Origin of the sequence: Streptomyces sp. NPDC000134, from assembly GCF_042899225.1 — a bacterium.
Taxonomy (GTDB): Bacteria; Actinomycetota; Actinomycetes; order Streptomycetales; family Streptomycetaceae; genus Streptomyces.
In genome coordinates, this window is sequence record NZ_JBIAZN010000008.1 from 1 (window position 1) to 325,779 (window position 325,779).

Sequence of the window (325,779 nt, forward strand, 5' to 3'; positions counted from 1 at the left end):
AAACCACGAACGGCCCCATGCTGCCACGCATGGTGCGGCTGACAGTTTCATAGTGTTTCGGTGGTCATAGCGTAGGGGAAACGCCCGGTTACATTTCGAACCCGGAAGCTAAGCCTTACAGCGCCGATGGTACTGCAGGGGGGACCCTGTGGGAGAGTAGGACGCCGCCGAACTCCTTTTACAGCTCTGGCCCTTGGGTGAACAACCCAAGGGCCAGAGCTTTTTTGCGTTGAGGTAGGGTCAGGGGGCATCGTTGGCTCGTTTCCCCCAGGAGGCCCCCGGGTGGAGGTCCAGGAGACCCGCGTCCAGACCGACCGGGTCCTCACCATCCCGAACATCCTCAGCATGGCCCGTCTCGTCGGCGTGCCCCTCTTCCTGTGGCTGATTCTCAGGCCCGAGTTCGGCGGCCCCAAGAGTGACGGCTGGGCCCTGCTGGTGCTCGCCCTCAGCGGCATCAGCGACTACCTGGACGGCAAGCTGGCCCGGCGATGGAACCAGATCAGCAGCCTCGGCCGGCTCCTGGACCCCGCGGCGGACCGGCTCTACATCCTGTCCACCCTGGTCGGCCTCACCTGGCGGGAGATTCTGCCCCTCTGGTTGACGGCTGCACTGCTGGCGCGCGAGCTGGTGCTCCTCGTCATGGTCGGCATCCTGCGCCGGCACGGCTATCCCCCGCCGCAGGTGAACTTCCTCGGGAAGGCCGCGACGTTCAACTTGATGTACGCCTTCCCGCTGCTCCTGCTCAGTGACGGAAGTGGTTGGATCTCGTCACTCGCTGCTATTTTCGGATGGGCGTTCGCTGGATGGGGTACAACCCTGTACTGGTGGGCAGGAGTCCTCTATGTGGTTCAAGTCCGCCGCTTGGTCCGAGCGGACGCCATGGCCGATTGAACTCGCTGTTCTACGCCCTTCGCGGCCCGATGGCCCGCGCTGGAAAAGTGCGGGACAATCTGGAGTGGGTGAAGTCGGCTAGACAGCCGTCTTTTAGAGGAGGACGCTTCCGACATGAAGGCCGTCGTGATGGCCGGAGGCGAAGGCACACGCCTTCGTCCCATGACCTCAAGCATGCCCAAGCCGCTCCTGCCGGTGGCCAACCGGCCGATCATGGAGCACGTTCTGCGGCTGCTCAAAAGGCATGGGCTCAATGAAACCGTCGTGACCGTGCAGTTCCTGGCCTCACTGGTCAAGAACTACTTCGGTGACGGTGAGGAGCTCGGAATGGAGCTCACCTATGCCAACGAGGAGAAGCCACTCGGTACCGCCGGAAGCGTCAAGAACGCCGAAGAGGCGTTGAAGGACGATGCCTTCCTCGTCATCTCCGGCGATGCCCTGACCGACTTCGACCTCACCGAGCTGATCAACTTCCACAAGGAAAAGGGCGCGCTCGTCACCGTCTGTCTGACGCGGGTGCCGAACCCTCTGGAATTCGGTATCACCATCGTCGACGACGAAGGAAAGGTCGAGCGCTTCCTGGAGAAGCCGACCTGGGGCCAGGTGTTCTCGGACACCGTGAACACCGGCATCTACGTCATGGAGCCCGAGGTCTTCAACTACGTCGACCCCGACGTGCCCGTCGACTGGTCCGGCGATGTCTTCCCGCAGCTCATGAAGGAAGGCAAGCCGATCTACGGCTATGTCGCCGAGGGCTACTGGGAGGACGTCGGCACGCACGAGAGCTACGTCAAGGCCCAGGCCGACGTCCTGGAGGGCAAGGTCGACGTCGACATCGACGGCTTCGAGATCTCGCCCGGCGTCTGGGTGGCCGAGGGTGCCGACGTGCACCCCGACGCCGTCCTGCGCGGCCCGCTCTACATCGGTGACTACGCCAAGGTCGAGGCCGGCGCCGAGATCCGCGAGCACACGGTCGTCGGCTCGAACGTCGTCGTCAAGACCGGCGCGTTCCTGCACAAGGCCGTCGTCCACGACAACGTGTATGTCGGCCCGCACAGCAACCTGCGTGGCTGCGTCGTCGGCAAGAACACCGACATCATGCGGGCCGCGCGGATCGAGGACGGCGCCGTCATCGGTGACGAATGCCTGGTCGGTGAGGAATCGATCGTCCAGGGCAATGTGCGGGTCTACCCGTTCAAGACGGTCGAGGCCGGCGCCTTCGTCAACACCTCGGTCATCTGGGAGTCCCGCGGCCAGGCGCACCTGTTCGGTGCCAGAGGCGTGTCCGGCATCCTCAACGTCGAGATCACGCCGGAACTCGCCGTACGCCTCGCCGGTGCCTACGCGACCACGCTCAAGAAGGGCTCCACGGTCACCACGGCCCGTGACCACTCCCGTGGCGCCCGCGCGCTGAAGCGGGCGGTCATCTCGGCGCTGCAGGCCAGCGCCATCGACGTACGGGACCTGGAGAACGTACCGCTGCCCGTGGCGCGGCAGCAGACCGCGCGGGGCAGCGCCGGCGGCATCATGATCCGGACCACTCCGGGCGTCCCGGACTCCGTGGACATCATGTTCTTCGACAGCCAGGGCGCGGACCTTTCACAGGGCAGCCAGCGCAAGCTGGACCGCGTCTTCGCGCGGCAGGAGTACCGGCGGGCCTTCCCCGGCGAGATCGGTGACCTGCACTTCCCGTCCAGCGTGTACGACTCGTACACCGGGTCGCTGCTGCGGAACGTCGACACGACCGGGATCGCGGAGTCGGGTCTCAAGGTCGTCGTGGACGCGTCCAACGGCAGCGCCGGGCTCGTGCTGCCCAGCCTGCTGGGCAAGCTGGGCGTGGACTCGCTGACCGTGAACCCCGGGCTCGACGAGTCCCGGCCGACCGAGTCGGCGGACATGCGCCGGTCGGGACTGGTCCGGCTCGGTGAGATCGTGGCATCGTCCAGGGCCGCGTTCGGCGTGCGGTTCGACCCGGTCGGTGAGCGGCTGTCGCTCGTCGACGAGAAGGGCCGGATCATCGAGGACGACCGGGCGCTGCTGGTGATGCTGGACCTGATCGCCGCCGAGCGGCGCAGCGGCCGGGTCGCGCTGCCGGTGACCACCACGCGGATCGCCGAGCAGGTGGCGGCGTACCACGGCACCCAGGTCGAGTGGACGACCACCTCTCCCGACGACCTCACCCGGGTCGGCGGCGAGGAAGGGACGATCTTCGGCGGTGACGGCAAGGGCGGGTTCATCGTCCCCGAGTTCAGCAGCGTGTACGACGGCACGGCGGCGTTCGTACGGCTGATCGGACTGGTGGCGCGGACGCAGCTCACTCTCAGCCAGATCGACGCGCGGATTCCGAAGGCGCACGTCCTCAAGCGCGATCTGGCCACCCCGTGGGCCGTCAAGGGCCTGGTGATGCGCCGGGTCGTCGAGGAGGCGGGAGACCGCTCCGTGGACACCACCGACGGCGTACGGGTGGTGGAGAGCGACGGACGCTGGGTGATGGTCCTGCCGGACCCGGCCGAGGCGGTCACCCACCTGTGGGCGGAGGGCCCCGACGACGCCTCCGCGCAGGCCCTGCTGGACGAGTGGTCGGCGGTCGTGGACAGCGCCGGCCGGTAGAACACACCTACGCGCGGCGTGCCGGACAAGTGTCCCCAAGGGGGCCTGTCCGGCACGCCGGTGGGGCCGTTCGGAGTCGGCGGCGGCGACGTGCGACGATGTGCGGCATGCCGCAGCAACCCCCTGTTCGGAGCACACCCACGCGGCCCCCGCGCCCGGACGCGTCCATGTCGTTGATCACCAACGTGATGGACCACAGCCTCGATGACGGATACGCCGAGGCCGCGGCGCGGAAGAAGGCCGAGGGTGCCGGGGGCCTGCCCAGGACCCTCAAGGCCAAGCTCGGCCTGGCCCTCGGGCTGGTGCTCGCCGCGCTCGTGGTGACCGTCGGCGCCGCCCAGGCCCGGGTCGCGGCCCCCGTCGTCGCCAAGGAGCGCGGGGAACTGATCGACCGCATCGACCAGGAGACCGAGGCCGCCGACGACCTGGAGGACGACGTCGACGAACTCCGCGAGGACGTCGGCGCCCGCCAGCGCGAGGCCCTGCGGCACAGCGGCGACGGCGGCCGGGGCGATCTCATGGGCATCCTGTCGGGGGCCGTCGCCGTGCACGGGCCCGGGGTGCGGCTGTCGGTGAACGACGCCAAGGACGTCGCCGCGGGTGGCGACGGCGAGCCGCGCGGCACCTCGGGGTTCTCCGACACCGGCCGGGTGCGCGACCGGGACATGCAGCGCGTCGTCAACGGACTGTGGGCCTCCGGCGCCGAGGCGATCTCCGTCAACGGGCAGCGGCTCACCGCACTCTCCGCGATCAGGGCCGCCGGTGACGCGATACTGGTCGACAACAGGCCGCTGGTGCCGCCGTACACCGTGCTCGCGGTGGGGGACGGGCAGGGGCTCAGCAGGCGGTTCCAGGACAGCGCCGACGGGCTGTACCTGCACGCCCTGCAGGAGAACTACGGCATCCGGACCGGCATCTCCGTCGAGGACGACCTCCGGCTGCCGGCCGCACCGAGTGTGATCGTACGTACCGCACAACCGAAAACCGAGAAGGGCACATCGTGATCGCCGTACTGGGCCTCGTCGTGGGAGTCGTGGCGGGACTGTTGGTCCGGCCGGAGGTTCCGGCGGCCGTCGAGCCGTATCTGCCGATCGCCGTGGTGGCGGCGCTGGACGCCGTCTTCGGCGGACTGCGGGCCATGCTCGACGGCATCTTCGACGACAAGGTGTTCGTGGTGTCGTTCCTGTCGAACGTGGTCGTCGCCGCGCTGATCGTGTTCCTGGGCGACAAGTTGGGCGTCGGCGCCCAGTTGTCCACCGGTGTCGTGGTCGTCCTCGGCATCCGGATCTTCTCCAACGCCGCGGCGATCCGCCGGCACGTCTTCCGGGCGTGAGGCCGATGAGCGACCACGGGAAGACGACCGGACACAGGTTCCGCGCGGAGCTGCCCGCAGAGGTGACCGCGCCGCCGGGCGGGGCCCAGGAGACGCCGGGGGAACGGAGACCGGCCGGGCTGACCGGACGGCAGCGGCTGGTGAAGGGAGTGTGGCCGCCGCGCGTCACCCGGGCCCAACTGATCGTCGCCCTGCTGCTGTTCGGACTCGGCTTCGGGCTGGCCGTCCAGGTGGCGTCCAACAGCGACGGGGACAGCGCGCTGCGCGGCGCGCGCCAGGAAGATCTTGTTCGTATCCTCGATGAACTCGATGACCGTACGCAACGTCTTGAGGACGAGAAACAGGGTCTGGAGAAGCAGCGCGACGAGCTGGAGAACAGCTCCGACCAGGCCGAGGAGGCCCGCAAGCAGACCGTCGAGAAGGAACGGCAACTCGGCATCCTGGCGGGCACGGTGGCCGCGCAGGGGCCCGGCATCACGATGACGGTCCAGGACACGAAGGGAAGGGTCGAGGCGGACATGCTGCTCGACGCCGTCCAGGAACTGCGCGCGGCCGGCGCGGAGGCGATCCAGGTCAACGGCGTGCGCGTGGTCGCGGGCACGTTCCTGACGGACTCCGGCGACACCGTGAGCGTCGACGGGAACAAGATCACCGCGCCGTATCGTTTCAAGGTCATCGGCAAGCCGCAGGATCTCGAACCGGCGCTCAACATCCCGGGAGGCGTGGTGCAGACTCTGGAGAAGGAGCTGGCCACCGTCACGGTCGAGCGGTCGAGCAAGATCGTCGTAGACGCCTTGCGAGCGGCGGAGCGGCCTGACTACGCTCGGTCGTCATCCCGGTGAACCGGGGGCGCATGGGGGCCGTCCGACGAGGGCATGAGCTTGCGGGGGGTCGGCGCACCGAATGGGTGGTGCGTGGTGGAAACTGTCTGGCGGCGACGGACGTTGTGAAGGTGTCCGGGTCGGTCAGTACGGTCAGTCAGGGTTCGTCCTGCCCCACGGGCGGGTCTGTTTCGGTCAAGGGGAATCGCCCGTGAAGTTGTTTGCGAAGTTGTTCGGCAAGAGCGCGCGAGAGGGCGGCGAGAACGCGACCGCTCGCCACCGCGCGCAGCCCGACGCGGAGGGCCGGCGGCCGCTCTTCCGCGACCAGGTGGGTGGTCAGGGCGCGCCGTCTGTTGACCCTGCGCAGTCCGGCGGCATAGGTTTCGGGCAACCGTCGACCTCAAGTACGGGTGGAGGGTTTGCTCCCGGTCCGTACGCGTCCAACGCCCCGGCGGGGCAGCCGCCGCAGGAGGATCCGTCCATGTCGGCCCTGGTGTGTACGAGGTGCGGTAACCGCAACGCGGAGAACAGCCGCTTCTGCTCCAACTGCGGCGCGCCGCTGCGGCCCGGGGCGGCCCCGGAGCGTGCCTCCGAGACGACGTCCACCATCTCGATCTCGGGACTGGAGGCGTACGACGCCGAGGCCACCGGGCAGACGCCGATGCCGACGCTCTCGCCGGAGGCGCAGGCCGCGGTGGACGCGCTGCCGCTGGGGTCCGCCCTGCTGGTCGTGCGCCGGGGGCCGAACTCGGGCAGCCGCTTCCTGCTGGACGGCGAGCTGACCACGGCGGGGCGGCACCCGCAGAGCGACATCTTCCTGGACGACGTGACGGTCTCCCGCCGGCACGTGGAGTTCCGCCGGCAGCCGGACGGATCGTTCACGGTGGCCGACGTGGGCAGCCTGAACGGTACGTACGTCAACCGCGAGCGCATCGACCAGGTCGCCCTGTCCAACGGTGACGAGGTGCAGATCGGCAAGTACCGGCTGGTCTTCTACGCGAGCCAGCGGGGCTACTGACCCTCCCCCCGACCGCGGTCCGGGGAGACAGACCCCAGGGAAGGTCCATGCTTCAAACACCGAGCGGCGGTGCCGTCCCCGGCGCCGCCGCCGCGGACAGTGGACTGATGAGCATCGGCACGGTGCTGAACGTGCTGCGTGACGAGTTTCCCGACATCACCATCTCCAAGATCCGGTTCCTGGAGTCGGAGGGGCTGGTCGACCCGCGGCGGACCCCGGCCGGGTACCGCAAGTTCAGCGCCCACGACGTCGAGCGGCTCGGGCACGTCCTGCGGATGCAGCGGGACCACTATCTGCCGCTGAAGGTGATCCGCGAGCACCTGGACGCCATGGAACGCGGGGAGGCGGTGAGCCTGCCGTCGCTCGGCCGGGCGCGGGACGGCGAGGCCGCCCCCGAGCCCCCCGAGACGCCGACGGCGGCCCGGATCGGACGGCAGGAGCTGCTCGCCGCGGCCGGGATAGAGGAGCCGCAGCTCGACGAGTGGGAGTCGTACGGGCTGATCGCCCCGCTGCCGGACGGGGCCTACGACGCGGAGGCGGTGACCGTCGCCTCGCTCGTGGTGGAACTGGGGCGGTTCGGGATCGAGCCACGGCACCTGAGGGTGATGAAGGCGGCGGCGGACCGGGAGGCCGGGCTGGTGGACCAGGTGGTCGCCCCGCTCAGGCGTCACCGGAACCCGCAGACCAGGGCGCACGCGGAGGCCCGTACCAAGGAGCTGGCGGGGCTCGCGGTGAAGCTGCACGCGGCGCTGGTGCAGAGCGCGCTCGGGGTACGGCTGCCCTGAATCGGCGGTACCGAGGGGTCCGGATCGGTCACCCGTTCCCGGCCCGACTACCCAAACGTCCCGGGCACGGCCTAGGGTTGCTGTGTGAACGAGCTCGATGTCGTAGGTGTCCGGGTCGAGATGCCCTCCAACCAACCGATCGTGCTGCTGCGTGAGGTGGGAGGCGACCGTTACCTTCCCATCTGGATCGGACCGGGGGAGGCGACGGCCATCGCCTTCGCCCAGCAGGGCATGGCTCCGGCACGGCCGCTGACCCATGACCTGTTCAAGGACGTGCTGGAAGCCGTCGGCCAGGAGCTCACCGAAGTGCGCATCACGGACCTGCGTGAAGGGGTCTTCTACGCCGAGCTGGTCTTCGCCAGCGGGGTGGAGGTCAGCGCCCGCCCGTCCGACGCCATAGCGCTGGCGCTGCGCACCGGGACGCCGATCTACGGCAGTGACACGGTGCTCGACGACGCCGGCATCGCGATCCCGGACGAGCAGGAGGACGAGGTGGAGAAGTTCCGCGAGTTCCTCGACCAGATCTCGCCGGAGGACTTCGGCACCAGCAACCAGTGACGGCTGACGGCCTTCGCCGACGGCATTCGGCTAGCCTTTCCCCGCGGTTGGGCACGGTAAACCACTCGTAGGGTGATTATCACTCGGCGTGCCGAGTGTGGCGATCGTTGACGCACCCTTGGTGACTGCCTACCGTCGAGGAGGCAGGTCAAGGACGGAGGTCGGCGTGAGAAGCAGCGGCGACGGTACGGTCGGGGGTGCCCCCGGGCGCAGTCTCGGGGCGGGCGGTCCGTACCGGCTTCCCGGCAGCGCGGCCGATCACGTTCCGCAGCGACCGGCGGCCGTGCCCAGCGGCGGAGGGGCGGCGTCCATGACGACCGAGCAGATCGGCTACCGGGGGCCGACGGCCTGTGCGGCCGCCGGGATCACCTACCGGCAACTGGACTACTGGGCCCGTACCGGGCTCGTCGAGCCCAGCGTGCGGCCGGCCCACGGGTCCGGGACGCAGCGGCTCTACAGCTTCCGCGACGTCGTGGTCCTCAAGATCGTGAAACGGTTCCTCGACACGGGCGTGTCGCTGCAGAACATCCGCAGTGCCGTGCGGCACCTCAGGGAGAGCGGTTTCCGCGACCTGGAGCGGATGACGCTGATGAGCGACGGCGCCACGGTCTACGAGTGCACGTCGCCCGACGAGGTGCACGCCCTGCTCCAGGGCGGTCAGGGGATCTTCGGGATCGCCGTCGGGGTGGTGTGGCGGGACGTGGAGAGCGCGCTGTCGCAACTGCACGGCGAGCGGATCGACACCGGTGAGACCCTGGTCGGGCACAATCCGGCCGACGAACTGGCGCGGCGGCGCAACCGGGCGGTCTGAACACGCCGGGACACCGGCGGCCGGGCGGCGCGTTGTCAGTGGCGTGAGGCAGCATCGGAGATGTGAGAACCGCGCCCACGATCCTGCACCTCGACATGGATGCCTTCTTCGCCTCGGTGGAGCAGGCGTCCAAGCCGAGCCTGCGCGGGAAGGCCGTCGTGGTCGGCGGCCTCGGTCCCCGCGGGGTCGTCGCCACGGCCTCGTACGAGGCGCGGGTCTTCGGCGTGCACTCGGCGATGCCCATGGCGCAGGCCCGCAGGCTCGCGCCGAACGCCGCGTATCTCGTGCCGCGCTTCCAGCTCTACCGGTCGATCAGCGAGCAGGTGATGCGGCTGCTGCGGGCGCTGTCGCCGCTGGTGGAGCCGCTGAGCCTGGACGAGGCGTTCGTGGACCTGGAGGCCGGCGGGGTCGCCTGGGACGCCCAGTCGGCGCAACTGGCCGGGGTGAGGCTGCGGGCGGACATCCGGGCGGTCACCGGGCTCACGGGGTCCGTCGGGCTCGCCGCGTCCAAGATGCTCGCCAAGATCGCCTCCGAGCAGGCCAAGCCGGACGGGCTGGTGCTGATCGAGCCGGGGACCGAGCGGGCGCTGCTCGCGCCGATGTCCGTGCGGACGCTGCCCGGGGTCGGGCCGGCCACCGGTGACCATCTGCGGCGGGCCGGGATCACCACGGTGGGGGAGCTGGCCGAGGCGGGGGAGGACGAGCTGGTCCGGCTGCTGGGCAAGGCGCACGGGCACGCGCTGTACGCGATGGCGCTGGCGCGCGACGAGCGGCCCGTGGTGGCCGAGCGGGAGACCAAGTCGGTGTCGGTGGAGGACACCTACGACGTGGACATCCACGACCGGGTGCGGGTCGGGCTGGAGGTGCGGCGGCTCGCCGACCGGTGTGTGCGGCGACTGCGGCAGGCCGGGCTGTCGGGGCGGACCATCGTGCTCAAGGTGCGGCGGTACGACTTCTCCACGCTGACCCGGTCCGAGACGCTGCGCGGGCCCACGGACGACCCCGCGGTGGTCGGGGAGGCGGCGGCGCGGCTGCTGGACTCGGTGGACACCACCGGCGGCGTACGGCTGCTCGGCGTGGGTGTCACCGGGCTGGCCGACTACACGCAGGAGGACCTGTTCGCGCAGGCGGCCGGGGAGCGGGCGGCGGCCGACGCGGGGGAGGCGGTGGCGGAAGGGGCGGAGCGGGCCGGAGGTGCGGCGGCGGAGGGCCCGCCCGCCGAGGGCGAGCAGCCGTCCGCCGAGCGGCGCTGGCCGTCGGGGCACGACGTCCGCCACGCCGAGTACGGGCACGGGTGGGTCCAGGGCAGCGGCCTCGGGCGGGTCACCGTGCGCTTCGAGACGCCCGGGTCGCCGCCGGGGCGGGTACGGACGTTCCGGGTCGACGACCCGGGGCTGGAACCGGCGGAGCCGTTGCCCTTGGTGGAGCGAAGACCGGGCGAGGGGCCGGCGCCGGACGGCACGGAGGCGGCGCCCGCGTCGGACGCGCCGGAGGCCGGGGCCTCGGGGCGGAGGCACTGAGAGCGGCGGAGGGGGCGGGTCGAGCGGGAGGACGGAAGCAACAGGGGGGTGACGTGGTCAGGCCGGGTCTTCCTGGCCTGCCAGGGTGCCGAAGGTGCGGTCGGGGAGGTCGGGCGGGGCGGCGATGTCCAGGCCGTAGTGGTGGTAGAGCTGGAGTTCCTGCTCGGGGGAGAGGTGGCGGCCGACGCCGAAGTCCGGGGCCTCCCTGATCAGGGAGCGGTCGAAGGGGACGCGCAGGGCGCCGTCCACGAGTTCGCTGGGCTCCAGCGGCACGAACGCGTCCCGGCTGAACAGCCCGGTGCGTATCGCCGCCCACTCGGGCACCCCGGTGGCGTCGTCGAGATAGACCTCGTCGACGGTGCCGATCCGGGTGCCGTTGCGGTCGAACGCCTTGCGGCCGATCAGGTTGCGCGGATCGATGTCGGTACGCACGGGCCCTCCACGTGGTCGCAAACCATCCGGTGAATCATCCGTAAGCACTACAAAAGAGCAGAATCCGGAGGACGGCCACTCGAACGAGCGGTCGTTGACCGCGCTGGTAGGCTGGCACACGGCTGCTGACCCCGTGCGGGAGAGTCCTCCAGGCTGTATCGGAGGCGCCGAAGGAGCAAATCCTCCCCGGAATCTCTCAGGCCCACGTACCGCACGGACGAGGTCACTCTGGAAAGCAGAGCGGGTGTCGACGGCTTCCGCTCTCACCGACGGTGAAAGCCGGCAGCCCTCGGGCGGCCCGGTGAAGCTCTCAGGTGCAGATGACAGAGGGGGAGGCCGTCCGGGCACCCGTGCCGTGGTGCCCCTCGCAGGTCGCGTCAGACCAGGAGGCCTCCGCAATGACCGCCCCTCGCATCCCGCTCACCGAACTCGAACAGGGCATACCGTTCGAGCAGCGCCACATCGGCCCCGACCACGGGGCCCAGGCCAAGATGCTCGCGCAGGTCGGCTACGGGTCGCTCGACGAGCTGACGGCCGCCGCCGTGCCGGAGGCCATCCGCAGCGCCGAGGCGCTGGACCTGCCGGGCGCCCGCTCCGAGGCCGAGGTACTGGCCGAGCTGCGCTCGCTGGCCGACCGCAACCAGGTGCTCGACTCGATGATCGGGCTCGGGTACTACGGCACCTTCACGCCGCCCGTGATCCTGCGCAACGTGATGGAGAACCCGGCCTGGTACACGGCCTACACGCCGTACCAGCCGGAGATCTCGCAGGGCCGCCTGGAGGCGCTGCTGAACTTCCAGACCATGGTCGCCGACCTCACCGGCCTGCCGACCTCCGGCGCCTCGCTGCTCGACGAGGGCACCGCCGCCGCCGAGGCGATGGCGCTGTCCCGGCGGCTGGGCAGGAACAAGAAGGGGCTGTTCCTGGTCGACGCCGACGCGCTGCCGCAGACCATCGCCGTGATCCGGACCCGCGCCGAACCGACCGGTGTCGAGGTCGTCGTCGCCGACCTCGGCGACGGCATCCCGGCCGAGGTCGCCGAGCGGGAGATCAACGGCGTCCTCATCCAGTACCCGGGCGCCTCCGGAGCCGTACGCGACATCAAGCCCGTCATCGACCGGGCGCACGAGCTGGGCGCGCTGGTCACCGTCGCCGCCGACCTGCTGGCGCTGACGCTGCTGAAGTCGCCCGGCGAGCTGGGCGCCGACATCGCGGTGGGCACCACCCAGCGGTTCGGGGTGCCGATGGGCTTCGGCGGACCGCACGCCGGTTACCTGGCCGTCCAGGAGAAGATGGCCCGCAGCCTGCCCGGACGGCTGGTCGGCGTCTCCGTGGACGCGGACGGCAACCGGGCCTACCGGCTCGCCCTGCAGACCCGTGAGCAGCACATCCGCCGGGAGAAGGCCACCAGCAACATCTGCACCGCGCAGGTGCTGCTGGCCGTGATGGCCGGGATGTACGCCGTCTACCACGGGATGGACGGCCTGCGCGGCATCGCCCGCCGCACCCACCGCTACGCGTCGATCCTCGCCGCCGGCCTCACCGCGGGCGGCGTCGAGGTGGTCCACGGCGCCTACTTCGACACCGTCACCGCCCGGGTGCCCGGACGCGCCGCCGAGGTCGTCGCCGCCGCCCGGCGGAACGGGGTGAACCTGCGCCTGGTCGACGCCGACCACGTCTCCGCGGCCTGCGACGAGACCACCACCCGGGCCCAGGTGGGCGCGGTGTGGACGGCGTTCGGCGTCGAGGGCGACATCGAGGCGCTGGACGCGGCCACCGAGGACGCGCTGCCCGCCGGGCTGCTGCGCGAGGACGAGTGCCTGACCCACCCCGTCTTCCACCAGCACCGCTCCGAGACCGCGATGCTGCGCTACCTGCGCCGCCTGGCCGACCGCGACTACGCGCTGGACCGCGGCATGATCCCGCTGGGCTCCTGCACCATGAAGCTCAACGCCACCACCGAGATGGAGCCGGTGACCTGGCCTGAGTTCGGGCAACTGCACCCCTTCGCGCCCGCCGAGCAGGCCCAGGGCTACCTCAAGCTCATCCGCGAGCTGGAGGAGCGGCTCGCCGACGTCACCGGCTACGACAAGGTCTCCCTCCAGCCCAACGCCGGGTCCCAGGGCGAGCTGGCCGGACTGCTCGCCGTCCGCGGCTACCACCGGGCCAACGGCGACGAGCAGCGGACCGTGTGCCTCATCCCGTCCTCCGCGCACGGGACCAACGCGGCCAGCGCCGTGATGGCCGGCATGAGGGTCGTCGTCGTCAAGACCGCCGAGGACGGCGAGATCGACGTCGAGGACCTGCGGGCCAAGATCGAGCAGTACCGTGACGAGCTGGCGGTGCTGATGATCACGTACCCGTCCACGCACGGCGTGTTCGAGGCCCATGTCGCCGACATCTGCGCCCAGGTCCACGAGGCCGGCGGCCAGGTGTACGTGGACGGCGCCAACCTCAACGCCCTGGTCGGCCTCGCCCGGCCCGGCCACTTCGGCGGCGACGTCTCGCACCTGAACCTGCACAAGACCTTCTGCATCCCGCACGGCGGCGGTGGTCCCGGCGTCGGCCCGGTCGCCGTACGGTCGCACCTGGCGCCGTACCTGCCCAACCACCCGCTGCAGCCCGCGGCCGGACCGGAGACCGGGGTCGGGCCCGTCTCGGCGGCGCCCTGGGGCTCGGCCGGCATCCTGCCCATCTCGTGGGCGTACGTCCGGCTGATGGGCGGCGAGGGGCTCAAGCGCGCCACGCAGGTGGCGGTGCTGTCGGCCAACTACATCGCCAAGAGGCTGGAGCCGCACTACCCGGTGCTCTACACCGGGCCGGGCGGGCTGGTCGCGCACGAGTGCATCATCGACCTGCGCCCGCTGACCAAGGCGACCGGCGTCAGCGTCGACGACGTGGCCAAGCGGCTGATCGACTACGGCTTCCACGCGCCGACGATGTCCTTCCCGGTGGCCGGGACGCTGATGATCGAGCCGACCGAGTCCGAGGACCTGACCGAACTGGACCGGTTCTGCGAAGCGATGATCGCCATCCGCGCGGAGATCGAGAAGGTCGGCTCCGGTGAGTGGCCCGCGGACGACAACCCGCTGCGGGGCGCGCCGCACACCGCCGCCGCGCTCGGCGGGGAGTGGGAGCACGCCTACGGCCGCGAGGAGGCCGTCTTCCCGGGCGGGGTGTCGGCCGCCGACAAGTACTGGCCGCCGGTGCGCCGGATCGACCAGGCCTACGGCGACCGCAACCTGGTCTGCTCCTGCCCGCCGCTGGACGCGTACCAGGACTGACGCCCCTACGTCACCGTCACCGAAGCCTCACGCCGGGTACGCGTGGGTCTGGGTCGCCTTCACGGCGGCCCAGACCGGCGTGCCCGGGTGGAGGCCCAGTTCGGCCGCGGCGACCGTGGTCAGGTCGGCGGCCAGCGGGAGTTCGCCGGTGAGGTCGGCGCGGATCTGGTCGCCGTGCGTCTCCAGGCCGGCGACCTCGCAGCGCCAGAGGTTGCGGGCACTGGCGCCGGCGGGCCGCTCCCCGTACAGGGTGACGGCACCGGGCGGGAACGCCACGAAGACCGGGCCGGCGAGGTCCTCGGTGGTGGTGATGGACGGGCCCGCGTCCAGGCGGACGGTGTGGCCGTCGGCCTGCCCCCGGTAGAGGTTGAGGCCGACCAGCCGGGCGATGTAGTCGGTGCGCGGGTGACGGGCGATGTCGCCGGGCGTGCCCTCCTGGACGACCCGGCCGTGCTCGACGACGACCAGCCGGTCGGCCAGCACCATCGCGTCCAGCGGGTCGTGCGTGACCAGGACGGCGACGGCCTCGAACTCCGCGAGATGGCGGCGCAGCCCGGCCCGTACCTCCAGGCGGGTGCGGGCGTCCAGCGCGGCGAGCGGCTCGTCGAGCAGCAGCAGTCGGGGCCGGGTCGCCAGGGCGCGGGCGAGGGCGACGCGCTGCGCCTGGCCGCCGGACAGACGCCTGGGCTTGGCGCCGGCGTGGTCGGCCAGGCCCATCCGGTCCAGCCAGGCGGCGGCCTGGTCGCGGGCCTCCGCCTTGGCGGCGCCGCGGCAGCGCGGGCCGAACGCCACGTTGTCCAGCGCGCTGAGGTGCGGGAAGAGCAGGTAGTCCTGGAAGACCACGCCGACCGGGCGGGACTCCGGGGGCGTACGGTCCAGGTCGGCGCCGTCCAGGCGCAGGTGCCCGCCGGTGAGGGGCTCCAGGCCGGCCAGGGCGCGCAGGGCCGTGGTCTTGCCGGCGCCGTTGGGGCCGAGCAGGGCCACCACGTCACCGGGGGCCGCGCTGAGGGCGATGTCCAGCCGGAAGTCTCCGCGGTCGACCACGAGCCGGGCGTCGAGGCCGGGCCGGCCGGGGCGGTGCGGGGGCGGGGTGGCCGGGGCGGGGGTCATGAGGCGGTCATCCAGCGGTCGCGCAGTCCGGCCAGGACGGCGACGGAGACGGCCAGCAGCACCAGGCTGAGGGCGATCGCCGCCGCCGGGTCGTTCTGCAGGGCGAGGTAGACGGCGAGCGGCATGGTCTGCGTGCGGCCCGGGAAGTTCCCGGCGAACGTGATCGTCGCCCCGAACTCGCCCAGCGCCCGCGCCCAGGCCAGTACGGCGCCGGCCGCGACGCCCGGCGCGATCAGCGGCAGCGTGACGCGGCGGAACGCGGTGAAGCGGGAGGCGCCCAGGGTGGCGGCGGCCTCCTCGTAGCGGGGGTCGGCGGCGCGCAGCGTGCCCTCCACGCTGATGACCAGGAACGGCATCGCCACGAAGGTCTCCGCGAGGACGACGCCCGTGGTGGTGAACGGGACGGTGATCCCGAACCAGGCGTCCAGCCACTGCCCGACGAAACCGTTGCGGCCGAACGCCAGCAGCAGGGCGACGCCGCCGACCACCGGGGGCAGCACCAGCGGGAGGGTCACCAGGGCGCGGACCAGGCCCCGGCCGGGGAAGTCGGTGCGGGCCAGCAGCCAGGCCAGGGGGACGCCGATGACCAGGCTGAGCGCGGTCGCCGAGGTGGCGCAGAGCAGCGACAGCCTGAGCGCCTGCCACACCTCGGCGCTGGTCAACTGGTCCGGCAGGGTGCTCCAGGGCGTGCGGACGAGCAGGGCGATCAGCGGCAGCAGCAGGAAGGCGAGGCCCACGACCGCCGGGAGCAGCAGGGGGAGCGGTGCCGTCCGGGACCGGCCCGATCGGACGCCTTTGCGCGGTCCGCTCACGGCTGGAGGAACCCGGCCCCGGTCAGCGTCCCCCGGCCGTCGGCGGAGCGCACCAGGTCGACGAACGCCTTCGCGGCGGTGGCGTTGGGGGCGTCCTTGAGCAGGGCGATCGGATAGTCGTTGACGGCTCGGGCCGACTCGGGGAACTCCACGCCCTCCACCTTGTCACCCGCCGCCTTGACATCGGTGCGGTAGACGACGGCGGCGTCGGCCTCCTTCAGGACGACCTTGTTCAAGGCGCTCTTGACGTCCTCCTCGTAGGAGACGGGGGTGAGCTTCAGCCCGGCGGCGTCGAGGGCGGTCCGCGCGGCGGAGCCGCAGGGGACGGTCCTGTCGCACAGGACGACCTTCAGGCCGGGGGCGGTCAGGTCCTTCAGGGAGGACACCTGGTGCGGGTTGCCCGGCAGGGTGGCGATCTCCAGTCGGTTGCGGGCGAAGATGGCCGGGTTGCCGTCCGTGCCGCCCGCGTCGGTGACCGTCTTCATGGTCTTGGGGCTGGCGGCGGCGAACACGTCCGCCGGGGCGCCGCCGGTGATGCTCGCCGCGAGGGTGTCGCTGCCGCCGAAGCTGAAGGTGACCTTCGTGCCGGGGTGGGCCCGCTCGAACCGCTCGCCGAGCGCGGTGAAGCTCTCCTTGAGCGAGGCCGCGGCGAAGACGGTGACGGTGCCGGACGGCTCGCGCGAGGACCCCCCGCTCCCGGCGTCGGAGTCCGCGGAGGCGCAGGCGGTCAGCGTCAGCAGCGCGGCGGCTCCCGCAGCGGCCGCGGACAGGGTCCGGCGGTGCCGGTGGGTCCGGCGCACGGAACGGGTCATCAGGGGGCCACTCCCTCGGTGGTGCGGACTCGGCGGGCGCCGCCACGGCACGACGGGCGACGTCGGTCATACTGTCGCATCTGCCAGGCGTACGTCACCTGTCGCATCGCATGAGCGAGGGAGAGACGGAGATGGGGCCGCATGTGCGTTCGTCTCAGGTGCGGTCGATATGGACGTTTGTCGACTTCACGCGGGCGGTGGCCTCCATGCCGACCTCCAGGCCGAGTTCCTCCACGGCCTCCCGGGTCAGCAGGGAGACCAGGCGGTGCGGGCCGGCCTGGATCTCGACCTGGGCGGCGACGTCGCCGAGCTTGATGGCGGTGACGATCCCGGGGAAGGCGTTGCGCACCGACGTGTACGACGGCTCCTCGTCGGTGCCGGCCAGCTCCACCGAGAACGCGGCCAGGTCCCGGCCGTCGATGACCCGCCGCCCGCTCTCGTCGCGGCGGGTGGTGATCCGGCCGGCGTCCGCCCAGCGGCGGGCGGTGTCCGGGCTGACGCCGAGCAGCCGCGCCGCCTGGCCGATGGTGTAGGACTGCATGCCGGTCACGATAGGCGGCCGGGGCGGAGGGCGGCCCGTGGGGTGCCCCGCGACGCCGGGGGCCGGGTGAGCCGTAAGAGAGCCGTCAAGGGCGTACGGCGGGCCGTAAGGGCCCCGTCAACGGCGGTCGGAAACGGTCGGACGGGGAGTTTCCTCGGAACGTCCTTGTTCCTCGCACCCCACTCCAGGAGCTCACGATGGCCGATCTGGCCTTCGTCGTCACCACGGTCGCGGCCTTCGCGCTGGTGACCCTCGTCGCCAAGGGGGTGACGAAGCTGTGACCGCCGAGAACATCGTCGGCCTCGTCGTGGCCGTCGCCCTGCTGGGCTATCTCGTCCTCGCCCTGATCTTCCCGGAGAGGTTCTGAGAGCGGCCATGGGTCCCGTACTCGCCGGTGTGCTGCAAATCCTCGCCCTGACAGGCGCACTGGCCCTCGCACACATCCCCCTGGGCAACCATCTGGCCCGGGTCTACTCCGCCGGCCGGCACTGGCGGGTGGAGCGGTGGATCTACCGGGCGATCGGCGCCGACTCGGACGCCGAGATGCGCTGGCCCGCGTATCTGCGGGGCGTGCTCGCCTTCTCCGCCGTCGGCGTCCTCTTCCTCTATCTGCTCCAGCGGCTCCAGGGCGTACTGCCGGGCTCGCTGGGCTTCGCCTCCGTCCCGCCCGCGCAGGCGTTCAACACGGCCGTCTCCTTCGTCACCAACACCAACTGGCAGTCGTACTACGGCGAACAGACCATGGGACACGTCGTGCAGACCGCCGGTCTGGCCGTGCAGAACTTCGTCTCCGCCGCCGTCGGCATGGCCGTCGCCGTGGCCCTGGTCCGGGGCTTCGCGCGCTCGCGCTCCGGTGAGCTGGGCAACTTCTGGACCGACCTGGTGCGCGGGGTCACCCGGGTGCTGGTGCCGCTGGCCGCCGTCGCCGCGATCGTGCTGGTCGCCCGCGGGGTGGTGCAGAACTTCGCCGGCATCCACGAGGTCGGGCAGTTCACGGGCGGTGCCCAGCAGTGGAACGGCGGGGCGGTCGCCTCGCAGGAGGCCATCAAGGAGCTGGGCACCAACGGCGGCGGTTACTTCAACGCCAACAGCGCCCACCCGTTCGAGAACCCGACGCCGTTCACCAACCTCTTCCAGATCTTCCTGATCCTGGTGATCCCGTTCTCCCTGCCCCGGGCGTTCGGCCTGCTGGTCGGCTCGGTGCGGCAGGGGTACGCGATCCTCGCCGCGATGGCCGTCGTATGGGCCGGGTTCGTGGCCCTGATGATGTGGACCGAGTTCGCCCACCACGGCCCCGCGCCGGAGGCGGCCGGGGGCGCGCTGGAGGGCAAGGAGGTCCGCTTCGGCGTCGCCGGCTCGTCGCTCTTCGCGGTCTCCACGACCCTCACCTCCACCGGCGCCGTCGACTCCTTCCACTCCTCCTTCACCGGCCTCGGCGGCGGCCTCGCCCTGCTCGGCATGATGCTGGGCGAGATCGCGCCCGGCGGTGTCGGCTCCGGGCTGTACGGGATGCTGGTCATGGCGGTCGTCGCGGTGTTCCTCGCCGGCCTGATGGTCGGCCGCACCCCGGAGTACCTGGGCAAGAAGATCGGCCCCCGCGAGATCAAACTGACGGCCGTCCACATCCTGATCACCCCGGCGCTGGTGCTGGTGTGCACCGCGCTGTCGCTGGCCCTGCCGACCCCGCCGCACTCGGCGCTCAACCCGGGCGCGCACGGCTTCTCCGAGGTGCTGTACGCCTTCACCTCCGCCGCCAACAACAACGGCTCGGCCTTCGCCGGGCTGAACGCGAACACCGACTGGTTCAACACCGTGACCGGCCTCGCCATGCTGCTCGGCCGCTTCCTGCCGATGGTGTTCGTGCTCGCCCTGGCCGGCTCCCTCGGGGCGCAGCGGCCGGTGCCGGCCACCGCGGGCACCCTGCGCACCGAGCGGCCGCTGTTCACCGGCGTGCTGGTGGGCGCGGTGCTGATCGTGACCGGGCTGACGTTCTTCCCGGCGCTGGCGCTGGGGCCGCTGGCCGAGGGGCTGGCGGGATGACCCCCCGGACCCCCCGGACCCCCCGGACCCCCCGGACCCCCCGGACCCCCCGGACCCTCCGGGCCTCCCGGAGCCCCCGGAGCCCCCGGAGCCCCCGAACCTCCCGTACCACCCGTACACCCAAGCGAGAGGGCGCGATGTCCACGCTCACCCCGGCCCGCGCGCCGCACCAGGACGTGCCGTCCGGCCACCAGGACGGCGGCCGGGTCGGCGGGGGCCTGTTCGACCCGAGGCAGCTCGTCAGGTCGCTGCCGGACGCCTTCCGCAAGCTCGACCCGCGGGTGATGGCCAAGTCCCCGGTGATGTTCGTGGTGCTGGTCGGCTCCGTCCTGACCACCGCGTTCTCCTTCCGGGACCCCGGCGACCTGTTCGGCTGGACCATCAGCGCCTGGCTCTGGCTCACCGTCCTGTTCGCCAACCTCGCGGAGGCGGTCGCCGAGGGCCGCGGCAAGGCGCAGGCCGACACCCTGCGCCGGGCCAGGACCGACACGGTGGCCCGGCGCACGGACGGCACCGTGGTGCCCGGCACCGAGCTGGGCGTCGGCGATCTGGTGGTGTGCGAGGCCGGGGACGTCATCCCCGGGGACGGCGATGTCGTCGAGGGCGTCGCCTCCGTCGACGAGTCGGCGATCACCGGGGAGTCGGCGCCGGTGATCCGCGAGTCCGGCGGCGACCGGTCCGCCGTCACCGGCGGCACCAAGGTGCTCTCCGACCGGATCGTCGTGCGGATCACCACCAGGCCGGGGGAGACCTTCATCGACCGGATGATCGGCCTGGTGGAGGGCGCGGCCCGGCAGAAGACGCCGAACGAGGTGGCGCTGAACATCCTGCTGGCCTCGCTGACCGTCGTCTTCCTGCTGGCCTGCGCCACGCTCCCGGCGTTCGCCGGCCACGCGGGCACTCATCTGACGATGGTCGTGCTGGTGGCGCTGCTGGTCTGCCTGATCCCCACCACCATCGGCGCCCTGCTCTCCGCGATCGGCATCGCGGGCATGGACCGCCTGGTGCAGCGCAATGTGCTGGCGATGTCGGGCCGGGCGGTCGAGGCCGCCGGCGACGTCTCCACGCTGCTGCTGGACAAGACCGGCACGATCACCCTCGGCAACCGGCGGGCGGCCCGGTTCGTGCCGGTGCGCGGGGTGACGGAGGCCGAACTGGCGGACGCCGCGCAGCTCTCCTCACTGGCCGACGAGACCCCCGAGGGCCGCTCGATCGTCGTCCTCGCGAAGGAGGAGTACGGCCTGCGCGAACGCCACCAGGGTGAACTCGCGGACGCCGAGTGGATCGGGTTCACCGCGCAGACCCGCATGTCGGGCGTGGACGCCGGCGGCAGGAGGGTCCGCAAGGGCGCGGCCGGTTCGGTGCTCGCCTGGGTCGAGGAGCGCGGCGGCAGGCCGGCCCCGGACGCGGCGGAGCTGGCCGACGCCATCGCCGGGGCCGGCGGCACCCCGCTGCTGGTGGCCGTCGAGGACCCGGACGGCGCCCGGGTGCTGGGCGTCGTCCACCTCAAGGACGTCGTCAAGCAGGGCATGCGCGAACGGTTCGCGGAACTGCGCCGCATGGGCATCCGTACCGTCATGATCACCGGCGACAACCCGCTGACCGCCAAGGCCATCGCGGAGGAGGCGGGCGTCGACGACTTCCTCGCCGAGGCCACCCCCGAGGACAAGATGGCGCTGATCGAACGGGAGCAGGCCGGCGGCAAGCTGGTCGCGATGACCGGCGACGGCACCAACGACGCGCCCGCCCTCGCCCAGGCCGACGTCGGCGTGGCGATGAACACCGGCACGTCGGCCGCCAAGGAGGCCGGCAACATGGTCGACCTCGACTCGGACCCGACCAAGCTCATCGAGATCGTCGGGATCGGCAAGCAACTCCTCATCACCCGGGGCGCCCTGACGACGTTCTCCATCGCCAACGACGTGGCCAAGTACTTCGCGATCATCCCGGCGCTGTTCGCCGCGGTGTACCCGGGCCTGGACAAGCTCAACGTCATGCGGCTGTCCTCGCCCAACTCCGCGATCCTGTCGGCCGTCGTCTTCAACGCCCTGGTCATCGTCGCGCTGGTGCCGCTGGCCCTCAAGGGCGTCCGGTACCGGCCGGTCAGCGCCGACCGGCTGCTCCGCCGCAACCTCGCCGTCTACGGGCTCGGCGGGCTGGTCGCCCCGTTCGCCGGCATCAAGCTCATCGACCTGCTCGTCTCCCTCATCCCCGGAATCGGTTGATCGCCATGCACTCCTCGGTAACCCGCACCGCCCGGATGCTCGGCGCCGGCCTGCGCGCCCTCCTCGTCATGACCCTGGTGACCGGCGTGGCCTACCCGCTGCTCGTCACCGGCGCCGCCCAGGCCCTGTTCCCCGGCGAGGCGAACGGCTCGCAGGTCACGGCGGACGGCCGGACCGTCGGTTCGGCGCTCATCGGCCAGTCCTATCACCTGCCGGCGGCGGCGGGACAGCGGAATTCCGCACCCGACCCGCGGTGGTTCCAGGGACGGCCCGCGGGCGGTCTGGGCGAGAACGGCCTCAACACGCGGTACGAGCTGATCCTGTCCGGCGCCACCAACCTGGCCGCCGACAACCCGGAGTCGCTCCGGCGGGTACGGGAGGCGAAGGCCGCCGTGGTCGAGGACAACTCGGTGCCCGGCCACACCGTGCGGCTCTCCGACGTCCCCGCCGACGCGGTGACCTCCTCCGGCTCCGGGCTGGACCCGGACATCTCACCGGAGTACGCCGCCCTCCAGGTGTACCGGGTCGCCCACGAGAACGGCCTGTCCGCCGCCGCCGTCCGGGCGCTCGTCGAGGAGCACACCGAGGGCCGCACCCTCGGCTTCATCGGGGAGCCCCGGGTGAACGTCCTGAAGCTGAACATCGCGCTGAAGGCCCTGGTCACGCGGGGCTGAGCCGGGCGGCGGGAGGCCGCGCCAGGCACGGGAGCCGGCGGCTCCGGGACCACCCCGGGGCCGTCGGCTCCCGTATGCGCGCGGCCGTCGAACCGGAACGTTCGGTTATTGATCCGAAACTTTCGCCTTGCGGGTGGTCTGTGCGGCCCGGGACGGCTCGCGTGGCCCCTGTCTGGGGCGGTACCTCCGCAGATTCATCGCGTACAGGGGGTTGCCACCGTTCAGGCGCTGTCTCTAGGGTGCGGCAGCAACGCATCTTTCTGGATTATCTCCGAAACTTTCGTACCTCAAGGAGCGCACCATGGGCGACCCGGCACTGTCTCGCCGCGGCTTCCTCGCGGCCTCGGCCGCGGCCGGTCTGGGAATGACGGCACTCAGCGGCTGTGGCGGTGACTCGGACGGCGGCTCGTCCGGGACGACCACGGTCGAGTGGTGGAACATCTCCACCACGCAGCCGACGAAGGACGTCTGGGCGGCCCTCGCCAAGAAGTTCGAGGCGCAGAACCCCAAGGTGAAGATCAAGATCGTTCAACTGGAGAACGACGCCTACAAGTCGAAGATGACGGCGCTGATCGCCTCGGGGAAGCTCCCGGACATATTCCACACCTGGGGCGGCGGCGTCCTCAAGCAGCAGGTCGACGCGGGCCTCGTCGAGGACCTCACCGACCGCACCAAGGAGTGGTCCGAGGGCCTGCTGCCCGTCGCCAAGGAGCCGTACTCGATCGACGACAAGGCGTACGGCATCCCGTTCGACATCGGCATGGTCGGCTTCTGGTACAACAAGGCGCTGTTCAAGAAGGCCGGCATCAGCACCCCGCCCACCACCTGGAGCGGCTTCCTCGACGCCGTACGCGCGCTGAAGGCCAAGGACATCACGCCCATCGCCCTGGCCGGCAAGGAGGCGTGGACCGGCATGTACTACTGGGCGTACCTCGCGATGCGCACCGCCGGCGCCGAGGCCGTGCAGAAGGCCGCCGACGACAAGGACTTCACCGCGCCGGAGTTCGTCGAGGCGGGCAAGCTGCTGAAGGAACTGGTCGGTCTCCAGCCGTTCCAGAAGGGCTTCCTCGGCGCCGCCTACTCCACCCCCAGCGGCCAGGCCGCCGCCGTCGGCAACGGCAAGGCGGCGATGGAGCTGATGGGCCAGTGGGCGCCGGTGGTCCAGGCCGACGCGGGCAAGGGCCTCGGGGACGACCTCGGCTTCTTCCCGTTCCCGGCGGTCGAGGGCGGCAAGGGCGCCATCACCGAGGTGTTCGGCGGAGGCGGCGGACACGCCCTGCGCCGGGGCGCCCCGCAGGCGGCCGTCGACTTCCTGAAGTTCTTCGCCTCGGAGACCACCGACCGGGAACTGGTGAAGAAGACCGGCGTCCTGCCCGTCGTGCCGGCCGCCGAGGACGCCCTGACCGACGTCAACCTCAAGGCCGTACAGACCCAGTTGAAGGCGTCCACCGGCTTCCAGCTCTACCTCGACCAGGCATACGCCCCGGCCCTCGGCCAGGAGGTCAACGAGAGCGTCGCCGCGCTGATCGCCGGCTCCAAGTCGCCCGAGCAGGTCAGCGAGTCGATCACCAAGGTCGCGAAGGAAGAGCAGTAACCGCCGATGACCTCCACGTTCCTGCCGGACAAGCGCACCGGACCCGGCACCGACCTCCCGCCCCCGCCGGCCGACGCGGCCCGGGGGCGGGCCCGGCGCCGCGCGGTCAACTGGCTCACCGCGGTGAGCTTCCAGGTGCCCGCCCTGGTGCTGTTCATCGTCCTCGTGCTGCTGCCCATCCTGTTCGCCCTGTACGCCGCCTTCTTCCGGTGGGGCGGCTTCGGGATGCCCTCGGACTACGTCGGCACCGAGAACTTCACCCGTCTCTTCGACGACCCGGTCTTCCTCGGCGACCTGTGGCGCTGCCTGCTGCTGGTGCTGCTGTCGCTGGCGGTGCAACTGCCGTTCGCGCTGGCCATGGCGGTGCTGCTGAACCAGCGCATCCGCGGCCGGGCCCTGTACCGGATGCTGTTCTTCGCGCCGTACGTGCTCTCCGAGGCCATCACCGGCGTGCTGTTCAGCATGATCTTCGCTCCCGACGACGGACTCGCCGACCAGGTGCTCGACAACATCGGGCTGGGCTGGGTGGGCGGGGAGTGGTTCTCCGACCCGTCGACGGTGATGGCGACCCTCTTCCTCGTCATGACCTGGAAGTACTTCGGCTTCCACATGATGCTGTACCTGGCCGGGCTCCAGTCCATCCCCAAGGAGCTGACGGAGGCGGCGCTCATCGACGGCGCCGGCGCCTGGCAGCGGTTCCGCAACGTCACGCTGCCGCTGCTCGCGCCCACCCTGCGGATCAGCGTCTTCCTGTCCGTCATCGGCGCCATCCAGTTGTTCGACCTGGTGTGGGTGGTCACCCAGGGCGGTCCCGACCACCACTCCGAGACCATGGCCGTGACCATGTTCCAGTTCGGCTTCAAGCGGTACCAGGTCGGCTACGCCAGCGCGATCAGCGTGGTCATGTTCGGCATCAGCCTCGTCTTCGCCCTCGCCTACCAGCGGTTCGTGCTCCGGCGCGACCTCCAGGGAGCCACCACGACCATGCGAGGAGGCGGCAAGTGACGCTCACCACCGACAAGACCCCCCAGAGCCGGCGGAGGTTCCGGACGCTGCCGCTCCACGTCGTCCTGATCGTGGTCGGCGCCGTCATGGCCGTACCGCTGCTGTACGCGGTGGTGTCCGGGTTCAAGTCCACCGACCAGCTCTCCGGCAACCCCGTCGGGCTGCCCGAACCGTGGGTGGTGTCCAACTACACCGACATCCTCTCCTCGGGCTCGTTCTGGCGGCTGGTCGGCAACAGCACGCTGATCGCGGTGGCCACCACCGTCATCGTGGTCGCGGTCTCCGCGCTGGCCGCGTTCTCCTTCGCCCGGTTCGCCTTCCGCGGGCGGGAGGTGCTGTTCACGCTGTTCACGATGGGGCTGATGTTCCCCTTCGCGGTGGCGGCGCTGCCCCTGTTCCTGCTGCTGCGGTCGATGGGCCTGCTGGACAACCCGCTCGGCGTGATCCTGCCGCAGGCCGCGTTCGGGCTGCCGATGACCATCATCATCCTGCGCGGCTTCTTCCGGGAGATCCCCGGCGAGCTGGAGGAGGCGGCCACCCTCGACGGCTGCGGCCCGCTCGGCTTCTTCTGGCGGGTGCTGCTGCCCATGGCCCGCCCCGCCCTCGGCACGGTGTCGGTGCTGGCCGTCGTCACGAGCTGGAACAACTTCTTCCTGCCGCTGCTGGTCTTCACCGACTCCACCTGGTGGACCATCCCGATCGGCGTGCAGCAGTTCCAGGGTCAGTACTCGGCCGACACCGCCCGCGTCTTCGCGTACCTGGTCCTCGCGATGGTGCCCGCCCTCGCCTTCTACTCCGTCGCCGAACGCCAGTTGGTCGGCGGCCTGACCGCCGGCGCCACCAAGGGCTGACCCGCACCGCACCCACCGCACACCCCACCCGCACCTGAGGAGTCGCAGCATGCGTACGACCACCCGCTCGCGCACCCGGCTCAGACTCGCCGGAGCGCTCGCCGCCGTCCTCGTCGCCGCCGGCGTCGCGACCGGTCCCGCCGCCCAGGCCGGCGAGGAACGGCACGGCGGCCACCGCACCCTCGCCGACCTCGCCCAGCGCCACGGCCGCTACTTCGGCAGCGCCACCGACAACCCGGAGCTGACCGACACCGCCTACACGGCGCTCCTCGGCAAGGAGTTCGACCAGATCACGCCCGGCAACGGCATGAAGTGGTACGCCACCGAGCCGGAGCCCGGCGTCTTCGACTGGACGGCGGGCGACGAGATCGTCGACCTGGCCCGCGCCAACCACCAGAAGGTGCGCGGCCACACCCTGGTCTGGCACAGCCAACTGCCCGACTGGGTCACCGGCCGGGAGTGGACGGCCGCCGAGCTGAGGGCCGTACTGAAGCGGCACATCCAGACGGAGGTACGGCACTACCGGGGCAAGGTGTTCGCCTGGGACGTCGTCAACGAGGCGTTCAACGAGGACGGCACCTACCGGGAGTCGGTCTTCTACAAGACCCTCGGCCCCGGCTACATCGCCGACGCCCTGCGCTGGGCCCACGAGGCCGACCCGCGCGTCAAGCTGTACCTGAACGACTACAACATCGAGGCCGTCGGCCCCAAGAGCGACGCCTACTACCGACTGGCCAAGGAGCTGAAGGCGAAGGGCGTGCCGCTGCACGGCATCGGCCTCCAGACCCACCTGGCCCTCCAGTACGGCTACCCGGACACCCTGGAGCAGAACCTGCGCCGGTTCGCCCGGCTCGGTCTGGACACCGCCCTCACCGAGGTCGACATCCGGATGGAACTGCCCGCGGACTCCGCGAAGCTGGCCACCCAGGCCGACTGGTACCGGCAACTGACCGAGGACTGCCTCGCGGTGCGCCGCTGCGTCGGGATCACGGTGTGGGACTACACCGACAAGTACTCGTGGATTCCGGCGTTCTTCGCCGGCGAGGGCGCGGCCCTGCCGTGGGACGAGCAACTGGCGCCCAAGCCCGCCTACTTCGCCATCCGGGACGCGCTCGCCCGGAAGTGACCGACGGGCCGGACACCGCACCGCCCGCTCAGGCGGCCGTCACCACCTGGCCGCTGCCGAGCGGGCGGTGCGGTGCGATGACCTGACCGTCCGGCAGCAGTTCACCGGTGTCCTCGAAGAGGACGACACCGTTGCACAGCAGGCTCCAGCCCTGCTCCGGGTGGTGCGCCAGGAGACGGGCGGACTCCCGGTCGGCCGAGTCGGCTGAGGGACAGGACGGCTGGTGCTGGCACATGGAAGGGTTCTCTCGCTCGGTCATGGCGGATGGGTCTGCTGTCGTCGTGCGCTCGCGGCGTGGAACGTCGTTCATGGCCGCCCCCCGTTGTGATAAGTCGGTTCCGAATCCAGTGTTGCCCCACCGGCGCCGATCCGCAGGTATTTCGCGGCACCACCTCTCACAGGTTCAGGACGCGTCACCCGCGCGGACGGTTCAGCCCAACTGCACCGTCCCTTCGGATGGTTCACCGTGGCCCGATGGGGCTAGTCCGGCCGGGGGCCGGCCGGTGAACATATGTCCGCGCACGGAGGCACCCCGCCGACCAGGAGCGTCGGCGGGGTACGGAGGCGAGACGGCTCAGGCCGTGGAGCGCAGCAGCCGGTTCGGCGTCGCCCGCAGGGTCAGCACCGGCAGCAGGTCGGCGACCCGGTACGCCCGGTGCGCCGCGATGCCGGGCGGCGCCGGTGCCAGCGGCACCAGCAGGTCGCCGGGGGCGGGGTGGCCGGTCGCGGCGTCGGCGGTGACGTCCCCGTGCAGCCAGAGGGTGAGCATGTAGAGGCCGGGCACGGACAGCAGCCGGGGCTGGCAGGGCTGCGGGACGGACTCGGCCTGGCGCAGGGCGCGTTCCGTGGAGGCGATGTAGGGGCCCTCGAAGAACCGCGAGAAGGCCCAGCCGTCGGGGGTCAGCATGGTCTCCGCCGCCGCCACCGCGCGGTCGGCGCTGCGGATGAGGAACCGCCACCCGGCCAGCGTGGTGGCCGGGCCGTCCTCGGCGGTCACCCGGTCCAGGACGTGCACGGGCAGCGGCAGCTCGGGCGTCAGCGGTCCGGGAGCGCCCAGCAGGGACGGGGTGCGGGCCTCACGGACCGCGGTGGGCGAGGACAGGGCGGTGAGGACGGTACGGAGGGCGGGCGCGGGAGCCGGAGGGACATGCAGCGGCATGGTGGGTCGCCTCTCGTTCGAAGGCAGGGTGGCGCGGGGCGCGGGGCTGGGCGGACGACGCTGTCAGCTCACGGGGGCAGTAAGGCGGGGGCCGGGGTCCGAGAGCCGGGAAGCGGGGGGTGGGTCTGCCGCACGGCACCTCAAGTGATTCCTTGGACCGTGGGCGCCAACCTTCTGCCGTGTCCGCGGAGTTTATACGACCTTTGTTGAGAGTGTGTTTCGGCTAGCCGTTTGCGGCAGCTCGGGCAAGGGGGCATCCGGTCGGCGTTATGCGGGTGAATATCCTGGTTCCCGACCGGGTCGGCGCCGGTGACCTCGGGGAATGCCCGGGAAGCGGACGGCTAATTGCCGTCGGCGTTTTTCACGAGTTCCGCGGTGTGCCGAAACTGCGCGGTGCGCCATGCCCGGTGAATGTGCCGCCGGTCACATCCGCACAGCCTAGCGGCTCATGAGCCGCTTGGGGGCGTTATCGATCGCATCCGCGGGGCATCCTTCCACGTGACCGGCCCGCCCGCGGCCGGCACTCCAGCCCGTTGACCCGAGGAGGGACGTCACATGGGGGAGAAGGTCGTGGCAGGCCGGTTCGACCTGTCCGATCGCCAGCGCTACCGGGACAAGCTAGGGCGCTGCCTGGCGGGCCTCGAGCGACTCCTGTCGGAGGAGCGGTTCGACCGCCCGCAGAACCTGATGGGGCTGGAGATCGAATTGAATCTCGTCGGGAACGACGGGATGCCGAAAATGTTGAACGGCCAAGTCCTGGAACGGATCGCGAGCCGCGACTTCCAGACAGAACTCGCCATGTTCAACCTTGAAGTGAACATAGCTCCCCATCGATTGGGCGGCCGGGTATTCGACCGGCTCGCCGAGGAAATCCGGACTTCGCTGGCATATGCCGACCGAAAAGCCGGTGAGCTGGACGCGGGAATCGCGATGATCGGCATTCTGCCGACGCTGGACCGGGACGACCTGGTCTCCTCGAACCTCTCCGACGTGGACCGCTACACCCTGCTCAACGAGCAGATCGTGGCCGCCCGCGGCGAGGACTTCCGCCTCGACATCGACGGCGTCGAACACCTCACCTGCACCTCGAAGTCCATCGTGCCGGAGGCCGCGTGCACCTCGGTGCAACTGCACCTCCAGGTCACCCCGGCCCGCTTCGCCGGCGTGTGGAACGCGGCGCAGGCGATCGCCGCCGCGCAGATCGCCGTCGGGGCCAACGCGCCCTTCCTGTTCGGCCGGGAGCTGTGGCGGGAGTCCCGGCCCCCGCTGTTCCAGCAGTCCACCGACACCAGGCCGCCCGAACTCCAGGCCCAGGGGGTCCGCCCGCGCACCTGGTTCGGGGAGCGCTGGGTGACCTCGGCGTACGACCTGTTCGAGGAGAACCTGCGCTACTACCCGGCGCTGCTGCCGATCTGCGACGACGAGGACCCGCTGGAGGTGCTGGACGCGGGCGGCGTCCCGTCCCTCTCCGAGATGGTCCTGCACAACGGCACCGTCTACCGCTGGAACCGCCCGGTCTACGACGTCGCCGACGGCGTCCCGCACCTGCGCGTGGAGAACCGCGTCCTGCCCGCCGGCCCCACCGTCACCGACGTCATCGCCAACGCGGCGTTCTACTACGGCCTGGTCCGCGCCCTCGCCGACGAGCCCCGGCCGGTGTGGACGAGGCTGCCGTTCGAGGCCGCCGCCGACAACTTCGAGGCGGCGTGCCGGCACGGCATCGACGCGCGCTTCACCTGGCCCCGGCGCGGCCGCCTCGGCGGCACCGGCGAGGTCGACGCCGCCGTCCTGGTCCGCGACGAACTGCTGCCGCTGGCCGCGGCGGGACTGGACGCGTGGGGCGTGGAGCCCGCCGACCGGGACTTCTACCTCGGCGTGATCGAGGAGCGCTGCCGGCGCCGCGCCAACGGGGCGTCCTGGCAGACGGCCACCTTCCACCGGGCCCTGGAGGCGGGCCTGGGCCGGGAGGAGGCGCTGGCCGCGACGACCCGCCGCTACTGCGAGCTGATGCACAAGGGCGACCCGGTGCACCTGTGGCCGGTGGACCTCCCGGAGCCGGCCGCCCTGGGCTGAGCCGGGGGTGCGCCGGGCGCCGGGCGGGACGGGGGGCCCGGGTGCGGGCGTCACATACTGATCGGGCAAGCTGTGACGTCCCAGTCGAGGCAGGTGTGCATGGCGGAGGCGGGCCCGGTGGCCGATTCCCTTCCCGAGGAGCGGCTCGAACGGCGACTCCTCGGGCACGAGACGCTGCTCGTCCTCGCCCTCTCGCTGGGCGCGAGCGGGGTCTCCGCGCTGATCAGCTTCATCGGCTCGGTCACCAGACCGGGCGGACTGAAGGACCAGGCGGCCACCCTGAACGCCTCCGCCGCGCCCGGCCGGCCCTGGCTGGACCTCGCCTGGCAGCTCTTCGGCATCGCCACCGCGCTCGTCCCCGTCGCCCTCGTCGCCCACCTGCTGCTGCGCGAGGGACGGAGCCTGCGCGTCCTCGGCTTCGACCGCACCCGCCCCTGGCCCGACCTCGGCCGGGGCGCCGCGGTCGCCGCCGTCATCGGCAGCACCGGCATCGCCTTCTACCTGGCCGCCAGGGCCCTCGGCTTCAATCTCACGGTGGTGCCCGAGGCGCTGCCCGAGGTGTGGTGGAAGTATCCGGTGCTGATCCTCTCGGCGGTGCAGAACTCCGTACTCGAAGAGGTCATCGTCGTCGGCTATCTGCTGCGCCGGCTCGACCAGCTCGGCTGGTCCCGCAACGCGTCGCTGGCGGCCAGCTCGGTGCTGCGCGGCTCGTACCACCTGTACCAGGGCATCGGCGGCTTCGTCGGCAACCTGGTGATGGGCGTGGTCTTCGCATACCTGTACCGGCGCTGGGGACGGGTGGGCCCCCTGGTGGTGGCCCACTCGCTGCTCGACATCGGCGCGTTCGTCGGCTACGCGCTGCTGGCCGGGAAGGTGAGCTGGCTGCCGACGGCGTGACCGGGGCCCGGGGCCTGCCGGTGTGCGCGCAGGCCCCGCGTCCGCGGCATGATCGGACGGCAGGCCCTAGACGAGCAGGTCGCCCTCGATCACCGTGACCGCCCGCCCGGTCAGCAGGGTGCGGTCGCCGCGCAGTTCGGTGCGGACGCGGCCGCTGCGCGGTGACGCCTGGAGCCCGGTGAGGGCGGGGCGGCCCAGGCGCTCGGACCAGAAGGGGGCCAGCGCCGTGTGGGCGCTGCCGGTGACCGGGTCCTCGTCGATGCCGACGTTCGGGAAGAAGCAGCGGGAGACGAAGTCGTAGCCGAGCGCCGGGTTCTCGGCGCGGGCGGTGGCGATGACGCCCCGCGTGGAGTGGGCGGCCAGCGCCTTGTGGTCGGGCCTGAGCCCGTGCACGGTCTTCTCGTCGGCCAGTTCGATCAGCAGGTCCCCGATGTTCGGCCCGGTGTCCAGGACCGTGAGCGGTTCGGCGCCGAGGGCCTCGGCCAGCCCCGGCGGGGCCTCGGCCGGGGTGAGCGGCGCGGTCGGGAAGTCGAGGGTGATCGAGCCGTCCTCGCCGGGCGTGGCGATGAGCACGCCGCTGCGGGTGGCGAACCGGACCGGCCCCTCGTGGGCGCCGGTGGTGCGCAGCACGTGGGCGGTGGCGAGGGTGGCGTGGCCGCACAGGGCGACCTCGGTGGCCGGGGTGAACCAGCGCAGCGCCCAGTCCGCCTCGCCGCCCCCGGGCAGGCGGTGGGCGAACGCGGTCTCGGCGTGGTTGACCTCCAGGGCGATCTGCTGGAGCCGGTTGTCGTCCGGGAAGGCGTCCAGGAGCAGGACTCCCGCGGGGTTGCCGGCGAAGGGCCGGTCGGTGAAGGCGTCGACGATTCGGATACGCATGGCCCGACGCTAGAACCTCCGGGAAGCCGCGGGCCAAGGCCAATACGCGAGTGCTGGACCGGTTTCCGCCGGGCGGGGGCTTGCCGGACGAACAGTACCGATATATCGTTGAAGCATCGCGACAGATCAACGATGGATGGAGTGATGGCCATGCGCGGCCACGGACACGACCATGGACACGGTGGACACGGCGGCCCCTTCGGCCGCGGCGGCTTCGACGGCCGGCGCGCGGCGTTCGGCCCCTTCGGGCCGGGCGGCCCCGGCGGCGGCCCCGGCGGCCCCTTCGGGGCGGGCTTCGGCGGGCCCTGGGGCGGCCGGGGGCGCGGCGGATCGCGGGGCAGGGCGCGGCGCGGCGACGTACGGGCGTCGATCCTGGCCCTGCTCAAGGACCGGCCGATGCACGGGTACGAGATGATCCAGGAGATCGCCGAGCGCAGCGGCGGGGCGTGGAAGCCCAGCCCCGGCTCGGTGTACCCCACCCTCCAGTTGCTGGAGGACGAGGGGCTGATCGCCAGCGAGAGCGAGGGCGGCAAGAAGCTGTTCTCCCTCACGGAAGCGGGCCGCGCCGCCGCCGAGGAGGGCCCCGAGGCCCCCTGGGAGGAAGCCTCGCGCGGTGTCGACTGGGAGGCGCTGGGCGAGATCCGGCAGGCCGGTTTCGGTCTGATGGAGGCGTTCGGCCAGGTCTGGAAGACCGGCAGCAAGGAGCAGCGGGAGAAGGCGCTCGGCGTCGTCAACGAGGCCCGCAAGAAGCTGTACCTGATCCTCGCCGACGAGGACTGAGCCCCGGACGGCGGACCGGGGGCGGACCGGCGGCCCCGCGCCCCGGCCGCCCCGCCGGGCGGGCGAAACGGCCTGATCTCCTCCCCAAGGAGGATATTCCGGGTGGACACGTCCACTCTGCGTGGGACGCCGGAATGCTTCCCGCCGGGGATGACCGGACCCCGGCGGGGCTGATGGGGTGGGAGCGTGCAACCCCGAATCCCCCGGCAGTCGGCCGGTGAGCAAGGCGGCCGGCGCCCGGACGGCGTCGACGACGAAGCCCGGTTCGGTCCCGAGCTGGCCCCGGTGGTCTCCGGCGCCCGCCGCAGGTCGCTGCGGGACGGGGACCGGCAGATCGACACCGCCCACCTGCTGCACTCGCTGCTGGAACACGACCCCGGGGCACGCGCCGTGCTCGGCGACGGCCCCCGGCTCGCCCGGGTCCTCGGCTACCTGGTGCAGCGCAGCATCGGCTACGGACTGCGCTGGCAGGGCTCCGTCGAGGACTCCGGAGCCGTACCCGTGGTGAGCGCGGCGGCGGGCTTCTCGCCGCTGGCCGCCGCCGCGCTGGACGGCGCCCGCGCCCGCGCCGCCCGGCGCGGCGCGCCCCGCCCCGGCGGCGTCGACCTCCTCGCCGCCCTCGTCGCCGACCCGCAGGCCCGCGCCGCCGAGGTGCTCGGCCGCGCCGGGCTCGACCCGCAAGCGGTGCTCGCCCGCGCCGACGGCCACCCGGAACCGCTTCCCTGATTCCCCCTGGCCGCGACAGGTGCGATCAAGGCTTACGGTGATGTCTTCCCTCGTCGGCGCGGGCCTGCCATCATGTGCCGGTGCATACGTCTGACAGCGCCCCCGGCGGCCGGGGCAAGGGCGTCGGGCTCGGCCTGGCGCTCGGGTCCGCGCTCGCCTTCGGCGGCTCCGGGGTCGCGGCCAAGCCACTGATCGAGGCGGGCCTCGACCCGCTCCACGTGGTGTGGCTGCGCGTCACGGGCGCGGCCCTGGTGATGCTGCCGCTCGCCTGGCGGCACCGCGCGCTGCCGCGCCGCCGCCCCGGCCTGCTCGCCGGGTTCGGGCTGCTCGCCGTGGCCGGCGTCCAGGCCTGCTACTTCGCCGCGCTCTCCCGTATCCCGGTCGGGGTGGCGCTGCTCGTGGAGTACCTCGCGCCCGCCCTGGTCCTCGGCTGGGTGCGGTTCGTGCAGCGGCGGCCGGTCACCCGGGCCGCCGCGCTCGGCGTGGTCCTCGCGGTCGGCGGCCTCGCCTGCGTCGTCGAGGTCTGGTCGGGTCTCGGCTTCGACGCCCTCGGCCTGCTGCTCGCGCTGGGCGCCGCCTGCTGCCAGGTCGGTTACTTCGTCCTGTCCGACCAGGGCGGCGACGCCGGCGCCGAGGCACCCGACCCGCTCGGCGTGATCGCGTACGGGCTGCTCGTCGGCGCCGCCCTGCTCACCCTGATCGCCCGCCCCTGGGACCTCGACTGGTCCGTGCTGGCCGGGACCGCGCCGATGAACGGCACACCGGTCGCCGCCGCGCTGCTGCTCGCCTGGATCGTGCTCATCGCCACCGTGCTCGCCTACGTCACCGGCATCGTCGCCGTACGCAGGCTGTCGCCGCAGGTGGCGGGGGTGGTGGCGTGCCTGGAGGCGGTCATCGCGACCGTCCTGGCGTGGGTGCTGCTGGGCGAGCACCTCTCCGCGCCGCAGCTCGCCGGCGGGGCCGTGGTGCTGGCGGGCGCGTTCATCGCCCAGTCCTCGGCACCCGCGAAGGGCGCGCCGGAACCGGTGGCGGGCGGTGGCCCGGAAAGGGAGTTGTCCGGCCGGGGAACGCCCGCATAGGGTGCCGGTCATGCATTCGGACGCACGCGTTCTTCCGCCGCCGGCCGCCTGACGGCGGGCCCACCCGAGCGAACTCCGGCGCCGTACGGCGGCCGGGCGGAGCGGTGCTGCCCGCGGACGAGGTCCAGGGACCCCGGGCCGTCGGGGTCCGTTTCGAACGTCCGCGCCTCGCGCGTCTGCGGAGAGAACCCGTGTCGAATGCCGTATCCGGCCTGCCCGTCGGGCGTGGCCTGCTCTGTCTGATCGTCGCCGGTGCCGCCTGGGGCACCGCGGGCGCCGCCGCCTCGCTGGTCTACCGGGCCAGTGACCTCGGCCCGGTCGCCCTGTCCTTCTGGCGCTGCGCCGCCGGACTCCTCCTGCTGCTCGCCGCCCGGTCGACGCGCCGGCGGACCCGGGCCGCCGCCCCGCGCGGGCCGGTCCGCCGCGGACCGGTCCGGGCCCTCGTCACCGGGATCGGCCTCGCGGTGTTCCAGACCGCCTACTTCGCCGCCGTACGCTCCACCGGGCTGGCCGTCGCCACCGTCGTCACCCTCGGCGCGGGCCCGGTCCTGATCGCGCTGGGCGCCCGCTGCGTGCTCGGCGAACGCCTGGGCCGGGGCGGGGCGGTCGCGGTGGCCGGGGCGCTCGCCGGGCTCGGGGTGCTGGTGCTCGGCGGGGGCGGCGCGACCGTACGCCCCGCCGGGGTGCTCCTCGCGCTGCTCTCGGCGGCCGGGTACTCGGTGATGACCCTGCTGACCCGCCGGTGGGGGCGCGACGGCGGAGCGGACGCCGGGAGCACGTCGGTGGGCGCGTTCGCCGTCACCAGCCTGGTCCTGCTGCCGTTCGCGCTGGCCGAGGGGCTGGTGCCGCACACCGCCGAGCCGGTCCGGCTGCTCTGGCTGCTGGGCTACGTCGCCGCCGTGCCCACCGCGCTCGCCTACGGCCTGTACTTCGCGGGCGCCGCGGTCGTCCGCTCCGCCACCGTGTCCGTGATCATGCTGCTGGAACCGGTCGGCGCGGCGGTGCTCGCCGTCGCCCTGCTCGGTGAGCGGCTCACGCCGGCCACCCTGGGCGGCACGCTGCTGCTCCTGGGCTCGGTCACCGGGCTCGCGGTGGCGGAGGCGCGGGCCCGGGGGCGGACGGTGGCGGTGCGGGCGCGCCCGGCGGAGGGCGGCGCGGCGGCGGCCCGGTCTCAGAGGGCCGTCAGGTAGTCCGGGACAGCGGTGCCGGCGCCCAGGTCCGGGTCCGGGACCGGGGCGTCGTAGCCCTTGCGCAGCGGGAGCAGGCCGGCCCAGTGCGGGAGGGCGAGGTCCTCGGGCTCGTCGTTGACCCCGCCGGTGCGGGCCTTGGCGGAGACCTCGTCCAGATCCAGGCGGAGCACCGCGGTGGCGGCCAGCTCCTTGCGGTCGGCGGGCCGGGAGTCGCGGGAGCGGCCCGGCACCACGTGGTCGACCAGGGCGTCCAGGGCCGTGCGCTTCTCCTCGGGGTCGGTCACGTCGTACGCCGTGCCGTGCACCACCACCGACCGGTAGTTGACCGAGTGGTGGAAGGCCGAGCGGGCCAGCACCAGCGCGTCCACGTGCGTGACGGTCAGGCACACCGGCAGCCCCGGGTCGGCCTGGCCGGCCATCCGCAGCGGGCGCGAGCCCGTCGAGCCGTGCACGTAGAGCCGCTCGCCGACCCGGCCGTACAGGGTGGGCAGCACCACCGGGGCGCCGTCGCGGACGAAGCCGAGGTGGCAGACGTACCCCTCGTCGAGTATCGAGTGCACCAGCTCCCGGTCGTAGGACGCGCGCTGCGGGGAGCGGGTGGGGACGGTGCGGTCGGTGGGGGTGTAGGCGGCGGCGGGCCGCGACGGCGTCTCCGGGGTCCCCTGCATGGCGTTCTCCATTGCACTAGTGCATACTTGGTTTTGTGCTAGGAGAGTATCCGATCCAAGGGCGGCGCGCAGCCGAGATTTCCGCCGACGTCGAGCGCGCGGTGGCCTCAGGGGAACTGGAGCCGGGCCAAGTGCTGCCCCCGCTGCGGGAGTTGGCCGAGCATCTGGGGGTGAACCCCAACACGGTGGCCGCCGCGTACCGCACCCTGCGCGAGCGCGGGGTGATCGAGACGGCCGGGCGCCGGGGGAGCCGGGTGCGGGCGAGACCGGCCACCACCGGCCGGGAGTTCATCCGGGTCGAGGTGCCCGAGGGCGTGCGGGACGTGTCCGACGGCAACCCGGACCCCGCGCTGCTGCCCGCGCTCGCCGAGGCGTTCGCGGCGGCGGCCGCCGAGGGCGACCGGGAACCGGTGCTGTACGGGCACGCGCCCGTGGAGCCCGCGCTGGAGCGGCTCGCCCGCGCCGGACTCGACGCCGACGGGGTGCCGGCCGGGCCCCTCGCCGTCGCCTCGGGCTCGCTGGACGCGATGGAGCGGGTGCTCGCCGCCCACCTCAGGCCCGGTGACGCCGTCGCCGTCGAGGACCCCGGCTGGGGCAGCCTGCTCGACCTCGTCCCGGCGCTCGGGCTGCGCACCGTGCCGGTCGGCGTCGACGACGAGGGGCCGCTGCCGGACGACGTGCGGCGCGCGCTGGTGGGCGGCGCGCGGGCCCTGGTCGTCACCGACCGGGCGCAGAACCCGACCGGGGCGGCGGTCAGCGCGGCCCGCGCGGACGCCCTGCGGGCGGTGCTGCGCACCCATCCGGAGACGCTGCTGATCGAGGACGACCACGGGTACCGGATCGTCGACCTGCCCCTGCACGCCCTCGCCGGTACGACACGCCATTGGGCCTTCGTGCGGTCGGCCGCGAAGGCGTACGGGCCCGATCTGCGGCTCGCGGTGCTCACCGGCGACCCGGTCACCCTGGACCGGGTGCGGGGGCGGCAGCGGCTCGGGCCCGGCTGGGTCAGCCGCATCACCCAGCGGGCGGTGGCCCGGCTCTGGGCCGACGGGGCGGTGGACGCGGCGCGGGTGGCGGAGGCGTACGGGGCGCGGCGGGGAGCGCTGCTCGGGGCGCTCGGGCGGCGGGGGATCACGGCGTACGGCCGCAGCGGCATGAACGTGTGGCTCCCGGTGCCGGACGAGACGGGGGCGGTGACCCGGCTGTTGCAGGCGGGGTGGGCGGTGGCGCCGGGGGCGCGGTTCCGGGTGAGCGCGGGGCCGGGGGTGCGGGTGACGGTCTCGACGCTGGGGGAGGGGGAGGCGGAGGGGCTGGCGGACGCGGTGGCCTCGGCGCTGGGGGCGGGGGTGGTGGGGAGGTACGGGTGAGGGCGGGGGTGCGGGCGCGTGGTGGGTTTCGCGCGGCTCCCCGCGCCCTCTTCGGGGCGCTTCGCGTCAGGCCAGGGTGATGGATTCCCCGTCGACGGTGATCTGTACGGCCGGCAGGGGTTCGCGGGCGGGGCCGCTGGACACGCTGCCGTCCGTGATGGAGAAGTTGCTGTTGTGGCAGGGGCAGTTGATGACACCGTCGGCGACGTTCTTCACCGCGCACCCCTGATGGGTGCAGGTCGCCGAGAACGCCTTGAACTCGCCCGGCGACGGCTGTGTCACCACCACCTCCCGGTCGGCGAAGACCTTGCCGCCGCCCTCGGGGATGTCGGAGGTCGAGGCCAGGGCCGCCCCGCCGCTCGACCCGGCGCCCGTGCCGGCTGTCTCCGGGGAGGTGGCCGCGGCTACGGCGTCGTCCGAGGTGTCGTCCGAACCCCCGCACGCGGTCAGCGCGGCGGCGAGCCCCGCCGCTCCGGCCGCCGCGACGACGGTACGGCGGGCCGGACGTGCCGCGGGCTGAAACGATCCGCTGGTCATACTGACGTCCCTTCCGGGGATGGAGTACGTGATCCGCCGACCGGTACGGCGGCGGGCCACGCGCTGTTCAGACCGTGCCGAGATGCTGTCCCCCGAGCCGTCGGACCGGCGTAAGCCAGAGCTGTCGTCCGGCTGTCGGGCCCGCCCGCCCGGCCCCGGCGGGCCACGCGCACGCCGGTAACCTGGGGCGATGCTGAAGGAAGTCATCGCGACCCGCTACATCACCCCGCTGCGTGAGGGCGGCTCGCTGCCGGGACTCGTCGAGGCCGACGACTTCGGGACGTACGTCATGAAGTTCACCGGGGCGGGCCAGGGCCGCAAGACGCTGGTCGCGGAGGTGGTCTGCGGGGAACTCGCCCGCCGGCTCGGCTTCCGCGTGCCGCCTCTGGTCACCATCGGCCTCGACCCGGTGCTGGGCCTCGGCGAACCCGACCCGCAGGTGCAGGAACTGCTCCGCTCCAGCGGCGGGGCCAACCTGGGCATGGAGTTCCTCTCCGGCGCCCTCGGCTTCGACCCGCTGGCCTTCGAGGTCGGCCCCGCGGAGGCCGGGCGGATCATCTGGTTCGACGCGCTGGTCAACAACGTCGACCGCTCCTGGCGCAACCCCAACCTGCTGCGCGCGGGAGGCGAGGTCTGGCTCATCGACCACGGCGCCACCCTGATCTGGCACCACAACTGGCCCGGCGCCGACGCCTCCGCCGCCCGCCCCTACGACGCCTCCGACCACGCCCTGGCCCGTTTCCGCCCCGACCTCGCGAGTGCCGCCGCCGACCTCGCGCCCCGCGTCACCGAGGAACTGCTGGCCGAGGTCACCGCCGAGATCCCGGACGCCTGGCTGGCCGGCGAGCCCGGCTTCGCCACCCCGGACGACCTCCGACGGGCCTACGCGCGCCCCCTGCTGGCGCGGGCGGCCGGCATCCATGAGCGGATCACCGGAATCGAGGAGACCAAGTGAGCGAGCGCCACATTCACATGGCCGGGCATGTGGTGGAACGCCACATCATCCGGGGGAGCGACGCGCACGAGAAGGAGGTCTACGAGTACGCCCTGCTGCGCGTCGTCCCCCGGGTCGAGCGCGGCGAGTGCGTCAACGCCGGGGTGTTGGTGTACTGCCGAGCCAAGGCGTTCATCGCCGCCCGCACCCACCTGGACGAGGCCAGGCTGCTCGCCCTCGACCCGCGCGCCGACGTACCCGGCGTGCGCGCCGCGCTGCGCGCCGTCGAGGACGTGTGCGCCGGCGGCGACGCGGCCGGACCGGCGGCCGGTGACGACCCCGGCCGCCGGTTCCGCTGGCTGATCGCCCCGCGCTCCGCCGTCGTCCAGCCCGGCCCGGTCCACACCGGCCTCACCGGCGACCCGGCGGCCGAGGCGGAACGCCTCCTGGACCTGCTCGTGCGCTGAGCGCGCAGGGGGATGGATCACACCACCCCGGTGTCCCGTTGACACCGGGTGCCAGGGCTTCTAGCGTCACGTCTGCCGAAGGTACTAAGCGGTCGCTCACCGCGCAGGCGGGCCGCGCCGGCCGCATCCCCCAGGACGAGGAGAAGCAGCATGTCCACCACTGACCAGCGGGTCGCCGTCGTCACCGGAGCGGCGCGCGGCATCGGTGCCGCCACCGCCGTACGCCTGGCCGCCGAGGGCCGTGCCGTCGCCGTGATCGACCTCGACGAGGCCGCGTGCAAGGACACCGTGGAGAAGATCACCGCGGCCGGCGGCACGGCGCTCGCGGTCGGCTGCGACGTCGCGGACGAGGCGCAGGTCGAGGCCGCCGTCGCGCGGATCGCCCAGGAGCTGGGCGCGCCGACGATCCTCGTCAACAACGCGGGCGTGCTCCGCGACAACCTGCTGTTCAAGATGAGCGTCTCCGACTGGGACACCGTCATGAACGTGCACCTGCGCGGCGCCTTCCTGATGTCGCGCGCCTGCCAGAAGCACATGGTCGACGCCGGCTTCGGCCGTATCGTCAACCTGTCCTCCTCCTCCGCGCTCGGCAACCGGGGCCAGGTCAACTACGCCGCCGCCAAGGCCGGTATGCAGGGCTTCACCAAGACCCTCGCCAAGGAGCTGGGCAAGTTCGGCGTCACCGCCAACGCCGTCGCCCCCGGCTTCATCGCCACCGACATGACCGCCGCGACCGCCGAGCGGGTCGGCATGGGCTTCGAGGACTTCAAGGCCGCCGCCGCCACCCAGATCCCGGTGCAGCGCGTCGGTGAGCCCGAGGACATCGCCAACGCCGTCGCGTTCTTCACCGGTGACGCGGCCGGCTTCGTCTCCGGCCAGGTGCTGTACGTCGCCGGCGGACCGCTCAACTAAGGGACAGCGCACATGACTTCCGTGGAACTCTCGGGCAAGGTCGCCCTCGTCACCGGCGCCAGCCGCGGTATCGGCTACGGCGTCGCCGAGGCGCTGGTCGCCCGCGGTGACCGGGTCTGCATCACCGGCCGCAACGAGGAGGCGCTGAACGAGGCCGTCGAGAGGCTCGGCGCCGACCGGGTCATCGGCGTGGCCGGCAAGGCCCACGACGAGGCCCACCAGGCGCTCGCCGTCGAGCGCACGATGGAGGCGTTCGGCCGCGTCGACCACCTGGTCAACAACGCCGGCACCAACCCGGTGTTCGGGCCGATCGCCGACCTCGACCTGAACGTGGCGCGCAAGGTCTTCGACACCAACGTGCTCTCCGCGCTCGGCTTCGCCCAGCGCACCTGGCACGCCTGGCAGAAGGAGAACGGGGGCTCGATCGTCAACATCGCCTCCGTCGCGGGCGTCTCCGCCTCGCCGTTCATCGGCGCGTACGGCGTCAGCAAGGCTGCGATGATCAACCTGACCCTCCAGTTGGCGCACGAGTTCGCGCCGAAGGTCCGGGTCAACGCGATCGCCCCGGCGGTGGTGAAGACCAAGTTCGCCCAGGCCCTGTACGAGGGCCGCGAGGAGGAGGCCGCCGCCTCCTACCCGCTGGGCCGGCTGGGTGTGCCCTCCGACATCGGCGGCGCCGCCGCGTTCCTCACCTCGGCCCAGTCCGACTGGGTCACCGGCCAGACGCTGGTCGTCGACGGCGGCATCTTCCTGAACGCCGGCGTGGGCTGACCGTCCCCGCGCGGGGGCGTCCTCCGGCACCCGGACGACGCCCCCGGTCACGGAATGATCTCCTCCGGGACATGACAACGTAGTCATCGTCAGAAAGGATCAAAACCCCTGATCAGAGGGGGTTCAGCAGGTGTGGCGCTGCGGTATGGTCTGCCGACCTTTGGTACGGCAGATCGAGGAGCGTGCGCGTGTTCAACCGGAACCGATGCCTGCGGCGGGTAGCGGCCATCGCGTCCATGTCGTCCCTGGTGGCCGGGTGCGGCATCCTCTCGCCCGACGACTCCGAGGACCGGGCACCGATCGCCGTCGGCACGACCAGCGCGCCGAGCACCCTCGACCCCGCCGCCTCCTGGGACAGCTCCTGGGAACTGTTCCGCAACGTCTACCAGACCCTGCTGAGCTACCCGAACGCCGCGACCGCGCCCCGGCCGGACGCCGCCAAGGAGTGCGCCTTCACCGACGACTCCAACCAGGTCTACCGCTGCGAACTGCGCAAGGGGCTCACCTTCTCCAACGGGGACGCGCTGGACGCCCGAGCCGTCAAGCACTCGATCGACCGGATCAAGAAGATCGACGCCGAAGGCGGCCCCGCCGGTCTCCTCGGCAGCCTGGACCGGGTGCGCGCGCCCAGCGAGCGCGAGGTGGTCTTCCACCTCGACAAGCCCGACGCCACCTTCCCGTTCGTCCTCGCCACCCCCGCGATGTCGATCGTCGCCCCCTCCGCCTACCCGGCCGACGCGCTGCGCGAAGGCACCTCGGTCGTCGGCTCCGGCCCGTACACCCTGCGCTCCTACACCGAGGGCACGCGGGCCGAACTGGTGCGCAACGACCGCTACCGGGGCTACGCCGAGCCCCGCAACGAGGCCGTCACCATCGAGTACTTCGACACCTCCGACGCCATGGTCAAGGCGCTGCGGGCCGGGCGGGTCCAGGTCACCTACCGCGGTCTGGCCGCCGACGACATCATCACCCTGGAGGGCGGCACCGGGAAGGACGAGGACCTCCACCTCATCGAGGGCAGCGGCACCGACATCAGCTACCTCGTCTTCAACCCCGAGGACCCCTGGGCGGGCCGCAAGCCCGTCCGGCAGGCCGTCGCCCAGGTGATCGACCGGGCCGCCATCGCCCACACCGTCTACCAGGACACCGTCGACCCGCTGTACTCGATGGTCCCCAACGGCCTGACCGGGCACACCACCGGCTTCTTCGACGAGTACGGCGACCCCAGCGCCGCCGAGGCCCGCCGGATACTCACCGGCGCCGGCATCACCGAGCCGGTGCCGCTTACCCTCTGGTACACCACCGACCGCTACGGCTCCGGAACCGCCCGCGAGTTCCAGGAGATCGAGCGCCAGTTGGAGAAGTCCGGCCTGTTCACCGTCACCCTGCGCAGCCGCCCCTGGAAGACGTACGTCACCGGCTACCAGAAGGGCGAGTACCCGGTGTTCGGCCGCGGCTGGTCCCCCGACTTCCCGGACGCGGACAACTTCATCGCCCCCTTCGTCGGCGAGCAGAACGCCCTGGGCACGCCCTACCGGGCGCCCCGGATCACCGGCGACCTGCTGCCCCGCTCCCGGCGCGAGACCGACCGGGCGGGCGTGGTCGAGGAGTTCGAGGAGGCGCAGGAGATCCTCGTCTCGGACGCCCGGCTGCTGCCGCTGTGGCAGGGCCGGCAGTACGTGGCCACCAGCGAGGACATCTCCGGCGCCGAGCGGTCCCTCGACCCGTCGACGATCATGATGATGTGGGAGCTGCACCGCAAGACGAGCTGGTAGCCGGTGCGTTGTCAGTGGCCGCCGGTAGGTTGGGTGGTCTGTAGCGACCGCACACCCGTGAGGAAACCGACGTGACCGACATCGCCATGCTGCCCGAGTCCTGGCGCGAGGTGCTGGGCGGCGAACTCCAGCAGCCCTACTTCAAGGAGCTGACGGACTTCGTCGAGGAAGAGCGGGCGAAGGGCCCTGTCTACCCTCCCCGCGAGGAGGTCTTCGCCGCCCTGGACGCCACGCCGTACGACCGGGTCAAGGTGCTGGTCCTCGGGCAGGACCCGTACCACGGCGAGGGCCAGGGCCACGGCCTGTGCTTCTCGGTCCGCCCCGGCGTGAGGGTCCCGCCGTCCCTGCGGAACATCTACAAGGAGATGCACGAGGAGCTGGGCACGCCGATCCCGGACAACGGCTACCTGATGCCCTGGGCCCGGCAGGGCGTCCTGCTGCTCAACGCGGTGCTCACGGTCCGGGCCGGCGAGGCCAACTCGCACAAGGGCCGCGGCTGGGAGCTGTTCACCGACGCGGTGATCCGCGCGGTGGTGCGGCGCCCCGACCCGGCGGTGTTCGTGCTGTGGGGGAACTACGCGCAGAAGAAGCTCCCGCTGATCGACGAGACCCGGCACGCGGTGGTCAAGGGCGCGCACCCCTCGCCGCTGTCGGCGAAGCGGTTCTTCGGCTCCCGCCCGTTCACCCAGATCAACGAGGCGATCGCCCGCCAGGGCCACGAGCCGATCGACTGGACCATCCCTGACCTGGGCTGATCCGACTCTCCCGGTTCGGGCCGCGTCTGCGGCCCGAACCGGAAGACAGGGCCTAACGTCGTCGGCAACAGTCGACGAGCGGTGCGGAGGACGCGGTGGCCAGGGGACAGGAGCGGGCGGCGCCGGACGCCGTGCCGACGCGGATCGGACAGGTCGTCATGCTGCACCACGCGGGCGACCGCGAGGAGGCCCGGCAGCGCTACCTCGGCCTGTGGACCGAGATCGGCGAGCACGGCGACCCCCTGCACCGCTGCACCCTGGCCCACTACCTGGCCGACACCCAGGACGACCCGGCGGACGAACTGGCCTGGGACCTGCGGGCCCTGTCGGCCGCGGAGGAACTGCGGCAGGACCCCTCGCCCGGCCACGCGGGCACCCTCGCCGCCCGCGCCCTCTACCCCTCCCTGCACCTGAACCTGGCCGCCGACTACGACCGGCTCGGCCACCGCGAGGCGGCCCGCCTCCATCTGCGGCGGGCCCGGCGGGCGGCCGACGCCCTCGGCGACGACGACCACACCGCGGGCGTCCGCGCCGCCATCGGCCGCCTGGAGCGCCGGCTCGACGGCCCGCGCTGACCGCGGGGGCCGGCTCAGCGGCCGTACGTCCGCTCGCAGACGGTCGCCTCCGGACTGCCGGACCGCCAGCCCCCGTACCTGCGGCCCAGGCCGCACAGGTCCCCGCCGCCGAGGACGATCCCGGGGACGGACGCGGTGACCTCGGGGAGCGTGCCGTCCGGCCGGTGCGGCGGCCCGGCGTCCGGTTCGCGCGGCGCGGGCCGCACCGGCGCCGGCCGGGTCTGCGGGCGGCCGGCCGGCCGCTCCCGAGGGGCCGGGGCGGTCGGCGGGGGCGTGCGGCGCGGCTCCCCGGCGGCGCGGTCCGGCCGCCGCGCGTCACCGATCAGCTCCAGTGCCTCCCGGGCCGGGGCCTGCACCACCCGGGGCCGGGCCGGGCCGTCGGGCCGGGGCACGGACGGCCCGGCGCCGGTCGCGGCCGGGGCCGGCGCGGGCGGACGCTGGACCGTGGTGCAGCCCCCCAGGGCCGAGACAGCCACGGTCACCAACAGCGCTGCGGTGGTCGTCGTTCGATGCACGCGCGCAACTCTGCTGTCCCCGGGGCCCCGCGCGGCGACGGACGAGCGGAGGTTGCTCCGCACGGGTGATTCCCGTCCCCGTACGGAGGGACCGGCGGCGCCCCGGCTGACGCCGGCGGCCCGGGACCGGCGGCGGCCCCGGCCCGGCGGTCACCGTATGCTGCCGCAGACACCCAGGTCGAAGGCTAGGAGAACCCCCGTGAAGGTCGGCTGCATCGGACTCGGCGACATCGCGCAGAAGGCCTACCTCCCGGTCCTCGCCCTCCAGCCCGGCATCGAACTGCACCTGCACACCCGTACCCCCGCGACCCTCACCCGGGTCGCCGACACCCTCCGTGTCCCGGCGGGCCGGCGCCACGCCGACCTGGACTCCCTGCTCGCCCAGGACCTGGACGCCGCCTTCGTGCACGCCCCGACCGCCGTCCACCCGGAGATCGTGACCCGTCTGCTGCGGGCGGGCGTCCCCACCTACGTCGACAAGCCGCTCGCCTACGCACTCGCCGACTCCGAGCGCCTGGTGCGCCTCGCCGAGGAACGGCGCGTGAGCCTCGCCGTCGGCTTCAACCGCCGCCACGCCCCCGGCTACGCGCAGTGCGCCGAGCACCCCCGCGAGCTGATCCTGATGCAGAAGAACCGCACAGGGCTGCCCGAAGAGCCCCGCACGATGATCCTCGACGACTTCATCCACGTCGTCGACACCCTCCGCTTCCTGGTGCCCGGCCCGGTCGACGACGTCACCGTGCGCGCCCGCGTCCAGGACGGGCTGCTGCACCACGTCGTCCTGCAGTTGGCCGGGGACGGCTTCACCGCGCTCGGCGTCATGAACCGGCTCAGCGGCTCGGCCGAGGAGATCCTGGAGGTCTCCGGGCAGGACACCAAGCGGCAGGTGGTCAACCTCGCCGAGGTCGTCGACCACAAGGGCCAGCCGACCGTCAGGCGGCGCGGCGACTGGGTGCCGGTGGCCCGGCAGCGCGGCATCGAGCAGGCGGTCCTCGCCTTCCTCGACGCGGTCCGCGCGGGCACGGTGCTCAGCGCCCGGGACGCGCTGGAGACCCATGAGCTGTGCGAGCGGGTGGTACGCGCCGTTCAGGAGCGTTCCGCCTGAACCGCAGCGTCCGTACGCCCTCGGCGGCGGCCCACACCACCAGCACCAGCAGCGCCGCGTACACCGCCCAGTCGCCGAACCGGACGTACGGCGTGGTGCCGCGTGCGAGCGGCACGTCGTACACCCGGGCCGCGCTCGCGTCGGTGCCCAGCCCGGGTCCGATCCGGGTGCCGTCCGCGGCGTAGCCGGCCGAGATCCCGGTCAGCGTGGCGTGGATCATGGGGCGGCCGGTCTCGGCGGCCCGCAGCGCGGCCAGCGAGGCGTGCTGCGCGGGCGCCCAGCTCCCCTGGAACGTCGAGGTCGCGGACTGGCCGACCAGGACGTCGGCGCCGTCCTGGGCGAGATGGCGGGTCAGGTCGGGGAACGCGGTCTCGAAGCACACCATCGGGCCGATCCGGAGCCCGTCCCCGACCCTCATCACCACCTGCTCCGAGCCGCGCCGCCGGTCCTCGCCCGCCGCCTTGCCGACCGAGGTGGCCCAGCCGAGCAGCGAGCGGGCCGGGACGTACTCGCCGAAGGGGACGAGCCGCATCTTGTCGTAGCGGTCGCCGGTCGGACCCTGCGGGCCGACGAGCACCGAACTCTTGTAGATGCCGGGCCGGTCCGAGCGCCGCGCGTCCACGTTGACCAGCAGGTCCGTGCCGGTCTCCCGGGACAGCGCGGCCAGCCGCCGGGCCAGGCCGGGCCGCTCGGCCAGGTCGAAGCCGACGCTGCTCTCGCCCCAGACGACCAGGTCGACGCCGCGCCCGGCGAGCCGGCGGGTGAGCTGTTCCTCGCGGTCGAAGCGGCGGTCCGGGCCCGCGATCACGCCGGGCTGCACGACGGCGACCGCCACCGTGCCGCCGGTGTCCGGGCGCGGCGCCCACACCCAGGCCGCCGAGGTGACGGCGGCGACGGCGGCCAGCCCGGCCACGGCGGGCGTCCGGGCCCGGCGGACGGCGACCAGGACGGCGACGGCGGCGTTGACGGCGACGACCAGGAAGCTGATCAGCCACACCCCGCCGACCGAGGCCAGGGTCAGCGCGGGCGCGACCTGCCACTGGCTCGCGCCGAGCATCCCCCACGGGCCGCCGAGCCCCTGCCAGGACCGGACCAGCTCGATCGACAGCCACCCGGAGGGCACCACCACCAGGCCCGCCGCCACCCGGCGCGGCGGGGCCGCCGGGCCCAGCATCCGCAGCACCAGACGGCCCCACGGCGCCCACAGCGCGCCCAGCAGCGCGGCGATGACGAAGGTGAAGACGTGCAGGCTGGGCAGCAGCCAGTGGTGCATGGCGAGCATGAATCCGAAGCCGCCGCACCAGCCGTCGTACACGGCCCGCCGGCCGGTCGGCGCGGTCCGCAGCAGCAGCAGCCAGGGCACCAGGGCCACACCGGCGCACCACCACAGCGCCGGGGCCGGGAAGGCGAGCACCGGCAGGGCGCCGGCGAGCGCGGCGGCGAGGGAACGGCGCCAGCGGGAGGCGAGCCAGTGGCCGAGCGTCTTCATGGCGCCTCCCTACCCCGTGGGACCCCGCGTGTGCGCCATGGTGATGATCGGATCAGCCGGACGGGAGCGGGGCGTGGGGGTATGCGGCGGCGGCACCCCCGCTTAGGATGATCGATGATCGATCAAAGCGGCTCGTTCTGGAGGTACGCATGGCACGTCCCATCACGGTGGTCACCGGCGGCAGCCGGGGGATCGGCGCGGCGACCTGTCTGAGGCTGGCGGCGGACGGGCACGACGTGGCCGTGGGGTACGTCCGGGACGCGACGGCCGCGGAGTCGGTCGCGGCGGGGGTCCGCGAGGCCGGCGGCCGGGCCGTCGCCGTGCGGGTGGACACCTCGGTGGAGGAGGACGTCGAGCGCCTCTTCGACCTCGCCGAGGAACGGCTCGGCCCGGTGACGGGTCTGGTCAACAACGCGGCGGTGACCGGCCCCCTCGGCCGCCTCGCCGACACCGGCACCGCCGACCTGCGCCGGGTCCTGGACGTCAACCTGCTCGGCACGCTGCTGTGCGCGCGCCGGGCCGCCCGGCTCATGGCCGCCCGGGGGAGCGGCGCGATCGTCAACGTCTCCTCGGGCGCGGCGACCCTCGGCAGCCCCGGGGAGTACGTGCACTACGCGGCGAGCAAGGCCGGCGTGGACGCGCTGACGGTGGGCCTGTCCAAGGAGCTGGGTCCGGACGGCGTCCGGGTCAACGCGGTCGCCCCCGGCCTGGTGGAGACCGACATGCACGCCGCGATGGGCGACCCGGACCGGCCCCGGCGGATGATCCCGGGCATTCCGCTGCGCCGCTCCGCGCAGCCGGAGGAGATCGCCGCCGCGATCGCCTGGCTGCTGTCGCCGGACGCCTCGTACACCACGGGCACGGTGCTGCGGGTGGCGGGCGGTCGCTGAACCGGCCCCCCGTCCCGTCAGGCCGCCTCGACGACCTCGCCGCGGATCGCGGCGGCCCACTCCACCACCAGCAGCTCGTACTCCGCGCGCTGCTGGGCGGAGAGGGAGCCGCCGGCGCGCCGCCACAGGGCACGAATCCGCTCGTTCAGCTCGGCGGCCGAGCGCACGGAACCAGGGACCGGGAATTCTGGGGACATGCGGACCAGCCTAGAGCCGGGCACTGACAGTGCGCTACCGGACGGCTACGGAGCCGCGTCGGCGCGCCGCTTCATCCGCGTCCGGCCGGTGGGTCGCCATGCGGGCTGCCGAACACGGTGGTCGGATCTCAGGCGCTCTCCACGAAGCGGGCACCCGGACCGGGCGTGCGGCAGATGTCTTCCGGGGCGAGGTGGCTGTGCCCCGCGGCGCACTCGAGGACGACCCTGACCGGCTCGTCGCAGGAGCCCGCGTCGTCGACGGCCCGGTGCCGCACGATGACCGACGGGCCCTGCGGGTCGGCGAGGTAGGTGTCGCCCCATTCCAGGAGTGCCACCAGCGTGGGCCGCAACGCCCGGCCCTGCTCGGTGAGTTCGTAGGCGAAGCGCTGCCGGTCCCCGGGCTCCTGGTAGGGCACGCGGTGCATCACTCCGGCGGTCACCAGGGTCTCCAGCCGAGTCGCCAGGAGATTCCTGGCGATGCCCAGGCGGGAGTGGAACTCTCCGAACCGGCGCGCGCCGTCGAACGCCTCACGGACGATCAGCAGCGACCAGCGTTCCCCCACCACCGAGAGGGCGCGCGCCACCGAGCAGTTCACCGGGTCGATTCGCCGCGTCTCCATGGGACCAGTATACGGATCTGGGTTTACAAGCTGTACTTAGCCTTCGTAGGCTCCGACCTGAGTTGAATAAGTGAACTCACCAGGAGGCCGACCATGCCCATGCTCGACGTGTACATTCCCGAAGGCGCGCTCCAGCCGGACGCCGAGGCGGCGCTGCTGAACCGCATCACCGAGATCCTCGTCCGCAACGAGGGATTCGACCCCGCCGACCCGGTGACCCGTTCGGTGTCCTGGCTCTGGCTGCACCGGCCGGCCGGCGTCTACGTCGGCGGCGAACCAGCGGACGCGCCTCGCTACAAGGTCGTCCCGTCCGTCCCCGAGGGCCAGCTCGACGAGCGGAAGCGCGCGAGCGTCATCGCCGAGGTGACCGAGGCCGTCCTCGACGCGGAGAACGGCGCCTGGCCGCGTGACGCCGGCCGGATCTGGGTGTTCCCCACCGAGATCCCCGAGGGCCACTGGGGCGGCCGGGGCCGGATCAGGCCGCTCGCGACGATCCTCGCCCGGCTCACCGGCGGCGACACCGAGCGGGCCCGTACGCTCGCGCGTGAGCGGATCACCGCCAGCCGAGCCGAACACGCCCGCCTGCCCTGACGAGCGGCGGACGACGTGCGTGGCACGAGGGCCGGGCCCCTTCGTCGTGCCCGGAATCAGTGCAGGGCCTCGATCGCCCGCAGGACGAGGGCCCGCGCGGCGGCGCCGTACACGGCCATGCCGCGCAACTGCTCGAACGCCTTGAAGTACAGCGTGATCTCGGAGGGCTGGGTGATCCGCACCCGCGCCGACACGAGTTCGACCGAGATCAGGCGGTCGTCGTAGACGTGGAAGGTCTCGCGCGGCCACTGCACCCGCTCCGCCACGTCCATGGGGATGACACCGAGGGAGACCTGCGGAAGGGCACCGGCGGTCAGGAGATAGCCGAGCTGAGCCGCCATGGCCTCGGCGTCGCAGACCTGGTGCCGTAGCACTGCCTCTTCGATCACGAGCACGAACGTGTGTCCGGACCGGTGGATGATCGCAGAGCGGTCGACACGTGCGCGTGCGGCTTCGGCGCTGTCGTCGACAGGGAGTTCCTGGAAGGCAGCGCTGATCCCGAGGACCCCGGCCGCGTAGCCTTCCGTCTGGAGGAATCCCGGCACCAGCGTCGAGGAGTAGATGCGGAAGACCCTGGTGTCCTCGAACAGCCGTGGGTCGCTGCCCTGCAGAGCTTTGAGCCCAGCCCGGACTTGCGTGCGCCACTCCGTGTACATGGACTCGGCGTGCAGCGCCTGGGCGATGAGGTCCTCGATCTGATCCTCAGCACCGGTGGCGCGGCACCACAGGCGTATGTCGGTGGCGTTGGGCGCTGTGCGCGCGTTCTCGATGCGGCTCGTCTTGGCATGGTGCCAGCCGCACCGGCCGGCCAGCTCGCTGACCGTCAGCCCCGCGCTCTTGCGCAGGTTGCGCAGCCGCTGGGCGACGACTTCTCGCGCGGCTTGCGCGGACGAGGACGGGGAGGTGGGCATGAGCTGGCCTGCCGGATCGGAGTGTCAGGTGATCGTGTACCGGTTGTGCGGGATGGCCCGTTCCCAGACCGCTTCGAACGCGTCGGCGCACAGCTCGGCCGCCGCCGGGTCGTCGGTGACCTCGCCGCCTGCGGACCGGCCGTCGCCGGTGAAGTGGTTCCACCGGACGACATGGTCGTCGAACAGCCAGAAGTCGTTGCCGGGTAGCGGGATCGTGGACGCCTGCCGCCGGGGCAGCCAGCGCACCAGTTCGCCCGCGGCGACGTTGGTGAAGGTGCCGTCGTGCAGGAAGCGGGTGTACTCGCTGACGGGTTCGGACACGATACGGGCTCGGCGGATCACGACCCCGCGGCGCACGGTCTCCTGGACCAGATCCAGCCACGGCCTCCACCAGGACGCGCGGTCGTCCGGATCATGCCGGAACCCCTTGCGCCACTCGGCGAACGGGCCGCTCTCGTAGTCGACGGCGTAGGTGTCGCGCATTTCCAGGTGGAGGGCACTGCGGGTGGTGCCGGCCAACAGGTCAGCGAACGACTGCGGCACGTTCGACGGCATCGCACGCCTCCCTGATCATGTGCACCATGCTCGCCGGGATACGGATCACGGCCTCGTTCTCGGGGATGCCGACCGCTCCCCCGTGTTGGGGTCGATCCCGATGAACCGTAGCGACACGACAGCCTCCGTCAGCCGGATGTGCAGGACCGTGCGCCACGGTCGCCTGGGCGGGAGCTGCGGTCAAGGGTGTCTACTCGGCCATCGTGCGAGCGTCTAGGCGTGCGTGCACAGAACTGCACATCAGCGGCAGTGCCGCACATCACAGCCCTAGCGTCATGGGTCCACGGAAAGCCCCGGTGACCGCGCGAACGGCCCCGGGTATGGCCGACTGAACGGAGTCGACGTGCGCGAGCGTGAAACACCCGCACCCCACCCCGAAGCCCCCCGGCGCGCCACCTGCGCGCGCCATGAGGCGTCCGCCGCGCGGGCCGCGGAAGAGCGCGACTGCTCCCGCGCGAGCGACGAGCGCGTGCTCCTGGCCCGGCACCGGCGCAGCGGGCACGGTGGCAGCCGGTGAGCGCGGAGCCGGTGCGGCTGATGACGATGCGCGTGATCCGCATCCGTGACGGCCGCGTGATCGAGCAGCGGCCGAAGGTCGAGATCACGTCCGACGCCGAGCTGGACCCCTACGGGATCACGTACGCGTGGCCGCCGTGCCGGTGCCCGCGTCACCGGGAGACCGCCGAATAGCTCCCGCCGGACGCGATCGACCGCCAGGTCGCCGGCGGCGAACGCCTCCACGCTCGCGGGTCAGTGCGCGGGCTCGCCCGCGTCCGGTGACAGTACGCCCATGGTGACCAGCACGATGATCACGATGCCGAGGATCACGCGGTAGTAGACGAAGGGCATGAAGCTCTTGGTCGAGATGAACTTCATGAACCATGCGATGACCGCGTATCCGACGCCGAAGGCGATGATCGTGGCGAAGATCGTCGGGCCCCAGGAGACGTGGTCGCTGCCGACCGCGTCCTTCAGTTCGAACAGGCCCGAGGCGAGCACGGCGGGGACGGCGAGCAGGAACGAGTAGCGGGCCGCGGCCTCGCGCCGGTAGCCCATGAACAGGCCGCCGCTGATGGTCGCGCCGGAGCGGGAGACGCCGGGGATCAGGGCCGCCGCCTGGCAGATGCCGTAGATCAGGCCGTCCCGGATGCCGATGTCCTTCAGGTCCTTGCGCTGCTTGGCCGCGCGGTGCCGGCCGCCGCTCTCGTCGCGTGCCGCCAGCCGGTCGGCGATGCCGATGACCACGCCGACCACCACCAGCATCGTCGCGGTGATCCGCAGGTCGCGGAAGGGGCCCTCGATCTGGTCCTTCAGCGTCACGCCGAGCACGCCGATCGGGATCGAGCCGACGATGACCAGCCAGCCCATGCGCGCGTCGGGGTCCTTGCGCATCTCCCGGTCCGTCAGTGACCGGGTCCACGCCGAGATGATCCGCCCGATGTCCTTGCGGAAGTAGATCAGCACGGCGGCCTCGGTGCCGATCTGGGTGATCGCCGTGAAGGCCGCTCCCGGGTCGTGCCAGCCGGAGAACGCCGCGGTCAGCCGCAGGTGCGCGCTGGAGGAGACGGGGAGGAACTCGGTCAGCCCCTGGACGAGTCCGAGGATGAGGGATTCAAACCAAGACATGAAGTTACGGAGTCCAAGTGCCGATCGCGGAACGGTCGATGGTCGATGGACACACCGAACCGACGCGTACGGTGATCAGGATCGGGCGTGTCGAGGGGCAGCGTAGCGCCCCCGGGTGACGGACCGGGCACAGGGTGGCCGGTCACCCGGCCACCGGTCCGGAGAGGGTCCAGCCGGGGGTCTGCGGGTGGGAGGTCAGGTCCTCGTGGCGGACCGCCCGGCCGCACGTCCCGCAGGTGACCTCGGGGACCAGTTCGTGGCCGCAGACGTGCTCGATCACCATCGGGCGGTCGTCGTCGCCGCGCAGATGGCGGTCGCCCCACGCCATCAGCGTGATCAGGACGGGCTCCAGCTCCAGTCCGGCCGGGGTCGGCCGGTACTCGAAGCGCCGGGGCCGCTCGCTGTAGGGCCGCCGGTCCAGCAGCCCGGCGTCGACCAGCCGCCGCAGCCGGGTGGCGAGGACGTCGCGCGGGGCGCCGGTGTTCCGGACGAGCTGGTCGAAGCGGCCGTTGCCGAGGCAGACCTCGCGCAGGACCAGCAGGGAGTACTTCTCGCCGACGAGCGCCAGGGCGTCGGCGATGGAACAGGGGCGGGCGTTCTTGGGGGCGGCGGGCATGACGCCAGTCTAGGGGAGGGTCCGGATTTCGAACTTGGCTGGACTCGGAGGGTTCGTTTTTCCAACTGACCAGGCTAGGGTGAGTTCGGATTTCCTACCCACTGGTAGCCGCTCGTCGGCCGCCGCCCGGCAGCCCGCATCGGAGGCCCGCACCATGCCCGACGCCGTCATCGTCGAAGCCGTCCGCACCCCCATCGGCCGGGGCAAGCCCCAGGGCGCCCTCGCCCATGTCCACCCCGTGGAACTCCTCGCCCACACCCTGCGCGCCCTCGTCGAACGCTCCGGAGTCGACCCGGCGCTCGTCGACGACGTCATCGGCGGCACCGTCGACCAGGTCGGCGAGCAGGCCGCCAACACCACCCGGTACGCCGCCCTGTCCGCGGGCTTCCCCGAGTCGGTCCCGGCGACCACCGTCGACCGCCAGTGCGGCTCCTCCCAGCAGGCCGTGCACTTCGCCGCCCAGGGCGTGCTGGCCGGCGCCTACGACCTGGTCGTCGCCTGCGGGGTCGAGTCGATGAGCCGGGTGCCGATGGGCTCCAACGTGCCGCCCGGCACCGACCCCTTCGGCCCCGGCATCGCCGCCCGCTACCCGGAAGGGCTCGTCCCGCAGGGCATCGCCGCCGAGCTGATCGCCGCCAAGTGGTCCATCGGCCGGGAGCGGATGGACGAGTTCGCCGCCGCCTCGCACCACCGGGCCGCCGCGGCCTGGCAGCAGGGCCGCTTCGACGCCGAGACCGCGCCCCTGGACGGCGTCTCCCGCGACGAGGGCGTACGGCCCGGCACCAGCACCGAGATCCTGGCCGGGCTGCGCCCCGCCTACCACGACCCGGCCTTCGCCGAACGGTTCCCGCAGATCGAGTGGAACATCACCGCCGGCAACGCCAGCCAGGTCAACGACGGCGCCTCCGCCGTGCTGATCGCCTCGGCCGAGACCGCGGCCCGCCTCGGCCTGCGCCCGCTGGCCCGGCTGCACAGCTTCGCCGTCACCGGCTCCGACCCGCTGCTGATGCTCACGGGCGTCGTCCCGGCCACCGAGAAGGTGCTGCGCCGGGCCTCGCTCACCCTCGACGACATCGACCTGTTCGAGGTCAACGAGGCGTTCGCCAGCGTGGTCCTGGCCTGGCAGCAGGAGACCGGCGCCGACCTCGCGAAGGTCAACGTGCACGGCGGGGCGATCGCCCTCGGCCACCCGCTCGGCGCCAGCGGCACCCGGCTGACGACCACCCTGGTGCACGCCATGCGCGAACGCGGCGCCCGCTACGCCCTGCAGACCATGTGCGAGGCGGGCGGCCTCGCCAACGCGATGATCCTCGAATCCGTCTGACCGGCGGTCAGCGGGCGCCCAGATGGTGCCGCTTGCGCCAGGCCACCACCGCGCCCACCAGACCGGGTACGGCGATACAGGCCAGCGCGATCAGGAAGGCCGGCGACGTCGGCGTGGACGCGCGGGCGCCGGCGACGACGTACGCGGCGGTGTTCGGGACCGACCCGAGCGCCGTCGCCAGCAGGAACGGCAGCAGGCCCATGCGGGAGACGGCGGCGCAGTAGTTCGCCGCGGCGAACGGCACGCCGGGGAACAGCCGCGCCGCCAGCATCGACCGGAAGCCGTGCCGGCTGAGCTGCCCGTCGGCGGCCTTCAGCCACTTCCCGCGCAGCAGCGGGCGCAGCGCCTCCTGGCCCAGCACCCGGCCCAGGCAGAAGGCGATCCCGGCGCCGAGCACCGTGCCCGCCAGCGCCGAGCCCAGACCGAGCTGGGAGCCGAACAGCGCCCCCGCCGCCAGGTTCAGCAGCGGTCGCGGCACGAACGCGACGGTGCACAGCCCGTACGCGAGGGCGTACGCCAGGGCCGCCGCGGCCCCGCCGAGCTGCGCCGGCAGCCCGTCGACCAGCAGTTTCTGCGGCTGGAACAGCAGGACCGCCGAGGCGGCCGAGGCGAGGAGCAGGACGAGCAGGGACAGCCGGGACCACGGCGACAGGACGATCCGCGCCGCGCGGGCGGGGATCGCGGCCGGCGCGGCGGTGCCTGCGGCGGCCCGGGGAGAGGCCGCGGCGGTGCCCCCAGAGCGGGTGGTGGCATCGAGCATTCGGAGACACTAACCGACGGACATGTGTGTTCGCCGTATGGTGCGTCTCATGTGCGTCACAGGAATGGGGACTTCGGGTGCCGCGCGGCACCCCGCCCGGCCCGTGCGGCCCTGAAAATCGTTCGACGCGGCACCGGTACGTCGGCGAGGATCGACGTCATGTTCCGGTACGCCTTCCTCCTCGCAGCGTCCGCGGTCGCGGATGCCCCGAAGGCTGCCGCCGCCGTCTCGCCGATCGCCGTCGACGGCGCCCGAAGCTGACCCTCCCCGGATCGTCCGGCGGACCCCGCAGGGGGAGGGTCGGCGGGTCACCGGGGTCCCCACCACGCTCACCAGGCTTCGAGGAACCGCCATGCCCAAGACGGCGTACGTCCGCACCAAACCGCATCTCAACATCGGCACCATGGGCCATGTCGACCACGGCAAGACCACCCTGACCGCCGCCATCACCAAGGTCCTCGCCGACCGCGGCGGCTCCGCCTACGTGCCGTTCGACCGCATCGACCGCGCCCCGGAGGAGGCCGCCCGCGGCATCACCATCAACATCGCGCACGTCGAGTACGAGACCGACACCCGGCACTACGCCCACGTCGACATGCCCGGTCACGCCGACTACATCAAGAACATGGTCACCGGCGCCGCCCAGCTCGACGGGGCCATCCTCGTCGTCTCCGCGCTGGACGGCATCATGCCGCAGACCGCCGAACACGTCCTGCTCGCCCGGCAGGTGGGCGTCGACCACATCGTCGTCGCCCTCAACAAGGCGGACGCGGGTGACGAGGAACTCACCGACCTCGTCGAACTGGAGGTCCGCGAACTGCTCACCGCGCACGGGTACGGCGGTGACGCCGCCCCCGTCGTCCGGGTCTCCGGACTGCGGGCGCTGGAGGGCGACCCGAGGTGGACGGCTTCCGTGGAGGCGCTGCTCGACGCGGTGGACACGTACGTACCGATGCCGGAGCGGTATCTGGACGCGCCGTTCCTGCTGCCGGTGGAGAACGTGCTCACCATCACCGGGCGGGGCACGGTCGTCACCGGCGCCGTCGAACGCGGCACGCTGCGGGTCGGGGACCGGGTCGAGGTGCTCGGGGCGTCCGTCGAGACGGTCGTCACCGGCCTGGAGACCTTCGGCAAGCCCATGCGGGAGGCGCAGGCCGGGGACAACGTGGCGGTGCTGCTGCGGGGCGTGGCGCGGGACGCGGTCCGGCGGGGACACGTCGTCGCGGCGCCGGGCAGCGTGCTGCCGGCCCGGGAGTTCAGGGCCCGGGTGTATGTGCTGTCGGCGCGGGAGGGCGGGCGTTCCACGCCCGTCTCGACCGGGTACCGGCCGCAGTTCTACATCCGGACGGCGGACGTCGTGGGGGACGTCGACCTGGGGGACGTGGCGGTCGCGCGGCCGGGGGAGACGGTGGACATGACCGTGTCGCTCGGGCGTGCGGTGCCGCTCGAACCGGGGCTCGGGTTCGCCGTCCGGGAGGGCGGGCGGACGGTCGGGGCGGGGACCGTGACCGAGGTCCGGTAGAGGTGTGCGGGGGACCGCGGGTCCGTCGCGGCCGGCCGCGCCCACGCGGCGGAGCCGCATGCCGGCACGGCCCCGCGCCCCTTCAGGGCGCCGCCCGCCCCGCACAATGGTGGAGTGAACGACTCCATACCTGTCCATCGCGTCACCGATTTCGGGACCGTCAAGCTCATGCCCGACGTCGATCGTGAACGGGCCTGGCTGCTGACCGTGGACGGGGCGCCGCAGTCGTACGTCGACCTGGACGAGCCGGCGCATCTGGAGTTCGAGTACGCGCGCCGGCTCGGGCACGTGCTGGACGCGGTCGCCGAGGCCGGGCGGGCGCTGGACGTGCTGCACCTCGGGGGCGGGGCACTCACCCTGCCCCGGTACCTGGCCGTGACCCGGCCGGGTTCGCGGCAGGACGTGGTGGAGGCCGACCGGGGACTGCTGGAGCTGGTCGCCGAGCATCTGCCGCTGCCGGACGGCGCCCGGATCGCCCTGCACGCGGCCGACGCCCGGGACTGGCTGTCGGCCGCTCCCGCGGACTCGGCCGACGTGCTGGTCGCCGACGTCTTCGGCGGCTCCCGGGTGCCCGCGCACCTGACCTCGACGGAGTACGCCGGGGAGGTCGCGCGGGTGCTGCGGGCGGACGGGGTCTACCTGGCCAACCTCGCCGACGGGGCGCCGTTCGCCTTCCTGCGCTCCCAGTTGGCGACCTTCGCCGCGCACTTCGCGGAACTGGTGCTGATCGCCGAGCCGGGCGTGCTGCGCGGGCGGCGTTTCGGCAACGCCGTGCTGGTGGCCGCCCACCGGCCCCTCGACGCGGGCGCGCTGGCCCGGCGCACCGCCGCCGACGCCTTCCCCGCCCGGGTGGAACACGGCGCCGCGCTGCGGGCCTTCACCGGCGACGCGCGGCCCGTGCGGGACGCGGACGCGGTGCCGTCACCCGAGCCCCCCGACGGCGCGTTCGGCATCGGCTGACTCCGCCGGGGCGCGCAGCGTCACCTCGGTCGTACGGCGGCGCAGGTCGCGGACGGCCGGGACGCACAGCACCGCCGCCGTGACCAGCACCACCAGCACCGCGCATCCCCACAGGGACGCCGTCCGGCCGAAGGCCGCCTCCGACGGGCCGGCCAGCGCGGTCGCCAGCGGCACCAGGGCCACCGAGCCGAACCAGTCGTACGCCGAGACCCGCGACAGCTTCTCCTCCGGCACCTCCTGGTGCAGGGCGGTCATCCAGGAGACCCCGAACACCTCCACCGTCACGCCGGTCACGAACATCACCGCGCACAGCACACCGGCCGGCACCGGTACCGCCAGCGCGGCCGAGGGCAGGGCCAGCGGGAACACGCACAGGGTGCCGGCGAGCAGCAGACGGCGCGGTTTCCAGCGGGTCATCAGCAGCGCCCCGGCGACCGTGCCCGCGCCGAACGCGGCCAGCGCCAGGCCCCAGGGACCGGCGCCGCCCAGCTCGTCCCGGGCGACCAGCGGACCGTAGACCGCCTCGGCGGCGCCCACCACCGCGTTGGCGATGGAGAACTGGACGACGATGCTCCACAGCCACGGCCGTCCGCTGAACTCCCGCCAGCCCTCCCGCAGATCGGAGACCAGCCCGCCGCCCGGCTCCCGCGCGGGTATGTGACCGACGTCGAGGAAGGCCCGCAGCGCGCCGGCGACCGCGAAGGCCGCCGCGTCCGCCACCAGCACCCAGCCCGGCCCCAGCGCGGCGACCATCGCCCCGCCCAGCGCCGCGCCGCCCAGGCCCGCGCCGTGCATCGCCATCCGGTACACCGCGAAGGCCCGGCCGGCCTGCTCGCCCTGGACCGAGGAGAGCAGCATGCCCTCGGAGGCCGGGCCGAAGAACGCCTGGCCGGTGCCGCCCAGCGCGGTCAGCGCCATCATCTGCCACAGCTTCGGCTCGCCGGTGAGCACCAGCAGGCCGAACGCGCCCTGCGACAGACAGTTCAGCGCGTTCGCCGCGACCATCACCCGGTGCCGCGGCACCCGGTCCGCTATCGCGCCGCCGACCAGCAGGAACAGCACCAGCGGCAGGGTGCGGGCGGCGGCCACCAGGCCCACGTCGCCGCCGTCGCCGCCCGCTTCGAGGACCGCGAAGGCGGCGGCGATCAGCGCCCCGCTGCTGCCGAGGCCGGTGACCACCGCGGCGGCGGTCAGCAGCGTGAAGTTGCGGCCCGCCCAGGCGGGGCGGCGGCGGAGTACGGGGTGAGGCGGCACCCGGTGACTATCGCCGCGCCGGACCCGACTTGCCAAATGCGATTCCGGCCGTTCCGCGCGAAGGGGAGGCCCCCGGCCTCACGACTCCGTCGGCGGCTCCTCCGTGAGACGCACGGTACTCAGGATCTTCTGGACGGTCGCCTCCGGGATCTCCTCGTCGACGCCCTTGGCGCCGTACAGGTTCCAGGTGACGAAGTCGCCCGCGCTGTTCTTGAACGCGAACGTGATCGCCTTGCCGTCGGTGGCGCACTTCCCCTTCTGCGGGGTGTCGCGCGAGTACGCCGTGGCGACGCTGCCCTTGATCCCGGACGCGGTGGTGTACGGCTTCGGCTTGCCGTACTTCACGCTCTTCTTGTCCGGCTGGGTGTAACCGCCGTAGATCCACCACGGCACCCGCGTCTCGGCGGCCATCTCGGTGTCCTTGGCGCCGCTCTCGCCCCGGGTGCCGGCGGTGGCCAGGGCGGTGTCCTCCTCGCGGCCGTCCTTGTCGTCGTCGCTGGTGCACCACTTGGACTTCAGATAGGCGGGGGCGGTGACGCTGGTGCGGTCCGTCGTCCCGTCCTTCTCCTCCCACTCGAAGCCGACGCTGGTGCCGGTGTTCTCCAGCTCCCACTCGGCGGGTACATCGAACATGGTGCCGAACCGCGGGTTGGCGACGACCTTCCAGCCCGGGACGGTGGCCTTCAGCTCCCCGCCGCCGCGCGGATTGTCGGCGCTGCCGGAGGCGCTGGGCCCGCCCGGCTCCTCCGGCAGCGCCGACCGGCTCGCCGACGGCTTGGCGTCCTTGCCGTCCGCCTCGTCGTCCTTGTCGCCGCCCAGCACCAGGAACCCGGTGACACCGGCGGCGACCACCACGGCGGTGGCGGCCACGATCGCGACCAGCTTGGTCCGGTTCCCGCCACCGCCGCCGGTGCCGCCGGGCTGGGGCCGCGGCGCCCCCGCGGGCTGCGCGGGACCCCATTGCGGGGTCCCCGGATAGGTGGGGGGCTGCTGGTAGCCGGGCTGCTGATAGGGATTCGGCTGTTGGTATCCCGGCTGCTGGTACGGATTGTTCGCCTGCGGGTTCTGCTCGCCCCCGGGCGGCTGCTGTCCTGGCCACATGGGCAGCACCCTAGCCGCGCCGAGGACACGATTCGGTCACCGGCCTTTGTCAGGGACGTACCGAATCCGGGGAGCCCTGGCCCCACAAGCTACTCGCGGGTAACGTGGCGGGCATGAGCGCAGAGCAGATGTCGATCGGCGAGTTGCTCGCCGCCACGGTGCCGATGGTGCGGACCCTGAACCTGGAGTACCTGGAAACCGGTCCGGAGAAGGCGGTGCTTGCCCTGCCGGACCAGGACGAGTACCGCAACCACGTGGGCGGGCCGCACGCCGGGGCGATGTTCACGCTGGGGGAGTCGGCCAGCGGCGCGATCGTGCTGGCCGCCTTCGGCGACCAGCTCTCGCGGGCCGTGCCGCTGCCGGTCACCGCGGAGATCGCGTTCAAGAAGCTCGCGCTGGGCCCGGTGACGGCCACCGCGACGCTCGGCCGGCCGATCGCCGAGGTGATCGCGGAACTGGACGCGGGCACCCGCCCCGAGTTCCCGGTGAGCGTCACCATCCAGCGGGCGGACGGCGCGGTGACCGGGGAGATGACGGTCGTCTGGACATTGCGGCCGAACGGCTGAGGCCGCCACTGCGGGGGGCGGCGCTGGTCCGCCCGCTGGTTTTCCGGTGGGCGGGCGGGAGCGCCTGACGGGGTGTCGGCCGGGGAGCGGCGCATAGTGCCTGCGTGCAGACACCGAACGACTCCCGGCCACCCGACGGCCCGCTCTCCGGGCCGTCCGCCGACCCCGTCTCCCAGCCGTTCACCGCCCCCGTCTCCCGGCGGTCCGCCCTGTGTCTGCTGGCCGGTGTCACCGCCGTCGGCGCGGCGGCCGGCGGCCACCCGGTGTACGCCGCCGGGCCCGGCCGGGAGACCGGTACCCGGGCCGGGACGCGGCCGGCCGGCGGGCAGTCGCCGTACGGCTCCGGCGGTTCCCGGGCCGAGGAACTGCTCGCCCGGCTGACCCTCGCCGAAAAGATCACCCTGCTGCACGGCGCCCCCGACCCGGACCCGCGCGGCCAGGCGGGCCACGTCCCCGGCGTGCCCCGCCTCGGCATCCCGCCGCTGAGGCTGGCGGACGGCCCGGCCGGGGTCCGGGTGACCGCGCACGCCACCGCGCTGCCCGCCCCGGTGCTGCTCGCCGCCGCCTTCGACCCGGACCTCGCCCGCCGCTACGGACAGGTCATCGGCCGCGAGGGCCGCGCCCTCGGCCAGGACGTGCTGCTGTCCCCGATGGTCAACCTGATCCGCACCCCGTACGCGGGCCGCAACTTCGAGACCTTCGCCGAGGACCCGCTGCTCGCCGCCGACCTGGTCGCCGCCGAGATCGAGGGCATCCAGGGCGAGGGACTCATCGCCACCGTCAAGCACTTCGCCGTCAACAACCAGGAGAAGGACCGCGAGACGCTCGACGTCCGCGTCGGCGAACGCACCCTGCACGAGGTGTACCTGCGCGGCTTCGAGGCCGCCGTCGCCGCCCGCGCCGGCGCGGTGATGGCCGCCTACAACAAGGTCGGCGGCACCCACGCCACCGAGCACCGCGGCCTGCTCACCGGCGTGCTGCGCGAGCGCTGGGGCTTCGACGGCCTGGTGATGAGCGACTGGTCCGCCACCCACGGCACCGCCCGGCCCCTCGCCGCCGGCCTCGACCTGGAGATGCCGGACGGCACGCACTTCGGCGACGCCCTGCTCAGGGCCGTGACCGACGGCACCGTGCCCGCCGCGCACGTCGACCGCGCCGTCCGCCGCGTCCTCACCGTCATGGACCGCTTCGGCCTCCTCGGCCCCGACCCGGCGCCCCGCCCGGCCCGCGACGCCGCCGCCGGTGCCGCCGTCGCCCGGGAGGTCGCCGAGGCCGGCGCGACCCTGCTGCGCAACGAGCGCGGCACCCTGCCCCTCGCCCCCGGCCGCCGCGTCGCGGTGATCGGCCCCACCGGCTCCCGCCCCCTGGTCAGCGGCGGCGGCAGCGCCCATGTCGTCCCCGACCGCGCCGCCCGCCCGCTGGACGCCATCGGGGAACGCGCGGGGCAGGTGACGTACGCGCTCGGCGAGGACGTCTTCGGCAAACCGCTGCCCGCCGGGGCGCTGCGCCCCCGGCTCGCCCTCGACTCCCGCCGCGTGCCCGCCGGGCGGACCTGGCACTACGACGGCACGCTCACCGTCCCCGGCACCGACGAGTGGACCTTCGTCCTGCACTGCTCCGCCCCGCCCACCGAGCGCCCCGAGGTCCGCGTCGGCGACCTGGACCTCTTCCCGCTCGCCCCCGGCTACACCGAGTACTTCGCGGGCGGCCTGGTCACCTCCGCGCCCGACGGCCTCGCGGTGCGCCGCCGGACCCTGCGGCTCACCGCGGGCCGGCACAGACTGCGGATCACCGCGCGGGGCGGCCCGGCCGGGCAGTCGTTCCGGCTGCGCGCGATCACCGGCGCGACCCGCGCGGCCGACGTCGCCGAGGCGGTACGCGCCGCCCGCGCCGCCGACGACGTGGTGCTGTTCGCCTACGAGGACGCCACCGAGGGCCAGGACCGCGCGAGCCTGGCCCTGCCCGGCGGCCAGGACCGGCTGATCGCGGCGGTGACCCGGGCCAACCCCCGTACCACCGTCGTCCTCAACACCTCCTCGGCCGTCGCCATGCCGTGGCTGGCCGGCACCGGCGCCGTGCTCCAGATGTACTACCCGGGCCAGGAGGGCGCCGCCGCCACCGCCGCCGTCCTCTACGGCGAGTGCGACCCCGGCGGCCGGCTCACCCAGACCTTCCCCGCCGCCGACGACCGCCACCCGACCGCCGGCGACCCGCTGCGCTACCCGGGCGTGGCCGGCACCGTGGAGTACTCCGAGGGCGTCCACACCGGCCACCGCTGGTACGACGCCCAGGGCGTCCGCCCGCTGTTCCCCTTCGGACACGGCCTGTCCTACACGTCGTTCTCGTACGCGGACCCCGTGGCCCGGCCGGCCGACGGCGCACTGGACGTCGCCTTCACCGTCCGCAACACCGGCCGCCGCACGGGGGTGACGGTGCCGCAGGTGTACGTCGGACCCTCGCCCGACCTGGGGCTGGACCAGCCGGTCCGAGTGCTGGCCGGGTACCGGCGGCTCACCCTGCGGGCGGGGGAGCGGCGGCGGGTGACCGTGCGCGTCACCGCCCGCACGCTCTCCTGCTGGGACGTCCGGCGCCACCGCTGGGTGCCCGGCACCGGCCGGCGCACCGTGTGGGTCGGGGCGTCGGCCGGGGACCTCCGGCTCAGGACGCACGCCGTGGTGGCGACGCAGTAGGCTTCCCGGGACAGCAGGACGCGCGAATCGGAGGGTCTGGCGTTGCACGTCCAGGAGTGGCTCGACACCGTGCCGGCGGCGGCCGTCTACGCAGTCGTGGGACTGGTCATCGGACTGGAGAGCCTCGGCATCCCCCTGCCCGGCGAGATCATCCTGGTGTCGGCGGCGCTGCTGTCGTCCCAGCACGGCGGCATCGACCCGGTCGTCCTCGGCGTCTGCGCCACCGCCGGGGCGGTGATCGGCGACTCCATCGGCTACGCCATCGGCCGCAAGGGCGGACGGCCGCTGCTGGCCTGGCTGGGCCGGAAGTTCCCCCGCCACTTCAGCGAGGGCCATGTCGCCACCGCCGAGCGGTCCTTCCAGAAGTGGGGCATGTGGGCGGTGTTCTTCGGCCGTTTCATCGCCCTGCTGCGCATCTTCGCGGGCCCGCTGGCCGGCGTCCTGCACATGCCCTACTGGAAGTTCCTCATCGCCAACGTCCTCGGCGGCATCGCCTGGGCCGGCGGCACCACCGCCGTCATCTACTACGTCGGCATCGTCGCCGAGTCCTGGCTGAAGCGGTTCTCCTGGCTCGGCCTGGTGCTGGCCGCCCTGATCGGCCTCACCTCGATGCTGATCCTCAAGCGCAAGGCGAAGAAGGCCCAGGCACTCCCGGCGCCGGAGGCGGAGACGCCATAAGGGGGCGCGGGGAACCGCGCGACCAGCCACGACGGACCCGCACCCCGCACCCCGCCCCCCCCGCACACCACGGTCAGCCCTCGTGCACGGCCCGGTGCTCCCCCGCCAGCGCCGTGTACAACGTGCCGTTCAGCGTCAGCCCCTCCCGCTCCTCCCGCGTCAGAGCCCGGCGCACCTTCGCCGGCACCCCCGCGACCAGCGATCCCGGCGGCACCAGCGTCCCCTGCGGCACCAGCGCCTGCGCCGCGACCAGCGACCCCGCCCCGATCACCGCCCCGTTGAGCACCGTCGCGCCCATCCCGATCAGGCAGTCGTCCTCGACGGTCGCCCCGTGCACCACCGCGTTGTGCCCGATGGAGACCCGCTCGCCGACGGTGACGGGGAAGCCGGGGTCGGCGTGCAGCGTGCAGTTGTCCTGGACGTTGCTGTCCGCCCCGACCGTGATCCGCTCGACGTCGCCGCGCAGCACCGCGCCGTACCAGACACTCGCCCCCGCGTGCAGCGTCACGTCCCCGATGACGGTGGACGTCGGCGCCACGAACGCCTCCTGGTCCACCTTCGGTTCCCTGTCGCCGATGCCCGTGATCAGCGCCTTGTGCGTCATCGCTCGCCTCCTGGTCAGGTGATCTACGGCACCGTACGCCACCCGGTGGGGCGAAGATCACAGCCCTCCCGGTCCATCGCCGCACGGCGTGCTGAGTACCGTGAGCGGGTGCCGAAGCGCAAGAACACGTTCTCATTCTGGCGGCGCCGCCTCGCTCAGCGGGCCGTGCACGCGGGCTGGGCCTGGGCGCAGCGCACCGGCGCGGTCACCGCGGAGCACCCGGGCCGGTTCCGCTTCGGCGTGCTCGGCACCGGCACCCGGCTCGCCTTCCCGCTCGGCACGGTCTTCGGCGAGCCCTGGATCTGTCTGGGCGCGCACTGCATCATCGGCGAGCAGGTCACCCTGACGGCCGGTCTGATGCCCGACCTCGACCTCGGCCCGGAGCCGATCCTGCGCATCGGCGACGGTGTCGTCCTCGGCCGCGGCAGCCACGTCATCGCCGACACCACCGTCACCATCGGCAGCGACTGCTACGTCGGGCCGTACGTCTACATCACCTCGACCAACCACTCCTACGACGACCCGCACCAGCCGATCGGCAGGCAGTGGCCGCGGATGGAACCGGTCGAGATCGGCCCCGGCTGCTGGATCGGCACCGGCGCGGTGATCCTGCCCGGCGCGCGGATCGGCCGGAACGTGGTGGTGGCCGCCGGCGCGGTGGTCCGCGGCACGGTGCCCGACCACGCGGTGGTGGCGGGCGCCCCCGCCCGCGTCGTACGGCGCTGGACGCCCGACGACGGCTGGCAGCCGCCGCTGCGCACCCCGGCGCCGGTGCCGATCCCGGACGGGGTGACCCCGGAGCAGTTGCGCGCGCTGTCCCTGCTGGACGAGGAGACGGCGACCGCCCTGGCCCGGCTCGACACCGAGTCCTGAGCGGGCCGCGCAGTACAGTGCGGTGCACGATCGGGCGCGGCCGGACACCGTGCGACCTGTATCGCGGCCTCCGTACCCCCGCCTCCCCGCAATCCCGCACCCCCGCAGAACAATGGACGGAACGTGTCGGACCTCGACCTGCTGACCCAGTCCCTGGCGCGCAACGTCAGACGCTGGCGCGCCGAGCGCGGCTTCACCCTGGACACCCTCGCCGCACGCGCCGGGGTCAGCCGGGGCATGCTCATCCAGATCGAACAGGCCCGCACCAACCCCAGCCTCGGCACGGTCGTCAAGATCGGTGACGCGCTCGGCGTCAGCATCACCACGCTGCTCGACTACGAGCGGGGCCCCCGGGTCCGGATCGTCCCCGCCGACCAGGCGGTACGGCTCTGGCACACCGACGCCGGCAGCTTCAACCGGCTGCTCGCGGGCACCGAGGCCCCCGGCCCGCTGGAGCTGTGGGAGTGGCGGCTGATGCCGGGCGAGTCCAGCCCCTCCGACCCGCACCCCGCGGGCACGGTCGAGCTGGTGCACGTCACGGCCGGGGAGCTGACCCTCACCGTGGACGGCGCCGGCCATCGCGTACCGGCCGGCTCCAGTGCCTCCTTCGAGGCCGACGCCCCGCACACGTACGGCAACACCGGTGACACCCCGATGGAGATGGTCATGGCGGTGTCGGTGCCGCCCGTGCGGTGAACCACCGCCCGGAAGCTGTTGTTAGCGTGGCGGCCATGCACCCACCTCTCGGCGACTTCGACCGCGCCCTGCCCGCTCCGGACTGCCTCGACGAACTGACCCGCCCGGTCGCCGACGCCGTACGCCACTGGCGCGGCGGTGTCCCCGCCGAGCAGATCGTGTACGTCGACACCGACCCGGAGTGGGCCGACACCGCCACCTTCGTCGAGCACTACGGCCGCGACCTGCTGGAGCGGTCCGCCAACTGCGTGGTCGTCACCGGCAAGCGCGGCGGGGAGACCACCCTCGCCGCGTGTGTCGTGCTGTCCACCACCCGGGTCGACGTCAACGGTGTCGTCCGCCGCCGTCTCGGCGCCCGCAAGGCGTCGTTCGCGCCGATGGACACCGCGACCGGCGAGACCGGCATGGAGTACGGCGGCATCACCCCGATCGGCCTGCCCGGGGGCTGGCCGGTCCTGGTGGACGCGGCCGTCGCCGACCTGCCCTACGTCCTGGTCGGCAGCGGCCGGCGGCGCGGCAAACTGCTGGTGCCGGGCAAGGCCTTCGCCGAACTCCCGGGAGCCGTCGTCCTGGAGGGCCTCGGCGTCGCCTGACCGGTCAGCCCAGCCGGGGTATCTCGATCGCCGGGCAGCGGTCCATGACCATCTCCAGGCCCGCCGCGCGGGTCCGCTCGTAGGCGGCCTCGTCGACGACACCCAACTGGAACCAGACCGCTGCCGCCCCCTTGGCGACCGCCTCGTCGGCGACCGCGCCGGCCAGCTCGCTGTTGACGAAGACGTCCACGACGTCCACGTCGAAGGGGATGTCCGCGAGCGAGGCGTACCCCTGCTCGCCGTGCACCGTCTCCGCCTTCGGGTGCACCGGCACCACCCGCTTGCCGAAGCGCTGGAGCACCTCGGCGACGCCGTACGCCGCCCGGTTGCGGTTGGACGACAGGCCCACCACGGCCCAGGTGTCGCCCAGCCCGGTGAGAATCCTGCGGACCGCTGCCTCGTCGCCGTACACCGGCGGCCTCCTCGTCCTGGACTTTTCCGCTGTCCCTTCGGCCAACGGACGGCACCGGGCGGAGATTCCCGCCCCGGCCGCCTGCGCTCGCCCTGTGCTGCGCATCATCGACGCCCGGACCGGCGAACCGGTCACCGCCGCCCCGGCCCGCCGGGGCCCGGCCCGCATCGAGGCGCACGTGCCGGCCCGGGACACCACCGGCCTGCGCGTGCTGCTCGTCGCCGACCTGCTCGCACGCGCCCCGGAACTCGGCGGCACGCCCGTGCTGCCGGTGCCCACCGGCGACCGGGAGGAGGCGGAGCCGCGGGCGGACGCCGCGGCCCTGGGCAGCCGGCCCCCGGAGGACGGCCGGGACGCCGGTGCCGGACCGCGCGGGGCGCGCACCGTCCATGTCGTCGCCGAGGGCGCCGCCGCCCCCGACGGCGTGCGGATCGCCGTCGCCCCCGTCGGCCCGGCGGCGCCCGCCGACGACCCCCTCGACCTGCGCGCGGCGCTCCTCGCCGACGGCGCGCGCTTCGAGACGTACGCCTGCGCCGACCGGTTCCTCGGCCTGGAACTCACCCGCGACATCGGCGCCCCGCAATGCCCGGCGGAGCCGCCGGGCCACCCGTGACCGGGGATTAGGCTGGCCGGATGCAGGACGAGTACCGCACCGTCGCCCGGACCGGCGTGCACGAGACCGAGGTCAACCGCTCCCGCTTCCTGTGCGCCCTCGCCCCGGCGGCCACCGAGCGGGAGGCCCAGGACTTCATCGCCGCCCGGCGCAAGGAGCACGCGGACGCCACCCACAACTGCTGGGCCTACGTCGTCGGCGCCGACGCCGGCGTGCAGAAGGCGAGCGACGACGGCGAACCCGGCGGCACCGCCGGCCAGCCCATGCTCCAGATGCTGCTCCGCCGCGACATGCGGTACGTCGTCGCCGTCGTCACCCGCTACTACGGCGGGATCAAGCTCGGCGCCGGCGGCCTCATCCGCGCCTACGGCGGTGCCGTCGGCGAGGCCCTGGACACCCTCGGCACGCTCACCCGGCGCCGGTTCCGCCTGGCCACCGTGACCGTCGACCACCAGCGGGCCGGCAAGCTCCAGAACGACCTGCGCGCCACCGGCCGCGAGATCCGCGACGTGCGCTACGGGGAGGCCGTCACCCTGGAGATCGGCCTCCCGGACGCCGACGTCCCCGCCTTCCGGTCCTGGCTCGCCGACGCGACCGCCGGGACCGCCGGTCTCGTCCTGGGCGGGGAGGCGTACGGGGACGCCTGAGCACCCCGGCCCGGCCCGGACGGCCGCGACGGCGCACCCGGCCGACCCCGGAACACGGCCCGTTCCCGCCGCCGATACCGGCATTTCACGCATCCCCTACCATTCCGGTGCCGACCGGGACGGCGGGTCGGGAACCCTGGGATATGAGGTGCCGAAAGGCGTTACCGTGGTCCGTGCCGACCACGGACCAGTGCTGGTCGGTGCTGGTGCTGGAGGCATAAGAGGGAGAGACGTGCGGGCCGGAGCGGTGTCGTGAGGTTGCTGCACACGTCCGACTGGCACCTCGGCCGGTCCTTCCACCGGGTGAACATGCTCGGCGCCCAGGCCGCTTTCGTCGAGCACCTCGTCGCGACCGTCCACGAGCACGGCGTCGACGCCGTCCTCGTGTCCGGGGACGTCTACGACCGCGCGGTCCCGCCGCTCGCCGCCGTCGAACTGTTCGACGACGCCCTGCACCGCCTCGCCGGCCTCGGCGTCCCCACCGTGATGATCTCCGGCAACCACGACTCGGCCCGCCGCCTCGGCGTGGGCGCCGGACTGATCGACCGCGCCGGCATCCACCTGCGCACCGACCCCGCCGGGTGCGGCACCCCCGTCCTGCTGCGGGACACCCATGGAGAGGTCGCCTTCTACGGGCTGCCCTACCTCGAACCGGCGCTGGTCCGGGACGAGTTCGGCGTCACCCGCGCCGACCACGAGGCCGTGCTCGGCGCCGCCATGGACCGCGTCCGCGCCGACCTCGCCGGCCGCGCCCCCGGCACCCGGTCCGTCGTCCTCGCCCACGCCTTCGTCACCGGAGGCGAACCCAGCGACAGCGAACGCGACATCACCGTCGGCGGGGTCGCCGCGGTCCCCGCCGGCCTCTTCGACGGCGTCGACTACGTGGCACTCGGCCACCTGCACGGCTGCCAGACCCTCACCGACCGCGTCCGCTACTCCGGCTCCCCCCTGGCGTACTCCTTCTCCGAGGCCACCCACCGCAAGAGCATGTGGCTCGTCGACCTCGACGCCGACGGGGCGGTCACCGCCGAGCGCCTCGACTGCCCGGTCCCGCGCCCGCTGGCCCGGCTCCGCGGCGCCCTGGACGACCTCCTCGCCGACCCGGGGCTGACCCGGCACGAGGAGGCGTGGGTCGAGGCGACCCTCACCGACCCGGTCCGCCCGGCCGACCCCATGGCCCGGCTCACCGAACGCTTCCCGCACACCCTGCACCTCGTCTTCGACCCCGACCGGGCCCCCGACGACCCCGACGTCTCCTACGCCCGCAGGCTCGCCGGACGCGGCGACCAGCAGATCGCCGAGGACTTCGTCGCCCATGTGCGCGGCGCCGGACCCGACGCGCCCGAACAGGCCGTCCTGCGGGACGCCTTCGACGCCGTCCGCGCCGACGACACCGTCCGGGAGGTGGCCCGGTGAGGCTGCACCGGCTGGACATCACCGCGTTCGGACCGTTCGGCACCCCGCAGAGCGTCGACTTCGACGCCCTGTCGACGGCCGGGCTGTTCCTGCTGCACGGCCCCACCGGCGCCGGCAAGACCTCCGTCCTCGACGCCGTCTGCTACGCCCTGTACGGATCGGTGCCGGGCGCCCGGCAGAGCGGACAGGGCGCCGCCCTGCGCAGCGACCACGCCGCCCCCGGCGTCCGCACCGAGGTCCGCCTCGACCTCACCGTCGCCGGCCGGCGGCTGGAGATCACTCGCCGGCCGCCCTGGGAACGGCCCAAGAAACGCGGCACCGGCACCACCGTCGACAAGGCCCAGACCTGGCTGCGCGAGTACGACGGCGCCACCGGCACCTGGAAGGACCTCAGCCGCTCCCACCAGGAGGCCGGCGAGGAGATCACCCAGCTCCTCGGCATGAACCGCGAACAGTTCTGCCAGGTCGTGCTGCTGCCCCAGGGCGACTTCGCGCGGTTCCTGCGCGCCGACGCCGAGGCCCGCGGCAAACTGCTCGGCCGTCTCTTCGACACCCGCAGGTTCGCCGAGGTGGAAAGACGCCTCGCCGAGCGGCGGCGCGGCACCGAGGCCCAGGTCCGCGACGGCGACGGGGCGCTGCTCGCCGACGCCCACCGGATGCAGCAGGCCGCCGGCGGCACCATGACCCTGCCCGACCTCGCGCCGGGCGAACCCGGCCTGGCCGAGGCCGTGCTGAGCGCCGCCGCCGTCGCCCGCAGCACCGCCCGCGAACAACTCACCGTCGCCCGCTGCCGGCTCACCGCCGCCGAGTCCGCCCAGGCGGCCGCCGGACGCCACCTGGCCGGCGTACGGGAACTGGACCGGTTGCAGCGGCGGTCCGCCGAGGCGCGGGAGCGGGCCGACAGGCTGGCCGAGCGGGCCGGCGCCCACCACGAGGCGCGGGCCCGGATGGAGCGGGCCCGCAAGGCGGAGACCGTCGCCCCCGCGCTGGAACTGCGGGACGCCACCGACGCCGAACACCGGCGGGCCGCCGACGCCGAGGCCCGCGCACGGGCCCTGCTGCCCGACGGCCTCGCGGACGCCGGCGCGGCCGGGCTGGCCGCCGCCGCCCGCCGGGCCGCCGAGGAACTGGGCGGCCTGGAATCGGCCCGCCGCGCCGAACGACGGCTCGCCGAACTCGTCCGGGAACGCGCCGAACTCGACCGCGACGAACGCGCCGACGAGGAACTCCTCGCCGAGGCCGAGGGCTGGCTCGCGGGCTGGGACACCACCCGGGCCACCCTCCAGCACGACGTCGAGACCGCCCAGGAGGCCGCGGCCCGCGCCGAACAGCTCGCCGTCCGGCGCGAACCCGTGCAGCGGCGGCTGCGGGCCGCCCGGCAGCGCGACCAGCTCGCCGGCGACACCGACACCGCCCAGCGGCGCGCCCTCGCCTCCGCGGCACGCGCCGCCGAGGCCCGCGCCCACTGGCTGGACCTCAAGGAACAGCGCCTGGACGGCATCGCCGCCGAACTCGCCGCCCACCTCACCGACGGCCGGCCCTGCGCCGTCTGCGGCGCCACCGAACACCCCGCGCCCGCCCGCAAGGACGCCGGGCACGTCGACCGCGAGGCCGAGGAACACGCCCTCGACACCTACCAGCGGGCCGACGAACAGCGCGCCGAGGACGAACGGCGCCTCGGCCTCGTACGCGAGGCGCTGGCCGCCGCCACCGCCGAGGCCGGTGACACCCCCACCGGCCGGCTCGCCGAGGAAGCGGCCGAACTGGAACGGCGGTACGCCGAGGCGCGCGCCGCCGCGTCCGGACTGCACCCCGCGCACGAGGCGCTGCGCCGGGCCGAACAGGAACGGGAGCGGCGGATCGCCGACCAGCGGGACGCCGCCGTGCGCGGCGCCTCCCGGGTCGGCCGCCGGGACCGCCTGGAACGCGAACGGAGCGTCCTGGAGGAGGAGTTGACCCAGGCGCGCGGCACCGCCGACAGCGTGGCCACGCGCGCCGCCCAGCTTCGGCGGCGGGCCGCCCTGCTCACCGAGGCCGCCGAGGCCGCCCGCGCCGCCGAGGACACCGCACAGCGGCTCAAGGACGCCGACGCCCGCCTCGCGGACGCCGCCTTCCGCGCCGGGTTCGACACCCCGGGGGCCGCCGCCGACGCGCTCCTCGACGACGCCGCCCACCGCGAACTGCAACGACGACTGGACGCCTGGCAGGCCGAGGAGGCCGCCGTCCGCGCGGTCCTCGCCGAGGAGGACACCGCCGCCGCGGCCCGGCGCCCGCCCGCCGACGTGGCCGCCGCCGAGCGGGCCGCCGAGACGGCCGGCCGGCGACTGCGCGAGGCCGCCTCCGCACGCGACGCCGCCCACCGGCGCTGCGCCGAACTCGACCGGCTGTCGGCGCGCGCCACCGCCGCCGTGCGACGGCTCGCCCCGCTGCGCGAGGAGTACGACCGGGTGGCCCGGCTGGCCGCGCTCACCGCGGGCACCTCCGCCGACAACGAACGCCGGATGCGCCTGGAGTCCTACGTTCTCGCGGCCCGCCTGGAGCAGGTCGCCGCCGCCGCGACCGTACGGCTGCGGCGCATGTCGTCCGGGCGGTACACCCTGGTCCACTCCGACGACCGCACCGGGCGCGGACGCAGCGGCCTCGGCCTGCACGTCGTCGACGCGTGGACCGGACGCGAGCGGGACACGGCGACCCTGTCCGGCGGTGAGACCTTCTTCGCCTCCCTCGCCCTCGCCCTCGGCCTCGCCGACGTGGTCACCGAGGAGGCCGGCGGGGTCCGCCTGGACACCCTCTTCATCGACGAGGGCTTCGGCAGCCTCGACGACCAGACCCTCGACGAGGTCCTGGACGTCCTGGACTCGCTGCGCGAACGGGACCGCAGCGTCGGCATCGTCAGCCACGTCGCCGACCTCCGGCGCCGCGTGCACGCCCAGTTGGAGGTCGTCAAGGGGCGTACCGGATCGGTGCTGCGGCAGCGCGGCGCGGGCTGAGCCGGCTGCTCAGCGGCCGACCGGGCGGCGGGGCAGGGGCGAGGAGTAGACGACGCTGGTCGTCACCGAGCCGAGGGCGCCGATCCGGCCCGACACCTCCTCCAGGTGCCGCATCGAACGGGCCGCGACCTTGATCACGAAGCAGTCGTCGCCCGTGACGTGGTGCGCCTCCAGGATCTCCGGGGTGACGGCGACCAGGTCGTGGAACGGCTTGTAGTTGCCGGTCGGATAGCGCAGCCGCACGAACGCCAGGATCGGCAGCCCCAGCCGGTCGGGGTCGACGACCGCCGCGTACCCCTGGATGACACCCGCCTCCTCCAGACGGCGCACCCGCTCGGTCACCGCGCTCGCGGACATGGACACGGCACGGGCCAGCTCGGCGAACGAGGCCCGGCCGTCCCGCTGGAGGACATCGAGAATGCGCCAGTCGGTGGCGTCCGGGGAATACGCGGTCATCCCCGAGGAATAGCAGGGTAATCCCCGGTCGATCAAGCGGGGCGCCGGGGATCGTCCCTTCTGGCCGCGGCCGGGCGACCGTAGATTTCCGGTCAAGAGATCCGGTCAGCCGAGGAAAGGCCCGTCGATGACCCGCACCGCCCCCGCCCCCGCCCCGCGCGTCACGCCCGCCGAGGCCGCCGCCTACTTCCGGGCGAGCCTCGCCTTCCACGCCGACGTGTCCGACGTCGCCGCCGCGCTCGCGGCCGGCGCGGACCCCGGGTTCGTGGTCGTCGACTCCCGCTCCACCGCCTCCTGGGACCAGGGCCACATCCCCGGCGCGGTCCACCTGCCGACCGCGCTCGTCCCCGAGCAGGCCGGCGCGCTCCTCGACCCGTCCGTGCCGGTCGTCACGTACTGCTGGGGGCCCGGCTGCAACGGCGCCACCCGCGCGGCCCTCGCCCTCGCCGAACTCGGCTACCAGGTCAGGGAGATGCTCGGCGGCTTCGAGTACTGGGTGCGCGAGGGGTTCGCCTACGAGACCTGGCAGGGCGGGGAACGGCGTCCGGCCGACCCGCTGACCGCGCCCGTCGACGCCGCCGACTGCGGCTGCTGACGGCCCGCGCCCGGTCCGGCACACCGTGGTCCGCCTGCGGTGATCCGCCGGACCGGGGCCGCGATATTCGGGTGCGGGAGGGGGACCGGCCGATCATCATGGACGACCATGCCACGATTTCCGCACCCCGCCCCCGAGGAGCTGCGCCGCGACCCGCTGCCGCTGCGCGGCCGGACCGCGCTGGTGACCGGCGCCAGCCGGCGCGACGGCATCGGCCACGCGGTGGCGCGCCGGCTCGCCGCGTACGGCGCGAGCGTCTACCTGCACCACCACGTGCCGCACGACGCCGCCATGCCCTGGGGCGCCGACCGCGTCGACGACGTGCTGGCCTCCGTCCGCGAGGCGCTCGGCGATCCCGGCGCCACCGTCGTCGCGGGGCCCGGGGACCTCGCCGACCCGGCGGCACCGGCCGCGCTGATCGCCACCGCCGCCGGGGCGCTCGGCGGGCGGCTCGACATCCTGGTCGCCAACCACGCCCGCAGCGGCGACGACGGCACCCTCGACGCCGTCGACGCGGCGATGCTCGACGCGCACTGGGCCGTCGACACCCGCTCGGTCCTGCTGCTCGTCCAGGCGTACGCCCGCTCGCGCGCCGCGCTGCCGCCGCGCACGCCGGGCGGACGCGTGGTGCTGATGACCTCCGGGCAGGACCTCGCGGGGGGCATGCCCGGCGAGATCGCCTACGCCCTCCAGAAGGGCGCGCTGGCCTCCGTCACCCGCTCGCTCGCGACCACCCTGGCGGATCGGGCGGTGACGGTGAACGCGGTCAACCCCGGTCCGGTCGACACCGGCTATCTGTCCGGCGAGGCGTACGACCAGGTCGCCGCGATGTTCCCCGGGGGACGCTGGGGGAGGCCCGACGATCCGGCCCGCCTCATCGCGTGGCTGGCCACGGACGAGGCGGAGTGGATCACCGGCCAGGTCATCGACTCCGAGGGCGGCTTCCGCCGCTGAGGGCCGGGGGATTCACAGCCGGGCCAGTTCGTCCACCAGGTCGTCCAGGCCGAGCGAGCCCTGGGAGAGGGCGGCCATGTGCCACGCCTTGAGGTCGAAGGCGTCGCCGTGGCGGGCGCGGGCCTTCTCCCGGCCCAGCAGCCAGGCCCGTTCGCCCAGCTTGTAGCCGATCGCCTGGCCCGGGATCGTCAGGTACCGGGTCAGCTCGCTCTCCACGAAGTCCGCCGGCCGGCTGCTGTGCGCCGCGAAGAACTCCTGCGCCAGCTCCGGCGTCCACCGCTCGCCCGGGTGGAACGGCGAGTCCGCGGGGATCTCCAGCTCCAGGTGCATGCCGATGTCGACGATGACCCGGGCGGCCCGCATCATCTGCGCGTCCAGGTAGCCGAGCCGCTCCTCGGCGTCGGTGAGGAAGCCGAGTTCGTCCATCAGCCGCTCCGCGTACAGCGCCCAGCCCTCGGCGTTGGCGCTGACCATGCCCACGGACGCCTGGTACCGGGACAGGTCACCGGCGACGTGCGCCCACTGCGCGAGCTGGAGGTGATGGCCCGGAACGCCCTCGTGGTACCAGGTCGACACCAGGTCGTACACCGGGAAGCGGGTCTGGCCCATCGTCGGCAGCCAGGTCCGGCCCGGACGGGAGAAGTCCTCCGAGGGGGAGGTGTAGTACGGCGCCGCCGCGCTGCCGGGCGGGGCGATCCGCGACTCCACCCTGCGCACCCGCTCGGCGAGTTCGAAGTGGGTGCCGTCCAGCTCCTCGATGGCCCGGTTCATCAGGCCCTGGAGCCAGTCGCGGACCTCGTCGACGCCCTCGACGTGCCGGCCGTGCTCGTCGAGGTGGGCGAGGGCCGCCCACGGGGTCGCGGCGCCCGGCAGGATCTTCTCCGCCTCCCGCTTCATCTCGGCCAGCAGCCGGTGGTACTCGGACCAGCCGTACGCGTACGCCTCGTCCAGGTCCAGGTCGGTGCCGTTGAAGTAGCGCGCCCAGCGGGCGTAGCGCTCCCGGCCCACCGTGTTCGGGGCGCCCTCGACGGCCGGGGCGTACACGTCGCGCATCCAGTCGCGCAGCTCCACCACGGCCGCCGTCGCCGTGCGGGCCGCCTCGTCCAGCTCGGCGCGGAGCGACTCGGGGCCGGCGGCGGCGAAGTCCTCGAACCAGCCGCGGCCCTCGCCGGTGTCCGCCCACTCGCCGAGCTGCCCGACGAACGTCGCGGTCGGCCGGGGGGCCGCCGGCAGCTCGCGCTCCAGGCCCAGCGCCAGCGACTGGCGGTAGCCGGACAGCGCGGCCGGCACCGCCCGCAACCGCTCGGCGATCCGGGCCCAGTCCTCGTCCGTCCCGGCCGGCGTCACCGTGAACACCTCGCGCACGTGATGCGCGGGGGTGGCCATGTTGCCGACCGAGCGCAGGCCCTCCTCGGCCTCGTGCACGGCCAGTTCGGCGGTGAGCCGCTCGCGCAGCAGCCTGGCGCAGCGCCGCTCGACGTCACTGTCCCCGCCGGGCCGGCGCTCCGCCTCGTCCAGCTCGGCCAGGGTGGTCCGGGCCAGCTCCGCGAGCGCCTCCTGGCCGGCCGGTGAGAAGTCGGGCAGCCGGCTGGAACTCTCGGGCACGCCGAGATACGTGCCGGTGACCGGGTCGAGGGCGATGAGCTCGTCGACGTAGGCGTCGGCGACCTCGCGGGGCAGCGGGCTCTTGGTCTCTGACATGCGGACATCCTCGTACGGACACCCGGGGCGCGTCAGCCCGCACCGGCCCCCGGGAGCCGCGGGGGACCGGATTTCGCTCAGGGCGTGGCGGGGCGTCGCGGGGGAGCGGCGGGGGTCACTCCTGGGCGACCCGCTGTCCGTGCGCCGACCGGGTCCGGACGACCGCCGGGTCCAGGGTCGCCGTGATGACGAGGGTGCCCTCCTCGATCTGGTAGTCCAGGGGGAGGCCCAGCCCCCGCATGGCCGCGACCATGGCGGTGTTGGACGCCTGCGTCACCGCGTACACGTGGGCGCAGCCCGCCTCGGCGGCCATCGCCACCAGCCTGCCGAGGAGTTCGGCGCCGATGCCCCGGCGCTGCCAGGCGTCCTCGACGAGCAGCGCGACCTCCGTCTCGTCCCCGTCCCACAGCAGGTGCCCGAGGCCGACGATCCGCCCCGTCGCGGTCCGCACGGCGAGCGTCCGGCCGAACCGCGGGCTGAGCAGATGGCCGAGGTAGCGGTCGGCGTCCCCGACCGGCCCGTGGTAGCGCAGCCCGAGGGTGCGCGGCGAGCACCGGTCGTGCATCGCCTTCGCCGCCTCCAGGTCACCGGGGCCGGCGCGGCGGACCGTGAGGTCAGCGCCCTCCGGCAGCGTCAGCACCTCCTGGCCGCGCGGCACCCGGGGGCCGAGCCGCGCGTCCAGCTCGACCAGGGCCTGGGCGCGGGCGAACTCCGTCGGCGTGAACGGCAGATACGGCCGCTCCACGCTGATCACCCCGCCCCCGGGTGCCCGCAGCCTCATCACCGTGTCGTCGAGGGCGCCCTCGGCCGGCCCGCCGGCGCCCGCCGGGGCGGGCAGCGAACGGATCGTGCACCGGCCGAGCAACTGCCGCAGTGCCAGCGGAAGTTCCGCCGCGTCCAGGGCGGTGCGGGTGGCGAGCCCCAGCACCCGGGTGGGCGCGTCGACCAGGTCGTGGGCGTCGGCCCGCTCCAGCCAGGTGTCCGCACCGCCCGCCCCGGCGACCACCGCGCTCAGCTCCGGTCCGGTCAGTCCGGCCGGGGCGCGCAGCAGGAACTCGTCCACCGTGCCCTGGGCCAGCGGGTGGGTCTGGAGGCTGAGGATGTCCACCCGTCGCTCGGCGAGGGCCGTGCACAGCGCGGCCAGCGAACCCGGCTCGTCCCGCACCGTGGTCCGCATCCGCCACAGCGCGCTCTCCGCGCCCCCGGCCCGGCTCCCCGTGGCCGTCCGCGCGGACGGCCCGGTCCGCCGCCCGGCGGACGGCGGCCGGGCGCCGGTATCGTCCGTCGGCGGCGCGTGACCGTGGCGTCGTGTCCACCGACTGCTCAGGCCCGCCGCGATCGCGGCGGCGGTCCCGGCCGCTCCCCGTCGCCCGTTCTTCGCGGTACGCGTCCCGTCACCCATGTCTCGGCTCATGCCACCACTGTGCGGGTACGGTGTTGCCTGATCACGAACGCCCTGTGTCCGATGGGTAAAGAGTACTTCTGCCCTGAATTGTCGCGTGTTTAACGGATTGCTCAACCAACCTGTTTCCACGGGTCGGCAGGCTGCGTCCGGGCAGTGCCGCGCACCGGGGGATGACACCGGTGCGCGGCACTGGGGGGACAGGCTACGGGAGCTACTGTCCGACCCGCCCCGGCTGGAGCACCTTGGTGAACAGCACGGTGCCGTCCTGCTCGCGCAGCCTCACCGTCAGCTCGGCGCTGTCGCCGTCGATGTCGACCTCGCCGAAGAACTGGTAGCCCTCGGCGGGCGAGACGTTGGAGGCGGTGGGCGCCTTCACGAAGACCCGCTCCGGGCCGAAGGTGCCGTCGAGCGCGCTGGCCGGGAACGCGCCCGCGTTCAGCGGGCCGGAGACGAACTCCCAGAACGGCTCGAAGTCGGTGAACGTCGCCCGCGACGGCTGGTAGTGCTGGGCCGAGGTGTGGTGCACGTCGGCCGTCAGCCACACCGTGCCGGTGATCCGCCGGTGCTTGATGAACCGCAGCAGCTCCGCGATCTGCAGCTCCCGGCCGAGCGGGGCGCCCGGGTCGCCCTGCGCGACCGCCTCGAAGTTCGGCTTGCCCTCGGTGGTGTCGGGCACGACCAGGCCGATCGGCATGTCGGCGGCGATCACCTTCCACACGGCCCGGGAGCGCGCCAGTTCCCGCTTGAGCCACTCCAACTGCTCGCGGCCGAGGATGCCGCGCGGGTCCGCCTTCTGGTCGTCGGCCGAGTTGGCGTTGCGGTACGTCCGCATGTCCAGCACGAACACGTCCAGCAGCGGGCCCTGGCGCAGCACCCGGTGCACCCGGCCCTCGCGGGCGCCCGGCCGGAGCGTGGAGACCGGGAAGTACTCGGCGAACGCGCGCCGCGCACGGGCGGTCAGCACGTCCACGCTCTTCTCGGTGTACCGGCCGTCGGAGTCGGCGATCACCTGCCCCGGGTACCAGTTGTTGCGGACCTCGTGGTCGTCCCACTGGACGATCGACGGGACCTGGGCGTTGAACCGCCGCAGGTTGTCGTCGAGCAGGTTGTAGCGGAAGTTGCCGCGGAACTCGGCCAGGGTCTCGGCGACCCCGGACTTCTCCTCGGTGGTGACGTTCCGGTAGGTGCGGCCGTCGGGGAGCGCCTGGGTCGCGGGTATCGGGCCGTCGGCGTAGATGCTGTCGCCGCTGCACAGGAAGAAGTCCGGGTCCAGCGCGCCCATGGCGTCGTAGATGCGGTAGCCGCCGATGTCCGGGTTGATGCCCCAGCCCTGGCCGGCCTGGTCGCCGGACCACACGAAGCGGACGCCGTCGCGGCGGCGGACCGGGACGGTGCGGAAGGTGCCGGCGACCGGCTCGCCGGTGCGGCGCGGGTCGTCCGGGTCGGCCAGCAGCACCCGGTAGTGGATCTGCTCGCCGGCCGGCAGCCCGTGCACCCGGGTGGTGCCGGTGAAGTCGGTGCCGGAGCCGAGCAGCGGGCCGTGGAACCTGCGCGGGTTGCGGAACGACTCGGTCGCGGACGTCTCGACGATCATGCGGGCCGGCCGGTCGGACCGCACCCAGACCAGGCCCGAGTCCGCGGTCACGTCGCCCGTCTGCACGCCCCAGCCCGCGCCCGGACGCCCGGAGCGGGCGAAGGCCGGTGCCGCGCCGAGGGCGGTGGGCAGGGTGAGGGCCGCCGACGCGGCGAGGGAGCCGCGCAGGACGCTGCGGCGGCCGGGGAACGGACGGTGTGACATGGCTGCGGCCTCCAGGGGCGTGATCCGGCCAATGGGCACTGACACACCTACTGGTGCGGTACGGCGCCCACGCGAACCCCGGATGAACAACTGAGCCCGCCCCGGCGGGCAGCCCAGCCCGGCCGGCCCTGCCAGGCCGGCCGCCGGCCCCCGCCGCACCCGTCCGTCCCCGTCACGCGAGCGCGGCCCCCGCCATCAGCCGTACGCCGTCCCGGACCCGCCGCGGTGACAGGTGCGCGTACCCGAGCACCAGCCGCACCCCCGCGCCGCCGCCGGGGCCACCGGGGTGCGCGTACTGCGTCAACGCCCGGACCGCCACCCCCGCCGACCGCACCCGCGCGAGGAAGGCGTCCTCGGGGCCGTACCGCTCGGGCAGGGCGGCGATGACGTGCAGGCCGGCCGCGATGCCGGTCACCTCCGCGCCGGGGAAGTACGCCGCCAGCGCGGCCACCAGGGCGTCCCGCCGCTCCCGGTAGGCCACCTGGCAGCGGCGCAACTGGCGGTCGTAGTCGCCGCGTTCCACGAACCGGGCGAAGAGTTCCTGGTCGAGGGCGGGATGCCCGAGGTCCAGGGTGCGCTTGCGCTCGACGACCGCGTCCGCCAGCGACTCCGGGACGAGCAGCCAGCCCAGCCGCAGTCCCGGGGCCAGCGACTTGCTGACCGACCCCGTATAGGCGACGCGTTCCGGATCGAGGCCCTGGAGGGCGCCCACGGGGGCGCGGTCGTAGCGGAAGTCGCCGTCGTAGTCGTCCTCCAGGACGTAGCCGTCCACGGACCGCGCCCAGTCGAGGAGTTCGGTGCGGCGCCGCGCCGAGTAGGCGATACCGGTCGGGAACTGGTGCGCCGGGGTGGTCACCACCGACCGGACGCCCGAGGCGCGCAGCGGCCCCATCGCGACCCCCTCGTCGTCCAGGGGCACCGGCACCGTGGCGACCCCCGCCGACGCGTACAGGGCGGCGTGCTGCGGGCTGCCGGGGTTCTCGGCGCCGACGGCGCGCATCCCGCGCATGTGCAGCACGAAACCGAGCAGCGTGGTCGCCTGGGCCACCCCCGAGACCACGACGATCCGCTCCGGGTCGGCCACCACGCCCCGGCGCCGGGCGAGCAGCCCGGCCAGCGCCGTCCGCAGCCGGGGCAGGCCCCGCGGGTCGGGGTAGCCGAGGCCCTGGTGCGGGAGTTCCGCCAGCACCGCCCGCTGCGCGGCGGCCCACGCCGGGCGCGGGAACAGCGACAGGTCGGGGGTGCCGGGCACGAAGTCGGCGCGCGCCCCCCGGGTGCCGGGCGCGAGGTCACGTGCGCGCGGGCGGGCGGCCCGTACGGCGTCGCCCACCCAGGTCCCCGCGCCCCGCCCGCTGCGCAGATAGCCCTCGGCGGTCAACTGCTCGTACGCCTGTGTGATCAGCCCGCGCGACACGCCGAGGTCGGCGGCGAGGTCCCGGCTCGACGGCAGCCGGGTGCCCGGCGCCAGCCGGCCCGAGCGGACCGCGTCCCTGAGCGCCGCCCGCAGGGTGCGGCCACGCGTGCGTGCCGGTGCGGACGCGGCCGGCAGCAGCAGTTCCCAGGCGGCGGTCCCGGAAGAGGCGTCCGGACCGTTCGCGACCGACGTCATGAGAAGGGCCCCCGGAAGATCGCTGCGTCCCAAACGCCCCCACTCTACGAGGGGTTGGGCCCCGAGGGGTGGCCGCCGCTGGTGCGTAAACAGGAGTGACAGACCACAGCGAGGGGGCAGGCTGATGTCGGGCCCCGGAATCGTACGCGCAGATCTGGAGCGCCCGTGGACGCCAAGAACCGATTCGAGACGAAAACCACCTTCGCCCTCTCCCGGCTCGAATGGCTGGGCTTTCTGGCCGTGTCGCTCGTGCTCGCCTTCCAGCACCTCCCGGACATCCGTTGGGGCGTGTTCGTCCTGCTTTTCGCGGTGATCGACGTCATCGGCTATCTGCCCGGCGCGATCGCCTTCCGGCGCAGTCCCGACCGGCGCGTCCCGCGCGGTTGCTACGTCGCCTACAACGTGATGCACAGCCTGGTCACGGCCGGTGTCCTGGCCGGTGCGTGGGCGCTGTTCGTCCGCCCGGAATGGGCGCTGCTGGCGCTGCCCATCCACCTCATGGTCGACCGGGCGCTGTTCGGGAACTCCCTCAAACCGTTCGGTGTCCCCTTCGAACCGCAGGCCGACCCGGACTTCCGCGAGTTCGAGCAGAAATACCGGCCGGTGTTCCCCGGGAATCCCGTCCCGCGCACCCGTCACGTGGAGGGCCCGAATGCCGTCGGTGCTTGACACCCTCGCCGCGCACAGTGACAACCCGAGCTGCTTCCTCGCCCTCAACAGCGGAAACGAGTACTTCCGCGACGACCGGTACGACGGGGCCTGCGCCTACCGCGCCTCGGGGCGGTACGTCCTGCAGTTCGGCGGGCCGTTCACCGCGCCGGAGCACCGGGCCGCGCTGCTGGACGCCTTCGTGGCGCACGCCGGCCGGAAGCTGCTGGCGGTGCAGTTGCAGCGCGAGGACGCCGAGCTGTACGCCGGGCACGGCTTCACCGTCAACCAGATCGGCGCGTCGTACGCCGTCGACCTGTCCCGGTTCACCCTGCGCGGCTCCCGGTTCGTGCGGCTGCGCAACAAGATCTCCCGGGCCCGGCGGGCCGGCCTGGAGGTCACCGAGGTCAAGGACGGCGACGACCTCGCGTCACTCGACCGGATCGACCGGATCTGGCTGCGGGACAAGGGCCGGCGCGCCAAGGAGCTGCGGTTCCTCATCGGCCAGCGCACCGGCCCCCTGCAACGGCACCGGCGCCTGTTCGTCGGCCGGATCGGCGGCGAGACCGTCGGCTACATCAACTACTCGCCCGTCTACGGCAGCCGGCCCGGCTGGCTGCACGACCTCAGCCGGCGGCTTCCCGACGCGCCGCCCGGGGTGATGGAGGCGCTCAACGCCACCGTCATGGAACACCTGGTGCGCGAGGGCGCGGGCTGGCTGCACTTCGGGTTCACCCCGTTCACCGGGCTCGACGCCGGCCACGAACTGCCCGCCGCCAGCCCGCTGTTCACCCGGTTCGTGCGGCTGCTCGCCGCGCACGGCGAAGCGATCTACCCGGCCGCCTCCCAACTGGAGTACAAGCAGAAATGGGCCCCCCACGTGGTCCTCCCCGAATACATCGCCTTCCTCGGCAGGCCCCGCCCCGGAGCGGTCTGGCAACTGCTGCGCGCCACCAACGCCGTCTGAGACCCCCATGCCGTCGTCGAGAGGACCGCACGCCCATGAGATTCCTCGAACGTGAACGCAACACCCTCGCCAAACTGCTCCCCGACCTCGACCCCGCGCTGCGCGAGACGCCGCTGATGGAACTGGAGCGGCCGGGCAGTCCGGGCATCGGTCTCTTCCGGGACAGCGGCGGGCCCGGACTGCTGGTGCCCGAGGCGCACCAGGGGCGGGGCGCCACCACGCTGGACGCGCTGCGGGTGCAGCGGGCCATCGGAAGCCGTTCGCCGTCCCTGGCGGTGGCGACCACCATGCACCACTTCTCCATGGCGACCCTGGTCGGCCTCGGCGGCCTCGGCGAGGGCCTGGAGTGGATGCTGATCGAGGGGGTGGCCGCCGGCAACCGCATCCTGGCCTCCGGGTTCGCCGAGGGCCGCAGCGGCGCCGGTGTCCTCCAGCCGTCGATGACCGCCACCGTCACCGGTGACGGCCTGCGGATCACCGGCGTCAAACGGCCGTGCAGCCTGGCCCGCTCCATGGACGTGCTGACCGCCAGCGTCCTGGTCCCGCGCGAGGACGGGCAGGGCGAGGAACTGGCCGTGGCGCTCGTGCCCGCGGACAGCGAGGGCATCTCCGTCACCGGCTTCTGGTCCAGCGCCTTCCTGGCCGGTGCCGAGAGCGAACAGGTCACCCTCACCGACGTCCTGGTACCCCACGAACTCGTGCTGCGCACCGCCTCCGCGACCGGCGAGTCCCTCGACGAACTCCAGACCGCGGGACTCATCTGGTTCCAGGTCCTGATGACCGGCAGCTACCTCGGCGCGGCGAGCGCCCTGGTGGAACGGGTGCTGCTCAACGACCGCATCCCCGAGGCCGAGCGGGTCCGGCTGTTCGTGGAGACCGAGTCGGCCATGGCCACCGCCGAGGGCGTCGCCCGCCGCGTCGACGCCGGGGAACTCGGCGAGTCGACGCTCGCCCAGGCCCTGTGCACCCGCTACGGCGTCCAGGACGCCCTCGCCCGGATCGTCCCCCGCGCGGTCGAACTGCTCGGCGGCCTGAACTTCATGGCCTCCGACGAGATCGGCCACCTCGCCGCCTGCGCCCACGGCCTCTCCCTGCACCCGCCGTCCCGCTCCCGGATGACCGGCCCGTTCTCGGCGTACCTGGCGGACCGCCCGCTCGCCATCGCCTGACGGTCCCGCCCGGGTCCTGGCGCCCGACACCCCACTCACCGGGCCCCCGCACCGGCCGCGACCACCGCGAGGGAGCCCCCTATGGAGCCCACCATGCCGCTGAACGTCCCGCGCCCCACCGCCCTGCCCGCCCCCCGCCCCGCCCCGGACGCGCGCCCCACCCTGCTGCTCACCGGCGGCTCCGGAGTCCTCGGCCGTGCCCTGATCGACGAACTCGCCCCGGACTTCGACCTGCTCTGCCTGCGCCGCACCCGGCCCCTGCACGACCCCCGGGTCCAGGAGATCGAGGGCGACCTGCTCGCCCCGCGCCTCGGCCTGACCCCCCGGCAGTGGTACGAACTCGCCCTGCGCGTGGACGTGGTGGTGCACTCCGCCGCCCAGACCAACTGGTACATCCCGCCCGAGGAGATCGTGCGGACCAACACCCTGGGCACCGACACCGTGCTCGACCTCGCCGCCCGCGCGGACGCGCCCCTGTACCTGGTGAGCACGGCGTTCGTGGCGAACACCCTGACCGACCAGGACCGCGAGCGCTTCCCCGGCGCCGCCGCCTACCTCGACTCCAAGGCGCGCGCCGAGCAGATGATGCGGGACAGCGGCCAGTGCGGGGCCATCGTGCGGCCCTCCGTCGTCATGGGCCACTCCGTCACCGGCCGGATCGCCGAGCAGCAGGGCCTGACCAAGGCTCTCGCCGCGATGGTCCTCGGCCAGGTCCCGGTGCTGCCGGGCGCCCCCGAGGCCCGTATCGACATGGTTCCGCAGGACTACGTCTCGCGGGCCGTCGGCGACCTCGTGCGGAGCGGCACGGGCAGCGGCGAGTACTGGCTCACCGCCGGCAAGGAGGCCGTCGAACTGCGGGAGATCGCCGACGCCTGCGCGGAGTTCGCCGCCGAGCGGGGCCTGCCCCGCCCGGAACGCCCCCGGCTGCTGCCCATCGAGACGGTGCACCGCCTGCTGCTGCCGATGCTGGAGGGCACCGCCCTGCCCGGCTCGATGCACCAGCGGTTCCGCTACTACGCCGAACTGCTCCTCGTCTTCCAGCGCGAGCTGCCCTTCGACACCTCCCTCGGCGAGCCCGGCTGCGGAGTCCGGCCGACCCGCGCCGAGATCCGCGCCGCCCTCGACCGCAACCTGCGGAGCTGGGCCGACACCCGTCCCGTACCCCGCCGCCGGCGCCACCAGGCCGTCGGCCCGACCCCCACGGAGGTCGCGTCATGACCGTCTCGCCCCCGGCACCCCGGACCGCCACCGAGGACGTCGTCGACCTCTACCTCAAGCACATCGGCTCCGGCCGCGCCGTGATGGGCCGGGTGATGGGCGGCATGGCCGAGGTCCGCTCCGAAGGCCCCTGGCTGCACGCCGACGACGGCCGCCGCTTCCTCAACTTCGGCGGCTACGGCGTCTTCCTGCTGGGCCACCGCCACCCGGCCGTCGTCGAGGCCGTGCACCGGCAGATCGACACCCACCCGCTGGCCAGCCGCGTCTTCCTGGAACCCGTCGCCGCCCGCGCCGCGCGGGCGCTGGCCGCGCACACCCCGCCCGGCCTGGACTACGTGCACTTCGTCAACTCCGGCGCCGAGGCCACCGAAGCCGCCCTGAAACTGGCCCGCGCCCACGGCCGCACCGCGGTGATCACCACCCGCAAGGGCTTCCACGGCAAGACCCTCGGCGCCCTCAGCGTCACCGCCAACGACACCTACCAGGACCCGTTCCGGCCCCTGCTCCCGGACGTCACCCAGGTCGACCACGGCGACCCGGCCGGCCTCGAACAGGCGCTCAGCGCACACCGGGACCGGGCCGTCTTCATCCTCGAACCCGTCCAGGGCGAGGGCGGTGTCCGCATCCCGCGCCCCGGCTACCTGCGCCGGGTCGCCGAACTGTGCCGGACGTACGGCGCCCTGCTCGTCGTCGACGAGATCCAGACCGGCATGGGCCGCCTGGGCACCTGGTGGGGCGTCGACGCCGAAGACGTACGGCCCGACATCATGCTGGTCGGCAAGGGCCTCAGCGGCGGGGTCGTCCCCATCGCCGCCATGGTCGCCACCGGCGAGGCGTACGAGCCGTTCGGCAGCGACCCCTACCTGCACACCTCCACCTTCGGCGCCTCCCCGATCGCCTGCGCCGCCGCCCTCGCCACCGTCACCGCGATGGAACGCGAGGACACCGTCGCCCGCGCCGCCGCCCTCGGCGCCCGCGTCCTGAACGGCGTACGGGAGATCTGCGCGCCGTACCGGGGCGGGCTGGTGTGCGACGTGCGCGGCCGGGGCCTGCTGATCGGCATCGAGTTCGCCAGGGAACAGGCCGTCGGCGACCTGCTGCTGGAGATGATCGCCCGCGGTGTCCTCGTCAACCACTCCCTCAACGCCACCCGGGTGCTGCGCCTGACCCCGCCGGCCGTGGTCGACGACCCGGCGCTGGAGCTGTTCCTCACCACCTTCGCCGAGGGCCTGCGCGCCACCGCCGCGCGCATGCCCGTCTGACCCCCCCCACCGGAAGGAACGAACCCACCATGCCCCACGTGGTACTGCACGCCCTCACCGACGAGCTGGACCCGGCCGAGGTGTACCGGCGCGTCTGCGACTTCCGCCGCTACCCCGAGTTCACCGAGACCGTCCGCGAGGTGGCCGTCGAACCGCCGCTGTCCGACGGCTCCGCGATCTCGGAGTGGGCCGTCGTCTTCCGCGGCGGCCTGATGCGCTGGCGCGAACGCGACACCTTCGACCCGGACACCCGCACCATCGCCTTCGAACAGCTCAGCGGCGACTTCAAGACCTTCACCGGGAGCTGGCGCTGCGTCCCGTGCGACGGCGGCACCCTGGTCGTCTTCGAGGCCGCCTTCGACCTGGGCATCCCCAGCCTCGCCGAGATCCTCGACCCGGTCGCCGAAGCCACGCTGCGCACCCTGATCGGGGAGATCGCGGCCGGTCTGCTCGGTGCGGAGGTGGTGACCGATGAGCGCGCGACTGCGGCTCGTGACTGACCGGACGACCGCCCCGCCCCCGCCCCCGGTCCTGGTGGAGCCGCTGCTGGGCGAGGAACCGGGCCCCGGCGCCGCCCGCTGCCTGGGCCTGTACGCCAAGCTCACCGCCGGGGTCGGCGTCGTCACCGCCCCCGGCGAGGACGGCCCGCTGGGCATGACCGTCTCCGCCGTCACCTCGCTCTCCGCCCGCCCGCCGCTGCTCCTGGTCTGCCTGCGCGACGGCTCGCGCACCCTCACCTCGGTCCGCGCCCACCGGGCCTTCGCCGTGCACCTGCTGCGCGAGGAACAGCAGGACCTGGCGACCCGGTTCGCGTCCCCGACGACGACCGCCGCCGAACGGTTCGCCGGCAGCGACCTGTGCCACGTCCTGGGCGTGCCCGTGCTCGCCGGGGCGCTGGCCTGGTCGGTGTGCCTGACCGAGGACGTCCGCCGCTACGGCGACCACCACCTCGTCGTCGGCCGGATCGCCGCCGTGCACGTGGGCGGCGGCCGCCCGCTGCTCTGGCACGACCGCCGGTTCCGGTCGCTGACCGAGCGGACGCCGGACGGCGCCGGATGACCAGCGCCCCGGCCGGAACGCCGTGCTGGGCCTCGGCGGAACTGCCGCCGCAGCCCCCGCTGCACGGCGTGGTCACCGCGGACGTGGCCGTCGTCGGCGCCGGCCTGGCCGGGCTGGCGTGCGCCTACCACCTCTCCGAACGCGCCCCCGGCCTGGACATCGCCGTCGTCGACGCGGGCCGCCCGGCCGCCGGGGCCAGCGGCCGGGGCACCGGCCTGCTCGGCCCCCGCGCCGGGCCGGCCGTCGACCGCGCGGTACGCCGCCACGGCCCGCGCGCCGCCCGCCGGATGCACCGGGCCAGCCTGCGCGCCGTGGACGACGTCCTCGACCTGTGCCGCCGCCTCGACGTGCCCTGCGGGGTGCGTCCCGGCGGCCAGATCATGGCCGCGCGCACCCCGGCCGGGCTGGTGGCTCTGGCCCGGCAGGCCCGCGCCTACCGCGAACTCGGCCTCGACGTGCCCGTGCTGAGCGCCGACGCCGTCCGCGACCGGGTCGGCGTGCTCTACCGGGCCGGGATGCTGCACCTGCCCGCCGCCACCCTCGACCCGGCCGCCCTCACCTGCGCCCTGGCCCGCGCCTGCGCCGCCAAGGGCGTGCGGTTCTACGGCGAGAGCGCCCTGCTGACCGTGCGCCCCGGCGAACTCGTCGGCCCCGAACTGGTCTTCCGGCACGGCCGGCTCTACGCCGGCCAGGCCGTGCTCGCCGTCAACTCCGCCGCCCGGAGCATCGGCCTGCCCGTCGGCGCCGTCTTCCCACTGGAGGTGTACGCGGTCGCCACCGCGCCGCTGAGCGTCCCGGCGTACGAGGCACTGGGCGGGCGCACGGGGGACGTGCTGATCGACGCGGTGCCCCTGGCGCCCTATTTCCGGGTGCTGCCCGACCGGGGCCTGGTGGCCGGCGGCGGCACCGCGACCGTCCCCGACGGGCTCGGCGCGCCCCGGCTCCAGGCGGTGCGGGAGCGGGCCTGGACCTGGCTGGAGGGATGGCTGCGCACCCTCCGCCCCGAGCTGGCCCGGGTGGAGATCACCCACCGCTGGTCCGGGCGGATCGGCATGACCGGCGACGACCTGCCGGTGGTCGGACCGGTGCACGGCTTCCCCAACGTGTGGTACATCGGCGGCTGCTGCGGCCACGGCCTCGCCCTCTCCGTCGCGCACGGCGCCCATGTCGCCGCCACCCTGCTCGGTGAACCGGAGACCGGCGAACGGCTGCCCTGGCACCGGTCGAAAGCCCCGGCGCTGCCCGGCCGGCCCCTGCTGCGCGCGTATGTGGACGCCGTCGGCCTGGCCGCGCGTCACGGACGGTGACGGCCGCGTTACACGGCAGGCTGTTCCCCGTCCCCCACAGGAAGGTTCACCATGCGACCCACGCGACCCGGCACCGACGGCCCGCTGCCCCCGACCCTGCCGATGGGCGCCGCCGACCTCGCCTACCGCCTGGCCATGCGCGGCGGCCCGCTGCCGGTGCCCCTGGTGTTCGTCTTCGACGGGCCCGCCCCGGCCCTGGACACGGTCCTCGCGCGGGTCGCCGAACGGGCCCCCCGCGTCCCGGCGCTGAACTACCGCCCGTCCCGGGACGGCAAGGTGTTCCGGCGCGTGCCGCGGATCGCGGCCGAGCGGCACGTCCGGGAGATCCGGCTGACCGGCGACGCCGACTGCGCGGCGACCGGACGGCTGCTGCTGTCCCGGCCCATGAACGTGGCCGACGGCCCGCTGTGGGAGGTGTGGCTGGTCCACGGCGCGGGCGGCGGCCACGCCCTGTGCTACCGCACCGACCACCGCTTCCAGGACGGCATGGGCGCCGTGTACGCCGCCCGCGCCCTGCTCGACGACGACCCCGCCGGCGGCCCGCCCGCGCAGTCGCTCGGCCGGCCGGCCCCGCGAGGCGTCGCCGGGGTCCTCGGCGACGTGCTCAAGGGCTTCGGCCCGCCCGTCGCCAAGCCGGGCTTCGACGGGCCGGTCGGCCCCGGCCTGCGCGTCTGCCACGTCACCACGCCGCTGGCCCGGCTCCGCGCCGCCGCCCGCGCCCACGGCGGCACCGTCAACGACGTCTACCTCACCGCCCTCTCGCACGCCGTGCGCACCTGGCACCTCAAGGCCACCGGCGAGACCCACCCGCCGCTGCCGGTGGCGGTCCCGATGTCGGTGCGGGCACCGGGGGAGGAGTACGCCCCCGGAAACCGCATCGCCCTCGCGCACGTGGTGCTGCCTTGCGACGAGGCGGTGCCGCAGCGGGCCTTCCAGCGGGTACGGCAGAGCACGGGCCGCCTGCGGGACGGCCGCCGGCGGGACTCCTTCCGGGCGCTGCTGGCGGCGACCCCGCGGGCGATCGGCGCCCGGCTCGGCGTCCGCCTGGTCAGCGGCGCGGTCGTCGCCGGGCCGGTCAGCCGGGTCGACGTCGGTGCCCCGCTGGTCCACCAGGGGGTCCCGTCCCGCTGGTCGGCCGTCTACTCCGGTACGGCCGCCGGCATCCGCTGTCTGGTGACGCTGACCAGCCAGCAGGACACCGCCTGCCTGACCCTGGTGCACGACGAGACGCTGGCGAGCGCCGACGAACTCCCGGACCTGTGGCTGGCGGCCCTGCTGGAGCTGGAACGGACCTGAGTCACCCGTCGAGCGTCCCCGTGACCAGGAACACCGACTTCACGGCTCCCTCCGGCAGCAGCGGCAGGCAGGGCGCGAGGCGCTGGACGGCGTAGGGCAGCGTGAACAGGTCGGCCACCCGGGCGTCCCAGCGGCGCTCGGCCCACCAGCGCTCCGGCTCGGCGAGCCGCCAGTGCCAGGCGAGGCCGGTGGCCGACAGGGCGTCGAGGAACGGCGCCACGAACGACGAGGACACCGTGTCGGCGTTGACGCACTCGGCGCCGAACGTGCTGCCGGGCGCGGAGAGTTCCGTCATCGCCGCGACGACGGACTCCACCGTCTCGGGCGGCAGGTGGTACAGCAGGGTCTCGGCCAGCCAGGCAGTGGGCCGTGCGGCATCGAACCCGGCGGCGAGGAGTTCCGCGCGCCAGTTCCCGGCCGGGTCGGCGCCGACCGCGCCGCGGCGCCCGCAGGCCGCCGGGGCCCCGTCGAGGACGTACTCCTTGAAGGCCAGCAGCGCCGGGTCCGCCACCTCGAAGACGTGCGTGCCGGTCGGCCAGTCCAGGCGGAACGCCCGGGTGTCCAGACCGGCGCCCAGCAGCACCACCTGACGGCAGCCCGCGCGGGCCGCCGTCACCAGGTGCTCGTCGAAGAACCGGCTGCGCACCACCGCCCAGTCGGGCAGCAGCTTCTGCAGCGGGCCGTCCCCCGGCGGACCGCCCCGGTACCCGGCCGCGTGCAGGAAGTCACCGGCCCACGGATCACGGACGTACGGCGCCTCGCGGCCGTACTCCGCGGCGTGCGCGGCGGCCGTCCAGAGGGCGACCTGGGAGAGCCCGTCCGGCGCGGGGAGGGACTGCGGACCTGCGGGGTGCGGCATGGGGGCCTCCGGAATGCGGGGTGGAGTCTGTCGTCGGGCGGGCCGGGCCGGCGGTCAGCGGGTGCGGCGGCGGCCGAGCAGGAGTGCCAGGGCGCCGAGCGCCAGCAGGCTGCGGGAGGGCCGGGTGGGCCGCTCGCCGCCCATCGCGGCGGGCGTCCGCGGCTCGTAGATGTTCATCGCGAACTGCCGGTTCGAGACGTCCCCGAGGATTCTGCGCATCTGTTCGGGGCTGGTGACGGTGGTGAGCAGCAGTTCCATGGAGTTGCGGGCGAACTGGTTGCGGCCGAGGAACTCGCGGCCCAGCGCGAACATGATCCTGGGCACCTCTGCTTCGAACACCTCCGACAGCGTGATCTCGGGGGCCAGGTAACGGACCGAGCCGTCGAGGTTGGCGAACGACTTGCCCAGCAGCGACACCGCCGGCGGGGAACCGATGCCCCGCTTGGTCGCCTTGGCCAGCACGGTGGTCAGCGCCATGCCGAAGTTGAGGTCCTCCAGGGAGAGGCGGGAGACCTTGGGCACGAAGGCGGCCATGTCGGCGGTGAACGCGGGCATGTTGGCCCACGGTGTCACCCGGCCCATCTCGGCCCAGTGCTGCGCCAGCCCGGCCCCGTCGTTCTGCGCCAGCGTCATGAACAGGGGCAGCATCTGGAGGCTGGTCCGCCGGTCCAGGCGGCCGACCATGCCCCAGTCGATGAACGTGGCGGGTCCGCCGGGGGCGACGAAGACGTTGCCGGCGTGCGGGTCGGCGTGGAAGAAGCGGTGCACGAAGTACCCGTGGTACATGAACCGCAGCAGGTCCCTGCCGATCTCGACGCGCTCGCCGTCGGTGAAGTGCGCCCGGTCGATGTGCCGTACCGACGCTCCCGCCGCCAGCGACTGGACCAGCACCCGGGGGCTGGCGTGCAGCACCCGGGGCACCTCCAGGTTGCGGAAGTCGCGGACGTGCCGGCGGGCCTCGTCCATGTTGCGGGCCTCGCCGGTGAAGTCCAGCTCCGGTTCCATCGCGTCGAAGACCGAGCCGAGCATCGCCTCGACGTCGATGACCTCGTTGAAGCGCGGTGCGACCCGGGCGACGATCCGGGCGGCCCGGCGCATCAGCGCCATGTCGGCGAGGACGCCCTCGCGGATGCCGGGCCGCTGGATCTTCACCACCGCGGGCCGGCCGCCGGGCAGCACCACCCGGTAGACCTGCGCGAGGGAGGCGGCACCGAGCGGCCGTACCGTCTCGATGTCGTCGAAGCGCAGCTTCCAGTCCGCCCCGAGGTCCTGGGCCAGCACCGGCTCGAACTCCGAGAACGGCTGGACGTCCACCTGGTCGTGCAGGTTCTGCAGCTCCTCCCGGATCGACTCGGGCACCATGTCGGGCCGGGTGGACAGGATCTGGCCCAGCTTCACGTAGAAGGGGCCGAGGCTCTCCAGCGCGTGCCGGACCGCCTTGGCCCGGCGCTGCTCGGAGCCGGCGGTGTCCGGCGGGTACCCCTCCGGGGGGCCGGCGACCCGCCTGCGGCGGCGCGCCCTGGTGGCCTGGCCCACCTCGTCGGCGGCGAGGCTGCCCAGGACCTTGACCACGAGACGCAACCGGTCGCCGACGGCAGACGGCATGGCGGAACCTCCTCGATCGGCGGTACGGCCGGCGGCGCGCGGGTCCGGTCCGTCGGTACTGGCACCCAGGCGCCCGGTGGCCCACCGGCCGCGCACGCTCACCGCACGCGCCGGTTACGCACTCTTGGACGCCGGGCGCGTGCCGGGTACGCGGCGTGCGACGCCGACGCGTGCCAGGCACGCGGGGGCACGCGCCGGGCCGCCGGGCGGGGACGCGCGTCCGCGCCCGGCAGTTGCGACCCGTACCGTCGCCTTCCGGCTACTGCTGGGGCTTCCTCTGTTGCTGCTGCTGCTGTTGCTGCTGGCCGCCGCTGAGGTTGGACATGGTCTCCCCGAGTCCCTGCGCGGCCTTGGTGGCCTGGCTCAGCCCGGCCGCCGCCTGGTCGGCGACCTGCCCGGCCGCCTGTGCGGCCGCCTGACCGATCTGGCCGGGTGCGGCGGCGGCCTGACCGGCCAGGTAGCCGGCCTGGCCCGGTACCGCGCCGGCCATCTGGCCGAACTGCCCCGGCAGACCCGCCGCCGAGTTCAGGACGTTGCCCAGTCCGCCCGCCGCCTGCCCCAGTCCGCCCGCCAGTTGACCGGCACCGCCCGCCAACTGACCGAATCCGCCCAGCGCCTGGTACGCGGCGAGCGGATTGCCGCCGCCCAGGGCGCCCAGCGTCTGGAGCGTGGCCAGCGGGTTCGAACCCAGCGCACCGCTGTTCAGCAACTGGAGCACGGCCAGCGGATTGGCTCCGCTCCCGGCCAGCAACTGCAGCACGGTCAGCGGATTGGTGTTGCCGCCGCCGCCGAGCAGAGCCAGAGCGAGGGCCGGGGGGAGGGAGTTGGAGGAGCCGCCGAACAGGTCCCCGGGCAGCCCCAGCGACCGCAGCGAGTCATTCCGGTTCCGCCTCTTCTTCCTGTCCTTGTCGTCGTCGTCATCGTCGTCGTCGCGGTTGAGCAGGTCGTCGAACATGTCCTTCCAGTTGTCGGTCACGCCGCCGACGAAGTCCCGCATGATGTCCTGGATGTTTTTCCCGCTCATGGTTGTGTTCCCTTCGCGTTGTCGTTCGATGATCTGGCGGTTGTCGTTCCTCGGAGGGCGGAGACGAATTCACATCGCGCGACCCTCCAGGGATTGCGAGCACGCCGTACGGAGTCGTGCCCGACCTCTTGTGAAAGCGGCCTCAGCCGATTTCAGCGAGATATTGTGCATACGGGCAAATTCCGCAGTGGAAATGCCCGCGGCACGTGCGAGTATGACTTCCTGCTCTCGACCGCGCAGTTGCCTGACCTGACTCAGCAGCCATCTGCCGAAATCCTCGTCACAGACGTCCTCCTCGGTCGTCAAGGGGGCATCGATCAGCGCTGCCCGCTGCAACAACCTGCTGCGACGGTCCATGTCACGGTAGAAGTCGATGCAGAGGCGGAGCGCCACGGACGTCAGAAAGGGACCGAGTCGATTTCTGTCCAACGTGGCGTGGGCGGCAGCGCGGGCCATGGTCTCCTGAACGCAGTCCTCGGCGTCCTGGAAGCTCGGCAGTCGTCGTCGAACCAACCGCATGAGGCGGTCCTGATGCTGGAAGATCTCTTCCCAGGAGCATGCAGCGGGCGATTGGCAGGTGGAATGTGGTGCCATTGTGGATTGCAGCCCGTTGTCTCTCGGTTTCAGGCAGATGAATCGGAAGCCGATTTTTCGTTCATCGACTGAGATTTTCCTACCCGAGGATTTGGGGCGGCAAACCGGAATGCAGGGCTCCGATATACGGGGCGAATGACTTTTCGGTATTATTTCCCGGCGGCCGGTTCCTCCCCGGGCCGCGGCCCGGCCGTGGTACGCGGCGCCGGCCGCCGCGTCCAGTCACGGTTCCAGTTGACCCACATGTCCCGTACGGTCTGCTGCACCTGGCCGGCGGCGTCGCGCAGCTCGGTGGCGCAGACCTGCACCGCCTCCTTGCCGATCAGGCGGGCGCCGCCGGTGAAGTACGCGCCGCGCACGTGCCGCGGGGAGCGGAACCTGCCCCACAGCAGGATCTTCGTCAGCGGCCAGAGCGTGAACGCCCCGGCCGGGCAGCGGTTCCCGGGGTCGAGGGTGCCCCACACGGCCGGGCACAGCCCGCTCTCGCGGAGCAGCTCGTAGATCCGCGCGACGGTCCGTTCCCTGCTCGCCTCGCCCGCGTGGTAGGCGAGCACGGCGTCCCGTGACCGCTCGAACAGCCGCTCGACCCATGGGTTGTCGATGCCCTGGAGCCCCCGGTACGGCGGCGCTTCGAGCATGTCGAAGCAGGCGGGGTCACCGGTCCTGTCGAAGGCGACGGCGGCCTGGTTCTGGCCGTTGGTGCCGTACAGCGTGGTGATGATCCACACCCGGCTCCAGGCGTTCCACAGGTCGAAGTCGTCGAAGCTGATGTAGCTGCACGCCACCAGGTCGTCGTAGAAGCGGAACATCCGCTTGGTCCAGTGCTCCAGGTACTGGAAGCGGGCGGTGTCGAAGTCGTTCTGCCGCACCGCGTCGATCAGCCGGTGGCCGAGCGCGTTGAGGGACATCACCGTGACGGCGAGGCCGCTGGAGAACAGCGGGTCGATGAAGTCGCTGGCGTGCGGCAGCAGGCACCAGCGGTCGCCGACGACCTGCTGCGAGGAGAACTGGGTCCGGTCGGTCGACACGTACGGCCGCACCGCGCGGGCGTGCTCGAACTGCCGCGCCACGCTGGGGAACCGGCGCACGTGCTGCCAGAACTCCTGCTCGGCCGGGACGCCTTCGGGGCGGGGATGGGCGGCCAGGTCGAGGTTGACGCCGACGCTGCACAGCTCGCTGGTGCTCTCGGAGTGGTTGTCGAACGGGATCACCCAGATCCAGCCGCCCTTGAACAGGTGGTGCAGCGTGCCCTGGCTGAAGGGGCTGGTCATCCCGTGCTGTTCGCGCGGCGGCCCCACGGTGTCGAAGGGCTTCACGCCCACCATGTGCGTGAAGATCGTCCGCGAGTGCGTCCGGTACGGCGGCTCCTGCCGCAGCCCCAGGCGCTCGGGCAGCATGGCCCGCATCCCGCCCGCGTCGACCACGTACGACGCCCGGAAGGTGCCCTTGTCGCGGGTGACCAGGGTGGCCCGGTCCTCCTCGAACTTCACGTCGTCGACGAGGGTGTGGGTGTGCGCGGTGACCCCGTAGGACACGGCGACGTGGAACATGTACGCGTCCACGTCCTGCCGGAAGAAGTGCGAGTCGGGGCCGAGCGGCGGCCCCCAGGTCGGGTTCTGGTTGCACTCGTCGGCGCGGGCGGGCTCGCCCTCCCGGTGGTACACGAATCCGAAGTTCCGTTTCACCCCGCAGTTGGAGGACACATGCCGGCGCAGCGCCCCGTTGGTCGCCAGGTGCCCGATCTCGGGCACGTCGTACCGCTGGGCCAGCACCCGCAGGCCGAACGTGGTCTCCGGGACGGTGGACTCCCCGATGGCGAACCGGGGATGTCCGCTGCCCTCCAGCAGCAGGGTGCGGACACCGTGCCGGGCGAGGATCGCCCCGAGCATGGTCCCGCCGATGCCCCCTCCGACGATGGCGACGTCGAAATCCCGCTGGTCCTCTTGCATGTGTACGGTCCTTTCGCAGACGAGCGGAGCGAGGTGCCGGCTTCGGCGGCTCACCGGGCGGCGGGTGCCGGGGCCGGCAGCACCCGGCGCAGCCCGCAGGCCGCCACCCGGGCGAAGAAGGTGACGGGGAACAGGGGCGTCGGCGCCAGCCCGGTGATCAGCCGCCGCTCACCGGGCAGCCTGCGCTCGCCGCGTCCGGTGACGTCCAGCCAGACACCGAAGTGCAGCAGCCGCGCCTCCGGCCCGGCGTCGCGCGCCGGGAACGGCCGCATGTGCTCGCGCACCGCGCGGGTGAGCGACGCCCGCCGGGGGCCGTCCACCTCGCGCTCGGCCAGGAACCGGTCGAGCAACTCGGCGGACCTGCGCGGGAAACCACCGCGCCCCAGCGGCGTCCGCCCCACCAGCCCGGTGTCGTGGAACGCCGCGGCGGCCAGCAGCCCGGCCCGGTCGAACCGCGTCCCCTCGGTCAGCGCGCAGGCGTCGGCCAGCAGGAACACGCGCAGCGAGTGCAGCGCCACCCGGGTCGGCAGTAGCCGGCCCATCTCCGTGAGGGCGGCGCTCCCCAGCGGATCGCCGAGCAGCTTCGCCAGCGCGGGCCGCGCCAGCAGCGGGCGCCACGCCTTCGGCAGTGCCTCCGGTGGCACGGGCTCCCGGCCGGTGGCACCGCCCCCGGAACCGGGCCCGCCGAGCCGTGCGGCCATGGCCAACCCCCATTGTCGGCGGCGGCACTTGGGCGCCACCGGTCGTGTCGTCCTTCTCACCCGTCTTTACGCTCGGATTCGGCGTCCCCCCTCCGCCCGCTCCCGCGTCCCCGCGACCTTTGGCCGGTCTTCGCCCTCACACGGCGGTGCCTTCTGACAACCGGCCAACCAGCTATCTTTCGCCCGGAGTTGGTGTACGGGCCGACCGGCTGCGCCGCTGCGGCGGGGTGCGGTGGCGAATTCCGGCCACCAGACGGTCCGGTCGGCGTGGGAGCGCCCGATGGCGCGCGGTGCCCGCCGTACGCCCCGGGCGTGCGAGTCGGCACCCGTTCGAGGGAGTTCCGCCCCCGTGCCGGGCCGGGCAGGCTGTGTCCGTGATCGCCGTGCTGAACGTCCACGAACGCCCGCTGCCCGTCCCGCCGGAGACCGTCGGAGAGCTGATCGACGCCCTCGGCGGCGAACACGACCGCCTGTGGCCGCCCGAGTGGCCGCCCGTCCGCTTCGACGGACCCCTGGCCGTCGGTGTGCCGGGCGGCCACGGACTGGTGTCGTACGTGGTGAGCGACTACGTCCCCGGGCGGTGGGTGCGGTTCCGGTTCACCGGGCCCCGGGGCTTCGAGGGCTTCCACGAGTTCGGCGTCGAGCGCGTCGACGCCGGGCGGTCGGTGCTGCGCCACACCCTGGTGGTGCGACCGCGCGGCCCGCTCTGGCCGGTTTGGTCGCTGTTCTTCCGGCCCCTGCACGACGCCGTCTTCCTGGACGGCCTCGACCGCGCGGAGCGCGCCCTGACCGGCCGGGTGGCCCGCCCCCGCCGCTGGAGCCCGTACGTACGGCTGCTGCGGGCCGCGTCCGCCAAGCTGGCGCCCCGCCTGGACGCCGGCACGCACGGTTCCCCCGAACGAGGGATCGCCAGGCCCTTCGCCGCACGCGAGACTGGCAAGGCCGGGAAGCCTGCCGAATTCCCCGACAGCAAAGGAAAGACGCCATGAGTTCTCTCAACCCGCGTCTGCCGGGACTCAATTCGGCGAACGTCGTCACGGACATCACCGAGGCGCCCCACCGCGCGGCCGCCCTCGTCCAGGTCGCCGGGGCCACCGTCATCGGCGCCGTCGACATCCCGGCGGGCGAGGACGACTGGGCCAAGCCGCTGACCGAGGAGCACCCGCGCCCCGTGGTGCTGGTCCACGGCACCTTCGGCAACCGCGGCTACACCTGGACCTCGGCCGCGCCCCTGCTGAGGCAGCACGGGTACCGGATCTTCCGTCTGGACTACGGCCAGTACGGCCACCCGCTGATCTTCGGCCTCGGCGACATCAAGAGATCGGCGCGGCAGCTCGGCGAGTTCGTCGACGAGGTACTGCGGCGCACCGGCGCGCAACAGGTCGACATCGTCGGCTTCTCGCAGGGCGGCATGATGCCGCGCTACTACCTCAACGCCCTGGGCGGCGGCCCCAAGGTGCGCAACTTCGTCGGCATCGCGCCCAGCAATCACGGCGTCACCGCCCAGGGCCTGATGAACCTCGCCCGGCAGATCCCCGGCGCCACGGAACTCGTCGAGCGGGGCGCCGTCGGGACGCTCGTGCCGGCCTGGCCGCAGCTCCAGCACGACCACCCCTTCCAGGGGGAACTCGCCGCCCTCGGCGAGACCACCCCGGGCGTCCGGCACACCGTCATCGCCACCGCCTACGACGACGTGGTCACCCCGTACACCTCGTGCGCGCTGGCGTCGACCGAGGGCGTTGAGGTCCGGAACCTCCTGCTCCAGGACATCGACCCCGACGATCACACCCCCCACGCGGCCATGCCCTACAACGCGACCGTGCTGAGCGAGGTACTGAAGGCGCTGGACGACTGAGGGCGACTGCCGTCCAGGAGGACGCGGGCGACCAGTGCCGGGTCGTCGTTCATCGGGACGTGCCCGCATCCGGGCAGCCGGACCAGCCGGGCGTGCGGGATCACCTTCTTGGCGCGGGCGCCCTGCCGGGGTATGAGCAGCCGGTCGCCGCTGCCCCAGGCGATGGTGACGGGTATCCCGGGCACGTCGTCGGTGAACAGCACCTCGCGCCCGGCCCGCAGTGTCTCGGCGAAGCCCTCGGCGCGGGCCAGGGCGAGGGTCTCGGCGACCACGGCCTCGGGCGAACGGCGGCCGGGGCGGGCGTAGATGGTGCTGGTCAGGGCCGTCCGGCCGAGTGCCGTGCGGGACAGCCGCTCGACCAGCGGCAGCGGCAGCCGTCGCGCGGTCGCCCGCATCCCGGCGAGCACCCCGAAGGCGTAGCGCCGCTCGGTCTGGGACCAGAAGCCGGCGGGGGACAGGGCCGTGACGGACCGGGCGTGTCCCTGGCGGCCCAGTTCCAGGGCCAGCAGACCGCCGAGCGAGTTGCCGGCCAGGTGCGGCCGGTCCAGGCCCAGCGCCGAACAGAACCCGCCGAGCACCGCGCTGGTCGTCGGCAGGTCGTGGGACAGGCCCGGCGGCAGCGCCGGGGACGCGCCGAACCCCGGCAGGTCCACGGCGATCACCTCGCGCTCGGTGGCCAGGATGTCCACCACCGGGTCCCACGCCTGGCGGTGATGGCCTATGCCGTGCAGCAGGACGAGCGGCTCGCCCGCGCCCAGGCGCGTGTAGGAGACGGTCGCTTCCCGGGGGCCGTGCGGGGTGGAGACCGGGACGGTGGCGGTGGCGGTGGCGGACATGAGGCTCCTCGTCGGGACGGGTGGCTCGTCGACAGGCTGTGGCTTGTAGACAGGCTGTCAGCAAAAGCTACCGACGGGTAGACCTGTGCCGTGCTTCTGTTCGCCATGCTGTAGTTCGAATTCGGCCGGGGTGCGGCGGCACCGCCTGGACAACCGTCGGAGGCGTCCGCTGGGATGGAGCGGTGACCACCGACACCGCGACCGAGGTCTTCGAAACGCACCGCCCCCACCTCCTGGGCGTCGCCTACCGGATGCTGGGCCGCTCGGCCGACGCGGAGGACGTGGTCCAGGAGGCGTGGCTGCGCTGGTCCGGCGCCGACCGCGACGACGTCCGGGAGCCGCGCGGCTACCTGGTCCGCGTCACCACCCGCCTCGCCGTCGACCGGCTCCGCCAGATCAAGGCCCGCGGCGAGACCTACATCGGCCCATGGCTGCCCGAGCCCTACGTCACCGACCTCGGCGCCACCGTCCCGGACGCCGCCGAGCGCGCCGTGCTCGCCGACTCCGTCTCCCTCGCCGTCCTCGTCGTCCTGGAGTCGCTGTCCCCGCTGGAGCGGGCGGTGTTCGTCCTCAGGGAGGCGTTCGGCTACCCGTACGCCGAGATCGCCGCCCTGCTGGACCGCGGCGAGGCGGCGGTGCGCCAGCTCGCCGGCCGGGCCCGCCGCCGCGTCGACGAGCGGCGTCCCCGCTACGACGTCGACCCCGGCCGGCGCCGCGACCTGACCGAGCGGTTCCTCGCCGCGGCGAGCGGCGGCGACCTCGACGGGCTGCTGTCCCTGCTCGCCCCGGACGTCCGGCTGGTCGGCGACAGCGGCGGCAGGTCCAAGGCGCCGCTGCGGGTCCTGGAGAGCGCCGGCAAGGTGGGCCGCTTCCTCGCCGGCGTGGCGAAGGGGGGCGTCGTGGACGCCGCCTACCGCTTCCTGGAGATCAACGGCGGCCCCGCGCTGCTGGTCCTCTCCGGCGGCCGGCCCGACTCCGTCTTCCAGCTCGACGTCGCCGACGGCCTGATCCAGACCGTTTACATCATCCGCAACCCCGACAAGCTGCGCGCCCTGCCGACCGCCTGACCACTGGGCGGGATTGGTATTGACCAAGGGTGAGGGGCGTCCTATGGTCGCAGAGAAGTGAAACAACCTTTAATAAACAAGGGCGCTTTAAACGCCGCCGGACCCGGCGATCGCGGAGGACAGGGTGGGGACCACGCAGCTCGACACGGTGCCGGAACCGAAGTACTGGCAGCTCAGGACCGTTCTCACCGAGGCGCTGGACTCGGAGTTCTCGGTGGGGGAGATCCTGCCCAACGAGCGTGACCTCGCCGCCCGCTTCGGCGTCGCCCGCGCCACGCTCCGCCAGGCGCTGGAACAGCTCGAACTGGAGGGCCGCCTCCAGCGCCGCCGCGGCGTCGGCACCACCGTCGCCCCGCCGCGCGTCGGCGTGGCCGTCGGCTCCCGCAAGCACGACTGGCCCGGCGCCGCCGCCGACGACGGCTGGCAGCCCCTCGACAGCGTCCTGGCGGTGCCGCCCGCGGCCGTCGCCGACGCCCTGGGCACCGGCCGCGACGAGCCCGTGCACACCGTGCGCCGCTCCCGGGTCACCGACGGCCGGCCGGTCGCCGCGGAACTGCTGCACATCCCCCCGGCCTCCGTGCCCGACCTCTCCGCCATCGACGCGCCGTCCGGGGCGGCACGCGCCCGTGCGGTCCTGCGCGAACTGCGCCGCCTGGAACTGCAACACCAGGAGAACGCCGTCGAACTCGGCTCGGCCCACGCGGAGGACGCCCGCCAACTGGACCGGCTGCCCGGCGCCCCCGTCCTCGTCGTCACCACCCGGTACTGCGCCGGCGCCGGCGTCGCCGCCCTCTCCGTCGCCACCTACCGCGCGGACACCTGCCGGCTGACCTTCGGCGACTCCGGGGACGTGGAGATCCACCACGGCCCGCGGAGCCGCGCCTGCTGACCTCAGCGGCGGGCCGTCGTGCCCTCCACCGCGAAGAGCTGCTCCTCCACATGGTCCAGGGCGAGCCGCAGCGCACCCGTCGCCACCGCGGCCTCGCCCAGCAGTGACAGGGTCACCCGCGGCGGCCGCAGACAGTAGCGGGCCAACTCCCGCCGCAGCGGCTCCAGTACGCCGTCGAGACCGGCCGCCCAGCCGCCGACCACCACCAGCTCCGGGTCGAGGGCGAGCACCAGCGCCGCCACGTCGTGCACCAGCTTCCGCAGGAACCGGTCGACCGCCGCGCGGGCCCGCTCGTCCCCGCCGCGGGCCTGCGCGAAGACCTCGGCGACCGCCTGCTCGTCCAGCGGGTGCAGCGGCTCGCTGGTCGTGGACAGCAGCTTCTCCGGCGTCACCTCCCGGCCCAGCAGATGCAGCGCGCCGATCTCCCCGGCCGCCCCGCCGTACCCCCGGTGCAGCTTGCCGCCGATCAGCGAACCGGCCCCCGGACTCAGCCCCGCCAGCACGAACACGATGTCGTCGGTGTCGGTGGCCGCGCCCTTCCAGTGCTCGGCGACCGCCGCCGCGTTGGCGTCGTTCTCCACCAGCACCGGGCACCGGAAGGAACGGCCCAGCCGCTCGCCCAGCCTCAGCCCCGTCCACTCGGGCAGCGCGGTGCTCAGCCGCACTGTGCCGTCAGCCTCCACGATCCCCGGCGTCGCCACCCCCACGGCCCGCAGCGAGCCGCGCGCCACCCCGGCCCGCCGCAGCAGCTCGGCGACGACCGAACGCAGCCTCTCCAGGCGCTCGTCGGCCGGCGCGCTCACCTCGACGTCCTTGGACTGCGCGCCGATCACCCGCCCGTCCAGGTCGGCCAGGAGCGCGGCGACCCGGTGCGGCCCGATCTCCAGCCCCAGCAGATGCCCCGCCTCGGCCCGGAACCGGAACCTGCGGGCCGGCCGCCCCTGCCGCCGGGCCGTGGTCTCCTCCGGCGCCGCCTCCATCACCAGGCCGGCCTCGATCAGCCCTTCCACGACGCCCTCGACGGTGGGCCGGGACAGGCCGGTCACCGCGGTGATCTCGGTCAGTGTCGCGCAGTCCGTGGCACGCAGGGCGTGCAGCACCACCGCGGAGTTGATCCTCCGCAGCAGCGAGGGGTCCCCGCCGGTCAGCCGCCCCACCGTCCGTCCTCCCAGCTCGTGCCCGTGTTGGCCGGATCGTACTCGTCGCGTCACCACCCGGCGAGCGCCGGCCGCCCGGCCGGGCTCACCCCGGGGAGACGAACCCCGACTCGTACGCCGCGATCACCGCCTGGGTGCGGTCCCGGGCCCCCAATTTGGCCAGCACGGCGCTGACATGCGACTTCACCGTCTCGGTGCCGACGACCAGCTCGGCGGCGATCTCCGCGTTGGACAGGCCCCGCGCCATCAGCCGCAGCACCTCGCCCTCCCGCTCGGTGAGCCGGGCCCGCTCCAGTGCGGCCCGCGCCGCCCGGTTCCCGCCGCCGTCGTCGCCGTACGCGGCGGCCAATTGCCGCACCGAGGCCGGGAACAGCAGCGACTCGCCCTCCGCGATCAGCCGCACCGCGTGCACGATCTCCGCGGGCCGGGCCCGCTTCAGCAGGAACCCGTCGGCGCCCGCGCGCAGCGCCTCGTACACGTACTCGTCGTTCTCGAACGTCGTCACCACCAGGACCCTCGGCGGCGCGTCCAGCGTCCGCAGCACGCGCGTGGCCTCGATCCCGTCCAGCAACGGCATCCGCACGTCCATGAGGACCACGTCGGGCCGCAGCTTGCGCACCAGCGGCAGCACCGCCGCCCCGTCGGCCGCCTCCCCGGCCACCTCGATGCCGGACTGCGCGGCCAGCACGGCCCGCAGCCCCGCCCGCACGAGGGGTTCGTCATCGACGAGCAGAACGGTGACCGGCATCCGGCCAGCGTAGATCAGCGCAGCGGCAGCTCCACCCGCACCCGCCAGTCGCCGGCGTCGGGGCCGGTGCGGGCGTGGCCGCCGAGCAGGGCGGCCCGCTCGCGTATGCCGCGCAGGCCGCTGCCCCGGCCGGGACCGGGGGCGGCGGCCGGGAGCGGGTTGCGTATCTCCAGGCCGAGGGTGTCGTCCGCCACGTCGAGCCGGACCCGGACGGGCACGGCGCCCGCGTGCCGCAGCACGTTGGTCAGCGACTCCTGGAGGATGCGGTACCCCTCCCGGGACATCGGGCCCGGCACGCCGCCCAGCGGGCCGGTCAGCTCGGCGTCGACCTCGGCGCCGGAGGCCCGCGCGGACTCCAGCAGCTTGCCGGCGTCCGCGAGCGTCGGCCGGGCGCTCACCGGCCGTCCCGACTCGCGCAGCACGCCCAGCACCCGCTCCAGGTCCTCCAGGGCGGCCCGGCCCGTCTCCTCGATGGCGGCGAGCGCCCGGTCGGTGAACTCCGGGTCGCCGGCCGTCCGGGCCGCGCCGGCCTGCACCACGGCGACGGTCAGCGCGTGCCCGATGGAGTCGTGCAGCTCACGGGCGATGCGGTTGCGTTCCAGAAGCTGCTCGGTGCGCTCCTCCAGGGCGGCGAGCCGCTCGGTGGGGGAGGGGCCGAGCAGGGCGCGGGCCGCCGCCGTGACCGCCGCCCCCAGGCCCACCACCGCGCCGTACAGCGCGAGCAGGGGCAGCGGCACGAGCAGCGCGTACGCCCAGTGCGGCGCCAGTTCCCCGGCGAACGTGCCGGTCCGCTCGCCCAGGGCCAACCGGACCAGCCCGTACGCGGTGACGGGCAGCCAGACGCAGGCGAACGTGGTCAGCCAGCCCAGCGCCATCCGCACCTCCAGCCACACCACCGTGCGCAGCCGGTCCCGCCAGGTCCTGGCCGGGCCCTCGGGGAAACCGGGGTCCGCCCCGCCGGGCGCCAGCAGCCACCGCGCCTGCACCCGCTCGCCGCCGCGCACCCCCGCGACCAGCCCCAGCGGGGCCGCCGCCAGCGCGGGCACCCACAGCCTCGTGTCGTCGATGAGGAACCACAGACTCACGAACAGCATCGGCACCCACAGGTGCAGCAGCCGGGTGTACGTCGTCCCCCGCACGAGCGGGCGCAGCAAGCGGACCATGGCGTCATCGTGTCAGCCGCCACTGACAGCGGACCTCCCTCGCACGGGGGAGACGGTCTCCACCGGCGGGGGAGGCCCCGGCCCGGTCCGGGCGGCCACGCTGCTGCCATGACCAGCATCGACGTCCACGCCCTGACCAAGGAGTACGGCGGCCGACGGGCCGTCGACGATCTCACCTTCAGCGTGCGCCCCGGCCGCGTCACCGGCTTCCTCGGACCCAACGGCGCCGGCAAGTCCACCACCATGCGGCTGGTGCTCGGCCTGGACCGGCCCACCTCGGGGACCGCCACCGTCGGCGGCCGCCCCTACGCCGCCCTCGACGAACCCCTGCGGCACGTCGGCGCCCTGCTCGACGCGCACGCCCCGCACCCCGCGCGCACCGGCCGGGACCACCTGCGCGTCCTGGCGCTCAGCAACCGTATCGGCGCCCGCCGGGTGGACGAGGTGCTGACCGAGACCGGGATCGCGTCCGTGGCCCACCGCCGGGTGAAGACGTACTCCCTGGGCATGCGGCAGCGGCTGGGCATCGCCGCCGCGCTGCTCGGCGACCCGGAGGTGGTGATGCTGGACGAGCCGTCCAACGGCCTCGATCCCGAGGGCATCGTCTGGACCCGGGAACTGCTGCGCCGGCTCGCGGCCGAGGGCCGGACGGTCCTGGTCTCCAGCCACCTCATGAACGAGACCGCGTCCTTCGCCGACCATCTGGTGGTCCTCGGCCGGGGCAGGCTGCTGGCGGACACCCCGATGCGGGAGTTCATCCACGCGCGTGTGCGGCCCCGGGTCCGCGTCCGTACGACCGACGCCACCGCCCTCAGGAGCGTCCTCGCCCGGCACGGCCACGACGCCGTGCGGGGCGAGGACGGGCACTGGAGCGTGGACGGCGCGTGCGTGGACGACATCGGCCGCGCCCTGTCGGCCGCCGGGGTACCGGTCCTGGAACTCGCGGCCGAGGAGGGCACCTTGGAGCAGGCGTACTTCGATCTGACCGCCGCCGCGACCGAGTTCGCCGCCCGGCCCCAGGAGGTCTGACCATGCCGTTCGTCCCCGTCCTGCGTTCGGAGTGGATGAAGGTCCGCACCCTGCGGTCGCTGTGCGGCACCCTGCTGGCGCTGTTCGCGGCGACCACCGCCTTCTCCGCGGTCGCCGGTGTCTCCGACACCTCGGACCCGGAGTCCGACCCGCTGTTCACGGCGCTGTCCGGGGTGATACCGGGTCAGATCGCCGCGGTCTCCTTCGGCGCCCTGGCGATGTCCAGCGAGTACCACGGCCACGCCGTCCGGGTGTCGCTGGCCGCGGTGCCGCGCCGCGGCCGGTGGTTCGCGGCCAAGCTCACGGCCGTCGCCCTGCCCGCGCTCGCCGTGGGGCTGGTCACCGCCCTGGCCTCGCTGCTCGTGGCGCGGGCGGGGCTCGGCCCCGCCGCGAGCGGGCTCGACGCCGCCGAGCAGCTCCGCGGCGTCGTCGGCTGCGGTGTCTACCTGACGCTGATGGCCCTGTTCGCGGCCGGTCTCACCGCGTCGCTGCGCAGCGGCGCGGCCACCTTGTCGATCGTGATCCCGTTCGTCCTCGTCGTCTCCTTCGTGATCGGCGACCTGGCCGGCGGCCTCACCGACTTCCTCCCGGACAAGGCCGGCCAGGTGGTCCTGTACGAGTCGTACGACGGCGGCGTCGGCCCCTGGACCGGGCTCGCGGTGACCGCGCTGTGGACGGCCGCCGCGGTGGGCGCCGGTGCGTGGAGGCTGCGGCGCAGCGACGCCTGACGGGCCGCCAATTGTCAGTGCCGGGCGCTTTACTGGGAGGCATGGACTTCGCACGGCACATCGCCCTCATCACCGAGCTGTGCTCCCGCCCCTTCCCGGCGGGGCACGGCCCGTCGGGCGTCGGGTCGGCGGGCGGGGCGGGGGGTCATCACCTCGCCGTGCTGCGGACCAGCCACGGGCTGCGCGGCGGCGACCCGGCTGAGCGCGCGGTGACGGTGGAGCAGTACGAGAAGGAGCGGGACGCGCTGGACGCCCTCCTGGCCGAGCGGTGGGGCGAGTCGGAGATCCTGAACCTGCAGACCGTCCTGCTGCGCACCGAGCGGGCGGAGGAGATACCCGAGCCCTGGGCCGGGCTGAGCGCCCGCGCCCGCGTCGCCTACCTCCGGGAGGTCACCGGGACCGGCCGCTGGGTCGCCCTCGCGGTCGCCGACCGGGACCCGGCCGACGAGGTGAGCCTGCTGGCCGCCGTCACGCAGACGGCACCACCGTGACCCACCGCGTTCCGGACCCACCGCGTCCGCTACGCCTCCGCGGCCTCCCGCAGCCGGGCGAACTCCTCCGCCATGGTATGCGCCGTCCAGTGCGCGTTCAGCCCGCTGGGGTTGGGCAGCACCCACACCCGTGAGTCGCCGATCAGCCGGTCCTGCGGGCCCACCCGGGCCTTGCGGTCGTCGAAGGCGGCGCGGTACGCGGTGACGCCGACGACCGCGAGCCAGCGGGGCCGCAGCCGGGCCACCTTGAGGGCGAGCTGCCGGCCGCCCTCCCGGTACTCCTCCGGGGTCAGTTCGTCGGCCCGCGCGCTCGCCCGCGCGACGACGTTGGTGATCCCGAGCCCGTAGGACAGCAGCTCCTCCTGCTCGGACGGCTTGAGCAGGCGGGGCGTGAACCCGGACAGGTGCAGCACCGGCCAGAAGCGGTTGCCGGGGCGGGCGAAGTGGTGGCCCGTCGCGGCCGACAGCAGACCGGGGTTGATGCCGCAGAACAGCACGCGCAGACCGTCCGCGACGACGTCCGGCAGCAGACGGTCGCGGGCGGCCTCCAGTTCCGCGGGGGTGAAGCGGGGCATGGCGCGCCGGGGGGGGGGTCAGAGGATCGCGCCGGGCGCGTAGCCCGCGGCCTCGGGGTGCTGCTTGACGATCTCCTCGACGCGGGCGACGACGGCGGCCACCTGGTCGGCGGCGGCGCCCGTGAAGGAGAGCTTGTCGGCCATCAGGGCGTCCAGCTCGGCCCGGTCCAGCGGCAGCCGCTCGTCGGCGGCGAACTTGTCGAGCAGGTCGTTGCGCTCGGCGCCCTGCTCGCGCATCGCCAGCGCGGTCGCCACGGCGTGCTCCTTGATCGCCTCGTGCGCGGTCTCCCGGCCGACGCCCGCGCGGACCGCGCCCATCAGCACCTTGGTGGTGGCCAGGAACGGCAGATAGCGGTCCAGTTCCCGGGCGACGACGGCGGGGAAGGCGCCGAACTCGTCGAGCACGGTCAGGAACGTCTCCAGCAGCCCGTCCAGCGCGAAGAACGCGTCGGGCAGCGCCACCCGGCGCACCACCGAGCAGGAGACGTCGCCCTCGTTCCACTGGTCGCCCGCCAGCTCGCCGGTCATCGAGGCGTAGCCGCGCAGGATCACCATCAGGCCGTTGACGCGCTCGCAGGAGCGGGTGTTCATCTTGTGCGGCATCGCCGAGGAGCCGACCTGGCCCGGCTTGAAGCCCTCGGTGACCAGCTCGTGCCCGGCCATCAGCCGGATGGTTCTGGCGAGCGAGGAGGGGGCCGCCGCCACCTGCACCAGCGCGGTGACGACCTCGTAGTCCAGCGAGCGCGGGTAGACCTGGCCGACGGAGGTGAAGACCTGCCCGAAGCCGAGGTGCCCGGCGATCCGCCGCTCCAGCTCGGCGAGCTTGTCCGCGTCGCCGCCGAGCAGGTCCAGCATGTCCTGGGCGGTGCCGACCGGACCCTTGACGCCGCGCAGCGGGTAGCGGCCGAGCAGCTCCTCGACCCGGGCGTACCCGACCAGCAGCTCGTCGGCGGCGGTGGCGAAGCGCTTGCCCAGCGTGGTGGCCTGCGCCGCCACGTTGTGCGAGCGGCCGGCCATGACCAGCTCGGCGTACTCCCCGGCCAGCTTGCCCAGGCGGGCCAGGACGGCGACGGTGCGGTCCCGCACCAGCTCCAGGGAGAGCCGGATCTGAAGCTGCTCGACGTTCTCCGTCAGGTCCCGGGAGGTCATGCCCTTGTGCACGTGCTCGTGCCCGGCGAGGGCGTTGAACTCCTCGATCCGCGCCTTCACGTCGTGCCGGGTGACCTTCTCGCGCTCGGCGATCGACGCGAGGTCGACCTGGTCCAGGACGCGCTCGTAGGCGGCGATCGCCTCGGCGGGCACCTCGATGCCGAGGTCTTTCTGCGCCCGGAGCACGGCGAGCCAGAGCTGCCGCTCCAGTTTCACCTTCTGCTCGGGCGACCAGAGGACGGCCAGTTCGGCGGAGGCGTAGCGTCCGGCGAGGACGTTGGGGATGCGGGGCTTGGCGGGAGCGGAAGTCACGGGTACGGATTCTACTGGCGATTCGTGCAGGCCGGCGCCGAGGGGGGAGCTGTAGGAACCTACGAGAGCGGCGCCGGGGTCACCCCAGGGGGCCGTCGTAGGGAAGCAGCTCCGGTCGCTTGGGCGGGCGGCCGTCCCCGGAGGAGCGGCCGGTCAGGCGGCGGCCGATCCAGGGCAGCAGGTGCTGCCGGGCGAACTGGAGGTCGGCGGCCCGGCGCAGCACCCAGCCCGGCGGCAGCGCGGTGGGCATCGGGACGTGCCACCGCGGGTCCTCGGCCTCGTACCCGAGCGTCTGCCACACCGCCTCGGCGACCCGGCGGTGCCCCTCGGTGGTCAGGTGCAGCCGGTCCACGTCCCACAGCCGCGGGTCGGCCAGCGCGGGCGCCCCGTACAGGTCGACGACGACGGCGCCGTGCCGCGCGGCGAGGTCGTCGATGCAGGCGAACAGCGCCTCCATGCGGGGCCGGAACCGCTCCAGGACCGGGCCCTGGCGGCCGGGGCTGCGCATGAGCACCAGTTGCTTGCAGTTCGGGGCCAGCCGCTCCACCGCCTCGGTGAGCAGCCCGCGCACCCGGCCCATGTCGCACTTGGGCCGCAGGGTGTCGTTGAGCCCGCCGACCAGGGTGATCACGTCCGCGCCCATCGCCGCGGCCACGTCCACCTGCTCGTCGACGATCTGCCCGATCAGCTTGCCGCGCACGGCGAGGTTGGCGTACCGGAACCCGGGGCCGCGGGCGGCCATCCGGGCGGCGAGGAGATCCGCCCAGCCCCGGTAGGAGCCGTCGGGCAGCAGGTCCGACATGCCCTCGGTGAAGGAGTCGCCGACCGCGACCAGGCTGGAGTACGTGGGGTTCTTCTGCATGGCGACAGCGATGGTATCCCGAGGCGCCCGGCGGCATACCAGTCGGTCGGTCGCCCGGCCGCCGGGTCAGGGCCGCCGGCCGAACAGCTCCCGCAGCACGTCCTCCATGGTCACCAGCCCGGCCAGCCTCCCGTCCGCGCCGAGCACGGCGGCCACGTGGGTGCGGGTGCGGCGCATCGCGGTCAGCACGTCGTCCAGCGGCGTGCCCTCCCGCACCCGGGCGATGGGCCGCATGTCCCGCGGCGGGAACGGCACGTCGCGCGGCGAGGCGTCCAGGGCGTCCTTCACATGCAGGTAGCCGACGATCCGCCGTCCGTCGTCCACCACCGGGAACCGGGAGAACCCGGACTCGGCGGAGAGCCGCTCCAACTGCTCCGGGGTGATGCCCACGCGTGCGTGCACCACGCGTTCCAGCGGCAGCACCACGTCCCGCACCGGCCGCCGGCCCAGCTCCAGGGCGTCGTGCAGCCGCTCCTGGGCGCGGTCGTCGATGAGCCCCGCCTCCCCGGCGTCCTTCACGATCTGGGCCAGCTCCGCGTCCGTGAACGTCGCCGCCACCTCGTTCTTCGCCTCCACCCTGAGCAGCTTCAGCAGGCCGTTGGCGAAGGCGTTCACCGTGAAGATCACCGGGCGCAGCGCCCGCGACAGTGCCACCAGCGGCGGCCCGAGCAGCAGCGCGCTGCGCACCGGCTCGGCCAGCGCGATGTTCTTCGGCACCATCTCGCCCAGCAGCATGTGCAGATACGTGGCCAGGGCCAGCGCGATCACGAAGGAGACCGCGTGGCCCGCGCCGGACGGCACGCCCACCGCGTGGAAGACCGGTTCGAGCAGATGCGCGATGGCCGGTTCGGCGACGATGCCGAGCACCAGGGTGCACAGCGTGATGCCCAACTGGGCGGCGGCCAGCAGCGCGGAGACGTGCTCCAGCCCCCACAGCACGCTCCTCGCCCGCCGGTCGCCCTCCTCGGCGTACGGCTCGACCTGGCTGCGGCGGACCGAGATCAGCGCGAACTCGGCGCCCACGAAGAAGGCGTTGACGACCAACGTCAGCAGGCCGATCAGCAGTTGTACGGCGGTCATCGCCCGGCCTCCTCGTCCTCGGCGGGGGGCCGGCGGTCGTCCAGCGGGGCGTGCAGCAGCACCCGGGCGGCCCGGTGGCCGGCGGCGTCCACGACGTCCAGGCGCCAGCCCGCCACCCGTACGGTGTCGCCGGCCGCCGGGATTCGGCCCAGCTCCGCCGCGACCAGCCCCGCCAGCGTCTCGTACGGTCCTTCCGGCGCCCGCAGCCCGAGCCGCGCGAGCCGGTCCAGGCGGGCCGAGCCGTCCGCCCGGTACAGGGCGCGGCCCCGTTCGTCGGTGCCGGCCGGGTCCAGCTCGGGCGTCTCGTGCGGGTCGTGCTCGTCGCGGACCTCGCCGACGACCTCCTCGACGATGTCCTCCAGCGTGGCCACGCCCGCCGTCCCGCCGTACTCGTCGATCACCACGGCCATGGTGCGCCGCCCGGCGAGCCGGTCCAGGAGCCGGTCGACGGTCAGCGTCGTCGGCACCAGCAGCGGCTCGCGCATCAGGTCGGCGACGGGGACCCCGGGCCGGCGCTCGGCGGGCACCGCCAGCACGTCCCTGATGTGCGCGGTGCCCACCACCGCGTCCAGGCTGTCCCGGTAGACGGGGAACCGGGACAGCCCGGTCGCCCGGGTCGCGTTCGCCACGTCCTCGCAGGTCGCCCGGGACTCCAGGGCGATCACCTGCACGCGCGGGGTCATCACGTTCTCGGCGGTGAGGTCGGCCAGGTTCAGCGTCCGGACGAACAGCTCGGCGGTGTCCGCCTCCAGGGCGCCCTCCTTGGCCGAGTGCCGGGCCAGCGCCGCCAGCTCCTGCGGCCCCCGCGCGGAGGCCAGCTCCTCGGCGGGCTCCACGCCGAACCGGCGCACCACACGGTTGGCCGTGTTGTTCAGATGGGTGATGAAGGGCCGGAAGGCGGAGCTGAACCAGCGCTGCGGCGTGGCCACCCGCCGGGCCACGGCCAGCGGCGAGGAGATCGCCCAGTTCTTCGGCACCAGCTCGCCGACCACCATCAGCACCACCGTCGACAGGGCGGTGCCCAGCACCAGCGCGATCGAGGAGGCCGTCGACGGGGGCGCGCCGAGGGCCCGCAGCGGCCCCGCGAGCAGCGCGGCGACCGACGGTTCGGCCAGCATGCCGACCACCAGGTTGGTGACCGTGATGCCGAGCTGCGCCCCGGAAAGCTGGAACGTCAGATTCCGTACGGCCTTCAGGGCGCCGGCCGCCCCGCGGTCCCCGCGCGCCGCGGCCCGTTCCAGCTCCCCGCGTTCGACGGTGGTCAGGGAGAACTCGGCCGCGACGAAGGCGCCGCAGGCCAGCGAGAGCAGGATGGCCACCAGCAGCAGGAGCACTTCGGTCATCGGGTCACCTCCGTCCCATGATCGGCCAGGACGGGGTGGTACGCGCGTCGTCGCATGCCGTGAGGCTCACCGGTCGTGGTCCACAGAGTCGCCCGCGCCGGGTAAACGATCGGCAAAGAACCGTCAGGTGAGGTGTTTCACCCAGCGCCGCCACCGCTCCTCGGGCCGGTACCCGGCGGCCCGCCAGGCGTGCTGCGCCCGCTCGTTGCGGACCAGCACCATCGCGTCGCCGCGCCGCCCGCCGAGCGCGACGAACCGTTCCTCGGCGGCGGCGAGCAGGGCCGAGGCGATGCCCCGGCGCCGGTGGTCCGGATGGACCGCGAGCCGGTACAGATGGCAGCGCCAGCCGTCGAACCCGGCGATCACCGTGCCGGCCAGCGCGCCGTCCCGCTCCCCGAGGAGCAGCGCCCCGGGGTCGCGGGCCACCAGTCGCTCCACGCCCGTCCGGTCGTCGCTGATGCTCGTGCCCTCGGCGGCCACCTTCCAGAAGGCCAGCACATCGTCCAGGTCGTCGGGCGTCGCGGCCCGTATCCGCAGGTCGGTCATGCCGCGACCCCACCACATCCGCCGCCGCGCGGTGGGGTGATTCCGGTATCCGGACGGCTCACCGGCCGCGCAGCTCCGCCACCACCGGAGCGAACGCCTCCATCCAGGGCTCCAGCACGGTCAGGTACGAGAACCCGTACCGCTCGCGCTGGGCCAGCACCTGGCCGACGATCCGGTCCAGCGGTCCGGCGAGCAGCAGCGGCAGGTCGAGGACCTGCTCCACGGTGGCGCCCGGGAGCCGCTCGGCCAGGGACCGGGCGACGGCCTCGCGGTCGTCGGTGACGGCCACCGCCTGGATCAGCAGGTTGAGTTCGGCCGGCTCCGCGCGGTCGGCGGCCAGGTCGCGGTACCGGGCGACCCGTTCGTCCAGTTCCCCGGGCGTGACCGGCGCCAACCGCCCGGTCGCGCTGCCCGGCACCGAGCGGGCGCCGGTGAAGGCCACGATGTCGGCGTGCCCGGCGGCCAGCCGCAGCACCCGGTCGCCGTTCCCGCCGATCATCAGCGGCACCCGGGGTTCCTGCGCGGGCCGCGGCCGGTGCCCGGGGGAGTCCAGCAGCTTGCGCAGTTCCTCCACCGTGCGCCGCAGCCGGTCCACCCGCTCGCCCGGCGTACCGAACGGCAGTCCCGCCGAGGTGTGCTCCGCCGCCACGTACCCGGTGCCGAGCCCCACCTCCAGGCGCCCGCCGGTCAGCGCGTCGGTGGTGGCGATCTCGCGGGCCAGCAGCGCCGGGTTCCAGAAGGCGGCGTTGAGCACGAAGGTGCCCAGCCGGACCCGCTCGGTCACTCCGGCCGCCGCGACCAGCGCCGGGAACGGGGCGACCATGCCGAGGTGGTCGGGGACCAGGATCACGTCGTAGCCCAGTTCCTCGGCCCGGCGGCACTTGGCCCGCCACTCCTCGGCGGGCGCGGGGACGGTCAGGCTGACACCGAAGCGGAACGGACGGGACATGCGGACTCCCTTCGCGAGCGGACCACTTGCGTCGCCGTCCGCGATTCCACCACCGGGGCGCGGTGGCCGCCAGCGCCTTTCCCGGCGGGCGGCGGGGCAGGCGGCGCGGACGGGGTACGCGGCATGGTTCCCCCGCGCCCCGCGTCCCTCCCGTGCCACCGCCGACCGCCCTTGCCGTGCTAGTGGCCCGGCGCTAGCGTCGGCAGCATGGCGAAGACCCAGTTGAACGTGCGGGTGGACGAGGACACCGCCCGAGCCGCCCGGGAGCGCGCGGGAGCCCGGGGCATCAGCGTCAACCGCTACATCGAGGAACTGGTCCGGCAGGACACCGGTGAGACCGGCCACACCTTCGTCGAGGCCGCCGCCGACTTCATGAAGCGGTACGAGAGGGTCTTCGCCGAGGAGGCCGGCGAGCACCGCCGCTGATCCCTTGAGTCCTCTGAGCATCGACCTCGCCTGGCTGCTCATGCTGGCCGAGCAGCGCACGCCGGGCGACCCCCAGGTCACCGACTGGGGCGCCCTCGTCGCCGCCGTCGCCCGCCACCGCGCCGAGATACTCGACGTCCCCGTCTACGACAGCCCGCACGCCCGCGCCGCCGCGCTGCTGCAACTCCTCGTCCACGTCCCCGCCCTGGAGCGCTCCAACGCGCTGTTCGCCGCGGCGGTCGCCTACGCCTACCTCGTCGCCAGCGGCCTGCGCGTGGTCACCTCGCCCGAGCAGGTCCGCGACCTGGCGCTGCTGGTCAAGAGCGGGGCGGCGTCGGTGGAGGACATCGCCGCGGAACTGCGCGCCTGGTGCCGGTGAGCTACCCCCGGGCGCACGGTCGCCAGGCGGTGCCCAGCACGCAGTACGAGGTGGGCAGCCTCGGGCCGGTCTCCGGCAGCAGCAGGCGCCGGTAGGGGCCCAGGGCGAACCCGGCGTCGCGCAGCGCGGTCACCGTGTCCCGGGACAGCCGGCAGTCGCCGGCCAGCGGCGGGTACACCGTGCGGTCCAGGACGCGCTGGGTCAGCCGCATCGCCCGGCCGCCGCCCCGGCCGTGCTCGAAGAACCGCACCTCGCCGCCGGGCCGCAGCACCCGACGCAGCTCCGCCAGGGCCCGGCGCACGTCGCGGACGCTGCACAGCACCAGCGAGAGCACCGCCGCGTCGAAGCCCTCGCTCTTGACCGGCAGCGCCTCGGCGACGCCCGGCACCACGTCCACCGGCACCTGCGCGCGCAGTGCCGCCGCCACGGCCAGTTGCCGCAAGGACCGCTCCGGCTCGATGGCGACGACCTCCGGGACGGCGGCCGGGTAGTGCGCGAAGTTCAGGCCGTTGCCCGCGCCGATCTCGATCACCCGCCCGGACAGTCCCGCGAGCAGCCGCTGCCGGATGCCCGCCATGCCCATCCGGGTCTCGGCGGCGACGCTGGTCCGGGCGTAGCAGCGGGCGAAGAGCGGGTGGTGCACGGCGTCCGGGGGCACTGCGCCGCGGCGGCCGGGGGAACGGAGCGCCATGGGACCTCCCTCGCGAGGCGTACGCGCTGCCCTACGGCGATTGTCCCCCGCCCGTGCCTCGGCCACCCGCCCGTGCCTCGGCCATCCACCCACGCCTCGGCCAACCCGCCCGTGCCTCGGCCATCCACCCACGCCTCGGCCAACCCGCCCGTGCCTCGGCCATCCACCCACGCCTCGGCCAACCCGCCCCGGCCCCGGTCATCCGCCCGATCTTCGGGCACCCGCCGCGCCCCGGTCACCCGCCCGCGCCCCGGTCACCCGCCCGCCGCCGCACCGGTTCCGCGCCGGGAGCGACCCCCACCGTCCCCGGCGTCCGGCCGCCCCGCCCCTTACGGCGACTCGCGGACCGTGAACGCCTCCGCGTCCCAGGTGCCGTGCAGGCGCGGGGCCAGCCAGTGCGGGGCCGCGGCCCGGAAGGCGGCCGGGGCCAGGCCGGCCGCCCCGGCGGGCAGCGCGCCCAGCAGCGGGGCGCCGGCGACGTCCGGGAGGTCGACGACATTGCAGCGGGCGGCCAGATCCGGGTTCACGGGCCAGCTCCCGATCACCACACCCAACAGCGGGATTCCCCGTGAACCGAGTTCACGCGCCGTCAGTTCCGTGGTGTTCAGCGTGCCCAGCCCCGCCGCCGCCACCACCAGCACCGGCGCCTGGAGCAGCGCGGCGGCGTCGGCCAGGGTGCCGCCCGCCGCGTCGAACCGGACCAGCAGCCCGCCCGCGCCCTCCACCAGCACCAGGTCGTGCTCGGTGGCCAGCTTGGCCGCGGTCTCCGCGACCCGGTCCGGACGCACCGGCGCCCGCCCGGCCCGCCGCGCCGCCGTCGCCGGCGCCAGCGGCTCCGGATAGCGGGCGACCTCCACGGCCGTCACCGCCCCCGCGAGCCGCGCGACCTCCTGGGCGTCCCCGGGCTCGTCCGGCGCCACCCCCGTCTGCGCGGCCTTCAGCACGGCCACCGACCGCCCCGCCGCCACCGCGCTCGCCGCGACGGCGGCGGTCGCCACCGTCTTGCCGACCTCGGTGCCCGTCCCCGTGATCACCACAACCGCCATGTCATCCCTCCCGCGCCGCCGCGCACACCGCGCGCCCGATCCGCGCCACGTCCGTGTCACCGGTGACGTACGGCGGCATGGTGTAGACCAGGTCGCGGAACGGCCGCAGCCACACGCCCTCGCGCACCGCCGCCTCAGTCGCCGCCCGCATGTCGACGGGGTGGTCGAGCTGCACCACCCCGATGGCGCCGAGCACCCGTACGTCCCGCACGCCCGGGAGCCCGGCGGCGGGCGCCAGCCCGTCCCGGAGCCCCGCCTCGATCCGTTTCACCTCGGCCCGCCAGTCCTGCCCGAGCAGCAGCCCGATCGACGCGCACGCCACCGCCGCCGCCAGCGGATTGCCCATGAACGTCGGCCCGTGCGCCAGCACCGGCACCTCGCCCCGGGAGATCCCCTCGGCCACCCGGGACGTGCACAGCGTCGCCGCCATCGTCAGATATCCGCCGGTCAGCGCCTTGCCCACGCACATCACATCCGGCGTGACCGCCGCGTGCTCCGCCGCGAACAGCGCACCCGTGCGCCCGAACCCGGTCGCGATCTCGTCGAACACCAGCAGCACGTCGTGGGCGTCGCACGCCTCGCGCAGCACCCGCAGATACGCGGGGGAGTGGAACCGCATCCCGCCCGCGCCCTGCACCACCGGCTCCACGATCACCGCGGCCAGTTCACCGGCGTGCCGCTCCACCAGCGCCCGCAACCGCTGCGCGTACGCCTCCTCGTAGGCCGCCGGGGGCGCGTCCGCGAACACCTGGCGGGGCAGCACCCCGCTCCACAGCCCGTGCATCCCGCCCTCGGGGTCGCACACCGACATCGGCTGCCAGGTGTCGCCGTGATAGCCGCCGCGCCAGGTCAGCAGCCGCCGCTTGCCGGGCCGGCCCAGCGAACGCCAGTACTGCAGGCACATCTTGAGGGCGACCTCGACGGACACCGACCCCGAGTCGGCGAGGAAGACGTGTTCGAGACCGTCGGGCGACATGTCGACAAGGAGCTTCGCCAGGCGTACGGCGGGTTCGTGGGTGAGCCCGCCGAACATCACGTGACTCATCCGCCCCGTCTGCTCGCGCACGGCCTCGTTGAGCACCGGGTGGTTGTAGCCGTGGATCGCCGACCACCAGGACGACATGCCGTCGACCAGTTCGCCCGCACCGTCCGCCAGGCGCAGCCGGACCCCGCTCGCCGAGGCGACGACGAGCGGGTCCTGCCGGCCGGGCATGGGCCCGTACGGATGCCAGACGTGCCGGCGGTCCAGTGCCAGCAGCTCCGGCACGCTCAGCTCAGGCATTGGGCGCGAGGTCCGTCCCGGCACCCCGGCGGCGTACGGCGACGAGGTCGGTCCGCGGCTGCTCGGCCACCGGAGCGGAACCGCTCGGCTCGCACGGTCCGCAACCGCCCGCCCGGTGCTCCGGCAGCGTCACCCGGTCGGCGCCCTCCACCTCGAACCCGGCGTCCGCGATCATCTCCAGGTCCGCCTTCCCGGCCTGGCCCTCGCTGGTGAGGTAGTCGCCGAGGAAGACGGAGTTGGCCAGGTGCAGGGCCAGCGGCTGCAAGGTCCGCAGATGGACCTCCCGGCCGCCCGCGATGCGTACCTCCGCGTCCGGGCAGACGAACCGCGTCATCGCCAGGATGCGCAGGCACCGCTGCGGGGTGAGGTGCCACTCCTTCTCCAGCGGCGTGCCCTCCATCGGGATCAGGAAGTTCACCGGCACCGAGTCCGGGTCCAGCTCACGCAGCGAGAACACCACGTCGACCAGGTCCGCGTCGCTCTCGCCCATCCCGGCGATCAGCCCCGAGCACGCCGACAGCCCCGCCGCGTGCGCCTTGCGCACCGTGTCCACCCGGTCGGCGTAGGTGTGGGTGGTGGTGATCTCCCCGTAGGTCGCCTCGGAGGTGTTGAGGTTGTGGTTGTAGGCGTCCGCCCCGGCCGCGCGCAGCCGTTCCGCCTGGCCGTCCGAGAGCAGCCCGAGGCAGGCGCAGACCTCGACCTCCTCGTTGCGCTCCTTGATGGCCTTGATGGTCTCGGAGACCCGGTCCACGTCCCGGTCGGTCGGGCCCCGGCCGCTCGCCACCAGGCACACCCGCTTGGCGCCCCCGGCCACGCCCGCCGCGGCGGCCTCGGACGCCTGATCGGGCTTGAGCCAGGTGTACTTGAGGATTCCGGCCGTCGAGCCCAGCCGCTGCGAGCAGTAGGAGCAGTCCTCCGGGCAGAGCCCGGACTTGAGATTGACGAGATAGTTGAGTTTCACCCGTCGCCCGAACCAGTGCCGGCGCACCTTCCCGGCCGCGGCCACCACGTCGAGCAGATCGTCGTCGGAGGTCGCGAGGACGGCCAGCGCCTCCTCGCGGGTCGGCAGCTCGCGCCGAAGTCCCTTGTCCACCAGCGTGTTCAGCAGGTCCATGGGAGCCGATCCTGTCCTACCCGACGGCCCCGGGCAAAGGAGACTTCGCACAACGAAGACGGTTCGGTGTGTGGGTATCGCCACACTGTGCCCGGACGGCCGGGCCGCTAATGTCTGTGCACTGCCTACAAAAACCCGTCCGGGAGGGGCCCATGGCGTTCGGCTGGATCGACGAGCAGGCGGCCGCCCGCCACCGCGCCGGACTCACCCGGACCCTGCGCCCCCGCCCCGCCGACTCCCCGCTGCTGGACCTGGCCAGCAACGACTACCTGGGTCTGGCCCGGCACCCCGAGGTGACCGAGGGCGCGGTCCGGGCGGCCCGGACCTGGGGCGGGGGCGCGACCGGCTCCCGGCTCGTCACCGGTACCACCGCGCTGCACACCGAGCTCGAACGAGAACTGGCCGAATTCTGCGGCTTCGAGGCCGCCCTGGTCCTGTCCTCCGGCTACGCGGCCAACCTCGCCGCGGTCACCGCCCTCGCCCCGCACGGTTCGCTGCTCGTCTCCGACGCCGGCAACCACGCCTCCCTCATCGACGGCTGCCGACTGGCCCGCGGCACCAAGCAGGTCGTGGCGCACGCCGACCCGGACGCCGTGCGCAAGGCACTGGCGACGCACGAGGGGGCGGCGGTCGCGGTGTCGGACGCCGTCTTCTCCGTCGACGGCGACGCCGCCCCGCTGCCCGCCCTCGCCGCCGTGTGCCGGGAGTACGGCGCCGGGCTGATCGTCGACGACGCCCACGGCCTGGGCGTACTCGGCGACGGCGGCCGGGGCAGCGCGCGGGCGGCGGGACTCGCGGGCGCCGATGACGTGGTCGTCACGGTCACCCTCTCCAAGTCGCTGGGCAGCCAGGGCGGCGCGGTCCTCGGGCCCGCCCGGGTGATCGGCCACCTGGTCAACACCGCCCGGACGTTCATCTTCGACACCGGCCTCGCCCCGGCGGCGGCGGGCGCGGCCCTCGCGGCCCTGCGACTGCTGCGCCGGGAACCGGAACGGGCGGCGCGGGCCCGGGAGGTGGCGGACCTGCTGCACACGGAACTGACCACCGCGGGCCTGGACACGGTCCGGCCGGACGCCGCGGTGGTCTCGGTACGCGCCCCGTCCCCGGAGGGGGCTGTGCGCTGGGCGGCCGACTGCCGTGCGGCCGGCCTGAGCGTGGGCTGCTTCCGTCCTCCTTCCGTGCCCGATGGCATCTCACGGCTCAGGCTGACCGCTCGGGCGGACCTCTCCGGGGAACAGGTGGAACGCGCTGTGCGGTTGATCGGCGAGACGCGGCCATGAGTCGGCGTGGCACGGCCGTGCGTCGCTCGATGCCGGGCACTTCCTACATACGGGCGATCCGGTCGGCGAACCGGGTCCAGCTCTCGGGAGAGAACAGCAGCGCGGGCCCCGCCGGGTCCTTGGAGTCCCGTACGGCGAGCAGTCCGGCCCAGGGGCCGGCCGACGGACGGGCCGTCTCGACGCAGTTGTTCGCTCCGGTGCTGTAGCTGCTGCGCAGCCACCGCACTTCGGGCAGTCGGGTACAGGGAACGTGCCGGGGCAGTGCGGACATGGTGCCTCCTTATGCGCCGGCCGCTGTCGCGGCGATGAATTCCAGTGTGTCGTCGGGCGAAAGGGCGTGTTGTCGAAGGGCGTCGAAGGCCTCGGTATAGGCCTCCAGGTCTTCTTTACGCTCCAGATAGAGGCTACTCGTCAAGTGGTCGAGAACAACTACGTCCAGATCAGAAGTGCTCGAAAATGAGAAGATTACGAAAGAGCCGGTGACGCCGATATGCGCCCCGGCGCCGAACGGCAGCACTTGCAGGCGCACATGGGGCGACCGCCCCGCCTCGATCAGCCGATCGAGCTGGCGGGACATCACTTCCGGCCCGCCCACCTCCCGGCGCAGCACGGCCTCGTCCAGGACGGCGCTCAGCTCCAGCGGAGCCCCGGAGCGCAGCACGTTCTGCCGGGCCAGCCGCACCTCCACCAGCGCGTCCAGCCGTTCCTCGGAGAGCCCGTCCACGGCGGCCCGGGTGACCTCACGGGCGTACTCCGCGGTCTGGAGCAGCCCGGGGACGACGGTGGTCTCCAGCGTGCGCATCGCGTTGGCCTGGGACTCCAGGCTGATGAAGTCCCGGTACGTCGGCGGCAGCACCCCGCGGTAGGCGTGCGACCAGTGCTGCCGCTCCCCGCGGTCCTCCGAGCCCGCCAACACCAGGAGCAACTCCCGTAACTGGGGGTCGACCACGCCGTAGGCGTCCAGCAGCAGCCGTACGTCGGCGGGCTTGGCGCCGCTCGTGCCGGTCTCGATCCGGCTCACCTTGGACTGGTGCCAGCCCACCAGCCGGGCCGCCTCACCGCTGGTGATGCCCGCCGTCGTGCGCAGGGCGCGCAGTTCGGCGCCCAGCTTGCGGCGGCGCACCACCGGACCGTGCTGCATGGACCCCCACTCCCTTACTCCTTATGAGCCGCCGGAAAACGGTCTCGCGTCGCAGAGTTCACCGCTTCGAGCGACAGATATATGCATCTCTTGGTGGATCGCCACCCGTTACCGGGACGGTGATGGCACTCTGGCGACGAAGCACCAGTCCGGGACCGTACTCGAACCATCCGCTCCGTGTCGGACCGCGGTCCCGGCGGAAAGGGACGACCTCGCCATGGCAGACCATCTGGAAGCATCCGTCACTCTGCCGAGCGATCCAGCCTCGGTCTCCGCCGCCCGGACGTACGCGGTCGGCACGCTCACGGAGTGGGGGATGCCGTCGGACACGCAAGTGTCGGACACGGTCCGGCTGATCGTCTCGGAGCTGGCGGCCAACGTGGTGCAGCACACCCTGGGGCTGTCGCCGACCTTCACGGTGCATCTGGCGCTGGACCGGGACGAGAGGCTGTTCATCGGTGTCACGGACAGCCACCCCGGTCTGCCCAAGCGGCTCCCCGCGGCCGTCCAGCAGGACAACGGGCGGGGGCTGGTCATCATCCGCTCCCTCACCGCGGAGTGCGGGGGCCGGTTCCGGGTCCGCCCCACCCGCGGGGGCGGCAAGACGGTCTCGGTCGAACTCCCCTGGTCCGGCCCGCCCGCTCCGGTCCCGGCGAGAGGCCGCGGGAACCGCCGGCGGGCCTGAGGGACACGGCGTCCCGGGCCGGGCGGACGCATGGCCTGCCGCCGTCAGCGGGAGCGGGTGACCGGCGTCCGCCGGGCCGGCACCGGGCGGGACCGGGCGCGGCGGGCGGGGGCCGGGACGCGACGCGGTGCCCGGGGGGCGACCCGCGTGGTGGTATGGGGGGACGCCTCCGAGGCGGCGTTCGAGGGCGCGTTCGGGGCGGCGTCCGAAGAGGTTTCCGCGGACCCCGTCGAGGCGGTCCCGGCACCGCGGTCGGCGGTCAGCCCGGCGCGGCGGACCAGCCGGGGCAGCAGCCCCCACAGCCCCAGGCACGCCAGCAGCGTCGCCGCCCCCGCCGCCAGACCGCCGGCCCGGCCGGTCGTGACGTCCACGACGAGCAGCACGGACCCGGTGAACGCGAAGACCAGGACGCCCAGGCCGGCCGAGGCGAGCCGGGAGGAGACCTGCACGATGCGGGGCTTGGCGCCCTGCTGGAACAGCGAGCGGTGCAGCGCGGCCGGCGCGGTGAACAGCGTCGCGGCCAGCACCACCAGCAGCAGCGTCGCGACGTAGACGGCCCGCTGGAACGTGTCGAGTTCCGTGAAGCGCGAGGTGAAGGCCAGCGACAGCAGGAACGCGAAGAGGATCTGCACCCCCGTCTGGGTGACCCGCAGTTCCTGGAGCAGCTCCACGAAGTTGCGGTCGGCGCGCTGGAGCGGCGTCTCGTTGCGGGCGGTACAGGGACGGTGGTCGGCCATGCCGAACGGGTAACCGCTCGGGCGCGTGTCAAGCCCCCGAGCGGCCCCTACAGGCCCGTACGCGGCCCCGCGACCGTCCGCGACGGTGCGGCGGTCACCTGCGGCCGTACGGGCCCGGCCGGATCACTTGACCCGGCCGTACCAGACGCTCCTGGTCCAGATCTTCTGCAGGCGCACCACGTCCCCGGTCTTCGGGGCGTGCCAGATCTTGCCCTTGCCGGCGTAGATGCCCACGTGGTAGACGCTCCGGCCGGAGTGGAAGAACACCAGGTCCCCGGCCTTGCGGTGGCCGGCGGAGATGTGGCGCGTCTTGTTGTACTGCTGGGCCGCCGTGCGGGGCAGCTTCTTGCCGGCCTTCTTGAACGAGTACAGCGTCAGCCCGGAGCAGTCGAACCGGGACGGCCCGGTGGCCCCGTAGCGGTACGGGGCGCCCTTCTTGGAGGCCGCGATCTTCAGCGCCTTCGTCGCAGGGGCGGCCGCGGCGGCCTCGGCGGCGATGCCGGGAACCACGATCGAGCCGCCGACGGCGGCGATGGTGAGGGCCGAGGCCGTACCGGCACGGGCCATGAGCGACGGGACACGATTGAGCGCAGTCATGCGCAACCCTTCGTCAGCCGCCTGTGAAGGATGACCTGTCGGATTCGGGCTGGCGAAGTTGCCCGGCCGCACGAGTGCGGCTTCACCCCAAGGGCTGCTCGGCCCGGCGCCTTCCGCGGAAGACGGCCGTACCGGCGACCCGTCATGCTCGGGTCCTCCACTCCTGCCGATCCACTCCTGTCGACCGGTCATCCGGGCGGCGGCAGGACTCGGCGTCCGCCCGGATCGCCCCGCCGCTGCGGCGGGGTCTTGTCGTCAGTCAGGGATCTTGACGCACTTACGTCCGAAATTCCCAACGGAACCGGGGATTTGTGTTGTTACTCACCACTCACCCGTTCGGGTGGAAGTCGCTCTGTTCGACCCGGCGGCGCGGCGGCCGGGGCTCCCCGGACCAGCGGCGGAGCGGCTCTTCGCGCTGGTGGGGCACGCGCGTCGCGCAAGCCGGAGGGGCCCGGAGAACGGCGTGTGCGTACGCCGAAAGGCCGTACCCCGTTCGGCCCTGACCGCCCCCGATCCGGACACCCCGCGCGGCGGTCCGGGCGGGCGCCGCGCCAACTGCCGCCGGACGGCGGCGGGGTGCCCCCCCGGCACGCCGCGCCGCCGACCGGAGCGGGCCGTCCCGACGTCACAGATGACGTACCGGCGGCTCCGGGTCAGGTCCAGGCAAAAGGACTATCAAGAAGTAACCCGGAGCAACGGACCTTGATCATTACTGGGTTAACGTGACCGAAACGCGGCGCAACTAGCCTGCGGACCCGGTCACCTGCGACTTCTCCCCGGTGGCCGCGCGGCAGCCGGACCCGTCGCGGTCCGGTGCGAAGACTGTGAGGTGGGACGTGCAACTGACCCCGCACGAGCAAGAGCGGCTGCTCATCCATGTGGCGGCCGACGTCGCCGAGAAGCGCCGGGCCCGAGGGGTGAAGCTCAATCACCCCGAGGCGGTCGCCCTCATCACCTCGCACGTCCTGGAAGGCGCCCGGGACGGCCGCACGGTCGCGGAACTGATGGCCTCCGGACGCCGGTTGCTCACCCGTGACGACGTCATGGAGGGCATCCCGGAGATGATCCACGACGTCCAGGTCGAGGCCACCTTCCCGGACGGCACCAAGCTCGTCACCGTCCACGACCCGATCGTCTGAGGGGGAACGCCGTGATTCCCGGAGAGATCCTCTTCGCCGACGGGCCGATCGTCTACAACGAGGGCCGCGAGGTCACCCGGCTGACCGTCCTCAACGCCGCCGACCGGCCCGTGCAGGTCGGCTCGCACTACCACTTCGCCGAGGCCAACCCCGGCCTGGACTTCGACCGCGCCGCGGCGCGCGGCAAGCGGCTCGACATCCCCGCCGGCACCGCCGTCCGGTTCGAGCCCGGCATCCCCGTCGACGTCGGACTCGTCCCCCTCGCGGGCGCCCGGACCGTGCCCGGACTGCGCGGGGAGACCGGAGGTGCCCTCGATGCCTGAGATCTCCCGCCCCGCCTACGCCGACCTGTTCGGCCCCACCGCCGGCGACCGCATCCGGCTCGCCGACACCGACCTGCTGATCGAGATCGAGGAGGACCGCTCCGGCGGCCCCGGACACTCCGGCGAGGAGGCCGTGTTCGGCGGCGGCAAGGTCATCCGCGAGTCCATGGGCCAGTCCCGGGCCACCCGCGCCGAGGGCACCCCCGACACCGTCATCACCGGCGTGGTGATCGTCGACCACTGGGGCATCATCAAGGCCGACGTCGGCATCCGCGACGGCCGGATCACCGGCATCGGCAAGGCCGGCAACCCCGACACCATGGACGGCGTCCACCCCGACCTCGTCATCGGCCCCGAGACCGAGATCATCGCCGGCAACGGGCGAATCCTGACCGCCGGTGCCGTCGACGCGCACGTGCACTTCATCTGCCCGCAGGTCGCCGACGAGGCGCTCGCGTCCGGCATCACCACCCTGGTCGGCGGCGGTACCGGACCGGCCGAGGGCTCCAAGGCGACCACGGTCACCCCCGGGCCCTGGCACCTCGCCCGGATGCTGGAGGCGATGGAGGCCTACCCCGTCAACGTCGGCCTGCTCGGCAAGGGCAACACCGTCTCCCACGAGGCGATGCTCTCCCAGATCCGGGGCGGCGCGGTCGGCCTGAAGATCCACGAGGACTGGGGCGCGACGCCCGCCGCCATCGACGCGGCCCTCACCGTCGCCGACGCCACCGGGGCGCAGGTCGCCATCCACACCGACACCCTCAACGAGGCCGGTTTCGTGGGCGACACGCTCGCCGCGATCGGCGGGCGCGGCATCCACGCCTACCACACCGAGGGCGCGGGCGGCGGTCACGCGCCCGACATCATGACCGTGGTCTCCGAGCCGCACGTGCTGCCCAGCTCCACCAACCCGACCCGGCCGTTCACCGTCAACACCGTCGAGGAGCACCTCGACATGCTGATGGTCTGCCACCACCTCAACCCGGCCGTCCCCGAGGACCTCGCCTTCGCCGAGTCCCGCATCCGGCCCTCCACCATCGGCGCCGAGGACGTCCTCCACGACCTCGGCGCGATCTCGATCATCTCCTCCGACTCCCAGGCCATGGGCCGCGTCGGCGAGGTGATCATGCGGACCTGGCAGACCGCGCACGTGATGAAGCGGCGGCGCGGCGCGCTGCCCGGCGACGGCCGGGCCGACAACCACCGCGTCCGTCGCTATGTCGCCAAATACACGATCAACCCGGCCCTGGCGCAGGGCATGGCCCGCGAGATCGGCTCGGTGGAGACCGGCAAGCTCGCCGACCTCGTGCTGTGGGAACCGGCGTTCTTCGGCGTCAAGCCGCTGCTCGTCATCAAGGGCGGGCAGATCGCGTACGCGCAGATGGGCGACGCCAACGCCTCCATCCCCACCCCGCAGCCGATCCTGCCCCGGCCGATGTACGGGGCGATCGGCCGCGCCCCGGCCGCCAACTCGGTCAACTTCGCCACCGCCTCGGCGATCGAGGACGGGCTGGCGGAGAGGCTGGCGCTCGGCAAGCGGTTCGCGGCGATCGACTCCACGCGCGGCGTCACCAAGGCCGACATGCGGGAGAACGACGCGCGGCCCGAGGTGCGCATCGACCCCGACAGTTTCGCCGTGTACGTCGACGGCGAGCTGGTCGAGGCCGCGCCCGCCGCCGAACTGCCCATGGCCCAGCGCTACTTCCTCTTCTGATGTCCAGGGCAGCGCTTCTCGTCCTGGCCGACGGCCGCTTCCCCGCCGGCGGGCACGCGCACTCCGGCGGCGCCGAGGCGGCGGTACGGGCGGGGCACATCACCGGCGCCGGGGAACTGGAGGAGTTCTGCCGGGGCAGGCTGCACACCACCGGGCTGGTGTCGGCCGCGCTCGCCGCGTCCGCCGCGCTCGGCGTGGACCCGGCGCGACTGGACGCCGCCGCCGACGCGCGCACCCCCTCGCCCGCCCTGCGGGGCGCGGCCCGCAAGCTGGGCCGGCAGTTGCTGCGGGCCGCGCGGGCGACCTGGCCGTCCGCCGAACTCGACGCCCTCGCCCGGGACTTCCCCAAGGGCGCCCACCAGCCGGTGGTGCTCGGGCTCACGGCCCGCGCGGCGGGGCTCGGCGCGGCGGACGCGGCGTACTGCTCGGCGTACGAGAGCGTCGGCGGGGCGGCCTCGGCGACGGTGCGGTTGCTGAGCCTCGATCCGCTCGACGCCACGGGCGTGCTGGCGCGACTGGCACCGGAGGTCGACCGGGTGGTGGACCGGGCGGTGTCGGCGGCGCGGGGAGCCGTCGACGAGGGGCCCGAGACGCTGCCCGGCGCGTCCGCGCCGCTGCTGGAGATCCTCGCGGAGGCCCACGCCGGGTGGCCCGCACGACTGTTCGCGTCCTAAGGCGACGTCCCCGGCCCGTCCCCTCCGACCCGTCCCCTGCCCGTCCCTCCGGCCCGTCCCCTGCCCGTCCCCCCGGCCCGTCCCTGCCCGTCCCCACCGGTCCCGCCCCCCCGGGGCCCGTCCCCGTCCGCCCCGCCCGTCCCCCCGCCCCGGACGGGCCACCCACCTTGAGGAGCCGTTCCCATGCATCTCGACCACTCCCACTCCGGCCCCGTCGCCCTCAGCGCCGACGCCCGCCGGCCCGACGGCACCCGGCGGGCGCTGCGGATCGGGCTCGGGGGACCCGTCGGGTCCGGCAAGACCGCCACCGTGGCGGCGCTCTGCCGGGCGCTGCGCGAGGAGCTGTCCCTGGCGGTCGTCACCAACGACATCTACACGCGCGAGGACGCCGAGTTCCTGCTCCGGGAGGCCGTGCTGCCGCCCGAGCGGATCAGCGCGGTGGAGACGGGGGCCTGCCCGCACACCGCCATCCGGGACGACATCTCCGCCAACCTGGAGGCCGTCGAGGACCTGGAGGACGCGGCCGGCCCGCTGGACCTGATCCTCGTCGAGTCCGGCGGCGACAACCTCACCGCCACCTTCTCCAAGGGCCTGGTCGACGCGCAGATCTTCGTCATCGACGTCGCCGGCGGCGACGACATCCCCCGCAAGGGCGGCCCCGGGGTCACCACCGCCGACCTGCTCGTCGTCAACAAGACCGACCTCGCCCCGTACGTCGGCTCCGACCTCGCCCGGATGGCCGCCGACGCCAAGGCGCAGCGCGGCGAACTGCCCGTCGTCCTTCAGTCGCTGCGCCAGGAGACCGGCGTCCGGGACGTGGCCGACTGGGTGCGCGCCCGGCTCGCCGACTGGACGGCCCCGGCGTGACGGCCGCCGTCGCCGCCACCGCCCGCATCGACGCCCGCCCCGACGGACGGGGCGGCACCTGTCTGCCGGTGCTGACGGGCGAGGGCCCCCTCGCGCCGCGGCGGACCCGGGGCGCGGCCGGCGAGGCGTCCGTCGTGCTGGTCGGGGCGATGAGCGGACCGCTCGGCGGCGACCGCCTCCGGGTGGAGGCCGAGGTCGCCGAGGGCGCCAGGCTGCGCGTCGGCTCCGCGGCGGCCACCCTCGCCCTGCCCGGCCAGACCAAGGACGAGGCCCGCTACGACGTCCGGCTCACCGTCGCCGACGGCGGCGAACTGCGCTGGCTGCCCGAGCAGTTGATCTCCGCCGCCGGCAGCGACCTGCACGTCACCACCCGGGCCGACCTCGCGCCGACGGCCCGCCTGGTGCTGCGCGAGGAACAGGTGCTCGGCCGGACCGGTGAGGAGCCGGGCCGCCTCACCAGTCGCCTCACCGTGCGGATCGCCGGCCGCCACGTGCTGGACCAGGAACTGTCCTGCGGCCCCGGCGCCCCGGGAGGCTGGGACGGCCCCGCGGTCCTGGCGGGACACCGCGCCGTCGGCCAGATCGTCGTCGTACGCCCGGAGTTCGCCCCGCGTCCGCCGGCCGCGCGGGTGTGCCCGGCGGGCGCCGCGGTGCTGCCGCTGGCCGGGCCCGCCGTGCTGCTGACGGCCGTCGCCCCGGACGCCCTGCGGTTGCGCCGGGCGCTGGACGAGGCGCTGGCGGCGCTGGACTGACCCTCCGTCGACCGAACGGCTCTCTCCGTTTATCGGATTGGCAAAGAACCCGCGCCGCCTCTGTTCCCAGCGAACACACAGCCGAGAGTATCCCCCTATTCATCGCACGGATGTCCGGGGAGGGTCCACTTGAGGAACAGACGACTGAGGCGGAGCACGGCGGCGCTCGCGTCCGCCGGAACGCTGGTGACCGCGACGCTGATAGCGGGCGCCGTCACCGCTCCCGCGGCCAGCGCCAGCCCGGCCGCCGCCCGGCACGGGCAGCCCCAGGACCGCGAGGCCAAGGGCGCGGCCATCGCCGCCGCTCGGGCCGCCCAGGCGGGCATCGACTGGCGGGACTGCCCCGCCGACTGGAACCTGCCCAAGCCGATCCAGTGCGGCTGGGTCACGGTCCCGGTCGACTACGCCAAGCCGGACGGCAAGCAGATCGAGCTCGCCGTCGACCGCATCGGCAACACCGGCACCCCGGCCCAGCGCCAGGGCGCCCTGATCTACAACCCCGGCGGTCCCGGCGGCTCGGGCCTGCGCTTCCCCGCCCGGGTCACCAACAAGAGCGCCGTGTGGGCGAAGACGGCCCAGGCGTACGACTTCGTGGGCTTCGACCCGCGCGGCGTCGGCAAGTCGGCGCCCATCTCCTGCGTCGACCCGCAGGAGTTCGTCAAGGCGCCCAAGGCCGACCCGGTGCCCGACTCCGAGGCCGACAAGCGCGCCCAGCGCAAGCTGGCCCGCGAGTACGCCGAGGGCTGCTACGAGCGCAGCGGCGCGATGCTGCCGCACATGACCACGCCGAACACCGCACGCGACCTCGACGTGATCCGCGCCGCGCTCGGCGAGCAGAAGCTCAACTACCTCGGTGTCTCCTACGGCACCTACCTCGGCGCCGTCTACGGCACCCTCTTCCCGGGCCACGTCCGGCGCATGGTCGTCGACAGCGTGGTCAACCCCTCGCGGGAGAAGATCTGGTACCAGGCCAACCTGGACCAGGACGTCGCCTTCGAGACCCGCTGGCAGGACTGGCAGGACTGGGTCGCCGAGAACGACGCCACCTACCACCTCGGCGACACCCGAGCCGAGGTCCAGGCCCAGTGGCTGAAGCTGCGCGCCACCGCCAAGAAGAGCCCCATCGGCGGCGTCGTCGGCCCGGCCGAGCTCATCGGCTTCTTCCAGAGCGCCCCGTACTACGACTCCTCCTGGGCGCCGGTCGCCTCGGTCTTCAGCAAGTACGTCGCCGGGGACACCCAGGCCCTCGTGGACGCCGCCGCCCCCGACCTGACCGACATCGCGGGCAACGCCTCCGCGGAGAACGGCAACGCCGTCTACACGGCCGTCGAGTGCACGGACGCCAAGTGGCCCACGAACTGGAGGACCTGGGACCGGGACAACACCAGGCTGCACCGGGACCACCCGTTCCTGACCTGGTCCAACGCCTGGATGAACCTGCCCTGCGCCACCTGGCCGGTCAAGCAGCGGACCCCGCTGGACGTGAAGACCGGCAAGGGCCTGCCGCCGGTGCTGATCGTCCAGTCCGAGCGGGACGCGGCCACCCCGTACGGCGGCGCCGTCGAACTGCACCAGCGGTTCAAGGGCTCCCGCCTGATCACCGAGAAGGACGCCGGTTCGCACGGAGTCACCAGCCTGGTCAACCCGTGCGTCAACGACCGGGTCGACACCTACCTGCTCACCGGTGAGGTGGACAGCCGGGACGTCACCTGCGCCCCGCACGCCACTCCGAAGCCGTAGAGCACGCGGTGAACACGAGGGGCGGCCGGGCACACCGGCCGCCCCTCGTGCGTACGCTCAGGCCGGCGGCCAGGCGTCCTCCGCCGCGTAGTCGAAGAGGTCGCCGTACGTCCGGGCCATCTGGGGATACGCCTCCCGCCAGTCCCGCCCGGCCAGTCGCCGCTCGATGAAGGCGACCGTCTCCGGGAGCGTCTCGGCGTAGCGGCTCACCGGCCGGTAGCCCAGCTCCCGTTCGGCCGCCGTCATGGCGCACACCACCGGCGCCGGCACCGACCAGGGCGTGTCGCCGACCCCCTCGGCGGGCGGCGGGCCGTCCACCAGCACGTCCTCGGTCTCGACGCCCATCACCGCGTCGATCGCCGCCCCGATCTCGGCCACCGTCGGCGCGTCCGGGTCCACGGCGTTCAGCACCCGGGTCCCCGGCCGCGCGGCGGCCAGCCTGACCAGCTCGACGAGATTGCCCACGGCCGCCGGATGGAAGCGGCTGGCACCCCCGTACGCCAGCACGCGGCGGCGCCTGCCGTCCAGGTTGCGCTTGACGAACCACAGCTCGCGCGGGGTGCGGCAGTACGGCCCGTGCACCGCGCCCGCCCGCAGCAGCGTCACCGGCAGCGTGTCCCCCGCGGCGAGCAGCTCCCGCTCCAGCGCCGCCTTGCGGGTGCTGTACGAGGAGTCGCCCGGCCGGACCGTGCGCTGTCCCTCGGTGAGCGGCACCGGGTACTCGGGGAAGCCGCCGGGCCGGTCCTGGGTGTCGAAGCTGCGGCCCTCGTCGTCCTCGTACACCGAGACGCTGGAGATCACCACCGCCGAGCCGACCCGCCCGGCCAGCCCCGTCAACTGCCGGGCGTGCGCGGGGCCGTAGGCCACCGTGTCGACCAGCACGTCACAGCCGTCGCCGACCGCCGCCGCGAGGGCCGCGTCGTCCTCCCGGTCGGCCCGCACCACCCGCACGCCGTCCGGCCGGCCGGGGTCCCGGTCACCGCCCCGGGAGACGGCCGTCACCTCCCAGCCGTCCCCGGCCAGTGCCCGCACGGCCGCCCGTCCGATCTGCCCGGTCGCTCCGATCACCACAGCGCGTGTCATACCGGGACCGTAGGCATGCCGGGTCCGCTCGCGCCACGGGTATTCGCCGACGGCAGACCTCAGGTGAGCGGCATCCGCGGGAACCGGCGCCCCCGGGCGCCCTGCGCCGCCTCCGCCTTGACGTCGGCCGCGTACCGGTCGACGTACTCCTGCCCGGACAGCGTCAGGACGGCGTACATGATCTCGTCGGTGATCGCGCGCAGGATCGTCTTCTCCTCCTCCATCCCGGCGTAGCGGGAGAAGTCCAGGGGCGGGCCGAAGCGGATGACCACGGGGTGCAGGCGGGGGATCTTGCGGCCGGGCGGCTGGGCCTCGAAGGTGCCGATCATCGCGCACGGCACGACCGGCGCCCCGGCCCGCAGCGCCATCACGGCGACGCCGACCTTGCCCTTGTAGAGGCGTCCGTCGTGCGACCGCGTGCCCTCGGGGTAGATGCCGAGCAGCTCTCCCCGGCCGAGGACGCGCAGCCCCTCGGTGATCGCGGCCCGGCCCGCGTCCTTGCCCGAGCGGTCGACCGGGATCTGCCCGGCGCCGCGGAAGAACGCGGCGGTCAGCCGCCCCTTCAGGCCCGGCCCGGTGAAGTACTCGGCCTTCGCCAGGAACGTGATCCGGCGCTTGAGGACCGCCGGCATCAGGAAGTGGTCCGCGAACGACAGGTGGTTCCCGGCGACGATGGCCGCGCCGGACGCCGGCACATGCTCAAGCCCTTCGATCCGGGGCCGGAAGACCAGTCTCAGCAGCGGGCCCAGGAGCACGAATTTGAGCAGGTTGTAGAACACGGATCGCCTCTCGCTCGCACCGCAGAACGCCTGAGGACGATGTTGACAGGCCGTCGGCCCGAAGGGACCCCCTCGGACCCGATGGCCCGAAGGGACCCCCTCGGACCCGGTGTCCCGGGGCAGCGCTCCGGTCCGCGAGGGCAGCGATCGGGGCTCGCCTTGCCGTACTCCGAGTAACAAGTTGATCATGCCAACCGGGAGCCTCGGGCAATGATGTCCGGGCCGCCCTCACCCCCCGAGAAGCCGGTGTCCGCCCCGCACGGTCCGGGGCGCCGGCAGGTCCGCCAGGAGTTTCGCATGCAGCCCATGAACCAGCCCGAGATCTCGGTCGAACAAGCGCGCGAGGACTATGACGCGCACCGCCGGTACTGCCATCAGTGCCAGGCGGACGCCGCGCCCTGCCCGGCGGCCAAGCACCTGCGCCGGATCTTCAACAACGCGGCCCGCGCCGCCGCCCGCCCGCCGAGAGTCCGCTGAGCACCGGCGGCGCCCGACGGCCTGCCCCGGGCGCCGCCCCGGCGGCTCAGAACTTCGGCACCGGTGCCTGCCCCTCCACCAGGGCCGCCGCCTCCGCCTCGCTCTGCACCGAGGGCGGGGAGCCCGCGAGCGGCTTGCGCGCCGTCTCCTTCATGCAGGCGACGGCGACGATCCCGACCAGGGCCGCGGCCATCGAGTAGTAGGCGGGCATCATGTCCGAGCCGGTCGCGCCGATCAGCGCGGTGATCACCAGGGGAGTGGTGCCGCCGAACAGGGACGTCGACAGGTTGTAGCCCACCGACAGCGACCCGTACCGGACCGGCGTCGGGAACATCGCCGGCAGCGCCGCCGACATCGTGCCCAGCAGGCAGACCAGCGACAGGCCGAGCATCAGCATCCCCGCCGACACGGCCCACAGGCCCCCCTGCCGCACCAGCAGGAACGAGGGCGCGGACAGCACCAGGAAGCCCAGCATCCCGGCCATCAGCACCGGCTTGCGGCCGTACCGGTCGGAGAGCCGGCCCACCCGGTTGACGATCAGCATCAGCACCACCATCGTCACCACCAGGACCAGCAGCCCGTGCGTCTCGCTGTAGTCCAGCTCGTCCGAGAGGTACGTCGGCATGTACGACAGCAGCATGTAGTCGTTGATGTTGTACGCGCCGACCAGCGCCACGCACAGCACCAGCGTCCGCCAGTGCTGCCGGAAGATCTTCGCCAGGTCGCCCCGGGTCGTGGTCTCCACCGCGTCCGCCGCCTCGGAGATGTGCACCGTGCCCTCCTCCAGCTTCAGGAAGGCGGGCGTGTCGTCCAGCTTCAGCCGCAGATACAGACCGGCGATGCCCAGCGGACCGGCGACCAGGAACGGCACCCGCCAGCCCCAGGCGTCCATCGTGTCGCTGCCCAGCCAGGCGGTGAGGGCGGTGACCAGACCGGCCGCGCCGGTGTACCCGGCCAGCGTGCCCAGCTCCAGGAAGCTGCCGAAGAACCCGCGCCGCTTGTCCGGGGCGTACTCCGCGATGAAGGTCGAGGCACCCCCGTACTCGCCGCCGGTGGAGAAGCCCTGGAGCAGCCGGAACACGATCAGCAGCAGCGGCGACCAGAAGCCGACGGCCGCGTAGGTCGGCAGCAGCCCGATCGCGAAGGTGCCGATCGCCATCAGGATCATCGTCAGCGCGAGGACCTTCTTGCGGCCGATCCGGTCGCCCATCGGCCCGAAGACCATCCCGCCGACCGGACGCACCAGGAAGGCGACGGCGAAGGTCGCGAACGACGACAGCAACTGCGCGGTGTCACTGCCGGACGGGAAGAAGACCCGGCCGATGGTGCCGGCCAGGTAGGCGTAGATGCCGAAGTCGAACCACTCCATGGCGTTGCCGAGGGAGGCCGCCTTCACCGCCCGCTTGACGGCGCGCTCGTCCGTCACCGTGATGTCCGACCTGCGCAGCCGGGGGTTGCGCCGGCGCTTGACGGCGCGGAAGAGGGTGGGGTGACGCCTGACCGCTGCGGAGTCGGGCACGGGTGCGTGGTCGGTGGGGGACGTGGCGGGGTTCCTTTCCAAGGGCATACCGCTCCAAACGGCACAAACGCGTGTCCATCAGCTTTCCAACCTCGCCTGCCACAAAATGCGGGGTTCACTCGTACGGACCGACCCGTGACCTGCGCGGGTAGGCTTGCGGACCATGCGGATCGCCGTCTCCTCCGACATGGACGAACCCGTGGCCCGCCTCCTCGCCGAGGAGCTGCGCCGCCGCGGCCACGAGGTACTGCCCCACGGGGCGCTGCGGCCCGGCGCCGACTCCCGGTGGGCGCACTGCTCCGAGCACGCGGCACGGGACGTCGCCGACGGCCGGGCCGACCAGGCGGTGGTGTGCTGCTGGACCGGCACGGGCGCCTCGATCGCCGCCAACAAGGTGCCGGGCGTGCGCGCCGCCCTGTGCGCCGACGCGTACACCGCCGACGGCGCCCGCCGCTGGAACGACGCCAACGTCCTCGCGCTCAGCCTCCGGCTGACCTCCGGGCCGCTGCTCACGGAGATCCTCGACGCCTGGTTCGCGGGCACGCCCAGCGAGGACGCCGAGGACCGGGAGAACGTGACCCGCGTGGCGCGGCTCGACGGGGACAGGCCCTAGCCTCAGGCCGTCAGCACCTTCTCCAGGGCGCTCAGCGCGCCCTCCAGTTCCTCCGCCGTGATCGTCAGCGGTGGGGCGAGCCGGATCGTGGCGCCGTGGGTGTCCTTGACGAGCACGCCCTCCCGCATCAGCCGCTCGCTGATCTCCCGGCCGCTGCCCAGGGCCGGGTCCACGTCGACGCCCGCCCACAGCCCCCGCGCCCGGAAGCCCACCACCCCCCGGCCGACCAGCGCCGCCAGCTTTTCGCGCAGCAGCACGCCCAGCTCGGCCGCCCGGCGCTGGTACTCGCCCGTCTCCAGCAGTTCGACCACCGCCGTGCCCACCGCGGCGGCCAGCGGATTGCCGCCGAACGTCGAGCCGTGCTCGCCCGGCCGCAGCACCCCGAGCACGTCCCGCCGGCCGGCCACCGCCGACACCGGCACGATGCCGCCGCCCAGCGCCTTGCCGAGCAGCACCAGGTCCGGGACCACCGACTCGTGCTCCACGGCGAGGGTGTGCCCGGTGCGGCCCAGCCCCGACTGGATCTCGTCCGCGATGAACAGGCAGCCCGCCCGCCGGGTCACCTCCCGCACCCCCGCCAGGTAGCCGTCGTCCGGGATCAGCACCCCCGCCTCGCCCTGGATCGGCTCGATCAGCACCGCCGCCGTCGTCGGGTCGACCGCCGCCTCCAGCGCCGCCAGGTCGTTGTACGGCACGATCCGGAAACCCGGCGTGAACGGCCCGAAGCCGGACCGGGCCGACTCGTCGGTGGAGAAGCCCACGATCGTCGTCGTCCGGCCGTGGAAGTTGCCGGCCGCCACCACGATCGTCGCGGCGCCGTCCGGGACGCCCTTCACCTCGTACGCCCATTTGCGGGCCACCTTGATGCCGCTCTCCACCGCCTCCGCGCCGGTGTTCATCGGCAGCACCATGTCCGTGCCGGTCAGCGCGGCCAGCCGGGCGGCGAAACCGGCCAGGCGGTCGTGGTGGAAGGCCCGGGAGGTCAGCGTCAGCCGGTCGAGCTGGCGGTGCGCGGCCTCGACCAGCGCCGGGTGCCGGTGCCCGAAGTTGAGCGCCGAGTACCCGGCCAGCAGGTCCAGATAGCGGCGGCCCTCCACGTCCCGCATCCAGACGCCCTCGGCGCTGGCGACCACCACCGGCAGCGGGTGGTAGTTGTGCGCGACGACGGGCTCCTCCGCGCGGATCAGCTCGGCGGACGTACGGGGGTGCGCGGATGCGGTCATGAACGGATCTCCTGAGTGCAGCACTTGATGCCGCCGCCCGCCTTGTGGAACTCGGACAGGTCGACGGGGACCGGGACATAGCCGCGCTCGGCGAGCCGGCCGGCGAGGGCGGTCGCCCCCGGGGAGAGGAACACCTGACGCCCGTCGCAGACGGAGTTCAGCCCGAACGCCAGCGCGTCCTCGCGGGTGGCGAGCACCGCGTCCGGATACAGCCCGGCCAGCACCTCCCGGCTGCCGGGACTGAACGCGCCCGGGTAGTAGGCGACGTTCCCGCCGCCCTCGTCGCCGAGCACGAACAGCGCGGTGTCCAGGTGGTAGAAGTACGGGTCCACCAGCGTCAGGGAGATCACCGGCACCCCGAAGAACTCCTGCGCCTCACGATGGGCCGCCGGGACGGTACGGAAGCCGGTGCCGGCCAGCACCCACCGCCCGGCCGGGACCAGGTCGCCCTCGCCCTCGCACACCGCCTCCGGACGGTGCACCTCGAAGCCCTCCGCCTTGAACCACGCCTCGTACGGCAGGGACTCCGGCCGCCGCTCCGGCGCCTTGAACAGGGAGCCGAGTACCCGGCCCGCCACGGTCACCGCCGCGTTGGCGGCGAACACCATGTCGGGCAGCCCGGCCACCGGCCGGACGGTGTCGACGGTGTGGCCGTGCGCGCGGTAGGCGTCCACCAGCGCCTGCCACTGGTCCAGCGCCCGGACCGGGTCCACGGGCCGGCCGGCCCGCATCCACGGGTTGATCGCGTAGCTGACGGCGAAGTGTCGGGGTTCGCAGACCAGGAAGCGCCGCGGGCGCGGCACACGGGAGTCGGGCACGCAGGGGTTCCTCCGCTTCCGCACGGAACGTCACAGTTCGGTGACACCACGGTAGAAAGCGACCCGTACGGGCGACAAGCGACGAAAGCTGCGTGTCCGCGCAGCGATCCTGCGTTGTCCAGCTCGTCAGCGCGTGTTCGCTGCGCCCTCGGGCGCCACCTGGCTGGCGCCCGCCTCCGGACTGTCCGGGAGCAGATGGGACAGCACCATCACACTGATCGTCTTGCGGATGAACGGCTCCACCCGGATGCGCTCCAGCACCTCCTCGAAGTGCTCCACGTCCCGCGCCCGCACATGCAGCAGGGCGTCCGCGCCGCCGGTCACCGTCATGGCCGCCGCGATCTCCGGATGGTTGCGGACCACCTCCGCCAGCCGCCGCGGCGGGGCCGCGCCCTCGCAGTACACCTCCACGTACGCCTCCGTCCGCCAGCCCAGCGCCGACGGCCGCACCGTGGCCGTGAACCCGGTGATCACCCCGGTCTCCCGCAGCCGGTCCACCCGCCGCTTGACCGCCGTCGCCGACAGCCCGACGTCCGCGCCGATCTCGGCGAAGGACGCCCGAGCATTGGCCATCAGCGCGGTGACGATCTTCCGGTCCAGTTCGTCGAAGGACGGCGGCCTGCTGTTCATGCGGGCACTGTATCCAGCGCGAACGGGCGTGCTGCGGGGCGTGTGCAGGCGTGCGAAACGCCCCTAGACTCCACGTCCATGCTGCGCGCCCTGGCCGTCGACGACGAACGCCCCTCGCTGGAAGAACTCGTGTACCTGCTCAACGCCGACCCGCGGGTCGGCAGCGCGGAGGGCGCGGGCGACGCCACCGAGGCGCTGCGCCGCATCAACCGCGCCCTGGAGTCCGGCCCCGACGGCCCCGACGCCATCGACGTGGTCTTCCTCGACATCCAGATGCCCGGCCTGGACGGCCTGGACCTGGCCCGGCTGCTCACCGGGTTCGCCCGGCCGCCGCTGGTCGTCTTCGTCACCGCCCACGAGGACTTCGCCGTCCAGGCGTTCGACCTCAAGGCCGTCGACTACGTCCTCAAACCCGTCCGCCGCGAACGCCTGGCCGAAGCCGTCCGCCGCGCCGCCGAACTCCGCGGCACCCCGCCCCGCATCCCCGTCCACGAACCCGACCCCGACCACATCCCCGTCGAACTCGGCGGCGTCACCCGCTTCGTCGCGGTCGACGACATCACCCACGTCGAGGCCCGGGGCGACTACGCCCGGCTGCACACCGGCCAGGGCAGCCACCTGGTCCGCATCCCGCTGTCCACCCTGGAGGACCGCTGGCGCTCCCGCGGCTTCGTCCGCATCCACCGCCGCCACCTCGTCGCCCTGCGCCACATCGGCGAACTCCGCCTGGACGCCGGCACCGTCAGCGTCCTGGTCGGCGCCGAGGAACTCCAGGTCAGCCGCCGCCACGCGCGGGAGCTGCGGGACCTGCTGATGAGGAGGACCTGACGGTGCCGAACGACCCCGCCGACCGCCGCGTCACCGTCACCGGCCCGCCCCGCCGCGCCCACCGCGCCCTCCCGCACGCCCGGCTCCGCTCGCGCGGGCGCCACCCCCAAGCCTTCGGCGCCTACCGGCCGCGCACCGAGATCGACGAGCAGACCACCCTCGGCCACACCTACGTCCGCTCCCTGATGCGCAGCCAACTGCGCGCCGCCCTCGCCGTGTTCGCCGTGCTGGTGCTGCTGGTCGGCCCGCTGCCGCTGCTGTTCGCCGCGCTGCCCGGCGCCCGCCGCCTGGAGTGGGCCGTCCTCGGCTTCGCCCTGTACGCCCCGCTCGTCCTGCTCGCCCGCTGGTACGTCCGCCGCGCCGAGCGCAACGAACGCGACCTCGTCCGGCTCGTGGAGGACCGCTAGCCGCCGTGAACTCCAGCTACGCCGTCCCCGCCGTCGCCCTCGTCGTCGTCGCGACCGTCCTCGTCGGCGCCTTCGGCCTGCGCGTCTCCCGGACCACCTCCGACTTCTACGTCGCCTCCCGCACCGTCGGCCCCCGCCTGAACGCCGCCGCCATCAGCGGGGAGTACCTCTCCGCCGCGTCCTTCCTCGGCATCGCCGGCCTGGTACTGGTCCAGGGCCCCGACATGCTCTGGTACCCGGTCGGCTACACCGCCGGGTACCTGCTGCTCCTGCTGTTCGTCGCCGCCCCGCTGCGCCGCTCCGGCGCCTACACGCTGCCCGACTTCGCCGAGGCCCGGCTCGCCTCCCAGGCGGTCCGCCGGCTCGCGGGCGCCTTCGTGGTCGGCGTCGGCTGGCTGTACCTGCTGCCCCAGCTCCAGGGCGCCGGACTGACGCTGACCGTGCTGACCGGGGCGCCCGACTGGCTCGGCGGGGTGATCGTCGCCCTGGTGGTCACCGCCATCGTCGCCGCCGGCGGCATGCGCAGCATCACCTTCGTCCAGGCGTTCCAGTACTGGCTGAAACTCACCGCCCTGCTGGTCCCCGTCCTCTTCCTGATCCTCGCCTGGCAGGCCGACGGCGCCCCGGCCCGCGCCTTCGAGGAACCCGCCGCCTTCCGCGAGCAGCACACCGTCCGGGTCGCGGACGCCCTCGCCCTGAAGCTGGACCGGCCGCTGACCGTCACGGTCGACGGCACCGTGGACGGCCGCCCGCACGACGGCACCCGGCTCCTTCTCCCCGCCGGCCCCCACCGCATCGACGCGGGCACCCGCCTCACCTTCGCCCCCGGCACCCCCGTACCGACGTCCGCCGGACCCGGCGCCGACGACGCGCTCTCCCCGTCCCGCGCCGAGAGCCGCACCGAACGCCCCCTGTACGCCACGTACGGACTGATCCTCGCCACCTTCCTCGGCACCATGGGCCTGCCGCACGTCGTGGTCCGCTTCTACACCAGCCCGCACGGCGTCGCCGCCCGCCGCACCACCGTCGCCGTCCTCGGCCTGATCGGCGCCTTCTACCTGCTGCCGCCCGTCTACGGTGCCCTCGGCCGCCTCTACGCCCCCGAACTCACCCTCACCGGCGACGCGGACGCCGCCGTCCTGCTGCTGCCGGACCGGATGATCGGGGGAGTGGGCGGCGACCTGCTCGGCGCCCTCGTCGCGGGCGGCGCCTTCGCCGCGTTCCTGTCCACCGCCTCCGGCCTGACCATGGCCGTCGCGGGCGTCCTCACCCAGGACGTGCTGCCCACCCGGGGCGTGCGGCACTTCCGGCTCGGCACCCTGCTCGCCATGGCCGTACCGCTGGCCGCGAGCGTCCTGGTCGGCGGGCTGCCCGTCGCCGACGCGGTCGGCCTCGCCTTCGCGGTGTCGGCGTCCTCGTTCTGCCCGCTGCTGGTCCTCGGCATCTGGTGGCGGCGGCTGACCCCGCCGGGCGCGGCGGCCGGGATGCTGATCGGCGGCGGCTCCGCGCTGCTCGCGGTGGCGGCGACCATGGCGGGCCTCCCGGGCGGCGGGGGAGCGCCGCACGCCCTGCTGGCCTGGCCCGCGCTCTGGTCGGTGCCGCTGGGCTTCCTCACCATGGTGCTGGTCTCCCTGGCCACCCCGGGCCGGGTGCCGGCCGGCACGGCGGCGATCCTCGCCCGCTTCCACCTCCCCGAGGACCTGCGCACGGAGGCGACGGTATGAGCGGTTTCCTGGCCGGGCTGTGCGTCGCGGTGCTGCCGCTGCTGGCGGCGGGCTTCTGGCTGGGCCGGCGCACGGCCCGCCCCGAGAGCCTCGGCGGGCTCGGCACCCCCGTCGAGCACGCCACCTTCCAGACCCTGCACACCGCCTCCCTCGCCGCGCCGCCGCTGCGGGCCGGGCTGACCGAGGAGACCGCCCGCAAGTCCGCCCGCAAGCTGCGCTCCCTGCTCGGCACGGACGCGCTCTGTCTGACCGGCACCAAGGAGGTCCTGGTCTGGGACGGCGTCGGCGCCCACCACCGCACCGAGATCATGGAACGGCTCGCCGGGCCGCTGGAGACCGGCCGGGGCGAGGCGTTCCGGCTCACCTGCGACACCCCGGACTGCTCGGTGCGCTGGGCGGTGGTCGCCCCGCTCACCGTCGACGACCGGGTGCACGGCGCGCTGGTGGCCTGCGCGCCCCGCGAGTCCGCCGTGCTGGTCCGGGCCGCCGGGGAGGTCGCCCGCTGGGTCTCCGTCCAGTTGGAACTCGCCGACCTCGACCAGTCCCGCACCCGCCTGATCGAGGCCGAGATCAAGGCGCTCAGGGCCCAGATATCCCCGCACTTCATCTTCAACTCGCTGGCGGTGATCGCCTCGTTCGTCCGCACCGACCCCGAACGCGCCCGCGAGCTGCTCCTGGAGTTCGCCGACTTCACCCGCTACTCGTTCCGCCGGCACGGCGACTTCACCACCCTCGCCGACGAACTGCACGCCATCGACCACTACCTGGCGCTGGTCCGGGCCCGCTTCGGCGACCGGCTGGCCGTCACCCTCCAGATCGCCCCCGAGGTGCTGCCGGTCACCCTGCCCTTCCTGTGCCTTCAGCCCCTGGTCGAGAACGCCGTCAAGCACGGACTGGAGGGCAAGTCGGACAAGTGCCACATCCAGATCACCGCGCAGGACGCGGGCGCCGAGGCCCTCGTCGTCATCGAGGACGACGGCGCCGGCATGGACCCCGCCCTGCTCCGCCGCATCCTGGCCCGCGAGGTCAGCCCGTCGGGGGGCATCGGCCTGTCCAACGTCGACGACCGGCTGCGCCAGGTGTACGGGGACGAGCACGCCCTGGTCATCGAGACGGCCGTCGGCGCGGGCATGAAGATCACCGTCCGGCTTCCGAAGTACCAGCCGGGCGTCCACCCGGCGGCGCGGCCGGCCCGCGCCTGACCGTCAGGCGCTGCGGGTGGCGATCATGCCCAGCGTGAGCAGCCCCAGCACGACCCAGCCGAACCACAGCCAGCCGTTGCTGCCGAGCGCCACCGTGTAGGCCGTCACCGCCACCAGGCCCCCGATGGTGAGCGCCCCCATCGTCTTCGTGGAACTGTCCGTGGAACCGGGCATCGCGACACCCTCCTCGTGGTCCGTTCACCCTCCATGGTGCCCCGGTTCCGTCCGGGCAGGGCGGGGACGACGAGATGTGTGGCGGATTTCAGTTGCCGCGGGTGCTCAGGGAGGCGAGGTAGGCGTTGTACGCCTCCAGCTCCTTGTCGCCGTCCCGGTCGGCGGCCCGGTCCTTGCGCCTGGCGTGCCGCTGGTCCGAGGCGTACCACTGGAACAGCAGGGCGAGCAGTACCAGCACGGAGGGGACCTCGCTGAACGCCCAGGCGATCCCGCCGGCCGCGTTCTGGTCGGAGAGCGCGTCGATGCCCAGCGACGCCGGGGGGTTCTCGAACGTGGAGACCATCGGCGTGGACGCCATCATCAGCGCGATGCCGAAGAACGCGTGGAACGGCATGCCCGCGAACAGCTCCAGCATCCGCATGAGGTACCCCGGGCGGTGCGGGCCCGGGTCGACGCCCATGATCGGCCAGAAGAAGACCAGGCCGACGGCGAGGAAGTGCACCATCATCGCGATGTGCCCCACCCTGGAGCCCATCAGGAAGTCGAACAGCGGGGTGAAGTACAGCGCGTACAGGCTGGCGATGAACAGCGGGATGGTGAAGACGGGGTGGGTGACCACCTTCATGTACCGGCTGTGCAGCAGCATCAGCAGCAGCTCACGCGGCCCCTTGCTGCCCCGGGCGGCCGGCGGCAGCGCGCGCAGTGCCAGCGTGACCGGGGCCCCGAGCAGGATGAGGATCGGCGAGACCATGCTGATCATCATGTGCTGCACCATGTGCACGCTGAACATGACCATGCCGTAGTCGTTGAGCCGGGTGCACATCATCAGGGCGATGCTGAGCACGCCGACCAGGAAGGCGACGGTCCGCCCGACCGGCCAGGCGTCCCCGCGCCGCACCAGTCGCGCGACCCCCCACCCGTACAGCGCGAGCCCCAGCAAGCACGCCACGAGGAAGAACGGATCGGCCGACCACCCGAGCCCCCGCCCCAGCGTGAACGGCGGCAGATCCGTCATCATGCCGTGCCCGCTGTGATCCATCGCCGGCTCCCATTTCGTGCTGATTGACGCTGTCTGTCCGCCCCCAGACTAGAACCGCCCCCGGCGGCCGAAGTCACCGGGGGCGCGGCAGGTCGCGGCGAACCGCATCCGGACCGCGGGCTAGAGCACGCAGTCCGCTTCCGCGTACCGCTCCTGCGGCACCGTCTTCAGCGTCTCCACCGCCTCCGCCAGCGACACCATCACGATGTCCGTCCCGCGCAGCGCGGTCATCATCCCGAACTCCCCGCGGTGCGCGGCCTCCACCGCGTGCCACCCGAACCGCGTCGCCAGCACCCGGTCGTACGCGGTGGGCGTCCCCCCGCGCTGCACGTGCCCGAGGATCACCGGCCGCGCCTCCTTGCCGAGCCGCTGCTCCAGTTCGAGGGAGAGCTGCCGGGCTATCCCGGCGAACCGCTCGTGCCCGTAGGCGTCCTTGCCGCCCTCGTCGAACGACATCGTCCCCGGCTTGGGCTTGGCCCCCTCCGCCGCGACCACGATCGCGAACCGCTTGCCCGCGGAGAAACGCTCACCGACCTTCGCGGCGAGTTCCGCTATGTCGAAGGGCCGCTCGGGTACGACGATGGCGTGGGCGCCGGCCGCCATGCCGGAGTGCAGCGCGATCCAGCCGGTGTGCCGGCCCATGACCTCGACGATCAGCACCCGCTGGTGCGACTCGGCGGTGGTCTTCAGCCGGTCCAGCGCCTCCGTGGCGACCGTCACGGCCGTGTCGAAGCCGAAGGTGACGTCGGTGACCGCTATGTCGTTGTCGATGGTCTTCGGCACGCCCACGATCGGCAGGCCGGCGTCGGAGAGCAGCCGGGCCGCCTTGAGGGTGCCCTCGCCGCCGATCGGGATGATCGCGTCGAGGCCCAGCTCCGCGACATGGCCGCGGGCCCGCTCCACACCGTCGCGCAAGTGCTCGGGACGGACCCGGGAGGAGCCGAGGATGGTGCCGCCGCGGGCCAGGATGCCGCTGACCGCGTCGAGGTCGAGCTTGAGATGGTCGCCCTCCAGAAGGCCCTTCCAGCCGTCCCGGAAACCGATGACCTCGTCGCCGTGGTCGACGACGGCACGGTGCACGACGGACCGGATGACGGCGTTCAGGCCGGGGCAGTCGCCGCCGGACGTGAGGACACCAATGCGCATAGCCCGATTTACCTTCTCGAAGTGGGCGCGGGGACCGGACCGCGCTGTCCGGCTCGATCCCCGCCACCCTAGCGGCACCAGGGGGCGGGGCCGCACCAGGCGTCCGCCTGCTGGACGTGCCCGCTCACCTGTGCGTACGGCCCATCAGACGGGTCCGCGCTCGTGGTCTAGGCGGGCTGCTGGGCCGCCGCGATGCGCTCGTCGCGCAGCGCCTCGTACCAGCGGTCGTCGGTCGGCGGCAGCGCGTTCACGTCCAGGGCCAGCTTCAGCAGCAGGTCCGCGATCAGCGGGTTCCGGGCGAGCACCGGCCCGTGCATGTACGTACCGAAGACCGTGTCGTTGTACGCGCCCTCGGTGCCGTCCCCGGTGCCGTTGCCGTTGCCGAAGCGGACCTGGGCGAGGGGGCGGGCGGTCGGGCCGAGGTGGGTGACGCCCTGGTGGTTCTCGAAGCCGGTCAGCGGGGGCAGGCCCAGGCGGGGGTCGACGTCGCCGAGGACGTCGCCGACGCACCGGGCGCCCTCGCCGCGCACCGAGACCACGTCGAGCAGGCCGAGACCGGGCTCGCGCTGGCCGAGGTCGTTGACGAACTCGTGGCCGAGGATCTGGTAGCCGGCGCAGACCGAGAAGACGATCGCGCCGTTCTCCACCGCCCGGTACAGCCCGCCGTCGCGGCGCAGCCGCTCGGCCGCGAGCCGCTGCGGGCGGTCCTCGCCGCCGCCGATCAGGTAGATGTCGCCGGAGGTCGGGATCGGCTGGTCGCTGCGCACGTCGAGCCGGGCCACGTCCAGGCCGCGCTGGCGGGCGCGGCGCTCGACGACGAGGACGTTGCCCTGGTCGCCGTAGGTGCTGAGCAGGTCCGGGTAGATCCAGACGACCCGCAGTTGGTTGTCGCTCACTTCAAGTCCCCTACAGGTCCGTTGGTTCAGTTGCCGACGCGGCGGCGCAGGTCCTGGAACGCGGTGTAGTTGGCGATGACCTCGATCCGGCCCGGGGGGCACGCCTGGACGGCCTGGTCGAGGTTCTCGCACACCTGGAACTGCTGGTCGGCGACCTCCAGGCGGACCGCGAGGTCCAGCTTGCGGTCACCGATGACGCAGATCGGGTGGCCGGTCAGCCGGGTGTAGTCCACGTCCCACAGCCAGGAGGTGTCGGTGCCGTCCGCGCCGCGTGCGTTCACCGAGAGGATCACCGGGGTCGGCGGCGGGTCGATCAGGGAGAACGTCTCCAGCCAGCCCGCGGGGTTCTTCGCCAGCAGCAGGCGCAGGTCCCGGCCCTGGAACTGGACCACGTCGTAGCGTCCGGCGACCGCCTGCACCTGGTACATGCGCTCCAGGGCGACCTGCGGCGGCACCCCGAAGACGGCGGCGACGGCGGCCGAGGAGGCGGCGTTGGCCTTGTTGGCGCGGCCCGGCAACTGGAGATGGATCGGCCAGGGCGAGCCGTGCGGGTCGAGGACGTGGTCGCCGGAGAGCGCCCAGCTCGGCGTGGGCCGGCGGAAGCCGCACTCGCCGCAGAACCAGTCGTCGCCGGGGCGCTGCATCACGCCGCCGCAGGACGGGCAGGACCAGGCGTCGTCCTTCCACATCTGCCCGGCGGCGACCCAGATCACGTTGGGGGAGGAGGAGGCGGCCCACACCACCAGCGGGTCGTCGGCGTTGGCGACGATCACGGCCTTGGAGCCGGCCAGGCCCTCCCGCCAGTTCTCGGCGAGCATCCGGGTCTCGGCGGCGCGGTCCAACTGGTCCCGGGAGAGGTTGAGCAGCGCGATGCACTTGGGGTCGGTGGCCTGGGCGACGCCGACGAGGTACTTCTCGTCGACCTCGATCACGCCGTACCGGGCGTCCGTGCCGCCGGCGAGGGCGGAGGTGATGCCGGCCGGCATGTTGGCGCCGAGCGCGTTGGACACGACCGGGCCGGCCGCCTTCAGCGCCTCGGCGATGAGCCGGGTGGTGGTGGTCTTGCCGTTGGTCGCCGAGACGAGGGTCACGTCCAGGTGCTGGGCGAGCCGGGCCAGGAGGTCGGGGTCGAGTTTCAGCGCTACCCGGCCGCCGATCACCGAACCGCTGCCGCGTCCGGCGGCGCGGGACGCAGCCGCGACCGCCTTGCCCGCGGTCACCGCCAGCTTGGCCCGCGGCGTGAGCGGGTCCGAGGTGCCTGCCATCAGTTCTCGATCCTCCTTGCGTACGCGCCGCGCCTGAAGCCTGTGAGGCCTGACGGCCACGCGGTGTGGACCTCAGCCTATCGAGATCCATTCGCACTCCCGAATCGTGCCCGGCCGCGCGGTGGCCGGGGCCCGGCGGGACCGTACCCTTGCGCCCATGCGACACGGCCCGATCCCGGGCGCCCGCGGGCGCGTCCGGCCCCTGACCCTGCTCGGTGACACGGTACTGCGCGAGCCGTGCCGCGAGGTGACCCGCTTCGGCCCCGAACTGGCCGCCCTCGTGGAGGACTTGTTCGCCACCATGTACGCCGCCCGGGGCGTGGGCCTGGCCGCCAACCAGGTCGGCGAGTCCGCGCGGGTCTTCGTGTACGACTGCCCGGACGACGAGGACGTGCGCCACCTCGGCCACGTGGTCAATCCGAGGCTGGTGGAGACCGGCGGGGTGGTGGTGCGCGGACCGGAGGGCTGTCTGTCGCTGCCGGGCCTGGAGGCCGGCACCGAGCGGCACGACCACGCGGTGATCGAGGGTTTCACGGTGACCGGGGAGCCGGTCACCGTGCGCGGCAGCGGCTTCTTCGCCCGCTGCCTCCAGCACGAGTACGACCACCTTCAGGGCCGCCTGTACGCCGACCGCCTCACCGGCTGGCGCAAGCGCCGCCTGGAACGGCGGGCCGCCAGGGCGTCCTGGAGCCGGGGCTAGGGGGCATCGGCGGGACTTGCCGGTGCCGGACCCCGCGTCTGCGGGGTGATCCGAACGACAGGCCCTAGAACCCGGGGCCGCCGCTGAGGTCGGCGGCCGCGGCCAGGCGGCCCCAGAGCAGGTCGGCCAGGCTGCTGACCAACTCCTTGCGGGAGCACGGGCGTTCGCCGAGCCACCAGTCGCCGGCGGCGTGCATCATGCCGACGATGCCGTGGCCCCAGACCCGGGCCTGGCGCTGGCCGTCCGGTCCGAGGTCGAGGCGCTCCTCGATGACCTGGGCCAGCTCCTCGCCCATGCGGCGCAGCAGGGGAGCGGAGTGCTTGCCGACGTCGAAGCCCTGGTCGCCCTGGGCGGCGCCGCCCTCCGCCGGATGCATCAGGAAGCGGTAGACCTGGGGGCGGGCCTCTATGGCCGCGAGGTAGGTGTCCAGGGTGGCCTCGACGCGCGCCCGCCGCTCCGCCGGGGCGTCCAGCGCGGCCCGCAGCGAGGCGAGCAGCGCGTCCGTGTGCCGCTGGGCGAGCGCGGCGTACAGTCCGCCCTTGTCGCCGAAGTGCCGGTAGAGGATCGGCTTGGTGATCCCGGCCTCGGCCGCGATCGCGTTCATCGAGGCGTGCGGGCCGTCGCGCAGCACCACCCGGTCGGCGGCCTCCAGCAGCTCCCGCCGTCGGCGGTCGGCCGACCGCTGCTGATCGGTCCGCTGCGTGGTGTCCATGTGCTCTCCCCACCCGTGCTGATTCGGTGACGCCTGCGCAAACTAACACCCATGACACCGCGCACCTCGAACGGGTTGCTGGGAGTTGACTTTTCCTACCAGCGGGTAACAGACTGAGTGTTACCGCAAGTAACACGCATGTGCGCCGCTGGAGGGGACATGGCCGAGTTCACCATGGAGCTGAACGACGAGCAGAAGGAGGTCCGGGACTGGCTCCATGGCTTCGCCGCCGACGTGATCCGTCCCGCCGCCGCCGAGTGGGACGAGCGCGAGGAGACCCCCTGGCCGGTCATCCAGGAGGCCGCCAAGGTCGGCATCTACTCCCTGGACTTCTACGCCCAGCAGTACTTCGACGCCACCGGCCTCGGCATCCCCATGACCATGGAGGAGCTGTTCTGGGGCGACGCGGGCATCGCCCTGTCCATCGTCGGCACCGGCCTCGCCGCCGTCGGCGTCCTCGCCAACGGCACCGAGGAGCAGATCGGCACCTGGATTCCCCAGATGTACGGCGACGCCAACGACGTCAAGGTCGCCGCCTTCTGCTCCTCCGAGCCCGACGCCGGCTCCGACGTCGCCTCCATGCGCACCCGGGCCGTGTACGACGAGGCCAAGGACGAGTGGGTGATCAACGGCACGAAGACCTGGGCGACCAACGGCGGCATCGCCAACGTCCACGTCGTCGTCGCCGTCGTCGACCCCGAGCTGGGCTCCAAGGGGCACGCCTCCTTCATCGTGCCGCCCGGCACCAAGGGGCTCGCGCAGGGCCAGAAGTTCAAGAAGCACGGCATCCGCGCCTCGCACACCGCCGAGGTCGTCCTCGACGACGTGCGCGTCCCCGGCTCCTGCCTGCTCGGCGGCAAGGAGAAGCTCGACGCGCGGCTCGCGCGGGCCCGGGAGAAGGCCAGGCAGGGCGGGGTGGGGGTCCCCCCGGCCGAAGGCTGGGGGAGGGTCAAGAACGCGGCGATGGCCACGTTCGAGGCGTCCCGGCCGGCCGTCGGCGCGATGGCGGTCGGCACGGCACGGGCCGCCTACGAGGTCGCGCTGGAGTACGCGCAGACCCGGCGGCAGTTCGGCCGGCCGATCATCGACAACCAGGGGGTCGCCTTCCAGCTCGCGGACATGCGGACCTCCATCGACGCGGCGCGGCTGCTGGTGTGGCGGGCGTCCTGGATGGCGATCAACGGCAGGCCGTTCACCGCGGCCGAGGGGTCGATGTCCAAGCTGTTCGCGAGCGAGACGGCGAAGAAGGTGACCGCCCAGGCGATCCAGATCCTGGGCGGCAACGGGTACACGCGGGAGTATCCGGTGGAGCGGATGCACCGGGACAGCGCGATCTACACGATCTTCGAGGGCACGAGCGAGATCCAGCGGCTCGTCATCGCCCGGACGCTCTCCGGAATGCCCATCCGGTAGTTCCCCGGGTGCGGGCGGAGTGCGGCCCGCCGCGCCCACGCGGCGAGTCGCACATCGCTACGGCGCCGCGCCCCGGGGGCGTCACCGGTGCCTCAGCGGGGTCAGTTGCTCGATGTCGTACTTGGCCCGCAGCGCCTCGATCGCCTCGTGGTCCGGGGGGCCGCCGTCCTGGAGGATCTCCAGGAGTTCCTCGAAGTAGCGTTCGTGGTCCGGGGGCGGGGACGCCTGGAAGAACATCTTCGCCGGGGTGTCCGTCGGGTTCGCGAACGCGTGCGGGCAGCCGGGCGGGACGACGATGACCGTGCCCGGGGTGGCGCGGACCACGCGGTTGCCCGACCCCGACTCCCAGCGCTGCCAGGTGTCGGGGGTGCGGACGCGGGGCTCGAAGGCGAGGACGTCGAGTTCGCCTTCGAGCACGTAGAAGAGTTCCTCGCTGCGGGTGTGCACATGGGCGCCGACGTCGAAGCCCGGCGGCACGATCACCTCGAAGGTGGACGCCATACGCGAATGCGAACCCGTCACCTTGAAGGTCACGTGCTGGGCCGGGGCCTCGACGACCCGGCCGTGCCCCGGCGGCACCAGCAGTCCCTCGGTCGCGGTCATCGGCCGCTCACCAGGTGACGGGCAGAGCCTCGGGCCCGCGGATCAGCGCGCCCTTCTTGAACGGCACGTCCTCGGCCGCCACCGCCAGCTTCAGGCCCGGCACCCGGTCCAGCAGGGCGTCGACCATCAGCTCCGACTCCAGCCGGGCCAGCATCCCGCCCGGACAGTAGTGCGGCCCGAACCCGAAGGACACATGCGGATTGGGGCTGCGCTCGACGTCGATGGTCTCCGGGTCGGGGAAGACCTCCGGGTCGCGGTTGGCGGCCAGGTAGGACACGTACACCGCGTCGCCCCGGCGGATGCGGACACCGCTGACCTCCACGTCCTCCAGGGCGATCCGGGACAGGCCGACCGCGTTGCGGTGCGGGACCCAGCGCAGCAGCTCGTCGATGGCGCGGGGACGGACCTCCCGGTCGGAGCGGAGCCGTTCGGCCAGGTCGGGGCGGGTCAGCAGCAGGTAGAACATCTGCCCGCTGTTGTTGGTGACCGCCTCGCCGCCGATCTGCAGCAGCACCGCGAGCCCGACCGCCTCCTCCAGCGTGATCTCCCGCCGGCCCACGGCGGCGCCCAGCAGCGAGGTGACGTCCTCGCCGGTGCTGTCCTGCCGCAGGGCGATGAGGTCGGAGAAGTACGCGCTCATCTCCTGCTTGGCCCGCTCGCTGACCTCGGCGCCGTGCGACGAGGACAGGATGAGCTGGGTCCAGGTGTGCATGCCGTGCCGGTCGGTGGCCGGCACCCCCATCAGCTCGCAGATCACCGCGATCGGGAAGGGGCTCAGCACCGCCTCGGTGAGGTCGGCCGGCGGCCCCTCCGCCAGCATCGCGTCGATGAGTTCGTCCAGCAGGGAACGGGCCCGTTCGCGCACGCGTTCCACCCCGCGGGCGGTGAAGGCGGCGGCCACCGAGCGGCGCAGCCGCGTGTGGTCGGGCGGGTCGAGGAAGCCGACCGCGCCGCGCGCCGGGATGAAGTGCGGGGCGAGCCGGGTGACCTGCCGGTCCATGACCGGCTCCCGGCCGAACCGGGGGTCGTTGGCGACCGTGCGCACGTCCTCGTAGCGGGTCACCAGCCAGGCCCAGCCCTCGCCGTTGGGCAGCGCGATCCGGGTCACCGGACCCTCGGCCATCAGCTCGCGCAGCACCGGGTCGAAGTCGGTGCCGGGCAGGTCCAGGGCCGGCCACTGCCGGACCGGCGGTGCGGTGCCGGGCGCCGGGTCGGGCGGCACGGTCAGGGGGATGGTCTCTTCGCTCACGTTCGTCTCACGCCCCGGTTCTCGTCCGCGGTCCGCCAGTGGCCCAGGGACATCTCCGCGGTGATGCCCGGCCCGAATCCCGCCAGCAGCCCGCGCGCCAGGTGCTCCGCGCCGCCCTCGTCGAACATCCGGCGCAGCGCGTCCAGGACGACGGCACTGGCGATGTTGCCGTACTCGGTCAGCGTGGCCCGGCTGAACCGGAAGGCGTGCGGGTCGACCCGGAGGAACTTGCTGAGGTCGTCAAGGATGCGCGGCCCGCCCGCGTGCACGATGTAGAAGTCCAGGTCGGACGCGTCCCAGCCGTGGTTGCCGGCCAGTTGCATCAGCGCGGGGGCGAGCGGCTCCATGGTGGCCGGCACCCGCTTGTCCAGCAGGAAGTGGAAGCCGGTCGCCTTCACGTCGTACATGATCCACTCTTCGGTCTTGGGGATCAGGTACGAGCCGTTGCGCTCCAGGCTGACGCCGGTGCCGCCCTGGCCGCGGACCACCGCGGCGGCGATGCCGTCGCCGAACAGGCCGTTGGAGAGCAGCGAGCCCACGCCGATGTCGGTGGGCTGGTAGCACAGCGAGCAGAACTCGCAGGCCACGATGAGCGCGTTGCCCTGCGGGTAGGCCGTGCAGAAGTCGTGCGCCCGGTTGATCGCCGCGCCGCCCGCCGCGCATCCCAACTGCGCGATGGGTATCTGCCGGGTGGTGCAGTCGAAGCCCATCTCGTTGATCAGCCAGGCGGTGAGCGAGGGCATCATGAAGCCCGTGCACGACACGTAGATGATCACGTCGATGTCGGTGGCCAGGAGTTCCGCGTCGTCCAGTGCCCGCTGGATCACCGAGGGCACGCGGGCCTTCGCCTCGGCCTCGTAGAGCTTGTTCCGGTCCTCGAAACCGGGGTGCTTCAGGGTCTCCTCGATGGGCTGCACGATGTGCCGGGTACGCACACCGGTGTTCTCGATCAGCCGGAGGGCCAGCGGCAGTTGGGGATGGCCGGCGTGGCGCTCACGGGCTAGCTGAAGGGTCTCCTCCATCGTGATCACGTGCTCGGGGACGGACACCGAGGGTCTGCACAAAGTCGCCATGAACCGTGCCTGCTTTCGCCTCCCGGAGGGCCTTGCGCCCGCCGGTCAGAAAGGTGGTCACCTCTGGGGGTGTTCATCCAACGATCACCCGGCGGGACGCCGATCTCTCGCCGGGCTACTCCGTCCCGGGGACCCTGGCAGGGTGGAGTACGACCGCACGGCCGAGGCGACGGAGGAAACGATGGCCCTCACGGCACGGCAACTGCTGGCGACCACCACCGGGAAACTGGCCCCCGACCCCGGCGCCAACCCGCTGGTGCCGCTGCTCGCGCGGGGCGCGGCGAGCCGGGACACCCTCGCCGCGCTGGCGCTGGAGCAGCGCTGGGTGATCCCGGCCGACCGCCGCGCCTTCGAGTACCTCGCGCACCGCACCGCCGACGGCGCCCCGGACACCGCCGCGTACTTCACCGCCCTCGCCGAGGGGGAGGGCATCGCCGCCGAGAGGCTGGCGGGGTTCGCGGCGGCCTGCTCAGTGGGCGAGGAACGGACGGTGAAGCACGCGCCGCTGCCCGGCTGCCAGGCGTACCCGTCGTACATCGCCTGGCTCGCGGTCAACGGCTCACCCGCCGAGACCGTCCTCGCCCTGCACGCCAACTTCTCCGCCTGGGGCGGCTACTGCGCGACCATCGCCGCCGCCCTGCGCCGGCACTACGGCTTCACCGACGAGGCGTGCGCCTTCTTCGACTTCTTCGCCGCGCCCGCGCCCGAGCTGGACCTGAAGGCGACGGCCGCCGTCCAGGAGGGGCTGGCCGCGGGCGGCCTGAACCAGGACCTCACACAGCGCTACGGGCGGCTCCTCCTGGCCTACGAGGCGATGTTCTGGCGCAGTCTGCGGGAACTGGAGGGGCCTCAGCCCGACTGACCGCTGCTGTGGGCGATGCAGGCCACGTCGATCCGGTCGGCCAGCTTGGCCAGCTCGATGGTCAGGGCCGCGACGGTGTCCTCGTCCAGGCTCACCTCGCCGTTCTCCACCAGGCGCAGCCACCGTCCGCCCACCGTGCGCAGCAGCTTGCTCACGTCGGCCGCGGCCACCTGCAAGGTGCCGCGGTGGTCGACGATCAGGGGGAGGGTCACTTCGCGGGTCACAGAAAGGGATCGTAGCCGCGGATGCCTCACGCCCCGTGCCATACGGTGGTGATGTTGCAGAACTCCCGGATTCCGTGCCCGGACAGCTCACGGCCGTACCCCGACCGCTTGATCCCGCCGAACGGGAGCGCCGGATGCGAGGCCGTCATCCCGTTGACGTACACCCCGCCCGCCTCCAGGTCCCGGACGAACCGGTCCACGTCGGCGTCGTCCCGGGTCCACACGTTGGAACTGAGGCCGAAGTCGGTGTCGTTGGCGATCAGGACGGCCTCGTCCAGGTCGGCCGCGCGGTAGAGGGTGGCCACCGGGCCGAAGGTCTCCTCGCGGTGGATGCGCATCTCGCGGGTGACGCCGGCCACCACGGTCGGCGGGTAGTACCAGCCGGGCCCCTCGGGGCGCTCGCCGCCGCAGAGCACGTCGGCGCCGCCGCGCACCGCGTCCTCGACCAGTTCCACCAGGTCCGTCACGCCCCGTTCGCTGGAGAGCGGACCGACCTCGGTCTCCTCGTCCATCGGGTCGCCGACCCTGAGGGCCTTCATCCCGGCGACGAAGCGTTCGGCGAAGGCGTCGTAGACGTCGGTGTGCACGATGAACCGCTTGGCGGCGATGCAGGACTGCCCGGCGTTCTGCGCCCGCGCGGTCACCGCCACCCGGGCGGCCCGGTCGATGTCGGCGGACGGCATCACGATGAACGGGTCGCTGCCGCCCAGCTCCAGCACCGTCTTCTTGATCATCTCCCCGGCGGTGGAGGCGACCGCGCGGCCCGCGGGCTCGCTGCCGGTGAGGGTGGCGGCCTTGACCCGCTCGTCGCGCAGGACGTCGTCGACCGCCGCCGAGCCGATCAGCAGGGTCTGGAAGCAGCCCTCGGGGAAGCCGGCGCGGTGGAAGAGGTCCTCCAGGTACAGCGCGGTCGCCGGCACGTTCGAGGCGTGCTTGAGCAGCCCCACGTTGCCCGCCATCAGCGCCGGGGCGGCGAACCGGATCACCTGCCAGAGCGGGAAGTTCCACGGCATGACCGCGAGGACCGGCCCGAGCGGGCGGTAGCGGACCAGGGCGCGGGAGGCCCCGGAGTCCTTCACGTCGGCCGCGGCGGGCTCCTCGTCGGCGAGCAGCCCGGCCGCGTGGTCGGCGTACCAGCGCATCGCCTTCGCGCACTTCGCCGCCTCGGCGCGGGCCTGCTTGATCGGCTTGCCCATCTCGGTGGTGATGACCTTGCCGATCTCGTCCTGGTCGGCCTCCAGCAGATCCGCGGCCCGGTGCATCAGCCGGGCCCGCTCCTCGAACGTCGTCGTCCGGTACGTGCGGAAGGTGGCCTCGGCGAGCTGGAGACGGCGTCCGGTCTCCTCCTCGCCCATGGCCTCGTACGTCCTGACCGTCTCGCCGTTCGCCGGGTTCACCGTCGCGATGGGCATGGCTGACCTCCCTTGGGGCGGGCTGTGCTGCGGCCTTCGCGCCGGACACGGGGCGCGGGCGCGAAGGGTCTCGTCAGCCCGAGTGCTCCGCCAGGCGGTCCAGAAACGCGGTCTGCGCCGAGACGATCACCTCGCGGGCCGCCGCCAGGGACAGCCACGCCACCCGGTCCAGCTCCGGGAACTCCGCCGTCCGGCCCGAGCGCGGCGGCCACTCCATGCGGAAGGTGCCGGGGACCACCGCCGCCGGGTCGAGGTCCGCCTCGACCGCCCAGACCGTGACCAGCTTGCCGCCGGACTGCCGGACCTCGCCGAGCGGTACGGCCGCCCCGCCCTCCGGCGGCGGCAGCCCCAGCTCCTCCTGGAACTCGCGCCGGGCCGCGTCCCAGGCCGGCTCGTCGTCCCCGTACTCGCCCTTCGGCACGGTCCAGGCGCCCTTGTCGCGGCGGGCGTGGAACGGGCCGCCCATGTGCCCGAGCAGCACTTCGAGACCGTCACCGGTACGGCGGTACAGCAGCAGGCCCGCGCTGCGCCTCACGGCGCCGCCTCCGGGTGGGCGGCGAACAGGGTCTCCAAGGTGTCGGCGTCCTCGGGGCGCTTGTCCTCGCGGTAGCGGATCACGCGGGCGAAGCGGAGGGTGACGCCGGCCGGGTAGCGGGTGGAGCGCTGGAGGCCGTCGTAGGCGATCTCGACCACCAGTTCGGGGCGGACGGTCACGCCCCAGGGGTGCTCCTCGACGGCCAGTCCGCCCAGGCGCCCGGTCTGCCAGGTGAGCAGCGCGTCGGTCATGCCCTTGAAGGTCTTGCCGAGCATGACGAAGGAGCCGTCGGCGGCGCGGGCGCCCAGGTGCAGGTTGGAGAGCTTGCCGGTGCGGCGGCCGTGGCCCCACTCGGCGGCCAGGACGACCAGGTCGAGGGTGTGCACGGGCTTGACCTTCAGCCAGGAGGCCCCGCGCCGGCCCGCGCTGTAGGGGGCGTCGGTGCCCTTGACCACGACCCCCTCGTGGCCGCGCGCCAGCGTCCCGGCGAGGAAGTCCTCCGCCGCCTCGACGTCCTCGGGCCCTCCCACCACCACGCGCCGCACCCGCATCGGCTCGGGGACCAGACGGGCCAGCTCCGCGTGCCGCTCGGTCAGCGGCAGGTCGAGCAGGTCCCGGCCGTCGACGCAGAGCACGTCGAAGAAGACGGGGGAGACGGGCACCGCCCGCGCCGCCGTGGCCACGTCGGTGCGGGAGCCGACCCGCCCGGCGGTCTCCTGGAAGGAACGGGGACGCCCGTCCGCGCCGAAGGAGATCACCTCGCCGTCCAGGACGAACCGCTCGACCGGCAGTTCCCGGGCCGCCCCGGTCACCTCGGGCAGCCGCTCGGTGATGTCGTCCAGGGTGCGCGTGTAGAGCCGTACGGTGTCGCCGTCGCGGTGCACCTGAACGCGGATGCCGTCGAGCTTCTCCTCGACCGCGCAACCGCCGAGCTTCGCCACCGCCTCGGCCACCGAGGACGCGGTGTGCGCCAGCATCGGCAGCACCGGGCGGCCGACGGTGAGCCGGAACCGGGCGAGCGCGTCCGGCCCCTGCGCGAGCAGCGCCTCGGCCACCGCCTGGAGCGACCCCGCGAGCATCACCGCCCGCCGTACGTCCGCCGCCGGGGCCCCGGTGGCCCGCGCGAGCCCCTCCACGGCGACCGCGTCGAGCGCGCCCTGGCGGACCTCGCCGGTCAGCAGCCCCAGCAGGAACCGCTGCTCGTCCTCGGTGGCGGCGCCCATCAGCTCGCCGACCAGCCGGGTCCGCTCGGCCTGCGATCCGGCGCCGGAGACCGCGGCTAGCCGGGTCAGCCGGGCGTCCACCTCGCACACGGTCAGCGTCGGTGCGGCGGCGGGCGCGACGGGCCGGCCCAGCACCTTCCAGCCGACGCCGATCCGGCCCTGCGGCAGCCGTCCCGCGAGATACGGGATGACGATCGGGACGTCCGCCGCCTCCGCCTCCCGGAACAACTCCGCGAGCAGGGCGGTCTTCCGGGACCGCGCCGAGGCGGCCGCGACCTCCCGGGACACCTGGGCCAGTCGGGCGAGCAGCATGCCCTTCATGGTGCACCGGGACAGCCGGTCTCACACCTGGCCGGGCCGTCGGCGGGGACCCTCGTCAGTCCCCCAGGAACGCATCCACGTCGGACATGATCAGGTCGCCGACGATCGCGGAGGCCGCCCGGTAGCCGCCGCTCGCCGCGTGGACGACCTGCTCGGTGTAGCCCATCGCGTTGCCCGCGGTCCACACCCCGGGCACGCTGGTCAGGCCGGTCGGGTCCACCACCGGGTACGCCCCGAACGGGGTCTCCGTCAGCTCCGCCCCCAGCTCCCGCAGCAGCCCGTTGCGCGGCACGGCACGCGGCGCCACGAACACCACCGACCGCTCGTGCACGCTCCCGTCGGCCAGTTCGACGCCGGTGATCCGGTCGTCCTCGACCACCAGCCCGGCCACCTCGCCCGGCACCACCTTCACACCGGCCGCCGCCAGCCTGCGCAGGTCCTGGTCGGACAGCTCGCCCTCGTCGACCGTGTGCAGGAACAGGATCACGTCGTCCGACCAGCCGGACACCATCAGCGCCTGGTGCACGCTCAGCGGGCTGCTCGCCAGGACGCCGAAGCGCTCGTCGCGGACCTCCCAGCCGTGGCAGAACGGGCAGTGCAGCACGTCCCGGCCGAACCGCTCCGCGACCCCGTCGACCGCCGGCGGCTCGTCCTTCAGGCCGGTGGCGACCACCAGCCGCCGGGCGCCCACGGTCCGCCCCCCGGCCAGTCGCACGGTGAAGCCGTCGCGCTCCCCGGCGACGCCCACCGCCCGGTCGCGGACCAGCTCCACGCCGTACGCCGCGATCTCCTCCCGGCCGATCGCCAGGAACTCGGCGGGCGGCATGCCGTCCCGGCTCAGATAGCCCTGCATATGGGCGGCGGGCGCGTTGCGCGGCTCGCCCGCGTCCACGACCAGCGTCCGGCGCCGGGCCCGGCCCAGGGTGAGCGCGGCCGACAGCCCGGCGGTGCCGCCGCCGATCACGACCACGTCGTACGTCCCGGTGTCCTGCGTCTTCTCGGTCACGGTGACCACCTCCACCGCGAGAGTCACCCAGGAGCTGCTGTATTGACAAACACGTTTGCCGGAACTGCAATAAAGCAATGACGACGGACGACGTACTCGCGGGTGTCGGCCCGCGGCTGAGGCAGCTCAGGAAGGAGCGCGAGGTCACCCTCGCCTCGCTCTCCGAGGCCACCGGCATCTCCGTGAGCACCCTCTCCCGGCTGGAGTCCGGCCTGCGCAGACCCAGCCTGGAGCTGCTGCTGCCGATCGCGCGGGCCCACCAGGTGCCGCTGGACGAACTGGTCGGCGCCCCACCGGTCGGCGACCCCCGGGTGCGCTCCCGGCCGGTCCAGCGGCACGGCCGCACCTACTGGCCGCTCACCCGGCAGCCGGGCGGCCTCCAGGCGTTCAAGGTGCTGGTGCCGCCGCGCCGGGAGGAGCCCGAGCTCCAGACGCACGAGGGCTACGAATGGCTCTACATGCTCTCCGGCCGGCTCCGCGTCGTCCTCGGCGACCACGACCTGGTGATCGGCGCCGGGGAGGCCGTCGAGTTCGACACCCGGGTGCCGCACTGGTTCGGGGCAGCGGGGGAGGGGCCGGCGGAGTTCCTCAGCCTCTTCGGACCCCAGGGCGAGCGGGTGCACGTACGGGCGCGGCCCGCGCGGACGTGACGTTCCCGACGGCTCCCCGACGGTTCCCTGATCGGCAAGCGACCGCTTAGTATGCGGTTGACCCGGTCGGACGACGCAGTCGGTGGAGGCTCCGCATGCAGGCATGGCAGGTGCACGAGAACGGCGAGCCGGGCGAGGTGATGCGCCTCGCGGACGTGGCCCCGCCGACGCCCGGCGAGGGGCAGGTCCTGCTCAAGGTCCGCGCCGCCGCCGTCAACTTCCCCGACGCCCTGCTGTGCCGGGGCCAGTACCAGGTCAGGCCGCCGCTGCCGTTCACCCCCGGCGTGGAGGTCTGCGCCGAGACCGAGGACGGCCGCCGGGTCATCGCCACCCCCGTCCTGCCGCACGGCGGGTTCGCCCAGTACACCCTCGCCCACACCGCCGCGCTGCTGCCCGCGCCCGACGCCCTGGACGACGCCCAGGCCGCCGCCCTGCATATCGGCTACCAGACCGGCTGGTTCGGCCTGCACCGCCGGGCCCGCCTGGAGGCCGGCGAGACCCTGCTGGTGCACGCCGCCGCGGGCGGGGTCGGCAGCGCGGCCGTCCAGTTGGGCAAGGCCGCCGGCGCCACCGTCATCGGCGTCGTCGGCGGCGCCGGGAAGGCCGCCGTCGCCCGCGAGCTGGGCTGCGACCTGGTGATCGACCGCAAGAGCGAGGACGTCATCGCCGCCGTGAAGGAGGCCACCGGCGGCCGGGGCGCCGACGTGATCTACGACCCCGTGGGCGGCACCGCCTACACCCAGTCCACCAAGGTCGTCGCCTTCGAGGGCCGGATCGTCGTCGTCGGCTTCGCCAGCGGCACCATCCCGAGCGCGGCGCTGAACCACGCGCTGGTGAAGAACTACGCCGTCCTCGGCCTGCACTGGGGCCTGTACAACACCAAGAACCCCAAGCTGGTCCGGCACTGCCACGAACAGCTCACCGAACTGGCCGCCCGGGGCGCGATCTCTCCGCTGGTGAGCGAGCGGGTGCCGCTGGACGGCGCCGCGGGCGCCGTGCAGAAGGTCGCCGACGGCACGAGCACCGGCCGGATCGCCGTCGTGATGGAGGAGACAGCATGACCGACGCAGCCGAACTGCGCCACCGTACCCAGGAGTTGCTGGCCGCGCACCCGCCCGCGAGCACCGGCCGCCTGGACTTCCTGCGGGCCCGCTTCGACGCGGGACTGGCCTGGGTGCACTTCCCCGAGGGCCTGGGCGGCCTCGGCGCCCCCCGCACCCTGCAGCCCGTCGTCGACGCCGAACTGGCCGCCGCCGACGCCCCCGACAACGACCCCCGGCGCATCGGCATCGGCCTCGGCATGGCCGCGCCGACCATCCTCAAGTACGGCACCGAGGAGCAGAAGCGCCGCTTCCTGCGCCCGCTGTGGACGGGCGAGGAGGTCTGGTGCCAGTTGTTCAGCGAACCCGGCGCCGGCTCCGACCTCGCGGCCCTCGGCACCCGCGCCGTCCGCGACGGCGACGCGTGGGTGGTCAACGGGCAGAAGGTGTGGACCTCCAGCGCGCACATCGCCCGCTGGGCCATCCTCATCGCCCGCACCGACCCGGACCTGCCCAAGCACCGGGGCATCACCTACTTCGTCTGCGACATGACCGACCCGGGCGTCGAGGTCCGGCCGCTCAGGCAGATCACCGGCGAGGCCGAGTTCAACGAGGTGTTCCTCACCGACGTCCGCATCCCCGACGACCGCCGCCTCGGCGAGGTCGGCGACGGCTGGCGGGTCGCGCAGACCACGTTGAACAACGAGCGCGTCGCCATCGGCGGCCGGCGCCTGCCCCGCGAGGGCGGCATGATCGGTCCGGTCTCCCGTACCTGGCGCGAACGCCCCGAACTGCGCACCCACGACCTGCACCAGCGCCTGCTCACCCTGTGGGTCGAGGCCGAGGTCGCCCGGCTCACCGGGGAGCGGCTCGGCCAGCAGCTCGTCGCCGGCCACCCCGGCCCCGAGGGCGCCGGCATGAAACTGGCCTTCGCCCGCCTCAACCAGGAGATCAGCGGCCTGGAGGTCGAACTCCGCGGCGCCGAGGGCCTGCTGTACGACGACTGGACCATGCGCCGCCCCGAGCTGGTCGACTTCACCGGCCGCGACGCCGGATACCGCTATCTGCGCTCCAAGGGCAACAGCATCGAGGGCGGGACCAGCGAGGTCCTGCTCAACATCGTCGCCGAACGCGTGCTGGGCCTGCCCGCCGAGCCGCGCACCGACAAGGACGTCGCATGGAAGGACCTCGCCCGATGAGCGCACAGCCGGACCTGCTGTACTCGGAGGAGGAAGAGGCGCTGCGCGCCGCCGTCCGGGACCTGCTCACCGACCACTGCGACCCGGCCGGCGTCATCGCGCGCACCGAGTCCGACGCCCCGCACGACCGCGCCCTGTGGAAGTCCCTCGCCGAGGGCATGGGCCTGGCCGGACTGCTCGTCCCCGAGGAGTACGGCGGCCAGGGCGCGACCCACCGCGAGGCCGCCGTCGTACTGGAGGAACTGGGCCGGTCCGTCGCCCCCGTGCCCTACCTGACCAGCGCCGTCGTCGCCACCGAGGCCCTGCTCGGCTGCGCCGCCGGTGACCTGCTGGCCGAGCTGGCCTCCGGTAGGCGCGTCGGCGTCCTCGCCGTCGGCCTGCACCTCGCCCCCGGGGCCGGCCGCACCGCCGCACGGCTCGAAGGCGGCGCGCTGCACGGGGAGCTGACCGGCGTCGCGGACGCCGCCGTCGCCGACGTGCTGCTCGTCCCCGCCGACGACGGCGGGCTGTACGCCGTGGAGGCCGAGGCCGCCACCGTCACCCCGGTGACCTCCCTGGACCTCACCCGGCCGCTCGCCACGGTCACCCTGGACGGGGCACCGGGGCGGCGACTGGGCGACGCGGAGCCCGCCGTACGACGGGCCCTGCGGGCCGGCGCCGGACTGCTCGCCGCCGAGCAACTCGGCCTCGCCGACTGGACGTTGACCGAGACCGTCCGCTACCTGAAGGAACGCAAGCAGTTCAACCGGCCGGTCGGCGGGTTCCAGGCGCTCAAGCACCGCCTCGCCCAGCTCTGGCTGGAGACCGTCCACCTGCGCGCCGCCGCCCGCAACGCCGCCGACGCGCTCACCACCGGCGCGGACACCGACGTGGCCGTCGCCGTCGCCCAGGCGTACGCGGCACCGGTCGCCGTCCGCGCCGCCGAGGAGGCGCTACAGCTCCACGGCGGCCTCGGCATGACCTGGGAACACCCCGTCCACCTCTACCTCAAGCGCGCCAAGGCCGACTCCCTCGCGTACGGCACGGCGGGCGCCCACCGCGCCGCCCTCGCCGAGCTGGTGGAACTCCCGGCCCCGTAAGGCGACCTCCGGCGAAACGCCCGCCCGCCCCCCGGGCGGGCCTTTCGCGCGCACCGGACCGTCACGAAGTGAACAGGTGACGGCCCTTCGGCCAATTCACCGCGCGACCCTGCTCCCCGGGCCGGTCCGGCTCGCATACTCACTGAGGTCCCGTACGCCGCTACCAGGGAGGCAGCGCATGGCCCTCACCACCCGCCGCAGAGCCCTCACCACCCTCGGCGCCGCCCTCGCCGGGTCGCTCGCCCTGCCCGCCACCTCCGCGCTGGCCGGCGAACGCGCCCACCGCCCCCGCCCGCTGTGGCGCGCCCACGCCCACAACGACTACGAGCACCCCCGGCCCCTCCTCGACGCCCTGGACCACCGCTTCGGCAGCGTCGAGGCCGACATCTACCTCGTCGACGGCCAACTCCTCGTCGCCCACGACCCGGTCGACCTCGACCCGGCCCGCACCCTGGAGTCCCTCTACCTCGACCCGCTCGCCGCCCGGGTGCGCGCCCAGGGCGGCAGCGTCTACCGCGGCCACCACCGCCCCCTGCAACTCCTCGTCGACATCAAGACCGAGGGCGCCTCGACCTACCGCGAACTCGACCGCCACCTGCGCCGCTACCGGCACCTGTTCACCACCTACGCCCACGGCAGGGTGCACCCCGGCCCGGTCACCGCCGTGATCTCCGGCGACCGCGCGGCCCGCGTCCCCATGGAGGCGCAGACCACGCGCCGCGCCTTCTACGACGGCCGGCTCACCGACCTCGGCACCGCCGCGCCCGCCTCCTTCGTCCCGCTGATCAGCGACAACTGGACGGTCCACTTCACCTGGCAGGGCGTCGGCGCCTTCCCCGAGGCCGAGCGGCGCAAGCTGCGCGACATCGTCCGCACCGCCCACGCCCGCGGACAGCGCGTCCGCTTCTGGGCCACCCCCGACCAGCCCGGACCCGCCCGCGACGCGGTCTGGACCGAACTGCTCGCCGCCGGCGTCGACCACCTCAACACCGACGACCTAGCCGGCCTCGAAGCCTTCCTGGACGCCCGCGAGGCCGCCTAGGGCCGCCCGGCGCGCCGGACGACACCACACGTTCGGCGGACGGCGCAGCCGCCCGGACCAACCCTCCGCTACGCCACACTTGCGGCCGAATGCCGTGAACCGGACACGCGGCGTGGCGGAGGGATAGTCGATGGCCATTTCCATCTCTGTGGTGCTGCTGCTCGCCGTCCTGGCAGTGATCTTCCTGCGCAACGGCGGACTGAAGTTCTCCCACGCGGTGGTCTGCCTGCTGCTGGGTTTCTACCTGGCGAACACCAGCGTCGCCCCCACCATCAGCAGCGGCCTGACGGCCACGGCGGACATCGTCAGCGGCCTCAGCCCCTGAGACGCGGCGGCGGCGACGCCACGTACACGAGATCAGGAGGCCGGGAAGACACCGATGCCGTTCGGGACGGGGCGTTCCGCACCGCCGCTGGGATGGTTGCGCACCGAGACGCCGGACGCCCCCGGCTGCCGGGCCACCAGCGTGGTCGAGCCGCCGCCGTCCAGGCTGAAACCCTCCGTCGCCCCCAAGTCCGCCAGGGTATGGGCGACTTCGGCGATCGTCAGTCCGGTGCGGTAGGCGGACGCCCCGTCCACCGCGAGCAGCAGCACCCGCCGCCCGCCGTCCGCGACGCCCACGGCGGTCCGTACCGCCGAGGTCCGGTCGTCCAGCCCCGCCGGCGGCCTGCCCCCCGCGAGCACCGGAAAACCGCCCAGCGCGAAGCGGTACGCCGTCCCGGACGCGGCCTTCAGCCCGTGCGTGAGCCGCACGGCCTCACCGGTGGAGAGCTTCCGCAGCTTCGCCGCCCCCTCCTCGCGGCCGACCAGCACCGTGGTGTCCGGGCCGATCGCCCCGCTGCCGGGGGTATCGGACGCGGACACCACCTCGCCGTCGCGGACCGTCACCTCGTAGGTGTCCGTGCTGCACGGGGCGGCCCGGTCGGTGTCCGTTCCGCAGGTCGCGCGCAGCCGGGAGACCTCGCCCCACTCGCCGGTGAACGCGCCGATGGAACCGACGGGCAGCGCGTACTGGTTGAACCCGCCGAGCGGCAGCGTGCCCTCGGCCGTGCCGACCGACCCGGCCAGGCGCAGCGCGTCCAGCCGGGCCCGGCCGTCGCCGGCGACCCCGAAGACGTCCTCGGTGCTCGTGCCGGGCGGCAGCGCGGGTCCGAACCGCTGCCCCGCGGGCACCGCCGCCTTCAGCGGCCGGCCGTCCGTGACCGCCGGGCCCACGGGGGCGCCGGTCGCCTCGACGCCCGGGTGCTGGCTCTCGGTGATGTTGAAGAAGTCCCCGTTGACGCCCCCGAGGGCGCCCTGCGCGTCGGCCAGTCGGGAGACCGGGGCCCGCGCCGCGACCGCTCCCGGGTACAGCAGCCCCAGTCGCACCTTCGGCTCGCTCAGGTCGACGTCGAGCACATGGGCCCGGGTCGCGCCGGCCCCCGCGGTGATGTCGAGCGTCCGGTACGTCACTCCCGGCGCGATGTCCACGGCCCGCTGCGCGGCGCCGGCCGGTGCGGCTCCCAGCAGGGCGGCGGCGGCCAGCGCGGTGGCGGACGCGAGGAGGGCGAGCACCGGTCTGCGCGCCCCGGTCCGGTCGAGTTGCTCGGGATGTGTCACGGGAGGACCCCCTGATGTCTCGTCGACGGACGTGCGCAATCAGGGGAAGTGCACCAGAACCGCGCGGCCTTGCGGGTGCCGGTGCGCCGACGACGCGGGAAAGGGCCGGAAAACGCACCCCGTCGGGTGTCTGGGCGTCGGCGAGGTGACCGCTTGTCGTACCGGGCTCTCCGGTCGGGACCGGAGCCTCGGGTTCCGGCCGGAGCGTGCGCGGGCCCGTCAGCCGTCCAGCGCGCCGTCGCGGGAGAGGACCGTGACCCGGTGGAAGTTGCAGCCCGTCGGCGGCTCCCCGACGGGACCCGTCTGGTGGGCCTTGAGCGCGATGCTCACCAGGCTCAACAGCAGGTCGACGTCCGCGTCGCAGTCGAGGTGCACCGTCACCCAGCGCGAACCCGGCACCAGATGGATCGCGCTGGACCCGCCGAGGTCGTAGTGGAAACGCTGGATGGACCGGCGGGTCAGATGCAGATCCACGTCCCGGTCCGAATGGAAGTGCACGATCTCGTCACGGACGGAGCGCAGTGCCCGCCCGGTACCGCAACTGGCCGGCCCCGCCGTCAGGTCGGGCCAGTCCTGCAGTCGCTCCAGGGCACGCTGGGCCAGAGTCATGTGCCCATCGTCGCTCGATCACCGCCCGGCAACCAGGGGTTGAGCGATTCGTAACCGGCACGTGAGGTTGTCCGGGTTCCGCACGGCGGACGGAACCCGGACAACCCGGACAGGGGAACCAGGAGCTAGACGCAGCTCACCGATCCGACCGGCGAATTATTGCCGGAGGACGTGGCGGTGAATCCGAAGGTCGTACTGCCGTCCGGCGCTATCACCCGGTTGTGGTCCGCGTTGCGGACCGTCACCGTGCCGTCGGTCCCGGTGGACAAGGTGCCGTTCCATACACTGCTGATCTTCGTCCCCGAACCGGGCTTCCACTGCACGGACCAGCCGTTGCGGGGCTCGGTGCCGTGGTTCATGACCTCCACGGAGCCCTGGAAGCCGCCGTTCCAGGCGTTGACGATGGTGTAGACGGCCATGCAGGAACCGGTGTGCGGCGGGTCCGACGGGTCGGGATCGGTCGGGTCCGGGCTCGGCGTACCGCCCGAGCCGCGGATGCCGGTCACCTCGCCGTTGCCGCCGTCGAAGACGACGTCGGAGCAGGAGAAGAAGTTCTCCTGGCTGTCGGAGCGCACCCACTGGATGAACAGCACCGCGTCACCGGAGCGGCCCGAGGGCAGCGCCAGGTCCCAGTAGTAGTGGCCGCCGTTGCTGCCCGCCCCGCCCTGCTGCGGCGGGTTGGTGACCGTCTGGATCAGGTCCAGGTCGGCCCAGCGCAGTTGGGAGGTGGGCGACCAGCCGGGCTTGGTGAGGTAGACCCGGAAGTCCCCGGGGTGCGCGGCCCAGTTGCTGTACTGCACCTGGATCGACTTCCCGGACGTCAGATGGGTCTTCGGCCAGTCGGCGCGGGCGGCGTTGTACCCGGTGAAGTTGTACGGCGACCGGTTGCCGGCGCTGCACAGCGTGCCGTCCGGCACATAACCGGCGCCCCGGCCGCCCGCGTTGGAGTCGAGCACGGCGAACCAGTTGTACAGCGCCGTCGAACCGCTCTCGTTCAGCGCGGCCCGGCAGGCGGGGTTGGTCGGGTCGAGGCCGCCGGTGCTGGTGATGGCGTCCAGTTGGCACAGGTACGTGCGGGAGCCGGGCATCATCGCCACGCCGTGCGCCTCGGCCTTGCCCTGTCCGAGAACGGTCAGACCGAGCGCGCCGAGCAGGGTGGCCAGGACGGCCGCGAGGGAGAGGAGTCTGCTGCGTCGAGCCATGGAATCTCCTGTTGCGGGATTTCCGGGGTGAGTGGGGGGGGATCGGCCTACGAGGGCTGGAACCCCCGCTCGTCCGGGAACGTGCTCCGACCGGACGGGCGGGGGGCAGGTGGGGAGACGCGGACGCCTCCGGGGGAAGCCGGGGCCCGCCCTGCCGGCGGGGTGGAAGGCAGGGCGTGCCCCGGGGCGGGGGGTGGCGCGCCGGGCGGCCTGCTAGGCGGTGCTGCAGGCCGTGCCGTTCAGCGTGAAGGCGGACGGCTTGGCGAACGTGCCGCTGTACGTGCCCTGGAACCCGAACGTCTGGCTGCCGCCGGCCGCGATCCGCGCGTTGTACCCCTGGCCGCTCGCGGTGACCGCGCCCGAGGACGGGGTCACCGACGCGTTCCACGCCTGGGTGATCCGCTGTCCGGAGGGCAGGGTGAAGGCGAGCCGCCAGTCGTCGACGGCCGTGGTGCCGGTGTTGGCGACGGTGACATCGGCGGTGAACCCGCCCGACCAGACGTTGGTGCCGTACGTCACCTTGCAGGCGGCCGGGGTGCCGGGATTCCCGGGGTTCCCGCCGCCGGTCTGGACGGTCGAGGAGAAGCTGTTCACCGCGAGCCCCGCGCCGTTCTGCCAGGGCTCGAAACCGGCCTGGACGCTCGTCAGGTACCAGTCGTTGCCGGCCAGCCCGCGCGAGACGGTGTGCCGGACGAAGTCCATCACGTCGAAGCTCCAACTGCTGATCGCCGAGGGCGCCACGAAGGACAGCACGTCGTTGGAGCCGTTGCTGCCCGACCACACCTCCCACGACCGGCCGCCGACGGTCGCCGTGCCGACCGGCGAGCCGATCGGCTGGATCGGGCCGACCCGGTTGAACCAGATCATGATCTCGGTCCGGTTCACCCCGTCGGTCCGCGGCGTCGGATCGAGCCAGATGTCGTACGAGGCGTTGTAGACGGCGTCACTGACGTAGCCGTAGGAGATGCTGCTGGGCGCGGCGGAGATGCCGGAGACCCGGGCGGGCAGGTTCGTGCCGGGCGAGCAGTTGGTGTAGTGGCAGCCGTTGAAGACCGACGGATACGACTTGGGGGCGCCGTTGGTCGGTACCGAGCCGTCGGCCCGGCTCAGCCGGAAGCCGGTGTCGGTGGCGGTGACGCACTGCTCGGCGCTGGTGCCCCAGCGGTTGTTCTGGACGACGTACCGGTTCTGGATCGTCGTCGAGCCGAACTGCTCGCAGATCGTGGTGTCGGCGGCCCAAGCCGGCGTCGCGGCGGTCACCAGCGTCCCCATGAGGACGAGGGCCGAGAGCAGTGCTCCTAGGAGACCACGCGTGGCCTGGGCCTGGTGCGGTAACGGTCGCATGCGGGGGGAACCTCTCTGGGAGGAAAACCTGGGAAGCCGTGCGGGAGGAGCGCCCCCATCTCCCCACTGATGGGAGCGCTCCCATTACCTGTTTGACGGGGACTGTAGGAGCGGTTCATGTCCCTGACAAGACTGTGCGCAGAAAGGGATGCATTTTTCTGCGGGGTGAGGTGGGTGCGGCGGGCTCGGCGGAGCGGGGCGAGGCTGGGGCGGCGAGGTCGGGGCAGGAGGTCGCGCACCTGGAGGGGCGCGGGGAGTCGCGTCGGGTCGGGAGCGCTCCCGGGACGTCCGGTCGGGCCGAGTCCCCGGACCACCAGATGCGTACGGAGGGGCGCGGGGAGCCGCGCAGGACCGGGAGCGCTCCCGGGGCGTCCGGTCAGGCCGAGTCCCGGACCACCAGCTCCGTGCGGAGGATGACGTGCCGCCAGGCCGACGCCGAGTCCTCCATCTCCTCCAGCAGCAACCGCACCATCGCCCGGCCGATCTCCTCCACCGGCTGCCGGACCGTCGTCAGCCGCGGGTCCGTGTGCTCGGCCAGCAGGAAGTCGTCGAAACCGATCACCGCGACGTCCTGCGGCACCCGCCGCCCCGCCGCCAGCAGCGCGGTCAGCGCCCCGGCGGCCATGGTGTCCGACGCCGCGAACACCGCGTCCAGCTCCGGATGCCGCTCGATCAGCCCCGTCATCGCCCGGCGCCCGCTCTCCTGCGTGAAGTCCCCCTCCGCGACCAGCGAGGACCGCACCTCCACACCCGCCCGCTCCAGCGCCTCCCGGTAACCCCGCAACCGGCACTCGGCGACATACATGTCGAGCGGCCCCGTGATGGTCGCGACCACCGAACGGCCCCGCTCCAGCAGATACCCGACCGCACCCCGCGCACCGCCGGTGTTGTCCGCGTCGACGTAGGTGACGCTCTCCTCACCGGAACGCCGCCCCAGCATCACCGTCGGCAACCCGGCCTCGGCCAGCATGTCCGGCAACGTGTCCTCCGCGTGCACCGACATCATCAGCACACCGTCGACCCGCCCGCCGCGGGCGTACTCCACGAAGCGCCGCCGCTCGGCGTCCGTGCGGACCAGGGTGAGCAGCAACTGCACCGGCGTGGCGGGCATGTCGGCCAGCGCGTCGCCCACGGCCCGCACGATCTCGGTGAAGAACGGCTCACCCACCATCCGCCAGTCCGTCTCCGTCATCACCAGCGCCACCGCGTCCGCCCGCCGCCCGGCCAGTGAACGCGCCGCGAGGTTCGGGACGTACCCCAGCTCGCTGATGGCCCGCTGCACGGCACGCCGGGTCGAGTCCCTCACCCCGGCCGCGTTGTTGATGACCCGGGAGACGGTGCCCCGCCCCACGCCGGCCAGGGCGGCCACCTCCTCCAGCGTCGGCGTATCGGGACGCTGCCTGCCCATGCCCGTCACCCCCCACGAGATCGTCCGATACTACGGTGATCCCGGCGCCGGGATCGAGCGATGACGGGCAGGCGGTGGCCGGTGGTGGCGGGTACGGGCGGGTGCGGACCGGCGGAGCACGGGCGTCCGGGCCGCCGTGCGGCAGGCGGGGTCGCACTGCCGGGTGAGGCGGCGTCACCCTGTTCGGTCAGGCGAAGTTGACCAATCTGATGTAACGGGTCCAGTCCCACAGCGGACCGGGGTCTGTGTGGTCGCTGCCCGGCACCTCATGATGTCCGATGATGTGCGCCCGGTCCTTGCGGATGCCGTACCTGTCACAGAGCGCCGCGGTCAGCGCGGCCGACCGCTCGTACAGCGCGTCGGTGAAGTATCTCGGCTGGTCCACCCACCCTTCGTGCTCGATGCCGATGCTGCGTGTGTTGTAGTCCCAGTTGCCCGCGTGCCAGGCGATGTCGGCCTCGCGGACACACTGCGCGATGTGCCCGTCGGCGGACCGCACCACATAGTGCGCCGACACCTTCTTCTGCGGGTCACGGAAGATGGCGAGGGTGTCGGCGTACGTCTCCTGCGTGACGTGGACGACCACGTAGTCGACCGGATAGGCCGTGGGCCGGCTGGACCTGGTGTAGTTCGAACTGCTCGCCGGCTGCCACTCGGCGTCCGGGTAGTCGGCGGCCCGCGCTCGCGCGTCGGCGGGGGCGCCGGAGAACAGCGCGCAGGGCGCGGCGGCGAGCGCGGCGCCGCCCGCGAGGAGCCGTCGTCTGCTGGTCAGCGGTCGTACTCGGTCCATGGAGTTCGCCTTTCAGCCGTTCGAGGGATGAATCACCGTACGACGGCCCAGGGTTGGGCAGAAGGAGGCCGGGAATTCCGGTGGACGACGGCGTGACTGTGGAAAACTCCGTCACCCGTCCGAGCGAGGGCCGCACGGGAGAGGGCGAGCGGACGGAGAGGCGAGCGGACCGGGAGCATCAGCTCACGCTCCGGTCAGTCCCAGCTCAGCCCCAGCGCAGCCCTTGCTCACTGCCAGCTCAGGCCCGTTCCGCCACCGCCGCGGGATCGTCCAGCACGGCCCGTACCACCGAGTGCGCGGCCCCCAGCAGCGGGCCCTGAGAGCCCAGTTCCGACACGGACACCGGGCAGGCCGGGCCCGCGGTGCGCCGGGCCAGTTCGTCCCGCAGCGACGGCAGCAGCCAGGGCGCCAGCCCGGCCAGGGCCCCGCCCAGCACCACGCCCTCCGGGTCCAGCAGGTTGACCGCGCCGGTCAGGGCGATCCCCAGCGCCGTACCGGCGTCGCGCAGGGCATGCCGTACCCCCTCGTCACCGTCCGCGGCGCGCTCGGCCAGCACGCCGACGCGGTCCGCGCCCGGCTCCAGACCGGCCGCGCGCAGCACCGCCTCCTCACCGGCGTACTGCTCCAGGCACCCGCGCCCGCCGCACGCGCACTCCGGCCCGTCGGGACGCACCGGGACATGCCCCAGCTCGCCCGCGAAGCCGCGCGTACCGCGCAGCAGCTTCCCGTCCACGACCACCGCCGCGCCGATGCCGATCTCGGCCGACACATGCAGGAAGTCACGCGGCGCGCCCCCGCCGAGCCAGAGTTCGGCGAGCGCGCCGAAGTTGGCCTCGTTGCCCACGGTCAGCGGCACGTCCAGGGGCAGCAGGGGAGCGAGGTCCGTGTCGTGCCAGTCGAGGTTCGGCGCCCGCACGACGGTCCGGGCGTCCCGCGCCACCAGGCCCGGCACCGCCACCGCGAGCCCGGCCGGCCACAGCCCCTCGGCCGTGGCCTCGGCGACGACCCGCCGGACCAGACCGGCGAGCCGGCCGAGCACCGGCTCCGGACTGCGGCCGCGGTTGCTGCCGTGGCACACGGCCCGCGACCGTATCCGCCCCCGCAGGTCGACCGCGCACACCGCGAGGTGGTCGACGCCGACCTCCGCGCCTATCCCGGCGGGACCGGCGGCGCTCACGGCGAGCGCCGACCCCGGCCGGCCCACCCGGCCCGGCCGCTCGGGCCCCAGTTCCTCCAGCAGACCCGAGCGGATCAGCTCGTCCACGAGGGTCGACACCGCCGCGCGGGTCAGCCCGATCCGGGAGGCGACGGCCGCGCGGGAGAGCGGCCCCTCGGCGCTGACGGTGTGCATCACCCGGGCGAGGTTGCGCCGGCGCATCCCCTGCTGGGTGTCCGGCAGCGCACGCCCGGGTCCGGCCGGGTGCGCCTTGTGCGGCGGTGCGGTCATGCCTCCTCGGTCCTCGCTCGGGGTGCCCGCCCCTCGCGGGGCCTGGTCCGTCAGTCGGTCGTGGGGGTGCCCCGCTCCAGCAGCGGGGCCGCGTCGGAGAGTACCCCGGAGATCCTCGCGAGGGTCTCCTCGTCCCGTTCCACGGCGTCCAGCACCGGACCGGCGGCCGTGTTCCAGCGCCGGGCGACCGCGGCCGGGTCCTCCCCGGTCAGCAGGCCGGCCGCCTGCGCCGCGGCCCCGAGCGCCACCAGCTCCCGCGCCTCCGGGATCTGCACCGGACGTCCCGACAGCCTCCGTACCGTCTGCTGCCAGGCCGTGCCGCGGGCCCCGCCGCCGATCAGCAGCAGTGGCGCGGCCGGGTCGGCGTCCGCGTCGAGGACCAGGTCCAGCGCGCCCAGCAGCGCGTGCACGGCGCCGTCGTAGGCGGCCTGCAGCAACTGGCCGCCGGTGGTGTCGTGGCGCAGCCCGTGCAGCAGACCCGAGGCGTTCGGCAGCAGCGGGGTGCGCTCGCCGTCCAGGTAGGGCAGGAGCGTGACGGACGTGCCGGGCTCGACGGCCTCCCGGTCCAGGCCCAGCAGGGCCGCGACCCGGTCGACGGCGAGCGTGCAGTTCAGGGTGCAGGCCAGCGGCAGCCAGTCGCCGCGTGCGTCGGCGAAGCCGGCCACGGTGCCGGTCGGGTCGGCGGTCCGGTGCCGGGACACCGCGTACACGGTGCCCGAGGTGCCCAGGCTCATCACCGGCACCCCGGGCTGGATGCCCAGGCCCAGCGCGGCGGCGGCGTTGTCGCCGGTGCCCGGGGCGACCAGGGTGCCCTCGGCGAACGGCAGCCCGCGGCCCTCGCGGACGGTGCCGGCCACCTCGCCGGGCCGGACCACCCGGGGCAGCAGCGCCGGATCGAGCCCCACACGCGCGAGGGTCTCGTCGTCGTACGCCTCCGTGCCGGACGCCCACCAGCCGGTGCCGGACGCGTCGCCGCGGTCGGTGGTCCCCTCGCCCGTCAGCCGCTCGGTGAGGTAGTCGTGGGGGAGCCGTACGGCCTTGGTGGCGCGGACGGACTCCGGCTCGTGCTCGGCCAGCCAGGCCCACTTGGTGACCGTGAACGAGGCGCTCGGCACGCTGCCCGTGCGCTCCGCCCACGCCTTCGGGCCGCCCAGTTCCTCGACCAGGCGCCGGGCCTGCGGCGCCGAACGCACGTCGTTCCACAGCATCGCGGGACGCACCGGCTCGCCCCGGCCGTCCAGCGTGACCAGCCCGTGCTGCTGGCCCCCGATGGACACCGCGGCGGCGTCGCGCGCCGGCTCACCGCACTGCCTCAGGGCTTCGCACAAGGCGTCCCACCACTGGCGCGGGTCGCTCTCGCGGGCGGCGCCCGAGGACACCGTGTGCGGCGCCTGGCCGCTCGCGACGACCCGGCCGGTGGCCGCGTCGACGACCAGTGCCTTGGTGGACTGGGTGGACGTGTCCACGCCGACGACGAGCGGACCCTCGGGTGCTGACATCGGGTTACTCCCTTTTCCGCGGCTCAGCGGGATCTGGCCTGACCTGGGGTTTTACCGGGTTGCCGGGGTCTGGACGACCCCGGCACCACTCCTCGGGGACATCTTGTCCCTTCCCAGGAGTGCGTCCGCATACTAATTTGTAAAGCGCCATGACGAAATAGGCGCAAGCGAGCAAGGAGCCGCGACATGAGTTACCAGCCCACCCCTGAGGACAGGTTCACGTTCGGTCTGTGGACCGTTGGCTGGCAGGGCAGGGACCCGTTCGGGGATGCGACCCGGGCGGAGCTGGAACCGGTGGAGTCGGTGCGGCGTCTGGCGGAGCTGGGCGCGTACGGGGTGACGTTCCATGACGATGACCTGATCCCGTTCGGGGCGTCGGAGTCGGAGCGGGAGGCGCGTGTCAAGCGGTTCCGGCAGGCGTTGGACGCGTCGGGCATGAAGGTGCCGATGGCGACGACGAATCTGTTCACGCATCCGGTGTTCAAGGACGGTGCGTTCACGGCGAACGACCGGGATGTGCGCAGGTTCGCGCTGCGCAAGACGATCCGCAACATCGACCTGGCGGTGGAGCTGGGGGCTGAGGTGTATGTGGCGTGGGGCGGGCGTGAGGGCGCGGAGTCGGGTGCGGCCAAGGACGTGCGGGATGCGCTGGAGCGGATGAAGGAGGCGTTCGATCTGCTGGGTGAGTACGTCACCGGGCAGGGTTATGACCTGAGGTTCGCGATCGAGCCGAAGCCGAACGAGCCGCGCGGGGACATCCTGCTGCCGACGGTGGGGCACGCGCTGGCGTTCATCGAGCGTCTGGAGCGTCCGGAGCTGTACGGGGTGAACCCGGAGGTGGGGCACGAGCAGATGGCGGGGCTGAACTTCCCGCACGGCATCGCGCAGGCGCTGTGGGCGGGCAAGCTGTTCCACATCGACCTCAACGGGCAGTCGGGGATCAAGTACGACCAGGACCTGCGCTTCGGCGCGGGGGATCTGCGTTCGGCGTTCTGGCTGGTGGATCTGCTGGAGTCGGCCGGGTACGCCGGTCCGCGGCACTTCGACTTCAAGCCCCCGCGCACCGAGGACCTGGAAGGGGTGTGGGCGTCGGCGGCGGGCTGCATGCGCAACTACCTCATCCTCAAGGAGCGGGCCGCGGCCTTCCGCGCGGACCCGCAGGTGCGGGCGGCGCTGAGCGCGGCGCGGCTGGACCAGCTCGCCCAGCCCACCGCCGGTGACGGCCTGGAGGCACTGCTCGCCGACACCACCGCCTACGAGACGTTCGACGCCGAAGCCGCCGCCGCCCGCGGCATGGCCTTCGAACACCTCGACCAGCTCGCCATGGACCACCTCCTCGGCGCGCGAGGCTGACGGCACGCGCGGGGTGGCGACCTCGCCCCTCGCGCGTGTTGGCGAGGTCGTCTCCGCGTGCCTCGGGAGATGCTCGCCGCGTGTCCCGGGAGATGCCCGCCGTGTGTCCCGGGTGGCTGACCGGGGGTGTGAGCCCCCGGAGCACGTCTGGGAATGCGCGCCGTGCACCGCGTCGTGCGCGGCGCGCTGGGCCGGGGTGGGCCGGGTGCGGGGCGCCCCGGTGTCCCCTCGCGCATCCGTATCGACTTCCGCGCGGGGGCTCGCGCCCTGGGCGGGCCGGGGCGACCCTGGTCGGTATGGCCATGCCACCCGCACCACCGCCTCGGCCCCCGGGACCGCCGGGTGACGTACCACCGTCAGGGGGCGGTCCCGGGCCGCCGTCGGGCGGGTACGGGCCCCCACCCGACGGCCCCGGACACGGCACGGGACCGGACCCCGGCAGGCGCCGGAACGCGCTGATCCTGCTGCTCGCCGCGCTGGTGGCGGCCGGCGCCCTCACGGTCGTCGTGGTCCTGTCCTCGGGAAGCGACGACCCGCCCGACGACAATCCGCCCGCCGAGAGCAGCGGGAGTCCGTCACCCCCGCCCGGCCTCCCGTCCGAGCTGCCGAGCAGCCTCCCGAGCGGTCTCCCCAGCAACCTGCCGAGCGAACTGCCGTCCCTGCCGTCGGGGTTCCCCAGCAACCTGCCGAGCGGCCTGGAGTCGCTGGTCCCGTCCCTCGCCACCCCAGGAGCGTCCTGAGCGTCCTGACGGCCGGGCGACCGTCAGGGCTCGTCCCCGGGCGTGAGCGTCGCCGAGGCCAGCGCGGTCGCCGGGTCCTGTGCCGCGCCGCCCGCTGGCACCCAACGGCCGTTCTCCCGGCGGTACGGCCACCACCGGCCGTCCCGGCCGAGCCGTAGCTGATGCGGTGAGCCGGTGACCGTCCAGTGGTTGGCACCGGCCCGCAGCGAGGGCCGTTCGTCCGCGTCCCAGGCCGTCTCCAGGGCGGCACGCACGCGTGCGAGCGTCTCCCCCTCCGGCGTCCACTCCTCCTCCAGTACGGCGAGCGCGGCCGGGCCGCCGAGCCGCCACGCGCGTACCGCGAGGGCCAGGTCCTCCCGGTCGCGCCCCGACCCGTCGGCGAGCCGCGCGGTCACGGCCGGTGCCGGGTCGCCCGCGGCCAGCCGTACCGCGTCCTGAGCGACTGACAACTCACCAGCAAGTGCCTGGTGTTCGTGCTCGGTTCGCAGCGCGTCCAGCAGCAGGCGGCGGGCCTCCGCCGCCGTCCGGGACACCAGGAACGCCAGCGCGTCCGGATCGACGCCGGGCGGCGGCGCGGTGTCGGTGTCCAGGGACGGCGGCACCGGCGACTCCTCCCCGAGCACCGGCGGAGCGGGCAGCGGCGGCAGGATGTGCCCCGCCGCGTACGCCTCGGCGGCGTCCACCCCGTCGGGCAGGGCGGCGGCCTCCCCGGCGGACGCGTCGCCGTACGCCTGGAGGGCCTCCAGGACGGCCGGCTGCCCGCGTCCGCGCATCAGCAACAGGACGAACGGGTCCTGGTCCAGCAGCCGTGCCACCTGGTAGCAGAGCGCCGCGGTGTGGCCGCAGTGGTCCCAGGCGTCGCAGTCGCACTCCGGCTCCAGGTCGCCCACCCCGGGCAGCAGGTCGATGCCGGCGCTCTCCGCGTCCTCGACCAAGTGCGGGGGCATCTCCCGGTCGAGCAGGGCGGCGACATGACCGCCCCGCTCGACCGCCATGCTCAGGAAACGGTCCCACTGGGCGTCGTCCAGTCGCGCCAGGAGGACATCGGCGCGGTGCCCCGTGCCGTCCCGGTCCTGGACGATCGCGGTGACGCGGCCGGGCCGCACCGACACCGCGCCGACCGCTCCCGCGCGTGCGAGCCGGCGGCCCGTCCGTACCTGCTCACCGTCCAGGGCCGTGTCCTCCAGCGCCTTCAGCCACGCCCGGCCCCACCAGGTCCGCGCGAACGCCTGCCCCCGCGCGGGCGGCAGCGCGGCGAACGTCCGCTCCACGTCGTCGTACCCGCTCATCGGGCCCCTCCTCGCAGTTCCACCAGCTCGGCCAGTTCGGCGTCCGTCAGCTCCGTCAGCGCCGCCTCACCGGAGCCGAGTACGGCGTCGGCCAGTTGCCGCTTGCGGCTCAGCAGGGCGGCGATCCGGTCCTCGACGGTCCCCTCCGCGATCAGCCGGTGCACCTGCACCGGCCGGGTCTGGCCGATGCGGTGGGCGCGGTCGGTGGCCTGCGCCTCGACGGCCGGGTTCCACCAGCGGTCGTAGTGCACGACGTGTTCCGCGCGGGTGAGGTTGAGGCCGGTGCCCGCCGCCTTCAGCGACAACAGGAAGACGGGCACCTCGCCGTCCTGGAAGCGCCGCACCATGGACTCGCGCTCGGCGACCGGCGTCCCGCCGTGCAGGAACAGCGAGGCCACGCCCCGGTCCGCCAGGTGCTGTTCGAGCAGCCGGGCCATCCGCACGTACTGGGTGAACACCAGGACGCCCGCCTCCTCGGCGAGGACCGTGTCGAGCAGTTCGTCCAGCAGCTCCAGCTTTCCCGAGCGGCCCGCGATCCGGGGGCGGTCCTCCTTGAGGTACTGCGCGGGGTGGTTGCAGATCTGCTTCAGGCCCGTGAGCAGCTTCACGATCATGCCGCGCCGCTCCATGCTGCCGGCGCCGGAGATCTCCTGGAGCGCCTCGCGTACGACCGCCTCGTACAGGCCCGTCTGCTCGGCGGTCAGCGACACGGCGTGGTCGGTCTCGGTCTTCGGCGGCAGCTCGGGCGCGATCCCGGGGTCCGACTTGCGGCGGCGCAGCAGGAACGGCCTCACCAGCCGGGCCAGTCGCTCCGCGGCGGCCGGGTCCTGCCCGCCCTCGACGGCCTGGGCGTAGCGCCTGCGGAACGTGCCCAGCCGCCCCAGCAGTCCCGGGGTGGTCCAGTCCAGGATCGCCCACAGCTCCGAGAGGTTGTTCTCCACCGGGGTGCCGGTGAGCGCCACGCGCGCGCGTGCCCCGATGGTGCGGAGCTGCCGCGCGGTCGCCGAGTAGGGATTCTTCACGTGCTGGGCCTCGTCCGCGACGACCATGCCCCAGGGCACCTCGGCCAGTTGCCGCGCGTCCAGGCGCATGGTGCCGTAGGTGGTGAGCACGAACTCGCCGTCCGCCAGGCCGTCCAGGTCGCGTCGCGCGCCGTGGAAGCGACGCACGCGCGTGCCGGGCGCGAACCGTTCGATCTCCCGCTGCCAGTTGCCCATCAGCGAGGTCGGACAGACCACCAGGGTGGGCCCGGCGGCCGACGGATCGGTCTGCCGGTGCAGGTGCAGGGCGATCAGGGTGATCGTCTTGCCGAGTCCCATGTCGTCGGCCAGACAGCAGCCCAGGCCGGAAGAGGTCATCCGGGCCAGCCAGTTCAGCCCCCGCCGCTGGTAGTCGCGGAGCGTCGCGGCCAGGGCGGGCGGCTGCTCGACCGGCTCCTGGTGCTCGGGATCGGCCAGTCGCTCCCGCAGGGCCGCCAGCCACCCCGTGGGCCGTACCTCGACCCGGTCACCGTCGACCTCCGCGGAGCCCGTCAGGGCCGCGGCGAGCGCGTCGACGGGCGTGAGCTTGTGGTCCTGCCGGGCGCGGGCCCGGCGCGCTTCCTCGGGGTCGACGAGCACCCACTGGTCGCGCAGCCGCACCACCGGCCGGTTCGCCTCGGCGAGCCGGTCCAGTTCCTCGCGCGTGAGGCGCTCGTCGCCGAGGGCGAACCGCCAGGAGAAGGCGAGCAGCGCGTCGGCGGACAAGAAACCGGGCCCGCCGCCGCCGGAGAACGTGCCCGGCCCCGGCTCGTCGCCGGAGAACGTGCCCGGCCCCGGCTCGTCGCCGGACGGCCCGATCTCCGCGCGGGCGGTCAGCCCACGGGCCAGTCCACGCGGCCAGTGCACATCCACTCCGGCACCCGCCAGGGCGCGGGCGCCGGCTCCGAGGAGTTCGGCGATCTCCTCGTCGGCGGGCTCCACGGCATCGGGCACGGCGGCCGACAGCAGCGGCGTCAGCGGGGGCCAGGCGCGTGCCGCCCGGCGCAGCGCCAGCAGGGCGTCCACCCGGGCGCGCGGGCCGAGGGCATCGCCCGCCGCACCGGCCCAGACATCGGCGGCGTCCGCGACGAGCGCCGGGTCGCTCACGCTGTGCACCTGCGGCACGATCCGGAACACCGGGGCGGCGTCCGGGTCCTCGGCTGTCGCTGCGCTCACCTCGACGCGCAGCGAGAGCCGGACGCCCGCGTCGTGACCGGCGGCGACGTCGTCCGCCCACGCGCGGAACCCGCGGCGGTGCAGCGCCTCCCGCGCGGCGTAGGCGGGCCCGCCCGTCACCAGCGGGGCGGCGGGGGAGCGGGGGAGGGCGTCGGCGACCGCGTCCAGGAAGGCACGCACCAGGCGTTCGGGGTCGGGGAGCCGCAAGGGTCCGGCGCCGTCCACCGGCACGGCGTGCGCCTCGGGCGGCATCGCGGCGGCCAGGCAGCGGAGCCGTTCCGTGTCCTCGGCGGGCAGTGGACCGGCACGCCAGGCGTCGTGATCGGCCGCGGACAGGCCGGGCAGCAGCAGTCCGCGCGCCACCACGTGCAGGGCGTGCCCGGCCGCCGCGCCCCAGAACACGGCCGCCCGGTCCCCGCCCGGGGCGGCACGGGCGCGCGTGAGCACCGGCAACGCCGTCCGCACCGGCAGCAGTACGGCGGGAACCTCGACCGTCTCGACGCCGCCGTCGGCGGGCACGACGACCGTCAGGTCCGTCGGGGGAGCCGCGGTGATGGCAGGGGGCGCCGCGCCGTCGGACCGCCAGAAGGCGACCCGGCCGGTACGGGCGGGGTCGCCGGGCAGGAACACTGCGTGACAACGGGCCAGTTCGGAGATCTCCGACAGGGTGGCCGGAGGAGGCGGCTGCTCGGCGATGGCGTTATTCCTCAAATTTGACTAGCTGACGGGGTCGCCGAGTGTACAGCACAGCGGCGGCATGTCAGGTGCGGTCGGCCGGTTCCTGGGCCACCATGCAGGAAGAGACGTCCCGGGCCCCGGGCAGACCGTCGGGAGGACCGCCGGAGAGCCGAGCGGGCGGCTTCTCGGGGGCGAGTAGGGGTCAGGACTCAGGGACGTCTCAGGGTCGCGGCTCGGAACCGCGGCGGACGCGGACCCGTTTTCAGAACAGAGAGCGGCAATGGCCGCGGAGGAGGCGACGTCATGTCGAAGAACGCCAAGATCGCCGCAGGGGGTGTGGCGGTCGGACTCATCTTGCTCATCTGGCTGCCCTGGTGGGCCGCCCTCCTGATAGTCCTGGGGGTCCCGGCCGCCGCGTACCTCACGCTCGACCCCTCGCAGCGGCGCAGGCTGCGCCGGACCACGCGGAAGGAACTGGGCCGCTGAGCCGCCGCACCGGACGCTGGTGCCGGGCCGTGCCCGGGTCGGTCAGGGTGCAGGAGCCGAGCACATCGCCGTTCGCGGGCCTGCCGATCACCCGGTCCGCGGGCTGCGCGGTGTCCCGCTCCAGCCAGTCGACCATGGTGAGGTCGGGGGAGCGGAGCGGAAATCCGCCCCATCGTGCGGGCCCCACCCCGCCCCGACCATGGGTGGGAAACACATGGCACGAGAGCGAGGCATGGGCGGAGGGAACAGTCGGTGGGGGACGCGAGGGAGTGGACCGGGACGCGGGAAGGGAGTCGGGCCCAGGGAAGGGGGCCGGGACGCCGACCGGTTCAGAGGGGGCGTACGGCGATCTTGTCGAGGGCCTCCAGGAGGCCCGGCAGCTCCGGTCCCCGCTGGACCGGGACGACCTGGCCGGGCTCCTCGTCGAGCAGGATGAACGCGATGTCGTCGGTCCTGGCCACCAGCGACCAGCCGGGACCGTCGGCACGCAGGGTGCGGGCCTCGCCCGGCGCGAACGACGACCGGGCCCGGCCGAGCGGCGGCGGACTCTCGGTATAGGCGCGGGCCTGTGCGAGCACCCGGCGCACCACGCTGTCCTCCTGCCCCGTGCGCCCGCCGCCGGCGCTGCCCTCGGCGCCGCCGTCCGCTTCCTCGCCCGGGTCCCCGGCCGCCGTGTCGGACGCGTCGGTGTCCGGAGCCGGGATGTCGGCGACCTGTTCCCGCCACTGCGTCCACTGGAGCGCGATCTCGTCGGCCCCGAGGCGGCGCTGCGCCGGCCCCCAGGAGCTGGTGTCGGGCGGCCGCAGTGCGGGCCGGCCGTCGGTTCCGGGGGCGGGATCGTGCGGTGCCGGTACGCCCGGTGCCGCCACGGCGACCGCGAGGGGCCAGCCGGGCAGCGCGGCGACGACCGTCCGCTCGTCCGGCGACAGGTCGTGCTCCATACCGCAGTCCCAGGACGCGATGGCCACGGCGACCAGCGACACATCGTCGATCACGACGGTCCACCGGGCGCCGTCACCGTCCTGACCCAGCACCAGGCCGTAGCCGTCCGCGAGCGGTGCGAGACCGAGCGCCGCGCACGCCTCCGGATAGTCGTCGCCGAGCACGCTCGGGAACTTCGCCGGCGTCAGCAGCACCGCGGTGAGCACATAGAGCGCGTCATCCTCGGCGGCGACGGCGTCCTCGCCCGTCCCGGCCATTGCAGCCTCCCCATCGGTTCGACCATCGGCGCGCACCCTAATGCCGCCGGAAGCCGCTTGTCACGACTCCCCGACGCGCGCTAGCTGCGGTTATCCGACGGGACGGGGCGAAACGACCACGCGGTCGGGCTCGTCAGGAGGCGGCCGGAAGGCCGAGCAGCGCACGGGCCACGTCCTGCGGCGGCCGGCGGTGCTCCCGCGCGAGCGCCACCACGGCCCGGCACGCCAGTTCGTTCACGCCGAACGACAGTGCCTCCGGCGACACCCAGCCCGCCGCTTCGTCGAGCCGTTCCTGATCGTCTTCCGCATACGCCGTGACGTAGGCGGCGGCCGCCTCGAAGAGGTTGTGCGCGTGACCGTCCCGCCCGCCGTTCTCCGGGACGCCGACCGTCCCGACCAGACTCCTCCACGCCTTGCGCACTGCGCCGAACAAGCCGACCACCTTCCCCCTCCGCGACTGCCCTCGCCGTTGCCACCTTTCGCGCTCCTCGCCTCCTCAACGTAGAGAAACGGCCCCGTCGGCAGAAGAGGGCGTTCGTCAGCCGCCGAGGATTCGGACGGTCTCCCAGGCCAGGACAGCCCCGAGGGTCAGTCCTCGCGGACGGCGAGGGCCAGGAAGCGGGCGTCCTCGTCCACGTACGACGTCAGGCGCCACCCCGAAGCGGCCAGCAGCGGACGCAGATTGGGTTCCGCGCGCAGATCGTCCGGCGTGATCCGGCGCCCCTGCCGGGCCGCCAGCGCCGCCCGGCCCACCGGGTGGAACAGGGCCAGCGAGCCGCCGGGACGCACCACGCGCGCCAGCTCCCGCAGGTTCCCCGCCGGATCGGGCAGATGGGCGATGAGCCCCGCCGCGAACACCGCGTCCAGCGACCCCGTGCGCAACGGCAGCGCCGCGACGTCGGCCAGCAGCAACCGCCCGTCACGATCCCGCCCGGCCTCTGCGGCGGCCCGGAGCATGGCAGGCGTCAGATCGGCCCCGAGTACCACCCCCGAGGCGCCCACGGCCGCCCGCAGCGGCGTCAGCGCCCGCCCGGTGCCGCAACCGGCGTCCAGGACGCGGTCGCCGGGGCGCAGACCCAGCTCGGCGACCGCGGCCGCGTAGACGGGGCCGTCGTCCGGGAACTTCCTGTCCCAGCCGGCGGCGCGGGCGGTGAAGAACTCCTGCACGCGCGTGTGGTCGTCACTCATGCTCCGCATGATCCCGCACCCCGACGGACGACGCAGGACGCGCGTTCGAGCGTGATGCGTTCGTCCCGGCGCAACCTCGGGACACTCCTGGCGGCCTTCGAACTCCCACCGGGATACGCCGATCCGGCCCGCCGAACGCGCCGGGCGGCTGGGCACCGCCCGGCTGCTCGGCCAGGTGAGCCGGCCGGCCGCGAGAAACCGGGCTCAGTCCGCCACGGACTTCTGCGCGAGAACCTTGTCCACGGTGACCCGGACCAGCAGTTCCCCCGGGACTCCGTTACGGGCGCCGAACTCGTCCGCGCGGTCCTCGCCCATGTACCGGGCGCCGATCCGGGCGGCCCAGTGCCGGAGTTCCCCGAGGTCCTCCGAGACACGGGCTCGGCCCTGGATCACGACGTAGTGGAACGGCGGCCGGTCGTCGTCCACACAGAGGGCGATCCGGCCGTCCCGGGTCAGATTGCGTCCCTTGACGGTGTCCTTCCCGGTGTTGAACACGATCTCGTCCCCGTCCAGCAGAAACCAGATCGGCGCCACGTGCGGGCTTCCGTCCGCGCGGACGGTGCAGAGTTTTCCGGTGCGGGTGCCGTTCGAAATGAACGCCCGCCACTCCTCATCGGTCATCTTCTGTGCCATGGCCTCATCCTCCTTGCCCGGAGCCGGACCGTGGGGAAGGCTGGCTGACAGATCCCCCCGGGGAAGGGGGACATCGCACGGGGAGAGCGGACGATGGCGCAGAATCAGAAACTCGGCTGGCTGCTGGACGACCTGACCGAGCGCATCGACCATGTGCGGCACGCGTTGGTGCTGTCCAACGACGGGCTGGTGACCGGGGCGAGTACGGGCCTGCGACGCGAGGACGCCGAGCACCTCGCCGCCGTCTCCTCCGGACTGCACAGCCTGGCCAAGGGATCGGGCCGCCACTTCGGCGCCGGGCAGGTACGGCAGACGATGATCGAGTTCGAGGACGCGGTGCTGTTCGTCACCGCGGCCGGCTCGGGCAGTTGCCTGTGCGTGCTCAGTGCCGCGGACGCCGATCTGGGGCAGATAGCGTACGAGATGACCCTGCTGGTGAACCGGGTCGGCGAACACCTCGACGTCGACGCCCGACAGCCTGAGCGAACGCTGCCATAACGCTCTGACCTGGCATTTTCCCGTCTCCCTCGGTGGTGTCCGCAGAGTTGTCCACAGGCTCGGCGGGACTTCCGCCGAAGCGGCTACGGTTTTTGTCCGGCGGGCGCACACGGCGTCCGCCGAACGGACTCCACGGGGGAGACGACCATGTCCGGCCACGCTGTCACGCCTGAGACCAGGACCACCACCGACCTGGGCCCGCCCGCCCGCGACACCCGGATCACACCGGGCCGCGCGGCCCGGGAACTCGTCCCCGACGACGGGGAGGCGGCCGACGCGTCACCCTCGCCTCCGCACGGACCCGGCACGCGCGGTGGACACGGCGCGCGCTCATCGCCCCGCGCGGCAACCAGTCCGGAGACCCGCCCCGGGCACGGCCCGATCCCGCCGCCTGCTCGGCCGGCTGCGCCGCGGAACCTGACGGCACCACGGCCCCCGGCACCACGGCGCCCCAGCGCTACAGCCAGGCCCGTCGACACCCTCCGCGCCGTTCGTCCCGTCCGCGCTACAGCGCTCTGAACAGCCCTTCCTGGACGACCGACACCAGCAAACGCCCCTCGACGTCGTAGATCCGGCCCCGGGCCAGTCCCCGCCCGCCGGTCGCGATCGGCGACTCCTGGTCGTACAGGAACCACTCGTCCGCGCGGAACGGACGGTGGAACCACATGGCATGGTCCAGCGACGCCATGTCGAACCCCCGAGGCCCCCACAGCGGCTCCACCGGGATACGCACGGCGTCCAGCAGCGTCATGTCACTGGCGTAGGTCAGGGCGCAGGTGTGCACGAGCGGGTCGTCGCCGAGCGGGCCCACCGCGCGCATCCACACGGCGCTGCGCGGCTCGGCGTCCGTGATCTCCTCGGCGGTCCAGCGCAGCCGGTCGGCATAGCGGATGTCGAAGGGCTGCCGACGCGCCATCCGCTCGAACTGCTCCGGCAGCCCGCCCAGGTGCTCCCGCACCTCGTCGGCGACCGTCGGCAGCGACTCCGGGTCCGGAACCTTGCGGGCCGGCGGCAGTTGGTGCTCGAAACTCCCCTGCTCAGGCTTGTGAAAGGAGGCGGTGAGATTGAAGATCGTGCGGCCCTGCTGCACCGCGGTGACCCGGCGCGTGGTGAACGACCGGCCGTCCCGCACCCGCTCGACCTGGTACACGATGGGCACACCCGGCCGGCCCGGACGCAGGAAGTACGCGTGCAGCGAGTGCACCGGGCGGTCGCCCTCCGTGGTGCGGCCCGCGGCGACCAGCGCCTGGCCGGCCACCTGGCCGCCGAAGACCCGCTGCAGGGACTCCTCCGGGCTGCGGCCACGGAAGATGTTGACCTCGATCTGCTCCAGGTCGAGCAGGTCGACCAGCTTTTCGGCCGGGTTCGTCATGGGTGCTGTTCTCCTGTGTTCACAACTGGCCGACGTCGGTGACGCGGATGACCGCCCGGCCCTCGGCGTCGGAGGCCACCAGGTCGACCTCCGCGCTGATGCCCCAGTCGTGGTCGCCGTTGGGGTCGTCGAAGATCTGGCGGACGCGCCACAGGCGGTTCTGCGGCTGCTCCTCGATCACCAGCAGCTTCGGGCCACGCGCGTCCGGACCGGTGCCGAGGTCCTCGTACTCGTCCCAGTACTTGTCCATGGCCTCGCCCCAGGCGTCCGCGTCCCACCCGGAGTCGGCGTCCATCTCGCCGAGTTCGTCGACCTGGTCGAGGGCGGCCAGTTCCACGCGGCGGAACATGGCGTTGCGGACGAGGACCCGGAAGGCACGGGCGTTGGCGGTGACCGGACGCACCTGGTCGGCCTTCTCCTGGGCCTCCTCGGCGGTCATCACCTCCGGGTTGGCCAACTGCTCCCACTCGTCCAGCAGGCTGGAGTCGACCTGGCGCACCATCTCGCCGAGCCACTCGACCAGGTCCTGGAGGTCGTCCGACTTCAGGTCGTCGGGGACGGTGTGGTCCAGGGCCTTGTAGGCGCTGGCGAGGTAGCGCAGCACGATGCCCTCGGTGCGGGCCAGCTCGTAGTACGAGACCAGCTCGGTGAAGGACATCGCCCGCTCGTACATGTCCCGGATCACCGACTTCGGCGACAGCGGATGGTCGCCGACCCAGGGGTGGCTCCTGCGGTACGTGTCGTACGCGTGGAAGAGCAACTCCTCCAGGGGCTTCGGGTAGGTGATCTCCTGGAGCCGCTCCATGCGCTCCTCGTACTCGACGCCGTCCGCCTTCATCGCGGCCACCGCCTCGCCGCGCGCCTTGTTCTGCTGGGCGGCCAGGATCTGCCGCGGGTCGTCCAGCGTGGACTCCACCACGGACACCATGTCCAGCGCGTACGACGGCGACTCCGGGTCAAGCAGTTCGAAGGCGGCCAGGGCGAAGGTGGACAGCGGCTGGTTCAGCGCGAAGTCCTGCTGGAGGTCCACCGTCAGGCGGACGATCCGGCCCTCCGCGTCCGGTGTGCCGAGCTTCTCGACGATGCCGCCGTCCAGCAGCGACCGGTAGATGGCGATGGCCCGCCGGATGTGCCGCAACTGCTGCTTGCGCGGCTCGTGGTTGTCCTCCAGCAGATGCCGCATCGCCTCGAAGGCGTTGCCGGGCCGGGCGATCACCGACAGCAGCATCGTGTGCGTCACCCGGAAACGGGACGTCAGCGGCTCCGGCTGGGACTCGATGAGCTTTTCGAAGGTCTGCTCCGACCAGGCGACGAAGCCCTCGGGCGCCTTCTTGCGGACCACCTTGCGGCGCTTCTTCGGATCGTCGCCGGCCTTGGTGAGGGCCTTCTCGTTCTCGATGACGTGCTCGGGTGCCTGGGCGACGACGAACCCCTCGGTGTCGAAGCCCGCGCGTCCGGCCCGCCCGGCGATCTGGTGGAACTCACGGGCGCGCAGGGTGCGCACCCGGCTGCCGTCGTACTTGGTCAGGGCGGTGAACAGCACGGTGCGGATGGGCACGTTGACGCCCACACCGAGGGTGTCCGTGCCGCAGATGACCTTCAGCAGACCCGCCTGCGCGAGCTTCTCCACCAGACGCCGGTACTTCGGCAACATGCCGGCGTGGTGCACGCCGATGCCGTGCCGCACGTAACGGGAGAGGTTGCGGCCGAATTTGGTGGTGAAACGGAAGTTGCCGATCAGTTCGGCGATCCGGTCCTTCTCCTCACGGCTGCACATGTTGATGCTCATCAGCGCCTGCGCCCGCTCCACGGCCTGCGCCTGCGTGAAGTGCACGATGTAGACCGGCGCCTGCCGGGCCTGGAGCAGATCGGTGAGCGTCTCGGTGAGCGGGGTGTAGCGGTACTCGTACGACAGGGGCACCGGGCGGGTCGCCGAGCGGACCACCGCCGTGGGGCGGCCGGTGCGGCGGGCGAGGTCCTGCTCGAAGAAGGACACGTCACCGAGGGTGGCGGACATCAGCACGAACTGGGCCTGCGGAAGCTCCAGCAGGGGGATCTGCCAGGCCCAGCCGCGGTCCGGTTCCGCGTAGAAGTGGAACTCGTCCATCACGACCTGGCCGACGTCCGCGTCCTTGCCGTCCCGCAGGGCGATCGAGGCCAGCACCTCGGCGGTGCAGCAGATGACCGGGGCGTCGGCGTTGACGGAGGCGTCGCCGGTCAGCATGCCGACGTTCTCGGTGCCGAAGAGCTTGCACAGCTCGAAGAACTTCTCCGACACCAGCGCCTTGATCGGCGCGGTGTAGAAGGTGACCTCGTCCCGGGCCAGGGCGGCGAAGTGCGCACCCGCCGCGATCATGCTCTTGCCGGAGCCGGTGGGCGTGGACACGATCACGTTCGCGCCGGAGACCACCTCGATCAGCGCCTCCTCCTGGTGGGGATAGAGGGTGAGACCGCGTTCCTGGGACCACGCCTCGAAGGCTTCGTAGAGGGCGTCGGGGTCGGCGGTCGGCGGCAACTGATCGATGAGGGTCACGCCCCCATCTTGCCTGGCCCGGACCCCGATGCGGGAATCGGCTGCGGAGACGAAGATCGCGAACGCTACGCTGGGGCGCCGACGGAGCGTCAGCGTGCCCGGTCGAGCGGACAGCGGCACACGAGGGATGGGGCGGGCAGCGCCGATGATGGGACCAGCACACTCACTGTCGGGTGCCGCCGCCTGGCTGGGCGTCGGAGCGGCGACCGCCGCGGCCGGGCGCCCGATGCCCTGGCCGGTCCTGCTGGTCGGCGCGCTGATCTGCGCCGGCGCCGCGCTCGCCCCGGACCTGGACCACAAGGCCGCCACCATCTCGCGGGCCTTCGGACCCGTCTCGCGGGGGCTGTGCGAGATCGTCGACAAGCTGTCGTACGCCGTCTACAAGGCCACCAAGAAGCAGGGCGACCCGCGCCGCTCCGGCGGGCACCGGACGCTGACGCACACCTGGCTGTGGGCGGTCCTGATCGGCGCCGGCTCCTCGGCCGTGGCGGTCGTGGGGGACCGCTGGGGTGTGCTGGCCATCCTCTTCGTCCACATGGTGCTGGCCATCGAGGGGCTGCTGTGGCGGGCGGCCCGCGGCTCCAGCAGCGACGTCCTGGTCTGGCTGCTGGCCGCGACCAGCGCCTGGATTCTCGCCGGGACACTGGACACGACGCCCGGCGGGGCGGACTGGCTGTTCACCGAGCCGGGCCAGGAGTACGTGTGGCTGGGGCTGCCCGTCGTGCTGGGAGCGCTGGTGCACGACATCGGGGACGCGCTGACCGTGTCCGGCTGCCCGATACTCTGGCCCGTCCCGGTGGGCCGCAAGCGCTGGTACCCGGTGGGTCCGCCCAAGTTCCTGCGGTTCCGGGCGGGCAGTTGGGTGGAGCTGAAGGTGCTCATGCCCGCGTTCATGGTGCTCGGCGGAGTGGGCTGCGCGGCGGCGCTCAACGTCATCTGACGTCCCGCCCCGGACGTCCGGCCGCACCCCCGCGCTCAGCCCGTCCCGGCGGCGGAGCCCGGGTCGTCCTTGCCGCCGTAGCGGCGTTCGAAGCGGGCGATGCGGCCCTCCGTGTCCACCGTCCGGGCCTTGCCCGTGTAGAAGGGGTGGCTCTCGGAGGAGATCTCGACGTCCACCACCGGGTACGTCTCGCCGTCGTCCCAGTCGATGGTCTGGTCGCTGGTCGCGGTGGACCGGGTGAGGAAGGCGTAACCGGCGGCGCGGTCGCGGAAGACCACCGGATGGTAGTCGGGGTGCTTGTCCTGCTGCATGGCTGCTCCTTCTGCGGCGCCGGTTCAGTGGCGGGTTCGGGCGGGCCGGCCGCCCCCGAGGCGGTCACCCGGGGTTCAGCGGGGCAGGGTGTCCTCGTCGACGACGTGCACCGCGGCCTCCTCGGCGGACGCCGCGGCGCCGTCGATGCCGACGTCGGTGGCGACCAGCGCGGGCTCCTCGTCCTCGCGGGCCCCTTGGTCGGGGGCCACCAGCCGGCCGGAGCGGGCGGCACCGACCTCGGCATCCAGGAGTTCACCGTCGGTGTCCGGGGAGTCGCCGAGGCCGTCGCCGTCGGGGGCGAGGACGTCCGGTGTCTCCTCGGCGAGCCGCTGGTCGAGGGTCTCGCCCCGCCGGCGTTCCGCCGCCGTCACACCGGCGTGCTCCACTGCCCAGGGGCGTTCCGGCGGGGACCAGCCCCGGTCGAGGGGATCGTCGACACCGTCGTACTCCAGGGTGTCCTCCCCGTCGAGCAGCCCGGTGTCCTCCCGCTGTTCGGAACCGTCGGGCTGGTAGACGTCGTCTCCCCATCCACCGGCACTGTTCACGGACACCTCCAGGGAGTGGGGACGGGCCCCGCGTCACGACGGCCCCGGCCGGGCCGCCGCAGCGCCGGCCGCGAGAGCCGCCCGGCACCGGACCACCTCGCTCACGGGTCCTGCCGGAGCCGCTGCCTCCTCCCAGAGTTCCACCCCCGTTCGGGACCGCGCAACGGCACCGCGCGGCACCGGGGCCCGGGAGCGTCCCCCAGGTCCCCGGCGTCCGGCGCCGCGTCCCGGTCCCGCGTCATGGACGGGTCAGTCGTGCCACGACCGCCACAGGGCCGCGTAGGCACCGTCCGCCGCGACCAGCTCGTCGTGGCTGCCCAGCTCGGTGATCCGGCCGTCCTCGACGACGGCGATGACATCCGCGTCGTGGGCGGTGTGCAGCCGGTGGGCGATGGCGATCACGGTGCGGCCGTCCAGGACCCGGGCGAGGGACCGTTCCAGATGCCGGGCCGCCCGCGGGTCGAGGAGCGAGGTCGCCTCGTCCAGGACCAGGGTGTGCGGGTCGGCCAGCACCAGACGGGCCAGCGCGATCTGCTGGGCCTGCGCCGGGGTGAGCGCGACGCCGCCCGAGCCGACCTCGGTGTCCAGGCCCTCGTCGAGGCCGCGGGCCCAGACGTCCGCGTCGACCGCGCCCAGCGCGGCCCACAGCTCGGCGTCGGTGGCGGCGCCCCGGGCGAGCCGCAGGTTGTCGCGCAGGGAGCCTACGAAGACGTGGTGCTCCTGGTTGACGAGGGCGACGTGGGAACGCACCCGTTCGGCGGGCATCCGGGAGAGGTCCGCGTCGCCGAGGGTGATGCGGCCGGCCCGGGGAGCGTAGATGCCCGCGAGCAGCCTGCCCAGGGTGGACTTGCCGGCACCGGAGGGGCCGACCAGCGCCAGCCGGGTGCCGGGGGCGACCTCCAGGGAGACCTTGCGCAGGACGTCCACGCCCTCCAGGTAGCCGAAGTGGACCCGGTCGGCGTGCACGTCCCGTCCGTCGGGCACCAGCGCGGCGTCGCCGGCGTCCGGTTCGATGTCCCGGACACCGACCAGCCGGGCCAGCGACACCTGCGCCACCTGCAGTTCGTCGTACCAGCGCAGGATGAGGCCGACCGGGTCGACCAGCATCTGGGCGATCAGGGCCGCCGTCGTGAGCTGACCCACCCCGATCCAGCCCTGGAGGACGAACACCCCGCCGATCATCAGCACGGAGGCCAGCACCGTCACGTGGGTGACGTTGATGACGGGGAACAGCACCGAGCGCAGCCACAGGGTGTAGCGCTCCCATGCCGTCCATTCCTTGATCCGGCGGTCGGACAGGCCGACGCGCCGGGTGCCCAGGCGGTGGGCCTCGACGGTGCGCCCGGCGTCCACGGTCTCGGCGAGCGCGGCGGCCACGGCGGCGTAACCGGCGGCCTCCGAGCGGTAGGCGGCGGGCGCCCGCCGGAAGTACCAGCGGCAGCCGATCACCAGCAGCGGCACGGCGAGGAGCACGGCCGGGGCCAGCGGCGGCGCCGTGACGACGAGGCCGCCCAGCAGCAGCACCACCCAGACGAAGCCGATCGCCAACTGGGGCACGGCCTCGCGCATGGCGTTGGCGAGCCGGTCGACGTCCGTGGTGATCCGGGAGAGGAGGTCACCGGTGCCGGCCCGTTCCAGGACGCCGGGCGGCAGGCCGACCGCCCGGACCAGGAAGTCCTCGCGCAGATCGGCCAGCATCCGTTCGCCGAGTATCGCCCCGCGCAGCCGGACCTGGCGGACGAAGGCCGCCTGGAGGAGGAGCGCGACCAGGAAGAGGGCGGCGGTCAGGCCCAGATGGAGTTCGCGGGCATTGTCCGACACCCGTTCCACCAGCCCTCCGAGGAGGTAGGGGCCCGCCATGGAGGCGATCACGGAGACGGTGTTGACGGTGACGAGGAGCAGGAACGCGCGGCGGTGCCGGCGCAGCAGTTCCGTCACATAGGCGCGGACGGTCGCGGGGGCGCCGACGGGCAGCGTGCTCGCCGTCGTCGGGGCCGCCGGGTCGTACGACGGGGGCGCGACGCCGATCATGCCGTCTCCTCGATCTCTTCCAGTCGGTGCAGTACGTCGTCCTCGGTGAGGACTCCGCCGGCCAGGGCGCCGGAGGCGGACCCGCTGTCCTCGGCGTCGGCCTTCACCAGCGACGCCGCCCCCCGGTGGGCGGCAGCCTCCTCGCCGGTCTCGCGCGGGGCTCCCTCGTGGGCGTCGGCCCCTTCGCCGGTCTCACGGGTGGCCGCCTCGTGGGCGGCGGTCTCCTCGTCGGTCTCACGGGTGACCACCGCCCGGTACCGGGCGTCGGTGCGCAGGAGCTCGCGGTGGGTGCCGACGGCCGCGGCCTCGCCGTCGTGCAGGAACACGACCCGGTCGGCGCGGTCGAGGAGCAGCGGTGACGAGGTGAACACCACCGTCGTACGTCCCGTCCGCAGCGCGCGCACGCCCTCGGCGACGCGGGCCTCGGTGTGCGAGTCCACGGCGGAGGTGGGTTCGTCCAGGACGAGCACCTCCGGGTCGGTGACCAGCGAGCGGGCCAGAGCGAGCCGTTGGCGCTGGCCGCCCGAGAGGGAGCGGCCCCGTTCGGTGATCCGGGCGTCCATCGGGTCCTCGGCGCCGACCGAGCCCTGGACGAGCGCGGCCAGTACGTCCTCGCACCGGGCCGCGGTGAGGGCCTCCGCGGTGCCGACGGCGCCGGAGGCGGGCACGGCGAGCAGCTCGCGCAAGGTGCCGGACAGCAGCACCGGGTCCTTGTCCTGGACCAGGACGGCCGTCCGCGCGCAGTCCAGCGGCAGTTCGTCCAGCGGCACCCCGCCCAGCAGGACGGACGCGCCCTCCTCGGAGGGGTGGCCGCCGAGCCGCTCGGCGAGCCGGCCGGCCGCGTCGGGGTCGCCGCACACCACGGCGGTCAGCCGGCCGGCGGGGGCGAGCAGACCGGTGGCCGGGTCGTACAGGTCCCCGGTGGGCAGGTCGGCCGCGCGGGACCCGTCCGTGTCGGTGGCCCGCTCCAGTGACAGCACCCCGGCGGCCCGCTTGGCCGAGGGCCGGGAGAAGGAGTACGCCATGGCGATCTCCTCGAAGTGCCGGAGAGGATAGGTGAGGATCATGACCGAGCTGTAGACGGTGACGAGTTCGCCGACGCCGATCCGGCCGTCGCGGGCCAGGTGGACGCCGTACCAGACCACCGCGATCAGCAGCAGACCCGGCAGCAGCACCTGGATCGCGGAGATCAGGGACCACATGCGGGCGCTGCGGACGGCGGCGTGGCGGACCTCCTGGGAGGCGTGGCGGTAGCGGTCGAGGAAGAGTTCCTCGCCGCCGATACCGCGCAGCACCCGCAGTCCGGCGACGGTGTCGGAGGCGAGTTCGGTGGCCCGGCCGGCCTTCTCGCGCTGGACGTCGGCGCGCCGGGTGGCCCGGGGCAGCAGCGGCAGCACGGCGAGCGCCAGCACCGGCAGACCGATGACGACGACGACACCGAGAGCCGGTTCGTAGACGACCAGCCCCACGCAGACCAGCACGATGGTCAGAGCGGCGGCGGTGAAGCGGGAGACCGCCTCCACGAACCAGCCGATCTTCTCCACGTCGCCGGTGGACACGGCCACCACTTCACCGGCCGCCACCCGCCGGGTCAGCGCGGAGCCCAGCAGGGCGGCCTTGCGGGCCAGCAACTGCTGGACCCGGGCCGCCGCGGTGATCCAGTTGGTGACGGCGGTGCGGTGCAGGAAGGTGTCGCCGAGGGCGTTGCCGACGCAGGCCAGGGCCAGCAGGCCGCCCGCCAGGGCGAGCCGGGCGCCGGACCGGTCGACGACGGCCTGCACGGCGAGACCGACACAGAAGGGCAACGAGGAGACGGAGACGAAGTGCAGCAGCCCCCAGGCCAGCGACTTGAGCTGGCCGCCCGCCTGGTTCCGGAAGAGCCACCAGAGGAATCGTGGTCCCGAGCGCGCGTCCGGCACGCCCGGGTCGGGATACGGAAGGTCTTGGATCTGCATGACGTCCCAGTGGCTCGTGTCAGGTCTGCCGCGGAACGCGGCATCGAGAGGCAGCAAACCGTGACAGGTTCGCGTCGCTGTGTGGTCGAAATCAAGCGGTTTTACGGGTGGCTGCCCGGTTCCGGCTGTGTGTCCTCAGGGAGTACCGAGGTAGAGGGGGCCAGGTGGGACGGGACGTGGCCGCGCGGGTCAGGGGGCGGGCTCGCCGTGCGGTCCGTCGGCGGTGCCGTCGATCAGCTCGTCCAGCAGCTCACCGAGCACCGCGCGCTGCCCGGCCGTCAGCGGGGCCAGGATCTCCTCGGCGGCGGACCGGCGGGCGCGGCGCAGTTCGCACAGGGCGGTGTGCCCGTCGTCGGTCAGCTCGATCCGGATCACCCGGCGGTTGGCCGGATCGGGCACCCGGCGCACTTTCCCGGACGCCTCCAGGCCGTCCACGAGCGTCGTCACCGCCCGGGGCACCACCTCAAGGCGCTCGGCCAGGTCGGCCATGCGCGGCGGGGACCCGTAGTGCGCCAGGGTGCGCAGCAGCCGGGACTGGGCCGGGGTGATGCCGAGGCCGCGCCGCTCCAGGTGTCGCTTCTGGATGCGGTGCACCCGGCGGGTGAGCCGCAGCAACTGCTCGGCGAGGAGGCCGTCGGCGTCGGTGGCGGTCATGCGGGAACAATATCAGGACGACGTTCATTGTGAGTATAGGTAACAATGAGCTGTGATTCCACGCCCGGCGGGCGGCGCCGTACCGACGGCCCGTCCCCGCCGCCTCCCCTCCCGTAGGAGCCCATGAAACCCGACCACGCATCGTCCTGGACCCCACCCGCCGACGCCGGGGACCAGCCCCGGCAGGTGCGGCGCATCCTGCGTCTGTTCCGTCCCTACCGCGGCCGTCTCGCCGTGGTCGGACTGCTCGTCGGCGCCGCGTCGCTGGTCTCGGTCGCCACGCCCTTCCTGCTCAAGGAGATCCTCGACGTCGCCATCCCCGAGGGCCGCACCGGGCTGCTCAGCCTGCTCGCCCTCGGCATGATCCTCGGCGCGGTGCTCACCAGCGTCTTCGGCGTCCTGCAGACGCTGATCTCCACCACGGTCGGCCAGCGCGTCATGCACGACCTGCGCACCGCCGTCTACGGACGCCTGCAACGCATGTCGCTGGCCTTCTTCACCCGCACCCGAACCGGCGAGGTCCAGTCCCGGATCGCCAACGACATCGGCGGCATGCAGGCCACCGTCACCTCCACCGCGACCTCGCTGGTCTCCAACGCCACCAGCGTCATCGCGACCATCGTCGCGATGGTCGCCCTCGACTGGCGGCTCACCGTCGTCTCGCTCCTGCTGCTGCCGGTCTTCGTCTGGATCAGCCGCCGGGTCGGCAACGAGCGCAAGAAGATCACCACCGAGCGGCAGAAGCAGATGGCCGCGATGGCCGCCACGGTCACCGAGTCGCTCTCGGTCAGCGGCATCCTGCTGGGCCGCACCATGGGCCGCTCCGGCTCGCTCACCCGTTCCTTCGCGGACGAGTCGGAGCGCCTGGTCGACCTGGAGGTGCGCTCCAACATGGCGGGCCGCTGGCGGATGGCGGTCATCACCATCGTCATGGCCGCGCTGCCCGCCGTCATCTACTGGACCGCGGGCCTGACCCTCCAGCTCGGCGGCCCCGGCGTCTCCATCGGCACGATCGTCGCCTTCGTCTCGCTCCAGCAGGGACTGTTCCGGCCGACCGTCAGCCTGCTGTCGACCGGCGTCCAGATCCAGACCTCGCTCGCCCTGTTCCAGCGCATCTTCGAGTACCTCGACCTGCCCGTCGACATCACCGAACGCGAGAACCCGGTGCACCTCGACCGCATCAAGGGCGAGGTGCGCTTCGAGGGCGTGGAGTTCCGGTACGACGGCAAGGGCGGGCCCGTCCTCGACGGCATCGACATCACCGTCCCCGCGGGCGGCAGCCTCGCCGTCGTCGGCCCGACCGGCGCCGGCAAGTCCACCCTCGGCTATCTGGTGCCCCGCCTCTACGACGTGACCGGGGGCCGGGTCACCCTCGACGGGGTGGACGTGCGCGACCTGGACTTCGACACCCTCGCCCGCGCGGTCGGCGTCGTCTCGCAGGAGACGTACCTCTTCCACGCCTCCGTCGCCGACAACCTGCGCTTCGCCAAGCCCGACGCCACCGACGAGGAACTGGTCGCGGCGGCCAAGGCGGCGCAGATCCACGACCACATCGCGGCCCTGCCCGACGGCTACGACACGGTCGTCGGCGAACGCGGCCACCGGTTCTCCGGGGGCGAGAAGCAGCGCCTGGCCATCGCCCGCACGATCCTGCGCGACCCGCCCGTCCTCATCCTGGACGAGGCGACCAGCGCGCTGGACACCCGGACGGAGGCCGCCGTCCAGCAGGCCGTGGACGCGCTGTCGGCCGACCGCACCACGATCACCATCGCGCACCGTCTGTCCACGGTCCGCGGAGCCGACCAGATCGTCGTCCTCGACTCCGGGAAGCTGGCCGAGCGGGGGACGCACGAGGAACTGCTGGAGCGGGACGGGCGTTACGCGGCCCTGGTCCGCCGGGATGCCCGGCTGACTCCGACAAGATGAAAATATGCTCGGTGATGCCGGTTTTGCGGTGATACGGCAGTTACCGTGCCTCCATGCAGAAGAACACCCCGCCACGCAGAACCCGGAGAGACCGGAGCACTTGGAGAGACCGGAGCACTTGGAGAGACCGGAGCATCCGCAGCCGCCGGAGTACCCGGAGCACCCGGAGCACGACGGAACCGGGAATCCCGACGGACCCGAGAAGTGCAACAGAGACGAGGAGTTCGAAGAGTGCGAGGACCACGATCCGGCTGACGCGCCGGGGCCGGATCGCCCTGATCGCGGCCGGAGCCGTCGTCGCGGGCACCGCCGTGGCGGTGCCGCTGCTGACGACGGGCGAGGAGGCCGACAGCCGCCCCAAGACGCTGATGATCCCCGAGGGCCGGCGCGCCGCCGAGGTCTACCGGGCCGTCGACAAGGTGCTCGCCCTGCCGGCCGGGACCACCAAGAAATCCCTGGCCAAGGCGGACCTGAGACTGCCGGAGGACGCGGAGGGCAACCCCGAGGGCTACCTCTTCCCGGCGACCTATCCGCTCGACGACCGGACCACCCCCGAGGAACTGCTGACGGCCATGGTCGACACGGCGAACCGGAGGTTCAACGGGGCCCCGGTCGCGGCCGGTGCCGAGCGCAACGCGATGAACGTCTACCAGGCGGTGACCATCGCGAGCCTCGTGCAGTCGGAGGCCGCCACCGAGGCCGACATGGGCAAGGTGGCCCGGGTGATCTTCAACCGGCTGGAGCGCGGCATGCCGCTGCAGATGGACTCCACCCTCAACTACGCCCTGAACCGCTCCACCCTGGCCACCACCCGGGAGGACACGAAAATCGACAGCCCGTACAACTCGTACCAGCGGATGGGGCTGCCGCCCACGCCCATCGCCAACCCGGGTGAGGCCGCGATGCGGGCCGCGATCGACCCGACGCCGGGCGACTGGCTGTACTTCGTCACGGTCCGGCCGGGCGACACCCGCTTCACCGCCGACTACCGGGAGCACCAGCGCAATGTGGCCGAGTTCGAGAAGAACCGGCGCGGCACCCCGTCCGCGGCCCGGTGACCCGCCGGGACGTCACGCGGCGAGCGGCCGCGGTTCGGTGAGCAGTCGCCTGATGTCCCGTACGGCCGCGCGGCCCGCCCGGTTGGCGCCGACGGTGCTGGCGGACGGCCCGTACCCGACGAGGTGGACCCGCGGATCGGCGGCCACCCTGGTCCCCTCCAGCCGGATGCCGCCGCCCGGCTCGCGCAGCCTCAGTGGCGCCAGGTGGTCGACGGCGGGCCGGAAACCGGTCGCCCACAGGATGACGTCGGCGGACACCCGCCGCCCGTCCTGCCACGCCACCCCGTCGGGCGTGATCCGGTCGAACATGGGCTGCCGGTCGAGCACCCCGGTCGCCAGGCCCTCCCGGATCGCGTCGTTCAGCGGCAGCCCGGTCACCGACACCACGCTCCGCGGCGGCAGGCCCCGCCGCACCCGTTCCTCGACGAGCGCGACGGCCGCCCGGCCCGCGTCCTCGTCGAACGGTCCCTCCCGGAAGACCGGCGGACGCCGGGTCACCCAGGTGGTGGCGGCCGCGTACGGGGCGATCTCCAGCAGGTGCTGGGTGCCCGAGGCGCCTCCGCCGACCACGACCACCCGCTGCCCGGCGAACTCCTCCGGACCGGCGTACCCGGCCGTGTGCACCTGGCGGCCGCGGAACGTCTCCTGTCCCGGGTAGCGCGGCCAGAACGGCCGGTCCCAGGTGCCGGTCGCGTTGATCAGTGCCCTTGTCGACCAGATTCCGGCCGAGGTCTCGACGAGCAGCCGCCCCGCCGCGCCCTCGCGCACCGCACGGACCCCGACGGGCCGCCGTACCCGCAGGTCGAAGGCGCGCTCGTACGCGGCGAAGTACGCGGAGACCACCTCGGCGGACGGCCGGGCGGGATCGGCTCCGGTCAGTTCCATGCCGGGCAGCGAGTGCATGCCGTGCACCTTGCCGTACGTCAGCGACGGCCAGCGGAACTGCCAGGCCCCGCCCGGGGCGGGGGAGCGGTCCAGCACCACCACGTCACGCCCCGGCTCGAACCCGGTGCGCCGCAGGTGGTACGCGGCGGACAGTCCCGCCTGGCCCGCGCCGATGACGACGACCTCGACCTCACGCGTGTCGTTCACGTTCGAACCAACAGCCGGGGTGACGGGGATCTTCCCGGCCGCCCCGACCGGCCGGGTGCGTCAGGATGGAAGGTATGTCAGATGCCTTCACCACCCGGACACTGAACCTGACCACCGGCTCCTCGGAGCGGGTCGTCGACATCACCGACGACTGCGCGTCCTTCCTGCGGGAGGCGGCGGCCGGCCGCGACGGTCTCCTCAACGTCTTCGTCCCGCACGCCACGGCCGGGATCGCGGTCATCGAGACCGGCGCGGGCAGCGACGACGACCTGCTGTCAGCCCTGCACTCCCTGCTGCCCGCCGACGACCGCTGGCAGCACCGCCACGGCAGCCCCGGCCACGGCCGCGACCACGTCCTGCCCGCCCTCGTCCCCCCGCACGCGACCCTCCCGGTCCTCGACGGCCGCCTGGAACTGGGCACCTGGCAGTCGGTGTGCCTGGTCGACACCAACATCGATAACGACAACCGTCAGGTTCGGCTGAGCTTCCTCGGCTGAGCAAGATCACTCGGCGAGGTCGTGCCGCCGATTCTCCGTACTGCTCGTGGTCGAGCCGGCATGCCAGGAGGGCCATGGCCACCAGGTAGATGAGACCACGGGCAGAAGGCCGGCGTGGGGGGCGCAGGCGTACGTCACGTCGGCGGCCATCTCCGCCAGTCCGACCGCGGCGGCAGTCGCCGTCTGAGGTCGGCTCCCGCGAGGCTGACGCCCGGAAGAACAGCCGTCTCCTGGCGGTATTTTGCAGTGTTCGGCGAGCGTGCCCACCACATCTCATGCCTATGTGGCACACGTTCTTGCACAGTGCCGATGTGGCGGATGATTGGTGGACTCTCGGTCAATTCAAGATTCAGTGCACTGATCGGTGCGCGAGGGGGCACAGGTACAGCGCCCGGGGTTTCCCCCTCGGGTAACCGGCTGCCATCTGACCTGCGGACAGGAACTATTTCGCAGATTTTTCGGGGAGCTTCGGCTGCCGCCACGGGGCACGATGGAGCATGGGATTCGGTCGGGGCAGAATTTGCCGGGAGTGCTCAATGCAAACTCGACATACTCGACGATTGAGGTCATTTTCGTGAGTCGTATCGATCGTCGTTCGCTCGATCGGAAGATTCGATATCAGGAAACCGGCAGAGTCGGAAGAAGGAGATCATGGAAATAGCCCAGGACCCACCTGTCTGGTTGGTGACAGGTTGTTCGACGGGGTTCGGTCGAAGCATCACCGCCCATCTGCTGGAGAAGGGCTTGCGCGTGGTGGTCACCGCCCGCAGGACTGGGCAGGTCAGGGACCTCAGCGATCACGACAACGCATTCGCCGTGGCCTTGGATGTCACCGACGAGGGCAGTGTGGCGGATGCGGTGGGGCGGGCGGAGGAGCACTTCGGCCGGATCGACGTCGTAGTCAAACGCAGGAGCCGATCGCGGACTACGCCCGGACCGCCGACGCCGCCCGCCGCGCTTACCACGACTCCGTCGGCAAGCAAGCCGGAGACCCCGACCGCGCGGCCCGCGCCCTGTTCAGGGCTGTTACCGCTCCTGAACCGCCCCACCACCTGCTACTCGGTGCCGAGGCCTATGACGTGGCCACCACCCAGCTCCGGGCCCGCGCCAAGGATTTCCAGGCATGGGAGGACGTCACCCGCAGTGCTGATTTCCCCACGAGTGCGTAACGTCCCGCGCCATGTGCCGTGATGGCGTCATCGCGAATGCGGTTCCGTCTCACCTCGGCATTAAGGTCGTAGATCACGTGAGGTTCGAGAATGCCCTGCGTACGGCACGTCTATCGCGAAGCGCGCGTTTTTCTCATTATCGGTTGCTGTCCGACGAGAAGTGGTGACGTAAATGGCGGAAGAATCCGTCCCTGCCTGTGACCTGCAGGTGGATTTTCCTTTTGATTACGCCGCCCACTTGTCGGGGGACCGGCGTATCGGACGCCTTCCCGAGGCTTCGTGCGGCGCACCCGTAGCGGTCGTGGGAGCCGGCGGAAGCGGTCTGTCCGCCGCGTACGAGCTGATGCGTGCAGGATGCCGACCGGTTCTGTTCGAAGCGGAGACCAGCGCCGAGGGCCCGGGAGGCCGCCGCCTCGGCGGCCGGATGTTCTCCCATCGCGTCGACGAAGCGGACAGCGCTGTCGCGGAGTTGGGATGCATGCGCTTTCCGGACTCCTCGAAGCTGCTGCGCCAGTACGCGCGGGACTTCGGACTGCATTGGCAGCCCTCCCGGGACAACTATGCGGCTGTCACCCCGGTGACGGTCCTGGACATGGACGGTGTCAGCCACCGGACGCGGGCCCTCGCCGATGCCGATCCGGGCAACCGGCAGTTCCACCAGGCCCGCGTACGCTGGCTGAAGGCCGTGGACGGCCTGGGCCTCTCCCATCTGCTCCGGGAGGCCGCCGACCGCGATCTTCCCGCCGTACGCCGCCGTTGGGGCGCTCTGGTGGCCGAGTTCGAGCAGTGGACGTTCTACCGGTTCCTGCGGGACCAGCGTGGCGCGGGGCTGAGCCACGCACAGGCCCGCCTCCTCGGCACCGCGGGGGTCGGTCCGGGGATGTGGGACTCCTTCTTCGACTTGAGCATGCTGGAAGTACTCCGCATGCTGACGGTGACCCAGGGCGCGACCCAGTACTTCCCGCTGGAAGGCATCAGCGCCCTGGCCGAGGGTTTCTGGACCCACCCGACCACCGACCCCGCCGGCCGGCCTGTCAGTCTCGAACAGATCAACGCGGGTGCCCTGCGTCCGGCAGTGACCGCGCTGGACATCGACGAGGATGCGCGACGGGGTGTCGTGGTACACAGCGCCGACGGCAGGAGCGAGCGCTTCGCGGCCGTCATCTTCACCCCACAACTGCACATGCTGGAAACGACGGTGGAGGTCCGCTCCGCCACACCCGGCGGGGCCGTTTTCGGCCCCAGGCTGCTGCGCGCCATCCGGCGTCTGCACTACTGGCAGTCGGCCAAGACACTGCTGGTGACACGGGAACCGTTCTGGGAGGGCACCTCCCTCGACGGGGTGACCATCACCGACCGCCTGCCGCGCGCCACGTACACCACCGACTACGGACCCGCCAGGCGGGCCGGCGGACGCAGAGGTGTCATCGACCTCAGCTATACCTGGGGGCAGGACGCCATGAAGATATCGGCGTCCGGCACCGAGGAGCGCGTGCGCCTGTTCGTGAGGGAACTCGCCGCGATCCACCCCGAAGTGGCCGAAGAACTGCGCCGGCAGGCCAGGGACGGCGTGGCCCTCACCGTCTCCTGGGAGAACCGGCGCAACTTCCGGGGAATGTGCCGCCTGTCGCGCCCCGGCGACCACCCCTACCAGCGTGACCTGTTCTCTCACTTCATGAAGGACTTCACCGGCCGTCCCGCGGTGCCGGGCGAACCGCGCAACGCCCTGTTCCTGGCCGGTGACGACACGGCCTGGTCACCGGGCTGGCTCGACCACGCACTGTCATCGGGCCTCAACGCGGCCTGGGGGGTGCTCAAGCTCCTCGGCGGCGGCTCGGACCCCGGGAACCCCGGGCCGGGTGACCTGTGGGACGACCCTGACTACACCCTGCTTTCCACTTCCGCTGACTGACGTCTGCCCGGCCTCGATCGGGAGGCCGGAGTCTGGGGGAAAACTGTGCCGGAACGCATCCTTGTGACAGCGGCGCGCTGGTGGGACGGAACGGGCGACGCCGTGCAGCCGGGGGCCCGCATCCTCGTCTGCGGCGGAAAGATCGAGAAGGTCGGCCGGGAAGCCGCGGCCGGCCACGGCGTCCGCGTGCTCGATCTCGGTGAGCGCACCGTTCTGCCCGGACTCATCGACTGTCACGTGCACCTTTCCGAGGTGGCGAACACAGCCCTCACCGATGCGCTCAGCCTGCGGACCCTCGCCGCTCTCGCTCCACTGCGGGAACTGCTGGCAGCCGGCTTCACCACCGTCCGGGATCTGGGCGGCGCCTCGCAGGAACCGCTGGCCGTCTACTTGCGCGATGCCACCGCGGCAGGCTCCATCCCCGGCCCCCGGTTGCTGGTCGCCCCCCATCTGATCTCCGCTCGGGCCGGTCACGGTGACCGCACCTCCCTGGCAGCGGGCGCCACGGAGCTGGGAGCGGTGGCCGACGGGGTCGACGAAGTGGTCCGGCACGTGCGCAGCGACGCACGGCACCGCGCGGACTGGATCAAGTTCGCCGCGACCGGCGGGATGACCAGTCCGAGCGACGCACCCGACCGCCCCACCTACACGCAGGCCGAACTCGACGCCCTGGTCGGCGTCGCCACCGACCTGGGTCTGCCCTGCGCCACCCACGCCTTCTCCGACGAGGGGATCAGGCGCGCGGTCAGCGCCGGCGTACGCTCCGTGGAACACGCCTGCCTGGCCACCCCGGACGTCCTGGAGCTGCTGGCCCGCTCCGGCGTCTATCTCGTGCCCACCCTGCACGTGGTCAACATCTTCCTCGAACAGATCGACAACGATGACTTCTGGCACGACAAGGTGCCGGAATCCCGCGAAAAGCTCGCCCGCCATGCCGACACCCTGCGACGACACGGTCGGCGTGTCAGCACCTGCACGGCCCGCGTCGCCTTCGGCACCGATGCCGGGATGTTCCCCCACGCGGACAACTGGCGCGAGTTCCCCGCCATGACCAGCGCCGGCTTCACCGCCCACCGGGTCCTGACCTCCGCCACCAGCATCGCAGCCGACCTGCTCGACCGGCCGGACCTGGGCCGCATCGCCAGAGGTGCCACCGCCGACCTCATCGCCGTCCCTTCCGACCCCTTCCGCGACATCGAGGCACTCCATCACGTGGACTTCGTCATGCGCACCGGACACATACACCGCGCTCCCGGATGAGGTCACTGTCTGCAAGTGCCTCCTCCGCCTCCCCCGATGCCGAGTCACGCCCCAGCCGGGTCACGCCCGCAGCTCCACGCCACCCCGGAAGGACACACATGAACCCGATCGCTTCTCCATCGGCCAAGACCATCACCGGCCACCTCCTGGACCGCCTTTACGACCTGGGCGTACGGCATCTGTTCGGAGTGGCCGGCGACTACAACCTGCGCATGCTCGACGAGGTCCTGGCGCATCCGGGCATACAGTGGGTAGGCGCGGCCAGCGAGCTGGGGGCCGCGTATGCCGCCGACGGCTACGCACGCGTGCGCGGGTTCGCCGCCGTGCTCACCACGCACGGGGTCGGCGAGCTGAGTGCGATCAACGGCATAGCGGGCAGTTACGCCGAGTACGTGCCCCTGCTTCACATCGCAGTCGGCCCGCCCAGGTCGAAGGAGCAGGACGGCGCCGTGGCCCATCACACGCTGGGCGACGGGGACTACGAACACTTCGCGCGTGCGTTCGGGCAGGTGGTCTGCGCGGACGCTCTGATCAGACCCACGGACGGCCCGGCCGAGATCGACCGGGTCATCACCGCCTGCCTGCGGGAGAACCGCCCCGGATATCTGCGACTGCCACAGGACGTGGCGCTTTCGAGCGCCTCCTCGTCCTCTCGGACTCTGCGCCGCCCTGACCGGCGTGCCTCAGATCAACACGCTCTCGCAGCCTTCCTGGACGCCGCCCGACGCAGGATCGAGACAGCGAGCACCACCGCGGTCCTGGCCGACAGCCTCGTGGACCGGTTCGATGCCCGCCCCGAACTGTCCGAACTGCTGCGCGTCGGCTCCCTCCCGTACGCCGTCGTCGTATCGGGCAAAAGCGTCGTCGACGAGAGCGCCCCCGACTACCTGGGCCTGTACGCGGGGGCGTGCAGCGACGACACGGTCCGCGACGTCATCGACAACGCCGATCTGCTGATCCGCGCCGGAGTACGGCTCGCCGACACGACCAGCGGCGGCTTCACCCACGGCTACGACCCGGACCGGGGGATCGACCTCGATCCCACCGCCGCGAGCGTGGACGGCGTCGCCTTCCCGGACGTAAGCCTCCATGACGCGTTGGCGGGCCTGACACGGCTCGTCGTGGATCGCCCTGTGTCAGCATCCACGCCGACAGCGCCCGCGCCCGAACCCCGTCACGCGTCGCCTTCCGCCGACAGCCCGCTGAGCCAGGCGTACCTGTGGCAGGAGGTGGGCGCGGCCATACGACCGGACCACACCGTCGTCGCCGACCAAGGAACACCCTTGTTCGGCATCTCACCCCACCGCTTGCCGACAGGTACGCGCTTCCTGGCCCAGCCCGTCTGGGGCTCCATCGGATACAGCCTGCCGGCGCTTCTGGGCGCCCAACTGGCCGATCCCTCACGGCGCGGTCTCCTGCTCATCGGTGACGGAGCGGCGCAACTGACCATCCAGGAGCTGGGCACCATCGGCCGCCATCGGCTCACACCCGTGATCATCCTCGTCAACAACCACGGATACACAGTCGAGCGCGCCCTGCACAGTCCGCGAGCCCTCTACAACGACGTCACCTCGTGGCGATGGACCTGCCTGCCTGCTGCTCTCGGTGTGCCCGAACCTCTCGTACTCACCGCCCGCACCACGGCCGAACTCGACCACTCCCTCACGACGGCCACCGCCGTCGAAGACCGCATGGTCTTCATCGAAGCGTGCACGGCGCCGGACGACACTCCCGAACTCCTGTCCCGATTCGCCGCAATCGCAAGGCAACAAGCCAAGGAAGCCTAGTGCGCTGACAGCCGTACCCTAGATCCCTGGGCCAGACGATCTTTCGAACGACCGGCCCAGGCCCACGCTTGGAAGGTCGCCGAGCTCGGGACGGAGCCGGAACCGGCGCGTCGAGGCGGCGCGGGCCCGATGTGTCCGACCACTGCGGCAGCGGTTCCGCCCTTCACGTGATGGCGATCGAATCCCATCGCTTCCCCACCACCGCGCCGGCCTACTGGCAGCAGCTCCTGGACGACGCCGCTCGAGGCCGGATGCGCGCCTGACCGGTGGCGGAGACGCTCCGTCTCAATCGCCGAGGAGTTGGTGCAGCTCGTCTTGGCTGAGGCGCAACTCCGGATCGGCGACAGCGTCATCGAAGCGGACCCCCTCAGCTCCGAGTATCTGCACTGGGGTGTCCGTTCGCGTGCGGTCTGCCCACCGGAAGCCGTCGCTGACCCGTCCTGCTGCGTTGAGGACGCGCCAGGGGCTGGGGCATTGGCCGCAGGTGCTCAGATGTCTGCCGACCGGTACGGCGTGGCTGCGAATCACTGCCGCCACGTCGCCGTAGGTGGTCCAGCGTCCGGCTGGGACAGCGTCCAGCAGGGTGTGCAGCGTGGTCCAGTCCTTGCGAGTGCCGTTGAGCTGCTTGGCCAGACGAGCGAGGTCGATTCCCGCCAGAGCGGCCCACTCTTCCGCATCGACCTCGCGGGGAATCCGACTGGTGTCGACGTCCCACCATGTTGTGCCTTGTATGCCGTCGACGGTGCGTCCCGTGACGCTCGTGAAGATGTGGTTGGCCAGTCCCGTGGGGGAGTAGCGAGCACCGTCGGCGTCCCAGAGCAGTGGCCTGGCCGTGTCGTTGGTCCAGACTGCTGTCGCCCGGCTGCTGTCTTCTTCCACCCACGCATTGATGGCGTCGCGGATGGCTTTCGTCGTGCCGTGCCGCGGTGTCATCAGCAGTTTGGTGCCTTCGGGCAGCAGGCCCGCGCCGACGAGCACGCTGACGGCCTTGCGCGAGCCAGAGCGCTCCTTCAGCTTTTTCGCCGCCGCCTCACCTTCGACCCGGGCCGGTGCGAGGGTGAACTCCTCGACCTCTGGGGTCGGGTAGACCTTGGCGAAGCCCGCGATGACATGCCCGTCCACCTTCCACAGCCCCACCTGGATGAGGTCGATGTCGAGGCCCATCTCGGACAGCCAGACCACGGAATGGGTGACCTGCTTGGGAAAGTCCGCTGCGATGATCACTTGCCGGGGGCGCTGGAGCAGCTCCGGGCTCCATTCTCCGTCCACGTGGTCGAGCAGGCGCTGTCTGCACGCGTCGATGCCGGAAGTCTGTCCCCTGCGTGAGAGGAAGTCGTGGTGCGCCTCGGCAAGGGTGCCGAGGTCGAACCGCGACACCAGAGCGGCGTAGGTGATCGCCTGCAGATGCACATCCCGGTCGGCCGTACCGCGTTTCAGCTCGACCACGACGAGGCGACCGGTCACGTCCAGCCCCAGAATGTCCAGGCGGTCACGGGCCGGCACCCCGTCGGTGTCAGTCCATCGGTCGTATTCCGCGGTGATGACGAGCACCGACTCCCCGAGCACCTGCGGGTGGGCGATCACCCACTCCTGCAGGTGCTGCCTCTCCAGCAGACTCTCTGCGGCCAGCCCGGTGGGCGGAACCGGCGTGGCCGTCGCGCCGGTGATGGTGAAGAGATGATCCACGTCGCCCTCCTGATGCAACCGACCGCGGAACGCCGGTCGTTCAGAGCCTACGTGTGCTGATTCGTTCCTCGACAGCCCTTCTTGGGAGGTTGGTCGCGCCGACGCGACAACGTACTGATCGCCGCACCTCCGGCCGTATGAACCCGGCATCGGCAGCCGACGCCGTGTTCGCGCCGCAGACCGCCACCTCCCAGTTGCCCGCGCTTCACCGTCGGCTACTGACCACCGCCCCGTGCAACCAGACCGCTGTACCGACGTTCCCCGAGGCCGGGAGTCTTCGGTCTGCAAGATCATCTGTGGCGGACTTCTGGCGTATCTTCGTCATGCCCCTTGTCGTGTTGTCGTGCTCGATGGCGCTGAGCAGCCCGCCGGTTCCCACCAGGGCGTTTGCCTGGGGCATCGGCGGCTTCGGTGGCTCTGCGAACGATTACAGTGGCGCGATGTTCGAAGGCAAGTTGGTAAGGCTGCGTGCGCTGCGCTCCGAAGACGCGGAGCATCATCTTCGGTGGCGCAACGATCCGGAAGTGGTGCGCTGGGCCACGGCCGGCGATCCGTGTTTCGGCCCGGTCACGGCGGAGGCGATCGGTCTCGGCTTCGAGACCATGCTGCGTCTGAATCCGAGGGAGTCGGCCGTGTTCACGGTCGAGTGCCTGGTGGGCGGGAACGTGATCGGCATGGCCGATTACCGGGACTTGGACCCGTACGCCGGGGTGGCCACGCTGGGAGTGACCATCGGTGAGCGGGAGTTCTGGGGCCGCGGCCACGGCAATGACGCGCTGCGGCTGCTCGTGGACCACCTGTTCGGCACGTATGGCCTGAGTCGGCTGGAACTGGATACCTGGAGCGGCAACGAGCGCGCTGTGCGCGCCTTCACCAGGTCGGGTTTCCGCGAGGAGGGCCGCCGCCGGTCGGCCGTGCTGCTGGACGGGAAGCGTTACGACAGGGTGCTCTTCGGGATGCTCCGCGAGGAATGGGTGAACTCCGGGGGGCAGCGAGTATCTCGTAGCGGGTCCGCGGGCGTTTGAACCGGTGCGGCCAGGCGAAGGTCCGCGCGTCTACCACCCAGCGAGTCCTCCGAGTCCCGAGCTGTGGGTGACTCTGCGGCGGGTGATTCTCGGGGGGTGCCGCGGTGCCCGCCCCCGGGCCCGCCGCCAGGACGCCCACGAACACCAGCGCCGGCCCGACGCCCCTCAAGGCTCCAAGCGGGGCACGCACCGGGTCCTCGCCGGTCGACCGGGGCTTGCGTGGTAGACCCCGCAGGCTGTTCGCCGGCCGCGGCTACGACTGCGACCAGTACCGCCGCGTCCTCCGTGGTCCCGGAGGGATTCGGCACCGTTGTGTCGGTGGCACTGGCGGTGTTCGCCCGTGCCTGGCCGGTGGCCTGGCGGGCGTACCGGTTCGGCGGGGTTTCCGGAGTGAGGTGTGATTCCGTACCTCCCTGGGGGACGAACGCGTTCGTTACGATCGGGTGGTGACTGCGAAGCAAGAACCGATCAGCCGGCGTGAACGACCCGCGAAGCCGGCCCTGACGCGGCGGGGGATCGTCGATGTGGCGGTGCGGGTCATGCGGTCCGAAGGGCTGGGGAAGGTGACCATGCGGCGCCTGGCCCAGGAACTGGACACCGGCCCGGCTTCGCTCTACGTCTACGTGGCCAACACCGCCGAGCTGCACGCCGCCGTCCTGGACGCGCTCCTGGGCGAGGTGGAGCTGCCCGCCGACCGGTCCGGGAGCGACTGGCGCGAGGACCTGGTCGCGGTCCTCACCTCCTACACCCGTCTGCTCTTCGAGCACCCGCAGCTCGCCCGCTCCGCCCTGGTCGCACGCCCCAGCGGCGCGAACTACCTCAACCTGCTCGAACGTCTCCTGCTGCTGCTCTCCCGCAGCGGCGCCCCTCGCGAGCAGGTCGCCTGGGGCGTGGACAGCCTCCTCCAGTACGCGACCGCGACCGCGGCGGAACACGGTACGCAGGAACGCGACCCGATGAGCCAGGGCGACTGGGACGCGCTCACCCGTGCCGTGCACGGGGTGGACGAGGCTGAGCACCCGATGATCAGGGCGCACCTGCCGACGCTGCTGTCCGGCACCCAGGACGCCCGGCTGCTCTGGGGCCTGCACGTCGTGATCAACGGGATCATCCACACCCCCGTCCCGGACACCACCGGCTGAACTCTCGCCGATTTCCGCTCCGGAGGGGTGGTCCGCGCGAGGGCCGCGCGGAAGGGGCGCACGCGCACCATGTCTCGGGCGAACTTGTTCGTCACGAACATGTTCGTTACGGTGAGGGGGCAGGTCGGCAGAGGCGGCCGCGGCGTCATCCCCCTCATCCCCAGGAGGCCCCCTTGAGCACGCACCACCCCATCGCGATCATCGGCGGAGGTCTGGGTGGCCTCACCGCCGCCCGTGTCCTCCACGTGCACGGCATCGAGGCGGCCGTCTTCGAGCTGGAGCCGTCCCGGGAGGCCCGAACCCAGGGCGGCATGCTCGACATCCACGAGGAGAACGGCCAGAAGGCCCTGCACGCCGCCGACCTCCACGACGGCTTCCTCAAGATCGTCCACGAGGGCGGCCAGGCCATGCGCCTGCTCGGCCCCGACGGCACCGTCCACGTCGCGGAAGAGGACGACGGCACCGGCGGTCGGCCCGAGGTCGACCGCGGCGACCTGCGCGACCTGCTCCTCGACTCCCTACCCGACGGCACGGTCCACTGGGGCAGGAAGGTCACCAAAGCCCGCGCCCGGGAGGGCGGACGCCACGAGGTGACCTTCGCCGACGGCTCCACCATCACCACCGACCTGCTGATCGGCGCCGACGGCGCCTGGTCACGTGTACGTCCACTGCTCTCCGACGCTGTGCCCGCCTACACCGGCATCTCCTTCGTGGAGACCGACCTGCCGGAGGCCGAGACCCGCCACCCGCGCAGTGCGGCCGTCGTCGGCGACGGGTTCTTCATCTGCCTCGGCGACGAGCGCGGCTTCCTGGCCCACAAGGAGACCGACGGTAGCCTTCACGTCTACACCGCCCTCAAGGTGGACGAGGACTGGCTGGACACCGTCGACTTCACCGACCTGCCGGCCGCCAAGCGGGCCGTTCTCGCCCGCTTCGAGGGCTGGGACGAGGCCCTGCGCGGCCTGATCGCCGACGCGGTCACCATGACCCCGCGCCGTATCCACGCCCTGCCGGTGGGCCACCGCTGGGACCGCGTGCCGGGCGTGACCCTGCTCGGCGACGCCGCCCACGTGATGTCGCCCTTCGCCGGCGAGGGCGCGAACCTTGCCATGTTCGACGGCGCCCAACTCGCCTCGGCCGTCGCCGCCCACCCCGGCGACACCGAGGCCGCCCTGACCGCCTACGAGGAAGCCCTCTTCCCGCGCAGCGAAGCCTCCGCCGCCGACTCCGCCCGGAGCCTGGAGACGATGTTCGGCCTGCGGGGACTGGAGCAGATGGCGGCGTTCTTCACCACCGGACCGGCGACCACCCCTTGACCCCCGGCCACCCACGACCACGTAGCGACCGGCCTGCCGGCCTTCCCCACGGAGCCGGTCACCCGCCGCACCCAGCTCTCCCTCGCCGCCCGGAAATCGGGCGGTGCCGGCGGAGTCATGAGGGCGGAAGACGGGCAGACGGCTCTCGCGCGGACCGGTTGTCGGCGACAGGATCGGCGGGTTCTCGGCCGCTGCCGCTTCGTTCCTCGCGGGAGGGCCTGCCGAGAACGACTCCGGCCAGGACCAGGGCCAGGCCGTCCAGTTGCTGAAGTTCGATCGCCGAGGTGCACAACTGGCGCTCCAGCGGGACCACTTCGCGGCGCGGCTGTCGACCTTGCCCTGGTGCCACTTCCAGGTACCGCAAGGCGGACTGCCCCTGTGGCTCGAACTCTCCGGCACCGATTCCCGACGCCTGGCCGACGCGCCGCCAGGCACAACCTGGCCCTCACGCCGGGCTTCCACGTGCACCCTGCGCCGCAGCCGTCGGGCGCGATCCGGCTCGGAGCACCATGGACGGACAGTCCTGCCCCGCTCCCGACGGCGCCTCGGGCCATGCCTACCGGGCCGTGTGCAGCGGTGGCACCACGACACCGCGGGGCAGCCCGCGCAGCGCCGCAGCCGTTGTGAGGCCGCAAGTGCTCCAGCGGCATTGTTCCGGTCCCGTCCGTCTCTCAGTGGTCGGTCGCGTCCGATGGAGCGGTGGACGGGGGCGGGACCAGTTCGATGAGGAAGTCCTGGTCGGCGGCGCCGGAGCAACGGCCCTGGACGATTTCCGCCCCGATTGCGGTGTCCTGATCTCGCAGGCCAAGACACTCGCCGGTGCTGACCGCACGGAGGCGGAAGTGTGCGGCGGCAGGCGGGCCGAAAGGCCTGTCACGATTTCAGTGATCCTCCGTGACGGCCCGCCGCGAATCCTACGGCCGGGCGTCGGCGGGGAAACCGGCGCCCGGCAATGCCCGCTTCGGGGGTGCGGGTCTCCCGGGCCCGACCAGGGTCGGGAAGAGGAGTGGGACACCACCGGCCGAGGAAGCAGGCCGCGCGGGGCCTTCCGCAACCTGCCCGTCAGCCGCGGCAAGCGCCGTTGCTCGCGCTCGCCGATCGTCTCAGGTCCTGCGCCGCCGGGCCCGGCCGCGAGGAACCGGTCTCACGAGAGGGCGCGGCGGGGGAGTTCAGTCCTGTGGGCGAGGGGTGTTCCGCAGTGCTCTGGGCAGTCCCGCGGAGTCGGTGCCGAGCTTGCGGTAGACCGAGGAGAGCACCTGCCGTACGCCCTGCTCGGTGAGGCCGAGTTCCTTCGCGACCACCGGCACCGGATCGCCCTGGGCCGTCAGCTCGGCGGCGGTCCGCTCCCGCGTGGTGAGCGTGCCCGTCTGCCCGTACCGCAGCGGCAGCGGGCGCAGCCCGGCCGCGGACAGCTCGGCCCTGGCCCGCACCGCCAGCTTCTCCGCCCCGCAGTGCACCGCCCGCTCCAGGCCCTGGTAGAGCCGGTCGGCGGCCTCCTGCACCCGCCCGCTGCGGGACAGCGCGGCGCCGTGTCCGACCAGCGCGCGGGCCAGTTCGTACGCCGCCGGTGACTGCTCCAGGAACTCGACGGCCTCCGCGTACAGGCCGAGGGCCACCGGTCCGCCGGTCACCTCCGCCTCGACGCGCAGCGCCTGCCCGATCACGGAGGCCGCGCCGAAGTCCCGGGCCAGCGCGACCGCCTCCCGGGCGACCCGGACCGCCCGGTCGGGGTCGGAGGGCGCCAGGGCGGTCGCCAGGTGGAGCCGCCAGGGACACCAGGCGGGGTTGTGCCAGGCGCGCTCCTCCAGCCGCGCGCCCACCTCGCCCAGCGGCCGGACCGCCGCCTCGGGCCGCCCCTCGGCCAGCAGCAACTCGGCGTGCACCGTGCGCGGATCGGGGTAGATGACGGCGTTCGGCACCACCTCGCTGTAGTGGTACTCGTCGACGAGCCGGCGGGCGTCGGCGGTCCGGCCCCGGGCGAGGAGTGTCTGGGCGAGGATGCCGACGGCGAACCACTGCGCGGGCAGGGCCCCGTCCACCCGGTCGGCGATCCGCAGCCCCTCGCGGACCATGGTCTCCGCCTCGGTCAGCAGGCCCCGCCGGTACCGGATGTAGCCGAACAGGGCGTGCGCCAGCGCCAGATGGGAGCCGCGCCAGCCCTTGCGCTCGCACTCGGCGATGCCCTGGGCGAACAGCTCCTCCGACCGCCCCGGCTGGTCCGAGTACATGAACACCAGGGCGACCGACACCGGCACCTCGAAGCCCCGGTTCTCGTCGGCCCAGCTCAGCCCGCCGCGCAGCGACTCCTCGGCCCGGTCGAGAACGGTGTCCCGAGGTTCGCCGCGCACCAGGGCGTCCCAGGCGCGCAGACCGAGGATGTACCGCTCCTCCAGGCCGCGGCCGGGCAGCTTGGCGGCCAGCCTCGCCAGTCTGCGGGAGCGGGCGCGCGGGTCGGGTTCGTCGGTGCGGAAGGCGCTCCACACGAAGTGGTCGGCCTGCATCCGCAGCCGCACCCGGGGGTTGGCGGCCCGCCGCACCTCCTCCTCGACGACCGCCGCGGCCTCCGCCACCTGGTCGGTGTGGGCCAGCGCCTGGGCCAGCCGGAAGGCGATCGAGGCGCGCAGATCCGGGTCGACGTCCGGTTCGGCCAGAGCCTCCCGCAGATGCCGGACGGTCGCCGCCGGGTCGATGAGGAAGGTGGACATGCCCAGTTCGTGCAGGATCGCGGCCCGTTCCTCCGCCGGGGGCGGCTCCTGGAGGGCGCGGACCAGGACGCGCCGGGCGGCCTCGGGCGCGCCGGCCCGCAGATACTCCCGGCCGGCCTCGCGCAGACAGGCGACCGCACCGGGCCGTCCCTCGCGGGGCACCTCCAGCAGATGCCGGGCGGCCGCGGTCGGGCCGAGCCCGGCGGAGCCGACGATCTCGGCCGCCGCGTTGTGCAGGCCGGTGCGCAGCCCGGCCGGGATGTCCCGGTAGACCGCCGTCGCGATCAGCGGATGGACGAACTCCACGCCCCGCCCGCCGCGGTCGGCCGCGAGGATACGGGCCGCGCGCAGCCGCTCGGTGGCCGCGGCGGCGTCCTCGCTGCCGATCACGGCGACGGCCGCGGCCAGGTCCGGCGGGGCGGGCGTGCCCAGCACGGCGGCGGCCCACGCGAAACGCACGGTGGTGCTGCCGAGCCGGCGCAGCCGCCGGAGCAGCCCCGGCCCCTTCACGGCGGAGGCGAGGTCCCGCATCGCCGCCAGCTCGTCGCCGGTGCCCCGCAGTCCGGCCTGGCCGAGCCGCAGGGCCAGTTCGACCGCCTCGAAGGGGCTGCCGCCGGTGACCGCCCAGCACTCGGCGCAGAACCGGTCCTCGGCGCCCTCGCCCACCTGGTTCCGCACGATCCGGGCGACGGCGGCCTCGCTGAGCGGGGCCAGCTCGTGCGGGCGCTCGCTCTGGCCGTCGACGAGCACGTGGAGCGCCTCCGTGCCGGACTGTGGTTCCTCGGGCCGGCAGGCGACGACGAGCAGCAGCGGCAGGGTCTCGGTGCGGGGCGCGAAGGAGGCGAGCCAGCCCAGCGACTCGCCGTCGGCCCAGTGCATGTCGTCCAGCAGTACGACGACCGGCGCCCGGCACATGACCAACTGGGTCATGACCCAGTCCAGGCCGTCCCGTACGCCCGCCGGGTCCGGGGCCGGGGTGGCGCCGGACGCCTCCAGGCCCAGCGCGGTGGCGAGGATGTCGTACCAACTGCCCAGGAAGGAACGGCGCGCGGGTCCGTCCAGCACGGCGAGGGAGGGCTGCAGCAACTGGCGGACCACACGGAACCCCAGCTCCTGCTCGTTCTCGCCGCCCCGGGCGGACAGGATGGTGCAGCCCTGGGCGGCGGCGCGGGCGCGGACCTGGCCCAGCAGTGTCGTTTTGCCCAGCCCGCCCGACCCGGTGAAGGCGAGCACCCCGCCCCGCCGGCCCCGCGGCACCCCGTCGTCCGGTGCGCACAACCGGGCCAACGACGCGTCGATCGCCCGCAGTTCACCGCGCCGTTCGAGCAACGACCGGCCGTCGGTGTTCGGTTGCCGGAGTCCAGTCGCCATCTGCCGCGCTGCTTCCTGTCGACGGTCGCCGTAGGACAGCGCCGAGCGTACGCCCGCCCGGTCCCGTCAGCCCGGATTCTGAGACGGGGACGACGAGTACGGGTGAACCACCACGATTCGGGGGTGCGGACGGGCCCGCCTGGGTAGCGTTGCTCGTTTTGCCCGCCGTGCGAGCCGCGCCCGCGCGCCCCTCATGGGTGTCCGGGCGCCGCTCCCGTGTCCGCGTACCGCGGGACGGTCCGGGACCAGTGGTAACAACCCCGGACCCACCCGGCCATGCCGTCCACGTAGCCCACGGCGGCCTCGCTCAGCTCCGGCTCGATCGTCCGCCGCAGTCGCTGGAACTCGTCGATGGTGAGGTTGATCCGCTGGGCGGCCAGGGCGACCGCACGGGCCAGCGAACAGCCCTGGGCCCGCTGGTGGGCCAGGGCAATGTTGATCATGCCGCCCGCGCGGTGCTCCTTCACCGCGGAGAAGAGGTCCGGAATCCACACCGCCGCGTCGGCCGACAGCCGGCTCAGCCGCCGCATCACCGGGTGGTGCAGCTCCGCCGGGGCCAGCTCTCGGGACTGCGCCGCCTCGCACAGCGGGTAGAACGGCTCGACCCCGGCGATCAGCGCCCGGACCGAGGTGCACAGCCCGATGCTCGGCGGCATGCCCCGGCTCTGGATGACCGCCTCGTAGAGCAGCCCGTGCACGTACTCCCGGCTGTGCCACGCCCAGCGCGCCGCCTGGGCGGGCGTGCACCGCCGCTGGACGCGCCGGTACAGGTCCGCCAGGGCCGCGCCGAGCGGGGTGCTCGGCGGCTGGTCGTCGCGGAGGATGCCGACGCTCTCGCACACCATGGACAGCAGCCGGTCCGGCCCGTGCGCGCCCAGCTCCTCCGCCCGGTCGTCGTAGACGAACTGGTAGGCGATCTGGTCGGCCATGAGCTGGAGGAGGCCGGCGTCCATCGTCGGCCCGTTGTACGCGGCGAGCCGCGCCGGGCGGGTGCGCCCGATCATCTCCGCGACCGCGGGGTCGTCGGTCAGTCCCCAGCGTCTCAGCCAGGCGTCGACCCCGGCCGCCGCCCGGTCCTCGTGGGGGCTGGCCCGAAAGGGGTAGGGCATGTGCAGCGTGGTCTCGATCACCTCCTGGAGGCTGCTGTCCGCCGGGCTCCCGGGCGGGGCGGCCAGGGCCGCCCGGCACACCGCGTCCGTCTTCGCCGGCCATGTGGTCATCGCTGTGCTCACCTGCCGTTCACTGGTCCGGTCCGCGGGGGGCGTCACCGGGCGGGGGAGGGCTGTCGGACGGCGGGCACCCGGGTCCGCGGCTCGGGGATCAGCGGCAGGGACCGGGGTCCCAGGGTGGCCGCCGGGCGCGGCCGGCCGACCGGCCCGGACGGCGAGCGCAGTCGCCAGTGCCGGGCGAGGACCGCCACCGCGACGGTGGCCTCCGCCATGGCGAACGCCTCGCCGACGCACTTGCGGCCGCCCGCGGCGAAGGGCAGCAGGGCGGCACCGCCCGCCGCCCGCCCCGGCGCCCACCGCTCGGGCCGGAACCGCTCGGGGTCCGGGAACGACGCGGCCCGGTGATGCAGCAGATAGGGGCTGTAGAGCACGGTCGCGCCGCGGGGCAGCCGGTGCCCGCCCAGTTCCGTGTCACAGGTGGTGAGGCGGGTGAACAGCCAGCCCGGCGGGCGCAGCCGCAGGGTCTCGGTGACCACGCGGCGGGTGTACTCCAGTCGCGCCAGGTGCCCGGGGCCCGGCGCGGTCCGGTCGGCGAGGACCGCGTCGACCTCCTCGTGCAGTCGGCGCTCCGCCTCGGGATGGTCCGCGAGCAACGCGAACACCGAGGCCAGACACATCGCGGTGCTCTCCACGCCGGTGAGCAGCAGGGTGATGAGCTGGTCGCGGACCTCCCGCCCGGTCGGGGCCCGCCCGTCCGCCCCGTCCCGGGCCGTCAGCAGGGTGCCCAGCAGATCGTCGCGGGGGGTGCCGCGCCGCCGCTCGGCGATCAACTCGTCCATCAGGGTACGCAGTCGGCGCACCGCCCGCAGGTAGCGGCGGTTGCCCGGGGTGGGCAGGCGGAACAGCGCGTCGACCGGCACCACCGTACGGACGAACAGACCCCGGACCACCACGGCGAGACAGGAACGGACCGCCGCGGCCCGCGCCGCGTCCAGCGAATCGGAGAACAGCAGTCTGCTGGTGACCCCGGTCGTCAGGGCCAGCGCGGCCGCCGTGACGTCGACGCGCTCTCCCGGCCGCCAGTCACGGCACACCGAGAGGGCCTCCTCGCCCATCAGCGCGGTGCAGTCCGCCACCCGCGCGGGAGCGAACGCCGGCCGCACCAGCCCGCGTTGGCGCCGGTGGTCCGCATGGCGGCAGGTCACCAGGCCGTCGCCCATCAGCTCCCGCAGCCGGTCGTAGAGCGGACCGCCCTTGTCGAAGGTGCGCGGGTCGGTGAGCATCCGGCGGACCAGCTCCGGGTCGCACACCACCCAGGCGCGGCGCGGACCCAGCCGCACCTCCACCAAGTCCCCGTGCGCGGGCAGGGTTTCGAGAAAGTCCAGCGGGCGCCACAGCAGTGCGATAGCGTGCCCGAGGAACGGGACTCCGCCGGGGGCGGAGCCCGGCACCCGGACGCGGTCCGGTGCGGGTACGGCTTCGTGCATGGGGCATCACCTGTCTCGGCCGACGCGCGGACGGAGCCGGTGACCGCTCACCGACTTGTTGTCGAATCTTTCTCTGCCCACTCCAACTCGCGGCGGCCTGCCGTCTCTCCCCCGCACGGGGGCGCACGGGTGCACGAAGAGGCGTGCGTGTGACGGCAGTGACCGGACCGGCGCTCGGGTGTTCGACCGGGGCGCTCGGCGCCAGGCCCGGCGCGTCCCCGTCGTCCCGGGCGGCACCGGCCCCCGCGCCGCGGACTCAGGTGCCGGGCGCGCCCGCCCGCAGGCCGTCCATCACGAGGTCGAGCAGCCGGGTCACGCGCGGCTGCCAGTCGGTGTCCGGGTCGATCTGCCACAGGCCCGCGATGGCCAGATAGAAGTCGTCCGCGCTCACGCCGGGACGGATGGTGCCGGCCTCCTCGTTGGCCCGCAGCAGCAGTTCGATCGCCTCCGTCACCGGGGTGTGCCCCGGTTTGGCCGGCCGGCCCGGACCGGTGGTGGCCTGCCGGATGGCCTCCGCCAGCCCCGCCTTCGTCATGGCGAACCGGGCCATGTGGTCCATCCACGCACGCAGCGCCCGCTCGGGCTCCAGCTCGGCCAGCAACTCCGTCGCGCTGTCCGCGACCTGCCGCACCTCGTGCCGGTAGATCTCCAGGACGAGGGCCTCCCGGCTGGGGAAGTTGCGGTAGAAGGTCGCCTGCCCGACGCCCGCCTTCTTGGCGATCGCGCTCAACGGGGCCTCCGCGCAGCGCGTCAATTCGGCCAGCGCCACTTCCAGAATCCGCTCGCGGTTGCGCTGCGCGTCCGAGCGCAGAGGTGCGCCTTTCCCCGGCTGCCCCACTCGTCCTCCTCACGGGTTTCGTGGCCGAATCCCGTCCTTGATAAGCGGACAACTGTCCGTTACGTTTTCCAGTGAGCGGACAGTTGTCCGGTTGCTGTCAGCATAGCCGCGGACACCTCGCCCGTGGCACCCCGCGCCCGCACCCCGACCCGGCCCTCCCGTGCACCGCGCCTTTCACCTCACGACCCGGCCGAAGACCGGCTCCCTACCGCTACCACCCGGCCAAAGACCTGCTCCCTACGGCTACAGAGAAGGCTGCCCATGGCTTCAGCGCCCCCGCCGACGCACAGTGCCATCACCCTCACGGTCAACGGTGAGAAGCATCCGCTGACCGTCGACCACCGCACCACCCTGCTCGACGCCCTGCGCGAGCGGCTCGACCTGACCGGTACCAAGAAGGGCTGCGACCAGGGGCAGTGCGGCGCCTGTACGGTCCTCATCGACGGACGCCGCGCGGTGTCCTGTCTGCAACTCGCGGTGGCGGCCGACGGGCGGGAGATCACCACCGTGGAGGGCATGGCCGACGGTGACCGGCTGCACCCGGTGCAGCAGGCGTTCCTCGACCTCGACGGCTACCAGTGCGGCTACTGCACCCCCGGCCAGATCTGCTCCGCCGTCGCCGTCATAGAGGAGCACGCGGCGGGCTGGCCGAGCGCCGTCACCGACGACGTACGCCCCGAGGCCGGACCGCCCGAACTGACCCCCGAGGAGATCCGGGAGCGGATGAGCGGCAACCTGTGCCGCTGCGGCGCCTACGTCTCCATCGTCGAGGCCGTCGCCCGCGCCGCCGGCCAACGGACCGACAGCGCCGCCGACAACGCCGAGGAGGCCGTCGCATGAAGGAGTTCGGCTACCGGCGCGCCGATGACGTCTCCGGCGCCCTCGCGCTGCTCGCCGCCGAACCCGAGGCCCGGTTCCTCGGCGGCGGCACCAACCTCGTCGACCTGATGAAGACCGGCGTCGAGCGGCCCGCCCTGCTCGTCGACGTCCGGCACCTGCCCCTGGACCGCGTCGAATCCACCCCCGACGGCGGACTGCGCATCGGCGCCACCGTCACCAACAGCGACCTCGCCGCCCACCCCGAGGTCCGGCGCCGCTACCCGGCGCTCACCCAGGCCGTCCTGGCGGGCGCCTCGGGCCAGTTGCGCAACATGGCCACCGTCGGCGGCAACCTGCTGCAGCGCACCCGCTGCGGCTATTTCACCGACGTGACCCGGCCCTGCAACAAGCGCGCGCCCGGCAGCGGCTGCTCCGCGATCGAGGGCGAGCACCACAACCACGCCGTTCTCGGCGCCTCCGACCACTGCGTGGCCGTGCACCCCTCGGACATGGGCGTTGCCCTGACCGCCTTCGACGCCACCGTCACTTACGAAAGCGCCGACGGGCCGGGCGAGTTGCCGCTGAGCGACTTCTATCTGCCGGTGGGCGACACCCCGCACCGGGAGACCGCCCTGCCGCCGGGCGCGCTGATCACCGGCGTCACCCTGCCGCCCGCCCCGGTCGCCGCCCGCTCCCGCTACCGCAAGGTCCGCGAGCGCGCCTCCTACGCGTTCGCGATCGGCTCGGTCGCCGCCGCCCTCGACGTCCGCGACGGCGTCGTACACGAAGCGCGCCTCGCCTTCGGCGCGGTCGCCTCCCGGCCGTGGCGGGCCCGCGCGGCGGAGCGGGCGCTGACCGGGGCACCGGCCGACGCCGCGACGTTCGCCGCCGCCGCGGACGCCGAACTGGCCGCCGCCCGGCCCCTGCCGCACAACGGATACAAGGTGCCCCTCCTACGCAACCTCGCCGTGGCCGTCCTGACCGAACTCGCCGAGGAGACCGCCCGATGACCACCGCCACCACCGGCCGCACCACCCGGAAAGGCGCCGTCGGCACCGCGCACACCCGCGTCGAGGGCCGCGACAAGGTCACCGGCGCCGCCCGCTACGCCGGGGAGATCCCCTTCGCCGACCTCGCCCACGGCTGGCTGGTCCTCTCCGCCGTCACCCGCGGCCGCATCCGCTCCATCGAGACCGGGCCCGTCCTGGACATGCCCGGCGTGCTCACCGTGCTGCACCACGGCAACGCCCCGCGCGTGGACACCGACTACGTCGGCATGCTCGGCATCCCCGACCCGACCGCCGGCGTCTTCCAGCACGACCGGGTGCCGCACGCGGGCTGGCCGGTCGCCCTCGTCGTCGCCGAGACGCCGGAGCAGGCCAGGGAGGCCGCCGAGGCACTCGTCGTGCACTACGACACCGAGCCGCACGACACCGCCCTGGACATCGGCCACCCCGACGCCTACCTCGCCGACGGACACATGCCCGCGGTGACCGAGAAGGGCGACCTGGAGGCCGAACTCGCCGCGTCCGCCCACGTGGTGGACGTCGAATACCGCACCCCCGAAGAGCACCACAGCATGATGGAGCCGCACGCGGCCACCGCCCGCTGGGACGGCGGACGGCTGGAAGTCGTCGACTCCAACCAGGGCACCACCTGGGTGCAGGGCGAACTGGCCAAGATGTTCTCGCTCGACGAGTCCGCGGTCCGGGTCCGCTCCGAGCACATCGGCGGCGGCTTCGGCAGCAAGGGCCTCCGCGTCCACCAGGTCTCCGCCGCGATGGCCGCCACCATGCTGCAGCGCCCCGTACGCGTGGTGCTGACCCGCCGCCAGATGTTCTCCCTCGCCGGCTACCGCAGCCCCACCGTCCAGCGGGTCCGGCTCGGCGCCGGCCCCGACGGCAAGCTGCGCGCCCTGGAGCACACCTCGCTCAACCAGACGTCCACCGTCTACGAGTTCGTCGAGCCGAGCGCCGGGGTGGCCCGGGTCATGTACGACGCCGACGCCCACCGCACGGCCAACCACGTCGTACGGCTCGACGTGCCCTCCCCGACCTGGATGCGCGCGCCGGGCGAGGCCCCCGGGTCCTTCGCCCTGGAATCCGCCCTCGACGAACTCGCCGAGAAGTGCGGCCTGGACCCGATCGAACTCCGCCTGCGCAACGAGCCGGAGACCGGACCCGTCTCCGGACTGCCCTTCAGCAGCCGCAACCTGGCCGCCTGCTTCCGCGAGGGCGCCCGCCGGTTCGGCTGGGCCGGCCGCGACCCCCGCCCCGGCGTGCGCCGCGAGGGCCGCTGGCTGCTCGGCACCGGCACGGCCGCCGCCTCCTTCGGCGCGGGCGCCCTGCCCTCCACGGCCCTGGTGACCGCCGAACCGGACGGCACCTTCACCGTGCGGATCGCCGCCGCCGACATCGGCACCGGCGCCCGTACCGCGCTCACCCTGGTCGCCGCCGACGCGCTGGAGACCACGCCCGACCGGGTCCGGGTGCACATCGGCGACAGCGACTTCGGTCCGGCCGGGATCGCCGGCGGCTCCATGGGCACCCGCTCCTGGGCCTGGGCGGTGGGCGTCGCCGCCGCCGAACTGCGCGAGCGGCTCGCCCTCGGCACCGGCGTCCCGCCCGAGGGCATCACCGTGCGGTCCGACACCACCGAGGCGCTCGCCTCCCTCGCGCAGAAGGAACGGCACTCCTTCGGGGCGCAGTTCGCCGAGGTCGCCGTGGACACCGCCACCGGCGAGATACGGGTGCGCCGGATGCTCGGCATCTTCGCCGCCGGCCGGATCGTCAACCCGCTCACCGCGCGCAACCAGTTGGTCGGCGGCATGACCTGGGGCATCTCCATGGCCCTGCACGAGGAGGCGGTCCGCGACCACACCGGCGCCCTGTACGGCGCCGACCTCGCCGGTTACCACGTCGCCACCCACGCCGACGTCCCCCGGGTGGAGGCCGACTGGGTCGACGACCCCGACCCGGACGACCCGGTCGGCATCAAGGGCGTCGGCGAGATCGGCATCGTCGGCGCGGCGGCGGCGGTCGCCAACGCCGTCTGGCACGCCACCGGCGTACGGCACCGGAGCCTGCCGATCCGGCCCGACCGCGTCCTGGAGGCGGGCGGCCATGCTTGACCTCGCCGGTGAGCTGCACCGCTGGATCGAGGAGGGCCGGGACTTCGCCGTCGCCACCGTCACCTCCGTCGGCGGCAGCGCCCCGCGCGGCCCCGGCGCGGCCCTCGCGGTCGACGCCGGGGGCACCGCGATCGGCTCGGTCTCCGGGGGCTGCGTGGAGGGCGCGGTGTACGAACTGTGCGCCCAGGCCCTGCGGGACGGCGAGACGGTGCGCGAGCGGTTCGGATACAGCGACGACGACGCCTTCGCGGTCGGACTGACCTGCGGCGGGATCATCGACGTGATGGTCACGCCGGTCCGCGCGGACACCGCGGAGCGGGACCTGTTCCGGCGGGCGCTGTCGGCCGCCTCCCGGGGCGGGGCCGCGGCCCTCGCCCGGGTGGTCCGGGGCCCGGCCGAACTCCTCGGGCGGGCGCTGCTGGTCCGGTCCGACGGTTCGTCCGAGGGCGGCCTCGGCGGCCATCCCGGCCTGGACCGGACGGCGGCGGACCAGGCCAGGGCCCTGCTGGACACGGGCCGCACCGGCACGGTCGAGCTGTCCGAGGACGGTTCGTACTGCCCCGGCGGCCTCACGCTGCTCGTCGAGGTCAGTGTGCCGCCGCCCCGGATGATCGTCTTCGGCGCGGTGGACTTCGCCTCGGCGCTGGTGCGGGTCGGCAAGTTCCTCGGCTACCACGTGACCGTGTGCGACGCGCGGCCCGTCTTCGCCACGCCGGCCCGGTTCCCGGAGGCCGACGAGGTCGTCGTCGACTGGCCGCACCGCTATCTGCGGGGCACCGCCACCGACGCGCGGACCGTGCTGTGCGTGCTCACCCACGACGCCAAGTTCGACGTACCGCTGCTGACCGAGGCCCTGCGGATGCCGGTCGCGTTCGTCGGCGCGATGGGCTCGCGCCGCACCCACGCCGACCGCACCCGGCGACTGCGGGAGGCCGGCCTCACTGACCGTGAGCTGGCCGGGCTGCGCTCCCCGATCGGCCTCGACCTGGGCGCCCGTACCCCGGAGGAGACGGCGGTGTCCGTCGCCGCGGAGATCGTCGCCCTCCGGCGCGGGGGCACGGGAGTGCCGCTCACGGGGGCGGCCACACCGATACACCGGGATCTGTCGGAGACGGCGGCGTGACCGTTCCGGCGGGATCTGTCGGAGACGGCGGCGTGACCGTTCCGGTGGGTGCGGACGCCTGACGGTTCCACCGGGTACGGGCGGCTCAGATCCGGGTGGGTACGGGCGTTGCCGGCGGGTGACACGGGAGGGCCCGTTCGCCGCGCACCTCGTGTTCGGTGAGCGGGCCCACGGTCAGGCCCGCGGTCCGGCAGTCGCCGACGATGTCCGGGAGGGCGCCCAGGGCGGAGCGCCAACTGCCGGGGGCGGCGGCGTGGTCGGTGTCGTGCAGCAGCACCGTCCCGCCACCGCGCAGATCGGCCGCGACGGTCGCCCGTACGGACGCGGGGGTGGCGTCCGCCGTCCAGTCCCGGCCCCACGCCGTCCACAGCACCGGCCGCAGTCCGTCGCGGCGGGCGGCGGCCCAGCGTCCGGAGCTGAGGATGCCGTAGGGCGGGCGGTACCAGCGCGGCCGGTGACCGGTCACGTCGTACACCGCGCGGGCGGCCCGGCGCAGCTCGCGGGCGTCCCGGACCGGTGACGGCAGCCAGGGCCGGTCGTGCCGCCAGCCGTGCACGGCGAGTTCGTGCCCCCGCGCGACCGTCTCGCGGGCCACCGCCGGACACCGCAGCACGTTCTCGCCCAGCACGAAGAAGGTCGCCCGTACGCCGACGCCGTCCAGGACGTCGAGGAAGCGCGGCGTCGACACCGGGTCGGGGCCGTCGTCGAAGGTGAGGGCGACATGGTCCAGGCGGCCCTGTCCGGCCAGGCCGGGCCACCAGCGGCGGCGCGGCCCCGGCAGCCAGGTCGCGGCCGGCCCGATGTGCGCCAACGCCAACGCCGACGTCACCGCGCACGGCGCCAGCACGCGCGCCGCCCGCCCGCCGGACGACCGTCCGCTCACGCGTCACCCTCCTTCCGGTCCTCGGGACCGGGGGCCGGTCGACCGGCCCCCGGTCCCTCGACGTCCCGGGGGGCGAACCCCGGTCCGTTCCCGGCCTCCGATGTTCCCGGCCCGTTCCCGGCCTCCGATGCCCCCGGTCCGTCCCCGGTCGCCGCCGATGCCGTGTCCCAGGTGCCGTGTACCGAAGGGGCGCCGGCCAGGCCCACGCTGCCGACGCCGATCAGGGCGATGCCGATCACCTCGGGCAGGACGCGCATCCCGAGCGCGATCTGCTCGCCGAACAGCGCCCAGCCCAACGCCACGCTGGTCAGCGCGTCGCCGAGGGTGAGAGCGGGCTGGGAGGCGGCGAGCGTCCCGGCGCGCAGCGCGCTCTGCAGCAGCAGGAAACTGATCGCGCCGACGGCCGCCGTGGCGTACGGCGGCCACTGGGTCAGCACCGCGCCCACCCCTTGGGGCAGCCGCCCGGTGAACTCCTTCAGCAGCGCCGCCGTCGCCCCGAACGCCACCGCCGACGCCGAGCCGAACAGCGCGGCGCGCGGGGCACCCCGGGTCAGTCGCCCGGCCACGGCGAGCACGACCACCGCGCAGAGCAGCACCGCCCCGGCCACCGCCCACCGGCCGGGGGACGCCGTGTCCCGGCCCGCCGAGGGCGCTGCGGCGCCCAGGAACAGCGCCAGCCCCACGGCCAGGGCCCCGAACGCCAGCCAGGTCCGCCCATCGGGCCGCCGGTGGAACACCGCGCCGCCGACCACCAGGGTGAACATCAGCTCGGTCGCCATCAGCGGCTGCACCACGGCCAGGCTGCCCACCGCCAGCGCCGCCGCCTGCAGCACCGTCGTCACCGCGAGCAGGGCGGCGCCACCGACCCAGTACGGGTCGCGCAGCAGACGCAGCAGCCAGCGCACCGGACGGCCGGGCTCGGCGCCCGCGGCGTCCTGGGCGGCGGCCCGGCGCTGAAGTACCGAGGCCGCGGCGTTGGACAGCGCCGCGAGCAGGGCCAGGACGACGGTGAGGGCACTCACCGCCGCTCATCCGAACCGTCCGGCCAGCCACCGGTAGAGCCCCGGAGCCGCCCCGCGAATCCGGCAGGGCAGCCGCAGCCAGCCCGGCACGTACACCTCGTCCAGTCCGCGCACGGCAGCGGCCCGGACCGCCTCGGCGACCCGTTCGGCCGGGACCGGGCGGGGCCTGGACCGCCGGTAGGGCGCGCCGCGGCGTTCGAAGAACGGTGTGTCGACGACCCCGGGCACCACATGGCTGATCCCGACGCCGGTGCCGCGCAGCTCGTAGCGCAGGGCGTCCGCGAAGGTGCCGAGCGCCGCCTTGGCGGCCGAGTACACGGCCTCGTCCCGCACCCCGACCGCACCCGCGAGCGACCCGACCAGCACCACCCGACCGGTCCCGGCGGCCACCATGCCCGGCAGCAGCAGCCGTACCAGCCGCAGGGTGGAGACCACGTCGGTGCCGAAGACTTCGTCGATGGCGTGCGGGGGCATCTCGCGGAACTTCCCGGCCCAGCCGATCCCGGCGCCGGCGACCAGCAGGTCCACCGGGCCGCCCACGGCGGTCAGGGTGAAGTCGGCGAGCCGCCGGTCGGCGCCCGGCTCGGTGAGGTCGGCGGCGAAGGCGGTGGCCGACGCGTCCTCGGCGACGGCCCGCAGCCGTGCCGGATCGCGTCCGCTGAGCACCAGCTCCCAGGTGCCCTCGCCGCCGAGCAGCCTGGCCACGGCCGCGCCGATCCCGGACGACGCCCCGGTCACCAGGGCCGTACGGGTCCGGGTCGCCGCCGCGCCCGGGTGCCGGACGGCCTTCGCGGAGTCCGCGCCGGGCGCGGTGGCCGGCGACGCGGGCAGTGACCGGGCGCGGGAGAACGCAGGGACCATGACGGACCACCTCGGCTGCGGGCCGGTCACCGGCCGAGCGGTCGACCGGTGGTCGGCGCTCCGGCGTCCGGCGGGACGGGCGGTCTTGGAGTTCCCGGCCGAGAGTGCCCGAAACGCCCTGATCTTGTGCGGTTTGGAGTGCGCCGGGCGGGCAACCCCGACCCCGTGCCCCCCAGCGACCTGCCCAGCCCGAAGTCCCGGCCCCGGTCCGTGTCCCCGCCCATGTCCCCGCCCGCGTCTGTTTCCGGGTCCGCGTCCCCGTCCCGGGGCGGGCCCTCGCCCGCGCGGGCCCCCGCGCACCAGCAGTCGCCCGCGCGGGCCGCTGCGCAGCAACCACCCGCGCGGCCCCCCGGGAAGCTGCTCGTGCTGAGCGCCGGGATGGGCGCCGGGCACGACACGGTCGCCGCCGAACTCGTCCGCCGCGCCCGGCAGCGCGGCGCCGACGCGGTGACCGCCGACGTCCTCGACCTGCTGCCGTACCGGCTCGGTGCCGGGCTGCGGCACTTCTACCGGGGGTCGGTACGCCACTTCCCCTGGGCGTACGCGGCCCTGTACCGCCTCTTCCTGCGCCCCGGCACCGGCCCCCGCCCCGGCGACACCGCGCTCGCCCGGCTGGCCGGCGACCGTCTGCGGGACCTCGTCGAGCGGACCGGCGCCGAGGTGGTGGTGCCCGTCTTCCACGTCGGCGCCCAGATGACCGGCCATCTCCGCGCCCGGGGCGAGCTGCCCGTACCCAGCGCCGTGCTGGTGATCGACTTCGTGGTCCACCGGCAGTGGCTGCACCCCGGCAACGACCTGAACCTCTGCCTCACCGAGGACGCCGCCCGCCAGGTACGGGAGGGCATCGGAGCGCCCGCCGCGGTGTGCGGTCCGGTCGTGGCGCCGGAGTTCCTGGCGCAGGCGCAGGCGCAGGCAGAGGCGGAGACGCAGGCGCAGGCAGAGGCGGAGACAGATGCGAAGGCGGCGGCGGAAGGGGAGGCGGAGGGCTGGCGGCGTCTGTTCGAGCGGCACGCCCCCGGCCGGCCGCCGGTGCTGCTGTCCTCCGGTGCCTGGGGCGTCGCCTCGCGCCTGGACACCACCGTCCGGCTGCTGGCCGGGCACGGATTCCTGCCCGTGGTGCTGTGCGGGGCGAACGAGCGACTGCGCCGCGAGCTGTCCGGCGTCCCGGGCGCCCTCGCCCTGGGCTGGGTGACCGGCATGCCCGGTCTGCTGCGCGCGGCCCGCGCCCTCGTCGACAACGCCGCCGGCCAGACCGCCGTACAGGCCCTCGCCGCCGGACTCCCGGTGGTCGGCCACCGCCCGATCCCCGGCCACGGCGCCGACGGCGTCCGGCGGATGGCCGCGCTGGGCCTGACGGAGGCGGCGGCCGACGGCCCGGCCCTGCTCGCGGCGCTGCGCCGCCTCACCGCCGACGGTCCCCCGCGCCGGGAACGGATCGCCGCCGGCCGCGCCCTCTTCCGGGACGACCCGGTGGCCCTCGCGCTTTCCCTCGCCGGGGACGGAGGGGAACCGGTTACCTCCGAGAGCCGAGGGCACCCGGTGGAGGATCGAAACTAGGAGGCGCGTGATGAGAGCGGACGAGTTCCTGGCCCGGGTCCGCGACCGCGGGGAGTACTACAGCCAGGAGGAGGCCGAACAGGTCACCGAGGCGGTGCTGTGGGTCCTCGCGTCCCGGATCGTGCCCGAGGAGGCGACCGATCTGGCCGAGCAGTTGCCCGCTCCGCTGGACGACGCGCTCCGGCTGGAACGGGGGCGCCCCGAGCCGTTCGACCGGGAGGAGTTCCTCCGGCGGGTGGCGCAGCAGACCGGCGCCCGCCCGCGCACCGCGGAGTGGGACTCCGGTGCCGTCCTGTCCACGGTCGCCGAGACGGTGTCCGCGGGTCAGGTCGGCCATCTTCTGGATCAACTGCCGCCCGACTGGGCGGACCTGTTCGGCGGACGCGCACAGGATCGTCAGGACCGGACGGTCCGCGAAGGAGGCCACGGATGACCGACGGTGAACGACCTTACGGCGCGGAGGAGGACACCCCCCTCGGGGGGTACGCCGCCCTGGCGACGACCTTCGCGGCGGGGGCCGGGCTGTTCACCGCGGTCGCGCGCCGGCGCGGGGTGAGGCTGCCCGACGGGGTGCCGCCGTGGGACCTGGCGCTGCTCGCGACGGCCACGTTCAAGGCGTCCCGGCTGCTGTCCAAGGCGAAGGTGACCAGCTTCCTGCGGGCGCCGTTCACCCGCCGGGAGAGCGCCGGCGGCGGCCCCGAGGTGAACGACACCTCACGCGGCACCGGTCTGCAACGGGCCGTCGGTGACCTGATGACCTGCCCGTTCTGCACCTCCGCGTGGGTGGCCGGCGGGCTCGTCGCCTCCTACGCCTGCGCGCCCCGGGCCACCCGGCTGGTCACCGCGGGACTGAGCGCGGTCGCCCTGTCCGACTGGCTCCAGTACGCGTGGAGCATGACCGAGCGGAAGTCCGGGGCCTGACGGCCTCGCGGAAGTCCGGTGCCCGGCGGTACGGACCGGTCCGTACCGCCGGGCCGACGGCCGGCGCGGAGACGTTCTCAGTCCTCAGTCTTCGGTCCTCAGTCCTCAGCCGCCCCGGCGGTCCGCTCGGCGTGCAGCTTCTTCACCCGGACCGCCTCCTTGCGGACGTCGGCCTGCACGGCGCGCTCCCGCTCCAGCCACTCGGGGCGCTCCTCCTTGAGCGCCTCGATCTGCTCGGTGGTGAGCGCCTCGGTGACCCCGCCGCGGCGCAGGCCGGCGATGGAGACGCCCAGCTTGGCGGCGACCACCGGCCGGGGGTGCGGACCGTCGCGCCGCAGGTCCCGCAGCCACTGCGGCGGGTCGGCCTGGAGCGCGTTCAGCTCGGCGCGGGTCACCGCACCCTCCCGGAAGTCGGCGGGGGTGGCGTCGAGGTACACACCCAGCTTCTTCGCCGCGGTCGCGGGCTTCATCGTCTGGGTGCTCTGGTGCTCGGTCATTCCTCAAGGGTATCGAGCATGTGCGCGACCTCTGACCACGGCCGGTAACCTGGCCAGGTGACAGCCTCGCAAGAGCCGGCAGCCGCCCCCTCGTTCCGTCTCGTGTACGTCCCCGGTGTGATGCCCGACAAGTGGGTGCGCATCTGGCGCGAGCGGCAGCCCGGCGTCCCGCTGGGCCTGACCCAGGTGACCGCCGCCGAGGCGCCCGGCGCCCTGCTGGCCGGGGAGGCGGACGCGGGGCTGGTCCGGCTGCCCGTCGACCGGGACGTGCTCAGCGCGATCCCCCTCTACACGGAGACGACGGTCGTCGTGGTCCCCAAGGACCACCTCGTCACGGCGGCCGACGAGGTGGCCGTCGAGGACCTGGCCGACGAGATCGTGCTGCACCCCCAGGACGACGTGCTCGGCTGGGAGGAGCCGCCCGGCCGGCCCGCCCTGGAACGCCCCGCGACCACGGCGGACGCCGTCGAGCTGGTCGCGGCGGGCATCGGCGTCCTGGTCGTCCCGCTGTCCCTGGCCCGGCTGCACCACCGCAAGGACCTCACCCACCGCCCGCTGACCGACGCGCCCGCCTCCGGGGTCGCGCTGTCCTGGCCGGTGGACGCGCACACCGACCTGGTCGAGGAGTTCATCGGCATCGTCCGGGGCCGCACCGTCAACAGCACCCGGGGCCGCAGGCAGTCCGAGGCCGAGCCGAAGAAGTCCGAGGCGAAGAAGTCCGAGGCGAAGAAGCCGGGTCCGAGGACGCCCGCTCCGAAGAAGACCGGACGCGGCGGTGACGGACGTACGAAGCAGGCCGGCGGCCCCCGCCGCACCGCCAAGGGGCAGAAGGGCGGCCGTCCCCGCCGCCGTCCGTAGCGGCTCACTTCCCGGTCGTGCGGCCGACCGACTCCACCAGCGGGAGCAGCCGGTGCGGGACCCGCTCGCGCAGGGCCACCTCGGTGCGGGTGCGGACCACCCCGGGCAGGCTGATCAGCTTCTGGATCACGTCCTCCAGGTGCGCGTTGTCCCGCGCCACCACCCGGGTCAGCAGATCCCCACCGCCCGTGATCGAGAACGCCTCGACGATCTCGGGCACCTCCGCCAGCGCGTCCCCCACGTCGTCCAGATGGCCCTGGGTGACCTCGATGTGGACGAAGGCCAGCACCGGATGACCGAGCGCGGCGGGGGAGAGGCTGGGACCGGTGCCGGTGATCACGCCGTCCCTCTCCAGCCTGTCCAGCCGGGCCTGCACGGTGCCCCGGGCGACCCCCAGGATGCGGGCGTACTCGCGCACGCTGGTGCGCGGCTGCTCCAGCAGCAGCCGCAGGATGCGGGTGTCCAGCGCGTCCACCGCCATGGCGTCCCCTCTCCTCCCCGGCCGCCGGCTCCCTCGGCCATTGGCTCTCCGGTGGCCATGTGAAGGCCGCCAGAACTGTACCAATGGCTCAACGCGAAAGAGGTCGGTTGAGCAACTGGTGGCAGTGATGTTGATATGGAGGGGTCGATGGCGCTGCGGACCCCGCGGCGCCTTTTTCATGCCGGAACGCGAGACGTCCGGAGCCGAGCGGAGCGAGGGGGCGGTACTCAGTGCTGAAGAGGGTGTTCGTGGCGCCGGACCCGGGCCGGGTGCGGCTGCGCTTCGCCGGGCGGGCCGTGCTCGGCATCGGGCTGGCCGTGGTCGTCTGCGGCCTGTCGGGACACTCCCTGCCGGGGGCCGTCACCGGCGGCCTCGCCGCGCTGCTCGCCCTGTTCACCGTCACCGACCCCACCGTGCGCGGACAGGCGGTCACCACCGCCCTGCTCCCGGCCGTCGGCCTGCCCGTGCTCACCCTCGCCGCCGGGCTGCACGACCGGCCCGTGGCCCGGGACCTCGTCTTCCTCGCCGTCGTCGGCGCGGGCGTCTACGCCCGCCGCTGGGGCCCGCGCGGCCACAGCCTCGGTGTCTTCGCGTTCATGACCTTCTTCATCGCCCAGTTCCTGCATGCCGTCCCCGGGCAACTGCCCGAGCTGTACGCGGCCGTCCTGCTCTCCGTGGCCACCGCCGCCGCGGTCCGCTTCGGGCTGTGGTGCTACGAGCGCCGCCTCCCGCCGCCCGCCGTGCCCGCCCCGCCGGCCGGCACCGGCCTCGCCCGGATCACCACCCGCCAGGCCGTGCAGGCGACGGCCGGCGCGGGCTTCGCCCTGGTCGTCGGCCACCTGGTCTCCGGTGAGCGCTGGTACTGGGCGGTGGGCGCCACCTGGTGGATCTTCGTCAACACCACCTCACGCGGCGAGACCCTGGTGCGCGGCTTCCGCCGGGTGCTCGGCACGGTCATCGGCATCGGCCTCGGACTGCTGATCGCCGTCCCCGTGGACGGCGCCGCCGTGCCCTCGGCCGTGCTCGCGGCCGTCTGCGTCTTCGGCATCTTCTACTCGGCCGCCGTGTCCTACACCTGGATGATGCTCTGCGTCACCCTCCTCGCCGAACTGCTCTACGGTCTCCTCGGCGTGCTCACCCCCGGCCTGCTCGCCCTGCGCCTGGCGGAGACGGCCGTGGGCGCGCTCGGCGCGGCGCTCGCGGTGCTGCTCCTGCTGCCGGTCACCACGCACGCCGTCACCGACGCCTGGGTCCAGCGCGCCCTGCGCTGCGTCCACGCCTGCACCGCCGAGGCCGCCGCCCGCCTCGCCGGGGCGCCGGACGCCGACCCGGCGCCCCGGGTCGCGGAGCTGGAGGGGCTGCTCGGCCGGGTCCGGCTGTCGGTCGCACCCCTGGTGCACCCGCTCAACCCGATGCGCCACCGCAGGCTGCGCGCCCGCCGGGTGCTCGCCCTGCTCGACGAGTGCGCCCGGGAGATCCGCGGCCTGGTCGCCGTCGCCGCCGACCCGGAAGCCTCGCACGACGCCCGGCTGGCCGCCGCCTGCTGGCGGGTCGAGGCCGCGGTCGAGGCGCTCACCGGCGGCGGCGCCGTCCCCGAGCGCGCCGCCGGCGAACCCGCGGCCGGAGCGGCCCTGGCCCATCTGCACGGCGTGGAACGCGCCCTGGCCGAACTCGCCGCACCGCTGCGCAGCCGTGCCCCGCTTGGTCTAGACCGCGGTTGATCGACTGCTACCGTCACCCCCGACGGCACAGGGACGGAAGGGGTCAGCGGTGGCAGACGGCGACGGACGGCGGCGGCGGGCGTTCATCGGGTCGTTCACGGCGGCCGGGGGTCCGGGGATCGTGACCGCGGCGGTCGACCCGGACAGCGGCGCGCTGACCGCCCTGGGCAGCCTGGACTCCCTGCCCGACCCCTCCTACCTGGCCCTCTCGCCCGGCGGCGAGATGCTGTACGCCGTCAGCGAGACCGCCGAGGGCACGGTGGCCGCCTACCGCGTGCACGGCGAGAAGCCCGAGCGGGCCGGGCCCCGGGTTGCCGTCGACGGCAGCGGCCCCACCCACCTCAGCCTCTTCCGGGGCCATGTCCTGACCGCCAACTACGGCTCCGGCAGCGTCACCGCCGTGCCGCTGCGCCCCGACGGCACCCTCGCCCGGTCCGCGTCCGCCGTGCTGCGGCACACCGGCTCGGGCCCGCACGTCCCCCGCCAGCAGGGACCGCACGCCCACCAGGTGCAGCCCGACCCCAGCGGACGCTGGGCCGTCAGCGTGGACCTCGGCACCGACTCGGTGCGGGTGTGTGCCCTGGACGACGGCGGCGCCCTCACCGTGCACCGGGAGACCGCGCTGCGCCCCGGCTCGGGCCCCCGGCACCTGGCCTTCCACCCGGACGGCACCCGCGCCTACGTGGTCAACGAACTCGCGCCGACCGTCACCGTCTGCCGCTGGAACGCCCCGGACGGGGTCCTGCGGCCCCTCGCCGAGATCCCGGTCCTGCCCGGCACCCCCGGCGGAGAGGTCTACCCGTCCGGCATCGTCGCCTCGGCCGACGGCCGGTTCGTGTGGACCGCGACCCGCGGCGCCGACCTGCTGACCGTCTTCGCCGTCGAGGGGGAGACCCTGCGGCCGGCCGGCACGGTGCCCTGCGGCGGCCACTGGCCCCGCGCCCTCACCGAGTCCGGCGGCCGTCTCTACGTCGCCAACGAGCGCTCCGGCAACGTCACCTGGTTCACGACGGACCCCGCCACCGGCACCCCCCGCCGGGCGGGCGCGCTCCGCGTCCCGGCCGCGTCCTGCGTGGTCGTCGACGACACGGACGCCTGACACACCGCGGGGCCCGCTCCCGTGGAGGAGCGGGCCCCGCGGCCCGGTACCGGACGTCCGCCGGTCAGCGCACCGGCGCGCTCTGCGCCGGCTGCGGCGCGATGCCCAGCGCCGTCGTGTACTTGGCCAGCGCCAGCTTGCCGATGGCCGGGTAGGGGCCGAGCGGCTCGGCGGTGGGGCAGTCGGCCTCCTTGGCCGCCTCCGCCAGCAGGCTCGCGTCGATCTCCGGGCCGATCAGGTACGGGGCGAGCGCCAGTTGCCGGGAGCCCGCCGCGCGGAGCTGCTCGGCCACGGACGCGATCGAACCCTCCTGGTCCAGGGCGGCCGCCATCACCGGCACCGCCAGCCGCGCGGCGAGCAGCATGCCGGTGATCCCGGCCGCCTGCACGGCCTCCTCGCCGCCCACGGTCGCCAGGACGATGCCGTCCGCGGCGGTCGTCACGGTGAACAGCCTGGCCCGGTCGGCGCGGGCCAGGCCGGCCTCGGAGAGCCGGACGTGCAGCGCCTCGGCCAGCAGCGGGTGCGGGCCCAGCACGTCGGTCAGCTCGGCCGCGACCCGGCTGTCCATCACGGCCTGGCGGACCTGGCGCAGCAGCGCGCTGTCCGGGCCGGCGAGCAGCGGCACGACCACCGCGACCGGGCCTTCGAACTCCCGGTCCCCGGAACCGGCGGCGACGGCCTGCTCGTGCCGGGCGCCGCGGTCCTCGGCGGCCTCCGCGAGCACGGACGGCAGCGACGGGAAGCCGGCGTCGTCCCCGTCCACGTACCCGATCCGGGCGTCCAGGCCGGGCAGCTCGGAGCGGGCGATGCTCACGACCTCCTCGGCCAGGGTCCGGGCGGCGTCACTGGGCGTCCCGGGCACGGCGAGGACGAGCGCGGGCGCGCCCTCGGGAGCCACCAGGGGTTCGGGGCGGCGGTGCCGTCCGGGCTGGCGGGGGCGCGGCATTCGTACTGGCAGGCCGGACGCGGGCCCAGTGGGGGAGCTCATGGCGCCGCATGTTACTAACTTCCTGGGCTCCTCTGTTCGGGGAGGGGGGAGCTGAGCGGTATCCGTCCGGTTTTGTCTGATGAGTGATGTACGGATCGGACGACATGGGCACGATTCGCCTCACCGGGGGACCGAAGTCAGCCACCCGCCAGGCTCGTCACCGACAGCATCCGCCCGTCCTCCGGAAGGGTGAGCGGTCCGGCCGCGAGCGAGGCCGCGATCCGTGCCGCCCCGTCCAGCGGATCGCCCAGCGCCGCCACCCGCCGCGCCTCCGGCAACCGCTCGGCCAGCTCCTCCTCCAGCGGTACGGCGAAGGCGTCGCCCAGTTTCAGCAGCCCCCCGGTGACGGAGACCGGGGCCCCGTCCGGGCGGACCGCGGCGGCCGCGTCGGCCACCTGCCGGGCGGCCTCGCGCAGGATGCCCGCGCTGACCGGGTCGCCGTCGGCGCAGGCGGCCACGTCGGGCGCGAACGAGGCGAGGACGGCGGCGCGGTCGGGCCGCGGATAGAGCGCGCCGGGCAGCCCGGCGACCGGCCCGAACCGCTCCTGGGCGCGGGCCAGCAGCTCCGCGGAGCCGCCCCGGCGGCCGTCGTACGCACGGAGCGCCGCCTCCAGACCGGCCCGCCCGATCCAGGCGCCGCCCCCGCAGTCGCCGAGGAGATGACCCCAGCCGTCCGCCCGGCGCCACCGGATCAGGTCGGTGCCGACCGCGATCAGTCCGGTGCCCGCGGCGACCACCGCGCCGGGCCGGACGCCGAGGGCGCCGACGTAGGCGGTGACGGCGTCGGCCGCCAGCGCGACCCGCCGCGCCCCCAGTTCCCGGGCCAGGGCGCCGGGGAGTTCGGCGCGCAGCGCGTCCCCGAGGGTGGCGAGCCCGGCCGCCCCGACGGCGACCGTCGTGAACCGGCCGATCCCCGTCTCCGCCGCCAGTTCCCTGGCCAGCGGCACCAGTTGGGCCATCAGATGTCCGGCGTCGATGCCCCGCTCGCCGGTCCGCACCGGCTCCCGGGTGACCCGCCGCCCCGTCGGGCCGCGTCCCCGCGCGCCCGCGACGACCCGCAGGCCCGAGCCCCCGGAGTCCACGGCGAGGAACCCGTCGGCCCCGGCGGGCGGGCACGGGTCGGACCGGCTCGGCGGACGGCTCACCGGACTCGTCCTCCCCTTCTCGTCCCGGACGGCCCGGCCAGGGTAGCGCCGCCGGTCACCGTCTCCGGCTCCGGTGCCCGGCGGCCGCGGTGCGCCAGTAGAGTGACCGGCTGTGGCACCACGACCCCTTCACGAACTCGTCGAACCCGGCTGGGCGAAGGCCCTGGAACCCGTGGCCGGGCGCGTCGCCGCCATGGGTGACTTCCTGCGCGCCGAACTCGCGGCGGGCCGCACCTATCTGCCGGCCGGGCCGAACGTCCTGCGCGCCTTCCAGCAGCCGTTCGACGACGTACGCGTCCTGATCGTCGGCCAGGACCCCTATCCCACGCCCGGGATGGCGATCGGCCTGAGCTTCGCCGTGGCCCCCGAAGTGCGCCGGCTGCCCGGCAGCCTGATCAACATCTTCCAGGAGCTGCGGAGCGACCTCGGTCTGCCGCAGCCCGCCAACGGTGACCTCACGCCCTGGACCCGGCAGGGCGTGCTGCTGCTCAACAGGGCGCTGACCACCAGGCCGAACAGCCCCGGCTCGCACCGGGACAAGGGCTGGGAGGAGGTCACCGAGCAGGCGATCCGCGCGCTCGCCGAGCGGGGCACGCCCCTGGTGTCCGTCCTCTGGGGCCGGGACGCCCGCAATCTCCGCCCGCACCTGGACCGCTACCCGGTGATCGAGTCCGCGCACCCCTCGCCGCGCTCCGCCGACCGGGGCTTCTTCGGCTCCCGCCCCTTCAGCCGCACCAACGACTTCCTCGTCCGCCAGGGCGCCGCACCGGTGGACTGGCGCCTGCCGTAAGGGAGTCGCGCGGCGCCGGTCCGCCGTCGGCAGCGACGGGCCGCCGGGCGCGCGGGACCCGGCCCGAGCGGCCCGCCGCCTCAGCCGACGACCGCGGCCCGCACGCACAGCACGTCCGGCAGGTGGGCGGCCAACTGCCGCCAACTGTCGCCGTCGTCCGCCGACGCGTACACCTCGCCGTTGCGATTGCCGAAGTACACGCCCGCGCGCTCCGCGTCGTCCGTGCACAGGGCGTCGCGGAGCACCGTGCCGTAGTGGTCCCCGCCGGGCAGGCCCGCCGTGAGCGGCTCCCAGCTCCGGCCCGCGTCGGCCGTCCGGAAGACCCGGCAGCGGCGGTCGGCCGGGACCCGGTCGGAGTCGGCGTTGATCGGGAAGACGTACGCGGTGTCCCCGCGGTGCGGGTGGGCGGCGACCGCGAAGCCGAACGTGGACGGCAGGCCCTCGCCGATGTCCGTCCAGTGCGCCCCCGCGTCGTCGCTGCGGTACACCCCCCAGTGGTTCTGCAGGTACAGCCTGTCCGGGGTCGCCGCGTCCTGCGCGACCTTGTGCACGCACTGGCCGAACTCCGGGTCCGGGTCGGGCAGGAAGACCGCGGAGACCCCGGAGTTGGACGGCGCCCAGCTCGCCCCGCCGTCGGTGGTGCGGAACACTCCGGCGGTGGACACGGCGACCGTCACCGCGTCGGGGTCCCGGGGGTCGGTGACGACGGTGTGCAGGCCCTCGCCCCCGCCGCCCGGCACCCACCGCGACCGGGTCGGATGCTCCCACAGCGGCCGGACCAGCTCGAAGCTCTCCCCGCGGTCCTCCGAGCGGTACAGCGCGGCCGGCTCCGTGCCCGCGTACACCACCCCCGGTTCGGCGGCGGCCGGGTGCAACTGCCAGACCCGCTCCAAGGAGGCGCCGGTGTCCTTGGGGAACCTCACCGCGGGCGCCTTCGGTTCGGTCCAGGTCCGGCCCAGGTCGTCGGAGTGGAAGACGGACGGTCCCCAGTGCGCGCTGTCGCCGCCGGCCAGCAGGCGCGGGGTGTCGCCGCGGGTGTCGACGGCGACCGAGTACACGGCCTGCGCGTTGAAACACGGGGACTCGTCGAACTCCCAGGAGCCGCCTCGTCGGCGCCCGATGAACAGGCCCTTTCGGGTGCCCACGGCGAGCAGTACCTCGGTCATGCCGATCACCTCCGCGGCGTCTTCGTCGACGCCTCAGTCCAGGACATCGGCCAGTCTGCACCCCACCACTGACAACCACCCCCGCGCCGGGCTCCGTCGCAGGTCACGGCCACCCGGACCGGTCAATGCGGCAGCGCCCGCGCCAGCACCGCGTCCAGCGCGGCGTCCTGCGGCAGGGTGCCGAAGGAGTGCCCCCAGTCACCGCCCAGCCGGGTGGCGCAGAAGGCGTCGGCGACCGCGGCCGGGGCGTGCCGGACCAGCAGGGACGCCTGGAGGGTGAGGGCCATCAGCTCCACCAGCCGCCGCGCCCCGGCCGGTCGGGCCCCGGCCAGCAGGTCCTTCAGCCGGGCCACGGCCGCGTCCAGGCGGGCGTCGGCGCCCCGGGCCAGGGCGAGTTCCCCGAACAGGGCGTCGGCCGTGTGCGGCTCCCGGCTCAGCGCCCGCAGCACGTCCAGCGCGTTGACGTTGCCCGAGCCCTCCCAGATCGACAGCAGGGGAGCCTCCCGGTAGTGCCGGGGCATGCCCGAGTCCTCGACGTAACCGTTGCCGCCCAGGCACTCCAGGGCCTCCGCGGTGAACGCCGGGCCCCGCTTGGTCACCCAGTACTTGCCGACGGCGGTGGCGATCCGCCGGAACGCCGCCTCCCCGGCGTCCCCGCGCACCGCCCGGTCCGCCGCCCCGGCCAGCCGCAGCGTCAGCGTCGTCGCCGCCTCCGACTCCAGCGCCAGATCGGCCAGCACGTTGCGCATCAGCGGCTGGTCCAGCAGACGGGCTCCGAAGGCGTGGCGGTACCGGGCGTGGTGACCGGCCTCCACCAGCGTCTTGCGCATCAGCGTCGCCGAGGACATCACGCAGTCCAGGCGGGTGCAGTTGACCATCTCGATGATCGTCTTGACGCCCTGCCCCTCCGGCCCGACCAGCCAGGCCACCGTCCCGTCGAACTCGGGTTCGGAGGAGGCGTTGGACCGGTTGCCCAGCTTGTCCTTCAGCCGCTGGATGCGGAAGGTGTTGCGGGTGCCGTCGGGCAGCACGCGCGGCACCAGGAAGCAGGACAGCCCGGCGGGGGCCTGCGCCAGCACCAGGAACACGTCGCACATCGGCGCCGAGGTGAACCACTTGTGACCGCGCAGCGTGAACACGCCCGGCTCGGCGGTCGGCGTGGCCGTGGTGCTGTTGGCGCGGACGTCGGAGCCGCCCTGCTTCTCGGTCATCCCCATCCCGGCCAGCAGGCCCCGCTTCTCGGCGGGAGCCCGCAGTTCCGGGTCGTACACGCGTCCGGTCAGCAGCGGCTCGTACACCTGGGCCAGGTGCGGCTCCCGGCGCAGCACCGGCACGGCCGCGTACGTCATCGAGACCGGACAGCCGTGCCCCGCCTCGGTGTGCCCCCAGACCAGCCCGCCCGCCGTCCGCGCCACATGGGCGCCGGGCCGGCCGTCCGCCCAGGGGGCGCCGGCCAGCCCCTCGCCGACGGCCACCCGCATCAGATGGTGCCAGCTCGGGTGGTACTCCACCTCGTCGATCCGGTTCCCGTACCGGTCGTGGGTGCGCAGCACCGGCTCGTGCCGGTTGGCCAGCTCGCCCCACTCCTGGGCCTCCGCGCTGCCCGCCCGCCGGCCCAGTCGCCGCAGCTCCGCCTCCGCCCACCCGGCGCCCTCCCGGCGCAGCCCCTCCAGGAGGGCGGTGTCCTCACCGGCGTCGTACGGGGCCAGGGGAGGGGGCTGGTTGGTGACGTCATGGGTGGCGTGCCCCGCCGGCCGGTCCTGTCCGGGCTCGTGCGCGAGTGTCGTCATACGACGAGTGTTGCACCGTGGCCGCGACCGCAGCAATACTGCAACACACCCGTCCCCGTACAGTACGGGTCCATGTCGATCAACGAGCCCGCGCCGGCCGGGCCGCGTCCGCTCTCCGCGCGGTCGGTCGTGCTCAGCCTGCTGCTGGGCAGCCATCCGCCCGAGCTGCCGGGGCGGGACCTGGTGCGGCTGGTCGCGGAGTTCGACGTCGGCGCCTCCACCGCGCGGGCGGCGCTCAGCCGGATGGCGGCCGCCGGCGACCTGCGGCGCACGGAGAGCGGCTACCGGCTCAGCGACCGGCTCCTGGAGCGCCAGCGCCGCCAGGACGAGGCGGTACGCCCGCACACGCGGGCGTGGGACGGCGACTGGGAGATGGTCGTGATCACCGCGACGGGACGCGGCCCCGCCGCCCGCGCCGACCTGCGGGCCCGGCTCACCGCCCTGCGCCTGGCCGAACTGCGCGAGGGCGTCTGGCTGCGCCCCGCCAACCTGCGCCGCCCGCTCCCCGGCGACCTGGGCCGGGTGGCCGAGTGCTGTACCGCGCGGCCCGGCCGCCCGGACGGGGAACTGGCCGCCGCCCTGTGGCCGCTGGACGCCTGGGCGGCCACCGCGCGGGGGCTGCTCGCCCAGGTCGCGCGGGCCCGGCGCCCGGCCGACCGCCTGGCCGCCCACGCCGCCGCCGTCCGCCACCTGCTCGCCGACCCCGTGCTGCCGGACGCGCTCCTGCCCGGCGGCTGGCCGGGCCCGGCCCTGCGGGACGCCTACCGGGACTACCAGCGCGAACAGGCGGGGCGGCTCGGGGTCCTGGGCACCCGGGACTGAACGCGCGGGCGGCCGCACGCGCACGCGTACGGCCGCCCGGGGCGCATCACTTGTAGGTGATGTCCGATGTCGAGTACTTGCAGTACGTGCCGTCCGGGCCGGAGCCGTTGCTGCTCGGCTCGTCGCCGTCGTCGTTGCCGATGTACTTCTGGCACGGGACGATCTTCTTGCTGGTGTCCCCGACGATCGTGATGTTCCGCAGGGTCGCGCTGTCGCCGTAGTTGGTGTTGATGCCGACGAGCCGGCTGCCCTTGTAGGTCGCCTCGATGGTGTTGAGGTTGACCGTCCGCTTGTACTGCGTGGAGCAGTTGCCGCAGGAGCGGACGAAGGTGCCGAAGTTCTTCACGGCGAAGTTGGACACGTTCAGCGTCCCGGCGCCGTTGAACTGGAACACCTTGTCGCTGGCCTCCTTCGCGCCGCCGCCGGAGACGGTGTAGACGTTCGACGAGGAGGAGCCGCGGAAGGTCGCCGCGTCCTCGCCGACGTCCTCCCACCACACGTTCTGCAGGGTGCAACTGCCCTGGCAGTGGACGCCGTCGGCGGCGGGGGCGCCGATGATGACGTTCTTCAGCACCGCGCCCGGGGCCAGCTCCAGGATAGGGCCCTGGTCCTCGTCCTGGCCGCCGGAGCCCAGATCGCCCGTGCCGTACAGGCGCTTCATCGCGTAGTCCTTGGTGCCGGACACCGAGATGGTGGAGGAGACGCCCTGGCTGCCGTTCGCGGTCGGCCAGGTGGCGGCGTGGGCCGAACCGGTCCCCGTTGCCATGACCATGCCAACCGAAAGGCCGAGCGTGGCCAGCGCGCCGCTCAGGGCGCGCCCGCGTGCGCGGGGTCGTGTCGCAGACGTCATGTGCTGCTTCCTTCGTGTCGGATGTGGGGGTGTCGCGTGAGCGTGTCCCGTCGCCGACCGCAATGGGTCATGTACGTGAATCGCGTACGCCATGTTGGCGAACGGGTCACACTGCTGAACGGAACGTAGGGTGCAAGCGCTTTCTAGTCAACGCTTCGCGCAGCACTTATTCAGCCACTCCGCTCCACCGCTCCAGCGCGCTGCCGCACCGCCGCGACGCCAGTACTACGACCCTTCTCGTACAATGAGGCCTCCCGGACCGACTGGAGCCGCCGTGACGCCCGCCACCATCGCCCCCAGCAGCCGAGCCCTGCCGCACCCGGCGCGCGAGGAGATCCGGCTGGAGAGCGTGCTGCACGCGCTCTCCGACCCCATGCGGCTGCGGATCGTGCGGGAGCTCGCCGGCGACGCCGACGAGCTGACCTGTTCGCAGTTCGACCTGCCGGTGACCAAGTCGACCACCACGCACCACTTCCGGGTGCTGCGGGAGAGCGGGGTGATCCGGCAGATCTACCGGGGCACCGCCAAGCTCAACGGGCTGCGCAGGGACGACCTAGACGACCTTTTCCCGGGGCTGCTGGACGCCCTCCTCGGCGCCGCCGCCCGCCAGTCCGCCCGGCTCGGCGGGAGCTGAGGCGGTCCGTCCCGGCAGGTGGTGGAAGAGCAGGTTCAGCGAGACCGCCGTCAGGCAGCCCGCGCTGATGCCGCTGTGCATCACCGTCTGGAACCAGTCCGGGAACCGGTCGTACACGGTCGGCACCCCGACCGGCAGCACGCCGACAGCCACCGACACGGCGACCACCGTCAGATTGTGGTTGTCCCGGAAGTCGACCTGGGCGAGGGTGCGCAGCCCGCTCGCGGCGACCGTCCCGAACATCACCAGGCCCGCCCCGCCCAGCACCGGCGCGGGCACCGCCGCCACCACCGCGCCCAGCTTGGGCAGCAGCCCGAGCAGCACCAGCAGACCGCCCGCCGCCGCGACCACCCAGCGGCTGCGTACCCGGCTCATCCCGACCAGCCCCACGTTCTGCGCGTACGCCGTGTACGGGAAGGTGTTGAAGACGCCCCCCAGGACGGTGGAGAGCCCGTCGGCGCGCAGCCCGTCCGCGAGGGCGCGCGGCCCCACCGGACGCTCGGTCAGCTCACCGACCGCGATGAAGTCACCGGTCGTCTCGGTCATGCAGACCAGCGCCACCACCAGCATCGACACGATCGCCGACGCCTCGAAGGCGGGCGCCCCGAAGTGGAACGGCGTGCTGATCCCGACCCAGTCGGCGTCCGCGACGCCGCCGAAGTCCGTGAAGCCCAGCGGCACCGCGACCGCCAGCCCCGCCACGATGCCGGTCAGCACCGCGATCCGGCCGAGGAACGGCGGCGCGAACCGCTGCACCCCGACCACGACCAGCAGCACGAACGCCGCCAGCCCCAGGTTCTCCGGCTCGCCGAAGTCGGCCGCGCCCGAGCCGCCCGCGGCCCAGTTGCCCGCCACCGGCAGCAGCGTCACGCCGATGATCAGGATCACCGTGCCGGTCACCAGCGGCGGGAAGAACCGCAGCAGCCTGCCGAAGACCGGCGCCAGCAGCATGATGGCCAGCCCGGCGACGATCACGGCCCCGTAGATCGCGGGCAGTCCGCCGCCGGTCGTGCCGATCATCACCATCGGCGACACGGCGGCGAAGGTACAGCCCTGCATGATCGGCAGCCGTACACCGAACCGCCACAGGCCCACGCACTGGATGAGGGTGGCGATGCCGCACACCAGCAGATCGGCGGTGATCAGATACGCCAGGTCGGCCGGCGGCAGCTTCATCGCCCCGCCGACGATCAGCGGGACGGCCACCGCGCCCGCGTACATGGCGAGCACGTGCTGGAGGCCGAAGGCCGCCAACTGCCGTACGGGCGGTACCTCGTCGACGGGATGCACGGGGGTCGTCGGTGCCATGGGCGCTCCTGGGCTGCGCGGAGGGGGACGGGGCCGGCGGCGGAACCACCGGACAGCCAGGACCGTAGGCGCCTTGAACAGTTTGTTGATTTCGGCCGTGTTGCCACCTCGTGTCGACCCCACCGGGCCGCCCGTCACCAACCTGCCGGCAACACACCTAGTCGGCCGCCGCGCGGGCGGCCGCCAGCAGGGACCGCCAGTCCGGGAGTTTCACCGCGTTCCGGCCGAGGGACGCGCCGAGGGCCGCCTCCGCCCGCTCGATGGCCCGCCAGCCCGGCCACTGGACCGGCTCGGCCCCCTCGGCGCGCAGCGCGGGCAGCGGATCGTCGGTCCCGCCGCCGTGCGCCGGCGCGTCGGCCAGCAGGGAGGCCACCGTCTCCTTCGCGCACGCCCGGTTGGTGCCGATGACGCCGGTCGGGCCGCGCTTGATCCAGCCGGCCACGTACACGCCCGGCACCACCACGCCCTCGCGCAGGACGCGCCCGGCCAGATGCGGCACCGTGCCGGTCGCCGCGTCGAACGGCAGCCCCTCCAGCGGCACCCCGCGGTAGCCCACCGACCGCAGCACCACCTGGGCCTCGATCTCCTCGAACACTCCGGTCCCGGTGACCCCGCCGTGCCCGTCCGGCGCCGTCCGCTCCAAGCGCACGGCGCCCACCCGCCCGTCCCGGGCGAGCAGTTCGACCGGACGCAGGAAGAACCGCAGCCGGATGCGGCGCGCGGCGCCCGAGGCCGGCGCCCCGGCCCAGTCGCGCACCACCGCCACGTTGCGCCGCTGGACGCCGGGCAGCGCGGCGGGGTCCCGGTACGCCGGGTCGAGCGCCGCCTCCGCCGGGTCCACCAGGACGTCCGTGTCCGGCAGCCCGCCCAGCTCGCGCAGCTCCTTGGTGGTGAAACGGGCCTGCGAGGGGCCGCGCCGGCCGACCATGTGGATGTCGGCGATCCGGCCCGAGGCCAGCGCGGTCAGCGCCGCCTGCGGCATGTCCGTGCCGGTCAGCTCCGCCCTGCCGCGCGCCAGCATCCGCGCCACGTCGACGGCGACGTTGCCCACGCCGATGACCACCGCCGAGCGCGCGTCGCGCACGTACCCGTCGTCCAGCGCGTCCGGATGGGCGCTGTACCAGGACACGAACGCGGTCGCCGACCAACTGCCCGGGAGGTCCTCGCCGGGGATGCCGAGCCGCCGGTCGGCGGCGGCGCCCACGCAGTACACCACCGCGTTGTACAGCTCCCGCAGCCTGGCGCAGGACACGCCGCCGGAGCCGACCGGGACGCCGCCGAGGAAGCGCACCCGCTCGTGCTCCAGGACCGTGCGCAAGGTGCCCTGGAGCGACTTGATCTTCTCGTGGTCCGGCGCCACCCCGTACCGCACCAGCCCGTACGGGCAGGGCAGCCGGTCCAGGACGTCGACGTACACCTGTGGGTCCTGCTGGACGAGGCTCTGCGCGGCGTAGCACCCGCTGGGCCCCGAGCCGACGACGGCGACACGCAGCACGGCGGACCTCCTTCGGCCTGCGACTTCCAGCATCGCACCGCGGGCGGTCCGCTGACAGGGTGCCGGAGCGGGTGCCCGGCGCGTGTCCGTTCGTATGGAATGTGATCATGAGGTTACGTTCCGTGGGTGCCCGAAGCCTCCGCTCCTCGTGCCCTCCGTCTGTCCGACCGCTGTCCCGAGGACGGTGAGACGTCGGTGCGGAACGTGTGGCACGTGCGGGAGGGCGGCGCCGTCGTCTCCTGGTACGAGGTCCGGCTGGTCTTCGCCGACGGTGCCCGGGTCGAGGCGCTCGCCGTGGTCACCGAGGCGTCCGTGCGCCTGGAGGACGTACGGGCCCGGCCGGCGCTCTGCCTCGACGACCTCACCGCGCTCGGCGACTGGCTGGAGGGCCCGCTCGCCGCGGTCTGCGGCGTCGGGGGCGCCGACCCGCCGGGCGCCCGGCGGCACGCCCGCCCGGACCGGCCGCGCGGCGAAGCGGAACCGCGACTGGCGGCGCACGCGTACCTCGCCGCCCGGGACCGCGGCGCCGACCCCGTCCTGGCGGTGATGGACGCGACCGGGCACGGCCGCCGGCAGGCCCTGCGGCTGATCGGCCGGGCCCGCGACGCGGGCCTGCTCAGCCCCCGCCGGGCCCGCCGCTGACCGGCCCGGCGGACGTCAGAGCATCCCGCGCATCCGTGCGATCTCGCTCGTCTGCTGGGCCACCACGTCGTCGGCCATCTCCTCGATCCGGACGTTGTTGCCCTGCCCCTTGACGTCCGCGGCCATGGTGATCGCGCCCTGGTGATGGGTGATCATCAGCGTCAGGAAGAGCTGGTCGAACGCCTTCCCGCGGGCCGCCCGCAACTTCTCCAACTGCGCCTCGGTCGCCATCCCGGGCATCGCGGCGTGGTCGTGCCCCTTCTCCCGGCCCGGCTCCGTCTCCTTCTCGCCGTACTCCGTCAGCCAGCCCCGCATCGCGGTGATCTCGGGTCCCTGCGCGGCGGCGATCCGCCGCGCGAGCCGCTTGAGACTGCCCGACTCGGCGCGGTCCGGCACCAGTTCGGTCATCCTCAGTGCCTGCGCGTGGTGCCGGATCATCATCCGCGCGTAGTCCACGTCGGCCGAGTTGGGGGTGTCGTCGTCGGCCCGCTGCTCGTCGGCGTCCTGGGCGGACAGGGTGCGGTTGGCCTCGCCCGGCCTGCCCGGCGCGATCACCGAAGGGCCCGTGGACCGGGCCGGGCCGGCCTCTTCGCCGGAGTCGCAGCCGCTCAGCCCGCACACGGCCAGGGCGGTCAGCGAGGCCGCGAGGAGCGACGCGCGGGACGCGGGGCGGAAGGGCACGACGACCTCCTGTGGAAGGGCAACGGACGACACCTCGTGAGTGTCATGACCGTCCTAGCACGCTTCCGCACGCCGCTGATCATAAAACTTGATTACGAGACCGTTGCCCCCCTGTTGGTATGAGCATGGCGAAGACGATACTGCGAGGGTCCGTGCACCGTTCCCCCGGGAACGGGAACCAGGGAGGAAACAGTGATCCTGTTGAACGACCCGAGAACGCGGCGCAGACGCCTGGGAGTCGCGGCGGCCGCCGCCGGCCTCCTGTCCGCGCTGCTCACCGCCGGACCGGCGGTCGCGACCCCCGACCCGGGGGACGGACCGGCAGCCTCCGAGAAGGTCTCCGGGAGCGTGCGGGCCGAAGTGCGCGACGCGATCGCGGACGGTGACATACCCGGCCAGGACGAGATCGTCCACTCCGCCAACATCGAGCACCTCGCCAACATCCCCAAGGACGTGCTGCCGGGCACCAACTCGGACCTGGCCTTCCAGGGCAAGTACGCCTTCGCCGGCAACTACGACGGCTTCCGCGTCTTCGACATCAGCAACCCGAAGAAGCCCAGGACCGTCGCCCAGGTGCTCTGCCCCGGATCGCAGAACGACATCTCCGTCTCCGGCGACCTGCTGTTCCTGTCGACCGACTCCTCGCGCAGCGACGACAGTTGCAACAGCACCAGCCAGCCCGCGACCGAGAAGTCCTCCTGGGAGGGCATGAAGGTCTTCGACATCAGCGACAAGCGGAACCCGAAGTACGTCGCCGCCGTCGAGACCGCCTGCGGCTCGCACACCCACACGCTGGTCCCCGAGCGCCGCAACGTCTACGTCTACGTCTCCTCGTACGCGCCGAACGCCGCCTACCCCGACTGCCAGCCGCCGCACGACGGCATCTCGATCATCAAGGTGCCGCGCAACGCCCCCGAGAAGGCGGCGGTCGTGAGCTTCCCGGTGCTGTTCCCCGGTGAGGGCCCGGACGGCGGCGGCAACCCCGGCGCGCCCGCCAACCCGGGCGTCACCAAGACCACCGGCTGCCACGACATCACGGTGCTGCCCTCCGAGGACCTCGCCGCGGGCGCCTGCATGGGCGACGGCATCCTGTTCTCCATCAAGGACCCCGAGCACCCGAAGGTCGTCGACCGGGTCCAGGACAACGTCAACTTCTCGTTCTGGCACTCCGCCACCTTCAACCAGAAGGCGAACAAGGTCGTCTTCACCGACGAACTGGGCGGCGGCGTCGCGGCCACCTGCAACGCGCAGACCGGACAGAACCGCGGAGCCGACGGCATCTACGACATCGTCGGCCGGGGCGAGAAGAGCAAGCTCGTCTTCCGCAACTACTTCAAGATCCCGCGCCACCAGGCCGACACCGAGAACTGCGTCGCCCACAACGGCTCGCTGATCCCGGTCAAGGGCAAGGACCTCATGGTCCAGGCCTGGTACCAGGGCGGCATCTCCGTCTGGGACTTCACCGACTCCGACCGCCCGAAGGAGATCGCCTACTTCGAGCGCGGCCCGCTGAGCACCGCCTCGCTCGTCACCGGCGGCTCCTGGTCGGCGTACTACTACAACGGCTACATCTACTCCAACGACATCGCCAAGGGCTTCGACGTCCTGAAGCTCTCCGACCGGCGCACGGACCCGGCCAAGCGTGTCCGCGTGGGCGAGCTGAACGTCCAGACCCAGCCGGACTACTTCGGCTGATCCCCGGGCCCGGACCCGAAGAACCGCGACAGATCCGTGTCGCCCGTCCCGCCGGACGCCCGCTCGTCCGGCGGGACGCCCTGTTCCCACTCCAGTCGGTAGCGCTTGAAGAGTTCGGCGCGCAGCACCGGCACCGGCATCGGCGCGCCCGGCATCAGCGCGGCGTAGACGGCGCCCATCAGCAGGGCCCGCAGCATCGGGTAGTCGCCGTCGACGTCCCGGGAGCCGTGCCGGGCGACGGTGTCCCGCAGCAGCTCGGCCAGGCGCCGCTGCTCGGGGCAGGGCAGGAACCCCTCGGCCTGGAGCAGGCCCGCCATGTGCTGGCGCATCAGCACCGGCCGGTCCCGGGCCAGTCCCAGGATCGCGTCGATGGCCCGCGCCATCCGCTCCGCGCCGTCGCCGGTGCGCGGCTCGCGCTCCAGCGCCTCCTCCAGCGTGCGGTGCATCAGCCGGTGCACGGCGGACTGCACGAGCTGCCGCTTGCCGGGGAAGTAGTACGACACCAGTCCCCGCGCCGACCCCGCCCGGTCGGCGATGTCCCCGAGGGTGGTCGCGTCGTAGCCGCGCTCGCCGACCAGCTCCACGGCGGCCTGCAGCAGCCGCTCCTTCGAACGCCTGCGCAGCTCTTCGTTGACCGAGGCGCTGCGCGGGGACATGCGGAAAACTCCTGTGTTGACTGGCTGCCAGCCAACTATACTCGGCAGCGGACCGGGCCCGCCGTCCCGCGGCGTCCCCGGCGGCCGGCCGTCCCGGGCGAAACGGGGGATCGCCCGGGACGGCCGGGACCAGCGGCAGTTGGCGGCAGGGCGGTCCGTGCGCGGGTCAGGACGCCGCCGCGCCGCCCGGCCCGGACCGCTCCGGGGCCCACCGCCCATGAGCCAGCACCGCCAGCGTCACCACCAGCGCGCCGAGCAGCCAGCCGCCGAGCACGTCCGTCGGCCAGTGCACGCCCAGCCAGATCCGGGTCAGGCCGACCCCGGCCACGGAGACGACGGCCACCGCCAGCGCCGCGCGCCGCAGGGCGCGGGGGGCGCCGTACCGGCGCAGCAGCCACACCAGCAGGCCGCACACCACCGTCGCCGTCATGGCGTGCCCGGAGGGGAAGGCCGCGTAGTGGGCGCTGTCCACCGGGTCGGGCCAGACCGGACGCCGCCGGTCCACCGCCGCCTTCAGCCCCTGCTGCACCAGCGTGCCCAGCGCCACCGCGAGCCCCAGCCACACCGCCGTCCACCAGGCACCGTCCCGCAGTCCCAGCCACAGCACCACCGCCGCGCACAGCAGCCGCATCGTCAACGGGTCCCAGACCCAGTCGGTCAGGACGCGGAACGTCTGGGTCAGGCCCCGCTCCTCCACCGCCCAGCGGTGCGTGGTGCGCGAGATGTCGCCGTCCACGGCGAGCAGCGGGTCCCACTCGGCGGCCACCAGCACCAGCAGCAGCGCCGAGCACAGGGCCAGGAGCCAGGCGGTGCCGAGCACGGCACGGAACCGCGGCGGACGGGGCGGGGAGTCGACGGACGAGGTCTCCATCCCGTGATACTCGCCGACCGGGCCACCCGGAGGCCAATCCCGGTGCCTCACAAGGTCAGCAGCATGGCCAGCATCGCGATGCCCATCGACAGTCGGCAGGCCCGCGCCAGCTCCGGCCGGTCCCCCCAGCCCCGTACCGTGCCGCCGCCGTCGGCCACCGCGGCGACCGGCACCAGGCGCACCCCGGTCAGCAGCACGTACCCGGTGAAGTAGAGCAGCAGGGCGCCGGTGAGCGGGGGGCTGCCCGAGCCGCCGTGGACATGGCCGGGGGAGCCCGCCATCACGAGCGACATGTAGACCATCGCCCCGGCGCCGACCAGGTGGTGCAGATGGTGGCGGCTGTCGCGGGCCGCCCACAGGGCGCGCAGTCCCGCCGCGGCGAACACCGCCGCGTACCCGGGCCAGGCCCAGGCCGGCGGGGTGAACACCGCGGCCGGCACGGCCATGGCGGCCATCGCGAACCCCATGAGGGCCTCACCGCCCGCCGCGCGGCGCTGCTGCTCGACCCCACTGCGCATCCGCAGCAGGCAGTAGGCGCCGGTGGCGGCGCAGAGCGCGACCAGCAGCCAACTGGACGAGGCCGGTGCGTGCACGGGCGCCTCCCGTCGGACGGGGTCCGGCCCGGAGCCGGACGGGTCGGTCAGGGGATGCCCGGACCACGCGGCGCGCATACGAGCGCAAGGGTGCACCTCGGGGAGCATGCGCCGGAGCACGCGGCCGGACCGGTCGGCACTTCCCTGGTATTTCACTAGTAAATTACCTGCTAAAGTATGTGGATGAGCAGTGCGACCCCCACCCTCCGCCGCCGGCTTTCCCTGGCCGGCGCGCTGCGCCCCCGCCGCCCCTCCGACATCTGGTTCAAGCCGGCGCTCAGCGTCGTCGCCTCGCTCGCCCCGCCCAACCTCACCCTGCTCGCGCTCGGCCGGCTCGACCTCGCGATGTACACCATGGCCGGCTCCATGTGCGCCCTGTACGCCCACAACCGCCCCTACGCCGCGCGGGCCCGCGCCCTGGCGTGGGTGGTCCTCGGGATGGTCGGCGGCCTCGCCGTCGCCCTGGCCGCCGCCTCCCTCACCGGCAGCGCCGTCGTCCTGGTGACCGTCGGCGCGCTGCTGGCCGCCGCGCAGAAGGTGCTCACCGACGCCACCCGCGTCGGCCCCCCGGGCAACGTCGTCCTCACCTTCATCACCTCCGCCGCCCTCTTCGTGCCGCAGAGCCCCGGGCAGGTCCCCGGCCATGTCGCGCTGGCCCTCGCCGCCGGCGCCTGGGCCTGGATCGTCGGCATGGCACCCGGCCTGGTCCGCCCGCACGGCCCCGAGCGCCGCGCCACCGCCGCCGCCCTGGACGCCGCCGCCGGGTACGCCGGCACCGACCCGGCCGACGACGGCCGCCCCGCCGGGTACGCCGCCGTCCAGGCCGCCTGGCAGGCACTGTTCGCGCTGCCCGCGACCGGCCCCCGCGCCACCACCCGGCACGCCCTGGAACGCCTCCTCGTCCGCGCCGAGGTCGCCCTCGCCGCCCCCGCCGACACCGCCCCGGACCGCCTGCGCGCCTGGGCCCGCGAGCTGCGCGGCACCGGCCGCGTCCCGCGCGTGGCGGACACCCGCGCCGGCGCCGACGAACTCCTCGGCGTCCGGGCCGGGTCGCGCGTCCGCCCCGAGCCGCTGTGGCACCGGCTCGCCCCGCTCGCCCCCATCGGCGTGCGCACCGCCCTCGGCTGCGCCCTCGCCGGATACGCCTCCCTCGCCCTGGGCGTCGGCCGCCCCTACTGGGCACTGGTCACCGCCGCCTCCCTCTACCAGGCCAACCTGACCCTCACCTGGAGCCGCGCCGTCCAGCGCGTCGTCGGCAACGTCGCCGGGGTGCTGGTCTTCGCCGCCCTCGCCCCGCTCGCCCACCTCCACCAGGCGTACCTCGTCCTGATCTGCCTCGCCTGCGCCTTCGGCGCCGAGGCACTGATCACCCGCAACTACTGGCTCGGCAGCCTCTGCGTGACCCCGATGGCGCTGCTCATCAGCGAGTTCGCCCGCTACCAGGACCCCGGTGCGCTGATGACCGAGCGGGTGGCCGACACCCTCGTCGGCGCCCTGGTCGGCTTCCTGGCCGCGGTCGCCGTCACCGACCGCCGTGCCGGCTCCCGCGTCGAGCGGGCCGTCACCGCCGTCGACCGGGCCCGCGAGCACGCCGCCCGCCTGCTGGCCGAGCCCGAGCCCGACCCCGCCGCCCTGGCCGCCGCCCGGCGCGCGCTGACCACCGCCCTGGTCGACCTGCGCGCCACCGCCGACGCCGCGGCCGGCGAGTGGTGGCAGCGCTCCCTGCCCCAGGAGAGGGTCGTGCTCGCCGAGCGGAACGGACACCGTACGCTCGCCGCTACGGTGCGCGGTCGCACGGCCCGCGCCCACCAGGACACGGGCTCGACAGCGGAGGACGTACGGCCATGACGGCAACCGACCGGCGCGCGGTACCCGGGAAAGACCCCGCGGGCGCGGCCAAGAACGACACCGTCGCCGGGGTGGTCCGGCAGTGGCGGGCCGTCCACCCCGGCCTGGACACCGGCCCCATGGAGATCATCGGCCGCATCAACCGCTGTGCCGCCCTCCTCCAGCAGGCCGAGGACGCGCCGCTGCGCCGGGCGGGCCTGAGCCGGGCCGAGTTCGACCTGCTCGGCGCGCTGCGCCGCACCGGACACGAGCTGACCCCCGGCGAACTGGCCCGGGAGACCTTCTCCTCCGGCGCCGCCGTCACCAAACGCCTCAAGCAGCTCACCGAACGCGGCCTGGTCGAGCGCCGCGGCGACACCCGCGACCGCCGCGTCGCCCACGTCCGCCTCACCGACGCCGGACGCGACCTGGTCGACGGCATCCTCCCCGAGCAGCTCGCCTACGAGACCGCCGCCCTCTCCGGCCTGGACACCCCCGACCGGGGACACCTGGCCGCGCTGCTCGGCGACCTCCTCGTCCAGTTGGAGGGCCGCCTCGTCGCGCCGCGCGGCTGACGGCGCGGGACCGGTGGTGCCGGGCGGCCGGGCCGACGTGCCCTCGGCCCCGTACCGCACCGCGTGGCGGCCTCCCGAACCGCCCGAGCCGGCGTCGGCCCGCACCACCGGGACGCCGGTGCGATCGACCGGTCCGTGTGCCGTCCGCCGTCCTCCTTCCCGGCCGACGCCGAGGCGGCCGCCGAGATGCTGACGCACGCCTGCCCGGCCGAGCCGGCCCGCCGGGACGTCCGCGTGCGGTACGCCGACGGCGCCCGGCCCGCCCCGGTCGCGCACGGCCTGGCGCGCAACCGGCCGCAGGCGCGCGCCGCCCCGGAGCGCGCCGGGTTCCGGCACGTCGGAGACGACCAGGTGATCCTGCCGGCCCGGGTGAGCGACTGCCCGCCGCCCCGCGCGTGCCACGGCCCTCGCCGACATCGGCAACCCGCGCATCGAGCCCGGGGAGTGCGGCACCGGCCTGGAGCGGCGACTGGCGGCCCCGCCGCCGAGTGGCCGCGGCTGCGCGGCGTGGACCGGCCGGCCGCCCGCGAGACGGCGACCGGCCGGGCGGCGATCGCGGACCTGACCGGTGCCGGTTCCGCGGAGCGGGCCCGCACCGACCGGGGCCGGGAGCACCGCCCGGGTCTGAGGTCAGATGCCGGGCCGGTAGCGCAGCGGATGGTCCGCCGGGATCTCCACCAGGACGATCGGCGTGCCGTCGGGGTCCTCGATCCACATCTCCACCAGCCCCCACGGCTCCCGCACCGGCGGCCGGACGATCTCCACGCCCCGGCCGCGCAGCTCGGCCTCGGCCGCCGCCGCGTCCTCGACCTGCAACCAGAGCCTCGGGCCCGCGGCCGGCGGGGTCTCGGCCCGGCCGGCCACCTCCAGGAAGCCGCCGCCGAGGAAGTAGACGGTGCCGCGCTCCGGTCCGGTGCCGAACTCGCGGTGGACGGCGAGGCCGAGCTGCTCGCCGTAGAAGGCGCGGGAGCGGTCGGGGTCGGTGGGGCGGATCAGGACGCGGCTGCTGAGTACGTGAACCATGCGCTCGGAGCCTAACGGCAGCGCTACTCTCGACGGTGCCCGTGCCGCGCCGCACAGACCGGAGACGCCGTCCCATGAACACCGCCCTGACCGAGCCGACCTTCCGTGCCGCCACCGACGCGGACGTCGACGCGCTCGTCGCGCTGATCGAGTCGGCGTACCGGGGCGAGGCCAGCCGGGCCGGGTGGACCACCGAGGCGGACATCCTGGAGGGGCAGCGCACCGACCCCGAGGGCGTGCGGGAGGTCGTCGGGTCACCGGACAGCACGCTGCTCACCGTGGAGCGGGACGGCCGGATCATCGCCTGCTGCCAGTTGGAACACCGGGGCGACCACGCCTACTTCGGGATGTTCGCGGTCAGCCCGGCCCTCCAGGGCGCCGGACTCGGCAAGCTGATCATCGCGGAGGCGGAGCGGCGGGCCCGCGCCGAGTGGGGCGTCGACGAGATGCGCATGACCGTGATCTCCGCGCGTGAGGACCTCATCGCCTGGTACGAGCGCCGCGGTTACCGCCGTACCGGCCGGACGGCCCCCTTCCCGTACGGCGACGAGCGGTTCGGCATCCCGCTCCGCGACGACCTGCGGTTCGAGCTGCTGGTCAAGCCGCTCGGCTGACCCTCACGCGGTGAAGCGGCCGGTCCGCTTGATCTCCGGGTAGTCGGTGGTCGCCCCGTCCAGGCCCAGGGCCCGCACCAGCCGCAGATGATCCTGGGTGTTGACCACCCAGCCGATGATCCGCAGGTCGGCCTTGCGGGCCTGCTCGACGATCTCCAGGGTGAGCCGGCGGATGTTCAGGCAGAGCGTCGCGGCACCGACGGCGACGGCCCGGTCCACCACGTCGGTTCCGACGGGGGTGCCCTCGCGCGAGTCCGTTCGACAGTGGTGGAGGCTGGAGATCAGGGCGGTCCGCACCCCCGGCACCAGCCGGGCGATCTCGGCGACCGCCTCGTCGTGGAACGAGGAGACCTCCACCCGTCCGGCCAGCTCCCGCGCGTTCATCACCTCGGCCAGCGCCCGTGCCGCCGCCACGTCCTTGATCTCCGCCTGCAACGGCAGCGACACGGCGTCGAGCACCTCCTCGAACACCGGGACGCGCTCCTCGCGCCCGGCGTCCAGCGCCCGGAGTTCGGCGAGGGTCCGCTCGGCGACCGGACCCGTGCCGTCGGTCGTGCGGTCCACGTCCGCGTCGTGCATGACGACGAGGGCGCCGTCCCGGCTCAGATGCAGATCGAGTTCGATCATGTCGAGCCCGGCCCGCTCGGCGGCGGTGAAGGAACGCAGGGTGTTCTCCGGCTCGACACCCATGACGCCCCGGTGTCCGATGGTGAGGAAGTTCACGACGCGACTCGCTTCCGTGGACGGCGGCGGTGGCAGGGCCGCAGCCTAACCGTCCGCCGACAAGACGTACCCTCCCCGCCGGGCCCACGGGAAAAAATGCGGCGAAGCGGGGGGTGGGGCAGGATAATTTCCCGAATCTCCCCTTGCTGGGGGAAAGCCTGTACCCATACGGTGTCCTTACGCGAGGTTCTCCCGTGGAGGATGGAACATGACGGAAATTCTTGTGCAGGTGGGTCCGGAGGGACGGGTTCCTCCGGTGAGCAGGGTGGTGGAGCACCCGGCGTGGCCCGTGCTCAAGGATGCCGTGGAGCGCATCCGGCCCTGGCAGTCCAAGGACGGCTCGATCGACTTCGGGGCCGAGGGCGCTCCGGACCGTGCCACCGCCGAGGACGCCGTCCGCCGGGTCGTGGGCGCCGTACGCGAGCTGTCGCCGCTGCTGCCGCACGACCGGGCCTACCACGAGGCGCTGGCGGGGGACCTCGCCCGCTGGGCCGAGGGCGGCTTCCAGGTGCCCGACTTCCTCGACTCGCTGCTCGCCTTCCAGCCGGCCGCGGACCGCCGCGACGGCCTCCAGCACCTGGTCGTCTTCCCGATGTACACCCAGAACGGCAACCCGGACCGCAACCTGGAGGCGGTCGTGCTGCGCATGGTCTGGCCGGACTGGCTGGCCGAACTGGAGCGCACCCGCTACGACAACCCGCTGTTCTGCGGCATCACCTTCGAGGACTTCACCTCCGGGTACGACACCAACTCCGCGGTCCTCTTCCCGGAGACCATCGCCGTGCGCGAGGCCCCCGAGCGGTTCTCCTGGGGCGGCATCTTCTGCGACCGCGAGGCCGCCCGCTTCCGCCGCGTCAGCGCCGCCGCCGTCGGCCTCCTCGGCCTGGAACTGCCCGCGGACGTCGCCGCGCTGGTGCACGACCAGAAGCGCTGCGAAGAGGCGTTCGTCCTGTGGGACATGATCCACGACCGCACCCACAGCCACGGCGACCTGCCCTTCGACCCCTTCATGATCAAGCAGCGCCAGCCGTTCTGGATGTACGGCCTGGAGGAGCTGCGCTGCGACCTCACCGCCTTCAAGGAGGCCGTGAAGCTCGCCGGCGAGGGCGTCCCGCAGGCCCGGGACGTACAGGTCGCGGTCCTCTTCGACCGCATGTTCCGCTTCCCCGTCACCGGCGAACGCGTGCGCAACTACGACGGGCTCGGCGGCCAGCTCCTCTTCGCCTACCTGCACAAGCACGACGTCGTCCGCTGGACCGACAACAGGCTCTCGATCGACTGGGAGCGCGCCCCCGAGGTCACCAACCGCCTGTGCGCCGAGATAGAGACCCTCTACCGCGACGGCATCGACCGCCCCAAGCTGGTCCACTGGTTCGCCGGGTACGAGCTGGTCGCCGCCTACCTCGCCCCGCACCCGGGCTCCCGGTGGGCCAAGGGCCCCGACGCCCTGGATCTGAGCCGGCCGCCGCGCAAGCTCGTCGACGACGTGCTTCCGGACGAGTTTCCGCTGAGCATGTTCTACGAAGCGCTGTCCAAGAAGCTCAAGAACGTCATCGCCTCGACCCGGGGCATCACGGCGGACGGCGCCCGGCGGGCCGCCGCGTGAGCGACGGCACCGCAGTGAGGGACGCGGACGAGGCTCTGGAGGCGAGGACCATGGGGTCCATGGGAAACGGCACGCTCGACGGCGCGGTGGTCGCGGTGGCCGGGGCGGGCGGTCCCGCGGGGCGCGCCGCGCTGCTGCGACTGGCCGAGGCGGGAGCGACGGTCGTCGGCGCGGACAACGACCCGCAGAAGCTGGCGGAGGCCGTCGACGCGGCCCGCTACGCGCACGGCGGCGCCACCGTCACCGGGGAGACGGTCGACCTGCTCGACCTGGCCTGCGCCAAGGACTGGGCCGCCCGCATCGAGAAGGACCACGGCCGTGTCGACGGCCTGGTCCACCTCGTCGGCGGCTGGCGCGGCAGCCGGAGCTTCACCGCGACCGACCTCGCCGACTGGGACCTGCTGGAGAAGCTGCTGGTCCGCACCGTCCAGCACACCTCCCTCGCCTTCCACGAGGCCCTCCAGCGCAGCGACCGCGGCCGCTACGTCCTGATCAGCGCAGCCGGCGCGACCAGGCCGACCGCGGGCAACGCCGCCTACTCCGCCGCCAAGGCCGCCGCCGAGGCGTGGACGCTCGCGCTGGCGGACCACTTCCGCAAGGCGGAGGGCGAGCAGGGGCCGGCCTCGGCGGCTGCGATCCTGGTGGTCAAGGCGTTGGTGCACGACGCGATGCGCGCCGAGCGTCCCGACGCGAAGTTCGCGGGCTTCACGGACGTGCGTGACCTCGCCGAGGCGGTCGCCGGAGTCTGGGACAAGCCCGCCGCGGAAGTGAACGGAAACCGTCTGTGGCTGACCGAGAAGCCGTGAACCCCCCGAAGACCGACGCGCGTCGCCACCACGACCCCCAGGTCCGCGGTTTCGCCAGTGACAACTACGCCGGGGCCCACCCGGAGGTGCTCGCCGCCCTGGCCCTGGCCAACGGCGGGCACCAGGTCGCGTACGGCGAGGACGACTACACCGCCAACCTCCAGCGGGTGATCCGCGGCCACTTCGGCCCCACCGCCGAGGCGTTCCCGGTCTTCAACGGCACCGGCGCCAACGTCGTCGCGCTCCAGGCGGTCACCGACCGCTGGGGCGCGGTGATCTGCGCCGAGAGCGCCCACATCAACGTGGACGAGGGCGGCGCCCCCGAGCGCATGGGCGGTCTGAAGCTCCTCACCGTCCCCACCCCCGACGGCAAGCTCACCCCCGAGCTGATCGACCGGCAGGCGTACGGCTGGGAGGACGAGCACCGCGCGATGCCGCAGGTCGTCTCGGTCACCCAGTCCACCGAGCTGGGCACCCTCTACACGCCCGACGAGATCCGGGCGATCTGCGACCACGCCCACGCCCGCGGCATGCGGGTGCATCTCGACGGCTCCCGGATAGCCAACGCCGCCGCCTCGCTGGACGTGCCCATGCGGACGTTCACCAACGCGGCCGGCGTGGACATCCTCTCCCTGGGCGGCACCAAGAACGGCGCCCTGTTCGGCGAGGCGGTCGTGGTGATCGAGCAGGACGCCGTGCGGCACATGAAGCACCTGCGCAAGCTGTCCATGCAGCTCGCCTCCAAGATGCGGTTCGTCTCCGTGCAGTTGGAGGCGCTGCTCGCCAAGGACCTGTGGCTGCGCAACGCCCGGCACTCCAACGAGATGGCCCAGCGCCTGGCCGAGGGCGTACGCGCCGTGCACGGCGTGGAGATCCTCCACCCCGTGCAGGCCAACGCGGTCTTCGCCAGGCTGCCGCACGAGGTGAGTGAGCGTCTGCAGAAGCGGTTCCGGTTCTACTTCTGGGACGAGAGCGCCGGCGACGTGCGCTGGATGTGCGCCTTCGACACCACCGAGGACGACGTGGACGCGTTCGTGGCCGCCCTCAAGGAGGAGATGGCGCACTGAGCCATCCTGCATAAGTATGCGGTCACCCGAAAAGTCATTGACCTCCGGGTGATCGCTTTCCTATGCTCTGCGGGCATGGAGCTGATCCAGGAAACCCCCGACCTGTCCGCCTATCTGGCCGCGGACGAGGTCATCGACCACCATCACCCCCGGGTCCGGGAGACGGCCGCGCGCCTCGCCAGGGACGCGGAGGACTCGTATGCCTATGCGCAGCTTGCCTACGAGTTCGTCCGCGACACCGTGCCGCACTCGCACGACTCCGGCGACCTCCGCGTCACCTGGCGGGCCTCCGACGTCCTGGAGCAGCGCACCGGCATCTGCCACGCCAAGGCGCACGCGCTCGCCGCGCTGCTGCGCGCCGAGGACATCCCGACCGCGCTCTGCTACCAGCGACTGCTGCACGACGGCGGCGGCGGACACGTCGTGCACGGCCTGGTCGCCGTCCGCTTCCGCGGGGCCTGGCACCGGCAGGACCCGCGCGGCAACAAACCGGGCGTCGACGCGCGGTTCTCCCTGGACGGCGAGCGCCTGGCCTTCACCCCGGACCCGGAGGCCGGGGAACTGGACCACCCGGTGCTGTACGCCGCACCGCACCCGGCGGTGCTGGACGCCCTGCGGGCCGCCACCGACCGGCCGCACCTGTGGCGGACCCTGCCGACCGCGCTCCCGGGCGGCCGGTGAGGGGCTGTCAGTGCGCCTCGGCCGCGCGGACCTGCTCGGGGGTCGGGGCCGTGCCGCCCAGGTGGGCCGGCATCCACCAGGTGTCCTCCGGGTCCTTGGGCCGCACCGGGTAGGCGCGCTGCGCGGCCTCCAGCAGCTCCTGCACCCGCTCGCGCAGCTTGCGCGTGATCGCCCCCGCGTACTGGTCGCGGCCGGCCTCCATCGGCTCGCCGACCCGGATGGTGATCGGGATGTGGTGGCGCTTGAAGTTGCGCGGGTGGCCCTTGGTCCACAGCCGCTGGGTGCCCCACACCGCCATCGGGATCAGCGGTACGCCCGCCTCCTGCGCCAGGCGGGCGGCGCCCGACTTGAAGCTCTTCAGTGTGAACGACTCCGAGATCGTCGCCTCCGGGAAGACCCCGATGATCTCGCCCGATCTCAGCGAGTCCAGGGCGTGCGCGTAGGCCGCCTCGCCCTGCTTGCGGTCCACCGGGATGTGCTTCATGCCGCGCATCAGGGGACCGGAGATCCGGTGCCGGAACACGGACTCCTTCGCCATGAACCGCACGAGCCGCTTCTGCGGCAGCGCCGCCAGGCCGTTGAAGACGAAGTCCAGGTAGCTGATGTGGTTGCTCACCAGCACGGCGCCGCCCGAGCGCGGGATGTTCTCCGATCCGCGGCAATCGATCTTCAGGTCCCACGCCTTGAACAGCGTGCGGGCCACACCGATGACCGGACGGTAGACGAGTTCTGCCATGGGCCGGACGGACCCTTCCTTCTCTGCCTGGGAAGGGGACTCCCAGTCGAAAGTTACGCAGCCGTAGGTTTACGGCTTGTCGCAGATCGTGCCCGAAGAACGGGCGGGGAACCAGCCCTGGTGCCCGGCCGCGGCGAGATTCTCGTCACGTCTTCCCAGTACACCGCGGCGGACGGGAATCTCCGCGCCCCCCGGAGCGCTCTCGTGAGGTGGACCGGCGGGACGGAAGGGGAGACGTGGGCGACGAGGATAGGCGGCTCGATCCGGTGGAACTGGGCGCGGAACTGGGCGAGAGGGCCACCCTCGTCCAGTTCTCCAGCGCTTTCTGCGCCCCCTGCCGGGCCACCCGGCGGGTGCTCGGCGAGGTCGCCGCGCTGGTGCCGGGCGTGGCCCACATCGAGATCGACGCCGAGGCCCGGCTCGACCTGGTCCGCGCGCTGGATGTGGCGAAGACCCCCACCGTGCTCGTCCTGGACGCCGGCGGCCGGGTGGTCCGGCGCGCCGCCGGACAGCCCCGCAAGGCGGACGTGATCGCCGCTCTCGGGGAGGCCGTGTGACCTCCGCGGCGCCGCACGCGGGCAGGCTCGCGCGGACCGGGTACGCGCTCGGCCCGGACCCCGTCCCCCGTCACTTCGACCGCATGCCTTCCGGCCCCGCCCCGGCCGGCCGGGGGCGCAGCACAGAAGGACCGCGCGCATGACGGCCCTGCCCGAGTCGGCCGGCCTCCGGCTCGCCGCCCCCGACCTGTTCCGGTCCGTCTTCCGGCGGCACGCCGCGGGCGTCGCCGTGATCACGGCGCGTGGCGCGGCGGGCCCGGTCGGTTTCACCGCCACCTCCCTCACCTCCGTCTCCGCCGAGCCGCCGCTGCTCTCCTTCGGCGTCGGCACCGGCTCCTCCAGTTGGCCCGTGCTGGCCGGGGCCGAGCACGTCGGCGTGCACATACTCGGCGAGCACCAGGCGGAGACGGCCGCCACCTTCGCCCGCAGCGGCGCCGACCGCTTCGGCCCGGCCACCTCCTGGCGCACCGGCCCCGAGGGCGTCCCGGTCCTGGACGGCGTCCTGGCGTGGCTGGTCTGCCGGGTCACCGCCCGGGTGCCGGCGGGCGCCCACCGCATCGTGCTGGCCGAGGTCCTGCTCGGCGACCCCACCGGCGCCGGCAGCCCGCTCCTGTACCACCAGGGGCGGTTCGGCGGCCTGCGGGACTGAGCGCGCGGACGGTCCCGGGCCGGTCCCGTGCGGCCGTCGGGTTCCGGTTACGCTGCGTTGCACAGGTCACAGTTCAAAGCGCTTGCTTAGCGGGCAGGAACTGGGTGTACTGACGAGTAATATTCCGCGTGGGGGTGCAGGTCGCCCCGCCCGGGATCGGCCGCTTGGGGCGCCTATGCTGCCTGCAAGAGGCAGCAACGGAAATGTCGACGCAGTAGGAGAGCCGGCGTGAGCTTGAGGATCGTTGTCACTGTGAAGTACGTGCCCGACGCCACCGGCGACCGGCACTTCGCCGATGACCTGACCGTCGACCGGGACGACGTGGACGGTCTGCTCTCCGAACTGGACGAGTACGCGGTCGAGCAGGCGCTGCAGATCTCGGAGAACTCCGACGACGACGTGGAGATCACGGTCCTGACCGTGGGTCCGGAGGACGCCAAGGACGCGCTGCGCAAGGCGCTGTCCATGGGTGCCGACAAGGCGATCCACGTGGAGGACGACGACCTGCACGGCACCGACGCCATCGGCACCTCCCTGGTGCTGGCCAAGGCGGTCGAGAAGGCCGGCTACGACCTGGTGATCTCCGGCATGGCCTCCACCGACGGCACCATGGGCGTCGTTCCCGCGCTGCTCGCCGAGCGCCTGGGCGTACCGCAGGTGACCCTGCTCTCCGAGGTCTCCGTCGAGGACGGCACGGTCAAGGGCCGCCGCGACGGCGACGCCGCCTCCGAGCAGCTCGAGGCGTCCCTGCCGGCGGTCGTGTCGGTGACCGACCAGTCGGGCGAGGCCCGCTACCCGTCCTTCAAGGGCATCATGGCGGCCAAGAAGAAGCCGGTTCAGTCCTGGGACCTGTCCGACCTCGACATCGACGAGGACGAGGTCGGCCTGGAGAACGCCTACACCGTGGTGGAGTCGGCGACCGAGCGCCCGGCGCGCACCGCGGGCACGATCGTCAAGGACGAGGGCGAGGGCGGCAAGCAGCTCGCCGCCTTCCTCGCGGAGCGGAAGTTCGTCTGACGCAGCCCCGCGGGCCGGAAGTCCGTCCGCGCCCCGCCCCGCCGACCGCCCATCGTCTGTTCCGAGCAGGAGAGAAGAAGTCCCATGGCTGAAGTCCTCGTCTACGTCGACCACGTGGACGGTGCCGTCCGCAAGCCGACCCTGGAGCTGCTGACCCTGGCCCGCCGCGTCGGCGAGCCCGTCGCCGTCGCCCTGGGCAACGGTGCCGGCGACACCGCCGCCGCGCTCGCCGAGCACGGCGCGACCCGCGTCCTGACCCACGAGGCCGCCGAGTACGCCGACTACCTGGTCGTCCCGAAGGTCGACGCCCTCCAGGCCGCCGTCGAGCAGGTCTCCCCGGCCGCCGTGCTGGTCCCGTCCTCCGCCGACGGCAAGGAGATCGCCGCCCGCCTCGCGCTGCGCCTCGGCTCCGGCATCATCACCGACGCCGTCGACCTGGAGGCCGGCGAGGAGGGTCCGGTGGCGACCCAGTCGGTGTTCGCCGCCGCGTACACCACCAAGTCCCGGGTCGCCAAGGGCACCCCGGTCATCACGGTCAAGCCCAACAGCGCCGCCGTCGAGGCCGCCCCGGCCGCCGGTGCCGTCGAGGCCCTGTCGGTCACCTTCTCCGAGCAGGCCACCGGCACCAAGGTCACCTCGCGCACGCCGCGCGAGTCCACCGGCCGCCCGGAGCTGACCGAGGCCGCGATCGTCGTCTCCGGCGGCCGAGGCGTCAACGGCGCGGAGAACTTCGGGATCATCGAGGCGCTCGCCGACTCGCTCGGCGCGGCCGTCGGCGCCTCCCGCGCCGCGGTGGACGCGGGCTGGTACCCGCACACCAACCAGGTCGGCCAGACCGGCAAGTCCGTCTCGCCGCAGCTCTACATCGCCTCCGGCATCTCCGGCGCGATCCAGCACCGCGCCGGCATGCAGACCTCGAAGACGATCGTGGCGATCAACAAGGACGCCGAGGCCCCGATCTTCGACCTGGTCGACTACGGCGTGGTCGGCGACCTCTTCGCCGTCGTCCCGCAGCTCACCGAGGAGATCAAGGCCCGCAAGGGCTGAGCCCTCCCGCGACACAGCGCGTTCGAGGCCCCCGCGACCCGTTCCTGGTCGCGGGGGCCTCGGCCGTCCCCGAGGCTGGGTGTTGACCGGGGGGACGACCGCCGGATAACTTCGCTGTGCGGATTATTGATTCCGTACAACGGAAAAAAGCGATGATGGAGGGTGTGGGAATGGGGCAGCAGGAGAAGGTGGCCACGAGCCTCGCGGGCGCCGTCGGCGAGGAGATCAGCGCCTCCCTCGCACCGGTCGACGCGGAGCTGGAGCGCCGCTATCCCGGAGACCCCGGCACCCGCCAGCCGGTCCACACCGTCTACGTCCCCGGCGACGCCTTCGCCGCCGACACCGTCCGCTCCTGGGGCGACGCGGCCCTCGCCGCCCTCGACGAACACGCCCCGGACGCCGCCTCCTTCGCCGCCGTCCTCGGCCTCTCCGACGACCTCGCCGGGCCCGTGCACAGCCGGGTGCGCGCCAAGCTGGAGCGCGAGCCGATCGAGGACCTCCGCGTCGACTTCGAGGACGGCTACGGCAACCGCCCCGACGCCGAGGAGGACGAGGCCGCCGCCCGCGCCGCCCGGCTGATCGCCGAGGCGTACGCCACCGGCACCGCCGCCCCCTACATGGGCATCCGCATGAAGTGCATGGAGCGGGCCGTCCGGGACCGGGGCATCCGCACCCTCGACATCTTCCTCACCGGCCTGATGGAGGCCGGCGGCCTGCCCGACGGACTGGTCCTCACCCTGCCCAAGGTGACGTACGCCGAGCAGGTCACCGCCATGGCGCGACTGCTGGAGGCGTTCGAGAAGGCGCACGGACTGGAGCCCGGCCGGATCGGCTTCGAGATCCAGATCGAGACCAGCCAGTCCATCCTCGGCCCCGACGGCACCGCCACCGTCGCCCGGATGATCCAGGCCGCCGAGGGCCGCGCCACCGGCCTGCACTACGGCACCTTCGACTACAGCGCCTGCCTCGGGGTCTCCGCCGCGCACCAGGCCAGCGACCACCCGGCCGCCGACCACGCCAAGGCGGTCATGCAGGTCGCCGCCGCCGGCACCGGCGTCCGTGTCTCCGACGGCTCCACCAACGTGCTCCCGGTCGGCCCCACGGCCAAGGTCCACGACGCCTGGAAGCTGCACTACGGCCTCACCCGCCGCGCCCTGGCCCGCGCCTACTACCAGGGCTGGGACATGCACCCCGGGCACATCCCCACCCGGTACGCGGCCGTCTTCGCCTTCTACCGCGAGGGCTTCGAGCAGGCCGCCGCCCGTCTCGCCCGCTACGCCAGCCGCACCGGCGGCGACGTCATGGACGAGCCCGCCACCGCCAAGGCCCTCAGCGGCTACCTGCTGCGCGGCCTGGACTGCGGCGCCCTCGACGTCGCCGAGGTGGCCCGGCTGACCGGCCTCACCCGCGCGGACCTGGAGAGCTTCTCGGCGCCCCGGCGCGGCGATCTGACGGCCTCGGCGCAGTAGCGTCCCCGTCCGCCGGCCGGGGTTCCGGCCGGCGGGCGTCCGGCCGCGCGTACCGCTCCAGGCCGGACGCCGTGACCCGGCCCTCCTCCGCCAGCAGCCTGGTGCCGAGCGCGCACAGCAGCCGGTCGCCGCGGGCCCGCGCGCAGAACTCCTCCGGAGTGGTGCCGAACAGCTCCCGCAACCGGGCCGAGGCGGCCAGGAGCCCGGAGATCAGCGCCCGCTGGCCCGGATGCCGGCGCGGCACGCCGGTGCCGTCGTGCAGCACCCCGTGCCGGTTGACGTACGCGTACGCGCCCGGCAGCACCGTGCCGTCCGCCACCTCGACCAGCACCTCCGGCGCGGGCAGCCAGGCCCGTGTGTAGTTGCCGGCCGGCAGCGGTACGCCCTCGCTGGCGTCGATCACCGCCAACTGCCCGGCGTCCAGCCAGAGCACGAACAGCTCCCGGACCACGCCCGGGGCGGCGACCGGCGAGGCCGACACATAGCCCATCCGGCTCACATGCGCCGAGACACCGACGTCCAGGCCGGTGACCTCCGCCTTGACCATCGGGATCGGCGAGGCGATGCCGGACTCGGCCATCTTGTGCCGCAACTGGCCGGGGCAGCCGTTGGAGCCGATCGCGATTACCGGGGTGCGCCCCGGGTGCACGGGGACGTCCAGCGGCAGCAGTTCGTCCCCGTCGAGCAGCCCCGACTCCCGCGGCCACGCCCCGGGATACAGCAACGGGTGGTCGCGCGGCGCCTCGGCGAGGCCCAGCGCGGCCAGGGTGCGGTCCTTCACGCGCCGCTCAGCCGTCCGCCGGCGGCAGCTCGCCCGAGCCGCGGGTGATCAGCCGGGTCGGCAACTCTATGCGCTCGGGGACCAGCAGGCCGCCGTCCAGTTGCCGGAAGAGGCGCTCGGCGGCGGTCCGGCCGAGCGCCGCCGCGTCCTGGGCGACGACGGTGACCCCCGGCCGCAGCAGGTCGGCCAGCTCGATGTCGTCGAAACCGACCAGGGCGACCTCGCGCGAGAGCCCGGCCAGGACCCGGACGACGGTGACCGTCACCCGGTTGTTGCCGGTGAAGACCGCCGTGACCGGATCGGGTCCCGTGAGCATCTCCTCGGCCGCCCGCCGCACCCGCTCGGGATCGGTGACGCCCAGGGACATCCAGGACTGCGCCACCGGTATGTCCGCGTCCGCCATGGCCGCCCGGTAGCCCCGCAGCCGCTCGGCGGCGGTGTGGATACGGGGCATGTCGCCGATGAAGCCGATCCTGCGGTGCCCGTGCGCGATCAGGTGGGCCACGCCGTCCCGGGCGCCGCCGAAGTTGTCGGAGAGCACCACGTCCGCGTCGATGCCGCCCGCCGGACGGTCCACGAACACCGTCGCCACCCCGGCCTTCAGCTCCGGCTCCAGATACCGGTGGTCGTCCCCGGCCGGGATCACCACCAGCCCGTCCACGCGCCGCGCGCACAGCGCCAGGACCAGTTCCTGCTCCCGGTCCGGGTCCTCCGCGCTGGACCCGTTGATCAGCAGCGCGCCGTGCTCCCGGGCCACCTCCTCCACCGCCCGGCTGAGCGGCCCGTAGAACGGGTCGGCGAGATCCTCCAGCACCAGGCCGATGCTGGCGGTGCGCCCCTTGCGCAGCACCCGCGCGCTGTCGTTGCGGCGGAAGCCGAGCGCGTCGATGGCCTCCTGGACCCGGCGCTCGGTGTCGGGAGTCACCCCCGGCTCCCCGTTGACCACGCGGGAGACCGTCTTCAGGCCGACACCGGCACGGGCGGCGACGTCCTTCATGGTCGGACGGTTGCCGTAGCGGTTCCCGGTGGGGCGCTCTGCGCGGCGGGGCATCTGGGGCACGGTCGGGTGTCCTGTCCTGTCGTCCACGGGAATGCGTCGCCTCCTGTCGTCCACCGGCGCCGACCCGCCGCTCCCCCGGCACGAGAGGGTGCGTCGGCCATGCGTCCGTATGAGGATGTGGCGTCGAGCATAGAACCTGGACAACGTTGTCAGGCTCGGGGGAGACTGTCCACCGCACCGTGCGGCCCGCGTGCCCGGCACGCGACGGCCCCGCACGTCCGCCTGTGTTTCGTCATGCTCGACGGGGGAGATCCGAATCTGATGCACACCGACCTCGTGGCCGCGCTGGACATCGGCGGCACCAAGATCGCGGGCGCGCTGGTGGACGGCGACGGCCGCATCCTGGTGCGCGCCCAGCGGGCCACGCCCGCGCGGGAGGACGGCGACACCGTGATGCGGGCCGTCGAGGAGGTGCTCGGCGAGCTGACCGCCGCCCCGCTGTGGGGCGGGGTCCGGGCCGTCGGCATCGGCAGCGCCGGCCCGGTGGACGCCTCCGCGGGCACGGTCAGCCCGGTCAACGTGCCGGGCTGGCGCGGGTACCCCCTGGTCGAGCGGGTCCGCGCCGCCACCGGGCGACTGCCGGTCGAGCTGATCGGCGACGGCGTGGCGATCACGGCCGCCGAGCACTGGCAGGGCGCCGCGCGGGGGCACGACAACGCGCTGTGCATGGTGGTCTCCACCGGCGTCGGCGGCGGACTGGTCCTCGGCGGGAAGCTGCACCCCGGCCCGACCGGCAACGCCGGTCACATCGGCCACATCAGCGTCGACCTCGACGGCGACCCCTGCCCGTGCGGGGCGCGCGGCTGCGTGGAGCGCATCGCCAGCGGCCCGAACATCGCCCGGCGCGCCCTGGAGGGCGGCTGGCGCCCCGGCCCGGACGGCGACACCTCCGCCGCCGCGGTGGCCGCCGCCGCGCGGGCCGGCGACCCGGTCGCCGTGGCCTCCTTCGAACGGGCCGCGCAGGCGCTCGCCGCCGGCATAGCGGCCACCGCGACCCTCGTCGAGATCGACATCGCCGTGATCGGCGGCGGCGTCGGCAAGGCGGGCGAGGTGCTGTTCACCCCGCTGCGCCGGGCGCTGACCCGGTACGCGACCCTCTCCTTCGTCCAGCGCCTGACCGTCGCCCCGGCCCGGATGGGCACCGACGCGGGCCTGGTGGGCGCCGCCGCGGCGGCCCTGACCAGGACGGCGGGGGTCACGGCGGCGGGGGTCTGAGCCGGGGCGCCGGGCCGGTGTCCGGCACCGGAGCGGGGGCGCCGAGGACGCGCCCGAGGAAGGGGGTGACCTCCGGCCGTGCGCGCAGTTGAACCCGGCATGAAGAAGCGCAGCATGCTCGCCCTCGCCTCCCTCGCCACCGGCTTCGTCGTCGCGGCCGTCACCCCCTCGCACGCCGCGGCGGAGGTTCCGGCCGGCCTCGGCGCGGCGACGGACACCCTCGGCACCGTCGCCGACGCCCCGGAGGACCTGATCCCCCTGGACCACGACGAGCGGCCCGAGAACTGACGGGCACCGCTCCAAAAGCCCCAGCGGCGCCGGCGCCCCGCGGCAGGCGGGCGTCGGCGCCGTTTCCGCACGCCCTCAACTGGACCTGGTTTCCGTGGCAGGGTGGAGCGGGCAAGCCACAGGGGGCCAACAGAAGAGGGGGACCTGTGACCGTCGTCTGGATCAACGGCGCGTTCGGTGCGGGCAAGACCACCACCGCACGGGAACTGATCGACCTGATCCCGAACAGCACGCTCTTCGACCCGGAGGTCATCGGCGGCGGGCTGGCGCAGATGCTGCCGCCCAAACGCCTGGCCGAGGCGGGCGACTTCCAGGACCTCCCGATCTGGCGCCGGCTGGTGATCGACACGGCCGCCGCGCTCCTCGCCGAGCTGGGCGGAACCCTGGTGGTTCCCATGACCCTGCTGCGCCAGGAGTACCGCGACGAGATCTTCGGCGGCCTCGCCGCCCGCCGGATCGCCGTCCACCACATCCTGCTGGCACCGGCGGAAACGATCCTGCGAGAGCGGGCAGCCAACCGCGAGATACCCCCCGACCTCCCCGACGGTGAGATCCGCGCACGGCAGTGGTCGTACGACCACATCACCCCGTACCGGGCCGCCCTGGCCTCCTGGCTGACGGCCGACGCCCACCCCATCGACACCGGCGCCCTGACCCCGTACGAGACCGCCGTGCGCATCGCCGACGCGGTCGGCGGCGGCGAGGTGCCCGTCTGCGACATCGTGCAGACCCCGGAGCCCACCGCCGAGACGCTCGCCGCCGGCGTCCTCCTCTTCGACGAGCACGACCGGTTCCTGCTCGTCGACCCCACCTACAAGGCGGGCTGGGAGTTCCCCGGCGGTGTCGTCGAACCCGGCGAGGCCCCCGCCCGCGCCGGCATGCGCGAGGTCGCCGAGGAGACCGGCATCCGCCTGGACGACGTACCGGCGCTGCTGGTCGTCGACTGGGAACCGCCCGCACCCCCCGGCTACGGCGGGCTGCGGCTGCTGTTCGACGGCGGACGCCTGGACTCCGCCGACGCCGCCCGCCTCCTGCTGCCCGGACCCGAACTGCGCGCCTGGCGCTTCGTCACCGAGGAGGAGGCCGCCGGGCTGCTCCCGCCGGTCCGCTACGAGCGGCTGCGCTGGGCGCTGCGGGCGCGGGAACGCGGGGCGGCGCTGTACCTGGAGGCGGGCGTCCCGGTCGGCGGTCCTCAGCCCGCCGCGTAGTTGCGCAGGAACAGCGCCTCGGCCACCGACAGGCGCTCCAGCTCCTCGGGGGAGACGCTCTCGTTCACCGCGTGGATCTGCGCCTCCGGCTCGCTCAGGCCGATCAGCAAAATCTCCGCGTCCGGGTAGAGGCCGGCGAGGGTGTTGCACAGCGGGATGGAGCCGCCCTGCCCCGCGTAACTCATCTCCTGCCCGGGGTACGCCACCGCCATCGCCTCCGCCATCGCCCGGTACGCCGGGCTGGTGGTGTCGGCGCGGAACGGCTGGCCCTGGCCGATCTGCTCCACGGCCACCCGGGCGCCCCACGGCGTGTGCGCCTCCAGGTGCGCCCGGAGCAGTCCGGTCGCCTCGGCGGCGTCCACGCCCGGCGGCACCCGGAGGCTCACCAGCGCCCGCGCGCTCGCCTGCACCGACGGGGTGGCGCCGACGACCGGCGGGCAGTCGATGCCGAGCACGGTGACGGCCGGACGCGCCCAGATGCGGTCGGCGACCGTGCCCGAGCCGATCAGCTCCACGCCGTCCAGCACCTTGGCGTCCTTGCGGAACTGCGCCTCGTCGTACTCCAGTCCCTCCCAGCGGCCCTCGCCGGCCAGCCCGTCGACGGTGGTCGAGCCGTCCTCGGCGCGCAGCGAGTCCAGGGTGCGGATCAGGGCGGCCAGCGCGTCGGGCGCGGCACCGCCGAACTGGCCGGAGTGCAGGTTGCCTTCGAGGGTGTCCACCGAGACGCGGAGCAGGGTCATGCCGCGCAGGGTCGAGGTGACCGTCGGCAGCCCGACCCGGAAGTTGCCCGCGTCGCCGATGACGACGGCGTCGGCGGCGAGCAGCTCCGGGTGCTCCTCGGCGTACCGCTCCAGGCCGCCCGTGCCCTGCTCCTCCGAGCCCTCGGCGATCACCTTGACGTGCACCGGGACGCCGCCGTTCGCCTTCAGCGCGCGCAGCGCCAGCAGGTGCATCAGCACGCCGCCCTTGCAGTCGGCGGCACCGCGCCCGTACCAGCGGCCGTCGCGCTCGGTCAGCTCGAACGGCGGAGTGGCCCAGCCCGCCTCGTCCAGCGGCGGCTGCACGTCGTAGTGGGCGTACAGCAGGACCGTCTTCGCGCCCTCGGGGCCGGGCAGGAAGCCGTACACCGACTGGGTGCCGTCGGGGGTGTCGAGCAGGGCCACGTCCGTGAAGCCCTCGGCGCGCAGCGCGTCGGCGATCCACCCGGCGGCGGCCTCGCTCTCGCTCCGGGGGAACTGGTCGAAGTCCGCCACCGACTTGAAGGCCACCAGCTCGGCCAGCTCCGTCCTCGCCCGGGGCAGCAGTGAGGCGACGGTCTCGGCGACCGGATTCGGCGACATGGGCACGCTCCTTGTGGGTGCGACGTTGCAAGGTTGTACAGGCCGTAGATCCTCCCACAGTGGCCTGCGGCGATGCCCGCCGTAGGATGCGGGAGACAGGTGCGGCATGCGGTTTGATCGGAGCAGTAGACCATCGTGAGCAGCGAGAACTCTTCGGCGGACGACGCGCGTCAGGTCTGGGACGTGGTCGTGGTGGGCGCGGGACCCGCGGGGGCCTCGGCCGCCTACGCGGCGGCGGTCGCGGGACGGCGCGTGCTGTTGCTGGAGAAGGCGGAACTGCCCCGCTACAAGACCTGCGGCGGCGGCATCATCGGGCCCTCGCGCGACTCGCTGCCCCCCGGCTTCGAGCTGCCCTTCCAGGACCGGGTGCACGCGGTGACGTTCTCGCACAACGGCCGCTTCACCCGCACCCGCCGCTCCAAGCAGATGCTGTTCGGGCTGGTCAACCGGCCCGAGTTCGACCAGCAGCTCGTCGAGCACGCGCAGAAGGCGGGCGCCGAGCTGCGCACCGGGATGACGGTGACGCGGGTCGAGCAGCACGGTTCGGCGGTGCCGGACCGGCGCACGGCCGCCGTGGTGCTCCAGGGCGGCGGCACCGTGCTGGCGCGGGCCGTGGTCGGCGCCGACGGCAGCGCCAGCCGGATAGGCGCCCACGTCGGCGTCAAGCTCGACCAGGTCGACCTGGGCCTGGAGGCGGAGATCCCGGTGCCGGAGCCGGTCGCCGAGGACTGGCGGGGCCGGGTCCTCATCGACTGGGGCCCGATGCCCGGCAGTTACGGCTGGGTCTTCCCCAAGGGCGACACCCTCACGGTCGGGGTGATCTCGGCCCGCGGCGAGGGCGCGGCGACCAAGCGCTACCTGGAGGACTTCATCGGCCGGCTGGGCCTCGCCGGCTTCGAACCGAGCATCTCCTCCGGGCACTTGACCCGCTGCCGCGCCGACGACTCGCCGCTGTCCCGGGGCCGCGTGCTGGTCTGCGGTGACGCGGCCGGGCTGCTGGAGCCGTGGACCCGCGAGGGCATCTCGTTCGCGCTGCGCTCCGGGCGGCTCGCGGGGGAGTGGGCGGTGCGGATCGCCGAGGCGCACGACGCGGTGGACGCGCGCCGCCAGGCGCTGAACTACGCGTTCGCCGTCAAGGCCGGGCTCGGCGTCGAGATGAGCGTCGGCAAGCGCCTGCTGTCCGTGTTCGAGCGCCGCCCGGGTCTCTTCCACGCGGCCCTGACCGGCTTCCGGCCCGCCTGGCGGGCGTTCAGGGACATCACCCAGGGCTCCACGACGCTGGGCGAGCTGGTCCGCGGCCACCCCGTCGCCCAGCGGGCCCTCACCGCCATGGACCGCCGCCCGGCGCCCGCCCCCGCGCCCGCCGCCGAGGCCGAGGACGCCGCGTCCTGACCGGGCCCGCCGTACTCCCCGGGGAGTACGTGTGATCACCACGCGCGGGTGACGCCGCCCCGACGGCGGCTTCCGCGTCCTGGCCGTCCTGCCGGTCGCCGCCACGGGGACCGGCACGGAGACCGAGGAGGACGGCCGGTGATCCGCGTACTGCTCGCCGCCGACCAGTCACCGGTGCGGGCCGGGTTGCGCGCGCTGCGGCCCGGCGTGGTGCTGATGGGCATCCGGATGCCGGTGCCGGACGGACCGGCCGCGGCCCGCGGGGACCCCGGCCTTGCTCAGGCCGGCCTACGAGCCGGGGCTGGTACGGCCCGGCCGGCCGGGCTGACCGGACCCCGACCGGGACCGGAACCGCATCAGCACGCTCACCACCCGGACCACGAACACCACGACGGCCAGCGCCGCCCCCACCCCGGTCAGCGTGGCGCGGGCGCCGCCCGCCAGACCGAACACGTACGCCGGTCCGGCCACGGCGCCGAACAGCACCGCCGCCGCGAACACCGCGCTGCACAGCGCGTACCCGATCTCCACGGTGATCGCGTCCCGTTCGGCCTGCGTCCGCCGTCCGCCGTCACTGGTCATGAGGCGAGTGTCACGGCGCCCGCGCGGCGGGGCAAGCCGCCTCCCGGGTTCCGGCGGGATGCGCGTCCGGCAGGTGAAATCCCTTGCTCCCCGTCGCACTTCATCGGGCACACTCCGTGCCATGGAGACTGCTGCGTACATACATGTCCTGGACCGGGAAGGCCGGCTGCTGGCCGACGCCGCGGAGGCGGCCGGGTGTGCCGCCGAGGTGCCGACCTGCCCCGCCTGGCAGGTGCGGGACCTGTTGCGGCACACCGGTGCGGTGCACCGCTGGGCCACGGCGTTCGTCGCCGAGGGACACACCGCTCCGCGCCCCCTCGGGGACGAGCCGGACCTGGACGGCACCGCGCTCACGGACTGGTTCCGCGAGGGGCACCGGCGGCTCGTCGACACGCTCTCGGCGGCCCCGGCCGACCTGGACTGCTGGCACTTCCTGCCCGCCCCGACGCCGCTGGAGTTCTGGGCGCGGCGGCAGGCCCACGAGACGGCCGTGCACCGCTTCGACGCGGAGTCGGCCCAGGGCCGCACCCCCGCGGGCGTGGACACCGCCTTCGCCGTCGACGGCGTCGACGAACTGCTGCGCGGCTTCCACGCCCGCGAGAAGAGCCGGGTCCGCGTCCCGGGGTCTCGGGTGCTGCGGGTGCGGGCGACGGACGCGGACGACGCCGTGTGGACCGTACGGCTGTCGGAGCAAGTGCCGCAGGCCGAGCGGGGGGTGACGGCGGACGCCGACTGCGAGGTGGCCGGTCCGGCGGCGGAGCTGTACCTGGGCCTGTGGAACCGGGTGCCGCTGCCGGACGTGACCGGTGACGCCTCCCTCGCGGCGCTGTGGCGCGAGCGGTCGGCGGTCTGAGCCGCCCGGCCCCGGCGCCGGATGCCGGGCCCCGGCCCGGTGCCGGGCGCCGGATGCCGAGTCGCCGCCCCGGCCCCGGCGTCAGGCCGGGGCCGCCGCGCGGCGGGTCGCCAGGGCGATGAGCACGGCGATCGCCGCGAGGACCGCGACGCTGGTGAGGGCGGCCGGCAGGGAGAACCAGTCGGCCATGAAACCGATCGCGGGCGGGCCGAGGAGCATCCCGCCGTAGCCGAGGGTGGACGCCGTGGCGACACCGCCGGGGCCGCCCAGCGCCCCCGCCCGTTCCACCGCGACCGGGAAGATGTTGGCCAGGCCGAGCCCGGTGACCGCGAAGCCGAACAGCGCCGCCCACACCGATGGCGCGAGGGAGCCCAGCACCATGCCGGCCGCGGCGACCGTGCCGCCGGCCACCACGGTACGGGTGCGGCCGAGCCGTTCCAGCAGGGCCGTGCCGGTCAGCCGGCCGAGGGTCATGGCCAGCGCGAAGCAGGAGTAGCCGGCCGCCGCCAGCCCCGGCGAGGCGTGCAGGTCCTGCTTGAGGTGGAGCGCGCCCCAGTCGGCCATGGCGCCCTCGCCGTACGCCGTGCACAGGGCGATCAGGCCGAAGGTGACCACCAGGACGCGGGTCCGGCGGACCGGCCGCCGCGGTTCCTCGCCCTGGTGGGGAGCCCGGTCCGGCGGGGCGGGCACCGGGCAGCGCAGCAGGACGCGGCCCGCCGCGAGGGTGACCAGCAGCCCGACGACGGTCAGCCCGGTCAGGTGCGCCACGGGCGACAGCGAGCCCGCGACCAGCCCGCCGAGCCCGGCGCCGACCATGCCGCCGAGGCTGAACGCGGCGTGGAAGCTCGGCATGATCGGGCGCCGCAGCGCGGCCACCAGGTCGACGGCGGCGCTGTTGAAGGCGACGTTGATCCCGCCGTACGCGGCCCCGAAGACCAGCAGGACGGCGCCGAGGGCGGGCGCGGAGTGGGTCAGCGGGGGCAGGGCGACGCTCAGCGAGAGCAGCACCGCGCAGACGACGGTGACCGGATGGCTGCCGTAGCGGCGGCAGAGCCGGCCGGTCAGCGTCATGGTGACGACCGCCCCGGCCGAGACGCCGAGCAGGGCCAGGCCCAGGGCGCTGGCGGAGGCCCCGGTCTGCTCCTTGATGTCGGGGATGCGCACCACCCAGCCGGCGAAGACGAAGCCGTCGAGGGCGAAGAACACGGTCAGTACGGCACGCAGCCGGGCGAGTTCGGCACGGGGACCCGGCACGGCGCTGTGCGAACGGGTTTTGTTTATTAGCGGCACAAAGTCAGGCTAGGCGGGGACGGGAAGGGGGGCAAGGGTGCGTGCCACGGCGGTGCCCGGCCCGGTCGCATACGCTCGACAGCACGATGAAGAACCACCTCACCCCCCTCGAACCCAAGGCCGACAAGGCCACGGTCAGACGGCACAACCTCAGTCTGGTCCTGCGGGCCGTGCACGACGCGGGGGAGGCGACCAGAGCCGGCGTCGCCACACACGTCGGACTCACCCGGGCCGCGGTGTCGTCGCTGGTGGAGCAGTTGCTGGAGTACGGCTTCGTCACCGAGTGGGGCAAGACCAGCAGCGGTCAGGTGGGCCGCCCCGGCACCGTCCTGAAGGTGGCCAGGACCGGCCCGGCCGGCCTCGGCGTGGAGATCAACATCGACTACGTCGCGGTGTGCGTCGTCGACCTCGCCGGCACCGACCGGGTCCGGCTCGTCGAACACGTCGACAACCGGGGCGCCCCGCCCTCCCAGGTCCTCGCCCACGCGGCCCGGTTGGCGGCCCGTGCCATCGGCTCGGCCGCCGAACAGGACCTGCTGCCGGCCGGCGTCCACCTCGCCCTGCCCGGCCTGGTGACCGGCGGCACCGTCCGCCAGGCCCCCAACCTGGGCTGGACCCGGGTCGCCGTCGAGGGGATCTTCGCCCAGGCACTCCTCGCGCTGCACCCCGCCCACCGGGCGCTGCCGGTCAGCTCCGACAACGAGGCCAACGCCGCCGCCCTGGCCGAGCTGTGGTTCGGCGTCGGCACCGAGGGCGTGCGCAGCTTCCTGTACCTGACCGGCGAGATCGGCGTCGGCGGCGCCCTGGTCCTCCAGGGCGAACTGCTGCGCGGCGCCCACGGCTTCGCCGGGGAGGTCGGGCACATGGTCCTCGAACCCGACGGCCCGCTGTGCCGCTGCGGGGCCCGCGGCTGTCTGGAGCAGTACGCCGGGCAGGCCGCCCTGCTGCGGGCCGCGGGGATCGACGCGGACTCCGGCGTCCGCGGCGTCACCGACCTAGGCCGCCGGGCCCGGCACGGCGAACCGGCCGCGCTGGCCGCGATCGAACAGGCCGGACGGCGGCTCGGCGTCGTCGTCTCGGGGGCGGTGAACCTCTTCGACCCCGGCGCGGTGATGCTCGGCGGTGCCTACCGGGAGCTGATGGAGTGGCTGGCGCCCGCCGTCGAGCGGGAACTGGCGCTGCGCGTGGTGTCGGGGCTGTGGACCGAGGGCGGCAAACGGCTGCGCGCCGCCTCCCCGTTGGGGGACGCGGCGCGCGGCGCGGCCGGCGTGATCGTCCGCGAGGTGCTGGAGGACCCGGCGGCGTACGCGGAACGCGCGGGGGAGTGAGGGGGCGGCGGCCCCCTTCACCTCACCGGCGGTGCGCGGCGATCAGCTCCTGGTACCAGCGGTAGCTGTCCTTCGGGGTGCGCTGCTGCGTCTCGTAGTCGACCCGGACGATCCCGAACCGCTTGTCGTAGCCGTACGCCCACTCGAAGTTGTCCAGCAGCGACCACACGTAGTAGCCGCGGACGTCCACGCCCGCGTCCATCGCCGCCTTCAGCGCGGTGAGGTGGCCGCGCAGGTACTCCACCCGGTCGGTGTCGTGCACCGCGCCGTCGGCGGCCACCACGTCGTCCTCGGCCGAGCCGTTCTCCGTGATGTGGACCGGCGGCAGGGCGTCGCCGTACTGCTTTTCGAGCTGGACCAGCAGGTCGGTGAAGGACTCGGGGACCACCGGCCAGTTCATCGCGGTGTGCCGCACGCCGGGGAGCACGACCTCCTCGTACCGGTTGTCCGTGGCCGTGCGCCGCGCCGGGTCGGGCTCGCGGTGCGGGGCGTCGGCGACCACGATCGGCCGGTAGTAGTTGATGCCGAGGAAGTCCAGCGGCTGGGAGATCAGCTCCAGGTCGCCGTCGCGGCGGAAGTCCGCCCCGGTGATCAGCTCCCCCCAGGTCTCCTCCTCGGTGGCCGGGTAGCGGCCGGCCAGGATGGGCTCGGTCCACACCAGGTTGTGCTGGGTGTCGGCGCGGACCACCGCCGCGAGGTCGGCGGCGGAGTCGGTGGCGGGCAGGTTGCGGTCGAGGTTGAGGGTGATGCCGACCTCGCGCACCCCGGCCGCGCGCAGCGCCTGGACGGCCAGGCCGTGGCCGACCAGCAGGTGGTGGGCGGCGGCCAGCGCGCCCCGGCCCTCCCGGGCGCCGGGCGCGTGCCGGCCGATGGCGTAGCCGAGGAAGGCGCTGCACCACGGCTCGTTCAGGGTGATCCAGCGCGGCACCCGGTCGCCCAGGCGCTCGGCGACGACCGCCGTGTACTCGGCGAACCGCTCCGCCGTCTCCCGCACCCGCCAGCCGCCCCGGTCTTCGAGGGCCTGCGGCAGGTCCCAGTGGTAGAGGGTGACGGCGGGTTCGATGCCCGCCGTCAGCAGCTCGTCCACCAGCTTCGAGTAGAAGTCCAGCCCCTGGGCGTTGACCGGACCGGAGCCGTCCGGCACGATCCGCGGCCAGGCGATCGAGAAGCGGTACGAGTCCACGCCCAGGTCGCGCAGCAGCGCCACGTCCTCGGGGTAGCGGTGGTAGTGGTCGCAGGCCACGTCACCGGTGTCGCCGTTGGCCGTCAGACCCGGGGTGTGGCTGTAGGTGTCCCAGATCGACGGGCCGCGGCCGTCCTCGCGTGCCGCGCCCTCGATCTGGTACGAGGCGGTCGCGGCACCGAAGACGAAACCGGGCGGGAAGCCGGGGAAGTCACTCATCGGGGAAAGCCCATCTCCTGGGGTCGTGGTGGTCACTTGACGGAACCGCCGGTGATGCCGGCGGCGATGTACTTCTGGGCGAGCACGAGCAGGATCGCCGCCGGGACCGCCGACAGCACGGAGGCCGCCATCACCGAGCCCCAGTCGCCGACGTGCGCGCCGATGTACTGGTAGATACCCAGCGTGACCGGCTTGACCTCGTCGGTGGTGTTCAGGGTGAGCGCGAACATGAAGTCGCTCCAGGAGAACAGGAACGCGAACAGCCCCGAGGTGATCAGCGAGTTCCGGCTCATCGGCAGCACCACCTTGACGAACGTCCGTACCGGACCGGCGCCGTCCATCTGCGCGGCCTCGATCACCTCACCGGGGATCGACACCATGAAGGATCGCATCAGCACGATGGAGAACGGGATACCGAGCGAGGCGTCCGCCAGCATCAGACCGAAGTAGGAGTTCACCAGGCCCAGATCGACGTACGAGTTGTACAGCGCGTTGGCGATGACGATGCCCGGCACCATCTGGGTGATCAGCGTGCCGAACACGATGGTCTTCGAGCCGCGCAGCCCGAACCGCGCCAGCCCGTACGCCGCCGGGGCCGCGATCGCCAGGCAGATCACCACGGCGCCCAGCGACACCGCCAGCGAGGTCAGCAGGTTGCCGCCCTGGTCGCTGATGGCCTTGGAGAACCCGGACAGGTCCAGGCCGCCCGGCACCGGGTCGACCTCCAGCAGGCCCGACTCGGGCTGGAGCGCGGTGTTGAGCATCCAGTACAGCGGGAACAGCATCACGCACAGGATGAGCACACCGGCGACGGTGGAGCCCCACTTGCGCCGGGACCTGGTGGTGGCGCGGCCGGCGGACTCCTGCGTGGACGTGGGAGAGGCCATGACCGTCACTTCCCCTCGGTGCGGTTGGCCCGCAGGTAGAACACCGCGAAGACGGCGGAGATCAGGATGAGTACGTTGCCGACGACCGCGCCCGCCCCGAAGTCCAGTTGGACGAAGGAGTTCTGGTAGGTGAGCGTGCCCAGGGTCTGGGTGGCGTCGGCCGGGCCGCCGTCGGTGAGGGCGAGGATCAGGTCGAGGATCTTGACCGTCGACATGAAGCCCAGGACCAGTACGACGGTGATGACCGGCTTGAGCATCGGCAGGGTGATGGACCGGAACGTGCGCCACGCGGACGCGCCGTCCAGTGCGGCCGCCTCGTACAGGTCCTTCGGGATCTCCTGCAGACCGCCGTACAGGATGACCATGTTGAACGGGATGCCGATCCAGATGTTGACCAGGACGACGGAGAGCAGGGCCATGTGCGGATCGGTCAGCCAGGGAGTGTGTCCGCCCATGCCCAGCGTGTCCAGGAACGAGTTCAGTACACCCGTGTCCTGGTCCAGGATGCGGCGCCAGACGATGCCGGACACCACCATGGGCACCAGCCAGGGCAGCAGGATCAGCGACCGCAGTACACCGTTGAGCGGGAAGCGGCGGCTGAAGAAGACGGCGAGCCCCAGGCCGATGCAGAACTGCCCGAGCAGCGATCCGGCCGTGAACACCAGGGTGTGCCAGAGCGCCTTGCCGAACAGGGCGTCCTGGAACACCTTCGACCAGTTGTCGGTGCCGTTGAAGGGCGACTCACCGGTGAAGAACGTCTTCGGCGTGTAGTGCTGGAAGCTCATCACGACGTTGCGGACGAGCGGGTAGCCGAAGAACAGCAGCATGAAGACGACCGCGGGGGCGACGAACCCCCACTGGGTGAGCCGGCGCCGGCGCCTGATCCGGTCGGGGTCGGGCGCGGCGGCCGTTCTCGGGGCCTCGGCGGCCGTCTGTGCGGTGACAGTGGGCGTGGTCATGGTCTCGCGTACCTCAGTTCCCGCTCGTGGCCCGCTGCTGGGCGCGCTTCAGGGCGGCCTCGCTGGACTGGCCGGTCAGGGCGGACTGGAAGGCGCTCTGCAGGGCGAGCGACACGCTCGACCAGCCGGCGCCGAGCTTGGCGGTACGGGACCGGGCGGCGGCCACCTGGTCGGCGAGCGCGTCCAGCTCCGGCACCCGCTCACGCCATACGGCGGCGGCCTTGGAGTTGGCCGGGACCATCCAGCTGTTCAGCGCGTAGGTGAGCTGTTCCTTCTGGCTGGAAAGACAGGAGACGATCCTGCCCGCCATCTTCTCACGCTGCTCGTCGCCGGTATGGGGCACGGTGAGCACGGCGCCGCCCAGCGGGCCGACCGAGTCCTCGCCCGCCTCGGGCACCGGGATCTGCGCGATCTCCCAGTGCAGCGACTTCTTGGTGTTGAGCGTCTCGACCTGCCAGGGACCGTTGATCATCATGGCCGCGTTGCCGGCCATGAACTGGTCGTTGACGTCCGCCTGCGTCCAGTTGACGGTCGACTTCGACAGCGAGCCGTCCTTCAGGAGGGCCTTCCAGTAGTCGAGCGCCTGGACGACCTGGGGGCTGTCGAGATCGGTCTCGTCGCCGCCGTTGGACCACATGAACGGCGTGAACTGGAAGACGCCGTCCTCCGCGCCGCCCGCGCTGAGCGCCAGCCCGTACCGGTTGCCCTGGGTGAGCTTCTCGGCGGCCGCGCGCAGCTCGTCCCATGTGGTGGGCACCTCGACGCCGGCCTGGTCGAGGAGGTCCTTGTTGTAGAACAGCGCCAGGGTGTTCACGGACCGGGCCGCGCCGTAGTACGTACCCTTGTACGAACCGAAATCAACGATGCCCTCGGGGATGTCCCGGGTGCTCAGGCCGAGCTTCCTGAGGTCGACGAGACCGCCGGCGTCGGCGAACGTCGGCATCTCGGAGGCGTCGAACTGGACGATGTCCGGCAGCGACTTCGAGGAGGCCATCCGCAGCGCCTTGGTCATGACCTGTGCGGCCGGGACGCTCTGCTGCTCGATGGTGACGCCCAGTTGCTTGCCGCAGCGGGCCATCGCCTCCGCGTCCCAGCGGTGGTAGGACTCGTCGGTCGAGGAGTTCATCACGGTGTACACGTCGGTGTCGCGTTGCTGTCCGCAGCCGGCCAGCGCCGCCCCGGCGGCCAGGACGGAGACGGCGGCGAACGACGCGACGGTTCTGCGGGAGCGTCCGCGGTGCGCGGCGGCCGGAGAGTGTGCTGTCACGGTGTGCCCTTGGGTGCGAGGGGGTGCCGGCCCGCCCGGCGACCACTGCGTCGCGCGGGGGCTCAGGAGAACTTCGCGGGCACCGGCTGACCCGCGAAACGGGATCAGCGGGTGCCGAGGAGGTGGTCCATGGCGAGCTGGTCGAGGTGTTCGAAGGCCATGCCGCGGGCGGCGGCGGCTTCGGCGTCGAACGTCTCGTAGGCGGTGGTGTCGGCGAGCAGTGCCTCCAGGCCGTCACCGGCGGTGGGCTGGGCGAGCTGGTCCAGGCGCGCCGCGCTCAGCGCCGCCCGCACCTGCGGGTCCGCGCGGAAGGCCGCGGCCCGCTCCTTGAGGATGAGGTAGTTGCGCATGCAGCCCGCCGCCGACGCCCACACCCCTTCCAGGTCCTCGGTGCGCGGGGGCTTGAAGTCGAAGTGCCGCGGACCGGCGTACCCGGCCGACTCCAGCAGATCCACCAGCCAGAACGCCGAACGCAGGTCCCCCGCGCCGAAGCGCAGGTCCTGGTCGTACTTGATCCCCGACTGCCCGTTGAGGTCGATGTGGAACAGCTTGCCCGCCCACAGCGCCTGCGCGATGCCGTGCGGGAAGTTCAGCCCCGCCATCTGCTCGTGCCCCACCTCCGGGTTCACCCCGTACAGCTCCGGACGCTCCAGACGCTCGATGAACGCCAGCGCGTGCCCCACCGTCGGCAGCAGGATGTCCCCGCGCGGCTCGTTCGGCTTCGGCTCGATCGCGAACCTCAGGTCATAGCCCTGCCCGGTGACGTACTCACCCAGCAGATCGAACGCCTCCTTCATCCGCTCCAGCGCGTCCCGCACGTCCTTGGCCGCACCCGACTCCGCGCCCTCACGCCCGCCCCACGCCACATACACCTCAGCCCCCAGCTCCACCGCCAGGTCGATGTTGCGGATCGTCTTGCGCAGCGCGAACCTGCGCACATCCCGGTCGTTCGCCGTGAACGCACCGTCCTTGAACACCGGATGCGTGAACAGGTTCGTCGTCGCCATCGGCACCTTCATGCCCGAGGCGTCCAACGCCTGCCGGAACCGCTTGACACGCGCCTCCCGCTCCGACTCCGACGCCCCGAACGGGATCAGGTCATCGTCATGGAACGTCACCCCGTACGCGCCCAGCTCCGCCAGACGCCGCACCGACTCCACCGGTTCCAGCTCCGCCCGGGTCGCATCCCCGAACGGGTCCCTGCCCTGCCAGCCAACGGTCCACAGACCGAACGTGAACCTGTCCTCGGGAGTCGGGTTGAAGCGCTTCGACATGGTGCGGCCCTTGCTGTCGTACCGCCCGGCTCCCGCGCCGGGACGGTTTTGTTTGATGGCATGACTAATACGTCACGGACAAGCCGCCGCGCTAGTCCCAAGTGACGTCCGTCTCTCGGTTCCGTGGCGTGAGGAGGGTGCTCTCGTCGGTAATCACGCCTGATCAGCACGGGGAGAGCGGTTTCGGACCCCTGGTGGACGAATTTGTTTTGTGTACGATCAAAAGGCTTTCGAGACGTCCCGCTCCCATCCGACCCGCTCTCGCCCCCACCCCCGAGGAAGACTATGAAGTTCACCGACGGCTTCTGGCTCGTCCGCGACGGTGTGCGCCTCTCGTACGCCACCGAAGTACGGGATGTACGCGCTCAGTCGAAGCGCTTCACCGCCCATGCCGCCGTTAAAAGAGTGACGCGCCGGGGCGACACCCTCAACGCGCCCCTCATCACGGCCGAGTGCTTCTCTCCGGCCGAGGGCGTCATCGGCGTCCGGGTCACCCACCACGCGGGCAAGCGGCACCCCGGCCCCGAGTTCGCGCTCACCGGCGACCCGGACGGCGCCGGCGAGGTTCGCCAGGACGGCCCCGTCACCGAGCTGACCAGCGGCCCGTTGACCCTGCGCCTGGACCGGTCCGGCCCCTGGACGCTCACCTTCCAGGACGCGGACGGGCGGGAGCTGACCCGGGCGGACGCCAAGAGCACCGCGTTCGCCACCACCGGCGAGGGCGCCCACCACATGGTGAGCCGGCTCGCGCTCGGCGTCGGCGAGCAGATCTACGGCCTCGGCGAGCGCTTCACCCCGTTCGTGAAGAACGGCCAGGTCATCGACATCTGGCAGGCCGACGGCGGCACCAGCAGCGAGCAGGCGTACAAGAACATCCCGTTCTACCTCTCCTCGCGCGGCTACGGCGTCTTCGTCAACCACCCGGGCGCCGTCTCCTTCGAGGTCGGCTCGGAGTCCGTCGGGCAGGTGCAGTTCAGCGTCGAGGACCAGACGCTGGAGTACTACGTCGTCGCCGGCCCCACCCCGAAGGACGTCCTCGGCCGCTACACCGCCCTGACCGGCCGCCCCGCGCTGCCCCCGGCCTGGTCCTTCGGCCTCTGGCTCACCACCTCGTTCACCACGGACTACGACGAGGCGACCGTGACGTCCTTCGTGGACGGCATGGCCGAGCGCGGCATCCCGCTCTCCGTCTTCCACTTCGACTGCTTCTGGATGCGCGAGTACCAGTGGTGCGACTTCGAGTGGGACCCGGACGTCTTCCCCGACCCGGAGGGCATGCTGGCCCGGCTGAAGGAGAAGGGCCTGCGGATCAGCGCCTGGATCAACCCCTACATCGCCCAGAAGTCCCCGCTGTTCGAGGAGGCCGCGGAACTCGGCCACCTGGTGCGCCGGCCCGACGGCGACGTATGGCAGTGGGACCTGTGGCAGGCCGGCATGGGCCTGGTCGACTTCACCAGCCCGGACGCCCGCGCCTGGTTCCAGTCCAAGCTCAAGCCGCTGCTCGACCAGGGCGTGGACACCTTCAAGACCGACTTCGGCGAGCGGGTGCCCACCGACGTGGTCTGGCACGACGGCTCCGACCCGGAGCGGATGCACAACTACTACACCCACCTCTACAACCAGACCGTCTTCGAACTCCTGGAGAAGGAGCGCGGCCAGGGCGAGGCCGTCGTCTTCGCCCGGTCCGCGACCGCCGGCGGCCAGCAGCTCCCCGTGCACTGGGGCGGCGACTGCTGGTCCTCCTTCGGCGCCATGGCCGAGTCCCTGCGCGGCGGGCTGTCCCTGTCCCTGTCCGGCTTCGGCTTCTGGAGCCACGACATCGGCGGCTTCGAGGGCACCCCCGACCCGGCGGTCTTCAAGCGCTGGCTGGCGTTCGGCCTGCTCTCCTCGCACAGCCGGCTGCACGGCTCGTCGTCGTACCGGGTGCCGTGGGAGTTCGGCGAGGAGGCCGTCGACGTCGCCCGGCGCTTCACACTGCTCAAGCACCGGCTGATGCCCTACCTCTACGGCGCCGCCGTCGAGGCGCACCGCACCGGCGTCCCCGTGATGCGGCCGATGGTCCTGGAGTTCCCCGGCGACCCCGCCTGCCGCCCGCTGGACCGGCAGTACATGCTCGGCCCCGACCTGCTGGTCGCCCCGGTGTTCAGCGAGGACGGCGAGGTGGAGGTCTACCTGCCCGAGGGGACCTGGACGCACCTGCTCAGCGGCGAGCGGGTCACCGGCCCGGCCTGGCGCACCGAACGGCACGGCTACGACAGTCTGCCGCTGTACGTCCGGGAGGGCGCCGTACTGCCGCTCGGCGCCGACGACCAGCGGCCCGACGGCGACTGGCTGGACGGGGTGTCGCTGCTCGTGCACCCCGCGGCCGGGGACACGTACGCCACGGAGGTCACCGTCCCGGACCTGACGGGCGCGCCGGCCGCGACCTTCCGGGTGCGCCGCGACGGCGGCGTACTGCGGGTGACGGCCGACGGCACGGACCGGCCGTTCACCGTGCGGGTGGCCGGCGGGGAGCGGGCCGAGGGCAGCGGCGAGGTGACGGTGCCGCTCGGCTGACGGCGGCCGGCGCGCGGGCCCCGGGGGCGCTGCCTGCGGGGCCCGCGGTCGTGGTGGTCAGGCGGCGGCGAGGTGCTCGCTGAGCACCGCGCGCAGGGAGAGCGGTGCGCGGCCGATCAGCTCGGCCAGGGTCGGGTCGACGGTGGAGAACTCCCCGGCCCGGGAGGCGGCGAAGATGCCGAGCAACTGCTCCGCCACGAGGGCCGGGGTGCCCTGGCCGGTCAGCCGCTCCCGGAACTCCTCGTCGGAGACGGTGACCCGCTCGACGCCGCGGCCCGTCAGCTCCCCGGCGACAGCGGCGATCTCCTCGAAGGTGAGCGCCCGGCTGCCGGTGAGCGGCGGGGTGGGTCCCTCGAAGCGGCCCTCGTCGAGCAGGACGGCGGCGGCCGCGTCGGCGAGGTCGGCGTGCGCGGTCCAGGCGACCGGCCCGTCCGCGGGGAGCGCCAGCTCCCCGGAGTGCGGCGCGTGGCTCACGAAGTGCGCCGCGCTGGTGGCGTAGAAGCCGTTGCGCAGCGAGGTGAACGGCACGCCGCAGGTGCGCAGCGCCTCCTCGGTGGCGGCGTGGTCGCGGCACGCCTGGAAGCGGGAGGCGGCGTCGGCCCCCGTCTGGCTGGTGTAGACGATGCGCCCGGCGCCCGCGGCGACGGCCCCCTCGATCGCGGCGAGGTGCTGCTCGACGCACTCCTCGCCCATCTTGTCGACGGAGACGAGCAGTACCTGGGAGGCGCCCTCGAAGGCGTGGGCGAGGCTCGCGGCGTCGGTGAAGCTGCCCCGACGCACCCGCACGCCCCGGTCGGCGAACGCCTGGGCCCTGAGCGGGTCGCGGACGCTGACGCCGATCCGCTCGGCGGGGACGCGGCCGAGCAGGCTCTCGACGATCCGGCGTCCGAGCTGTCCGGTGGCCCCGGTGACGATGATCATGATGCGCTCCAGTGTCGCGGCAGGACTGTTTCCAGTGGAATCGTCATAACGATATCACTGTTACTAACGACGGAACCGCCGGTCGCATATCATCGATTCATGTCATCTCGGGAGGAGACCCGGCAGCGGGTCGTCGAGGCCGCCATCGGCCTGCTGACGCGCGGCGGGCGCGACGCCGTCACCACGCGAGCGGTCGCCGACGCGGCGGGCCTGCAGCCACCGGCCATCTACCGGCTGTTCGGGGACAAGGAGGGGCTGCTGGACGCCGTGGTCGAGCACGGCTTCGCCGCGTTCCTCGCCACCAAGCGCGTCGACCCCGACCCGCCGGACCTGATCGAGGACCTGAGAAGGGGCTGGGACACCGCGGTCGAGTTCGGTCTGGCCAACCCCGCGCTGTTCACCCTGATGTACGCCGAACCCACCCGGACCGGCTCGGCCGCCTACCGGGCCGGCCTGGAGGTCCTGATGGGCCGCGTGCGGAAGCTGGCCGCGGCCGGCTGGCTGCGGGTGGACGAGGGGCTCGCGGCGCAGATCATCAACGCCACGGTGCGCGGCGCGGTGCTCACCTGGCTGTCCCAGCCCGCGGACCGGCGCGATCCGGCCCTGCTGAGCAGCCTGCGGGAGGCGATGGTCACCGCCGTCACCAACCAGCGGCCGGTGGTGTCGGACGACGAGGGGCCGGCCGGCGCGGCCCGTGCCCTGCGCGCCGCGCTGTCCGACCGCGCGCCCCTCACCGGCGCGGAGCGGCATCTGCTCGGGGAGTGGCTGGACCGCCTCGCCGCCCAGGGGTGAGGCGCGGTCAGTTCCCGGTCGTGCCGTCGATCAGCTCGCGCAGGATGTCCAGGTGCCCGTTGTGCCGGGACGTCTCCTCGATCAGATGCATGACGATCCAGCCGAGAGTGACCTGCCCGCCGCTCCGCACCGGCCGCTTCGCCGGGGCCGCCAGATCGGTGGCGGCGACCAGTTCCCGGTACCGGACGCTCTGCTCCTCGTACGCCGCCAGCAGTTCGGCGATCGGTGTCGCGGCGCCGATCCGCATCTCCCGGTCGGGGTCCTCGTCGGTCCAGGGGCCCTCGTCCTCCTCGCCGAGGAACACCACCTGGAACCAGTAGTACTCGACCCAGCGCAGATGGCTGATCAGCCCGCCGAGGGTCATCAGCGGCGAACCCGGCAGCGGGGCCGTGCCGGCCTCCTGCGGGGCCAGCCCGGCGCACTTGGCGACGGCCGTGGCCCGCGCGTAGTCGAGGAAGGTCGTCAGCATGGAGCGCTCGTCCCAGGCGGGAGGCATGTCGGTGCGTGTCATCCGGCCATGCTCGCAGCAACCGCGGCGCGGGTCGCGTGGGTTTCGGGCGGGCGGCGCCCGCCGTCACGCCCCGCCCCCGTCCGGTGCCAGGTCCGGCGGGCGGCGTTCCCGGCCGCCCGGGTGGCGGTGCCGCCAGATCCAGAACACCGCGCAGGACACCAGCGCCCACCCGGCCAGCACCAGGAACGGGAACGCGTGCTGGTGCCCGGCGAAGTACACCGCCGTGTGCTGGGCGTTGACCGAGGCGCCGGGCGGCAGCCACTGGCCGATCACCCCCAGCGCCGACGGCAGCAGCGGCCAGGACACCGCGCCGCCCGAGGACGGGTTGCCCAGCAGGATCATCACGCCCCAGGTCGGGAGCATCGCCCAGCGTCCGAACAGGGTGTTGAACATGGTGAAGGTCATGCCGCTGGCGAACATCGTGAACGCCAGGATCAGCCACGACTCCACGAACGGCAGGTCCAGCGCCCCCAGCAGCCAGTCCACGACGGCCGCGATGGCGAACCCGCCGAGCAGCGCGTACGCCACGGTGAACCCGATCCGCTCCAGCGGGGTCAGCGCCCGCGCGTGCACGCTGAGCTGGATCGCGCCGACGAACCCGATGATCACCGCGGCGAGCGAGATGTAGAAGATCGCCAGACCGCGCGGGTCGCCGTCCTGGAGCGGGTTGACGTCCCGCACGGTGACCGCCACCCCGGTCGCGCGCCCCACCGCCGGGGCCGCCTGCTCCAGCAGCTCCGCCACCGAGGACCCCGACGCCGACGACACGTCGAGCAGCACGTGCCGCCCGTTGTCCCGCAGCTCGAAGACGCCGAAGACCTTCTGGTCCTCCACCGCCGCCAGGGCCGCGTCCCGGGAGTCGTAGACATGGGTGCGCACCGAGGAGTTGAGCGCCTTGCCCAGCCCGGCCAGGAACGCCCGGCCCCGCGCCTGGTCGTACGAGCCGACGACGGCCGTCGGGAGCTGGTGCGGGGTCGGATTGGCCATGGTGTACGTGTACGACCCGGCGAACAGCCCGGCCGCCGCCGCGAGGATGAACACCAGGACGACGGCGGGCCACCACGGCGTCCTGCGGAACCGCGTCCAGCGGCCCTCCGGCGCCGGGGCCGGGTCCCGGCCGCCGGCCGTCTCGGGATTCTCGTGCACGTTCGCCCGTCCTCGGGTCGGCGGACCGGGCCTAGGTCCGTACCAGCGGTGTGTCCACCAGGTGTTCGGCGACGAACCACGCCTGGAGTTCATTGGTGCGGATGACGTCCGAGACGAGGATGTCGTTGGTGCCGTCGTCGCCCAGGTCCTGCACGCGCGCCGCGGCGTCGTGGGACTCGATGAGGATCAGCTCGTGCGCCTCCAGCAGCCGCGACAGCATCGCGGGCACCTCCTCGACGCCGTCCGGTGCCCGCGGCACCGTGGTCAGCTCCGCGACATGACGCGGATCGCCGACCGCGACCCCGCCGAGCGTCTGCACCCGCTCCGCCATGGTGTCGATCAGCGCCAACTGCTCACCGGCGTGCTTGTCCAGCAGCAGGTGCAACTGGTAGAACGTCGCCCCGCGCATCAGCCAGTGGTACTTCTTGTACAGGTCGTGCAGGATGCGCGTGTCCGCCAGGACCTTGTTGACCCGCTGACAGGAGTAGAGGCGGGCGTCCATGGACAGCGCCACGGGGAACTGCTTGACGGTGCCGAACTCCTGGATGACCCGGCCCTGCTGGTGCAGCCACGGCTGACTGCCGTCGGTGTGCTGGGCCGGACCGGCCGGCCTCGGATCGGTGCTCACGCCTGGACTCCTTCCACGGGGAGGCTGAAGGGGAGTTCCGGTGCCTCGCGCGACCGGCCCCGGGCCCCCTGCGACAGTCGACCAGCAGGTCGGGGGAGCCGCAAACGCTGCGGACCGAGTGAGGCACCCGCCCGGAGGCCCGGATTCCGCCCGAGCCGTGCAGAGGGGTTGTCCAGACGCTCGCCGGGCCCCTAGGGTCGGCCCGGGTGCAAGCGCTTTCCACCGGCGTTTCCCCCTGCCCGCGCCGCACCCGTCGCGCTGTTCGCCAGCGTCCGAGGAGGACCGCATGCCCCCGTCCCCCGTCCGCCGCCGCGCGGCCGTCGTCGGCACCGGCGCCATCGTGACCGGCGGCCATCTGCCCGCCCTCGGCGCCCACGCCGACCGGGTGGAACTGGTCGCCGCCGTGGACGTGGACCCGGCCCGGCTCGACGCCTTCCGGGCCGCGGCGGGCGAGCACATCGCCGGGTACTCCTCGACCGAGGCCATGCTGGACGCCGTACGCCCCGATCTGGTGCTGATCGGCACGCCGCCGTCGCTGCACCGGGAGCAGACGGTGGCGGCGCTGAAGGCCGGTGCCTGGGTGCTGTGCGAGAAGCCGCTGTGCCTCTCGCTCGCCGAGTACGACGACATCGCGGCGGCCGAGGAGGCGTCGGGCGCGTACGCCTCGGTGATCTTCCAGCACCGGCACGGCTCCGGCGCGGCGCACGCCCGGGAGCTGATCGCGGGCGGTGCGCTGGGCGCCCCGCTGGTCGCGCACTGCCAGACCACCTGGCACCGCGACGCCGCCTACTACGCGGTGCCCTGGCGCGGGCGCTGGGCCACCGAGGGCGGCGGCCCCACCATGGGCCACGGCATCCACCAGTACGACCTGCTGCTGCATCTGCTGGGCCCCTGGGCGGAGGTCCGGGCGATGGCCGCGAGACTGGTCCACGACACCGAGAGCGAGGACGTCTCCACCGCGCTGGTGCGGTTCGCGAGCGGCGCGCTGGCCACGGTCGTCAACAGCGTCCTGTCACCGGACGAGGTGAGCCGGCTCCGCGTCGACTGCGCCGACGCCACGGTCGAGCTGACCCACCTGTACGGGCACCGCAACGAGAACTGGACGTACACCCCCGCCCCGCACGTCGACCCCGCCCGCGCCGACGCCTGGCGCACCCCGGCCGCCGACGTGCCCAGCTCGCACACCGCGCAGCTCGGCGCCCTCCTCGACGCCTGGGACGCGGGCGCGCGGCCCCCGGGCAGCGGTACGCAGGCCCGCGCCACCCTGGAGTTCGCCGCCGCCCTCTACAAGGCGGCGTTCACCGGACGGCCGGTGCGCGCGGGCGAGATCGTGCCCGGCGACCCCTTCCACGCGGCCATGCACGGCGACCACCCCGACTGGGCCCCGAAGGAGCGCGTGTGAGCATCCGGGTCACCCACACCCACGGCGAGGACATCACGGTCACCGCGGGCAACGGCACGGAGATCCTCCGGTACGTCTACCGTCCCGACCCCGACCCGTTCGAGTCCCGCAAGCCCTACGCCCACCCGGTGCGCACCCTCGCCGGGCGCACGGTCACCGGCTACCGGCCGAACGACCACCGCTGGCACAAGGGTGTCCAGATGACGGCCAGTCACCTGTCCGGGCAGAACTTCTGGGGCGGCAACACCTACGTGCACGGCCGGGGCTACCTGCCGCTGCCCGACCGTGTCGGCGCCATGCGGCACGACGGGTTCGCGGACCTGGACGTCCAGGACGGCCGGTTCGCCCTCACCGAGCACCTCACCTGGGTGGCGCACGCGGGCGCCGAGTGGGCCCGCGAGGAGCGCGGGCTGAGCGTCCACTCGGTCGACGAGGAGGCCGGCGCCTGGGCGCTGGACTGGTCGATCCGGCTCACCAACACCCGTGACACGCCCCTGGTGTTCGGCTCCCCGACCACCGCGGGCCGGGAGCTGGCCGGGTACACCGGGCTCCAGTGGCGCGGCCCCCGCGACTTCACCGGCGGCACCGTCCTCGCCCCGGACACCGACGCGGGCGCCGGGAAGCTGATGGGCCATCAGAGCCCGTGGCTGGCGTTCACCGCCGAGCACGACGAGAGCGACGCACACTCCACGCTGGTCTTCGCGCACGCGCCCGAGAACCTCGACGAAGGCGCCGCGATCCACCCCTCCCACTGGTTCGTCCGCGCCGACCCGGTCCCCACCGTCGCCTTCTCGTGGGCGTTCTTCGAGGAGTTCACGCTGGCGCCGGGGGAGTCCTTCGCCTACCGCTACCGGCTGGTGGTCGCCGACGGCGCCTGGGACCGCGACCGGGTCGACGCCCACCTGGCCGGGCTGCCGTGGTGAGCGGCACCGGGCCCGCCGTCCCGCACCCGCTGCCCGGCGCGGTGGGCCTGTCCCACCTCACCGCCTACCCTTGGGAGGCCGCCGACGGGGTGCGCGGCGGCAGCCCCCACCTGCACCTGGTGTGCACCGAGGCGTACGTCGTCACCGGCGGCCGGGGCGCCGTGCAGACGCTCAGCCCCGACGGCTACCGCGACATTCCCCTGGAGCCCGGCTCCGTCGCCTGGTTCACGCCCGGCACCGTGCACCGCATGGTGCCCCGCGGGGACCTGCGGGTCACCGTGCTGATGCAGAACAGCGGTCTGCCCGAGGCCGGTGACGCCGTGTTCACCTTCCCGCCCGAGGTGCTCGCCGACCCCGAGGCGTACGCCGCCGCCGCGGCGCTGCCGCCCGGCATCGGACCGGAGACGGAGGCCGCCGCCCGGCGCCGCCGGGACCTCGCCGTCGAGGGCTACCTGCCGCTGCGCGAGGCCCTGCTCGCCGGTGACGACGGGCCGCTCGTACGGTTCCAGCGGGCCGCCGCGGGTCTGGTGCGCGACCGGGTGCCCGTCTGGCGCGAGCTGTGGCGGGCCGGCGCGCTCGCCGCCGCCGAACGCACCGGCGCCCAGCTCGACGCCCTGGCGGCCGGCGATCCCGCCCACCTCGACGCGGCGAGCGCCTGGCAGGCCGCCCCCACCAGGCTCGGCGGCTACGGCATGTGCGGACGCCGGGACGAGTACACGCTGCCGGGGACGACCCTCCCGCGCTGACCGCCCGGCACGTCAAGTGCCGTGTGAGAGCCGTAAGTTAATGGTGCATTGGGGAACAGGTGGTGTAGAAGACGATCCGGCTGCCCATCATCTTTGACATGAACCTGCGGCCCGACGGGCGGGTCGCGGCCTCATGGAGGTGTGCAATGCACCGCAGACTCGCCACCGCTCTCACCGCCTCGTCCCTGGCCCTCGCCACGGTCGTCGGTGCCGCCTCGGCGGCCGGAGCCGCCCCCGCCGACAAGCCCCAAGTGCTCGCGAGCTGGACCCAGACCAGCGCGTCCAGCTACAACGCGTGGGTCGCCGCCCGCGCCAACCAGGCCGCCTGGTCCGCGTACGGCTTCGACTGGTCCACCGACTACTGCTCCACCTCACCGGACAACCCGCTGGGCTTCCCCTTCAGCACCTCCTGTGCGCGGCACGACTTCGGCTACCGCAACTACAAGGCCGCGGGCAGCTTCGACGCCAACAAGTCCCGGCTGGACAGCGCCTTCTACGAGGACCTCAAGCGGGTGTGCGCCCGCTACACCGGCGCCACCAAGACCACTTGCGACGGCACCGCGTGGACGTACTACCAGGCGGTACGGGCCTTCGGCTGACACCCGGCGCCCGGGGCCGCCGCCAGCACGGCGGCGGCCCCGGCGAGGCCCAGCACGGCACCCGCGGCGACATCGCCCGGGTAGTGCACGCCGGTGTGCACGCGGGCGTAGCCGACCGCTCCCGCCAGCGCGCCGAGCGGTACCGCCGCCGCCGGCAACACCGTGCCGACGGCGGCGGCGAACGCCACGGCGGCCGCCGTGTGGCCGGACGGGAACGACGCCGAGGCCGGCATCGGCACCCGCCGGTCCACCGCGACCCGGGCCACCTCCCGGTCGGGCCGCGGCCGGCGCACCAGCCGCTTGCCCAGCAGGTCCGCCGACACCGAGGCCAGCGCCAGCGCCCCCACCCCGAGGAAGGCCGCCCGGCGCGGCCGGTCCCCGCCCAGGGCGAGGACGGCGGCGATGCCCAGCGAGATCCTCGAACGGTCGGCCGCGTGCGACAGCCCGCGCAGCGCCCGGTCCAGCGTCGGCGTGGGCGTGGCGGCCACCGCCGCGTACAGCGCCCCGTCCACGGCCCGCAGGTCCCGCAGTACGTCGGCCGGGCCGTGGCGGCGTCGCCCGGGGCTCGCGGCGGGCCGCAGCGGTGCGTCGGCGCGGGTCGGTTCGGTCATCGGCTCCTGCTCCATGGGACGGGTCCCCACCACCCTCGCCGGTACCCCGCCTCGGGGCCGCCCCGGCCTGGCCCGTTCGGGTCAGGGCCTGTCGTTCGGATCATGCCGCGGACGCGGGGCAAGGCGTCCGGCGCCGGGTGCTCCCGGGGAGGCCGAGTCGCCGACGCCCGGGAGTCCCGTCGGTGACGGACCCCGGGCGGCAGCGGCGGCGGGTGGTCAGCGGGCCGCGCGGAAGGAGCGCAGCCGCAGCGAGTTGCCGACCACGAAGACCGAGGAGAAGGCCATCGCCGCACCGGCGATCATCGGGTTGAGCAGCCCGGCCGCCGCGAGCGGCAGCGCGGCCACGTTGTAGGCGAAGGCCCAGAACAGGTTGGACCGGATGGTGCCGAGGGTCCGGCGGGCGAGGCGGATCGCGTCGACGGCGGCCCGCAGATCACCGCGGACCAGGGTCAGGTCCCCGGCCTCGATCGCGGCGTCCGTGCCGGTGCCCATGGCCAGCCCCAGGTCGGCGCGGGCCAGCGCGGCGGCGTCGTTGACCCCGTCGCCGACCATCGCGACGGTCCGGCCCTCGCCCTGGAGGCGTTCGACCACGTCGACCTTGTCCTGCGGCAGCACCTCGGCGATGACGTCCTGCGGCGCGATGCCGACCTCGCGGGCGACGGACTCGGCGACGGCCCGGTTGTCCCCGGTGAGCAGGACCGGCCGCAGGCCGAGGGCGCGCAGCCCGGCGACCGCTTCCGCGCTGGTCTCCTTCACGGCGTCGGCGACCTCCAGGACCGCCCGCGCCTCGCCGTCCCAGGCGACGGTGATCGCGGTCCGCCCGGCGGCCTCCGCCCCGGCCCGTGCGCGGGCCAGCCCGGCCGGCAGGTCCAGCGCCCACTCGGCCAGCAGCTTCTCCCGGCCGACCAGCACCGCGTGCCCCTCGACGACGCCCTGTACGCCGAGTCCGGGGACGTTGGCGAAGTCCTCGGGCACGGGCAGCGCGCCCAGCCTGGACCGGGCCCCGTCGGCGACGGCTCGGGCGACCGGGTGCTCCGAGGCGTGCTCCAGCGCGCCGGCCAGCCGCAGTACCTCGTCCTCGTCGGTGCCCTCGGCGGTGTGCACGGCGAGCAGGGTCATCCGGCCGGTGGTGACGGTGCCGGTCTTGTCCAGGACGACGGTGTCGACGCGCCGGGTGGACTCCAGGACCTCGGGGCCCTTGATGAGGATGCCGAGCTGGGCGCCGCGCCCGGTGCCGACCATCAGCGCGGTCGGCGTGGCCAGGCCCAGGGCGCACGGGCAGGCGATGATCAGCACGGCGACGGCGGCGGTGAACGCGGCCGTCAGTCCCGCGCCGTTGCCCAGCCAGAAGCCGAGGGTGGCCAGCGCCAGGGCGATCACGACCGGCACGAACACCCCGGAGATCCGGTCGGCGAGCCGCTGGGCGGCGGCCTTGCCGTTCTGCGCGTCCTCCACCAGCTTCGCCATCCGGGCGAGCTGGGTGTCGGCGCCGACCCGGGTGGCCTCGACGACCAGTCGGCCGCCGACGTTGACGGTGGCACCGGTGACCGCGTCGCCGACGGCCACCTCCACCGGCACGGACTCGCCGGTGAGCATGGAGGCGTCCACGGCGGAGGTGCCCTCGACCACCGTGCCGTCGGTGGCGATCTTCTCGCCGGGACGCACCAGGAAGCGGTCGCCCGCCTTCAGCTCGCCGGCCGGGACGCGCTCCTCACGGCCGCCGCGCAGCACGGTGACGTCCTTGGCGCCCAGCTCCAGCAGCGCCTTCAGGGCGGCGCCGGCCTTCCGCTTGGAGCGGGCCTCGAAGTACCGCCCGGCCAGGATGAACGCGGTCACCCCGGCGGCGGCCTCCAGGTAGATGTTCCCGGCGCCGTCCCCGCGGGCGATGGTCAGCTCGAAGGGGTGGGTCATGCCCGGCGTCCCCGCGGTGCCGAGGAACAGGGCCCACAGCGACCACAGGAAGGCCGCCGAGGTGCCGACCGAGATCAGCGTGTCCATGGTCGCCGCGCCGTGCCGGGCGTTGGTGACCGCCGCCCGGTGGAAGGGCCAAGCCGCGTACGTCACCACGGGCGCCGCCAGCGTCAGGGACAGCCACTGCCAGTACTCGAACTGGAGGGCGGGCACCATGGCCATGGCGATCACCGGCACGGCCAGCGTCACGGCGGTGACCAGCCGCTGCCGCAGCGGGCGCAGCGCGTCCTCGGCCGCCGCGTCCGCGTCCGGTGCCCCGGCGTCGTCGCGGGCGGGCGGCTCGGGTTCCCGCGCGGTGTACCCGGTGGCCTCGACGGTGGCGATCAGGTCGCGCACCGAGACGTCGTCGGCGTAGCTGACCTTGGCTTTCTCGGTCGCGTAGTTGACGGTGGCGGTGACGCCGTCCATCCGGTTGAGCTTCTTCTCGACGCGGGCCGCGCACGAGGCGCAGGTCATACCGCCGATGGCCAGCTCTACCTCTGCCGTGGTGCCGGTCGTACGGGTGGTCATGGGTGCTCCTGGGAGGAGGTGGCCGGCCGGGGCCCGGGGCGCGGGACCCGGCCGGGCGGGGTGTGCGGGTGGCTCAGACGCGGCCGGTCAGCTCGTAACCGGCCTCGTCGACGACCTCGGCGATCAGCGCGTCGTCCGGCTCACCGGCGCCGGTGACGGTGACCCGCCCGGCCTCCAGGTCGACCTCGACGCCGGTGACGCCGTCCAGGCCGCCGATGGCCTCGGTGAGCGTGTCGCGGCAGTGACCGCAGGTCATCCCGGAGACGGCGTACGTGGTGGAGACGCCGACGGCGGTCGCGGTGGCGGTGCCGGTGGAGCAGTGGCCGTCGGGGGAGCAGCAGGACGAAGACATGGGGTCCTCCGGTCGATCGAGTGTCGTGGCGATAGTCTCGGTCGATACCCGGGTGGGGTATCTGCGAGGTCGATGTCATGTATACCCCCATGGGGTACCGAAGGCAAGGCGTCGACCCGCTTGACTTGATACCCCCCAGGGGTATGGTGAGCTGCACGGAGGGCCCCGGCGCCCGGAGCCGCCTGCCCCGCATCCGAGGAGACGCGACCGCCATGAACACCGCACTGAGGATCACCGCCTTCACCGCCGCGCTGGCCGCGACGTTCGGCACCGCCTACGGTGTCGGCCAGGGCCTCGACCCGGTCGTCGAGGACAGTGCCGCCGCGTCGCACGGCACGCACGGCGACCCCGCCCCGGCCCCGGAGGGCGGCGGCGGACACACCGGACACGCGGGCGCGGACACCGCCCCGGCCGGCGGACTCCAGATCTCCGAGAACGGCTACACCCTGGACCTCGCCACCCCGCGCGTCACCGCGGGCGAGCGCACGGAACTGCGCTTCACCGTCCGCGACGACAGCGGCCGCGCCGTCACCGCGTACCGGCGCGAGCACGACAAGGACCTGCACCTCATCCTCGCCTCACGCGACCTGGTCACCTTCCGCCACCTGCACCCCTCACTCGGCGCCGACGGCACCTGGCGCGTCCCCGTCGACCTGCCCCGCGCGGGCGGCTACCGCGTCTTCGCCGACTTCACCCCGGCGAAGCAGGGTGCCGAGAACCTCACCCTGGGCGCGGACCTCGCCGCCTCCGGCCGCTACGACGCCCAGGCGCTGCCGGCCCCCGGAGCCACCGCCGAGGTCGACGGCTACCGGGTCGAGCTGACCGGCGCCCTGCGCCCGGACAAGGCGAGCGAACTGCGGCTGAAGGTCCACCGCGACGGCAAGCCCGTCACGAACCTCCAGCCCTACCTCGGCGCCTACGGCCACCTCGTCGCCCTGCGCTCCGGCGACCTCGCCTACCTGCACGTCCACCCGAACGGCGAGCCCGGCGACGGCACCACGAAGCCCGGCCCGACCGTCTCCTTCACCGCCACCGCGCCCAGCGCCGGCACGTACCGCCTCTTCCTGGACTTCCGGCACGAGGGCAAGGTCCGCACCGCGGCGTTCACCGTCCGGGCCGGCGCGCTGCCCCCGGCGCACGCCGGGGAAGCCGGGGAAGCCGGGGAAGCCGGGGACGGCCACGGACACTGACACTGACACCGGGCCGGGGCGGGCGCCTCAGACGGTGACCACCGTGACCCCGGCCTCCTCCAGTCGCCGTACCGCCCCGGGGTCCGCCGCCGTGTCCGTCACCAGCGTGTCCACCGCCCCGGCCGGGCAGATCCGGGCGAAGGCGCGGCGGCCCAGCTTGCTGGAGTCCGCGGCCACCACCACCCGCTCGGCCCGCTCGCACAGCAGCCGGTTGACCGCGGCCTCCGCCTCGTCGTGGGCCACGGCCCCGTGGGTGGCGTCCAGGCCCACCACGCCGAGCACCGCCACGTCGAGCGTGATCTGACGCAGCACCCCGTCCGCGAGCGGCCCGACCAGCTCGTACGACTGCGCCCGCGCCACCCCGCCGGTCAGCACGATCTTGAACTGGGGGCGGACCGCCAGCTCGTTGGCGATGTTCAGCGCGTTGGTGACCACGGTCAGCGCGGGCGTACCGGAGGCGAGGTCGGCGCGCACGGCCAGTGCGCGCGCCACCTCCGTGGTGGTCGTGCCCCCGGTCAGGCCCACCGCCTCACCGGGCGACACCAGAGCGGCGACCGCCCGCGCGACGCGCTGCTTCTCGGTGGCCCGCCGGGCCGTCTTGTACCGCAGCGGCAGTTCGTACGACACCCCGTGCACGACCGCGCCGCCGCGGGTGCGCACCAGCATCTGCTGCTCGGCGAGCCCGTCGAAGTCCCGGCGGATCGTCGCGGCCGACACCGCCAGCTCGGCCGCCGCGTCCTCGACGTCCAGTCGGCCGCGTTCCACGAGCAGCTCCAGCAGCGCCTTCCAGCGGGCGTCGCGCGACATGCGCCCTCCGTCGTCTCGGTCCTGCGGCGACCTTAACCCACGTGATCCCCCCGCAAGATGCTTGTTCCTGCTCGAAAGTGCGCGCTATCTTGCAGGAACAATCATCGCTGGGGAGGGTGCGCCCATGACGCATGTCGAGGACGAGCTGCGCAGCCAGCCGGAGTGCTGGGCGCGGGCCGCGGCGGAGGCGGCACGGCACGGCGGCGCGCTGCCGGCGCCGGGGGAGCGGGTCGCGATCGTCGGCTGCGGCACCTCGTACTTCATGGCCCGGTCGGCCGCCGCGCTCCGCGAGGAGGCCGGGCACGGCGAGACGGACGCCTTCGCCGCCTCCGAGTTCCCGCACCGGCGCCGGTACGACCGGGTGGTCGCCCTCACCCGCTCCGGCACCACCACCGAAGTACTGGACCTGCTCGGCCGGGTGCGGGGCCGCACCCGCACCACCGCGGTCACCGCCGACCCGGACAGCCCCGTGACGGGCGCCGCCGACGAGGTGGTCGTCCTGGACTTCGCCGACGAACGCTCCGTCGTGCAGACCCGGTTCGCCACCACCGCGCTCACCCTGCTGCGCGCCCACACCGGCCGGCACAGCGACGCGGCCGTCGCCGACGCCCGCACCGCGCTCGCCGACGACCTGCCCGAACACCTCGTCACCAGCACCCAGTTCACCTTCCTCGGCCGGGGCTGGACCGTCGGCCTGGCCCACGAGGCCGCGCTGAAGATGCGCGAGGCGTCCCTGTCCTGGGCCGAGTCCTACCCGGCGATGGAGTACCGGCACGGCCCGGTCAGCGTCACCACGCACGGCACCGCCACCTGGATGCTCGGCGAACCGCCCGCCGGACTGGCCGAACAGGTCACGGAGACGGGCGCGCTGTGGATCGCGGGCCGCCTCGACCCGCTCGCCGAACTGGTCCGCGCCCAGCGGCTCGCCGTCGCCGTCGCCGCCGCCCGGGGCCTCGACCCGGACCGGCCGCGCCACCTCACCCGCTCGGTGATCCTCGCCCCCTGACGCCCGGGAAGGACGAGCGTGCCCCTCGCCACCACCGGTGACCTGGTCACCCGGGCCGCCGCCGCGCACACCGCGGTCGCCGCCTTCAACGTCGTCACCCTGGAACACGTCGAGGCCGTCGTCACCGGCGCCGAGGCGGCGCGGGCCCCCGTCGTCCTCCAGGTCAGCGAGAACGCGGTGAAGTTCCGCCAGGGACAGCTCCGCCCGCTGGCCCGCGCCGCCGTCGCCGCCGCCGAACGCGCCGCCGTGCCCGTCGCCCTCCACCTCGACCACGTGGTCAGCGACGCCCTGCTCCGCCGGGCCCCGGACGCCGGGTTCAGCTCCGTCATGTACGACGCCTCCAGGCTGCCCTACGCCGAGAACCTCGCCGCGACCCGCGCCGCCGCCGACTGGGCGCACGCCCGGGGGCTGTGGATCGAGGCCGAGCTGGGCGAGGTCGGCGGCAAACACGGCGAGCCGCCCCTGGACGCCCACGCGCCCGGCGCCCGCACCGACCCCGCCGAGGCCCGCGCCTTCGTCGCCGACTCCGGGGTGGACGCCCTGGCCGTCGCCGTCGGCAGCGTGCACGCCATGACCACCCGTACCGCCGCCCTCGACCAGAACCTCATCAAGCGGCTCTCCAGCACCCTCGACGTGCCGCTGGTGCTGCACGGCTCCTCCGGCGTCCCCGACGCGGAACTCGCCGCGGCGGTCGCCGGCGGCATCGCCAAGGTCAACGTCGGCACCGCGCTCAACGCCGCGATGACCGGCGCCATCCGGGACTTCCTCGCCGCCCACCCCGAGGCGGTCGACTCCCGCGCCTACCTCACCGTGGGCCGCCGGGCCATGGCACGGACGGTGACGGACCTGCTCGGGGTGATCGGCGGGACTACTTCCTGACGGCCCTCAGCACCACGAACTTCGGGTCGCTCGCCACCAGACGGCAGTTGCCGAACAGGCGGCGCAGCTTCACGTGGTAGCCGAGGTGCCGGTTGCCGACCACCCACAGCTCACCGCCCGGCGCGAGCACCCGCCGCGCCCCGGTGAACATCCGCCACGCCGTGGCGTCGGTGGTCGCCTGGTGGGAGTGGAACGGCGGGTTGTTCAGCACCAGGTCGACACTGCCGTCCGGCACCCCGGCCAGCCCGTCGCCGACCCGGAACTCCGCCCGCCCCGGCACCCCGTTGGCCCGGTACGTCGCCTCCGCCGAGGCCACCGCCTGGAACGACTCGTCGGTGAACAGCACCTCGGCGTCCGGGTCGGCCAGCGCCACCGCCGTACCCACCACACCGTTGCCGCAGCCGAGGTCCACCACCCGGCGGGCGCCCGGACCGGGCAGGTGCCGCAGGAAGAACCGGGTGCCGATGTCGAGCCGGTCGGCGCAGAAGACCCCCGCGTGGTTGACGACGGTCCGCCCCGCCACGGGACCGGCGTCGTCGGGCAGCCGGTAGGCCAGCGGCCAGCGGGCGGCGGGCCGCCGAAGCGCCGGATCGGGCGTGCAGAAGATCAGCCGGGCCTTCTTCCGGGCCGGCGAGGTCCGGGTCGGTCCGAGCAACCGCTCGAACAGCTCCAGCGTCGAGGTGTGGATCTCCTTCACCATGCCGGTGCCGACGACGACCGTGCCCTCGTGCACGGCGGGCGCCAGCTTCAGCAACTGGTCCTCCAGCAGCGCCAGGCTCTTGGGCACCCGCACCAGCAGGACGTCGATCCGCGCGGGCGGCGGGTCCTGCGTGGTCAGCAGGCGCACCGCACCCGGCTCGACGCCGTTGCGGGCGAGGTTGGCGCGGGTCGCCTCCTGCGCGAGGTGCGAGTCGGTGATCTGCGTCGGCCGGTGCTCCGCCAGCGCCGTGACCAGCGCGCCCCAGCGGTCGCCGAGGACCACGACCGCGCCGGACAGCGGGACCTCCCGCTGAGCGAGATGCCCGAGCAGGTACTCGTCGGAGGCGTCCCAGGCGCGCAGCGGGTCGCGCGGGTCCGCGGGGAACCGGGCCAGCAGCGGCGCGCCCCACTCAGTCGTCATACGGTCGTCCATCGTGCGTCCAGGCTAGCCGAGCCGCAGGTGGGACCCGGTCGGGCAGGATGGCCGCATGGACGTCGAGCTGTTCCCCAGGTCCCGCGCCACCGTCGCGCCCGGTGCCGTCCACGTCCCCGACTGGCTGGACCCCTCGCGGCAGCGCGAGCTGCTCGACGCCTGCCGGGCGTGGGCGCGCCCGCCCGCGGGACTGCGCACCGTCCGCACTCCCGGCGGCGGCACGATGACCGCCCGGCAGGTCTGCCTCGGCCTGCACTGGGGGGTCGTGCGCGCGTGCCCCGACTGCGGGCGGGCCGTACGGGACAACCCCGGCTGCCCCGGCCGGCACCAGTACCCGTACGCCTACTCCCGCACCGCCGCCGACGGCGACGGGGCCCCGGTCAAGCCGTTCCCGTCCTGGCTCGGCGACCTGGCCGGCCGGGCGGTCGCCGACGCGCTGGGCGGGCCGGCCCCGGCGGCGTACGACATCGCGCTGATCAACTTCTACGGCGCCGACGCCCGCATGGGCATGCACCGCGACAGCGACGAGGACGCGGACGCCCCCGTGGTCTCGCTGAGCCTCGGCGACACCTGCGTCTTCCGGTTCGGCAACACCGCGACCCGGAACCGTCCCTGGACCGACGTCGAGCTGCGCAGCGGCGACCTGTTCGTCTTCGGCGGGCCCGCCCGGTTCGCGTACCACGGCGTGCCCCGGGTGCATCCGGGCACCGCGCCGGGGGAGTTGGGGCTCACCGGGCGGCTGAACATCACGCTGCGGGTCAGCGGCCGGTAGCTCCGCCGCCGTGGCGACCATGGGAGACTCGCCTCCATGAGCGGCAAGGCGGACCCGCCGAGGGCGGGGGACACGAACACCTCCAGGACGAAGCTGGACCGGGGGCGCGGCGCGCTCGGGCCCGCCTTGGAGCTCGTGCACACCGGACGCGCCCCCACCCGCGCCGTCCTCACCGCCGAACTCGGCGTGACCCGGGCGACGGCCGGCGCGGTCGCCGCCGAACTGGAGGCGCTCGGCCTGATCCGGGTCGACGCCCGGCCCGGCGCCGCCGCCGGTTCCCAGGGCCGCCCCTCGCACCGGCTCCAGGTCGCCGAGGACGGCCCCGTCGCCCTCGCCGCCCAGGTCCACGCCGACGGCTACCGCGCGGCCCTGGTCGGACTCGGCGGCCGGATCGTCGCCACCACGCCCGGCTGCGAGATCGTGGACGCCGACCCGGCCAAGGTCCTCGCCTCGGTCGTCGAGGCGGGCGCCGACCTGCTGCGCCGCACCGGCCGGCGCTGTGTCGGCGCCGGACTCGCCGTACCCTCGGCGGTGGCCGAACCGGAGGGCCTGGCGCTGAACCCGCTGCACCTGGCCTGGCCGGTCGGCGCCCCCGTCCGGCAGATCTTCACCGAGCAGGTGCGCGCCGCCGGTCTCGACGGCCCCGCGTTCGCCGCCAACGACGTCAACCTGGCCGCGCTCGCCGAACACCGGCACGGCGCCGGGCGCGGCGCCCGCGACCTGCTGTGCGTGGCCACCGGCCACCGGGGCGTCGGCGGCGCCCTCGTCCTCGACGGCCGCCTGCACTCGGGCAGTTCCGGTCTCGCCCTGGAGGTCGGCCACCTCACCGTCAACCCCGACGGCCGCCCGTGCCACTGCGGCAGCCGGGGCTGTCTGGACGTGGAGACCGACCCGCTGGCCTTCCTCACCGCCGCCGGACGCGAGCCGGGCCCCGAGGTGTCCCTGCTCCAGCAGTCCATCGACCTGGTTCGCGGCCACTACGCCGACCCGGCCGTCCGCGCCGCCACCGAGGCCCTCATCGACCGCCTCGGCCTCGGCCTCGCCGGGCTGGTCAACATCCTCAACCCGGACCGCATCATCCTCGGCGGACTGCACCGCACCCTGCTGGACGCCGACCCGGAGCGGCTCCGCGCGGTGGTCGCCGACCGCAGCCTGTGGGGCCAGAGCGGCGGCGTGCCCATCCTGGCTTGCACCCTGGACCACAACAGCCTGGTCGGCGCCGCCGAACTGGCCTGGCAGCCCGTCCTCGACGACCCCCTCGCGGTCCTCGGCTGAACCCGGCCGGCCGACCGGCGGGGGACGAGTACGGGCGCCGACGCACCCGGGCTCCATGGCGCGGGTCGGGGCGGTCGGTCGGGCCGGCCTTGACCGCCGTACGGCCGGACCGCTCGTCCGGCACGGACCGCTCGTCCGGCACGGACCGCCGTCCCCGTGCGCCCCGCGCACGGGAAACGGGTCACCGCCCGGTCAGCCGGGAACGGCCGAGCGGGCGGGAGCGGGTCGCGCCCGGCGGTGATCCGCCCCGCGACCGGCCGGGGCGAACGCGTCCACGGGCACCTCCTCCACCACCCGCCGCGGCGGACGCGCGGCGAGCGGCGGCACGTGCGAAGGGGTGGAGAGGGTGAACCAGACGACCTTGCCGGACTCGCCGTCCGGCCGGGCGCCCCAGCTCTCGCTCATCGCGGCCACCATGGACAGGCCGCGCCCGCGGGTCGCGAGCGGCTCGGCGTCGTCCACCACGGGAAGACGCGGGTCGTGGTCGCGCACCGACACCGTGACCCGGTCGGGCAGCAGCTCGATCTGCACGGTGCACGTCTTGTCGGGACGCGCGTGGAGGTGGACATTGGTCAGCAACTCCGTCACACCGAGCACCGCCCGGTCGATCAGAGAATCCAGATGCCAGTAACGCAACTGCGCGGAGACGATTCTGCGGACCTGGCCGATCCGCGACGGCAGGGCTTGGAGCTCCACCGCGCAGTGCCTGCTCGGGTGACTGATCACGGCTGCGACTCCCCGACATAGAGGTCCGGAAGAACACGGAGTACGGAACCAGCGGGCGCTCGCGTGACACCATCGCCTGCTGTCGTGGCCGGCGGGCTGGTTCGCAGCGTCGTCGCCGGTAAACCCAGAGTGACGTGAGACCAGCGTGGCGCACGGGGTGGGGTGCCGCAACTCACGCGCATCTCAGCCGTCGCGCCCCACGGCCCGGCGCGGCGCCCCGACGAAGCGGCGCGGGCGGACCCGCCTCGCGCGACCGGCCGGCCGCTCGGCCCCGCGCCCCCCGGACCGGACCCGTCCCGCCCGGGTCGGTGAACGCGGTCGCTCGTCCCCGCGCCCCCCTCGGGCAGTGAACTCCGGGTCCGCCATGGGCAGCCGCCCCCCTCGTGTGTCGGTGTGCCGGACCGTGCTCCCGGCGGTCCGGTACGGGCTCGTGTCGCGCATGTCCCCGGGTGCCCCCGTGGCGAGACTTGGTCCCACCCGGTGCAGTCTGCCCGCCCCCGCGACCCGGCACCAGTACGCGCGGGGGCCTTCCACCGAGCCCGGGGAACTCGCGCGCATGCGCCCCCCGATGCGCCCTTGCAGCCTGCCCCAGGGGCTTCCCTTTGAGGCCCTCAAAGAAGTGTTTATGCAGGTGAGAAGCGTGCGCAAGGTGCTTATGATCGGAGGTGCCGGTCGCGCCACGCGCCTCGGCGCGCAGAGCGAAGGAGTCCCGCCGTGAGCACCCCCCAGCCCCTCCGGGCCGGCGTCACCCTCGACACCGACCGCAGCGACGCCGCCTACCGGGCGTGGCTGAAAGAAGCCGTCCGCAAGGTCCAGGCCGACGCCAACCGCTCGGCCGACACCCACCTGCTGCGCTTCCCGCTCCCCGAGCCGTGGGGCATCGACCTGTACCTCAAGGACGAGTCGACCCACCCGACCGGCAGCCTCAAACACCGCCTCGCCCGCTCGCTGTTCCTCTACGGGCTGTGCAACGGCTGGATTCGGCCGGGCCGTCCGGTCATCGAGGCGTCCAGCGGTTCGACGGCCGTCTCCGAGGCGTACTTCGCGAAGCTGATCGGCGTCCCCTTCATCGCCGTGATGCCGCGCACGACCAGCGCCGAGAAGATCCGCCTGATCGAATTCCACGGCGGGCAGTGCCACTTCGTGGACGACTCCCGGAAGATGTACGAGGAGTCCGCCCGGCTCGCGGCCGAGACCGACGGCCACTACATGGACCAGTTCACCTACGCCGAACGCGCCACGGACTGGCGCGGCAACAACAACATCGCCGAGTCGATCTTCCGCCAGTTGAGACTGGAGCGGTTCCCCGAACCGGCGTGGATCGTCGCCACGGCCGGCACCGGCGGCACCTCGGCGACCCTCGCCCGCTACGTCCACTACATGCAGTACGACACCCGCGTCTGCGTCGCCGACCCCGAGAACTCGTGCTTCTTCGACGGCTGGACCACCGGCGATCCGGACGTCACCTGCGAGGGCGGCTCCCGCATCGAGGGCATCGGCCGGCCCCGGATGGAACCCAGCTTCGTGCCGGGCGCCATCGACCGGATGATGAAGGTGCCGGACGCCGCGAGCGTCGCCGCCGTACGCGCCCTGGAGCGGGTCATCGGCCGCCGGGCGGGCGGCTCCACGGGCACCGGGCTGTGGAGCGCGCTGAAGATCGTCGCCGAGATGGTGGCCGAGGGCCGCCGGGGCAGCGTCGTCACCCTGCTCTGCGACCCGGGCGACCGCTACCTCGACAAGTACTACTCCGACACCTGGCTCGCCGGTCAGGGACTGGACATCACGCCGTACACGACCGCCATAGACTCCCTGCTGCGCACGGGCGAATGGCCCGGCAGGGCTTAGGGCCCGTCGTGTGGACCAGCCCGCAGACGCGGGGCACGACGAGGCGCAGCGGATTCCCCGCGACCTGTTCGACCTGATCCAGACGACAGGCCCTAAGCGACCGGCCTCGTGCGCGGCGGGCCGCTACTCGTCGGGCGTTTCCGGCTCGCCCGCCACGACCACCCGCAGATGCTCCGCGACCTCCGCACGCGCCTGCCGCGGCAGCCCGGCATCGGTCACCAGGGTGTCCACCTGATCGAGGCCCGCGAAGGAACTCAGGCCCACCACACCCCACTTGGTGTGGTCCGCGACCACCACCACCCGCCGCGCCGACTGCACCAGCCGCCGGTTGGTCTCGGCCTCCGCGAGGTTCGGCGTGGACAGCCCGGCCTCCACCGAGATGCCGTGCACCCCCAGGAACAGCACGTCGAAGTGGAGCGCCGCGATCGCCTGGTCGGCCACCGGCCCCACCAGCGAGTCGGACGGGGTGCGCACCCCGCCGGTCAGCACCACCGTCGCCGTGCCCGGCCGCACCCCCGAGGTGCGCTGCGCCGCGTGGAACACATCGGCCACCCGCACCGAGTTGGTCACCACCGTCAGATCCGGCACGTCCACCAGCCGGTGCGCCAGCGCGTACGTCGTCGTGCCGCCCGACAGCGCGATCGCCGCGCCCGGCGCGACCAGTTCGGCCGCGGCCCGCGCGATGTCCTCCTTGGCGGTCGGCTCCAGGCCCGACTTGGCCTCGAACCCCGGCTCGTGCGTACTCGCCTCCACCACCGGCACCGCGCCGCCGTGCACCTTCTCCAGCACGCCCTGCCGGGCCAGCGCGTCGAGGTCGCGGCGGACCGTCATGTCCGACACGCCGAGCTTGCGGGTCAGCTCGTTGACCCGGACACCGCCCCGGCGCCGCACCTCGTCGAGGATCAGGGCCCGCCGCTGCTCCGCGAGGAGGTTCTGATTCTCGCTCACGTACGCTCCGGTCCTTTCGCCGCGAAACCGCCCGACACCCCCGGCGCACCCGCTCCTACGAGGACGTTCGCTCGCTCCGGTGCGCCGACGCCTCATCCTCGCACGCCCCGCCGAGCACCGCGCCACCGCCTTCGCGTCGCGCACACGTCACCCCGCGCACCGGGCCCGTCACCCTCCACGCCGTCACCGACACCCGGTACCGGTTCACACTGTTCGGGGAGATTCCGTGCGGGCAGGTGTACGCCGTCCGCCGAACCGCCATCCTGGTGCCCGCAGGACACGGCACAGCCGACGGCACGTCACGGGGGACGGCGAGACAGTGGAACAGGCACACGCACAGACCGCGGGGGGCACCCGGCGCGACCCCGGCCCACGGCCCGACAGCACCGGCACCGCCCTGGAACTCCTGGTGCACGGAGTGGGCGGCACCACACCCGGGGAGATGCTCGACGACCCGCGCACGGTCCGGGTCACCGGCGACGGCATCGCGGCCGTCTTCCGGCGCACCGAGGACGCCGACGCCGAGTCCCGGCCCGCGGACTACCGGGACAGACCGGTGCCGGAGGCGTACGTCTGGTGCAACCTCACCTCCGGCAACGGCACCCGCGCCCTGTGGCTGCTGCTGCTGCCGTTCATGGTGGCCAACCTCGCCCACTGGATGCGGCCCGCCGCCGAGGGCCACCGCCGCGCGGCGCGACTGTACGGGCTGCTGGTGCGGCTCGCCGGGCTGACCCTGACGGTGCTGCTGACCGCCGCCGCCTGCGAGGTCGCCCTCGACCTCGCCGCCTGGCAGTGCGCCGGCACCCGCGCGTGCGCCGGGCGCCACTCCTGGCTGGGCTTCCTCGCCCCGGCCGGGCCCGGCGCCGGATGGTGGAGCCTGCCCGGCCGGCGCCTCGCCCTCGCCGCCGCGGTGCCCGCCGCGCTCGTCGGCGTGCTCTGGTACCTCTCCCTGCGCACCTGGCGCACCTACGAGTCCCAGCGGCCCATGGACCGCGAGCCCGAACCGGACGGCCGCACGGCGCTCGGCCGGCCCGGATTCTGGTACGGGCGCCGCCTGGTGGCCCGGCTGCGCGCCGCGCACACCGCCGCCGGGCTGCTCGTCGTCGCCGCCGCCGTCGCCGCGCCGGCGGCCCGCCTCGACCACCGGCCCGGCGGCCCCGCCCTCCTCGACGCCCTCGGCTGGCTCCTGCAGGCCGCGCTGGCCGCCTGCGGCGTGGTCGTGGTGACCGTGGTCTGCCGCCGGGGCCGCGGCGAACGGCGCCTGGACCGCCGGCTCGACCGGAGGCTGGTGCACCGGCTGCCGCTCGCCGCCCTCGCCCTGCTCCTGCTCGCCCTGCCGTACGCCGGCTGGGCCCGCCCGGGGTGGGCTTCCGCCGGGCGGCTCCCGCTCCAGCACGCCTTCGGCGGCATCACCCTGGTGCAGGGCGCCCTGGTCATCGCCCTCGCCGTCGTCGCCCACCTGCTGCACCGCACCGGCCCCGACCCGCGCACCGCGATGCGGGGCCTGGGCGGACCCGCCGTCGCGATGCTGGCCTGCGCCCTGGGCAGCGTCATGTCCGGCGGCGTCGCCCAGCGCGTCTCGGACTGGCTGGACGGCACCGGCACCTCCCTCGCCGGGCCCCCGGTCCTGCTGACCTGGCAGGCGTCCGTGATCCCGCCGCTCCTCCTCGTCGTCCTCGCGCTGGCCGCGCTGCTCGCCCGCGGCGCCTGGCGGGCCGCCCGCGCCGAACGCGCCGCCGTGGCCGCCGACCACCCCGACGGGACCGACGACCCGGCACGCACCCGACGGATCGCGACCGCCCGCGCCATGGCCGGCCTCACCGACCGCGTGCCGCTGCTGGTCGCCGTCGTCTCCGCCACCACCTTCGTGCTGGGCACGGGCGCCCTGGCCGGCGCGTTCGCCACCGGCCGCACCCCGGCGCACGCCGCCGAGGGGACGTACCCCTTCGTGCACGGTGCCGCGCAGACCGCGCAGGCGCTGGGCTCCTGGCTGATCGGCCTCGGCTTCATACTGTTCGTCACCTTCGGCCGCCGCGCCTACAAGGACGCCTCCGCGCGGCGCTCCATCGGCATCCTGTGGGACGTCGGCACCTTCTGGCCGCGCGCCGCCCACCCCTTCGCGCCGCCCTGCTACGCCGAGCGCGCGGTGCCCGACCTGACCTGGCGGATGGCCACCTGGACCCGCGCCACCGGCGGACGGCTGGTCATCTCCGGCCACTCCCAGGGCAGCGTCCTCGCCGCCTCCGCGGCCTGGCAGCTCGAACCGTCCGCCCGCGCACGCGTCGCCCTGCTGACCTACGGCTCCCCGCTGGAGCGCCTGTACGGCCGCTGGTTCCCGGCCTACTTCGGTCCGGCCGCCCTCGCCTCGCTGCACCAGGAGGTCGACTGCTGGCGCAACCTGTACCGGCTCACCGACCCCATAGGCGGCCCGGTGCGCCTGCCCGGCGACAGCGGCCCCGCCGTCGACCGAGCGCCCCTGAAGGACCCCCTCGCCTACGGCCGCACCGCGCTGCATCCGCTGCCCTCGCCGATCCTCGGGCACTCCGACTACCAGGCCGACCCGGCCTTCGCCGAGGAGCGCGAGCGGCTGCTGGCACGGCTGCGCCCCGGGGTGCCCGCGCCCCGCCCCGACGCCGGACCAGGCACGGTGCCGGTCGCCGACGGCGGGACTCAGGGCTGCGCGGGCAGGTCCTCCGCGTAGAGCAGGGTCAGGTCGTCGGTGCTGGGGTCGGCGACCTGGGCGACCCGGCTCGCGTGCCGCTCCACCATCGCCTCGAACGTCTGCCGCGCGGTCCGGCCGTTGCCGAACGCCGGGCCCTTGGGCAGGGCCGTGAAGTACTTCAGCAGCGCCTCGGACGCGCCCGGCGCCAGCCGGTACTCGTGCTCCTCGGCCTGCTGCTCCACGATCCGCAGCAACTCCTCGGGACCGTAGTCGCCGAAGGTGATGGTCCGTGAGAACCGGGACGCCACACCCGGGTTGACGGACAGGAACCGCTCCATCTCGGCCGTGTAGCCGGCGACGATCACCACGACGGCGTCGCGGTGGTCCTCCATGAGCTTCACGAGGGTGTCGATGGCCTCCTTGCCGAAGTCCCGGCCCGCGTCCTCGGGGGAGAGCGCGTACGCCTCGTCGACGAACAGCACACCGCCGCGGGCCCGTTCGAACGCCTCCTGGGTGCGGATCGCCGTCGAGCCGATGTGCTCGCCGACCAGGTCCACCCGGGAGACCTCCACCAGGTGGCCGTTCTCCAGGACGCCGAGGGAGGCCAGGATCTCGCCGTACAGCCGGGCCACCGTCGTCTTGCCGGTGCCGGGGGAGCCGGTGAAGACCAGGTGCCGCTTGACCGAGGCCGCCTTCAGGCCCGCCTCCTGGCGGCGCCGGCCCACCTCGATCATGTCGATCAGGGCGCGCACCTCGCGCTTGACGCTGTCCAGGCCCACCAGGGCGTCCAGTTCACCGAGGACGTCCTGGGAGGAGCGGGCCGGCCCGGCGGACGGCGGGGCCGCGACGAGGGGTTCCTGCTCGGTGCTGCGCTGGCCGGGGATCGAGCCCAGCAGGCCGGGGGAGCCGCTCACCGTCTCCACGGCCGTCTCCCGCGAGGCCGGCGTCCGCAGTCCCGCGCTCTCGTCGCTGGTGCAGTCCTCCACCAGCGGACCGGCGTCCACGCCCGGCTCGCTCCCGGCGTCCGCGAACTCGTACCCGCCACGCGCGCAGCGCTCGGTGCGGCACTTCTTCAGCGTCGTCCGGCAGCCGTCTATGACGTGGAAGCCGTACCCGCCGCTGCCCGTCACCCGGCAGCCCAGGAAACTGCCCCGGCCCCCGGCCGACACATACACCCCGGCCTCGGCGGGGGAGTCGATCACGCAGCGCTCGATGGTGGGGTCGGCGCCCTTGGTGACGATCACGCCGGTACGGGTGCCGTCCACGGTGCAGTTGTTCAGGGTGCCGCCGCTGCCGTGGTCCCGGAACCAGGCACCGGTCGCGGCCTCCCGGATACGGCAGTCGTCGAGCTGGGCGGTGGCGCCGTCGCTCACCGACACCGCGGTGTTGCGCACCTGGGTCAGGTCGCTGTCGACGACGTCCGCGCGGGAGCCGCGGTCCAGCACGAACAGGGCGTCCGGCACGTCGTGCACCCGGCAGGAGTCCAGTACGGCGGTGGCGCCGTCGCTGACCCAGACGGCCGGGTAGTCGCCGGTGCTGTCGAAGATCTCGCACTGGTTGGCGTCCACGCGGGTGCCCGGGTCCCACACCGACAGGCCGTTGCGCCCGAACTGCCGCACGCTGGTGCGGGTCAGCGTCAGCACCGAGCGGGAGCGCAGGTCGACCGCGTTCTCCGGGATGTCGTGGATGCGGCAGTCGGCGAGGGTGAGCACCGCGTCGGTGTCGAGGGTGACGCCGTCGCCGGTGGTGCGGTGCACATCGCAGTCGGTGAGGTGGGCGGTGGCGCGGGCGGTCACCTGGACGCCGCTGCCCCGCACCTCGTAGACCTCGCAGCCCACGGCCTCCAGCGCGGAGGTCTCGCCCGTCGCCGTCAGCCCCGAGCCCGCCGCGTGGTGGACCCGGCAGCGCTCCAGGCGGGGGTGGCCGCCGGAGCGCACCGCGACGCCGGCCTGGCCGGCCGCGACGACCTCGCACTCCTCGAACACCCCGCCGCCGCCGTCGACCACGGCGATGCCGACGCCCGCCGGATTGTCCACGGTGCAGCGCCGCACGGTCGGCCGGGCGCCGCCGCGCACCTCGATGCCGGCGGCGGACCGGGTGACGACCCGGACGTCCAGCAGCTCCGGCGTGCCCTCCTCCACCAGCACGGCGGGCGCCGCGGCGTCCTGGCCCTCCACGTGCAGGTCCTGCACCACGGCGGAGGCGCGCACGGTGAGCGGCACCCCGTCCACCGGCGCGATCCGCACCGGGCCGTGGGCCCCCTCCGGGCCGCGGAGCGTCACCGCGCGCTGGACGACGAGATTCTCCCGGTAGGTACCCGGGGCGATGGTGAGCACGTCACCGTCCGCCGCGGCCTCCAGGGCGGCGGCGAGCGATGCGTACTCACCCGTGCGGCGCCGCCACCGCGACGTGCCGGTGTGCGTCACCTGGACCGTGCCCTGTGCCATGGTGTTGCTCTGCCCCCACCTCGTCGTACTGCTGGCTCGGTCGCCGTCGGGGCGCGCCCCTGCGGCCCGTCCACGCGCGGGTCCTGCCGGAACGGATGCCGGCCGGCTCCACCGTAGCGCGCGTGCGGAGTGCCGGTTGACCGGAGGCGGAAGCCGGTCAGATGCCGGTCCCGGTCCGGCCCCAGTCCGGGCCCGCCCGGTCCCACGCCTGGTCCCAGCGCGCGTACCGGCGGCGGACCATGCGCCAGACGATCAGCCGCCGGACGCCCTCGGTCAGTCCCGCGGTGGCCAGCGCGACGCCGAACCCGGCCAGGACGGCGTGCGTGGTGGCGGTCGTGGTGTCCAGCGGACGGGCCACCAGCCGCCCGTGCGCGTCGGTCCATATCGCGAAGCGGTCCCCGGCGTGCGGGGTGGCGAGGCCCGCCAGGAGGGGGCCGCGGTGCCCGGACCCGTCCGGTGCGGTCCAGTGGGCGAGGACGCGGCTGCGCAGGTCTCCCGCGGCGGCGGTCTCCGGGTCGACGTCCAGTGGGGAGCGGTCCAGCTCACGGACGACGGTGGCCGTCACCCGGTACCGGGACTCCCGCTGGTCGTGGACGGAACGCTCCAGGGCGTCGCCGGCCGCGCCGCCCGCCAGCACACCGGCCACGGGCGCGACCACCACCATCAGCAGCAGGGCCGCCAGGGCCACCCATGCCTCGGCCAGATCGGTCGCGCGGCGCAGCGGATTGTGCCGCCAGCGCCAGAGTCCCGGGATCGCCCGCACGGTCCGCACCCCCTTCCCGCTCCGTGATAACCCCCGTCGGAGCAGTGCACGCGCGGGTCCGTCGAAGAGAGAGCGAGATCACCTCCGGACGGACCTCGCCCGCGCCCTCACGGGACCTCTCATGCACTTCTCACGCGATACCAACGCGCGGGCCCCGGTGGAGGGTTCCCGGCCGGAGAGCGAGGCGGGTCACTCCACGACGGTGAACGGATCGCCGACGCGGATCGTGCCGGCGGACAGCGGCACCAGGTTCTGCCCGAAGACCAGCTTGCCGCCCCGGCGCCGGTGCCGGCCGAGGGTGTGCAGGGGCTCCCGGCCGCGGTCGGCGGTGCCCTGGTCGGTGGTGGTGACCACGCACCGCCCGCACGGCTTGGCGACCCGGAAGGCGACCTCGCCGATGGTGACGCGCGACCAGGTGTCCTCGGCCCACGCCGCGGTGCCGGCCACGACCACGTTCGGCCGGAAGCGGTTCATGGGCAGCGGGCCCTCGTCCGGGTGATCCCCCTGTGCGATCAGGGAGTTGAGGGCCTCCAGGGAGGCGCTGGTGGTGAGCAGCAGGGGGAAGCCGTCGGCGAGGGAGACGGTCTCGCCCGGCAGCGCGTACTCCGGGTCGACCGGTCGGCGGGTGGCGGGTTCGTCCAGGTACACCAGCCGGACGTCCGCGCCGGCGTGCGCGCTGCACCAGGCGTGCGCGGCCGGGTCCTCGGCCGGCACCACCTCGACCTTGTCGCGGAACAGCTCCACCGTGACCGTGCCCCCGGACGGCGGCACCGGCACGGTCAGCGGCTCGGCACCGGGCGCGGACAGCCGCAGGCCGCCGCCGGGCAGCGGCTCGGCGGCGGCGAGCGCCAGACGTGGCCGCTGGCGCTGTGTGACGACCTTTCCCCCGTCGTCGACCAGCATCCAGCGGCGGTCTCCGGCCAGCCCCCAGGGCTCCACGGCGGCCTCCTGGGGCGCCAGGCCCCGGAACGCCTTGACCGGATGGATGTGGATCGACTGCAGTCGTGCTTTCCCCATGACCCCATCGTGCCAGGTGGCACCGACAGCCGGGGGAACGGCTCAGTAGCCGCGGTACTGCTGGTTGTTGTACGGGTCCTGGTACGGCACCGGCGCGGGCCGGGGCGCCGCGGGGCGCATCGCCTCGTATCCCGCCGGGACGGGCGCCGCCGGGCGCGGCTGCTGCGGCTGCTGAGGGCCGGGGTAGCCGCGGGGCGCGCTCGCCTGCTGCGGGATGTACGGGGCGGGCGTTTGCTGCAGCGGGGCGGGCTGCGGCGCCTGCTGCGGGTAGCCGTAGCCGTATGCGGGCTGGGCCGGGGCCGCCGGGAGGGCGGGCAGTGCCGAGGGAAGCGCGGGCAGGTGGCTGCCCGGAGCGTCGTACGCGGCGGGGACCCGGATCGGAGCGATCTGCGGGGTGCCCCGCTCGGCCACGAGCGAGTCGTAGATCGGGGTGTCCGGGAAGGAGGCGGAGTAGTAGCCGCCACCATAAGTGGAGCGGGGGGAGGTCATGGCACATAAGTTAAGCCCACGATGTGCTGGTTGGGGAGACCGATAAGAGGGTTGTTTTCCGGGTCGGCGGTGACCTTGAACCCTCAATCCGAGCGAACTTGACGAAAAAGGACGCGCCAGTGCCGTGAGTTTCTGGTAAAGGCCGAGTTCCGGGCGGGTTACCCGCGGTGGACCAGGCGGGCGCGGCAGAATTGACGCACCGCCGGGACCCGGCCCGGCGCGCTGACACGTGATGGGGGCGGACATGTCAATGTCGAAAGGGTCGAACACCCCGGTGCCGACGACGGCGCTCCGCGTCGAACTGGGGTGGGCTTCCGGACCCGGTGTTCCCGACGCGGACGCCTCGGCGCTGTTGCTGGTGCACGGAAAGGTCCGCTCCGACGCGGATTTCGTTTTCTACAACCAGCCGGCGCACTCCTCCGGCGCGGTGCGCCACGAGGGCAAGCGGGACGCCGGCGGCCGGGTCACCGACAGCCTCCTCGTCGATCTCGCACGCGTGGAGCCCGCGATCGAGACCGTCATCCTCGCCGCCTCCGCCGACGGCGGGTCGTTCGGGCAGGTCCCCGGCCTCTACATCGAGGTCCGGGACGCGGACCGGGGGACCGTGGCGGCCCGCTTCGACAACCCGGGGGCGACGGTCGAAACGGCCTTCGTGCTCGGCGAGTTCTACCGCCGCCAGGGTGCCTGGAAGTTCCGTGCCGTGGGGCAGGGCTACAGCAGCGGACTGGAGGGCCTGGCCACGGACTACGGGATCACCGTGGACGAACCCCAGGGGGCGGCGGCGACCGCCTCGCCGCCGCCCGCTCCCGCCCCCCGGGTCACTCCCGCCTCCCCGCCCGCTCCGGCCGCACCCGCCCCGGTGACGCCCGTGGCGCCCGCGCCCGCCGCGCCGCCGTCGGAGCCCGTGCGGCTCACCAAGGTGACGCTCACCAAGACGGCGCCCTCCGTGTCGCTGACGAAGCAGGGCGGCACCTCGGGCGCCCTGCGGGTGAACCTCAACTGGGAGGTGCGCAAGCAGTTCTCGGGCTGGGCGCGCAAGCTGGGCCGCCCCACCGCCATGCACAACGACCTCGACCTCGACCTGTGCGCCCTCTACGAACTGGCCGACGGCAGCAAGGGAGTCGTGCAGGCCCTCGGCAACGCCTTCGGCGCGCTGCACCAGCCCCCGTACATCCACCTCGACGGCGACGACCGCACCGGTGCCGTCTCGACCGGCGAGAACCTCACCGTCAACCTCGACCACAGGCAGGCGTTCCGCCGCATCCTGGTCTTCGTCACCGTCTACGAGGGCGCGCGCTCCTTCGCCGACCTGAACGCCACGGTCACCCTGCAACCGCAGTACGGCGCCGCCATCGACTTCTCGCTCGACGAGTGCACGGTCCCGTCGACGGTCTGCGCCCTCGCTCTGATCACCAGCGCCGGCGGCGACCTGGTCGTCCAGCGCGAGGCCCGCTACCTGGTGCCCCAGCGCGGGGTCAGCCCCCAGCGGACGGTCGACCAGGCGTACGGCTGGGGCATGAACTGGACACCCGGCCGCAAGTGATCCCCCTGGGCGGCGGTCAGCTCTCGTCGCCCACGGTGTCCGGACGCGCGTAGGTGCGGCCCTTCCAGGCCGCGCCCCGCCCCCGGTAGTGCCGCACCGCCGAGTCGACCGTCATCAGGAGGTACAGGAACGCGGTGAACGGCAACAGGGGCGCGAGCCACGACGGCTGCCGGTAGTAGCGCAGCATCGGCAGGTAGGTCCCCGTCATCACCAACCACGCCAGCCCGCCGAGCACCGCGCCCGCCGCGCTCCCGGTCACCGCCCCCGCCACCAGGGCGACGGGCGGCAACAGGTACACCAGGGCCAGTCCGGCCACCGTGCCGGCGAGCAGCAGGGGGTTGTGCCGCAACTGGGCGTACGCGCTGCGCGAGACCATCCGCCACAGGTCGCCCAGCCCCGGATACGGACGCACGCTGTCCACCCGGTCCGCCAGCCCGAGCCAGACCCGCCCGCCACCGCCCTTGACGGCACGGGCGAGCGCCACGTCGTCGATCACGGCGTACCGGATGGCGTCCGGGAGCCGGACCCGCTCGGCGGTCTCGGCCCGCAGCAGGACGCAGCCGCCCGCCGCCGCGGCCGTCCGCGACCCCTGCCGCGCGATCCACCGGAACGGATAGAGCTGCGCGAAGAAGTACACGAACGCCGGCACCACGAGCCGTTCCCACAAGCTCGCCACCCGCAGTCGCGCCATCTGCGAGACCACGTCGAAGCCGCCGGTGCGGGCCGCCGCCACCAGCGCGCGCAGGCTGTCCGGGGCATGGGCGATGTCGGCGTCCGTCAGCAGCAGGTACTCGGGTTCACGGGTGCGTGCCAGCGCGATGCCGTGCCGGACCGCCCACAGCTTGCCGGTCCAGCCCGCGGGGGGCTCGCCGGGCGAGGCCACGGTCAGCGGCAGCCCGCCCCGGCCGCGGGCCAGCTCGCGCGCCAGGTCACCGGTGCCGTCCGTGCTGCCGTCGTCGACGAGGAAGACCTCCGCCCGCCCGGGGTAGTCCTGGGCGAGCAGCGAGGGCAGGCTGTCCGGCAGTACCGCAGCCTCGTCCCGGGCCGGGACGACGACGCACACCGACGGCCACACCTCGGGGTCCCGGCGGGGCGGCAGTCTGACGTCGGTGCGCCAGAACAGGCCCTGGAGCAGCAGCAGCCACAGCCAGGCGGCGAGCGACACGGCGGCGGACCAGACGACGGCGATCACGTGCGCAGTCTGCCCCACCGGACCGGCCGTGCGCGGCCCATCGTCTATCGTGGCCGGGTGAAGATCGCGCTCATGGACTCCGGAATCGGTCTGCTGGCGGCCACCGCTGCGGTACGGCGTCTGCGGCCGGACGCCGATCTCGTGCTCTCCCTCGACCCCGACGGCATGCCCTGGGGCCCGCGCACCCCCGAGGACCTCACCGGACGTGCCCTCGCCGTCGCCGAGGCCGCCGCCGCCCACCGGCCGGACGCCCTGATCGTCGGCTGCAACACCGCCAGCGTGCACGCGCTGCCCGCCCTGCGCGCCCGGCACGAGCCGGGGCTGCCGGTCGTCGGCACCGTCCCGGCGATCAAGCCGGCCGCGGCCGGCGGCGGCCCGCTCGCCATCTGGGCGACGCCCGCCACCACGGGCAGCCCCTACCAGCGCGGGCTGATCGAGCGGTTCGCCGACGGGGTGCCGGTCACCGAGGTGCCGTGCTGGGGACTCGCCGAGGCCGTCGAACAGGCGGACGAGACCGCGATCGACGCCGCCGTCGCCGCCGCGGCCGCGCTCACCCCGGACGACGTAACGACCGTCGTCCTGGGATGCACCCATTACGAACTGGTCGCCGAACGCATCCGGGCCGCCGTGCGCCGCCCCGGCCGTCCGCCCGTCGTCCTGCACGGCTCGGCCGGCGCGGTCGCCGCCCAGGCCCTGCGCCGCGTCGGCGCCCGGCCCGCCCCCGGCGCCCCGGCCGAGGGCGGCCTCACGGTGCTGCTCAGCGGACGCGAGGGCGCCCTGCCCGCGCCCGCCCTGGCGTACGAGGAAGGCAGGCTGCTGCGCGCGGTCACGCCCGCGGGCTGATCGCCCCCGGCGGCCGGTGGCCCGACTCGGCGCGGTGACTCTCCGCGATCAGGTACGCGCGGAGCGGAAACGTGAGTAACCTCTTAGCCATGAGGGACCACCGCCCCGGCGAACACGCTCCCCACTCCGACGTCTGGACCGGCCGCGCCACCAACCGGTTCCAGTGGCTGCTGGCGCTCATCGGCGCCGCCTGCCTGGCGCTCGGCATCGCGCTGGCCGTCGACTCCGCCTGGGAGTCCGGCATCGCCCCGCTGGCCATGGCGGTGGTCGGCTGTATCGCGGCCGGCCTGCTGGTCCTCTTCGGCACCCTGGCGTTCGTGCACGTCGCGCTGAAGGTGGACCGGGAGTGCCTGGAGGTGCGCTGCGGCCACATCGGCGTCCCGCGCCGCCGCATCCCGCTGTCGCACGTCGCCGGCGCCGAGTTCGCCCCGCTGGTCACGCCCCGCCACTGGGGCGGCTGGGGGTACCGCTGGCGGCCCGAGAAGGGCACCGCCGTCGTGGTCCGCCGCGGCGAGGGCGTGGTCCTGCGCCTGTGGGACGGCCACACCTTCACGATCACGGTCGACGACGCGGAGGCGGCCGTACGGGTCATCAAGGACCGGCTGCGGCCGAAGGCGCCGGGTACCGCGTACTGATCGCCGATCGCCGATCGCTGGGGACCGGGGTCGCCGACGCGCGTACGGACTGTCGGGTCGAGTCGCCGGGCCAGGCGAAGCCGGTCGTCTCCCGCCACCCTCCCTCCCCGTCCTTCCCCGTCCTTCACGCCCCTCGTCCCCTCACGCCCCTCGTCGCGTCGCCTCGTCCCGGAGCGGGCGGGCCGTGGCCAGTCCCGCGAGGACCCCGGCGCCCACCGACACCGCGGTGAAGCTGAGGGCGTTGCCCACCGCGGCGAAGGCCGCCAGTGCCGTCAGCGACACGCCGGCGGTGAGCGCGACGGGCGTGGCCCGGGGCGAGCGCAACAGGGCGTACAGCACCCAGCAGAAGGCGGCCCCCAACAGGACGACTCCTACGACCCCCTGCTCGGCCGCCGCCTGAAGGGGCGCCGAATGCGGTTTGCCGTCCGGCAGCGAGAGCCGGGCCGCCGTCGCGCTCAGTTCCCCGAACCGCCCGGGACCCACCCCGAGCCCGGCGTCCTCCCGGGCCATCGCCAGCGCGTCGCCCCACAGCCCGGCACGGTGGGACGACAGTCGGCCCGTCACCACGGAGCCCGGTTCCTCCGGCAGCGCGCCCTCCGCCACCGCCCAGGGCAGGGCGGTCACCAGCGCCCCGGCCAGGCCGAGCCCGGCGACGGCCGCGCCTCGGCGGCGGACCCGGCCGGCGGCGAGCGAGCACAGCAGCACCCCGGCCGCGGCGGCGCAGCCGACGGCCGAACCGAGGACCGCCGCCGTCGCCACGGTCGCACCGGCCAGCAGCCACAGCCCGCGCCGCGTGCCCGGCGCCCGGCCGCCCCAGGCCGCGCAGCACGCGGCGCCCGTCGACAGGGCCAGCAGCGCGGCGGTCGCGCCGGCGTGCCCGAGCGGATCGGTGATCCGCGGACCCGGCGCGAGGTGCGGCACCGTCACGGTCAGCCCGACCCCGGCCAGCGCGGCGGCACAGGGCGCGGCGACCGGCAGCAGGGCGCCGCAGATCCGTCCCACGGCGTACCCGGCGGCCACCGCGAGCACCGCGAGCAGCACGCCCTCGGGGCGGCCGTGCCGGGCGGCGGCCGTGAGCAGGGCCCAGACGGCACAGCTCCCGAGGACCAGTACTCCCGCCACATCCACGACGCCACGTCCGTCGGCGTCGGTCCGCGGGCCGGCCGCGGACGTCACCCCCGTGGAACCCACCGCGCCCCCCGTGCCCCGTCGTCCCCCCGGACCGGCGGCGCCCACCGCGGGGCGCAGCCGGGACTCCGGCTCACGGTAGCGGCTGGTGCACGGTTCGGGGACGAACCGTGCACGGCTCCGCCGCAACGACGTGGCAGCGGCCCTGGACGGCACCGGCCGTGCTGTCGGCCCCCAGGTCACGCGCCGTACACTCCCGGGGTGACCGTCACCGCACCATCCGTCGGCGGGCCGGACCGACTGGAGCCGGAGACCGCGTCCAGGGCGCGCGCCGCCCGGCTCGGGCGCCGCCTCCTCCCGGCCGCCGCGGCAGCACTCTCCGGAGCGCTGCTCTACGTCAGCTTCCCGCCGCGCACCCTGTGGTGGCTGGCCCTGCCCGCCTTCGCCGTCCTCGGGGCGGTGCTGCGCGGACGCGGGTGGAAGGCGGGGCTCGGCCTCGGCTACCTCTTCGGCCTCGGCTTCCTGCTGCCGCTGCTGGTCTGGACCGGCGTGGAGGTCGGCCCCGGGCCCTGGCTGGCGCTGGCCGCGATCGAGGCGGTCTTCGTCGCCCTGGTCGGCGCGGGCGTCGCCGCGGTCTCCAGGCTCCCGGCCTGGCCGGTGTGGGCGGCGGCGCTGTGGACCGCCGGGGAGGCCGCACGTGCGCGCGTGCCGTTCGAGGGCTTCCCCTGGGGCAAGATCGCCTTCGGGCAGGCGGACGGCGTCTTCCTCCCGCTCGCCGCGGCCGGCGGCACACCGGTGCTCGGCTTCGCCGTCGTCCTGTGCGGCTTCGGCCTGTACGAGGCGGTCCGCCTGGCCGTCGCGGCCCGGCGGGCCCGCCCGGTACGGCGGGGCGCCGCCGTCGTCGCCCTGCTGAGCGTCGCCGTCCCGGTGGCGGGTGCCATTGCCGCCCGGCCCCTGGTCAGCAACCGGGGCGAGGACGGCTACCGGACCGTCGCCGTCGTCCAGGGGAACGTGCCCCGCGCGGGGCTCGACTTCAACGCCCAGCGCCGCGCGGTGCTCGACCACCACGTACGCGAGACCGAACGGCTGGCCGCCGAGGTCGAGGCCGGCGAGGTCGACCGGCCGGACCTGGTGCTGTGGCCGGAGAACTCCTCCGACATCGACCCGTTCGCCAACCCCGACGCCCGCGCGGTGATCGACCGGGCGGCCCGCGCGGTCGGCGCCCCCATCTCCGTGGGCGGCGTCGTGGAGCGCGACGGCAAGCTCTACAACGAGCAGATCCTCTGGGACCCCGACAAGGGCCCCGTCGACACCTACGACAAGCGGCAGATCCAGCCGTTCGGCGAGTACCTGCCGCTGCGCTCGCTGATCGGGGCGATCAACGGCGAGTGGACGTCGATGGTCCGCCAGGACTTCAGCCGGGGCCACGAACCCGGCGTCTTCACCATGGACGGCGCCCGGATCGGCCTGGTCACCTGCTACGAGGCCGCCTTCGACTGGGCGGTGCGCTCCGAGGTCACCGACGGCGCCCAGATGATCTCCGTCCCCAGCAACAACGCCACCTTCGACCGCAGCGAGATGACCTACCAGCAACTCGCCATGTCCCGCGTCCGCGCGGTCGAGCACGGCCGGACCGTCACCGTCCCCGTCACCAGCGGTGTCAGCGCGATCATCCTCCCCGACGGGACGATCACCCAGCGGACCGGCATGTTCGTCGCCGACACCCTGGTGCAGAGGGTCCCCCTGCGCTCCTCGCAGACGCCCGCCACCCGGCTCGGCACCGGCCCGGAGATCGCCCTGGTGCTGGTCGCCGCGGGCGGACTGGGCTGGGCGATCGGCGCGGGCCTGCGCGGACGGCGCGCCGGTGACGTGTAGCCGTACGCCCGTCGCACGCCCCGTGGACCTGTCCGGCGGCACCCGCGGGGCCGGTTAAGGTCGGGCGCATGGCTACTCCCGACTTCATCCGCGAACTGCGCGCCTCGGCCGGACACCAGTTGCTGTGGCTTCCCGGAGTCACCGCCGTGGTCTTCGACGACGACGGCAGAGTGCTGCTGAACCGGCGTTCCGACAACCGCCGCTGGTCCCTGATCGGCGGCATCCCGGAGCCCGGCGAGCAGCCCGCCGCCTGCGCCGTGCGCGAGGTGCTGGAGGAGACCGCCGTGCGGTGCGTGGTCGAACGGGTCCTGAGCGTGCAGGCGCTGAACCCGGTGACGTACGAGAACGGCGATGTCTGCCAGTACATGGACCTCACCTTCCGCTGCCGGGCCGTCGGCGGCGAGGCCCGGGTCAACGACGACGAGTCGCTGGAGGTGGCGTGGTTCACGGTGGACGCGCTGCCGGAGCTGGGCGAGTTCGGACGGTTCCGGATCAAGCAGGCGCTCGCCGACGCACCCACGTGGTTCGACCCCACCGGTATCGGCTGAACTGTAGGGCGTGCCCATATGGGGTGCCGGGCCGACGCTGCCTAGGGTCGGCCTCATGACCTCGTCCAGCGTCCTCCCGGCCCCCCACGCCCTCCCGCTCGACCTCGGCGGCCGCACCGCCCTCGTCACCGGTGCCGCCGGCGGCATCGGGCGCGCCTGCGCGCTGCGGCTGGCCGCCGCCGGAGCCGAGGTCAGAGCGGTCGACCGGGACGCGGCCGGCCTGGACGCCCTGGCCGACAGCGCCGGTGACCTGCCCGGCACCGTGGTGCCCGAGGTCCTGGACCTCACCGACCTGGACGCCGCCGAGCGCAGCGCCGCGGGCGCCGACATCCTCGTCAACAACGCGGGTATCCAACTGGTCCGGCCCATCGAGGAGTTCCCGCCGGACGTCTTCCACACCGTCCTCACCGTGATGCTGGAGGCCCCCTTCCGCCTCATCCGGGGCGCGCTGCCCCACATGTACGGGCAGGGCTGGGGCCGTATCGTCAACATCTCCTCCGTGCACGGCCTGCGCGCCTCCGCCTACAAGTCGGCCTACGTGGCCGCCAAGCACGGCCTGGAAGGGCTCTCCAAGACCGCCGCCCTCGAAGGCGCCGCGCACGGCGTCACCTCCAACTGCGTCAACCCCGGCTACGTCCGCACCCCCCTGGTCGAGAGACAACTCGCCGACCAGGCCCGGACCCACGGCATCCCCGAGGAACGCGTGCTGACCGAGGTCCTGCTGAAGGACAGCGCCGTCAAACGGCTCATCGAACCGGAGGAGGTCGCGGAGGCGGTGGCGTACCTGTGCGGCCCGGGGACGTCGTTCGTGACCGGCACGTCGCTGGTGCTGGACGGGGGGTGGAGCGCGCACTGAGGCGGGGGCGGAGGCGGTTCTGGGCGCTGGGGCCGCGGGACCGCCGATGCTGCCTGTGTCGTCAGTGCCGCCTGTGCCATCCGTGCTGCCTGTGCCATCCGTGCCGCTCTGCCGTCCGTGCCGCTTGCGCTGTCCGTGCTGCCCGTGCTGTCCGTGCTGCCCGTGCCGTCAGGCCGTCGGCTGCTTGGGCCGCCAGGGCTGTTCGGGCTGCCGAAGTCGGGCCCGATGAACCCGCCTTGGATGGCCGTACCGTTTCTCCACAGGCGCTTCCGCCGCAGCCGTGCGGGTTTTCCACAGGGGTGACGGGGTGGTCGGACGATGGGTGATCCTGTGCACATGCCTCGTGATCACGTGCCACACGTCGAGCGTTCCGCCAACGGTGCCGGAGCGCCGGTCGGTGACGCCGGGTCCGCGCCCGCCGTCCCGCCGAGCCGTGGCGCCGCCCGGGAGCCGGCCCCCGCCCCGGAACCGGCCCTCGCCGTCGAGACGCCGTTCCTGGAGCTGCTCGCCCGGGGCGCGTCCGCCGAGGCGTACGAGCAGCCGGTGCTGCTCGCCCGCGCCGAGGGGCGGCCCGCCGAGCGGATCGCGGCGCTGGAACAGGCCAAGGTGCTCGCGCTGCGGGTGCGCGCGGAGCTGGAGGGGCGGCGGCGCCGGGAGGCCGAGCTGTCCGCCCTGTTCGAGACGGCCCACGACCTCGCCGGGCTGCGGGACCTGGACGCCGTGCTGCGCGCCATCGTGCAGCGCGCCCGCTCACTGCTGGGCACGGACGTGGCCTACCTCAGCCTCAACGACCCGGCGCGCGGCGACACCTACATGCGGGTGACCGAGGGCTCGGTCGCCGCCCGTTTCCAGCAACTGCGGCTCGGCATGGGCGAGGGGCTCGGCGGCCTGGTCGCCCAGACAGCCCGCCCCTACGTCACCGAGGACTACTTCGAGGACGACCGCTTCCGGCACACCCGCACCATCGACACCGGCGTGCGCGACGAAGGACTCGTGGCCATCCTCGGCGTGCCGCTGATGCTCGGACGCCATGTCATCGGGGTGCTGTACGCTGCGGACCGGCGGGCCCGGGTCTTCGAACGGGAGCAGATCGCCCTGCTCGGTTCCTTCGCCGCCCTCGCCGCGGCGGCCATCGACAGTGCGAACCTGCTCGCCGAGACCCGCTCGGCCGTCGCCGACCTGGAGCATGCCAACGAGATCATCCGCGACCGCAGCGCGGTCATCGAACGGGCCTCCGACGTCCACGACCGGCTCGCCGAACTCGTCCTGCGCGGCGGCGGCGTCCACGACGTCGCCGCCGCCGTATCCGAAGTCCTCGACGGCACGGTCGAGTTCACCGAAGCGGCCGTCGCACCGCCCGAGGCACTGGAGGCGTCCCGCACCGACGGACACGCGGTGCGGCACCGCGACGACTGGGTCGCGGCCGTCACCGCCGGCGGCGAACTGCTCGGCGCCCTCGTGCTGCGCGGCCACCCCGGCCTCGACCCGGTCGACCAACGCACCCTGGAGCGCGCGGCGATGGTCACCTCCCTGCTGCTGCTCGCCCGGCGCTCCGCCGCCGAGGCCGAACAGCGCGTCCGGGGCGAATTGCTGGACGACCTGCTCGACGCCCGCGACCGTGACCCGCGCCTGCTGCGCGACCGGGCCCGGCGGCTGCGCGCCGACCTCGACACCACCCACACCGTGCTGGCCGCCCGCCTCGACGGTCCCGCCGCCGACGCCGACCAGGCGGCGGACGCCCGCAGACGCCTGTGGGCCGCCGCCTCCCACCTAGCGGCGACCCGGCAGGGCCTGGCCGCCGCCCGCGACGGCGGCACCGTCCTGCTGCTGCCCCTCGGGCCCCGGGACACCGCCACCGACGTGGCCCGCCGCACCGCCCGGCACCTCGGCACGGCCGTCCACGAGGCGGTCACCGTCGGCGCCTCTGCCCCGGTCCGTGATCTCGCCGCCCGCCCCGAGACCGTGGCCGCCGCCTACACCGAGGCCCGGCGCTGCCTGGACGCACTGCGCCTGCTGGGCCGCGCCGGGGACGGGGCCGCCGCCGAGGACTTCGGGTTCCTGGGGCTGCTGCTGGCCGGCGACCGGGACGTGGCGGGGTTCGTCGACCGCACCATCGGCCCGGTGGCCGCGTACGACGAGCGGCGCGGCACCGACCTGCTGCGCACCCTCGACGCCTACTTCGCCTGCGGCATGAGCCCCGCCCGCACCAAGGACGCGCTGCACGTTCATGTGAACACGGTGGCGCAGCGCCTGGACCGGGTCGGCCGCCTCCTCGGCGAGGACTGGCAGAGCCCGGCCCGCGCCCTGGAGATACAGCTCGCCCTCAGACTCCACCGCCTGTCGGCACCGGCACGGCACTGACCCCGGTACGCGCGGGCGTACGGGGCCGGTGCCGGGGGCTCGGTACTGGAGGCCGGGTCAGACGCGGCGGGTGTCCGGCACGGACACGGCAGCCGGTTCCTGGTGTCCGTCGGCGGGGGTCACCTCCGTCAGATCGCGGTCGCGGGTCTCCTTCGCCGCCAGCACGGCGACGACGGTCAGGACGGCCGCGGCGATGACGTACAGGGAGATCGGGACGGAGCTGTCGTGGGCGTCCAGCAGCGCGGTGGCGATCAGCGGGGCGGGGGCGCCCGCCGCGACGGAGGCGAACTGGGCCCCGATGGAGGCGCCCGAGTACCGCATCCGGGTCGCGAACATCTCGGAGAAGAAGGCGGCCTGCGGCGCGTACATCGCCCCGTGCAGCACCAGGCCGACGGTCACGGCGAGCAGCAGGGCACCGAAGCCGCCGGTGTCGATGAGCGAGAAGAACGGGAACATCCACAGGCCAACCCCGACCGCGCCCACCAGGTACACCGGGCGGCGGCCGATCCGGTCCGACAGGGCGCCCCACGCCGGGATGACCGCGAAGTGCACGGCCGAGGCGATGAGCACCGCGTTCAGCGCGGTCTGCTTGGAGACACCGGCGGAAGTGGTGGCGTAGACGAGGATGAAGGCGGTGATGACGTAGTAGCTGATGTTCTCCGCCATGCGCGCGCCCATGGCCACCAGGACGTCCCGCCAGTGGTCGCGGAGCACGGAGACGAGCGGCAGCCGCTCGCGGCCGGCCGTGCGCGCCTCCGCCTGCGCCAGCGCCTGCTTGAACACCGGCGATTCATCGACAGAGAGACGAATCCACAAGCCCACGATCACCAGTACGCCCGAGAGGAGGAACGGGATGCGCCAGCCCCAGTCCTGGAACGCGGCGTCGGACAGCACGGCGGTCAGCAGCGACAGCACCCCGGTCGCCAGCAACTGCCCCGCCGGGGCCCCCGTCTGCGGCCACGACGCCCAGAATCCGCGCCGCCGCGCGTCGCCGTGCTCGGAGACCAGCAGCACCGCCCCGCCCCACTCGCCGCCCAGTGCGAAGCCCTGCACCAGCCGCAGCACGGTGAGCAGTACGGGGGCGGCGGTGCCGAGGGTCGCGTGGGTGGGCAGCAGCCCGATCGCGAAGGTCGCGCCGCCCATCAGCAGCAGGCTCAGCACCAGCAGCTTCTTGCGCCCCAGCCGGTCACCGTAGTGCCCGAACACCAGCGCCCCCAGCGGCCGGGCGGCGAACCCGACCGCGTACGTCAAGAAGGACAGCAGCGTCCCGACGAGCGGATCGGAGCCGGGAAAGAACAGCTTGTTGAACACCAGGGCTGCGGCGGACCCGTACAGGAAGAAGTCGTACCATTCGATGGTGGTCCCGATGAGGGACGCGGCGACGATGCGGCGGAGGTTCGACGGGGCTGGTGGAGCGCTTGCGGGCGACGACATCGGCACCACTTCCTGGGGTGTGACGGGGACGGTTGCGTGTCGCCACACCGTAGGAACGCGCAGGTCAGGCGCACATGTGGCGGGGCAACATAGTTCGAGGGTCCGCTATGCGTGCAGCCACCATGCCGACTCACGACAGGGCGCTTCAGGGGCTCGAAGGCGGTCGAGACGAGTGCTGTCCGTGACGCGTAGTTCGGCACGAATCGACAGTGCGGTGCTGACTGCACTCCGCTGAACTCGGGCATCTGGATTTGATCGACTCAGAGTCGTTTCCGCTTGCGCGGAGCTGGGGTATCCGGTGGCGCGGTCGCAGGCGAGGAGCCTGGCTCATCAGGTGGCGCAGTTGCTCGGCGGGGTGAAGAAGTTGACGAGGTTGCCGTCGGGGTCGCGGAACAGCAGCGACCGGTTGCCCCAGGGCATCGTGGTGGGCTCGTTGACGAAGTCGGTGACGAAGCCGGTCAGGTTCTGGTGAACGCGGTCCACGTCGTCGACGAGGAACTCGATGATCACGCTGTGGTTGTCCGCCGGGCGGGCAGAGCCCGGGGCGAACAGCGGGACGGTGCGGGTGCCGGCGATCGCGAGGGTCGCGCCCGTGGTCTTGAGTTCGGCGAAGTCCTCGGTGGCCCGTGTCGCCTGCAGCCCTGTAGCTCGCTCATAGAACTCGACGAGGCGTGCGACGTCGCTGGTGATGATGCGGATCGAGACGAAGTCCATGGGTATCTCCTTGGCTGTGCTGGAGGCGTGCAGTCTCAGGCTAGGAGAAATAGTGGACAGCATCGGTCCTGTATTCGCGTTAGGCTGCGAACATGTCACGACCCACCGGCCGCGTGCTGAGACTCCTGGAGCTACTGCAGTCGGGCGGCACCCGGACTGTGGCCGAGCTCGCCGACCGTCTCGGCGTCGAAGGGCGCACTGTGCGGCGGTATGTGGACCAACTGATCGACCTGGACGTGCCCGTGGAGTCGGTGCGCGGCCGCTACGGCGGGTACCGGCTGGCTCCCGGGTACCGCTTGCCTCCGCTCATGCTCAGCGACGACGAGGCGCTGGCCGTGCTGCTCGGCCTGGTCGCCGGCCGCCGGGCAGAGCTGACGGCGACGGAGCGCACGGCAAACGAGACGGCGTCAGCGAAGATCCGGCGGGTGCTGCCCGAGCACATCGCCCGCCGGCTCGACACACTCCTGGAAGCTCTCGCCTTCACGGGTCAGCCCGGCGAGTTGGACCACCCGGACGCCGGGCTCCTGCTCACCATCGCCGATGCGGTGCGCCACCGTCGACCGGTCTCGATCCGCTACACCGACCGCGAGGGACGGCGCAGCGAACGCACACTGCACGGGTACGGGATCGTCGCCCATGCGGGCCGGTGGTACGTGACGGGCAAGGACGCCCAGGCCGGCGAGGACCGAACCTTCCGGCTCGATCGCATTGCAGCCGCGAGGGCCCTGCCCGGCTCATTCGAAGCGCCCGTGGGTCCCGGTCCGGCACAACGCGTGTTGTCAGGATTCGCCACGGCCGAGTACAGGCATCAGGTCACCTTGCGGATCTACGGGACAGTTGAGCAGATCCGCGCCCACCTCCCCGCCAGCGTCGCGAGCCTGGAGGAGCACGAGCCCGCGGCCGGCCAGGACCCGGCGGCCGAGCACTGGCTGCGCGTCGAGCTGCGGGCGGAGCGGCTCGACTGGTTGCCTCCTGTACTCGCCTCGCTCGACCGGCCGTTCGCCATCGAGCGCCCCGATGAACTCCGCGCTCTCGTCATCGCGCTCGCCGGTCGCTTCACCTCCTATGCCCGCCAAGCCTGACAGACGAAGAACCATTGTCATGAGACGGCACACCTGGTTCGCCGCACGCGGCATCACGATCGAACGGGTGCTCACCGACAACGCCTGGGCCTACACCAAGAACACCTGGCGTCATCAGACCCGCCGCGACCTGGGCGTCAGCCCTCGCTGGACCAGGCCCTGGCGGCCCCAGACCAACGGCAAGGTCGAACGCTTCAACCGCACCCTGCTCGACGAGTGGGCCCACCTTCGGCCCTGCACCAGCGACACCGAACGCACTGCCGCTCTGGCAGACTTCCTGCACACCTACAACCACCACCGCTGCCACACCGCACTCGGCGGTCACCTACCGATCAGCCGCGTAAACAACCCTGCGGGTCAATACACCTAGAGCCGTGTCGTCCACGGTGAAGCCGGTCCGGAGTGAGGAGAGCCCGCTGACCTGCGTGTCGACGCAGGGCGGGTCAGCGCCGGGCGGCCTCCAGGA

The 325,779-nt window shown here is 73.5% G+C and carries 309 protein-coding genes, 1 rRNA gene, 5 pseudogenes and 2 riboswitches; of the genes and pseudogenes, 166 read left to right on the top strand and 149 right to left on the bottom strand.

Features of this window, described 5'->3' with window-relative positions; translation table 11 throughout:
* Positions 1-56 precede the first annotated feature (56 nt).
* The 11 genes from rrf to ACFY32_RS13455 all read left to right on the top strand — a co-directional run bounded on the left by rrf (position 57) and on the right by ACFY32_RS13455 (position 10,347).
* A 5S ribosomal RNA gene (gene rrf, locus ACFY32_RS13405) occupies positions 57-173 on the top strand.
* A 109-nt stretch (positions 174-282) separates the two neighbouring features.
* Positions 283-891: a CDP-alcohol phosphatidyltransferase family protein gene (locus ACFY32_RS13410; protein ID WP_184599460.1), complete on the top strand. Its 609-nt coding sequence runs from the start codon at positions 283-285 to the stop codon at positions 889-891.
* 114 nt (positions 892-1,005) lie between these two features.
* Positions 1,006-3,501, top strand: coding sequence for a mannose-1-phosphate guanyltransferase (locus ACFY32_RS13415; protein ID WP_359197819.1), 2,496 nt, complete (start codon positions 1,006-1,008; stop codon positions 3,499-3,501).
* Positions 3,502-3,668: 167 nt separating this feature from the next.
* The gene (locus tag ACFY32_RS13420) at positions 3,669-4,505 is read left to right on the top strand and encodes a DUF881 domain-containing protein (RefSeq protein WP_359197816.1); all 837 of its coding nucleotides are present in this window, start codon (positions 3,669-3,671) and stop codon (positions 4,503-4,505) included.
* On the top strand, positions 4,502-4,834 hold the full coding sequence (locus ACFY32_RS13425; protein ID WP_003977440.1) for a small basic family protein: 333 nt from the start codon (positions 4,502-4,504) through the stop codon (positions 4,832-4,834). The genes ACFY32_RS13420 and ACFY32_RS13425 overlap by 4 nt, the downstream gene beginning before the upstream one ends.
* A gap of 5 nt (positions 4,835-4,839) precedes the next feature.
* A complete protein-coding gene (locus ACFY32_RS13430; RefSeq protein ID WP_390674265.1) occupies positions 4,840-5,676 on the top strand; it encodes a DUF881 domain-containing protein in 837 nt (278 codons plus the stop codon).
* A 61-nt stretch (positions 5,677-5,737) separates the two neighbouring features.
* Complete coding sequence (locus tag ACFY32_RS13435) at positions 5,738-6,673, top strand: FHA domain-containing protein (protein WP_390674266.1); 936 nt, start codon at positions 5,738-5,740, stop codon at positions 6,671-6,673.
* Positions 6,674-6,720: 47 nt separating this feature from the next.
* Positions 6,721-7,458 (top strand): MerR family transcriptional regulator, encoded by a 738-nt coding sequence (locus ACFY32_RS13440; RefSeq protein WP_359197807.1) that lies wholly within the window; start codon positions 6,721-6,723, stop codon positions 7,456-7,458.
* An 84-nt stretch (positions 7,459-7,542) separates the two neighbouring features.
* On the top strand, positions 7,543-8,016 hold the full coding sequence (locus ACFY32_RS13445; protein WP_004934251.1) for a bifunctional nuclease family protein: 474 nt from the start codon (positions 7,543-7,545) through the stop codon (positions 8,014-8,016).
* A gap of 166 nt (positions 8,017-8,182) precedes the next feature.
* Entirely contained in the window at positions 8,183-8,827 is a 645-nt protein-coding gene (locus ACFY32_RS13450) for a MerR family transcriptional regulator (RefSeq protein ID WP_359197803.1), read from the top strand.
* A 62-nt stretch (positions 8,828-8,889) separates the two neighbouring features.
* A complete protein-coding gene (locus tag ACFY32_RS13455; RefSeq protein WP_390674267.1) occupies positions 8,890-10,347 on the top strand; it encodes a DNA polymerase IV in 1,458 nt (485 codons plus the stop codon).
* 57 nt (positions 10,348-10,404) lie between these two features.
* Here the strand turns inward: ACFY32_RS13455 and ACFY32_RS13460 are convergent, their stop codons facing one another.
* Positions 10,405-10,779: a PRC-barrel domain-containing protein gene (locus ACFY32_RS13460; protein ID WP_359197797.1), complete on the bottom strand. Its 375-nt coding sequence runs from the start codon at positions 10,777-10,779 to the stop codon at positions 10,405-10,407.
* Positions 10,780-10,905: 126 nt separating this feature from the next.
* Positions 10,906-11,001: riboswitch (glycine riboswitch) on the top strand.
* Between the two features lie 176 nt (positions 11,002-11,177).
* Here ACFY32_RS13460 and gcvP point away from each other — a divergent pair.
* Positions 11,178-14,063 (top strand): aminomethyl-transferring glycine dehydrogenase, encoded by a 2,886-nt coding sequence (gcvP, locus tag ACFY32_RS13465; RefSeq protein WP_390674268.1) that lies wholly within the window; start codon positions 11,178-11,180, stop codon positions 14,061-14,063.
* Between the two features lie 27 nt (positions 14,064-14,090).
* On the opposite strand, the gene ACFY32_RS13470 is transcribed toward gcvP, so the two are convergent.
* The 4 genes from ACFY32_RS13470 to ACFY32_RS13485 all read right to left on the bottom strand — a co-directional run bounded on the left by ACFY32_RS13470 (position 14,091) and on the right by ACFY32_RS13485 (position 17,338).
* Positions 14,091-15,173 (bottom strand): ABC transporter ATP-binding protein, encoded by a 1,083-nt coding sequence (locus ACFY32_RS13470; RefSeq protein ID WP_390674269.1) that lies wholly within the window; start codon positions 15,171-15,173, stop codon positions 14,091-14,093.
* Positions 15,170-15,985, bottom strand: coding sequence for an ABC transporter permease (locus ACFY32_RS13475; RefSeq protein WP_390674270.1), 816 nt, complete (start codon positions 15,983-15,985; stop codon positions 15,170-15,172). Before ACFY32_RS13475 ends, ACFY32_RS13470 begins: the two co-directional genes overlap by 4 nt.
* Positions 15,982-16,797: a molybdate ABC transporter substrate-binding protein gene (modA, locus tag ACFY32_RS13480; protein WP_359197785.1), complete on the bottom strand. Its 816-nt coding sequence runs from the start codon at positions 16,795-16,797 to the stop codon at positions 15,982-15,984. Before modA ends, ACFY32_RS13475 begins: the two co-directional genes overlap by 4 nt.
* Positions 16,798-16,951: 154 nt before the next feature.
* A complete protein-coding gene (locus ACFY32_RS13485; protein WP_390674271.1) occupies positions 16,952-17,338 on the bottom strand; it encodes a molybdopterin-binding protein in 387 nt (128 codons plus the stop codon).
* A gap of 277 nt (positions 17,339-17,615) precedes the next feature.
* Between ACFY32_RS13485 and kdpF the strand changes: the two genes are divergently transcribed.
* From kdpF to ACFY32_RS13525, 8 genes are all read left to right on the top strand, one after another.
* On the top strand, positions 17,616-17,705 hold the full coding sequence (kdpF, locus tag ACFY32_RS13490) for a K(+)-transporting ATPase subunit F (protein WP_016434100.1): 90 nt from the start codon (positions 17,616-17,618) through the stop codon (positions 17,703-17,705).
* Between the two features lie 8 nt (positions 17,706-17,713).
* Positions 17,714-19,378, top strand: coding sequence for a potassium-transporting ATPase subunit KdpA (kdpA, locus tag ACFY32_RS13495; RefSeq protein ID WP_390674272.1), 1,665 nt, complete (start codon positions 17,714-17,716; stop codon positions 19,376-19,378).
* Between the two features lie 137 nt (positions 19,379-19,515).
* Entirely contained in the window at positions 19,516-21,603 is a 2,088-nt protein-coding gene (kdpB, locus tag ACFY32_RS13500) for a potassium-transporting ATPase subunit KdpB (protein WP_390674273.1), read from the top strand.
* Positions 21,604-21,608: 5 nt separating this feature from the next.
* Positions 21,609-22,277, top strand: coding sequence for a potassium-transporting ATPase subunit C (locus tag ACFY32_RS13505; protein WP_359197773.1), 669 nt, complete (start codon positions 21,609-21,611; stop codon positions 22,275-22,277).
* Between the two features lie 301 nt (positions 22,278-22,578).
* On the top strand, positions 22,579-23,871 hold the full coding sequence (locus tag ACFY32_RS13510) for an extracellular solute-binding protein (RefSeq protein ID WP_359197770.1): 1,293 nt from the start codon (positions 22,579-22,581) through the stop codon (positions 23,869-23,871).
* A gap of 6 nt (positions 23,872-23,877) precedes the next feature.
* A complete protein-coding gene (locus tag ACFY32_RS13515; protein ID WP_359197768.1) occupies positions 23,878-24,876 on the top strand; it encodes a sugar ABC transporter permease in 999 nt (332 codons plus the stop codon).
* An 86-nt stretch (positions 24,877-24,962) separates the two neighbouring features.
* Complete coding sequence (locus ACFY32_RS13520; RefSeq protein WP_359197845.1) at positions 24,963-25,727, top strand: carbohydrate ABC transporter permease; 765 nt, start codon at positions 24,963-24,965, stop codon at positions 25,725-25,727.
* Between the two features lie 49 nt (positions 25,728-25,776).
* A complete protein-coding gene (locus ACFY32_RS13525; RefSeq protein WP_359197765.1) occupies positions 25,777-26,853 on the top strand; it encodes an endo-1,4-beta-xylanase in 1,077 nt (358 codons plus the stop codon).
* 28 nt (positions 26,854-26,881) lie between these two features.
* Here ACFY32_RS13525 and ACFY32_RS13530 read toward each other — a convergent pair whose 3' ends face one another.
* Both ACFY32_RS13530 and ACFY32_RS13535 read right to left on the bottom strand, forming a co-directional pair.
* Positions 26,882-27,088 carry a DUF5999 family protein gene (locus ACFY32_RS13530; protein ID WP_359197842.1) on the bottom strand — a complete coding sequence of 69 codons (207 nt, stop codon included), beginning with the start codon at positions 27,086-27,088 and terminating at the stop codon, positions 26,882-26,884.
* Positions 27,089-27,427: 339 nt separating this feature from the next.
* Positions 27,428-28,012, bottom strand: coding sequence for a hypothetical protein (locus tag ACFY32_RS13535; protein ID WP_359197762.1), 585 nt, complete (start codon positions 28,010-28,012; stop codon positions 27,428-27,430).
* A 555-nt stretch (positions 28,013-28,567) separates the two neighbouring features.
* On the opposite strand from ACFY32_RS13535, the gene ACFY32_RS13540 reads away from it, so the two are divergent.
* Together ACFY32_RS13540 and ACFY32_RS13545 are read left to right on the top strand one after the other, a co-directional pair.
* Positions 28,568-30,085, top strand: a complete 1,518-nt coding sequence (locus tag ACFY32_RS13540; RefSeq protein ID WP_359197759.1) for a glutamate--cysteine ligase — start codon at positions 28,568-28,570, stop codon at positions 30,083-30,085.
* Positions 30,086-30,184: 99 nt separating this feature from the next.
* Positions 30,185-30,982 carry a type II CAAX endopeptidase family protein gene (locus tag ACFY32_RS13545; protein ID WP_359197756.1) on the top strand — a complete coding sequence of 266 codons (798 nt, stop codon included), beginning with the start codon at positions 30,185-30,187 and terminating at the stop codon, positions 30,980-30,982.
* A gap of 66 nt (positions 30,983-31,048) precedes the next feature.
* On the opposite strand, the gene ACFY32_RS13550 is transcribed toward ACFY32_RS13545, so the two are convergent.
* Entirely contained in the window at positions 31,049-31,858 is an 810-nt protein-coding gene (locus ACFY32_RS13550; protein WP_359197753.1) for a PhzF family phenazine biosynthesis protein, read from the bottom strand.
* Between the two features lie 150 nt (positions 31,859-32,008).
* Between ACFY32_RS13550 and ACFY32_RS13555 the strand changes: the two genes are divergently transcribed.
* From ACFY32_RS13555 to ACFY32_RS13570, 4 genes are all read left to right on the top strand, one after another.
* Complete coding sequence (locus tag ACFY32_RS13555; protein ID WP_359197751.1) at positions 32,009-32,638, top strand: PadR family transcriptional regulator; 630 nt, start codon at positions 32,009-32,011, stop codon at positions 32,636-32,638.
* A 186-nt stretch (positions 32,639-32,824) separates the two neighbouring features.
* The gene (locus ACFY32_RS13560; protein ID WP_359197748.1) at positions 32,825-33,364 is read left to right on the top strand and encodes a Clp protease N-terminal domain-containing protein; all 540 of its coding nucleotides are present in this window, start codon (positions 32,825-32,827) and stop codon (positions 33,362-33,364) included.
* Between the two features lie 74 nt (positions 33,365-33,438).
* Positions 33,439-34,443: an EamA family transporter gene (locus ACFY32_RS13565; protein WP_359197745.1), complete on the top strand. Its 1,005-nt coding sequence runs from the start codon at positions 33,439-33,441 to the stop codon at positions 34,441-34,443.
* A gap of 191 nt (positions 34,444-34,634) precedes the next feature.
* Positions 34,635-35,633: a DMT family transporter gene (locus tag ACFY32_RS13570; protein WP_390674274.1), complete on the top strand. Its 999-nt coding sequence runs from the start codon at positions 34,635-34,637 to the stop codon at positions 35,631-35,633.
* Here the strand turns inward: ACFY32_RS13570 and ACFY32_RS13575 are convergent.
* Positions 35,615-36,301 (bottom strand): pyridoxamine 5'-phosphate oxidase family protein, encoded by a 687-nt coding sequence (locus ACFY32_RS13575; protein WP_359197739.1) that lies wholly within the window; start codon positions 36,299-36,301, stop codon positions 35,615-35,617. The genes ACFY32_RS13570 and ACFY32_RS13575 overlap by 19 nt on opposite strands.
* Positions 36,302-36,336: 35 nt before the next feature.
* Here ACFY32_RS13575 and ACFY32_RS13580 point away from each other — a divergent pair, with 35 nt between their 5' ends.
* Complete coding sequence (locus ACFY32_RS13580; protein WP_359197737.1) at positions 36,337-37,668, top strand: aminotransferase class I/II-fold pyridoxal phosphate-dependent enzyme; 1,332 nt, start codon at positions 36,337-36,339, stop codon at positions 37,666-37,668.
* Between the two features lie 66 nt (positions 37,669-37,734).
* Here the strand turns inward: ACFY32_RS13580 and ACFY32_RS13585 are convergent, their stop codons facing one another.
* Positions 37,735-38,205 carry a Rieske (2Fe-2S) protein gene (locus ACFY32_RS13585; protein WP_390674275.1) on the bottom strand — a complete coding sequence of 157 codons (471 nt, stop codon included), beginning with the start codon at positions 38,203-38,205 and terminating at the stop codon, positions 37,735-37,737.
* Between the two features lie 190 nt (positions 38,206-38,395).
* Here ACFY32_RS13585 and ACFY32_RS13590 point away from each other — a divergent pair, with 190 nt between their 5' ends.
* From ACFY32_RS13590 to ACFY32_RS13620, 7 genes are all read left to right on the top strand, one after another.
* Complete coding sequence (locus tag ACFY32_RS13590) at positions 38,396-39,160, top strand: HipA family kinase (protein WP_390674276.1); 765 nt, start codon at positions 38,396-38,398, stop codon at positions 39,158-39,160.
* A 17-nt stretch (positions 39,161-39,177) separates the two neighbouring features.
* Positions 39,178-39,606: a DUF3037 domain-containing protein gene (locus ACFY32_RS13595; protein ID WP_390674393.1), complete on the top strand. Its 429-nt coding sequence runs from the start codon at positions 39,178-39,180 to the stop codon at positions 39,604-39,606.
* 150 nt (positions 39,607-39,756) lie between these two features.
* Positions 39,757-40,518: a 3-oxoacyl-ACP reductase FabG gene (gene fabG / locus ACFY32_RS13600; protein ID WP_390674277.1), complete on the top strand. Its 762-nt coding sequence runs from the start codon at positions 39,757-39,759 to the stop codon at positions 40,516-40,518.
* Between the two features lie 12 nt (positions 40,519-40,530).
* Positions 40,531-41,289: an SDR family oxidoreductase gene (locus tag ACFY32_RS13605; RefSeq protein ID WP_359197725.1), complete on the top strand. Its 759-nt coding sequence runs from the start codon at positions 40,531-40,533 to the stop codon at positions 41,287-41,289.
* A 188-nt stretch (positions 41,290-41,477) separates the two neighbouring features.
* Positions 41,478-43,064 carry an ABC transporter substrate-binding protein gene (locus ACFY32_RS13610; RefSeq protein WP_390674278.1) on the top strand — a complete coding sequence of 529 codons (1,587 nt, stop codon included), beginning with the start codon at positions 41,478-41,480 and terminating at the stop codon, positions 43,062-43,064.
* 71 nt (positions 43,065-43,135) lie between these two features.
* Positions 43,136-43,819 carry a uracil-DNA glycosylase gene (gene ung / locus ACFY32_RS13615; protein ID WP_390674279.1) on the top strand — a complete coding sequence of 228 codons (684 nt, stop codon included), beginning with the start codon at positions 43,136-43,138 and terminating at the stop codon, positions 43,817-43,819.
* A 95-nt stretch (positions 43,820-43,914) separates the two neighbouring features.
* Positions 43,915-44,394: a hypothetical protein gene (locus ACFY32_RS13620; protein ID WP_359197716.1), complete on the top strand. Its 480-nt coding sequence runs from the start codon at positions 43,915-43,917 to the stop codon at positions 44,392-44,394.
* A 14-nt stretch (positions 44,395-44,408) separates the two neighbouring features.
* On the opposite strand, the gene ACFY32_RS13625 is transcribed toward ACFY32_RS13620, so the two are convergent.
* Positions 44,409-44,909 carry a hypothetical protein gene (locus ACFY32_RS13625; protein WP_390674280.1) on the bottom strand — a complete coding sequence of 167 codons (501 nt, stop codon included), beginning with the start codon at positions 44,907-44,909 and terminating at the stop codon, positions 44,409-44,411.
* 199 nt (positions 44,910-45,108) lie between these two features.
* On the opposite strand from ACFY32_RS13625, the gene ACFY32_RS13630 reads away from it, so the two are divergent.
* On the top strand, positions 45,109-46,014 hold the full coding sequence (locus ACFY32_RS13630) for a Gfo/Idh/MocA family protein (RefSeq protein ID WP_390674281.1): 906 nt from the start codon (positions 45,109-45,111) through the stop codon (positions 46,012-46,014).
* On the opposite strand, the gene lnt (ACFY32_RS13635) is transcribed toward ACFY32_RS13630, so the two are convergent.
* Positions 45,938-47,503 (bottom strand): apolipoprotein N-acyltransferase, encoded by a 1,566-nt coding sequence (lnt, locus tag ACFY32_RS13635; protein ID WP_390674282.1) that lies wholly within the window; start codon positions 47,501-47,503, stop codon positions 45,938-45,940. The two genes, ACFY32_RS13630 and lnt (ACFY32_RS13635), sit on opposite strands and share 77 nt — an antisense overlap.
* A gap of 149 nt (positions 47,504-47,652) precedes the next feature.
* On the opposite strand from lnt (ACFY32_RS13635), the gene ACFY32_RS13640 reads away from it, so the two are divergent.
* A complete protein-coding gene (locus ACFY32_RS13640) occupies positions 47,653-48,393 on the top strand; it encodes an SDR family oxidoreductase (RefSeq protein ID WP_359197706.1) in 741 nt (246 codons plus the stop codon).
* Positions 48,394-48,410: 17 nt separating this feature from the next.
* On the opposite strand, the gene ACFY32_RS13645 is transcribed toward ACFY32_RS13640, so the two are convergent.
* Both ACFY32_RS13645 and ACFY32_RS13650 read right to left on the bottom strand, forming a co-directional pair.
* On the bottom strand, positions 48,411-48,590 hold the full coding sequence (locus ACFY32_RS13645; protein ID WP_359197703.1) for a hypothetical protein: 180 nt from the start codon (positions 48,588-48,590) through the stop codon (positions 48,411-48,413).
* Between the two features lie 128 nt (positions 48,591-48,718).
* Positions 48,719-49,210, bottom strand: a complete 492-nt coding sequence (locus tag ACFY32_RS13650) for a winged helix-turn-helix transcriptional regulator (RefSeq protein WP_390674283.1) — start codon at positions 49,208-49,210, stop codon at positions 48,719-48,721.
* Between the two features lie 93 nt (positions 49,211-49,303).
* Between ACFY32_RS13650 and ACFY32_RS13655 the strand changes: the two genes are divergently transcribed.
* A complete protein-coding gene (locus ACFY32_RS13655; RefSeq protein ID WP_359197697.1) occupies positions 49,304-49,801 on the top strand; it encodes a hypothetical protein in 498 nt (165 codons plus the stop codon).
* Positions 49,802-49,857: 56 nt separating this feature from the next.
* On the opposite strand, the gene ACFY32_RS13660 is transcribed toward ACFY32_RS13655, so the two are convergent.
* Complete coding sequence (locus tag ACFY32_RS13660) at positions 49,858-50,712, bottom strand: helix-turn-helix domain-containing protein (protein ID WP_390674284.1); 855 nt, start codon at positions 50,710-50,712, stop codon at positions 49,858-49,860.
* Between the two features lie 24 nt (positions 50,713-50,736).
* Positions 50,737-51,267, bottom strand: a complete 531-nt coding sequence (locus ACFY32_RS13665) for a DUF6879 family protein (protein WP_359197693.1) — start codon at positions 51,265-51,267, stop codon at positions 50,737-50,739.
* Positions 51,268-51,780: 513 nt separating this feature from the next.
* Here ACFY32_RS13665 and ACFY32_RS13670 point away from each other — a divergent pair.
* Positions 51,781-51,957, top strand: a complete 177-nt coding sequence (locus ACFY32_RS13670) for a hypothetical protein (protein ID WP_359197687.1) — start codon at positions 51,781-51,783, stop codon at positions 51,955-51,957.
* A 60-nt stretch (positions 51,958-52,017) separates the two neighbouring features.
* On the opposite strand, the gene ACFY32_RS13675 is transcribed toward ACFY32_RS13670, so the two are convergent.
* Positions 52,018-52,893 (bottom strand): undecaprenyl-diphosphate phosphatase, encoded by an 876-nt coding sequence (locus ACFY32_RS13675; RefSeq protein ID WP_359197684.1) that lies wholly within the window; start codon positions 52,891-52,893, stop codon positions 52,018-52,020.
* Between the two features lie 142 nt (positions 52,894-53,035).
* Positions 53,036-53,509 carry a winged helix-turn-helix transcriptional regulator gene (locus ACFY32_RS13680; protein WP_390674285.1) on the bottom strand — a complete coding sequence of 158 codons (474 nt, stop codon included), beginning with the start codon at positions 53,507-53,509 and terminating at the stop codon, positions 53,036-53,038.
* Between the two features lie 154 nt (positions 53,510-53,663).
* Between ACFY32_RS13680 and ACFY32_RS13685 the strand changes: the two genes are divergently transcribed.
* Positions 53,664-54,833 carry a thiolase family protein gene (locus ACFY32_RS13685; protein ID WP_359197679.1) on the top strand — a complete coding sequence of 390 codons (1,170 nt, stop codon included), beginning with the start codon at positions 53,664-53,666 and terminating at the stop codon, positions 54,831-54,833.
* A gap of 7 nt (positions 54,834-54,840) precedes the next feature.
* Here the strand turns inward: ACFY32_RS13685 and ACFY32_RS13690 are convergent, their stop codons facing one another.
* Entirely contained in the window at positions 54,841-55,593 is a 753-nt protein-coding gene (locus tag ACFY32_RS13690) for a TVP38/TMEM64 family protein (RefSeq protein WP_359197676.1), read from the bottom strand.
* Between the two features lie 352 nt (positions 55,594-55,945).
* Between ACFY32_RS13690 and tuf the strand changes: the two genes are divergently transcribed.
* The gene (tuf, locus tag ACFY32_RS13695) at positions 55,946-57,115 is read left to right on the top strand and encodes an elongation factor Tu (protein WP_359197672.1); all 1,170 of its coding nucleotides are present in this window, start codon (positions 55,946-55,948) and stop codon (positions 57,113-57,115) included.
* Between the two features lie 114 nt (positions 57,116-57,229).
* Entirely contained in the window at positions 57,230-58,075 is an 846-nt protein-coding gene (locus ACFY32_RS13700) for a fused MFS/spermidine synthase (protein WP_359197669.1), read from the top strand.
* On the opposite strand, the gene ACFY32_RS13705 is transcribed toward ACFY32_RS13700, so the two are convergent.
* Positions 58,037-59,329 (bottom strand): MFS transporter, encoded by a 1,293-nt coding sequence (locus ACFY32_RS13705; protein WP_390674286.1) that lies wholly within the window; start codon positions 59,327-59,329, stop codon positions 58,037-58,039. The genes ACFY32_RS13700 and ACFY32_RS13705 overlap by 39 nt on opposite strands.
* A 78-nt stretch (positions 59,330-59,407) precedes the next feature.
* Complete coding sequence (locus ACFY32_RS13710; protein WP_390674287.1) at positions 59,408-60,430, bottom strand: hypothetical protein; 1,023 nt, start codon at positions 60,428-60,430, stop codon at positions 59,408-59,410.
* A gap of 128 nt (positions 60,431-60,558) precedes the next feature.
* Between ACFY32_RS13710 and ACFY32_RS13715 the strand changes: the two genes are divergently transcribed.
* The 3 genes from ACFY32_RS13715 (at position 60,559) to ACFY32_RS13725 (ending at position 64,364) form a co-directional block, all read left to right on the top strand.
* Positions 60,559-60,996, top strand: coding sequence for a DUF4442 domain-containing protein (locus ACFY32_RS13715; protein WP_359197836.1), 438 nt, complete (start codon positions 60,559-60,561; stop codon positions 60,994-60,996).
* A gap of 104 nt (positions 60,997-61,100) precedes the next feature.
* A complete protein-coding gene (locus ACFY32_RS13720; protein WP_390674288.1) occupies positions 61,101-63,686 on the top strand; it encodes a beta-glucosidase in 2,586 nt (861 codons plus the stop codon).
* 42 nt (positions 63,687-63,728) lie between these two features.
* Positions 63,729-64,364 (top strand): DedA family protein, encoded by a 636-nt coding sequence (locus ACFY32_RS13725; RefSeq protein ID WP_359197657.1) that lies wholly within the window; start codon positions 63,729-63,731, stop codon positions 64,362-64,364.
* A 73-nt stretch (positions 64,365-64,437) separates the two neighbouring features.
* Here ACFY32_RS13725 and ACFY32_RS13730 read toward each other — a convergent pair whose 3' ends face one another.
* Positions 64,438-64,968, bottom strand: coding sequence for a gamma carbonic anhydrase family protein (locus tag ACFY32_RS13730; RefSeq protein WP_359197654.1), 531 nt, complete (start codon positions 64,966-64,968; stop codon positions 64,438-64,440).
* 108 nt (positions 64,969-65,076) lie between these two features.
* Here ACFY32_RS13730 and ACFY32_RS13735 point away from each other — a divergent pair, with 108 nt between their 5' ends.
* The 3 genes from ACFY32_RS13735 (at position 65,077) to ACFY32_RS13745 (ending at position 67,130) form a co-directional block, all read left to right on the top strand.
* Entirely contained in the window at positions 65,077-65,841 is a 765-nt protein-coding gene (locus ACFY32_RS13735) for an acyltransferase (RefSeq protein WP_390674289.1), read from the top strand.
* A gap of 123 nt (positions 65,842-65,964) precedes the next feature.
* Positions 65,965-66,537: a helix-turn-helix domain-containing protein gene (locus tag ACFY32_RS13740; protein WP_390674290.1), complete on the top strand. Its 573-nt coding sequence runs from the start codon at positions 65,965-65,967 to the stop codon at positions 66,535-66,537.
* 35 nt (positions 66,538-66,572) lie between these two features.
* A complete protein-coding gene (locus ACFY32_RS13745; RefSeq protein WP_359197646.1) occupies positions 66,573-67,130 on the top strand; it encodes a YbaK/EbsC family protein in 558 nt (185 codons plus the stop codon).
* Between the two features lie 4 nt (positions 67,131-67,134).
* On the opposite strand, the gene ACFY32_RS13750 is transcribed toward ACFY32_RS13745, so the two are convergent.
* On the bottom strand, positions 67,135-67,542 hold the full coding sequence (locus ACFY32_RS13750; RefSeq protein ID WP_359197643.1) for a CoA-binding protein: 408 nt from the start codon (positions 67,540-67,542) through the stop codon (positions 67,135-67,137).
* Between the two features lie 94 nt (positions 67,543-67,636).
* On the opposite strand from ACFY32_RS13750, the gene ACFY32_RS13755 reads away from it, so the two are divergent.
* From ACFY32_RS13755 to ACFY32_RS13770, 4 genes are all read left to right on the top strand, one after another.
* Complete coding sequence (locus ACFY32_RS13755) at positions 67,637-68,155, top strand: hypothetical protein (protein ID WP_390674291.1); 519 nt, start codon at positions 67,637-67,639, stop codon at positions 68,153-68,155.
* A gap of 20 nt (positions 68,156-68,175) precedes the next feature.
* Complete coding sequence (locus ACFY32_RS13760) at positions 68,176-68,802, top strand: YigZ family protein (RefSeq protein WP_359197637.1); 627 nt, start codon at positions 68,176-68,178, stop codon at positions 68,800-68,802.
* 252 nt (positions 68,803-69,054) lie between these two features.
* Positions 69,055-70,218: an exonuclease SbcCD subunit D gene (locus tag ACFY32_RS13765; RefSeq protein WP_390674292.1), complete on the top strand. Its 1,164-nt coding sequence runs from the start codon at positions 69,055-69,057 to the stop codon at positions 70,216-70,218.
* Positions 70,215-73,208, top strand: a complete 2,994-nt coding sequence (locus tag ACFY32_RS13770; RefSeq protein ID WP_359197631.1) for an SMC family ATPase — start codon at positions 70,215-70,217, stop codon at positions 73,206-73,208. Before ACFY32_RS13765 ends, ACFY32_RS13770 begins: the two co-directional genes overlap by 4 nt.
* Positions 73,209-73,217: 9 nt before the next feature.
* Here ACFY32_RS13770 and ACFY32_RS13775 read toward each other — a convergent pair whose 3' ends face one another.
* A complete protein-coding gene (locus tag ACFY32_RS13775) occupies positions 73,218-73,664 on the bottom strand; it encodes an Lrp/AsnC family transcriptional regulator (RefSeq protein ID WP_390674293.1) in 447 nt (148 codons plus the stop codon).
* A 127-nt stretch (positions 73,665-73,791) separates the two neighbouring features.
* Here ACFY32_RS13775 and ACFY32_RS13780 point away from each other — a divergent pair, with 127 nt between their 5' ends.
* Entirely contained in the window at positions 73,792-74,259 is a 468-nt protein-coding gene (locus tag ACFY32_RS13780) for a rhodanese-like domain-containing protein (RefSeq protein ID WP_359197625.1), read from the top strand.
* Between the two features lie 108 nt (positions 74,260-74,367).
* A complete protein-coding gene (locus tag ACFY32_RS13785) occupies positions 74,368-75,213 on the top strand; it encodes an SDR family oxidoreductase (protein WP_359197622.1) in 846 nt (281 codons plus the stop codon).
* Positions 75,214-75,225: 12 nt separating this feature from the next.
* On the opposite strand, the gene ACFY32_RS13790 is transcribed toward ACFY32_RS13785, so the two are convergent.
* The 4 genes from ACFY32_RS13790 to ACFY32_RS13805 all read right to left on the bottom strand — a co-directional run bounded on the left by ACFY32_RS13790 (position 75,226) and on the right by ACFY32_RS13805 (position 81,726).
* Entirely contained in the window at positions 75,226-76,914 is a 1,689-nt protein-coding gene (locus ACFY32_RS13790; protein ID WP_390674294.1) for a DUF885 domain-containing protein, read from the bottom strand.
* A 115-nt stretch (positions 76,915-77,029) separates the two neighbouring features.
* Positions 77,030-78,328, bottom strand: a complete 1,299-nt coding sequence (locus tag ACFY32_RS13795) for a GNAT family N-acetyltransferase (RefSeq protein ID WP_359197616.1) — start codon at positions 78,326-78,328, stop codon at positions 77,030-77,032.
* 202 nt (positions 78,329-78,530) lie between these two features.
* Entirely contained in the window at positions 78,531-80,117 is a 1,587-nt protein-coding gene (locus ACFY32_RS13800) for an alkaline phosphatase D family protein (RefSeq protein WP_390674295.1), read from the bottom strand.
* 172 nt (positions 80,118-80,289) lie between these two features.
* On the bottom strand, positions 80,290-81,726 hold the full coding sequence (locus ACFY32_RS13805) for a PLP-dependent aminotransferase family protein (RefSeq protein ID WP_359197610.1): 1,437 nt from the start codon (positions 81,724-81,726) through the stop codon (positions 80,290-80,292).
* A gap of 165 nt (positions 81,727-81,891) precedes the next feature.
* Here ACFY32_RS13805 and ACFY32_RS13810 point away from each other — a divergent pair, with 165 nt between their 5' ends.
* The 9 genes from ACFY32_RS13810 to ACFY32_RS13850 all read left to right on the top strand — a co-directional run bounded on the left by ACFY32_RS13810 (position 81,892) and on the right by ACFY32_RS13850 (position 90,652).
* The gene (locus ACFY32_RS13810) at positions 81,892-82,395 is read left to right on the top strand and encodes a hypothetical protein (protein ID WP_390674296.1); all 504 of its coding nucleotides are present in this window, start codon (positions 81,892-81,894) and stop codon (positions 82,393-82,395) included.
* Positions 82,379-83,341 carry a bifunctional lysylphosphatidylglycerol flippase/synthetase MprF gene (locus ACFY32_RS13815; RefSeq protein ID WP_390674297.1) on the top strand — a complete coding sequence of 321 codons (963 nt, stop codon included), beginning with the start codon at positions 82,379-82,381 and terminating at the stop codon, positions 83,339-83,341. Before ACFY32_RS13810 ends, ACFY32_RS13815 begins: the two co-directional genes overlap by 17 nt.
* A 35-nt stretch (positions 83,342-83,376) precedes the next feature.
* Positions 83,377-84,510, top strand: coding sequence for an acyl-CoA dehydrogenase (locus tag ACFY32_RS13820; RefSeq protein WP_390674298.1), 1,134 nt, complete (start codon positions 83,377-83,379; stop codon positions 84,508-84,510).
* 93 nt (positions 84,511-84,603) lie between these two features.
* Positions 84,604-85,728: an SDR family oxidoreductase gene (locus tag ACFY32_RS13825; RefSeq protein ID WP_359197833.1), complete on the top strand. Its 1,125-nt coding sequence runs from the start codon at positions 84,604-84,606 to the stop codon at positions 85,726-85,728.
* Entirely contained in the window at positions 85,725-86,990 is a 1,266-nt protein-coding gene (locus ACFY32_RS13830) for an aminotransferase class III-fold pyridoxal phosphate-dependent enzyme (RefSeq protein WP_359197598.1), read from the top strand. The genes ACFY32_RS13825 and ACFY32_RS13830 overlap by 4 nt, the downstream gene beginning before the upstream one ends.
* A 29-nt stretch (positions 86,991-87,019) precedes the next feature.
* Positions 87,020-87,490 carry an aromatase/cyclase gene (locus ACFY32_RS13835; RefSeq protein WP_359197595.1) on the top strand — a complete coding sequence of 157 codons (471 nt, stop codon included), beginning with the start codon at positions 87,020-87,022 and terminating at the stop codon, positions 87,488-87,490.
* Positions 87,462-88,049, top strand: coding sequence for a flavin reductase family protein (locus tag ACFY32_RS13840; RefSeq protein ID WP_390674299.1), 588 nt, complete (start codon positions 87,462-87,464; stop codon positions 88,047-88,049). Before ACFY32_RS13835 ends, ACFY32_RS13840 begins: the two co-directional genes overlap by 29 nt.
* Positions 88,046-89,356, top strand: coding sequence for an NAD(P)/FAD-dependent oxidoreductase (locus ACFY32_RS13845; protein WP_390674300.1), 1,311 nt, complete (start codon positions 88,046-88,048; stop codon positions 89,354-89,356). Before ACFY32_RS13840 ends, ACFY32_RS13845 begins: the two co-directional genes overlap by 4 nt.
* Positions 89,357-89,407: 51 nt before the next feature.
* Positions 89,408-90,652: a wax ester/triacylglycerol synthase domain-containing protein gene (locus ACFY32_RS13850; protein ID WP_390674301.1), complete on the top strand. Its 1,245-nt coding sequence runs from the start codon at positions 89,408-89,410 to the stop codon at positions 90,650-90,652.
* A 1-nt stretch (position 90,653) separates the two neighbouring features.
* On the opposite strand, the gene ACFY32_RS13855 is transcribed toward ACFY32_RS13850, so the two are convergent.
* From ACFY32_RS13855 to ACFY32_RS13880, 6 genes are all read right to left on the bottom strand, one after another.
* A complete protein-coding gene (locus ACFY32_RS13855) occupies positions 90,654-91,511 on the bottom strand; it encodes an SAM-dependent methyltransferase (RefSeq protein ID WP_359197583.1) in 858 nt (285 codons plus the stop codon).
* 54 nt (positions 91,512-91,565) lie between these two features.
* Complete coding sequence (locus ACFY32_RS13860) at positions 91,566-93,116, bottom strand: ABC1 kinase family protein (RefSeq protein WP_390674302.1); 1,551 nt, start codon at positions 93,114-93,116, stop codon at positions 91,566-91,568.
* A gap of 259 nt (positions 93,117-93,375) precedes the next feature.
* Complete coding sequence (locus ACFY32_RS13865; RefSeq protein WP_359197577.1) at positions 93,376-94,140, bottom strand: hypothetical protein; 765 nt, start codon at positions 94,138-94,140, stop codon at positions 93,376-93,378.
* Between the two features lie 69 nt (positions 94,141-94,209).
* A complete protein-coding gene (locus ACFY32_RS13870) occupies positions 94,210-94,734 on the bottom strand; it encodes an RNA polymerase sigma factor (RefSeq protein ID WP_390674303.1) in 525 nt (174 codons plus the stop codon).
* 149 nt (positions 94,735-94,883) lie between these two features.
* Positions 94,884-96,683, bottom strand: coding sequence for an NAD(P)/FAD-dependent oxidoreductase (locus ACFY32_RS13875; RefSeq protein WP_390674304.1), 1,800 nt, complete (start codon positions 96,681-96,683; stop codon positions 94,884-94,886).
* A gap of 50 nt (positions 96,684-96,733) precedes the next feature.
* Positions 96,734-97,384 (bottom strand): HD domain-containing protein, encoded by a 651-nt coding sequence (locus ACFY32_RS13880; protein WP_359197571.1) that lies wholly within the window; start codon positions 97,382-97,384, stop codon positions 96,734-96,736.
* 374 nt (positions 97,385-97,758) lie between these two features.
* On the opposite strand from ACFY32_RS13880, the gene ACFY32_RS13885 reads away from it, so the two are divergent.
* Both ACFY32_RS13885 and ACFY32_RS13890 read left to right on the top strand, forming a co-directional pair.
* Positions 97,759-98,373 carry an SRPBCC family protein gene (locus ACFY32_RS13885; RefSeq protein WP_390674305.1) on the top strand — a complete coding sequence of 205 codons (615 nt, stop codon included), beginning with the start codon at positions 97,759-97,761 and terminating at the stop codon, positions 98,371-98,373.
* Positions 98,370-99,239: an esterase/lipase family protein gene (locus ACFY32_RS13890; protein WP_390674306.1), complete on the top strand. Its 870-nt coding sequence runs from the start codon at positions 98,370-98,372 to the stop codon at positions 99,237-99,239. Before ACFY32_RS13885 ends, ACFY32_RS13890 begins: the two co-directional genes overlap by 4 nt.
* Here the strand turns inward: ACFY32_RS13890 and ACFY32_RS13895 are convergent.
* Positions 99,191-100,075 carry an alpha/beta fold hydrolase gene (locus ACFY32_RS13895; protein WP_359197563.1) on the bottom strand — a complete coding sequence of 295 codons (885 nt, stop codon included), beginning with the start codon at positions 100,073-100,075 and terminating at the stop codon, positions 99,191-99,193. The genes ACFY32_RS13890 and ACFY32_RS13895 overlap by 49 nt on opposite strands.
* A 182-nt stretch (positions 100,076-100,257) precedes the next feature.
* Between ACFY32_RS13895 and sigJ the strand changes: the two genes are divergently transcribed.
* Positions 100,258-101,142 (top strand): RNA polymerase sigma factor SigJ, encoded by an 885-nt coding sequence (sigJ, locus tag ACFY32_RS13900; RefSeq protein ID WP_390674307.1) that lies wholly within the window; start codon positions 100,258-100,260, stop codon positions 101,140-101,142.
* A 124-nt stretch (positions 101,143-101,266) separates the two neighbouring features.
* Positions 101,267-102,031 carry a GntR family transcriptional regulator gene (locus tag ACFY32_RS13905; protein WP_359197557.1) on the top strand — a complete coding sequence of 255 codons (765 nt, stop codon included), beginning with the start codon at positions 101,267-101,269 and terminating at the stop codon, positions 102,029-102,031.
* A 2-nt stretch (positions 102,032-102,033) separates the two neighbouring features.
* Here the strand turns inward: ACFY32_RS13905 and ACFY32_RS13910 are convergent, their stop codons facing one another.
* The 3 genes from ACFY32_RS13910 to ACFY32_RS13920 all read right to left on the bottom strand — a co-directional run bounded on the left by ACFY32_RS13910 (position 102,034) and on the right by ACFY32_RS13920 (position 105,099).
* Positions 102,034-103,188, bottom strand: a complete 1,155-nt coding sequence (locus ACFY32_RS13910) for an ROK family transcriptional regulator (RefSeq protein ID WP_359197554.1) — start codon at positions 103,186-103,188, stop codon at positions 102,034-102,036.
* An 85-nt stretch (positions 103,189-103,273) separates the two neighbouring features.
* Positions 103,274-103,936 carry a response regulator transcription factor gene (locus ACFY32_RS13915; protein ID WP_359197551.1) on the bottom strand — a complete coding sequence of 221 codons (663 nt, stop codon included), beginning with the start codon at positions 103,934-103,936 and terminating at the stop codon, positions 103,274-103,276.
* A 14-nt stretch (positions 103,937-103,950) separates the two neighbouring features.
* Positions 103,951-105,099, bottom strand: a complete 1,149-nt coding sequence (locus tag ACFY32_RS13920; protein WP_359197549.1) for a histidine kinase — start codon at positions 105,097-105,099, stop codon at positions 103,951-103,953.
* A gap of 108 nt (positions 105,100-105,207) precedes the next feature.
* Between ACFY32_RS13920 and ACFY32_RS13925 the strand changes: the two genes are divergently transcribed.
* Genes ACFY32_RS13925 through ACFY32_RS13935 form a run of 3 tightly spaced genes read left to right on the top strand, consistent with a single transcriptional unit; the run spans position 105,208 to position 107,347 of the window.
* On the top strand, positions 105,208-106,128 hold the full coding sequence (locus ACFY32_RS13925) for an ABC transporter ATP-binding protein (RefSeq protein ID WP_359197547.1): 921 nt from the start codon (positions 105,208-105,210) through the stop codon (positions 106,126-106,128).
* Between the two features lie 2 nt (positions 106,129-106,130).
* Positions 106,131-106,856, top strand: coding sequence for an ABC transporter permease (locus ACFY32_RS13930; protein WP_359197544.1), 726 nt, complete (start codon positions 106,131-106,133; stop codon positions 106,854-106,856).
* Between the two features lie 41 nt (positions 106,857-106,897).
* Entirely contained in the window at positions 106,898-107,347 is a 450-nt protein-coding gene (locus ACFY32_RS13935) for a hypothetical protein (RefSeq protein ID WP_390674308.1), read from the top strand.
* A 29-nt stretch (positions 107,348-107,376) separates the two neighbouring features.
* Here ACFY32_RS13935 and mug read toward each other — a convergent pair whose 3' ends face one another.
* The 7 genes and pseudogenes from mug to ACFY32_RS13970 form a co-directional block, all read right to left on the bottom strand.
* Complete coding sequence (gene mug / locus ACFY32_RS13940) at positions 107,377-107,922, bottom strand: G/U mismatch-specific DNA glycosylase (RefSeq protein ID WP_390674309.1); 546 nt, start codon at positions 107,920-107,922, stop codon at positions 107,377-107,379.
* An 18-nt stretch (positions 107,923-107,940) separates the two neighbouring features.
* On the bottom strand, positions 107,941-109,383 hold the full coding sequence (gene purB / locus ACFY32_RS13945) for an adenylosuccinate lyase (RefSeq protein ID WP_359197535.1): 1,443 nt from the start codon (positions 109,381-109,383) through the stop codon (positions 107,941-107,943).
* Positions 109,384-109,462: 79 nt separating this feature from the next.
* Complete coding sequence (locus ACFY32_RS13950) at positions 109,463-110,245, bottom strand: SGNH/GDSL hydrolase family protein (RefSeq protein WP_359197532.1); 783 nt, start codon at positions 110,243-110,245, stop codon at positions 109,463-109,465.
* A gap of 66 nt (positions 110,246-110,311) precedes the next feature.
* Positions 110,312-111,325, bottom strand: coding sequence for a hemolysin family protein (locus ACFY32_RS13955; RefSeq protein WP_390674310.1), 1,014 nt, complete (start codon positions 111,323-111,325; stop codon positions 110,312-110,314).
* The gene (locus ACFY32_RS13960) at positions 111,322-112,668 is read right to left on the bottom strand and encodes a hemolysin family protein (RefSeq protein ID WP_359197527.1); all 1,347 of its coding nucleotides are present in this window, start codon (positions 112,666-112,668) and stop codon (positions 111,322-111,324) included. Before ACFY32_RS13960 ends, ACFY32_RS13955 begins: the two co-directional genes overlap by 4 nt.
* Before the next feature lie 123 nt (positions 112,669-112,791).
* Positions 112,792-113,235: pseudogene (locus tag ACFY32_RS13965) on the bottom strand (GNAT family N-acetyltransferase); the annotation flags it as partial.
* Positions 113,236-113,272: 37 nt separating this feature from the next.
* On the bottom strand, positions 113,273-114,163 hold the full coding sequence (locus ACFY32_RS13970) for an LLM class F420-dependent oxidoreductase (protein ID WP_359197524.1): 891 nt from the start codon (positions 114,161-114,163) through the stop codon (positions 113,273-113,275).
* 207 nt (positions 114,164-114,370) lie between these two features.
* On the opposite strand from ACFY32_RS13970, the gene ACFY32_RS13975 reads away from it, so the two are divergent.
* Together ACFY32_RS13975 and ACFY32_RS13980 are read left to right on the top strand one after the other, a co-directional pair.
* A complete protein-coding gene (locus tag ACFY32_RS13975; protein WP_359197521.1) occupies positions 114,371-114,589 on the top strand; it encodes a toxin-antitoxin system HicB family antitoxin in 219 nt (72 codons plus the stop codon).
* Positions 114,590-114,593: 4 nt separating this feature from the next.
* Entirely contained in the window at positions 114,594-114,968 is a 375-nt protein-coding gene (locus tag ACFY32_RS13980) for a fic family toxin-antitoxin system, toxin component (RefSeq protein ID WP_359197518.1), read from the top strand.
* Between the two features lies 1 nt (position 114,969).
* On the opposite strand, the gene ACFY32_RS13985 is transcribed toward ACFY32_RS13980, so the two are convergent.
* The 4 genes from ACFY32_RS13985 to bioB all read right to left on the bottom strand — a co-directional run bounded on the left by ACFY32_RS13985 (position 114,970) and on the right by bioB (position 119,101).
* A complete protein-coding gene (locus ACFY32_RS13985) occupies positions 114,970-115,659 on the bottom strand; it encodes a class I SAM-dependent methyltransferase (RefSeq protein ID WP_359197515.1) in 690 nt (229 codons plus the stop codon).
* Positions 115,660-115,988: 329 nt separating this feature from the next.
* Complete coding sequence (gene bioD, locus ACFY32_RS13990) at positions 115,989-116,705, bottom strand: dethiobiotin synthase (protein ID WP_359197512.1); 717 nt, start codon at positions 116,703-116,705, stop codon at positions 115,989-115,991.
* A gap of 1 nt (position 116,706) precedes the next feature.
* Positions 116,707-117,987, bottom strand: a complete 1,281-nt coding sequence (locus tag ACFY32_RS13995) for an adenosylmethionine--8-amino-7-oxononanoate transaminase (RefSeq protein ID WP_359197509.1) — start codon at positions 117,985-117,987, stop codon at positions 116,707-116,709.
* Positions 117,980-119,101: a biotin synthase BioB gene (gene bioB, locus ACFY32_RS14000; RefSeq protein ID WP_359197506.1), complete on the bottom strand. Its 1,122-nt coding sequence runs from the start codon at positions 119,099-119,101 to the stop codon at positions 117,980-117,982. The genes ACFY32_RS13995 and bioB overlap by 8 nt, the downstream gene beginning before the upstream one ends.
* Before the next feature lie 152 nt (positions 119,102-119,253).
* Between bioB and ACFY32_RS14005 the strand changes: the two genes are divergently transcribed.
* Entirely contained in the window at positions 119,254-120,381 is a 1,128-nt protein-coding gene (locus tag ACFY32_RS14005; protein ID WP_390674311.1) for an 8-amino-7-oxononanoate synthase, read from the top strand.
* Positions 120,382-120,424: 43 nt separating this feature from the next.
* On the opposite strand, the gene ACFY32_RS14010 is transcribed toward ACFY32_RS14005, so the two are convergent.
* Together ACFY32_RS14010 and ACFY32_RS14015 are read right to left on the bottom strand one after the other, a co-directional pair.
* Positions 120,425-120,652 (bottom strand): DUF397 domain-containing protein, encoded by a 228-nt coding sequence (locus tag ACFY32_RS14010; protein WP_359197500.1) that lies wholly within the window; start codon positions 120,650-120,652, stop codon positions 120,425-120,427.
* 9 nt (positions 120,653-120,661) lie between these two features.
* A complete protein-coding gene (locus ACFY32_RS14015) occupies positions 120,662-121,522 on the bottom strand; it encodes a helix-turn-helix transcriptional regulator (protein ID WP_359197497.1) in 861 nt (286 codons plus the stop codon).
* A gap of 217 nt (positions 121,523-121,739) precedes the next feature.
* On the opposite strand from ACFY32_RS14015, the gene ACFY32_RS14020 reads away from it, so the two are divergent.
* Entirely contained in the window at positions 121,740-122,207 is a 468-nt protein-coding gene (locus tag ACFY32_RS14020) for an ATP-binding protein (RefSeq protein WP_390674312.1), read from the top strand.
* Positions 122,208-122,251: 44 nt separating this feature from the next.
* Here the strand turns inward: ACFY32_RS14020 and ACFY32_RS14025 are convergent, their stop codons facing one another.
* Entirely contained in the window at positions 122,252-122,944 is a 693-nt protein-coding gene (locus tag ACFY32_RS14025; protein ID WP_390674313.1) for a DUF6328 family protein, read from the bottom strand.
* Positions 122,945-123,067: 123 nt separating this feature from the next.
* On the bottom strand, positions 123,068-123,541 hold the full coding sequence (locus ACFY32_RS14030) for a C40 family peptidase (protein ID WP_359197487.1): 474 nt from the start codon (positions 123,539-123,541) through the stop codon (positions 123,068-123,070).
* Positions 123,542-123,544: 3 nt separating this feature from the next.
* A riboswitch (cyclic di-AMP (ydaO/yuaA leader) is annotated at positions 123,545-123,766 on the bottom strand.
* A 611-nt stretch (positions 123,767-124,377) separates the two neighbouring features.
* On the opposite strand from ACFY32_RS14030, the gene ACFY32_RS14035 reads away from it, so the two are divergent.
* From ACFY32_RS14035 to ACFY32_RS14065, 7 genes are all read left to right on the top strand, one after another.
* Entirely contained in the window at positions 124,378-124,680 is a 303-nt protein-coding gene (locus ACFY32_RS14035) for an urease subunit gamma (RefSeq protein WP_359197484.1), read from the top strand.
* Between the two features lie 11 nt (positions 124,681-124,691).
* Entirely contained in the window at positions 124,692-125,003 is a 312-nt protein-coding gene (locus tag ACFY32_RS14040) for an urease subunit beta (RefSeq protein WP_359197481.1), read from the top strand.
* A complete protein-coding gene (locus ACFY32_RS14045) occupies positions 124,996-126,717 on the top strand; it encodes an urease subunit alpha (protein WP_390674314.1) in 1,722 nt (573 codons plus the stop codon). Before ACFY32_RS14040 ends, ACFY32_RS14045 begins: the two co-directional genes overlap by 8 nt.
* Positions 126,717-127,391: an urease accessory UreF family protein gene (locus ACFY32_RS14050; RefSeq protein ID WP_359197475.1), complete on the top strand. Its 675-nt coding sequence runs from the start codon at positions 126,717-126,719 to the stop codon at positions 127,389-127,391. The genes ACFY32_RS14045 and ACFY32_RS14050 overlap by 1 nt, the downstream gene beginning before the upstream one ends.
* Before the next feature lie 183 nt (positions 127,392-127,574).
* Positions 127,575-128,258: an urease accessory protein UreG gene (gene ureG, locus ACFY32_RS14055; protein ID WP_359197472.1), complete on the top strand. Its 684-nt coding sequence runs from the start codon at positions 127,575-127,577 to the stop codon at positions 128,256-128,258.
* Positions 128,255-129,010, top strand: coding sequence for an urease accessory protein UreD (locus tag ACFY32_RS14060; RefSeq protein ID WP_359197469.1), 756 nt, complete (start codon positions 128,255-128,257; stop codon positions 129,008-129,010). Before ureG ends, ACFY32_RS14060 begins: the two co-directional genes overlap by 4 nt.
* A 129-nt stretch (positions 129,011-129,139) precedes the next feature.
* Positions 129,140-130,750 (top strand): alpha/beta hydrolase, encoded by a 1,611-nt coding sequence (locus ACFY32_RS14065; protein ID WP_390674315.1) that lies wholly within the window; start codon positions 129,140-129,142, stop codon positions 130,748-130,750.
* Positions 130,751-130,807: 57 nt separating this feature from the next.
* On the opposite strand, the gene ACFY32_RS14070 is transcribed toward ACFY32_RS14065, so the two are convergent.
* Both ACFY32_RS14070 and ACFY32_RS14075 read right to left on the bottom strand, forming a co-directional pair.
* Positions 130,808-131,833, bottom strand: coding sequence for an NAD-dependent epimerase/dehydratase family protein (locus ACFY32_RS14070; protein WP_390674316.1), 1,026 nt, complete (start codon positions 131,831-131,833; stop codon positions 130,808-130,810).
* Positions 131,834-131,892: 59 nt separating this feature from the next.
* Positions 131,893-132,612: a lysophospholipid acyltransferase family protein gene (locus ACFY32_RS14075; protein WP_359197460.1), complete on the bottom strand. Its 720-nt coding sequence runs from the start codon at positions 132,610-132,612 to the stop codon at positions 131,893-131,895.
* Positions 132,613-132,909: 297 nt separating this feature from the next.
* Between ACFY32_RS14075 and ACFY32_RS14080 the strand changes: the two genes are divergently transcribed.
* Positions 132,910-133,089: a hypothetical protein gene (locus ACFY32_RS14080; RefSeq protein WP_390674317.1), complete on the top strand. Its 180-nt coding sequence runs from the start codon at positions 132,910-132,912 to the stop codon at positions 133,087-133,089.
* Positions 133,090-133,135: 46 nt separating this feature from the next.
* Here the strand turns inward: ACFY32_RS14080 and ACFY32_RS14085 are convergent, their stop codons facing one another.
* Positions 133,136-134,656 (bottom strand): MFS transporter, encoded by a 1,521-nt coding sequence (locus ACFY32_RS14085; protein WP_390674318.1) that lies wholly within the window; start codon positions 134,654-134,656, stop codon positions 133,136-133,138.
* A gap of 115 nt (positions 134,657-134,771) precedes the next feature.
* Here ACFY32_RS14085 and ACFY32_RS14090 point away from each other — a divergent pair, with 115 nt between their 5' ends.
* Entirely contained in the window at positions 134,772-135,221 is a 450-nt protein-coding gene (locus ACFY32_RS14090; RefSeq protein WP_390674319.1) for an RpiB/LacA/LacB family sugar-phosphate isomerase, read from the top strand.
* Between the two features lie 2 nt (positions 135,222-135,223).
* Here the strand turns inward: ACFY32_RS14090 and rocD are convergent, their stop codons facing one another.
* The 3 genes from rocD to ACFY32_RS14105 form a co-directional block, all read right to left on the bottom strand.
* Positions 135,224-136,444 carry an ornithine--oxo-acid transaminase gene (gene rocD, locus ACFY32_RS14095; RefSeq protein WP_359197448.1) on the bottom strand — a complete coding sequence of 407 codons (1,221 nt, stop codon included), beginning with the start codon at positions 136,442-136,444 and terminating at the stop codon, positions 135,224-135,226.
* A complete protein-coding gene (gene ddaH / locus ACFY32_RS14100; RefSeq protein ID WP_359197445.1) occupies positions 136,441-137,262 on the bottom strand; it encodes a dimethylargininase in 822 nt (273 codons plus the stop codon). The genes rocD and ddaH overlap by 4 nt, the downstream gene beginning before the upstream one ends.
* Positions 137,263-137,388: 126 nt before the next feature.
* Positions 137,389-137,892: an Lrp/AsnC family transcriptional regulator gene (locus ACFY32_RS14105; protein ID WP_359197442.1), complete on the bottom strand. Its 504-nt coding sequence runs from the start codon at positions 137,890-137,892 to the stop codon at positions 137,389-137,391.
* A gap of 78 nt (positions 137,893-137,970) precedes the next feature.
* On the opposite strand from ACFY32_RS14105, the gene ACFY32_RS14110 reads away from it, so the two are divergent.
* From ACFY32_RS14110 to ACFY32_RS14125, 4 genes are read left to right on the top strand one after another with little or no spacing between them, the layout of a single operon-like run.
* Positions 137,971-138,720, top strand: coding sequence for a LytTR family DNA-binding domain-containing protein (locus tag ACFY32_RS14110; protein ID WP_359197439.1), 750 nt, complete (start codon positions 137,971-137,973; stop codon positions 138,718-138,720).
* Between the two features lie 2 nt (positions 138,721-138,722).
* Positions 138,723-139,127, top strand: a complete 405-nt coding sequence (locus ACFY32_RS14115) for a hypothetical protein (protein WP_359197436.1) — start codon at positions 138,723-138,725, stop codon at positions 139,125-139,127.
* Between the two features lie 5 nt (positions 139,128-139,132).
* On the top strand, positions 139,133-140,851 hold the full coding sequence (locus ACFY32_RS14120) for a cation acetate symporter (RefSeq protein WP_390674320.1): 1,719 nt from the start codon (positions 139,133-139,135) through the stop codon (positions 140,849-140,851).
* On the top strand, positions 140,848-142,053 hold the full coding sequence (locus ACFY32_RS14125) for a sensor histidine kinase (protein ID WP_390674321.1): 1,206 nt from the start codon (positions 140,848-140,850) through the stop codon (positions 142,051-142,053). The genes ACFY32_RS14120 and ACFY32_RS14125 overlap by 4 nt, the downstream gene beginning before the upstream one ends.
* A gap of 3 nt (positions 142,054-142,056) precedes the next feature.
* Here the strand turns inward: ACFY32_RS14125 and ACFY32_RS14130 are convergent, their stop codons facing one another.
* From ACFY32_RS14130 to ACFY32_RS14150, 5 genes are all read right to left on the bottom strand, one after another.
* Complete coding sequence (locus ACFY32_RS14130; protein WP_359197429.1) at positions 142,057-142,227, bottom strand: hypothetical protein; 171 nt, start codon at positions 142,225-142,227, stop codon at positions 142,057-142,059.
* 88 nt (positions 142,228-142,315) lie between these two features.
* Entirely contained in the window at positions 142,316-143,266 is a 951-nt protein-coding gene (locus ACFY32_RS14135) for a cytochrome c oxidase assembly protein (protein WP_390674322.1), read from the bottom strand.
* 120 nt (positions 143,267-143,386) lie between these two features.
* Positions 143,387-144,412: a 6-phosphofructokinase gene (locus ACFY32_RS14140; RefSeq protein ID WP_359197424.1), complete on the bottom strand. Its 1,026-nt coding sequence runs from the start codon at positions 144,410-144,412 to the stop codon at positions 143,387-143,389.
* A gap of 167 nt (positions 144,413-144,579) precedes the next feature.
* A complete protein-coding gene (locus ACFY32_RS14145; protein ID WP_359197421.1) occupies positions 144,580-145,308 on the bottom strand; it encodes a glutamine amidotransferase in 729 nt (242 codons plus the stop codon).
* Positions 145,309-145,334: 26 nt separating this feature from the next.
* Positions 145,335-146,573, bottom strand: coding sequence for a MurT ligase domain-containing protein (locus ACFY32_RS14150; RefSeq protein WP_190207932.1), 1,239 nt, complete (start codon positions 146,571-146,573; stop codon positions 145,335-145,337).
* Positions 146,574-146,730: 157 nt separating this feature from the next.
* Here ACFY32_RS14150 and def point away from each other — a divergent pair, with 157 nt between their 5' ends.
* Positions 146,731-147,273 (top strand): peptide deformylase, encoded by a 543-nt coding sequence (def, locus tag ACFY32_RS14155; protein WP_359197417.1) that lies wholly within the window; start codon positions 146,731-146,733, stop codon positions 147,271-147,273.
* Between the two features lie 64 nt (positions 147,274-147,337).
* On the opposite strand, the gene ACFY32_RS14160 is transcribed toward def, so the two are convergent.
* Positions 147,338-147,985, bottom strand: a complete 648-nt coding sequence (locus ACFY32_RS14160; protein WP_359197415.1) for a TetR family transcriptional regulator — start codon at positions 147,983-147,985, stop codon at positions 147,338-147,340.
* 159 nt (positions 147,986-148,144) lie between these two features.
* On the opposite strand from ACFY32_RS14160, the gene ACFY32_RS14165 reads away from it, so the two are divergent.
* On the top strand, positions 148,145-149,398 hold the full coding sequence (locus ACFY32_RS14165) for an acyl-CoA dehydrogenase family protein (RefSeq protein WP_359197412.1): 1,254 nt from the start codon (positions 148,145-148,147) through the stop codon (positions 149,396-149,398).
* An 81-nt stretch (positions 149,399-149,479) separates the two neighbouring features.
* Here the strand turns inward: ACFY32_RS14165 and ACFY32_RS14170 are convergent, their stop codons facing one another.
* The 3 genes and pseudogenes from ACFY32_RS14170 to ACFY32_RS14180 form a co-directional block, all read right to left on the bottom strand.
* Positions 149,480-150,001: a cupin domain-containing protein gene (locus ACFY32_RS14170; RefSeq protein WP_359197409.1), complete on the bottom strand. Its 522-nt coding sequence runs from the start codon at positions 149,999-150,001 to the stop codon at positions 149,480-149,482.
* A 7-nt stretch (positions 150,002-150,008) separates the two neighbouring features.
* Positions 150,009-151,250 (bottom strand): cytochrome P450, encoded by a 1,242-nt coding sequence (locus tag ACFY32_RS14175; protein ID WP_359197406.1) that lies wholly within the window; start codon positions 151,248-151,250, stop codon positions 150,009-150,011.
* Positions 151,247-152,329 (bottom strand): annotated as a pseudogene (locus ACFY32_RS14180) (type III polyketide synthase); the annotation flags it as partial. The gene ACFY32_RS14175 and the pseudogene ACFY32_RS14180, both read right to left, overlap by 4 nt.
* A 175-nt stretch (positions 152,330-152,504) precedes the next feature.
* On the opposite strand from ACFY32_RS14180, the gene ACFY32_RS14185 reads away from it, so the two are divergent.
* Complete coding sequence (locus ACFY32_RS14185) at positions 152,505-153,185, top strand: transcriptional regulator (RefSeq protein ID WP_359197828.1); 681 nt, start codon at positions 152,505-152,507, stop codon at positions 153,183-153,185.
* Here ACFY32_RS14185 and ACFY32_RS14190 read toward each other — a convergent pair.
* The 5 genes from ACFY32_RS14190 to ACFY32_RS14210 form a co-directional block, all read right to left on the bottom strand.
* Positions 153,173-153,409: a DUF6213 family protein gene (locus tag ACFY32_RS14190; RefSeq protein WP_359197403.1), complete on the bottom strand. Its 237-nt coding sequence runs from the start codon at positions 153,407-153,409 to the stop codon at positions 153,173-153,175. The two genes, ACFY32_RS14185 and ACFY32_RS14190, sit on opposite strands and share 13 nt — an antisense overlap.
* A 26-nt stretch (positions 153,410-153,435) precedes the next feature.
* Positions 153,436-154,821 (bottom strand): NADP-dependent succinic semialdehyde dehydrogenase, encoded by a 1,386-nt coding sequence (locus ACFY32_RS14195; RefSeq protein ID WP_359197400.1) that lies wholly within the window; start codon positions 154,819-154,821, stop codon positions 153,436-153,438.
* A gap of 73 nt (positions 154,822-154,894) precedes the next feature.
* Positions 154,895-155,356 (bottom strand): NUDIX domain-containing protein, encoded by a 462-nt coding sequence (locus ACFY32_RS14200; RefSeq protein ID WP_390674323.1) that lies wholly within the window; start codon positions 155,354-155,356, stop codon positions 154,895-154,897.
* Entirely contained in the window at positions 155,353-156,891 is a 1,539-nt protein-coding gene (locus ACFY32_RS14205) for an ATP-dependent DNA ligase (RefSeq protein ID WP_390674324.1), read from the bottom strand. Before ACFY32_RS14205 ends, ACFY32_RS14200 begins: the two co-directional genes overlap by 4 nt.
* Positions 156,892-156,955: 64 nt before the next feature.
* Complete coding sequence (locus ACFY32_RS14210; protein ID WP_390674394.1) at positions 156,956-157,921, bottom strand: NAD(P)/FAD-dependent oxidoreductase; 966 nt, start codon at positions 157,919-157,921, stop codon at positions 156,956-156,958.
* 62 nt (positions 157,922-157,983) lie between these two features.
* On the opposite strand from ACFY32_RS14210, the gene ACFY32_RS14215 reads away from it, so the two are divergent.
* The 6 genes from ACFY32_RS14215 to ACFY32_RS14240 all read left to right on the top strand — a co-directional run bounded on the left by ACFY32_RS14215 (position 157,984) and on the right by ACFY32_RS14240 (position 163,241).
* Positions 157,984-158,556, top strand: coding sequence for an XRE family transcriptional regulator (locus tag ACFY32_RS14215; RefSeq protein ID WP_359197392.1), 573 nt, complete (start codon positions 157,984-157,986; stop codon positions 158,554-158,556).
* Between the two features lie 95 nt (positions 158,557-158,651).
* Positions 158,652-159,617, top strand: a complete 966-nt coding sequence (locus tag ACFY32_RS14220) for an NADPH:quinone oxidoreductase family protein (RefSeq protein ID WP_390674325.1) — start codon at positions 158,652-158,654, stop codon at positions 159,615-159,617.
* Positions 159,614-160,795, top strand: a complete 1,182-nt coding sequence (locus ACFY32_RS14225) for an acyl-CoA dehydrogenase family protein (RefSeq protein ID WP_390674326.1) — start codon at positions 159,614-159,616, stop codon at positions 160,793-160,795. Before ACFY32_RS14220 ends, ACFY32_RS14225 begins: the two co-directional genes overlap by 4 nt.
* Positions 160,792-161,874: an acyl-CoA dehydrogenase family protein gene (locus ACFY32_RS14230; protein WP_359197383.1), complete on the top strand. Its 1,083-nt coding sequence runs from the start codon at positions 160,792-160,794 to the stop codon at positions 161,872-161,874. The genes ACFY32_RS14225 and ACFY32_RS14230 overlap by 4 nt, the downstream gene beginning before the upstream one ends.
* A 178-nt stretch (positions 161,875-162,052) precedes the next feature.
* Positions 162,053-162,916, top strand: coding sequence for a phosphatidylinositol-specific phospholipase C/glycerophosphodiester phosphodiesterase family protein (locus tag ACFY32_RS14235; RefSeq protein WP_359197381.1), 864 nt, complete (start codon positions 162,053-162,055; stop codon positions 162,914-162,916).
* A gap of 130 nt (positions 162,917-163,046) precedes the next feature.
* Positions 163,047-163,241, top strand: a complete 195-nt coding sequence (locus ACFY32_RS14240) for a hypothetical protein (protein ID WP_359197378.1) — start codon at positions 163,047-163,049, stop codon at positions 163,239-163,241.
* A 32-nt stretch (positions 163,242-163,273) separates the two neighbouring features.
* On the opposite strand, the gene ACFY32_RS14245 is transcribed toward ACFY32_RS14240, so the two are convergent.
* The 8 genes from ACFY32_RS14245 to xylB form a co-directional block, all read right to left on the bottom strand.
* Positions 163,274-164,470 (bottom strand): phosphodiester glycosidase family protein, encoded by a 1,197-nt coding sequence (locus tag ACFY32_RS14245; RefSeq protein ID WP_390674395.1) that lies wholly within the window; start codon positions 164,468-164,470, stop codon positions 163,274-163,276.
* 264 nt (positions 164,471-164,734) lie between these two features.
* Entirely contained in the window at positions 164,735-165,124 is a 390-nt protein-coding gene (locus ACFY32_RS14250) for a luciferase family protein (RefSeq protein WP_359197373.1), read from the bottom strand.
* 125 nt (positions 165,125-165,249) lie between these two features.
* Entirely contained in the window at positions 165,250-166,326 is a 1,077-nt protein-coding gene (locus ACFY32_RS14255) for a lytic polysaccharide monooxygenase (protein WP_359197369.1), read from the bottom strand.
* A 213-nt stretch (positions 166,327-166,539) separates the two neighbouring features.
* Entirely contained in the window at positions 166,540-167,670 is a 1,131-nt protein-coding gene (locus ACFY32_RS14260) for a cellulose binding domain-containing protein (RefSeq protein WP_390674327.1), read from the bottom strand.
* Positions 167,671-168,046: 376 nt separating this feature from the next.
* Entirely contained in the window at positions 168,047-169,078 is a 1,032-nt protein-coding gene (locus ACFY32_RS14265; RefSeq protein ID WP_359197363.1) for a LacI family DNA-binding transcriptional regulator, read from the bottom strand.
* 187 nt (positions 169,079-169,265) lie between these two features.
* The gene (locus ACFY32_RS14270; RefSeq protein ID WP_390674328.1) at positions 169,266-169,868 is read right to left on the bottom strand and encodes an N-acetylmuramoyl-L-alanine amidase; all 603 of its coding nucleotides are present in this window, start codon (positions 169,866-169,868) and stop codon (positions 169,266-169,268) included.
* A 238-nt stretch (positions 169,869-170,106) separates the two neighbouring features.
* A complete protein-coding gene (locus ACFY32_RS14275) occupies positions 170,107-171,315 on the bottom strand; it encodes an ROK family transcriptional regulator (protein ID WP_359197358.1) in 1,209 nt (402 codons plus the stop codon).
* A 50-nt stretch (positions 171,316-171,365) separates the two neighbouring features.
* On the bottom strand, positions 171,366-172,814 hold the full coding sequence (gene xylB / locus ACFY32_RS14280) for a xylulokinase (RefSeq protein ID WP_359197355.1): 1,449 nt from the start codon (positions 172,812-172,814) through the stop codon (positions 171,366-171,368).
* Between the two features lie 186 nt (positions 172,815-173,000).
* Between xylB and xylA (ACFY32_RS14285) the strand changes: the two genes are divergently transcribed.
* Both xylA (ACFY32_RS14285) and ACFY32_RS14290 read left to right on the top strand, forming a co-directional pair.
* Positions 173,001-174,167, top strand: coding sequence for a xylose isomerase (gene xylA, locus ACFY32_RS14285; protein WP_390674329.1), 1,167 nt, complete (start codon positions 173,001-173,003; stop codon positions 174,165-174,167).
* Between the two features lie 296 nt (positions 174,168-174,463).
* Entirely contained in the window at positions 174,464-174,907 is a 444-nt protein-coding gene (locus tag ACFY32_RS14290) for a hypothetical protein (protein WP_359201437.1), read from the top strand.
* 23 nt (positions 174,908-174,930) lie between these two features.
* On the opposite strand, the gene ACFY32_RS14295 is transcribed toward ACFY32_RS14290, so the two are convergent.
* Positions 174,931-176,196, bottom strand: a complete 1,266-nt coding sequence (locus tag ACFY32_RS14295) for an SWF or SNF family helicase (RefSeq protein WP_359201435.1) — start codon at positions 176,194-176,196, stop codon at positions 174,931-174,933.
* Positions 176,193-179,102: a DEAD/DEAH box helicase gene (locus tag ACFY32_RS14300; RefSeq protein ID WP_390674330.1), complete on the bottom strand. Its 2,910-nt coding sequence runs from the start codon at positions 179,100-179,102 to the stop codon at positions 176,193-176,195. Before ACFY32_RS14300 ends, ACFY32_RS14295 begins: the two co-directional genes overlap by 4 nt.
* Before the next feature lie 270 nt (positions 179,103-179,372).
* On the opposite strand from ACFY32_RS14300, the gene ACFY32_RS14305 reads away from it, so the two are divergent.
* Positions 179,373-179,555, top strand: a complete 183-nt coding sequence (locus ACFY32_RS14305) for a hypothetical protein (protein WP_359201431.1) — start codon at positions 179,373-179,375, stop codon at positions 179,553-179,555.
* A 329-nt stretch (positions 179,556-179,884) separates the two neighbouring features.
* Here ACFY32_RS14305 and ACFY32_RS14310 read toward each other — a convergent pair whose 3' ends face one another.
* The 4 genes from ACFY32_RS14310 to ACFY32_RS14325 form a co-directional block, all read right to left on the bottom strand.
* Positions 179,885-180,754 carry a hypothetical protein gene (locus tag ACFY32_RS14310; protein ID WP_359201429.1) on the bottom strand — a complete coding sequence of 290 codons (870 nt, stop codon included), beginning with the start codon at positions 180,752-180,754 and terminating at the stop codon, positions 179,885-179,887.
* 133 nt (positions 180,755-180,887) lie between these two features.
* Positions 180,888-181,187, bottom strand: a complete 300-nt coding sequence (locus ACFY32_RS14315; protein ID WP_390674331.1) for a hypothetical protein — start codon at positions 181,185-181,187, stop codon at positions 180,888-180,890.
* A gap of 155 nt (positions 181,188-181,342) precedes the next feature.
* A complete protein-coding gene (locus tag ACFY32_RS14320) occupies positions 181,343-181,942 on the bottom strand; it encodes a methyltransferase domain-containing protein (protein WP_359201427.1) in 600 nt (199 codons plus the stop codon).
* A gap of 204 nt (positions 181,943-182,146) precedes the next feature.
* Positions 182,147-182,575, bottom strand: coding sequence for a PPOX class F420-dependent oxidoreductase (locus ACFY32_RS14325; RefSeq protein ID WP_359201425.1), 429 nt, complete (start codon positions 182,573-182,575; stop codon positions 182,147-182,149).
* A 93-nt stretch (positions 182,576-182,668) separates the two neighbouring features.
* Between ACFY32_RS14325 and ACFY32_RS14330 the strand changes: the two genes are divergently transcribed.
* Positions 182,669-183,073 carry a roadblock/LC7 domain-containing protein gene (locus tag ACFY32_RS14330; RefSeq protein WP_359201423.1) on the top strand — a complete coding sequence of 135 codons (405 nt, stop codon included), beginning with the start codon at positions 182,669-182,671 and terminating at the stop codon, positions 183,071-183,073.
* Positions 183,074-183,578: 505 nt separating this feature from the next.
* On the opposite strand, the gene ACFY32_RS14335 is transcribed toward ACFY32_RS14330, so the two are convergent.
* Together ACFY32_RS14335 and ACFY32_RS14340 are read right to left on the bottom strand one after the other, a co-directional pair.
* Entirely contained in the window at positions 183,579-184,445 is an 867-nt protein-coding gene (locus ACFY32_RS14335; protein ID WP_359201419.1) for an acyl-CoA thioesterase II, read from the bottom strand.
* 19 nt (positions 184,446-184,464) lie between these two features.
* Positions 184,465-186,978 carry a DUF3516 domain-containing protein gene (locus ACFY32_RS14340; protein ID WP_359201417.1) on the bottom strand — a complete coding sequence of 838 codons (2,514 nt, stop codon included), beginning with the start codon at positions 186,976-186,978 and terminating at the stop codon, positions 184,465-184,467.
* A 145-nt stretch (positions 186,979-187,123) separates the two neighbouring features.
* On the opposite strand from ACFY32_RS14340, the gene ACFY32_RS14345 reads away from it, so the two are divergent.
* The gene (locus ACFY32_RS14345) at positions 187,124-187,918 is read left to right on the top strand and encodes a metal-dependent hydrolase (protein WP_359201415.1); all 795 of its coding nucleotides are present in this window, start codon (positions 187,124-187,126) and stop codon (positions 187,916-187,918) included.
* A 35-nt stretch (positions 187,919-187,953) separates the two neighbouring features.
* On the opposite strand, the gene ACFY32_RS14350 is transcribed toward ACFY32_RS14345, so the two are convergent.
* From ACFY32_RS14350 to ACFY32_RS14370, 5 genes are all read right to left on the bottom strand, one after another.
* Positions 187,954-188,229, bottom strand: a complete 276-nt coding sequence (locus tag ACFY32_RS14350) for a type B 50S ribosomal protein L31 (RefSeq protein WP_359201413.1) — start codon at positions 188,227-188,229, stop codon at positions 187,954-187,956.
* 75 nt (positions 188,230-188,304) lie between these two features.
* The gene (locus ACFY32_RS14355; protein ID WP_359201411.1) at positions 188,305-188,775 is read right to left on the bottom strand and encodes a DUF5709 domain-containing protein; all 471 of its coding nucleotides are present in this window, start codon (positions 188,773-188,775) and stop codon (positions 188,305-188,307) included.
* A gap of 249 nt (positions 188,776-189,024) precedes the next feature.
* Positions 189,025-190,806 carry an ABC transporter ATP-binding protein gene (locus ACFY32_RS14360; protein ID WP_359201409.1) on the bottom strand — a complete coding sequence of 594 codons (1,782 nt, stop codon included), beginning with the start codon at positions 190,804-190,806 and terminating at the stop codon, positions 189,025-189,027.
* Entirely contained in the window at positions 190,803-192,761 is a 1,959-nt protein-coding gene (locus ACFY32_RS14365) for an ABC transporter ATP-binding protein (protein WP_390674332.1), read from the bottom strand. The genes ACFY32_RS14360 and ACFY32_RS14365 overlap by 4 nt, the downstream gene beginning before the upstream one ends.
* A 189-nt stretch (positions 192,762-192,950) precedes the next feature.
* Positions 192,951-193,415: a MarR family transcriptional regulator gene (locus tag ACFY32_RS14370; protein ID WP_359201406.1), complete on the bottom strand. Its 465-nt coding sequence runs from the start codon at positions 193,413-193,415 to the stop codon at positions 192,951-192,953.
* A gap of 123 nt (positions 193,416-193,538) precedes the next feature.
* Between ACFY32_RS14370 and ACFY32_RS14375 the strand changes: the two genes are divergently transcribed.
* Both ACFY32_RS14375 and mltG read left to right on the top strand, forming a co-directional pair.
* A complete protein-coding gene (locus tag ACFY32_RS14375; protein ID WP_359201404.1) occupies positions 193,539-195,341 on the top strand; it encodes an ABC transporter ATP-binding protein in 1,803 nt (600 codons plus the stop codon).
* Positions 195,342-195,526: 185 nt separating this feature from the next.
* Positions 195,527-196,399: an endolytic transglycosylase MltG gene (gene mltG, locus ACFY32_RS14380; RefSeq protein ID WP_390674396.1), complete on the top strand. Its 873-nt coding sequence runs from the start codon at positions 195,527-195,529 to the stop codon at positions 196,397-196,399.
* Between the two features lie 12 nt (positions 196,400-196,411).
* Here the strand turns inward: mltG and ACFY32_RS14385 are convergent, their stop codons facing one another.
* The gene (locus ACFY32_RS14385; RefSeq protein ID WP_390674333.1) at positions 196,412-197,491 is read right to left on the bottom strand and encodes an FAD-dependent oxidoreductase; all 1,080 of its coding nucleotides are present in this window, start codon (positions 197,489-197,491) and stop codon (positions 196,412-196,414) included.
* Positions 197,492-197,565: 74 nt separating this feature from the next.
* Between ACFY32_RS14385 and ACFY32_RS14390 the strand changes: the two genes are divergently transcribed.
* The 5 genes from ACFY32_RS14390 (at position 197,566) to ACFY32_RS14410 (ending at position 204,116) form a co-directional block, all read left to right on the top strand.
* The gene (locus ACFY32_RS14390) at positions 197,566-197,988 is read left to right on the top strand and encodes a secondary thiamine-phosphate synthase enzyme YjbQ (protein ID WP_359201400.1); all 423 of its coding nucleotides are present in this window, start codon (positions 197,566-197,568) and stop codon (positions 197,986-197,988) included.
* Between the two features lie 651 nt (positions 197,989-198,639).
* Positions 198,640-199,179: an SDR family NAD(P)-dependent oxidoreductase gene (locus ACFY32_RS14395; protein WP_390674334.1), complete on the top strand. Its 540-nt coding sequence runs from the start codon at positions 198,640-198,642 to the stop codon at positions 199,177-199,179.
* A 150-nt stretch (positions 199,180-199,329) separates the two neighbouring features.
* Complete coding sequence (locus ACFY32_RS14400) at positions 199,330-201,069, top strand: flavin monoamine oxidase family protein (protein WP_390674335.1); 1,740 nt, start codon at positions 199,330-199,332, stop codon at positions 201,067-201,069.
* A gap of 63 nt (positions 201,070-201,132) precedes the next feature.
* Positions 201,133-202,329 (top strand): amidohydrolase family protein, encoded by a 1,197-nt coding sequence (locus ACFY32_RS14405; RefSeq protein ID WP_390674336.1) that lies wholly within the window; start codon positions 201,133-201,135, stop codon positions 202,327-202,329.
* Between the two features lie 98 nt (positions 202,330-202,427).
* Entirely contained in the window at positions 202,428-204,116 is a 1,689-nt protein-coding gene (locus ACFY32_RS14410) for an alpha-keto acid decarboxylase family protein (protein ID WP_390674337.1), read from the top strand.
* 285 nt (positions 204,117-204,401) lie between these two features.
* On the opposite strand, the gene ACFY32_RS14415 is transcribed toward ACFY32_RS14410, so the two are convergent.
* On the bottom strand, positions 204,402-205,802 hold the full coding sequence (locus ACFY32_RS14415; RefSeq protein WP_359201390.1) for a DNA-binding protein: 1,401 nt from the start codon (positions 205,800-205,802) through the stop codon (positions 204,402-204,404).
* 440 nt (positions 205,803-206,242) lie between these two features.
* Here ACFY32_RS14415 and ACFY32_RS14420 point away from each other — a divergent pair, with 440 nt between their 5' ends.
* Positions 206,243-206,827, top strand: coding sequence for a GNAT family N-acetyltransferase (locus ACFY32_RS14420; RefSeq protein WP_390674397.1), 585 nt, complete (start codon positions 206,243-206,245; stop codon positions 206,825-206,827).
* Here the strand turns inward: ACFY32_RS14420 and ACFY32_RS14425 are convergent.
* Positions 206,802-206,950 (bottom strand): annotated as a pseudogene (locus ACFY32_RS14425) (IS5/IS1182 family transposase); the annotation flags it as partial. The gene ACFY32_RS14420 and the pseudogene ACFY32_RS14425 sit on opposite strands and share 26 nt — an antisense overlap.
* Before the next feature lie 77 nt (positions 206,951-207,027).
* On the opposite strand from ACFY32_RS14425, the pseudogene ACFY32_RS14430 reads away from it, so the two are divergent.
* The 3 genes and pseudogenes from ACFY32_RS14430 to ACFY32_RS14440 all read left to right on the top strand — a co-directional run.
* Positions 207,028-207,111, top strand: a pseudogene (locus ACFY32_RS14430) (IS5/IS1182 family transposase); the annotation flags it as partial.
* A gap of 162 nt (positions 207,112-207,273) precedes the next feature.
* A complete protein-coding gene (locus ACFY32_RS14435; protein WP_359201386.1) occupies positions 207,274-207,969 on the top strand; it encodes a TetR/AcrR family transcriptional regulator in 696 nt (231 codons plus the stop codon).
* Positions 207,970-208,142: 173 nt separating this feature from the next.
* Positions 208,143-209,285: an FAD-dependent oxidoreductase gene (locus ACFY32_RS14440; RefSeq protein ID WP_390674338.1), complete on the top strand. Its 1,143-nt coding sequence runs from the start codon at positions 208,143-208,145 to the stop codon at positions 209,283-209,285.
* Positions 209,286-210,454: 1,169 nt separating this feature from the next.
* Here the strand turns inward: ACFY32_RS14440 and ACFY32_RS14445 are convergent.
* From ACFY32_RS14445 to ACFY32_RS14460, 4 genes are all read right to left on the bottom strand, one after another.
* Positions 210,455-213,361 (bottom strand): AAA family ATPase, encoded by a 2,907-nt coding sequence (locus tag ACFY32_RS14445; protein WP_390674339.1) that lies wholly within the window; start codon positions 213,359-213,361, stop codon positions 210,455-210,457.
* A gap of 191 nt (positions 213,362-213,552) precedes the next feature.
* Positions 213,553-214,581: a (-)-alpha-amorphene synthase gene (locus ACFY32_RS14450; RefSeq protein WP_359201379.1), complete on the bottom strand. Its 1,029-nt coding sequence runs from the start codon at positions 214,579-214,581 to the stop codon at positions 213,553-213,555.
* 44 nt (positions 214,582-214,625) lie between these two features.
* Positions 214,626-216,017, bottom strand: coding sequence for a cytochrome P450 (locus tag ACFY32_RS14455; protein WP_390674340.1), 1,392 nt, complete (start codon positions 216,015-216,017; stop codon positions 214,626-214,628).
* Between the two features lie 256 nt (positions 216,018-216,273).
* Entirely contained in the window at positions 216,274-216,855 is a 582-nt protein-coding gene (locus ACFY32_RS14460; protein WP_359201375.1) for a TetR/AcrR family transcriptional regulator, read from the bottom strand.
* Between the two features lie 261 nt (positions 216,856-217,116).
* Between ACFY32_RS14460 and ACFY32_RS14465 the strand changes: the two genes are divergently transcribed.
* From ACFY32_RS14465 to ACFY32_RS14480, 4 genes are read left to right on the top strand one after another with little or no spacing between them, the layout of a single operon-like run.
* Positions 217,117-217,695: a 2Fe-2S iron-sulfur cluster-binding protein gene (locus tag ACFY32_RS14465; protein WP_359201372.1), complete on the top strand. Its 579-nt coding sequence runs from the start codon at positions 217,117-217,119 to the stop codon at positions 217,693-217,695.
* On the top strand, positions 217,692-218,684 hold the full coding sequence (locus tag ACFY32_RS14470) for a xanthine dehydrogenase family protein subunit M (protein ID WP_359201370.1): 993 nt from the start codon (positions 217,692-217,694) through the stop codon (positions 218,682-218,684). The genes ACFY32_RS14465 and ACFY32_RS14470 overlap by 4 nt, the downstream gene beginning before the upstream one ends.
* On the top strand, positions 218,681-220,804 hold the full coding sequence (locus tag ACFY32_RS14475; RefSeq protein WP_359201368.1) for a xanthine dehydrogenase family protein molybdopterin-binding subunit: 2,124 nt from the start codon (positions 218,681-218,683) through the stop codon (positions 220,802-220,804). Before ACFY32_RS14470 ends, ACFY32_RS14475 begins: the two co-directional genes overlap by 4 nt.
* On the top strand, positions 220,797-221,927 hold the full coding sequence (locus ACFY32_RS14480; RefSeq protein WP_390674341.1) for an XdhC family protein: 1,131 nt from the start codon (positions 220,797-220,799) through the stop codon (positions 221,925-221,927). Before ACFY32_RS14475 ends, ACFY32_RS14480 begins: the two co-directional genes overlap by 8 nt.
* 85 nt (positions 221,928-222,012) lie before the next feature.
* Here ACFY32_RS14480 and ACFY32_RS14485 read toward each other — a convergent pair whose 3' ends face one another.
* Genes ACFY32_RS14485 through ACFY32_RS14495 form a run of 3 tightly spaced genes read right to left on the bottom strand, consistent with a single transcriptional unit; the run spans position 222,013 to position 224,693 of the window.
* Positions 222,013-222,810 (bottom strand): polysaccharide deacetylase family protein, encoded by a 798-nt coding sequence (locus ACFY32_RS14485; protein WP_390674342.1) that lies wholly within the window; start codon positions 222,808-222,810, stop codon positions 222,013-222,015.
* Positions 222,807-223,832 (bottom strand): DMT family transporter, encoded by a 1,026-nt coding sequence (locus ACFY32_RS14490; RefSeq protein ID WP_390674343.1) that lies wholly within the window; start codon positions 223,830-223,832, stop codon positions 222,807-222,809. Before ACFY32_RS14490 ends, ACFY32_RS14485 begins: the two co-directional genes overlap by 4 nt.
* A 6-nt stretch (positions 223,833-223,838) precedes the next feature.
* The gene (locus tag ACFY32_RS14495; protein ID WP_390674344.1) at positions 223,839-224,693 is read right to left on the bottom strand and encodes an SDR family NAD(P)-dependent oxidoreductase; all 855 of its coding nucleotides are present in this window, start codon (positions 224,691-224,693) and stop codon (positions 223,839-223,841) included.
* 378 nt (positions 224,694-225,071) lie between these two features.
* Between ACFY32_RS14495 and ACFY32_RS14500 the strand changes: the two genes are divergently transcribed.
* From ACFY32_RS14500 to ACFY32_RS14510, 3 genes are read left to right on the top strand one after another with little or no spacing between them, the layout of a single operon-like run.
* On the top strand, positions 225,072-226,250 hold the full coding sequence (locus tag ACFY32_RS14500; protein ID WP_390674398.1) for a galactosyldiacylglycerol synthase: 1,179 nt from the start codon (positions 225,072-225,074) through the stop codon (positions 226,248-226,250).
* Positions 226,251-226,260: 10 nt separating this feature from the next.
* A complete protein-coding gene (locus ACFY32_RS14505) occupies positions 226,261-226,683 on the top strand; it encodes a DUF2267 domain-containing protein (RefSeq protein WP_359201360.1) in 423 nt (140 codons plus the stop codon).
* Positions 226,680-227,171 (top strand): DUF1360 domain-containing protein, encoded by a 492-nt coding sequence (locus tag ACFY32_RS14510; protein ID WP_359201358.1) that lies wholly within the window; start codon positions 226,680-226,682, stop codon positions 227,169-227,171. The genes ACFY32_RS14505 and ACFY32_RS14510 overlap by 4 nt, the downstream gene beginning before the upstream one ends.
* 98 nt (positions 227,172-227,269) lie before the next feature.
* On the opposite strand, the gene ACFY32_RS14515 is transcribed toward ACFY32_RS14510, so the two are convergent.
* Positions 227,270-227,668: a DUF5997 family protein gene (locus ACFY32_RS14515; RefSeq protein WP_390674345.1), complete on the bottom strand. Its 399-nt coding sequence runs from the start codon at positions 227,666-227,668 to the stop codon at positions 227,270-227,272.
* 57 nt (positions 227,669-227,725) lie between these two features.
* Between ACFY32_RS14515 and ACFY32_RS14520 the strand changes: the two genes are divergently transcribed.
* Positions 227,726-228,526, top strand: a complete 801-nt coding sequence (locus ACFY32_RS14520) for a LysR family substrate-binding domain-containing protein (protein ID WP_390674346.1) — start codon at positions 227,726-227,728, stop codon at positions 228,524-228,526.
* A gap of 4 nt (positions 228,527-228,530) precedes the next feature.
* Here ACFY32_RS14520 and ACFY32_RS14525 read toward each other — a convergent pair whose 3' ends face one another.
* Positions 228,531-229,007: an Lrp/AsnC family transcriptional regulator gene (locus tag ACFY32_RS14525; protein WP_359201352.1), complete on the bottom strand. Its 477-nt coding sequence runs from the start codon at positions 229,005-229,007 to the stop codon at positions 228,531-228,533.
* Between the two features lie 230 nt (positions 229,008-229,237).
* Here ACFY32_RS14525 and ACFY32_RS14530 point away from each other — a divergent pair, with 230 nt between their 5' ends.
* Positions 229,238-230,728, top strand: coding sequence for an FUSC family protein (locus tag ACFY32_RS14530; protein ID WP_390674347.1), 1,491 nt, complete (start codon positions 229,238-229,240; stop codon positions 230,726-230,728).
* Positions 230,729-230,777: 49 nt separating this feature from the next.
* Positions 230,778-231,827, top strand: coding sequence for a lactonase family protein (locus tag ACFY32_RS14535; protein ID WP_359201348.1), 1,050 nt, complete (start codon positions 230,778-230,780; stop codon positions 231,825-231,827).
* A gap of 64 nt (positions 231,828-231,891) precedes the next feature.
* Here ACFY32_RS14535 and ACFY32_RS14540 read toward each other — a convergent pair whose 3' ends face one another.
* Positions 231,892-232,815 (bottom strand): hypothetical protein, encoded by a 924-nt coding sequence (locus ACFY32_RS14540; RefSeq protein WP_359201346.1) that lies wholly within the window; start codon positions 232,813-232,815, stop codon positions 231,892-231,894.
* 137 nt (positions 232,816-232,952) lie between these two features.
* The gene (locus tag ACFY32_RS14545; protein ID WP_359201344.1) at positions 232,953-233,960 is read right to left on the bottom strand and encodes a BadF/BadG/BcrA/BcrD ATPase family protein; all 1,008 of its coding nucleotides are present in this window, start codon (positions 233,958-233,960) and stop codon (positions 232,953-232,955) included.
* A 112-nt stretch (positions 233,961-234,072) separates the two neighbouring features.
* Here ACFY32_RS14545 and ACFY32_RS14550 point away from each other — a divergent pair, with 112 nt between their 5' ends.
* On the top strand, positions 234,073-234,750 hold the full coding sequence (locus ACFY32_RS14550) for a uracil-DNA glycosylase (RefSeq protein WP_359201342.1): 678 nt from the start codon (positions 234,073-234,075) through the stop codon (positions 234,748-234,750).
* A gap of 80 nt (positions 234,751-234,830) precedes the next feature.
* On the opposite strand, the gene ACFY32_RS14555 is transcribed toward ACFY32_RS14550, so the two are convergent.
* The gene (locus tag ACFY32_RS14555) at positions 234,831-235,916 is read right to left on the bottom strand and encodes a WD40/YVTN/BNR-like repeat-containing protein (protein ID WP_390674348.1); all 1,086 of its coding nucleotides are present in this window, start codon (positions 235,914-235,916) and stop codon (positions 234,831-234,833) included.
* 122 nt (positions 235,917-236,038) lie between these two features.
* A complete protein-coding gene (locus tag ACFY32_RS14560) occupies positions 236,039-237,706 on the bottom strand; it encodes a DNA alkylation response protein (RefSeq protein WP_390674349.1) in 1,668 nt (555 codons plus the stop codon).
* Positions 237,707-237,778: 72 nt separating this feature from the next.
* Between ACFY32_RS14560 and ACFY32_RS14565 the strand changes: the two genes are divergently transcribed.
* The gene (locus tag ACFY32_RS14565; RefSeq protein WP_390674350.1) at positions 237,779-238,528 is read left to right on the top strand and encodes a PaaX family transcriptional regulator C-terminal domain-containing protein; all 750 of its coding nucleotides are present in this window, start codon (positions 237,779-237,781) and stop codon (positions 238,526-238,528) included.
* A gap of 46 nt (positions 238,529-238,574) precedes the next feature.
* Here the strand turns inward: ACFY32_RS14565 and ACFY32_RS14570 are convergent, their stop codons facing one another.
* Entirely contained in the window at positions 238,575-239,378 is an 804-nt protein-coding gene (locus ACFY32_RS14570) for a pectate lyase (RefSeq protein WP_359201334.1), read from the bottom strand.
* 274 nt (positions 239,379-239,652) lie between these two features.
* On the opposite strand from ACFY32_RS14570, the gene ACFY32_RS14575 reads away from it, so the two are divergent.
* Positions 239,653-240,012, top strand: a complete 360-nt coding sequence (locus ACFY32_RS14575; protein WP_390674351.1) for an ArsR/SmtB family transcription factor — start codon at positions 239,653-239,655, stop codon at positions 240,010-240,012.
* Here the strand turns inward: ACFY32_RS14575 and ACFY32_RS14580 are convergent.
* Complete coding sequence (locus ACFY32_RS14580) at positions 239,932-241,320, bottom strand: nucleobase:cation symporter-2 family protein (protein ID WP_390674352.1); 1,389 nt, start codon at positions 241,318-241,320, stop codon at positions 239,932-239,934. The two genes, ACFY32_RS14575 and ACFY32_RS14580, sit on opposite strands and share 81 nt — an antisense overlap.
* A 157-nt stretch (positions 241,321-241,477) precedes the next feature.
* Positions 241,478-242,815 carry an FAD-dependent oxidoreductase gene (locus ACFY32_RS14585; RefSeq protein ID WP_390674353.1) on the bottom strand — a complete coding sequence of 446 codons (1,338 nt, stop codon included), beginning with the start codon at positions 242,813-242,815 and terminating at the stop codon, positions 241,478-241,480.
* Positions 242,816-243,010: 195 nt separating this feature from the next.
* Here ACFY32_RS14585 and ACFY32_RS14590 point away from each other — a divergent pair, with 195 nt between their 5' ends.
* On the top strand, positions 243,011-243,457 hold the full coding sequence (locus ACFY32_RS14590; protein WP_359201439.1) for a DUF6214 family protein: 447 nt from the start codon (positions 243,011-243,013) through the stop codon (positions 243,455-243,457).
* A gap of 15 nt (positions 243,458-243,472) precedes the next feature.
* Here ACFY32_RS14590 and ACFY32_RS14595 read toward each other — a convergent pair whose 3' ends face one another.
* Positions 243,473-244,138: a DUF305 domain-containing protein gene (locus ACFY32_RS14595; protein WP_359201326.1), complete on the bottom strand. Its 666-nt coding sequence runs from the start codon at positions 244,136-244,138 to the stop codon at positions 243,473-243,475.
* Between the two features lie 192 nt (positions 244,139-244,330).
* On the opposite strand from ACFY32_RS14595, the gene ACFY32_RS14600 reads away from it, so the two are divergent.
* Entirely contained in the window at positions 244,331-245,833 is a 1,503-nt protein-coding gene (locus ACFY32_RS14600; protein ID WP_390674354.1) for an LVIVD repeat-containing protein, read from the top strand.
* Here ACFY32_RS14600 and ACFY32_RS14605 read toward each other — a convergent pair.
* The 3 genes from ACFY32_RS14605 to ACFY32_RS14615 all read right to left on the bottom strand — a co-directional run bounded on the left by ACFY32_RS14605 (position 245,821) and on the right by ACFY32_RS14615 (position 247,953).
* Positions 245,821-246,489, bottom strand: coding sequence for a TetR/AcrR family transcriptional regulator (locus ACFY32_RS14605; protein ID WP_390674355.1), 669 nt, complete (start codon positions 246,487-246,489; stop codon positions 245,821-245,823). The genes ACFY32_RS14600 and ACFY32_RS14605 overlap by 13 nt on opposite strands.
* A gap of 166 nt (positions 246,490-246,655) precedes the next feature.
* Positions 246,656-247,360 carry a phosphatase PAP2 family protein gene (locus ACFY32_RS14610; RefSeq protein ID WP_390674356.1) on the bottom strand — a complete coding sequence of 235 codons (705 nt, stop codon included), beginning with the start codon at positions 247,358-247,360 and terminating at the stop codon, positions 246,656-246,658.
* A gap of 47 nt (positions 247,361-247,407) precedes the next feature.
* The gene (locus ACFY32_RS14615) at positions 247,408-247,953 is read right to left on the bottom strand and encodes a DUF5134 domain-containing protein (protein ID WP_359201318.1); all 546 of its coding nucleotides are present in this window, start codon (positions 247,951-247,953) and stop codon (positions 247,408-247,410) included.
* Between the two features lie 183 nt (positions 247,954-248,136).
* Here ACFY32_RS14615 and ACFY32_RS14620 point away from each other — a divergent pair, with 183 nt between their 5' ends.
* On the top strand, positions 248,137-249,801 hold the full coding sequence (locus ACFY32_RS14620; RefSeq protein ID WP_390674357.1) for an FUSC family protein: 1,665 nt from the start codon (positions 248,137-248,139) through the stop codon (positions 249,799-249,801).
* On the top strand, positions 249,798-250,355 hold the full coding sequence (locus ACFY32_RS14625) for a MarR family transcriptional regulator (RefSeq protein WP_359201314.1): 558 nt from the start codon (positions 249,798-249,800) through the stop codon (positions 250,353-250,355). The genes ACFY32_RS14620 and ACFY32_RS14625 overlap by 4 nt, the downstream gene beginning before the upstream one ends.
* 630 nt (positions 250,356-250,985) lie before the next feature.
* Here the strand turns inward: ACFY32_RS14625 and ACFY32_RS14630 are convergent.
* Positions 250,986-251,378, bottom strand: a complete 393-nt coding sequence (locus ACFY32_RS14630) for a VOC family protein (protein WP_359201312.1) — start codon at positions 251,376-251,378, stop codon at positions 250,986-250,988.
* A 74-nt stretch (positions 251,379-251,452) separates the two neighbouring features.
* Between ACFY32_RS14630 and ACFY32_RS14635 the strand changes: the two genes are divergently transcribed.
* Complete coding sequence (locus tag ACFY32_RS14635; protein WP_359201311.1) at positions 251,453-251,992, top strand: GNAT family N-acetyltransferase; 540 nt, start codon at positions 251,453-251,455, stop codon at positions 251,990-251,992.
* 3 nt (positions 251,993-251,995) lie between these two features.
* Here ACFY32_RS14635 and ACFY32_RS14640 read toward each other — a convergent pair whose 3' ends face one another.
* Positions 251,996-252,715: a glycerophosphodiester phosphodiesterase family protein gene (locus ACFY32_RS14640; RefSeq protein WP_359201309.1), complete on the bottom strand. Its 720-nt coding sequence runs from the start codon at positions 252,713-252,715 to the stop codon at positions 251,996-251,998.
* Positions 252,716-252,923: 208 nt separating this feature from the next.
* Here ACFY32_RS14640 and ACFY32_RS14645 point away from each other — a divergent pair, with 208 nt between their 5' ends.
* From ACFY32_RS14645 to ACFY32_RS14660, 4 genes are all read left to right on the top strand, one after another.
* On the top strand, positions 252,924-254,321 hold the full coding sequence (locus tag ACFY32_RS14645) for a DUF6421 family protein (protein WP_359201307.1): 1,398 nt from the start codon (positions 252,924-252,926) through the stop codon (positions 254,319-254,321).
* 59 nt (positions 254,322-254,380) lie between these two features.
* Entirely contained in the window at positions 254,381-255,127 is a 747-nt protein-coding gene (locus tag ACFY32_RS14650) for an SDR family NAD(P)-dependent oxidoreductase (protein WP_390674358.1), read from the top strand.
* Positions 255,124-256,194, top strand: a complete 1,071-nt coding sequence (locus ACFY32_RS14655; RefSeq protein WP_359201303.1) for a low specificity L-threonine aldolase — start codon at positions 255,124-255,126, stop codon at positions 256,192-256,194. The genes ACFY32_RS14650 and ACFY32_RS14655 overlap by 4 nt, the downstream gene beginning before the upstream one ends.
* Positions 256,195-256,269: 75 nt before the next feature.
* Positions 256,270-256,875: a transglutaminase domain-containing protein gene (locus ACFY32_RS14660; protein ID WP_359201301.1), complete on the top strand. Its 606-nt coding sequence runs from the start codon at positions 256,270-256,272 to the stop codon at positions 256,873-256,875.
* 7 nt (positions 256,876-256,882) lie between these two features.
* Here the strand turns inward: ACFY32_RS14660 and ACFY32_RS14665 are convergent, their stop codons facing one another.
* Entirely contained in the window at positions 256,883-257,611 is a 729-nt protein-coding gene (locus tag ACFY32_RS14665) for a lysophospholipid acyltransferase family protein (RefSeq protein WP_359201299.1), read from the bottom strand.
* A gap of 209 nt (positions 257,612-257,820) precedes the next feature.
* On the opposite strand from ACFY32_RS14665, the gene ACFY32_RS14670 reads away from it, so the two are divergent.
* From ACFY32_RS14670 to ACFY32_RS14690, 5 genes are all read left to right on the top strand, one after another.
* Positions 257,821-258,168: a TlpA family protein disulfide reductase gene (locus tag ACFY32_RS14670; RefSeq protein ID WP_390674359.1), complete on the top strand. Its 348-nt coding sequence runs from the start codon at positions 257,821-257,823 to the stop codon at positions 258,166-258,168.
* A gap of 139 nt (positions 258,169-258,307) precedes the next feature.
* Positions 258,308-258,817 carry a flavin reductase family protein gene (locus ACFY32_RS14675; protein ID WP_390674360.1) on the top strand — a complete coding sequence of 170 codons (510 nt, stop codon included), beginning with the start codon at positions 258,308-258,310 and terminating at the stop codon, positions 258,815-258,817.
* 228 nt (positions 258,818-259,045) lie between these two features.
* Entirely contained in the window at positions 259,046-259,834 is a 789-nt protein-coding gene (locus tag ACFY32_RS14680; RefSeq protein ID WP_359201294.1) for an electron transfer flavoprotein subunit beta/FixA family protein, read from the top strand.
* Positions 259,835-259,918: 84 nt separating this feature from the next.
* Positions 259,919-260,881, top strand: coding sequence for an electron transfer flavoprotein subunit alpha/FixB family protein (locus ACFY32_RS14685; protein WP_359201292.1), 963 nt, complete (start codon positions 259,919-259,921; stop codon positions 260,879-260,881).
* Between the two features lie 170 nt (positions 260,882-261,051).
* The gene (locus tag ACFY32_RS14690) at positions 261,052-262,350 is read left to right on the top strand and encodes a DUF6986 family protein (protein WP_390674361.1); all 1,299 of its coding nucleotides are present in this window, start codon (positions 261,052-261,054) and stop codon (positions 262,348-262,350) included.
* Here ACFY32_RS14690 and ACFY32_RS14695 read toward each other — a convergent pair.
* Together ACFY32_RS14695 and ACFY32_RS14700 are read right to left on the bottom strand one after the other, a co-directional pair.
* Entirely contained in the window at positions 262,283-263,131 is an 849-nt protein-coding gene (locus ACFY32_RS14695; RefSeq protein ID WP_390674362.1) for a hypothetical protein, read from the bottom strand. The genes ACFY32_RS14690 and ACFY32_RS14695 overlap by 68 nt on opposite strands.
* Before the next feature lie 7 nt (positions 263,132-263,138).
* On the bottom strand, positions 263,139-264,182 hold the full coding sequence (locus ACFY32_RS14700; protein WP_359201286.1) for a LacI family DNA-binding transcriptional regulator: 1,044 nt from the start codon (positions 264,180-264,182) through the stop codon (positions 263,139-263,141).
* 270 nt (positions 264,183-264,452) lie between these two features.
* Here ACFY32_RS14700 and ACFY32_RS14705 point away from each other — a divergent pair, with 270 nt between their 5' ends.
* From ACFY32_RS14705 to ACFY32_RS14715, 3 genes are all read left to right on the top strand, one after another.
* Positions 264,453-265,406, top strand: a complete 954-nt coding sequence (locus ACFY32_RS14705; RefSeq protein WP_359201284.1) for an ROK family protein — start codon at positions 264,453-264,455, stop codon at positions 265,404-265,406.
* Between the two features lie 99 nt (positions 265,407-265,505).
* Positions 265,506-265,694: a hypothetical protein gene (locus tag ACFY32_RS14710; RefSeq protein WP_359201282.1), complete on the top strand. Its 189-nt coding sequence runs from the start codon at positions 265,506-265,508 to the stop codon at positions 265,692-265,694.
* Between the two features lie 146 nt (positions 265,695-265,840).
* A complete protein-coding gene (locus ACFY32_RS14715; RefSeq protein ID WP_390674363.1) occupies positions 265,841-266,902 on the top strand; it encodes an NUDIX domain-containing protein in 1,062 nt (353 codons plus the stop codon).
* Here ACFY32_RS14715 and ACFY32_RS14720 read toward each other — a convergent pair.
* The gene (locus ACFY32_RS14720; RefSeq protein WP_390674364.1) at positions 266,887-268,242 is read right to left on the bottom strand and encodes a dipeptidase; all 1,356 of its coding nucleotides are present in this window, start codon (positions 268,240-268,242) and stop codon (positions 266,887-266,889) included. The genes ACFY32_RS14715 and ACFY32_RS14720 overlap by 16 nt on opposite strands.
* A 135-nt stretch (positions 268,243-268,377) precedes the next feature.
* Between ACFY32_RS14720 and ACFY32_RS14725 the strand changes: the two genes are divergently transcribed.
* Positions 268,378-269,634, top strand: coding sequence for a geranylgeranyl reductase family protein (locus ACFY32_RS14725; protein WP_390674365.1), 1,257 nt, complete (start codon positions 268,378-268,380; stop codon positions 269,632-269,634).
* A 288-nt stretch (positions 269,635-269,922) separates the two neighbouring features.
* On the opposite strand, the gene ACFY32_RS14730 is transcribed toward ACFY32_RS14725, so the two are convergent.
* Positions 269,923-270,216, bottom strand: a complete 294-nt coding sequence (locus ACFY32_RS14730; protein WP_390674366.1) for a DUF6332 family protein — start codon at positions 270,214-270,216, stop codon at positions 269,923-269,925.
* 121 nt (positions 270,217-270,337) lie between these two features.
* On the opposite strand from ACFY32_RS14730, the gene ACFY32_RS14735 reads away from it, so the two are divergent.
* On the top strand, positions 270,338-271,069 hold the full coding sequence (locus ACFY32_RS14735) for a maleylpyruvate isomerase family mycothiol-dependent enzyme (protein WP_359201272.1): 732 nt from the start codon (positions 270,338-270,340) through the stop codon (positions 271,067-271,069).
* 81 nt (positions 271,070-271,150) lie between these two features.
* Here ACFY32_RS14735 and ACFY32_RS14740 read toward each other — a convergent pair whose 3' ends face one another.
* Positions 271,151-272,323: an MFS transporter gene (locus ACFY32_RS14740; RefSeq protein ID WP_390674367.1), complete on the bottom strand. Its 1,173-nt coding sequence runs from the start codon at positions 272,321-272,323 to the stop codon at positions 271,151-271,153.
* 122 nt (positions 272,324-272,445) lie between these two features.
* On the opposite strand from ACFY32_RS14740, the gene ACFY32_RS14745 reads away from it, so the two are divergent.
* Positions 272,446-273,687 (top strand): ROK family protein, encoded by a 1,242-nt coding sequence (locus ACFY32_RS14745; RefSeq protein WP_390674368.1) that lies wholly within the window; start codon positions 272,446-272,448, stop codon positions 273,685-273,687.
* 22 nt (positions 273,688-273,709) lie between these two features.
* Here the strand turns inward: ACFY32_RS14745 and ACFY32_RS14750 are convergent, their stop codons facing one another.
* The 5 genes from ACFY32_RS14750 to xylA (ACFY32_RS14770) form a co-directional block, all read right to left on the bottom strand.
* Positions 273,710-275,089 (bottom strand): GH1 family beta-glucosidase, encoded by a 1,380-nt coding sequence (locus ACFY32_RS14750; RefSeq protein WP_390674369.1) that lies wholly within the window; start codon positions 275,087-275,089, stop codon positions 273,710-273,712.
* A 32-nt stretch (positions 275,090-275,121) separates the two neighbouring features.
* The gene (locus ACFY32_RS14755) at positions 275,122-275,976 is read right to left on the bottom strand and encodes a carbohydrate ABC transporter permease (protein ID WP_359201264.1); all 855 of its coding nucleotides are present in this window, start codon (positions 275,974-275,976) and stop codon (positions 275,122-275,124) included.
* 5 nt (positions 275,977-275,981) lie between these two features.
* Positions 275,982-276,935: a carbohydrate ABC transporter permease gene (locus ACFY32_RS14760; protein WP_390674370.1), complete on the bottom strand. Its 954-nt coding sequence runs from the start codon at positions 276,933-276,935 to the stop codon at positions 275,982-275,984.
* Between the two features lie 13 nt (positions 276,936-276,948).
* Positions 276,949-278,202 carry a sugar ABC transporter substrate-binding protein gene (locus tag ACFY32_RS14765; protein WP_359201260.1) on the bottom strand — a complete coding sequence of 418 codons (1,254 nt, stop codon included), beginning with the start codon at positions 278,200-278,202 and terminating at the stop codon, positions 276,949-276,951.
* A 104-nt stretch (positions 278,203-278,306) separates the two neighbouring features.
* Positions 278,307-279,476 carry a xylose isomerase gene (gene xylA / locus ACFY32_RS14770; RefSeq protein ID WP_390674371.1) on the bottom strand — a complete coding sequence of 390 codons (1,170 nt, stop codon included), beginning with the start codon at positions 279,474-279,476 and terminating at the stop codon, positions 278,307-278,309.
* 285 nt (positions 279,477-279,761) lie between these two features.
* Between xylA (ACFY32_RS14770) and yicI the strand changes: the two genes are divergently transcribed.
* A complete protein-coding gene (gene yicI / locus ACFY32_RS14775) occupies positions 279,762-282,032 on the top strand; it encodes an alpha-xylosidase (protein WP_390674372.1) in 2,271 nt (756 codons plus the stop codon).
* A 57-nt stretch (positions 282,033-282,089) separates the two neighbouring features.
* Here yicI and ACFY32_RS14780 read toward each other — a convergent pair whose 3' ends face one another.
* Positions 282,090-282,953, bottom strand: coding sequence for an NmrA family NAD(P)-binding protein (locus ACFY32_RS14780; RefSeq protein ID WP_390674373.1), 864 nt, complete (start codon positions 282,951-282,953; stop codon positions 282,090-282,092).
* A gap of 99 nt (positions 282,954-283,052) precedes the next feature.
* Here ACFY32_RS14780 and ACFY32_RS14785 point away from each other — a divergent pair, with 99 nt between their 5' ends.
* Positions 283,053-283,745, top strand: coding sequence for a TetR/AcrR family transcriptional regulator (locus ACFY32_RS14785; protein ID WP_359204400.1), 693 nt, complete (start codon positions 283,053-283,055; stop codon positions 283,743-283,745).
* A 7-nt stretch (positions 283,746-283,752) separates the two neighbouring features.
* Here the strand turns inward: ACFY32_RS14785 and ACFY32_RS14790 are convergent, their stop codons facing one another.
* The 3 genes from ACFY32_RS14790 to ACFY32_RS14800 form a co-directional block, all read right to left on the bottom strand.
* Positions 283,753-284,256, bottom strand: a complete 504-nt coding sequence (locus tag ACFY32_RS14790; RefSeq protein ID WP_359204404.1) for a DinB family protein — start codon at positions 284,254-284,256, stop codon at positions 283,753-283,755.
* Between the two features lie 63 nt (positions 284,257-284,319).
* On the bottom strand, positions 284,320-285,402 hold the full coding sequence (locus ACFY32_RS14795) for an ABC transporter permease (RefSeq protein ID WP_359204407.1): 1,083 nt from the start codon (positions 285,400-285,402) through the stop codon (positions 284,320-284,322).
* Between the two features lie 31 nt (positions 285,403-285,433).
* A complete protein-coding gene (locus ACFY32_RS14800; protein ID WP_359204410.1) occupies positions 285,434-286,030 on the bottom strand; it encodes a DNA starvation/stationary phase protection protein in 597 nt (198 codons plus the stop codon).
* 286 nt (positions 286,031-286,316) lie between these two features.
* Here ACFY32_RS14800 and ACFY32_RS14805 point away from each other — a divergent pair, with 286 nt between their 5' ends.
* From ACFY32_RS14805 to ACFY32_RS14820, 4 genes are all read left to right on the top strand, one after another.
* Positions 286,317-287,432: a Gfo/Idh/MocA family oxidoreductase gene (locus ACFY32_RS14805; RefSeq protein ID WP_359204413.1), complete on the top strand. Its 1,116-nt coding sequence runs from the start codon at positions 286,317-286,319 to the stop codon at positions 287,430-287,432.
* The gene (locus tag ACFY32_RS14810; RefSeq protein WP_390674374.1) at positions 287,429-288,355 is read left to right on the top strand and encodes a PmoA family protein; all 927 of its coding nucleotides are present in this window, start codon (positions 287,429-287,431) and stop codon (positions 288,353-288,355) included. Before ACFY32_RS14805 ends, ACFY32_RS14810 begins: the two co-directional genes overlap by 4 nt.
* Positions 288,349-289,101: a cupin gene (locus ACFY32_RS14815; RefSeq protein ID WP_390674375.1), complete on the top strand. Its 753-nt coding sequence runs from the start codon at positions 288,349-288,351 to the stop codon at positions 289,099-289,101. Before ACFY32_RS14810 ends, ACFY32_RS14815 begins: the two co-directional genes overlap by 7 nt.
* A 146-nt stretch (positions 289,102-289,247) precedes the next feature.
* Positions 289,248-289,700: a phospholipase gene (locus tag ACFY32_RS14820; protein WP_359204422.1), complete on the top strand. Its 453-nt coding sequence runs from the start codon at positions 289,248-289,250 to the stop codon at positions 289,698-289,700.
* Here ACFY32_RS14820 and ACFY32_RS14825 read toward each other — a convergent pair.
* The 3 genes from ACFY32_RS14825 to ACFY32_RS14835 all read right to left on the bottom strand — a co-directional run bounded on the left by ACFY32_RS14825 (position 289,673) and on the right by ACFY32_RS14835 (position 293,144).
* Entirely contained in the window at positions 289,673-290,311 is a 639-nt protein-coding gene (locus tag ACFY32_RS14825) for a phosphatase PAP2 family protein (protein ID WP_359204425.1), read from the bottom strand. The two genes, ACFY32_RS14820 and ACFY32_RS14825, sit on opposite strands and share 28 nt — an antisense overlap.
* Positions 290,312-290,527: 216 nt before the next feature.
* A complete protein-coding gene (locus tag ACFY32_RS14830; protein WP_390674376.1) occupies positions 290,528-292,792 on the bottom strand; it encodes a heavy metal translocating P-type ATPase in 2,265 nt (754 codons plus the stop codon).
* Positions 292,793-292,865: 73 nt separating this feature from the next.
* Entirely contained in the window at positions 292,866-293,144 is a 279-nt protein-coding gene (locus ACFY32_RS14835) for a heavy-metal-associated domain-containing protein (protein ID WP_390674377.1), read from the bottom strand.
* Between the two features lie 212 nt (positions 293,145-293,356).
* On the opposite strand from ACFY32_RS14835, the gene ACFY32_RS14840 reads away from it, so the two are divergent.
* Entirely contained in the window at positions 293,357-294,334 is a 978-nt protein-coding gene (locus ACFY32_RS14840; RefSeq protein WP_390674378.1) for a hypothetical protein, read from the top strand.
* A gap of 27 nt (positions 294,335-294,361) precedes the next feature.
* On the opposite strand, the gene ACFY32_RS14845 is transcribed toward ACFY32_RS14840, so the two are convergent.
* Positions 294,362-295,141, bottom strand: a complete 780-nt coding sequence (locus tag ACFY32_RS14845; protein WP_359204437.1) for a DeoR/GlpR family DNA-binding transcription regulator — start codon at positions 295,139-295,141, stop codon at positions 294,362-294,364.
* Between the two features lie 124 nt (positions 295,142-295,265).
* On the opposite strand from ACFY32_RS14845, the gene ACFY32_RS14850 reads away from it, so the two are divergent.
* Together ACFY32_RS14850 and ACFY32_RS14855 are read left to right on the top strand one after the other, a co-directional pair.
* Positions 295,266-296,147, top strand: a complete 882-nt coding sequence (locus ACFY32_RS14850) for an SIS domain-containing protein (protein WP_390674379.1) — start codon at positions 295,266-295,268, stop codon at positions 296,145-296,147.
* 18 nt (positions 296,148-296,165) lie between these two features.
* Positions 296,166-297,026 (top strand): ketose-bisphosphate aldolase, encoded by an 861-nt coding sequence (locus tag ACFY32_RS14855; protein WP_359204442.1) that lies wholly within the window; start codon positions 296,166-296,168, stop codon positions 297,024-297,026.
* Here the strand turns inward: ACFY32_RS14855 and ACFY32_RS14860 are convergent.
* Positions 297,016-298,146, bottom strand: a complete 1,131-nt coding sequence (locus ACFY32_RS14860) for a methyltransferase (protein ID WP_390674380.1) — start codon at positions 298,144-298,146, stop codon at positions 297,016-297,018. The two genes, ACFY32_RS14855 and ACFY32_RS14860, sit on opposite strands and share 11 nt — an antisense overlap.
* 67 nt (positions 298,147-298,213) lie before the next feature.
* Between ACFY32_RS14860 and ACFY32_RS14865 the strand changes: the two genes are divergently transcribed.
* On the top strand, positions 298,214-298,930 hold the full coding sequence (locus tag ACFY32_RS14865) for an alpha-ketoglutarate-dependent dioxygenase AlkB (protein WP_390674381.1): 717 nt from the start codon (positions 298,214-298,216) through the stop codon (positions 298,928-298,930).
* A 36-nt stretch (positions 298,931-298,966) separates the two neighbouring features.
* The gene (locus ACFY32_RS14870) at positions 298,967-300,205 is read left to right on the top strand and encodes an ROK family protein (RefSeq protein ID WP_359204450.1); all 1,239 of its coding nucleotides are present in this window, start codon (positions 298,967-298,969) and stop codon (positions 300,203-300,205) included.
* A gap of 192 nt (positions 300,206-300,397) precedes the next feature.
* On the opposite strand, the gene ACFY32_RS14875 is transcribed toward ACFY32_RS14870, so the two are convergent.
* Positions 300,398-300,931 carry an ATP-binding protein gene (locus ACFY32_RS14875; RefSeq protein ID WP_390674382.1) on the bottom strand — a complete coding sequence of 178 codons (534 nt, stop codon included), beginning with the start codon at positions 300,929-300,931 and terminating at the stop codon, positions 300,398-300,400.
* A gap of 714 nt (positions 300,932-301,645) precedes the next feature.
* Between ACFY32_RS14875 and ACFY32_RS14880 the strand changes: the two genes are divergently transcribed.
* Complete coding sequence (locus tag ACFY32_RS14880) at positions 301,646-302,776, top strand: PLP-dependent cysteine synthase family protein (RefSeq protein WP_359204456.1); 1,131 nt, start codon at positions 301,646-301,648, stop codon at positions 302,774-302,776.
* 123 nt (positions 302,777-302,899) lie between these two features.
* Here ACFY32_RS14880 and ACFY32_RS14885 read toward each other — a convergent pair whose 3' ends face one another.
* Positions 302,900-303,724, bottom strand: coding sequence for a DeoR/GlpR family DNA-binding transcription regulator (locus ACFY32_RS14885; protein WP_390674383.1), 825 nt, complete (start codon positions 303,722-303,724; stop codon positions 302,900-302,902).
* Positions 303,725-304,043: 319 nt separating this feature from the next.
* Between ACFY32_RS14885 and ACFY32_RS14890 the strand changes: the two genes are divergently transcribed.
* Positions 304,044-306,425, top strand: a complete 2,382-nt coding sequence (locus tag ACFY32_RS14890) for a hypothetical protein (RefSeq protein ID WP_390674384.1) — start codon at positions 304,044-304,046, stop codon at positions 306,423-306,425.
* Here ACFY32_RS14890 and ACFY32_RS14895 read toward each other — a convergent pair.
* From ACFY32_RS14895 to ACFY32_RS14910, 4 genes are all read right to left on the bottom strand, one after another.
* Complete coding sequence (locus ACFY32_RS14895; protein WP_390674385.1) at positions 306,395-308,833, bottom strand: right-handed parallel beta-helix repeat-containing protein; 2,439 nt, start codon at positions 308,831-308,833, stop codon at positions 306,395-306,397. The two genes, ACFY32_RS14890 and ACFY32_RS14895, sit on opposite strands and share 31 nt — an antisense overlap.
* A 157-nt stretch (positions 308,834-308,990) precedes the next feature.
* Positions 308,991-309,596, bottom strand: a complete 606-nt coding sequence (locus ACFY32_RS14900) for a hypothetical protein (protein WP_359204500.1) — start codon at positions 309,594-309,596, stop codon at positions 308,991-308,993.
* 189 nt (positions 309,597-309,785) lie between these two features.
* Positions 309,786-310,613, bottom strand: coding sequence for an MOSC N-terminal beta barrel domain-containing protein (locus ACFY32_RS14905; protein WP_359204497.1), 828 nt, complete (start codon positions 310,611-310,613; stop codon positions 309,786-309,788).
* A gap of 42 nt (positions 310,614-310,655) precedes the next feature.
* Positions 310,656-311,102, bottom strand: a complete 447-nt coding sequence (locus ACFY32_RS14910) for a DUF6643 family protein (protein ID WP_359204494.1) — start codon at positions 311,100-311,102, stop codon at positions 310,656-310,658.
* 250 nt (positions 311,103-311,352) lie between these two features.
* On the opposite strand from ACFY32_RS14910, the gene ACFY32_RS14915 reads away from it, so the two are divergent.
* A complete protein-coding gene (locus tag ACFY32_RS14915; RefSeq protein WP_390674399.1) occupies positions 311,353-312,645 on the top strand; it encodes a TerD family protein in 1,293 nt (430 codons plus the stop codon).
* Between the two features lie 16 nt (positions 312,646-312,661).
* On the opposite strand, the gene ACFY32_RS14920 is transcribed toward ACFY32_RS14915, so the two are convergent.
* Positions 312,662-313,855 (bottom strand): glycosyltransferase, encoded by a 1,194-nt coding sequence (locus tag ACFY32_RS14920; protein WP_390674386.1) that lies wholly within the window; start codon positions 313,853-313,855, stop codon positions 312,662-312,664.
* Positions 313,856-313,894: 39 nt separating this feature from the next.
* On the opposite strand from ACFY32_RS14920, the gene ACFY32_RS14925 reads away from it, so the two are divergent.
* Together ACFY32_RS14925 and ACFY32_RS14930 are read left to right on the top strand one after the other, a co-directional pair.
* Entirely contained in the window at positions 313,895-314,680 is a 786-nt protein-coding gene (locus ACFY32_RS14925) for a glutamate racemase (RefSeq protein ID WP_390674387.1), read from the top strand.
* Between the two features lie 89 nt (positions 314,681-314,769).
* Positions 314,770-315,315, top strand: a complete 546-nt coding sequence (locus ACFY32_RS14930; RefSeq protein ID WP_359204486.1) for a hypothetical protein — start codon at positions 314,770-314,772, stop codon at positions 315,313-315,315.
* Positions 315,316-315,456: 141 nt separating this feature from the next.
* Here ACFY32_RS14930 and ACFY32_RS14935 read toward each other — a convergent pair whose 3' ends face one another.
* Entirely contained in the window at positions 315,457-316,443 is a 987-nt protein-coding gene (locus tag ACFY32_RS14935) for an O-antigen ligase family protein (RefSeq protein ID WP_390674388.1), read from the bottom strand.
* Positions 316,444-316,704: 261 nt separating this feature from the next.
* On the opposite strand from ACFY32_RS14935, the gene lnt (ACFY32_RS14940) reads away from it, so the two are divergent.
* From lnt (ACFY32_RS14940) to ACFY32_RS14955, 4 genes are all read left to right on the top strand, one after another.
* Positions 316,705-318,318, top strand: coding sequence for an apolipoprotein N-acyltransferase (gene lnt, locus ACFY32_RS14940; RefSeq protein ID WP_390674389.1), 1,614 nt, complete (start codon positions 316,705-316,707; stop codon positions 318,316-318,318).
* Between the two features lie 68 nt (positions 318,319-318,386).
* A complete protein-coding gene (locus ACFY32_RS14945) occupies positions 318,387-318,866 on the top strand; it encodes an NUDIX domain-containing protein (protein WP_390674390.1) in 480 nt (159 codons plus the stop codon).
* Between the two features lie 55 nt (positions 318,867-318,921).
* On the top strand, positions 318,922-319,722 hold the full coding sequence (locus tag ACFY32_RS14950) for a 3-hydroxybutyrate dehydrogenase (RefSeq protein ID WP_359204474.1): 801 nt from the start codon (positions 318,922-318,924) through the stop codon (positions 319,720-319,722).
* Positions 319,723-320,058: 336 nt separating this feature from the next.
* Positions 320,059-322,083, top strand: a complete 2,025-nt coding sequence (locus tag ACFY32_RS14955) for a GAF domain-containing protein (RefSeq protein ID WP_359204471.1) — start codon at positions 320,059-320,061, stop codon at positions 322,081-322,083.
* A 57-nt stretch (positions 322,084-322,140) separates the two neighbouring features.
* On the opposite strand, the gene ACFY32_RS14960 is transcribed toward ACFY32_RS14955, so the two are convergent.
* Both ACFY32_RS14960 and ACFY32_RS14965 read right to left on the bottom strand, forming a co-directional pair.
* Complete coding sequence (locus ACFY32_RS14960; RefSeq protein ID WP_390674391.1) at positions 322,141-323,517, bottom strand: MFS transporter; 1,377 nt, start codon at positions 323,515-323,517, stop codon at positions 322,141-322,143.
* Between the two features lie 330 nt (positions 323,518-323,847).
* Entirely contained in the window at positions 323,848-324,231 is a 384-nt protein-coding gene (locus ACFY32_RS14965; RefSeq protein WP_359204465.1) for a VOC family protein, read from the bottom strand.
* A 92-nt stretch (positions 324,232-324,323) separates the two neighbouring features.
* Between ACFY32_RS14965 and ACFY32_RS14970 the strand changes: the two genes are divergently transcribed.
* Together ACFY32_RS14970 and ACFY32_RS14975 are read left to right on the top strand one after the other, a co-directional pair.
* Positions 324,324-325,313, top strand: coding sequence for a helix-turn-helix transcriptional regulator (locus tag ACFY32_RS14970; RefSeq protein WP_390674392.1), 990 nt, complete (start codon positions 324,324-324,326; stop codon positions 325,311-325,313).
* Between the two features lie 22 nt (positions 325,314-325,335).
* Positions 325,336-325,683: pseudogene (locus tag ACFY32_RS14975) on the top strand (integrase core domain-containing protein); the annotation flags it as partial.
* Positions 325,684-325,779: the final 96 nt, after the last annotated feature.

Bases quoted from the DNA above. Each gene is read 5' to 3' on its own strand.
- ACFY32_RS14445 (WP_390674339.1), bottom strand. From the start codon at position 213,361: ATGGCGACTGGACTCCGGCAACCGAACACCGACGGCCGGTCGTTGCTC.
- ACFY32_RS14635 (WP_359201311.1), top strand. From the start codon at position 251,453: ATGAACACCGCCCTGACCGAGCCGACCTTCCGTGCCGCCACCGACGCG.
- ACFY32_RS13470 (WP_390674269.1), bottom strand. From the start codon at position 15,173: ATGACCCCCGCCCCGGCCACCCCGCCCCCGCACCGCCCCGGCCGGCCC.
- ACFY32_RS14410 (WP_390674337.1), top strand. From the start codon at position 202,428: ATGAACCCGATCGCTTCTCCATCGGCCAAGACCATCACCGGCCACCTC.
- ACFY32_RS13420 (WP_359197816.1), top strand. From the start codon at position 3,669: ATGTCGTTGATCACCAACGTGATGGACCACAGCCTCGATGACGGATAC.
- ACFY32_RS14030 (WP_359197487.1), bottom strand. From the start codon at position 123,541: ATGACTGCGCTCAATCGTGTCCCGTCGCTCATGGCCCGTGCCGGTACG.
- ACFY32_RS14650 (WP_390674358.1), top strand. From the start codon at position 254,381: ATGGGAAACGGCACGCTCGACGGCGCGGTGGTCGCGGTGGCCGGGGCG.
- ACFY32_RS14840 (WP_390674378.1), top strand. From the start codon at position 293,357: ATGAACACCGCACTGAGGATCACCGCCTTCACCGCCGCGCTGGCCGCG.
- ACFY32_RS14500 (WP_390674398.1), top strand. From the start codon at position 225,072: ATGGGCGCCGGGCACGACACGGTCGCCGCCGAACTCGTCCGCCGCGCC.
- ACFY32_RS13515 (WP_359197768.1), top strand. From the start codon at position 23,878: ATGACCTCCACGTTCCTGCCGGACAAGCGCACCGGACCCGGCACCGAC.
- ACFY32_RS14910 (WP_359204494.1), bottom strand. From the start codon at position 311,102: ATGACCTCCCCCCGCTCCACTTATGGTGGCGGCTACTACTCCGCCTCC.
- ACFY32_RS13955 (WP_390674310.1), bottom strand. From the start codon at position 111,325: ATGACCGCCGTACAACTGCTGATCGGCCTGCTGACGTTGGTCGTCAAC.
- ACFY32_RS14745 (WP_390674368.1), top strand. From the start codon at position 272,446: ATGAAGAACCACCTCACCCCCCTCGAACCCAAGGCCGACAAGGCCACG.
- ACFY32_RS14720 (WP_390674364.1), bottom strand. From the start codon at position 268,242: ATGTCGCCGAATCCGGTCGCCGAGACCGTCGCCTCACTGCTGCCCCGG.
- ACFY32_RS13875 (WP_390674304.1), bottom strand. From the start codon at position 96,683: ATGCAAGAGGACCAGCGGGATTTCGACGTCGCCATCGTCGGAGGGGGC.
- ACFY32_RS13870 (WP_390674303.1), bottom strand. From the start codon at position 94,734: ATGGCACCACATTCCACCTGCCAATCGCCCGCTGCATGCTCCTGGGAA.
- xylA (WP_390674371.1), bottom strand. From the start codon at position 279,476: ATGTCGAAGCGCTTCAACCCGACTCCCGAGGACAGGTTCACGTTCGGT.
- ACFY32_RS14275 (WP_359197358.1), bottom strand. From the start codon at position 171,315: ATGACCGCACCGCCGCACAAGGCGCACCCGGCCGGACCCGGGCGTGCG.
- ACFY32_RS14835 (WP_390674377.1), bottom strand. From the start codon at position 293,144: ATGTCTTCGTCCTGCTGCTCCCCCGACGGCCACTGCTCCACCGGCACC.
- ACFY32_RS14310 (WP_359201429.1), bottom strand. From the start codon at position 180,754: ATGGCCGGGACGGGCGAGGACGCCGTCGCCGCCGAGGATGACGCGCTC.
- ACFY32_RS14540 (WP_359201346.1), bottom strand. From the start codon at position 232,815: ATGAGCTCCCCCACTGGGCCCGCGTCCGGCCTGCCAGTACGAATGCCG.
- ACFY32_RS14375 (WP_359201404.1), top strand. From the start codon at position 193,539: ATGAAACCCGACCACGCATCGTCCTGGACCCCACCCGCCGACGCCGGG.
- ACFY32_RS14785 (WP_359204400.1), top strand. From the start codon at position 283,053: ATGTCATCTCGGGAGGAGACCCGGCAGCGGGTCGTCGAGGCCGCCATC.
- ACFY32_RS14260 (WP_390674327.1), bottom strand. From the start codon at position 167,670: ATGCGACCGTTACCGCACCAGGCCCAGGCCACGCGTGGTCTCCTAGGA.
- ACFY32_RS14085 (WP_390674318.1), bottom strand. From the start codon at position 134,656: ATGCCCTTGGAAAGGAACCCCGCCACGTCCCCCACCGACCACGCACCC.
- ACFY32_RS14160 (WP_359197415.1), bottom strand. From the start codon at position 147,985: ATGGACACCACGCAGCGGACCGATCAGCAGCGGTCGGCCGACCGCCGA.
- ACFY32_RS13995 (WP_359197509.1), bottom strand. From the start codon at position 117,987: ATGCCTGAGCTGAGCGTGCCGGAGCTGCTGGCACTGGACCGCCGGCAC.
- ACFY32_RS14845 (WP_359204437.1), bottom strand. From the start codon at position 295,141: ATGTCGCGCGACGCCCGCTGGAAGGCGCTGCTGGAGCTGCTCGTGGAA.
- ACFY32_RS14850 (WP_390674379.1), top strand. From the start codon at position 295,266: ATGACGCATGTCGAGGACGAGCTGCGCAGCCAGCCGGAGTGCTGGGCG.
- ACFY32_RS13975 (WP_359197521.1), top strand. From the start codon at position 114,371: ATGGCGAAGACCCAGTTGAACGTGCGGGTGGACGAGGACACCGCCCGA.
- ACFY32_RS14470 (WP_359201370.1), top strand. From the start codon at position 217,692: ATGAAGGAGTTCGGCTACCGGCGCGCCGATGACGTCTCCGGCGCCCTC.
- ACFY32_RS14390 (WP_359201400.1), top strand. From the start codon at position 197,566: ATGTCAGATGCCTTCACCACCCGGACACTGAACCTGACCACCGGCTCC.
- ACFY32_RS14625 (WP_359201314.1), top strand. From the start codon at position 249,798: ATGACGGCAACCGACCGGCGCGCGGTACCCGGGAAAGACCCCGCGGGC.
- ACFY32_RS13865 (WP_359197577.1), bottom strand. From the start codon at position 94,140: ATGAGCGGGAAAAACATCCAGGACATCATGCGGGACTTCGTCGGCGGC.
- ACFY32_RS14950 (WP_359204474.1), top strand. From the start codon at position 318,922: ATGACCTCGTCCAGCGTCCTCCCGGCCCCCCACGCCCTCCCGCTCGAC.
- ACFY32_RS14185 (WP_359197828.1), top strand. From the start codon at position 152,505: ATGGCCCTCACGGCACGGCAACTGCTGGCGACCACCACCGGGAAACTG.
- ACFY32_RS14510 (WP_359201358.1), top strand. From the start codon at position 226,680: ATGACCGACGGTGAACGACCTTACGGCGCGGAGGAGGACACCCCCCTC.
- ACFY32_RS13660 (WP_390674284.1), bottom strand. From the start codon at position 50,712: ATGCCCACCTCCCCGTCCTCGTCCGCGCAAGCCGCGCGAGAAGTCGTC.
- ACFY32_RS14005 (WP_390674311.1), top strand. From the start codon at position 119,254: ATGGCGTTCGGCTGGATCGACGAGCAGGCGGCCGCCCGCCACCGCGCC.
- ACFY32_RS14515 (WP_390674345.1), bottom strand. From the start codon at position 227,668: ATGACCGAGCACCAGAGCACCCAGACGATGAAGCCCGCGACCGCGGCG.
- ACFY32_RS13525 (WP_359197765.1), top strand. From the start codon at position 25,777: ATGCGTACGACCACCCGCTCGCGCACCCGGCTCAGACTCGCCGGAGCG.
- ACFY32_RS13680 (WP_390674285.1), bottom strand. From the start codon at position 53,509: ATGCCCGCCGCCCCCAAGAACGCCCGCCCCTGTTCCATCGCCGACGCC.
- ACFY32_RS14420 (WP_390674397.1), top strand. From the start codon at position 206,243: ATGTTCGAAGGCAAGTTGGTAAGGCTGCGTGCGCTGCGCTCCGAAGAC.
- ACFY32_RS13920 (WP_359197549.1), bottom strand. From the start codon at position 105,099: ATGGTCCGCTTGCTGCGCCCGCTCGTGCGGGGGACGACGTACACCCGG.
- gcvP (WP_390674268.1), top strand. From the start codon at position 11,178: ATGACCGCCCCTCGCATCCCGCTCACCGAACTCGAACAGGGCATACCG.
- ACFY32_RS14455 (WP_390674340.1), bottom strand. From the start codon at position 216,017: ATGCACGAAGCCGTACCCGCACCGGACCGCGTCCGGGTGCCGGGCTCC.
- bioB (WP_359197506.1), bottom strand. From the start codon at position 119,101: ATGGACCTGCTGAACACGCTGGTGGACAAGGGACTTCGGCGCGAGCTG.
- ACFY32_RS13825 (WP_359197833.1), top strand. From the start codon at position 84,604: ATGCCGCTGAACGTCCCGCGCCCCACCGCCCTGCCCGCCCCCCGCCCC.
- ACFY32_RS14290 (WP_359201437.1), top strand. From the start codon at position 174,464: ATGGCCATGCCACCCGCACCACCGCCTCGGCCCCCGGGACCGCCGGGT.
- ACFY32_RS14605 (WP_390674355.1), bottom strand. From the start codon at position 246,489: ATGTCCCCGCGCAGCGCCTCGGTCAACGAAGAGCTGCGCAGGCGTTCG.
- ACFY32_RS14560 (WP_390674349.1), bottom strand. From the start codon at position 237,706: ATGACGACACTCGCGCACGAGCCCGGACAGGACCGGCCGGCGGGGCAC.
- ACFY32_RS13800 (WP_390674295.1), bottom strand. From the start codon at position 80,117: ATGTCACACCGTCCGTTCCCCGGCCGCCGCAGCGTCCTGCGCGGCTCC.
- ACFY32_RS14645 (WP_359201307.1), top strand. From the start codon at position 252,924: ATGACGGAAATTCTTGTGCAGGTGGGTCCGGAGGGACGGGTTCCTCCG.
- ACFY32_RS14475 (WP_359201368.1), top strand. From the start codon at position 218,681: ATGACCACCGCCACCACCGGCCGCACCACCCGGAAAGGCGCCGTCGGC.
- ACFY32_RS14320 (WP_359201427.1), bottom strand. From the start codon at position 181,942: ATGAGTGACGACCACACGCGCGTGCAGGAGTTCTTCACCGCCCGCGCC.
- ACFY32_RS13645 (WP_359197703.1), bottom strand. From the start codon at position 48,590: ATGTCCCCAGAATTCCCGGTCCCTGGTTCCGTGCGCTCGGCCGCCGAG.
- ACFY32_RS14525 (WP_359201352.1), bottom strand. From the start codon at position 229,007: ATGGCGGTGGACGCGCTGGACACCCGCATCCTGCGGCTGCTGCTGGAG.
- ACFY32_RS13960 (WP_359197527.1), bottom strand. From the start codon at position 112,668: ATGACCGAAGTGCTCCTGCTGCTGGTGGCCATCCTGCTCTCGCTGGCC.
- ACFY32_RS13530 (WP_359197842.1), bottom strand. From the start codon at position 27,088: ATGTGCCAGCACCAGCCGTCCTGTCCCTCAGCCGACTCGGCCGACCGG.
- ACFY32_RS13840 (WP_390674299.1), top strand. From the start codon at position 87,462: ATGAGCGCGCGACTGCGGCTCGTGACTGACCGGACGACCGCCCCGCCC.
- ACFY32_RS14105 (WP_359197442.1), bottom strand. From the start codon at position 137,892: ATGAACAGCAGGCCGCCGTCCTTCGACGAACTGGACCGGAAGATCGTC.
- ACFY32_RS14895 (WP_390674385.1), bottom strand. From the start codon at position 308,833: ATGGCACAGGGCACGGTCCAGGTGACGCACACCGGCACGTCGCGGTGG.
- ACFY32_RS14930 (WP_359204486.1), top strand. From the start codon at position 314,770: ATGAGGGACCACCGCCCCGGCGAACACGCTCCCCACTCCGACGTCTGG.
- ACFY32_RS13575 (WP_359197739.1), bottom strand. From the start codon at position 36,301: ATGCAGGGGACCCCGGAGACGCCGTCGCGGCCCGCCGCCGCCTACACC.
- ACFY32_RS13415 (WP_359197819.1), top strand. From the start codon at position 1,006: ATGAAGGCCGTCGTGATGGCCGGAGGCGAAGGCACACGCCTTCGTCCC.
- ACFY32_RS14195 (WP_359197400.1), bottom strand. From the start codon at position 154,821: ATGCCCATCGCGACGGTGAACCCGGCGAACGGCGAGACGGTCAGGACG.
- ACFY32_RS14860 (WP_390674380.1), bottom strand. From the start codon at position 298,146: ATGACGACTGAGTGGGGCGCGCCGCTGCTGGCCCGGTTCCCCGCGGAC.
- ACFY32_RS14610 (WP_390674356.1), bottom strand. From the start codon at position 247,360: ATGGAGACCTCGTCCGTCGACTCCCCGCCCCGTCCGCCGCGGTTCCGT.
- ACFY32_RS14250 (WP_359197373.1), bottom strand. From the start codon at position 165,124: ATGACTCTGGCCCAGCGTGCCCTGGAGCGACTGCAGGACTGGCCCGAC.
- ACFY32_RS13590 (WP_390674276.1), top strand. From the start codon at position 38,396: ATGCTGAAGGAAGTCATCGCGACCCGCTACATCACCCCGCTGCGTGAG.
- ACFY32_RS14505 (WP_359201360.1), top strand. From the start codon at position 226,261: ATGAGAGCGGACGAGTTCCTGGCCCGGGTCCGCGACCGCGGGGAGTAC.
- ACFY32_RS14370 (WP_359201406.1), bottom strand. From the start codon at position 193,415: ATGACCGCCACCGACGCCGACGGCCTCCTCGCCGAGCAGTTGCTGCGG.
- ACFY32_RS13505 (WP_359197773.1), top strand. From the start codon at position 21,609: ATGCACTCCTCGGTAACCCGCACCGCCCGGATGCTCGGCGCCGGCCTG.
- ACFY32_RS14225 (WP_390674326.1), top strand. From the start codon at position 159,614: ATGACCGACGCAGCCGAACTGCGCCACCGTACCCAGGAGTTGCTGGCC.
- ACFY32_RS13540 (WP_359197759.1), top strand. From the start codon at position 28,568: ATGGGGGAGAAGGTCGTGGCAGGCCGGTTCGACCTGTCCGATCGCCAG.
- ACFY32_RS14495 (WP_390674344.1), bottom strand. From the start codon at position 224,693: ATGGTCCCTGCGTTCTCCCGCGCCCGGTCACTGCCCGCGTCGCCGGCC.
- ACFY32_RS14305 (WP_359201431.1), top strand. From the start codon at position 179,373: ATGTCGAAGAACGCCAAGATCGCCGCAGGGGGTGTGGCGGTCGGACTC.
- ACFY32_RS13775 (WP_390674293.1), bottom strand. From the start codon at position 73,664: ATGACCGCGTATTCCCCGGACGCCACCGACTGGCGCATTCTCGATGTC.
- ACFY32_RS13555 (WP_359197751.1), top strand. From the start codon at position 32,009: ATGCGCGGCCACGGACACGACCATGGACACGGTGGACACGGCGGCCCC.
- ACFY32_RS14130 (WP_359197429.1), bottom strand. From the start codon at position 142,227: ATGCCCGGTTCCACGGACAGTTCCACGAAGACGATGGGGGCGCTCACC.
- ACFY32_RS14265 (WP_359197363.1), bottom strand. From the start codon at position 169,078: ATGGGCAGGCAGCGTCCCGATACGCCGACGCTGGAGGAGGTGGCCGCC.
- ACFY32_RS14215 (WP_359197392.1), top strand. From the start codon at position 157,984: ATGACGACGGACGACGTACTCGCGGGTGTCGGCCCGCGGCTGAGGCAG.
- ACFY32_RS14960 (WP_390674391.1), bottom strand. From the start codon at position 323,517: ATGTCGTCGCCCGCAAGCGCTCCACCAGCCCCGTCGAACCTCCGCCGC.
- ACFY32_RS13890 (WP_390674306.1), top strand. From the start codon at position 98,370: ATGAGTTCTCTCAACCCGCGTCTGCCGGGACTCAATTCGGCGAACGTC.
- ACFY32_RS13915 (WP_359197551.1), bottom strand. From the start codon at position 103,936: ATGCCGGTCACCGTTCTGCTCGTCGATGACGAACCCCTCGTGCGGGCG.
- ureG (WP_359197472.1), top strand. From the start codon at position 127,575: ATGCATCTCGACCACTCCCACTCCGGCCCCGTCGCCCTCAGCGCCGAC.
- ACFY32_RS13715 (WP_359197836.1), top strand. From the start codon at position 60,559: ATGTCGATCGGCGAGTTGCTCGCCGCCACGGTGCCGATGGTGCGGACC.
- yicI (WP_390674372.1), top strand. From the start codon at position 279,762: ATGAAGTTCACCGACGGCTTCTGGCTCGTCCGCGACGGTGTGCGCCTC.
- ACFY32_RS14825 (WP_359204425.1), bottom strand. From the start codon at position 290,311: ATGACCGAACCGACCCGCGCCGACGCACCGCTGCGGCCCGCCGCGAGC.
- ACFY32_RS13795 (WP_359197616.1), bottom strand. From the start codon at position 78,328: ATGAGCCGAGACATGGGTGACGGGACGCGTACCGCGAAGAACGGGCGA.
- ACFY32_RS13745 (WP_359197646.1), top strand. From the start codon at position 66,573: ATGCACCCACCTCTCGGCGACTTCGACCGCGCCCTGCCCGCTCCGGAC.
- lnt (WP_390674282.1), bottom strand. From the start codon at position 47,503: ATGAAGACGCTCGGCCACTGGCTCGCCTCCCGCTGGCGCCGTTCCCTC.
- modA (WP_359197785.1), bottom strand. From the start codon at position 16,797: ATGACCCGTTCCGTGCGCCGGACCCACCGGCACCGCCGGACCCTGTCC.
- ACFY32_RS14330 (WP_359201423.1), top strand. From the start codon at position 182,669: ATGGCGCAGAATCAGAAACTCGGCTGGCTGCTGGACGACCTGACCGAG.
- ACFY32_RS14710 (WP_359201282.1), top strand. From the start codon at position 265,506: ATGAAGAAGCGCAGCATGCTCGCCCTCGCCTCCCTCGCCACCGGCTTC.
- xylB (WP_359197355.1), bottom strand. From the start codon at position 172,814: ATGTCAGCACCCGAGGGTCCGCTCGTCGTCGGCGTGGACACGTCCACC.
- ACFY32_RS13650 (WP_390674283.1), bottom strand. From the start codon at position 49,210: ATGGAGACGCGGCGAATCGACCCGGTGAACTGCTCGGTGGCGCGCGCC.
- ACFY32_RS13820 (WP_390674298.1), top strand. From the start codon at position 83,377: ATGAGATTCCTCGAACGTGAACGCAACACCCTCGCCAAACTGCTCCCC.
- ACFY32_RS14140 (WP_359197424.1), bottom strand. From the start codon at position 144,412: ATGCGCATTGGTGTCCTCACGTCCGGCGGCGACTGCCCCGGCCTGAAC.
- ACFY32_RS14690 (WP_390674361.1), top strand. From the start codon at position 261,052: ATGGGGCAGCAGGAGAAGGTGGCCACGAGCCTCGCGGGCGCCGTCGGC.
- ACFY32_RS13835 (WP_359197595.1), top strand. From the start codon at position 87,020: ATGCCCCACGTGGTACTGCACGCCCTCACCGACGAGCTGGACCCGGCC.
- ACFY32_RS13535 (WP_359197762.1), bottom strand. From the start codon at position 28,012: ATGCCGCTGCATGTCCCTCCGGCTCCCGCGCCCGCCCTCCGTACCGTC.
- ACFY32_RS14125 (WP_390674321.1), top strand. From the start codon at position 140,848: ATGAGCGGTTTCCTGGCCGGGCTGTGCGTCGCGGTGCTGCCGCTGCTG.
- ACFY32_RS14970 (WP_390674392.1), top strand. From the start codon at position 324,324: ATGTCACGACCCACCGGCCGCGTGCTGAGACTCCTGGAGCTACTGCAG.
- ACFY32_RS13440 (WP_359197807.1), top strand. From the start codon at position 6,721: ATGCTTCAAACACCGAGCGGCGGTGCCGTCCCCGGCGCCGCCGCCGCG.
- ACFY32_RS14235 (WP_359197381.1), top strand. From the start codon at position 162,053: ATGGCCCTCACCACCCGCCGCAGAGCCCTCACCACCCTCGGCGCCGCC.
- ACFY32_RS14090 (WP_390674319.1), top strand. From the start codon at position 134,772: ATGCGGATCGCCGTCTCCTCCGACATGGACGAACCCGTGGCCCGCCTC.
- ACFY32_RS13685 (WP_359197679.1), top strand. From the start codon at position 53,664: ATGCCCGACGCCGTCATCGTCGAAGCCGTCCGCACCCCCATCGGCCGG.
- ACFY32_RS14905 (WP_359204497.1), bottom strand. From the start codon at position 310,613: ATGGGGAAAGCACGACTGCAGTCGATCCACATCCATCCGGTCAAGGCG.
- ACFY32_RS14230 (WP_359197383.1), top strand. From the start codon at position 160,792: ATGAGCGCACAGCCGGACCTGCTGTACTCGGAGGAGGAAGAGGCGCTG.
- ACFY32_RS13935 (WP_390674308.1), top strand. From the start codon at position 106,898: ATGGACTTCGCACGGCACATCGCCCTCATCACCGAGCTGTGCTCCCGC.
- ACFY32_RS13430 (WP_390674265.1), top strand. From the start codon at position 4,840: ATGAGCGACCACGGGAAGACGACCGGACACAGGTTCCGCGCGGAGCTG.
- ACFY32_RS14730 (WP_390674366.1), bottom strand. From the start codon at position 270,216: ATGACCAGTGACGGCGGACGGCGGACGCAGGCCGAACGGGACGCGATC.
- def (WP_359197417.1), top strand. From the start codon at position 146,731: ATGCGACACGGCCCGATCCCGGGCGCCCGCGGGCGCGTCCGGCCCCTG.
- ACFY32_RS14760 (WP_390674370.1), bottom strand. From the start codon at position 276,935: ATGACCACGCCCACTGTCACCGCACAGACGGCCGCCGAGGCCCCGAGA.
- ACFY32_RS14705 (WP_359201284.1), top strand. From the start codon at position 264,453: ATGCACACCGACCTCGTGGCCGCGCTGGACATCGGCGGCACCAAGATC.
- kdpB (WP_390674273.1), top strand. From the start codon at position 19,516: ATGTCCACGCTCACCCCGGCCCGCGCGCCGCACCAGGACGTGCCGTCC.
- bioD (WP_359197512.1), bottom strand. From the start codon at position 116,705: ATGGCGGTTGTGGTGATCACGGGGACGGGCACCGAGGTCGGCAAGACG.
- ACFY32_RS14045 (WP_390674314.1), top strand. From the start codon at position 124,996: ATGCCTGAGATCTCCCGCCCCGCCTACGCCGACCTGTTCGGCCCCACC.
- ACFY32_RS14805 (WP_359204413.1), top strand. From the start codon at position 286,317: ATGCCCCCGTCCCCCGTCCGCCGCCGCGCGGCCGTCGTCGGCACCGGC.
- ACFY32_RS13435 (WP_390674266.1), top strand. From the start codon at position 5,738: ATGGGTGGTGCGTGGTGGAAACTGTCTGGCGGCGACGGACGTTGTGAA.
- ACFY32_RS13675 (WP_359197684.1), bottom strand. From the start codon at position 52,893: ATGTCTTGGTTTGAATCCCTCATCCTCGGACTCGTCCAGGGGCTGACC.
- ACFY32_RS14480 (WP_390674341.1), top strand. From the start codon at position 220,797: ATGCTTGACCTCGCCGGTGAGCTGCACCGCTGGATCGAGGAGGGCCGG.
- ACFY32_RS13830 (WP_359197598.1), top strand. From the start codon at position 85,725: ATGACCGTCTCGCCCCCGGCACCCCGGACCGCCACCGAGGACGTCGTC.
- ACFY32_RS13970 (WP_359197524.1), bottom strand. From the start codon at position 114,163: ATGTCCCGTCCGTTCCGCTTCGGTGTCAGCCTGACCGTCCCCGCGCCC.
- ACFY32_RS14965 (WP_359204465.1), bottom strand. From the start codon at position 324,231: ATGGACTTCGTCTCGATCCGCATCATCACCAGCGACGTCGCACGCCTC.
- ACFY32_RS14335 (WP_359201419.1), bottom strand. From the start codon at position 184,445: ATGACGAACCCGGCCGAAAAGCTGGTCGACCTGCTCGACCTGGAGCAG.
- ACFY32_RS14945 (WP_390674390.1), top strand. From the start codon at position 318,387: ATGGCTACTCCCGACTTCATCCGCGAACTGCGCGCCTCGGCCGGACAC.
- ACFY32_RS13805 (WP_359197610.1), bottom strand. From the start codon at position 81,726: ATGACGTCGGTCGCGAACGGTCCGGACGCCTCTTCCGGGACCGCCGCC.
- ACFY32_RS13785 (WP_359197622.1), top strand. From the start codon at position 74,368: ATGCCACGATTTCCGCACCCCGCCCCCGAGGAGCTGCGCCGCGACCCG.
- ACFY32_RS14240 (WP_359197378.1), top strand. From the start codon at position 163,047: ATGGCCATTTCCATCTCTGTGGTGCTGCTGCTCGCCGTCCTGGCAGTG.
- ACFY32_RS14165 (WP_359197412.1), top strand. From the start codon at position 148,145: ATGGCCGAGTTCACCATGGAGCTGAACGACGAGCAGAAGGAGGTCCGG.
- ACFY32_RS13760 (WP_359197637.1), top strand. From the start codon at position 68,176: ATGCAGGACGAGTACCGCACCGTCGCCCGGACCGGCGTGCACGAGACC.
- ACFY32_RS14620 (WP_390674357.1), top strand. From the start codon at position 248,137: ATGAGCAGTGCGACCCCCACCCTCCGCCGCCGGCTTTCCCTGGCCGGC.
- ACFY32_RS14865 (WP_390674381.1), top strand. From the start codon at position 298,214: ATGGACGTCGAGCTGTTCCCCAGGTCCCGCGCCACCGTCGCGCCCGGT.
- ACFY32_RS13655 (WP_359197697.1), top strand. From the start codon at position 49,304: ATGCCCATGCTCGACGTGTACATTCCCGAAGGCGCGCTCCAGCCGGAC.
- ACFY32_RS13815 (WP_390674297.1), top strand. From the start codon at position 82,379: ATGCCGTCGGTGCTTGACACCCTCGCCGCGCACAGTGACAACCCGAGC.
- xylA (WP_390674329.1), top strand. From the start codon at position 173,001: ATGAGTTACCAGCCCACCCCTGAGGACAGGTTCACGTTCGGTCTGTGG.
- ACFY32_RS13485 (WP_390674271.1), bottom strand. From the start codon at position 17,338: ATGCAGTCCTACACCATCGGCCAGGCGGCGCGGCTGCTCGGCGTCAGC.
- ACFY32_RS14150 (WP_190207932.1), bottom strand. From the start codon at position 146,573: ATGGCAGGCACCTCGGACCCGCTCACGCCGCGGGCCAAGCTGGCGGTG.
- ACFY32_RS14630 (WP_359201312.1), bottom strand. From the start codon at position 251,378: ATGGTTCACGTACTCAGCAGCCGCGTCCTGATCCGCCCCACCGACCCC.
- ACFY32_RS13880 (WP_359197571.1), bottom strand. From the start codon at position 97,384: ATGGCCGCACGGCTCGGCGGGCCCGGTTCCGGGGGCGGTGCCACCGGC.
- ACFY32_RS14395 (WP_390674334.1), top strand. From the start codon at position 198,640: ATGGAAATAGCCCAGGACCCACCTGTCTGGTTGGTGACAGGTTGTTCG.
- ACFY32_RS13585 (WP_390674275.1), bottom strand. From the start codon at position 38,205: ATGACCAGCGGATCGTTTCAGCCCGCGGCACGTCCGGCCCGCCGTACC.
- ACFY32_RS14360 (WP_359201409.1), bottom strand. From the start codon at position 190,806: ATGATCGGCGTCGCGCCCCCGTCGTACGACCCGGCGGCCCCGACGACG.
- ACFY32_RS14400 (WP_390674335.1), top strand. From the start codon at position 199,330: ATGGCGGAAGAATCCGTCCCTGCCTGTGACCTGCAGGTGGATTTTCCT.
- ACFY32_RS13790 (WP_390674294.1), bottom strand. From the start codon at position 76,914: ATGTCAGAGACCAAGAGCCCGCTGCCCCGCGAGGTCGCCGACGCCTAC.
- ACFY32_RS13545 (WP_359197756.1), top strand. From the start codon at position 30,185: ATGGCGGAGGCGGGCCCGGTGGCCGATTCCCTTCCCGAGGAGCGGCTC.
- ACFY32_RS14465 (WP_359201372.1), top strand. From the start codon at position 217,117: ATGGCTTCAGCGCCCCCGCCGACGCACAGTGCCATCACCCTCACGGTC.
- ACFY32_RS13845 (WP_390674300.1), top strand. From the start codon at position 88,046: ATGACCAGCGCCCCGGCCGGAACGCCGTGCTGGGCCTCGGCGGAACTG.
- ACFY32_RS14580 (WP_390674352.1), bottom strand. From the start codon at position 241,320: ATGGCACCGACGACCCCCGTGCATCCCGTCGACGAGGTACCGCCCGTA.
- ACFY32_RS14955 (WP_359204471.1), top strand. From the start codon at position 320,059: ATGCCTCGTGATCACGTGCCACACGTCGAGCGTTCCGCCAACGGTGCC.
- ACFY32_RS14820 (WP_359204422.1), top strand. From the start codon at position 289,248: ATGCACCGCAGACTCGCCACCGCTCTCACCGCCTCGTCCCTGGCCCTC.
- ACFY32_RS14365 (WP_390674332.1), bottom strand. From the start codon at position 192,761: ATGCAGATCCAAGACCTTCCGTATCCCGACCCGGGCGTGCCGGACGCG.
- ACFY32_RS13730 (WP_359197654.1), bottom strand. From the start codon at position 64,968: ATGACGCACAAGGCGCTGATCACGGGCATCGGCGACAGGGAACCGAAG.
- ACFY32_RS13855 (WP_359197583.1), bottom strand. From the start codon at position 91,511: ATGCCGCACCCCGCAGGTCCGCAGTCCCTCCCCGCGCCGGACGGGCTC.
- ACFY32_RS14050 (WP_359197475.1), top strand. From the start codon at position 126,717: ATGTCCAGGGCAGCGCTTCTCGTCCTGGCCGACGGCCGCTTCCCCGCC.
- ACFY32_RS13860 (WP_390674302.1), bottom strand. From the start codon at position 93,116: ATGCCGTCTGCCGTCGGCGACCGGTTGCGTCTCGTGGTCAAGGTCCTG.
- ACFY32_RS14790 (WP_359204404.1), bottom strand. From the start codon at position 284,256: ATGACACGCACCGACATGCCTCCCGCCTGGGACGAGCGCTCCATGCTG.
- ACFY32_RS13985 (WP_359197515.1), bottom strand. From the start codon at position 115,659: ATGGCGCTCCGTTCCCCCGGCCGCCGCGGCGCAGTGCCCCCGGACGCC.
- ACFY32_RS14915 (WP_390674399.1), top strand. From the start codon at position 311,353: ATGTCGAAAGGGTCGAACACCCCGGTGCCGACGACGGCGCTCCGCGTC.
- ACFY32_RS14870 (WP_359204450.1), top strand. From the start codon at position 298,967: ATGAGCGGCAAGGCGGACCCGCCGAGGGCGGGGGACACGAACACCTCC.
- ACFY32_RS13895 (WP_359197563.1), bottom strand. From the start codon at position 100,075: ATGTCCGCCACCGCCACCGCCACCGTCCCGGTCTCCACCCCGCACGGC.
- ACFY32_RS14135 (WP_390674322.1), bottom strand. From the start codon at position 143,266: ATGGATCACAGCGGGCACGGCATGATGACGGATCTGCCGCCGTTCACG.
- rocD (WP_359197448.1), bottom strand. From the start codon at position 136,444: ATGACCGCATCCGCGCACCCCCGTACGTCCGCCGAGCTGATCCGCGCG.
- ACFY32_RS14015 (WP_359197497.1), bottom strand. From the start codon at position 121,522: ATGCAGCACGGTCCGGTGGTGCGCCGCCGCAAGCTGGGCGCCGAACTG.
- ACFY32_RS13780 (WP_359197625.1), top strand. From the start codon at position 73,792: ATGACCCGCACCGCCCCCGCCCCCGCCCCGCGCGTCACGCCCGCCGAG.
- ACFY32_RS13710 (WP_390674287.1), bottom strand. From the start codon at position 60,430: ATGTGGCCAGGACAGCAGCCGCCCGGGGGCGAGCAGAACCCGCAGGCG.
- ACFY32_RS14660 (WP_359201301.1), top strand. From the start codon at position 256,270: ATGGAGCTGATCCAGGAAACCCCCGACCTGTCCGCCTATCTGGCCGCG.
- ACFY32_RS14570 (WP_359201334.1), bottom strand. From the start codon at position 239,378: ATGACGTCTGCGACACGACCCCGCGCACGCGGGCGCGCCCTGAGCGGC.
- ACFY32_RS13595 (WP_390674393.1), top strand. From the start codon at position 39,178: ATGGCCGGGCATGTGGTGGAACGCCACATCATCCGGGGGAGCGACGCG.
- ACFY32_RS14010 (WP_359197500.1), bottom strand. From the start codon at position 120,652: ATGTCCGCACTGCCCCGGCACGTTCCCTGTACCCGACTGCCCGAAGTG.
- ACFY32_RS13850 (WP_390674301.1), top strand. From the start codon at position 89,408: ATGCGACCCACGCGACCCGGCACCGACGGCCCGCTGCCCCCGACCCTG.
- ACFY32_RS14270 (WP_390674328.1), bottom strand. From the start codon at position 169,868: ATGGACCGAGTACGACCGCTGACCAGCAGACGACGGCTCCTCGCGGGC.
- ACFY32_RS14020 (WP_390674312.1), top strand. From the start codon at position 121,740: ATGGCAGACCATCTGGAAGCATCCGTCACTCTGCCGAGCGATCCAGCC.
- ACFY32_RS13690 (WP_359197676.1), bottom strand. From the start codon at position 55,593: ATGCTCGATGCCACCACCCGCTCTGGGGGCACCGCCGCGGCCTCTCCC.
- ACFY32_RS13925 (WP_359197547.1), top strand. From the start codon at position 105,208: ATGACCAGCATCGACGTCCACGCCCTGACCAAGGAGTACGGCGGCCGA.
- ACFY32_RS13605 (WP_359197725.1), top strand. From the start codon at position 40,531: ATGACTTCCGTGGAACTCTCGGGCAAGGTCGCCCTCGTCACCGGCGCC.
- ACFY32_RS14700 (WP_359201286.1), bottom strand. From the start codon at position 264,182: ATGCCCCGCCGCGCAGAGCGCCCCACCGGGAACCGCTACGGCAACCGT.
- ACFY32_RS13550 (WP_359197753.1), bottom strand. From the start codon at position 31,858: ATGCGTATCCGAATCGTCGACGCCTTCACCGACCGGCCCTTCGCCGGC.
- ACFY32_RS13640 (WP_359197706.1), top strand. From the start codon at position 47,653: ATGGCACGTCCCATCACGGTGGTCACCGGCGGCAGCCGGGGGATCGGC.
- mug (WP_390674309.1), bottom strand. From the start codon at position 107,922: ATGCCCCGCTTCACCCCCGCGGAACTGGAGGCCGCCCGCGACCGTCTG.
- ACFY32_RS13510 (WP_359197770.1), top strand. From the start codon at position 22,579: ATGGGCGACCCGGCACTGTCTCGCCGCGGCTTCCTCGCGGCCTCGGCC.
- ACFY32_RS14025 (WP_390674313.1), bottom strand. From the start codon at position 122,944: ATGGCCGACCACCGTCCCTGTACCGCCCGCAACGAGACGCCGCTCCAG.
- ACFY32_RS14565 (WP_390674350.1), top strand. From the start codon at position 237,779: ATGTCGATCAACGAGCCCGCGCCGGCCGGGCCGCGTCCGCTCTCCGCG.
- ACFY32_RS14755 (WP_359201264.1), bottom strand. From the start codon at position 275,976: ATGGCCTCTCCCACGTCCACGCAGGAGTCCGCCGGCCGCGCCACCACC.
- ACFY32_RS14345 (WP_359201415.1), top strand. From the start codon at position 187,124: ATGATGGGACCAGCACACTCACTGTCGGGTGCCGCCGCCTGGCTGGGC.
- kdpA (WP_390674272.1), top strand. From the start codon at position 17,714: ATGGGTCCCGTACTCGCCGGTGTGCTGCAAATCCTCGCCCTGACAGGC.
- ACFY32_RS14170 (WP_359197409.1), bottom strand. From the start codon at position 150,001: ATGACCGCGACCGAGGGACTGCTGGTGCCGCCGGGGCACGGCCGGGTC.
- ACFY32_RS14685 (WP_359201292.1), top strand. From the start codon at position 259,919: ATGGCTGAAGTCCTCGTCTACGTCGACCACGTGGACGGTGCCGTCCGC.
- ACFY32_RS14220 (WP_390674325.1), top strand. From the start codon at position 158,652: ATGCAGGCATGGCAGGTGCACGAGAACGGCGAGCCGGGCGAGGTGATG.
- ACFY32_RS14205 (WP_390674324.1), bottom strand. From the start codon at position 156,891: ATGCTGCTCGCCCGACTGGCCCAGGTGTCCCGGGAGGTCGCGGCCGCC.
- ACFY32_RS14080 (WP_390674317.1), top strand. From the start codon at position 132,910: ATGCAGCCCATGAACCAGCCCGAGATCTCGGTCGAACAAGCGCGCGAG.
- ACFY32_RS14350 (WP_359201413.1), bottom strand. From the start codon at position 188,229: ATGCAGCAGGACAAGCACCCCGACTACCATCCGGTGGTCTTCCGCGAC.
- ACFY32_RS14780 (WP_390674373.1), bottom strand. From the start codon at position 282,953: ATGATCATCGTCACCGGGGCCACCGGACAGCTCGGACGCCGGATCGTC.
- ACFY32_RS13665 (WP_359197693.1), bottom strand. From the start codon at position 51,267: ATGCCGTCGAACGTGCCGCAGTCGTTCGCTGACCTGTTGGCCGGCACC.
- ACFY32_RS14675 (WP_390674360.1), top strand. From the start codon at position 258,308: ATGACGGCCCTGCCCGAGTCGGCCGGCCTCCGGCTCGCCGCCCCCGAC.
- fabG (WP_390674277.1), top strand. From the start codon at position 39,757: ATGTCCACCACTGACCAGCGGGTCGCCGTCGTCACCGGAGCGGCGCGC.
- ACFY32_RS14295 (WP_359201435.1), bottom strand. From the start codon at position 176,196: ATGAGCGGGTACGACGACGTGGAGCGGACGTTCGCCGCGCTGCCGCCC.
- ACFY32_RS14665 (WP_359201299.1), bottom strand. From the start codon at position 257,611: ATGGCAGAACTCGTCTACCGTCCGGTCATCGGTGTGGCCCGCACGCTG.
- ACFY32_RS14325 (WP_359201425.1), bottom strand. From the start codon at position 182,575: ATGGCACAGAAGATGACCGATGAGGAGTGGCGGGCGTTCATTTCGAAC.
- ACFY32_RS14830 (WP_390674376.1), bottom strand. From the start codon at position 292,792: ATGACCACCCGTACGACCGGCACCACGGCAGAGGTAGAGCTGGCCATC.
- ACFY32_RS14070 (WP_390674316.1), bottom strand. From the start codon at position 131,833: ATGACACGCGCTGTGGTGATCGGAGCGACCGGGCAGATCGGACGGGCG.
- ACFY32_RS13520 (WP_359197845.1), top strand. From the start codon at position 24,963: ATGGCCGTACCGCTGCTGTACGCGGTGGTGTCCGGGTTCAAGTCCACC.
- ACFY32_RS14750 (WP_390674369.1), bottom strand. From the start codon at position 275,089: ATGAGTGACTTCCCCGGCTTCCCGCCCGGTTTCGTCTTCGGTGCCGCG.
- ACFY32_RS14735 (WP_359201272.1), top strand. From the start codon at position 270,338: ATGGAGACTGCTGCGTACATACATGTCCTGGACCGGGAAGGCCGGCTG.
- ACFY32_RS13950 (WP_359197532.1), bottom strand. From the start codon at position 110,245: ATGCAGAAGAACCCCACGTACTCCAGCCTGGTCGCGGTCGGCGACTCC.
- ACFY32_RS14450 (WP_359201379.1), bottom strand. From the start codon at position 214,581: ATGACCACATGGCCGGCGAAGACGGACGCGGTGTGCCGGGCGGCCCTG.
- ACFY32_RS14555 (WP_390674348.1), bottom strand. From the start codon at position 235,916: ATGACCGAGGTACTGCTCGCCGTGGGCACCCGAAAGGGCCTGTTCATC.
- ACFY32_RS14110 (WP_359197439.1), top strand. From the start codon at position 137,971: ATGCTGCGCGCCCTGGCCGTCGACGACGAACGCCCCTCGCTGGAAGAA.
- tuf (WP_359197672.1), top strand. From the start codon at position 55,946: ATGCCCAAGACGGCGTACGTCCGCACCAAACCGCATCTCAACATCGGC.
- ACFY32_RS13930 (WP_359197544.1), top strand. From the start codon at position 106,131: ATGCCGTTCGTCCCCGTCCTGCGTTCGGAGTGGATGAAGGTCCGCACC.
- ACFY32_RS14255 (WP_359197369.1), bottom strand. From the start codon at position 166,326: ATGGCTCGACGCAGCAGACTCCTCTCCCTCGCGGCCGTCCTGGCCACC.